Origin of the sequence: Psychrobacillus sp. FSL H8-0510 (assembly GCF_038008345.1) — a bacterium.
GTDB lineage: Bacteria > Bacillota > Bacilli > Bacillales_A > Planococcaceae > Psychrobacillus > Psychrobacillus psychrotolerans.
Genome location: NZ_JBBOYZ010000001.1, coordinates 2941244 through 3402616 on the forward strand (window position 1 = coordinate 2941244; position 461373 = coordinate 3402616).

General features: G+C 37.4%; 430 protein-coding genes, 25 tRNA genes, 15 rRNA genes, 1 pseudogene, 8 riboswitches and 1 other annotated feature (1 of these 480 running past the window's edge). Of the genes and pseudogenes, 119 read left to right on the forward strand and 352 right to left on the reverse strand.

Features of this window, described 5'->3' with window-relative positions; all coding sequences use genetic code 11:
- Nucleotides 1–129 precede the first annotated feature (129 nt).
- Together MHI40_RS14955 and MHI40_RS14960 are read left to right on the forward strand one after the other, a co-directional pair.
- Nucleotides 130–978, forward strand: coding sequence for an MBL fold metallo-hydrolase (locus MHI40_RS14955; protein ID WP_093538554.1), 849 nt, complete (start codon nt 130–132; stop codon nt 976–978).
- 547 nt (nt 979–1525) lie between these two features.
- Nucleotides 1526–2056 (forward strand): hypothetical protein, encoded by a 531-nt coding sequence (locus MHI40_RS14960; protein ID WP_340763310.1) that lies wholly within the window; start codon nt 1526–1528, stop codon nt 2054–2056.
- 576 nt (nt 2057–2632) lie between these two features.
- Here the strand turns inward: MHI40_RS14960 and MHI40_RS14965 are convergent.
- The 23 genes from MHI40_RS14965 to MHI40_RS15075 all read right to left on the reverse strand — a co-directional run bounded on the left by MHI40_RS14965 (nt 2633) and on the right by MHI40_RS15075 (nt 11270).
- Nucleotides 2633–3145, reverse strand: coding sequence for a tyrosine-type recombinase/integrase (locus MHI40_RS14965; RefSeq protein WP_340763311.1), 513 nt, complete (start codon nt 3143–3145; stop codon nt 2633–2635).
- Nucleotides 3146–3279: 134 nt separating this feature from the next.
- Nucleotides 3280–3362, reverse strand: a tRNA-Leu gene (locus tag MHI40_RS14970).
- Nucleotides 3363–3403: 41 nt separating this feature from the next.
- Nucleotides 3404–3477, reverse strand: a tRNA-Cys gene (locus tag MHI40_RS14975).
- Nucleotides 3478–3487: 10 nt separating this feature from the next.
- Nucleotides 3488–3562 (reverse strand) — tRNA-Gly (locus MHI40_RS14980).
- A gap of 3 nt (nt 3563–3565) precedes the next feature.
- A tRNA-Gln gene (locus MHI40_RS14985) sits at nt 3566–3637 on the reverse strand.
- A 1-nt stretch (nt 3638) separates the two neighbouring features.
- Nucleotides 3639–3714, reverse strand: a tRNA-His gene (locus MHI40_RS14990).
- A gap of 34 nt (nt 3715–3748) precedes the next feature.
- Nucleotides 3749–3824, reverse strand: a tRNA-His gene (locus MHI40_RS14995).
- Nucleotides 3825–3851: 27 nt separating this feature from the next.
- A tRNA-Trp gene (locus tag MHI40_RS15000) sits at nt 3852–3925 on the reverse strand.
- A 6-nt stretch (nt 3926–3931) separates the two neighbouring features.
- Nucleotides 3932–4015 (reverse strand) — tRNA-Tyr (locus MHI40_RS15005).
- Nucleotides 4016–4021: 6 nt separating this feature from the next.
- Nucleotides 4022–4097: transfer RNA gene (locus MHI40_RS15010), tRNA-Thr, on the reverse strand.
- A 9-nt stretch (nt 4098–4106) separates the two neighbouring features.
- Nucleotides 4107–4182, reverse strand: a tRNA-Phe gene (locus MHI40_RS15015).
- A gap of 132 nt (nt 4183–4314) precedes the next feature.
- A tRNA-Asp gene (locus tag MHI40_RS15020) sits at nt 4315–4390 on the reverse strand.
- A 3-nt stretch (nt 4391–4393) separates the two neighbouring features.
- A tRNA-Met gene (locus MHI40_RS15025) sits at nt 4394–4468 on the reverse strand.
- A gap of 34 nt (nt 4469–4502) precedes the next feature.
- Nucleotides 4503–4578 (reverse strand) — tRNA-Val (locus MHI40_RS15030).
- A gap of 61 nt (nt 4579–4639) precedes the next feature.
- Nucleotides 4640–4714 (reverse strand) — tRNA-Glu (locus tag MHI40_RS15035).
- A 24-nt stretch (nt 4715–4738) separates the two neighbouring features.
- A tRNA-Ser gene (locus MHI40_RS15040) sits at nt 4739–4830 on the reverse strand.
- A gap of 5 nt (nt 4831–4835) precedes the next feature.
- Nucleotides 4836–4910, reverse strand: a tRNA-Asn gene (locus MHI40_RS15045).
- Between the two features lie 8 nt (nt 4911–4918).
- Nucleotides 4919–5034: ribosomal RNA gene (rrf, locus tag MHI40_RS15050) — 5S ribosomal RNA — on the reverse strand.
- Nucleotides 5035–5154: 120 nt separating this feature from the next.
- A 23S ribosomal RNA gene (locus tag MHI40_RS15055) occupies nt 5155–8083 on the reverse strand.
- Between the two features lie 115 nt (nt 8084–8198).
- A tRNA-Ala gene (locus MHI40_RS15060) sits at nt 8199–8274 on the reverse strand.
- Nucleotides 8275–8291: 17 nt separating this feature from the next.
- Nucleotides 8292–8368, reverse strand: a tRNA-Ile gene (locus MHI40_RS15065).
- Nucleotides 8369–8463: 95 nt separating this feature from the next.
- Nucleotides 8464–10017, reverse strand: a 16S ribosomal RNA gene (locus tag MHI40_RS15070).
- Together the 16S, 23S and 5S rRNA genes with 18 tRNA genes alongside form the textbook arrangement of a ribosomal RNA operon.
- Before the next feature lie 386 nt (nt 10018–10403).
- Nucleotides 10404–11270 (reverse strand): nucleotidyltransferase-like protein, encoded by an 867-nt coding sequence (locus MHI40_RS15075; RefSeq protein WP_093538187.1) that lies wholly within the window; start codon nt 11268–11270, stop codon nt 10404–10406.
- A gap of 132 nt (nt 11271–11402) precedes the next feature.
- On the opposite strand from MHI40_RS15075, the gene MHI40_RS15080 reads away from it, so the two are divergent.
- Nucleotides 11403–11747 carry a YgzB family protein gene (locus MHI40_RS15080; protein ID WP_093538186.1) on the forward strand — a complete coding sequence of 115 codons (345 nt, stop codon included), beginning with the start codon at nt 11403–11405 and terminating at the stop codon, nt 11745–11747.
- Nucleotides 11748–11865: 118 nt separating this feature from the next.
- Here the strand turns inward: MHI40_RS15080 and perR are convergent, their stop codons facing one another.
- The 3 genes from perR to bcp form a co-directional block, all read right to left on the reverse strand.
- Nucleotides 11866–12309: a peroxide-responsive transcriptional repressor PerR gene (perR, locus tag MHI40_RS15085; protein ID WP_139185114.1), complete on the reverse strand. Its 444-nt coding sequence runs from the start codon at nt 12307–12309 to the stop codon at nt 11866–11868.
- A 113-nt stretch (nt 12310–12422) separates the two neighbouring features.
- Nucleotides 12423–13364, reverse strand: a complete 942-nt coding sequence (locus tag MHI40_RS15090; protein WP_340763314.1) for a D-2-hydroxyacid dehydrogenase — start codon at nt 13362–13364, stop codon at nt 12423–12425.
- A 1-nt stretch (nt 13365) separates the two neighbouring features.
- Nucleotides 13366–13848 carry a thioredoxin-dependent thiol peroxidase gene (bcp, locus tag MHI40_RS15095; protein ID WP_340764539.1) on the reverse strand — a complete coding sequence of 161 codons (483 nt, stop codon included), beginning with the start codon at nt 13846–13848 and terminating at the stop codon, nt 13366–13368.
- Nucleotides 13849–14029: 181 nt separating this feature from the next.
- Here bcp and MHI40_RS15100 point away from each other — a divergent pair, with 181 nt between their 5' ends.
- Nucleotides 14030–15319 carry a glutamate-1-semialdehyde 2,1-aminomutase gene (locus MHI40_RS15100; protein WP_093538183.1) on the forward strand — a complete coding sequence of 430 codons (1290 nt, stop codon included), beginning with the start codon at nt 14030–14032 and terminating at the stop codon, nt 15317–15319.
- Nucleotides 15320–15355: 36 nt separating this feature from the next.
- Nucleotides 15356–16438 carry an FUSC family protein gene (locus tag MHI40_RS15105; protein ID WP_093538182.1) on the forward strand — a complete coding sequence of 361 codons (1083 nt, stop codon included), beginning with the start codon at nt 15356–15358 and terminating at the stop codon, nt 16436–16438.
- 172 nt (nt 16439–16610) lie between these two features.
- Here MHI40_RS15105 and nikC read toward each other — a convergent pair whose 3' ends face one another.
- The 10 genes from nikC to mutY form a co-directional block, all read right to left on the reverse strand.
- Nucleotides 16611–17501 (reverse strand): nickel transporter permease, encoded by an 891-nt coding sequence (gene nikC, locus MHI40_RS15110; RefSeq protein ID WP_245762752.1) that lies wholly within the window; start codon nt 17499–17501, stop codon nt 16611–16613.
- A gap of 23 nt (nt 17502–17524) precedes the next feature.
- On the reverse strand, nt 17525–18529 hold the full coding sequence (locus MHI40_RS15115) for an ABC transporter permease (RefSeq protein WP_093538180.1): 1005 nt from the start codon (nt 18527–18529) through the stop codon (nt 17525–17527).
- Between the two features lie 231 nt (nt 18530–18760).
- On the reverse strand, nt 18761–20389 hold the full coding sequence (locus MHI40_RS15120) for an ABC transporter substrate-binding protein (RefSeq protein WP_340763319.1): 1629 nt from the start codon (nt 20387–20389) through the stop codon (nt 18761–18763).
- Between the two features lie 28 nt (nt 20390–20417).
- A complete protein-coding gene (locus tag MHI40_RS15125; protein ID WP_093538178.1) occupies nt 20418–21401 on the reverse strand; it encodes an ABC transporter ATP-binding protein in 984 nt (327 codons plus the stop codon).
- Nucleotides 21376–22395 (reverse strand): ABC transporter ATP-binding protein, encoded by a 1020-nt coding sequence (locus tag MHI40_RS15130; RefSeq protein WP_093538177.1) that lies wholly within the window; start codon nt 22393–22395, stop codon nt 21376–21378. The genes MHI40_RS15125 and MHI40_RS15130 overlap by 26 nt, the downstream gene beginning before the upstream one ends.
- A gap of 177 nt (nt 22396–22572) precedes the next feature.
- Nucleotides 22573–24324, reverse strand: a complete 1752-nt coding sequence (locus MHI40_RS15135; RefSeq protein WP_340763320.1) for an ABC transporter ATP-binding protein — start codon at nt 24322–24324, stop codon at nt 22573–22575.
- 59 nt (nt 24325–24383) lie between these two features.
- Nucleotides 24384–24923: a nucleoside tri-diphosphate phosphatase gene (ntdP, locus tag MHI40_RS15140; protein WP_093538175.1), complete on the reverse strand. Its 540-nt coding sequence runs from the start codon at nt 24921–24923 to the stop codon at nt 24384–24386.
- A 137-nt stretch (nt 24924–25060) separates the two neighbouring features.
- Nucleotides 25061–25213, reverse strand: coding sequence for a gamma-type small acid-soluble spore protein (locus MHI40_RS15145; RefSeq protein ID WP_245762747.1), 153 nt, complete (start codon nt 25211–25213; stop codon nt 25061–25063).
- A gap of 416 nt (nt 25214–25629) precedes the next feature.
- Nucleotides 25630–26376: an enoyl-[acyl-carrier-protein] reductase FabL gene (gene fabL, locus MHI40_RS15150; RefSeq protein ID WP_093538173.1), complete on the reverse strand. Its 747-nt coding sequence runs from the start codon at nt 26374–26376 to the stop codon at nt 25630–25632.
- 2 nt (nt 26377–26378) lie between these two features.
- Nucleotides 26379–27443, reverse strand: a complete 1065-nt coding sequence (gene mutY, locus MHI40_RS15155) for an A/G-specific adenine glycosylase (protein ID WP_340763322.1) — start codon at nt 27441–27443, stop codon at nt 26379–26381.
- Between the two features lie 120 nt (nt 27444–27563).
- Between mutY and MHI40_RS15160 the strand changes: the two genes are divergently transcribed.
- Nucleotides 27564–28547, forward strand: coding sequence for a metal-dependent hydrolase (locus MHI40_RS15160; protein ID WP_093538171.1), 984 nt, complete (start codon nt 27564–27566; stop codon nt 28545–28547).
- Between the two features lie 36 nt (nt 28548–28583).
- On the opposite strand, the gene MHI40_RS15165 is transcribed toward MHI40_RS15160, so the two are convergent.
- From MHI40_RS15165 to recX, 3 genes are read right to left on the reverse strand one after another with little or no spacing between them, the layout of a single operon-like run.
- Entirely contained in the window at nt 28584–28850 is a 267-nt protein-coding gene (locus MHI40_RS15165) for a YfhJ family protein (protein ID WP_340763324.1), read from the reverse strand.
- A 1-nt stretch (nt 28851) separates the two neighbouring features.
- Nucleotides 28852–29181 carry a YfhH family protein gene (locus tag MHI40_RS15170; RefSeq protein WP_093538169.1) on the reverse strand — a complete coding sequence of 110 codons (330 nt, stop codon included), beginning with the start codon at nt 29179–29181 and terminating at the stop codon, nt 28852–28854.
- Nucleotides 29174–29986, reverse strand: coding sequence for a recombination regulator RecX (gene recX, locus MHI40_RS15175; protein ID WP_340763326.1), 813 nt, complete (start codon nt 29984–29986; stop codon nt 29174–29176). The genes MHI40_RS15170 and recX overlap by 8 nt, the downstream gene beginning before the upstream one ends.
- A 102-nt stretch (nt 29987–30088) precedes the next feature.
- On the opposite strand from recX, the gene MHI40_RS15180 reads away from it, so the two are divergent.
- The 4 genes from MHI40_RS15180 (at nt 30089) to MHI40_RS15195 (ending at nt 34693) form a co-directional block, all read left to right on the forward strand.
- Nucleotides 30089–30985 (forward strand): TIGR01777 family oxidoreductase, encoded by an 897-nt coding sequence (locus MHI40_RS15180; protein ID WP_340763327.1) that lies wholly within the window; start codon nt 30089–30091, stop codon nt 30983–30985.
- A 52-nt stretch (nt 30986–31037) separates the two neighbouring features.
- Entirely contained in the window at nt 31038–31850 is an 813-nt protein-coding gene (locus MHI40_RS15185) for a polysaccharide deacetylase family protein (RefSeq protein ID WP_340763328.1), read from the forward strand.
- 165 nt (nt 31851–32015) lie between these two features.
- Nucleotides 32016–33389: a 23S rRNA (uracil(1939)-C(5))-methyltransferase RlmD gene (rlmD, locus tag MHI40_RS15190; RefSeq protein WP_340763329.1), complete on the forward strand. Its 1374-nt coding sequence runs from the start codon at nt 32016–32018 to the stop codon at nt 33387–33389.
- Between the two features lie 164 nt (nt 33390–33553).
- Nucleotides 33554–34693: a zinc-dependent alcohol dehydrogenase gene (locus tag MHI40_RS15195; RefSeq protein WP_340763330.1), complete on the forward strand. Its 1140-nt coding sequence runs from the start codon at nt 33554–33556 to the stop codon at nt 34691–34693.
- Between the two features lie 46 nt (nt 34694–34739).
- On the opposite strand, the gene MHI40_RS15200 is transcribed toward MHI40_RS15195, so the two are convergent.
- The 3 genes from MHI40_RS15200 to MHI40_RS15210 all read right to left on the reverse strand — a co-directional run bounded on the left by MHI40_RS15200 (nt 34740) and on the right by MHI40_RS15210 (nt 37507).
- Nucleotides 34740–35570: a DUF2785 domain-containing protein gene (locus MHI40_RS15200; RefSeq protein WP_340763331.1), complete on the reverse strand. Its 831-nt coding sequence runs from the start codon at nt 35568–35570 to the stop codon at nt 34740–34742.
- Nucleotides 35571–35643: 73 nt separating this feature from the next.
- Nucleotides 35644–36081, reverse strand: coding sequence for a hypothetical protein (locus MHI40_RS15205; RefSeq protein ID WP_340763333.1), 438 nt, complete (start codon nt 36079–36081; stop codon nt 35644–35646).
- Nucleotides 36082–36310: 229 nt separating this feature from the next.
- Entirely contained in the window at nt 36311–37507 is a 1197-nt protein-coding gene (locus MHI40_RS15210) for an MFS transporter (RefSeq protein ID WP_340763335.1), read from the reverse strand.
- 235 nt (nt 37508–37742) lie between these two features.
- Between MHI40_RS15210 and MHI40_RS15215 the strand changes: the two genes are divergently transcribed.
- Nucleotides 37743–37970, forward strand: a complete 228-nt coding sequence (locus MHI40_RS15215) for a hypothetical protein (RefSeq protein WP_340763337.1) — start codon at nt 37743–37745, stop codon at nt 37968–37970.
- 57 nt (nt 37971–38027) lie between these two features.
- Here the strand turns inward: MHI40_RS15215 and MHI40_RS15220 are convergent, their stop codons facing one another.
- Nucleotides 38028–39779, reverse strand: a complete 1752-nt coding sequence (locus MHI40_RS15220; protein WP_340763339.1) for a methyl-accepting chemotaxis protein — start codon at nt 39777–39779, stop codon at nt 38028–38030.
- Nucleotides 39776–40954, reverse strand: coding sequence for an MFS transporter (locus MHI40_RS15225; RefSeq protein WP_340763341.1), 1179 nt, complete (start codon nt 40952–40954; stop codon nt 39776–39778). The genes MHI40_RS15220 and MHI40_RS15225 overlap by 4 nt, the downstream gene beginning before the upstream one ends.
- Nucleotides 40955–41345: 391 nt before the next feature.
- Here MHI40_RS15225 and MHI40_RS15230 point away from each other — a divergent pair, with 391 nt between their 5' ends.
- From MHI40_RS15230 to MHI40_RS15240, 3 genes are all read left to right on the forward strand, one after another.
- Entirely contained in the window at nt 41346–41531 is a 186-nt protein-coding gene (locus tag MHI40_RS15230) for an SE1561 family protein (RefSeq protein ID WP_093538158.1), read from the forward strand.
- A 550-nt stretch (nt 41532–42081) separates the two neighbouring features.
- A complete protein-coding gene (locus tag MHI40_RS15235; protein ID WP_340763344.1) occupies nt 42082–43611 on the forward strand; it encodes a fumarate hydratase in 1530 nt (509 codons plus the stop codon).
- Between the two features lie 144 nt (nt 43612–43755).
- Nucleotides 43756–45666 carry a heavy metal translocating P-type ATPase gene (locus tag MHI40_RS15240; RefSeq protein ID WP_340763345.1) on the forward strand — a complete coding sequence of 637 codons (1911 nt, stop codon included), beginning with the start codon at nt 43756–43758 and terminating at the stop codon, nt 45664–45666.
- A 30-nt stretch (nt 45667–45696) separates the two neighbouring features.
- On the opposite strand, the gene MHI40_RS15245 is transcribed toward MHI40_RS15240, so the two are convergent.
- A complete protein-coding gene (locus MHI40_RS15245) occupies nt 45697–46665 on the reverse strand; it encodes a YihY/virulence factor BrkB family protein (RefSeq protein ID WP_340763346.1) in 969 nt (322 codons plus the stop codon).
- Between the two features lie 26 nt (nt 46666–46691).
- Nucleotides 46692–47075, reverse strand: coding sequence for a hypothetical protein (locus MHI40_RS15250; RefSeq protein WP_093538154.1), 384 nt, complete (start codon nt 47073–47075; stop codon nt 46692–46694).
- Between the two features lie 190 nt (nt 47076–47265).
- Between MHI40_RS15250 and MHI40_RS15255 the strand changes: the two genes are divergently transcribed.
- Nucleotides 47266–48624, forward strand: a complete 1359-nt coding sequence (locus MHI40_RS15255; RefSeq protein ID WP_340763347.1) for an alanine/glycine:cation symporter family protein — start codon at nt 47266–47268, stop codon at nt 48622–48624.
- A gap of 64 nt (nt 48625–48688) precedes the next feature.
- Nucleotides 48689–48910, forward strand: a complete 222-nt coding sequence (locus tag MHI40_RS15260) for a DUF1128 domain-containing protein (protein WP_093538152.1) — start codon at nt 48689–48691, stop codon at nt 48908–48910.
- Between the two features lie 423 nt (nt 48911–49333).
- Here MHI40_RS15260 and MHI40_RS15265 read toward each other — a convergent pair whose 3' ends face one another.
- The 4 genes from MHI40_RS15265 to motA all read right to left on the reverse strand — a co-directional run bounded on the left by MHI40_RS15265 (nt 49334) and on the right by motA (nt 53012).
- On the reverse strand, nt 49334–50245 hold the full coding sequence (locus MHI40_RS15265; protein WP_093538151.1) for a pseudouridine-5'-phosphate glycosidase: 912 nt from the start codon (nt 50243–50245) through the stop codon (nt 49334–49336).
- The gene (locus MHI40_RS15270; RefSeq protein ID WP_340763352.1) at nt 50242–51342 is read right to left on the reverse strand and encodes a carbohydrate kinase; all 1101 of its coding nucleotides are present in this window, start codon (nt 51340–51342) and stop codon (nt 50242–50244) included. The genes MHI40_RS15265 and MHI40_RS15270 overlap by 4 nt, the downstream gene beginning before the upstream one ends.
- Nucleotides 51343–51451: 109 nt before the next feature.
- Nucleotides 51452–52225 (reverse strand): flagellar motor protein MotB, encoded by a 774-nt coding sequence (motB, locus tag MHI40_RS15275; protein ID WP_340763354.1) that lies wholly within the window; start codon nt 52223–52225, stop codon nt 51452–51454.
- A complete protein-coding gene (motA, locus tag MHI40_RS15280) occupies nt 52209–53012 on the reverse strand; it encodes a flagellar motor stator protein MotA (RefSeq protein WP_340763356.1) in 804 nt (267 codons plus the stop codon). Before motA ends, motB begins: the two co-directional genes overlap by 17 nt.
- 190 nt (nt 53013–53202) lie before the next feature.
- Here motA and MHI40_RS15285 point away from each other — a divergent pair, with 190 nt between their 5' ends.
- From MHI40_RS15285 to MHI40_RS15300, 4 genes are all read left to right on the forward strand, one after another.
- Nucleotides 53203–54435, forward strand: coding sequence for an aminopeptidase (locus tag MHI40_RS15285; protein ID WP_340763357.1), 1233 nt, complete (start codon nt 53203–53205; stop codon nt 54433–54435).
- A gap of 89 nt (nt 54436–54524) precedes the next feature.
- Nucleotides 54525–54659, forward strand: coding sequence for a hypothetical protein (locus tag MHI40_RS15290; RefSeq protein ID WP_281249761.1), 135 nt, complete (start codon nt 54525–54527; stop codon nt 54657–54659).
- Between the two features lie 255 nt (nt 54660–54914).
- Nucleotides 54915–55922, forward strand: a complete 1008-nt coding sequence (mreBH, locus tag MHI40_RS15295) for a rod-share determining protein MreBH (protein ID WP_093538147.1) — start codon at nt 54915–54917, stop codon at nt 55920–55922.
- Between the two features lie 196 nt (nt 55923–56118).
- A complete protein-coding gene (locus MHI40_RS15300; protein WP_093538146.1) occupies nt 56119–56688 on the forward strand; it encodes a beta-class carbonic anhydrase in 570 nt (189 codons plus the stop codon).
- A gap of 98 nt (nt 56689–56786) precedes the next feature.
- On the opposite strand, the gene MHI40_RS15305 is transcribed toward MHI40_RS15300, so the two are convergent.
- Both MHI40_RS15305 and MHI40_RS15310 read right to left on the reverse strand, forming a co-directional pair.
- Nucleotides 56787–57335, reverse strand: a complete 549-nt coding sequence (locus MHI40_RS15305) for a GNAT family N-acetyltransferase (RefSeq protein ID WP_340763362.1) — start codon at nt 57333–57335, stop codon at nt 56787–56789.
- A gap of 6 nt (nt 57336–57341) precedes the next feature.
- Nucleotides 57342–59144 carry a M3 family oligoendopeptidase gene (locus MHI40_RS15310; protein ID WP_340763363.1) on the reverse strand — a complete coding sequence of 601 codons (1803 nt, stop codon included), beginning with the start codon at nt 59142–59144 and terminating at the stop codon, nt 57342–57344.
- 157 nt (nt 59145–59301) lie between these two features.
- On the opposite strand from MHI40_RS15310, the gene MHI40_RS15315 reads away from it, so the two are divergent.
- Nucleotides 59302–60030 (forward strand): tryptophan-rich sensory protein, encoded by a 729-nt coding sequence (locus tag MHI40_RS15315; RefSeq protein WP_340763364.1) that lies wholly within the window; start codon nt 59302–59304, stop codon nt 60028–60030.
- Between the two features lie 301 nt (nt 60031–60331).
- Here the strand turns inward: MHI40_RS15315 and map are convergent, their stop codons facing one another.
- Entirely contained in the window at nt 60332–61081 is a 750-nt protein-coding gene (map, locus tag MHI40_RS15320) for a type I methionyl aminopeptidase (RefSeq protein ID WP_093538142.1), read from the reverse strand.
- A gap of 47 nt (nt 61082–61128) precedes the next feature.
- Nucleotides 61129–61710, reverse strand: a complete 582-nt coding sequence (thiT, locus tag MHI40_RS15325) for an energy-coupled thiamine transporter ThiT (RefSeq protein ID WP_093538141.1) — start codon at nt 61708–61710, stop codon at nt 61129–61131.
- A 64-nt stretch (nt 61711–61774) separates the two neighbouring features.
- Nucleotides 61775–61866, reverse strand: a riboswitch (TPP riboswitch).
- 104 nt (nt 61867–61970) lie between these two features.
- On the opposite strand from thiT, the gene MHI40_RS15330 reads away from it, so the two are divergent.
- Complete coding sequence (locus tag MHI40_RS15330; protein ID WP_340763366.1) at nt 61971–63056, forward strand: M20 family metallopeptidase; 1086 nt, start codon at nt 61971–61973, stop codon at nt 63054–63056.
- Nucleotides 63057–63087: 31 nt separating this feature from the next.
- Nucleotides 63088–63420, forward strand: coding sequence for a DUF4870 domain-containing protein (locus MHI40_RS15335; RefSeq protein ID WP_093538139.1), 333 nt, complete (start codon nt 63088–63090; stop codon nt 63418–63420).
- 313 nt (nt 63421–63733) lie between these two features.
- Here MHI40_RS15335 and MHI40_RS15340 read toward each other — a convergent pair whose 3' ends face one another.
- The 6 genes from MHI40_RS15340 to MHI40_RS15365 form a co-directional block, all read right to left on the reverse strand.
- Nucleotides 63734–64594: an SGNH/GDSL hydrolase family protein gene (locus tag MHI40_RS15340; protein WP_340764543.1), complete on the reverse strand. Its 861-nt coding sequence runs from the start codon at nt 64592–64594 to the stop codon at nt 63734–63736.
- Nucleotides 64595–64615: 21 nt separating this feature from the next.
- A complete protein-coding gene (locus MHI40_RS15345) occupies nt 64616–65845 on the reverse strand; it encodes an aminopeptidase (RefSeq protein ID WP_340763367.1) in 1230 nt (409 codons plus the stop codon).
- 2 nt (nt 65846–65847) lie between these two features.
- Nucleotides 65848–66999: a DEAD/DEAH box helicase gene (locus MHI40_RS15350; protein ID WP_093538137.1), complete on the reverse strand. Its 1152-nt coding sequence runs from the start codon at nt 66997–66999 to the stop codon at nt 65848–65850.
- 112 nt (nt 67000–67111) lie between these two features.
- Complete coding sequence (locus tag MHI40_RS15355; protein ID WP_139219931.1) at nt 67112–67270, reverse strand: Fur-regulated basic protein FbpA; 159 nt, start codon at nt 67268–67270, stop codon at nt 67112–67114.
- 52 nt (nt 67271–67322) lie between these two features.
- Complete coding sequence (locus MHI40_RS15360; protein WP_340763369.1) at nt 67323–67904, reverse strand: VanZ family protein; 582 nt, start codon at nt 67902–67904, stop codon at nt 67323–67325.
- Nucleotides 67905–68639: an AAA family ATPase gene (locus tag MHI40_RS15365; protein ID WP_340763370.1), complete on the reverse strand. Its 735-nt coding sequence runs from the start codon at nt 68637–68639 to the stop codon at nt 67905–67907.
- A 117-nt stretch (nt 68640–68756) separates the two neighbouring features.
- On the opposite strand from MHI40_RS15365, the gene MHI40_RS15370 reads away from it, so the two are divergent.
- Together MHI40_RS15370 and MHI40_RS15375 are read left to right on the forward strand one after the other, a co-directional pair.
- A complete protein-coding gene (locus MHI40_RS15370) occupies nt 68757–69305 on the forward strand; it encodes a DUF3298 and DUF4163 domain-containing protein (RefSeq protein WP_245762744.1) in 549 nt (182 codons plus the stop codon).
- Nucleotides 69306–69365: 60 nt separating this feature from the next.
- Nucleotides 69366–70145 carry an HAD family hydrolase gene (locus tag MHI40_RS15375; RefSeq protein ID WP_340763373.1) on the forward strand — a complete coding sequence of 260 codons (780 nt, stop codon included), beginning with the start codon at nt 69366–69368 and terminating at the stop codon, nt 70143–70145.
- A 272-nt stretch (nt 70146–70417) separates the two neighbouring features.
- On the opposite strand, the gene serA is transcribed toward MHI40_RS15375, so the two are convergent.
- A complete protein-coding gene (gene serA / locus MHI40_RS15380) occupies nt 70418–72004 on the reverse strand; it encodes a phosphoglycerate dehydrogenase (protein ID WP_093538132.1) in 1587 nt (528 codons plus the stop codon).
- A 115-nt stretch (nt 72005–72119) separates the two neighbouring features.
- Nucleotides 72120–72352, reverse strand: a binding site (T-box leader).
- Between the two features lie 375 nt (nt 72353–72727).
- Between serA and MHI40_RS15385 the strand changes: the two genes are divergently transcribed.
- Nucleotides 72728–74092 carry an aspartate kinase gene (locus MHI40_RS15385; protein ID WP_340763374.1) on the forward strand — a complete coding sequence of 455 codons (1365 nt, stop codon included), beginning with the start codon at nt 72728–72730 and terminating at the stop codon, nt 74090–74092.
- A 177-nt stretch (nt 74093–74269) separates the two neighbouring features.
- On the opposite strand, the gene MHI40_RS15390 is transcribed toward MHI40_RS15385, so the two are convergent.
- From MHI40_RS15390 to MHI40_RS15435, 11 genes and pseudogenes are all read right to left on the reverse strand, one after another.
- On the reverse strand, nt 74270–75247 hold the full coding sequence (locus tag MHI40_RS15390) for a GNAT family N-acetyltransferase (RefSeq protein WP_340763376.1): 978 nt from the start codon (nt 75245–75247) through the stop codon (nt 74270–74272).
- A 400-nt stretch (nt 75248–75647) separates the two neighbouring features.
- Nucleotides 75648–76922, reverse strand: coding sequence for an MDR family MFS transporter (locus MHI40_RS15395; protein ID WP_093538130.1), 1275 nt, complete (start codon nt 76920–76922; stop codon nt 75648–75650).
- Between the two features lie 260 nt (nt 76923–77182).
- Complete coding sequence (locus MHI40_RS15400; protein WP_340763379.1) at nt 77183–77623, reverse strand: cell wall hydrolase; 441 nt, start codon at nt 77621–77623, stop codon at nt 77183–77185.
- Nucleotides 77624–77686: 63 nt separating this feature from the next.
- Nucleotides 77687–78655: a UV DNA damage repair endonuclease UvsE gene (gene uvsE / locus MHI40_RS15405; RefSeq protein ID WP_340763382.1), complete on the reverse strand. Its 969-nt coding sequence runs from the start codon at nt 78653–78655 to the stop codon at nt 77687–77689.
- 104 nt (nt 78656–78759) lie between these two features.
- Nucleotides 78760–80034: a nucleobase:cation symporter-2 family protein gene (locus MHI40_RS15410; RefSeq protein WP_340763384.1), complete on the reverse strand. Its 1275-nt coding sequence runs from the start codon at nt 80032–80034 to the stop codon at nt 78760–78762.
- Complete coding sequence (locus MHI40_RS15415; protein ID WP_093538126.1) at nt 80031–80618, reverse strand: xanthine phosphoribosyltransferase; 588 nt, start codon at nt 80616–80618, stop codon at nt 80031–80033. The genes MHI40_RS15410 and MHI40_RS15415 overlap by 4 nt, the downstream gene beginning before the upstream one ends.
- A gap of 148 nt (nt 80619–80766) precedes the next feature.
- Nucleotides 80767–80868: riboswitch (purine riboswitch) on the reverse strand.
- A 114-nt stretch (nt 80869–80982) separates the two neighbouring features.
- A complete protein-coding gene (locus MHI40_RS15420; protein ID WP_093538125.1) occupies nt 80983–81273 on the reverse strand; it encodes a hypothetical protein in 291 nt (96 codons plus the stop codon).
- 65 nt (nt 81274–81338) lie between these two features.
- On the reverse strand, nt 81339–81830 hold the full coding sequence (locus MHI40_RS23430) for a methyl-accepting chemotaxis protein (protein WP_411747672.1): 492 nt from the start codon (nt 81828–81830) through the stop codon (nt 81339–81341).
- 45 nt (nt 81831–81875) lie between these two features.
- A pseudogene (locus MHI40_RS23435) lies at nt 81876–82214 on the reverse strand (PAS domain S-box protein); the annotation flags it as partial.
- 57 nt (nt 82215–82271) lie between these two features.
- Complete coding sequence (locus MHI40_RS15430) at nt 82272–83360, reverse strand: NAD(P)/FAD-dependent oxidoreductase (RefSeq protein ID WP_340763388.1); 1089 nt, start codon at nt 83358–83360, stop codon at nt 82272–82274.
- Nucleotides 83361–83363: 3 nt separating this feature from the next.
- The gene (locus tag MHI40_RS15435; protein WP_340763389.1) at nt 83364–84395 is read right to left on the reverse strand and encodes a S66 family peptidase; all 1032 of its coding nucleotides are present in this window, start codon (nt 84393–84395) and stop codon (nt 83364–83366) included.
- A gap of 121 nt (nt 84396–84516) precedes the next feature.
- Between MHI40_RS15435 and ypfJ the strand changes: the two genes are divergently transcribed.
- From ypfJ to MHI40_RS15450, 3 genes are all read left to right on the forward strand, one after another.
- Complete coding sequence (ypfJ, locus tag MHI40_RS15440; protein WP_340763390.1) at nt 84517–85365, forward strand: KPN_02809 family neutral zinc metallopeptidase; 849 nt, start codon at nt 84517–84519, stop codon at nt 85363–85365.
- A 72-nt stretch (nt 85366–85437) separates the two neighbouring features.
- Nucleotides 85438–86280 carry a diaminopimelate epimerase gene (gene dapF / locus MHI40_RS15445; RefSeq protein ID WP_340763391.1) on the forward strand — a complete coding sequence of 281 codons (843 nt, stop codon included), beginning with the start codon at nt 85438–85440 and terminating at the stop codon, nt 86278–86280.
- Nucleotides 86281–86609: 329 nt separating this feature from the next.
- A complete protein-coding gene (locus MHI40_RS15450) occupies nt 86610–87176 on the forward strand; it encodes a 3D domain-containing protein (RefSeq protein WP_340763393.1) in 567 nt (188 codons plus the stop codon).
- 16 nt (nt 87177–87192) lie between these two features.
- Here MHI40_RS15450 and MHI40_RS15455 read toward each other — a convergent pair whose 3' ends face one another.
- The 5 genes from MHI40_RS15455 to MHI40_RS15475 all read right to left on the reverse strand — a co-directional run bounded on the left by MHI40_RS15455 (nt 87193) and on the right by MHI40_RS15475 (nt 90625).
- Nucleotides 87193–87834, reverse strand: coding sequence for an NUDIX hydrolase (locus tag MHI40_RS15455; RefSeq protein WP_340763395.1), 642 nt, complete (start codon nt 87832–87834; stop codon nt 87193–87195).
- A gap of 88 nt (nt 87835–87922) precedes the next feature.
- Nucleotides 87923–88402, reverse strand: coding sequence for a hypothetical protein (locus tag MHI40_RS15460; RefSeq protein ID WP_340763396.1), 480 nt, complete (start codon nt 88400–88402; stop codon nt 87923–87925).
- Nucleotides 88403–88591: 189 nt separating this feature from the next.
- Nucleotides 88592–89245: an HAD family hydrolase gene (locus MHI40_RS15465; protein WP_340763398.1), complete on the reverse strand. Its 654-nt coding sequence runs from the start codon at nt 89243–89245 to the stop codon at nt 88592–88594.
- Nucleotides 89246–89383: 138 nt separating this feature from the next.
- Complete coding sequence (locus MHI40_RS15470) at nt 89384–89893, reverse strand: hypothetical protein (RefSeq protein ID WP_340763399.1); 510 nt, start codon at nt 89891–89893, stop codon at nt 89384–89386.
- A gap of 33 nt (nt 89894–89926) precedes the next feature.
- Entirely contained in the window at nt 89927–90625 is a 699-nt protein-coding gene (locus MHI40_RS15475) for a Type 1 glutamine amidotransferase-like domain-containing protein (RefSeq protein WP_340763401.1), read from the reverse strand.
- A gap of 272 nt (nt 90626–90897) precedes the next feature.
- On the opposite strand from MHI40_RS15475, the gene MHI40_RS15480 reads away from it, so the two are divergent.
- The 3 genes from MHI40_RS15480 (at nt 90898) to MHI40_RS15490 (ending at nt 91981) form a co-directional block, all read left to right on the forward strand.
- Nucleotides 90898–91203 carry a hypothetical protein gene (locus MHI40_RS15480; protein ID WP_340763403.1) on the forward strand — a complete coding sequence of 102 codons (306 nt, stop codon included), beginning with the start codon at nt 90898–90900 and terminating at the stop codon, nt 91201–91203.
- 185 nt (nt 91204–91388) lie between these two features.
- Complete coding sequence (locus tag MHI40_RS15485) at nt 91389–91622, forward strand: hypothetical protein (protein ID WP_340763405.1); 234 nt, start codon at nt 91389–91391, stop codon at nt 91620–91622.
- A gap of 113 nt (nt 91623–91735) precedes the next feature.
- Nucleotides 91736–91981, forward strand: coding sequence for a hypothetical protein (locus tag MHI40_RS15490; protein WP_340763407.1), 246 nt, complete (start codon nt 91736–91738; stop codon nt 91979–91981).
- Between the two features lie 715 nt (nt 91982–92696).
- On the opposite strand, the gene MHI40_RS15495 is transcribed toward MHI40_RS15490, so the two are convergent.
- On the reverse strand, nt 92697–94412 hold the full coding sequence (locus MHI40_RS15495) for a hypothetical protein (protein WP_340763408.1): 1716 nt from the start codon (nt 94410–94412) through the stop codon (nt 92697–92699).
- 152 nt (nt 94413–94564) lie between these two features.
- A complete protein-coding gene (locus tag MHI40_RS15500; RefSeq protein WP_340763410.1) occupies nt 94565–96271 on the reverse strand; it encodes a hypothetical protein in 1707 nt (568 codons plus the stop codon).
- A gap of 436 nt (nt 96272–96707) precedes the next feature.
- Between MHI40_RS15500 and MHI40_RS15505 the strand changes: the two genes are divergently transcribed.
- The 3 genes from MHI40_RS15505 (at nt 96708) to MHI40_RS15515 (ending at nt 97782) form a co-directional block, all read left to right on the forward strand.
- Nucleotides 96708–97166: a hypothetical protein gene (locus tag MHI40_RS15505; RefSeq protein ID WP_340763412.1), complete on the forward strand. Its 459-nt coding sequence runs from the start codon at nt 96708–96710 to the stop codon at nt 97164–97166.
- Between the two features lie 150 nt (nt 97167–97316).
- Nucleotides 97317–97496 carry a hypothetical protein gene (locus tag MHI40_RS15510; RefSeq protein ID WP_340763414.1) on the forward strand — a complete coding sequence of 60 codons (180 nt, stop codon included), beginning with the start codon at nt 97317–97319 and terminating at the stop codon, nt 97494–97496.
- A gap of 76 nt (nt 97497–97572) precedes the next feature.
- Nucleotides 97573–97782: a hypothetical protein gene (locus MHI40_RS15515; RefSeq protein ID WP_340763415.1), complete on the forward strand. Its 210-nt coding sequence runs from the start codon at nt 97573–97575 to the stop codon at nt 97780–97782.
- 227 nt (nt 97783–98009) lie between these two features.
- Here the strand turns inward: MHI40_RS15515 and MHI40_RS15520 are convergent, their stop codons facing one another.
- Nucleotides 98010–98255, reverse strand: a complete 246-nt coding sequence (locus MHI40_RS15520) for a DUF3006 domain-containing protein (protein ID WP_093538112.1) — start codon at nt 98253–98255, stop codon at nt 98010–98012.
- On the reverse strand, nt 98242–99444 hold the full coding sequence (locus MHI40_RS15525) for an MBL fold metallo-hydrolase (protein WP_340763417.1): 1203 nt from the start codon (nt 99442–99444) through the stop codon (nt 98242–98244). The genes MHI40_RS15520 and MHI40_RS15525 overlap by 14 nt, the downstream gene beginning before the upstream one ends.
- A 114-nt stretch (nt 99445–99558) precedes the next feature.
- Nucleotides 99559–99603, forward strand: a riboswitch (PreQ1 riboswitch).
- Nucleotides 99604–99610: 7 nt separating this feature from the next.
- On the opposite strand from MHI40_RS15525, the gene MHI40_RS15530 reads away from it, so the two are divergent.
- Nucleotides 99611–100093 carry a QueT transporter family protein gene (locus MHI40_RS15530; RefSeq protein ID WP_340763418.1) on the forward strand — a complete coding sequence of 161 codons (483 nt, stop codon included), beginning with the start codon at nt 99611–99613 and terminating at the stop codon, nt 100091–100093.
- A 41-nt stretch (nt 100094–100134) separates the two neighbouring features.
- Here the strand turns inward: MHI40_RS15530 and MHI40_RS15535 are convergent, their stop codons facing one another.
- From MHI40_RS15535 to MHI40_RS15560, 6 genes are all read right to left on the reverse strand, one after another.
- Nucleotides 100135–101028: a glycine betaine ABC transporter substrate-binding protein gene (locus MHI40_RS15535; RefSeq protein ID WP_340763420.1), complete on the reverse strand. Its 894-nt coding sequence runs from the start codon at nt 101026–101028 to the stop codon at nt 100135–100137.
- Between the two features lie 4 nt (nt 101029–101032).
- Nucleotides 101033–101620, reverse strand: coding sequence for an ABC transporter permease (locus tag MHI40_RS15540; protein ID WP_411747102.1), 588 nt, complete (start codon nt 101618–101620; stop codon nt 101033–101035).
- Nucleotides 101621–101677: 57 nt separating this feature from the next.
- Nucleotides 101678–102640 carry an ABC transporter ATP-binding protein gene (locus MHI40_RS15545; protein WP_340763423.1) on the reverse strand — a complete coding sequence of 321 codons (963 nt, stop codon included), beginning with the start codon at nt 102638–102640 and terminating at the stop codon, nt 101678–101680.
- A gap of 297 nt (nt 102641–102937) precedes the next feature.
- Entirely contained in the window at nt 102938–103915 is a 978-nt protein-coding gene (locus MHI40_RS15550) for a ring-cleaving dioxygenase (RefSeq protein WP_340763424.1), read from the reverse strand.
- Between the two features lie 185 nt (nt 103916–104100).
- Nucleotides 104101–105084 (reverse strand): ornithine cyclodeaminase family protein, encoded by a 984-nt coding sequence (locus tag MHI40_RS15555; protein WP_340763426.1) that lies wholly within the window; start codon nt 105082–105084, stop codon nt 104101–104103.
- A 63-nt stretch (nt 105085–105147) separates the two neighbouring features.
- On the reverse strand, nt 105148–106488 hold the full coding sequence (locus tag MHI40_RS15560) for an MFS transporter (protein ID WP_093538105.1): 1341 nt from the start codon (nt 106486–106488) through the stop codon (nt 105148–105150).
- 167 nt (nt 106489–106655) lie between these two features.
- On the opposite strand from MHI40_RS15560, the gene MHI40_RS15565 reads away from it, so the two are divergent.
- Entirely contained in the window at nt 106656–107168 is a 513-nt protein-coding gene (locus tag MHI40_RS15565; protein WP_340763428.1) for a helix-turn-helix domain-containing protein, read from the forward strand.
- A gap of 182 nt (nt 107169–107350) precedes the next feature.
- Entirely contained in the window at nt 107351–108805 is a 1455-nt protein-coding gene (locus tag MHI40_RS15570) for a phospholipase D family protein (protein WP_093538103.1), read from the forward strand.
- Nucleotides 108806–108914: 109 nt separating this feature from the next.
- Here MHI40_RS15570 and MHI40_RS15575 read toward each other — a convergent pair whose 3' ends face one another.
- The 11 genes from MHI40_RS15575 to MHI40_RS15625 form a co-directional block, all read right to left on the reverse strand.
- On the reverse strand, nt 108915–109385 hold the full coding sequence (locus MHI40_RS15575) for an NUDIX hydrolase (RefSeq protein ID WP_340763429.1): 471 nt from the start codon (nt 109383–109385) through the stop codon (nt 108915–108917).
- Nucleotides 109386–109451: 66 nt separating this feature from the next.
- Complete coding sequence (locus MHI40_RS15580) at nt 109452–109718, reverse strand: hypothetical protein (protein WP_340763431.1); 267 nt, start codon at nt 109716–109718, stop codon at nt 109452–109454.
- A 28-nt stretch (nt 109719–109746) separates the two neighbouring features.
- Nucleotides 109747–110502, reverse strand: coding sequence for a class I SAM-dependent methyltransferase (locus MHI40_RS15585; protein ID WP_340763433.1), 756 nt, complete (start codon nt 110500–110502; stop codon nt 109747–109749).
- 416 nt (nt 110503–110918) lie between these two features.
- Entirely contained in the window at nt 110919–111368 is a 450-nt protein-coding gene (locus tag MHI40_RS15590; RefSeq protein ID WP_340763434.1) for a GNAT family N-acetyltransferase, read from the reverse strand.
- A 291-nt stretch (nt 111369–111659) separates the two neighbouring features.
- On the reverse strand, nt 111660–112160 hold the full coding sequence (locus MHI40_RS15595; RefSeq protein WP_340763435.1) for a hypothetical protein: 501 nt from the start codon (nt 112158–112160) through the stop codon (nt 111660–111662).
- A 60-nt stretch (nt 112161–112220) separates the two neighbouring features.
- Nucleotides 112221–112997, reverse strand: coding sequence for a methyltransferase domain-containing protein (locus MHI40_RS15600; RefSeq protein WP_340763436.1), 777 nt, complete (start codon nt 112995–112997; stop codon nt 112221–112223).
- Nucleotides 112987–113697, reverse strand: coding sequence for a YwaF family protein (locus MHI40_RS15605; protein ID WP_340763437.1), 711 nt, complete (start codon nt 113695–113697; stop codon nt 112987–112989). The genes MHI40_RS15600 and MHI40_RS15605 overlap by 11 nt, the downstream gene beginning before the upstream one ends.
- Nucleotides 113698–113791: 94 nt before the next feature.
- Entirely contained in the window at nt 113792–114319 is a 528-nt protein-coding gene (locus MHI40_RS15610; protein ID WP_340763438.1) for a GGDEF domain-containing protein, read from the reverse strand.
- 139 nt (nt 114320–114458) lie between these two features.
- Nucleotides 114459–114851 (reverse strand): DUF4870 domain-containing protein, encoded by a 393-nt coding sequence (locus MHI40_RS15615; protein WP_340763439.1) that lies wholly within the window; start codon nt 114849–114851, stop codon nt 114459–114461.
- Between the two features lie 198 nt (nt 114852–115049).
- The gene (locus tag MHI40_RS15620; protein ID WP_340763440.1) at nt 115050–115553 is read right to left on the reverse strand and encodes a GNAT family N-acetyltransferase; all 504 of its coding nucleotides are present in this window, start codon (nt 115551–115553) and stop codon (nt 115050–115052) included.
- A gap of 13 nt (nt 115554–115566) precedes the next feature.
- The gene (locus MHI40_RS15625) at nt 115567–116565 is read right to left on the reverse strand and encodes a glutathione S-transferase family protein (RefSeq protein ID WP_340763441.1); all 999 of its coding nucleotides are present in this window, start codon (nt 116563–116565) and stop codon (nt 115567–115569) included.
- 359 nt (nt 116566–116924) lie between these two features.
- Between MHI40_RS15625 and MHI40_RS15630 the strand changes: the two genes are divergently transcribed.
- From MHI40_RS15630 to MHI40_RS15640, 3 genes are all read left to right on the forward strand, one after another.
- Entirely contained in the window at nt 116925–117179 is a 255-nt protein-coding gene (locus MHI40_RS15630; RefSeq protein ID WP_340764545.1) for a phospholipase, read from the forward strand.
- A 124-nt stretch (nt 117180–117303) separates the two neighbouring features.
- On the forward strand, nt 117304–118047 hold the full coding sequence (locus MHI40_RS15635) for a GTP pyrophosphokinase (protein ID WP_340763442.1): 744 nt from the start codon (nt 117304–117306) through the stop codon (nt 118045–118047).
- 186 nt (nt 118048–118233) lie between these two features.
- Nucleotides 118234–120042: a sulfatase-like hydrolase/transferase gene (locus MHI40_RS15640; RefSeq protein WP_340763443.1), complete on the forward strand. Its 1809-nt coding sequence runs from the start codon at nt 118234–118236 to the stop codon at nt 120040–120042.
- Between the two features lie 112 nt (nt 120043–120154).
- Here the strand turns inward: MHI40_RS15640 and MHI40_RS15645 are convergent, their stop codons facing one another.
- Nucleotides 120155–120850: a hypothetical protein gene (locus MHI40_RS15645; protein ID WP_340763445.1), complete on the reverse strand. Its 696-nt coding sequence runs from the start codon at nt 120848–120850 to the stop codon at nt 120155–120157.
- Nucleotides 120851–121023: 173 nt separating this feature from the next.
- On the opposite strand from MHI40_RS15645, the gene MHI40_RS15650 reads away from it, so the two are divergent.
- Nucleotides 121024–121518 carry a L,D-transpeptidase family protein gene (locus MHI40_RS15650; protein WP_340764548.1) on the forward strand — a complete coding sequence of 165 codons (495 nt, stop codon included), beginning with the start codon at nt 121024–121026 and terminating at the stop codon, nt 121516–121518.
- 323 nt (nt 121519–121841) lie between these two features.
- On the opposite strand, the gene MHI40_RS15655 is transcribed toward MHI40_RS15650, so the two are convergent.
- The 3 genes from MHI40_RS15655 to MHI40_RS15665 form a co-directional block, all read right to left on the reverse strand.
- Entirely contained in the window at nt 121842–124214 is a 2373-nt protein-coding gene (locus tag MHI40_RS15655) for a polyprenyl synthetase family protein (protein WP_340763447.1), read from the reverse strand.
- A gap of 217 nt (nt 124215–124431) precedes the next feature.
- On the reverse strand, nt 124432–125496 hold the full coding sequence (locus MHI40_RS15660) for an LLM class flavin-dependent oxidoreductase (RefSeq protein ID WP_340763449.1): 1065 nt from the start codon (nt 125494–125496) through the stop codon (nt 124432–124434).
- A gap of 232 nt (nt 125497–125728) precedes the next feature.
- A complete protein-coding gene (locus MHI40_RS15665; RefSeq protein ID WP_340763450.1) occupies nt 125729–126916 on the reverse strand; it encodes a DHH family phosphoesterase in 1188 nt (395 codons plus the stop codon).
- 310 nt (nt 126917–127226) lie between these two features.
- Nucleotides 127227–127406, forward strand: a riboswitch (Lysine riboswitch).
- Nucleotides 127407–127639: 233 nt separating this feature from the next.
- On the opposite strand from MHI40_RS15665, the gene dapA reads away from it, so the two are divergent.
- On the forward strand, nt 127640–128527 hold the full coding sequence (dapA, locus tag MHI40_RS15670; RefSeq protein ID WP_340763451.1) for a 4-hydroxy-tetrahydrodipicolinate synthase: 888 nt from the start codon (nt 127640–127642) through the stop codon (nt 128525–128527).
- Nucleotides 128528–128969: 442 nt separating this feature from the next.
- Here the strand turns inward: dapA and MHI40_RS15675 are convergent, their stop codons facing one another.
- The 12 genes from MHI40_RS15675 to MHI40_RS15730 form a co-directional block, all read right to left on the reverse strand.
- Nucleotides 128970–129482: a YehS family protein gene (locus MHI40_RS15675; RefSeq protein WP_093538087.1), complete on the reverse strand. Its 513-nt coding sequence runs from the start codon at nt 129480–129482 to the stop codon at nt 128970–128972.
- A gap of 134 nt (nt 129483–129616) precedes the next feature.
- Complete coding sequence (phoU, locus tag MHI40_RS15680) at nt 129617–130276, reverse strand: phosphate signaling complex protein PhoU (protein ID WP_340763452.1); 660 nt, start codon at nt 130274–130276, stop codon at nt 129617–129619.
- 13 nt (nt 130277–130289) lie between these two features.
- Nucleotides 130290–131057, reverse strand: coding sequence for a phosphate ABC transporter ATP-binding protein PstB (pstB, locus tag MHI40_RS15685; RefSeq protein WP_340763454.1), 768 nt, complete (start codon nt 131055–131057; stop codon nt 130290–130292).
- A gap of 77 nt (nt 131058–131134) precedes the next feature.
- On the reverse strand, nt 131135–131962 hold the full coding sequence (gene pstA, locus MHI40_RS15690; RefSeq protein WP_093538084.1) for a phosphate ABC transporter permease PstA: 828 nt from the start codon (nt 131960–131962) through the stop codon (nt 131135–131137).
- Between the two features lies 1 nt (nt 131963).
- Nucleotides 131964–132878, reverse strand: coding sequence for a phosphate ABC transporter permease subunit PstC (pstC, locus tag MHI40_RS15695; protein WP_245762741.1), 915 nt, complete (start codon nt 132876–132878; stop codon nt 131964–131966).
- A 60-nt stretch (nt 132879–132938) separates the two neighbouring features.
- On the reverse strand, nt 132939–133778 hold the full coding sequence (locus MHI40_RS15700; RefSeq protein ID WP_340763457.1) for a phosphate ABC transporter substrate-binding protein: 840 nt from the start codon (nt 133776–133778) through the stop codon (nt 132939–132941).
- 276 nt (nt 133779–134054) lie between these two features.
- Nucleotides 134055–134930: an aminoglycoside 6-adenylyltransferase gene (locus MHI40_RS15705; protein ID WP_340763458.1), complete on the reverse strand. Its 876-nt coding sequence runs from the start codon at nt 134928–134930 to the stop codon at nt 134055–134057.
- A gap of 71 nt (nt 134931–135001) precedes the next feature.
- A complete protein-coding gene (locus MHI40_RS15710) occupies nt 135002–135424 on the reverse strand; it encodes an SRPBCC family protein (protein WP_093538195.1) in 423 nt (140 codons plus the stop codon).
- 187 nt (nt 135425–135611) lie between these two features.
- The gene (locus MHI40_RS15715) at nt 135612–136040 is read right to left on the reverse strand and encodes a GNAT family N-acetyltransferase (RefSeq protein ID WP_340763459.1); all 429 of its coding nucleotides are present in this window, start codon (nt 136038–136040) and stop codon (nt 135612–135614) included.
- Nucleotides 136041–136355: 315 nt separating this feature from the next.
- A complete protein-coding gene (locus tag MHI40_RS15720) occupies nt 136356–136508 on the reverse strand; it encodes a hypothetical protein (protein WP_340763460.1) in 153 nt (50 codons plus the stop codon).
- 248 nt (nt 136509–136756) lie between these two features.
- Entirely contained in the window at nt 136757–137410 is a 654-nt protein-coding gene (locus tag MHI40_RS15725) for a M48 family metallopeptidase (RefSeq protein WP_340763461.1), read from the reverse strand.
- Between the two features lie 118 nt (nt 137411–137528).
- Nucleotides 137529–138095, reverse strand: coding sequence for a DUF4256 domain-containing protein (locus MHI40_RS15730; RefSeq protein WP_340763462.1), 567 nt, complete (start codon nt 138093–138095; stop codon nt 137529–137531).
- A 186-nt stretch (nt 138096–138281) separates the two neighbouring features.
- Between MHI40_RS15730 and MHI40_RS15735 the strand changes: the two genes are divergently transcribed.
- Nucleotides 138282–138722, forward strand: coding sequence for a YtoQ family protein (locus tag MHI40_RS15735; protein WP_093538078.1), 441 nt, complete (start codon nt 138282–138284; stop codon nt 138720–138722).
- A gap of 52 nt (nt 138723–138774) precedes the next feature.
- On the opposite strand, the gene MHI40_RS15740 is transcribed toward MHI40_RS15735, so the two are convergent.
- The 5 genes from MHI40_RS15740 to MHI40_RS15760 all read right to left on the reverse strand — a co-directional run bounded on the left by MHI40_RS15740 (nt 138775) and on the right by MHI40_RS15760 (nt 143019).
- Entirely contained in the window at nt 138775–139761 is a 987-nt protein-coding gene (locus MHI40_RS15740; RefSeq protein WP_340763464.1) for a tRNA dihydrouridine synthase, read from the reverse strand.
- A 200-nt stretch (nt 139762–139961) separates the two neighbouring features.
- Nucleotides 139962–140471: a YfiT family bacillithiol transferase gene (locus tag MHI40_RS15745; RefSeq protein ID WP_093538076.1), complete on the reverse strand. Its 510-nt coding sequence runs from the start codon at nt 140469–140471 to the stop codon at nt 139962–139964.
- Nucleotides 140472–140651: 180 nt separating this feature from the next.
- A complete protein-coding gene (locus MHI40_RS15750) occupies nt 140652–141503 on the reverse strand; it encodes a DegV family protein (RefSeq protein ID WP_340763465.1) in 852 nt (283 codons plus the stop codon).
- 362 nt (nt 141504–141865) lie between these two features.
- Nucleotides 141866–142072 carry a hypothetical protein gene (locus MHI40_RS15755; protein ID WP_340763466.1) on the reverse strand — a complete coding sequence of 69 codons (207 nt, stop codon included), beginning with the start codon at nt 142070–142072 and terminating at the stop codon, nt 141866–141868.
- 110 nt (nt 142073–142182) lie between these two features.
- Nucleotides 142183–143019 (reverse strand): hypothetical protein, encoded by an 837-nt coding sequence (locus MHI40_RS15760; RefSeq protein ID WP_340763467.1) that lies wholly within the window; start codon nt 143017–143019, stop codon nt 142183–142185.
- 353 nt (nt 143020–143372) lie between these two features.
- Here MHI40_RS15760 and MHI40_RS15765 point away from each other — a divergent pair, with 353 nt between their 5' ends.
- The 4 genes from MHI40_RS15765 to MHI40_RS15780 all read left to right on the forward strand — a co-directional run bounded on the left by MHI40_RS15765 (nt 143373) and on the right by MHI40_RS15780 (nt 147379).
- A complete protein-coding gene (locus tag MHI40_RS15765; protein WP_340763468.1) occupies nt 143373–143624 on the forward strand; it encodes a hypothetical protein in 252 nt (83 codons plus the stop codon).
- Nucleotides 143625–144061: 437 nt separating this feature from the next.
- Nucleotides 144062–144691 (forward strand): nitroreductase family protein, encoded by a 630-nt coding sequence (locus MHI40_RS15770; protein ID WP_340763470.1) that lies wholly within the window; start codon nt 144062–144064, stop codon nt 144689–144691.
- A 227-nt stretch (nt 144692–144918) separates the two neighbouring features.
- The gene (locus tag MHI40_RS15775) at nt 144919–145347 is read left to right on the forward strand and encodes a MarR family winged helix-turn-helix transcriptional regulator (RefSeq protein ID WP_093538070.1); all 429 of its coding nucleotides are present in this window, start codon (nt 144919–144921) and stop codon (nt 145345–145347) included.
- A 334-nt stretch (nt 145348–145681) separates the two neighbouring features.
- The gene (locus MHI40_RS15780) at nt 145682–147379 is read left to right on the forward strand and encodes a M3 family oligoendopeptidase (RefSeq protein ID WP_340763471.1); all 1698 of its coding nucleotides are present in this window, start codon (nt 145682–145684) and stop codon (nt 147377–147379) included.
- Between the two features lie 358 nt (nt 147380–147737).
- On the opposite strand, the gene MHI40_RS15785 is transcribed toward MHI40_RS15780, so the two are convergent.
- Nucleotides 147738–148073, reverse strand: coding sequence for a MerR family transcriptional regulator (locus tag MHI40_RS15785; protein ID WP_340763472.1), 336 nt, complete (start codon nt 148071–148073; stop codon nt 147738–147740).
- 74 nt (nt 148074–148147) lie between these two features.
- On the opposite strand from MHI40_RS15785, the gene MHI40_RS15790 reads away from it, so the two are divergent.
- Nucleotides 148148–148834 carry a type 1 glutamine amidotransferase domain-containing protein gene (locus MHI40_RS15790; RefSeq protein WP_340763473.1) on the forward strand — a complete coding sequence of 229 codons (687 nt, stop codon included), beginning with the start codon at nt 148148–148150 and terminating at the stop codon, nt 148832–148834.
- 268 nt (nt 148835–149102) lie between these two features.
- Here the strand turns inward: MHI40_RS15790 and rlmD (MHI40_RS15795) are convergent, their stop codons facing one another.
- Entirely contained in the window at nt 149103–150464 is a 1362-nt protein-coding gene (rlmD, locus tag MHI40_RS15795; protein WP_340763474.1) for a 23S rRNA (uracil(1939)-C(5))-methyltransferase RlmD, read from the reverse strand.
- Nucleotides 150465–150747: 283 nt separating this feature from the next.
- Between rlmD (MHI40_RS15795) and MHI40_RS15800 the strand changes: the two genes are divergently transcribed.
- Entirely contained in the window at nt 150748–151047 is a 300-nt protein-coding gene (locus tag MHI40_RS15800; RefSeq protein WP_340764550.1) for a hypothetical protein, read from the forward strand.
- A 38-nt stretch (nt 151048–151085) separates the two neighbouring features.
- On the opposite strand, the gene MHI40_RS15805 is transcribed toward MHI40_RS15800, so the two are convergent.
- From MHI40_RS15805 to MHI40_RS15955, 32 genes are all read right to left on the reverse strand, one after another.
- Nucleotides 151086–151409, reverse strand: a complete 324-nt coding sequence (locus tag MHI40_RS15805; RefSeq protein WP_340763475.1) for a YckD family protein — start codon at nt 151407–151409, stop codon at nt 151086–151088.
- 129 nt (nt 151410–151538) lie between these two features.
- The gene (locus MHI40_RS15810; RefSeq protein WP_340763476.1) at nt 151539–152243 is read right to left on the reverse strand and encodes a YjjG family noncanonical pyrimidine nucleotidase; all 705 of its coding nucleotides are present in this window, start codon (nt 152241–152243) and stop codon (nt 151539–151541) included.
- 264 nt (nt 152244–152507) lie between these two features.
- Nucleotides 152508–152612: a cytochrome bd oxidase small subunit CydS gene (cydS, locus tag MHI40_RS23440; protein WP_407691719.1), complete on the reverse strand. Its 105-nt coding sequence runs from the start codon at nt 152610–152612 to the stop codon at nt 152508–152510.
- A gap of 14 nt (nt 152613–152626) precedes the next feature.
- Nucleotides 152627–153655 (reverse strand): cytochrome d ubiquinol oxidase subunit II, encoded by a 1029-nt coding sequence (locus tag MHI40_RS15815; protein WP_340763477.1) that lies wholly within the window; start codon nt 153653–153655, stop codon nt 152627–152629.
- Nucleotides 153652–154998 (reverse strand): cytochrome ubiquinol oxidase subunit I, encoded by a 1347-nt coding sequence (locus tag MHI40_RS15820; RefSeq protein ID WP_093538056.1) that lies wholly within the window; start codon nt 154996–154998, stop codon nt 153652–153654. The genes MHI40_RS15815 and MHI40_RS15820 overlap by 4 nt, the downstream gene beginning before the upstream one ends.
- Nucleotides 154999–155223: 225 nt before the next feature.
- On the reverse strand, nt 155224–156135 hold the full coding sequence (locus MHI40_RS15825; RefSeq protein ID WP_093538055.1) for a diacylglycerol kinase: 912 nt from the start codon (nt 156133–156135) through the stop codon (nt 155224–155226).
- A gap of 124 nt (nt 156136–156259) precedes the next feature.
- Nucleotides 156260–156823: a thioredoxin family protein gene (locus MHI40_RS15830; RefSeq protein ID WP_340763479.1), complete on the reverse strand. Its 564-nt coding sequence runs from the start codon at nt 156821–156823 to the stop codon at nt 156260–156262.
- A 424-nt stretch (nt 156824–157247) separates the two neighbouring features.
- Nucleotides 157248–157877 (reverse strand): Type 1 glutamine amidotransferase-like domain-containing protein, encoded by a 630-nt coding sequence (locus MHI40_RS15835; RefSeq protein WP_340763480.1) that lies wholly within the window; start codon nt 157875–157877, stop codon nt 157248–157250.
- A 311-nt stretch (nt 157878–158188) separates the two neighbouring features.
- Nucleotides 158189–159616, reverse strand: coding sequence for an Asp-tRNA(Asn)/Glu-tRNA(Gln) amidotransferase subunit GatB (gene gatB, locus MHI40_RS15840; RefSeq protein ID WP_340763481.1), 1428 nt, complete (start codon nt 159614–159616; stop codon nt 158189–158191).
- 1 nt (nt 159617) lies between these two features.
- A complete protein-coding gene (gene gatA / locus MHI40_RS15845; protein ID WP_093538051.1) occupies nt 159618–161081 on the reverse strand; it encodes an Asp-tRNA(Asn)/Glu-tRNA(Gln) amidotransferase subunit GatA in 1464 nt (487 codons plus the stop codon).
- Between the two features lie 21 nt (nt 161082–161102).
- A complete protein-coding gene (gene gatC / locus MHI40_RS15850; protein ID WP_093538050.1) occupies nt 161103–161393 on the reverse strand; it encodes an Asp-tRNA(Asn)/Glu-tRNA(Gln) amidotransferase subunit GatC in 291 nt (96 codons plus the stop codon).
- 73 nt (nt 161394–161466) lie between these two features.
- Nucleotides 161467–162603 (reverse strand): CamS family sex pheromone protein, encoded by a 1137-nt coding sequence (locus tag MHI40_RS15855; RefSeq protein WP_245762738.1) that lies wholly within the window; start codon nt 162601–162603, stop codon nt 161467–161469.
- Between the two features lie 14 nt (nt 162604–162617).
- Nucleotides 162618–164621: an NAD-dependent DNA ligase LigA gene (gene ligA / locus MHI40_RS15860; RefSeq protein ID WP_340763482.1), complete on the reverse strand. Its 2004-nt coding sequence runs from the start codon at nt 164619–164621 to the stop codon at nt 162618–162620.
- A 21-nt stretch (nt 164622–164642) separates the two neighbouring features.
- Nucleotides 164643–166871 carry a DNA helicase PcrA gene (gene pcrA / locus MHI40_RS15865; protein ID WP_340763483.1) on the reverse strand — a complete coding sequence of 743 codons (2229 nt, stop codon included), beginning with the start codon at nt 166869–166871 and terminating at the stop codon, nt 164643–164645.
- 47 nt (nt 166872–166918) lie between these two features.
- Complete coding sequence (locus MHI40_RS15870) at nt 166919–167614, reverse strand: heptaprenylglyceryl phosphate synthase (RefSeq protein WP_093538047.1); 696 nt, start codon at nt 167612–167614, stop codon at nt 166919–166921.
- A 114-nt stretch (nt 167615–167728) separates the two neighbouring features.
- The gene (locus MHI40_RS15875; RefSeq protein WP_093538046.1) at nt 167729–168049 is read right to left on the reverse strand and encodes a YerC/YecD family TrpR-related protein; all 321 of its coding nucleotides are present in this window, start codon (nt 168047–168049) and stop codon (nt 167729–167731) included.
- A 44-nt stretch (nt 168050–168093) separates the two neighbouring features.
- Nucleotides 168094–169152: a DUF3048 domain-containing protein gene (locus MHI40_RS15880; protein WP_340763485.1), complete on the reverse strand. Its 1059-nt coding sequence runs from the start codon at nt 169150–169152 to the stop codon at nt 168094–168096.
- A gap of 13 nt (nt 169153–169165) precedes the next feature.
- Complete coding sequence (locus MHI40_RS15885; protein ID WP_340763486.1) at nt 169166–170896, reverse strand: adenine deaminase C-terminal domain-containing protein; 1731 nt, start codon at nt 170894–170896, stop codon at nt 169166–169168.
- Nucleotides 170897–171080: 184 nt separating this feature from the next.
- The gene (gene purD / locus MHI40_RS15890) at nt 171081–172340 is read right to left on the reverse strand and encodes a phosphoribosylamine--glycine ligase (RefSeq protein WP_340763487.1); all 1260 of its coding nucleotides are present in this window, start codon (nt 172338–172340) and stop codon (nt 171081–171083) included.
- 14 nt (nt 172341–172354) lie between these two features.
- Nucleotides 172355–173890 (reverse strand): bifunctional phosphoribosylaminoimidazolecarboxamide formyltransferase/IMP cyclohydrolase, encoded by a 1536-nt coding sequence (gene purH / locus MHI40_RS15895; protein WP_340764554.1) that lies wholly within the window; start codon nt 173888–173890, stop codon nt 172355–172357.
- A gap of 246 nt (nt 173891–174136) precedes the next feature.
- Nucleotides 174137–174709, reverse strand: a complete 573-nt coding sequence (gene purN / locus MHI40_RS15900) for a phosphoribosylglycinamide formyltransferase (protein WP_340763488.1) — start codon at nt 174707–174709, stop codon at nt 174137–174139.
- Complete coding sequence (gene purM, locus MHI40_RS15905; protein ID WP_340763489.1) at nt 174709–175764, reverse strand: phosphoribosylformylglycinamidine cyclo-ligase; 1056 nt, start codon at nt 175762–175764, stop codon at nt 174709–174711. Before purM ends, purN begins: the two co-directional genes overlap by 1 nt.
- A 12-nt stretch (nt 175765–175776) precedes the next feature.
- On the reverse strand, nt 175777–177198 hold the full coding sequence (gene purF / locus MHI40_RS15910) for an amidophosphoribosyltransferase (protein ID WP_340763490.1): 1422 nt from the start codon (nt 177196–177198) through the stop codon (nt 175777–175779).
- Entirely contained in the window at nt 177174–179405 is a 2232-nt protein-coding gene (purL, locus tag MHI40_RS15915) for a phosphoribosylformylglycinamidine synthase subunit PurL (RefSeq protein ID WP_340763491.1), read from the reverse strand. The genes purF and purL overlap by 25 nt, the downstream gene beginning before the upstream one ends.
- Entirely contained in the window at nt 179389–180075 is a 687-nt protein-coding gene (gene purQ / locus MHI40_RS15920; protein ID WP_093538039.1) for a phosphoribosylformylglycinamidine synthase subunit PurQ, read from the reverse strand. The genes purL and purQ overlap by 17 nt, the downstream gene beginning before the upstream one ends.
- Complete coding sequence (gene purS / locus MHI40_RS15925; RefSeq protein ID WP_340763492.1) at nt 180072–180326, reverse strand: phosphoribosylformylglycinamidine synthase subunit PurS; 255 nt, start codon at nt 180324–180326, stop codon at nt 180072–180074. Before purS ends, purQ begins: the two co-directional genes overlap by 4 nt.
- Nucleotides 180323–181039, reverse strand: a complete 717-nt coding sequence (purC, locus tag MHI40_RS15930; protein ID WP_340763493.1) for a phosphoribosylaminoimidazolesuccinocarboxamide synthase — start codon at nt 181037–181039, stop codon at nt 180323–180325. Before purC ends, purS begins: the two co-directional genes overlap by 4 nt.
- A 28-nt stretch (nt 181040–181067) precedes the next feature.
- A complete protein-coding gene (gene purB / locus MHI40_RS15935; RefSeq protein ID WP_340763494.1) occupies nt 181068–182363 on the reverse strand; it encodes an adenylosuccinate lyase in 1296 nt (431 codons plus the stop codon).
- A 16-nt stretch (nt 182364–182379) separates the two neighbouring features.
- Complete coding sequence (purK, locus tag MHI40_RS15940) at nt 182380–183501, reverse strand: 5-(carboxyamino)imidazole ribonucleotide synthase (RefSeq protein ID WP_340763495.1); 1122 nt, start codon at nt 183499–183501, stop codon at nt 182380–182382.
- Nucleotides 183498–183986, reverse strand: coding sequence for a 5-(carboxyamino)imidazole ribonucleotide mutase (gene purE, locus MHI40_RS15945; protein ID WP_340763496.1), 489 nt, complete (start codon nt 183984–183986; stop codon nt 183498–183500). The genes purK and purE overlap by 4 nt, the downstream gene beginning before the upstream one ends.
- A gap of 218 nt (nt 183987–184204) precedes the next feature.
- Nucleotides 184205–184304: riboswitch (purine riboswitch) on the reverse strand.
- 101 nt (nt 184305–184405) lie between these two features.
- The gene (locus MHI40_RS15950; RefSeq protein WP_093538033.1) at nt 184406–184594 is read right to left on the reverse strand and encodes an NETI motif-containing protein; all 189 of its coding nucleotides are present in this window, start codon (nt 184592–184594) and stop codon (nt 184406–184408) included.
- Nucleotides 184591–185133 carry a DUF2179 domain-containing protein gene (locus MHI40_RS15955; protein WP_093538032.1) on the reverse strand — a complete coding sequence of 181 codons (543 nt, stop codon included), beginning with the start codon at nt 185131–185133 and terminating at the stop codon, nt 184591–184593. Before MHI40_RS15955 ends, MHI40_RS15950 begins: the two co-directional genes overlap by 4 nt.
- A 240-nt stretch (nt 185134–185373) precedes the next feature.
- Between MHI40_RS15955 and MHI40_RS15960 the strand changes: the two genes are divergently transcribed.
- The gene (locus MHI40_RS15960; RefSeq protein ID WP_340763497.1) at nt 185374–185700 is read left to right on the forward strand and encodes a transposase; all 327 of its coding nucleotides are present in this window, start codon (nt 185374–185376) and stop codon (nt 185698–185700) included.
- A 626-nt stretch (nt 185701–186326) separates the two neighbouring features.
- Here the strand turns inward: MHI40_RS15960 and rrf (MHI40_RS15965) are convergent.
- The 14 genes from rrf (MHI40_RS15965) to MHI40_RS16030 form a co-directional block, all read right to left on the reverse strand.
- A 5S ribosomal RNA gene (gene rrf, locus MHI40_RS15965) occupies nt 186327–186442 on the reverse strand.
- 188 nt (nt 186443–186630) lie between these two features.
- Nucleotides 186631–189559 (reverse strand): 23S ribosomal RNA (locus MHI40_RS15970).
- 195 nt (nt 189560–189754) lie between these two features.
- Nucleotides 189755–191308 (reverse strand): 16S ribosomal RNA (locus MHI40_RS15975).
- 560 nt (nt 191309–191868) lie between these two features.
- Nucleotides 191869–193200, reverse strand: a complete 1332-nt coding sequence (locus MHI40_RS15980; protein WP_340763498.1) for an NCS2 family permease — start codon at nt 193198–193200, stop codon at nt 191869–191871.
- Nucleotides 193201–193291: 91 nt separating this feature from the next.
- Nucleotides 193292–193393, reverse strand: a riboswitch (purine riboswitch).
- 296 nt (nt 193394–193689) lie between these two features.
- Nucleotides 193690–193839: a hypothetical protein gene (locus tag MHI40_RS15985; RefSeq protein WP_093538347.1), complete on the reverse strand. Its 150-nt coding sequence runs from the start codon at nt 193837–193839 to the stop codon at nt 193690–193692.
- Nucleotides 193840–194177: 338 nt separating this feature from the next.
- Complete coding sequence (gene guaA / locus MHI40_RS15990; protein ID WP_093538346.1) at nt 194178–195731, reverse strand: glutamine-hydrolyzing GMP synthase; 1554 nt, start codon at nt 195729–195731, stop codon at nt 194178–194180.
- Nucleotides 195732–195873: 142 nt separating this feature from the next.
- Nucleotides 195874–195975, reverse strand: a riboswitch (purine riboswitch).
- A gap of 34 nt (nt 195976–196009) precedes the next feature.
- Nucleotides 196010–198214 carry a transglutaminase domain-containing protein gene (locus MHI40_RS15995; protein WP_340763499.1) on the reverse strand — a complete coding sequence of 735 codons (2205 nt, stop codon included), beginning with the start codon at nt 198212–198214 and terminating at the stop codon, nt 196010–196012.
- A complete protein-coding gene (locus MHI40_RS16000) occupies nt 198211–199416 on the reverse strand; it encodes a DUF58 domain-containing protein (RefSeq protein WP_340763500.1) in 1206 nt (401 codons plus the stop codon). The genes MHI40_RS15995 and MHI40_RS16000 overlap by 4 nt, the downstream gene beginning before the upstream one ends.
- A complete protein-coding gene (locus MHI40_RS16005; protein WP_093538343.1) occupies nt 199413–200363 on the reverse strand; it encodes an AAA family ATPase in 951 nt (316 codons plus the stop codon). Before MHI40_RS16005 ends, MHI40_RS16000 begins: the two co-directional genes overlap by 4 nt.
- 163 nt (nt 200364–200526) lie before the next feature.
- Nucleotides 200527–201354, reverse strand: coding sequence for an ammonia-dependent NAD(+) synthetase (nadE, locus tag MHI40_RS16010; RefSeq protein ID WP_340763501.1), 828 nt, complete (start codon nt 201352–201354; stop codon nt 200527–200529).
- On the reverse strand, nt 201354–202838 hold the full coding sequence (locus tag MHI40_RS16015) for a nicotinate phosphoribosyltransferase (protein WP_340763502.1): 1485 nt from the start codon (nt 202836–202838) through the stop codon (nt 201354–201356). The genes nadE and MHI40_RS16015 overlap by 1 nt, the downstream gene beginning before the upstream one ends.
- A gap of 239 nt (nt 202839–203077) precedes the next feature.
- Nucleotides 203078–205264: an outer membrane protein assembly factor BamB family protein gene (locus MHI40_RS16020; protein WP_340763503.1), complete on the reverse strand. Its 2187-nt coding sequence runs from the start codon at nt 205262–205264 to the stop codon at nt 203078–203080.
- 145 nt (nt 205265–205409) lie between these two features.
- The gene (locus tag MHI40_RS16025) at nt 205410–206690 is read right to left on the reverse strand and encodes an aminotransferase class I/II-fold pyridoxal phosphate-dependent enzyme (protein ID WP_093538339.1); all 1281 of its coding nucleotides are present in this window, start codon (nt 206688–206690) and stop codon (nt 205410–205412) included.
- Nucleotides 206691–206784: 94 nt separating this feature from the next.
- A complete protein-coding gene (locus tag MHI40_RS16030; protein WP_340763504.1) occupies nt 206785–207540 on the reverse strand; it encodes an exodeoxyribonuclease III in 756 nt (251 codons plus the stop codon).
- A gap of 263 nt (nt 207541–207803) precedes the next feature.
- On the opposite strand from MHI40_RS16030, the gene MHI40_RS16035 reads away from it, so the two are divergent.
- Nucleotides 207804–208670 carry a DUF1206 domain-containing protein gene (locus tag MHI40_RS16035; protein WP_340763505.1) on the forward strand — a complete coding sequence of 289 codons (867 nt, stop codon included), beginning with the start codon at nt 207804–207806 and terminating at the stop codon, nt 208668–208670.
- A 243-nt stretch (nt 208671–208913) separates the two neighbouring features.
- Here the strand turns inward: MHI40_RS16035 and MHI40_RS16040 are convergent, their stop codons facing one another.
- The 3 genes from MHI40_RS16040 to MHI40_RS16050 form a co-directional block, all read right to left on the reverse strand.
- Entirely contained in the window at nt 208914–209855 is a 942-nt protein-coding gene (locus MHI40_RS16040) for an ATP-grasp domain-containing protein (protein WP_340763506.1), read from the reverse strand.
- 420 nt (nt 209856–210275) lie between these two features.
- Entirely contained in the window at nt 210276–211871 is a 1596-nt protein-coding gene (locus MHI40_RS16045; RefSeq protein ID WP_340763507.1) for a catalase, read from the reverse strand.
- 77 nt (nt 211872–211948) lie between these two features.
- On the reverse strand, nt 211949–212545 hold the full coding sequence (locus MHI40_RS16050) for a hypothetical protein (protein WP_340763508.1): 597 nt from the start codon (nt 212543–212545) through the stop codon (nt 211949–211951).
- 384 nt (nt 212546–212929) lie between these two features.
- Between MHI40_RS16050 and MHI40_RS16055 the strand changes: the two genes are divergently transcribed.
- The 4 genes from MHI40_RS16055 (at nt 212930) to tatA (ending at nt 216008) form a co-directional block, all read left to right on the forward strand.
- A complete protein-coding gene (locus MHI40_RS16055; RefSeq protein WP_340763509.1) occupies nt 212930–213187 on the forward strand; it encodes a hypothetical protein in 258 nt (85 codons plus the stop codon).
- 29 nt (nt 213188–213216) lie between these two features.
- Entirely contained in the window at nt 213217–213969 is a 753-nt protein-coding gene (locus MHI40_RS16060; RefSeq protein WP_340763510.1) for a gluconate 2-dehydrogenase subunit 3 family protein, read from the forward strand.
- A gap of 26 nt (nt 213970–213995) precedes the next feature.
- Nucleotides 213996–215720 (forward strand): GMC family oxidoreductase, encoded by a 1725-nt coding sequence (locus MHI40_RS16065; RefSeq protein ID WP_340763511.1) that lies wholly within the window; start codon nt 213996–213998, stop codon nt 215718–215720.
- An 81-nt stretch (nt 215721–215801) separates the two neighbouring features.
- Nucleotides 215802–216008 carry a twin-arginine translocase TatA/TatE family subunit gene (tatA, locus tag MHI40_RS16070; protein WP_093538330.1) on the forward strand — a complete coding sequence of 69 codons (207 nt, stop codon included), beginning with the start codon at nt 215802–215804 and terminating at the stop codon, nt 216006–216008.
- A 47-nt stretch (nt 216009–216055) separates the two neighbouring features.
- Here tatA and MHI40_RS16075 read toward each other — a convergent pair whose 3' ends face one another.
- A complete protein-coding gene (locus MHI40_RS16075) occupies nt 216056–216661 on the reverse strand; it encodes a TetR/AcrR family transcriptional regulator (protein WP_093538329.1) in 606 nt (201 codons plus the stop codon).
- Nucleotides 216662–216778: 117 nt separating this feature from the next.
- Between MHI40_RS16075 and MHI40_RS16080 the strand changes: the two genes are divergently transcribed.
- The gene (locus MHI40_RS16080) at nt 216779–217534 is read left to right on the forward strand and encodes a DUF817 domain-containing protein (protein ID WP_340763512.1); all 756 of its coding nucleotides are present in this window, start codon (nt 216779–216781) and stop codon (nt 217532–217534) included.
- A gap of 189 nt (nt 217535–217723) precedes the next feature.
- On the opposite strand, the gene metH is transcribed toward MHI40_RS16080, so the two are convergent.
- From metH to MHI40_RS16170, 18 genes are all read right to left on the reverse strand, one after another.
- Nucleotides 217724–221161: a methionine synthase gene (gene metH, locus MHI40_RS16085; protein ID WP_340763513.1), complete on the reverse strand. Its 3438-nt coding sequence runs from the start codon at nt 221159–221161 to the stop codon at nt 217724–217726.
- The gene (locus tag MHI40_RS16090; protein WP_340763514.1) at nt 221142–223001 is read right to left on the reverse strand and encodes a bifunctional homocysteine S-methyltransferase/methylenetetrahydrofolate reductase; all 1860 of its coding nucleotides are present in this window, start codon (nt 222999–223001) and stop codon (nt 221142–221144) included. Before MHI40_RS16090 ends, metH begins: the two co-directional genes overlap by 20 nt.
- Before the next feature lie 71 nt (nt 223002–223072).
- Nucleotides 223073–223182: riboswitch (SAM riboswitch) on the reverse strand.
- Between the two features lie 240 nt (nt 223183–223422).
- Entirely contained in the window at nt 223423–224373 is a 951-nt protein-coding gene (locus MHI40_RS16095; RefSeq protein ID WP_340763515.1) for a nuclease-related domain-containing protein, read from the reverse strand.
- A gap of 117 nt (nt 224374–224490) precedes the next feature.
- Nucleotides 224491–225882, reverse strand: coding sequence for a protoporphyrinogen oxidase (locus MHI40_RS16100; RefSeq protein WP_340764556.1), 1392 nt, complete (start codon nt 225880–225882; stop codon nt 224491–224493).
- Between the two features lie 185 nt (nt 225883–226067).
- Nucleotides 226068–226505 carry a hypothetical protein gene (locus tag MHI40_RS16105; protein ID WP_093538323.1) on the reverse strand — a complete coding sequence of 146 codons (438 nt, stop codon included), beginning with the start codon at nt 226503–226505 and terminating at the stop codon, nt 226068–226070.
- Between the two features lie 76 nt (nt 226506–226581).
- Nucleotides 226582–227208, reverse strand: coding sequence for an arylformamidase (kynB, locus tag MHI40_RS16110; RefSeq protein ID WP_093538322.1), 627 nt, complete (start codon nt 227206–227208; stop codon nt 226582–226584).
- A gap of 12 nt (nt 227209–227220) precedes the next feature.
- On the reverse strand, nt 227221–228051 hold the full coding sequence (gene kynA, locus MHI40_RS16115; RefSeq protein WP_340763516.1) for a tryptophan 2,3-dioxygenase: 831 nt from the start codon (nt 228049–228051) through the stop codon (nt 227221–227223).
- A 14-nt stretch (nt 228052–228065) separates the two neighbouring features.
- Nucleotides 228066–229343: a kynureninase gene (kynU, locus tag MHI40_RS16120; RefSeq protein ID WP_340763517.1), complete on the reverse strand. Its 1278-nt coding sequence runs from the start codon at nt 229341–229343 to the stop codon at nt 228066–228068.
- Nucleotides 229344–229512: 169 nt separating this feature from the next.
- Nucleotides 229513–230217 (reverse strand): glucosamine-6-phosphate deaminase, encoded by a 705-nt coding sequence (locus MHI40_RS16125; protein ID WP_340763518.1) that lies wholly within the window; start codon nt 230215–230217, stop codon nt 229513–229515.
- 128 nt (nt 230218–230345) lie between these two features.
- Nucleotides 230346–231095 (reverse strand): SIS domain-containing protein, encoded by a 750-nt coding sequence (locus tag MHI40_RS16130; protein ID WP_340763519.1) that lies wholly within the window; start codon nt 231093–231095, stop codon nt 230346–230348.
- Nucleotides 231085–232239, reverse strand: a complete 1155-nt coding sequence (gene nagA / locus MHI40_RS16135) for an N-acetylglucosamine-6-phosphate deacetylase (protein WP_340763520.1) — start codon at nt 232237–232239, stop codon at nt 231085–231087. Before nagA ends, MHI40_RS16130 begins: the two co-directional genes overlap by 11 nt.
- A 132-nt stretch (nt 232240–232371) precedes the next feature.
- Complete coding sequence (gene nagE / locus MHI40_RS16140; RefSeq protein ID WP_093538317.1) at nt 232372–233814, reverse strand: N-acetylglucosamine-specific PTS transporter subunit IIBC; 1443 nt, start codon at nt 233812–233814, stop codon at nt 232372–232374.
- Nucleotides 233815–233877: 63 nt separating this feature from the next.
- On the reverse strand, nt 233878–234702 hold the full coding sequence (locus MHI40_RS16145; protein WP_340764558.1) for a PRD domain-containing protein: 825 nt from the start codon (nt 234700–234702) through the stop codon (nt 233878–233880).
- A gap of 37 nt (nt 234703–234739) precedes the next feature.
- The gene (locus tag MHI40_RS16150; protein ID WP_093538315.1) at nt 234740–235222 is read right to left on the reverse strand and encodes a PTS sugar transporter subunit IIA; all 483 of its coding nucleotides are present in this window, start codon (nt 235220–235222) and stop codon (nt 234740–234742) included.
- Between the two features lie 258 nt (nt 235223–235480).
- Nucleotides 235481–237709, reverse strand: coding sequence for a YcdB/YcdC domain-containing protein (locus tag MHI40_RS16155; RefSeq protein ID WP_340763521.1), 2229 nt, complete (start codon nt 237707–237709; stop codon nt 235481–235483).
- Nucleotides 237710–237789: 80 nt separating this feature from the next.
- Nucleotides 237790–238539 (reverse strand): EcsC family protein, encoded by a 750-nt coding sequence (locus MHI40_RS16160; RefSeq protein WP_340763522.1) that lies wholly within the window; start codon nt 238537–238539, stop codon nt 237790–237792.
- A gap of 157 nt (nt 238540–238696) precedes the next feature.
- On the reverse strand, nt 238697–238996 hold the full coding sequence (locus MHI40_RS16165) for a DUF1292 domain-containing protein (protein WP_093538312.1): 300 nt from the start codon (nt 238994–238996) through the stop codon (nt 238697–238699).
- Nucleotides 238997–239072: 76 nt separating this feature from the next.
- The gene (locus MHI40_RS16170) at nt 239073–239351 is read right to left on the reverse strand and encodes a DUF1292 domain-containing protein (protein ID WP_093538360.1); all 279 of its coding nucleotides are present in this window, start codon (nt 239349–239351) and stop codon (nt 239073–239075) included.
- A 396-nt stretch (nt 239352–239747) separates the two neighbouring features.
- Between MHI40_RS16170 and MHI40_RS16175 the strand changes: the two genes are divergently transcribed.
- The 3 genes from MHI40_RS16175 to MHI40_RS16185 are packed head-to-tail and all read left to right on the forward strand — an operon-like array spanning nt 239748 to nt 243519.
- Nucleotides 239748–241244 carry a spore germination protein gene (locus MHI40_RS16175; RefSeq protein WP_340763523.1) on the forward strand — a complete coding sequence of 499 codons (1497 nt, stop codon included), beginning with the start codon at nt 239748–239750 and terminating at the stop codon, nt 241242–241244.
- A complete protein-coding gene (locus tag MHI40_RS16180) occupies nt 241245–242405 on the forward strand; it encodes a Ger(x)C family spore germination protein (RefSeq protein WP_340763524.1) in 1161 nt (386 codons plus the stop codon). It begins immediately after the preceding gene.
- 16 nt (nt 242406–242421) lie between these two features.
- Nucleotides 242422–243519 carry a GerAB/ArcD/ProY family transporter gene (locus tag MHI40_RS16185; RefSeq protein ID WP_340763525.1) on the forward strand — a complete coding sequence of 366 codons (1098 nt, stop codon included), beginning with the start codon at nt 242422–242424 and terminating at the stop codon, nt 243517–243519.
- 79 nt (nt 243520–243598) lie between these two features.
- Here the strand turns inward: MHI40_RS16185 and MHI40_RS16190 are convergent, their stop codons facing one another.
- The 17 genes from MHI40_RS16190 to MHI40_RS16270 form a co-directional block, all read right to left on the reverse strand.
- Entirely contained in the window at nt 243599–244129 is a 531-nt protein-coding gene (locus MHI40_RS16190; protein ID WP_093538311.1) for a D-glycero-alpha-D-manno-heptose-1,7-bisphosphate 7-phosphatase, read from the reverse strand.
- A gap of 72 nt (nt 244130–244201) precedes the next feature.
- On the reverse strand, nt 244202–244696 hold the full coding sequence (locus MHI40_RS16195) for a GNAT family N-acetyltransferase (protein WP_340763526.1): 495 nt from the start codon (nt 244694–244696) through the stop codon (nt 244202–244204).
- Between the two features lie 123 nt (nt 244697–244819).
- The gene (locus MHI40_RS16200; RefSeq protein WP_340763527.1) at nt 244820–245446 is read right to left on the reverse strand and encodes a lysozyme inhibitor LprI family protein; all 627 of its coding nucleotides are present in this window, start codon (nt 245444–245446) and stop codon (nt 244820–244822) included.
- Between the two features lie 130 nt (nt 245447–245576).
- Nucleotides 245577–245894, reverse strand: coding sequence for a hypothetical protein (locus MHI40_RS16205; protein ID WP_340763528.1), 318 nt, complete (start codon nt 245892–245894; stop codon nt 245577–245579).
- A gap of 17 nt (nt 245895–245911) precedes the next feature.
- Nucleotides 245912–246619 carry a nucleotidyltransferase domain-containing protein gene (locus tag MHI40_RS16210; RefSeq protein WP_340763529.1) on the reverse strand — a complete coding sequence of 236 codons (708 nt, stop codon included), beginning with the start codon at nt 246617–246619 and terminating at the stop codon, nt 245912–245914.
- 378 nt (nt 246620–246997) lie between these two features.
- The gene (locus tag MHI40_RS16215) at nt 246998–247174 is read right to left on the reverse strand and encodes a hypothetical protein (protein ID WP_175496323.1); all 177 of its coding nucleotides are present in this window, start codon (nt 247172–247174) and stop codon (nt 246998–247000) included.
- 89 nt (nt 247175–247263) lie between these two features.
- Nucleotides 247264–249168, reverse strand: a complete 1905-nt coding sequence (locus MHI40_RS16220) for an endonuclease MutS2 (protein ID WP_340763530.1) — start codon at nt 249166–249168, stop codon at nt 247264–247266.
- A 462-nt stretch (nt 249169–249630) separates the two neighbouring features.
- Entirely contained in the window at nt 249631–250686 is a 1056-nt protein-coding gene (gene xylF, locus MHI40_RS16225; protein ID WP_340763531.1) for a D-xylose ABC transporter substrate-binding protein, read from the reverse strand.
- A 12-nt stretch (nt 250687–250698) separates the two neighbouring features.
- Nucleotides 250699–252246 (reverse strand): response regulator, encoded by a 1548-nt coding sequence (locus MHI40_RS16230; protein WP_340763532.1) that lies wholly within the window; start codon nt 252244–252246, stop codon nt 250699–250701.
- Nucleotides 252221–253684, reverse strand: coding sequence for a sensor histidine kinase (locus MHI40_RS16235; RefSeq protein ID WP_340763533.1), 1464 nt, complete (start codon nt 253682–253684; stop codon nt 252221–252223). Before MHI40_RS16235 ends, MHI40_RS16230 begins: the two co-directional genes overlap by 26 nt.
- Nucleotides 253681–254661, reverse strand: coding sequence for a sugar ABC transporter substrate-binding protein (locus MHI40_RS16240; protein ID WP_340763534.1), 981 nt, complete (start codon nt 254659–254661; stop codon nt 253681–253683). The genes MHI40_RS16235 and MHI40_RS16240 overlap by 4 nt, the downstream gene beginning before the upstream one ends.
- Nucleotides 254662–254899: 238 nt before the next feature.
- Complete coding sequence (locus tag MHI40_RS16245) at nt 254900–256075, reverse strand: sugar ABC transporter permease (RefSeq protein ID WP_093538302.1); 1176 nt, start codon at nt 256073–256075, stop codon at nt 254900–254902.
- A gap of 13 nt (nt 256076–256088) precedes the next feature.
- Nucleotides 256089–257609, reverse strand: coding sequence for a sugar ABC transporter ATP-binding protein (locus MHI40_RS16250; RefSeq protein ID WP_093538301.1), 1521 nt, complete (start codon nt 257607–257609; stop codon nt 256089–256091).
- A 235-nt stretch (nt 257610–257844) separates the two neighbouring features.
- The gene (locus MHI40_RS16255; RefSeq protein ID WP_340763535.1) at nt 257845–258948 is read right to left on the reverse strand and encodes a sugar ABC transporter substrate-binding protein; all 1104 of its coding nucleotides are present in this window, start codon (nt 258946–258948) and stop codon (nt 257845–257847) included.
- 281 nt (nt 258949–259229) lie between these two features.
- On the reverse strand, nt 259230–259589 hold the full coding sequence (locus MHI40_RS16260; protein ID WP_340763536.1) for a helix-turn-helix domain-containing protein: 360 nt from the start codon (nt 259587–259589) through the stop codon (nt 259230–259232).
- 176 nt (nt 259590–259765) lie between these two features.
- Nucleotides 259766–260578 (reverse strand): class I SAM-dependent methyltransferase, encoded by an 813-nt coding sequence (locus MHI40_RS16265; protein ID WP_340763537.1) that lies wholly within the window; start codon nt 260576–260578, stop codon nt 259766–259768.
- 170 nt (nt 260579–260748) lie between these two features.
- Entirely contained in the window at nt 260749–261177 is a 429-nt protein-coding gene (locus MHI40_RS16270; protein ID WP_340763538.1) for a MarR family winged helix-turn-helix transcriptional regulator, read from the reverse strand.
- A gap of 140 nt (nt 261178–261317) precedes the next feature.
- Between MHI40_RS16270 and MHI40_RS16275 the strand changes: the two genes are divergently transcribed.
- Nucleotides 261318–261836 (forward strand): CarD family transcriptional regulator, encoded by a 519-nt coding sequence (locus MHI40_RS16275; protein ID WP_340763539.1) that lies wholly within the window; start codon nt 261318–261320, stop codon nt 261834–261836.
- A 94-nt stretch (nt 261837–261930) separates the two neighbouring features.
- Here MHI40_RS16275 and MHI40_RS23445 read toward each other — a convergent pair whose 3' ends face one another.
- The 3 genes from MHI40_RS23445 to MHI40_RS16285 form a co-directional block, all read right to left on the reverse strand.
- Nucleotides 261931–262071: a hypothetical protein gene (locus MHI40_RS23445; RefSeq protein WP_445678327.1), complete on the reverse strand. Its 141-nt coding sequence runs from the start codon at nt 262069–262071 to the stop codon at nt 261931–261933.
- Nucleotides 262072–262131: 60 nt separating this feature from the next.
- Nucleotides 262132–262371: a DNA glycosylase gene (locus MHI40_RS23450; RefSeq protein WP_445678328.1), complete on the reverse strand. Its 240-nt coding sequence runs from the start codon at nt 262369–262371 to the stop codon at nt 262132–262134.
- A gap of 313 nt (nt 262372–262684) precedes the next feature.
- Complete coding sequence (locus MHI40_RS16285; protein WP_340763540.1) at nt 262685–263230, reverse strand: helix-turn-helix domain-containing protein; 546 nt, start codon at nt 263228–263230, stop codon at nt 262685–262687.
- A 124-nt stretch (nt 263231–263354) separates the two neighbouring features.
- Between MHI40_RS16285 and MHI40_RS16290 the strand changes: the two genes are divergently transcribed.
- The 4 genes from MHI40_RS16290 to MHI40_RS16305 all read left to right on the forward strand — a co-directional run bounded on the left by MHI40_RS16290 (nt 263355) and on the right by MHI40_RS16305 (nt 266615).
- Nucleotides 263355–263606, forward strand: coding sequence for a PLD nuclease N-terminal domain-containing protein (locus tag MHI40_RS16290; protein ID WP_340763541.1), 252 nt, complete (start codon nt 263355–263357; stop codon nt 263604–263606).
- A complete protein-coding gene (locus MHI40_RS16295; RefSeq protein WP_340764562.1) occupies nt 263590–264495 on the forward strand; it encodes an ABC transporter ATP-binding protein in 906 nt (301 codons plus the stop codon). The genes MHI40_RS16290 and MHI40_RS16295 overlap by 17 nt, the downstream gene beginning before the upstream one ends.
- A complete protein-coding gene (locus MHI40_RS16300) occupies nt 264492–265280 on the forward strand; it encodes an ABC transporter permease (protein ID WP_340763542.1) in 789 nt (262 codons plus the stop codon). The genes MHI40_RS16295 and MHI40_RS16300 overlap by 4 nt, the downstream gene beginning before the upstream one ends.
- A gap of 195 nt (nt 265281–265475) precedes the next feature.
- Nucleotides 265476–266615 carry a fused response regulator/phosphatase gene (locus tag MHI40_RS16305; RefSeq protein ID WP_340763543.1) on the forward strand — a complete coding sequence of 380 codons (1140 nt, stop codon included), beginning with the start codon at nt 265476–265478 and terminating at the stop codon, nt 266613–266615.
- A gap of 168 nt (nt 266616–266783) precedes the next feature.
- Here the strand turns inward: MHI40_RS16305 and MHI40_RS16310 are convergent, their stop codons facing one another.
- The 7 genes from MHI40_RS16310 to groES all read right to left on the reverse strand — a co-directional run bounded on the left by MHI40_RS16310 (nt 266784) and on the right by groES (nt 276614).
- Nucleotides 266784–267638 (reverse strand): CheR family methyltransferase, encoded by an 855-nt coding sequence (locus MHI40_RS16310; protein WP_093538288.1) that lies wholly within the window; start codon nt 267636–267638, stop codon nt 266784–266786.
- Nucleotides 267639–267652: 14 nt separating this feature from the next.
- Nucleotides 267653–270439: a CHASE3 domain-containing protein gene (locus MHI40_RS16315; protein WP_340763544.1), complete on the reverse strand. Its 2787-nt coding sequence runs from the start codon at nt 270437–270439 to the stop codon at nt 267653–267655.
- A gap of 209 nt (nt 270440–270648) precedes the next feature.
- On the reverse strand, nt 270649–271218 hold the full coding sequence (locus MHI40_RS16320; RefSeq protein WP_340763545.1) for an SF0329 family protein: 570 nt from the start codon (nt 271216–271218) through the stop codon (nt 270649–270651).
- A gap of 310 nt (nt 271219–271528) precedes the next feature.
- Nucleotides 271529–272971, reverse strand: coding sequence for a vWA domain-containing protein (locus MHI40_RS16325; protein WP_340763546.1), 1443 nt, complete (start codon nt 272969–272971; stop codon nt 271529–271531).
- Nucleotides 272972–272986: 15 nt separating this feature from the next.
- On the reverse strand, nt 272987–274162 hold the full coding sequence (locus tag MHI40_RS16330) for an AAA family ATPase (RefSeq protein WP_340763547.1): 1176 nt from the start codon (nt 274160–274162) through the stop codon (nt 272987–272989).
- A 493-nt stretch (nt 274163–274655) separates the two neighbouring features.
- Nucleotides 274656–276287, reverse strand: coding sequence for a chaperonin GroEL (gene groL / locus MHI40_RS16335; RefSeq protein WP_093538283.1), 1632 nt, complete (start codon nt 276285–276287; stop codon nt 274656–274658).
- A gap of 42 nt (nt 276288–276329) precedes the next feature.
- The gene (gene groES / locus MHI40_RS16340) at nt 276330–276614 is read right to left on the reverse strand and encodes a co-chaperone GroES (RefSeq protein WP_093538282.1); all 285 of its coding nucleotides are present in this window, start codon (nt 276612–276614) and stop codon (nt 276330–276332) included.
- Nucleotides 276615–276801: 187 nt separating this feature from the next.
- On the opposite strand from groES, the gene MHI40_RS16345 reads away from it, so the two are divergent.
- A complete protein-coding gene (locus MHI40_RS16345) occupies nt 276802–277530 on the forward strand; it encodes a CPBP family intramembrane glutamic endopeptidase (RefSeq protein WP_340763548.1) in 729 nt (242 codons plus the stop codon).
- Between the two features lie 73 nt (nt 277531–277603).
- Here MHI40_RS16345 and MHI40_RS16350 read toward each other — a convergent pair whose 3' ends face one another.
- Nucleotides 277604–278245: a redox-sensing transcriptional repressor Rex gene (locus tag MHI40_RS16350; protein WP_093538280.1), complete on the reverse strand. Its 642-nt coding sequence runs from the start codon at nt 278243–278245 to the stop codon at nt 277604–277606.
- 129 nt (nt 278246–278374) lie between these two features.
- On the opposite strand from MHI40_RS16350, the gene MHI40_RS16355 reads away from it, so the two are divergent.
- Nucleotides 278375–280306 carry an ABC-F family ATP-binding cassette domain-containing protein gene (locus tag MHI40_RS16355; protein WP_340763549.1) on the forward strand — a complete coding sequence of 644 codons (1932 nt, stop codon included), beginning with the start codon at nt 278375–278377 and terminating at the stop codon, nt 280304–280306.
- A 561-nt stretch (nt 280307–280867) separates the two neighbouring features.
- Here MHI40_RS16355 and tsaD read toward each other — a convergent pair.
- The 6 genes from tsaD to MHI40_RS16385 all read right to left on the reverse strand — a co-directional run bounded on the left by tsaD (nt 280868) and on the right by MHI40_RS16385 (nt 284897).
- Nucleotides 280868–281887: a tRNA (adenosine(37)-N6)-threonylcarbamoyltransferase complex transferase subunit TsaD gene (gene tsaD, locus MHI40_RS16360; protein ID WP_340763550.1), complete on the reverse strand. Its 1020-nt coding sequence runs from the start codon at nt 281885–281887 to the stop codon at nt 280868–280870.
- Nucleotides 281884–282339 (reverse strand): ribosomal protein S18-alanine N-acetyltransferase, encoded by a 456-nt coding sequence (gene rimI, locus MHI40_RS16365; protein ID WP_093538277.1) that lies wholly within the window; start codon nt 282337–282339, stop codon nt 281884–281886. Before rimI ends, tsaD begins: the two co-directional genes overlap by 4 nt.
- Complete coding sequence (gene tsaB, locus MHI40_RS16370; protein WP_340763551.1) at nt 282329–283015, reverse strand: tRNA (adenosine(37)-N6)-threonylcarbamoyltransferase complex dimerization subunit type 1 TsaB; 687 nt, start codon at nt 283013–283015, stop codon at nt 282329–282331. The genes rimI and tsaB overlap by 11 nt, the downstream gene beginning before the upstream one ends.
- On the reverse strand, nt 283012–283464 hold the full coding sequence (gene tsaE / locus MHI40_RS16375; RefSeq protein WP_093538275.1) for a tRNA (adenosine(37)-N6)-threonylcarbamoyltransferase complex ATPase subunit type 1 TsaE: 453 nt from the start codon (nt 283462–283464) through the stop codon (nt 283012–283014). The genes tsaB and tsaE overlap by 4 nt, the downstream gene beginning before the upstream one ends.
- Before the next feature lie 349 nt (nt 283465–283813).
- Complete coding sequence (locus tag MHI40_RS16380; protein WP_340763552.1) at nt 283814–284224, reverse strand: YugN family protein; 411 nt, start codon at nt 284222–284224, stop codon at nt 283814–283816.
- A gap of 61 nt (nt 284225–284285) precedes the next feature.
- Nucleotides 284286–284897, reverse strand: a complete 612-nt coding sequence (locus MHI40_RS16385) for a GDSL-type esterase/lipase family protein (protein ID WP_340763553.1) — start codon at nt 284895–284897, stop codon at nt 284286–284288.
- A 110-nt stretch (nt 284898–285007) separates the two neighbouring features.
- On the opposite strand from MHI40_RS16385, the gene MHI40_RS16390 reads away from it, so the two are divergent.
- Nucleotides 285008–286054: an acyltransferase family protein gene (locus tag MHI40_RS16390; protein WP_340763554.1), complete on the forward strand. Its 1047-nt coding sequence runs from the start codon at nt 285008–285010 to the stop codon at nt 286052–286054.
- Nucleotides 286055–286552: 498 nt separating this feature from the next.
- Here the strand turns inward: MHI40_RS16390 and purU are convergent, their stop codons facing one another.
- Nucleotides 286553–287461, reverse strand: a complete 909-nt coding sequence (gene purU, locus MHI40_RS16395; RefSeq protein ID WP_340763555.1) for a formyltetrahydrofolate deformylase — start codon at nt 287459–287461, stop codon at nt 286553–286555.
- Nucleotides 287462–287603: 142 nt separating this feature from the next.
- Here purU and MHI40_RS16400 point away from each other — a divergent pair, with 142 nt between their 5' ends.
- Complete coding sequence (locus MHI40_RS16400; protein WP_340763556.1) at nt 287604–288122, forward strand: hypothetical protein; 519 nt, start codon at nt 287604–287606, stop codon at nt 288120–288122.
- Nucleotides 288123–288145: 23 nt separating this feature from the next.
- Here MHI40_RS16400 and MHI40_RS16405 read toward each other — a convergent pair whose 3' ends face one another.
- Nucleotides 288146–289138 carry an ABC transporter substrate-binding protein gene (locus MHI40_RS16405; protein WP_340763557.1) on the reverse strand — a complete coding sequence of 331 codons (993 nt, stop codon included), beginning with the start codon at nt 289136–289138 and terminating at the stop codon, nt 288146–288148.
- Nucleotides 289139–289251: 113 nt separating this feature from the next.
- On the opposite strand from MHI40_RS16405, the gene MHI40_RS16410 reads away from it, so the two are divergent.
- Nucleotides 289252–290286: a FecCD family ABC transporter permease gene (locus tag MHI40_RS16410; RefSeq protein ID WP_407691723.1), complete on the forward strand. Its 1035-nt coding sequence runs from the start codon at nt 289252–289254 to the stop codon at nt 290284–290286.
- Nucleotides 290283–291311 (forward strand): FecCD family ABC transporter permease, encoded by a 1029-nt coding sequence (locus MHI40_RS16415; protein ID WP_407691721.1) that lies wholly within the window; start codon nt 290283–290285, stop codon nt 291309–291311. The genes MHI40_RS16410 and MHI40_RS16415 overlap by 4 nt, the downstream gene beginning before the upstream one ends.
- Nucleotides 291312–291366: 55 nt before the next feature.
- On the opposite strand, the gene MHI40_RS16420 is transcribed toward MHI40_RS16415, so the two are convergent.
- From MHI40_RS16420 to MHI40_RS16460, 9 genes are all read right to left on the reverse strand, one after another.
- Complete coding sequence (locus MHI40_RS16420) at nt 291367–292125, reverse strand: 3D domain-containing protein (protein ID WP_281249763.1); 759 nt, start codon at nt 292123–292125, stop codon at nt 291367–291369.
- A gap of 169 nt (nt 292126–292294) precedes the next feature.
- A complete protein-coding gene (locus MHI40_RS16425; protein WP_093538267.1) occupies nt 292295–292921 on the reverse strand; it encodes a 3D domain-containing protein in 627 nt (208 codons plus the stop codon).
- 332 nt (nt 292922–293253) lie between these two features.
- Nucleotides 293254–294204: a sensor domain-containing diguanylate cyclase gene (locus tag MHI40_RS16430; RefSeq protein ID WP_340763558.1), complete on the reverse strand. Its 951-nt coding sequence runs from the start codon at nt 294202–294204 to the stop codon at nt 293254–293256.
- Nucleotides 294205–294472: 268 nt separating this feature from the next.
- Complete coding sequence (locus tag MHI40_RS16435; RefSeq protein ID WP_340763559.1) at nt 294473–295360, reverse strand: ROK family protein; 888 nt, start codon at nt 295358–295360, stop codon at nt 294473–294475.
- The gene (locus MHI40_RS16440) at nt 295357–296061 is read right to left on the reverse strand and encodes an N-acetylmannosamine-6-phosphate 2-epimerase (RefSeq protein ID WP_340763560.1); all 705 of its coding nucleotides are present in this window, start codon (nt 296059–296061) and stop codon (nt 295357–295359) included. The genes MHI40_RS16435 and MHI40_RS16440 overlap by 4 nt, the downstream gene beginning before the upstream one ends.
- A gap of 18 nt (nt 296062–296079) precedes the next feature.
- Nucleotides 296080–296994, reverse strand: coding sequence for a dihydrodipicolinate synthase family protein (locus MHI40_RS16445; protein ID WP_419958839.1), 915 nt, complete (start codon nt 296992–296994; stop codon nt 296080–296082).
- A 13-nt stretch (nt 296995–297007) separates the two neighbouring features.
- Entirely contained in the window at nt 297008–297889 is an 882-nt protein-coding gene (locus MHI40_RS16450) for a carbohydrate ABC transporter permease (protein WP_245762756.1), read from the reverse strand.
- 14 nt (nt 297890–297903) lie between these two features.
- Nucleotides 297904–298800: a carbohydrate ABC transporter permease gene (locus MHI40_RS16455; RefSeq protein WP_445678329.1), complete on the reverse strand. Its 897-nt coding sequence runs from the start codon at nt 298798–298800 to the stop codon at nt 297904–297906.
- Between the two features lie 277 nt (nt 298801–299077).
- A complete protein-coding gene (locus MHI40_RS16460) occupies nt 299078–300448 on the reverse strand; it encodes an ABC transporter substrate-binding protein (RefSeq protein ID WP_340763561.1) in 1371 nt (456 codons plus the stop codon).
- A gap of 275 nt (nt 300449–300723) precedes the next feature.
- On the opposite strand from MHI40_RS16460, the gene MHI40_RS16465 reads away from it, so the two are divergent.
- The 10 genes from MHI40_RS16465 (at nt 300724) to MHI40_RS16505 (ending at nt 309748) form a co-directional block, all read left to right on the forward strand.
- Complete coding sequence (locus MHI40_RS16465; RefSeq protein WP_340763562.1) at nt 300724–301521, forward strand: response regulator transcription factor; 798 nt, start codon at nt 300724–300726, stop codon at nt 301519–301521.
- Between the two features lies 1 nt (nt 301522).
- Complete coding sequence (locus MHI40_RS16470) at nt 301523–303334, forward strand: cache domain-containing sensor histidine kinase (protein ID WP_340763563.1); 1812 nt, start codon at nt 301523–301525, stop codon at nt 303332–303334.
- A gap of 210 nt (nt 303335–303544) precedes the next feature.
- Nucleotides 303545–303982: a GNAT family N-acetyltransferase gene (locus MHI40_RS16475; protein WP_340763564.1), complete on the forward strand. Its 438-nt coding sequence runs from the start codon at nt 303545–303547 to the stop codon at nt 303980–303982.
- 378 nt (nt 303983–304360) lie between these two features.
- Nucleotides 304361–304903, forward strand: a complete 543-nt coding sequence (locus tag MHI40_RS16480) for an NADPH-dependent FMN reductase (protein WP_340763565.1) — start codon at nt 304361–304363, stop codon at nt 304901–304903.
- A 265-nt stretch (nt 304904–305168) separates the two neighbouring features.
- The gene (locus tag MHI40_RS23455) at nt 305169–305333 is read left to right on the forward strand and encodes a hypothetical protein (RefSeq protein WP_445678343.1); all 165 of its coding nucleotides are present in this window, start codon (nt 305169–305171) and stop codon (nt 305331–305333) included.
- A gap of 123 nt (nt 305334–305456) precedes the next feature.
- Nucleotides 305457–306290 carry an alpha/beta fold hydrolase gene (locus MHI40_RS16485; RefSeq protein WP_340763566.1) on the forward strand — a complete coding sequence of 278 codons (834 nt, stop codon included), beginning with the start codon at nt 305457–305459 and terminating at the stop codon, nt 306288–306290.
- A gap of 198 nt (nt 306291–306488) precedes the next feature.
- On the forward strand, nt 306489–307205 hold the full coding sequence (locus tag MHI40_RS16490; protein ID WP_340763567.1) for a carboxymuconolactone decarboxylase family protein: 717 nt from the start codon (nt 306489–306491) through the stop codon (nt 307203–307205).
- A gap of 13 nt (nt 307206–307218) precedes the next feature.
- Nucleotides 307219–307905 (forward strand): CoA transferase subunit A, encoded by a 687-nt coding sequence (locus tag MHI40_RS16495; protein WP_340763568.1) that lies wholly within the window; start codon nt 307219–307221, stop codon nt 307903–307905.
- Complete coding sequence (locus tag MHI40_RS16500; RefSeq protein ID WP_340763569.1) at nt 307898–308533, forward strand: 3-oxoacid CoA-transferase subunit B; 636 nt, start codon at nt 307898–307900, stop codon at nt 308531–308533. Before MHI40_RS16495 ends, MHI40_RS16500 begins: the two co-directional genes overlap by 8 nt.
- Nucleotides 308534–308545: 12 nt before the next feature.
- Nucleotides 308546–309748: a thiolase family protein gene (locus MHI40_RS16505; RefSeq protein WP_340763570.1), complete on the forward strand. Its 1203-nt coding sequence runs from the start codon at nt 308546–308548 to the stop codon at nt 309746–309748.
- A 64-nt stretch (nt 309749–309812) separates the two neighbouring features.
- Here MHI40_RS16505 and MHI40_RS16510 read toward each other — a convergent pair whose 3' ends face one another.
- Entirely contained in the window at nt 309813–310133 is a 321-nt protein-coding gene (locus tag MHI40_RS16510; RefSeq protein ID WP_340763571.1) for a DUF3870 domain-containing protein, read from the reverse strand.
- 155 nt (nt 310134–310288) lie between these two features.
- Between MHI40_RS16510 and MHI40_RS16515 the strand changes: the two genes are divergently transcribed.
- The 5 genes from MHI40_RS16515 (at nt 310289) to MHI40_RS16535 (ending at nt 314923) form a co-directional block, all read left to right on the forward strand.
- The gene (locus MHI40_RS16515) at nt 310289–311623 is read left to right on the forward strand and encodes a short-chain fatty acid transporter (protein WP_340763572.1); all 1335 of its coding nucleotides are present in this window, start codon (nt 310289–310291) and stop codon (nt 311621–311623) included.
- A 61-nt stretch (nt 311624–311684) separates the two neighbouring features.
- The gene (locus MHI40_RS16520) at nt 311685–312287 is read left to right on the forward strand and encodes a hypothetical protein (protein WP_340763574.1); all 603 of its coding nucleotides are present in this window, start codon (nt 311685–311687) and stop codon (nt 312285–312287) included.
- A gap of 11 nt (nt 312288–312298) precedes the next feature.
- Complete coding sequence (locus tag MHI40_RS16525; protein ID WP_340763575.1) at nt 312299–313186, forward strand: 3-hydroxyacyl-CoA dehydrogenase NAD-binding domain-containing protein; 888 nt, start codon at nt 312299–312301, stop codon at nt 313184–313186.
- Nucleotides 313187–314230, forward strand: coding sequence for a zinc-dependent alcohol dehydrogenase (locus MHI40_RS16530; RefSeq protein WP_340763576.1), 1044 nt, complete (start codon nt 313187–313189; stop codon nt 314228–314230).
- A 12-nt stretch (nt 314231–314242) separates the two neighbouring features.
- Nucleotides 314243–314923: a cyclase family protein gene (locus MHI40_RS16535; RefSeq protein WP_340763577.1), complete on the forward strand. Its 681-nt coding sequence runs from the start codon at nt 314243–314245 to the stop codon at nt 314921–314923.
- Nucleotides 314924–315062: 139 nt separating this feature from the next.
- Here MHI40_RS16535 and gltS read toward each other — a convergent pair whose 3' ends face one another.
- Both gltS and hutG read right to left on the reverse strand, forming a co-directional pair.
- Nucleotides 315063–316247 (reverse strand): sodium/glutamate symporter, encoded by a 1185-nt coding sequence (gltS, locus tag MHI40_RS16540; protein ID WP_093538258.1) that lies wholly within the window; start codon nt 316245–316247, stop codon nt 315063–315065.
- 10 nt (nt 316248–316257) lie between these two features.
- Complete coding sequence (hutG, locus tag MHI40_RS16545) at nt 316258–317187, reverse strand: formimidoylglutamase (RefSeq protein WP_340763578.1); 930 nt, start codon at nt 317185–317187, stop codon at nt 316258–316260.
- Nucleotides 317188–317305: 118 nt separating this feature from the next.
- Here hutG and MHI40_RS16550 point away from each other — a divergent pair, with 118 nt between their 5' ends.
- The gene (locus MHI40_RS16550) at nt 317306–318184 is read left to right on the forward strand and encodes a LysR family transcriptional regulator (protein WP_340763579.1); all 879 of its coding nucleotides are present in this window, start codon (nt 317306–317308) and stop codon (nt 318182–318184) included.
- Between the two features lie 78 nt (nt 318185–318262).
- On the opposite strand, the gene MHI40_RS16555 is transcribed toward MHI40_RS16550, so the two are convergent.
- On the reverse strand, nt 318263–318967 hold the full coding sequence (locus MHI40_RS16555; RefSeq protein WP_340763580.1) for a DUF421 domain-containing protein: 705 nt from the start codon (nt 318965–318967) through the stop codon (nt 318263–318265).
- A gap of 154 nt (nt 318968–319121) precedes the next feature.
- Here MHI40_RS16555 and MHI40_RS16560 point away from each other — a divergent pair, with 154 nt between their 5' ends.
- On the forward strand, nt 319122–319706 hold the full coding sequence (locus MHI40_RS16560; protein WP_340763581.1) for a Crp/Fnr family transcriptional regulator: 585 nt from the start codon (nt 319122–319124) through the stop codon (nt 319704–319706).
- A gap of 7 nt (nt 319707–319713) precedes the next feature.
- Here the strand turns inward: MHI40_RS16560 and MHI40_RS16565 are convergent, their stop codons facing one another.
- A complete protein-coding gene (locus tag MHI40_RS16565) occupies nt 319714–320358 on the reverse strand; it encodes a DUF4386 domain-containing protein (protein WP_340764566.1) in 645 nt (214 codons plus the stop codon).
- A gap of 189 nt (nt 320359–320547) precedes the next feature.
- Between MHI40_RS16565 and MHI40_RS16570 the strand changes: the two genes are divergently transcribed.
- Nucleotides 320548–320943, forward strand: coding sequence for a pyrimidine dimer DNA glycosylase/endonuclease V (locus MHI40_RS16570; protein WP_340763582.1), 396 nt, complete (start codon nt 320548–320550; stop codon nt 320941–320943).
- A gap of 254 nt (nt 320944–321197) precedes the next feature.
- On the opposite strand, the gene splB is transcribed toward MHI40_RS16570, so the two are convergent.
- On the reverse strand, nt 321198–322226 hold the full coding sequence (gene splB / locus MHI40_RS16575) for a spore photoproduct lyase (RefSeq protein WP_340763583.1): 1029 nt from the start codon (nt 322224–322226) through the stop codon (nt 321198–321200).
- 305 nt (nt 322227–322531) lie between these two features.
- On the opposite strand from splB, the gene MHI40_RS16580 reads away from it, so the two are divergent.
- Entirely contained in the window at nt 322532–322639 is a 108-nt protein-coding gene (locus tag MHI40_RS16580; RefSeq protein WP_245762754.1) for a putative holin-like toxin, read from the forward strand.
- An 861-nt stretch (nt 322640–323500) separates the two neighbouring features.
- On the opposite strand, the gene MHI40_RS16585 is transcribed toward MHI40_RS16580, so the two are convergent.
- From MHI40_RS16585 to MHI40_RS16595, 3 genes are all read right to left on the reverse strand, one after another.
- Nucleotides 323501–324232 (reverse strand): MBL fold metallo-hydrolase, encoded by a 732-nt coding sequence (locus MHI40_RS16585; protein WP_340763584.1) that lies wholly within the window; start codon nt 324230–324232, stop codon nt 323501–323503.
- A gap of 105 nt (nt 324233–324337) precedes the next feature.
- The gene (locus MHI40_RS16590) at nt 324338–324931 is read right to left on the reverse strand and encodes an ankyrin repeat domain-containing protein (RefSeq protein WP_340764568.1); all 594 of its coding nucleotides are present in this window, start codon (nt 324929–324931) and stop codon (nt 324338–324340) included.
- 146 nt (nt 324932–325077) lie between these two features.
- The gene (locus MHI40_RS16595) at nt 325078–326235 is read right to left on the reverse strand and encodes a TerD family protein (RefSeq protein ID WP_340763585.1); all 1158 of its coding nucleotides are present in this window, start codon (nt 326233–326235) and stop codon (nt 325078–325080) included.
- 182 nt (nt 326236–326417) lie between these two features.
- Here MHI40_RS16595 and MHI40_RS16600 point away from each other — a divergent pair, with 182 nt between their 5' ends.
- Nucleotides 326418–326744, forward strand: coding sequence for a nucleoside triphosphate pyrophosphohydrolase (locus tag MHI40_RS16600; RefSeq protein ID WP_340763586.1), 327 nt, complete (start codon nt 326418–326420; stop codon nt 326742–326744).
- A 468-nt stretch (nt 326745–327212) separates the two neighbouring features.
- Here MHI40_RS16600 and MHI40_RS16605 read toward each other — a convergent pair whose 3' ends face one another.
- Nucleotides 327213–327587, reverse strand: a complete 375-nt coding sequence (locus tag MHI40_RS16605; RefSeq protein WP_340763587.1) for a hypothetical protein — start codon at nt 327585–327587, stop codon at nt 327213–327215.
- Nucleotides 327588–327747: 160 nt separating this feature from the next.
- Between MHI40_RS16605 and MHI40_RS16610 the strand changes: the two genes are divergently transcribed.
- The 3 genes from MHI40_RS16610 to MHI40_RS16620 all read left to right on the forward strand — a co-directional run bounded on the left by MHI40_RS16610 (nt 327748) and on the right by MHI40_RS16620 (nt 331300).
- Nucleotides 327748–328935: a DNA cytosine methyltransferase gene (locus MHI40_RS16610; RefSeq protein WP_340763588.1), complete on the forward strand. Its 1188-nt coding sequence runs from the start codon at nt 327748–327750 to the stop codon at nt 328933–328935.
- A 20-nt stretch (nt 328936–328955) separates the two neighbouring features.
- Nucleotides 328956–329897, forward strand: a complete 942-nt coding sequence (locus MHI40_RS16615; RefSeq protein WP_340763589.1) for an HNH endonuclease — start codon at nt 328956–328958, stop codon at nt 329895–329897.
- Between the two features lie 62 nt (nt 329898–329959).
- Nucleotides 329960–331300: a restriction endonuclease PLD domain-containing protein gene (locus MHI40_RS16620; RefSeq protein WP_340763590.1), complete on the forward strand. Its 1341-nt coding sequence runs from the start codon at nt 329960–329962 to the stop codon at nt 331298–331300.
- A gap of 119 nt (nt 331301–331419) precedes the next feature.
- Here the strand turns inward: MHI40_RS16620 and MHI40_RS16625 are convergent, their stop codons facing one another.
- The 7 genes from MHI40_RS16625 to MHI40_RS16655 all read right to left on the reverse strand — a co-directional run bounded on the left by MHI40_RS16625 (nt 331420) and on the right by MHI40_RS16655 (nt 341989).
- Nucleotides 331420–333249: an AIPR family protein gene (locus MHI40_RS16625; RefSeq protein ID WP_340763591.1), complete on the reverse strand. Its 1830-nt coding sequence runs from the start codon at nt 333247–333249 to the stop codon at nt 331420–331422.
- Between the two features lie 4 nt (nt 333250–333253).
- Nucleotides 333254–334276 carry a PD-(D/E)XK motif protein gene (locus tag MHI40_RS16630; RefSeq protein ID WP_340763592.1) on the reverse strand — a complete coding sequence of 341 codons (1023 nt, stop codon included), beginning with the start codon at nt 334274–334276 and terminating at the stop codon, nt 333254–333256.
- Nucleotides 334273–336939, reverse strand: coding sequence for a Z1 domain-containing protein (locus tag MHI40_RS16635; RefSeq protein WP_340763593.1), 2667 nt, complete (start codon nt 336937–336939; stop codon nt 334273–334275). The genes MHI40_RS16630 and MHI40_RS16635 overlap by 4 nt, the downstream gene beginning before the upstream one ends.
- Nucleotides 336939–338405: an ATP-binding protein gene (locus MHI40_RS16640; protein WP_340763594.1), complete on the reverse strand. Its 1467-nt coding sequence runs from the start codon at nt 338403–338405 to the stop codon at nt 336939–336941. Before MHI40_RS16640 ends, MHI40_RS16635 begins: the two co-directional genes overlap by 1 nt.
- Nucleotides 338406–338973: 568 nt before the next feature.
- Entirely contained in the window at nt 338974–339396 is a 423-nt protein-coding gene (locus tag MHI40_RS16645) for a hypothetical protein (protein WP_340763595.1), read from the reverse strand.
- A gap of 90 nt (nt 339397–339486) precedes the next feature.
- Complete coding sequence (locus MHI40_RS16650) at nt 339487–340863, reverse strand: M20/M25/M40 family metallo-hydrolase (RefSeq protein WP_340763596.1); 1377 nt, start codon at nt 340861–340863, stop codon at nt 339487–339489.
- 115 nt (nt 340864–340978) lie between these two features.
- On the reverse strand, nt 340979–341989 hold the full coding sequence (locus tag MHI40_RS16655; RefSeq protein ID WP_340763597.1) for a hypothetical protein: 1011 nt from the start codon (nt 341987–341989) through the stop codon (nt 340979–340981).
- Nucleotides 341990–342250: 261 nt separating this feature from the next.
- Between MHI40_RS16655 and MHI40_RS16660 the strand changes: the two genes are divergently transcribed.
- A complete protein-coding gene (locus MHI40_RS16660; protein ID WP_340763598.1) occupies nt 342251–342706 on the forward strand; it encodes a staygreen family protein in 456 nt (151 codons plus the stop codon).
- 320 nt (nt 342707–343026) lie between these two features.
- On the opposite strand, the gene MHI40_RS16665 is transcribed toward MHI40_RS16660, so the two are convergent.
- Nucleotides 343027–344085, reverse strand: a complete 1059-nt coding sequence (locus MHI40_RS16665; protein WP_340763599.1) for an NERD domain-containing protein — start codon at nt 344083–344085, stop codon at nt 343027–343029.
- A 244-nt stretch (nt 344086–344329) separates the two neighbouring features.
- Nucleotides 344330–344590 (reverse strand): hypothetical protein, encoded by a 261-nt coding sequence (locus tag MHI40_RS16670; protein ID WP_340763600.1) that lies wholly within the window; start codon nt 344588–344590, stop codon nt 344330–344332.
- A gap of 298 nt (nt 344591–344888) precedes the next feature.
- On the opposite strand from MHI40_RS16670, the gene MHI40_RS16675 reads away from it, so the two are divergent.
- Entirely contained in the window at nt 344889–345422 is a 534-nt protein-coding gene (locus MHI40_RS16675) for a dihydrofolate reductase family protein (protein WP_340763601.1), read from the forward strand.
- Nucleotides 345423–345518: 96 nt separating this feature from the next.
- On the opposite strand, the gene MHI40_RS16680 is transcribed toward MHI40_RS16675, so the two are convergent.
- Entirely contained in the window at nt 345519–345761 is a 243-nt protein-coding gene (locus MHI40_RS16680) for a hypothetical protein (protein WP_093538349.1), read from the reverse strand.
- A gap of 147 nt (nt 345762–345908) precedes the next feature.
- Here MHI40_RS16680 and MHI40_RS16685 point away from each other — a divergent pair, with 147 nt between their 5' ends.
- Entirely contained in the window at nt 345909–346037 is a 129-nt protein-coding gene (locus MHI40_RS16685) for a hypothetical protein (RefSeq protein ID WP_340763602.1), read from the forward strand.
- A 133-nt stretch (nt 346038–346170) separates the two neighbouring features.
- On the opposite strand, the gene MHI40_RS16690 is transcribed toward MHI40_RS16685, so the two are convergent.
- A complete protein-coding gene (locus tag MHI40_RS16690) occupies nt 346171–346758 on the reverse strand; it encodes an NAD(P)H-dependent oxidoreductase (protein WP_340763603.1) in 588 nt (195 codons plus the stop codon).
- A 117-nt stretch (nt 346759–346875) separates the two neighbouring features.
- Between MHI40_RS16690 and MHI40_RS16695 the strand changes: the two genes are divergently transcribed.
- The gene (locus tag MHI40_RS16695) at nt 346876–347319 is read left to right on the forward strand and encodes a MarR family winged helix-turn-helix transcriptional regulator (RefSeq protein ID WP_340763604.1); all 444 of its coding nucleotides are present in this window, start codon (nt 346876–346878) and stop codon (nt 347317–347319) included.
- Nucleotides 347320–347558: 239 nt separating this feature from the next.
- Here the strand turns inward: MHI40_RS16695 and rpsN are convergent, their stop codons facing one another.
- The 8 genes from rpsN to MHI40_RS16735 all read right to left on the reverse strand — a co-directional run bounded on the left by rpsN (nt 347559) and on the right by MHI40_RS16735 (nt 355081).
- The gene (rpsN, locus tag MHI40_RS16700; protein ID WP_340763605.1) at nt 347559–347828 is read right to left on the reverse strand and encodes a 30S ribosomal protein S14; all 270 of its coding nucleotides are present in this window, start codon (nt 347826–347828) and stop codon (nt 347559–347561) included.
- Nucleotides 347829–347882: 54 nt separating this feature from the next.
- Nucleotides 347883–348032 carry a 50S ribosomal protein L33 gene (gene rpmG, locus MHI40_RS16705; RefSeq protein ID WP_340763606.1) on the reverse strand — a complete coding sequence of 50 codons (150 nt, stop codon included), beginning with the start codon at nt 348030–348032 and terminating at the stop codon, nt 347883–347885.
- A complete protein-coding gene (locus MHI40_RS16710; RefSeq protein WP_340763607.1) occupies nt 348029–349165 on the reverse strand; it encodes a GTP-binding protein in 1137 nt (378 codons plus the stop codon). The genes rpmG and MHI40_RS16710 overlap by 4 nt, the downstream gene beginning before the upstream one ends.
- 236 nt (nt 349166–349401) lie before the next feature.
- Entirely contained in the window at nt 349402–350436 is a 1035-nt protein-coding gene (locus MHI40_RS16715) for a Gfo/Idh/MocA family protein (protein WP_340763608.1), read from the reverse strand.
- 10 nt (nt 350437–350446) lie between these two features.
- Nucleotides 350447–351421, reverse strand: coding sequence for an ABC transporter permease (locus MHI40_RS16720; RefSeq protein ID WP_093538241.1), 975 nt, complete (start codon nt 351419–351421; stop codon nt 350447–350449).
- Nucleotides 351414–352928 (reverse strand): sugar ABC transporter ATP-binding protein, encoded by a 1515-nt coding sequence (locus MHI40_RS16725; RefSeq protein WP_340763609.1) that lies wholly within the window; start codon nt 352926–352928, stop codon nt 351414–351416. The genes MHI40_RS16720 and MHI40_RS16725 overlap by 8 nt, the downstream gene beginning before the upstream one ends.
- Nucleotides 352929–353006: 78 nt before the next feature.
- The gene (locus MHI40_RS16730; protein WP_340763610.1) at nt 353007–353972 is read right to left on the reverse strand and encodes a substrate-binding domain-containing protein; all 966 of its coding nucleotides are present in this window, start codon (nt 353970–353972) and stop codon (nt 353007–353009) included.
- Between the two features lie 125 nt (nt 353973–354097).
- A complete protein-coding gene (locus MHI40_RS16735; RefSeq protein WP_340763611.1) occupies nt 354098–355081 on the reverse strand; it encodes a LacI family DNA-binding transcriptional regulator in 984 nt (327 codons plus the stop codon).
- Between the two features lie 201 nt (nt 355082–355282).
- On the opposite strand from MHI40_RS16735, the gene MHI40_RS16740 reads away from it, so the two are divergent.
- On the forward strand, nt 355283–356251 hold the full coding sequence (locus tag MHI40_RS16740) for a sugar phosphate isomerase/epimerase family protein (protein WP_340763612.1): 969 nt from the start codon (nt 355283–355285) through the stop codon (nt 356249–356251).
- A gap of 116 nt (nt 356252–356367) precedes the next feature.
- Here the strand turns inward: MHI40_RS16740 and MHI40_RS16745 are convergent, their stop codons facing one another.
- Nucleotides 356368–356574, reverse strand: a complete 207-nt coding sequence (locus tag MHI40_RS16745; protein ID WP_340763613.1) for a hypothetical protein — start codon at nt 356572–356574, stop codon at nt 356368–356370.
- A 511-nt stretch (nt 356575–357085) separates the two neighbouring features.
- Between MHI40_RS16745 and MHI40_RS16750 the strand changes: the two genes are divergently transcribed.
- Genes MHI40_RS16750 through MHI40_RS16760 form a run of 3 tightly spaced genes read left to right on the forward strand, consistent with a single transcriptional unit; the run spans nt 357086 to nt 359771 of the window.
- Nucleotides 357086–358222 (forward strand): betaine/proline/choline family ABC transporter ATP-binding protein, encoded by a 1137-nt coding sequence (locus tag MHI40_RS16750; RefSeq protein ID WP_340763614.1) that lies wholly within the window; start codon nt 357086–357088, stop codon nt 358220–358222.
- Complete coding sequence (locus tag MHI40_RS16755; RefSeq protein WP_340763615.1) at nt 358215–358868, forward strand: ABC transporter permease; 654 nt, start codon at nt 358215–358217, stop codon at nt 358866–358868. The genes MHI40_RS16750 and MHI40_RS16755 overlap by 8 nt, the downstream gene beginning before the upstream one ends.
- Before the next feature lie 9 nt (nt 358869–358877).
- Nucleotides 358878–359771, forward strand: a complete 894-nt coding sequence (locus MHI40_RS16760) for a glycine betaine ABC transporter substrate-binding protein (RefSeq protein WP_340763616.1) — start codon at nt 358878–358880, stop codon at nt 359769–359771.
- 95 nt (nt 359772–359866) lie between these two features.
- On the opposite strand, the gene MHI40_RS16765 is transcribed toward MHI40_RS16760, so the two are convergent.
- The 11 genes from MHI40_RS16765 to MHI40_RS16815 form a co-directional block, all read right to left on the reverse strand.
- A complete protein-coding gene (locus tag MHI40_RS16765; RefSeq protein ID WP_093538232.1) occupies nt 359867–360481 on the reverse strand; it encodes an NUDIX hydrolase in 615 nt (204 codons plus the stop codon).
- 208 nt (nt 360482–360689) lie between these two features.
- Entirely contained in the window at nt 360690–361757 is a 1068-nt protein-coding gene (gene rlmN / locus MHI40_RS16770; protein ID WP_340763617.1) for a 23S rRNA (adenine(2503)-C(2))-methyltransferase RlmN, read from the reverse strand.
- 109 nt (nt 361758–361866) lie between these two features.
- On the reverse strand, nt 361867–362643 hold the full coding sequence (locus tag MHI40_RS16775) for a DUF1295 domain-containing protein (RefSeq protein WP_340763618.1): 777 nt from the start codon (nt 362641–362643) through the stop codon (nt 361867–361869).
- A gap of 16 nt (nt 362644–362659) precedes the next feature.
- Nucleotides 362660–364447, reverse strand: coding sequence for a DAK2 domain-containing protein (locus MHI40_RS16780; protein WP_340763619.1), 1788 nt, complete (start codon nt 364445–364447; stop codon nt 362660–362662).
- The gene (locus MHI40_RS16785; RefSeq protein WP_340763620.1) at nt 364444–364851 is read right to left on the reverse strand and encodes a DUF2177 family protein; all 408 of its coding nucleotides are present in this window, start codon (nt 364849–364851) and stop codon (nt 364444–364446) included. The genes MHI40_RS16780 and MHI40_RS16785 overlap by 4 nt, the downstream gene beginning before the upstream one ends.
- A gap of 294 nt (nt 364852–365145) precedes the next feature.
- Nucleotides 365146–365784, reverse strand: a complete 639-nt coding sequence (trhA, locus tag MHI40_RS16790; protein WP_340763621.1) for a PAQR family membrane homeostasis protein TrhA — start codon at nt 365782–365784, stop codon at nt 365146–365148.
- A gap of 269 nt (nt 365785–366053) precedes the next feature.
- The gene (locus MHI40_RS16795; RefSeq protein WP_090568691.1) at nt 366054–366254 is read right to left on the reverse strand and encodes a cold-shock protein; all 201 of its coding nucleotides are present in this window, start codon (nt 366252–366254) and stop codon (nt 366054–366056) included.
- Nucleotides 366255–366422: 168 nt separating this feature from the next.
- On the reverse strand, nt 366423–366938 hold the full coding sequence (locus MHI40_RS16800; protein WP_340763622.1) for a hypothetical protein: 516 nt from the start codon (nt 366936–366938) through the stop codon (nt 366423–366425).
- 228 nt (nt 366939–367166) lie between these two features.
- Complete coding sequence (locus MHI40_RS16805; RefSeq protein ID WP_340763623.1) at nt 367167–368117, reverse strand: hypothetical protein; 951 nt, start codon at nt 368115–368117, stop codon at nt 367167–367169.
- 95 nt (nt 368118–368212) lie between these two features.
- Complete coding sequence (gene pcp, locus MHI40_RS16810) at nt 368213–368812, reverse strand: pyroglutamyl-peptidase I (RefSeq protein WP_340763624.1); 600 nt, start codon at nt 368810–368812, stop codon at nt 368213–368215.
- A gap of 206 nt (nt 368813–369018) precedes the next feature.
- On the reverse strand, nt 369019–369219 hold the full coding sequence (locus MHI40_RS16815) for a cold-shock protein (protein ID WP_090568691.1): 201 nt from the start codon (nt 369217–369219) through the stop codon (nt 369019–369021).
- A 327-nt stretch (nt 369220–369546) separates the two neighbouring features.
- On the opposite strand from MHI40_RS16815, the gene MHI40_RS16820 reads away from it, so the two are divergent.
- Nucleotides 369547–369990: a small multi-drug export protein gene (locus tag MHI40_RS16820; protein WP_340764570.1), complete on the forward strand. Its 444-nt coding sequence runs from the start codon at nt 369547–369549 to the stop codon at nt 369988–369990.
- A 48-nt stretch (nt 369991–370038) separates the two neighbouring features.
- On the opposite strand, the gene MHI40_RS16825 is transcribed toward MHI40_RS16820, so the two are convergent.
- The 3 genes from MHI40_RS16825 to MHI40_RS16835 form a co-directional block, all read right to left on the reverse strand.
- Nucleotides 370039–371565: a sensor domain-containing diguanylate cyclase gene (locus tag MHI40_RS16825; protein WP_340763625.1), complete on the reverse strand. Its 1527-nt coding sequence runs from the start codon at nt 371563–371565 to the stop codon at nt 370039–370041.
- A gap of 283 nt (nt 371566–371848) precedes the next feature.
- The gene (locus MHI40_RS16830) at nt 371849–373012 is read right to left on the reverse strand and encodes a PstS family phosphate ABC transporter substrate-binding protein (protein ID WP_340763626.1); all 1164 of its coding nucleotides are present in this window, start codon (nt 373010–373012) and stop codon (nt 371849–371851) included.
- 16 nt (nt 373013–373028) lie between these two features.
- The gene (locus tag MHI40_RS16835; RefSeq protein WP_093538219.1) at nt 373029–373484 is read right to left on the reverse strand and encodes a helix-turn-helix transcriptional regulator; all 456 of its coding nucleotides are present in this window, start codon (nt 373482–373484) and stop codon (nt 373029–373031) included.
- 193 nt (nt 373485–373677) lie between these two features.
- Here MHI40_RS16835 and MHI40_RS16840 point away from each other — a divergent pair, with 193 nt between their 5' ends.
- On the forward strand, nt 373678–375831 hold the full coding sequence (locus MHI40_RS16840) for a M28 family peptidase (RefSeq protein WP_340763627.1): 2154 nt from the start codon (nt 373678–373680) through the stop codon (nt 375829–375831).
- 62 nt (nt 375832–375893) lie between these two features.
- On the opposite strand, the gene MHI40_RS16845 is transcribed toward MHI40_RS16840, so the two are convergent.
- Nucleotides 375894–376856, reverse strand: coding sequence for a D-2-hydroxyacid dehydrogenase family protein (locus tag MHI40_RS16845; RefSeq protein ID WP_340763628.1), 963 nt, complete (start codon nt 376854–376856; stop codon nt 375894–375896).
- A 12-nt stretch (nt 376857–376868) separates the two neighbouring features.
- The gene (locus MHI40_RS16850) at nt 376869–377603 is read right to left on the reverse strand and encodes a sulfite exporter TauE/SafE family protein (protein ID WP_093538216.1); all 735 of its coding nucleotides are present in this window, start codon (nt 377601–377603) and stop codon (nt 376869–376871) included.
- Nucleotides 377604–377766: 163 nt separating this feature from the next.
- Between MHI40_RS16850 and MHI40_RS16855 the strand changes: the two genes are divergently transcribed.
- The gene (locus MHI40_RS16855; protein ID WP_445678344.1) at nt 377767–378768 is read left to right on the forward strand and encodes a PQQ-dependent sugar dehydrogenase; all 1002 of its coding nucleotides are present in this window, start codon (nt 377767–377769) and stop codon (nt 378766–378768) included.
- 104 nt (nt 378769–378872) lie between these two features.
- Here the strand turns inward: MHI40_RS16855 and MHI40_RS16860 are convergent, their stop codons facing one another.
- Nucleotides 378873–379367 (reverse strand): GNAT family N-acetyltransferase, encoded by a 495-nt coding sequence (locus tag MHI40_RS16860; protein ID WP_340763630.1) that lies wholly within the window; start codon nt 379365–379367, stop codon nt 378873–378875.
- A 51-nt stretch (nt 379368–379418) separates the two neighbouring features.
- Here MHI40_RS16860 and MHI40_RS16865 point away from each other — a divergent pair, with 51 nt between their 5' ends.
- Nucleotides 379419–380561 carry an FAD-dependent monooxygenase gene (locus MHI40_RS16865; RefSeq protein ID WP_340763631.1) on the forward strand — a complete coding sequence of 381 codons (1143 nt, stop codon included), beginning with the start codon at nt 379419–379421 and terminating at the stop codon, nt 380559–380561.
- 31 nt (nt 380562–380592) lie between these two features.
- Here MHI40_RS16865 and MHI40_RS16870 read toward each other — a convergent pair whose 3' ends face one another.
- The 4 genes from MHI40_RS16870 to MHI40_RS16885 are packed head-to-tail and all read right to left on the reverse strand — an operon-like array spanning nt 380593 to nt 383252.
- Nucleotides 380593–381282: a hypothetical protein gene (locus MHI40_RS16870; RefSeq protein WP_340763632.1), complete on the reverse strand. Its 690-nt coding sequence runs from the start codon at nt 381280–381282 to the stop codon at nt 380593–380595.
- Nucleotides 381279–382010 (reverse strand): hypothetical protein, encoded by a 732-nt coding sequence (locus MHI40_RS16875; protein WP_340763633.1) that lies wholly within the window; start codon nt 382008–382010, stop codon nt 381279–381281. Before MHI40_RS16875 ends, MHI40_RS16870 begins: the two co-directional genes overlap by 4 nt.
- The gene (locus tag MHI40_RS16880; protein ID WP_340763634.1) at nt 381994–382881 is read right to left on the reverse strand and encodes an ABC transporter ATP-binding protein; all 888 of its coding nucleotides are present in this window, start codon (nt 382879–382881) and stop codon (nt 381994–381996) included. Before MHI40_RS16880 ends, MHI40_RS16875 begins: the two co-directional genes overlap by 17 nt.
- Complete coding sequence (locus MHI40_RS16885; protein WP_093538209.1) at nt 382878–383252, reverse strand: GntR family transcriptional regulator; 375 nt, start codon at nt 383250–383252, stop codon at nt 382878–382880. Before MHI40_RS16885 ends, MHI40_RS16880 begins: the two co-directional genes overlap by 4 nt.
- A gap of 172 nt (nt 383253–383424) precedes the next feature.
- On the opposite strand from MHI40_RS16885, the gene MHI40_RS16890 reads away from it, so the two are divergent.
- Nucleotides 383425–383778, forward strand: coding sequence for a VOC family protein (locus MHI40_RS16890; RefSeq protein WP_340763635.1), 354 nt, complete (start codon nt 383425–383427; stop codon nt 383776–383778).
- A gap of 60 nt (nt 383779–383838) precedes the next feature.
- On the opposite strand, the gene rrf (MHI40_RS16895) is transcribed toward MHI40_RS16890, so the two are convergent.
- The 32 genes from rrf (MHI40_RS16895) to acpS all read right to left on the reverse strand — a co-directional run bounded on the left by rrf (MHI40_RS16895) (nt 383839) and on the right by acpS (nt 414240).
- Nucleotides 383839–383954 (reverse strand): 5S ribosomal RNA (rrf, locus tag MHI40_RS16895).
- 189 nt (nt 383955–384143) lie between these two features.
- Nucleotides 384144–387072, reverse strand: a 23S ribosomal RNA gene (locus MHI40_RS16900).
- Nucleotides 387073–387267: 195 nt separating this feature from the next.
- Nucleotides 387268–388821: ribosomal RNA gene (locus tag MHI40_RS16905) — 16S ribosomal RNA — on the reverse strand.
- 478 nt (nt 388822–389299) lie between these two features.
- Nucleotides 389300–390760, reverse strand: coding sequence for a spore germination protein (locus MHI40_RS16910; protein WP_340763636.1), 1461 nt, complete (start codon nt 390758–390760; stop codon nt 389300–389302).
- A 583-nt stretch (nt 390761–391343) separates the two neighbouring features.
- Nucleotides 391344–391459, reverse strand: a 5S ribosomal RNA gene (rrf, locus tag MHI40_RS16915).
- Between the two features lie 109 nt (nt 391460–391568).
- A 23S ribosomal RNA gene (locus MHI40_RS16920) occupies nt 391569–394497 on the reverse strand.
- 195 nt (nt 394498–394692) lie between these two features.
- Nucleotides 394693–396246 (reverse strand): 16S ribosomal RNA (locus MHI40_RS16925).
- Between the two features lie 919 nt (nt 396247–397165).
- Nucleotides 397166–397281, reverse strand: a 5S ribosomal RNA gene (gene rrf / locus MHI40_RS16930).
- 109 nt (nt 397282–397390) lie between these two features.
- Nucleotides 397391–400319: ribosomal RNA gene (locus tag MHI40_RS16935) — 23S ribosomal RNA — on the reverse strand.
- Between the two features lie 195 nt (nt 400320–400514).
- A 16S ribosomal RNA gene (locus MHI40_RS16940) occupies nt 400515–402068 on the reverse strand.
- Nucleotides 402069–402225: 157 nt separating this feature from the next.
- Nucleotides 402226–402299 (reverse strand) — tRNA-Gly (locus MHI40_RS16945).
- 28 nt (nt 402300–402327) lie between these two features.
- Nucleotides 402328–402414: transfer RNA gene (locus MHI40_RS16950), tRNA-Leu, on the reverse strand.
- Nucleotides 402415–402478: 64 nt separating this feature from the next.
- A tRNA-Lys gene (locus MHI40_RS16955) sits at nt 402479–402551 on the reverse strand.
- Nucleotides 402552–402556: 5 nt separating this feature from the next.
- Nucleotides 402557–402631 (reverse strand) — tRNA-Gln (locus MHI40_RS16960).
- 3 nt (nt 402632–402634) lie between these two features.
- Nucleotides 402635–402710 (reverse strand) — tRNA-Asp (locus MHI40_RS16965).
- Nucleotides 402711–402744: 34 nt separating this feature from the next.
- Nucleotides 402745–402816: transfer RNA gene (locus MHI40_RS16970), tRNA-Glu, on the reverse strand.
- 4 nt (nt 402817–402820) lie between these two features.
- Nucleotides 402821–402895 (reverse strand) — tRNA-Asn (locus tag MHI40_RS16975).
- An 80-nt stretch (nt 402896–402975) separates the two neighbouring features.
- Nucleotides 402976–403446 (reverse strand): SprT family protein, encoded by a 471-nt coding sequence (locus MHI40_RS16980; RefSeq protein WP_093537586.1) that lies wholly within the window; start codon nt 403444–403446, stop codon nt 402976–402978.
- A 65-nt stretch (nt 403447–403511) separates the two neighbouring features.
- The gene (locus MHI40_RS16985; RefSeq protein ID WP_340763637.1) at nt 403512–405677 is read right to left on the reverse strand and encodes a Tex family protein; all 2166 of its coding nucleotides are present in this window, start codon (nt 405675–405677) and stop codon (nt 403512–403514) included.
- Nucleotides 405678–405762: 85 nt separating this feature from the next.
- On the reverse strand, nt 405763–406359 hold the full coding sequence (locus tag MHI40_RS16990) for a PP2C family serine/threonine-protein phosphatase (protein ID WP_093537584.1): 597 nt from the start codon (nt 406357–406359) through the stop codon (nt 405763–405765).
- Nucleotides 406356–407141, reverse strand: coding sequence for an RNA polymerase sigma factor SigB (gene sigB, locus MHI40_RS16995; RefSeq protein WP_093537583.1), 786 nt, complete (start codon nt 407139–407141; stop codon nt 406356–406358). The genes MHI40_RS16990 and sigB overlap by 4 nt, the downstream gene beginning before the upstream one ends.
- Nucleotides 407119–407589 (reverse strand): anti-sigma B factor RsbW, encoded by a 471-nt coding sequence (gene rsbW, locus MHI40_RS17000; RefSeq protein ID WP_093537582.1) that lies wholly within the window; start codon nt 407587–407589, stop codon nt 407119–407121. Before rsbW ends, sigB begins: the two co-directional genes overlap by 23 nt.
- Entirely contained in the window at nt 407576–407923 is a 348-nt protein-coding gene (locus MHI40_RS17005; RefSeq protein WP_093537581.1) for an anti-sigma factor antagonist, read from the reverse strand. Before MHI40_RS17005 ends, rsbW begins: the two co-directional genes overlap by 14 nt.
- Before the next feature lie 87 nt (nt 407924–408010).
- Complete coding sequence (locus MHI40_RS17010; protein WP_093537580.1) at nt 408011–409009, reverse strand: PP2C family protein-serine/threonine phosphatase; 999 nt, start codon at nt 409007–409009, stop codon at nt 408011–408013.
- Nucleotides 409010–409024: 15 nt separating this feature from the next.
- Complete coding sequence (locus tag MHI40_RS17015; protein ID WP_093537579.1) at nt 409025–409426, reverse strand: anti-sigma regulatory factor; 402 nt, start codon at nt 409424–409426, stop codon at nt 409025–409027.
- 3 nt (nt 409427–409429) lie between these two features.
- On the reverse strand, nt 409430–409792 hold the full coding sequence (locus tag MHI40_RS17020; RefSeq protein WP_093537578.1) for an STAS domain-containing protein: 363 nt from the start codon (nt 409790–409792) through the stop codon (nt 409430–409432).
- Nucleotides 409792–410619, reverse strand: a complete 828-nt coding sequence (locus tag MHI40_RS17025) for an STAS domain-containing protein (RefSeq protein ID WP_340764572.1) — start codon at nt 410617–410619, stop codon at nt 409792–409794. The genes MHI40_RS17020 and MHI40_RS17025 overlap by 1 nt, the downstream gene beginning before the upstream one ends.
- Before the next feature lie 240 nt (nt 410620–410859).
- Nucleotides 410860–411210 (reverse strand): type II toxin-antitoxin system PemK/MazF family toxin, encoded by a 351-nt coding sequence (locus MHI40_RS17030; protein WP_093537576.1) that lies wholly within the window; start codon nt 411208–411210, stop codon nt 410860–410862.
- A gap of 4 nt (nt 411211–411214) precedes the next feature.
- The gene (locus tag MHI40_RS17035) at nt 411215–411496 is read right to left on the reverse strand and encodes a transcriptional regulator (protein WP_245762718.1); all 282 of its coding nucleotides are present in this window, start codon (nt 411494–411496) and stop codon (nt 411215–411217) included.
- Between the two features lie 133 nt (nt 411497–411629).
- Entirely contained in the window at nt 411630–412736 is a 1107-nt protein-coding gene (gene alr, locus MHI40_RS17040) for an alanine racemase (protein WP_340763638.1), read from the reverse strand.
- A 66-nt stretch (nt 412737–412802) separates the two neighbouring features.
- Nucleotides 412803–413828: a LolA family protein gene (locus tag MHI40_RS17045; protein WP_340763639.1), complete on the reverse strand. Its 1026-nt coding sequence runs from the start codon at nt 413826–413828 to the stop codon at nt 412803–412805.
- Between the two features lie 58 nt (nt 413829–413886).
- Nucleotides 413887–414240 carry a holo-ACP synthase gene (acpS, locus tag MHI40_RS17050; RefSeq protein ID WP_340763640.1) on the reverse strand — a complete coding sequence of 118 codons (354 nt, stop codon included), beginning with the start codon at nt 414238–414240 and terminating at the stop codon, nt 413887–413889.
- A 68-nt stretch (nt 414241–414308) separates the two neighbouring features.
- Here acpS and MHI40_RS17055 point away from each other — a divergent pair, with 68 nt between their 5' ends.
- The gene (locus MHI40_RS17055) at nt 414309–414935 is read left to right on the forward strand and encodes a rhomboid family intramembrane serine protease (RefSeq protein ID WP_340763641.1); all 627 of its coding nucleotides are present in this window, start codon (nt 414309–414311) and stop codon (nt 414933–414935) included.
- 167 nt (nt 414936–415102) lie between these two features.
- Here the strand turns inward: MHI40_RS17055 and MHI40_RS17060 are convergent, their stop codons facing one another.
- The 9 genes from MHI40_RS17060 to MHI40_RS17100 all read right to left on the reverse strand — a co-directional run bounded on the left by MHI40_RS17060 (nt 415103) and on the right by MHI40_RS17100 (nt 423836).
- A complete protein-coding gene (locus MHI40_RS17060) occupies nt 415103–416605 on the reverse strand; it encodes a PH domain-containing protein (protein WP_340763642.1) in 1503 nt (500 codons plus the stop codon).
- A complete protein-coding gene (locus tag MHI40_RS17065; RefSeq protein WP_340763643.1) occupies nt 416595–417074 on the reverse strand; it encodes a PH domain-containing protein in 480 nt (159 codons plus the stop codon). The genes MHI40_RS17060 and MHI40_RS17065 overlap by 11 nt, the downstream gene beginning before the upstream one ends.
- 148 nt (nt 417075–417222) lie before the next feature.
- A complete protein-coding gene (locus MHI40_RS17070) occupies nt 417223–418779 on the reverse strand; it encodes a DEAD/DEAH box helicase (RefSeq protein ID WP_093537569.1) in 1557 nt (518 codons plus the stop codon).
- 338 nt (nt 418780–419117) lie between these two features.
- Nucleotides 419118–419837, reverse strand: a complete 720-nt coding sequence (locus MHI40_RS17075; protein ID WP_340763644.1) for an alpha/beta hydrolase — start codon at nt 419835–419837, stop codon at nt 419118–419120.
- Between the two features lie 19 nt (nt 419838–419856).
- Nucleotides 419857–421227, reverse strand: a complete 1371-nt coding sequence (locus tag MHI40_RS17080) for a UDP-N-acetylmuramoyl-tripeptide--D-alanyl-D-alanine ligase (RefSeq protein ID WP_340763645.1) — start codon at nt 421225–421227, stop codon at nt 419857–419859.
- A 4-nt stretch (nt 421228–421231) separates the two neighbouring features.
- The gene (locus tag MHI40_RS17085; protein ID WP_340763646.1) at nt 421232–422314 is read right to left on the reverse strand and encodes a D-alanine--D-alanine ligase; all 1083 of its coding nucleotides are present in this window, start codon (nt 422312–422314) and stop codon (nt 421232–421234) included.
- Nucleotides 422315–422380: 66 nt separating this feature from the next.
- Complete coding sequence (locus MHI40_RS17090; protein WP_093537565.1) at nt 422381–422695, reverse strand: DMT family transporter; 315 nt, start codon at nt 422693–422695, stop codon at nt 422381–422383.
- Entirely contained in the window at nt 422695–423033 is a 339-nt protein-coding gene (gene sugE / locus MHI40_RS17095; protein ID WP_340763647.1) for a quaternary ammonium compound efflux SMR transporter SugE, read from the reverse strand. Before sugE ends, MHI40_RS17090 begins: the two co-directional genes overlap by 1 nt.
- 59 nt (nt 423034–423092) lie before the next feature.
- Entirely contained in the window at nt 423093–423836 is a 744-nt protein-coding gene (locus MHI40_RS17100; RefSeq protein WP_245762717.1) for a hypothetical protein, read from the reverse strand.
- A 155-nt stretch (nt 423837–423991) separates the two neighbouring features.
- Here MHI40_RS17100 and MHI40_RS17105 point away from each other — a divergent pair, with 155 nt between their 5' ends.
- Nucleotides 423992–425173 carry an FtsW/RodA/SpoVE family cell cycle protein gene (locus MHI40_RS17105; protein ID WP_093537563.1) on the forward strand — a complete coding sequence of 394 codons (1182 nt, stop codon included), beginning with the start codon at nt 423992–423994 and terminating at the stop codon, nt 425171–425173.
- A gap of 194 nt (nt 425174–425367) precedes the next feature.
- On the opposite strand, the gene MHI40_RS17110 is transcribed toward MHI40_RS17105, so the two are convergent.
- A complete protein-coding gene (locus MHI40_RS17110) occupies nt 425368–425505 on the reverse strand; it encodes an Lmo0850 family protein (RefSeq protein WP_175496281.1) in 138 nt (45 codons plus the stop codon).
- 188 nt (nt 425506–425693) lie between these two features.
- On the opposite strand from MHI40_RS17110, the gene MHI40_RS17115 reads away from it, so the two are divergent.
- A complete protein-coding gene (locus MHI40_RS17115) occupies nt 425694–426089 on the forward strand; it encodes a CBS domain-containing protein (protein ID WP_245762716.1) in 396 nt (131 codons plus the stop codon).
- Nucleotides 426090–426265: 176 nt separating this feature from the next.
- Complete coding sequence (locus tag MHI40_RS17120) at nt 426266–427429, forward strand: MFS transporter (RefSeq protein ID WP_340763648.1); 1164 nt, start codon at nt 426266–426268, stop codon at nt 427427–427429.
- Between the two features lie 205 nt (nt 427430–427634).
- Here MHI40_RS17120 and MHI40_RS17125 read toward each other — a convergent pair whose 3' ends face one another.
- Nucleotides 427635–428930: an MFS transporter gene (locus MHI40_RS17125; RefSeq protein ID WP_340763649.1), complete on the reverse strand. Its 1296-nt coding sequence runs from the start codon at nt 428928–428930 to the stop codon at nt 427635–427637.
- Nucleotides 428931–429057: 127 nt separating this feature from the next.
- Here MHI40_RS17125 and MHI40_RS17130 point away from each other — a divergent pair, with 127 nt between their 5' ends.
- A complete protein-coding gene (locus MHI40_RS17130; RefSeq protein ID WP_340763650.1) occupies nt 429058–430287 on the forward strand; it encodes a helix-turn-helix domain-containing protein in 1230 nt (409 codons plus the stop codon).
- A 228-nt stretch (nt 430288–430515) separates the two neighbouring features.
- Here the strand turns inward: MHI40_RS17130 and MHI40_RS17135 are convergent, their stop codons facing one another.
- The 5 genes from MHI40_RS17135 to MHI40_RS17155 all read right to left on the reverse strand — a co-directional run bounded on the left by MHI40_RS17135 (nt 430516) and on the right by MHI40_RS17155 (nt 437105).
- The gene (locus tag MHI40_RS17135; RefSeq protein ID WP_340763651.1) at nt 430516–432075 is read right to left on the reverse strand and encodes a GNAT family N-acetyltransferase; all 1560 of its coding nucleotides are present in this window, start codon (nt 432073–432075) and stop codon (nt 430516–430518) included.
- 15 nt (nt 432076–432090) lie between these two features.
- Nucleotides 432091–433200: an ABC transporter permease gene (locus MHI40_RS17140; RefSeq protein WP_340763653.1), complete on the reverse strand. Its 1110-nt coding sequence runs from the start codon at nt 433198–433200 to the stop codon at nt 432091–432093.
- On the reverse strand, nt 433197–434471 hold the full coding sequence (locus tag MHI40_RS17145; protein ID WP_340763655.1) for an ABC transporter permease: 1275 nt from the start codon (nt 434469–434471) through the stop codon (nt 433197–433199). The genes MHI40_RS17140 and MHI40_RS17145 overlap by 4 nt, the downstream gene beginning before the upstream one ends.
- A 16-nt stretch (nt 434472–434487) precedes the next feature.
- Entirely contained in the window at nt 434488–435417 is a 930-nt protein-coding gene (locus MHI40_RS17150) for an ABC transporter ATP-binding protein (RefSeq protein ID WP_340763657.1), read from the reverse strand.
- 293 nt (nt 435418–435710) lie between these two features.
- Nucleotides 435711–437105: an L-cystine transporter gene (locus tag MHI40_RS17155; RefSeq protein ID WP_093537554.1), complete on the reverse strand. Its 1395-nt coding sequence runs from the start codon at nt 437103–437105 to the stop codon at nt 435711–435713.
- 171 nt (nt 437106–437276) lie between these two features.
- Between MHI40_RS17155 and cls the strand changes: the two genes are divergently transcribed.
- A complete protein-coding gene (gene cls, locus MHI40_RS17160) occupies nt 437277–438731 on the forward strand; it encodes a cardiolipin synthase (RefSeq protein WP_093537553.1) in 1455 nt (484 codons plus the stop codon).
- A 204-nt stretch (nt 438732–438935) separates the two neighbouring features.
- On the opposite strand, the gene MHI40_RS17165 is transcribed toward cls, so the two are convergent.
- The 5 genes from MHI40_RS17165 to MHI40_RS17185 form a co-directional block, all read right to left on the reverse strand.
- Nucleotides 438936–439781, reverse strand: coding sequence for a M15 family metallopeptidase (locus tag MHI40_RS17165; protein WP_340763662.1), 846 nt, complete (start codon nt 439779–439781; stop codon nt 438936–438938).
- 178 nt (nt 439782–439959) lie between these two features.
- Nucleotides 439960–440205 (reverse strand): hypothetical protein, encoded by a 246-nt coding sequence (locus tag MHI40_RS17170; protein ID WP_093537551.1) that lies wholly within the window; start codon nt 440203–440205, stop codon nt 439960–439962.
- Nucleotides 440206–440258: 53 nt separating this feature from the next.
- Nucleotides 440259–441026, reverse strand: coding sequence for a membrane protein insertase YidC (yidC, locus tag MHI40_RS17175; RefSeq protein ID WP_093537550.1), 768 nt, complete (start codon nt 441024–441026; stop codon nt 440259–440261).
- A 78-nt stretch (nt 441027–441104) separates the two neighbouring features.
- Nucleotides 441105–441896: an AraC family transcriptional regulator gene (locus tag MHI40_RS17180; protein ID WP_093537549.1), complete on the reverse strand. Its 792-nt coding sequence runs from the start codon at nt 441894–441896 to the stop codon at nt 441105–441107.
- A gap of 111 nt (nt 441897–442007) precedes the next feature.
- Nucleotides 442008–442895, reverse strand: coding sequence for a diacylglycerol/lipid kinase family protein (locus tag MHI40_RS17185; RefSeq protein ID WP_245762715.1), 888 nt, complete (start codon nt 442893–442895; stop codon nt 442008–442010).
- A gap of 104 nt (nt 442896–442999) precedes the next feature.
- On the opposite strand from MHI40_RS17185, the gene MHI40_RS17190 reads away from it, so the two are divergent.
- Entirely contained in the window at nt 443000–444124 is a 1125-nt protein-coding gene (locus MHI40_RS17190; RefSeq protein WP_340763667.1) for an MFS transporter, read from the forward strand.
- 45 nt (nt 444125–444169) lie between these two features.
- Here MHI40_RS17190 and MHI40_RS17195 read toward each other — a convergent pair whose 3' ends face one another.
- Nucleotides 444170–444508 carry a hypothetical protein gene (locus MHI40_RS17195; protein ID WP_340763669.1) on the reverse strand — a complete coding sequence of 113 codons (339 nt, stop codon included), beginning with the start codon at nt 444506–444508 and terminating at the stop codon, nt 444170–444172.
- 218 nt (nt 444509–444726) lie between these two features.
- Between MHI40_RS17195 and MHI40_RS17200 the strand changes: the two genes are divergently transcribed.
- Nucleotides 444727–445218 (forward strand): GNAT family N-acetyltransferase, encoded by a 492-nt coding sequence (locus tag MHI40_RS17200; RefSeq protein WP_093537545.1) that lies wholly within the window; start codon nt 444727–444729, stop codon nt 445216–445218.
- Between the two features lie 17 nt (nt 445219–445235).
- On the opposite strand, the gene MHI40_RS17205 is transcribed toward MHI40_RS17200, so the two are convergent.
- The 7 genes from MHI40_RS17205 to MHI40_RS17235 form a co-directional block, all read right to left on the reverse strand.
- Nucleotides 445236–445703 carry a DUF4064 domain-containing protein gene (locus tag MHI40_RS17205; protein ID WP_340763671.1) on the reverse strand — a complete coding sequence of 156 codons (468 nt, stop codon included), beginning with the start codon at nt 445701–445703 and terminating at the stop codon, nt 445236–445238.
- Nucleotides 445704–446045: 342 nt separating this feature from the next.
- Nucleotides 446046–446327 carry a GNAT family N-acetyltransferase gene (locus MHI40_RS17210; protein WP_340763673.1) on the reverse strand — a complete coding sequence of 94 codons (282 nt, stop codon included), beginning with the start codon at nt 446325–446327 and terminating at the stop codon, nt 446046–446048.
- Between the two features lie 33 nt (nt 446328–446360).
- Complete coding sequence (locus tag MHI40_RS17215; RefSeq protein ID WP_340763675.1) at nt 446361–447329, reverse strand: ring-cleaving dioxygenase; 969 nt, start codon at nt 447327–447329, stop codon at nt 446361–446363.
- Nucleotides 447330–447616: 287 nt separating this feature from the next.
- The gene (locus MHI40_RS17220; protein ID WP_093537541.1) at nt 447617–448534 is read right to left on the reverse strand and encodes a DUF1002 domain-containing protein; all 918 of its coding nucleotides are present in this window, start codon (nt 448532–448534) and stop codon (nt 447617–447619) included.
- Nucleotides 448535–448630: 96 nt separating this feature from the next.
- Nucleotides 448631–449491: a CvfB family protein gene (locus tag MHI40_RS17225; RefSeq protein ID WP_093537540.1), complete on the reverse strand. Its 861-nt coding sequence runs from the start codon at nt 449489–449491 to the stop codon at nt 448631–448633.
- A 242-nt stretch (nt 449492–449733) separates the two neighbouring features.
- Entirely contained in the window at nt 449734–450162 is a 429-nt protein-coding gene (mntR, locus tag MHI40_RS17230) for a transcriptional regulator MntR (protein ID WP_340763680.1), read from the reverse strand.
- Between the two features lie 335 nt (nt 450163–450497).
- On the reverse strand, nt 450498–450776 hold the full coding sequence (locus MHI40_RS17235; RefSeq protein ID WP_322788088.1) for a late competence development ComFB family protein: 279 nt from the start codon (nt 450774–450776) through the stop codon (nt 450498–450500).
- 108 nt (nt 450777–450884) lie between these two features.
- Between MHI40_RS17235 and MHI40_RS17240 the strand changes: the two genes are divergently transcribed.
- Complete coding sequence (locus tag MHI40_RS17240; protein ID WP_139219921.1) at nt 450885–451040, forward strand: lmo0937 family membrane protein; 156 nt, start codon at nt 450885–450887, stop codon at nt 451038–451040.
- 62 nt (nt 451041–451102) lie between these two features.
- On the opposite strand, the gene MHI40_RS17245 is transcribed toward MHI40_RS17240, so the two are convergent.
- The 6 genes from MHI40_RS17245 to MHI40_RS17270 form a co-directional block, all read right to left on the reverse strand.
- A complete protein-coding gene (locus MHI40_RS17245) occupies nt 451103–452227 on the reverse strand; it encodes a GNAT family N-acetyltransferase (RefSeq protein WP_340763683.1) in 1125 nt (374 codons plus the stop codon).
- 19 nt (nt 452228–452246) lie between these two features.
- Nucleotides 452247–454343: a heavy metal translocating P-type ATPase gene (locus tag MHI40_RS17250; RefSeq protein ID WP_340763684.1), complete on the reverse strand. Its 2097-nt coding sequence runs from the start codon at nt 454341–454343 to the stop codon at nt 452247–452249.
- Entirely contained in the window at nt 454327–454701 is a 375-nt protein-coding gene (locus tag MHI40_RS17255; protein ID WP_093537536.1) for an ArsR/SmtB family transcription factor, read from the reverse strand. The genes MHI40_RS17250 and MHI40_RS17255 overlap by 17 nt, the downstream gene beginning before the upstream one ends.
- 198 nt (nt 454702–454899) lie before the next feature.
- On the reverse strand, nt 454900–457257 hold the full coding sequence (locus MHI40_RS17260; protein ID WP_340763687.1) for a penicillin acylase family protein: 2358 nt from the start codon (nt 457255–457257) through the stop codon (nt 454900–454902).
- 235 nt (nt 457258–457492) lie between these two features.
- A complete protein-coding gene (gene murB, locus MHI40_RS17265; RefSeq protein ID WP_340763689.1) occupies nt 457493–458410 on the reverse strand; it encodes a UDP-N-acetylmuramate dehydrogenase in 918 nt (305 codons plus the stop codon).
- Nucleotides 458411–458489: 79 nt separating this feature from the next.
- Entirely contained in the window at nt 458490–458795 is a 306-nt protein-coding gene (locus MHI40_RS17270) for a winged helix-turn-helix transcriptional regulator (protein WP_093537533.1), read from the reverse strand.
- Nucleotides 458796–459045: 250 nt separating this feature from the next.
- Here MHI40_RS17270 and MHI40_RS17275 point away from each other — a divergent pair, with 250 nt between their 5' ends.
- From MHI40_RS17275 to MHI40_RS17285, 3 genes are all read left to right on the forward strand, one after another.
- Nucleotides 459046–459573, forward strand: a complete 528-nt coding sequence (locus MHI40_RS17275; protein WP_093537532.1) for a YceI family protein — start codon at nt 459046–459048, stop codon at nt 459571–459573.
- Nucleotides 459574–459756: 183 nt separating this feature from the next.
- The gene (locus MHI40_RS17280; protein ID WP_093537531.1) at nt 459757–460944 is read left to right on the forward strand and encodes a hypothetical protein; all 1188 of its coding nucleotides are present in this window, start codon (nt 459757–459759) and stop codon (nt 460942–460944) included.
- Nucleotides 460945–461059: 115 nt separating this feature from the next.
- Nucleotides 461060–461373: the beginning of a M20 metallopeptidase family protein gene (locus MHI40_RS17285; protein ID WP_340763692.1), read on the forward strand. It continues 862 nt past the right edge of the window; only the first 314 of its 1176 coding nucleotides appear in the window; its start codon is at nt 461060–461062; the stop codon falls past the right edge of the window.

Sequence of the window (461373 nt, forward strand, 5' to 3'; positions counted from 1 at the left end):
AACTAGATTTAACAACTTTGTATCCCCTCCCGAAATGCAAAGTTCAATTACACTTCTAGTTTTATTTCTCATCACCTGTAACAGTAGTATATAATGAACGTTACAAACATAACTAAGGAGTACGAGTTCATGCAAACATTGAAAAAACTTTCCGATCGACTCTTTTACCTGCCTCCATATCAAAAGACAGATCGACCGATATTAGCTGCTATTGTAGGGGACAAACAGACTCTACTGATTGATGCTGGTAATTCTTCTAATCATGCTAAATACTTTAAAGAGCAATTAGCTTCCTATCATCTCACAGGGGATATTCTGGCTCTCACACATTGGCATTGGGATCATGTATTTGGCTTACGTGAAATGGATGTTCCTTCAGTTGCCAATTCCATGACCTATAACAAAGTAAAAGAACTTCAAAAGCTATCATGGGAAGATAAGGAGTTGGATGGACGTGTCGAAGCAGGGATTGAAATTCCTTTTTGTGCAGATGCGATAAAGCTAGAGCTAGGAAGTATGCGAGAAGTTATCATACCAGATCCCACTATCATTTTTGACAAGCAAATCAAACTTAATATAGGTGGGGTTACCTGTATCATTGAACATGTTGGTGGAGATCATTCACCTGATTCGAATCTCATTTATATAGCAGAGGAAAAGACATTATTTCTTGGGGACTGTCTCTATGCAAATATGTACGCAGAAAAGTGGCATTATACCATTGAAAAGATGTATAAGCTTTTGGAGAAAATTGAAGGCTATGACGCAGAAATCTTCTTCCTATCTCATCATCCAGCACCTTTAACAAAGGATGAATTTACTTCTTTTGTATCATTATTAAAGACAAGTGCAGAATTAACAAATAAACATAAAGGAAAAATAGAGGCAATTGTAGAAGAGATGTCCTCTCTTTTTGACCGTGACGTGACGGAAGACGATTTAGAAATAATCGAGTACTTTGTAAATGGTTTTGCGTAACATGTATCGTTGCTAAAGAGAATTGCACTAAATTCCAAAGGAGTACGGAGTTTGCCGTGTTCATTCCTAACTATTGTAGGAACACACTAAATGATCAAAAGCTTTGTGTTAGTTCATAAACATATAAAGCCCAAGAGGTGATTTCTCTTGGGCTTATTCTTATTACTATTGAAACCGTGAGTAATTTCTTTTTCTATTTATAGTACAACTATGTTATCTACATTTTCCCAAAAAAAGAACCCTTGAAATATCAAGGGTTCTTTGCTTTTATACCGGTGGCCGGGGTCGAACCGGCACATCCAGAGGATACGGGATTTTGAGTCCCAATAAAAATTGATATTCTTATAAAGTCATATATATCAACATAAATTACTACTTAGCTAAAATCAACGCACGTGATTACTAATTAGATGGCCACACAGTTAAGGTTGATACAAGATCAGCCCATTGGAATACCAACAAGCCAACAAGTATGATTATGTTATTATAACAATGTACCCATATTTTTAATTAACCTAAATATTGAAGACGAGAGGAAGAAATCCTAATGTCACTAACTCCAATTGAAAAAGCTAAAAAGGTATTACCAGGTATTGAAGTTGGCAACTTTTGTTTTGATTTCAACGGCCAATGGCAGGGTGATTATTATGACGAATACTTTAAATATTTTAATCATCCTGATCCTGAATTACGTAAGTATTCTCTTTTAATCTTTATGTCTGGTCTTGGAGATACGTGGTTGGGATCGACCTCCGTCTTCACGCCACTTAAAGAAAGAGAAAAATATGAATATCCTGAACCAAATAAAGCTTATATTTTCGAGGATTACATTAAATCATTCTTAGAAAATAGAGAAAGTATTAAAAAAGATTATCCGTTACTATATGAGAACCTGATAAGGTATTTAATAAAGTTGGATATTAAAAAACGATTTGAGGATTCATTTCTTGAAGTTGATAAGGAACTTTTTGTGGAACTTAGAAAAGTCCTAGATGAATATGATGATTCACATTTGAGTACAGATGATCACAATGGAATATTAAGAGAGTGTGGATTTCCACCATACCAACCTTTCTAAATTCATATGAAAGTTATAACCAAGGATCTCACTTCGGTGGGATCTTTTTATTTACATTTATTTACTTTATTACCAATTAAATTTCAACTCAAAAAATCGTTTTGGGACGTTTGCAGTAAGCGGACATTCACATGTTAATATCGTTGAAGTTGTGTTTTTTTCTGTAGGGGTAGGCGGTATCATTTCAAAATAGAATTCATCTATCTAGATCAATGCAAAAAAAATGAACTCACAAACATTCAATACCATATCAGTATCGTTAGCTAGTGAGCTCTTATATTAGTAAAACTTTCGAATAAATCCATAGGAAACTTTATCAACATCTAGACCATGCAGTTTGAGATTAACTTGATTCAAAATCGACATTCGATTTCTCTTAATCCCTCGCACTTTCAACCTATCAGTATAATATTTTGTGATGATTGTTGCTGCATTTTATTCTGAATGCCTGTTCACCTATCTCTATTCTAACTTCTTTAAGATGCTCCATCTTCTCCTGCATATTATATATATTCACCTTCCATTGCGTAATTAAATGAATAAAGCTTTATTTTCGGTCTAGAAATTATTGGACGATTAGTCAGACAATCGTATACCTGTATCTAACATCACTAAAAATATTACATAATCTCTAACCCCTACAAAGCTCTTCTGAATTTTTATATGAGATGCAAGGAGTTCTAGCTCCTTATCATCTAAAGTTTCAATAACCCTTGATCGATCACGTAACTTTTTAATATTTTTCATAGGATTTGGCATCAATAATTTATTCTTATATAAGAAGTTATAAAATGATTTTAAAGCTCTTATCCTAGTGTTAATACTTACAATCTTAATTTTACTTTTCAGATGAAGAATTATCTCTTCTATATCTTTCTGTGTAAGTTCTACAAGTTGCTTAACAATTTTCATTTCTTTTAAAGTGTTCTTAGTAGCTGCAAACTTGTCTATGTAGTATCTCAATGTCTCAGCTCTTAAATTTCTTATCAAACAATCTCTCTCAAACTTCTGAAAAGCTTCTTCATCTGTTATTTTTAATTTAATCAAGCTTAGCTCTTTTTTTGATAAACTGTTACTTCTTCTAGACATACTGATTTCCTCCTATGCATGGGATTCGAAGCACGGGATTTTAGCTTATTTCAGTCCTTTTATTTAAACAACAAAAAAGACCTCTAACAAGTAGTTAGAAGTCTTGATATGTATGACTTTAAGTCACGATTTTATACCGGTGGCCGGGGTCGAACCGGCACATCCAGAGGATACGGGATTTTGAGTCCCGCGCGTCTGCCAATTCCGCCACACCGGCAAAATAAATACTAGGCAGTTATTAAATCATTTTTAAAAAATTGGAGGCGGCAACCGGATTTGAACCGGTGATAAAGGTGTTGCAGACCTGTGCCTTACCACTTGGCTATGCCGCCGTAAAGTAATTGGAGCGGAAGACGAGGTTCGAACTCGCGACCCCCACCTTGGCAAGGTGGTGTTCTACCACTGAACTACTTCCGCAAACTGGGGTACCTGGATTCGAACCAGGGCATGATGGAATCAAAATCCATTGCCTTACCGCTTGGCTATACCCCAATGGGGCGACTGAGGGGAATTGAACCCCCGAATGCCGGAATCACAATCCGGTGCGTTAACCACTTCGCCACAACCGCCACAAATAAAAAAAGAGCTAACTACTAAGGAATATGGGGCGACTGAGGGGAATTGAACCCCCGAATGTCGGAATCACAATCCGATGCGTTAACCACTTCGCCACAACCGCCATTATTCAAAGCTAACTAAAAAAAATTGGCAGGGGCAGTAGGAATCGAACCCACATCAAAGGTTTTGGAGACCTCTATTCTACCGTTAAACTATGCCCCTAAAAACTGGTGGTGGGGGACGGATTCGAACCGCCGAACCCGAAGGAGCGGATTTACAGTCCGCCGCGTTTAGCCACTTCGCTACCCCACCAGTGTATGGTGCCGGAAAAAGGACTTGAACCCTCAACCTACTGATTACAAGTCAGTTGCTCTACCAGTTGAGCTATTCCGGCGTATAAATATGGTGGCTCAGGACGGAATCGAACCGCCGACACAAGGATTTTCAGTCCTTTGCTCTACCGACTGAGCTACTGAGCCAAATTCGATTGTGCTAAGCTGCGAATCTCTTTGTCAGCTTCATTCGTTCAGTTAGTCACGTACTTTAGTACGTTCCTTCCATCACTCAATCGCTTCCTAGACCTTCTTGCTTATCACCAATCTTTTAAAAAATGGCGGTCCCGACCGGGATCGAACCGGCGATCTCCTGCGTGACAGGCAGGCATGTTAACCGCTACACCACGGGACCATTTGGTTGCGGGGACAGGATTTGAACCTGCGACCTTCGGGTTATGAGCCCGACGAGCTACCACTGCTCCACCCCGCGACAATACTATAATTGCTAATTTGTTCAAAAGAAATGGTGGAGGATGACGGGCTCGAACCGCCGACCCTCTGCTTGTAAGGCAGATGCTCTCCCAGCTGAGCTAATCCTCCTGGGTAAAATTACGATAAGCTTCGCATCTCTGCGTCAACTTCATTCGTTCAATTTAATAAATGGTGACCCCTACGGGATTCGAACCCGTGTTACCGCCGTGAAAGGGCGGTGTCTTAACCGCTTGACCAAGGGGCCATACTTTTATGTAGAAAACTAATCTGGCGGAGAGCAAGGGATTTGAACCCTTGAGACAGTTTAACCCGCCTACACGATTTCCAATCGTGCTCCTTCGGCCACTCGGACAGCTCTCCTAAAATGGCTCCGAAGGTAGGACTCGAACCTACGACCAATCGATTAACAGTCGATTGCTCTACCACTGAGCTACTTCGGAATAATACAGCCTAGCAACGTCCTACTCTCACAGGGGGAGACCCCCAACTACCATCGGCGCTGAAGAGCTTAACTTCCGTGTTCGGTATGGGAACGGGTGTGACCTCTTCGCCATCATCACTAGACCTTATTAATTTGAAAGACAATACTTAGTATAACAAAACTAGAAAATAATTCAAGCTTTTTTTATATTTTTTTTTGTACTTTCAAAACTGGATAAACGACATTGTTACGTTAAACAAAATTTGGTTAAGTCCTCGATCGATTAGTATTCGTCAGCTGCACGTGTCGCCACGCTTCCACCCCGAACCTATCTACCTCATCGTCTTTGAGGGATCTTACTTACTTGCGTAATGGGAAATCTCATCTTGAGGGGGGCTTCGTGCTTAGATGCTTTCAGCACTTATCCCGTCCACACATAGCTACCCAGCGATGCTCTTGGCAGAACAACTGGTACACCAGCGGTGTGTCCATCCCGGTCCTCTCGTACTAAGGACAGCTCCTCTCAAATTTCCTACGCCCACGACGGATAGGGACCGAACTGTCTCACGACGTTCTGAACCCAGCTCGCGTACCGCTTTAATGGGCGAACAGCCCAACCCTTGGGACCGACTACAGCCCCAGGATGCGATGAGCCGACATCGAGGTGCCAAACCTCCCCGTCGATGTGGACTCTTGGGGGAGATAAGCCTGTTATCCCCGGGGTAGCTTTTATCCGTTGAGCGATGGCCCTTCCATGCGGAACCACCGGATCACTAAGCCCGTCTTTCGACCCTGCTCGACTTGTAGGTCTCGCAGTCAAGCTCCCTTCTGCCTTTACACTCTTCGAATGATTTCCAACCATTCTGAGGGAACCTTTGGGCGCCTCCGTTACACTTTAGGAGGCGACCGCCCCAGTCAAACTACCCGCCTGACACTGTCTCCTACCCGGGTTACGGGTATGGGTTAGAATTTCAATACAACCAGGGCAGTATCCCACCGACGCCTCCTCCGAAGCTGGCGCTCCGGGCTCTAAGGCTCCTGCCTATCCTGTACAAGTTGCACCAAAATTCAATATCAAGCTATAGTAAAGCTCCACGGGGTCTTTCCGTCCTGTCGCGGGTAACCTGCATCTTCACAGGTACTATAATTTCACCGAGTCTCTCGTTGAGACAGTGCCCAGATCGTTACGCCTTTCGTGCGGGTCGGAACTTACCCGACAAGGAATTTCGCTACCTTAGGACCGTTATAGTTACGGCCGCCGTTTACTGGGGCTTCAATTCGCACCTTCGCTTGCGCTAAGCACTCCTCTTAACCTTCCAGCACCGGGCAGGCGTCAGCCCATATACTTCACCTTACGGTTTTGCATAGACCTGTGTTTTTGCTAAACAGTCGCCTGGGCCTATTCACTGCGGCTCTTCTAGGCTATGAACCCAAAAGAGCACCCCTTCTCCCGAAGTTACGGGGTCATTTTGCCGAGTTCCTTAACGAGAGTTCTCTCGCTCACCTTAGGATTCTCTCCTCGACTACCTGTGTCGGTTTGCGGTACGGGCACCTTTCACCTCGCTAGAGGCTTTTCTTGGCAGTGTGAAATCAGGAACTCTAGACATACGTCCTCGCCATCACAGCTCAATGTTAAAGAATGCGGATTTGCCTACATTCACACCTTACTGCTTGGACATGCATAACCAACAGCATGCTTACCCTATCCTTCTGCGTCCCCCCATTACTCAAACGGTGGTTTGGTGGTACAGGAATATCAACCTGTTATCCATCGCCTACGCCTATCGGCCTCGGCTTAGGTCCCGACTAACCCTGAGCGGACGAGCCTTCCTCAGGAAACCTTAGTCATACGGTGGACGGGATTCTCACCCGTCTTTCGCTACTCATACCGGCATTCTCACTTCTAAGCGCTCCACCAGTCCTTCCGGTCTGACTTCAACGCCCTTAGAACGCTCTCCTACCACTGATACCAAAGGTATCAATCCACAGCTTCGGTGATTTGTTTAGCCCCGATACATTTTCGGCGCAGCGTCACTCGACCAGTGAGCTATTACGCACTCTTTAAATGATGGCTGCTTCTAAGCCAACATCCTGGTTGTCTAAGCAACGCCACATCCTTTTCCACTTAACAAATACTTTGGGACCTTAGCTGGTGGTCTGGGCTGTTTCCCTCTTGACTACGGATCTTATCACTCGCAGTCTGACTCCCAAACATAAATCATTGGCATTCGGAGTTTGTCTGAATTCGGTAACCCGGGATGGGCCCCTAGTCCAAACAGTGCTCTACCTCCAAGATTCTAACGTTTGAGGCTAGCCCTAAAGCTATTTCGGAGAGAACCAGCTATCTCCAGGTTCGATTGGAATTTCTCCGCTACCCACACCTCATCCCCGCACTTTTCAACGTGCGTGGGTTCGGACCTCCAGTAAGTGTTACCTTACCTTCATCCTGGACATGGGTAGATCACCTGGTTTCGGGTCTACGACCACATACTCATTCGCCCTATTCAGACTCGCTTTCGCTGCGGCTCCGTCTTCTCGACTTAACCTTGCATGGGATCGTAACTCGCCGGTTCATTCTACAAAAGGCACGCTATCACCCATTAACGGGCTCTAACTACTTGTAGGCACACGGTTTCAGGATCTATTTCACTCCCCTTCCGGGGTGCTTTTCACCTTTCCCTCACGGTACTGGTTCACTATCGGTCACTAGGTAGTATTTAGCCTTGGGAGATGGTCCTCCCAGATTCCGACGGAATTTCACGTGTTCCGCCGTACTCAGGATACACTCAAGAGAGAATGAATTTTAGACTACGGGGCTTTTACCCTATCCTGCGGACCTTTCCAGATCGCTTCGTCTAACTCATTCCTTTGTAACTCTATGTAGAGTGTCCTACAACCCCAAAAGGCAAGCCTTTTGGTTTGGGCTATTCCCGTTTCGCTCGCCGCTACTCAGGGAATCGAATTTTCTTTCTCTTCCTCCAGGTACTTAGATGTTTCAGTTCCCTGGGTGTGTCTCAGATGCGCTATGTATTCACGCAAATGTACTGCTCCATTACGAACAGTGGGTTTCCCCATTCGGAAATCTCCGGATCAAAGCTCACTTACAGCTCCCCGAAGCATATCGGTGTTAGTGCCGTCCTTCGTCGACTCCTAGTGCCAAGGCATTCACCGTGCGCCCTTATTAACTTAACCTAAAAGTTAAAAAGTCTTACACGTTGTGATTACGTAAATAATCACAACAGAATTTCTTGTTGTTTATTGTTTCAATGTCGTTTTATCCAGTTTTCAAAGAACAAATAATAATCTTTGGTGGAGCCTAGCGGGATCGAACCGCTGACCTCCTGCGTGCAAGGCAGGCGCTCTCCCAGCTGAGCTAAGGCCCCGGGGTTTAAAAAGGGTATGGTGGGCCTAAATGGACTCGAACCATCGACCTCACGCTTATCAGGCGTGCGCTCTAACCAGCTGAGCTATAGGCCCTCTTTGAATTTCCATATAATAAATATGAACATTCAAAACTGAACTGCAAAACGTTAAGATACGAATAAAGATTCGTATTCCGATATTATCCTTAGAAAGGAGGTGATCCAGCCGCACCTTCCGATACGGCTACCTTGTTACGACTTCACCCCAATCATCTGTCCCACCTTCGGCGGCTGGCTCCCGTAAGGGTTACCCCACCGACTTCGGGTGTTACAAACTCTCGTGGTGTGACGGGCGGTGTGTACAAGGCCCGGGAACGTATTCACCGTGGCATGCTGATCCACGATTACTAGCGATTCCGGCTTCATGTAGGCGAGTTGCAGCCTACAATCCGAACTGAGAACGGTTTTATGGGATTTGCTCACCCTCGCGGGGTTGCGACCCTCTGTACCGTCCATTGTAGCACGTGTGTAGCCCAGGTCATAAGGGGCATGATGATTTGACGTCATCCCCACCTTCCTCCGGTTTATCACCGGCAGTCACCTTAGAGTGCCCAACTAAATGCTGGCAACTAAGATCAAGGGTTGCGCTCGTTGCGGGACTTAACCCAACATCTCACGACACGAGCTGACGACAACCATGCACCACCTGTCACCGCTGTCCCCGAAGGGAAAAGCCTATCTCTAGGCCGGTCAGCGGGATGTCAAGACCTGGTAAGGTTCTTCGCGTTGCTTCGAATTAAACCACATGCTCCACCGCTTGTGCGGGCCCCCGTCAATTCCTTTGAGTTTCAGTCTTGCGACCGTACTCCCCAGGCGGAGTGCTTAATGCGTTAGCTGCAGCACTAAGGGGCGGAAACCCCCTAACACTTAGCACTCATCGTTTACGGCGTGGACTACCAGGGTATCTAATCCTGTTTGCTCCCCACGCTTTCGCGCCTCAGCGTCAGTTACAGACCAGAAAGCCGCCTTCGCCACTGGTGTTCCTCCAAATCTCTACGCATTTCACCGCTACACTTGGAATTCCGCTTTCCTCTTCTGTACTCAAGTCCCCCAGTTTCCAATGACCTTCCACGGTTGAGCCGTGGGATTTCACATCAGACTTAAAGGACCGCCTGCGCGCGCTTTACGCCCAATAATTCCGGACAACGCTTGCCACCTACGTATTACCGCGGCTGCTGGCACGTAGTTAGCCGTGGCTTTCTAATGAGGTACCGTCAAGGTACGAGCAGTTACTCTCGTACTTGTTCTTCCCTCACAACAGAGTTTTACGATCCGAAAACCTTCTTCACTCACGCGGCATTGCTCCATCAGACTTTCGTCCATTGTGGAAGATTCCCTACTGCTGCCTCCCGTAGGAGTCTGGGCCGTGTCTCAGTCCCAGTGTGGCCGATCACCCTCTCAGGTCGGCTACGCATCGTCGCCTTGGTGAGCCGTTACCTCACCAACTAGCTAATGCGCCGCGGGCCCATCCTGTAGTGACAGCCGAAACCGTCTTTTAACATCTCCCCATGTGAGGAAATGGATTATTCGGTATTAGCCCCGGTTTCCCGGAGTTATCCCAATCTACAGGGCAGGTTGCCCACGTGTTACTCACCCGTCCGCCGCTAAATCAGAAGAAGCAAGCTTCTTCGTCATTCGCTCGACTTGCATGTATTAGGCATGCCGCCAGCGTTCGTCCTGAGCCAGGATCAAACTCTCCATAATAGTTCACTTTCAGTATGCAGAGCACATTGAGAGCGAACAAATTAGAACTAGTTTAAAAGCTCATTTTGTTTTGCTGGCATCACCATTAAATGATGTCCAAAATTGTTTTGCTATCATCCTAACTAAGTTAGTTGAAAGCTATGTTTCTTAACGTTTTGCATGTTCAGTTTTCAATGTTCATTTTGTTGTGTCGTTTTTTGCGACTTCTCTAATTTACCATCGTACTCGGTAAGTGTCAAGAAGTTTTTCTAAAAAACTTTTTCACTATTATTTGTTTGAAATAGTTTGTGTTGTTTTTGACGACGCTTATTATAATACCATGCATTTATTTATTATGTCAACAATAAAAACGAACAAATTTCATTGTTCGTTTTTAAATGTTGTTTCTACATCATCACTTTGTAGTATCTATGCATGATCGCGTTGCTTTTGGTTTGCTGTTCTTCAATTGAAATATACCCTTTATCTATTAGAAACTCGATAAAAACCTCTAAATCTACAGAGTAGTTTTTAAGCTCTTCTTGCTCATGAATTTCTTGAATCGTCCAAAACTCTTTTGACCCAAGTACTTCTATAATGTGTTGTGCTCCATCTTTTGATCGGGAATGAATCAAAAAGTCACTCGCTAAAAACAAAAGCTCTAATCTTTTTTCTAATGATTCATCACTAGAGATTAACTCATCGTACAATTTATATATAGAAGGATCTAATGCTTTTACTTGATTCCATACCATCACTTCTGGGTGCATACCATTTTCAAAAACAGCTAATCGTGCTAGATGATGTAAAGAATCTACCATATGATTATAAGCATCTAAGAAATTACGTTGTTCAAAAAATAGCTTCCCTTCTAAATACCGTCTCGTTAGTTTGGCAAACTCTATACCCATTCGAGCTTTTCTTCCGTTTATCGGAAATACGTATAGCTCTTGTTTTAAACTTTCTACATATTCATTGCGATCAAATACCACACGACCGTTGATTAACCAATCCACCAGTTTCGGGTTAGTTCCCAACAAGAGCCATTTTCTTAACTGCTTTTCTGTAATTATATGAAGCGCAGTTTTTTTATCCTCATACGTATAATGCTTTGTAAAAACAGGTACCTCAGATTCTTTCGTTAATATTAATAAAATAGAGTCAAACATATCTGTAATAGGACTAAAATCTGCCCGTTTCTCTACTAAAATAACACCAAGTGTATTAGGTTCACTTGCTCTTTCTTGATAAATCGGTCTCAATAATGCTTCCAAAATGAAGCCTCCTTTATTTACTTCTACTATAAATTTTCGACAACTTTTCTATATTTCCTTCTATAATTCATTCCTAACTTAACTTTATACTAAAATATGATATAGTGTATGTAGAAATTAGGAGGCTGAAAAATGAAACCCTATAAAAACAAAATAAATCGTATACGTTCGTTTGCACTTGGACTTATATTCTTTGGTTTTATCATTATGTACGGTGCAATCTTTTTTAAAGATAACGGTATATTAGTTACCATTTTCGTAACGCTGGGGCTACTATCTATTTTAGCTAGTACAGCAGTCTATGGCTGGATTGGATTATTATCAACAAAAGCAGTGCCTGTTGTATGTCCTAACTGTGGTAAGCATACTAAAGTATTAGGTAGAGTAGATATGTGTATGTATTGTAAAGAACCTTTAACGCTAGATCCTAATCTTGAAGGTCAAGAATTTGATGAAGCATTGAATAAAAAAAGATAATGGACACTTTGCTTTTTTAGCAAAGTGTTTTTTCTATTCTAAGTAGGTAGAAGGTGGAAGTGAAAATGCTATGTTTTCAAATAAAAAACCGAGCGTGTCTTACTACGCTCGGTTTTGCTTATTGAACTTTAGTTGCATGCTCTTTGCATGTTGGACAAACACCGTAAATTTCCATTCGATGATAACTTACATCAAACCCAGTTAAATGAGAAGCTAAATGTTCTACTTCATCTAATCCAGGATAATGAAAATCAACAATTTTACCGCAAGCATCGCAAATCATATGATAATGATCATTCGTAACAAAATCAAAACGACTAGAAGAATCGCCGTAGGTTAACTCTTTAACGAGTCCTGCTTCTCTAAAAACACGTAAATTATTATAAACCGTTGCAACACTCATGCTAGGAAATTTACTTTCTAGTGCTTTATATATATCGTCCGCTGTGGGATGTGACATAGATTGGATAATAAATTCCAGTATCGCATGGCGTTGAGGTGTAATTCGTACACCAGTCGATTTTAATGTATCTAAAGCATCTCTTAAATGTACTTCCGTCATCGCAATGCACCTCTTTTCATATTCATTCTTTAATTATAATTGTTACAATAAGTATAAATAGAAAGGGCATGAACTGTCAAATTTATTACTCGTTAAGGAAAGATATACATAGATTAGTAACCCTTTTCCAAATCAATCTCATTTTCCAGTGGCTTTTGCTTCATCCAAGCATTTAAATTACTTGAGAAAATTTGTAGCGCTCTTATTACATATTGAGAAGAGTGACTGGAGATATGTGGAGAAACGATTACATTATTCATACTCCAAAATGGGTGTTCTGCGGCAAGTGGTTCCTTCTCAAATACATCCAGTACAGCATATGCGATTCTCTCTTCTTCTAATGAACGTAGTAAGTGTTGTTCTTTCACTAAATCACCACGTCCAAAATTCATAAAGATTACACTCTGCTTCATAGACTGTAAATGCTCGTATGTGATTAATCCCTTTGTTTGCTCCGTACTTGGTAGAATGGAAATAACAATATCCGCTTTCGGTAAAACTTCATTTAGTTTATCGAAGGTAACTATTTCGTCCATAAATGGAGGCAGTTTTCCACTGCTATTACATCCAATTGTGTGCACGCCAAAAGCCTGTAGTATTCTTCCTACTTCCCCGCCTATTGCACCGGGACCTAATATGATCGCAGTTGAACCTAGTAATTCGGTTGGAGACACACGTTTAGACCATTCCCCTTTTCGTTGATTTTCATTGATCAACGGGAGTGACTTCTTAATAGAAAGTATATGGGCTAAGATCGTTTCTGCCATTGGAGTTTTGTGAATTCCACGTACATTGGTAACGACAATGCCTCGCTTTGCAATTTCCAGTAACGGCATTTTTTCTAAGCCAGCAGAAGCCACCATAATCCATTTTAGCTGTTCGGCAGTTTTGAGATGAGGTGCATCTATGTCTTCGCCGTATGTAACTAGAATTGACGCTGACTTTAGCAGTTCTTCATTTAAACCTTTTTGAAATATAAATTCTGCATCTGGGTACTTTTTTACTAATTCATCCTGTTGCTCCGGCTTTGGTAAAAAAGAAAACAATATATTCATATTATTGCCCTTCAGTCACTAATGATTTTAATGTTAGAAGTGCTTCTTCTACGTGTCCGTCGACTTTAACTTTATTCCATTCTTTTACGACCGTTCCAGTAGGATCGATTAAAAAAGTAGAACGTTCGATACCCATATACTCTTTTCCAAAATTCTTTTTCAACTTCCATACTCCATATGCCTCCGATACTTCATGCGTATCATCTACTAATAGCGAAAATGGAAGACCATGCTTGTCTATAAATTTTGTATGAGCCTTTTCATCATCTGCGCTAACTCCAAGAATAACTGCATTTAAATCAGTGAAACTTGTATGAGCGGCTTTAAAATCACATGCTTCCGTTGTACAGCCCGGTGTAGCATCCTTTGGGTAAAAATACAAAACGACATATTTCTTCCCTGCAAAGTCTTTTAATGAAATAATTTCTCCTTTTTCATTTTTCAATGAAAAGTTAGGTGCTACCATGCCTTCTAGTTTTTCCATCATAATCCCTCCTATTATATATATATCGTAACGAAGTTAGTCACTTTGTTCAATTTTCTTAGCAATTTTCAATATTATTGTCTACAATTAAGAGGAACTTAAAGAATTAGTATACTAGACAATAATTGAATAGAAACGTTATACTTTCTATCTGTAAACAAACTGAGCGGAGGCTAGGACATTGAAACAAACACAATCAGAAAAAATTCAAATTGAGGCACTAGAACATATAGTAGGTGGTGTAAACAGTCCATCACGATCATATAAAGCAGTAGGTGGAGGAGCACCTATCGTTATGGAAAGAGCAGAAGGTGCTTATTTTTATGACGTGGATGGCAATAAATATATCGACTATTTAGCGGCATACGGACCTATTATTACAGGTCATGCACATCCTCATATTACCGAGGCCATCACAAAAGCGGCACAAACTGGTCTGTTATATGGGACTCCAACAAAACATGAAGTAACCTTTGCAAAAATGTTAAAGGATGCTATTCCCTCAATGGACAAAGTTCGTTTTGTTAACTCAGGAACAGAAGCAGTAATGACAACAATTCGAGTTGCTCGTGCTTATACTGGAAGAACAAAAGTGATGAAATTCGCGGGATGCTATCATGGCCACTTTGATTTAGTACTAGTTGCAGCTGGTTCAGGTCCTGCTACATTAGGTACTCCTGACTCTGCGGGTGTTTCTAAAGAAACAGCGAAAGAAGTAATTACTATTCCATTTAATGATCCAAAAGCTTTTGAGGAAGCTATGGAGAAATGGGGAGACGAATTAGCTTGTATTTTAGTGGAGCCGATCGTAGGAAACTTTGGCATGGTAGAGCCAAATGAAGATTTCCTTCCACTAGTTCATAAATTGGCAAAAGATAAAGGTGCACTAGTTATTTACGACGAAGTAATTACCGCATTCCGTTTCCATTACGGCGCAGCATCTACTATGTTAGAGCAAACACCTGACTTAACAGCATTAGGTAAAATCATCGGTGGAGGTCTTCCAATAGGTGCTTACGGCGGCAGAAAAGAAATTATGGAGCAAGTTGCCCCATTAGGACCAGCATACCAAGCGGGAACTATGGCAGGTAATCCAGCGTCTATGCAAGCGGGTATTGCTTGCTTAGAAGTTTTACAAACTCCTGGGTTATATGATGAACTCGATAGACTAGGTGGACTGCTTGAGGTCGGTATTTTAGAAGCAGCCAAGAAAAATAATGTCACCATCACTATTAATCGTATTAAAGGCGCACTTTCTGTTTACTTCACAGATGTGAAAGTAGAGAATTATGAACAAGCAGAAGCAAGTGATGGGGAAATGTTTGCGAAGTTCTTTAAGTTAATGTTAAACCAAGGTATTAACTTGGCACCTTCAAAATACGAAGCTTGGTTTATCACAACTGCGCATACAGAAAGTGATATTCAAGAAACACTTTCTGCAGTTAATAATGCATTTGCTAAACTTCAATAAACAAGTGCGCTGTTTCTTACGAAAGGATTGGATTTAATGAAATTAGGAGCTCGTATATTTAAAACTGGAGTAGCTATTGTATTTTCTTTATTCATAGCTGAATTACTTCAGCTTCCCAATCCTGTATTTGCAGGAATAGCAGCTATTTTCGCCATTCAACCTTCTATATATAGGTCGTATAAAACAGCCACTGAACAAATTCAAGGGAACTTAATCGGAGCCATTGTTGCGGTTATCTTCTCTTTAGTTTTCGGAAAAGATTATGTAATCGTAGGATTTGCTGCAATCATCACCATTACAATTATGCTTAAACTAAAATTAGAGAAAGCCTTAACACTTGCTCTTGTTACGGTAATTGCGATTATGGAAATACAAGGAGATGACTTTCTACTATTTGCAGTATTACGATTTGCTACCATTCTAGTTGGAGTAATATCTGCTTTTATTGTGAATTTAGTATTTTTACCTCCTAAGTTTGAAAAGAAGCTATTCAATGCAATTCACTATACACAGGACGAAATAATTCGTTGGTTACGAATAGCAGTTCGACAAGCATCCGATCATCAATCGACTAAACAAACCATTAGTCAATTAAATGAAAGACTTGTTCGTGTTGATCAAATATACTCATTCTTTAAAGAAGAACGTGGATACACTAAGAAAGCAAACCACACAAAGGGAAGAAAATTAGTCGTCTACCGCGAATTAATTTCGGCTTCCTATAAAAGCTTAGATGTACTAAAAAAGTTGCATCACCATGAGCATGAATTTACTCTTCTTCCCGAACATTTTCTAATGATGATAAAGGAAAGATTGGATACTCTATTAACCTATCATGAACAGCTCCATTTGAAATTCATCGGTAAGTTAAGACCCGAGCATATTGAAGAGAACGATTCCGAGGCATTTTTACAAAGGCAAGAAGTAATGGATATTTTCGTCAAACAAATTACTATTACACAAATGGAAGAGGAGTTTTCTTCATACCATCTGCTACATTTACTATCTGCTATTTTAAGCTATGAGGAACAATTGGAACATGTGGATAAACTCATCACCTCATATCAAAACTTTCATAGCGAAGAGCTGACTGTTGAAATTGAAGAAACACCTTATTAAAAAAACTGGTTGATCGTGAGTTTTCTCGCGACCAACCAGTTTTTTTTAGATATTAGTAGTTGGATCGTCCGATTATTGTATTACCAAATACAACAATTAAAATAGTAACGCCTCGTAAAAGTTCTTCTAAAAAAAATGCCACTTAGCGTTAGAATGCTAAGTGGCACGGTTATTAATTTTTCATCTTCGGATCTAGTGCATCTCGGAGTCCATCACCCATCAAGTTAAATCCTACAACTGTTAACATTATTGCTACTCCTGGGAAAATCATCGTCCACGGTGCATTTCTTAAATACATACGGGCATCCGCTAGCATTTTCCCCCATTCAGGAGCAGGCGCTTGAGCTCCCAATCCTAAGAACCCTAGAGCAGCTGCTTCAATAATAGCTGAAGCGATTGCCAGTGTTCCTGCAACAATAACCGGTGCCATAGAATTAGGTAGAATATGAGAAAACAAAATTCGAATGTCCCTCATCCCAATTGCTTTAGCAGATGTTATGTACTCTTCTTCTTTAATACTTAGAACTTTCGAGCGTATTAGGCGACCAAAGTTAGGAATATTAATAATCGCAATAGCAATCAATGCATTTTGTAAAGACGGTCCTAAGACAGAAACTACAGCAATGGCCAATAATATACTTGGAAAAGCTAACATGATATCGAAAATTCTTGAAATAATCATGTCTATCCATTTCCCATAGTAACCTGCAATAATACCTAAAATACTACCAGCTACTACAGAACCAATAACAGAGAAAAACCCTACCATTAAGGAGATTCTAGCTCCATAAATAATTCTAGAGAATATATCACGACCAAAATCATCCGTACCAAACCAATACTTACTAGACGGTGGTTTCAATCGATCTGTTAAAAGCTGATCATTAATACCTTGTGGTGCAAGCCAAGGACCAAAAAATGCTAAAAATAAGAAGAATAAGACAATCCCTGCTCCTACAAGCGCTCCTTTGTTTTTTCGAAAGCTACGCCATGCATCTCGCCAAGGACCGGTCGACGTTTCTTTAGTTACTATTAGTTGATCATTTGTCGCATTCGGAACCATTTCGGACATATCTATTCCTCCTTTTAATCATATTTAATCCTCGGATCTACTAACCCATATAAAATATCTACAAATAAGTTAATCATCACGAATATAAAAGCGACAACCAATATACCCGACTGAATTACTGGATAATCACGGAACGAAATAGCTTCGTAAATATACCTGCCGATTCCTGGCCATCCGAAGATAGTCTCCGTTAAAATAGCGCCTCCAAGTAAAAGCCCAGTTTGAAGTCCAATTACAGTTAATACGGGTATAATTGCATTTTTTAAAGCATGTTTGTAAACTACAAAAAACATTTTCTGCCCTTTAGCTCTAGCAGTACGAACATAATCCGCTCTCATTACTTCAAGCATACTTGATCTAGTCATACGAGCAATTATCGCCATCGGAATTGTTGCTAACGCAATACCAGGTAATATTAAATGTTTCAGTACAGTACCTAGTTGATCGAATCTTCCCTGTATAATTGTATCTATTACATACAAGCTCGTGATGGAGTTAATGGGATCTCGAACCTCTTCTCGACCAGTCGTTGGAAGCCATTGTAATTCAATACCAAAAATCCACTGTTCCATCAAACCTAACCAAAAAATTGGCATGGATACTCCGATTAAAGCTAAGACCATTGCCATATAATCGAACCAAGAGTTTTGGAACCAAGCCGATATAATACCTGCATTAACTCCAATTATTACTGCAATAATAATGGCAAAGAAAGCTAGCTCCATTGTTGCAGCCAAGTATGGCCAAATCTCTTTAGCAACTGGTTGAACCGTTCGCATAGATTCGCCCAAATCACCTTTTAGGAGACCAGCTAAATAGTCAAAGTATTGTGTATACCAAGGCTGGTTCAAGCCTAGTTTAATCTCCAATGCTTCTATCGCTTCTTTAGATGCTAATTGTCCTAATATTACTTGTGCGGGATTACCAGGAATTGCTCGTATGATCATGAAAACAACAAATGTCATACCAAGTAATACAGGTATCAATTGTAATAATCGTTTACCGATATAGTGAAGCATTTTCTTCACCTCTCTAATTTAAATTAAGAAAAGCACAAACGCCTATGTAATTGGAAGTCAGTATATGATTATGATCGTCGTGTCACAACTACTGACCCTCATCATACGCCCCTGATATCTTGAAGCAACTCGAGGGACTAGACGTAGGAGCTAAACAAATGCTGAATAAATACAATTTCTAATTTAATGAATAAAGGGGAGAAATCACGAAGACCTCCCCCCTTAAGCTTATTACTTAAAGTCGACCTTGTTTAATCTATCAGAACCAGTTGGATGTGGGAAGAAATTAGTAATTTCAGCATCTCCAGCTAGTAATGGTGTTGAGTGAGCAAGTGGAACCCACGGAGCATCCTCAAAGATTAATTCTTGTGCTTGTTTATAAAGTTCATTACGTTTGTCTTCGTCTACTTCTGTTTGTGCTTCGATTAAGATTTTATGTGTCTCATCGTTTTTGTAGTAGCTATAGTTGTTACTTCCGATATTATCTTCGTCAAGTAAAACATAGATAAAGTTGTCCGCATCTCCATTATCACCAGTCCAACCTAATAAGAATGCATCTGCTTCACCATTTTTAGCTTTTTCTAAATAAGTAGCCCATTCATAAGATACGATATTAGCAGTAATACCAACATCAGCTAAGTTCTTTTGAATAGCTTCAGCAACTTTTGCACCATCTGGCATATAAGGACGTGGTACAGGCATTGCCCATAGTTCCATTTCAAAACCGTCAGCCATACCAGCATCTGCTAATAATTGCTTCGCTTTTTCTGGATCGTACTCATAACCCGGAATATCTTCATTGTATCCACTAATAGAAGATGGCATAGGGTTTTTCGCTACCTCTGCACGACCTTCAAAGAAAGCGTCCACAATAGCTTGTTTATCAATTGCATAGTTTACAGCTTGACGAACTTTTGGGTTATCGAATGGAGGACGAGTATTTGTTAACCCAAGGTACCCAACATTCATAGATGGACGTTCGAATAGTTGTAGAGCTGCCTCTGACTCAACTGTAGCTCCGTCCGAAGGATTTACACCATCAGCTAAATCAATTTCTCCAGTTAAAAGAGAGTTTAAACGAGCAGAGTTATCAGGAATTGCACGGAAAACAACACGATCTAATTTCGGCTCTTCTGAATTCCAATACTCTTCATACTTTTCAATAGTGATAGAATCATTACGTTTCCACTCTACAAATTTGAATGGTCCAGTACCGACTGGGCTATCTCCATATTTATCTCCTGCTGCTTCAAATGCAGTTGGACTTGCAATAGCGAATGGACTCATTGCAATATTTTTCAAGAAAGGTGCTTGTGCACGCGTAAGTTTGAATATTACCGTGTAATCTCCCTCAGCAGTAACTGATTCAATTACATGACCTTCATCACCAGCATATCCACCGAACATAGACCCATAATATGGGAATAGATCTTCAGAACCGCTAGCCCAACGTTCAAAGTTTTTAACAACTGCTTCTGCATTAAAATCAGTTCCATCATGGAATTTTACACCTTCACGAAGTGTGAATGTATACGAAAGTCCGTCTTCTGATGGCTCCCACTTTGTAGCTAATCCTTCATTAATTGTTGTATCTTGCTCACCAAAGTTTAATAAAGTTTCTTGCACGTTTTGTGTAACTTTGAATGATTCACCATCCGTTACAGCAGCTGGATCTAGTGAAACAGAATCTCCTCCACGACCAAAGATTAATACTTTATCTTCCGCAGTTTCTGTAGTTCCCTTGTCATTATCTTTTTTTGTATCGCTGTCTGATGAATCGTCAGATGAACACGCAGCAAGTACCATAGTAAGTGCAACGAACATCAGCAGCAAAAATGACCATATCTTCGTTTTTCCCATTTGGACCCCTCCAATTATTTATTTATTATCAATGCTGCAATTGCTCATTATATAAATGGCATGCAACAAAATGACCTGTTTTAGCTTCTTGTAATTGTGGAACATCCTTCACACAAATATCCATCTTAAAAGGACATCTTGTATGGAAGGTACACCCAGAAGGTGGATTTGAGGGACTTGGAATGTCTCCTTCTAAAATAATTTGTTCCCGTTTAAACTCCGGATCTGGAACTGGAACTGCAGAAAGTAAAGCTTTTGTATAAGGATGTAAAGGTTCAGCATACATGGATTCACTTGTAGCGAGTTCTACCATTCTTCCTAAATACATTACCCCTACACGATCACTGATATGGCGAACAACTCCCAAATCATGAGCAATAAAGATATAAGTTAACTTGAGCTCCTTCTGTAAATCTTGCATGAGATTCAAGACTTGTGCCTGTATCGAAACGTCGAGTGCCGACACTGGCTCATCCGCTATTATCAACTTCGGATTAGTCATCAATGCTCTTGCTATTCCTATACGTTGCCTTTGTCCTCCACTAAATTGATGTGGATAACGTTTGGCATGATAGCTACTTAAACCGACAATTTCTAGAAAGTCATGTACTTTCTTTTTTCTACTCTTTGGGTCTCCAATATTATGGACAATTAAAGGCTCCATTAGAATCTTTTCAATTGTATGACGTGGATTTAAAGAAGCATAAGGATCTTGGAATACCATTTGTATTTCACGTCTAGCTTTTCTCATCTCATCATTTGAAATACTCGTTAGTTCTTTTCCGTTAAACGTCACTTTTCCTTCAGTAGGCTCTAGTAATCTCATAAGCATCCTGCCTGTAGTAGATTTACCACAACCAGATTCACCCACTATTCCTAGAGTTTCTCCTTCATTTACAAAGAAAGAAATATCATCTACAGCTTTCACATTACCTGTATGTTTTCCTAACATCCCAGTACGTATTGGAAAATACTTTTTCAATCCTTCAACTTTTAACAGCGGCTCTGTCATCTTGCAAAACCTCCTTTTCATCGTATAAGAAGCATCTTGTTTTATGACCTTCCGCTGTTTCATATAGAGGAGGATTTTCTTCCGTACATCTTCCTACTACAAATTCACAGCGAGCTGCAAATCTGCAACCTTGTTTGATGGATCCAGGCTTTGGAACACTCCCAGGAATAGAGTAGAGGCGCTGTTTTTTATATCGCATATCTGGCACAGAAGCAATCAAACCTTTTGTATATGGATGCTGTGGGTTATTAAAGATTGTATCCACGGTGCCCTCTTCTACTACTTTTCCTGCATACATCACTACAACTCGTTCACAAGTTTCAGCTACTACGCCTAGATCATGCGTTATTAATATTACCGCCGTATTCAGCCGTTCGTTTAACTCGCGCATTAACTTTAATATTTGGGCTTGAATAGTTACATCTAAAGCTGTTGTCGGTTCATCAGCTATCAAGAGCTTGGGATCACAAACTAATGCCATAGCTATCATTACACGTTGTCTCATTCCACCGGAGAGCTGATGTGGATAGTCATTCATAAGTTCTTCTGCTCTCGGAAGTCCAACTAGTTTTAGCATTTCTATCGCTCTTGCTTTCGCTTTCTTTTTGTTCCAATCTTTCTTATGTAAGGTTATTGCCTCTAGTAATTGATTTCCAATTGTAAATAAAGGATTTAATGATGTCATTGGTTCTTGGAAAATCATTGCCACATCGTTGCCGCGGACTTTGCGCATTTCTTTCTCAGAAAACTTTGTTAAGTCTTTGCCCTCAAACAATATTTGACCACTCGTAATTTTCCCTGGTGGACTTGGAACTAGTCCCATGATGGAAAGAGAAGTAACACTTTTTCCACATCCTGATTCTCCAACAATACCTAGAATCTCGCCTTCTCTTACATGAAAATCAATATGATCTACGGATGGAATAACACCATCATCTGTGAAAAAGGACGTTTGAAGATCTTTCACTTCCAAAATTGTTTGTCGTTCACTCATGATGTTCCCTCTTTTCACAAATATTCGAATCTTCTAACTAAAGTACTATAAATGATATTTTACACAAAAAATTCTGTTATGCAACACTTTTCTGAAAAGTCATACGACTATCCTCCCTTCCTAAATATAAAAAAACATCTTATAAGCGGAAGAAACACTTATAAGATGTTTGAGTAATTATTCTGTATCAAGTTGTTGAATTTGAAATAGATTGTAATAAGTATTTTTTTGTTTCATCAATTGCGCATGTGAACCGTTCTCAATCACTTTACCATTTTCAATAACGATTATATTATCGGCATGCGTAATAGTAGATAAACGGTGTGCTACGATTATGGTCGTACGATTGGAAGCTAGCTTCTCTAAAGAATCCTGTATTAAAGATTCACTCTCTAAGTCTAATGCTGAAGTTGCTTCATCTAGAACTAAAATAGATGGATTTTTCAAAAATACTCTGGCGATCGCAACACGCTGCTTTTGACCTCCTGAAAGTTTCACTCCACGCTCTCCGACTTTTGTTTCATATCCTTCAGGAAGCTCCATGATAAAGTCATGTGCGTTTGCTGCTATAGCCGCTTCCATTACTTCTTCATCTGTAGCACCAGGTTTCCCCATTAATATATTGGACTTGACCGAATCACTAAAAAGAATATTATCTTGTAGCACTATACCAATTTGCTTTCTTAAGGATTCAATGGTGACATCACGAACATCCTTACCGTCAATTAGTATTTGTCCCTTAGTAACATCATAAAATCTAGGAATTAAGCTAATAATAGTCGATTTACCACCGCCACTCATACCTACAAAAGCTACTGTTTCCCCTGCATTAACACGGAAATCGATATCCTCTAAAATCATATGTCCATCTTTTTCATACTGGAATGATACGTTAGAAAATGTCACTTCTCCGTTAGAGGTTCCTAAAGTAGAAGCACCTTTTTTATCGACAATATCATACTCTTCATCCATTAGCTCAAATACACGATCCATCGAAGCGAATGATTGCGTTAATGTTGTGGATGAATTGACTAAACGTCTTAACGGGCTGTATAAGCGCTCCACATAAGCAATAAATGCAGCCATTGTCCCTACAGAAAGTCTTCCATGAATAGCTTCATAACCCGCATAAGCAATAACAAGTAAAGGAGCAATATCTGTAATCGTATTAACTACTGCAAATGCTTTTGCATTCCATACTGTTTGTTTTACTGCTGCATCTAAAAATTCTCCATTTGTCTCATTAAATAATTTTTGTTCATGTTTTTCTAGCGTAAAGGTTTTAATAATACTCATTCCTTGTACACGCTCATGTAAGTAACTTTGAACACCAGCTAATGCTTGAGAACGCTCTTTTGTTAAATCCCGTAATCTTCCGAAGAAGTATTTAACGCTGAATGCATAGAATGGAAATGCTAATAATGTAACTAAAGTAAGCTTTACATTCATCGTTAACATGATGCCGATAGCGATTAAAATAGTCGCTAGGTCCAACCAGACGTTCATCAATCCAATCATGACAAAGTTTTTCGTCTGCTCCACATCATTGATAACTCGAGAAATAACCTCGCCAGCACGTGTGTTGGAGTAGTACTTTAAGCTAAGCTTTTGTAAATGGATATACATTTTCTTACGTATATCAAACAAGATTTTATTACTCACTAATTGCGCTAAGTATTGTCTATAATACTCTATTGGTGGTCGAACGATTAAGAATACTAATGCAGTCCCGCCAAGCCAATATATTAATTGAGTCATTTTTTCATCATTGGTTAATGCTTCTGCTCCGATAATATCATCAATTACAATCTTGATAAGAATCGGAATAAATAATGGGATAGCAAATTTTATAACCCCTATGACGATTGTCAAGAAAATTTGAAAGTTATACGGTTTTACAAATTCCATATATCTTTTCATCGAATTCATATAAAAACTCCCTTCTACCATGAGAAAAACCTGTTGCATATTTCAACAGGTTTCTCTAACTACTCATTCAACTGTTTTTGGAAATGATAACGACTTGTCCAAGCCTCAATAAAATCTGGTGCAAACGGACCTTTTCTTTGTTTGATCCAGGAAATGAGCTTCTCGACATTTCGATTTAAAATACCATCAATTTCTTCTGGATACTTCATTTCTTTTTTATGTTGCTCATATTCGTCTTCATCCAGAATTGTGTAGGTCATATCAGGAAATACCTTCACATCTAAATCATAATCAATGTACTTTAGCATTCCATTGTTATAGACAAACGGAGAACTCATGTTGATGTAATAGTATACACCATCTTCTCGTAGCATACAAATAATGTTAAACCAATATTCTGCATGAAAGTAACAAATAGAAGGTTCTCTAGTAATCCAAGTTCTACCATCGGATTCAATTACAAGTGTTCGTTCATTTGCTCCAATTACAATATTTTTGGTTCCTTTTAAAACCATCGTTTCTTGCCAGACCCGGTGGATTCGACCATTATGCTTGTAGCTGTGAATTTGAATAGTTTCTCCTTCATTTGGAATCGCCATGATTTAGCCACCTTTTCATCAAGCGTAAATTTAGAATTTTTATACTTATTTTCTTATTATAGCAATTCAATGTAAAAAACTATAGTAAAAAAATCAGCGAGGGTTATTTACCCTCGCTGATTTTTGGTGAATCCATGTTATTTAGTTCGGTTAGAAGAACGATTTGCTTGTGGACCGCTAGCTTGTTGTTTTTTCAACTCTGCTTGACGATTTTGTTCTTTAACTTTTTGAATATCAGTTTCAGAAGCAAACTCTTGGTTTTGGTTCTGCTGTTTTCTGTTATTCTTCATGGATTGTTCACCTCCGTACATTCCTATCATGTGCAGATGGCATAATTTTATTCATTCTTTGAGTCAATTTCATATAGTGTGCTAGCAATAAAAGAAGTTTCACCCGGATGTGCGCTGCCGCACGCTACGCATGAGCCTTTAAGGATGAGTCACTCCGTTCCTTCACCCTTTTAAAGTCTCATTCTTCGCGCTCATGCGGCTTGGAAGGCGCACATCCAACCGACCACTGTGTATGAAGTATATAGCTACTATAAATAGATAGTCATTTATGAATCTAGCTTACATTTGCATCTTCGCCTTCAAGTTTAGATAGACAGTCTTCATTATACCAATATAAGAAGTTTTACTCAGATGTGGCCGTCGCACGCTACGCATTTATGTCTTCCTAGCTGAAAAATTAGTGGGAGTGTAAGACACTACATTTTTAACGATCTTCCGCCATCGACAATAATTGTTTGGCCTCTAATCATGGAAGCATCATCAGATAGCAAGAACATAGCTGTTTTGACCATGTCATCTATTTCTACCATCCGTCCTGCTGGTGTATTTACTCTGGCATCGTCTAGTAATTCATCTCGATTTGGAAAATGCTTGAGTGCGTCAGTGTCGAGCGCACCACCAGATACAGTATTTACTACAATTCCTTTAGGTGCAAGCTCCACTGCTAAATACCTTGTGAGTGATTCTATTGCGGCTTTTGAAACTCCGACTGTTGTGTAGTTTTCTAAATAACGGATAGACCCTAAAGAACTGATCCCCAAAATTTTCCCACCGTCTGGCATTAACTTAGCCGCTTCTTGGGCACCAAATAACATTCCTTTGGCGTTAATATTCATTGTCCAGTCCCAATGTGATTCCTCTAATTCCATAATAGGTCTTAAAACACCGGAAGCAGCATTGCTAACAAAAATATCTAAACGACCAAACTCTTCTTTAATAGTGTGGAACATATCACGAAGCTTTTCCACATCTCCTACATTCGCCTTTACTAAAAGTGCTTTTCTTCCTAGGTTTTCAATTTCCTTCACTGTCTCAAGAGCAGCGGTTTTACTTCGAGCATAGTTTACGACGATATCATATCCGTTTTTGGCAAGTTCGATAGCAATAGCTTTCCCTAAACCTCTGCTACTACCTGTAACTAAAGCTACTTTATTTGTTGTCATTTTCAAATCTCCCTCTCTTTCCATGCATTCCAAATTTTCAACATCGGGACGGGCATCGGTTGTAGATTTATTTCTTCTATAGTAAGCCACTTACAACGATTAGGAAGCTCTTTTTCTTGCTTCAAGATTGCTTCAAAACTTTCCATTTCCCATACTAGGTGCGAAAACACATGTTTAAACTCATTTATTAACGGACCTTTTTCAATCTCTATTCCGTAATCATGTTCGACAATCTCTTCTACTGTATGGTTAGGCGTTGGTAACTCTACCATTGGGAATTGCCACATATTCGCTAGTAAGCCTTTAGAAGCTCGTTTTTCAAGTAATACATGTCCATCCTTATTCTGTATAACTACTGTTTTCACTTTATGGGTCTTTGATTTCTTTTGAATTGTTTTTATAGGCAACTCATCTTGCACACCTTCAAAAAATGCAGAGCAATTTTCTCTTAATGGACACAAAAGACATTTTGGTTTAGTTGGGGTACAAATTACTGCACCTAGTTCCATAAGACCTTGGTTAAAGGCAGAGGGATTTTCACGATCTATCAAATCCATTACTGCCTCTTCAAATATTTTCTTTGTTTTTGGCTTCGCAATGTCTTCTTTTATCAATAAGACTCTAGAAAGTACACGCATAACATTGCCATCTACAGCATGTTCTGGCACTCCGTATGCAATACTTAAAATAGCACCAGCAGTATATGGACCAATACCTTTCAACTTGGAAATTTCTTTTCGATTGGAAGGTACAACGCTATTATAATGTTCAACTACTTCTTTTACACCACTCTGTAAGTTTCTGGCACGGGAATAATAACCTAATCCTTCCCATTCTTTTAATAGTTCTCCTTCTTCTGCATTAGCTAATGATTGTGGTGAAGGATATTTTGCGATAAATCTTTCATAATAAGGAATAACCGTATCCACTTTTGTTTGTTGTAGCATTACTTCGGAAACCCAAATTTTATATGGGTCTGTTGTTTTCCTCCACGGCAAGTCACGTTTTTCTTCTAAAAACCATGAAACTAGTGATTCACTAACATTTTTTTTGTATAATTCGTTCACTGTAAAATCCTTCCTTGCGATTATTGACATTAAATTTGGGTATATGAATAGTAGCGGCTTTGTTTTTTAACTAATCTATTTTAAGATGTAGTAAGCTGTAATCCTAAAGGAGCTGGTTGTATGGACACAGGTACACATGTTGTTATGGGTGTTGCACTAGGCGGTCTCTCTCTTATTGACCCCGTTGTTGCAGGGAGCACACTTACAACGACTGCAGTTATAGCAGGTACAATTATAGGCTCTCAAGCCCCTGATATAGATACTGTTCTAAAATTACGCAATAATGCAGTTTATATTCGACATCATCGTGGAATTACTCACTCAATTCCAGCCGTTATTTTATGGCCTATTTTAATAGCAGGTGTGTTATGGCTTATTTTCCCTGAAGCCAATTTACTGCATTTATGGTTATGGACTTTTCTTGCTGTATTTGTACATGTTTTTGTAGATATCTTCAATTCTTATGGAACTCAAGCTTTAAGGCCATTTTCAAAGAAATGGGTTGCCCTGGGAGTTATTAATACATTTGATCCAATTATTTTTGGTATTCATGTGGTTGGTATACTTTTATGGATGTTAAGCTTAAATCCTGTACCAACTTTTCTTACTATGTACGCTATTATTTTCCTGTACTATATTTTACGATTCGCCGTACAGCATGCAGTGAAAAATTCTGTCAAGCATACTATTCCCGATGCAGATGAAATTATTGTTGCACCTACGATGAAATTTTTTCAATGGAGAGTAGCTGCAAATTCTAAAACGCATCATTATGTAGGAAGAGCATACGGCAGATCTATCACTATTTATGATAAGTTCGAACGTAATCCGCTGCCCGAATCTGATTTAGTAAAAGCTGCTTTGAAAGACCAAAATATGAGTGCATTTACTTCGTTTTCTCCTATTTACCGCTGGGAGATTACGGAATTTGAGCATATATATGAAGTAAGACTAATTGACTTACGATATCGCAGTAATGACTTTTATCCATTCGTAGCCGTGGCACATTTAAATGAAGATTTAGAAATAGTCAATTCCTACACAGGTTGGATATTCAGTGAAGATAAGCTACGTAAAAAGCTAGATTTCATCCCACATAACTAATAAAGAAAAAACGCTAGGATACATTTCCTAGCGTTTTTAATTGCTAAAATCGTCGGTCTCCAATAAATGTTTATACTTCTCGTTCGTATTTGCAAATTCATGTAGCTGTGCACCGTAGCCATCTATCCATTTTCTAATGACCATTTCTGTGACAGCAGCCCCTTTATAATCATATCCAGCTTTGGCATACGAGGATTCAAAGTCTGACCATAGTAACTCTATCCAAGCTCTTGCCTTTGCAGAAGATAGCTTATCATTTTTTTCTAGAAGTGCGAAAGTTAATTCATCTATTTTTGTTTGCATATTATTTTCTTTCCTCCAGTGATTCTAGCATTGAGATTGGCAAGGCTTCTTCATATTTTTCTCCACCTAATCTGTAACCCCATGCAAATCTTCCTTTTAAGTATTCTACCTGAAAAAACACACCAGGATCTCCAATAATTCGGTACATCTCACCTGGTTTAATAGTAGCAGGATCTATTAGAAAAGCTTGGGCCATCAATGCTTTTCTTTCGTAAACGGCATATTCATTTACTATTCCTAGTTGCTCGGCTTTTCGTGATTTCTCTTTTAAATTTGCAATTTCCGTTCTAAGCTCTGGTACAGTCATATCACCATATTTTTTTTCACTCATCTTGCTCTTCCAACTCCTTCTTTTCTATATATAGATCAATTTGTTCTGCAGGAAAACCTTTTTGATATAACGCTGTCTTTATACGTCTTCGTAAATCGTTTCCTTTATACTTAGTCGAATGTTTTCGCCAAATTTTGTCTCCCTGCGTAGCAATTATATCGATCCATTCTTCTTCATTTTTTTCTAATTCGAATGTTGAAAGTGCTTGGGTAATTATACTAAAATTATACCCTTTTCTTTGAAGTGTATCTTGGACTTTTTGTTTTATCTGCCTTGGTGTTTTATCCTGATTTTGATTGATAATCTTTTCTGCCAAAGTTCTCGCTATATCTACTTGCTCTTCTTCTGAATAATTGCCCAATACTTTCTCTTGAAGATCTTTATCAATTCCTTTTTTCTTCAGTTCCTGACGTATTGCAGTAGGTCCTTTTTTGCTATTTTTCTTTTGTGTTTCTACTAAGGCTTTCGTAAAGCTTTCATCATTAAGAAAGCCATACTCATATAATTTTCGAATTGCTTCTAATATAACTGCTTCACCATACTCATTTTGCAATAGTTTTTGTTTTACTTCGTACTCACTTCTCATACGGTAACTTAAAAAGTTAATGGCTTTGTTAAACGCCTTTCTTACTTCATCGTCAAAAACAATTTCATCTAGTGTAAATTCTTCGATGACTTTGCCCTTAGATAATTGGTACTTGATCAGAACTGCTTCATCCAAACTAAATGCATACTTTTCATCCAAATATAAATTATACCGTTCATTATTATTCTTTTGTCGTCCAATTCTCGTAATAACCGGCATTTTCACTCTCTCCATTCGCCTTTCTTCAATTATAGCGTATAAGTTGGTTGGTGATAAATGATTGAACTGTTATGATAAAACTAAGAAGGAGGTTGAAGATAAATGAAAATTGCAATTACTGGAGGAACTGGATTTGTAGGAAGCGAACTGACAGAGTTACTGTTGCAAAAAGGCCATGATGTATATATACTATCTCGTTCTAAACAGGGAACGGAACATGGCATAACATATGTACAGTGGCTATCTGAAAATGCCCACCCTGAAAAACAGTTAGAAGGCATCGATGCTTTTGTAAATCTGGCTGGTGAGTCCATTAATAATGGGCGATGGACAGAAGTACAAAAACAAAAAATCTATGACAGTCGGATGCAAACAACGGATGAACTGCTCCGGATATTAAAAGCGCTTGCTGTAAAACCGAAAGTACTAGTAAATGCAAGTGCGATTGGCATTTATCCAGCCTCGACTAGTACAAGATATACAGAAAAATCGAAAGAAGTTGGTACTGACTTTCTAGCTCGAACAGTTCGAGATTGGGAGCTGAAAGCTAAAAGTGCAGAAGAGCTTCAGATACGTGTTGCTTATGGTAGATTCGGAATTATTTTAGGTAAATCTGAAGGTGCACTTCCATTGATGGCATTACCATACAAGCTTTTTGTTGGTGGACCTATTGGAACAGGTGATAATTGGATGTCATGGGTACATGTTAAAGATGTTGCAAGTGCCTTATTATTTGCAATAGAACAACCCATTAATGGTCCATTTAATATTACTGCGCCCCATGCAAAAAAGATGAACGATTTTGGAAAAACCTTAGCAACTGTATTGAAAAGGCCACATTATTTTCCCGTTCCATCTTTTGCTTTAAAGTTTGCTTTAGGTGAAAAAAGTCAGCTTGTCATAGAAGGCCAACATGTTATACCACAGGTTCTACTGGATGAAGGTTATACATTCCATTTTCCTAATTTAGAAAGTGCTTTACGCGCTATTTATAAATGAATAACTAACTCTTATTGGCGCAACCTACTTAAAAAAGAAAGGTTGCGTTTTTATGTGGAAATCTCACCTAGTAGGAATTATTATTGCAACAATCATTTTAAGTATTGGATTTATGAATAAACCTTTTTCTGCCCAAGCTGATAAGGAAATACATTGGGGCTTAAAAAAAGCTACAAATGAACAACAAGCAGAAGCAGGTGGAGAAATGGATGCCTTGCTCAAAAAACATGGTTCCATATATAAGGGATCTGCAGATGAAAAAATTCTATATTTTACATTCGATAACGGCTATGAAAACGGCTATACCGAAAGTATTTTAGACACTTTAAAAGCTGAAAATATTCAAGCTACATTCTTTTTAACTGGGCATTATTTAGAAAGTGCAACTCCTTTAGTAAAAAGAATGATTGCAGAGGGACACCAGATTGGCAACCATTCATATGGACACCCGAACTTAGCAAGACTCTCTAAGGAAGGTGTCAAAAAAGAACTGCAAAAATTTGATAAACGTTTAAGTGAACTAACTTCATTAACCCGAACAACCGTCACTCGCCCACCGGAAGGCATTTTTAACGAACAAGTGCTAGAGGCTGCCAATGAAATAGGACATCAGCATATCTTTTGGTCTGTAGCTTTTATTGACTGGCATAAGGATCAGAAAAAAGGCGGTAAATATGCTTATGATGAGCTAATGTCTCAAATCCACCCTGGTGCAATCATCTTAATGCACACAGTATCTCCTGATAATGCAGAAGGCTTACCAATGTTCATCAAGGATGCTAGAAAAATGGGATATACATTTGGAACACTAGATGATCTAGTCATGAATAATCTGGATATTCCGCTTACTTTGCTTCCTGAATAAACTCCTTTATAATAGAAGGAAGATTATAAAGGGAAACTTCATTCAGTGATGATTTTCCACTGAATGTTAGTTGAGCCAATCGGACTTTTACTTGGAGTTAATCCCCACTGGCTATTCCAGTGGGGATTTTACTGCAAGTTAAAGCGGGATAAAGGACGTGAAGGTATGAGTGAAAAATCAGTTATAGAAGTAGGACAAGAATTCCCCCTGACGATTAAACGACTTGGTATCAATGGAGAAGGCGTTGGATTCTTTAAACGTAATGTTGTTTTTGTTAAAGGTGCACTTCCAGGAGAAGTAATTACTGCGAAAGTGACAGTAGCAAATCCTAAGTATGCCGAAGCAGAAGTTAAAACATTAAGAGAACCGTCTCCGCATCGTGTTACTCCACCTTGCCCAGTATATGAATCCTGTGGGGGATGTCAGTTACAGCACATGACTTATGAAAGTCAGCTGCTTGTAAAAAGAGATTTAGTTATACAGGCTTTAGAACGATATGTGAAAGACTTAGCCCCATCAATTGATGTAAGACCAACGATTGGCATGGAAAACCCATGGCACTATCGCAACAAAAGCCAATTCCAAGTGAGAGAATTAGGCGATAAAGTTATTGCTGGATTATACGCGGAAGAATCCAATATGTTAATCGATATTAACGAATGTTCCGTTCAACACCCGGCTACTACCCATATTACAAATGAAATAAAAAGATTCTTGGAAGAAATGAAAATTTCTATCTATGATGGAAGAAATTCTAAGGGAGTCGTCCGCACAATTGTCGTTCGTACGGGTATGAAAACTGGACAAATTCAAGTTACCCTTGTGACAACTCAAAAGAAAATGCATCAAAAAGAAGAACTAGTTCAAAAAATAAGAGCAATTGATCCTAATATAGTGTCCATTAGTCAGAATATCAATGCAGAAGATACTTCGCTAATATTTGGTGATACGACGATTAACTTACATGGGAAAGAAACGATTCATGAAAAGCTTGGAGAATTAGCTTTCGATTTATCTGCTCGAGCATTCTTCCAGTTAAATCCGGAACAAACAGTGCATTTGTACAATGAGATCGAAAAAGCTGCGGCTCTTACAGGAGAAGAAACAATCGTAGATGCTTATTGTGGTGTCGGCACCATCGGACTATGGCTTGCAAAAAATGCCAAAGAGGTTCGTGGTATGGATATTATTCAAGAATCTGTTCAAGATGCTAAAAAGAATGCCAAGCGAAATGGCTTCAAAAATACACAATATGTACATGGTACAGCACAACATTGGTTACAAAAGTGGAAAAATGAAGGATTCGTTCCAGATGTATTAACAGTAGATCCACCACGCGCAGGTTTAGATGATGAATTGTTAAAAACGATCTTGGATATTAAACCAAAACGTTTTGTTTACACATCATGTAACCCATCGACACTTGCGAAGGATTTAGCTGCTCTTAAAGAAATTTACAATATAGAATACATCCAGCCTGTTGATATGTTTGCTCAAACTGCACATGTTGAAGCAGTAACATTATTAATACTAAAATAATAAAAAATCCCGAGAATTATTTCTCGGGATTTTTTATTTTTTCTATCAGATTTTAATGATTATTACTTTTCTCACTCCCCACCCTCATCATATCTTAGTGAGTTTCAATTTGGAGATCATAGGGAAAGATTAAATTGAACATACTTTTAAAGGAGGAGATTTTTTTGAAAGCTGTCACATATCAAGGTGCCAAAGATGTCCAAGTAAAAGAAGTTCCAGATGCCAAATTAGAAAAACAGGATGATATCCTCGTACGTATTACCACTACAGCTATTTGTGGATCAGATCTTCATATTTATAGAGGTGCCATGCCTACTCGAAAGGACTATGTCATCGGGCATGAACCAATGGGAATAGTGGAAGAGGTTGGACCAGCAGTAACGAAAGTTAAAAAAGGAGATAGAGTAGTTATTCCATTTAACGTATCATGTGGCGAATGTTTTTATTGTCAAAATGAGATGGAAAGCCAATGCGATAACTCTAATGATAATCCAGCCTTGGACGCAGGGGGTTACTTTGGTTTTACCGAACGTTATGGTAATTTCCCTGGGGGTCAGGCAGAATACTTACGTGTACCATATGGAAACTATCTGCCGTTTTTAATACCGGAATCTTGTGAACTAGAAGATGAATCTTTGTTATTTCTTTCAGATGTTCTTCCAACTGCCTATTGGAGTGTTGAAAACTCTGGCATGAAAGAAGGAGACACCGTTGCCGTTTTAGGAGCAGGTCCTATCGGTCTGATGGTACAGAAGTTTGCTTGGATGAAAGGTGCAAAGAGAGTAATTGCAGTGGATCATTTAGATTATCGTTTAAAACATTCTATAAAGATGAATAATGTTGAAGTGTATAATTTTGAACAATACGATGATATGGGTTCACATATTAAAGAAATTACTAACGGTGGAGTAGACGTAGTGATTGACTGTGTAGGTATGGACGGTAAAATGTCGATGGTTGAAAAAGTGGAACAAAAGCTAAAACTCCAGGGTGGAACATTAAGTGCTCTAGATATCGGAATAAACGCAGTAAGAAAGTTTGGGACAATTCAATTAACAGGCGTTTACGGGTCATTGTATAATATGTTCCCACTAGGTAATATTTTCGAACGAAATGTAACCCTAAAGATGGGACAAGCCCCAGTTGTACATTATATGCCTACCTTATTTGATAAAATTACGAACGGTGAATTCGATCCAAAAGAAATTATTACACATAGTATGCCATTAGACAAAGCAAGCGATGCTTATAAAACTTTCCATGATCATGAAGAAGAAAGTATTAAATTCGTGTTAAAACCTTAATTATATATAATACATTGGACAGACATTCAACTTGTCTGTCCTTTTCTCATGACATAAGATTCCATTCCGATTCAAGGCAATCTTCAATACTTTTTTGCAAAGGATATAATTTTGGTCTTTTTTGAACTTCAATCAAAAAGCTTTTTAAGAATGACTTGCAGTTTGCATATAAATACCAATACTCTTCTTCCTTCACTAACATTTTCTGTTTATGTAATTCATCTGGTATTTGCTGTAACAATGATTGTATTTCTTTTATTTCTAGGCCTCGTTCGAGCATCTCCAGTATTGGAACTAATATTCTTTCCTCCTCTTCGTGAATGTAAACAGTAGTGGAAACAAGGACTTTATCCCACAGTGCATTTAAGATTTCTCCAAAGTATTTTTCGTCCACTTTTTTACTTTTTATCAATTCATCCAAAGTATCTGCGACATGCGCTACACTGTGAGCCCATCCTTTATATGGAATATATCCTCTTAAGTCTTTTTCAAGATTAATATAATCTACTATTTTATTTTTCACTTGCAAAATTACATCTTGGCTAAGAAAGTCATCTTCGTTGTCTCTAGATAGGATAAGTGCTATTAAAAGAGTAGTAAAAGACCTTGTGAATACAGTATCTGTGTCTTTATCTCCAATACCTTTCAATAACAAATCCTTTAGTGCCACTTCTAATAGTTCCTTCAACAGATCCTGATCTAGCAAATTCTTGTTTATTATTAAATGATAAAACCAGCTATATATTAATTGATCTCTCAACTCGCCATCTGAAGAACCAATATGTTCAATCATCGATTTGATAATAATGACTGTTTCCTCGGCTTCCCAAATTCTTTCCCCACTTTTAAGCTCCGATAATATCTCTTTAAGTTCCATTGCTTCCATTTGAAAATATCATTTCCTTCCATTCTTCATTAAACAATATCTATTTGTTCATTTTAGTTGATCTTCAAACTATTAATTTCTTAATTACTTCATTTACAAAAAGGAATCTATCTATATAGACAAAAAGAGCCCCTATAAAAATAACGATATAAATAGCTGATATTATAAGGGCTGGCTTAATACTCCCTTGTTCCAGTAAGTTAACAAGATTAATAAAAAACATGGAGAATACTATAATACCCACAAGCCATAGTACCTTCAGAAAATTTACCTCATAATCTATCAGCGCAACTTTTAAGGTGGATTCCTCTGTTTTGATAACCTTATGTTGCTCCGAGTAAAGCATACCTTTCTTAGTTATAGTAAAAGATTGCTCATCACTATAATCTATTTGATGTGCTGCTGGATATAAATCCAAGGTGTATGTGACAAGCACAAAAGCTATGAGAAGCAAGTATAGAAGTAAATTTATATACTTTTTTTCTGCATTCAGCGTTATCATCGATTCCACTCCTTTTTTTGAAGTAGTGTATTTATTGATTATACGTAAAGTAAGCAGAAAAGTTACACAATTACGGTTATGGTAAAGATACATACATCATTGTTGTGAACGTTATCACTCAAACTAAAGGGGCTACAACAACTGGCATCATATTGATGGAGTAGCTTCTTATCACATATCACTCCAATCAAATAGTACCTGATGCTCATTCGCATCAAGTACTAAAAAATTATGAATGAACCGTTTTCCGCTTCATTCGCCATAAGAAATAAAGAACGGGTAAAATTAGGAATGCAGATGCCGAAATGCCTCCTGCAATTGTTGTGTATAATGCTAACAATCCTACTAATGGGCCCCCAACAATTTGTCCAAAAGCATCAAGTTGCCCAAACATGGAAAGTGTTGTTGCTCTACCTTTCGATTCAATTTGTTCATTTGTAATGATGCTCATTAATGGATAGTTTACGTTTCTCAGTGCACTTGTCACCCAGTACATCACCACAGCTACCCAGAAATGACCTGTCCATGCGAAAATTAGCATCGTTCCTGTCAACACAGCATTTATAAGCAATAGCACAGCCGCGTAGCGACCTTTCACGTTTTTCTCAACAAAACGTAGTACGACAATATTAAGTAAAAATGCAATCGCATAAAAAGCACCGAACCAGTAGATGGACTCCTCTTCCGACAAATTATAGTCAGTAATGAAATGGGCACCATATAAACGGTCGAATCCTTCACTCGCAAGTCCCCATAATAATGTAACTACCGCTATGCTAACTAGCATAGTATTCCCACGAATCTGTGATAGTCCAGCTTTGATAGTGGTAACCATATGAGTTACACCCGAGACACCTTTTTCACGTGTTACTTTGACAAACTTGGTTTCGGGTAGCTTGATGAATGCCCAGAATGAAAGGGCAATCAGCATGACACCTGCAAATATAATCGCCGTTTGTACCGACCAAACAGCCGCAATTGCCACACTGGCCAAAATTGCTGCGAAACGTGCAAAAGAAGAAAATTGGGAACCACGAAGGAACGTGGTGTCTAAGTCTTCGCCGTCTAACTCATCCGCAATCCATGCTTGTTCAGCTCCACTTATAAAAGTCCAGCCTATTCCCCACATCGCAGAAGCGAAAGCAATCGCCCAAAATTCTGGCGTACTCCCTTCAAGGACATGTGCCAAACCAATAATAACTGTGCCCAGTGCTAGTGAACGCTTTCGTCCGTAGTGATCTGCATACAAGCCAGTTGGCATTTCAAACAAGAGAACGGAAACTTCCATAATTGTGCCGATTAAAACCAGTTGCAATGCATTTAAGTCTGCTTGCGTTACATAATAAATAGCATTTAATGTAAATACGATTTGGATAAAAAACGATCTAGAACTTGTGATTGTATAATAAAAATTTTGTATGCTCACTATAATTCCTCCGATTTAGTTGATTCTGGATTGAATCAAATCGGAGATCATATTATTAAACCAACATGCCCTCCAATTTGAATGAAGAAGTCAGTGTTATTCTTTGCATATGAATCTCTCCCTTTACTATAATTAACTCAGACTAACCTATTATTCAGAATATTGTCAAGAGTTGTTTATATAATGTTATTTTCAGGGATGGGACGTAGGAAATGAACTTAAGAGGGAGATTTTCATGGAAATAAAAGAAGTAGATAACAAAGTGATAATAGATGACTTTGAATTTTATGGTCAAATTGAACAAGAAAAGTATTGTTCTACATGCAAGTTTAATTTAGTTTATTATGATAATTTTGATACGTATTTTTGTCCTAAATGTAATAGTTGGATAGAATCTAAATGTAGTGACCCTAGTTGCAAATATTGCCCTAATAGACCAGAAAAGCCTTTATCTTTAAAATAGCCAAAAGAAAAAGCACTAAGGTTGTTCTTAAAAAAGAACAACCTTAGTGCTTCGCTATTACAGATTAAATTGGTTAATTGCTTTTTGAAGCTGATCGGCTGATTGTTGTAGAGTTTGAATCGTTTTGTCTAAGTTTTCAACTGTAGCCACTTGATAATCTGCTGAAACAGCAACAGTTTTCGTTTGTTCTACTGACTCATTTACAATAGCGGTAACTTGCTCCATGGATGCAAGTACTTCTTCGGAGCTTGCAGACATTTGTTCTGTTACAGCTGAAACATCTTGCACTTCTTCATTTACACGGACAACAGATTCCAGTACCTTATTCAAGTCGTTTCCGATCTCTTCGACGGCTAATGATCCACTTTGTACATCTTTTGCGCTTCTAGCCATTTCTTCTAGTGCTAGAACAGTTACTGTTTGGAATCCTTGAATATGGTCACGTATTTCTTCCGCAGAGTTTCTCGACATTTCTGCTAGTTTTCTAACCTCATCTGCAACAACAGCAAAGCCCTTCCCTGCTTCACCTGCCCGAGCCGCTTCAATAGCTGCATTTAATGCTAGTAGATTCGTCTGATCAGCAATACCTGTAATCACTGTAACCATCTCTTCAATGGATTGATATTTTTCTCCTAGATCTTTCACATGTTTTTCAGTTGCCAGTACAGAAGCCTCGACGTTTTTAATCTGGTGAACTACTGTCATAGAATTTGCTGCACTTGAGGTAACAAGTTCTGTCATATCACTAGATGATGTGGCCACTGAGGTAGAAGAATCTGCAATTCTCTGGATGCCAATAGTCATCTCTTCCATAGCAGTTAGAGCTTCATCATTATTTGTTTTCTGTATTTCAGATCCAGAAGCTATTTTATAAATACTCTCTGATATTTCATCATTTGAGGATCTAACTGACTTCATTACTTCCTCTAATTCATCAGATACTTTTAATAGCGAACCCGCTGTTCCATTCATATTTGTTAAAATAGAGGATAATTGAACAATGGATTTTCGGAATGATTTAGCAAAATCGGATATTTCATTATTTTGTTTTAATGACACCGTTTTTAATACTTCCTCAGCCCCTCGAAGGTCTCCATTTGCAAACTTAATAGAAGCATCTTGCATATTTGTTAGTGGCTTCAAGGCAGTTCGAACATAACGATAGAGTACTAAAGTGATGACTGTACCTAACAGAATAACCATTATCAAAGAAAAAGGAACAGATTCTTTTAAGCTTTTTTGTTGAATTACTTGGACATTCGCTGCAGAAATATCAACTCCTACAATCCCAATTATTTCTCCTGCTTCATTTTTCAAAGGAGCATACGATGATAGGTATTCCCCGTATTCTTCATCCTCAATTAAGTCTGTGTAGCTTCCACTTTCAGTTAATGCACCTTCTACAGCTTCATAATTTGTTCCTTCACTTATATCCCCTGGTAAATAAGCGCTATCATCATCTTTTCCTGCAGCATCGACAATGATAGTGGCTGTTTCTCCTTCTTTAGGAATATCCGTAATATACGCATATAATATGCCATTTTGTATTAGTAAATTATTTAACTCTTCTCTTAACTCCCAGTACTTCTCATTTTGTTCAGGGTTCTTTTTAAATTCTTCATAGGCTGGAACATCTACTAGCGTTGCGATATTTTGCGCAATATGTATGCCATTTTCTCCTAATGAATCTTTTACAGTTTTGTTCGTGTTGTAAACAAGGACAGTGGTAAATAATGCTACGAGTAATAGTATCCCTACGACAATATAGAGTGTAATTTTACTTCCTAACTTAGATGATTTTTGCTTCATAACAATCGACCTTTCTTCTGTGGATTGGAGATGAGTATAAGAAATGATAATGAACCTAACAATAGAGCTATAAGTATTAAGAAACTTAGGCCATCAAATAGTTGTATGAAAAGCCCACCTAAAAACGGTCCAGACAAGCTTCCTAAACTAAAGAAAATTCCACAGAGTAAATTGCCAGTTGGTAGTAATTCTTTTGGTGTTAAATCGGTCATATACGAAATACCAAGGGAAAACGTTGAACCTACAAATGTACCTGCTATAAAAAACATACTTCCTATGACTAGAACGGAAGTTTCGAACATACTAGCTATACCAAATGTTAAAGAGCCCATGGCCAATGCTACGATCAACACTTTTCTTCGACCAATGCGATCACTTAATACCCCTAATGGTAGCTGAGATACAACACCCCCGATAGAAAATGCTGCTAATATATAAGAAAGATCTGTAACGTCTAGAGCATTACGTAGTGCATACACAGGATAGATTGCGTTCAGTGAGGACTCCAAAAAACCATAGCTAAACGGTGGTATAAATGCTATCCATGCAACTGCAAATGCTGCTCCAAAGCGTTTCCAGGTCCCAGCTATTAAGGCACTATCGGAAAAAACTTCAGGCTTCTCATTCTTAATGAAGAATACAAGAACCCACGCACTTAAACAAAGGATACTCGATACAATGAACGGTAAACCTTCAAAGATCTCCACTAATTGGACAAATAAAGGTCCCACCGCAAAACCTACGCCAAATGATAATCCGTAAATTGCAATATTTCTACCTAATCGATGCTGTGGTGAAAAGCTAGTAATCCAAGTTTGTGTCGAAAAATGAAGAGCATGATCACCAATTCCGATCAATAGCCGCAACACAAACCAAAAGGCTACACTTTTCCACAAAGGAAAAAGCATTAAGGACACAATAACAAGAAGTCCACCTACAATTATTATCGGTTTGTATCCGAATTTTCGTAGAGGTGGTTCCATAAAAGGAGAGATTAACAACGTACCTATGTATAATCCAGTTGCACTTAATCCATTTAAAGTAGCACTAACACCATCTTGTTCAAAAATTACAGAAATTAAAGGAAGCAACATCCCTTGCGAAAAACCAGATATCGAAACAATAGCAACTAATATTCTAAAACGTCTTTTTTCTTCTAATGTAAATTCATGCATATTAATACCTCTTTTTATCCAAACTAATTTCATATTAGCTTTAGTTTAGCAGAGAATAAGAATGGGTAATATATAAATTTACATAACAAAAGGCTCAGCCGATATCTCTGTAAGATAATGGACTGAGCCTTTACATATAACTATTATTTACTTGTATATTCATAACTGCATTTTCGGCCTGTCTGCCGGTGAAATGTCTATACACCCTCTTTCAACTGATTAGAATGGTCGACTGTTCACTACGGCCTCCCTTCTATGTATCTTATTGATACTTTATCATATAAACAGAATATTGTAAACATTGTAAATATACAAATCATTAAATTAACTCTTTAGACCTATCTTTTCTTTACAATTTCCTATATCCTATACTAAAGTGAGGTGTTATTCTGTGGGTAAACAAATTTCAAATCCAGAACAACAAGTATCTTATTTAAAAGATCGACTTCAAATGTTTCTAGAAGTTTTGGACACAATCGAACCTGAAACAACTGAACTTGAAGATATAGACCGCCTGATTCAAATGATGGACGACCTTGAGTTAAAAGTTGAACAGTTTAAAAACACAAAAGAATAATTAAGAAGTTCGGAATGAAATCATTCCGAACTTTTTTTTCGCAGATGGATGGTTGTAGTTCTCGGGCGCATACCTACTTCGCTCGGGCGGATAAGCCGTTCTCTTGGGCGATCAGGCGTTTCGTGGGCGGATAGCCGTGGGTCTCGGGCGCATACCTGCTTCGCTTGGACGGATAAGCCTTTCTCTTGGGCGCTCGGGCGTTTCGTGGGCGGATAGCCGTGGTTCTCGAGCGCATACCTACTTCGCTCGGACGGATTAGCCGTTTCCTTGGACGCTCGGACGTTTCGCGGGTGGTTAGCCGTGGTTCTCGGGCACCTAACTTCTTCTCTCAGGCTGATGACCACTCTACTTGGACACTCGGGTGATTCCCGACGGATACACCTCTCTCCTAAGCCTCTACTAGTATGAGAGCATTTTCCCCTGAAGCCGCTGTCCCCGCACTTACGCATTCCATGTATTTATTCCCTCAGCTACTCTTTTTTTCATCTCCATAAAATAGTATACTTGTAATGTTTGTTACCTATTTACATATAAAAGGAGCGTTCACCTCATGCAATTGGAGCAATTAGAAAAAAGTATTTATGATTTAATTACCGAAACTTCTACAAATTTACCTAAGGATGTTCGACGTGCGATAAAAAAGGCAAAAGCTGCTGAAAATGCTGGTACTCGAGCTGCGATGAGTTTAGATACGATCACAAATAATATTCAAATGGCAGATGATAATGTTTCTCCTATTTGCCAAGATACGGGTTTACCAACTTTCAAGATTAAAACACCTATTGGCGTGAACCAATTAGAAATTAAAGCAGCGATTAAGCGTGCAATAGCATCAGCTACTAAAGATGCAAAGCTTCGTCCGAATGCTGTTGACTCTTTAACCGGTGCTAACAGTGGGGATAACTTAGGGGATGGTCTTCCTGTCGTTAAGTTTGAGCAATGGGAAAACGACTACATTGAGATGAAGTTTATTTTAAAAGGTGGCGGCTGTGAAAACAAAAATATTCAATATAGCCTGCCTACTGAGTTAGAAGGATTAGGTCGTGCTGGTCGTGACTTAGACGGAATTCGCAAATGTATTTTACATTCTGTCTATCAAGCACAAGGACAAGGCTGTTCAGCTGGCTTTATCGGAGTAGGAATCGGTGGGGATCGTTCTTCTGGATATGATTTAGCCAAAGAACAATTATTCCGTCATGTAGAAGATTCAAACCCAAATCCTGACCTAGCAAAATTAGAGCAATATATAGTTGAAAAAGCTAACACACTAGGCATTGGTACAATGGGCTTCGGTGGAGAAGCTACATTACTTGGCTGTAAAATTGGAGTAATGCACCGTATTCCTGCAAGTTTCTATGTGTCTGTTGCTTATAATTGTTGGGCTTACCGTCGTATGGCGATTAATATTAACTCCACTACAGGTGAAATTATCGAATGGCACTACCAAGATGGAGAGAAAATTGAGTTCAAAGACCAATCGTCCGAAGAAGCTCCTCAAAAAGTAGTAGAATTACAAGCTCCTATTACAGAGGAACAAATTCGTGCACTACAGGTCGGAGATGTTGTCTCAATCAGTGGTCGTATGTATACTGGCCGTGACGCAATACATCACCACTTGATGAGCCATGATGCACCAGTTGACTTAAATGGGCAAATTATTTATCACTGTGGTCCTGTCATGCAAAAAGATGACGCAGGTGACTGGCATGTACGTGCTGCAGGTCCAACTACATCTATCCGTGAAGAACCTTACCAAGGCGATATTATGAAGAAATTTGGCATTCGTGCAGTAATCGGTAAAGGTGGAATGGGTCTCAAAACACTTGCTGCTCTTTCTGAACATGGTGGAGTTTACTTAAATGCAATCGGTGGAGCTGCTCAGTATTATGCAGATTGTATTAAAGGCGTAGAAGGTGTGGACTTGATGGAATTCGGTATTCCTGAAGCTATGTGGCATCTTCGTGTCGAAAAATTCACAGCTGTAGTAACAATGGATTCCCATGGTAATAGCTTACATGCTGATGTAGAAAAATCTTCACTTGAAAAACTATCAGCTTATAAAGAAAAAGTATTCAGTTAATGTAAACAGTTGACTTATAAAAACCTCTAGATTATAATAATTATAAATTAGTAATAAATACAAAGTGGATTTCCTATTGGAAGTCCATTTTCTTCATTTATAAGGACTATTAATATTGAAAATCATTATCAAGGAGGTTTTTATATGACAACAATAACTGAGAGTAAATCTACCCCATTATTTCTTGAAACTTTAAAGTCTCATATTGAATTGATCGCAGCTCTTTTCTCTGGGATACTAATCCTCATAGCTTGGCTGTTAGGAAATACCGAGCAAGAAACTGCATCAATTATTTTCTACTTACTTGCATTTATAATAGGTGGATATGCAAAAGCCAAAGAAGGTTTAATAGAAACATTTAAAGAAAAAGAACTAAATGTAGAATTACTGATGATACTTGCAGCAATAGGCTCATCCATCATTGGTTATTGGACGGAAGGTGCCATTCTAATATTTATATTCGCTGTAAGTGGTGCCCTTGAAACGTACACGATGAATAAAAGCAAAAAGGAAATTTCCTCTCTTATGGAGCTTCAACCTGATGAGGCGTTGCGTTTAAATAATGATGGCACTTGCTCTCGCGTTGCAGTAAGTGAGCTTTTAGTAGGTAATCACTTAATTGTAAAGCCAGGTGAACGAATTCCTGCAGATGGTAAAATACTAAGCGGAACTACTGTGATTGACGAGTCTGCTATAAGTGGCGAGTCAATCCCTGTAACTAAACAATTAAATGATGAACTTTTCGCAGGAACTGTTAATATGAGCGGTGCTATTACGATGGAAATGACGAAGGATAACAAGGACTCGCTATTCCAAAAAATTATTAATCTTGTGCAAACAGCTCAAGATGAAAAATCTCCTGCTCAACAGTTTATCGAACGCTTTGAAAGTACGTATGTGAAAGTGGTTCTAATTTCAGTAGCATTTATGCTGTTCCTTCCCCACTACCTACTTGAATGGGACTGGAACACCACATTCTATCGCGCAATGGTTTTATTGGTAGTGGCATCTCCTTGTGCTCTGGTCGCTTCAATCATGCCAGCCACTTTAGCAGCAATTTCGAACGGTGCTAAAATGGGGATATTATTTAAAGGTGGAGTACATTTAGAAAACATCAGTGAGATGAAAGCAATCGCATTAGACAAAACTGGTACATTAACAACCGGGAAACCCGTTGTAACAGATTATTTAGTTAGACCAGATTTAGATAGAATAGCTACTTTAACAAAACTTGCAACTATTGAAGGTCAATCCAATCATCCACTAGCCCAGGCACTTACAGCCTTTGCAAAATCTGAAGGTGTAGGAAATTTACCCCTTATTCCTATTGAAGACAAACCTGGATTTGGAATACAAGCTACTATCGATGGAGAGACAATACTAGTTGGAAAACCGGACTTTGTTAATAGGAAAGATGCCTTTGCCTTTCAAAATGGTATCGCTATTACACTTGCTGAAGAAGGAAAAACAGTTATCTTTATGCGAGATGAAAAAGGAATAGCTGCAGTCGCTGCATTAAAAGATACGGTCCGTGAAGAAGCAAAGGCTGCGATTAAACAACTTCAATCCCTTGGTATTAAAACGGTAATGCTTACAGGGGACAATGAAAAGACTGCAAGTGTCATCGCAAAAGAGGCTGGTATTGACCAATATATTGCAGAGTGTTTACCAGAAACTAAAGTGAAGCATATGAAAGAATTACTACAGCAACATAAGTTTGTTGGAATGGTTGGAGATGGTATAAATGATGCTCCAGCACTTGCAACAGCAACTACTGGATTTGCCATGGGAGAAGGTACAGATGTGGCACTAGAAACCGCTGACATTATACTAATGAAAAATGATTTATCTAAAATTGCGTACGCAGTGAAGATGTCACGTAAAATGCGACGTATCGTTAAGCAAAATATCGTATTTTCCGTAACGGTAATCGCCCTACTCATTGTCTCTAATTTCCTTCAAGTAGTAGATCTTCCATTAGGAGTTATTGGTCATGAAGGCAGTACCATATTAGTTATATTAAATGGATTACGTATGTTGAATCGAAATATATAGGAGAACTTAAAAAGAAACAGAAGACCACGTTTAAACGTGTCCTTCTGTTTCTTTTTTTTCTAATGCTATTTTACGTTCCTGCATAACTGCATTTATTTGACCGCCAACCAACAAAATATTCCCTGATATATATAACCATAACATTAATACGATGATTCCCCCGATACTTCCATAGGTGGACGAATAGTTAGAGAAATTACTAACATAGAAAGAGAATCCTAATGATACTAGAAGCCAACCAATCGCTGCAAAAGCAGCTCCTGGTAATACACTTCTTAAGAATAGTTTTGTATTCGGGACAATCCAATATAACGCGATTAAAACGATAAACATGATTAATGGACTAATCGTCCACCTTAAATTATTCCAAAGGGTTACAAAACTTTCTTCAAACCCAAAGTATGAGAAGAGAATTGTTCCGATTTGCTGACCAAAGACTGGTAATACTAGTGCTACTACAAACAACATAATCATTAATAACGTAAACACGATAGATAATAGTCGAACAATTATAAAGGGTCTTGTTTCTTCCAATCTATATGAAAGATTTAACGACTTAACTATTGCATTCACTCCATTAGAAGCAGACCATATCGTACCAATGATCCCGATGGATAATAGCCCACCATTTCTATTTGTAAGAACTTCAGATAACGTATCACTAATAAGAATATATACTTCCTGTGGCGCGATGTTCTCTAATAGACGGAAGACTTGCGCCTCGTCTATATTTAAGTACGGCAACAAAGTAACTATGAAAATTAGTAAGGGAAATAAAGATAATAGAAAGAAGTAGGCTAACTGAGCTGCTAATCCTGCAATATCTGTTTTTTGAATATGTTGTATTAAATGCTTTATGTATCCCGACCATGTTGTAAGATCATGGTGCACGTCTTCCTTTTCCTTCTTCTTTATATTAAGAAATTTTAACTTCTCGTACCAACTACTATTTGAGGATGAAGGGTTCGCATGTTCTTCAGTCTTATGAAATTCTTTCACTTCATCCTCTCCTTTCGTTATGGCCATTACTTTTTTGGTTCAAAAATACTTTTTTCTTCTTGTTCAGGAACTACAATTGATTTGTATTCTTCTTTTGATTGGGAAAATGCATCTTTTGTATCTGTAAATAAAGTTTTAACCTGAGGCGTTATTTCTTTAGCCTCGTTCACTTTTTCTGTTAAATACATAGCATCCGATGAAAATTGATCATAGACAGACTTCCACTTTGTTATTTGCTGTTCAATATTGTTTTTTAACTCTTCTCTATTTTTGCTGTAATATTTAATTTCATTTCGTACGTATCTTGTTTTGTTCATAACTGAATCTCTAGTTTTTCTATCTAGTAGGGTGATTGCTCCCCCCACAACTGCTCCATATAAAATGCCTTTTACAAATTTATTTTCACTCATCCGAATTACCTCCAAGTTTAACTATATAGATGATTTAATTATACCCTCAGTAAAAAAGAATCAAACAATAATTTTATATATTTAAAAAATATCCTTGACTAGAACTCATAATTTTACGAATATTGTAACAAGGATAAATAATTTGAAAGGATGATAGAGTTCATTTTAAAAAATATGGAGGTTCTTGTCGATGGAAAAATTAAATGAGTTTTTAGGTTCCGTTTCAACTTTTTTATGGGGTATCCCACTTCTTGTATTAATAGTAGGTACAGGTATTTATTTGACAGTGCGTTTAGGAATTTTACAATTACGCTTGTTACCTGCTGCTTTAAAGCAAGTTTTCTCCAAAAACCATGATAAGTCGGCAGAAGGAGATATTTCACAGTTTCAAGCTCTTACGACTGCACTGGCTGCAACAGTGGGAACTGGTAATATTGTTGGGGTTGCCACTGCTATAGTTCTAGGTGGACCAGGTGCAGTATTTTGGATGTGGGTTTCCGCATTCTTCGGGATGGCAACAAAATATGGAGAGGCCGTACTAGCAGTTAAGTATCGAGTAAAAGATGCGAATGGCGAAATGGCCGGCGGACCTATGTACTATTTAGAGCATGGCTTAAAACAAAAGTGGCTAGCTGTTTTATTCGCAATTTTTGGAGCAATTGCGGCATTCGGTATTGGGAACGGTACTCAATCGAATTCCGTTGCTGGAGTAGTTAATGCTACGTTTGGTATTGATAATTGGATAACAGGAATTGTACTAACTGTATTTGCTGCTTTAGTTATTTTAGGTGGTATTAAATCTATCGGTAAGGTTACGGCAATTTTTGTTCCTGTAATGGCTATATTCTATGTAGCTGCTGGATTAATAGTCATGGTTATGAATGTTACTGCAATACCTGAAGCTTTTGCTACGATTTTCAAAATGGCGTTCTCTGGTGAAGCCGCTGCTGGTGGAGCAATCGGTGCCGCTATTCGTTACGGGATTGCTCGTGGAGTTTTCTCCAATGAGGCTGGTTTAGGATCTGCTCCTATTGCGGCTGCTGCTGCAAAAACAGATCTTGCAGGTAGACAAGGACTTATCTCCATGACACAGGTGTTCTTTGATACATTTGTCATTTGTTCCATTACTGGTATTACAATTGTTATGTCTGGTATATATACGGATAAAAGCTTAGCTGCAAATGAAATTACAACCGGAGCATTCGGCCACTTCTTAGGTGACCTCGGACCAATAGTAGTGGCAATTGGATTGATATTCTTTGCTTCTTCTACCATTATCGGATGGGCGTATTATGGCGAGAAATGTTTCCAATATTTATTTAAAAATCCTTCTCTTCTAATTGTATATCGTATTGCTTTTGTTTTGATGGTATTTGTTGGGTCAGTTATTTCTCTAGATTTAATCTGGACGTTCTCTGATATTACCAATGCATTAATGGCAATTCCTAACTTAATAGGTCTTCTAGGACTGTCTGGAGTAATTATTTATGAAACGAAGAAAATCCAGGAGAAATTAAAAGAAGAAAAAGAGGCATCAAAATCTATTTAGTGTTTGACATTGTAGGCGTAGCGTGAAATGATAATTCTAATGTATGAAAGGCAGGTTACTAAGAATGGATCTATCACAACCCTCAGCGGAAAATGTAACGTATATGATTGAAACAATTAAAGAGAAGCTTCGTATGGTCAATGTAGACGCAATGAGAGCAGAAGACTTTAATGCAACACAATATGAAGATCTTGTTTACTTATATGAAATGGTAAAAAAACGAGATACTTTTAGTCCAAGTGAAATGCAAGCAATCGCATCTGAACTAGGAAACTTACGTAAATAATCATATGATAATGGTTGACCATGAATTCGTTCATGGTCAACTTTTTTATTTTATTCCATTTAAGAGATCAAGGAAGAATTAAGGCATATTACCACTAGATAGCCATTTACTTGCTCTTGATGGAGATTTACTTTCGGAAAGAATAATTTATCCATTTATATTTCAAATGTTTTCCATAAGAAAAACCGAGCAAAACACGCCCGGTCCTTTTAAAACAAATACGGAGTTATGCCATTGATTTCTACTCCGAGCGGACGCTTTCTGCGGCCTCGCCTTTGTTCTCCATATGTAACGGAAATCAGTAGTGTTATCATTCTTAAATACTCTGCAAATCAAGTGTTCATGCTGTATTTTTATATACTTTCTTATCTTGTAAAAAAGGGCTATCTATTGTCTTCTTCCGAGAATAGATAGCCCTTATGATTATAGATTATTTAACTCAACTGCAATTTTAGATCCAACTCGAGCATTATTATAAACTAGTTCGATGTTAGCCTCTAAAGATTTACCTTCTGTTAACTCTTTTACTTTACCTAGCATGAATGGAGTTACGTCTTTTCCTTTGATGCCATTTGCTTCAGCTTCCTGTAAAGCAGTTTGGATAATCGAGTTAATATAAGAGTCTTCTAAAGAATGTTCTGTTGGGATAGGGTTTGCAATTACTGCTCCTCCATCTAACTTAAGATCCCATTTAGCTTTTAACATTTCTGCTACTTCTTTTTCGCTGTTTAAACGGAAATCCGCATTGAATTCACTTGTCGTTGTATAAAATGCTGGGAATGAGTCAGTTTTGTAACCTACAACTGGAACACCTTTTGTTTCTAAGTACTCTAGAGTTAAACCGATATCTAGAATAGATTTTGCCCCTGCACAAACTACTGCAACGTTTGTATTTGCTAGTTCTTCTAAATCAGCTGAGATATCCATCGTTGTTTCTGCGCCTCTATGCACCCCGCCAATTCCACCTGTAACAAATAGCTTAATGCCGGCCATTTCTGCACAAATCATTGTCGTTGCTACTGTAGTTGCACCAATTTCTTTTGAAGATACAACGTATGCAAGATCTCGTCTAGAAGTTTTTCTTGCATTTTTGCTAGTTCCTAGTGTTTCTAATTCTTCATCAGATAAACCGATTTTAATCTTCCCGTCCATGATAGCAATAGTCGCTGGAACAGCACCATTGTCACGTACAATTTGCTCTACTTTTCTAGCTGTTTCTACATTCTGAGGGTATGGCATACCGTGTGAGATAATCGTCGACTCTAGGGCTACTATAGCCTTTCCTTCTTGCATACCTTTTGCTACTTCTTCTGAATAAGTGATATATTGTTTCATTTTATAAATTCCTCCATCTCATTAGTTAAATTATTTCTGGAAAGTTCTGTTCTTACCGTTTCGCTTGAACGAATTGTATTACTGGCATTTAACATACCTGTTTGTATTGCAGTTGAAATAACATCACCATTTAACCAAGCATATAAAGTTGCGGATACAAATGCATCTCCTGCTCCTGTTACATCAACTACATTCTCCACTAGTATTGCTGGAAAATGCGACGTTTCCATATCACTACCTGCATACATGATGCCCTGGCTCCCCCAAGTTATAGCTACATAAGAAATACCTTTTTGCACAAATAGTCTTGTGGCTTTTTCCCAAGATTCCTTATCGTTAATGCTCTCACCTAAATACGTTTCAGCCTCATCTTTATTGGTGATTAACCACTCAATCCCCTCTAAGGATTCAGGCATTCTATCCATTTTCGGGGAAGATACAGGTATTAAAGCTAGCGGTATATTATGTCCAATAGAGACAGTTCGGATATATTCTATTACTTCTTTCGAGCAGTTCATGTCTATAATGATTAGCTGTGCATTGGTCAAATGAGCTTCGTGTTTCTTTAAATATTCCACAGTTAACTGTTCATAAATATCCATATTAGCTAAAGCAAGGAGCATTTCTCCAGTCGAATCTAACACTGCGGAATATGTTCCAGTTGTGTAATTTGGTAACTTTTCGACTGAAAATAAATTCATCCAATGACTAGAGGCTTTTTCAATCGCTTCGTATTCCATATCGGTTCCTACAACAGACAACAAGCGTACAGATTGCCCTAGTCTACCTAAGTTTTCTGCAATATTCCTTGCAACCCCTCCTACACTTTGTATGCTGGATGTAGGATTGGATGTACCCATTTGGAGTTTATTATTCAATGTATATTTTCTATCTACATTCGCTCCGCCAATGCAAATAATTTCTTTATTCTCAGGTAATATATACGCTCTTCCTGTAATATTCCCATTTTTGATTAATTGGGAGATTATATTCGCAACGGCTGGTCGAGACATTTTTAATTCATTCGCTATTTCCATTTGAGAAGCATACGGGTTTTCTCGCAAGTACTTTAAAATACTTGTTTCTTTTGAATTCATTTACCTTCCACCTCCTCACCTTTTTAAACTTATGTTTTAATTATAAACTTTTGTTTTAAGAAGTCAAATAAAAACTGACAACCATTAATATAGTTGTCAGTTTTTCTAGTTACTCAGGTTTATCATTTAATGTACCATCTTCTAAAACACGTGGTTGAATGAGTACTTCAACTCTTCTATTTTTTGCTCTATTTGCTGGAGTATCATTTGCAGCTACAGGTTTAAATTCACCGTAACCCTTCGCACTAAAATATAGAGGATCTATCGTATTGTTGCCTGCTAATATTTTTAGGAAGTTTACTGAACGCATTACACTCAGCTCCCAGTTAGAAGAATACTCACTACTAGAGATCGGAATATTGTCTGTATGACCAGTAATAACTACATTTCTTGGTGGATTAAACACTAATAAATCAGAAATATCTTCTGCAATTTGACGATATTCCCCTTTTACTTCGGCTTCCCCAGTATCGAATAAGATACTATCTCTTATAGTTACAAGTAATCCTTCATCCGTAAGTTTCGTAATAAATTGTTTTTCAAGTGCGTTTACTGCTATATATTCATCGACACTATCTTGAATTTCGGACAGTGCTTGCTGATCTTCCAAATAAGCCGTACTCTCTCCGTCTTCTCCCTTGCCTGAATCGTTAGGAGTATCAGGCATTTCCACCGGAGACGGTTGTTCAAAAATACCAGTCCCACCATTAAGAACTTGATTAAACGCTTGAGACATTTGTTCCAGTTTTTGCTGATCTACTGAACTAGTAGCAAATAACACGATAAATAATGCTAATAATAAGGTTAAAACATCCGAGTATGGAAGAAGCCATGCTTCACTTACTTCCTCTTCATGCTTATGTTTTTTATGCTTCTTTGCCAAGGCCAGCCTCCCCGCTTTCATCTAAAACTTTTTTACGCTCAGACATAGATAAGTAGGAAGCTAGTTTTTGTTCAATAACTCGCGGAGCATCTCCTTCTAATACAGAAAGTATCCCTTCTAGCATCATTGTCTTTTGTCTAACTTCTTGTTTCGATTTACGTTTTAATTTATTTGCAAATGGATGCCATAAAACATATCCAGTGAAAATACCTAAAAGAGTTGCGACAAAGGCTGCAGAAATAGCATGAGCTAGTTTATCAATATCACTCATATCACTTAAAGCAGCTATTAAACCTACTACTGCTCCAAGTACACCAAGCGTTGGAGCATATGTACCAGCTTGAGTAAAAATTTGAGCACCACCAGAATGTCTTTCCTCTAGTGCGTCAATTTCCTCTGTTAACACATCTCGAATATAGTCTGCATTTTGTCCATCTATTGCTAATGTAAGGCCATTTTTTAAAAATGGATCTTCTACATCTGCTGTTTTACTTTCAAGGGCTAATAATCCTTCTCGTCTTGCTAAATCTGCCCAACTGGAAAACATTTTAATAACTTCAACATCTGGTACTAGTTTTGTTTCTTTAAATATAACGCCAAAAATCTTCGGTATTCTTTTTAATTCGTTCATTGGGAATCCAATAACTATTGTTGCAATCGTACCGAAAATGATGATTAAGATTGCTGCAGGATTTAATAATGCACCTACGGTAACACCTTTCATAATCATCCCAACAAATAACGATACAAATCCTATTATTAAACCAAAAACTGTAGACTTATCCATTCAACTTCCCCCACATTCTATTTCTCTACTTTATTTCGGCTATTATCATATATTATTAATAAAATTTACCCGAATGTTTAATTAAATTTCTTAATTATGAACAAATTTTTACTAATAGACAAATTTGAATATTGATAATACATGTTCAATACTGATACTATGGAGATAATAATAGAAAGGAAGTATCTAAATGACATCTTTCAACACAAAACTAGAAAATTATGCTTCTCTTGTTGTAGAAGTAGGAGTTAATATTCAGCCTGGTCAAAATTTATTTATCGCCGCTTCAACGGATAGTGTGCAACTTGTTCGATTAATTACTAAAAAAGCATACATAGCCGGAGCTAAACAAGTATTCGTAGATTTAACAGACGATGAGATTACTCGTCTTCGATATGAACTGGCACCCGAGGATTCGTTTGATTTCTTCCCATCTTGGAAAGCACAAGAAAAAGAACTATTAGCTGATGGTGGTGCAGCATTTATAAGTGTTGTCAGCCAAAGTCCCGACCTATTAAAAGGCATGGATTCTTCTAAAATTTCAGCATTCCAAAAAGCTGCTGGTCAAGCTTTGAGCAAGTATCGTCAATATGTGCAATCCGATAAAATAAGTTGGTCAGTAATTGCATCTCCATCTACAGCTTGGGCTAAAAAGGTATTCCCTGAGCTATCAGAAGAGGAACAAGTACCCGTATTATGGGAAGCAATCTTCCAAGCGGTTCGTGCGGATGTTGCTAACCCAACGCAAGCATGGATTGACCACGATAACCTTTTACACACGAAAGTAGATTATCTAAACGAAAAAAATTATCAAAAGCTTCATTATACAGCTCCAGGTACGGACTTAACTATTGAATTACCAAAGGGTCATTTATGGTGTGGAGCTGGCAGCACAAACGAAAAAGGATTTTCTTTCATGGCTAACATGCCTACGGAAGAAGTATTCTCTGTCCCAATGAAAACAGGCGTTAATGGTTATGTAGCAAGTACGAAGCCATTAAGCTATGGTGGAAATATTATTGATAATTTCACTATTACTTTTGAAAATGGTCGTATTGTTAAAGTGGTGGCAGAACAAGGTCAAGAAGTTCTGGAGAACTTAGTGGCAACGGACGAAGGGTCTCATTATTTAGGCGAAGTTGCACTTGTACCACATGACTCACCGATATCTAATTCAAATCTATTATTTTACAACACTCTTTTTGATGAAAATGCATCTAACCATCTAGCAATCGGAAGTGCATATGCTTTCTGTTTAGAAGGCGGCAAAAAAATGAGTCGTGAAGAACTAGCAGAAAATGGATTAAACGAAAGTATTACACATGTTGATTTCATGATTGGTTCAGATAAAATGGATATTGACGGTATAAAAGAAGATGGGACTACAGAGCCAATATTCCGTAATGGGAACTGGGCATTTTAATTGTTAACTATAATTCAATATTTTACTAGTTACTATTCTTTCGAATTTGGGTTATAATCAAATAAACAAGACTAGTGAGGTGTTTAATAATGGCTTTATTCATATCTACAGTACTTGGATTTTCTGTAGTAATGGGAATCGTTGGTTATGCGATTTTACATTTCTTCGGAAAAGGCATGAATTCAAAAGATTCTACTACGATAGATCCAAAACCTTTTCAATAATACCAAAAACAACCGTCGAGTAAGCTGACGGTTGTTTTTTTATATGTTATGTTATCTCTTTTTGTTCTCAAATTAACTACAAAACTATTACAAAGAGATGACAAACCAATACTATTCGGTTATTTTTATGTCCTCCTCTATTTCTATTGACCTAAAATCTGATGAAATATATGTAAAATACCATAATGTGACAAATGGCAAACCTCTGTTTATCTATTATACTTATTTAGTATGATTGGAATAGGAGGAAGACAAATGTTTTCAAACTCACATATTGGAATAGATTTAGGTACAGCAAATACATTAGTTTATACAAAAAGCAAAGGCTTGTTAATAGATGAACCTACCATAGTAGCAGTAAATACTAAAACTCGTGAAATTGTAGCTTTTGGTGAAGAGGCAAAAAAAATGGTTGGCAAGACTCCCACTTCTATTGAGGTAATACGTCCTCTAAAAGATGGCGTAATTGCCGATTTTGATATTACAACACAATTATTAAAACTTATTATGCAAAAAGCAGGAAAAAAACTTGGCACTTCTTTGAGAAAACCAACTGTTGTTGTATGTACCCCATCTGGTGCAACCTCTGTTGAACGAAGAGCTATACAAGATGCTGTAAGACAAAGTGGAGCAAAAGAAGTTCAGTTAATGGAAGAACCTGTTGCAGCTGCAATCGGTGCTGGTCTGCCTGTAGATGAACCAGTGGCAAGTATGATTGTGGATATTGGTGGAGGTACTACGGAAGTGGGTATTATTTCTTTCGGTGGTGTTGTCGCATCTAATACAGTAAAGGCTGCTGGTGATCGTATGGATGAAGCGATTATTCACTTTGTCCGAAAAGAATATAATGTCATAATTGGCGAGCCTACCGCTGAGCTTATTAAGATGACTATTGGACATGCTTTAGTTCCCCATGCAGTAGAACAAATGCAAGTTACCGGGAGAGATGTAGTGAGTGGATTACCAAAGACCATTTATCTATCGTCTACTCAAGTTCAAGGAGTTTTAACAGAATCACTGGAAACAATTTTAGAAGCAATTCGCGCTACGTTGGAAACTTGCCCGCCTGAACTTGCTGGAGATATCGTCGATCACGGGGTAATACTAACTGGTGGTGGAGCACTACTAAAAGGTATTTCCGAATGGTTAACTCAGGTCATTGAAGTTCCAGTTCACCTCGCACCGGAACCATTACAATCTGTTGCTATTGGGACAGGGAAATCCTATATTGTCTCAGACCGAAAACAAAAACTAGCGAAATAAAATAAAGTTCACTTAATGGTTTCTAGACCTTAAAATATAAAAATACCTAATGAAAAAGCAAAATACTGTTCATTCAGATGAACAACATTTTGCTTTTTTGTATACTATTAAATTGAATAGGAAGTACTAAGTATTAAATAAAGCAATTATCTTTCATTTCCTATAAAATATAATTATAACCTAAAGGAGGAATACGATGCCAAGCTTACAAGAAATTCTAACTTACAATGATCATTTTGTAGAAAGTAAACTTTACGAACCTTTTTTAACTACAAAGTTTCCAAACAAACGAATTGTTATTTTAACTTGTATGGATACAAGACTCACAGAAATGCTTCCAAAATCCATGAATTTTAAAAATGGCGATGTCAAAATCGTTAAAAGTGCTGGCGCAATTATCAACCATCCATTTGGTGGAATCATGCGTAGTCTTATGGTAGCTGTTTATGAGCTTCAGGCCGATGAGATATATGTAATTGGTCATCATGATTGTGGAATGAGTGCTATACAAACCGATAAAATGATTGATAAAATGATTACACGTGGGGTAGATCCTCGTGTATTAGATACGCTTAAAAATTCTGGCGTGGACTTAGAAAAATGGTTGGAAGGTTTTTCTAACGTAGAAAGTAGTGTCTTACATAGTGTTGAAATGATTCGTAATCACCCGCTTATGCTTCCGGAAATCCCTGTTCATGGTCTAATTATAGATCCGGAAACCGGGCGTCTAGATTTAGTGACTGATGGGAATATCGACAAGAAATAAACTATTTCCCGGGAAATCGACAGGGAGACTTACAAAATAATGAATTCTAAAGAAAACCCACCTATTCATGAAAAATGAATAAGTGGGTTTTAAGTTTGTTAAATATCTTCTTCTGTTAAGGATGCATAGATAAAATGATCCTGCCATTTACCATTGATATAAAGTAGTTTTCGTAGTAATCCCTCTTGGTTGAAGCCATTTTTCTCTAATACTTTAATAGAACCAGGGTTATTTGGAGATACAAATGCTTCAATACGATTTAGTTGGACATGCTCAAATCCGAATATTTTCACAAGGTGAACCGCTTCAGAAGCAATCCCTTTTCCAATATTGGATTCGTCCATAGAATATCCGATAAGCCCACTAGAAAAAGGCATTCTTTTAATACTGTATAAGGATACACTACCAATCATTTTGTCTGACTGATGTTCAAAAATCCCGAAGCTATACTCTCTTTTTTCCTTTGAGAGCATAAGAGATTCCCGAATTTTCTCCCGTTGGACAGAAGTAGTATAATAATCATCCCGATGCAGCGGTTCATAAACAGACCAATACATCTTATTGCGATAAGTCAGATCCGCTAGAGCTGGTGCATCTTTCGTATTTAATGTTCGTAAATAACATGTATCTCCTTCTAGATAAATCAAACACCTTCACCCTTTTGCGTTAGTCAATTGAATAAACTCTTTAACATCTTGGATACATAGATCAATTCCTTTTATCCAAAATGCTTCTTGAGTAATGTCTTCATTTAAATGTTTCATCGCTAAGTCTTCTACCGACATTACTGCCGTATCTTGCAATAATGCAATGTACTTCTCTTCAAAGTTCGCACCTTCACTTATAGCTTTAGCATAGATACTTAAAGAGAATAAGTAACCAAATGTATATGGGAAGTTATAGAATGGTACTCCCGTTATATAGAAATGCAGTTTAGATGCCCAGAAATGAGGATGTGTTGTATCTAATGCATCCCCGTATGCTTCCTGTTGAGCTGCAACCATTAAATCATTCAAACGAGCAGCAGATACTATTCCATTTTTACGTTCCTCATAGAATCTAGTTTCAAATAAGAACCTAGCATGGATATTCATAAAAAATGCTACACTACGTTGAATTTTGTCTTCTAGTAAAGCAATTTTTTCGTCATCAGTTGTTGCTTCCTTTACAGCAGCATCGGCAACTATCATTTCAGCAAATGTGGATGCAGTTTCCGCAACACCCATAGCATATTGACGGTTCATCCAATGTACTGGTCTTAAAGCATATGAATGGAAGGCATGACCCAATTCATGAGCTAACGTAGAAACATTGGACATAGACCCACTATACGTCATGAAAATGCGTGATTCCTCTGATACAGGCATTCCTGTACAAAATCCTCCTGGACGCTTGTTTGGACGATCCTCTGCTTCAATCCAACCTTTTTCAAACGCATTTCTTGAAAATGACTCTAACTTTGGTCCAAATTCTTTAAAATGTTTTAATATAAACTCAGCACCTTGTTGATAATCCATTTTCTCTGTAGAAGTACTCACGGGTGCTTCTAAGTCGTACCAATGCATTTGTTTTTCGCCTAGCATTGCCGATTTTTTGTTTAAGTATTCTACGAATGGAGCTTTATTTTTAGAGATAGCTCCCCACATTGCATCTAGTGTTTGTTCACTCATACGATTAATATGAAGAGGTTCTTCTAAAACAGAATTCCATCCTCTTTTTTCATAAACTGCAAGGCGGAAGCCAGCAATATGATTCAATGTTTTTGCAAAGAACTCCTCTTTATCTGTCCAAGCAGCCTCAAGTGCTTCAAATGATTCTTTTCGAATCGTTGCATCTTCATGGGAGCTCAGATTGTTAACCTGTCCAACTGACATTTCTTTTACTTCTCCATCTATTGTAAGTTTAATACGAATATCACCTACAAGTAAATCATAAAGTTGTCCCCATGAATGATAGCCATCTACCTCAAGTTTAGTAATTATGTCTTCCTCTTTTTCAGAAAGCATTCTTTTTGCTTCTTCTCTCCATTCATTCAACACAAATGCAAATGAAGAAAGCTCAGGTGTTTGAAGTAGGCCTTCCCATACAGATTCCTCTGTTTTACTTAACACTTGTTGAATTGTGAGCATTTGAGAAGAGAATCTAGCATAAAGTGACCCTATCTCCCCTTCTAATAATGCTGCCTGCTTATCAGTTGTATCCTGTGCCATAAAGCAACCTATTACTGCTCCAGCTTCAGATAAATTTGTTGCGATATCTTTTAATTGTTCTATTGTTTGCTCAATAACGGAGACATCTGCTATAGATGTCGGTGAGTTAAAGTCTTGGAGTTTTGCGTCAAAACTGCTTAGCTTTCCTTTTACTTCATCCAAATGGCTTCTTAAAGATGGAGAGCTACTACCCCCTTCAAAAAAGCGATCAAGATCCCATACAACCGGATAAGTTTGTTCAATCATCTAAATATTCCTCCTATATTGACAATTATATTAGATTTCTAGTATATCATGTTTTCCTCATACAGATTGTCCCAATTTCGTCACATAACATTCATAATTCTAATTTGTTGTTGGTATATATCAAAGGTATACTTATTAAATAGAAGGAGGCAGCTGAATGTTTAAAATAATCCTTTTAATATTATTTTTTATATCTACTGTAATCGTTAAATTACTATCTATTCTACTTCCCATAAATGGTCAAACTAGTGGCGAGATTTTCAATAGACTTCCCGTCTTTTTTACTCCAGCAAATTATGTGTTTTACATATGGATTGTTATTTTCATCTCATTAGCTTGGTGGATTTGGAATATGATGAAAGATTACAAGTCTTCTCATCCTATCCCTACTAGACGAGTTCTATTATACGGGGCATCATCTGTGTTATATATTTTGTATATATTCAGTTGGCATTACGAACTGTTTGGTTATGCTTTTGGTATTCTCACTGTCTTACTAAGCAGCTTATTTAAATTATATTTAACCTATCCTTTAGATGATATAAATCGAAAAAATCGATTACCAATTTCCTTCCTATTAGGATGGACATTTATCAGTTTCTTCATAAATCTATCTTATCTCCTCACGTTTTATGAATTCGGTGGATTTGGTATGACAAAATCACTTTGGGGTGTTATCTTCTTAACCATTGCGACAGCAATAGCTCTTCACTTCCGCTATCATTATTTTGATCGTCTTATGTCAGTTGTGTTTATCTGGACTTTCGTCGGGGTTGCAATCCAACACAACTTTAGTCAACTGCTCCTGACCTCAGCGTCTCTTTTCCTAAGCTGCGTCTTGGTCGTTGGGATAATTTTCCTTAAGAAAGGTTCCAGAACCCCTTAAGGTTTGAACAGACATTTTACAATATTATTGCCGAGTAGAGGCTGTTTGTGGTAGTTGTCACAAACAGCCTCTCTTTTTTCGTTAAACATATTTATCTGTCTCCTACAACTTTAAGAAATAGTTAATGTATTTTTAAATAACTAGATATAAATGTTTTCTAAGCGAGGAGGCTGAGGCAACGCCCATGGAAACCGTCCATCAGCCGAAAGTTACTATCAAGCACTTACTTCGTAGTAGGATAATTCATATTCTTAATTTAAAAAACGCCTTCAAAAGAGTAAACTCTTGAAGGCGTTTTGTTTTAATCTAATTTAGTTAATAAAATTGGTGCACCTTTTGTGACAACAATTGTATGCTCAATCTGTGCTACTAAGGATTTATCAGGAGTGATAAATGTCCAACCATCACCTGATTCCACAATATGCTCTGCCTTCGCAGAAATAAATGGCTCAACTGCTAAAACCATTCCTTCTTTTAATATTGTTGGATCCCATGCATCATAATAATTCAATACATGTTGAGGAGCTTCATGAAGTGATTTCCCAATACCATGTCCAGTTAGGTTCATAATAACATGCAAGCCATTATCTTTGGCTTCTCTAGCTACTGCTTTACCAATTTGGTTCAATCTTGAACCTGCTTTAACTTTTAGCATTGCACGCTCAAATGCACTCTCAGCTACAGCACACAACTTCTCTTTCTCTTCATATCCTTCGCCTACGACAAAAGAAATTCCTGTGTCTGCAAAATAACCATCAAGCGATCCTGAAACGTCTATATTCACGATATCACCATCTTTTATAACACGAGCGCCTGGCATACCATGAGCTACTTCCTCATTAACACTAATACAAGTATATCCCGGAAAATCGTATTCTCCCATTGGTCCAGAAATCGCGCCATGCTCTTTAAATAGCTTTCCGCCGATTTCATCTAACTCTTTCGTAGTCACACCAGGTTTAGTAGCAGCCTTCATTACATCTCGAATTTCTGCAACAATACGCCCTATTTTTTTTAATGCTACTAACTCTTCGTCAGTTTGTACAATCATCTTAACAAGATCCCTTCTTCACTAAATGTATTCTAATCATACCATATTTAGTGAAGATTCGGCAGTGTGAGGCGCGGAGCTTTAACAAATAATATCGAACAAATGAAAGCTGCTACTAAAAATACAGGAATCATATAAGTAGAATTATAGATCAACGAATACAAAATAACATTTTGCTCACCAGCAAATTCACCAAAGAATAGAATACCTGAAGTTACATGTGCTAAATAACGAAGAAAAGCTGCGATGAACGTTCCCAAGACAACTGCTCTAACCATTTTCATTTTATCCTTTTGTTCAAATGCATGTAAAAACGCAGGTCTCAGAAAACCAGCAAAACCAGCTACCATAAATGCGATGAAATAATCTATTGCTACTTGTGCTATCACTATTTCAAATGATAAGGGAGCTGCGTAAAAACGGCCTGTAACGACTTGTAATACACCTATTAAAAATCCAGTAGTTAAACCTGCTACAATACCACGACGAAAAGCCATTAAAATAACAGGTACTAAAACGAATGTAACTGATCCACCTTGCGGCATTCCAAAGCCGATCATATCTAAAACATATCCTAAAGCTGCAAAAATAGCGATTTCCATTAATATTAATACTCGATTATTCTTCATGACAATCCCCTTTTTTGACCACAAAAAAAACGACCCCCGGGATAGACCCAGACATCGCGCGATTGTCAGTTTCCATCCACATCCCTACGCAAGTATTAACTTACAGGTTCGAAGGGTACTATCTCAGCCGTATCAACGGCGCCCCTTGTGGTTTGAATTATTTAGTTCGAGTTCATTGTAGCTGAATAGATAAAGTATTGCAACCTTCTTTTGTTCTTTTGTTATACTTGTAAAAACTATATGCGTAAGGGGATGTTTACATGATTACATTATTAAAAGATTTAATACGTATCAAAAGTGACACATTGGAAGGCGCAAATAATGCTTTGTTATTTTGTGAGAATTGGCTAGAGGAACGAGGTATTACTACTACGATCTTAAAGCATGAGGAAAAACTGATGCTTGTGGCAGTAATAGGAGACGGTGATAAATGTATGATTTGGAATGGTCACGTAGATGTTGTTCCAGGAGAAACTTCACAATTTCAGCCTTATATTGAGGGAGATTATTTATATGGTCGTGGAACAGCTGATATGAAAGCGGGAGTTGCTGCGATGATGCAAGCCTTTTATGAGCTATCTAAACAACCTGAAAATCTTGCTCAAAAAATTCAACTACATATCGTAACCGATGAGGAAACAGACGGAGAGACATCCAAATTTTTGGTCGATCAAGGATATATCGGTGACTTTGTTATATGCGGAGAACCTACCCATCTACAAATTGGCTTACAGGCAAAAGGAATTATCCAGTTTGATGTAATACTTAAGGGCAAATCTAGTCATGGCAGTCGTCCTTGGGAAGGAATAAATGCAATTGAACAAGCGTTTCTTTTTGACCAACAGCTTCGCACACTTTCTTTTTTAACAGCAAGCAATGAGTTCTATGATTATCCTTCCTTAAACTTGGCAAAAATACAAGCAGGAGAACGATATAACGTAGTTCCTGATGAGTGCATAGTAAGTTATGATCTTCGTTACGTACCCGGACAAGATATGCATAGTATTCTTTTAGACCTCCAAACGTTGACAGAAGAATTTCCCAATAGTGAAATACAAGTGCACACTACCGCTCCTGCAGTAACAACTGAAGCTATTAACCCATATATCGAACGTATTGCTCAGGTCACTTCACAGTTTATAGGAAAACCTGCTGTGTTATTTGGGCAGCATGGAGCAGCTGATGCTCGCTTTTATGCAGAAACTGGAGCAGGCGCTATTGAGTTTGGACCAAGTGGTGGGGATTGGCATGGTGAAAAAGAATATGTATCTATTTCCTCTACGGAAACTTATAAAAACATCTTAGTCTCCTTAGGTAAAAATGAGAAAAATATCATAATTTCGTAGGATATATTAGAAAGAATAGAGGTGATATAAACTGGATAATCCAAGAATTTTATCAGCACTTTCCTATTTTAGTGTTTTGTTTGCTCCCTTTTTATTGCCCATCATCGTTTATTTTGTCTCACAGGATTCTGAAGTTAAATATCATGCAAAAAAATCCTTAATCTCTCATATCATACCTGTTGTTTTATTAGTAATTTTGTTCATTAGTATCTTTTCAAGTTTTATGCCTTTTACAACTGGATATAATGAACAGCCTACCCTTTGGATGGCAGTGGGACCTTTAATACTAATCGGTATATATATGCTTGTGTATGTTATAGTAATGGTTTGGAATATTGTTCAAGGCATTAAAGTATTAAGATAACGTTTATTTATAGGCTCTTAAGGGTACATAATTATTAATAACGAAAGCCAAGGAGCGATTATGATGAAAGTAAAAAACTTAGTCAAAACAGCAATTAAATTTGCACCAATTGTTTATCCCATTATCCGCAAAGTGTTAAAATCTAAAAAAACTACTCGCTAAAAAACTGTCCTCCTAAATAAGGGGACAGTTTTTTTAGTATATGAGGTGCTTTTGCGCAGCATTCATCAGTAAACTTGCAACTTCTACCCCTATTTAAGCAACTTCCCCCAAGCGTCAATACAGCTAAGCATTTGGAAAGGTAAGAAACATGCTATATTAGTGGCTTCAATTCTGTTAATGAGTAGTAGTTGTCCATTCCCTCTGCCTTAGCTACAGGAGATTTTCCTTCTTCTTTACTAGCATTCAGAATTTGTTCAAACGATAGTGGATTCGGTGCAGGCAACTCACTTTGGGTCACAAATATTCCCTTGTTGTACTGTGAAAAAAATGCATTTGCCATAATACGATAACCTTCCATCGTTGGATGGACATCTGCAGGATTTGGTAATAATGTCGTTGCATTAACTCCAAATGTCTCTTCTACTGACACATAAGTTGCTCCATTTGCCTCTGATTGTTTTTTTAATATAAGCTGCAAACGGTCTAACTCTTTTTTAATACCACTCTTTTGCGACTCTCTGACATGAGGATAAGCAAAATAATAACCCATGACATAAATTTTTGCTTTTGGTGTTAGTACTTGCACTTCTTTAATAATCTGCGCTATATTTTTTCGCGCATTATTTAAAGCAAAATCAGCTGGAATTTGTTGATATGCTACAGAACCACTCGTTGAATTCACTTGTACCATTTGTAGCAAATCATTTGCTCCTGCGGATATCGTAACTAACGTAGCCTTCTTCAGCAACTCTTTCGCTTCATCTGTCTGAATACTCTCAAGAACATCTGCTGTTGTATATCCTGGAAATGCTAATGCTTTTGAATAGAAAGCCAGCTGTCCTGTTGTAGTTAGTTTCTGTGCGATTAAGTCTGTATAACCAGTATCGATGGCACGATTTGGTGTTTGACCGGCTGCCAAAGAATCCCCAAGTGCTATATAGACTTCAGTTCCCTTTGCATCTACTGTGATAGAGCCAAATGAGATAAACAGAATGATTAAAGTACCAAGCATTTTTTTCAAACTACTCACTCCTTAAAAAGCCCATGCTCCTTTTTTGAATATAGGCTCCATTGATCCATCTGCTAATTCTCCCATAATATCCATGTCGCCACTACCAATCATAAAGTCTTCATGCACAATGGAGGTGTTAATACCCATAGCTTCTAATTCACTATGAGTTAAGCCACGAGCACCTTCCACACAGGTAGGGTATGCTTCTCCAATTGCAAAATGGTTGGAGGCATTTTCATCAAATAAGGTGTTAAAGAATAATACATTCGAAGCGGAAATAGGTGATTCATGTGGCACTAAAGCAATCTCGCCTAAATACTTTGCTCCCTCATCTGTTCCAATTAACTCTTGCAATAGTTTCTCACCAGTTGCAGCTTTAATAGAAGTAATCTTCCCATTTTCAAAAGTCAAAGTAAAATCATCTATTACATTTCCTTGATAAACAAATGGCTTTGTATTTTTCACATAGCCATTTACACCTGTTTTAAGTGGTGCAGTATATACTTCTTCTGTTGGCATATTTGCTATAAATGGTGTGTTTTGACCATTTTTACTAGCTCCGGACATCCAAATATGTTCTTTTGGAAGTTCCACTTGAATATCTGTTCCTTCTGCTTTATAGTGCAGCTTTTTGAAATGCTTATTATTTAGTAGTGCCGCTCTACTTTCCAGGTTATCAATATGTTCTTTCCATTGTTGAACTGCTGTGCCTTCGCCGATGCGCACAACTTGGAATATTAACTCCCAAAGAGCTTGCATTTGTTCTTCAGGCTTCAGATCAGGGAAAACTTTGGCAGCCCATTTCTCCGAAGGCATTGCAACGATGGACCATGTAATTACATCATTCATCACAGCTTTTCGATAATTTTCTAACGCTTTCCCACTTGCCTTTTGAAAGCTTGAAATACGGTCAATCGAAACACCTTCTAGTAGATCTGGGTTATCCGCGTCAATCCATAATAATGCGCCTTTATTTTCGATTAACTCGTCGCGCTGCATAGCAGCCCACTTAGGAAATTCATGGAACGCTTCATCTGGAGCAAAATCATAAAATGCGCGTGCATTTACTTCATCTGTATAGTTGACATCTACTCTTTTTGCGCCAGCTTCATAAGCTTTTTTCACTATTAATCGTGTAAATTCAATTGTATCTGTCGTCGTATTTATAAGAAGTGGTTGGTTTGGCTGTATATTCAGGCCAACCTTCACTACTAATTCTGCATACTCTTCAAGCTTTTGTTGAAAATCCATCTTTATTTCCCCTTTTGACTAATAGTTTTAGATGTCCCCTCGATTAACTCTCCGCGATACCATACTTTTTGAATTGGCTTTTTAGGAAGCTCTTTTGTCCACTTTTTAAAAGTCTTTTCATCGGAATAAGTTAATAATGTCATTACCTCTCCATCAGCACCCGCACGACCTGTGCGTCCTGAACGATGTAAGTATTGTTCCACTGAATGTGGTACATCTACATGGATTACATGAGTAAGTCCAGATATATCTAATCCTCTTGCTGCCACATCTGTAGCAATTAGTAAACTTACTTTACCGCTTTTAAAATCATCTAATGCTTTCTTCCGTTCATCCTTTTTCATTTCAGAATGTAGGGATACAATCGGCGCATCTCTATAAGAAAGTTTTGCATCCTTCATTAATAGCTGATCTAAACTATTTACAAATGCAAGGCCTCGCATACCTTTCAAGTAAGATATTCTACGCAGTAATTCAGTTTTATCACGAGGTTCTGTCTTCACGAAACTATGGATAACTTCTCCTTGCGAAGGAATATCTTCTGCTGCTACTTGAATACGCACAGGATTCTTCATCATACGTTCCGCAACTAGTTCTATTTCTTCTGTGATTGTTGCAGAAGTTACTATTAGTTGGCTTTCGACAGTTGCATCAACTAAACTTTTTACAGTTGTGCGATGTTCTCTGCTCAGAAGTTGGTCTCCTTCATCTAGGACAACGATGTTTATTTCATGCATTTTTAGTTTTTTCGTTTTTACTAGTTCTTGCAATCTACCAGGAGTTCCAACGACAATTGTCGGTTTCTTTTTAAGTACATCAATTTGTCTGTGAATATTTGCTCCACCAATTAATTGTGCAACTGAAATGTCTGTACCTTTCACCCATTCACGAAAAACCTCTACAATTTGCATTCCAAGTTCTTGAGAAGGAATGATTACCATTGCCTGAATATGTTTTTTGGTAGGGTCAACCATCTGCAAGATTGGAAGTACATAAGCAAGCGTTTTTCCCGTTCCTGTTGGAGATTCTGCAACAATATCAGAGCCATCCAGCATATGTGGGATTAATTGAGATTGTATAGGCATTGGTGATGCAAAATTTGCATCCTGCCATTTGTTTTGTAATGTTTCATTTAAGTTAGTTATAAAAGTCAAATTTGTTTCCACCTTATCCGTATTTAAGTCAAGTGTACCATATTTTTTATATCGACTATTATTTATAGATTATAGAGATTTAGATAAAAAAAAGTGCCTGTTAAAAAGGCACTTATTTACTTTCCTCTTCAGTTGTATATTCCTTCATTAATTCATAAAAATTCAACTCATATAATTGTCTTCCATCAATTTTATATACACCTTTATTTACAAATTCTTCAATAATTCCATCACGTTTTTGTTCTGTTTGTGATTCTTTTATCATCATCATGTTAATGTCTCCTTGCAAATTTTATTCCATTGTATTTTACCCATTCTAAGGTTTAATAAACTTGTCTTTTCATTCTTTTGAAAGCACCCGTAAATGATGGGAAAGCTTTACGAACAAAGTAATAGCATACATAGCCTAGAAATGTCCCAAGTGTATTCAGCCACAAATCATCCACGTCACTACTCCTACTTTGTGGAATCTGCATAATTTCAATAAATAAGGAGATACATAATCCCACAAATACAGGTAATATAAAAAGTTCCATCCTTTTAAATAGTAAAGGTAGAAGAAATCCAATTGGCATAAATAGAATGATATTACCAAGGAAGTTTATATAAAATGGTTGCCAAAAACCTAGGTATACAACTGACTTGTAGGTTTCTTCCACAACACGAAATAACTCCAAATTTACACCAGTAGTATAGGCAGGAACGTCCCCGGCTTTAGGTATTATTGTTTGAGAAAAAAGACCAACAAGTACTGAGAAAAACACTAATATTCCAATCTCATGTAAAGTCTCTTTAAGCTTAAATCCTCTCTTCTTCCAACGAAATAGTCGCCAAATGACGATCAATGGAAAGGCAATCCCTATAAAAAATAACATATCATCTAAATAATTTATGATTACATACATCTACTCACCTTCAAATAACTCTTCTAAAAATTTTTCCCTATGATCTAAAAAATACTTTGTAATTTGATAATGCGCTGTCAGTTCATAATCGATTTCCTCAATTTGTCCTTCATCAAAACTTAGGATCGTCGCTTCAGGATATCCTAATAATATTGGAGAGTGTGTCGCAATGATAAACTGGCAATTCTGTTCTTTGATCAAATCATGCATGATACGTAAAAATGCCAATTGTCTCTGCGGTGATAATGCTGCCTCTGGTTCGTCTAACAGATAAATAGCCCTACCATTAAATCGATTTTTAAATAACGACAAAAATGACTCACCATGGGATTGCTCATGAAGGGATTTTCCACCATAACTGTCTAACACACCAAGGCCAGGATTTTCTCTTTCCAGTTCATCCAGATGTGAAGCAAACTGATAATAGGATTCTGCACGTAAAAAGAAACCACTAGTTACTTTGGGCATCCAAGAAAGTCTTAGATATTTCCCCAATGCACTTTCTGCACCATCTACATCATAAAGGTTATTTCGACTTCCTCCAGCAGTATTAAACTCACATTTATCTGCAATTCCTTCTAATAATGTCGATTTCCCAGTCCCGTTCTCTCCCACAAAGAAAGTGACAGGAGAAGTTAACTCTAATTCATTAAAGTTACTAATTGCAGGAATGGTGAATGGATACTGCCTTTCCATTTGCGGCTCTTTGAAAAGGGTCACTCTATTTAAAAACATATGATTCCCCTCCCACTCATATCATAAATTATTACTTCTGAAGAAAGGTTGTTTGCCTTGGATCTACCTATTCGTATAGAAACGAAATATATTAAGAAAAGTTCGCCAAAAATTAACGTGTATTATCCTATAGTAACTAATCTACCCAATCCTGCCGTTGAAAAAAAGATTAATGCAGATATTATACATGAACTAAACAAGCTTTTAATTGAACAAGGATTTTACAGTGAACATTTAGTTGAAATGGTCGGTACCTATGAGATTAAAACGAATGAACGAGGCGTTCTCAGCTTAAGTTTAACTGTCTATTCGTTTACAGGTGGAGCCCATGGTCTTACAATTACGAAATCACTCACCTTTGATGTCAAGACTGGGAAGCAGTATGGACTAAGTGAATTGTTTAAGCCAGACAGCAATTATGTAAAAGTCCTCTCTGACATGATTGAAAAGAAAATTGTCGAGTGGGATGTACCTCTATTAGAAGATTTTACACAAATACGAAGTGATCAAGATTTTTATATAGCGGACCATTCACTTGTCATTTATTTTCAAGTGTATGAATGGACTCCGTATGTATACGGCTTCCCCTATTTTCCAATTACCATTAAAGATATAGAAAATCTTATTCGTGAAGGTGGTATTCTTGAAAAAATGATTCCATTCTAGTGACACACTCTCTTTAGTACGGTAAAGTATTATATAAATACGTACTGGGGGTTTATGGGAATGAAAAAAGCAATTTTCTTTGACTTAGATGATACTTTACTATGGGACAATAAAAGTGTGTCCACTGCGTTTCACAAAACATGCGTATATGCAGCCACTCAGGTTAATGTGGATCCATTTGCTCTAGAACAAGCCGTACGTTCAGAGGCAAGCACATTGTACGATACATATGAAACACGTGCTTACACTAAAATGATCGGCATTAATCCTTTTGAAGGGCTATGGGGAACTTTTGACGATCCTTCTGAAGATTTTCAAAAGATGAAAGCTATCATACCCGAATATCAGCGTTTAGCTTGGACGAAGGGATTAGAACAGTTAGGGATTTATAATGAAGAATTAGGCAGAGAGCTGGCGGAGTATTTCCCACGAATGCGAAAAGAAAGCCCCTTTGTATATGAAGAAACCTATGAAGTATTAGACCAACTAAAAGAAAAGTATTCATTATTATTAATGACAAACGGTTCACCAAGTCTTCAAAATACTAAATTAGAAATCACACCGGAGATTGCTCCATATTTTGATCATATCCTTATCTCTGGATCCTTCGGTAAAGGAAAGCCTGACCCATCCATTTTTGAACATGCCTTAGAGATTGTAGGATTATCGGCAGAAGAAGTATTGATGGTCGGAGATAACTTAATGACCGACATATTGGGCTCTTCTAAGGTTGGCATTCAATCTGTATGGATTAACCGCGAGGAAAAACCGGTAATTGAAGAAATAAGGCCTACATATACAATTGAAAACTTGAGAGAGCTTTTAACATTGCTCTCGTAAGAAAAACCGGGCAAAAAAACGCTCGGTCCTTTAAGATTAAGACCTGTTTCTATCGCTTTCGAAGCGTTTTGGACAGACTTGTTGCTATATTAAAACCGGCTAATTTTTGAAGGGGTTCTCCACCTGAAACGGAAATCAGTAGTATTATTGTATAGATCTTATTCTTCATAATACCTAGATAGATGAACTCACTGCACTAAATTTTATACTCTTCTTCTATTAAGAAAAGGTGGATCCTCGACATATAATTGTCGTGAATCCACCTTTTTATTTTATAGATCAATCGGTGTTGCATCAAAGATATCTTCTAATGCCTTAAGCTGCTCAACACCTGACTCTTCCACATGCTTATCAATTGAAATCATCATAATCGCATCTCCACCTACTTCAGAACGACCCACTTGCATCGCTGCGATATTGATACCTTCCGAAGCAAGCAGTGTTCCTACGCGACCAATAGCACCCGGTTGGTCTTTATGACGGATGAATAATAAGTAACCAGATGGAACTACATCTACGATAAAGTCATCTACACGTACGATACGGCCACCTAGACCATTTAATAATGTGCCTGCTACTTTTCTTGTTCCAGTCGCTGTTTTCATTTCAACCGTTATTAAACTTGTAAAACCTTTGGACTTGGAAGTTTTTAATTCGTTTACTGTAATGCCCAAACGGTCTGCAAGGAATTTCGCATTTACATCATTTACTGATTCACCTAATTTACTTTTCAGTAGACCTTTTATAGCATTACGTGATAATGGACGAGTGTCTAGATTTGCCAATTCCCCAGAATAAGTAATATTGACCTCCTCAGGTACTCCATCCGCAAGATCGCTTAGGAATGAACCTAATTGCTCCGCTAGATTAAAGAATGGCTCAATTTTAGCTAGGACATCCTTTGGTACAGAAGAAAGGTTAACAGGATTCTTCACTGTCCCATTTTGTAAGAAGCTCACAACGTCATAAGACACATCAATTGCTACAATCTCTTGTGCTTCTATCGTACTAGCACCTAAATGGGGTGTTGCAATAACCTGTGGAAGTGTTAATAATTTATGCTCCACAAAAGGTTCTTCCTCAAATACATCCAGTGCCGCCCCCGCAACTTTACCTGACATGATAGCATCATATAATGCATCTTCGTCGATAATTCCACCTCGAGCACAGTTAATAATTTGAACCCCGTCTTTCATTTTTTCAAAAGCTTCTTTATTTATTAAATGACGAGTTTCTTTCAATAGAGGCGTATGTACTGTTATAAAGTCTGCCGCTTTGATCACCTCTTCTACTGTACCAAACTGAACTCCTAGTTTCTCCGCTTTTTCAGCTGTTAAAAATGGGTCATAGGCAATGACATTCATACGTTGCCCTTTTGCACGGAAAGCAACCTCCTGCCCAATTCTTCCGAAGCCTAGAACACCTAATGTTTTGTTCTTCACTTCTACGCCGATAAAAGTTTTGCGATCCCATTTTTTATTTTTCAAGGAATGGAAGGCTTGTGGGATATTGCGCGCAAGCGACATAAGCATAGCAATAGAATGTTCTGCAGCTGAGTTCGTATTTCCATCAGGAGCATTAACAACGATGATCCCACGTTCTGTTGCAGCAGTTAAGTCGATGTTATCCACCCCAACTCCTGCACGGCCAATAATTTTCAAATTAGTTCCTTTTTCAATAATTTCTCGAGTAACCTGTGTTTGGCTACGAACTAACAATGCATCAAACCCACCAATTTTTTCGCCAAGTTGTTCTGGAGTTAATGAAGTATCAACAACGATATTAAATCCTTCTGCATTTCTTAATGGGAAAATACCATCTTCGCTTAGTGGATCACTGATTAGAATATTAAATGTCATATGAATCTTCTCCTTTTATTACGATATTTTTGTACGATTATTTAGCATCAAATGAAATTCCAGTACTCTTCCTTATTTTAAAAACATAAAAAAGCCCTCCACTCCCTACAAACATGTAAGGGGCGAAGAGCTTATACACTCACGCGGTACCACCCAAATTTTACTGCAATTATCTCGCAGATTCTCAATTAGTATGCTTAACGCGCATTTCACGGATGAACCTAAATCCTCTGTTTTCAGTCCACCAATTCTAGAGTGCTACTCTACAAACAAAATCACTGATTTACACCAACCATCAGCTCTCTGAAGATCTCAAATTGTAAAATCTATCTCCGTCAAAATTGTTTACGCTTTATTGAATTAAATTCATCATACTCACCAGTAGACTAATTGTCAATATAGTCAAAATACTTGAAAACGCTATCATTTTTATTTGTGTCAAAAAAACATTGATATGAAGCAGTTTAACAATCCAAAAAAACTTTATAAATATTTTTAATTCGTGTTCTAATGATATAAGCATTAAAAATATAATTAATATATGGAATTTAAATGTAAAGACGAACCTTATTTGTTTTAAATCAATTAAAGTTCGTATATATAAAATTATATTTTAAAAAAGCTATAAAGTTATTGACCTTAAAGAGTTTAATTTGTACACTGTATAAAACCATTTGTTTTTCCCGTGAGTACAATAACATTAAATTATAAGGATTTGATTATATGAAAGTAAGTAAATTTGGTGGAACATCTGTTGCAAGTGCAATCCAAATTAAAAAAGTAGCTGCAATAGTTAAAGCAGATCCATCTCGAAAATTCATTGTTGTATCTGCACCAGGTAAACGCTACGATACCGATAAAAAAGTAACGGACTTACTAATTGAATTGGCAATCGCTGCTATACATAAAGAAGAAGTAGAAGAAAAACTATTCAAAGTCTTGGATCGCTATAAAGAAATCGCACAAGGCCTAGAACTAGATGATACAATTTGTAACGTTATTGAAGAGGACCTACGTTCACGTATTAACAAAGACCAAAGTATTCTTGAATTATTTGTAGACAATATTAAAGCAAGTGGAGAAGATAATAATGCAAAACTAATTTCCGCTTATTTCACTAGCATTGGTCTCGATTCTCAATATATTAACCCGAGGACTGCAGGGTTGCTTGTAAATGATCTTCCTGAACGAGCACAAGCGTTACCACAGGCATATGACAATCTATATGCACTAAACCACCTTTCTGGCGTTGTTGTATTCCCCGGTTTTTTTGGGTTTACACCTAATGGCACTCTGCGCACATTCGATCGTGGTGGATCTGATATCACCGGATCTATCCTTGCAGCAGCAGTGAAAGCCGATTTATACGAAAACTTTACGGATGTCGATTCTGTGTTTTGCGCTAATCCTAAAGTAGTGAACCATCCTGCTGAAATTGAAGAAATCACATACCGTGAAATGCGGGAGCTTTCCTACGCTGGCTTCTCTGTTTTTCATGATGAAGCATTAATGCCTGTATTTAAAAGTGGCATTCCAGTATGTATTAAAAATACAAATAACCCATCAGCTCCTGGAACGAAAATAGTAGCTAAACGTAAAAACAACAAGCGCCCAGTAACTGGAATTTCCGCTGATAACGGTTTTTCTATTTTATATGTAAGTAAGTATTTGATGAACCGAGAAATTGGATTTGGTCGTAAGCTGCTTCAAATTTTAGAAGAAGAGCATATTTCTTATGAACACACTCCATCTGGATTAGACGATATTTCTGTTATTGTACGTAGTCATCAACTGGACCCAGAGAAAGAAGCACGTATTATGAGTCGAGTATTGAACGAACTTAAAGCAGATGATGTCCACTTCCGCCATCATTTTTCCATGATTGTAATTGTAGGAGAAGGTATGAACAATAGTACAGGACTGGCAGCACGTGCTGCATCCGCTATTGCAAATACTGGAGCAAATATTGAAATGATTAACCAAGGATCTTCTGAGGTCAGTCTGTCATTTGGTGTTCAAGAAAGTAGTGAGAACAAAATTCTGCGTGCATTATACAATGAATTTTTCTCAGCAGTAACAGTTGGTTAATGAAAAACGGATAAAAATGACGTGGGTCCTTTTAGATTAAAACCTCTTCGAAGGACTTTGAATAGACGTTTTGCTATATAGTTACCGAGTAAATTTTTAGGGATGCTAGTTAATTGTGATTTCCACCACAATTAACTAGCATCCCTTTTTACCGGTTTATATAACTTAATTCACTTATTAAAATGATATTAACTGGTTTAAAAAATTCGTTTTCATATAGTGAATGAGGGTCATCTGCTCATTTACTTTCCATTCATCACCAGTCTTCACATAGCCCATTTTCTCATATAAGTAACAATTTCTTTGTTCTTGCTTAATTGTATCTAGCTCCCACTTTATCGCATGTGGATACATGCCCTCAATACGGCTCATGACTTCTTGGGCTATACCTTTCCCTTGAAATTCCTCGAGAATATTAATCATGTGTAATCTCATCACCCCTGGCGACTTCGGATATACATGAACACTCCCTACCAACAATTCATCTTTTAAGATTTTAAAATAGTCCCCTGTCTGTAACCGTTCATTAAACCTTTCAAACGTCTGGAAAACAGGACTAGTATCATGGTCTTGGTATTTTTCATAGATAGGTTGAAACACTTTTTTTTGTAATGTAAATAGTTCAGAAGCGTCTGATAAACTAGCTTTCCTTAGAGAAATAGAAGACTTACTTATTTCAAAAAGCACTTCTAAAAGATGATAGGGGATAAAATCTCCACTTTTAACCAGTCCATATATTTCATCGATTGATGCCCATTTAGCATCCGCTACCTCTTCGTATTGTAAATTTAATAGATCCGTATCTATTTCTTGTTTGACTAGCCAATGGTCATCAAAACCACGAGAAAACTTTACAGTGAATATCTGCTCTGCGTGTTCCATTTGCAACTCAATGCCTAATTCTTCTTTCGTTTCACGAATAGCACCCATTTCACTAGTTTCTCCTACAAGAACAGCCCCTGCTGCTGCACAATCCCACATACTTGGCCACCCTTTTTTCCACGGCTGCCGCTGTTGAATAAGAAATTGACCTTTTTCATTCATGATCCATACATGAACTACTTGATGAAAGTCACCCTCCATCATCTCATTTCCTCTTATCCATATCTTTCCTGTACTCTCTCTGAACTCATTCATAATATCCCAACGTTCCATTTCTACACCCTCTTTACACCTTATTCGTTACAAATAGTATATCATTCAAGCATCTTAGTTTTAATCATGTTTGACAATTATTTTCATGTGTGAGATAATACCTTAGTTAACATTTGGTACGACATAGTTTTTCGATATTGGCATTCTGCTATATGTGTTTTTGATAATACTTATTCACACTGGAGCGGCTATAGGGTCGCAAGGACGTAAAAGAAGGTAGGGTTTACGTTGCTTAGGTTAGAAGGCAACCAGTGGAACAATTTACCGCGGCATTGAAAGGTTTCTTTCATGGAAATTATTCCCCGAGCTTTTCGGGATGAAAATTTTAAAATTCAAAAGTTATGTTATACCTATACAAAATCAAGGGGTGTTCTCATTATGAGAGCGCCCCTTGTCCAATTTATCCAGCTATTTCTTTTTTTCGTTTGTTGTATTCTTTGAACATCAGCAAATAGATGAATCCACTCAGTAAAGCTAAAGCTGCAAGTATCGCGAATGTCCACGTAAACCCAATCCAAGCTACTAGCGGAAATACTAAGGGTGCAATTGTTCTACCAATAGTATAGCGGAGACTTGCCGCCGCAAAATATTGTCCCCTCATATCGTCAGGAGCTAATTTGGACACAAAGCTTTCCTGTAATCCAACTGTTGCTAATTCTCCTAAAGTAAAGATTGCCATCGCTATTAAGAAAACCCAGAAGTTCGCTGTCATCGGGAATATAATCATTGCCACTGCGTATAAAAACGAAGATAGAAAAAACACCCACTTCTCCGGATATTTTGTCATCCACCTTGTAACAATTACCGTAAACAGTACTACTAATAATCCGTTTTCGGAAAGAAGAATACCAAACGAGCCTTCTCCTGTTACAGACCATTCCCTATTAAAAAGAGTACCAAGCACTTGCTTGTCGATAACCTCTTTCATATAAACTGGTATCAGCATATCCAATTGCATATAGGTTTGTCCTAGTAAAATACCTGCTATAACGAATAAGAAGAAAACCTTATCCTTTACGATTAATCCGTAAGTTTTAACCTGAGTGACAATCACCTGAGTCCAATTATTCGACCCGCTCGCCATCTTAGCCTTCATATCGTCGGGCAAAGTTTCTTCCGTTAAAAATCTAATTGCCAAACCAACGATACAGAAAATAATTCCCGAAACTAATAAAAGTATAAAACGGTGATTAAAGAATAATACCGCCCCAACTATTGGACCAATTACTACCGAAATATTTATAGACGTATAGAACACCGAAAATACAGTGCTTCGGTCTTTTTCCGGCACAACATCCGCGACAATTGCTTGACTTGCAGGATGATATAACGACCCTGCCATCCCCGCAATCGTAAAGGCTACAAAGCTTAGCATCGGTGAATCTAACCAGGGGGAGTTCGCAAACGCAAATAATATGAATGCCACCCCTTCTGCTATTGCTGAGAAAAACAGCATTGTCCGGCGACCAAATCTATCCGCACAATAGCCCCCTACCAAATTAGCCCCTACTGAAAAAACTTGAGATGCAACTAGTAAAACCCCTGCCATACTCGTGCCAAATTCATCAGCAAAATAAATAGCTAAAAAGGGAAATACCATCCAAAAGCTTAAATTACTAAAAAACTCCCCAAACAAACGGACCTGTAAACTACGATCCCAATCTCTTATTCTCATTCTATATCCCCACAACTCATAGTTTAGATTAGACTATACTACCACATTACTTCGATTTTCGAAATAGTTATTTTAAAAGAGCTAAACCACGAGTAACTATTTCTGAAAAAGCCCATTGAACAGCTAATATAGTCCTTAAATTTCCTCATATAGCCCATATGTTTCAGTAATGGCTCAAAGACCAATATAGCCCTTAATGTTTCGCAAATAGCCCATAAAAAAGCCTTACCACATCCCACAATGTAGTAAGGTTCTTGTTTCTATCCCCTATAAACACTTTCACATGTCCCAGCTGCTGGTTCATAAAAACAATGTTGTTTAAATTGACCTGTAAAAGGTTGATCGTACCATGTTGGCGGACATGGACCATAGGGATTAAAATACCAAAGAGCAAATTTTGCTGGATGGTCTCTCCAATAATCCAAAGTCTGTTTTGCTAATTTTTTTTCAACAGATCTTGCTCTTTCATAAAACAAATTACCCTTTTGAACAGCTTCAAAAGAATAATTTCCTCCTTGTATCTGAAAAATGACGTCTTCGATTGTTCTTACATCTCTAAAGTCTAAACAATCTGCGATAGCACGATTAACAATTACATTTCCAACATATAACATTCCTTGCTGTCCTTCTGCTTCGGCTTCTGCTCTCATCATCCTAGCCATTAAATCCACGTCTTTACTTCGGTAAGCTATTCTTGGCATTTTTTTCACCCCACAGTATAGTATGAAAAAAACCCATTATTGGTGTCTTTCTATGCTTGGCTATTACTTTAAATAAAAAGAAGATCCATCAATAATCTCGACATCTTCTCTCTTACCAATCACATCCATTAAGTAAAATAAGGCTTCATCCTTCTTTTTCGCCTCAATCATACAATCAATTTGAGGAACTGTTCCTTTGATGACATTTAAAAAACGGAAAAACATATCCACATCCACATAATCGGAATGATGACGGAATGCCGTCTCACTTTTAGGACTTGAGATATGCATTTTGATGGGGAGGGGCGAGTCATCCCATGTTGCAACTACGCGATTCCAATTATCTTCCCAATTATTATTACGATAATGCACAAGATGGTGGTGAAAATCAAATACAAGTGGAACTCCTAACTTTTCGCACAAATAAAGAGTGTCGTCGAATGTAAAAGAAGTATCATCATTCTCCAGAATAATCATCTTCTGAATGGGGTTCGGAACGTCATTCCAAGTTTCCACAAAACGCTCCAGTGATTTTTCTGTATCCTTATAATTACCACCAATATGAAGCACACAGCGATGAGTAGGATCTATTTGCATTTCCTTTAATATCGAATAATGCATTTCTAAAGTCTTTAATGAATTATTAAACACTTCTGGTTTAGAGGAATTCAAGATTACAAAATGGTCTGCATGAAAATCAATTCTCATATTGTGTTTTTTTGTAAACTCGCCTATCACTTGTAGCTTATCTTTTACCGAAGGTATCATATAATTCCAATCAGGAAGTTCTTCATGGTTGGCTAAAGGAATGAGTCGAGAAGATAAGCGATAAAAATGAATTTCACTAAAACGATTATGCTTAAGAATTCTATGTGTATTTTCTAAATTAGCTAGGGCAATTTGTTCTAGTTTGTAGATTGCCGCTTCCCGATCCCTATACTTTTGAAATTGGGTAAACGTCATTGTTTTAGATGGGGAAGCATTTTTTAGTTCCATGCTCATCGCAACATACCCGAGACGTACAATTGTCACTTTTATCACCTCCTCCCTTAGTATGGAGAAAATAACTAGGAAGTAGACTATTTCCAAGAAAATAAAAACTACGAAGGATCATCTCCCTCGCAGTCTCTCAAAAGTTATGAAATTTTCTTTCTTGGAATCATGTTAAACACAATATTTAAAACAATTGCAGTTATACTCCCTGCCACAATCCCATTGCTCGTCAAGATTTTCATGCTCGTTGGTAATTCCGCAAATAATTCAGGAACGACTGTTACTCCAAGCCCTATACCAATAGAACATGCAATAATCATTGAATTATCTTCTGTATCAGATACGACTTTACTTAACATTTTAATCCCTTGTGCCACAATCATCCCGAACATAGCAATCATCGCTCCACCTAACACAGACGCGGGAATGATTGTTGTTAGAGCAGCAATCTTTGGGATGAAACCAAGTACAATTAGCATTACCCCAGTTATATAAATAACCGTTTTCGTTTTCACCCCAGAGATTTGCATTAGCCCAACGTTTTGAGAAAACGTAGTATAAGGGAATGAGTTGAAAATACCACCTAATACTACAGCGATCCCTTCCGCACGATAACCTTTAGTTAAATCCTCTTTTTCTATCTTTTTACCAAGCATATCCCCTAAAGCAAAGTACACACCTGTCGATTCAACTAACGATACGATGGCTACTAACGTCATTGTAATAATAGGAGAGATTTCAAAAGTAGGTGTACCAAAGTAAAAAGGTTGAATCATATGGAAAAAATCTGAATCTCGCACTGGAGAAAAGTCTACTTTTCCCATAAATGCCGCTGCAATCGTTCCGCCTACAATACCTATTAATATAGAGATAGCTTTTATAAAGCCTGAAGAGAATCGGTATAACAATACGATAAATAGTAGAGTTCCAAAGGCTAATAGAATATTCGGCAAGGAACCAAAATCAGCTGCTCCTTGACCACCGCCCATATTATTAATCGCAACGGGTATTAACGTAATCCCAATAATCGTTACTACAGAGCCTGTTACAACTGGTGGGAAAAACTTCACAAGCTTCCCAAAAAAGCCACTTATTAATATAACGACTACCCCAGAAACAATAATTGCTCCATAAATAGCGGAAACCCCATAATCCCCACCTATAGCAATCATTGGTCCAACTGCTGTAAACGTACATCCTAAGACTACAGGAAGTCCGATTCCAAAAAAGCGATTACTCATAACCTGTAAGATGGTTGCCACACCACACATTAATATATCAATGGCTACTAAATATGTAAGCTGTTCTGTTGTAAGACCTATTGCTCCTCCAACTATTAAGGGTACAATTACCGCTCCTGCGTACATTGCAAGGACATGCTGAATTCCGAGCGCAGTATTTTTTAAGGCGCTATTCATCTTACAGTTTCCTCCTCAAAAAACTCAACTTTACCATTTGCCAATGATTTAATATTAGCTAGTGAATCTACTCGGATACCTTTGTCACGAATTAACTTTCCTCCTGGCTGAAATCCTTTTTCTATTACTATTCCAACACCTGCAGTATTTGCTTCTGCTTGATCTAAAATTTCTAAAAGCCCTAATGCCGCTTGTCCATTCGCTAAGAAGTCATCAATGATCAATACCGTGTCTTCCTTGCTTATAAAATCTTTTGAAACAGAAATATCATTTGTTTCCCCTTTTGTAAATGAGTGCACCTTAGAAGTAAATAAGTTGTCTGATAGAGTAAGTGATTTACGTTTTCTCGCGAATACTACAGGCACACCTAGTGTAAGTCCAGCAAACATAGAAGGAGCAATACCAGAAGATTCAATCGTTAGTATTTTAGTAATTCCAGCATCTTTATAACGTGCAGCAAATTCATTTCCTATTGCTTGCATTAGCACAGGATCTATTTGATGATTTAAAAAAGTATCCACCTTTAATACATTTTCTGATAATACTTTACCATTTTTAATAATTTCCTCTTGTAACAATTTCATAATCAAACATTCCCTCTCTATTTTCAATTTGGACAAACAAAAAGCCCGAATGATATTGCAACCACTCAATTATGGAGTGGAGCAATGTCATTCGAGCTAAAAAAGTCGAATAGAAATAAAATAGACTATGACAAAAATGCCATAAACTAAGTACTTCATCGCCACCCATAGTCAGCTTGTTTACGGTAAGCTGGTAGAAACTTGCAGGCCATATCCCTGCTATTATACGAGTTCTTATTATTTGAATATTTCTCATTATAGCATGCTTATCCCCATTTTCAATTACCCTTCAAAATGTTCAATGATTCATAAAATTCAGTCGGGACATCAAAAAAACACCCACGTTTTATGAAATCGTAGATGTTCAGGAGTGTTCAGTTTTCAATGACTTAAAACCTTGTATAAATGTTGATGGATTTTCTTGAATTTGGAAAGGAAAAACGCCTTGGTTTGTATGAAGGTATAATAGGCCGCCTCCAAACGAGAATGGTTTATGAGATACATCGTATACATGTTGTAACATAAACTGATGACGATCAGATATGAACCCATCTACTGTTAACTGAAGTTCGAACTTCTTTTCAATCTGCTTCATTTGATAATAAAAATCTATTTGTCGTTCAATCTCAATATAGCTTATAAGATATTTACTCATCTGTTGCACCTCCTATACCTCACCTATTTTAGCATGATTGAGGTAAGAATATACATTTTACAACTTTAAATCAGCTTCACAAATTCTGCTGCTTGGCTTTCTAATTTGATCGCTGCTGATGAAATATCCTTGAACTCTTCCAAAGCAGAACGTATTTCTTTCTGACTTTTTTCGATACTTGTCTGCGAATTACTATTACTAGTCGTTACTTTTTCCACTTGCTTCGCAATTCCTTCAATATTTTCACGTACTTCGACGATAGAATTCTCCACTCTGCCAGCTAATTTACGCACTTCCTGGGCCACTACATTAAACCCACGTCCGTGCTCTCCTGCCCTCGCTGCTTCTATTGCAGCGTTTAATGCAAGTAAATTCGTTTGAGCAGCTATCTCTCGAATGGTTTGTACAATTCCTCGAATCGAATCTGCTTGTCCTTGGAGGCTCTGCAAAGAAGCAGTATTTTCTTTGGAGCCAGTTGCAATTTCATCTATTCGCTGCAGCAGTTCCTCACTTCTATTAGTGCCAACTTCTGCACGCGTACTCAATTCCATGGACATTTCTTTCAGTTCTTCTGTCACGCTTAACAATATTTCATGGCGTTTTGTTACATTCGTTGCAACTTTAGTTACCCCTAACACCTTTCCAGTAGATCCGATTATTGGCATATAAGTAGCTTCTAGCATTACACTATTACCCAGTTTACTTTTACGCTCTATTTTATCCTGAAGCATATTTCCATCCATCAAATCTTTCCAAAGTTTTTCGTATTCTGGACTTTTTGTAAATGTGGGAAAACATAGCTCTTTATGCTGCTTTCCCATTAGTTCGCTAACGGAGTAGCCAATCTCTTTTGCAAAATTTTCATTTACATACGCAACACGACGGTCTAAATCAAATCGGATAATAGCTAAATTCTTTTCTAAAGCTTCTACCACGGTCATATCATTTACTTCTTCTGTTTGTGAATAATTCACAATCCCCAACCCCCATATTAATCTTTACATTGGTGCATAATCAGTTAGATCTAAATCAGTCTTTTCTCCTAAGATTAATCTAGCTAACTCAGAGCCAATAAACGGCCCTGCGGTTAAACCAGATGCCCCTAACCCATTGGAGAAGTAAATGGACTCATAACCAGGTAATTTTCCAATTACCGGAAGAAATTCTGGCGTGTATGGTCTAAATCCTACTCGAACTTCTGAAATCTCCGCACTTCTTAATGAACTAGCGATACTAACAGCATTTTCTATAAGCTCTTTCTTACCAGCCTCCGTCACGCTAGTATCATAACCGGTATTTTCTTCATACGTAGATCCAGCCACAACCTTACCATTATCAAATGTTAATAAATACTGATTCGTTGGGGGTAATACCACCGGCCATTCTCCAGTTTCCAACTCATTCACTTGGAAATGCATGATTTGGGCTTTTTGAAAACTAACTTTCATATCAACACCAAGCTCCTGTGGTAACTCATTACCCCATGCACCTGCAGTTAACACGATTGCATCTGCCTCCATTGAGTGACCATTCACTAGCAAAACACCATCCGAAAATGTAGCATCACCGTTAATCACTACTGCTCCAAGCTTTTTAGCTGCATTTATTAATGCATCACGCATTGCACTACCATCCACTCGTGCAGCTCCTTCCACGTACAAGGAAGTGAAGTCTTCTGAAATTAGAGGAAATCGTACTTTCGTTTCTTCTGGTGATAATATTTTCAATTCACCTATTTCTGGCGCATCTATTCTTTTTTCTAGAGCACGTTCTAACATTTTCTGTAGTTTTTTCGGATCGTTTTGAAGTGCAATAGCACCTACCCGCTTATAACCTGTGGATGATTCACCGAGAGATTCTAATTCTTCTACAAGTTGTTTATAGTAGCTTGCTCCATTTTTTACTAATGCGTACCACTTTTTATTTCTTCGTTGAGAAATCCAAGGGCAAATTATCCCAGCAGCGGCTGCCGATGCCTGCCCTTTATCGTGACGATCGATAAGGGTGACTTTCACATCTCGCTTAGCAAGATGATAAGCGGTCGATGCTCCTAGAATTCCTCCTCCTACAATAATATAAGATGACATCAATTACTCCACTCCACTATCTAAAATGGTAAACGTCCTATTTTCACAATTAATCTCTGCCATTGCGCCATATGGTAGTACAAATTTAGGTTCTGTGTGACCGAAGTTTAAATTATATAAAACTGGTAAATTTTCTAAAGAAAGTTCTTTCATGATTACTCGAATGGACTCCTTATATTCTTCATAGTACTTCTCATTTTGAGGCTTACCAAAAATTATCCCCTTTGCTTGTTGAAGGATTCCCTGAGTGCCATAATTACGTAACCAATATTCTACATTACCAGGTGTTGGTAACTCCTCAGACGTTTCAAAAAATAATATACTGTCTTTCCAATATTCTTTTGCTGGCCAAAGTGATGTACCTTTAGCAAATTCTAATACTTCGATACATCCTCCGATTAATCTACCTTGTGCTATTCCAGAACCTTGTAATAATTCATAGCCTTTATTTGTATTCATTTTCCGTTTTTTATCTTTGTTTTCGATAATCCATTCCAATCTTTCACTTGTCCACTCAGTTGTAGGTTTTACCTCACCTATTGCACTTGCTGTAAACAATGCCTTCTTCAATGCTTCTACCGTATATTCATGCATCTCTACATTTTCCGCGAAATCCGTCAATATAGCTGGTCCGTAAAAGGAGGATATCCCTGCTTTGTGACAAAATAGATGCGTGACAGTAGAGTCCGAATAGCCGATAAAAACTTTAGGATTATCTCGAATTACATCAAAGTCAATATAAGGTAATAGTCGAATGCTTTCGCTGCCCCCAATATTAGAAAAGATACCTTTAATAGTAGGATCCTTGAATGCATTCATTAAATCTTCTGCACGTGCTTGTGGGTTTTCATATAAATAGTCTCCACCCTTTAAACTATTTGGCATCGCCACCACTTCCAAGCCAAACACATTACGTAATCTATCTATTCCTTGTTCATACCTCCATCGAAGATCAGGTTCACCAGCGCCACCCCACGACAAACTAATAGTCGCCACCTTGTCTCCCGCTTTTAGCATTTTTGGTTTTTTCAGCATGATTAATCCCCCTTTTTAATTCATTATAAAGGAATCTATCCTTCATGAATGACTAATATGAAAATTTTTGGGTATAAAAACAATATACATATAATCTGCAACAGAGAAGGATGTGGGCAACATGAAATGGAAAGGTAGAGCCGGTAGTTCCAACGTAGAAGACCGCAGAGGAAAAGGTGGCGGTAAGGCCATTGCCGGAGTAGGTGGAGGAATCGGACTAATCATTGTAATTATCATTACGTTACTTGGTGGAAACCCAGATGATCTGATTGGTAATCTTGGAACAGCAGACCAGTCGAGCAGTGTACCCTATGAGGAATCAGAACAAGAAAAAGAGCTATCTGAATTCGTTTCCGTTGTTCTAGCTGATACGGAAAAGGTATGGGCAGAAATATTTAAAGAAAACGGTATGGAATACGTGGAGCCGACTTTAGTGTTATATACGGATAGTGTCAATTCTGCATGTGGTGCAGCTGGAGCATCCGTCGGACCTTTTTACTGTCCTGGTGACCAGAAATTATATATCGACTTAAGCTTCTATCAGGAACTACAAACGAAGTTCAATGCCCCAGGAGATTTTGCCATGGCTTATGTAATTGCCCATGAAGTTGGCCACCATGTGCAAACTTTACTCGGGACAACCGAACAAGTAATGCCTCTACAGCAGAAGCTAAGTGAAGAAGAATTCAATAAATACCTTGTCCGCTTTGAGCTTCAAGCTGATTATTTCTCTGGAGTATGGGCGAAGCATGCACAAGGTATGGGCTACTTAGAAGAAGGGGATTTAGATGAGGCACTGACCGCTGCAAGTGCAGTTGGTGATGACACACTCCAAAAACAAGCTATGGGCTATGTCGTTCCCGAAAGTTTCACACATGGTACATCTGAACAACGTAAGAGTTGGTTTTACAAAGGGTATGAAAACGGCACAATCCAGGGTGGAGACACCTTTAATAGCAAAACTCCATAACATATTCCCTTGCTTATCCCTATGCTATAATGGGATAAATAAGAAGATTGTGACAAAGGAGTTACATTGAAAATGAAGATACCTTTTACAAAAATGCATGGCTGCGGAAATGATTATATTTATATTAATTGTTTTGAGCATACTATAGATGATCCTAGTACACTAAGCCAGCAAATATCAGATCGCCATTTTGGTATTGGTGGAGATGGGATTGTATTAATATGCCCTTCCGATGAAGCTGATGCTAAGATGCGCATGTTCAATATAGATGGCAGTGAAGGTAAAATGTGCGGAAATGCTATTCGTTGTGTTGCCAAATACGTGTATGACAATAATATCGTTGCAAAAGAAGTGTTAAAGATTGAGACACTTAGTGGGATTAAAACGATAGAACTTTTTATGGAAAATGGCAAAATGACTACTGCTAAAGTGGATATGGGCAAAGCTATTTTAGAACCAGCTCTTATACCAGTTCAATCGAAAGAAGAAAATCCATTAATAAACTTCCCCTTGCAAGTGGAGGACATATCCTACCACATAACAACCGTATCTATGGGGAACCCTCATTGTGTTGTATTCGTGGAAGACCCGATGTTAGTAGACTTACCACTTATTGGACCAAAATTTGAGCATCATTCATTTTTTCCGGAGAGTGTAAATACAGAATTTATCGTAGTTAAGGACCGTAACACCCTCCATATGCGCGTATGGGAACGTGGCAGTGGAGAAACACTTGCGTGTGGAACCGGAGCTTGCGCGGCAGTTGTAGCAGCAGTCTTAAATGGATACTGTGATAGAGATTCCAATATTACTGTAAAACTTTTAGGTGGGGATTTAGTTATCCGTTACACCGATGAAGGAGTATTCATGACAGGACCTGCTGTGAGTGTGTTTGATGGAGAGATTCTAGTGTAACTATAATGGATGGAATAAAGGCTTCGCTAGTGAAAAACTAGTGAGGCCTTTTCGTTGTGAAGTGAGTTTATGGCCTATGTTTGTGAGTTTATAGACTGTTTTTTGTTTTTATGGGCTCTTGATACCGTTTTAAGGGCTATATTGCAAAGTTTATGGGCTATCTTCTACCTTATTGGTATAAATCACCAGTCTATTTAATAGACTATAATCTAGTGATATATATCTGTAATATTATTTATATTTGTCATGATAATGCCAAATTGTCGTAATATTCTCGTAATAATGTATTGGTAAGATATGCTTAGACTAAATAGCAAGGGGTAGAGTATTTGAGAAGAATTCTTGGGACACTCGTCATCACAATTGCACTATTGGTTAGCGGGTCAAGCATAAGCCTAGCCGCATCTTCAACTTATACGGTTCAAAAAGGAGATACTTTGTTTAAAATTGCTAAAACACACAAAGTGTCTGTATCCACTTTAAAATCTTGGAACAATTTAAAATCCGATACGATTAAGCTCAATCAAAAATTAAAAACTTCAGCAAAAACGGCAACTGCAGCAAAGAAAAAGAAAAACCCGTCTAGATCTACAGATGATAATGTAGTGAAGGAAATTGTAGTTTCTGCAAGTGCATTCACAGCAAACTGTAACGGTTGCTCTGGTGTTACTAGCACAGGTATTAACCTCAAACGTAATCCCGATGTAAAAGTTATCGCAGTTGATCCAAAAGTAATTCCATTAGGAACTAAGGTTTATGTGGAAGGTTATGGATATGCAGTAGCTGGTGATATAGGAAGTGCGATCAAAGGAAATAAAATTGACGTGTTTTTTTCCTCCAAAAGCGAAGCCTATAAATGGGGACGTAAAAATGTAAATGTTAAAATCTTAGAATAAAATATACAACCAACTTTCAACTAGAAAGTTGGTTTTTTGATGTAACAAATATTATTCCTCTGCATATTTCTTCATAGTACGATTGCGCATGTGGTACAAAATTTGTCTTTCCAACTATTTCATGAATCGGGCTTGTTGTTCCATCGTCTTCTACTCTGAAACCAATGATTTCTAGTTCCTCTAATTCACCCTTCCATAAGCTTACAAATTGAGAAATCTCGGCTCGCACAATCCCAGATACTTCCTCTGCCTGTAACGTAAATTGGTCCCATTCCAGTGAACAATCATATATAAATACATGTGCTAGCTCATTATCTATTAAATCAGCCGTTGTAACTGAATACTTCAGCACACCCAGTGAATACAGTTCCTCAAAAATGACATCGATTCCAAGTTCCTCTTTTACCTCGCGTATTCCATCAAAGACAGTTTCACTTTCCAACAAATGACCTGCGGCAGTAATATCCAATAATCCTGGATAATCCTTCTTTAAGTTACTGCGTAATTGTAAGTAAACATATTGTTTTCCTTCATGGTTACCAATGAACCAACATTGAAATGTTTCATGCCATAAACCGAGTCGATGGATTTCCTCTCGGGTCTTCACACCTATTGGGTTATGTTTATCATCAAATACCTTTAGTAACTCCTGCTCCATTTGAATCCCTCATCATTTATTTATTTTCAATCAGCTTTATGAATTAGTCAATTTATCCAACAAAATTGAACAAGGTTTTTATATGCAACTATTGAATCCATTCCATTACAAATAGTTTTTGTTCTTTCACATTTGAAATTACAAGGATATAGCTATTATCTTCCTCTAGTTTATAAAAGTATTTATCATTATTATCGTAAGTCACGGGATTCTCTTGAAATAACACATTCAGGTTCTGCGTATCCTTATTGATACTAACCACATCTTTTTGAAATGTTTTAAGGTGTCTTGAAACAGTATCAAAGGATTCTTCGTTAATAGGAATCCAACCATCTTTCTCCTTTAACTTTTTTTCAATAGACCTATACTTAAGGACATGAAAGGTTTCCCCCTCATTTGGAAACCCATTCCTTGTATGAAATACTGTTTCTATCTTATTTGTTATAGGTGCCGTAAATCCCCAATTCAATTTCCATTCAATAGATTTGGAAATATAGTTCCAGTTAACTATTACAGACCCTACCAATAAAAGTGGAATGGCAATCCATATTATTATTTTCTTTTGCATAAAAAAATTCCTTTAGACCTGAGTGAAAATAGCATTTATACAATCTCTCCCCAAATTCATTATTCAAGAAAAATGTTCTTTAACAAATCCGTATTAAAATCTTCTATATCCCCCACATAGGTTACGTCATTATGATCCTGTCTTTGATGTGAAGTGTTTTTTAATTTTCACGGGAGTTGAATTAGTTTTTTACATTTTAGGTATTATTGTTATTAGTTCAATTAAGTCATCTATTACCAGATCAGCCTGTGCGAGCTCATCTTCTTGTGCAAAATCGAAATTACATCCAATTGCAATTAAACCATTATCCTTAGCCGCATTTATATCAGAAAGACGGTCTCCGATTACTGTTGCTTTTTTTATATCATATTTCTTTAAAATAGTTTTAACTAAATCACCTTTATCTAGCGACTGTATTTGTTGAATACTAAAAGTTTCAGTAACCCAATTATCTAAATTATAATAACTTACTATTGCTTTTAAGTACTCTGTTAACCCATTACTCGCTATGTAGATGGAACAATTATTCTCTTTTAAATAACTGAAAACTTCTTTTACATTAGGATATAAAGCCCCTTTTCCACTTCTTATGTTTTTCACCAACATTTCCAGAAAGTAGGCATCAGTCTGTTCTCTGTCTACCATGGAGTGATTGGGTAACAAAGCTTCCCATACTTTTGGTAAAGGTACGCCCATAATTTCACGATATTTATCAATAGGGGTTACTGTATCCCATTTATTTAATGACCGTAAATGATTAAATGTATCATCTAGAGATATTTCTAAAATTTTATCTGTTTGAAATAGAGTTCCATCCATATCAAAAATCAGTGATTGTACCATTATTTCCTTCCTTCTTTCCATAATAGAATAGCTACCAAATTGCTACAGAATGACTATTAAATTCCTGTTGAACTAAACTTCGCCGGTAGTTCAACAAGAAAAGGCTTTACTCCTTCTTGAAGTAAAGCAACCAATAGCTCAATTAGTTAGTGTCAAGTAATAGTACTTTGTATTTTGTAATAAACTAATTAAATCAAATGATGCTTGGAAGGCAATATATATTGCAATACCAGCAAATATAGATATAATAATTCCGCTATCTTTAAGTATTTTTCTATCTTTCTTAAAGAGGATAACCGTTGTGATAATAACGATTAAAAAGTATGATAACGATGTAATTAGTTTTACTAATACTAATTTACTATCATTTACAGCATCCATAAAATTTATTAAATCCTTTTTATTGGCATCACTCTCTTTTATAATAGATATATCTCCTTTGTATCCAATCTTCCAAGAAAATTTATTGTTTTGTTCTTTTGTTACGGTGTACTCATAACCAAAAGCTTTTCCTTCACCAATAACCCCTAAATATTCCTGTGTGTCCTCTTCAGCTTGAGAACAAGCAGATAAGATTAAGGTGAAGCTAAATAAAATTAGCAGTATACATTTTTTCAATTGAATTCCTCCGTCTGTTAGCCAATTCATTACAGCCTTGTTCTGTTAAAGCACGGCGGTATTTCAATAAGAGCCTAAAAATTCTGTTTGAAGTTCTGTCTCTATAACCTTAGTTTCGAAGGAAACACTATACGCCTTAGCGTTAGGCCGAGAGCTTACTATTTTACTAATTCCTTGTTCCTTGTAATGAATAGCAACCCCATCATCTGTCGCAATGCCTGATTTTATTTTTTGGGATTCCATAAGTTTGTGATATGCAGCTCTTCTTTCTATTTCTCCATCGTAATGCGGACAATTACTCCCGTTTAAAAAACCCAAACATTTTATTGGTTCAAGTCCATCCCCATACGAGTCAGTAATCCCTTCTTCAAACCAACAAATGGAACCTGCACTTAACCCTGCCAAAATAACGCCTTGATTCCACGCTTTTCTTAAAATGTCGTCTAAACTCCATTCTTTCCACAAAGCTAAAAGGTTTTTAGTATTTCCTCCACCAACATAAAGTATGTCTTTCTCTAAAATAAAACTCTCCAGATCCCTTGTCGGAGGTGCAAATAATGATAAATGGGATGGCTTACAATCTTGTTTGTTAAAAAAGTTATAATACCTTGATATATAACTTTCAGAATCACCACTTGCAGTAGGGATAAAGCAAATTTGCGGATTAACTTTCTTTGCTTGTTCCAATATATACAAATCTAACAAGGGATTATCTGGTTCCATCGAAAAGCCACCACCACCAAGAGCAATTATCTGTCTCATCCACATGCTCCTTTCAGAAAAAAGTAATAGTAATTAGTTCTACAAATAATAGATAATCCCTTCTTCAATACCGGCACCTAAAGTACAAAAAGGCTATATTAAGGGCTCGGATTGATTTTAATGAATAAGGAATGGGTTTCTCGTTCTGATACCTATGTTAATATAAATGTTAGATTGTGAAGGTTTTCACTTAAACTAACGCAGCAGTTTAGTTGAATAAGAAATCAATATGGTAAAGTTGAGTAATAGCTGTTTTAAGGAGAGTATTGCATTTGGGATTTGATGTTGTTTTATATAATCAAGAAGGTAGTGAGATTGGATTTTACGAATTGAGTGAAAGTCTACATAATGAAATCTTTAATTCTAAGAAACTGTGGCGTAGTTATTTGGAACTCAGAAGATTAAGCGATTTTTATCTTACTAATGAGACTTTTTCAGGCGAGAGACTTTCCAACCTAATAACTGACCTTAATAATTACAAAGTATTTATTTCGATAAATAAAATCAACGAATATGAAGGATTTATAAAACAATTGTCCAGGTCGAGAATAGGCAAGGTACATATTGCTGGGGACTAAACTATATCTATTCTTGTTCAACTAACGGGTGCTTTACTTCAAGAAGGAGTAAAGCCTTTTTTCTTATTAAACTAAAGCAGCAATTTAGTTGAATAAGAGTTAGGATGACTACATATAAACAAAATTTTCGCAATAAACAAAGCGGAGGTAAATATATGTTAGTTTGGTGTGTGGAGGTTAGACAAATGATAATAATTTTTTTCTTAAAAAATATACTTTTTATCGTCTTTATTGTCTTTATTGTCTTTTTAATACTTGCATTAATTGAACTAATAAAAGTGTGTATTTGGCTTAATAAAAAGAAAGAAAAAATGATAAGAGCGGATGAGTACTACCTTAATTCATTTAGACTTTATCGTTATTTTGCTATAATGTCGCTCTCAGGTTTTTTATTAGAAATTTTAAAGAGTATTTTGTGAAATGTTCTTTTTGAACTAATGAGGTGCTTTACTTTTAGAAGGAGTAAAGCCTTTTTCTTATCAAACTAACGCGGCAGGGTAGTTGAATAACAATTGGAAGAGGAGGCGTTCGTATGCAAATTTTCTTATGCTTTTTATCCTTGTTTGTTTTAAATGGTCTAGTATTGGGTTCTATGGAAAGTGATTTATTAATTGATATTTTTGGTAACGCAGGTAAAGATATTTCAATTGCTTTTGGAATACTCTTAATCTATTTGATACGGAATCATTATAAAGCGATAAACGGAATAGTTTTTGGTTTGTTATTTTTTTCAAGTGTTTTTACTTATATAGGACTTATTATCTTTTTTGTTGATTAAAGATGATAAAAGTTAATTTATCTTTACTTGTTATATTGTGAAAAATTACACTTAAACTCCCATGAAAATTAGTTCTTTAAGAAATGAAAAATGACAATACTAAGAAGACCCCTACTTAATCGTTAAAAAAAGAGGAGAGCGTAAATAAGTCTATGGATTACGGTTGACTGGATTAAGGTTAGTATCAGTATATAACACTTCCTAACCATTTTCATTCTCTGTGGTGTAGCGCTGATTTTGCGCTACATGGATGGCTAACGGGTGCTTTACTTCAAGAAGAAGTAAAGCCTTTTTTCTTATTGAACTAACGCAGCAGGGTAGTTGAATAAGGATTTCAGAATGTGATTGTATCTGCAAGGAGGAAATGTTCAGTATGTTCTGTGAAGCCAGTTGAAATAAATTTGAGCCTAAAAAGCCTGTTGCACCTAGAATTATTATTCTCATATAACCATCATCCTTATTAGTTTGTTTATCAAATATTCGCCATTAGTTTATTGTTTTCCTTGTTTAATGTTGTTCAAGAATCGGGTAGGAGGGAAGAATTAGCTTACAGCCTCTCACACCACTGTATGTGCGGATTTATTCTTTAAGCAACAGGATCTCTGAAAGCAAAAAGAGCACGAAACCCTTTACTAAAATGGGTTCATGCTCTTTTGCTAGTGTAAATATTGAAATTGTATTAAATTATCGGAATTGTTTCTGACACAGGGACGCATCACTGGATAATAACTTCACTTCCATCCACTTTATAGGTTTTGATCGCATGTTTTGGGAATTTTGAAGAATATAATGATTCGGTCGTAACCACTACTATTCGTCCATTTTGATAAAATAGATCATCGATGTAACCACTCAGTGGATAGCTCTTCACTCTTTCCATTGTTTTATAATTGTAGACCTCTAGATTTTTTCTATTGGCTGTATAGAATAATCCACCCTCCAGATTAAAGGTAATCTCATCAAAAGGCGTATATAGTTTTGTAAAATACGTCATATTCATTGCCTTCGAATCGGAAGCAATCATAACGACTCCAGAGCCGTTAAAAATATATTTTCCATCAGGTGAAATACTTATATTTGTACGAAGATCATAATCACCGTGGTAAGGTGAATCGTATCCTTTTTTTATCTTACCATCTTCAATAAAATGGGTTTCCACATCTCTAGGACTAACAGTCGTATCAACAGAATAAATTCTATTCAAGCTTGGATGCATTTCTATATAACTCTCATCATCTGTATAACTGATTTTAGAGGTTTCCAATAACGTTTCTCTTGAATACCCTTGGATATTCCCCACTTGACTTGCCCCACTTGCTACATAAATGGTCTGATCATCTGCCAGAATGTCATATGGATTTGATTGAATATTAAATTGCTCCGTTAACATAAAATTAGCAGTATTAATTATTGCAACAGCCCCTTCCTGGTCTTGCAATTCCCCATAAGGACTACGTGGTCCTTTTAATAAAGCAACATATAGCTCATTATTATGTAGATATAATGTTTGGGGAACTAGATTCATGGGAAGTCGTCGAATATTACCTGTCATATAGTTAATCTCTAGAACATCTTTATTTTCGTTTAGCGTATAAATAATTGGCTCTGTTGGGTGTATTACCGTTTCCCGAATTAAATCTGTTAAATAGAAGAACTCATTAAAATCTAAGAGACTAACACCTGGAATAGTCTTTTTAATCTGATTAAGTTTAGTGATTAGTAGATTTTTAGCGTTTTCATCTTGTAGATTATTAACAGTCGCTTCAATTTGTTTAACCGTTAGAAGTAGTTCTTCTTTTGTTTTGTTCTTAGCAATAGAGGACTGAAGCTGATCCAATTCCATTTTTGCGCTTATTGCATGCATAGTGGTTTGTCTAGCTTTTTCTCCTGGTGTTTTGTATTTGTCTAATATTGCCTCTCTAGTTGACTTTCCATAAACACGATAGAGTAATATCGCTTGTTTACGAATCTCACTAGACAAATCATGGTAAGCCTTTTCCGTTTGCTCACTTAATGGATTGAAACCATATGCAAAATCCAAGTCACCTTTTTTTACAAGGATTTTATTACCAGACTTTAGTGCGTCGATATAAGCCATAGATCTATTTAAATGGATATCTACATTGCTTTCCATTCTTTTGGTTAATATCGTTTTTTCCTGTGTAGGCAATGTGTTAATCGCATTGTACGCTAATTGTCTAGCACGCTTGGTGTCGTTATAAAAGTTCATATTAGGTAATGTCACGGGATCTGAATACTTGATCTTTCGATTTTCTAAAGAAACTTCCCACTTTAAAACGGTGGCAGCGTTCTCTGCTTTTTTAACAAGCTTTTCTGCATCTGATACGGTAGCTGCGTTACTATTAGTAGGGACAATCAGAATAACAGCTGCTAAAAGGAGGATTCTCCATATAAACTTCCACTTCTTCACTTACTTTCGCTCCTTATCTAATTGTAAATTTTCAAAATCTTACCTATTTAGTCTAAGAGATTAATAAAGATAAGTATATTGGTAAAATATTCTACAGTCAGCAAAAAAGAACGCCCAACACTGAATTAGGTGGACGTTGCTTTTAGGACGACTCAAAGCTCGGTGACTTTACTACCTTCGACCTTATACATTTTTATAGCATATGTGGGAAGCTTGGTAGAGTATAATTCTTCGATAGTAACAACTATCAATTTCCCGTCTTGATAGAAAATATGTTGAATATTTCCGCTCAATGCATGACTCGTTACTTTTTCCATTGTTGCGTAATTATAGACTTCTAGATTGTTTTTATTACTTGTATAAAAGAATCCTTCATTTAGGTTGTAAGTGATTTGCTCAAAGGAGGTAGGTAATTTTGTTAGATACTTCATGTTTATCTGTGAATGATCAGAAGATGCCATAATTACACCAGAACCGTTAAAGATGTATTTTCCATCGGGAGAAATACTCATATTTTTCTGGAGTCTATAATTTCCCTGGTATGCAGTGTCGTAGCCAGGAGTTAATTTACCATCTACCACTAAATGCGTCTTGACTATTCTTGGACTTAGCGTCGTATCAATAGAATAAATTCTTTCAAAGCTTGGATGCATCTCTATATAACTTTCTGAATACACATGGCCCTCAGATGTTTCCAGTAACGTTTCTCTAGAATACCCTTGGATAGTTGTCCATTGACCAGAGCCACTTGATACGTAAATAGACTTGTCATCTGCCACAATATCAAACGGGTCGATATTCGTATCAAACTGTTCTGCTAATGTAAAACTGTTGGTATCAATAATAGCAATAGCACCTTCTTGATCATAACGAAAAGGACTATGTATCCCTTTTAAAAGACCAACATATAACTCATTGTTCTGATAGTAGATCGTTTGAGTTTCTAAGTTCATCGAAAGTCGCTTCGTTTCACCCGTTTCAAAGTTGATAGCTAGAACATCCTTCTTTTCATTCAGAGCATAAATAATTGGTTGGGACGGATGAATAACGACCTCTCTAACTAGATCAGATAAAAAGAAGAACTCAACTTTAACAGGCATATCCTTTTCTAAAATGCTCTTTTTAGCTTCATCTAATTGAGTTTGTAAGAGGGCTCTAGCTTTTTCATCCTCCACTTTACGGATATTCACTTCTATTTGCTGAACGGAAAAAAGCAACTCTTCTTTAGCTATACCATTCGCAATAGCTTGCTGAAGCTTTTCCATTTCAAGTTTTGAGCTTATTACATGGATGGCAGATTGTCTGGCTTTTTCACCTGGACTTTTGTATTTGTCTAAAATCGCATCTCTAGTTGACTTGCCGTATACACGATATAGTAAAATCGCTTGCTTTCTAATCTCACTAGATAAATCGTGATACGCTTTTTCAGTTGCAGCACTAAAAGGATCTAATTTATATGAACTATTTAGCGCATCTGTTTTTACTAGAATTTTCTTACCAGACTGTATAGCATCTATATAAGCCATAGACCTAGTCAGATGAATATCAACATTGCTAGCCAATCGAGCGCTTAGTATGTTTTTTTCTTGAGTAGACAGATTTTTAGTGGCTTCGTCCGCTAACTGCTTTGCACGTTTTGTATCATTGTATAATTTCATATTCGGCGATGTGATGGGATCAGCGTATTTAAGTTTCCGATACTCTAAAGAAATTTCCCATTTTAACATGGATGCAGCATTCTCTGCTTTTTGAACTAGCTTTTCCGCCTCAGAAAAGGAACTAGCCTTGCCTGTACTAGGCATTATCATAAATCCAAGGATTAATATACTAACTGACACAAATAAATACCATTTATTCACTTACTTATTCTCCTTATTCCGATGGAAATTTTGAAAAACTTTCTCACCTATTCTATAAGAAATACTATAGGGTGTATATTGGCAAAAAGTTCTAGTTCTCTTAGGATCATTAACAACACCTCCGTACAAGAAATGATTCGGTTACTATCCAGAGACTATATCAAACATGTGAAATACGGAATCTAGGCAATCAGTTAGGAAATGGCTAAGTGAACAGGATTTAGGTAGACTTTCAAACAAGGACTGAATTGTAGTGAATTATCAGAGTAGTTTCTAACACAGGGGCGCAACAAAAGAAACAACATAAACGGTTATTCAACTAACGGGTGCTTTACTTCAAGAAGGAGTAAAGCCTTTTTTCTAATTGAACTAAAGCGGCAGTTTAGTTGAATAAGGCGTGTGTTAAAATAAAGAAAAACACTAGGGAATGATTTGAGTGACACGGTTAAAAATTGGTGATGTTTTTGAGATAGTTACATCAAATGGAATAGGGTTATTTCAATATGTTCATAAAGACGAAACCATTGGAGAGTTAATTCGTATATTACCCTGCTTATTTAAGGAGGGTTATGTTATAGAAGATGAAATAGTGAAAGAGAAGGAATTATATCTTATTCATTTCCCTTTAGGAGCTGCATTAAATCAAAAGTTAGTAACTAAAAAAGGTAGTTATCCCATTCCACAAAATTTTAAATTACCTAAAAAATTTAGAAGTGAACATACGGTAAATGGTGAATTTATTTGTTGGCATCTCATTGATTATGATACTTGGAACAGAGAAAAAGTCGAAAGAATGACTGAGGAACAAAAGCAACTATCACCTTGGGGAACTTGGAATGACACCTTACTTAAACAGAGATTAGCTGAAGGATGGACATTAGATAGATGGTTTTAGTTTATTCAACTAACGGGTGCTTTACTTCAAGATGGAGTAAAGCTTTTTTCTTATTGAATTAACGAAGCGGGTTAGTTGAAGAAGAAAATCCTTTAAAAAGATTGTAGGTTTCAAGAGTTCGAATATACTGTAAATAAAGGAGAGATAAATATGATTTGGTTAATAGTTCTTATTATTCTTTTTGTTATTATCACCTTTGCTTTATTAGTTGACAGAAGAAATAATAAAATTAGTAACAATAATCAGAATCCGATTAATTCAAATGCAAAACCAGGAGAAAGTTCCAACATCTATTTGATGGGAGATAATAGACATAAAAGTGGAGAATAACTCGCAAAATTTACCGTGTTTGTGAAGTAATGTACCTTAACTTTAGTTAAACAAGGCCATCTTAAGGGGGGAAATAGTGACTAAAAGGCAATTTAAATCGTGGTTCTCATTTATGTTTGTAATAATAATCGTGCTAATTGCAAAAAGTTTATGGAAGAACGAAGAGGTTTATTGGGGCGAAATTGTTACTGTAATTATAGCTGGTCTTGTAGGAGGAATAATAGGGATAGCTGGGATATTAATAATAAAGATTTTTAAGAAGTTATTGGAAAAACAGGGACTTTAGCAGAACAGAAATATTAGGAGCTAGTCGTAAGTGTTATACAACTAACAGGTGCTTTAGTAAAAAAGGACAGCAATATAAAATGTACTTGAGATACATATCCCAACTCATTTTTAAGTACATTTTAAATCACCCTTTATCTTTTAACATAACCTACAAAAAAAGAGTTGCCGAAGCAACTCTTTGATCTTAAACTACAGCAAGGCAATTATTATATTGTCAAACTCCAGTCAGCTTCTTTCTTTTAGCTGTTCCAGTAATCGACGAACCTTTTCCTTCTGATTAGTTGTTTCTTCCACAAGAGGTTCGATTTCATACTTATCTTCTATTGATGAAATGTTCACTATGTCCCCTTGTTTTAGTTTAACTTTTATATCAGAACAGAGAATTTGAAGGATTTCTGTTTCATTTGGAGTTTTTAAAAAGACTGCATAATCTCCTTCAAAACGATCGAGCGTATATTTATTCGAATTCACTCACAATCTCTCCTTTGTTATTTAATAATATAGCTGCATCCCCATCATTTCTCCACATTTGCGTAGTAGTCCATTTCAAATAGCCAGCTCCCTCTTTTGCTTTGGGTCCACTTGTGACGTATATTGTTTTCCCTGCTTGCAAGCTAATGTTCGGAAACTTAAATGTTTGATTACCAGCTACGGAAACTAAATGCCATTCTTCTAAATTAACAGCTGACTCACCGGAGTTGGTAATTCCTACTATTTCGCCTCTAAGGTCTTTACTAGAAATATTAATACCTATGGCTTCCGTATTAGCAATTTCAGTTGGCCCAACATTACCATTTGTTATTACGTTATAATCTACTCCATCTGTTTCCACTACTATATTACCAACTATTGCTGTGGCATATAATTGTGAACTTATCCGCTCCAGTCTTGACTTCACCTCTGCATTTGGATGACCATAGGAATTATCTTTTCCATAACTTAAAATGGTAACCTCTGGATTTACTGCTTCTATAAAATCTTGCGAGCTACTAGTGTCCGAACCATGATGTCCTGCTTTCAAAACGGTTGCTTTAACATTCGTCTCTTCTAGTATGTCTTTCTCTACCCTGATATCTGCATCTCCCATCAATAAAAAGGAAGTTTCTCCGTAAGATAATTTTAATACTATAGATGCTTCATTATTATCAGCTGATTTGTCTCCCATATGTATGACAGAGATATCTAACTCCTCATCTAGAGGAATCGTATCGCCAGTTTTTGGCACGATGAATGGTATATTTTTGTCTAATATAAGCTGTAACATTTCCTTATACGTTTGAGAAGTATGTGTTTTTCCAGAGTCCACGAAATTTTTTATAGATATAGAATTCAACACGGAATGTAAGCCTCCGATATGATCGGCATCTGGATGGGTTGCCACAACATAATCGAGCTTCTCAACCCCGTGTTTTCGTAGATAATTTACTACATCTTTTCCAGCATCTTTTGTCCCCCCATCTACTAACAAATTTTTTCCGTCTGGCGATTGTACTAATATTGAATCCCCTTGCCCTACATTTATAAAATGAACCTTCATTTTGTCTCCAGGTTCCACTGGCACTTGTGAAGCTTGTATTGTTTTATCTGGTTGCTGATTGAATGTACAGCCACTAAGTAAAACGGCTATACATAGACTTACTAAAAATGTGATCTTTCTCATATAAAACCTTCCTTTTCGTACTTTGCATGATTCTACCATAGGACACTAAGATTCATATATTAAAGATTCCCTTGACAGTTGATAGCTATTCGCATAGAATAACTGTTTGTGAAAACTAACGTGGTTCGAGAACCTCCCACGGAAAAAAACTAAGGAGAAATGAATAATGAAAACAAAGACTATAGCAGTAACTGGTGTTATTGCCGCTCTTTATGTCGCGGTATCTCTACTAGTGGCTCCTTTTGCATTTGGTGCAGTACAGTTTCGTATTGCGGAGATGTTCAATCACTTAATCGTATTTAATAAAAAATACTTTTTTGGTATTGTATTAGGAGTATTTATAACAAATATGTTCTCTCCAATGGCCGCTTATGACCTAACATTTGGAGTAGCACATTCCATCATTACGTTATCGCTAACGATTTTGGCGACTAAATATGTAAAAGGAAACATAGCACGCATGATTATTAATACAGTGCTATTTACATTTACCATGTGTATTATCGCATTTGAACTAATGCTTGCGCTAGATTTCCCATTCTTCTATACATGGTTAACCGTTGCAGCTGGTGAGTTCACCGTATTAGCTGTCGGTATTCCGATTATTATCGCTTTAGATAAACGATTGAATTTTAAGACGCTAATCTAAATAACTTCACCCGATTCTAGAAAACTAGAACCGGGTGTTTTTTATTTTTCTATTAATCCTTTTTCCACTAAAAAGTCGTGGGCTACATCTTCGGGTTTATCTCCATCAATGTCAACTCTCGCATTCATCTTCAACATATCCTCTTCGGATATTTTACCCGCTAACTCGTTTAGCACGTCCTCAAGCTCTGGAAACTTTTCTAAAGCATCCATACGTACGACTGGAGCTGCATCATATTTAGGGAAAAATCCTAAATCATCCGTTGTCGTTTGCAAGTCAAATCGTTCGATACGTCCATCAGTCGTAAAGGCAGGTATAACATCGACGTCTCCGTTTTTCAATGCTTCATACATAACATTAGGATCTAGACTTTGCGTTTCAGAAAATACAAATGGATATGTATTTATTAAATCATCAAAGCCGTCTCCTTTTCTTTCATAAAATGCATGAGGGGCCCCAAATACCATACCACCAGTTTTAGAAGCTTCTACCAATTCTGAGTAAGTTTCTGCATTGTACTCATTATCTTTTGTATAAGCTAGTGTATACGTATTTTCAAATCCAAGTGGACTTAACCAAGTAGCCTCAAACTTTTCCTCATAGCCTTTCCTTACTTTTTCTAATACACTATCTGAGCTTTCTCCTACTTCAGATTCTTCTTTTAAAACATCCTTTAAGCCTGTGCCAGTGTACTCAACATAAAGATCAATATCACCTTTTTCCAAAGCGGGAGTCATAATTGCTACTTCTCCTAGACCTTCCTTATATTCCACATCAATATCTGTTTTTTCCTCAATATATTGGCCTAAAATTTGTGGGAGTATAAATTGTTCCGTCCACGGCTTCCCACTAATTACTAATGCTTCATCTGAATTCGAACAAGCACTTAAAAGCATCACTCCTGCAATTCCTACTAATCCTATTATCTTTTTCATCTCTTCATCCTCCAGTTTTCATTCCTTTTGGTGTAGCTTTTTTCTCAATCCATTTCAATAGCAGATCAAACAGAATTGCTAGTAACGCAACTGGTAATGCCCCTGCTAATACGAGCGAATTATTGTATGATTGCAATCCACGGTAAATTACGTCTCCCAACCCACCTGCTCCAACAAATGTTGCCAAGGTAGCAATACCTACAGTTAGAACTGTAGCCGTTCGAATACCTGCCATTATAAATGGCAAAGCAAGCGGAAATTCAATTTGCCAGAGCAACTGACCTTTCGTCATACCCATTCCTCTTCCAGCTTCAATCATAGATTCGTCGATATTGGAAATCCCGGTATATGTATTACGTAAAATAGGTAAAAGTGCATAAATTATTAAGGCTATTAAAGCTGTTTTAGCACCAATTCCTATTAATGGAACGAGGAAGCCAAAAAGCGCTAAGCTAGGTATTGTCTGAAAGATCGCGGTGATTCCTATAACTGGCTCTGCTATTCTACGATACCTTGCAACTAATATACCTAAAGGTAAGGCAATAGCAATACCAACGGCTAAAGCTACAAATGATAAGTAAATATGCTGCATAAACGCCTCTTGTATTAAATCTGAACGACTTTGAACCGTCTCTATAAAGGTACTCACTTATACCACCTCTTCCTTCGCTAATATTGCACGAAGTAGGATAGATTGATTTACAAAGCCCAGCACCTTGTTGTTACCCTTCACTAGAAGGCCATGTGTAGTTCCGTTTTCTAGTAAAGCAATAGCCTCTTCTATTAACATAGCTGCATCGACTTCTATATAAGGAGCTTCCCATTCGCCGTCAAAAAAGGAGGAAAAGTCCTTTAGCTCCTTTTTTCCAACAGATTTTTTCCGATTAATTCTTTCGATTCCGATATAGTTTTTCACAAAATCATTGATAGGGTTTTCTATTAACTCTGTAGGTGTCCCAATCTGCTCAATCATGCCATCTTTCATGACTATAACCATATCTGCAATTTTCAATGCTTCATCAATATCATGTGTAACAAAGACAATTGTTTTCTTTATCTTTTCTTGTAAATACTTTATCTCATTTTGCAATTGTTCCCGGCTAATCGGATCCAGTGCACTAAATGGTTCATCCATTAATATAATATCTGGATTCGCAGCTAGTGCACGCACAACACCAATTCGTTGTTGCTGACCACCACTTAACTCAAGTGGGTATTTTCGTAAAAACTGTTCGGGTTTAAGTCCTACCATATTCATTAATTCGTAAATACGGGTTGCCGTTTTTTCCTTTGGCCAGCCCTTCAAGTTTGGGACTAGTGCAGCATTTTTTTCAATAGTCATATGAGGAAATAAGCCAATGCGCTGAATTACATATCCAATTGTTTTCCTTAGTTCAACAGGATCGATAGCAGAAATTGCCTTGTCGCCTACGTAAATTTCTCCAGACGTCGGAGTTTCTAAACGATTAATAAGTTTTAGAAGGGTTGTTTTACCACAACCACTCGGTCCTATGATGACCACTAATTGCTCCTTTGGAATTGTTAAAGAGACCCCTTGCAAAGCTTTCGTTCCGTCTGGAAACACCTTCGTAATATTCTCGAAACGAATCAAATTGTATGCCCCCTTATCTATACTATATTTACTAACCTCTATGTATACCCTGAAAAGTTTAAGATAAAGCATTCGATTGCTCTATTTATGACTTTTATTTGAAATCTGTTTTAATGAATCTACTACATAGTTCAGATAGCTTTATAAGAAAGTTTTTACTCACTGTTAAACTGAATTTACTTGGCTCATCGCTCGTTTACTCACTAAGCGGATACTATTCCTAGTTTTTTACTCTCAACTATTAATGCAGCCATATAAAAAAACCGCCTCCCTTTTAGGAAACGGTTTACTCTATTTTTATTCTTTTACAAATTCGATTGTGCTTCGAACTGTATCGATTGGACGAACTAGTCCTTCAATTTGTTCGCGCTGTGGTTCTAGGAATGGAGGTAATGACAATTTTTCCCCAAGTGTTTCATAAGATTCGTCCCCCATAAATCCTGGACCATCTGTGGCAAACTCAAACAGAATGCCGTTTGCAACTCTTGAATACAAGGATTGGAAAAAGAAGCGATCGACAAATCCAGATGTTTTGAAGCCAAAGCTTTCCATCCGTTGTGTCCATTCATCTAATACTGCTCGATCTTCCACTCGGAAGGCTGCATGATGAACAGTTCCGAAACCTTGACGACCTGGAGGAAGTATGACGTTTTTTTCTATTATAACCTGTGCACCATTACCACCCTCACCTACTTCAAATAAGTGGAATGACCCGTTTTGTCCAATCTCTTTAAATAATAATACCTTTTCAAGCACTTCTTTCATGTAGTCAAATTCAGCAATGCGTATAGTAATCGGTCCTAGACCAGTTATAGCAAATTCTAGTGGGATGGGACCTTTTTGCCATGGTGTGCCTGCTGCTACACCATTATTGTTTTCATCTGATACTAGTTGATATTGTTGGTCGTCAAAATCTACAAATGATAACACCTGAGTTCCGAATTGCTCTTGTATGCCAGTATGTTTTACATTTAGGCGGTCAAAACGTTTTACCCAGTAATCTAACGCAGCATCAGTAGGTACGCGGAAGCCAGTACGATATATTTCGTTCGTACCGTGTGTCCCTTTTGGTATGTTTGGAAAATCGAAGAACGTCATATCCGTTCCTGCCCCACCAACATCGTCAGCAAAAAACAAATGATATGTTTGAATATCATCTTGGTTGACTGTTTTCTTAACGAGTCTCATGCCTAATACATAAGTGAAAAATCTATAGTTTTCTTCTGCACTACTTGTAATAGCAGTAACATGGTGTATTCCTTTTAAGTGATTCATCTATATTCCTCCAATAATTTATCTTTAATTTAAGTATCTCTAATTCAAAGTAATTTTATCATGGATATTAAAACCTGTCAATAATGCTATCCTTCCACAGATTTATAAAATAAAACCTCTAATAGAGTTAATTTTTCTTCCAATAAAAAAACTGTCCCATAGTGGAGACAGTTTTAGCTTGTTCATCAAACTTCTATATGTGTTCCAATGCTTTTTTCTTTGGCTTTTATATAGGCGCCCTTAGCTACAGCCAAATCAAAATAGGCCGCTCCTACAGATTTGAATATAGTAATTTCATCATCCTCTTCTCGACCATTTACTTGTCGTGCAACAAGCTGCCCTATTTCTCCGTGAACATCATTAAATGACCACTCCCCAATACTCTCAGCATGTATCAGTTCACCAGCTTCATCCTTCACTCCTGCTAAATCATCCACAACTACTTTAGAAGCACGTTTTATAGTTGTTACATCTAGCTCCAACATATGTGGTAAATAAGAACCTACACCATTAATATGTGTGCCTGGTTGTAAGTCATTCCCATTAAATACAGGTTCGACTGAACGAGTTGCACAGCAAATGATATGCGCCTGACGAACTGCTACAGATACGTCTTCTGCTATTTCAAAAGGAACTTCTATACCAAAATCTTTTAACTGCTCTCCAAATTGCTGTGCTTTTTTTGCAGTACGATTAAATAATATAATTCGATCGATATCTCGAACTGCAAGTACGCCTAAAGTTTGTTCAAAAGCCATGGCCCCAGTACCAATAACCGTCAATACCTTTGCATTTTTTCTAGCTAAATAATTGGTAGCAATAGCACTTAGGGCTCCCGTTCGTAATCGAGTTAAGTAAGAAGCGTTCAACATTGCCACATGCTCCCCATTTTTGGCGTCCGATAATAGAACAACCCCTTGTGTCGTTGGTTTTCCATTAGTTGGATTGTTTGGATAGATAGTTACTACTTTAACAGCAGTTACTTCCTCTACTAAATCCGCACTCGGCATGTAAAGGGCTGATGCCTCATGTTGTGGAAATTCGATTACAGTCCGATGCGGGTTTGAAATTTTCTCAGCTACTTTCGCCTTCAACACTTCTTCTACATCTTTTATTGCTTCATTCATATTATATGTACGCATAATTTGTTGTTCATTCACTATTAACATTATGTGACCCTCCAATGATGAAAAACTCGTCTTTTCACTCACGTGCAAAGACGAGTTTTGTTATTAGACTTTGCTTAATTCTTTTTCAACTTTAATACTTTTGCTACCTGGTTTTATTAACGGACTTTCCTCATCTAAGTTTTCCTGACTGCGGTCTTTTACTGCCCAAATAGCGATTAAAGAGATTACTGCTGTGAACATGATATATACTGCAACTGGCACATAAGAACCGTTAAACTGTAACATCAGGCTCGCCGCTACCAATGGGGCAGTTCCTCCAGCTAAAGCCGCTCCAATTTGGTACCCTAATGTAACTCCAGTATAACGAACCTTCGCATTAAATATTTCAGAGAACATAGTACCAAGTACCGCTGTAATTGGAGCCCAAATAATACCTAGACCGATTACAGTTGCCACAACTAGTAAAACAACTGATTGTTGTTGTAGCATCCAGAAATATGGGAATGCAAATAATAGCATCCCAATTGTACCAGCTACATACACTTTTTTACGACCGATTCTATCGGATAAGCTACCCATAATAGGAATCAATATAGTTGTAATAATCGTCGCTACCATTACGGTGTTCAAAGTCGTCGTTCTAGAAAAACCTAGTTCCGTAGTTGCATAGGAAACAACAAATGTTCCAAATATATAAAATGGTGCCGTTTCTACTACCTTCGCACCAATTGCTATTAATACTTCACGCCAGTGATACCTTAATGTATCTACAATTGGTAATTTAGGAATATCTCCAGTTTCTTGTACTTTTTTAAATGAAGGCGTTTCGTCAATTCCCTTACGAATCCACAATCCGAAAATTACTAGTAAAGCACTTAATAAGAATGGTATACGCCAACCCCAAGTCATGAAGGACTCTTCCGGTAGTAGAGTCATTATAGATAAGGCAACTGTACCCATTACCATCCCAATCGTTACACCCATTTGGGGGATGGATCCGTAAAGACCTCTTTTTTCTTTTGGAGCGTATTCAACCGCTAATAATAGGGCTCCTCCCCATTCTCCACCAATACCTAGCCCTTGGACTAAACGTAAAGTGATTAACAAAATTGGTGCCCAAATTCCAATCGCCTGATAGGTTGGAAGTAACCCCATTCCAAAAGTAGCGACGCCCATCAGTGATAGTGTAACTACTAGAGTTTTTTTACGCCCAATTCTATCTCCAATATGACTGAAGATAATCCCCCCGAATGGGCGAATGAAGAATGATAGAGCAAATGATGCATAAGCAAGTATTAGTCCAACTGATGGATCTTCTGTAACAAAAAATATTTGATTAAATACAAGTGCTGCAACTGTACCATACAAGAAATAATCGAACCATTCAATCGAGCTTCCTACTAAACTTGCAATCCAGACTTTCCTCATTTTCTTTGGATCCATCGCACATTTCCCCTTTAATAATTGAAGTGACACTTTAATTCTCCCGTTTTTAACATTCTAAATAGTTTTAAATTTTCTGTCAACATTATTTTTAATATAATAATTGGAAGAATAACAAAAAGGTAAGGTATGATGTATATATACATCATAGTTAAGGAGAATAATAGATGTCTTCTCATTCAATTGGTAAGATTTTAAAGGAATTACGAAAAGAACGAAAACTAACCTTAAAGGATTTAGCAGAACAAACCAATGTCTCCATCAGTTTCCTATCTCAGGTGGAGCGAGGAAAATCGAGCGTTACACTCGAATCCCTAAAAAAAATAGCAGACGCATTAACAGTGAATCCAACCGTATTTTTCCCAGATAGCACACAAGCAGAAGAACTAGAAGAAATAAGACAGCAATTCTATTACAAGGATTTATCCTGTGATATGAAAGAAGCATCCTATGCCCCTATACTAGTAACTCTCCAGCCAGGTGAAAATGAAGGAAATGCCTTTTCTCACGGAGGTCATGAATTTTTATTTGTTCTAGAAGGCACATTAACTGTTGTCGTAAATGAGTCAAAAAGGGAATTACAGGAACAACAATCCATAATGTTCGATGCGAATATGCCTCATTACTGGTATAACTATTCAGACAAGACTATCCGATTTTTGGTAGTTTCTTCTAAATAATAGACAACAGAAAAGAGCCCATATCATAATATGATTGGTCTCTTTTTTCATTGATATTTAATGGAATATCTAGGTGTTTCCACTTTCCTAAGAAACCATGCTACATGACTTATTTAAGGTGGTTTGTACTCTAAGTTATAAGGGAAAAGAACTAGAAAAGAGAGTTAGTAGGGGGAAGAAAGATGGTTAGAAAGAAGAAGAAGCCATGGAGTAAACGAAAAAGAATAGTGGTCGGTTCTCTATGTGCGTTTGCGGTAGTTTATATAGCAGTCATGCTGTGGCATACATATAAACCCTTACCAGAGGGAGTTTCTTTTAAAGGGGACATACATAATACAGATTCAGTTGAGATGATTACTGATCTAACCTATGCACAGGACCAAGAAGGAACTGGCATGGTACACGAAAATCATATATTTGAAGAAGTTTATAACATGATTGAGGAAGCAGAAGATTTTGTCGTAGTGGATTTTTTCTTGGTTGATGGCTATTACGATGAAAAGGAAGACTTCCCTAAGATTGCAGATACATTGTCTTCAACATTAGCCCAAAAAAAGATAGACCATCCAGATATGCCTATCGTTTTTATCACCGATCCTCTAAACAAGGGCTACGGGTCCTTTGAAAGTAAGTGGTTTAAGAAAATGCGAGAAGCTGGTGTAGAAATAGTTTATACCGATTTAGATCCTTTGCGCGATTCTACCCCCGTCTATTCGGGTATTTATCGTACCTTTTTCCAATGGTTTGACTTTGGAGGCGAGGGCTGGATTGCGAATGCGATGGCAAGTGAAGCCCCTAAGATGACAGTTGCTTCCTATTTGACTTTGCTTAATGTGAAAGCAAACCATCGGAAGGCAGTAGTTACGGAAAAAGAAGCAATGGTAACGTCTTCTAACCCGCATGATGCGAGTGGGTTTCATGGTAATATTGCCCTGAAAGTTACCGGTCCCATCTTAAATGATATTTTAAAATCAGAAGAAGCCGTTTCCTTGTTTTCCGGTGGTCCTAAACTGCCTCGTGTAGATACAAAAGAATCCAACGGACAATATCAGGTGCAGTATTTAACAGAGAAAAAGATTCTAGATGCTTTACTCGAAGACTTAGCAGCAACCAAAAAAGGCGATAAAATTTGGCTCGGGATGTTTTTTGTTGCTAAGCGAGATATCGTAAATGCACTAATAGATGCCGCAAATCGAGGTGTAGAAGTTAATATGATTCTCGATCCAAACGAAAATTCATTTGGTCAGGAAAAATCTGGACTTCCAAATCGTCCGGTAGTACAGGAAATGGTTGAAGATACAAAAGGTAAACTGAATATACGATGGTATAATACGGTGATTGGTCAATACCATACAAAAGCAATTTGGATTCAATCGGACGAGCATACGATTATTTCTAGTGGTTCTTCTAATTACACGGAAAGAACGCTAGATGATTATAATCTTGAAAATAATTTAAAAGTAGTAGCACCAAATGATAGTGAATTAGTAATCCAAATGGAAACTTATTTTGAACGACTTTGGAATAACGAAGACGCTATGTACACAGTAGAATTGGAAGAGTTCCAAGATGGATTTACTTGGTGGCAAAGATGGATTTATACATTGCAAAAGTTTACGAAAGTAACTACCTATTAACAAGATGATTCCTACAAAATATCAATATAATAAAAACGCTGAGTTAATTCAGCGTTTTTTATTATTCCATTATTCACTTCGCTTAACTATAGTATCACCACGACTTATTTTAAGTCACTACAATATGTGTTATATGCAAAGGCAGCTCAACTATCTTCTCTCTCAAAAACTGTGGATACAGATTAATAAGTTTAAGTTCATTCAGCGTTTTCCAATAATATGTATGTGTTTTTCCTTCTTCATCTACTACAAATTCATTATTATTTAGGAGTTTTTCATCTTCTAACTCCAGCAAATAAAAGAAGCAAATTTCATGAAATTGTTCATTAAGTGTTTCCTCTTTGAAAAAATTTTCATTTACCCAAAGCATTCGCTTTACTGTGACTTCCACGCCTAGCTCTTCTTTTATTTCACGCTTGACTGCATCTTCGCTTTTTTCGTTCATTTTAATACGTCCACCTGGGACATAATAGTATGGCTGACCTTGGTCTTGCATGATTAGCAGCTTGTTATCATGCACTATCAATCCCCCCACACGATAATTAAATCTACCTTCTGCCGTTTTAAAAGATATATCCATAATATCCCCTCTATTCTGGTTGAACGTTTTGTCCAAACTAATATTTCTACACTACTCGGTATTAGATTAATAAAATAAAACCTTTGAAATTAACAGCAACATAATAATTGATGAAATCGATTTGATCCAAATAATCTTTTTACTAATGCCTGCTCTACTTTCCAAGTAATTTATATAAGAAAATGTAAGAATAAATCCAAAGAAAGGTAATAGGTAACTAGAACTAAATTCAACACTTTCATAATATTTTATGATAGTTACTATTAAAAGAACCAGACCTAATGCTCCTGCATAAGCATAGAAATATAAAGTGAACTTATTGTTCTCCTCCAAATTATCACCTCCCATAAATAACCTCTGATTATTTTTTTATAACTTTGATAATCATAGTAGCAGGGAATCTTTTTGCTTTATACAATGAATAATATCTATCAGATACTTCTTCTTCAGTCGACTCATAATTAACAGATACATCACTTTCTATTACAGAGTCAATCGTAAATCCTACTTTAATCAATTCGTTAATATATGTACTTAGCTTTCTATTAGGAATTACCATTGGAGCATCTTCACCTTTAAAGTTCAGATATGTTGTAAAACCTTCCTCCTGGTATGAACCATTTAAACTAAATTGTCCATTCTCACTTGTAATATGAGCGTATAACGGATGATCCCAACTGAATACAAAGCTTCCTCCTTGCTTCAAATAGGAATAAATTAATCTAAACGTAGTGGTTAAATCAGTAGTCCACCCAATAGCATAGATGGAATAAACACAGTCAAAATACAATTTTGGTAATCCAATTTCAACTTCCATCGGGGAACAGAATAAATGTGTGTCTAAACCATCGAGTGTTTCCTCAGCAGCCTTAATTTGTTTCTCAGATAGGTCGACTCCCCATAGTTCTCTAGCACCCCTGTCCGCCATATATAATAATGAGTGTCCACTTCCGCAACCAATATCTAGCACTTTCTTATTTTCCATTTCTTCCAGTAATCCTAACTCTTCTTCAGTTTGAGCAAATGGGCCATAACTAGGTAAAGCATCTATACCATGAAAATGGTGAGCTACCATATCCCAACTTATCTTGTTCTGTTTTATGATTTCAGTAGTCATTTTTTAGCTCCATTTCTAAATTAATACACAGCTTATTTTTTTATATAGATAAATTAACGAATTTATGAGGAATGCACTGCAATCCCGTAACCATCTTCACCATGCCAGACTATCCGCTTATCCTTAAAACCTGCTCTCAAAACTGAAAGTAGTAATCTATTTCGCATTCCATATGAGTATTCTTTTACCCACTCTATTGCGTTGATATACTTTTTATTCATTGAATAAAAGATTACCATTTTCCACTCTAAGATTGAAACATAAATATTGTTTGCACTTTCGATAGCTAATATTATCTGAAAATATAAGTCACTAGTTCTTCAAACTCTTCTTGTGATAATTTTTCATCAATTGAATATTGAACCGATATTCCACTATATACTCCGAATGAAAGTTCATAGATAAATAGCACTCCTTTAGCGAACACATGGATAAGTCATTTTAAGGAACTCATAACAACCTCCATTTGTTGTCTGCATAAATGTCTGCACTTCCTTAAATCCAACTTTTTTATATACTTTTATAGCTCGTTGATTAAAGGCGGCTACTGATAATGTAATATGAGCAGGATTATACGTAACTTTAGCAAAATCTAGTCCTACTCTTAGGAACTCCACTCCTCTTCCATTTCCAGTTAGATTTGGTTTCAGTCCTAACCCTATATCAATCGTTCTTTTATCTACTCTCTTAAAACAAAAGTAACCAATAATATCTTGACCATTCATGACAGCAAATGTAGACTCCTTACGTTGATTTGGGTCTAAGAATTCAACAAGGTCCTCTTCATCTGCATCCATATCATAAAAAGAGTATTCATCATTATAATGCCAATTACTAGCTATATCTTCAGCTTGCGTCTGTGTCATTTTCTTTAATATATACAAAATTTCAATCCCTTCTATAATGCTTTCTACTCTTAAATTCTCCCGTATAGCAATTAATTCCTCTTTTATAAATAATATTTCTCAAGCGAAGGAGTGCACACATAGCCCACCCTTAAATTCCAGTTATCATTCCATAAACACGTTGTAACCCATAAAATCACCACTTTAGACCTTAAAGCTCTTACCATAGCTCATAATCGATAAAAACTATCCTAGAACAAAAAAATCACCTGGATTACTGTTTATTTACAGTAATCCAAGTGTTTTCGTTCATTAAGGCATATACTTTTCTTCGACTCTCACTACTTCATCATCTTTAACCGTTACATTATAAGGACCTTTAACACCTATTAAATAAGTGATAAATTCTTTTTCATCAACCGCTCTTGGCTCCAATCGATTTTCTTGATTTACTAAAAACAGTTCTGCATCATCAGCTAGTTTTATGCTTACTTCATCCATGTTTTCGTTATAAATTGCAAATCCATTAACAGCAAATGACGTAGGTAGATCTTTCTCTACATCTAATCCCAATTCCTTAATCCTATCCGTATCCGATTCATCAATCCATTCAACCTCATCCAAAGTGAGAAGCTTTGTAGAAAGCTCATAATTCATAATATTAACGAGTTTTTCACCTGCAGACATTGATTCTTTTGGTGTTGCTTCTTTTGGTGTTGCTTCTTTTGGTGTTTCCTTTTCTGCGCATGCGCTCAATACAATCACGGTTAACATGACTAGAATAGCCATGCTCGTCTTTTTTAATAACTTCATGCTGTAAATTCTCCCCTTTATATATAGGACACTTTTACCACAAAAAAAGTTTCAGTCCATTTAAACAATTAAGCGAACGATGTAGAAGGAATTGGTAACTGCTAGACCATTCGTTGTACTATTTTCATTAAATATTTTAGTAACTTCCTCTAAATCTTCTTCCTTTAGCTTGTCATAAACTGAAGCCTGCTGACCAAAGCTGCGTAATTTTAATACATCTAAAGGTGAATGAAGATATTCTGTACTTACTATATAGTCAATTTTAGAAGTGGTGTACTTATTATTCGCTAATTGTAATTTTATTTTATCTAAGAAAGGTGTACCCAAGGATTGTTCAAATAACTTTGGGAATATTTGAGGCAGTTCTTTGCCGAAGTCGTCTCCAGGATGAAGTCCCAGAATGATTCCTCCCTTTTGAACTATTTCAGCAAGGGGGGAATATGCCGAGGTAGGTCCCTTTCGTATGTAAGCACATTCAAACTCCTCTTTTTCGAAAGGCATCCCATGTTTTGTATTTCCAGCTAGGAAAGATAGATTCGACTTCTCATTTACATTCGCGATTTCCAAGAAGTTTTCGGTAACATCAAAACCTACAATCTGCCTTGCAAATGAACTACAATACTTAGTAAACTCGCCATGCCCACAACCAACATCCAAAACCTTTTTGTTTTTGATCAACCTCATCACTTCTTCATCAAAAACAGACTCTCCATTTGGTATGGTTATTGTAGAATTCCAATTGTACTTATAAACACGTTGCAATGCTGACAGTTGTTCATACCACTCTATGGAATGTGGTGTTACCCAGTCTGATAAGGTGGTCGGATTATTTAACATATACACTCTCTCCTTGCTTACTCCGGTTCCTAAACAAAAGCCATAGACAGCAAAATACACCAAACGCTACAAATTCCAGTGATAATACATACCACGGATAAGGGCCTAGAAAATCCAATAAACTCCCACCCTTTGGCTTTTCCTGTAAAAACATATAATTGCCATCTACTATAAAATTTATAGCGAATAAGAAAGGTAGCAATATATTCAAAATAACCATCGTCTGGATAAGCCCTTTAAAAGTTGGTCGGTAACCTCTCACCCATGTGAAATAAAGGGCAGTTAAAATAATTCCAAAATGTGTATAGAAGAAATGAAAGAACCTGAAGTGAGGAAAATTTATATCTAATACCGGGGTGACAACTGCCTGAATAGCTCCTCCAATTCCAGCAAAAAATACAAACGGATAGAACTTCTTGTTACCAGTCCAAAGTAAAACCATTGTAACGATTAAACTTATGCTGCATAGCTCAAGGGGCAATGAGTTTCCCCAATCCCACCTTCCTGTTTGAACAAGCCACATATAATAACAACCATCCATAATAAATAAAGTCAGAGCGAAAAAACGTTCCCTTAATTGGATTTTCTGTTGTTGATGAGACCACTTGTTTCTAGTAAAAAATAACAGCAAGATTAATATAAATAATGTAATAGCGGAAGTTAAATGTACTCCAGAAAACATTTTAAAGGCATATTCCAATCATTTCCCTCCCTATCTACTCTATTAATATTCGGCTTAGTCTTTTGAATTTCCTCTATAAAAACTACTCGTGTAATTCCCCGAGCAGCCTTCATCATTTGAATTTTATTTTGACGTTATTATATCCAGTCGATTTTGCTTGATAGAGCTCCTCTTCTGCTATTACAAGCATTTCTGCCATTTCTTTAAATTGGCTCACTACACCATGTACGCCACCCACACTACTAGTAATGTGAAAAGAATGCTGCTCACAACAAAACTTTAAGTTTAGGTTTTCAATAGCCTCACTCATATTATTCATCAAAGGACCTAATGTATCTCGACTAATATCCATAAAAAAACAAACAAATTTTTCTTCACTAAGACGTCCTATTTCTTCTTGTCGTCCATTCAAAAATACTTTTATACACTCTGAAATTTGTTGTAAACAATGTTCTCCTTCTTTACGACCATGAAAATCAATATAACGTTTGAAATGATCAATTTCCAAAATACAAAAGGCAACTTGGTAATCTTCTATTCCTTCTCTAGTTAAATCATTTATGGACTTTAACAATTGTTGACGATTAGACAGCTGTCCCACTTCATCGTCTGATATAGAAATGAATTTACTAGCTTTCAATACCTTATATCACTCCTTTGACTTTCTTTTTCTTTCACTCATTTTAAACAAAAACACCTAGCTCTTAAAACAGACTATGCTGTAAAGAACCAGGTACCCCATTTTAGTTTCATCTAATTACCGAAACTTTATATCTAACTTACTTTAACTGTTTTTCAGTAATATCACCAATAATTGGAAGCTTGTAGTATTTCCCATTGTAAGCCTGGTACATTAAGAAAACTACCAGTGCAAGGACAAGTAAAGGCAACCAGATACTCAGCATCCAACCGATTATTGGGATAAAAGGCAAGACCATACTTATTATAATAAGAGCTACCCCTAAAAATACGGACTGCAATGCATGAAAACGAATGAAGCTATTTTCCTTCTCTACAAATAGAAAGATAAGTCCGACGATGAAAAAATAACAAAGCATTCCAGCAATATTTTCATCTAAACCAATTGCATTATTTTTATTTACTCCTGTTTCTGTTTCCTTTTGTTTAGGAGAAGCAGCTTCTTCTTTACTGTTATTTTCCTGTTCGTTCATACATATCACCTCCTTGTTTTGATCAAGAGTTAAAACGATGAAGTCTATAATATGGTTGGTGATTTAGAAATACCACATTTATGAAAGAACTGGCTCCATCCTTTCATCATATGAAAATGTTCATTATTCAGCTACATAATCGGAACAATGTAAAAAAAAGATCCTCTTATTTAACATAAAGAGAATCTTTTTCCTTAGCTATACTTTAATTCGAAATGCTTTTACAATAATCCCGTCATTTGCTGGTTCAAAATCATATTGTGGTAAGCGTTCAAAGCCTAGGTGCGTATATAATGTTATGGCATTTTCCATAAAATCTGCAGTATGCAGTCCCATCTCTGTAAAACCTTTTTCTTTTGTGCGCTTCATACATTCATGGATAAGTGCTGTTGCTACACCCTTACCTCTAGCTTGTCGAGAGATAGCTAGCATACGTAACTCCGGATAATTGAGCTCTTCGTCCAGTAAACCTTCATAAATTTGTTTATCAGGTGCAAACAAAGCAACACTTCCTGCAATTTCTCCATCAATTTCTGCCACGATTCGTTCAATACCAGGTTTTGAATCTGCATCCGATAGAATAGATTGTTGAAGTGCATTCCAGTGGGCCTCCGGTATTTTAGGTGCATGCTCTTCATATGCATGTAATCTCATTTCACGTATATGAACTAACTCTTCTTCTTTCGCATTACGAATAATCATTTTTTTCATCTCCTTATTGAATAAGAAATTTCTCTTCCTTACCACTTAAAGCCTCACGGTCATGCTTTGAGTTGAAGATAGACGTATCCGGACCTTTTGGTAATATATTATTTGGTCCTTTTTGATCGTCACTAGCAATATGGTTTGATAAATGATAATGTATTTTAATCGCTTCAAAATCTGTTGTATCACCAAATCCAGGTGTTTGGTATAAATCACGTAAGTAACCCCATAAATTCGGAAAATCAACAATGCGGTTTCGATTTGTTTTGAAAGCCGCATAGTACGCAACATCGAAGCGTACAAGTGTCGCATATAGGCGAACATCTGAGTCTGTAATATAATCCCCAAACAAGAAACGTTGCGTAGAAAGACGATTTTCTAGTTCGTCCAAACGGGCAAATAACACGTCGTATGCCTCTTCATATGCTTCCTGGGAACGTGCAAAGCCACATTTATACACTCCATTATTCACTTCATGGAAAATGATATCGCTTAATGCATCAATCTCTTCTCGTAAATGCTCTGGATATAACTCAGGTGCATTTTCTTTGTGGAACGGCTTCCAAGCTGTCTCTAAATGATTGGTTAATCGGAAATAGTCATTATTCACAGCTTTTTTTTCTGCTATATCCACAATGACCGGAACAGTGGGTCTGCCTTCATATGTCGCATCTGCTTGTAAATATACTTCACTTATATATTTAATACCTAAAACGGGGTCAACGCCATTCTTATCTAAGGAAAACTCCCAATCTACCCGATCAATATTCGGACGCATTGGACTTGCAGTTCCTAAGCTAATAACATCTTCTAACCCAAGTACACTTCTCACAATGACAGAGCGATGTGCCCATGGACAAACAGCTGCCCAAAGTAGACGATACTTTCCTGCTTCTACTGGAAGTTCCCCAGCTTCACTTCCAAAAGTTGTTGAGAAACGATTTTTTTGACGAATAAATTTACCCTTTTCATCCACTTCAGTTGGACCTTGCTTCTTAGTCTCTTCCATGTCTCATCATCCTTTTCTATTAAACATAGTATTTCACTTGGTTTAGTTAAGTGTATGGATTTATTATCTTGAAGTCAAGGTAATAAATTTTAAAATAGATACCATTGTATCCAAACGGATTATTTAATTCTCAAAGTCTCATCTGTGTTATGAACATCCTAGCATCATAGCATTCTAGCTATGATGGCTGTTTTGGAAAAACAGCTTTTTTTGCTTTTATCGACTACTAGTGGACAATCCATGAATGGGTCGGATAGTTTATACAATACCAAATTTTAGGAATAGACTATAAGAAAGAAAACAATGATAAGGAGGTCATATATTTGGCATATAGAAGAAATGGAAATCCCCGTTTTTGTGTGTTCCCTGGTTATAATTGGTGTGGACCCGGTTGTAGTGGACCTGGTGCTCCTATAAATGATGTGGATGCGGCTTGTAAAGCACACGATGAATGCTATAGAAGAGGAAATAATCGATGTGAATGTGATCGTGAGTTTCTCCGTCGGCTACAGCCTAAAGTAAATAATCACACACCAAAGGGAAGACATGCCCGAACGCTCTATAATTATATGAAATTGCAAACAGCTTTTACTTGTAGAAACTCTAGATACTAAAAAACTAAATCCAAATACTTGTAAAATATATTTCATCCTAAAATCGTTACTTAGCAATACGTTTGTTTAGAAAGGATAAGTTTGTTATCATTTCTACAGGTAGTTATTGAAGGAGCGCTTATAGATGAATAAAGAACAAGTAGAACAGTTTCAACAGATGAAAAAGAAAATGACTCGAATGATGCTGTTGTATAAGTTTGCATTGAGTGAGCTTGAAACAAAAATTGAAATTCTTCGAGAAGAATTTTTAATGATCCATGATTATAATCCAATTGAACATACGAATTCCAGATTGAAATCTCCAGAAGGTATATTAAAAAAACTTAATCGCAAGGGTAAAAATATTTCAGTAGAAAGTATCCGTGAAAATGTGAAAGACATTGCAGGAATGCGTATTACTTGCTCTTTCATCTCTGATATATATCGAGTTTTTGGTATGTTGGAAAAACAAAGTGATATAAAGGTATTAGAAGTAAAAGATTATATTAAAAACCCAAAAAGTAATGGCTATAAAAGTTTACATGTTTTATTGGAAACACCTGTTTTTATGTCCGATGGTAAAGAAATTGTAACCGTTGAAGTGCAGATACGAACTATTGCGATGGATTTTTGGGCAAGCCTTGAACATAAAATCTTTTATAAATATGATCAGTCTGTACCGGAACAGTTATTAATCGAGTTAAAAGAAGCAGCCGATTCAGCATTTGCATTAGATCAGAAAATGGAACGACTGCATAATGAAGTAAAAGTAATCAAAAAAGAAAACAAAGTAACCGAAGTAGATGAATTGACTAAGTTAATAAGTAATTCAAACCAACAAATAACAATCCCCCCAGCTTTCTTAGAAATGTTGGAGAAAAGTAAGTAATCCGATAGTTGATAGCCATTACTAAGAAATAGGAGTGAAAATAATTCAATAAGAGTTGCAATGACTATTTGTCGTTGCAGCTTTTTGCGTTAATTGGACATCTCTCTAGACTAACTATCCATATCCCCTGCTCCTTTTTTCATAAACTAAACAGATATATAAAATAAAGAAGGAGGAGTTATTAAATTGAGCAAATCAAATGAGAACTTTTCAAATTCTCATCATCACAATAAAAGACCTAACATTCTTTTTATCATTGTAGATGAAGAGAGATTTCCGACTGTTTATGAAACTGAAGCAATAAAAGAGTGGCGAGTGAAAAATTTAAAAACGCAAGAGCTGTTACGCAAAAATGGAATGACATTTTCAAATCATTATATTGGGAGTACCGCTTGTTCACCAAGTAGAGCAACGCTTTTTACTGGCCAGTATCCGTCACTTCATGGAGTGACACAAACGACTGGTGTTGCAAAAGGTGCATTTGATCCCGATGTATTTTGGTTAGATCATAGCACAGTGCCTACTTTAGGGGAATACTTTCGCACAGCGGAATATCAAACGTACTGGAAAGGAAAATGGCATCTATCGGATGAGGATATTCTAATACCTGGTACGCATGACGCATTACCGAGCTACAATACAAAAACTGGTGTACCTAACAGTGCGCAAGAGCAAATTTATGAAAAAGCCAATAGATTAAGTGATTATGGCTTTGATGGTTGGATAGGTCCTGAACCTCATGGATCAAATCCGCGAAATTCTGCATCTTCGGCAGGTGTCGGAGTAAGTGGAAGAGATGAAGTTTACGCTAAAGAGGTAGTAGATTTAATACATTCACTCGAAAAAAATGCAAAATCACCTAACGATCAACCTTGGTTAATCGTATCCTCATTCGTGAACCCACATGATATTACCCTGCTTGGTCTATTCACACGATTCAATCCCTCCTATAATTTTGAGATTGATCCGACTCTTCCTTTCGTTCCACCAGCACCTACAGCAAATGAAAACCTACTTACCAAACCTTCTGTTCAGTTAAGTTATCGTGATATTTACCAACAAGCCCTTCAGCCCACATTCGATTCGCTACTTTATAGACAACTCTACTTTTCTCTACAAAAGAAGGTAGATGATGAAATGTACAAAGTATTTCAAGCCCTTCAATCATCCATCTTTTATGAAGACACAATAATAATTTTCACAGCAGATCATGGAAGCTTAGTAGGAGCACATGGTGGACTATTTCAAAAGTGGCATAATGCTTATGAAGAATCCGTACATGTTCCTTTAATAATTCATAGCCCAAAATTTTCAGTCCCTAGAGAAACGGACATAATCACAAGCCATCTAGACATTATCCCTACACTTTTAGGTCTTGCCAATATTAATGCAGTCGATGCTCAAAAAGAACTTAAGAAAAGCCATAGCGAGGTGCACCCATTGGTTGGACGAGATTTCTCCCCGTTAATAAATGGAAAAACCAATTTCCCTCGGGCAAACGAGCCTATATATTTTATGACGGACGATGAAGTGACAAAAGGATTAAATCAGTTTACTGTAACGGGAAAACCATATGAATCAGTTATTCAGCCAAACCATCTAGAAACCATTATTTTGAAATTGCCTACTGGTAAAGAAAAAACCGATGAGGTCTGGAAGCTTACCCGTTATTTTGACAATCCACAGTTTTGGAGCGATCCCGGTATAGAAGATAAAGTGACAAGTCAGGAGGATTCCACTCCAGTTACAGATACGAAGGAAGTAGCTATTTGTATAACTACCACGAAACAAACTCCAGTCGACGATGAATATGAATTATATAATGTCACTAGAGATCCAACGGAAGAATGTAATCTTGCATTTCATTTGAATGAAACTCCCGAATCCAAACTAATTCAAAAAGTATTAATAAGTATTCTCCAAGAACAATCCAAGCAAAAAAGATTATCTCCGACAAGTGGCACGGTTCCAGGTATGCCAACTTGTGAGAGCTAGGGAGATCTCATTAAATCACTTATACTTAGTATAAAAAGGTGCCGCCTAAGTCATTTTTCTGTTAATTGGTTCGACACCTTTTATATTATTATTTCTTCCGACAGTTGTTCTCTTATTGCCAAAGTCTCACAGCTACATTGGTATGTTCATAGCGTTTAATAATAATACATACTTTTTGATACCATTCATTACAAAGTGCATTTACTTCTGTGTATTCTTCCGAATCGATTTCAAAGGATTGGTCATCTGCAATAAATGGATATTCTAAAATAGGATTGATCAAATCATCCACCACTATTCTCAAACATAATGCTTCTATAGATTCAACGTCATCCTCATCATCATCTTCTTCATCTTCCTCGTCAACATCTTCTTCCATTTCGGCTTGATCATGCAATAGTGTACTGCCTAACAAACCTTTCCGCGGATATAAGTTTATAACCTCTCCCTCTTCTACTAAGCCAACCTCTAATACTTTAGAAAAGGAAATAGGATCTATACTAAAATCTTCTTCTATGGAATCTCTTTGAAGTATATAAAGAAAGTTTCCTACATCATCTATTAACATGACATTTAACAAATTGTTCGAGATCAGAGACTGTGTATGGGGAATTTCTGCAAGTTGTTCCTCTAATCTCCTTCTACTTTCAGCGTTTCTTCTATTTATAAAAAGTTTCCATTCTATAACTCCCCAAAAGAATAATCCCAATGAAATGACCAGATACAATCCAATTGCATTTGTACTTTCTAGTGAAAGTGATAATGCGAAATAAATAAAGAATAATAGAAATATAACTAGTATTTTCAATCTCATTCCACCTTTAGAATTCTGTTATAAGAGATTCTATTCGTGAAACTATGTCCTTATACTTAAGTCTTTGAAATTGTCTACTTCCAATCACCGAAATAGACGAAAATAAATTACCAACTTCAATCATTTAGCATATAATATATTATTTCATTAAAGCGGAGGTGTTTATGCTGATTCATACTGTTCAACAAGGGGAAACACTGAGTCAAATAGCTCGAGACTATCGTACACCCCTATCCAACATCATTAGCGCTAACCCATCTATAAACCCCAATATACTTTATATAGGTCAATCCATTGTGATACCAGGTTTTCCAGATCCTAACTCACTGCCATATCAAATCGAGGTTTCCATAAACAATCGGCGACTACGGTTGTTTAAAGATGGGCTTTTACAAAAAGAGTATCCTATTGCGGTAGGAAGAATGTTATTCAATACACCTGTTGGAGATTTTATCATTATAAACAAAGCACCTAATCCGGGAGGACCTTTCGGCACCATGTGGATGAGTTTATCGAAAGAACATTATGGGATTCACGGTACTAACGATCCTAGTTCGATTGGCAGAGCAGTATCACGTGGTTGTATTCGTATGAACAATAAAGATGTCGAGGAATTAGCAAGTATCATTCCGATCGGTACACCGGTTTCAATAAGGCCATAAGACAAACTGTTTAAAGAGACGCCAGGTCTTCTAAAAAAGAAAACGTAGGTAGGTATGCAGTTGATTTCTGCTCCGAGCGGACGCTTTCCATGGGCACGGCTGACGGTTTTATCCCTCTTTTAACTTTGACTAATCTTATCTCTAAGTTAGAGGCTTTGCTTAATCCCAGCAAGCGTTCATCTGAAGCAAGATCAGCTGTGTTATTCTTCAAGTCCCGCAACCTCAGTGTTCACCAGACATTTTTAAGTACTTTATTCAAAATAAAAAGAGATTACCATTAAGTCTTGAAAATAAAAACTTAATGGTAGTCTCTAAAACTATGTCTACTTGTCTCGATTAATAATATAATCCAAAAAATGCTTCAAAAAAGTTGTATCTCGTGGCACGTCATGTAATGATTCCATCGCAACACAGTAATTTTCCCACATCTCTTTTTTGGCATCTTCAACCCCTAATATAGAAACGAAAGTAGAGCTGTTATTTTCGGAATCCTTCCCAACGGTTTTCCCTAACAAAGCTGTTTCTCCTTCTACATCAAGGAGGTCATCTTTAATCTGAAATGCAATACCTGCATGGCGTGCAAACTTTTTCAATGCTTCAATTTCTAATTCACTAGTATTGGCAAGGATTGCAGGCATTAGAATAGATGCTTCAAATCCAAGTCCAGTTTTGTAGAAGCACATGTTATTTAATTGGTCCAAAGATAATTGTTCGCCTTTTGAATTTAAGTCCATTGCCTGACCTCTACACATATCGGCCGTCACTTGGGCAGAATACTGGATGAGTTTCAACACAGCTTTCGAATCGAACTGATCCAATGTCGTTTGCTCCCAAATAGCTTTCTGAGTCAAGAAAAGTCCTGTTAACTCTGCGATGGAAACATTATAAACCTCATGGAGGGTAGGCCGACCTCTGCGGAGTGAAGCATTATCTTGAGATGGAAGATCGTCAAAAATGAGAGAAGCTGTATGCATATACTCTAATGATTTTAAAAGTGGTTCTAGCTCTGAGCTCTTTAACCCATATGCATTGACTCCCATAAACCAAGTGACTATTGGTCTTAAACGTTTTCCATCACCTTGTAGACTGTAATTCGCAGCATCTATAATGGAATCAGGCGACTTATCAGGTTTTGGGAGATCTAGAACTTCGTTAATCTGACTTCGTATAGTTTTGGCGTTTTCTATAAATTCTTCCTGTCCCTGTCTATTATTTTTCAAGCTTGTAATCATATGGTCACGCAGTAGCTTATCGAAGAAATCTACATCATCTGCTTTTCGAACCATCTCTTGGATTAGTTTATTGAAAGTAGGGTTTCCAGAAGCAAAAAGGTTCATTACCTCCTTATATTTTCCGGAACCTACCCGCTCCTTAAATCTTTTAAGACCGTTGATAGCTCGGTCTAAAATAACTTCACGCGTCATTTGATCCGAATCATAAACATGATGAATCAAATTAGAGATTACTGTCCAGTACATTTCAAATGGATTTATGAGATCTGGCCGTTTATCGTGATACTTCAAGTAATATGTGTAGGGAGTTACCGCCCCTTCCTCCATATCATCAAACATATCTGCAAAATCATCCGCAAGTTGATTGTAGATTCCGTAAAAAAATGTTCGACTGTCAAAACCTTCATCCTCAGAAGCACCAATTACAGAACGAACAATCAATCGAGAAGATGCAGATTTTAGAATGACTGGTATATAAAGCTCCTCATTCGTATATTCTGGATAAGCCAAATCATTTTTGCGATCCACTTCTTGAGAGTTGAAAAACACATAAGATTGCTCGAAAAAGTTATTTCTTGTCTCTGGTCGCTGATGTTCCTTAATATATTCAAATGCTTCACTAAGTTCTGAGTGAATATAACCAATCAGTTCCGCATTTTCCCCTTTCCAATCACCTAGTTCGGGAACTATTCCCGTAGTAAGGGTAGTGCGTATCAGATTAGCATATTGTTTTTCTTCCTCTACTGTTAGAATTTTGGCATCTAGAAGATCGTCAATAAATGGATACGTAAGTCCATAGGAAAACCCTAGCCTTATCGCTTTATCAAGCCTATACTTTCGCTCTTCTGGAGAAACATCCCCATTCATTTCTTCTATTTCTTGCATGATTACCCCTGCAATGATTTTAATAAGTTTTCGTTGGGCATGCTCAGCCTCCATCCCTGTAGGAATATTAGCGGATACATTTTTTAACTTATTGATCAGCCAGATGAAAGTCGATTCCACGCCTTCTTTCTGAGCCAGGCGATACAAGGCAGTCATATTGAACATTTCACTATCATTCTCTCGATCTGTTGCTGAAGAGATAAGATGAGTTTTCAAACTTCCCACTACATTTCGGATTCGACTTTCCGTTTCTGGGGAATTCAACGCTTTTCCTAAATCTCTCATAAATATATATGAAATGCTTCGATTCAAATAATTATCTAATTTCCCTGTATAATTTAGCCACTTTATATAACTGTGATATCCACTAGCATTAGCTTTTCCTTTCCCCCTGGAAAACAGAGAAAGTATTGAATGGTGTCGTATATGATTATGTTTCCACAAATGTATATCTTCTGTAAGAACTTTCACATATGTCTTCTGTTGAACCTGCGTATAAAGTGATTGAAAATAATGATTGGCCTTCTCTTCTGCCTGCTTGTAACAAGCATCGGTATTAATGATTAATTCTTTGTTCATATCATTACTCACCTTCACTTCTTATTTATAAATTCCACTCCAATTACTATTATAATTATAACATTCAACGTATTGATGATTTACTTTAAGCTACAGAATTATTCCTCTTTCTATTTCTATGAGTCAAACCGCTGCTTCATAATAGCAAAAACAAAAAAAAGAGAACGAAAATCGTCCCCTTTTTTATCTTCTTTATAAACTGATACGCAGAAATAAATTAATTACTTTCAACTTCACCAGCTGATTCCCATCTATCTATTTCTGCACGAACAATTGGTGCCACTTCTTTGCCAAGTAGTTCAATTGCTTTCATCACGTCTTCATGAGGCATTGATCCAACTGGTACATGCAGCATAAAGCGAGTAATACCCACATTTTTACGTAGGAATATAATCTTTTCGGCTACTGTCTTCACATCTCCAACGTATAAAGCACCTTCCAAGCTACGTGCATCATCGAATGTCGAACGAGTATACTGGCCCCATCCGCGCTCTCTTCCTATAACGTTCATTGCTTGCTGTGTTGGTGGGAAAAATTTTTCTACTGCAATATCCGTAGATTCTGCCACAAACCCGTGCGAGTGCGATGCAACCGTTAACTTTGATACATCATGTCCTGCTTGAGTCGCGGCTTTCTTATACAGTTTTACGAGTGGCTCAAACTGGAGTGGGCTACCTCCGATAATTGCCAACACTAGTGGCAATCCAAGGAATCCAGCTCGAGCAACAGATTGCGGTGTTCCACCGCTCGCAATCCAAACGGGAAGTGGGTCTTGTACGGGACGTGGATAAACCCCACGATTCTGAATCGCAGCTCGATGCTTACCACTCCATGAAACCATTTCAGACTCACGTATTTTTAAGAGTAAATCTAACTTTTCTTCATACAATTCATCATAATCCTTTAAATCATATCCAAAGAGTGGGAAAGATTCGATAAAGGAACCACGCCCTGCCATGATCTCTGCTCGACCATTGGAAATAGCGTCTAATGTAGAAAATTCCTCAAATACTCGCACTGGATCATCCGATGAAAGTACTGTTACAGCACTAGTAAGTCTTATACTCTTCGTCCTTGACGCAGCTGCAGCCAGAAGTACTGCTGGGGCGGAAGCCGCATAATCCTTGCGATGATGTTCTCCTACACCGAATACATCTAGCCCAACTTCATCTGCTAATACTATTTCTTCCACTACCTCACGAATACGCTCCGCATGGCTAATTACTTTTCCAGTTTTTACATCTGGAGTGGTTTCCACAAACGTTGTTATACCAATTTCCACTTAATTTTTCCCCCAATCATTATTGCGTTCAATTGTTTATATAAGGATGCTTTCGGCCTTAATGATACCTTATTATCCTATTTATATTCAATTTATCAGTTTCATTGGAGAAAGAGGATTTTGGAATGATATTCTGTTTCACGGGTAAAAATAACTCGAGAGCGAGTATGTAAGGAACCATCCGCTAGTATTCAATAGAGTGAACGCCAGTAAAACTCAGTAACCCTTGTCCTCAAGCTTCCTCTCTCTTCTTCACTTCACTCATTAAATAATCGACAAACAGATCATCCCTTACTAAAGCTGCCTCATAGTTTCTCTTTAAGAAACGTTCGCCATCTTCAAAGCTTGTAAAGGTTTCTTCTAATTCGATTTTATTTTTTTCGAGAATCCAATCTTGATCATTTTTAGAATATAAGATGAACGTGTCATTATTCCTATTTTTATAAAACGAACCGAAAGCCGATTGTTTCAAATTATACTGATTTCTTTTTGCATCTTCTGGTATTGAGGACAGATGGAAAGTGTCCAAAACAAATAACTTATATGCTTCCTCCGTTAAAGTACATCCTGATGCTTTTTGATGTCCTCCGCCGCCGAACTGTCCAGCAACTTCCGAAACATCGACATGATCATAAATTGTACGAAGAGAAATTCTTTTTCCTCCCATGATTACAATTGCGATGTAATCGAGATGTGGAAACTCTTTGCCAAGTTCATTACCTAACTCCGAATGATACGTTTCTGCATAGACCACCCCAGCAATATGGTCTCCCACTTTTGCCTGTACAATCTCTCTTTTCTTGCGACGAATATAGCGATCAATCTTCTCAGATTCCATTTTCAATATTTTCTTTTCAAATTCATCAAAATCAAAATGGTCACTCGTACGAAGTCGTTCCATTATTTTTTCTTCAAATTCTTCCATCGATATTAAATAGAACAATGAGTTTAGGGAATGTGCCTGATGATTCCCGTTCTTTTCCCATTCCCATGTATCATACTGTCTAACTAATTCTACAAATTCTGTTACTGCAGCAGTTGGTTCCAATAATTTGTTGGATACAAGGTACTCATATAATAAGGATGTAGCAGAAGTTAATTTGCCTTCCTGATCTTCCACTAAAATATATCCCCATTCATAATCATTAAAGTGCAACGCTGATTTATGATGATCGATTAGTTGTACCTTCCCATTTGCATTGTAAAAATCATTTAATCGTTTTTCATTATCCCCGTTTGGCGTCAAATCCGTTACGAATAAAAATGTATCAGGTTCATCATTTTCTAAAAAATATTCAATCTCCCGATTAAGAGATGAAATCGAATTATAGCGCACCTTTACATTCTCACCAAATGCTAGCTTTGCTAAAATACCACATCCGACACCATCTAAATCATTATGGGACAATAATTTATACATTCTCTTCACCTCTTATATAGTATGGTTTTTACATACGAAACTTATTAATAAACTAATTTAAAAGTTATTTGGGTCAATTTCAAATTACTTTTATCAATATAAAATTGGACTCCGTTGATTGTAGCGCAAGGTGGCGACTCCAGTGACGAGGAGTGAAGCCATATCCGCGGAAAGCATGCACCTGGAGTGAAGATCAACTTTGACGGATTTTACTACTTAATATTTATTTTACAGGTAAACTGTTGCAATAGTATTAAAAGTCATGTATTATTTTAATAATTAAATATTCTCTTATTTCAATTATATTTGAAGTAAGGATAGAGGCGCAAAAACCATTAGTACACAATTAGAGGATAATGAGATCCTAGGACATTTGTGGAAAGGGGAATTTGCCGAAGTCGATAGAATCTCATTTTTCTTGAAGCTGGTTCAGCTGTTGAACAAACACTGAATTGTCATATAGGAGACTATATGGAGGGCTATCTTACGCACAGAAATATTACTCTATTTCTACTGCAACAACGAGCCCTCGTTGTTGCTTTTTCGCGTTTACTTAACTTGACTACAAAACAAATCTCAAGTTAAGCCTCCGGTGGATGTCACAGACTTTGGAGTTAATTGCGCTAGCGCAATTCAAAATCTGGACGCAATTACACCGAAGTGTAATTGATGAAGCCCTTCTCCCTGAATTTTTAATAATAAATTATAGGATGTGGAGAAGTTATGAATTTCGGACAAATATTAACTGCTATGGTTACTCCTTTTGATCATAATGAGGATATAGATTTTCCAGCTACAAGAAACTTAATAAATTACTTAATCGCCAATGGAACACAAGGTTTGGTTGTGTCTGGAACAACCGGAGAGTCTCCGACGTTAACTGATGAAGAAAAAGTACAGCTGTTTAAATTTACAGTTGAAGTTGTGAATGGTAGAGTGCCAGTTATTGCTGGAACCGGCTCATATAGCACAAAAGCTTCTATCAATTTAACAAAACAGGCTACTGATGCTGGTGTCGATGGTATTATGCTTGTTGTTCCTTATTATAACAAACCATCTCAAGAGGGCTTGTACCAACACTTCCAAACAATTGCTGCAACAACATCATTGCCTATTATGCTATACAATATTCCAGGTCGAAGCGTGGTCAACATGTCATTAGATACCATCATCCGACTTTCTGAGATTCCAAATATCGTTGCAATCAAAGAAGCTGGCGGCAATTTGGACACTATGTCTGAGATTATTAGTAATACTTGTGAGGACTTTTCACTGTATAGTGGCGATGACGGTTTAACAATTCCGGTACTATCAATTGGTGGAACGGGAGTTATTTCCGTAGCTTCGCATATTATTGGAAATGAAATGCAAGCAATGATCGCAAAGTTCAATAATGGAAATGTAAGAGAAGCTGCAAAGGATCATCGCAGACTATTACCCGTCATGAAAGCATTATTTGCAGCTCCAAATCCTACACCTGTTAAAACAGCATTAAATTTAAAAGGCGTTCCAGTGGGTGGAGTTCGCCTACCTATGGTTCCTTTAAATGCTGAGGAACTAACTACTTTAAAGGAAGTATTAACTACACTACCAGAAGGCGTAAAGTCTTAAAAAGAGCGAATTCCAACTGCTGGAATTCGCTCTTTTTTCTTTAATTCGTGGACATGAAAGATCATATACTCGCGGTCGGCCAATGCTTACCCGCGGAGAAGAATGGAATACTCGCGCTCCCTCTCTGGTTACTCGCGGACTGCCATGATTTACTGGCGCAACTGGATATATTTCCATTTAAGAAGTAACTCGAATCGTCCTTTCTCGCGGTCGATTGGTGAATACTCGTTATCGACCAATGCTTACTCGCGGAGAAGAATGGAATACTCGCGCTCCCTCTCTGATTACTCGCGGACTGCCATGATTTACTGCCGCAACAGGATATATTTCCACTTCTAATCATCCTTTCAGGATGTTGAGGAATGAAATGAATTGCACCATTTCTTATGACTATACTAAATGAGCGAATTCCCAGTACTACTGGAATTCGCTCTTTTTTAATTTAACTTCTATATTTAACCGCTAAGCCTTTAAGGAATTTGCGCGCAAAATTGTCTCCGCATTCTTTATAATTACGATGACCTGGTTTTCGTAAAATAGCTCCAAGCTCACCTTTTGAAACTACAATACCACCATCATGCAACACATCTAGCATATCTTCTGTTGTTAATTGTAGAGCTACTTTAAGCTTTTTCAACAGCATATTATTCACGTGATCCTTCTGCTGTACAACTGGCTCCGTATCTGCTGGCTGTTCCGGTTTTGGATCCTGCTTGCCTCTTTTATGTGTGATTAGTCCATTCAAAAACGATTCTAACATTTTATTATTACACTTGATGTGGTTTTCATCCTCTACTACTTCTTCCTCTTCACTTTCCTCTTTTGCTTTGGTAAGAATTTTGAGAACTTCCTCTTTAGTTACTTCCACACCACCAAGTTTAAATACCTCTACCATATCCTTATTCTTTATATCAAGGGCATATCTCAATCTGATTAATATATCATTATTCTCCATTTATAAACCTCCCAATGTCCGCATAAGTAGATATCATACGGAACTAATCATTACTAGAATAGCACAATGTGAGCTAGTATAAAAAAACTGGAAGAGAAATTTTTCATTTTCTCCACCAGTTCGATTTCATTTGCCTATGAATTGAAATCATATATTTGACCTTTTATCAAATAAGCTGTGCTTTCAGCGATATTCGTAATATGGTCTGCCGTTCTCTCTAAAAAGCGATTAACAAATAATAATTGTACAAGCTGACTTGTTTCTTCTGGATGTTCACTTAGATAAGCAGTAAGTTTTTTATATGTCTCTCTACTATATTGATCTACATTGTCCTCTAAATCTCCCACTTCTTTAGCAAGCAGGATATTTTCCTCTAAGAATGATTGTAATGCTTTTCGAAGCATTTCAATCGATATATCTTTCATCTTTTCTAGATGGGTAATATCTAGTAAAGATTCAGTATTGCCGATTTTAATCGTTGCTTTTGCAATATTTACAGCAAAATCTGCGACCCGTTCAATTTCAGATGAAATTTTAAGGACACCAATTATTTCACGTAAATCTCTGGAAACAGGTGATTCTTTTGCTATCATCCATATGGAGAACTGATTTACTTCTATTTCAAGATTATCAATCGCTGTATCTCCTTCAATTACTTTTAGAGCGATCTCCACATCCTGTGTTTTTAAAGCCTTAAAAGATTTTTCTAGAGCGACAACTGAGAGTTCACCCATTTCGATAATCTTACTCTTTAGTTCTTCTAAATTATTTTCAAAGTTTACACGAATACCCATTGGTAACCTCCTATTATCCAAATCGACCTGTAACATAGTCTTCTGTTCTCTGATCCTGCGGGGTGGAGAAAATATTATCTGTATCATCGTATTCTACTACTTCTCCATTTAAGAAAAATGCGGTTTTATCGGAGATTCGAGCAGCCTGTTGCATGTTATGTGTCACAATAACAATTGTATAATCTTCTTTCATATTGGTGATTAGTTCTTCTATTTTTAGAGTAGAAATCGGGTCTAATGCGGAAGTAGGCTCGTCCATTAAAATAATATCAGGTTTCATCGCTATTGCACGAGCAATACATACACGTTGTTGCTGACCGCCTGACAATCCTAGAGCCGATGTTTTAAGACGATCTTTTACTTCATCCCAAATTGCTGCACTACGTAAACTTTCTTCTACAATTATATTTAATTCTTTTTTGTTTTTAATACCTTGCATTTTTGGTCCGTAAGCCACGTTGTCATAAATACTCATAGGAAATAGATTTGGTTTTTGAAATACCATTCCTACCTTCGTTCTGAGTTTGATAACATCATTAGATTTATAAATATCTTCATGATCAATGACAATTTCTCCTGTAATTTTCACACCACCGATTAAATCATTCATACGATTTAGTGTGCGTAAAAAAGTAGATTTCCCACAGCCAGATGGACCGATTAAAGCTGTAACCTCTTTTTCCTGAATAGCAAGATCGACTCCGAATAATGCTTGTTTCTCGCCATAAAATAAATTTAAATCTCTTACATTGATTATAGTTGCTTCTTTACTTTGCTCCATATGCTAAAATACCTTCCCTACGTAATTTATTTGGTCATTAGCTCTGCATGTTCAATTACTGTGGACTTAACATACTCTTATTTATTTGTAGCTCTGTTAAATTTTTTCGAAATATATGTTGCCGAAAGGTTAATTGCTAATATAATTACGATTAAAACTATACCTACAGCTGCAGCAAGTTCAATATCTCCAGATTCTTGTGTAACTAGATACGAATGAACAGTTAAGGTTCTAGCAGATGATAGAATGCTGTCTGGCATAGCTGCCACGGTTCCAGCAGTTAAGAAGATAGCAGCTGACTCACCAACAATTCTTCCGACTGAAAGGATAATACCAGATAGTATACCCGGCATTGAGCTTGGTAAAATTACTTTATACAGCGTTTGTAATTTTGTTGTCCCAAGCGCTAGTGAACCTTCTCGGTACGAACCTGGAACTGTTTTTAAAGCTTCTTCAGTTGTCCGTATAATTACAGGTAATACAATAATCGTTAGAGTTAATGAAGCTGCTAATATCGACATACCTAATTTTAATGTTGTAACAAAGAACACCGCTCCAAACAAACCGTAAATAATAGATGGTATTCCTGTTAAACTTTCCGTTGCAAATCGTATTAGTCTTACTAATCGGCCTTGTTTTGCATATTCCTGTAGATAAACGGCTGCCAATATTCCAATAGGTGTTGCGATGACTAACGAGATAAGGACTGTGTATATAGTCGTTACGATCATTGGCCAAATACCACCATCTCCATCTGGAGAATAATCACCAAAGATAAAGTCGAAGCTGATCAAACCAATTCCCTTATAAAAGATAAAACCTACAATCATAACAAGAACGGCAACTGATAAGAAAGCTGATAACCACAAAAGTCCTCGGAGTAAGTTATCTTTAAATTGTCTCATCTTAGTTGCCTCCTTTGGAACTTATTTTTGCTAAAACAAAATTTAGTATTAAGATAAACGAGAATAAAACAATTCCCGTAGCAAATAACATTTCTTGATGAGTTCCGAATGCATAACCCATTTCTAAAGCAATATTTGTCGTTAATGGACGCACACTATCTGTTAAGCTAGTTGGCACGATTAAGCTGTTCCCAGCTACTAAGATAACTGCCATTGTTTCTCCAATTGCACGACCAAGACCTAATACAATGGCAGTCATAATACCAGATTTTGCTGCTGGTACAATAACTTTAAAAATTGTCCCAATTTGCGATACCCCGAGAGCTAGTGATCCTTCACGATATGTTTGCGGCACTGCACGAATGGCAGTTTCAGCAACCGTTACAATGGTTGGTAACATCATGATTGCTAGCACTAGAATAACTGCGATTAGGCTTTGCCCTTTCACTAAACCGAAAGTATTTTGTAAAAATGGAACAATGATAGCAAGTCCAAACACACCATATAACACTGATGGAATACCTGCTAGTAATTGTACTGCTGGTGAAATAATCTTTGCTAATCGTTCTGAAGCAATTTCAGCTAAGAAAATAGCTGTGAATAGACCAATAGGAACTCCAATGATTAACGCTCCAATTGTCGCAAAAATAGATGCAACAATCATTGGGAATATACCGAATTTATCTTCACTCGGTACCCAATCACTACCAAATATAAAATCTATAAAGCTATAGCCCTCCGCTACAAATGGATGGGCACCTTTATAAAATACAAATCCAATGATTAACAATAAAGTGATTACGGAGAGAAGTGCACAAATTAAGAATAGTCTTTGCGACACCTTCTCTAACATATACTTTCTCTTGTTTGCTTTGCCGATTTCGACGGTCTGCTTGTTAGTTGTTGGGATAGACACTCTTATTCCTCCAAAAGTAAGTCAAAAGTTTATGTTGTTGTCTTCCTAATTCATCTATATCTACTTTATAGGGATAGCTCCTGCTTCTGCTGCAATGAGTTGTCCTTCTTCACTTAGTATAAAATCTATAAATTGCTGTCCTGCCTCAGTTAATTGTCCTTCTTTATAGACAAACAAGAATGGTCTAGACAAGCTGTATTTTTTTTGTAAAACATTTTCTGCTGTAGCTTCTACACCATTAATGTCAATTGTTGAAATGTTCTCATCAATATACTCAAAAGAGATAAAACCAACTGCATGTTTATTGTTCGCAACTGTTGTTTTAATATTTCCATTACCGCTTGCAATGATCGAGTTTCTGATTAACTCTCCAGAGCTATATTCTACTATTTCTTGAAAGGCATCCCGTGAACCTGATCCGTCCTCGCGAGAAACTACTACAATTTCTAAGTCATCTCCACCAAGTTCACTCCAGTTTGTTATTTCCCCAGTAAAAATCTGTTTAACCTGCTCCATCGTTAAATCTTTTACTTTATTACTTGGATGAGTTACTACTACAATTCCATCATAAGCAATAATTACTTCATTCAACCCACTTGCAACTTCTTCTTCTTTTAAATCACGCGAAGACATTCCTATCTCCGACACCCCACTAATAGCGTTTGTAATTCCCGCTGAGGAACCAATTTGATTTATCTCGATATTCGTGTTGTCTTTCTCTGTATATTTTGCTGCTAATTTTTCAGCTAGTGGTCCTACGGAAGTAGATCCGGAAATAGATACTGTTGCATTATTACCACTTGACTCTGTAGTATCCTTGTTATTGTTTGAACATGCTGTTAATACAGTAAGTATAGACAGCAGTAACAATCCTATTTTCACTTTATTCAAGCTAATCATTTCTTACCTCCAAGAAAATAAGTTATGTCTGTTCTATGACGTATTTTGTCTAATTATAGAATAAAGGCAGAGTGTAAATTTTTAATACTACAATTGTAAAGCTTTTGTAAATTTAGTTAAAAACAAGTCAGTCTATTTTAAATATTTATAAAACTTACTTTAGAATTACTTAGGATGAGTCTAAATCAGTACTATATTACTTTCCATTTATTTCAAATTTATTCTACAGAGTACAACAATAAAATTGGAAATTACACTTTCAAATACTTCATACTTTCATCCATAGATTTTCGTTGCGGTGGGTGATAAATGGCTTATATGCTCTAGATATGCAGTAACTTTGGCATCCTCTTCTCTGGAATATTCATAACCTAGTCCTTCAGCTACAAATATAGCTGTGGTACGAAATAGAACTAACATTGCAAATAATGCTCTCCACATATCTTTATAACTTCCATCAGCATAAGTGGAGAGTAGTTCTTGCCAATTCTCTTCGGATAGGTACTTCTCCAAGTACTTACCAAATTTACCTATACTGACGGAGTAAGAGTGTTCAATACCAACCTTCCATTCAAGCATCTTTAACAGCATCGGTCTCATAATATTATTTAAATGCTCCGCTGCGTAAAGAATTTCACTTCTCCACAAGCCCTTCGCCACATATGTAGATACCCACCAAAACTCGTTACAGCAATCGGAGAAGAATTCTTCAGAAGGACGTTTTACCCAATAATCCTCGTCTGTTGGGGGCAGGAGTTCGGCAGAGTCGTTATCCTTGTCCATTAAAATAACCGTTAACTTATCCTCTTTGTAATATGTATCTTTTTCATCATTCGAAACTAGCGTAAGATCAATACGGTTTCCATCAGTAAACAACATTAGGTAGGAGAACCTACCACCTAAACCTGGTGGAAACATAGACATATTCTCGGGAGTTTGCATAATGATTAGTTCACCGAATACCTCTATCCAATGTGGATCTTCAATGAATGAATTCACATCAGTTACCACATAAACAATATCAAAATCCTGAAACAAGTCTTTTGGAGCATTGGGGTTCGTCCTTGAACCATTTAGCCCTACTGCTCGAATCCTTTCATCATTTGCTGCGTAACCTAAAACTAATTCAAATATTTCATCTGAAGTTCTCATGTTTTTTCTCCTTTAGTAAAAGGTGCCTGTTTCCAAATACAAAATTGTATTAGAAACAGGCACCTTTTTATTTATTGTTGCTCCGCATATTTTTTGAAATTGTTTAAAATTGCCTGCCAACCTTCTTGTTGCATTTCAATTGGATTAGTTGTTTCAGGCTCAAAAACTTCTACCACTTTCGTTTCGTTTTGTTGAGGAATGAATGTAATTTCAACTTTTCTCCCATCCCCTAATGTATAGGAGATGAACTCATGAGAACGCACTTCATCATATAGGCCACCAAAATCAAAGCCAAAGCTTCCATCTTTTGCTTCCATTCTAGAAACAAATTTTCCCCCAGCTCTTAAATCATTTTCAGCGTATGGCGTATGCCATTCTTCCGAGGCATTATTCCAATTTGTTATATGAGCAGGTACTGTCCAATATTCCCATACTTGTTCCACAGGTGCATGTATAATTGCTTCTACTGTTATTAATGAGCGATTAGTATCCATTCTTCCAGCTCCCTTTTTTAATACATTCTTTCTAAATTCGCTGAATCTATCCATTATTCCTTCTAAGTTTCCCCGAACTTAATTGGTTTAAAACAACTTAGGCTACCATTAGAGGAATTACCTTATATAACACCATTCGCTCTTTTTAAAGTTTTATTGTTAAGTGATAATGATTTACACTACACTTTTAGATTTTTTGCTCATAATTTTTTATATTGCCAGATTGAATTTTATAGTTTCTTAAAACCATACCATTTGTTTTAGTCATTCCAAACGTATCATAATAAGGAACCAAGTCATCGTCGCAACACAAATCAATCATATAAATGTCATTAAGTTCTTTTAGCATGTGATTTACTAATTCCTTGCCTATACCTCTCTTTTTGTATTCTGGTAAAACCTCCAGAAATGGAATATAGGCAGATAAAACTCCATCACTAATCGCAGTAATAAATCCAACTACTTGATTAGTACTTTCATCAATCGCCACAATTACTTTACTGCTTTTATTTAGCATTATTAAGTGAGTCTTGGGACTGGGGGGATTTGGCCAATCTACGAAAAAACCTTCTAACATATCGGTGGAAATATCACTGGTTGTATTTTTGTATTTCATAAATATCATCTCCTTAATGTTATTAACATATTAGAATAGATGATACTTATCAAAAGTAGAGTAACAATAATATGACCTCCCCGTCTATGTAATACTATTTGTTATAATTATACATATACACAAACAAATATTATAGACTCAACCTCATCAGAAAAACCGATCTACCACGCGGAAAGCGTCGACCTGCAACGGAAATATTCCAGGTGATTTTTATATACTTATCCTAAAACAAAAAAGACGTAGCTCCAGCTTTCCGGGTGAAGCAACGTCTTTTATCTCAATTAGTTACCACCGTTTCATAAGCGATTTCTACGATTAATCCTCTACTTCATATACTTCTGTATCCTGGGCTTTCTGATCCTTCTGCAATTGTTCGTTTATGCGTGGGTCTTGTAATCGCATTTTACTCCATTCCGCCTGTCCTACTTTTTTACTTACTTTCTGTATTTCATCTTCAAAAAACAGCATGTCCATTCCTCCCCCTATAAATTAATCAAAGAGGACAATATATAACTTCCCCCTCTCTATAAAATATGCAACTACTTAAGGGACACGGAGGTTATGAGCACAGTTAAATATAATTTAGTTAGATTTTCTTTGTAGCCGAACAGTTTTAATAATTCGAGATTAAATTTATAACGTATCCTTTGTCACGAATGTTATTAACATAAAGTTTTAATAAAAAACAACTACACTTTTGAGCAGTGTAGTTGTTTTTAAAGTGACATTGACTGACTGTGCCTTGCTAGATACTCTTCCTTCTCTTTATAATCTGGCATAATACTCCCCACACGTCGCCAAAATGATCGATCATGATTCATATGTGTAATATGACATAACTCATGAATTATTACATAATCGATTACTTCAATGGGAGCCATAGCAAGACGAAAATTAAAGGTAATCTTTTTACCTGAACTACAGCTACCCCATTTAACTTTAGATTCTACTATTTCAATGATTTTAGGTTTTACTTTCAGCTGTTTTTGATATATTTTTATACGTTCCTCGGTAATAGCCTTGCATCTAGTCATATAGAATTTCTTCAGATTTCTTTTAAGAAATTCTTCATTTAAATCACTACAATCTATTAATTCATGAAGAAATCTTTCTTCTCCCATGTATAAGAACTTGCCATTAGCATGATACTCTCTTGCCTGAGGTAATTCTCGAGCTTTTCTAATCTCCTCGAGTTTCTCTAGTATCCATGTGCCTTTACTTTCTATTGCTCCATTAATTACTTCTTTACTTGTGTCTTTTGGAGCTTTAACAGTAATGAAACCTGATGAATCTATATGAATAGATAGCTTCTTTCCATTTCCATACTGAACATTAAATTCAATTATCGTATTTTCAACTTTAACTTTCATAACTACCATTAACTTTGTACATTAATTTCCAACCTTTTTTTAATAAAATTATTTATTTTAATCAATTTTGTATTAGAATTTGGCAACTTATTTTCGTCTTCCAATTCAAAGTATAATTCTAAACCCTTAGAGAGCCTCGGAATCCCCTTGCGGCATAATAGGAATCTGCTCCATTATGGTACGTAAAGACAGTATCGTAGCGACTATCACAAAAGATAGCTCCTCCAAGTTTTCTTATATTGTCAGGAGTTTGCACCCAACTTGACGTTTTTAAATCGAAGTTTCCAAGATTCTGCAACTCTCGATACTGTTCCTCTGTTAAAAGTTCAATGCCCATCTCTGTTGCCATATCTATAGCGCTATTCTCTGGTTTATTTTTTTTCCTAGAATCCAATGCCTTACGGTCATAACAAATACTTCTGCGACCTTTAGGGCTTTCTGCTGAACAGTCCATGAAAATATATTCGTTATTCTCGTTATCATAGCCCACTACATCAGGTTCCCCTTCAGTTCTCTCCATTTCATAGAGTGTCCAGAGTTTATCATCATTCGCTTCTAGCTTTGATTGGACACTATTCCATTCCATCCCGTCATGACGGTTCATATTTTTCTCACAACGGTTCTTCAATATGTCGAGTAATTCCTCACGTTGCTCGTGTGACAACTGCCTATTTTGTTTTGTCATATATATCTCCTCCTAATTTAACTCAAGTCTTATTTAATTTATCTTCACACAGTTTAAACTTCATTTCAAGCTCACGCTAAATGAAGGACACCTCATTTGAAGCAAGGAGATTTAGGTGTTCCCTTTGAAAACTTCATTAAATTCGATACTATATGAGTAGAGTCAAATAGTATTGGAGGAATTAGCATGAAACTTATTGTTTATTTAGCAGGTCAAATTCATGATGATTGGAGAGAAGAAGTTGCACAAAAAGCAAACGCCAAAAATCTTCCTCTCGAATTTGTAGGGCCTCAAACAAACCATGATCGTTCAGACAATATCGGTGAAGAAATTCAAGGAAAACAGCCATCTAACCTTTATAAAGATGATGCTGCATCAGATATTAATAATTTCCGAACACAAGTCTTAATGCAAAAAGCGGATATCGTCATAGCTTTATTCGGGGAGAAATATAAACAATGGAATACTGCAATGGATGCTAGCACGGCTATTGCTATGAACAAGCCGACGATTATTATTAGACCTGAATCATTGACTCACCCACTAAAAGAGCTTTCAAACAAGGCGAATGTAACCGTAGAAACTGTTGATCAAGCGATAGATGTCATCCATTATATTTTTGATTGATATAAATACACATAAAAAACAGTGAGTACGAAATTCTACTCACTGTTTCTAATCATTCTACTGTTTTCTCCGTCTCTTCACTTTGTTCCTCGAATTTATCAAGCAAAGCACGCACTTCATCCGTTGACTTTGTATTCATCAATTGGTTTCTTAACTCCCCAGCTCCAGGGAATCCTTTGACATATATTTTGAAGAAGCGATGCAGTCCTGTGATTGATCGTGGTAATTCTTCTGCATATTGATCTTGTAAATCCAGTTGTAATCTTAGCAGATTCAGGTATTCAGTAGTGGAATGGTCCTTTGGTTCTTTTTCAAAAGCGAATGGATTTTTAAAAATACCTCGTCCAATCATCACTCCATCAATACCGTATTTTTCAGCAAGCTCCAAACCTTTTTTACGGTCAGGAATGTCCCCGTTAATTGTTAGTAGCGTATTTGGTGCTATAGAATCGCGTAATTTTTTTATTTCCGGAATGAGCTCCCAATGGGCATCTGCTTGGCTCATTTCCTTCCTTGTCCGTAGATGAATGGAAAGATTCGCAATGTCTTGTTTCAAAATATGTGTCAGCCAGTCATGCATCTCCTCTAGTTCCGTAAAACCAAGTCTTGTCTTCACACTGACTGGCAGTCCTCCTGCTTTTGCTGCTTGTATAAGTTCCGCTGCAACATCTGGACGAAGGATAAGTCCGCTTCCTTTTCCTCTAGTAGCCACATTCGGTACAGGGCATCCCATATTAATATCAATACCTTTAAATCCTAACTCTGCCATACCAATACTCATTTGACGAAAATACTCAGGATTATCTCCCCATATATGTGCCACCATTGGCTGTTCATCTTCAGTGAAAATTAAGCGACCACGGACACTTTTCATCCCTTCTGGATGACAATAGCTATCTGAGTTTGTAAACTCCGTAAAAAACACGTCTGGTCTACCAGCTTGACTTACAACTTGACGAAAAACAACATCCGTCACATCTTCCATTGGCGCAAGTACAAAAAATGGTCGTGGTAAATCTCGCCAAAAATTATCTATCATACTAAAATTCAAATCCTCTCACTATGGTGTTATCTGTTGGTTAAAATAATAAAGTCATTATTATAGTATAACCTAGCTTATATAATTTTTCTTCTACCATGTTTGATACTAAAAAATCTAAAACCAAACAGACGGTTGAGAAGTGCATTATCGCAATTCTCAACCGTCTGTTATATTTCATCAAAAATTTAATTATTATATTAATTGGATAATGCGATCTTTATATGAGCTAAGTGATGCTCTTCGTGCCAAGCCAGTTTTGCAACTTTTTTCGCCACTGTTATTTCGCCGTTTGTTTGATGAGTAAATACTCGTTTTAATTGGTCTTCAGTTAAATCCTGCCCTAAAGAAACAATACGCTCATTTATACCTTCTAGCATTTTTATAGAACTTTCTACAGGAAGTATTGTATCTGGTTGTATTGCCCACTTCTCCTCACTAAATCCTGGTACTACTGGATTCTCATCAGTTAAAGCTAGCTTCAAACGTTGGTACATATTCAACTGTGAATCTGCAATATGGTGAACAAGCTGACGAACTGTCCATGCACCTTCACGATACGTTTTGTTTAATTCTTCATCACTTAATGTGTCAACCGTTTCTCTAAGTCGCACCGTATACGTTCTAATTTCCTTTAACCATTCTTGAATATTTTCTAATGTTACTTTTTCAGGAACTTGTAATTCTCCAATTGGGTATCTAACATCCACTTTTCAAACCCCTTTTCCCTAATCTTTATTTTTGATATATTAACACTTAATATATCAATCGGCTCAGATGTTGTAAAGACTAGTTAACTAAGGACTATCCACAATCTCAGCCAAAGTGAGTGAATCCCCCTGCTTAGATTTCACTCTCTTTTATTTATATACTAAATCCCTCTAAAATTTCTAACATTCCACTCCTGCAATCCCAAAACCACCTGGTCCAGCATGGGTAGAAATCATTGCACCTGCTTGCATCCATGTGATTTTCTCGAAACCTGCTTCCTTCGCAATTTCATCCATTCGTCTCTTAACACTCTCATCAAGTCCAATAGAGTAGATTAAATACAGCTGTTTTCTATCAATATCGTATTGGTTTAAGTAGTCTCGCATGAGCTTTTCCGCAACTATGCTCATACTTCCACGATATTTTCTAGTTGAAACAAGCTTTCCTTCAACTAATTCGATGCAGGGCTTTATTTTTAATAGTACTCCTCCAATATAAGCAACGTTACTTACCCTTCCACCAGACCTTAGAAAATCTAAACTGCCGGGAAGGAAAGCCAGTCTTGTTTTAGGAACTACAGATTCTATTTTTTCCATTAAGTGAACATAGCTAATGGAAGGTTCTTCCTCAAGCAAAGTTACAGCATACATCACGATTGCAGCTAATCCACCTGTTACATTTAGCGCATCAATTAGAAAAAGATCTTCAAAATCTTCCGCTGCGATTAATGCACTTTGAAAGGAAGCAGATGCTTTGGACGTATATCCAATATGAATAATGATGCTATCAGGAAAATCTTTTCTAATTTTCGTAAACAATTCATGGTACTCATGTATATTCGTTGCTGTTGTAGATGGTATTTTTTTCGTGCGACTATGATAATCAAAAACATCCTCTACCGGTAACTCACCATCTAAGTAATCCTTCCCATCCATGATGACATGCATCGGCACTACTTGGATTTGATGTTTCTCAACCAGGTCTTTCGGTAAATCAGCGCCACTCTCTGTCGAAAAAATAATCCTACTCATTGAACATTCCTTTCAACCAACGCAACCATTCCTGCGTAATTAGTTATTTTATTTATCCTTAATATACACTAGACCGGGATATTATTCAGTTTAATAATCAGAAAATTTACATAAGAAGTGGAATATCAATACTACCTTGGAGAAAAATCTAATTGATTTACTTGAATGTTACGAAGGTAGACATATAAAGTTATGAATTCTTCCTCCAATTAATTCTAATACTTACTCACCAACATTCATGACGAATTAAAGATAGGTGGAATGAAAAAGCAGACGGATTTGAAATGCATTCCTGCCCTTCTAAACCATCCACTTATTTAAAGAAACTTGCATGTTAATTTGCCTCTTACGTTCAATAAATTTTAACCAAAAACACCTATAATCCTTATTGGAACAACGTAAAAAAGAACGGACTCTACTATTAGAATCCACCCAACAGTTCCAACCATTTCATAGGCTTCCTCCAATTTAGTGAGATCAGGACTTTTTACAACAATGAACGGATTAAACAAAAATTGGCGAGCATGAGCCGGTAAAAAACCGAACTCATACCAGCCAATTAGCTGCATTATTAAATGCTACCTTTTTAGGTATTACTCTTACCGCTTTGTTCCTTTTATACTAACTCCAACCACGAGACGACTTCACATTGTCATGATGCTGAGCATGGAGTAAAAGTTCAGTTTTCGTCAAGCAGGTTAATCCAAATGTTGCCGCCGCTTACAGTAATATAGTAGTTTTGCTCACTACCGCCAGCATTTTCAAAGCGGATGAACGTATTGCCATCATGCTTTGCCGTAAGCACGACATGGTTCCCATCTTTAATCTCGACAACGACAACAGACTCATCCTCCATCGAGTATGCCCAATTTCCATCGTCAAGGAATATATCCTTGGACTTGTCTACTCCAGTGATGCTAACAAACGTAATAAGAACTGCAGCTATGACAGTAAGCGCTGCGATGCGGTGCTTTTTCTTATCTAGCAAAATAAAAACGAAGAAAATGGCCAGAGCAAGGCAGAAAATAGAGCTGAGTAAATGATTCGGAAAATTTGCCATTGCAGTTCTGAAATAACGGACGCTAGCGGCGGAAAGATAACCTGTTGCCACGGATAGAACTAGGACACTGAGCCAGTTTTTCTTTTTGAGTTGGAATGCTATCACAGCACCAGGCAGGGTCAGAAGTGTGATTTTAAACCAGTATTCATAATAACGGAATATCTCCCAACCGTATTCGTAAAACGGAACCTCAATCAAAAAAATAAGAGGCTGGCTGACAAGGAAGAACACGAAACATTTAAGCGAAGCTTCCCACCACTTTTGGCAATTAACAATAATGAAAATGGCAAAAAGAAACCAACAGTCAACATAAATAGCTATGTCCTGAAATGAGGTACCTTTCAAAAAAGACACCTGATTGATTAGGGCAGTATATACGGCTGTAATAATAGCCAAAAGAATAACTCTTGGCCAGGTCATATTAAATTCACCGAAGTATTTTTTAATTTTTTCCATGCTTTCTCCTCTAAGTAAAACCTTATTTGACAGTAATCCCAACAAGCTTGTGTTTTTCCATGATTTATTTAACTAGATAAGTTCTAATTTGTCTAGTTTTTTTCTTTCATTAGGACAACTCGTTAAACGTGGTATTCCACAGCTCTTTCGGGAATTCTTGGTTATCTTATTGCATACGCAACAATCTTTTTCGATTTTAGTCTAGCAATTGGTAGTGCTTATATGCAATATATAGTTATAGATAAGTTAGGAAAATTTTAAATTTCGATTCTATCTCTTTTATATTTCATTGGATTGTTGGCTTATTTATTTGAATATAATAAGAAACCCAAAATAATTAGGGAGCTGGTATAGTGAGCGAAATAGATAAACGAAACAGATTAGGTGAGGAGCCATTTACTTATCAAATAACGAAAAATGGAACGGTAACAATCAATTACAAAGGTAAACAGATTAAAGTTGTAAAGGATAAGGAGGCTGAGCGACTTATAGCAAGAATTAAAGCAGTTGAAAATAATATGTTAGAAGTACAATTATTGTTAGCGAAAATTACAGGTAACTTTAAACGTGGAAACGAGAAAATGGGTAAGAATAAGAGAAAATAAATTAGTCTTAATTTTAGGTAGGTCGGACTAAATACTAAAATATAAAACGTTAAAACACTCAATTTAATGTGTTAGATCAGCGTTGCACCCGGTGTAAAAACAATCGAGGTAATTAACTGCAGTTCAAAAACCGCAAACAAACTGCTTTGCCAAAACCCATTCAATCGTGGATTTTGATACAGCAATATTTTTATTGATTAAACTAGCTCAAATTTATAAGTCCTTAATTCAACAATCGATTTTATCCCCCTGTTATTATTAAATTAAATCAAGAGATTATCATCTATAATAACAAGCAGATGGTTTAGATGTGCGATACTAGCACTTCTATACCTTCTGCTTTTAATTTCACTATTAGAACACATGACTTGTCAACTATTGATTAATCAACTATAATGACCATAGATTTATATTTCAATAAAAAAAGGGTGGAAAATATGATACAACAAAAAACTGCTTTAGAACAATTAATGGAGGAGCGTAAATCTGTGCGTAAGTATGAGTCGGGCGTTACGATTCCTCGCGAAACAATCGAGCATATTTTACAGCAAGCTACATCAGCTCCATCATCAAGTAACTTACAGCCTTGGCGCTTCCTAGTTATTGATGATCAAGAACAAAAGAAAGAATTACGCATTGCTGGTTTTAATCAGGCGCAAATCGAAACATCATCAGCGATTATTGCTGTATTAGGTGATAATGAAATGCATAAAAACGCTAAACAAATTAATGATTTAAATGTTGAGCTAGGCTATATGCCACGCGATATTGCTGATATGATGATCGCCAACTCGGAATCCACGTATAGCGATTTATCGAATGAACAACGGACAAACATTGCACATTTAGATGCTGGTTTAATTACTATGCAAATCGTACTTTTATCGAAGGATATGGGTTACGACACTGTAATTATGGGTGGCTTCGATAAAGCAGCATTCGCTCAAAAATATGAGCTACCTGCAAATGAGATACCAATGGTGTTAATCGCTATCGGTAAAGCGGCTATGCCAGCACGTAACTCATCACGTTTACCGTTTGAACAAATTATTCGCTTTTCTAGCTAAATAAGGCATTTCAGCTCTTAATTCATTTAAATTTGATTTTGTTATCCTTTCTAACAAACGAAAATGCTATTATATAGGTTTAGACATAGTGTCCCTCTGTTCAATGTCACATAGAGCATCTGGCGTACATTATGAAACACCTAAAAATCTTCTATAATAAATGCCGAATATGAACTCAATTTTTAATGCGTGCAAAACGAAAAGCAATCAATGTGAGGAGGAATAGTATGGAAGTTTGTTTGGATGATAAAAAACAAATGATTATGATGTTGAAAAGATTAGACCGGCATGTAACCCAAGTTTTTGAAAAAAGAACAGAAGTTAGTTTGACTAGATATGAAATTTTAGCTTCTCTAATTAAAAAGGGTAGTGTTTCACAAAAAGTACTTCAACAATCCTTAGCTATCGATCAATCGGCAATTACGCGACACTTAAAGTTGCTTGAAGAACAGCAATATGTCGAACGCAAACGTAATGAAAAAAACAATCGAGAAGTACTTGTAACGATTTCTGATAAAGGACGAGAATTATTAGAGGGTTGTACAATGTTTAAAGATCAATTTATGAATGATCTCTACGATGATTTTTCAGATAGTGATTTACAGCAACTCAAGCAATTTCTCACGCGCTTAAATCACAATGTAGAGAAGCTTTAAGTTTTGCTCATTAATGCGAAAATCTATTGTTTTAAAACAAATTAAGCATAGTAGTAGAAACCATGGCTATGGTCTTTACTACTACGCTTTTTTTATCTTTTATCCCATTCGTATTTGTCCGTTGGTGCTGATGAGATTAATTATATAAGTTCGGTTCCTATTCTTGGCGAATCGAGCCTATTTTTATTTTTTATCTTCAACTAAACTCATCTTCCCTTAAGGCATCCTTTGTTAATTATTTTTTCTAAAAGGGTTAATAACTAGCAATCTATAATATAATAGTTTTAATAATTAAAATTATTGAAATAATTATATGATAGAAGGAGAGTCATTCATGTCACAAAATATAAGTCCTAATTATTATAAAGAATTAATTGATTTACAAGATGTCGAAGGGGTGGAAGCTCAGTTTAAAAGTTTACTTGCTGTTCCGATTGAATCCATTTCTGATTTAGAAAAGTGGTTAGAAGACGAAAAGGATTTACTGTTTATAATCGATGAAGCGATGACAGGTCACCAAGTCGACTTCTACCGAAACACAGAAGATGCGGACATCAAGTCAACTTATCTTCACGATCAGCAAGCCATTCAACCACTTTTAATGAAATACGTAGCAAAGTTAAATGATAAATGCTGTGATTCTACTTATTTTACTCAATTAGATGATAACCGTTACGGCTTGATGCGACGTGTTCGTGAGTCGAAGGTTAAACTTTTCAGAGAAGAGAATATTCCACTACTTGTAAAGGAACAAGAGCTTTGTACTAAGTACGATGAAATTATGGGTAGCCTAACAGTTGAATGGGAGGGAGAGGAAAAGCCTTTTCCATTTATCGAATCCCTTCTAGATCATCTAGACAGAGCCGTGCGAAAAAAAGCTTATCACACAATGATGTCAGCCCATCGTCAAATTAAACCCGATATGGATGCCATCATGGACGAGCTTATTCAACTGCGCCATCAAATAGCTTTAAATGCAGGATTTGAAAATTACCGTGATTATATGTTTATAGAGAAAAATCGTGAATATAGCATCCAGGATTGTTATGACTTTCATGAAAATGTAGCAAAATATATTATTCCCGCTTGGAATCGACTCTCAAATGTTTTTAAAACAAAGCTTGGTGTCGATAAGTATCGCCCATGGGATAACACGGCTAAATTCATGAAAAACCCACCATACTCTGAGGTGTCTACTCTGATGGATGGCGTTTCTGAAATGTTAGGCAAAACTGACCCATTTTTTGCAGACCGTTTCGATTACATGAGAGCGAATGGGTTACTAGACCTCGATGACCGAAAAGGTAAAGTCCCAGGTGGTTTCTGTACTTCTTTACCTGTATCAGGGGATACTTTTGTTTTTGCGAACTTTAGTCCTTCCTTTTTCTCTCTTATCGCATTAATTCATGAAATGGGCCATGCAGTGAATGGATATTTTCAGTTATCCGAACACGGCCCCATTGAAGACTACAAAGGACGAAGTGAAGTTGCTGAGCTTTATTCTCATGGGATGGAATTACTCTTATTGGATAAGCTTGACCGTTTTTATCCAGAAGAGGAGGATTTTAAGAACGCACAGCGTGAAGAGCTGAGACGAGCATTTTCGATGTTAATCGGACCATTAGCAGGAGATCTCTTCCAGCATTGGATGTATACAAATCCTAAACACACTTCCAAAGAGCGAGATGAAAAGTACTTTGAAATCTCAAAACTTTATGGCTTTAACCCTGTTGATACTTCTGGCCTGGAGGAAGAAATTGGGATGAGCTGGGCTGGTACCCTTCATTATTTCCAAGTTCCTTTCTATCTTATTGAATACTCCATCTCGATGCTTGGTGCACTACAAATACTGCAGAATTATCAGAACAACCCAGAGAAAGCAGTTGAATCCTTTAAAAAAGGTGCAAGTGCAGACTACAATCAATCCATCGCAACTATTTATAAAGAAACTGGGGTAAATTTTGACTTTTCAGAGCCAGTTGTTAAACAAATGGGTGAATTCCTAGAAAAAGTAGTTCAAGACATTCATTAATAAAGTGTGAGTATGGGGACAGATCATTGTAGAGGACAATTGGGATTTTTCCATACAAAAGTTACAAATAGTGATGTCTATCCCCTTTGATTAATAGTCAAGGTTGTATTCATGGACTTACCTTCTAAAAATTATTTAATCTTTTTTAAAAAAACAAGAGAAAAGAACGAATTCCATACAACGGAAATTCGTTCTTCTTTTCATTATACTAACTCCAACCAAGCGACTGCTTCACAATGTTTGGAGTGCTGGTGGGTTTAATTATTTTGGCTCAATTCCTAGTTTAATAAAGTCGAGCCAAGGCTCGGTTCCTAAGCAAACTCTTCTCTGTTTGCACGCTCTACAGGTAATCCGCTATTTAAGTAACTATTTTCCCATCGATTTCATGAATATAAGAGTTTAAAACCTCAATTTGCTCTTCTAATTTTTCCTTGTGCTGAACTAATATAGCTTGCGTATTAATCTCTTCCTGTTCTAAACTCAGAGTTGAAATATTTTCTCGTATATCCTCAATCGACATGCCCAGATTTCGAAAACATTTGATTAATTTTAGGAATTCAATATCTTGATCATCAAATATTCGATGATTTTGTGTATTTCTTTTTATTGATGGAATTAAATCTATTTTTTCATAGTATCGAATTGAGCTTGCTGGAATTTCAACTAAGAGACTAGCTTGTTGAATTGTATACACGAGGCATCCTCCTTGACTTAAAGTATGGTTTAACCTTTAAGGTTGATAGTATCAAATCAAAAGGAGAATGTATAATGAAAAAGATTTTAGTAGTAGTAACAAATATTTCTAAATATCCAAATTTAGAACGCGCAACAGGATTATGGTTAAGGGAAGCTGTTCACTTTGCAGCTGAAATGGAAAAGGAAGGCTACCAAATTGATTATGTAAGCCCTAAAGGTGGTCACACACCACTTGACCCACACAGCCTACAAGCTGAACAAATGACGGAATTGGATTGGCAATATTATACAAATGATGATTTCTTAAACAAGCTAAGTACTACTTTATCGGCTGACGCTATTAACCCAAATGATTATGATGCTATCTATTATGCAGGTGGTCACGGTGTTATGTGGGATTTCCCAGAAGATGAAAACCTACAAAGCATTGCGAGTACCATTTACGATAAAGGTGGCGTTGTTTCTGCTGTTTGTCACGGAGTTGTTGGATTATTAAATATTAAAAATGGTGACGGTGAATATTTAATTAAAAATACTAAAGTGACTGGTTTTACTAACACAGAAGAAATTGCTGTTGGACTAGATAAAGTCGTTCCATTTTTAACTGAAGATGAACTTGTTCGTAAAGGGGCAAATTACGTAAAAGATGCTGATTGGTCGATATTCACTGTAACTGATAAACGTATCGTTACAGGACAAAATCCCGCATCCGGTGGCGCAGTTGCCAAAGAAGTAATTAAATTATTAAAATCACTTTAATCATACTTAAGTAAAATTACGTTATAATAACTTCTTACAGAGCTAATACAAGTTCGCTGAATCTTTAAATTAATGGAGCAAAAGCAGATGTTTTAAAGGTGAGATACGTTCACTTCTAATTTAGTTTCTTTAGTTAGAAAAGAAAAGCAATATGTAGAACATAAGCGTAATGAAAAAATCTTGATCAGATACAAAGATAACCTCAAAAAAGCTGTGCTAAAATCCCCTACAGCGTGGATTTTTGACACAGCTTTTTTGATTATATTTTCTATACTAACTCTAACCAAGCGACCGCTTCACAATGCGTCGATTGCGGGAACATATCCACTGGTTGAACCTCTTTTGTTTTATAACCGCCGTCTTCTAATATTCTCAAATCACGAGCAAGCGTTGCGGGGTTACAAGATACATAAACAACACGCTTTGGACGCTGCTCTATAATTGTCGTTAATAGTGCTTCATCACAACCTTTTCTCGGTGGATCCACTACTAAGACATCTGCATGCTTGCCTTCTTTGTACCAATTAGGAATAACTTCCTCTGCAGGTCCAGCCTCAAAGTATGTGTTAGTAAAACCATTCAGCTCTGCATTTCGTTTTGCGTCTTCAATTGCCTGTGGGACGATCTCTACTCCAAGTACTTGTTTGGCTTTTTGCGCTAAAAATAATGAAATTGTACCAATTCCGCAATATGCGTCAATTACTGTTTCTTCCCCTGTTAGCTGTGCATAATCCAGTGCTTGCTTGTATAGGACCTCCGTTTGTACAGGATTTACTTGGTAAAATGAGCGCGCTGAAATTTCAAAGCGAACATCCCCGATCAAGTCTTCAATAACGGCTTTGCCCCAAATAACGTTTGTTTCATTTCCAAAAATCACATTTGTGTTCTGGTTATTCACATTATGAACAATTGATTTCACATTTGGTTCTACTTCACGGATGAATTGAATAATTTCCTCTTGCTTCGCTAATTTTGCATGCTTCGTTACAAGTACAACCATCACTTCTCCAGTTGCCCGTCCTTTACGGACGACTAAGTGGCGTAGCTGACCTTTTTTCGTTTCTTCATTGTATGGAACTAAATCCAGTTTCAATGCATTTTCTTTTACTGCTCTTAGTAATCTATCTGCCTCATCTGATTGTATTAAACAAGTATTCGTATCTGCTATTCGATGAGATTTCGCTTGATAGAAGCCTGCAATAACTTGACCATTTTCTAAATCAAATGGTATTTGAGATTTGTTGCGATATTCCCAAGGCTTGTCCATACCTTTTACAGGAAGAACTGGTGCTTCTATTTTCCCAATGCGTTTCATGACATTGCGAACCATACTTTCCTTCCATGCAAGCTGTCCTTCATATGTCATATGCTGAAGCTGACAGCCTCCACATTGATAAAATACTGGACACGGTGCTTCTACACGAAATGGAGATGGCTCTACGATATTTTTTAACTTGGCAAAGCCATAGTTTTTTAATGTTTTAAGCACGTGGACTTCTACAGTTTCATTTGGCAAGCCTCCTGCTATAAATAGAGGATATCCGTCGACCTTTGCCACACCCGCTCCGTCATGTGTTAAATCTTCAATATAGACTGTTAACTGATCATTTTTTTGTACTGGTGTATTCAATGTTAATCTCCGTTCTAGTTATGATTGATTCATTATACCAAAAAGAATGCGTACAAGTCTGCTGACTCATACGCATTATCAATTATTTTTCAATTCTTCTACACAAAATCACAGTTATGTGAACCTTCTATATATAACAGAATTTTTAGAAATGTTATACTAGTTATAGCTTTATTTATTTAAAAAGCCCATCTTCCACAAACACTGGCCTGAATGTTGGAAAAAATAAGTTAAAAATAAATCAAATTAGATAATGAATGGAGGTAATAAGATGGAGCTAATTATGGAAATTATAGGTAAAGTACTACCCATTGTAATAGTTGGAGGCATTGCGATCTTTATTATTAAAAAGCTTGAGCATAAACAAAAGCAAGGTAAGACTGGCAGAAAAAATTCAAACGACCAACAAGATTTACTGGATAGTTTGATACCTGTAGGAATGCTATTTGGATGTGTAGTTGGGGTTATATTTAATATACTTTTCTCATTTTCATTATTATCCACTTTATCTTTTGGCTCTGGGGCAGGCCTACTACTTGGTTATTTTGCATATGAAATTTATAGCAGGACAGAGGTAAATTAATCAGAAAAACCTAACTAGAACTTTAGCTTAGTATAAGATTAGGATTCATTACTTCGATGTTTTCTATAGTCGTCATGAATGACTGGAACAAATCCGTTTTGTTCCAGTTTTAAATAGCGCTCCTCTAGATGGGTTATTATCTTTTGTCCCTTTTCTTTAGAAAACACACCATACTCAACATATTTGTTAATAATTTCTTTCTTTTGGTTAAGCGCATCTTGTTGTAAAGACTTCATCTCTTCTTGTTGTTTCGCCGTTAACTTTATATCTGCTGGCATTTCTGCTTTTGTTTCTAATGAAAACCCCATTATTCCCAAACACATTAAAATTGCTGTTATAACACTAACCCAATGTTTTTTCATAGACAAATCTCCTTCCTTCAATTTGTTTTATCATGTGCCACTAGGCAGCAATTATCCTTTTTTGAAAAACTGTATAAAATGCTATAAGTAGAATAAAAATAAAAAAGAACCTCATTTTGAGGTCCAATATTACTTTGTTTCTACTGCCAATATTTTAACGAGACCAGCTAATTGCTCCCATGAATGAATTTCATAGGTTGGTTCTATATTAGTTTGATTCTGTTTTCTATTTGGATTGAACCAACATGTATCAATTCCAAAATTATTTCCTCCTTGAATGTCGGAAGAAAGTGAATCACCAACCATTAATACGCGAGATGGATCTGAAATTTGTAGCTTCTCTAATGCATATGCAAAAATTTCTTTTTGAGGTTTTTGGAATCCTGTTTCTTCCGAGGTTATGATGGCTTCAAAAATATTCTTTAAAGAAGATCCATTTACTCGTGCATGCTGTGCATCTTTAAATCCATTAGTAAGAAGAGCGATTCGGAAATCTTTCATGCTTGCTAACATTTCTTCTACTCCCTCAATCAGATGAACTTCCTTCCCTAAATTTTCTATGTACTTCTGCCCGCATATAATCGGATCTATGTCTAAGGAATGTTCAGTAAATAATCGTTTAAAACGTTCTACTTTTAGCTCTGTTAAGGTGATACGACCATATTCTAGGTCTTCCCATAAGCTTTTACTTATAGCCTTGTAGGTATCTAGATAATCATTTAAACCATTTGGTAATCCATACTCTTCAAACAAAAAACGAAATGCATTATGTTCAGTCATTCCAAAGTCAAGTAAAGTATCATCTAAATCAAATAGTAGTACATCATATTTCATCAAAAATACCCCTTTCCTGTCCCTCCAATTGTAGCAGAATAGATATTAGACTAAAATATCATTTAGTGTTTTCTAATAAGAAGATATTCTTTCCAGGTCCAATAAATATTTTAATGGGCTATCTTATTAACTTTTAGGGCCTTCTTGCATGTAAGAGTGCTATTTATGGACTATATTTCATCTATTCTGGCCATATAAAGTTTTTAGGTCCATCTGACTGAAAACATAATAATGTCCCCGATCAAGTCGACCGAGGACATTCGTTTATTCGTCTTTCACTGCCCCGTCTTTAGAAGCTGCCCAAAAGGCTATGATAATGGAGCCGATTAATACGATGAATGGTGCATAAAATATCATAAACTCTGTCATAGTTTGCTCCTTCCTTATGCGTGATTATCTTCTTTTTTTCCACGTACATAATCTTTATTGAACAAAAACAATCTCAGTAGTAAATATAGCGATGGTATTAGTAAAGCAAGCCCAGCTATAAAAGCGACTATTAAAGCAAGAGCCATTGCTTCATTAGTAAAGCTGTCATAGATTGTTAAATGTGGATACAGCAAATATGGGAGATGCGCAAATCCGTATGCGAAGAATGCTATGAGAAACTGGCCTCCTAATAACACAAAAGCCAATCCGTAACTTCTTTTCGACCATAATAACCACACTGTACCGATGAAAAGTAATAGTGATAATGCAAATGCCCACCAAATATTAAGCATGTTTTCGTAATGCTCCGGATTATGTGAACGAAGCTCCACCATAATTCCACTCGCTGTTATTATCGTCGGCAGTGCCCAAATAAGTGCATACTTTCGCATCAGCCTTGTCGCATCTATGTCTCCTGCTTTATTGGCATACCAGGTCAAAAACACGGATGAAATATACAATACAGAAGAAAGACTTAATACAACAATCGACCATGTGAGTGGGCTTGTAAATAATCCCTCGTAGTCGAGAGTAGGCGAATCATTAATCATATGAACAAAGCCGCCTTCTGATATTGTTAATACAATAGACAAAGCTGCCGGGATAAAAAGACCAGCAAGACCATACATAAATGAGTATCCCTTGTGCCCTCTAGAACCATATGTTTCAAAAGCATAATAAGAGCCGCGAATCGCAAGTAATATTAGAGCTATACTTGCAGGAACTAGTAAGGTCGTACCATAATAAAATGCAGTTTTCGGGAAAAACCCGATAATCCCTACAAAGAAAAATACTAAAAATACATTCGTTACCTCCCAAACTGGCGACAAATAACGCTGTATAATATTCGTTAATATCCTCTGCCTTCCTGTGAGTAAACTATACGCGTTAAAAAAACCTGCGCCAAAGTCAATAGATGCAACGACTAAATATCCGAAAAGAAACGTCCACAACACAAAAATTCCGATGATCTCTAATGTCATAACATATCACCGCCCTTTTCAGCATGTCGGTCTTCTATTTCTTGCTCGACTGGATTCTTTCTGAACATACGACTTAAAACTACGATACTTCCGACTCCAAGTACTAGGTAAAGACCAGCAAATAAAATCAGCATGATATCGACATGTGGACTGGTGGTTGCAGCATCTTCCACCCGCATAATACCTCTTAGTATCCATGGCTGTCTTCCTACTTCCGCAAGCCACCAACCAGCTTCAATAGCGAGTATAGACGCTGGTCCTCCCAAAACTATGAGCCAACGGTACCATCTAGAATTGACAAAGGACCATTTCAGGATTTTACCAAGCCAGTATAGTCCCGAAAGTGCTACCATCGACATACCAATCGTCACCATAATATCAAACAAGTAGTGAATATATAACGGCGGTGTTTCATCCTCTGGGAACTGATCTAAACCAATCACTTCTGCAGTCGGATTGAAATGGGCGAGAATACTCAAAGCAAAGGGTATTTCTATTGCATACTTCACTTCTCCATCATCTAATATTCCATAGAGAATTAGTGGCGCACTTTCTTCCGTTTCAAAATGCCATTCAGCTGCAGCTAGTTTTTCAGGCTGATACTCCGCTAAATACTTTCCTGAGAAATCTCCAATAATAGCAGTAGCAATTGAAAATACTAACCCTACTTTCATCGTTAAGAATAATGCTTTTTTATGGTATATATGATTAGAGCCTTTCAATAAACGAAAAGCTGCAATCGCCGCTAACACAAATGCAGAGGTCATATATGCTGTTACCACTACATGAGCAACCTTTGTTGGCATAGCAGGGTTGAACATGGCTAGCAGCGGGCTAATATTCACTAATTCCCCGTTAACTATATCGAATCCTTGAGGGGCATTCATAAATGCATTTACCATGGTTATAAAAACTGCGGAAAATGAAGCTCCAATGGCAACTGGAATAAGTAACAGGAGATGCTTCTTTTGGTTCTCAAATCGATCCCAAGTATATAAGTAAATACCAAGGAAAATAGCTTCAAAAAAGAAAGCAAAAGTCTCCATGAATAGAGGAAGAGCTATAATATTCCCCGCAAGTTCCATAAAGTTCGGCCACAGTAATGACAACTGCATACCAATTGCGGTCCCTGTAACAACTCCTACCGCTACAGTAATGACGAATCCTCTCGCCCACCTACGTGCTAACAATATGTAATGCTCATCATTCTTTTTAATACCTACCCACTGGGCAATCATAATCATTAAAGGTACACCAACACCAATAGTTGCGTAAATAATATGAAACGATAAGGTCAATTCGGTTAAAACGCGACTAAAAAATACCGATTCTTCATTCATCAGCCTTCCCCCATTCTAGTTCCCAAATATTCTCCCCGCTATTGATAGCATCATGATTCCTGCCACAACAAAAGCAAGCCACATTAAATACTTCTCTTGTTTCTTATACATGTGCTCCACCCCTTTATCATCATATTACCCAAAAACAAAAATATTGAACTTTATCTATCGGTGTTTTCTAAAAGAATATAAAAAAGCTCAGCATTTAATAAAATGCTGAGCTTTTACTTAAGGTCTATCCTCTTCACGTATTTCATCAATCGGTACGAAAACCTCTATATGTCTGTGTAAATTTTGGAATGTGGCAGGTATAACTCCGCCGTATTCTCCGTCTAAATTTAAAAGAACCATATCGTCAGAAGTTACTTTAATATGTTTTGCTTTTTTAAAAATAACATGGGGATCCGTTAAATGTTCCCCCCGTAAGGCTAAAGATGCCACACGGATAAACTCTGCTATGTTCAACTTTTTCAATATTAACAAAGAAAACAATCCATCATTAATACTTGAACTTGGGGCAAGCTTTTCAAATCCACCGACCGAGTTCGTTAAACCAACTAGGAACATCATGGCCTCGTCTTCAAATACTTCCCCATCATATTCAATTCTAACTCTTGTTGATTTAATCGACGGAAGCATTTCAATCCCTTTTAAATAATAAGCAAGCTGCCCAAGCATTGTTTTCAGTTTACTTGGTACATCATACGTAAGCTCGGTAATTCGACCACCACCAGCAATATTGATAAAATAGCGATCATTAACTAATCCCACGTCAACTGGAATAGAATCACCTTTAACAATAATCTCCACAGCTTTTTTTATGTCTCTTGGAATATGAACTGCTCTTGCAAAGTCATTCGTCGTCCCCATTGGAATCAGCCCAATTTTAGGTCGCTTTTCGAATTCACTTACCCCTGCAACAACCTCATTTAGCGTACCATCTCCGCCAGATGCAATGATAATATCAAAGCCATTTTCCACTGCTTTCCTCGCTGCCTCTGTAGCATCACCTTCACGCGTAGTGGCGTGACACGATGTCTCATACCCAGCAATCTCTAACGTTTCCAATACTTCTGCTAAGTTCTTTTTAAATAGTTCTCTTCCAGAAGTTGGATTATAGATAATTCGTGCACGTTTCATACTTATTTCCTTTCTGTTTCACAATCTTTGTTATTATAAAGACTATGTTTCATCAAAAAAAGTTTCATTCCACTATTAAAAGAGTCGACTGTTGCCGACTCCTTTAAGAATTTGATCAGCCTAATTATTTTTGTAGTGCTGGTAACCAAGCATTACGAATTGCTTCATATACTGCTAGGTGAAATTCTTGATTGTTTACAAATTCATTAGACATTTGTGCGTAAAATTCTTTTTGAGTTTCCTCAAATGATGGGTCTTCTTTGGCTGGGAATTTAGCTCTGCCGTCCATTACGAATTGCTGAACACTCTCTGCACGGGGACCCCATTTAGAAATCACTTCACCATCTTTGCTTATCAACAAATAAACGGGAATTGAACGACCACCATTTGTTAAATACTGGTCAATTAAATCCAAGTTTTCATCGCGATAAACAGCACGTACTTCTACATTTGCTGCTTCTGCAATTTTACGCAATATCGCATTGTTCATCATTGCATCGCCACACCAGTCTTCTGTAATAACTAATATATGTGGCGCTCTATCCTTTATTACTTGGATGAATTCATCATCCGCTGGCACATCAAATTTTTCATAGATGCTAAAAGATTCTTCTTTTTTCGTAGTCATATCATCCATATATTGAGCTAGTGGTTTTGCATTTTCAAAATACTGTTGTTCTGTAGTCAAGTGAGTAGCCCCCTTTTTTCTAAGTATACTTCGTTTTTAAATGTTATTCAAACAAGCTAGACTCATGAATATATAAACTATATTATTGTTCGAAGTTTACACCCTGTAAATACAGCTTTCTCTGTTCCCCTTCACCGTTAACCACAAGCGTGGTCGCACAAGTCTTTCACTCATGTTGCTCATTGTCTTCTATTTTTACCATAATGGTTTCCTTTACGTTTATCGAATTATAGTCTTCAGATACAGCGTCTCTGAAAATGGAGGTGCTTTAATTTCATGTAATTTTCCGCTCTCTAAATCAATATAACCCAAGTGTACATTTTCATCCTCATTACTTAGTTGAGCAAATATCTTTATATGTTAGTGTCACAAACTGTGCCATTCATTTTCAAAAAAAAGACTGTCATCTTAAGACAGCCAATTTCTATACCATTAATTTTTTCTTCGATTCAAATAAAATGACATCATTCACTTTTTTATGTAGTTTACCTTCTTTGTAGAAAATGGCACTTCCATCAGGGAGAGCATAAATCCTACGATCGGAGGAAAGAGTAGACAATTCGTCATCAGATGCTTCGTTATAATGCACCTCCACACTAAAGTCCACTAAACCTAACCCTTTTATGACTATGGACTCCGGATAGTCATCGTCTTTAGTTAAAAGACAATCCTTACAAAATGCTAAAGCCCCTGCACTATAACCGATTAATAACCCAGGAAAATTTTCAATACTCCTAGCAAGTTCTTTTTCTTCAATCAGCTGAAGTAATTTTTCTGGTCTCCCGCCTATTAAATACAGAACATCGCTATCATTTATCAAATCTTCCATTTCACTTTTGGAGAGATCCTCATGCAATAATCTAAGTGTTGCATTTGTAAAGATAGAAAAAGCCTGTTTTAGATTTACCATCCAGCTGTCATAATTAGAAACTTCTGTCGCAAAAGGAACTACTAGAACTTTTGCATTTCCTTTAATCTTTTTCGTCAATTCTTCAAATATATCATCTAGCTCACCCTTTAAAACATGTCCCCCACCAATAAAACATAGCTCCACCTTGATTCACCTCTTTATATGTTACATAAATATTCATTTATCATAGCATCAGTTTTCTTGGAAATAAATATAATTTTATTCACAAATTTCTGTACTAATGAGTGTGATCAACTGCTATCCGAGAGAACTTTGCATTCATACAAGAGCAATAACCTACTTCCGAGAGCGTTTCGAATCCTTACGAGAGACACCTCGAAATATCCACTATACGAGAGCGATTGACTTTTATCCGAGAGAACGTTGCATCCATAGAGACGAGTTAAATATTCCCACAAAAAAGGATACCCACTTAAAGTGGGTATCCTTGAGTATTAGCGTTTAGTAATTTCTTCGTTCAAGATTTTGTTAACAAGAGGCGGGTTTGCTTGGCCTTTTGTTGCTTTCATGATTTGTCCAACTAAGAAGCCGATTGCGCGGTCTTTTCCGTTTTTAAAATCTTCAATAGATTGTGGGTTAGCATCCAGTGTTGCTGTAACGATTTCACGAAGTGCGCCTTCGTCCGAAATTTGTACTAAGCCTTTAGCTTTTACTACTTCCGCAGCGTCTCCGCCATTATCAGCAAGCTCTTTGAATACTTTTTTCGCAATTTTTGAAGAAATGGTGCCATCAGAGATTAGTTTGATCATTCCAGAAAGATTAGCAGGAGTAAGCTCTATATCCTTCAACTCTTTTTGGTCTGCATTTAGGTAAGCAGAAACCTCACCCATCATCCAGTTAGCAGCCAGTTTTACGTCTGCACCATCAGCAATGGTTGCTTCAAAGAAGTTCGCCATATCTTTAGACAATGTTAATACATGTGCATCATATGGAGATAATCCAAGCTCTTGGATATAACGTTGTTTACGCGCATCAGGTAATTCAGGGATTTCTGAGCGTACACGTTCTAACCATGCATCATCAATTACAAGATCCACTAAATCTGGCTCTGGGAAATAACGATAGTCATCCGTACCTTCTTTAACACGCATAAGAATCGTTTTACCAGTTTTCTCATCATAGCGACGAGTTTCTTGTTCAATAATTCCACCAGTAGATAATACTTCTGCTTGACGAATCTCTTCGTGCTCTAATCCTCTACGTACAAAGTTGAAAGAGTTTAAGTTCTTCAACTCTGTTTTAGTCCCAAATTCTTCTTGACCATAAGGACGAATAGAAATATTGGCATCACAGCGTAAAGATCCTTCTTCCATTTTACAGTCAGAAACGTCTGTATATTGGATAATTGATTTAACTTTTTCTAAGTAAGCATATGCTTCCTCAGGAGTACGAATATCTGGCTCTGAAACGATTTCTACTAGTGGAGTTCCTTGACGGTTAAAGTCTACTAGTGAATATCCATCTGCATGTGAAAGCTTCCCAGCATCTTCTTCCATATGTAGACGAGTAATCCCGATACGTTTTTTCTCACCATTGACTTCAATTTCAACCCAACCATTTTTACCAATTGGTTTATCAAATTGTGAAATTTGATATGCTTTCGGATTATCTGGATAGAAATAGTTTTTGCGATCAAACTTTGTATTTTGTTCAATTTCCATATTTAATGCGAGTGCTGCACGCATCGCAAAATCGACTACATTTTTATTCAATACTGGTAAAACACCAGGGTATCCTAGGTCTACTACTGTTGTATTAGTGTTTGGTTCAGCACCAAAATGATTAGGTGCGGATGAGAAGATTTTCGACTCTGTTTTTAACTCAACGTGTACTTCTAAACCAATAACTGTTTCAAAGTTCATGTTATTTTCCCTCCCATATTTGAGGAGTTTGTTTATGGAAATCAGTAGACTGCTCGTAAACATGTGCTACACGATAAATCGTGGACTCATCAAAATAATTTCCGATAATTTGCAATCCTAGCGGCATTCCATCTTCAAATCCACAAGGGATAGAAATTGCTGGCAAACCTGCAAGGTTAATTGGGATTGTTAATATATCATTGGCATACATCGTCAATGGATCTTCTACGTTTTCTCCAATTTTGAATGCTGGAGTTGGTGCAGTTGGTCCTACGATTACATCATAGTCCGCTAAAACTTTATCGAAATCTTGTTTGATAAGCGTACGAACTTGCTGCGCTTTTTTATAGTAAGCATCATATGTTCCAGCACTTAACGAGTAAGTCCCAAGCATAATACGACGTTTAACTTCGTCCCCAAATCCTTGCGCACGAGTTTCTTTATAAAGGTCCAATAAGTTTTCTACGTTTTCAGCACGGAAGCCATAACGAATTCCATCAAAACGAGAAAGGTTAGAAGAAGCCTCTGAAGAAGAAAGAATATAATATGTCGCTAAAGCATATTTAGAATGTGGCAATGAAACCTCTTCCCAAGTAGCTCCTTTTGCTTCTAATACTTTCAATGCATCCATAATAGACCCACGAACCGCTTCACTTACACCTTCTCCTAAATACTCTTTAGGCACGGCAATACGAAGACCTTTAATATCTCCAGTAAGAGCAGCTGCAAAGTTTGGAACCTCAACATCTGCCGAAGTAGAGTCATGTGCATCAACTCCAGAAATTGCTTCTAAAAGTAGTGCATTGTCTTCTACATTACGAGTGATTGGACCAATTTGATCTAAAGAAGATGCAAACGCTACTAATCCAAAACGGGACACACGTCCGTATGTAGGTTTCATCCCAACAACACCACAATAGGATGCCGGTTGACGAATAGATCCACCTGTATCTGAGCCTAAGGAGAATGGTACTTCACCAGCTGCTACAGCTGCTGCAGATGCACCTGAAGATCCACCAGGAACACGATCTAATGACCATGGATTTTTTGTTGTTTTATATGCTGAGTTTTCATTGGAAGATCCCATTGCAAACTCATCCATATTCAGTTTACCAATTGTAATCATTCCAGCCTCGCGCAACTTTTTCACAACAGTTGCATCATAGATAGGATTGAATCCTTGTAAAATTTTACTTGCACAAGTCGTTTCTAATCCTTCAGTTACGATATTATCCTTCACTCCGATCGGTAACCCAAATAATGGTCCACGTTCTTCAAAAGGAACTTTTTCTAATTCTGTAGCTGTTTCTAATGCTTTTTCTTTGTTCAAAGCTAAGAAGGCTTCTACCTCGCCATCTAGTTTTTCCACACGTCCAAAAGCTTCGTTAGTCAAATCTACTAAAGAAACTTCTTTACTATGTACAAGTGCTTGTAGTTCTTTAGCTGAGTGGTTAAATAACGTCATGATTTTCCCTCCTTACATCTATTAGTCCATTATTGATGGTACTTTTACTTGTCCTGCTTCTTGTTCTTTAACATTTAACATCATCGTATCACGATCTAATCCTTTTGTAGCTACATCTTCGCGTAACACGTTTACTAAAGGTAGGACATGTGTAGTAGGTTCTACATTTGTTGTATCTAATTCTTTTAATTGCTCAGCAAATTCCGTGATTGCTCCTAGTTGTAGCGCAAACTTTTCTGCCTCTTCTTCTGTAATTGCAAGTCTTGCAAGATGCGCAACATGCTTAACTTCTTCTTTTGTTAATTCCGCCATTTATAACACCTCCGAATTCAATAACCATACGAAATATCATATCATTTTTCACTCTACTTGAACAGAGTGTAGCCTATTGCGTGTAAATATGGACATAAGCTTCTTCATCGCCAGTTTTTTTAACAAGTAATGCTTCTGCACCATCCAAGGAATTAACCTGTAATTCTACATTCATCGATGGATTAAAATGATCCTTTACAAGTCCAGCCAAATACTGTGTAAAGCCAATTATCTCTGCCGTTCCATAAAACTGAATAGGAATGGTGATCGTCCATTTTTGTAGCTGTTTGTCTTTGAAATAACCAGTCCCAATAATGCTTGTATAGTTAGGGAAATATGTCTCTACATCCATTTTGAAGTTCCGGAAAATTGTATCTAAATCTCGGTACTTTTCTTCTGATTCAGCAGTTGGGAATAATATATATTCCTCATCATTTCCCTTCCAATCCGACACATTTTTGCCCGCTGGCGCAGTGCTATAGGAGAAGTATGTTCCTGGAACAACTGCATTTCGGCTATTTTGCTTAAACAAACCTACTACAATTGGAATATCTGCAAGACCATCTATCTTACGTAAACGGGTAACTACTTCTTCCGCAATTCTTCTTCCATTCTCTTCAATCTGAGCCTGGCTCAGCTTTTCTTCATAAGTAGCACCGTATTTTTCCTTCGTGTAATAATACGTGGAATTTAACGCCAATCCAATAGATATCCCAGATAGACTAACTTTATTATCTACTTTTTCCAAATAGTTTTGTTCCACAATATGCGTGATATAGACTGGAGCTTTTTGGGCTTTTTCTTCTCCAGTTAAACCTTTATCATCCGGGTTTAATCCACCTTCTGCTTGGTTGCTTCTTGCAAGCCATTTCTTCAGTGTTGTCGTATCTAGGTACTGTCCCTCCTGGAACAAATACTTATCAGGCGAGAATTCATTTTGTGAAATACGTAGAAGTCCAGTTTCCACTTCCTTCATATCGTACTTAGTAGACAAATTAGATAATACTAATCCTTTACTTGCACTTTCCTCATAAGGTAATAATGTTCTGTAGTATGTTTCATCTAGCTGCAAACTCGGAATTATTACTGTCTTGGTCTCTTCTTCTTCTGTATTTTGTATAACTTTTGTTTCGTCATCTAAAGAAGGAGCACACCCAGAAACCGTTAGTAATAAAGCCAGCGTCAACATGCCTATATGTTTTTTGGTCATGTTCGCCACTCCCTTTACTCCGCTATGGAGTCCAATAATTTTTGTTCATCCCAAACCTCAATACCTAGGCTTGTTGCTTTTTCCAATTTTGATCCTGCTTCTTCTCCGGCAATGACCAAATCTGTTTTCTTGCTGACACTTCCAGCAACCTTACCACCTAATGACTCTATTTTTTCTTTAGCTTCAGTACGTGATAGTTGCATCAGTTTCCCTGTTAAAACAACTGTTTTACCAGCAAATGGACTATTCTCCATTACATCTGCATCAATAATTCTACCAGTATACTGTAGGGTCAATCCAGCTTCTTTTAAGCGTTCAATCAATAACTGGACCTCTTCCTGCTCAAAATAAGTCACTAATGAATCAGCCATTTTGTCACCAATTTCAAAAATAGCTATAAGCTCTTCCCTTGTTGCTTTCATCAGTGCCTCAAAACTATGAAAATTAGCCGAAAGTATTTTGGCAGCTTTTTCTCCAATATGACGAATACCAAGTCCAAATAGCACTCGTTCCATTGAGTTTGCTTTAGATACTTCTAATGCTTCCACTAAATTGGTTGCTGACTTGAGCCCCATGCGCTCCAGCTTCACTAAGTCATCTACTGTCAATTTATATAAATCTGAAATATCCTTGATCAGTTGTTCTCTAAAAAGCTGTTCTACCACTTTTTCACCAAGTCCATCAATATTCATCGCATTGCGTGAAGCAAAGTGGTAAATACCTTCTTGGATCTGAGCTGGGCATTGCGGATTTACACAACGAAGTGCTACTTCTTCTTCGATTCTCACTAATTCACTTTCACATACCGGGCAATGAGTTGGCATTTTATATGGTTCCTCTGTGCCTTTTCTCTCTTCCGTTATAACAGACACTACTTCTGGAATAATGTCTCCCGCTTTACGGATAATGACATGATCCCCAATTCGAATATCTTTTTCACGGATTAAATCTTCATTATGAAGTGTAGCACGTTGTACAGTAGAACCTGCTACTTGTGCTGGTACTAAAATTGCAGTTGGCGTGACAACACCTGTGCGACCAACAGTTAAATCGATATCAATAATTTGCGTGACTACTTCCTCGGCAGGAAATTTATAAGCAATTGCAAATCGTGGACTCTTTGCTGTAAATCCTAGCTCTTCTTGTTGGGCATAGTCATTAACTTTTATAACAATTCCATCAATTTCATATGGAATGTCATGCCTTTTTTCTGTCCACTCTTCTATAAAGCTGAGCACTTCTTCGATAGAAGTGCACTTCTTCGTTTCCTTATTAGTCGGTAATCCCTGTGTATTCATAAAACCTAGTGCATCCAAATGATTGTCTATATTCTGGTCCTCACCATCTCCGCCCATTCCATAGACGAACATCGATAAATTACGGCTAGCAGTTATTTTCGGGTCAAGCTGACGTAAAGAACCTGCTGCCGCATTCCGTGGGTTGGCAAATAAGACTTCTGCTTGTGCTGTGCGATCTTCGTTCAACTTTGCAAAGGAAGACTTTGGCATATACGCTTCGCCTCTTGCCTCCAAGGTTACTGAATCTTTTAGGCGCATTGGAATCGAACGAATGGTTTTAATATTACTTGTAATATCTTCACCAATCGTCCCATCTCCTCGAGTAGCCCCTCTTTTCAAAAGACCGTCCTCATATAATAGGGAAATTGCCAGTCCATCGATTTTCAGTTCACATATATACGTTGGTGTTTCATCGATAATACCTTGAATACGTTTATCAAAATCACGCAAATCCCCTTCATTGAATGCATTAGATAGACTAAGCATTGGATTTGCATGAGTTACCTTTTTAAAGCCTTCACTTACGATGGAACCAACTCGCTGAGTAGGAGAATCTGGTAATATCAAATCTGGATTTTGTTCCTCCAAAGCTATTAGTTCATGCAAGTATTGATCGTATACGGCATCCGGAACAATAGGATCATCTAATACATAATAGGCATGTCCATAATCATTTAACAGCTTGTGTAACTCTTGTACTCGTTGTTCTAACTGATCCATCCAGGGTTCCTCCTGTTGTAGTTATACTTTTTCGATAGGGGCAAACTTAGCAAGCAGACGCTTAATGCCCGTAGGACTTGGAAATGCAATATCTAGCTCGGTATTCTCACCTTCGCCACGAACACTGACAACCATACCTTCGCCCCATTTTTTATGGGTCGCTTTATCTCCAACTTGCCAGCCCATTTTATCCCCACCAGACTCGTTATATGCTGGACGAGTAACTACTGCTTTACGAGTGTTAGCCATAGCTTTTGCATTTCGTTCTGGATTTTTGCCGATGTCTTTAGTCCATCCAACGACCTCAATAATATCATCTGAAATCTCTTTGATAAAACGAGATGGGCTATTAAAACTGCCACGACCAAAAATAGTTCGAGACTGGGCACAGGTTATCACAAGTCTTTCTTCTGCACGAGTGATTCCTACATAAGCCAAGCGTCGTTCCTCTTCCATTTCATCATCATCACCAAGAGAACGTGAATGTGGGAATATATTTTCTTCCATCCCTATGATAAATACTACTGGAAATTCCAAGCCTTTTGCGGCATGCATCGTCATTAATATAATATTCCCTTTTGATATATCTTCCTCTTCATCCAACTTATCTATATCTGAGATAAGTGCCAGGTCGGTTAAAAAGGCAACTAATGACTTATCTTCACTCTGTTTCTCAAATGCTTTCGTTACTGATAAAAACTCTTCAATATTTTCTAATCGACTTTCCGATTCAATTGTCTTTTCATTTTTAAGCATCGTACGATACCCTGTTTTATCAAGCACTTGCTCCACTATTTCTGTGACAGACAAAAACTCCTGCATTTGGGTTAAGTTATTGATCAGCCCTTGGAATTGAATAACAGAGTTTACAGCCCGAGCAGGTATCCCCATAAAGTCGACTTCGTTTAATGCATCTAAAATCGAACGATCTTGGTCTATTGCATAGAGAGCCATACGTTCAAAAGAAGTCGCTCCAATATTTCGTTTCGGCTCATTAATAATTCGAGCAAGTGATAAGTCATCATCGTTATTTGCTATTAGACGCAGGTAGGCAAGTAAGTCTTTAATCTCTTTACGATCATAGAACTTTGTACCGCCAACAATTGTATAGGCCATATTCGATTTTACAAGTACTTCCTCCATCACACGTGACTGGGCATTCGTCCGATATAAAACGGCAAAATCATTTAATGTACGATTCTCTAATTCCATTAAATCTTGAATTTTTTGAACGACATATTGTGCTTCCTGCTGTTCATTCATCGCACGGAATAACTCGATTTTTTCCCCATCGAGATTCTCTGTTCGTAAAACCTTCGGGTATCTACTCGTGTTATTACCAATGACGTCATTTGCTGCCTGTAAGATTCGTTGAGAAGAACGATAATTTTGTTCTAGCATGATGGCTTTTGCATTAGGATAATCTTTTTCAAACGATAGGATATTCTGAATATCTGCTCCACGCCAACGATAAATCGATTGATCCGAGTCACCAACAACACAAATGTTTTTGAACTTTTTAGCAAGCATTTGTACTAACTCATACTGTGCTTTGTTTGTATCTTGATATTCATCTACATGGATATACTGGAATTTGTTTTGATAAAACTCCAGGACATCAGGAACTCGTTTAAACAGCGTTGATGTTAGCATGATTAAATCATCAAAATCGAGTGATTGGTTCTTTCTCAATTTTTTTTGATAGCTTTGATACACATTTGCTACTGTCTTTTCAAAAGGATTCATCTCATTCATCTGTGCACGATACATATCCGAATCAATGCATATATTTTTGGCCCCACTAATCGCATTTAACATCGAACGAGGATCATATTGTTTTGAATCAATATTTTGTTCTTTTAAAACATTTTTAATAACCGTCAGTTGATCACTTGTATCTAAAATAGAAAAGTTTTTTGTATATCCTATACGGTCAATATCTCTTCTTAAAATACGTACACACATGGAGTGAAATGTAGATACCCACATTCTTTCTCCAGTCCCCGGTCCTAATAAGCCATCTATACGCTCTCGCATCTCTCTTGCTGCTTTATTGGTAAAGGTGATGGCTAGTATTTTCGATGGGTATACTTCCTTTTCTACGATTAAATATGCAATTCGGTGGGTTAGTACACGTGTTTTCCCTGAACCTGCACCTGCCATAATAAGAAGTGGACCTTCTGTTGTCTTCACGGCTTCTTCTTGTTCTTTATTCATACCATTCAATAAGTTTTTCGCGATGATTTCCATAGTGTACTTCCTTTCAAGAACATTTGTTCTCTAATCATATCGTAAATCTATTGTTTACTCAATGTCTTTACTGCTTCTACTGTTTTTAAAGCCTCTGCCAGATTGTCATATATATAATTACCAACAATTATTGTATCTGCATAGGTAGCCATTTGTCTTGCTTGCTCCTCGGTTTGAATGCCTCCACCATAAAACAGTTGAGTGTTTTTTAAACGTTTACTCACTTTTTTCACAGTTTGTACATCACCATACATTCCGCTATACTCCATATAGAAAACCGGAAATCTAAACAAATGCTCGACCATTTCCGCATATGCTATAATGTCCTCTTCACTTAACGGATGCAAGGCATTCGTCAATTTTGCAGCTTTACAATCAGGGTTTAAAATACAATACCCTTCTGGAATAATTTCATCCCAATTCATAACCTCTCCAAATTCCTTCGTAGCTGCATGATGTAAATCCTTCACCCACTTCGTTTCGGAGCTATTTAATACACTAGGTATAAAATAATAATCAAATCCAGGAGTTATAGCTTCAATCGTAGATACTTCTAACGCCACAGGAACGGCATACCTTCTAACCCGCATTAGCAAATCAATCACATTATCGAGTGTCACATTGTCAGAGCCCCCGATAATAATTGCATCTGTGCCAGATTCACATATTAGTTCAAGAGCATCTGCTGCTATATTTTTTGCTGGATCTAACTTGAATATATGTCGCCAATCTTTATATTCCAATTTTTTCACCTACATCTAATTAGTTAACATTCATCCCATTATAACAAAAAAACTGAACAGACATCGCTGTTCAGTACATGTTCTTACATATTTTGAAAACTTATATTTTTTAATCTACTCTTTAATGGTTGGCGTCGAATTTTCATCTGGATATAAGCGCCCTAACATTTCATCATAAGTACCGTTGCCGTAGTCGTAGGCACGTCTTACACGTGAAATGGTAGCAGTACTTGCCCCAGTTTCTTTTTTAATAGATTCATATGTTTTCTTCAAACGTAATAGATGTGCAACCTCGAAACGTTGTGCTAAGGATTGAATTTCGCTTATTGTACAAAGATCGTCAAAAAACTTATAACATTCTTCCATGTTCTTTAACTCTAATACTGCCTTAAATAGTTGTTCTGTTTGATTGCCTTTAATTTTTTCAATTTGCATTGCAGTCATCCTCCTTCTTGTTTATATTGGGTCTTCTAGATTGGTTAAGGTAAATAAGTGACCATTTCTTCTAAACCAGGGTTTGTCGGTATAAAACTGATCCATGTTTGACCAGGTACTAGTTTAGCAGGAACTCCATTTTCCATCGGCATCAGAATTCCATCGATATTCTCCCATTCGATTTCTTTCATAATACCTGCTTGAAAAATATACGCTCTTCCTCCATCATTTAAAGATAACTGACGGCGACCTGAACTATCAATAATTTTGTGCGGAATTTCCATGCATATTATATTGGCAATTTTAACAGCTTTGTCTGTCTCTTTATCTATTGTCAGAGCTCCAGCGGTCTCACGCTCATATAAACCTTCGTCTGAAATATACGTATATTCGTTTTCAAAAGTGGAGCCTGCACCGTAATGTATAGAAAAATTAGATACTGGATTCCCAATCTTTATCCCTTCAAAAGAGTCGAAGAAAGAGAACCTTGGTATTTTAGTAATCTCCATCGATGCCTTTACTTTTTCTGCACCTGCTAATACTTTATCTTTTGATATATACGAATTATGCGGTGCTTTTCGCTCCCTTGATCGTTCGAATAATATACCGTCGTATTGCATTCCGTTTATGTTATCAACTACTCTAGAACTTAGCATACTTTGAGCATCAGGACTATATCCATGTGCAACATAAAATGCATCTAGCCCTCTAGCAATGTCAACAAAGTAGTCTCTAGCACTTCTAACTGGACCCATTTTCTCTGGAATCTCACTTTGATAAACTGCTAAAAATCTTGTTACATTACCTTCTGCTAACATTTCGTAAATAATATCTGCTTTTGCAATTCCTGACTGTGGACGTGCAAGCGGATGATTGTTTATAGTGACTAGAATAGGTCTTTGTGTCAATTCTTTCTCTGATCCAACACCTGTGAAAGGTGCTGTGAACGGCAATACTACTTCCTCTTCTGTCTCTACAACTTCTTCCCCGACTTCCTCTATTGTATCGTCTACTGGTTTTACCTCTTCTGTTCCTTTCTCTTTATCGGAACAAGCTACAAGAAGTACACTAGCTAACATTAAAATTCCCCACTGTTTGAACACAACTTACGTCCCCCTACCTCATTAATGCTGGAAACAATACTTGTTTTTTCATCACATCAAAAATTCCTTTTTGCGTTATCCTTACATACGGTAAGTGTGTTGCTTGAAGAAATAACAATGTGTAAATAGCATCCCCATGCTTAAATCCTCTAGCTGCTAGTTCTCTTTTTAAAACTATTTCCTCTTCTATTAAATCTTCTACTGGCTTATTAGATAATACTCCACCTATCGGGAGTTGGACAGAACAAATGATTTTTTCTTCCTCCACAATAACAATTCCACCATTCATTTTTTTTACTTCCCGGAAAGCTTGTTGCATACTTTCTTTGTTCTTCCCGATCAATAAAATATCACCCGTATTAGAGTATGAAGAGGCGAAGCCCATTAGTGAAGTTGCAAAGCCTTTAATAAGTGTTGAAACTTTCCACTTTCCTTTGCGATCTATTAACAAAAGAAAACTTTCATCATGATTTTTGGATAATTCCATTTCAGTTGTATCATGGCTAATGGAATAGGGTTTGGTAATTACATCATTTACCATTTCTATCCCAAATGGCATAGAGAACTGAAAATCAGCTTCCGAAACGTCAAATGACAAGTTCAGATCTGGTATAGATGACCAATTGATTGGATCAAGTGCCCTCGTTTTTTGTTGTTCTTTTTTTAGCCAAATTCCTTTGGAAAGTACACTTAAAGGTACTGGACTGTGTTCATCCTTTAAGAAATTGAGATCTGCATAGCGCCCTGTTGCAATCACCCCATGTAGATTAGACATATTATAATACTTTGCCACATTAAAGGATGCCATCAAATAGGCGTCAATCGGTTTTACACCTGCATCTAGTGCAACTTGAATACATTTATCCATAACTCCATCTATATGAAAAGAAGGTGTTGCTCCATCTGTAGTCATCATTAAGTGATCAAAAATTTGAAGATCCTTTTCCAAAATATCCTTTAATAGTTGTGGAAGATCAGGACGTATGGACGAATGACGGAGAGTTACTGCATATCCCTGTAGAATTCGTCGTTCCACTTCTTCAATGGTCATTGCTTCATGATCTCCGTCTGCTCCTAGCAAACGCATTCTTGCAAGCGTGCGCTCGGAAGCTCCAGGAAAATGGCCTTCAATTTTCATACCGTTTGTCTTAGCCTGTTGCATCCAATAGAGCATTTGATCATCTCCAGAAAGCAAACGAGGCCATCCAGTCAGTTCACCACCCATAATGACATCCGAACGCTCAATCCATTCTCCAATCGTCTTAGAGGTAAATAATTCTTCTTCATTCTTTAACTCGGTTTGCGAATCAAAACGCGCCCACCAATAGAAGGAAAATGGCAGTTCTTTCAGTTCGTCCATTAATGAAAACGCTTTCTTATTTTCAAGCATCAAGAACAATGTTAAGTTATCCGCTATAAACGTAGTCGTTCCCAATTGCGCTGCATAATCTGCAAATGTTTGTGGATTATAAAGTTGGAATGGATGTACGTGAGGCTCAATATAGCCAGGTACTATTTTTTGACCAGCTGCATCATATACCTCAGTTTGGTCGGAAACTAGTGGCATTTCAGGACCCGTATAAACAATTCGATCTTTCACTATCCATATGTTTCCTGTGATCCACTTTTTTAAATGACTATGCAAAAAAGTTGCATTAGTAATTACTATATCAGGAGACTTTGTTCCATTGACCACATCAATCTGATGCCTTATTTCTTCAATTTTCCAAATGGGATATTGCATTGCATCCATTCTCCTTTCTTTTTGTTTACTCATAAAAATAATATTAGCATAGTACTTTAGTAAAGCAAAGTACTGAATTCTATTTTTGGTAATTCTTACAGGAAAGTTAGGAAATAGGAACCTAAAACGAATATAGAAAAACAGGCAAAGAAAAACATCAGGTTTTTCTTTGCCTGTTCAGCAATTATTGAAATGTACGCCAACCAATATCTTTTCGATAGAAGAGACCATCCCATTCTAACTTAGTGAGACTTGAATAAACTTTTTGTTGCGCTTTCTTTATAGAAGCCTCCCTTGCTGCTACAAGTATGACACGTCCGCCATTAGCGATAAAATCTTTATCATCTGCTTTTGTACCAGCATGAAAAACGAATAATCCAGTGTCTGTTAATGTCCCTAGATTTGGCAGTTTGGCTCCTTTTTTCACGTCAGTAGGGTAACCCTCTGATGCAATTACAACTCCAAGCATCCCCTCGTCCGACCATGATAGTTCAAACGGATTTTCATTCATCAAAGCTATCATAAACTCTCCAAAATCACTTGTCATTCGGGGTAATACCACTTGTGTCTCTGGGTCTCCAAAACGGGCATTGAACTCGATCACTTTTGGTCCTTCGCTTGTTAAAATAAGACCAGCATATAGAATACCTGAAAATGGAATTCCTTCCGCTGTCATCGCTTTAACGGTAGGAACTACTACAGTTTCATAAGCTATATCAACTATGTCCGAGGAGATTTGCGGAACTGGGGAATAAGCACCCATTCCTCCCGTGTTAGGCCCTTTATCTCCATCATAAGCTCGCTTGTGATCCTGTGCGATAACCATTGGATGAATTTGGCCTTTATGTACAAATGACATAAAGGAGAATTCTTCCCCGTCCAAATACTCCTCAATGACCACACGTGATGAGGATTCTCCGTATAATTGGTTGCCGATCATGTCTTCCACCGCTTTGTTCGCTTCATCCACAGTCATAGCAACAACTACACCTTTTCCTGCAGCAAGCCCATCTGCTTTCACAACGATGGGAGCACCTAACTTCTCAATATATTCCTTTGCTTTATCTACTTCTGTAAAAGTTTCATATGCAGCAGTTGGAATATTATATTTATCCATAATTTCTTTTGCAAATGCCTTACTACCCTCAATTTGGGCCGCAGCTTTTGTTGGGCCAAATATACGTAAACCTTCTGCTTCAAAATAATCTACAATACCCGCTGCCAGTGGTTGCTCCGGTCCAACGAATGTTAAGTCGACTTTGTTCTCCTTTGCGAAGGTTGCTAGCTCTTCAAAGGCCAACGCATCAATAGACACAATCTGAATACCACCTGACATACCGTCATTACCTGGAGCTACAAATACATTTTCAACTGAAGGTGAATCTATGAATTGTTGGGCGATTGCATGCTCACGCCCCCCACTACCAATTACAAGAATATTCATCTAGTAATTCCTCCTTAGTGTTTGAAATGACGTACGCCAGTGAATACCATCGCAATCCCATACTCATTTGCTTTGTCGATTGAATCTTGGTCTTTCACTGATCCACCTGTTTGAATAATAGCTGTAATTCCTGCTTTAGCTGCCACTTCCACCGTATCATTCATTGGGAAGAATGCATCTGAGGCAAGACCTGCTCCTTTTGCTCGTTCTCCAGCTTGCTCTAAAGCAATTTTAGCTGAGCCTACGCGGTTCATCTGTCCTGCGCCGACACCAATAGTCATATCTTCTGTAGCTACTACAATTGCATTAGATTTTACATGTTTCACTACGCTCCAACCAAGCTCTAATGCTTTCCATTCTTCCGCGGTCGGCTCTCGGTCTGTAACGACCTTCACATCTGCCTCTTTTAATCCGAACGTGTCAGGAGACTGCACTAATAATCCACCTTCTACAGATACAGTATTCCATGCATCTTTTTTCGTTTGTTCGTAAGAAATTGTGAGCAAGCGAATGTTCTTCTTCGCCGTTAACATTGCAATTGCATCATCGGAGAATGAAGGAGCAATAACAATTTCTAAGAAAATGCCAGCCAATACTTTAGCGGTTGCTGCGTCTACTTCACGGTTTAAGGCAACGATACCTCCGAAAATAGATGTTGAATCCGCTTCATAGGCTTTATTGAATGCATCCGAGATTGTTTCGCCGGTACCAACTCCACATGGGTTCATATGTTTTACCGCTACTGCAGCTGGAAGCTTAAATTCTTTTACTATTTGAATCGCAGCATTGGCATCTTGGATATTATTATAGGATAGTTCTTTCCCATGTAATTGAGTAGCAGAAGCTACAGAAAAATCAGAACCAAGTGGTCGTTTGTAAAACGCTGCTTGTTGATGCGGATTTTCACCGTAGCGTAATGATTGCTTACGTTCATATGTAAGTGTTAATAGTTCTGGGAATTCTTCTCCAATTAAGTCAGTCATATAGCCAGCAATCAACGCATCATAAGCAGCGGTGTGGCGAAATACTTTTGCAGCCAGTTTACGACGCGTTTCTAGTGTCGTCTCACCAGTTTCTTTTAACTGAGCAAGTACTTCCTCATAGTCAGATGCATCCGTTACAACTGTTACATACTGATGATTTTTCGCTGCAGAGCGAAGCATTGATGGACCACCGATATCAATATTTTCGATAGCATCTTCAAACGTCACATCTTGCTTAGAAATTGTTTCACGGAAAGGATATAAATTAACACAGACTACTTGAATAGGAGTTATTTGATGCTCTTCTAATTGTGCTTGATGAGAAGCGTCGTCATGCTTTGCCAATAAAGCCCCATGTATCATTGGGTTCAATGTTTTTACTCGACCATCCAAAATTTCTGGAAAGTTTGTCACTTGGTCTACTGATGTAATTGCCACACCATTTTGTTCTAAAAATGCTTTGGTTCCACCAGTTGATAAAATTTCATAGCCAAGTAGTTCCAACTCTTTTGCAAACTCGAGAATTCCTGATTTATCTGAAAGACTAATTAACGCACGTTTTGACACCATAATTCCTCCTTAAATTGGTAGTTCTAGTTGTGTTCCTATTATTATCAATTTTGATACTTCGAATTTGAGCTTCATCGCATCCGCAGCTACACTAAATTATTTGGATATATTTCCCGTTCCACGAGTAAACCTCGTTACATCGCGGGTAAACAACTCTGGAGCGCGGGTATTTGTTAAAGTTTCGCGAGTAAAACTATAGTGAGCGCGAGTAACATTCTTTTAAGCGTGGGTAAACTCACAAAACTACCGACTAAACAGTTGCTGCAATGCCTTCGGATACAAAGCATGTTCTACTGCATGAATACGCTCTTCGGTTTGTGCTCTATTGCCTTCTACTACTTTTACTGCTTGCTGAGCTATGATTGTTCCAGTATCCATTCCTGCGTCCACATAGTGAACCGTTACGCCAGTCACCTTCACGCCGTGATCCATTGCCTGTCCGATAGCGTCTTTCCCAGGAAAGGCAGGTAATAGCGAAGGATGGATGTTGATAATTCGATTGGGAAATGCTGCTAACAATACATCTCCGATCAGTCGCATATATCCAGCGAGCACAATCCACTCTACATCTAACTCTCGTAGTTTTTCTAAAATCAGTTGCTCATACACTGCTTTGGAAGGAAAACCGGCAGGCTTAATAGCAAGTACTTCAATACCCGCTTTCTCGGCACGCTCCACTATTAAAGCTCCTGGCTTATCTGTCACTACTAGAACAGCTTCACCAGGAAGTTTTCCTTCCTGCACTGCATCGTTGATAGCTTGAAAGTTCGTACCTCTCCCTGATGCAAATACAGCAAATTTTGTCATTCCGGTCATTACACTAAACTCCCGTCATGTGCTCCGTTGAAAATAACACCTTCACCTTTCACTACACGGCCAATCGTATATGCTTTTTCTCCGTGGGCTTCCGCAATTGCAATTGCTTTTTGCGCCTCTTCAGTTGATAGTGCAAGTACAAAGCCTATCCCCATATTAAACACATTGTATAAATCACGGTCTTCTAACTTACCTTTTTCTTTTAACAAATCAAATACAGAAAGCACTTCCCATGAACCAAGTTCAACTTCCACAGCTAACCCTTCAGGCATCATACGCGGTAGATTTTCATAAAAACCTCCACCCGTCACATGTGCCATCCCGTGGATAGAAAGCTCGTTATGCATTTCCATTACTGGCTTAGCATAGATTTTCGTTGGTGTTAAAAGGGCTTTACCAATTTCGCCTAACGCTTCATATCCTTCTACAACATCCTTTGGAGAATAGCCTTGCTCTTCAAAAACAATTTTACGTACTAGTGAATATCCGTTTGAGTGAACACCGCTAGAAGCGATACCTACTAGTACATCACCTTCTGTAATATTCTCCCCTGTAACGATTTTTGATTTTTCGCATGCTCCAACCGCAAAACCAGCAAGATCATATTCATCTTCCTCATAAAGACCAGGCATTTCGGCTGTCTCTCCCCCGATTAATGCTGCTCCAGACTGTACACAGCCGTCAGCCACACCTTTAACGATTTGTTCAATTCGTTCAGGAACTGCTTTACCTACTGCTACGTAATCTAAGAAAAATAGAGGCTCCGCACCTTGTGCAACGATATCATTCACACACATTGCTACACAGTCTACGCCGATTGTATCGTGTGAATCTGTCATAAACGCAAGCTTTAGCTTTGTTCCAACACCATCTGTTCCAGATATCAAAACAGGTTCCTTATAATTCAATGAAGACAAATCAAACATTCCACCGAAACCACCGAAAGTACCCATGATACCTTTTCTAGCTGTGCGCTCGACATGTGATTTCATTCTTTGCACGGCTTCATACCCAGCTTCAATGTTCACGCCTGCTTTTTCATATGCTTTTGACATGTAAAATCCTCCCTATCGAACAAGCTCTTTTTCATGTGGTAATTTCGTATCCGCATAGATACTAGTTGGATATTCTCCAGTGAAACATGCTAAACAATGCCCACAATTTTTTTCCACATCTGATCTGCCAATTGCCTCTACCATTCCTTCAACCGATAAGAATGTTAACGAGTCTGCTCCAATCAGTTCACGCATTTCATCAATTGTATTATTAGCAGCAATAAGCTCTGAATCTGAGCTTATATCAATCCCATAAAAACATGGATTTTTTAATGGTGGAGAACTTATAACGACATGAACCTCTGTAGCTCCAGCATCCTTCAGCATTTTCACAATACGACGTGAAGTTGTCCCACGAACAATTGAATCATCTACCATGACTACTCGTTTTCCTTTTACAACCTGACGTACTGGTGAAAGTTTCATCTTCACCCCACGCTCCCGTAAGTCCTGTGAAGGTTGGATAAACGTTCTACCCACATAACGATTCTTTATAAGACCTAACTCATAAGGAATACCTGTTGCTTCTGAAAAACCAATAGCAGCAGAAATACTGGAGTCAGGTACGCCTGTTACAACATCTGCATCAATTGTCAATTCTTTCGCAAGTTGCTTACCAAGACGTTTTCTAGCCATATGAATATTAATACCATCAATATCTGAATCTGGACGAGAGAAGTAGACATATTCCATCGTACAAATAGCACGGTCTTTTTTCTCTACATAACGCTCTGAACGGCAACCTTCATCATTTATTATTAATAACTCCCCTGGGTCAATCGAGCGAACTAGCTCCGCACCTATCAAATCGAAGGCACTTGTCTCAGAAGCTACTACATAGGCACCATCTAACATTCCTAAAGAAAGAGGACGCATGCCCTGTGGGTCCTGCGCTACATACATCGCGTGTTCCGTCATAATGACAACGGCGAAAGCTCCGTCCAATAAACGTAAAGCTTGTTTGGCACGATCCTCGAAAGAAGCAAGATTACTCTTCTTCAACAAATGGGCAAGTACCTCCGTATCCGAAGTCGTTTGGAAAATACTACCTTGCTGTTCTAAATTACGTTTTAAACGTGTAGCATTTACAATATTCCCATTATGAGCAATCGCAAGGCCACCAGTAGTTGAGTTGAACAACAAAGGTTGGACATTTTCAATTCCTGAGCCGCCGGAAGTAGCATAACGCACATGCCCTACTGCAGCATGACCTTCCAATTTCTCTAACTTGCCATTATTAAATACATCGTTTACTAAACCTTCGCCTTTTACTGCGCGTAGCCTAGTACCATCTGTCACAATAATTCCAGCACCTTCTTGCCCTCTATGCTGAAGTGCATGTAATCCGTAATAACTCATGGCTGCCGGATTTGGATGACCCCAAATACCGAAAACACCACATTCTTCGTTTAAGCCTCTGAGTTCAGTAAGCATGGTATTGCTCCTTTCCAAGCGGAACGGAATTCATCAACAGAACCGCTAATCCAAGTAGTTCCATCTTCATGTGAGATTACTAAATTATTTGACTCAGTTACTCTACCAATCTGTGTTGCATCTGCTACGATTTCTTCAAATTTACTAGCATGTTCAGCTTTTACCGTGACGATAAAGCGTGATTGAGATTCACTAAATAATGCACTTGTAGCTGATCCAGTAATAGTTACTTCAACTCCAAGACCATTAGCACCGAAAGCTTTTTCAGCTAAAGCTACTGCAAAACCACCTTCAGAGATATCATGCGCGGATTGTACAACACCAGATTTAATCGCTGTTAAAAGAGCTTTTTGACGAGTCACTTCTACTTCAAGGTCGATAGATGGAGCTAGCCCAAAAATACGTTTTTCCACTAACTTTTGTAGTTCTGATCCACCAAACTCTGTTTTAGTTTCCCCGATTACATATACAACATCTCCAGCTTGTTTCACTGATTGGGTTGTTACATGTGCAAGATCATCTACAAGTCCGACCATCCCAATTGTTGGTGTAGGGTAAACAGCAGTTCCACTACGTTCGTTATATAACGAAACGTTCCCACCAATAACAGGTGATTCTAATGCAATACAAGCCTCTGAAATACCGTCTGCAGATTTCTCAATTTGCCAGAATATTTCTGGGTTTTCTGGGTTACCAAAGTTCAAACAGTCTGTAATAGCAAGTGGCGTTGCACCTGAACAAACGACATTACGAGCTGCTTCAGCTACTGCAATCTTCCCACCAGTTACTGGGTCAAGATAGATATAACGAGAATTACAATCCGTTGTCATAGCAAGTCCTTTATTCGTCCCACGAACTCGAACTACTGCAGCATCTGAACCAGGGGTTACTACTGTACTTGTGCGTACTTGATAGTCGTACTGATCATAAACCCATTCTTTAGAAGCAATTGTTGGTTGTTGAAGTAGATTTAGTAAAGTCTCTTTGTAGTCCGAAATTACAGGCTCTACATTTTCCATTGCTTGAAATTCTGTATAGTATGCAGGTACCGTAGATGGTTTATAGTAAACTGGTGCTTCTTCTGCAAGTGCATCTGCAGGTACATCCGCTACTACATCTCCGTTGTGAATTAAACGAAGCATTTTATCGCCTGTCACTTTACCAACCGCTACACAATCTAAGTCGTACTTTTCAAAGATTTTAACAATCTCCTCTTCACGACCTTTTTTTACAACGATTAACATGCGTTCTTGTGATTCTGAAAGCATCATTTCGTATGCTGTCATCCCCGTTTCACGCTGGGGTACAAAGTCTAAATTCATCTCTATACCGAAGCCAGCTTTTGAAGCCATCTCCGCAGATGATGAAGTTAACCCTGCTGCTCCCATATCTTGAATACCAATTAACGCATCTGACTTAATCACTTCTAAACAAGCTTCTAATAGAAGTTTCTCCATAAAAGGATCTCCAACTTGAACTGCAGGGCGCTTTTCTTCAGAAGCTTCAGTTAATTCTTCCGATGCGAATGTTGCTCCGTGAATGCCGTCACGTCCAGTTTTAGCTCCAGCATACATGACTGTGTTACCTTCACCTGCTGCAATTCCTTTTTGAATATCCTCATGATTGATCAGTCCTACACACATTGCGTTAACCAGTGGATTTCCTTCGTAACAGTCGTCAAATTGAATCTCTCCGCCAACTGTTGGAATTCCGATACAGTTACCATAACCTGCAATACCAGCTACTACTTCTTCAAATAAATATTTCACACGTGGAGTCTTCAGTTCTCCAAATCGAAGTGAGTTCAGCAATGCAATTGGACGAGCTCCCATCGAGAAAACATCACGGATAATACCGCCTACGCCTGTTGCAGCTCCTTGATAGGGTTCAATTGCAGATGGATGGTTGTGGGACTCCATTTTAAATACAACTGCTTGACCATCGCCAATATCAACAATCCCAGCACCTTCACCTGGTCCTTGTAAAACATGCTTCCCTTTTGTAGGAAACTTACTTAATACCGGTTTAGAGTTTTTATACGAACAATGTTCTGACCACATAACTGAAAATAATCCGGTTTCTGTATAATTCGGTAAACGACCAAGAATTTTCTCCACCATTTCAAATTCTGAATCAGACATTCCCATTTGAGCATATATCTTTTGTTCTTTAATTTGCATTGGATTTGGTTCAAGCATGACTGACATGAGTTTCCCTCCACTGTTTCACTATTGATTTGAATAACGCTAGTCCATCTGAGCCACCTATAAGATCATGTACTGCACGCTCTGGATGTGGCATCATACCAAGGACATTCCCTTTTTCATTTACAATACCTGCTATGTCCTCAATGCTTCCATTAGGTCCTTCAGAAGCGTATTTAAAAACAATTTGGTTATTCTCTTTTAATCTAGTAAGTGTTTCATCGTCACAATAATAATTTCCTTCGCCATGGGCAATTGGAATTTGGATTATTTCGTCTTTTTCATAGCCAGTTGTAAACTGTGTAGCGTTATTTACTACTTTTAACTCTACGGTACGGCACATGAATTTTAAGTTTTTGTTACGCAGAAGTGCTCCAGGTAACAACCCAGCTTCCGTTAATACTTGGAACCCGTTACAAATACCTAGAATTGGTTTACCTGCCTCAGCTGCCTTCACCACTTCAGACATTACATTCGATTGGTTGGCCATAGCGCCACAGCGTAAGTAATCCCCATAGGAGAACCCTCCTGGCAATAAAATACCATCAAATTCGCTCAAATCCTTTGCATCATGCCAAACGTACTCTACTTCTTCTCCAAGTTCATCTTTGATCGCATGATACATATCTAAATCACAGTTCGATCCAGGAAATACGATTACTGCAAACTTCATTTGCTTACAGCCTCCTCAACTTCAAAACGATAGTCTTCAATCACTGTATTTGCTAGAAGCTTTTCACACATTTCCTTTACTACTGTATCTATATCACGAGTTCCCTCTTCAATCTGAAGTTCTAAAAACTTCCCAATACGAACATCCTTTACTTCGCTGTATTCCATTGAATGAAGAGCTCCCATCACTGCAGAACCTTGTGGATCTAAAACACTTTCACGTAACGTTACATACACTTTAACTTTTTTCATTTTGATAATCCTCCTAGGCGGGAAAGTATTATTTCATAAACTTCTGTTAAGCTTCCTAAATTACGTCTAAACACATCTTTGTCTAGTTTGTTATTTGTTTTGTCATCCCACAATCTACAAGTGTCGGGAGAAATTTCATCAGCAAGTAAGATTTCTCCATTTGCCGTTTTTCCAAACTCCAATTTAAAATCGATTAGGGTAACACCTATTTCTTTGAAAATGGGCTGAAGCACTTGATTGATTTCCAGTGCTTTAGTTTGAAGGGTATCTATTTCCTCCGGTGTAGCAAGTGCAAGTAATTCTATATGAGCATTTGTGAGTAGTGGATCTCCTAGTTCATCGTCTTTGTAGTAAAATTCCACGATGGTATGCTTTAAAGGTGTCCCCTCTTTAATTCCTAATCTCTTTGATAGACTTCCAGCTGCGATATTACGGACTACTACTTCAAGTGGAATGATATCCACTTTGCGAACAAGCTGCTCATTGTCTGAGATTTGCTCTACAAAGTGGGATTCAATTCCTTTACTTTTTAACTGTTCAAAAAGGATCGTTGTGATTTTATTGTTTAAAATGCCTTTTCCATCAATATCTTCTTTTTTCTCACCGTTAAATGCTGTAGCACTGTCCTTATATGACACAAACAATATATTTTCATCATCTGTTTCAAATAATTGTTTTGCTTTACCTTCGTATAGTAGGCGACCCTTTTCCACTTTCAATTCCCCCTAATCAATTTAAAGCTTAGTTAAGTCCTAAACGTTCAAAAATCATATCTACATGTTGAATGTGATAGTTATAGTCAAAGCAATCATCTAGCTCTTCTTTTGATAATAGAGAAGTAACTTGTTCATCTGCATCTACAAAAGTGCGGAATGCAGTTTGAGACTCCCATGCTTGCATTGCAAGTGGTTGAACAGTATCATATGCTGTTTCACGAGCTAACCCTTTATCTATTAATGCTAGTAATACACGTTGGGAGTAGATTAATCCTAAAGTGGAATCCATATTACGTTTCATGTTCTCTGGGAATACTGTTAAGTTTTTCACGATATTACCAAAGCGGTTTAGCATATAGTTCAAGGCAATTGTTGCATCTGGTAAAATTACACGTTCTGCAGATGAATGAGAGATATCTCTTTCATGCCATAATGCAACATTTTCATATGCTGTCATCATATATCCTCGGATAAGTCTTGATAGCCCAACCATGTTCTCAGAACCGATAGGATTCCGTTTATGTGGCATTGCAGAAGATCCTTTTTGACCTTTAGAGAAGAACTCCTCTACTTCGCGAGTTTCTGATTTTTGTAGACCGCGAATTTCTGTAGCAAATTTTTCGATAGAAGTAGCAACTAATGCGATAACACTTAAGTATTGTGCATGACGGTCACGTTGTAGTGTTTGTGTAGAAATTGGTGATGCAGCTAAACCTAACTTTTCACATACATATTGTTCAACAAATGGATCAATATTCGCATACGTTCCAACAGCACCTGACATTTTACCGGTTTCAATTACTTTTGCAGCAGCCTCAAAGCGCTCTAGGTTACGTTTCATTTCTTCTGTCCAAAGTGCTAACTTTAAACCAAAAGTAGTTGGCTCTGCATGAACACCATGTGTACGCCCCATCATTACTGTGTATTTATGTTCTCTTGCTTTGTTTTCTAAGATTTCGATGAAGTTTTCAATATCTTTTCGCAAAACAACATTTGCTTGCTTAATGATATAAGAAAGAGCTGTATCTACTACATCTGTTGAAGTTAGACCGTAATGAACCCATTTACGCTCTTCTCCTAAAGTTTCTGATACGGCGCGAGTGAACGCCACTACGTCATGTCTTGTTTCTTTTTCGATTTCTAATATACGTTCTACATCGAAAGAGGCATTTTTACGAAGGAGAACTGTATCTTCTTTTGGAATATCTCCAATCTCTGCCCAAGCCTCACAAGCTAGGATTTCTACCTCTAACCATGCATTGTATTTATTTTGTTCTGTCCATATTGCTCCCATTTCTGGGCGTGTGTAGCGTTCTATCATTTAACTTCCTCCTAATTTATAACCAAATTTTAGATTGTACTATTTCGTTTAAAGTTTCTTCAATATTAGTCGATAGGATGGTGACATGTCCCATCTTTCTATTCTCTTTCGCTTCGCTTTTGCCGTATAAATGAACCGACCAGTTAGGATACTTAGAAAGATTGTTTGTAACAGGTATTACATGCTGACCTAATATATTCACCATAACTGTTGATGTCCAAAGTTTTGGCTTTCTAAGTGACCATCCGCAGATAGCTCTTACATGTTGATGAAACTGAGAAATATTACATGTTTCAATTGAGTAGTGGCCAGAATTATGTGGTCTTGGTGCCAATTCATTTATTATGATTTCATTGTTCTCTAAAACAAACATTTCAACCGCAAGCGTACCAATTAAGTTTAAATGGTTGGCAATTTTCTCAGCGGCCTCTATTGCTTTTATAGTAAGTGTTTCATCGATTCTTGCTGGCACAATCGTTTCATGCAATATATGATTTACATGAATATTTTCACCAATCGGCAAACAATACGTTTCTCCACTTCCATTACGCTGTACAATGACGGATATCTCTTTTGTAAAGGGAACAAAGGATTCAGCGATACAGGCGGAGTGAGCAAACAAAGATTTGGCAAAGGATAATTGCTCTTTTGTTTGAATTATTTGCTGCCCTTTGCCATCATATCCTCCGCGAGAGGTCTTAACTACACAAGGGAAGCCCACTCTATCAATTCTTTGCTCTAACTCTTCATACGTGCTAGCTTCGACAAATTTCGCAATAGCTACACCAGCCGACTGAATTTCTATTTTTTCTAGAATACGATCCTGCGTAATTCTCACCAGTTCCGCTCCTTGGGGAACATACGCAATTTCTGATAGTCTCTTCAACCCTGTATAATCAATATTTTCAAACTCATAAGTTATAACATCACTTACTTCTGCTAACTCCTCTAACGCCGTTTCATCATCATACGGGGCAACAATTTGTATATCGGAAACCTGCCCGCAAGGAGAATCCATCGTAGGGTCTAAAACCGCTACCTTAAATCCCGCTTCTCTAGCAGCTAGTGCCATCATACGACCAAGTTGGCCTCCACCAATAATTCCTATCGTCTGTCCTGGATAGATTACTTTTGTCATTGAAGTTCACCATTACTTTCAAGAACTTTGTTTCTCGTATCTTCTCTTCGCTTTTCAAGACGTTCTGCTAACTCACCATCTGAGATAGAAAGGATTTGAGCGGCAAGCAATCCAGCATTTGTAGCTCCTGCTTTACCTATTGCAACAGTTGCCACCGGTACTCCACCAGGCATTTGAACAATCGATAATAATGAATCTAATCCGTTTAGTGCTTTAGATTGAACGGGCACCCCGATTACCGGAAGTGTTGTCTTAGCCGCAACCATACCTGGTAAATGCGCTGCACCTCCAGCTCCTGCAATAATCACCTGTATTCCACGTGATCTCGCTTCCTCTGCATATTCAAACATTAAATCTGGAGTACGATGTGCCGATACTACGCGTTTTTCAAACGGTATTTGCAGTTCCTCAAGAATTTCGCAGCTATATTTCATCGTCTCCCAATCGCTTGAGCTACCCATAATCACACCAATTTTTGTATTCATTGTTATCGTCCCTTCTGTCAGATTCACCTCGGCATCGAAACTAAAACTCTGAAGATTATATCGAGCATAATAGATTAACCTAAGGCTTATATGTTGTAAGCATAAAAAATTCCCCAAATAAACTACTCTCTCTATGAAAGAAAAGCAGTTTACTTAGGGAACATAATTGCCCAGTTTGTGTCAGGGAAAACATAAACAAACACACCCTTTTGCATTATCCATAAGTCGCTTTCCCTCATAGTCCAGTCATTACGGTGACTTGGTAGAGACGCTAAAGCCAATCCTTTAGCATATATGGGGATATAATCGTCTATTTCTATTCATATTTTAACAACTTATACGAAGAACGTCAACGCTTAAATACGAACGATTAATTTTCAGATAACTTTATTGTTCGGTTTTAGGAGTAATTACAACAATTATGTTTCTTTAATTCCTTTTAACATAATTAATTGTCTTACTGGAACAGGGGGACCACCTTCAACCTCTGCAAAAATTGGCTCTTCTCTCCGTCCAGCAATTTGATAACCATCTTCAGTCATTCTGTCTATACACTCTGAAATAGTTTCATTCTCTTCCACTTCAAACCATTTTGTTTCTTTCTTCATTTAAATAGTTTTCCCTTCTTTATAGATTTCACCCAAAATCCGCCGTGAATTGACTTGGGTTCATAGGCGATTATGAAAATACCCGGATCAAGATCTTTCAGTCTAGTATACAGTTTTAACTCATATTTCCTTGGTGTTAGTATTTGAAGAGCTTGTCTCTCACCTTGTCTACCATTCGCATGCCAATCTGTAACTCCATATCCTTCATCTCTCAATATTAAAGGTAAGTTTAGTTTAGTATCTGTAGAGATTGCATTTACCATAATATACCCAAGTGCCATTTTTTCTTCAATTTTCGTTCCAATAACAACTCCAGTACCATACCCAACTGCATAAGCAACCAAGTTTTGGATTTCATTTAAGTTATCTAATACTAGACCTAGTCCCACTATATAAATTACCGTTTCTACCATACTTATAAGTGCGGCGATATAACGGTATCCTTTTAATGTAAGAATCATTCGCAAAGTAAAGAAAGTAACATAAACAATATTAATAGAAAAAATAATGATTATCATTAAAATTGGAGATACATCCATTTCATCAACTCCTAACATATGTTGTTCTTCATTATCGCATATAGTGTCGCAATTTCAAGGAATTCAAGCTTTTAGATGAAATTGTATTCCTTTTATTATAAACTTCAAATTTATAATATTCTGATGACAAATTATACAAAAGATAGTACAATACACTAATTGGGTGAAGTCTGGATTTGAAATTGTTTTAGTTCATAAATACTGTTAGAGAATATCACCAATTTCTAGGGGGATCAGTCAATGCATGGACAATTTAGAAAAAGATATACACAAACAACACAAGAACAAAAAATGTATGCAGTACAAGAAGTTCTAAAAAACGGAAGAGGACGTAAAGATGTAGCAGATGAATTGCACGTAAGTGTCAATTCAGTTACAACGTGGATTAGAAAATATAAAGAAGATGGGAAAAATGCGCTCTCCCCATACTCTCAAGAAGAAATAAGTCGTCTCAAGGAAATTGAAAAAAAGTATAATGAGCAACAAAAAATGGAGTTACTTAAAAAGCTTCCCATTTATATTCACTTAAAAAAACTTTCATATCCCAGAAAGCTGAAGAATCTTTGAAGTTTTCATATGCTTCATTTATGAAAGTAGGGAGTGAATTTCATAAAGTATAAAATTAATTTTCTTACTTCTATTGAATTAAACTTAGTGCTGACTTTTTATATGGCGTCTAGTGATGTCATACTCCCACAAAGACCTGTGCAAGAGTTTAACCGGCCGTGGCTAAAACTTATGATGGCATAACATGTCTAGATTTCTATCGTTAGGGCTCTCTTTTGATTCTCCGGTATAATATACCTCTGAGCATCTCTCCTTACATTCTCGAGCTCTTTGGCCCTCTTTTTTACGCTTACTTTACCGTGAAAAATGCAGTAATAGTATAAAAATGAGAGAAATCACAGTGGGGTTTCTCTTTTTTGCTAAAGGGGCATAGTTGGAAGTTTGAGCTGTTTAGTTGGAATAGTAAAAAATCACCACAAAAAAGAGCACCAAAAATAGCCTCGCCAGGTATTGTAGGTAACGAGTACCTAAGCCTTTCTTAATTGTGGCTGTTAAAGAAAAGGATATCAAACTTCCTTGTTCCTAGTTGCAAATAGTGAACTTTACCCTTTGGATAAGCGGGTGAAAAATATCTATATCCACAAAAAAGTCGTTACCGATATAACTCGGTAACGACTTTTTTTGGTGCCCAGCGACGTCCTACTCTCACAGGGGGAGACCCCCAACTACCATCGGCGCTGAAGAGCTTAACTTCCGTGTTCGGTATGGGAACGGGTGTGACCTCTTCGCCATCATCACTAGACTCTTTCGGCTTCCAATATACGGCGCATTGCGTTGTCAACTTCATTCGATCTGTCAGTCACGTACGTTAGTACGTTCCTTCCTTCTCTCACTTGTTTCCTAGCACTGCTTGTATCTTGAAACCCTCATGTAAACTAGAGTGCTTGTTCACTCAAAACTGGATAAACGACATTGTTACGTTAAACAAATTTGGTTAAGTCCTCGATCGATTAGTATTCGTCAGCTGCACGTGTCGCCACGCTTCCACCCCGAACCTATCTACCTCATCGTCTTTGAGGGATCTTACTTACTTGCGTAATGGGAAATCTCATCTTGAGGGGGGCTTCGTGCTTAGATGCTTTCAGCACTTATCCCGTCCACACATAGCTACCCAGCGATGCTCTTGGCAGAACAACTGGTACACCAGCGGTGTGTCCATCCCGGTCCTCTCGTACTAAGGACAGCTCCTCTCAAATTTCCTACGCCCACGACGGATAGGGACCGAACTGTCTCACGACGTTCTGAACCCAGCTCGCGTACCGCTTTAATGGGCGAACAGCCCAACCCTTGGGACCGACTACAGCCCCAGGATGCGATGAGCCGACATCGAGGTGCCAAACCTCCCCGTCGATGTGGACTCTTGGGGGAGATAAGCCTGTTATCCCCGGGGTAGCTTTTATCCGTTGAGCGATGGCCCTTCCATGCGGAACCACCGGATCACTAAGCCCGTCTTTCGACCCTGCTCGACTTGTAGGTCTCGCAGTCAAGCTCCCTTCTGCCTTTACACTCTTCGAATGATTTCCAACCATTCTGAGGGAACCTTTGGGCGCCTCCGTTACACTTTAGGAGGCGACCGCCCCAGTCAAACTACCCGCCTGACACTGTCTCCTACCCGGGTTACGGGTATGGGTTAGAATTTCAATACAACCAGGGCAGTATCCCACCGACGCCTCCTCCGAAGCTGGCGCTCCGGGCTCTAAGGCTCCTGCCTATCCTGTACAAGTTGCACCAAAATTCAATATCAAGCTATAGTAAAGCTCCACGGGGTCTTTCCGTCCTGTCGCGGGTAACCTGCATCTTCACAGGTACTATAATTTCACCGAGTCTCTCGTTGAGACAGTGCCCAGATCGTTACGCCTTTCGTGCGGGTCGGAACTTACCCGACAAGGAATTTCGCTACCTTAGGACCGTTATAGTTACGGCCGCCGTTTACTGGGGCTTCAATTCGCACCTTCGCTTGCGCTAAGCACTCCTCTTAACCTTCCAGCACCGGGCAGGCGTCAGCCCATATACTTCACCTTACGGTTTTGCATAGACCTGTGTTTTTGCTAAACAGTCGCCTGGGCCTATTCACTGCGGCTCTTCTAGGCTATGAACCCAAAAGAGCACCCCTTCTCCCGAAGTTACGGGGTCATTTTGCCGAGTTCCTTAACGAGAGTTCTCTCGCTCACCTTAGGATTCTCTCCTCGACTACCTGTGTCGGTTTGCGGTACGGGCACCTTTCACCTCGCTAGAGGCTTTTCTTGGCAGTGTGAAATCAGGAACTCTAGACATACGTCCTCGCCATCACAGCTCAATGTTAAAGAATGCGGATTTGCCTACATTCACACCTTACTGCTTGGACATGCATAACCAACAGCATGCTTACCCTATCCTTCTGCGTCCCCCCATTACTCAAACGGTGGTTTGGTGGTACAGGAATATCAACCTGTTATCCATCGCCTACGCCTATCGGCCTCGGCTTAGGTCCCGACTAACCCTGAGCGGACGAGCCTTCCTCAGGAAACCTTAGTCATACGGTGGACGGGATTCTCACCCGTCTTTCGCTACTCATACCGGCATTCTCACTTCTAAGCGCTCCACCAGTCCTTCCGGTCTGACTTCAACGCCCTTAGAACGCTCTCCTACCACTGATACCAAAGGTATCAATCCACAGCTTCGGTGATTTGTTTAGCCCCGATACATTTTCGGCGCAGCGTCACTCGACCAGTGAGCTATTACGCACTCTTTAAATGATGGCTGCTTCTAAGCCAACATCCTGGTTGTCTAAGCAACGCCACATCCTTTTCCACTTAACAAATACTTTGGGACCTTAGCTGGTGGTCTGGGCTGTTTCCCTCTTGACTACGGATCTTATCACTCGCAGTCTGACTCCCAAACATAAATCATTGGCATTCGGAGTTTGTCTGAATTCGGTAACCCGGGATGGGCCCCTAGTCCAAACAGTGCTCTACCTCCAAGATTCTAACGTTTGAGGCTAGCCCTAAAGCTATTTCGGAGAGAACCAGCTATCTCCAGGTTCGATTGGAATTTCTCCGCTACCCACACCTCATCCCCGCACTTTTCAACGTGCGTGGGTTCGGACCTCCAGTAAGTGTTACCTTACCTTCATCCTGGACATGGGTAGATCACCTGGTTTCGGGTCTACGACCACATACTCATTCGCCCTATTCAGACTCGCTTTCGCTGCGGCTCCGTCTTCTCGACTTAACCTTGCATGGGATCGTAACTCGCCGGTTCATTCTACAAAAGGCACGCTATCACCCATTAACGGGCTCTAACTACTTGTAGGCACACGGTTTCAGGATCTATTTCACTCCCCTTCCGGGGTGCTTTTCACCTTTCCCTCACGGTACTGGTTCACTATCGGTCACTAGGTAGTATTTAGCCTTGGGAGATGGTCCTCCCAGATTCCGACGGAATTTCACGTGTTCCGCCGTACTCAGGATACACTCAAGAGAGAATGAATTTTAGACTACGGGGCTTTTACCCTATCCTGCGGACCTTTCCAGATCGCTTCGTCTAACTCATTCCTTTGTAACTCTATGTAGAGTGTCCTACAACCCCAAAAGGCAAGCCTTTTGGTTTGGGCTATTCCCGTTTCGCTCGCCGCTACTCAGGGAATCGAATTTTCTTTCTCTTCCTCCAGGTACTTAGATGTTTCAGTTCCCTGGGTGTGTCTCAGATGCGCTATGTATTCACGCAAATGTACTGCTCCATTACGAACAGTGGGTTTCCCCATTCGGAAATCTCCGGATCAAAGCTCACTTACAGCTCCCCGAAGCATATCGGTGTTAGTGCCGTCCTTCGTCGACTCCTAGTGCCAAGGCATTCACCGTGCGCCCTTATTAACTTAACCTAAAAGTTAAAAAGTCTTACACGTCGTGATTACGTAAATAATCACAACAGAATTTCTTGTTGTTTATTGTTTCAATGTCGTTTTATCCAGTTTTCAAAGAACAAGAGTTGAATCTTCATATAAAATGAACATTCAAAACTGAACTGCAAAACGTTAAGATACGAATAAAAATTCGTATTCCGATATTATCCTTAGAAAGGAGGTGATCCAGCCGCACCTTCCGATACGGCTACCTTGTTACGACTTCACCCCAATCATCTGTCCCACCTTCGGCGGCTGGCTCCCGTAAGGGTTACCCCACCGACTTCGGGTGTTACAAACTCTCGTGGTGTGACGGGCGGTGTGTACAAGGCCCGGGAACGTATTCACCGTGGCATGCTGATCCACGATTACTAGCGATTCCGGCTTCATGTAGGCGAGTTGCAGCCTACAATCCGAACTGAGAACGGTTTTATGGGATTTGCTCACCCTCGCGGGGTTGCGACCCTCTGTACCGTCCATTGTAGCACGTGTGTAGCCCAGGTCATAAGGGGCATGATGATTTGACGTCATCCCCACCTTCCTCCGGTTTATCACCGGCAGTCACCTTAGAGTGCCCAACTAAATGCTGGCAACTAAGATCAAGGGTTGCGCTCGTTGCGGGACTTAACCCAACATCTCACGACACGAGCTGACGACAACCATGCACCACCTGTCACCGCTGTCCCCGAAGGGAAAAGCCTATCTCTAGGCCGGTCAGCGGGATGTCAAGACCTGGTAAGGTTCTTCGCGTTGCTTCGAATTAAACCACATGCTCCACCGCTTGTGCGGGCCCCCGTCAATTCCTTTGAGTTTCAGTCTTGCGACCGTACTCCCCAGGCGGAGTGCTTAATGCGTTAGCTGCAGCACTAAGGGGCGGAAACCCCCTAACACTTAGCACTCATCGTTTACGGCGTGGACTACCAGGGTATCTAATCCTGTTTGCTCCCCACGCTTTCGCGCCTCAGCGTCAGTTACAGACCAGAAAGCCGCCTTCGCCACTGGTGTTCCTCCAAATCTCTACGCATTTCACCGCTACACTTGGAATTCCGCTTTCCTCTTCTGTACTCAAGTCCCCCAGTTTCCAATGACCTTCCACGGTTGAGCCGTGGGATTTCACATCAGACTTAAAGGACCGCCTGCGCGCGCTTTACGCCCAATAATTCCGGACAACGCTTGCCACCTACGTATTACCGCGGCTGCTGGCACGTAGTTAGCCGTGGCTTTCTAATGAGGTACCGTCAAGGTACGAGCAGTTACTCTCATACTTGTTCTTCCCTCACAACAGAGTTTTACGATCCGAAAACCTTCTTCACTCACGCGGCATTGCTCCATCAGACTTTCGTCCATTGTGGAAGATTCCCTACTGCTGCCTCCCGTAGGAGTCTGGGCCGTGTCTCAGTCCCAGTGTGGCCGATCACCCTCTCAGGTCGGCTACGCATCGTCGCCTTGGTGAGCCGTTACCTCACCAACTAGCTAATGCGCCGCGGGCCCATCCTGTAGTGACAGCCGAAACCGTCTTTTAACATCTCCCCATGTGAGGAAATGGATTATTCGGTATTAGCCCCGGTTTCCCGGAGTTATCCCAATCTACAGGGCAGGTTGCCCACGTGTTACTCACCCGTCCGCCGCTAAATCAGAAGAAGCAAGCTTCTTCGTCATTCGCTCGACTTGCATGTATTAGGCATGCCGCCAGCGTTCGTCCTGAGCCAGGATCAAACTCTCCATAATAGTTCACTTCCAGTATGCAGAGCACATTGAAAGCGAACAAATTAGAACTAGTTTAAAAGCTCATTTTGTTTTGCTGGCATCATCATTAAATGATGTCCAAAATTGTTTTGCTATCATCCTAACAAGTTAGTTGAAAGCTATGTTTCTTAACGTTTTGCATGTTCAGTTTTCAATGTTCATGTTGTTTAAGTTGTCGTCTTGTTTCAGCGACCTTTGTATCTTAACACCCTTTTGCTACCTTCGTCAACAGCTTTTTGTGAAGTTGTTGTGTAAAATATAATAACATTTTTTTCTGATAAATGCAACAATTAAATAGAGTTAATAGGAACCCTTCTAAACGCTAGGTTTCTATGAAAATAACGACACTTCCTTTAAACTCAAATCTATCTAGATTCCTAATTATAATATTTAAGATTCTAATTAAAATAAGATAGAACAAAGAGATAATACCCTCTTTAGTTTTCAAAGTTTAGTAAAGTTAGATGAATTTATCAAAAGGTACATCTATATAGAAGAAACAAAAAAGAGAAGCACAATGCTTCTCTTTTGTTTTACTATTTTTATAAGAAGATAAAGTAACAAAGGAATATAACCCATAAACCATACATAATCGGATGGATTTCTTTAATACGCCCTGCTACGATCATTGTAATTGGGTAGAATAAAAATCCAATGGCGATACCAGTTGCAATAGAATAAGTTAATGGCATTGCAATGATTACGAAAAACGCAGGCACTGCAACTTCGAATTTTTTCCACTCTATATTTCCTAAAGCAGAAACCATCAATACCCCAACTATTATTAACGCCGGCGCCGTTACATAAGAAGTAACTACACTTAATATTGGATAGAAGAATAATGCTAATAACATCAGCACTCCCGTTACTACTGCCGCGAAACCTGAACGCGCCCCAGCTGCAACACCAGCTGTTGATTCTACATAACTAGTAGTAGTGGAAGTACCCGCTACTGCTCCAGCTGTAGTAGCTATTGCATCTGCTAGTAACGCTTTACCAGCACGTGGTAATTTATTGCCTTTCATTAATCCCGCTTGGTTAGCAACAGATATCAATGTTCCAGCAGTATCAAAGAAGTTTACAAATAAGAAAGTAAGCACTACAACTAAGAATTGTGTAGTTAATAAAGAAGTTGGATCATTAAAAATTGGATCAAGTGCAGCTCCAAATGTTGGGCTTACATCTGGAATACTACTTACGATTCCGGATGGTAGTGGCACTAGACTGAAAATCATACCAACGATTGCCGTAATCAGCATTCCGTAGAATATTCCACCTTTAACGCCTTTCACCATCATAATCACTGTAATAACAAGCCCAAAAATCGTTAATAAAATGTTAGGGTCTGCTAAATCTCCTAGACCAACAATTACAGAAGGATCACTTACGATAATCTTAGAGTTTTGCAAACCTACAAAAGTGATAAACAAACCAATTCCAGCACCCACTGCATACTTTAGTTCGGTTGGAATTGCGTTTATAATTGTTTCACGAATGCCAGTTAACGATAGAAGTATAAAGATTACTCCTGCTACAAAAACGCCAGTTAAAGCAATTTGCCATGAGATTCCAAAATCTAGTACTACTGTAAAAGCAAAAAATGCATTTAATCCCATACCTGGTGCTAGTGCAATTGGGTATTTCGCCAGTACTCCCATTAATATAGAACCAAGACCTGCTGCAAGAGCAGTAGCTGTAAATACAGCACCTTTATCCATATGCATGGAATCTGGTAATCCCTCTATCCCATCAAGAGAAAGGATCATCGGGTTTACTATAAGAATATACGCCATAGCTAGGAAAGTTGTTAACCCTCCAATAATTTCACTGCGGTAATTAGTCCCTAATTCTTCAAACTGAAAATACTTTTTCATGATTTCCTCCAGTTATTGTCTGTATAACAGAAAAAAGCATACGACTAGTAAATCAGTCGTATGCTTTAGTATCTCAAGTAAGGGAAGAATTATCCTTCTTCCTCTTAATCGTAGTCGAATCATTTACGGTGATTCGGTAGAGACTTTTGGGCCTTATTCCCAACGTTATACGACGACATATTAAATTATATATGTAATATAACATCATTATTTTAGAAAATCAATACTAAATCCGAACGTTTTTATATAAAAACTTAATATAGTTCGTCATTATGACATTTCTAGTATTTCTTACTAATTCAAATACTCCTCATACTTACTACTGTAATCAAGAGCAAATTAGTAATTTCCATTTTAAATAGAAGGAGTATGTATTATATTAAAAACTGAACTACTATTATCCATTTAAAAATTCAAATAACTCTTTCTCCAATAACTGGAATAAGAAAAACACAGGAAAGGGTTTACCCTCCTGTGTTTTCATTTATATTATTTTTCCGTTTGGTTTTGTTTCTTTTTCAAATACTCTGCCCGTATTTTTTCTAGCTGCTGCTTTTTATCAAATTTGGCAGGCTTGTTTTTTTCATGATAACTCGCCACAGCTGCCTGACCTTTATTATCCAAAAGATATTTTCCCACTTTGTTCACCCACTTTTCTTGTCTTTAAAGAGAATCTATTCAACAAATATAATATACCTTATTTTACGGAATTAAACCCTATTAGCTTAACGCTAATCTAAAGATTAGATTTACGGTACTGAATGCACTTCTTAATATGAATCAACTCCAATGCTTCAATACACATCTCTATATAATACAGTTTCCTGATTCATTTTGAAACCTTCCTTCAATTCAATGATTATGAACAAAAATAAGACCTCCCTTTAATCATGAATTACATGAATAAAGGGAGGTCTTATTTTGAAACAATCACTCATAACCTTTAAATCCTTGATATAAGGTTTTAGTGTTTGGTCCTATTCCCACTCAATCGTAGCTGGTGGTTTACTCGTAATGTCATACAGTACGCGGTTGATGTGAGACACTTCATTGACTAAACGAACAGATACTTTCTCTAGAACGTCCCATGGGATACGTGCCCAGTCAGAAGTCATTCCATCAATAGAGGTTACTGCACGGATACCGATTGCGTAATCATATGTACGTGCATCACCCATTACACCAACGCTGCGGATGTCTGGAAGAACTGTGAAGTACTGCCAAATATCACGATCAAGTCCGGCTTTGGCGATTTCTTCGCGAAGGATGAAATCAGATTCACGAACGATTTCTAATTTTTCTTCAGTAATTTCACCTAATACACGAATTCCTAAACCAGGTCCTGGGAAAGGTTGACGCCAAACGATTTTTTCATCAATACCAAGTTCTAATCCTAATGCACGCACTTCGTCTTTAAACAATGTTTTAAGTGGCTCAATTAGTTTGAACTGCATATCTTCTGGCAATCCACCAACATTATGATGAGATTTAATCGTTTGAGCTGTTGCAGTTCCAGACTCAATAATATCTGTATATAGCGTACCTTGTGCTAGGAAATCCATACCGTCTAACTTAGAAGCTTCCTCGTCAAATACGTATATAAATTCATTCCCGATAATTTTGCGTTTTTTCTCTGGATCTGAAACCCCAGCTAATTTGTTCATGAAACGTTCGCGAGCATCAATTTTAATAACATTCATATTAAAACCTTCTGTGAAAGTCTTCATTACTTGCTCTACTTCACCTTTACGGTTTAAGTTATGGTCCACAAACATACATGTTAGTTGGTCTCCAATTGCTTTATGGATTAGTACCGCAACTACTGAAGAATCGACTCCACCACTTAGTGCACAAAGAACTTTTTTATCCCCAACTTCTTGGCGAATGTTTTGGATTTGCATCTCTACAAAGCTTTCCATAGACCAGTCACCTTTAGCATGACAAATATCAAATACGAATTGACGTATTAACTCAATCCCATAAATAGAATGTCTAACTTCAGGATGGAATTGTACAGCATAGAAATTTTTTGCTTCGTTTGCCATTGCAGCTACTTCACAAGATGGACTTGTTGCAATAACTTCAAAGCCCTCAGGAGCAACTGTTACATGGTCTCCGTGACTCATCCAAACGACTTGGTTTTCTGGAAGTTGTCCAAATAAAGGAGTTGCGTTTTTCACATTGATCTCTGCTTTCCCGTACTCGCGATGAGAAGCTTTTTCTACTTTCCCACCAAAATGCTGAGACATTAGCTGCATACCGTAGCAAATACCTAAAATTGGAACACCTAAGTCATAGATTGCAGAATCGATATGGAATGCATTTTCATCGTAAACTGAATTAGGTCCGCCTGAGAAGATGATCCCTGTTGCATTTACTTTTTTCAATTCTTCTGCTGTAACTGTATGTGGCAATAGTTCACTGTAAACACCAAATTCACGAATACGACGTGTAATTAGTTGGTTATATTGACTACCGAAATCCAAAACAACTATCTTTTCTTGTTCCTTTAATAATGGTGTTAAAGTCATTAGTTCCACCTCTTCTGATAATAATCCAAACGTACCCTCAATCTAATAGAATGATAAAAAAACGCGTAAGAAAGCATACCTCCTCTTTCTACGCGTTTATGTTCTCTACATCAAAAAGGTGAATGCATATGCCTAAAAAAGACATGACTGCATTCACCTTCATAGTCAAGTTGTTAATGGCAACTTGGTAGAAACATCCGAACCATATTATCGGACATATACGAGGGCAACATTGGTCATTTAATTTGACTTTAGTTTACAGGTAGTTGCCCTCAAAATCAACCGCTAAGCTGATTGATTAAATATTCCCAACTTTCTCTCATCGACTCATAATTTATGCCCTCTCGATTATTACCATATAAGCCTTTTTCATATGCATCTGTTAATTTACGCATATGCGTTTCTCCAAAGCCAGAATCTACATATTTTGCATAAGCAGATAGCGTCTGTCCTTGCTCTCTCTTCATTCCATATGCATCTAATTGTTTCAATAGCTGATGATACATTTTTTCAAATGTATCCCAGTCGTTTTTCCGCATTCGGCTCACCGGTATTAACACTTTGGATAACCACTTTCTTCGATAACGATAGGCTAGCATAGAAAGCAATACTAAACCGAGTAGTGTCCATAATATAGGTGCTTTGTTATTAGAAATCCATTTAGCAAAGTTACTCATGATTTCTGTAAAACCTTTGGAAACTTCCTTCTTATCTTTTTCAGCTTGAGGCTTTTCTGGAGTCTCCTTAGGTGTATTTTCCGGTGTTTCCAACTCATCTTTTTCATTGTCTATATCATAATTTAAATTGACAGCATTCGTAAATCCAATTGTAGGCTCGAATGTCATCCATCCAGTACCTGGAAAATAAGCTTCTACCCATGAATGTGCATTATTGTTTGTCACTTCATAAACTGGAACTCCATTATCACGTTCAACTACGTCTCCCGGTGCAAACCCCTTCACCCAACGTGCAGGAATTCCTTCCGAACGCAACAATACAACCATCGAAGTGGAGAAGTTATCACAATAGCCGACCTTCGTATCAAATAAAAACTGATCGACATAATCGGTATCACCTTCTGGAACTGCCGCCAAATCCTGATTGTAGCTAAAACCATTTAATCGGAAATAGCGTTCAATTGCTTTTGCCTTATCATATAAATTATCGGTATCTGCAGTAATAGAAGTTGCCAAATCCTTTACCCTTGAAGGTAATGTTTCGGGAAGCTGCAAATAGCGATCGAATTCACTAGATAATCCTTCTAAGTTTGCAGGCGCCGTATCCCTAAGTGCTTTTAAGCTATAGATTGGCTCGTTATAGGTTACTTCATAGGTTCCAACAGGTACTTCATTGTCTCCATTAAATGTATATAGTTTTTGATTTCTTTCATTCATTTTTAAAGAAATAGGCTCCATTGAGTCAACCCGCTCGATTCCATAAGGCTGCATGATAAAAGGATACGGTTGAGACATATAGATTCTAGCTATTAACGACTCATCTTCTGTCCCAGGTGCAATATCAGATTGAATCGGTTCTCCCAACCCGTAGTTCGAAAGGCTTGGAGGCTCTGTTGCTGAATTTACCCAGCCTTTAGAAGTATACATGTCCTTCGTTTCAATCTTCCAATATTGCTTCGTTGGACTAGTCGCATAAAATACGGGAGTATCATCGCTCGCAAAGGCTCCTCCCAAGCGCTCATCATTTTCTCCATAGCCGACTTTTTGTATTCCTCCACCAACACCTTTTCCATCTTCCCTATTATCTGCATTTGGACTGGTCGATAATAGAAAAGGCACTGGATCTGGCCAACTAGGACCTGCTTTTGGCAAAACGTAAGCGAGGGCACTACTAATAACTATAATACTTAACAAACTTCCAATACTTGCTACTATAAATGCACCATGTATTTTCTCATCTTGCCCCGATAACATTTTTTGAGCATATAATAAGCCCAAAATGAGGAAGCCAGATATTAACACGGTAACAATACTCTTCTCTCCACTATATGGACTAAATGTATCTAAGATTGTTATAAATAAAACCGTAAACAAAAAGAATAACATTAAGTTTTTACGTACTCGTATCCAATAGTTTAATAGATACGTAGTCATCCATAATAAAATGAAGAATAAAAATGTTCGGAAGGGGTCTGTCACCTGTACCCAATCTTGACTTATAAGAGAAGCGATATTTCCTACGAATATCCCCCAAATAAATCTCAATGCCTCTGTTGATAAGAAAGATAGATCTGTATAGATATGTATAATTACCCAACAAATAAATACTAACTTAACAGGAAATGCATATACCCATTTCAATTTTATAAGATAAAACAAAAAGGAGATTACTAAATACCAACCAAATAAGCTTAAAAAACCTGTACTCGTTAACTCGATAACTGGTTTTAACCATTCCATCATTAGGATAAAAACAAAAGAATAAATAAGTATAGATATTATTGTTTGCTGCGCTTTGTTACTCATGAACGTTTCACCTCCAAAAAGGCTTGGGCAAAGCGATCTTTCGTAATCGACTGTACTTGAAAACCTCTACTTGCTGCATACTTGTACATAGCATTCTCTTCACTTGTATTTTTTTCATTTTTGGATTTTATGACAAAACAAGTACACGCTCGTAAGTTTGTTGCATTTTTTTGTACATTATCCATCCATTCATAAGTTAGATTACTAGTCACATATAAAAGAGTTGTCGCATTGGATAATGATCGGTCATGCAAAATTACTTGCTCTAGCGGCTTCGTTAAATCGTCTTTTACCTTTGTTAAATGATATAGCACTCGTTGAAGATGCTGGTCAGTTTGAACTTCAGGCAAGAACAATCGTTCCTCTCCAACCGAGAGAAATGCAGAGGATGCCTGATGCTTTACAATCGCTTGCATCATTGAGGCTGTTAAGTCGACCACTTCCTCAAACAGAGGAGAAGGCGTTCGGTCCATCACCACGAACATATCCTGGGATTGACGATCTTCGAATTCTTTTGTTTTTAGTGTTTGTGTTCTGGCGAAAGACTTCCAATGAATCCATGATACACGATCACCCGATTGGTATGATCTAACGCCAGTTGCCATTGATGTATCTTTCATAGCTTGAATTCTAGAAGCAGCTGCTCCTTGGTCATATCTCGTTTCAATTGGAATGTAGACCATCTCAGTCAAGTTTGGAAATACGAGAATTGTTTTAGAATTTGTTACAAATACTTCTTTTTTCACCCAACCAAATAAATCGCTTACTACAATGCTTGTCCCTTCTAAAACATGCTCACCACGTGGAATATGCTCTATTTCATAAGTCCATCTAAATTCTTTTTTCATGCCCCAAAAGGTAAGCTGTTTCCATGAAGCTTCTGTAGCAAGAGAAGAGCTTACTTTTTCCTCCATTTGAACGTACATTAGTGGAAAACGACTTTTTCTCGTCACCTGAATAGTTGCTGAAAACCTTCCACCACTTTGAACTTTACCAGTTTCAATTATTCGTTCCACAACGATATCGTTCAGTGAATTCATATATAATAACAACGAATATAAAGAAATAGGGACGACCAAATAAAACAAAAACCAGCTAACAAACCCTCCCTGAAACATTGCATACACAAAAGCTACTACTAGGAGGAATAGAACGCCTACTACCCCTCGAATCTTTTTCCATCGATTGAGCAAATGCTTCATTGACTTATTTTCCTCTTAATAGGAACCGGAGTCCTCTTCACAATTCGTGCAAGTACTTCTTCAGACGAAATTCCATCATAACGTGCCTCAGGGCGTAAGATGACACGATGTCCAAAAACATAAGGCATCAAATATTGAATATCATCTGGGTTTACATAATCTCTACCATGAAGCAACGCAAGACCCTGCGACGCGCGCATTAATGCAATAGATGCACGTGGACTTACTCCTAGATAAATATATGTATCCTGTCTTGTACGATTAGATAGTTCAACGATATAGCTCTTTATTGTTTCATCTACTGTTACTTGCTTCACCTTTTTCTGAAGTTCGATTAACTCTTCTAGAGAAATGACAGGCACCAATGTATCAATCGGTGATGCATGTTCTAATCTATTTAATACTTCAATTTCTTCGCTTGGATGCGGATAACCCATCTTTAACTTAAGTAAAAAACGATCTAATTGGGCCTCTGGTAACGGGTAGGTCCCTTCATGTTCAATCGGATTTTGCGTCGCCATTACAAAAAATGGTCTTGGAATCGGCATAGTCACTCCATCAATGGTAACGGAAGCTTCTTCCATCCCTTCTAGTAGCGCAGATTGCGTTTTTGGGGATGTACGATTGATTTCATCCGCAAGCACTATATTCCCCATAATAGGTCCAGGTCTAAACTCGAACTCCATTTCCTTTGGATTGTAAATAGAAACCCCTAATACGTCCGAAGGCAATAAATCCGGTGTGAATTGAATTCTTTTAAAATCTGCTCCAATAGATTTGGCAAGCGCCCGTACCATCATCGTTTTACCTACACCTGGTACGTCTTCTAATAACACATGTCCTTGCGCTAATAATGCAACTACTGCAAGTTCCGCAATATCTTTTTTACCAATCATTACTTTTTCTATATTTCGAATAATCGTTTCTATCTGTGCTCGTTCTCTCATCATACTCCCCCTAAAATCACGTATAAATTGACTTGCGTGAAAATTTTTACAATACGCTATAAGCATACCCAAAATTTGCCTTAAGTACAAATAGAAAAAAAAAGTCGAGCTGCCTTTTTACTCGACAGTTCGACTTTTTATTTTTATATATCAGACTTTTTTATTATTTCCAAAAATCATCAAAAATGGTGACTGGCATATTACGTTTATGCATGGATCGAATATAGAAACCTTCAATTTTTTCTTCCGATTCCTTCGATACCGTTTTACCTTCTAAATAATCATCAATTTCATCATATGTTACGCCAAGCGCTACTTCATCCGGTAGAGCCGGTCTGTCTTCTTCCAAATCTGCAGTTGGAATTTTCGTATAGAGATGTTCAGGACAACCTAATTCTTTCAAAATCAGCTTACCTTGACGCTTGTTTAAGCGGAAGATTGGCGTAATATCTACTCCACCATCTCCGTATTTTGTATAAAATCCTGTTACGGCTTCTGCTGCATGATCCGTACCAAGGACCACGCCATTGTGCATAGCTGCTATAGAATATTGAGCTTTCATTCGCTCTCGAGCCTTTTCATTCCCTTTAGCAAAATCAGATAGGCTCACTCCAGCCTCCACTAAAGCCTTATCACTAGCATCCACAGCTTCTTTTATATTGATCGTTATACGTTTACTTGGCTTGATAAAATCCAATGCATCTTGACGATCCGTCTCATCAAATTGAATACCATACGGTAAACTTACTGCTATAAATGAATATTTATCCTCACCAAGCTCTTGATTTAATTCATCGACTGTAAGCTGAGCAAGTTTCCCTACTAATGTAGAATCTTGACCTCCAGAAATACCTAAAACCATACTTGTTAAAAAGGGGTGTTTTTTTAAATAGTCCTTCATGAAATCAATACTAATACGTATTTCTTGTTGTACATCAATGGTTGGTTTCACTTTTAACGCTGCTATAATTTCTTGTTGTTTAGCTGACATTAATACCTACCTCCATTTTGGTCAATAATATTATGTTCCATGTCCTTAATCTCTTGAATATTACGCATTTTATTGTCCCAACATTTTTGGCTCAAGTCCACTGGATACTCTTCAGGATTTAGAGAGCGTTTATACTCTTCCCACAATAGATCCAGGTTGTCATGCGCATATTTCCGAACTTCCGATAACTCAGGGATTCGATAAATAACTTCCCCATTTTCAATCACTTTTTCATGTAGATCCCTTGCTTCAAAATTGGTTACAAATTTAGAGACAAATGTATGCACTGGATGGAACATCTTTAAGCGTTCCTCATGTGTTGGATCTTCATCGTGCATTGTAATATAGTCACCTTCTGCTTTACCATTCTCTTTATCAATAATTCGATATAGTTTTTTCTGGCCAGGCGTTGTCACCTTTTCAGTAGTGGAAGAAATCTTAATCGTGTCTTCCATCACCCCTGCCTCGTTTGCAATAGAGACAATTTTATAAACTGCTCCAAGTGCTGGTTGATCGTATGCAGTGATTAACTTCGTTCCGATTCCCCAACTATCGACCTTGGCACCTTGTGCTTTTAAGTTCAAAATAGTATATTCATCTAAATCATTGGAAACAACGATTTTAGCATTAGGGAAGCCAGCTTCATCTAACATTTTTCTAGCTTCCTTCGATAAAAATGAAATATCACCTGAATCTAAACGAATACCGATAAAGTTAATCTTATCTCCCAGTTCTTTCGCTACTCTTATAGCTGTAGGAACCCCCGTTTTTAATGTATTATATGTATCCACCAAAAATACGCAATCTTTATGGCGCTGCGCATACGAATGAAATGCTTCATATTCATTTTTATATGCTTGCACTAGTGAATGAGCATGCGTTCCAGTCACAGGAATTCCAAACTTTTTCCCAGCACGAACATTACTAGTTCCATCTATTCCACCTATGTAGGCAGCTCGAGTACCCCAGATGGCTGCATCCATTTCTTGCGCACGTCTTGAACCAAACTCCATAGCGATTTCATCTTTAAGCACTTGTTTAATACGAGAACCTTTTGTCGCTATTAACGTTTGATAATTGACGATATTAAGCAGGGCCGTTTCTACTAGCTGTGCTTCCGCAAGCGTAGATTCAATACGAATAATCGGTTCATTCGGAAATACTAGCTCCCCTTCAACCATTGAATATACATTTCCGGTAAAACGAATAGTACGTAAATAGGCTATAAAGTCTTCTCTGTATCCAAGCTCTTCTTGCAAATACTCTAAATCACTGTCGGTGAAGTGAAAATCACGCAAATAATCTAGACATCTTTCTAGTCCTGCAAAAATGCCATATCCATTACCAAATGGGAGTTTGCGGAAAAACAATTCAAACACTGCTTTCCGTTCATGCATATTATCTGCCCAATAGGTTTCCACCATATTTATTTGGTATAAATCAGTATGTAAGGCTAAACCGTCATCTGGATAATTTTTCTTCATAAAAATCCCCTTTTTCATAACTATTGAAATAAGTATACACTATTTACCCTTTTTCTTTGCAAATAATCCTATCCCAATGACGCTTACAATTTCAGAGAAAACCTGACGTTTAAGTGTGACGTATTATCCTAGAGAGAATGATATCTACTCTAATTAATATTAGTAGTTTTAAAAACAGAAAAAGCTACTCAATAAGTTTGAATAACAACTTAATGAGTAGCTAGTATTTTTTTGTTTTATTATTCTCCCATTGGTGAAATTACATCTACAACATAGGCTGCAACTGCTTCGATTTCTTCAGCGGTCAGCGTATCTTTAAACGAAGGCATGGAAGTACCACCCTCTTCAATACGTGCTATAACATCATCTCTGCTTACAGCAACTTCACTATTTTGTAAATTAGGTCCATTATGGCCGTTTGCGCCTTGGTTACCATGGCAAGCTAAACAGTTTGCATCATATACAGTAATCCCTTTATCAGGATTTGCACTCACTGTGTCCCCTTCAGTCGGCTTTTCTGCCGGTTTTGTACCTTTCGCTGGGAACTTAATTACTTGCCCTTCTGGTAAATCTCCACCTAATTTAAATGTGTATATCTTATCTCCATGCTTACTACCTGCAAGTGCATTACCCGCAGCATATATACTGATGTATTGCTCACCTTCAATTTCATACGTAACGGAAGGTGCATTTGCTCCTGCATCCATCATGTATTCCCAAACTTGATCGCCCGTTTTTGCATCGTATGCAATCAAACGACCGTCATTATGTCCAACAAAAACAAGATTTCCTTTAGTAGTTAACACTCCACTATACGCTTGAGTATCCCACTTTTGCTGCCAAGCAATTTTGTTAGTTTTTACGTCGATCGCAGTGACAGTCCCCCGAACTGGAGCATCTAAAATTGGTCCAAAAATACTTCCAAAGTATTGATCTCCCTCTTTAAATTCTTCCAACTCACTTCTTTCAAAGGACATATATGTGTCATTACCTAATACATAAAAGTACTCGGTATCCGGATTATAAGCTGAAGGTGGCCAGTTTGCTCCACCAGTCGGTCCTGGCTTAAGTGTAATTGGAACATCCCAAAATGGTGTAAAGATACCTCCAATTTCACCTGTGAAATCAGATGATAGATCATTCTTCACATCTTCCTCTGTCACAACCTGAGGAACAAAGGCATCTCCAACAGGAAACGGTTGCGTTGCTGCCGTTTTTTGACGTTCATCCTGCGGTACAGGTTTTTCTTCTATACCAACAAGCGGCGTTCCATCGGCACGGTCTAATAGATAAACCCAACCAGTTTTACCTGCCTGCCCAAGCCCTTTTCTCATTTTCCCATCCATTTCTACATCATAAAGAACGACTGGGTTTGCTGGATCCATATCCCAAATATCATGATGCACTTCTTGGAAATGCCATACATATTGTCCGTTTTCAGCATTCACCGCGACGACCGAATTGGCATATAAATTATCCCCTTCACGGTTACTTCCATCTAAGTCTGGAGCGGTATTTCCAGTTGCAAAGTAAATGTACCCCAGTTCAGGATCAACGGATGGAGTATTCCATACCGGTCCTCCCCCTGTTAACCAAGCGTCACTATCTGCTGGCCATGTATCTCCGTTTATATCACCCGGACCAGGTATTGTGTAGAAACGCCAAACTTCAAAACCTAAATCTGCATCATAGGCCATTACACGTCCACGAATACCATATTCTCCTCCTGCTACCCCCGTATAGACTTTCCCATTATAGAATAGAGGTGCACTAGTGATCGTGTAACCTTCTTCCCACTCAGCTACAGTAGTTTCCCATAATACTTCTCCTGTCTTTTGGTCGAGTGCGATTAAACGTGCGTCCAGTAATCCTACAAATACTTTTCCGTCGCCGACCGCAACTCCACGAGTCGTCCAACCACAGCATACTGTATCCATTTCTTGCGGTATATCCGGATTGTATACCCATAATTGTTCTCCAGTTTTAGCATCTATAGCGAAAACATCATTTGCTCCAGTAGCGATATACATAATACCATCAACTACAATAGGAGTTGCTTCTCCAGAATATTTACCTTCTGCTCCTGACCCTCCTAAGCTACTAACCCAAGTTGGTTTTAAATCCCCAATATTTTCAGTAGTGATTTGGTTTAGCATCGAATAACGTCTGTTGTAGTAATCTCCACCATTTGTTGTCCATTCAGTTGAAGAATATTTTACTACTTCATCATGTATTAATGGACTTTCTTCCACTTCTGTCTCTTCCTCTGGTTCCTCTTTTACTGTTATGCTGGCATATGGAACTTCTCCGTTCTCTTCATTCAAGTTTTCAAAGTTTATTACTAGATATATCATAAAAAAAGCTACTAAAGTGATTACTAAGCCTATAAAGAATAGTGCAGATACTGATAATCCTCTACTTTTCATCTGACTCTCCCTTCAAAAATAGTGAAATGTCCGTTTAAATATTTTATGTTTCGAAATTGATAGAAATGCGGTTTCTTCGATAGTCGAATCAAATAAAAAAACTGTTCAAGAGTTTAGACTCCTGAACAGTTTTTTTAATACCTTCTTATTTAGTTAAGTCTTTACAACCTTCATAGATTAGATCAAACAACTCTTGAATGTCATTCTCTTCTACACAGGAGAATGCAACGCGGATGTCTGTTTTGTTGCTTGCGATTACTCCTACACCGTAATGATCAAGTAAATGTAGTCTTAAAGTTTCTGCATCCACTGCGTTTAACTTCAAGCACATGAAGTAACCCGAGTTGAATGGATAATAGGTCCAATATGGAGCGAATTTTTCATCCGCTAGGACTTGCTTTGTTTTTACTGCTCTACCCTGCATAATTTGGAACTTTTCTTCTTTTTCTTGTAAAAACTCTTCAGATTGAAGAGATTCCAACAGAATTGTCTGAGAAATATGAGATCCACTTGAAACCGTACCGCGAATTATTCCCTTCGTCTTCTGTTCTAGAGCATCTAATGTATCAGGACTCGCCGCATATGTGATAAATCCAACACGGAATCCCCAAACGTAATTTTCTTTTGTCGCACCATCAATTTTGACTGGCAAAATGTTTTCATGACTGTCCGCTAATAAACCGAACAACGATTCTTTAATAGAATCCTCATAAAATAACCCGAAGTATGCATCATCTAGTAAAACTACTAATTTCAAACCACCTTCAGCAGCATCCTTCAATACTTGAACGATTGCTTCTGCCTCTTTAACAGAAGGCGTAAAGCCCGTAGGATTGTTAGGGAAGTTTAACAAGACGATTGCTTTTTCCGTTTGTTTAGCAAGTGTGTCACGGAACGCTTCCACATGGAAACTACCAGCCTCATTGAAAAGAGGGAAAGTCTCTACCCGTCCACCTCTTCTTACTTGGAACACTGTGTTATAGTTCCCCCAATATTGTTGCGGTGTTACTAATACGTCTCCAGCATCCATGAACAAGTCTGCTGCAATACTTAAGCCATGTGTTAGTGCACTAGTTACTATCGGTGTACCAATTGATTTACCATTCATCGATGGGTTGTCTACTAACAGCTTTTCCTTCCATACTAAACGTAAAGCTTCCTTCCCCTGAGGAGGAGCATATGGATAGATATCATTTGGTTTATAATCTAATTTCTTTTGTATATGGTTGAAATGCATCGGTTCCCCATTTTCCGTTGCGATTCCAATAGTAGCATTAAACCGATGTGCTTTTTTCCCTGCTTCTGCACTTTGACTTAAAATACCTTTTGGATAGTACAAGTTTTTACCTAAATCGGACAACATATTATAGACTGCTGGGTTTTCTTTTTGCATTTTTTCATTTAATTGCGTTGCTAAAGCATTCATCTATTGGTACCTCCATAATATCTGATTTACAAATATTGTACTCTATTTAACTAAAGTATTATACCCTTACGTGAAATATATCATTCTAACCTTGTCACTGCACTAATTCTAAAATAACAGGACAATGATCACTTCCGAGTACCTGTGAATCTATAGAAGCATCCTTCAAAAAAGGGACTAGTTTTTCAGAAGCTATAAAATAATCTATTCTCCATCCAATATTTCGCTCTCGCACCTGACTCATATAGGACCACCAACTATAGGCATCTTCTTTTTCTGGATAAAAGTAACGAAATGTATCTACAAATCCTGCTGCAAGTAAATCGGTCATTTTGCCACGCTCTTGTTCCGTAAACCCTGAGTTACCTCTATTAGATTTAGCGTTTTTCAAATCTATTTCGCTATGAGCCACGTTTAAGTCCCCACACATAATTACAGGCTTTATAGCATTAAGTGTTATTAAGTAAGTCCGCATTTCATCTTCCCATTCCAGTCGATATGGAAGTCTCGTTAGATCTCGTTTAGCATTCGGAGTGTATACATTCACCAAGTAAAATTGATCATACTCCAGTGTAATAATTCTACCTTCATCCTCTGAAACATTATCACCAACACCATATTTAACAGAAATCGGTTTTACCTTCGTAAAAATTGCTGTACCAGAATAGCCCTTTTTCAAGGCATAGTTCCAATACTGTTCATAGCCGTGTAAGGGTAGCTCAATTTGACCAGCTTGCAGCTTTGTTTCTTGCAAACAAAAAATATCAGCGTTTACTTCATTAAAATATTCGAGAAATCCTTTTTTCGCGCAGGCTCTTATGCCATTCACATTCCATGAAACCAACTTCATTTTATATCCTCCAAGATAGAAACTTATGTAACTAGTTTTATGTTAATCATAACAAAGTATTGTCTCTTTTAAAAACAATGAGTAGGCAAGACAAGTAATGGGAATTTTTATAATTCCAGAGTTATGCTGATTAATATAGATCAATCCTCTTTTGGTTAAGAATTCTGTCATTCTAGCATATATTGGTCGTTAGATTGGGTTTCTATTTAGTGAGAAAAAGGGTACTTTATAAATAAGAGAATAGTAGAGGAAGTGTCGAATACATGGATGTATCATTAAAATCATCCGGGGCAAAACATAAAATGAGCGAAGCGAAACCTTGGGTTCGTCGCTTTGGTCGTTTTGGTTATATGACTATAGGTATTGTGTATGGAATGATCGGCATTCTAGCAGCTTTAGCAGCATTCGGACCCCGAGGAGAGATGACCGGAACGTCTGGTGTATTGCAATCAATCTCTGAAATACCATTTGGGGAAATTGCCTTATGGATTATTGGAATAGGTTTATTCGGTTATATCCTATGGGTTTTTATATTAGCAATTAAAGATCCTAATAATGTAGGAACTGATGTACAAGGTCTAATAAAAAGAGCGGGTTATTTCATTAGTGGAGTCATTTATGCAAATTTATCATATGGAGCTATAAAACTAGCAAGCCATACGGGAAATTCTGGTAATAGTGAATCTGAGAAAAACGTTTCCATTAAGTTACTGGAACAACCATTTGGTATATGGTTAGTTGGAATAGTTGGTGCAATAATTATTGGATGTGGCGTTTTCGAACTTTATAGTGGTATTAAAGAGAAATTCATGTCTGAATTCAAAACCTATGAAATGAATGGTATGGAACGAAATGTTGCTAGAATAACAGGGAAAATTGGTCTTATTTCAAGAGGGACTGTTATAAGTATGATCGGATTTTTCTTTATTCGCACAGCATATACAAATAACTCCGAAGAATCTAAAGGGTTTGGGGGTGCTTTGACAGAATTAGCAAACCAGCCCTTCGGAAAGTTTTTGCTAGCTATGGTAGCAATTGGACTAATCTTATATGGCCTCCACCAAATCATACTCGGACGCTATCAGCGCATGAACTTTGGTTATGAGAAATCTAACTTTAAAAAACGTTAAACATTTTCGAAGTATGCTATCTCTCATCCCTTATAAATGACTATCAGATTGATATATAATCTGATAGTCATTTTAGATTACATCGTTCTCTTTCAATAAAGACTGACTTACTCTTTACTTTTTAGTCATCTTCAGTAACACAAATATGGCGATAGCTAATGCAAATAGCCCAAACAAAATAACTAATGAGATAGCCCCAAACAATACTAAGCTCATAAAAACCCTCCTTTGGTACTAACTCTATTAAGCATGGACTTTAGACTTTTCTAGGGCAGTCCCTAAAAACTTAGCAAGCTCCAGCATCCCATATTTCTCTGCCTTAGCCTCTGCATCCGCATTGTAGTTCGTATTTGTGTTTACGTCATACGTGTACACTTCCCCGTTTGCATCACGAATAAATTCAATACCGGCTACATCAATTTTGTTTGCTTGCAAGAATGCTTCATATCGCTCGACCCAAGATACATCTATATCTTCTTTAACTTCAAACTTCATAGCTGGTTCTTCTCCCACTGGACAGAATGCATCTCCAATTTGACATGAATCTGCCGGACAAAGCTCGAATCCTTCTGAAGTATCTACTCTTACTGCATATAAATACTTACCACCGATGAACTCCGCTCTTGTAATATAAGCATCTGGTGATTGGATGTATTGTTGGATGAGCGTAATACCATCTACAGGATCTTCAAATGCTGGGCCGTTCACGTAAGCTTCCAATGCCTCTATTGTTTGAAATAATTGTACGCCTAATCCTTTACCAGCACGATTATGCTTTGTGATAAATGGCGTCTTCCCTAGCTTTTTAGCAGCTAAAATTATTTTCTCACTACCAACAGCAGCAATCGTATTTGGCGTATTGATACCGCTTGCTTGTAAAGCAGTATACTGATTGATCTTACTTAGTTCTAAACTTAACGCTTTCGTTCCATTAAATACTGTTCTTCCATGAAGCTCAAGCCAAGACAGTACTCCACCAGCTAATTCAGGTGCATATCTATGTCCTCTTGTATGGGAAGAAGCACTCATTCGGTTATAAAACACACCTTCTGGAGGCGCTGTTGTTAAATCTACAATTCCCTGGTTTAGATGCCATAATTCATACGGTAAATTTAATTCTTCTAATCGTTTTGTTAAATGAACCGTCCACTCATCATTTTCATGAATTATATATATTTTAGACAAAATCATCCACTCCTCTACTTCTATTCCTATCAAACTACTATGCATTAGTATATACCAATAAAGTTGGAGACAACAGCATAAAACCCTGCTCTTGGAGAGCAGGGTTCAGACTGTAGACAAACTTAATTTTAGGTGGAGTTGAATATTAAACTCGGCAATGCCCACCACTTCGCTTTCCGTGGGCTTGGCTTCAGCCTCCTCGTCACTACGTTCCTGCGGGGTCTTCAGCTCAAGCTAATCCCACAGGAGTCTTCGTGGTGGTACCTTGCCTTATAAACAGTTCTAATAGAGTATGTAATATCTTACTTTTAATAGGATAAATAAAACCCTTATGAATATTTATTACTATTCATAATCATTTATAAAATACCTTTGTCGTCAAACTGGAAAACCCTGCTCTTGGAGAGCAGGGTTTTCTAGTTAATATGGATCCGCTTCATGACTTTTATCAATTGCTTGTTCTGGTGCTTTATCTCCGTCTTTATTTCCCAACGGTTTTTGAGAGGAACCATTACTTTTAGCTTGAGCAAGTCCTTCTCTTAAATGACGCCCATAGTCTTCATCTGCTTCCTCCGCTAAAGCAATCATCTTTTCTTGAATTCGTGGGTCACAGGCAGACAGGTCATTTACTAAATTCGAGATGAGCTCCGTTTTTTCCCATTGCTCAAATTGTCGATAGGTTTCTCCTGCTTGCTTTGTGTTATTTTGACGGTCAATGGACTCGCGCACTAAGTTTCCTTTAATCATTGGAGTGTACTCTTTACCAGTTTGTGTTGCTTCCTTTAAGCCATCTAGTATAGAAGGTTCATAGTTGATATGAGGATTTTGGAACGGACCTCTATCTAACTTGTACGCCATTTGGCCACCGCTTTGATTGGTTGCAACACGTTTTTTGGGTGCATTAATCGGAAGCTGTAAATAGTTTGCTCCAACACGGTGACGTTGTGTATCTGAATATGAAAATGTACGGCCTTGTAGCATTTTATCGTCCGAAAAGTCCAATCCATCTACGAGTACACCGGTACCAAACGCTGCCTGTTCCACCTCTGTAAAATAATCCACTGGGTTTCGATCTAACACCATTTTTCCAACAGCCTTCCAGGGGAATAAGTCTTCAGGCCACAGCTTTGTATCATCTAATGGATCAAAGTCTAACTCGGGATGATCATCATCACTCATCGTTTGGACTAGTAACTCCCATTCAGGGAAATCACCTTTTTCAATTGCATCATATAAATCCTGCGTTGCATGATTAAAGTTTTTTGCCTGTATTTCCTCTGCTTCCTTTTGAGTTAAGTTACGAATGCCTTGCTTTGGCTCCCAGTGATATTTTACAAGGACTGCTTTACCTTCGTTGTTTACCCATTTATACGTATTTACACCTGACCCTTGCATCATTCGGTAATTTGCCGGAATGCCCCATGGAGAATAGATGAAAGTCACCATATGAAATGACTCAGGGGAACTCGCACAAAAATCAAAAAAACGTTCGGAATCTTGAATATTGGTTACCGGATCTGGCTTAAAAGCATGAATCATGTCCGGGAACTTTATCGCATCACGGATAAAGAATATTTTCAAGTTATTCCCTACTAAATCCCAGTTTCCATCCTCTGTATAAAACTTCACTGCAAACCCACGTGGATCACGTAGCGTTTCAGGAGAATGCCCTCCATGAATAACGGATGAAAATCGAACAAAAACAGGAGTTTTCTTTCCTTTTCCCTGAAATACTTTAGCACGAGTATATTTAGAAACTGCCTCGTCTCCCACAGCACCATAAGCTTCGAAATAACCATGCGCTCCGGCACCTCTTGCATGAACTACCCGCTCTGGTATACGTTCCCTGTCAAAGTGACTTATTTTCTCTATGAAATCATAGTTTTCTAACGTTGCTGGTCCTCTGTTTCCAACGGTCCTCATATTCTGATTATTCGTTACCGGATGCCCCTGCCTATTCGTAAGAGTATCTTCATTTTCCACATTTGTAGTGTTATTAGTTTGTTCTTCCTTCACTGTTCATCCTCCTAAACACAAGATAGAATTTACATTCCTCTCTATACTGTCCAGAACAATGAGTAAATATTCCAGTATTACATAAAGCTTGCTATAGAAAGTGCATACTTTCTCCAAACCGATACGTGAATCGGTTTCTCTACTTTCCTTTTTCCACTTACATATGTTTGTAAATCTCCTTTAAATGTTAAGGATAATGCTGAAAGTTGTTCGAAATGATATGGCTGCGTTAAAGGAGGTGCAACCCGGAACTGCGAGGACGGACATTCTTTCATAATTGTAGCGACAAACTGAGAACAAAAGAATGCATTCTCACGTTCTTTTTCAATATTTATCGCAACGTACACTAAGCCGATTAAATTATATTTGTAAAATTGCTGTTGCTGTTCCATTTGAGTGATTATACTTTTCATCCGTAAATATTCAGAATCCGTCACCCCACACTCATAAATGGCACAAGTAGCTCTTTGAAGCATTCCCTCAATCGGGTTTTCTTTTATAAACCCTCCATTAAAAGGGTTATGATGACTTTTTCTACCAAAGCTATACATCTCATTTAGTTCCTCATCAAAAGCAATAGAGGCATGGTTCAACTCTTTTTTTGTATACATGCCAATCGCTTTTGAAAAAAGTGTCCCAGTATTACTAAGAATGATATAAACCTTTTTCCCCATTTTTTCCACCTCGTTCAGAAGAGGTATTTTTCCTCTAATCTATTATCCTAATCATCCTCTATTTTTTAATAATTCCAAACGTACTTAAGGTGGAAAGTGACTAAGCCCTAAGCCGTAGATGGTTGATATAATTTAGTTTTACAGCCCGAATATAAAGAATAAAAAGCAATATTGAATGCATACATTTTTTCTACAATTATTATACGTCGAATATTCACAATACACTTTTCTATTAAACACTCTATATACATATGTCTAGTTGTTAGTCATATAGCCATGTATTAGTGATTGTGCCCATATTACAAACTTGTTACAATTTTCATTGCTTGTTATAACTATAAAAAAATATTATTCCAAAAAGATAGAATTTAAAGGAGAGATAATGTGACTCAATATAATTTAGAAGAGTTGAAACTATTAAATCAGTTTTTGTTTGCCCTATTTGTCGTTGCTGATTTTGCACTTTTTCTTCATTTCACTAATAATATTTTTCCCTGGTTCTCATTAATTGGCGCAGCTATTGGATTGTCCATTATTGTTGCTTGTTGGACCGGAAAAAAATACACACTTTTCATCGCCGCATTATTAGTAAGCACTGCCTTATTTTCAATCGTTTATAATTGGCAAACTATTGTACATTAATACATTTTTCATAAATGGAGGGTTTGAATATGTCAGAACAAGAAAAAAAGAGTCCTATTTTAGATAAGCGTTCATCTAGACGTACATTCATCAAAAATTCTGGTTTAACAGTTGGTGGACTTGTTTTGGGTGGAGCAATCGGTAGCTTAGTTGGAGGAAAAACTGAAACAACTACTCATACAACTACTGGCGGAAGTACTCATACGGCTATCGATTACAGTGATACTCGTCAGTTTTTCGTAAGACAAAAAGATTTTGATGCACTTAGTACAGCAGCGGAACTAATTTATCCAGAAGATGAGCATGGTCCAGGCGCTATTACACTCGGCGCTCCTTACTTTATAGACAAACAATTAGCTAGCCCTTGGGGTATTAATACGGATGATTATAGAAAAGGTCCTTTCCAACCAGGCGAAGTCCCTCTAGATAAAGCAGAAATTATGCTGCAAGGTGTTCGTAAAATAAATGAAGTTGCAGAGAAAGAGCATGATGGAAAGGTCTTCAAAGATTTATCGGAAGAGCAACAAATTACTATCCTTAGTACTTTTGAAGCTGGAGAAGTAAAGATGGATTTAGTAAATTCTGCAGCATTTTTTGGTTTACTAAGAACACTTACATTACAAGGTTGTTTCTCAGACCCACTTTATGGTGGCAATAAAAACATGGCTGGCTGGAAAATGAAAGAATTCCCTGGAGCTCAAATGTCGTATGCTTCCTATTTAGATGAAGAGGAATTTGTATTAATAGATCCTATTAGTTTAGGCGGACACAAACATTCATAAGGTAAAACAACAAGAGGAGGATTATTATGGTTACAAAATTACCAAAAGTTGATGTTGTAACAACTGGTATGGGCTGGACAGGCGGTATTGTTGCTGCTGAACTGACAAAAGCTGGCTATCATGTGGTTGGATTAGAACGTGGAGTAGAAAGATCCATCGAAGATTATTTACATGGTCATGATGAATTAAAATATAATATTCATAAAGAATTAATGCAAAAGTTAACAAAAGATACTATTACATTCCGTAATACATTAAACGATACTGCCAAACCAGTACGTGATGAAGGTGCATTAGTAGTAGGAACTGGTACTGGCGGCGGCGGTGCTCACTGGGGTGGCCAAACGTATCGCTATTTCCCATATGATTTTGAAATTCGTAGTAAAACGATTGAAAAATATGGTGAAGGTAAAATTCCGGCTGATGTTACTATTCAAGACTGGGGTATTACGTACGATGAAATCGAACCATATTACTCCAAGTTTGAACAAATGGCTGGTATATCAGGGGAACCCGATCCTTTAGCAGGACATCGTTCGATCGATTACCCAACACCACCACTAAAAAAATTACCACAAATGAAAATGTTTCATGAAGCAGCAGAGAAACTTGGATATCATCCATTCGTAGTTCCAACTGCAAATGTGTCAGAAACATATACGAATCCAGATGGAGAAACATTAAATGCATGTCAGTACTGTGCATTTTGTGGGAACTATGGCTGTGAGTACGGAGCAAAAGCAGACCCAATCGTAACAGTAATACCAACTGCTAAGAAAACAGGTAATTTTGAACTTCGAACAAATTCTATCGTAACGCGTGTATTATATGATGGAACAAAAGCAACTGGTGTTTTATATAAAGATACAAGAACTGGTGAGGAGTTCGAACAACCTGCCGATCTTGTTGTTTTAACAAGCTATATCTTTAATAATGTTCGTTTACTATTGTTATCTGGTATTGGAAAACCATATAATCCTAAAACTGGTGAAGGAATTATCGGTAAAAACTACACAGATCACCATACGATTACTGGAGCTATTGGTTATTTTGAAGAGAAAAAATTCAATAGTTACATCGGAACAGGTTCTTTAGGATCGGCTTTCAATGACTTTAATGCGGATAACTTTGACCATGCAAATCTGGATTTCATCCATGGTGGGCAGATTGAATTGCATTTATTTGGTAATGAACCTATTTCTAATAATCCTGCACCATTTGGTACGCCGACTTGGGGTAAAGAATTTAAGAAAAACTCTTTACACTATTTCTACCGTAACCTAAGTGTAGTTTCACAAAGAGCTATATTGCCTCATAAAGATCATTATCTAGACTTAGATCCAACGTATACAGATGATTACGGTGATCCGTTAATTCGTGTAACATTCGATTATACTGAGATGGACCATAAACGTAATGAATTTTTAGTTGAAAAAATTAATGAAGTAGTAAAAGAAATGGGAGCAGACATTATCGATACAATTCCAATGGCTGAGCATTTTGGTGGAAGATTCACTTTCCAACATGATGGTGGCGGTGTAATCATGGGTGATAGCCCTGAAAACTCTGCAGTAAATAATTACATGCAAATGTGGGATGTAGATAATTTATTCGTTTGTGGAGCTTCGGCATTCCCTCACTTTGGTCCAACGAATCCAACTCCAACTGTAGGTGCATTGGCTTACCGAGCAACTGAAGGTATGATTAAGTACTTAAAAAACGGCGGCGGACCATTAGTTCCTAAAAAATAATACAGTAGCAAGTGTAGAACCATCATTTTCTTTCAAAATGTGTTATATTAATAACGATTCTTTATAGAAGGAGGAGATTCTATGCCAAACATAGGGATACCCGGTTTAATACTTGTACTAATTATTGCTTTGATCATCTTTGGTCCATCTAAATTACCTCAACTAGGCAAAGCTGTTGGACAAACGTTAAAAGAATTCAAAACCTCGACTCGAGATATTATAAATGATGAAGAAAAAGATGATAAGAAAGTCGAAGCATCTGAAGTAAATTTAGATAAAAAATTATAATTTTGGTTGGTCCTGACATCTGTCAAGACCAGCTTTTTTTATTAGAATTAGCTTTTCTTTTTGAAATGAAATGAGCTATTATTGGTTTTAAATATTTCTAATAAATTATCTGCAATTTGCTCTGGTGTTTGTTTACACCCACCATGTATCCATTCAAGAATTACCCCATAAGAACCATACATTTTATATGTATTATAATGCTCTAGCTCAATACTTTCATTCGCTGCATCTAAATATACGATTCCCTCAAATACCTCCTTAAATTTCAAAAAGAATTTATCATTCATCCTAGGAATGGAATCTTCTAATGTTAATAAACTATAAAAATCTCTATTATCATAAAAGTGTTTAAAAAAAGCATTGGATGAAGGTAATATATGATTATAATCAACAACCTTTGTTTCAAGAAATGGCTTATGAAATGCTAATTTTAATTCTCCTAATACTTCTGCTAGCAATTCTTCTGCTAAGTCCTCTTTATCTTTAAAGTGTAAATAAAAGGTGCTTCTATTATAGTCTGCCTTTTCCACTATATCTGTGACCGTAACGTTTTTGTATCCTTTGCTCTTCACTAGCTGGATAAAATGCATCTTCAAGAGATTTTTTGTTCTCCGAATTCTTCTATCCCCCATCGAATAACTTTCCGAATTCATGAGCAATTCCCCCTTGTCTTTTTAAATATAGACAAAATTATACATGAATATTCAACCTTGAACCAATCTGTTTTAAGTTCGTCCATATTCCTATAGCCATTTAAAAGGAGTATGTGAATGCGAAATCTTCTACTATTTACTTATTTACAGGCACTTTCTTGTATATTTCCTGTAATCATCTTTTCAGCCTTAGCTCTTTCTAAATTTGTCAGTATCCCACTTATCCCTAGATATGATCTGATCCTACTCCTTTGTATAGCGGGGCAAGTATTTATGCTCATTTCCAAATTAGAGACTTGGGATGAATTTAAGGTAATTTGTTTGTTTCATATTATTGGTCTCGGTTTAGAATTATATAAAGTACATATGGGTTCTTGGTCGTACCCCGAGGACGCATTTAGTAAGGTAGGTGGCGTACCTTTGTATAGCGGATTTATGTATGCGAGTGTTGCGAGCTATATTTGTCAAAGTTGGCGAAGGATGAATCTCCATTTGTACAATTGGCCGAAACCCTTTTGGGCGGTAGGAATTAGTGTTCTTATCTACTTCAATTTCTTTACCCACCATTTCAGCTATGATATTCGTTGGATTCTTAAATGCTTATTGTTAATCATCTTTTTCCGCACAGTAGTGACTTTTGAGTTAAGAGAAAAAGTGTTTAAAATGCCTATGATTCTTGCATTTTTACTAATTGGCTTTTTTATTTGGATCGCTGAGAATATCGTTACCTTCTTAGGTGCGTGGCAGTATCCTAACCAAGCGGAGACCTGGTCGCTCGTGCATATCGGCAAAATTAGCTCGTGGTTTTTACTTGTGATTATAAGCGTTATTATCGTTGCACAATTGAAACGGGTGAAGAGCCGTTCCTTATAAATGTGTGAGGATTGATCGATTATTGTTTGTGATCAATCGATTATCGGTCGCTATCGATCGATATTCTTACTCGGTGGATCGATTATGGAGCATCATCGATTGATTCGACAGATATTAAGTGTTTTTTGACCGATTATCCATTTTCTATATATAAAAAACACTGCCAAGTTAGTTGGCAGTGTTTAATCTTTAGTCAACGACAAAATATCTTGCATCCGGATGAGCAAATACGATGGCAGAAACAGATGCTTCCGGTTCCATCATAAACTCTTCTGTAAGCTCTACTCCAATTACTTCAGGTTTTATCAATCCAAATAGCTTTGCTTGATCATCCAGATTTGGGCAGGCTGGATAGCCAAAGGAGAAGCGTTGTCCTTGGTACTTGGCAGCAAAACGGTCGCGCATGGTGAATTCCGTTGCATCTGGGAATCCCCATTGGTCTCGGATTTCTTGGTGAATGCGTTCGGCAAATCCTTCTGCAAGTTCTAAGGCTGTTGCTTGTAATGCATGGCTTTCTAAAAATTTGCCTTGGTTTTTCAGTTTAGCGGCTTCCCCACGAACTCCATGCCCTGCCGTTACTAACATTAGTGCTACATAATCCATTTCTCCACTGTCTACAGATTTTAAATAATCTGCTAAACACAGGAATGGCACGACGGATTGACGTGGGAATGTAAAGCGCTCGATTTCTGTTTTACCATCGGTCGGGTCATAAATAATGACATCATTGCCATCCGCCTGAGCAGGGAAAAATTGATATACCCCTTGTGGCTTCAATATATCAGATTGCAAATATCCTGTGACTAATTCATGTAATTCCGTTGCACGCCCGTCATTCTCTGCTAACAGTTTTTCACTATACCCTTTTAATCCTAAATGATGACCTATTAATGTGCGCATATTCACATATGGGTGCAAATGTGCGACAGAATAATCCTTTAATACATGTTTACGAACATCCTTTGGAATGTATACCTGAACATCCTCACGTACGGTTTTAACTGGTTTTTCTAATACAGCTACCGCTTGTTTGGCCGAGCGATTAGCTTCCGCAATTTTTCGTTTTTCTTGTTGAACACTAAGTTCGACTAATAGAGTCTCTTTATCTTCTTTATTTTGTAATCGATTGGCCAGGTCCAGACCCTGCATGGCATCTTTCGCATATAGAACAGGACCATCGTATTGAGCGGAAATTTTTGTCTCAGTAAAACGACGAGAAAGTGCTGCTCCGCCTACTAATATTGGCACATCAATACCTGCTTCTTTAAAGTCTTGAGCAGTGATGACCATTTGCTGTGCAGATTTTACAAGGAGCCCTGAAAGTCCGATCATATCAGGCTTTTCTTTCCGGATTACCTCTATTAAAGTGGCTGGAGTTACTTTAATCCCCACATCGATTACTTTATATCCGTTATTACTCAATATAATATCAACTAAGTTTTTACCTATATCATGCACATCGCCTTTTACAGTCGCAAGGACGATTTTCCCTTTACCAGAGTCATCCTCTTTTTTCTCCATGAACTGCTCCAGATATGCAACAGAAGCCTTCATCACTCCCGCACTTTGAAGAACCTCTGCAACTATTAACTGATTGTCATTAAACAGTCGCCCTACCTCAGCCATCCCCTTCATTAATGGACCATTAATAACATCTAGTGGTGCATCATACATTTGAAGTGCCGCTTCTAAATCCGGGATAAGTCCTTCCTTCGTACCTTCAATAACATAATAGGCAAGCCGTTCTGGTACAGTTTTGGGTATATCATCTTCAGTCTTTTCTTTCTTTTTATCTCGGTAAAAATCTGTGAAATCAGCAAGTGTTTTGTCAGTAGTCGTAAACAAAAGCTCATTGGCCATATCGATTTCTTGTTTAGGAATAGACGCATATCTCTCCAGTTTCTCGGTATTTACAATCGCGTAATCCAAACCAGCCTGCGTGCAATGATATAAATAGACTGCATTCAATACTTCTCGACCAACGGGTGGAAGACCAAAGGAGACATTACTTACTCCTAAAATAGTTAGTGCTCTTGGCAGTTTTTCTTTAATGAGGCGAATCCCTTCAATCGTTTCTACTGCTGACCCAATATATTGTTGGTCACCTGTTCCTACTGGGAATACGAGTGGATCAAAGATAATATCCTCTGGCGCAAGCCCCCATTTATTAACTAATAAATCATATGAACGTTCTGCGATTTCTAACTTTCGCTGTCTTGTAACCGCCATTCCTATCTCATCAATTGTGCCAACTACAACTGCCGCACCGTATTTCTTCACTAAAGGCATTACAGCTTCAAACCGCTCTTCTCCATCTTCTAAATTAATAGAGTTGATAATTGTTTTTCCTTGGGAATATTTCAGTGCAACTTCAATTACCTTTTCATCAGTCGAATCAATAACAAGTGGCACTTTAACTTTTTTCACTACCTCTTTCATAAAGTTAGTCATGTCCTCTAGTTCATCGCGGTCCGGATTTGCTAGGCAAATATCGATAACATGAGCTCCACCTTTTACCTGTGCCCGAGCAATTTCAGAGGCTTCCTCAAATTTTTCATCTACAATTAAACGTTTAAATTTTCGAGAGCCAATTACATTTGTTCGTTCCCCTATAAAGAGTGGCCGCATCGTTTCGTCGTATTGAAGAGGCTCAATCCCTGATACTACATGCCCATGACCTGCTTCTACGGGTTTACGTGGTGAAAGATCCTTTACCGCTTCTCGTACTGCTCGAATATGAGCTGGAGTAGTTCCACAGCATCCACCAACAACATTCAACCACCCTTTTTCCGCAAAGCCTCTCAGCTTTTTAGAAAGTGATTCAGGAGATTCGTGATAATGCCCTTCCTCATCTGGTAAGCCAGCATTAGGATAGCAGCTAACATATCCATCTGATAGCTCAGATAACGAACGGATATGATCGGTCATAAATTCTGGTCCGGTAGCACAATTCAATCCAACAGAAAGTGGCTTTATATGTTCGATGGAAATATAGAATGCTTCAATACTCTGCCCTGCAAGTGTCGTTCCCATCGGTTCAATCGTTCCAGAAATCATAATAGGTAGTTCTATCTTTAGCTCAGTAAAAGCCTGTTGGATACCAATTGTCGCAGCCTTCACATTCAGCATATCCTGGCTCGTTTCTAGTAAAATAACGTCTACTCCACCTTCTACTAGTGCTTTTGCCTGTACATAAAAGTCGTTTGTAAGTTCGTCAAACGTAATACCACCAGTAACCGATAGTGTTTTAGTCGTTGGCCCTATTGCCCCAGCTACAAATCGTGGCCAGTCAGATGTAGAAAATTCATCTGCACATGTTTTAGCAAGCTGGGCTGCTCGAAAGTTTATATCATGTGCCTGAGCACCAAGATCATATTCATTTAACACGACTGGGGTTCCACCAAATGTATTCGTGCAAATAATATCAGCCCCAGCAGCTAAATATTCACGATGAACATGTTCAATAACATCTGGTTTGACGATATTTAAATACTCATTACAACCGTCGTATTCTTCCCCTCCGAAGTCTTCAGGACTAAGATCTGCATTTTGTATCATCGTTCCCATTGCACCATCAATAATTAGTATTCTTTGTTGGAGCTGCTGCTCAATTAGATGTTTGGACATAGCTGAATCCTCTCTCTTTCTCCCGGTCAGTCTCTTGAATATAATGAATTAATTCTAGAGACATATCGTAACGGAAAAATGGTGTAATAATATAAATTCCGTTAAATAATTCCGCTGCGGTATCGATTAATTCCTTCGATATTTGAATACCTTCTGCAGTAGCTCGCACTCTATCTTCTCCACATAAACGCATACGCTCTAGCACCTCTTCAGACAATTTTATGCCTGGGACTTCATTGTGAAGGAATTCAGAATTTCGACTATTGGTTAGTGGCATAATTCCGATGAAAATAGGGGTTGATAAATGCTTGGTCGCTTCGTAAATCTCATGGATTTTTTCTTTCGAATAGACAGGCTGTGTGATGAAATAATCCGCCCCACACTCAATTTTCTTCTCTAGTCGCTTCACTGCACGGTCCAGCACACGAACATTCGGATTAAAAGCAGCTGCTACAGAGAAGTTAGCCTTTTTCCGTAGCGACTTTCCTGAGAAAGAAATACCTTCGTTTAATTGTTTGATTAGTTGAATCAGTTCTAAGCTTGATACATCATAAACACTTGTCGCCCCAGGGAAATCCCCAATTTTAGTTGGGTCTCCAGTAACTGCAAGAATGTCATGGATTCCGAGCGCATCTAGTCCCATCAAATGAGATTGAAGACCAATTAAATTACGATCACGGCACGTAATATGAGCAAGTGGTCTAATATTTTTTTGGTGTTTTAACATCGAACCCATCGCCATATTACTAACTCGTGGAGAAGCCAATGAATTATCCGCCATTGTCACCGCGTCAATTCCAGTTGCATATAGCTTTTCTGCACCTTCCATGAATGTAGTCGTATCGAGATGACGGGGAGTGTCTAATTCAACAATTATGGTCCGTTCTGTTTTCGCTTTTTCATGTAGAGCTTGGGTATTAGTTGGCTTAGCATCTTGAATAATAATAGGCTTTCTTGTCTCTACTACTTTATTGGTAATAGGGGTTAAATGCCCAATATGTCTTTTCACTGCTTCAATATGCTTTGGTGTCGTTCCACAGCAACCACCTATTAAGCGCACTCCTGCATCTCTCAAATATAATGCAGCTTTACCAAAGTACTCAGCATCGGATTCGTAAACTATACGTCCTTCATCTATATCCAGTAAGCTCGCATTTGGATAAGCAGATAAGAATGCCTTTTCTGGCAGCTTTACTCCTTCAAATGCTTGAATTGTATGATGTGGACCTAGTCGACAGTTGACTCCCACAATGTTGGCTCCAATTGTTTCAAGCTCATGCAGCGCATCATTTAGAGGTAAGCCATTTTGCAAAATACCCGGATCATGCATAGATACTTGAGCTATTATCGGAATATCGGTTAGTGTACGAAGATAAGTCATAGTAGTCTTTAGCTCTTCGAAATCATAATAGGTTTCAAGTAATAGACCATCTGGATCTCCTGCTAACAATTGGATTGCTTGTTGGTCGAGTGAATGAATAATTTCTTGGAGTGTAGCATCACTTTTTCGGATTCCTCGAATCCCCCCAATAGTCCCGAGGACGAATTGGTTTCCAGACGCGGCAGCTCTTTTCGCAATTTGAATAGCAGCTTCATTTATTTCTTTCACTTGATTTTCTAGTCCATAGCGAGCAAGCTTAATAGCATTTGCTCCGTATGTATTCGTTTGAATAATATCTGCTCCGGCCGCAATATAATCCTGATGGATTTTCTCTATAATTTCCGGTTTTTGAATATTTAACTCTTCATTACAATAGTCAATTCCATAAGAGTACAGAAGTGTCCCCATTGCCCCGTCTGCTGTCAGCATAGATGTCTGTAACTTCTCCAATAAACTCATAGTGCCTTCATCCTCCCATATAAAAAAGCCTTCTATGAAAAGAAGGCTTTACTAGTATGCAAGATACCACCTTCTCATCTTTCAAACTTTTGCAAAGTCTGCTGGATTTAGCACCTGACCAAATGAATGGCTGGTTGCTGAAGCGTCGTAGGGCCAGTCCCTCGGCTTCTCTTGATAAGAATTTCACTATTCAGTTTTCTAATTAGACATATCGTACCTTTATTCAACTAAAGCGTCAAGGTATATTTTGAACTTTCTATATACTCCGCTTTTGAGGTTGGATCGTCCTCATCGATCGATTTATCGTGATGATTGATCGATTATGGACGACGATGGAGCGATTTTTTGTGGTGGTCGATCGATTTTCGATGTGTATCGATCGATTATTCCTCTCGATCGATCGATTCTCCAATAATACGCTTCACCACTTCCATTTATACTCTATTTTACTCTGGGATGTTCCAGTTCGAATTAAATCCATAGATTGGAGAAGTCTAGATGCTACATGATGAGAGTTTATATGAAGGAATTTTCGACACTGCCGATTATTAATCGTATTCCCGATCAAAACAAACCACTCTCGAATGGCTTTCTCATGAACAAGCCTATCTACATGACCACAACGTATACAGTTCCAACCATTCTTCCTTTTTACCATCCCAAACATTTCACATTTTTCACAGCACACTCCAGTTTGTAAATCATTTGGGTTAATACCCCAGCGATTACACATCGGGTATGGGAAGTACGTTTTGTGACTCTTTAAAATTTCTGTACTCAATTTATGCAGCTCTTTTCTAGATATATACCTTCTTTCTCGAGGAATATTTCTTAGATAGATAGGAATTGTTTGATGGAGAATAGCGTTGTATTTTGTGGGGGGCTCAATAACTCGAACTTTGGAATTTGTTAATACAATTACTCCAAAAACAGGAATCGTCACACCATATTGTTTTAACCATTCGTCGAGTAAAAAAATATTCCTTTCAATCTGAACCTCTGGACTTTCAAATACATCCACTTTACCTTCTTCATTTTCTCTTTCTAATTGAGAGGGGTTTTGCTTAAAGCTCAACTTCCCACTTATATTCTTACTCTCCAAAACCACCGCAAAATACTGCGTGAAAAAGACTGTATCAATCTGGAACTTTCCATATGATTCTAAACTCACATCGTGCAATACCACATATTCAAAAGGAAATGAATATTTACTAAACACTCCGTCTACTCTAACTTCTCCATGAATACCAGCCAATGCCATATGCATTTTGGAATGAATCAATTCCTTCATTTCATGTGACTCATGTAATCGTCGATTCAATAACTGAAGACCTATATAGCTATATTCCTCCGTACGTGTTTTTACTATCAACCAACCACCTCCACCCGCATCGTAGCACAATAAAAGAAATTGTAAATTCCACTAAAAATGCAACTATTCCTTTTTCCCCATAAAAAAAAGACCAAAAGTGAATTTTGGTCCCGTAATTTACTGTACTATTGAATTTATGATTTTTTCTGCAGTTTCTCTGCCATTCTTAATACAAGCCGCAATCCCAACTCCGTAATAAGAACAGCCAGCTAACAAGACGTTTGGCATGTCATTTGCCATTTTAGCTGTTAATGATTGAATCGCATCTCCATGTGCTAAATGATAGTTCGGCATTTGCTCGTTCCATTTTGTTACTTCTATGACTTCAGGCTTGCCCGTTAATTTCAAGCTCATTTCAATATCTTGAAGCGCCACTTCCACTAGCTCGTCTTCACTCATGTTCTTCATGCTCTCAAAAGCCGGGTTCGAACTCTTATAAAACATACGAACTAATAACTGATTATTTTTTGATGTGTGCGTCCATTTCCGACTTGTCCACGTACATGCATTACATCTCACATCACTATTTTCCGAAACGATAAAACCAGTTCCCTCCGCTGGGAGCTGCTCGTCTGGAATATCAAAACCAAGATACACACTAATAAGGGAGGAATTTTTCAGTTTGTTAAAGTCCGTATCCAACTCTTCATCCTGAAGAATTACTTGCGCCACGTTATGAGGAGTTGCTAGTATTACACTGTCCGCTTCAATCGTTTCTCCGTTAGTCAGTAAAACCGAATAATAATCATCTTTCTTCTCTACTTTCTTCGTTGCCACACCTTTAATAATTGTTGAGTGGCTTAGCACTTCCTCTAAGCGATCGATAAGTGTAGAAAGTCCGTTTTGAAAGGAAATAAACTTCTTATTTGCTGAGGCCTGGAATTGCGCTTTGTTTTCTTCTAACCCTTTCATTATACTGCCGTATTTGTTTTTATAATCGATTAAGTATGGCAATGTTGAAGCGATAGAAAGCTTATTTAGATCCCCCGAGTATACGCCAGATAACACAGGAACAATTTGTTTTTCCACTAATTCCTTCCCTAAGAAATATTCTAAAAATGATCCGACAGAACTTTCTTTTGTGAAAATTTCATTTGGTATTTCTAAATCCTTTAACGCTTCTTTTTTCCCTAATTCGGATACTAGCGTACTGCTATTTAACGACTCGATACTTGCAGGGATACCGAAAACACTATCTGCAGGAATCGCATGGAGCTCATTATTTGTGTAAATATATGAAATGCCTGTTGAGTTGTACACTTTTTCATCTTCTAGTTGAAGCTCTTCAATTAGCTGAATGATGGATTCATTTCTTGCAACGATTGAATCTGCCCCAACCTCCATGATAAAGTCATTCTCCAGTACGGTATGGATTTTGCCACCTAAATACTCATTTGCTTCAACTAACACTAACTCTATATCTAATGACATTTCTTTTTTGAGTTTCTGCAAATAATGCATCGTTGAAAGGCCTGTAATGCCTCCGCCTATAACTACTATTCTTTTCAACATAACCACTCCTTATTTCACTTCATATAACTAGTATAAGCGTTTTTAAAATTATCGGATATGATTTACCTCACTACGAGAAGGTAAATTATGAACAAATAGAGAAAAACTAATTCTAAAGAAACAATCTCCATTAGTAAAAGCCTTGTATAATAACAAGGCTTTTTTATCGACTGAATTCACTATTATGCTAATTTACCCTTATCATTTGATGAATCATTGCTTTTCAGACTGTCTAACAAAACATAGCCAAATATAACTCCTGCTATATACGTGAATGTAAAATCACCTAATAGCGTTACTTCATTGAAAAATAACAAATTCTTTCCATAAACAATAGCCAGAAGCCGAATCATAGCGATATAAATAGATGGGATTCCAATTACAAGGACCTTTACCCAATCAATCGACCATCTCTTTTTATCTTTAATTTCTATGATCAATTTAGGTAATCGTAACAACATTCCCATAAAAATAGAGAAAATACTTGTAAATATTATAAAAGGTTTAATATCAAATACTATCGCTGACCTTTCTCTTAATCGCATTTGATAATCCATGCCCATATAAAAAACACCTCCAACTATTACCGTTGAAAGGAAAATAAATAAAAATCTTTTCATTCAAGCTCCTCCTTAATAGAACCAAAAGAAAAAATGGATAGACTAGCATTTCTAAGTGCTATATCTACCCTTGGTATTATACTTTTCTTAACACAGCTCGTATGGGACTTCCATCTGCCCCTTCAATTTTCAAGGGCAGAGCGATTAAATCATAATCACCTGGTTCTACCTTTTCGAGCAAAAGATTTTCAATTATAAATACATCGTTGTTAAACAGCGAATGGTGAGCTAATAGTTCCTTACTTTCGATACCGTCCACGGAAGGTTGGTCGGTGCCAATGAGATAGATACCCTTTTCCTTTAAAAAAGGGCCAATATTTTCCTTCAACGTATTAATCCTGTCTGGAAATTTTTCAGGAGATGCAGTATTCGTCGTTTTTAAAAGCAAACGTTCTACACCTGTTAGATCAAACCCTTCTAACTCCTCCCTACCAATTTCCGTAGCCCCAACGACACTCACCACTTTGGCACGACCAATATACATATTAACGTCTAGCATATCTAACGTTTTCCCTTCACTTACATAGTGAAATGGGGCATCTGCATGTGTTCCAGTATGCAAACTTGCTGTAATCGTCCCAACATTTGCAGCACCACCATCATCCTTTGTAGCGGTTAGTTCATATTCAAAGAGTGTATCTCCTGGCCATGTAGCTATTCTAGTAGAGATAGTTTGTGTAATATCGATCCATTCCTTATTCATATCCGTGACCCCCTATAAATTAGTGCGTAAATCCCAAAGTTCCGGGAAAAAACGATGATCTAATACATGTCGTAAATAATTCACACCGGAAGATCCCCCAGTGCCTTTCTTAAATCCTATTATTCTTTCAACCGTTTTCATATGACGAAAGCGCCACTGTTGAAGCCAGTCTTCCACGTCTACTAGCTTTTCTGCTAGTTGATATAAATTCCAGTGTTGATCGACGTTTTGATAAACTTCCTTCCATGCATTGGCTACTGATTCATCTCCCACATACGAAATGGAATAATCTCGATTCAATAATGAAGGAGCTATCGGAAACCCCGCTCTAGCTAATGCTTGAATCGAAACATCATAAATACTCGGTGCAAGAAAAGCACTTTCTAATTCTCTATGCAATTCTTCATCTTGCTCGTAAATCTTTAATATATGTTTGGACTTATGGCCAAGAGCAAATTCGATTTGTCGGTATTGAAAAGATTGAAATCCAGAAGCCTTGCCTAACTTATCTCGAAATTCTAGATACTCTGCCGGTGTTAATGTAGAAAGAACATCCCAAGCTTGAATAATTTGTGTTTGAATTTTCGTCACTCTTGCTAGCATTTTAAAGGCAGATTGCATCTTATCAGCCTGAATAGCATGAATGGCACTAGTCAATTCATGTAGGATAAGCTTCATCCAAAGTTCACTAACTTGATGGATAATGATGAAAAGCATTTCATCATGATGTCCAGATAATCTGTTCTGACTAGCCAATAAATTATCCAGTTGCAAATATTCCCCATACGTCATATCATTGCTAAAATCTGTATGAATGCCACTTTCCTTCTTTTCATCTTGCATATCATCCCTCCTTATTAAGCAACGACATCACGTTTGTTTTCATATTTTCTATACAGCTCTTCCTCCATAATCCTTTTTAAAATCTGCACAGTATTCCAAACGTCTTCAAACGAGTTATACAATGCAACTGGTGCCAGGCGAATACCATTAGGTGAACGAAAATCGGGAATGACTTGATGCTCTTTTAACGCTTTACATATACGAGCCGCCTCTTCATGCACTAAAAAGATATGACCCCCACGCTTTTCTGATTCACGCGGATTAGAAATGACAAAATTATACTCACCCAACTCCAAATCAATTAACATCATCAGATAATCGGTAAGTCTTAATGATTTTTCACGAATTGCTTCCATTCCAGCCTCTTGGAACATCTCTAGCGAACCTAATAATGGTGCACTGCTTAGTATATGAGGAGTCCCGATCTGATACGCACCAGCATCAGCTGCTGGTACCATTTGGGTAGACATATCAAATTGCTTCTCTTTATCTGACCCAAACCACCCTGCTAATCCAGGCTTTCTTCCGAAATGCTTACGGTTCACATATAAGCCACCTGTTGCACCAGGTCCACCATTCAGATGCTTGTAGTTACACCAAAAAGCAAAATCTACATCCCATTTATCTAACTCATGTGGTACAGATCCTATTGAATGACACAAATCAAAACCAATAATAATATTGCGCTTATGCGCCGCTTCCGTGAGCAATTGGATGTCTAATACTTGACCACTTCGATATAGCACACTAGGTAGTACTATTAGAGCCACATCATCGGTCAACGCATTAATAATATCTTCTTCCTCTAACGTATAGCCATCTCGACTTTTCACCATTATCATATGGTCTTTAACATCCAATCCATGCAAGGACAGCTGACTACTAATAGCATATATATCAGATGGGAAATTTAGTTCATCCACAACTATTTTCGTACGCTTTCCCTCGGGTCGATAAAAACTAGCAACCAACTGATGCAAGTTTGCCGTTGTAGAGCCCGTTATAATTACTTCGTCCTTTGAGGCTCCTACTAGTGGAGCACACATCTCACTTAATAACTCAGGGAAATAAAACCAAGGATACTGCCCTTTTGTCCAGCCATCTATTCCATATTCTTTCCAAGAATCTAGTAGGGTTAATACTGAATTTTCTGCTCGCTTAGAGAGTAACCCAAGGGAATTTCCATCCATATAAATGGTATTTGGTTGGACATAGAATTCGTGTCGATACATCCTTAAAGTATCTTGCTCATCTAATTTTTGGGCATAGTCTAGTGAAGTATTTCGTTCCATAGTAATTCCCTCCTTATAAACAAACTCATCTATACCTACTTCTGCAATTATCCGAAAATTCCTTCTTTCTATTTCTCATTATGTATTTACAATAAACACTGCTTCTTCATACATACAAAAAAGCGTTCGAAAATGGACTCTTCGAACGCTCCTTGTAACTATGCTATTTTTAGTCGTTATTAATTTGCAAATCAGTTAACACAATAACATTGGGATGATTACAAAGCCGTGTAACCGGAATATCCTCCGTTACATCTCCTTTTAATAACGCTTCAATCGCAGTTCTTTTCTCTTCTCCTACTGCAATTAAAAGAATGCATTTCGCTCTCATTATAGAAGCAATGCCCATCGTAATGGCTTGCTTTGGAACTTCATCAAGCGAGTCAAAAAATCTAGCATTTGCAGATCTAGTGGAAGCTGTTAGCTCAACCACATCTGTTTCACTTTGAAAGGATGTACCTGGTTCATTGAAACCTATATGCCCATTCACTCCGACACCTAATAATTGCATATCGACAGTTAGTGATTTTAACACGTTTTCATATTTTAATGCTTCTGCATGTACATCTTCAGCTACTCCATTTGGAATATATGTAGCTTTAAATGGTTTTGCCTCAAAGAGATGTTGTTGCATAAACGTATGGTAGCTTGCTGGATGTCCTTGAGGAACTCCCACATACTCGTCTAGATTTACACTATTACAGTGAGAGAAATCCAACGCACTACTTCGCAGCTTTTCATAAAGTGGAATCATCGTCCCACCCGTTGCTAATCCAAATGTAATTGCACCATTCTTTATCTGTGTTGAAAATATTTCTTGTGCCCGACTATATAGAGCATCATTGTCTTCCCATACTTCTAAATCTAATGCCATACTGAAAACCACCTTTTTCTGAATTGCGCATACTCACTAATTGCTAAATTTTTACGTTAGTAAAATTATCATTATATTCAATTTGGTCATTTGATGCAAATCGAGAGCAAACAAGCACTAATAATACTTTAGTTAAAATCTATTCGATTTTTATACTTTTCCATCATCTCTACATTATGCAATTGGCTATCTGAGAGATTTGCACTTTTAAACACTGGTAGTTGATCAGATTCCTTACTTATCTCCTCGATAATTTGCGAAATAAGTGCATTAAGAAGAGCAGCCCCAACAACCGTAGAAGATGGACCATATTGCAATCCCTTGTTACTCAGAAGTCCATCGCCAACAGGTATATGTGTATTTAAAACGATATCCACTACATCTTCTAGGCGCTTCCCGCTCGCGTGTCGACCTTCTTGATCTTTATAATTTAAAGACTGAAGAGAGATAACTAAAATATCCGCCTTTTTCCCTAAGAAAGCCATATCTATTGGAGCTGGATTGCGACCAGAAGTAGAAATAACAATTAGAATATCATTCGGTTGAAAGCTTATGTTGTCATTATTACGCTCGATGAACGTAGGATCTTTCTCGTTCTGTGAAGAAGTCAACGCACCTTTGTGTAACATTAAAGGCTCTATGGTAATCGGAGCAACAGGTACTAACCCTCCTGCACGGTAATATGCTTCCTGAGCTAAAAGATGGGAATGTCCACAACCAAATAATTGCACTATTCCCCCCTTTTTAATACGGTCACCAATTAGCTTAGAAGTATTATCTATATTTTCTTTTTCCAGTTCTGCAACCTGCTCCAGTAAACTATTTATTTCCTTCCAATAGGACTGCATTTGATCACCTCTATTTCCATTAACTTTCAAATACTATATTTCCTCGACAGATTGTTTTTTGTACATTCAATTCCAAATCCAATATAACCAAATCTGCGTCAAAGCCTTCCTCAATATATCCTTTATGGGATAATTTCAATTGTTTCGCTGCATTAGTAGAGGACATCGATACCAGTTCTTGCAAGGAACAACCCGTCGTTTGCTTCATATTACGAACAGCCTGGTCCATTGTCAGTATACTTCCCGCTAATGCGCCACTAGACAGATGTGCACCTTTTTCTGTGACATAAACAGTCTGTCCACCAAGATCGTATTCCCCATACTCTAATCCTTTAGCACGCATAGCATCTGTTATTAAAATAATTCCTTCAGCACCCTTCAAACGGTATGCTAAATTCACTGCCTTCATATGACTATGTATATAATCAACAATGATTTCCACTTTCATATGATCGTCTAGCAGAACTGATCCGACTACACCTGTATCACGATGATGGAATGGACGCATTTGGTTATATAAATGGGTAGCTTGCTTAGCTCCTAATTGTACTGCCTTTTCCACTTCATCTGAACTAGCATCTGAATGTCCGATTGAAGAGATAATGCCTTCCTCACTCATGGCTTGTACAAATTCAAAACCACCCACTATTTCGGGAGCAACGGTCACTTGTTTAATGCGATTTCCACTAAGTTGTTGCCACTTTAGAAACTGTTCAATAGAGGGCTCGCTAATATGTTCAATTGGCTGTGCTCCAGCCCATTTTGTTGAAATATATGGTCCCTCTACATGAATCCCTAAAACCTCTGCTTCATCTGCATTATTTACAAAGCCATTTACATTTTCAAGCGCTGCTTCAATCGCATCCACCCGTTGAGTGATAGTAGTTGGCAAATAGCTAGTCGTACCTTCTTTTACTAATGAACGAGACATTCCTCTAAGCGCTTCTTCTGTAGCATCCATCATGTCAAAACCAGCTGACCCATGAATATGCATATCGATAAAACCTGGCATAACTATCCAGTTCTTTTCAGTTCCATCTAAAAAGATATCTGCCTCCACTTGTAAAGCTTGTCCAATTTTCTCTACCTTACCATCTCGGATAAATAGATCCCCTGTAATTTCACGATCATAATTTACAATAGTCACGTTCGATATTAGAATTGTTTTACTCATTACTACACCTCCGCAGTTTGCTTAATAACAGTATAGATTAATAATCCCAAAATGATAAATAGAATCTGCATCACCATAAAGAAAAAGCCGTTTAATATGGACACCCAAATTAAACAGCTTTTCAATTATCTACTATTTACGTATTTTCTCAATTTCGTCTGCAACAAATTGTACGCTTGTTCCAACAATAACTTGAATATTTTTCGGACCTACTATATTAATACCTGGAACACCAGTATCTTTAATTTTCTTTTGATCGACTTTATCCATATCTAATACTTCTACACGTAAACGAGTTGTACAGTGTTCTACAGATGCAACATTGGCATCTCCACCTAGCCCATCATAGATTCTAGCTGCCATATTTGAAAACTTATCATCAGATGAAACTACAACAGTTTCTTCACTTTCATCTGTATCGTCTTCTCTACCTGGAGTTTTTAAGTTAAACTTCAAGATTAAGAAACGGAATAAGAAATAGTAAATAACTGCAAATACTAGCCCTTGTAGCAATAGCATAAGCGGGAAATTAGCGATTGGAATTCGAAGACTTAAAAGATAATCGACTAACCCTGCACTAAATCCAAAGCCTGCTGTCCAGTTAAAGGATGCTGCGATGAATAAAGATAAACCTGTTAAAGCTGCATGAACTACATAAAGTGCTGGAGCTAAGAACATGAATGAAAATTCAAGTGGCTCAGTTACACCTGTGAAGAATGACGCAAAACCAGCTGCAAGCATAAGAGAAGCTGCTTGTTTTTTTCTTTTTGTTTTAGCCGTGTGATACATTGCAAGAGCTGCTGCTGGTAATCCGAACATCATAATCGGGAAGAATCCGGCTTGGTACATACCAGTTACACCCTTAACGCCTTCACTGCTCCAAAACTTATTGATATCATTTATACCAACAGTGTCAAACCAAAACACTGCATTTAATGCGTGATGCAATCCTGTTGGTATTAATAGTCTGTTAAAGAAGCCATAAAGCCCAGCGCCTACTGCTCCTAGACTACTAATTGCTTCACCAAAGTTAACTAGTCCACCAAAAACGATTGGCCAAATATAAAATAGTGCTGCAGAAGCAACTAACATTGCAACTGCGGACATAATAGGTACTAAACGTTTTCCACTAAAGAATGCTAAGAAATCAGGTAATTTCACGTGACTGAAGCGATTATACATTGTTGCAGCAACAATACCAGAAAGAATACCTATAAATGCATTATTAATCTTTCCAAATGCAGGATCAACACTCTCTACATCGATTCCTTGTAATAAACCAACAGTCCCACTTGAAAGCATCGTAGTTACAACTAAGAAAGCTACTAATCCACTTAAAGCGGCTGCCCCATCTTTTGCCTTGGACATCCCTATCGCTACTCCTACAGCAAACAGAATAGGAATATTATCAATAATCGAGCTACCAGCTTTTATCATGAAGGCTGCAAATACATTTCCTGATCCCCAACCATCCGAGTCAATCCAGTATCCAATCCCCATTAATATTGCAGCTGCGGGTAAAACAGCTACTGGAAGCATTAACGAACGCCCCAAATTTTGTAAAAACTTCATCATAATTTATTCATCTCCTTTTAACTGATTTTTAATAAAAATATAATAGTATAAAATAATGCCGAATTATGAAACTTGCTTTCTTAACCGTTCAATATGCAGTGCAATATAACCTAACTCTTCTTCGGGAAACTCAATTCCATGGTCCGCCATAAGCTCTTTTGCTATTTGGCTTGCGCAACTATAACCAACCGGGAATTTCTTTTGAATCATCACTAACATTTCTTCATCCATCATATGAAGCTCAGATTGATTTAACCGTGTTAATGCAAAGCGTAAATGAGTGATTAACCGATGATAGGAAATATCGTCTTCCTCAATTTCAATATTCAAGTACTTTTTAATCGATAAAACCATGCCCTTTATTAAATTGGTTTGTCTTATTGTCTGATGTAAATCCCCCCCTTGAATTTTCATTGTGTGAATATGAAGCGCTATGTAAGCCGCTTCATCTACAGGCATTTCTACCTGACACGTTTTATTTATATGCTGAATTGCCCAAAGACCTATTTCAAACTCTGCTCTATATAGAACTCGAATCTCATGAAGCAGTCTATTGTTTAAATTAATGCCATCCTTTGCTCTTTCAATAGCAAATGAGATATGGTCTGTCAAAGCTATATGAATATGCTCATTTAATCTTGTATTTAAATACGCTTCGGCGTAAGTAATTATTTCTTCTGAAATAGTAAAATGTTCTTCTGGAATTCGACTTAATAGCTGCACTAGCTTATCATTTTCTTGCATAACAAAAATCTTTTCAATTTTGGACCCAATGATAATGTCATTCCGTTTCTTTTGAAAAGCTATACCCGAGCCAATAGCTATTTTCTCGCGTCCATCATGTAGAACAATCACAGCGTTATTATTAAGTATCTTTGTGATTTTAATGGAAAGTCAGCCTCCTTCACATACTATCCAACCTGAATTACTTCGAAGAAACAGACATTACCAATGTGTCACCCGCTACACTTGCTGACGCATCAGTATATTCTACAGTTCTTTCTGCACTATTCGTAATTACTACTGGTGTAATAATGCTTGGCACTTTATCTTTGATAAAATCCCAATCCACTGTCATTAGTTTTTGTCCTGTAGAAACTACATCACCTTCATTTACAAATACAGTAAATCCTTCACCCTTTAGTGTGACTGTTTCCAAACCAACGTGAATTAGCACTTCGGTATCGTCCTTTGTCCGAATACCTATCGCATGCTTTGTTTTAGAGATTAATACAACTGTCCCATCAATCGGCGCTACTACATCTCCTCCTGTTGGCATAATTGCTACTCCCTCACCCATCATTTTTTGACTGAAAACTGGATCTGGAACTTGTTCTAGGGGAATCACTTGACCAGATAGTGGTGAGAATACTTGTACTTTATTTTTTTTCATGAATTTAGCAAACATTAGTAGAACTCCTTTGTATAAAGATATTATGGAAATTGTCTTATTAAAATATATTGCTCCATGAGACCTAAAAGAACATAAAAAGGCATGGGGTAATGGAAAAGAATAATAGTATTATTCCCTCACAGTTTACCACCATGCCTGAAAATTTCAGTAACATGTGACCAATATGCGTATTTATAATCCGATAATATCATCCAGAGATCCAAAAAGCAACGTAAATTTAAATAATTGAAAGCTGTTTAAATTACTTAAATATCAATAAAGAAAAGTTCTTCCTTTTTCTGAAATCTTGTGAGCAAGGTGAATTGTTGAAACTACTAGTTCTGCATAGGTTACTTCTTTTTTAGGATTCAATACTCCTTTTTCCGCCTCCAATAATTCTAATGAATTAGCGAGTGCGACATAACCTAATAATTCCTTTTGTACTTTATCAGCATCTGTAAAAGGAAGTTTATAAATAGTCGAATTTTTGGCAGCCTGTTCGAGACCTAATGCACGAATATACCAAACTGCTAGCTGTTCTTTACTTACCGGCTCATCTATTGCAAAACTCTTTGTATCGGCTTTTAGGATTCCCATATCCACAGCACGCTCGACCGACTGGTATAGTGGATGCTTAGGATCGATATTGTCAAATGATTGTTTCTGATTGTCCTGCTCAGGATAATAATAGCCATCATACATATAAGTAAGTGATTTCATCATTACTTTTAGCGCTTCTCCCTTGGAAATAGCAGCATCTCCGTCAAACTGTTTTGGATCTTTGACATCAAGGATTTTTGCATTTATAAAATAATTTAGTTCCTCTTGCGCCCAAGGATGGGAAATAACAGTTGTATTGTTCTCTCCATTAAGCACTTGCCACTCACCTGTTAAAGCATCTAAAGTACTAAAAGATTTCTCATTGAATAATTGAGAGTAAACTAGGTCATAGTGGTTATTTCCCTCTTTTTGATTGGATTTCATATAGTTAAGTCTTAAACTCAATGCCTTAGTTATTATTTCCTTCGCTTCTTTTTCTGATATTGCTTTTTCTGGTGATGGCCAACTCTTCACCTCTTGATAATTAACATAAAGATTATTTAGTGAACCATCCTTCGCCACTCCGACATTAATAGAATCACCCGAAACCACAACTCCATTTACAACTCTCGGGAAATTAAACATAAAGCTACCCTGCATTTCATCCAGATATGCTACTTCTGTAGGTTTTGCATAGTTATGAAGGTAAGATGGAATCCACTTTTTCATATGTTCCACTGCTTTTTCAAGCGCTTGTTTTTCGGAAAGAGGCTTCGCTTCACTTGGCTTCTCACCCATCTGCGCTAAAATCTCGCTCTTCATATTATAGTACTGGATTACTTCACCTGTTTGTTTGTCTATCTCTATACTTGCTCCAGTACCGCCATTTGGAAAATTATACATATATTGAACACTAATAACTTCCTGTCCGTTATAATTAGTCATTTCTCTGATAGAGTCGATGTTCAACTTAACATTTTTCAAATCTATTTTCAGTAATTTCTCGGACATTTTCTTTGCTTCTTCTATAGTGATCCCATTCTTATAGTTGGCTGGGAGCTGCTTGGAAGAAAGCAGCGAAATCGTAGATTTTTTAGGGAAATCTACTGAGTATCCTTTGGAAGTTAAGTATTTTCCAGAAGAAGCATGAACACCAAGTAAATTTGGTGACGGTTGATATACGAGTCGTACATGTCGTTCACCAGTTTGGTAATCTGTTTCTACTTGATATTGCTTTTCCACATATATATTTTCTTTTACCTTTTTTAATACGCCATCTTTCACTTTTACTTTTTTCACGTCATCAAAAGTGGACGCTTTGTTAGTTTCTGGATTTCTATAAAAGCCAACAATTTCACCGTTTCCTAGAACGGAAACTTCAATTCGTTGGTCAGTAACAGAAACTTTGTTTTTCAAACGAGTGTAGGAAAATGAATATCGTATTGGTTCCGTTAATATCTGATTTGGATAATAACCATAAGAATCCGTCTCTAATTGATATTCACCGCCATCTAGATATTTTTTCATAAAATCTCCGGCTATCTTTTGCGCTTCCACTTTAGAAACTTTAGCTGGAAAAAGCGCTTCTGTTACAGTGGCAGGTTGATAAGAGAAGTTTTCTATTTGTAAGTCTTTACCTACAAACGAAACATTACCATATAACTGTTTTCCATCGATTGTTTTTGTGAAGTATAGATCATAACGCATTGTCTCGTCACCAGGAAAATAATAACCACCGTTCATCTGGAAATCGGAACTCTTCAAGAAATCGAATTGCTTTGGAAATAGACCTCGAAACTTTTTGATCAAATCCTCTTTTGTAAAAACATTGTCTGTTGATGCTGCTTGAATTTGTACAGGGGGTTGTTCTTTCAGTGTAGTAGTTGCATGGACGTTCGCTGAAAAAAGTCCGATTGATAGTGCAGAAGCGCCTAGTATGATACCAACATATTTAAAACTCATAAAAAAATCTCTCCTTCTTTTGCAGTCTTTGAAGTCTATGATTGCAAGATAGAGAAAATACCAATAATTTGGTATGGAATCTAATTATTAAAGTCAATGCCCTTTGTTATTTCAAGACCATTTTTTGACAATAAACGAAGTCGGTATGAATTCATCGCTGTTTCACCAAGTTGATCGAGCAAATTATAGTTAGCAACAGCTCCTACCATCGCTCCTATTCCAGGGAGTAATTGGAGCATTTTCACTAGATCAATATAATCCCGATATTCCTGTTGGAAATCTCGCCAATCCATCTCGCCAATTAAGCTCTTTTGTTGCTCCCAGTGCTCCATAATTTCTAGCGTTTCTTTTCTTTTTTCCTCACTAGAAAAAGCTAAAAGGAATATATGCAGTATATATAACCTTTCCTCGTATTCATCCGTGTCGAATCCATAAACCGTCGCTGCTTCAAAGAGAAACTTCATCTTAATTGATAATAGTAGCGGGAAGTCAGCGAGTCCAAGGAGTATACCTCCTGCTCCTGTCCCTGCTCCTTCTACTACAGCAGTTTTTCGGAACGTAGTAAGTTTTTCCTGTAAAAGTTCATCTCGCTCCTGAAGGTTAAGTTCCAGTGGCAGCCTTTTTTTCATTTTTATATTTGACCCAACAAGCGTCATCTTTACCATATTCTTAATACTTTCCGTTATCACTTGATGGACCTTTTCAGGAATAAGTCCGTTAACCTTTGTTTGTACATTCTTAGACGTACGACCTATTAATCCCGTTCGTTTCGTCATCTTCCTTTTCCAAAGAAATAGTTCCTCTTCAACTTTCCATCTATACGTATCCACTAGTTCTACCCCCTGATCTTTTACTATTATTATTCATTTTATCTTATTATAGCTATATTAAAATTAGCCCCTAGGTACGGTTGTATCTCCGCCTGAAGATGTAATAAAAAACATGATACCTATTGTGTTAGGTATCATGCTTTAAAGTTACAAGTATTTATCTTTTTTTCTTTTTAGCAAAGTTATTTTTCTCTAGCTTGATATATGCTGCCGATACATTTTCGAACTCTTCGTCGCTTTCCATCATGACAAAGTTTTTGTCTTCATCTAACCGGAAAAAGAAAATACCTATATCTTCTTCAGAATCTTCTTGTATATCCTCAAGGAAAATGACTGCAACATATTCCATCTGTTCTACAGTCAAATACCCTACAACTTTCATTTCTTGTTCTTGGTTATTTTCATCTAATACTTTAAATGTACTGCCAATATCTAGTTTACCTTCATTTTGTAACATTCCATTTACCTCCTACCAAAGCTATCCTACTAGTAATTGAAAAAAAGAGGAGATTATCCTCTCTTTTCTAGTTTTTCTATTCTTCGTCTTCTACTGCTTCTTCAGCTTCAAGAAATGCTGCAGATACTTTTTCAAATTCTTCATCTGTTTCGATTTCCGCTAAGTCCTCACCTTCAACTACTTGGAAAAAGAATACATCCATGTCTTCGTCGGTTTCTTCTTGCGTATCCTCCGCAAATGCAACTGCTGCATATTCTTTTTCTTCAATTGTTAAAAGCCCGATTACTTCGATCTCTTGTTCGCGATCTTCTTCATCTAATACCGTTAGGATTTCTCCTACTTCAATACTACCCATTTTTTCTTCCATTTCAAATTCCTCCTATTAATATCACGTATTCTTTCTAGTATTCACTACCCAATACAACTTGCATTTACACAAAACTTATATGATTTGTTTATCCATATAGTATTTCACATACATATGGTTTTATTCGTGGATCCATGCATATTCAAATCATCTCATATTCACGAGTCTTTAGCAAAATCCTACTCCTTTTCAAATTATACGCTTGATGATTCATTTCATTCCTTGTCCTTATTTAATTCTATATGTCATCCATTTCAGGGAACTCAGGTTACAAAATCAAATATCTCATTATGAACTTTTTCTTTAGCTCTAATGTCTTCAAACTTGAATGATAACGAGTTAAGTTGGAAATAATTAAATAAACATTAAGGAAGAGGAGTTTTGATGAAAACAGCAGATCTTCATTTAAAAGAATTTGTTAAATCTTATGAAATTCTCCCGTCCTCACTTGAAGAGAAAACAAAAATATTGAAAGAAATTTATAAAAACTGCGATGATATAGTTTTTCATCCTTTTTCTTCTGAACAATCTGCCTATCTTCTCATTTTTGTAAGTGGTCTAAGTGACCAAGAAAAGATCCACGAACATATTATTAAGCCCATACAAAATACAAGAATAGTTTCACCAGATTTAGCGTCGACTATATCTCATGTAACAAATATAACAAATGCAAAGCTTCTTTCTAATACACTACAAATCATTGACGAGATTGCAGATGGAAATACCATTCTCTTTAATGCTATAGAAAACCAGGCTGTTTCCTATCGTATTTCTAGTTATGAAAAAAGATCGATTGAAGAGCCTCAAGCAGAGTCTGTTGTGATTGGATCAAGAGAAGGATTTATAGAGTCTGTCAATACTAACTTATCTCTTGTTAGAAGAAAAATAAAAACTCCTTCTCTAAAAATGAGTTCTGTTGTAATCGGATCATATTCACATACTTCTATTTATATATCTTATATTGTAGGTATCGCCAATCTACAGATTGTAGAGGATGTAAAAGAAAGGTTATCGATGATTGATGTTGATGCCATTCTTTCTACTGCTTCTATTGAAGAAGCATTAGAAAGCAATTGGTCCTCTCTGTTTCCACAAGTTCAATACAGTGAGCGACCGGAAGTAGTAGCTGCAGCTCTTTTAGAGGGAAGAGTGGCTATTTTTATCGATGGTGTTCCATTTGTATTAATGGTTCCAGTTACTCTCTTTACTCTTTTGCAATCTCCTGAGGATTACACAGAAAGGTTTATCAACGGAACTCTTAGTAGGTGGCTCAGATATCTTTTTCTAATGGTTGCAGTACTCGCCCCATCTGCCTATATAGCGATTTTGACTTTTCATCAAGAAATGATCCCTACTACTCTTTTACTGAGAATAGCACAAAGTAGAGAGGAAATTCCTTTTCCTGCATTCTTAGAAGCTTTGCTCATGCAAGTAATATTTGAAGTACTTCGAGAGGCTGGGATTCGTTTGCCAAAACAAATGGGTTCCACGGTCAGTATAGTAGGAACCTTGGTCATTGGACAAGCGGCGATTCAAGCAGGACTAGTTTCCGCACCTATGGTTATGATTGTAGCTATTACTGGTATTTCCTCATTTTTGTTACCTCAGTATCCAATAAGTATAGTACTTAGATGGATTCCCTTCCCGATAATGTTCCTTTCTGGAATGTTGGGGCTAGTTGGTCTAATGTTAGGGGTTTTAATAATTGCTAGTCATCTTTGTTCACTAAAATCATTCGGTATATCTTATTTAGCACCTTTGACTCCAAATGATTCTTCTTTGTTTAGAGATGTTTTAATAAGAGTACCACTTAAATATATGAAAAAAAGACCGACTATTTATTCATCTATTAATCCTAATCGACGAAATGAAGGGAAATAAATGATTAAAAAACATCTTAGTTCCTTAAAAATATATTTTACACTAATATTAACTTCAATTTTTCTTTCCGGTTGTTGGGACGTAATGGAAGTCAACGATCTAGCCATAGTAATTGCTACAGGTATTGATCAAATAGAAGATGAGCAAATAGAAGTAACCTTTTTGTTATATGTACCTAATCCATCAGGGGGTGCAAGTGGGGAAGAAAGTGGATCTAGTAAGAATTCCTATTCAGTTTCAATTACTGGAGACACATTTTCAGATGCGGTAATGAAGCTGGAATCAGAAGTTCCTAGAGAAATCTTTTGGGGACACTCAAATATTTTTATCTTTGGGAGTGAACTTGCAAAAAATGAACTAGGTAAGCAACTTGATTTTCTTGTTAGAACTGGTGAACCAAGAGAACAAGCTCAAATTTATATTAGCCAAGAAAAAGCTAAAGTCGAATTAAATAAATTTGTCAATATAAATACCGCCGAATTATTTAGTAAGATTCCAAAGTCTCGTTATTTAAAGTCTATTACATTAAAAGATACAGAGGAAATGCTTGTAAATAATTCTCAAGCCGGTCTCATTCCTATTAGCAGCACTAACAGCATTAAGACTTCAGGAGATACAATCGACTCTTTCGCGGTCAAAGGGTCTGCTATTATATATCAAGGAAAAATGATTTCAATTATCACTGGGGATAAAGATATTGGCAGTCAGTGGCTGTTGTTTCCGAAGACTATTATTCCTATTACCATTAATCCTGATGGTGAAAATGGTAAAGTGACTGTAGAAACAAGTAAAAAGTCTAGCAAAGTTACACCTCTAATAGAAAAGGAAAAATGGATCATTAAACTTAAAGTAAAGTCCGATTTAGTAATTCTACAAAACTCCACAAACCTCGACATATATAATGCAACTGTTAAGAATGAATTAGAGAAAGAGTTCTCTAAGAAAATAAAAGAAGATATAGAAAATTTCTTAAATCATATACAAAAAGACTTAAAAGCTGATGTCCTACAATTCTATGAAGTATTTCATCGTAGTTACCCTAAGGAAACTGACGAAATAAAAGGAAACTGGGAAGAACAGTATGAAAATATAGAAATATCCATTCAAGTGGAAGTGAATATAAAAAATCCAGGAGTTACAAATCTTAATATCAAGAAGTAGAGCAGGTGTTATGAATTTGAATGATAATGTATTGACACATAAACAATTATTTTGGCTATTTTTAAGTATGCAGGTAATTATGAATATGCTACTTACACCCTCAGCATCAATTAAAATAGCCAAACAAGATGCTTGGTTGTCCTCTTTAATAGCAATATTAATTTCCCTACTTACTTTGTGGTTTTCTATAAAAGTCTGCACTAGATATCCAACTATGGAGTTTCATGAAATTATAGAAACAATTGCAGGGAAATGGTTTGGTAGGCTATTATCTATATTTTCATTAATTTCTTTTACAGTTGTATTAGCAGTAATACTTAGACAATACGGAGAGTTTGTCTCGAGCACTGTTTTGCCAAAGACACCTATTAGTGTGATAATATTTTGTATTTTAGCCGCAGCCATTTATCCAACTTTTCATGGCTTGGGAGTTATAGGTCGTCTAGCTGAGATTTTTGGACCCATTCTTTTGTTGGGAATTGTATCTCCTATTCTACTCGGTATAGTAAATATGGATTTTAAACACCTACTACCCTTTTGGTATGACAGTGGCATTTTAGATGTTTTAACCGGTTCCTTAGGACCTGCTGCTTTTTTGACGGATTGTGTATTAATATTATGGATTTTTAATCTTAGTAAATTTCATCCAAAAAAAGATAAATTTTTGATGTGGAGTATTCTTACAAGTGGTCTACTATATTTACTGACCGTTACGTCGATTATTACTACATTCGGAGTTAAAATTGCCTCTACACATTTATATCCTTTTTTAATTTTAGAAAGGTACATATCAATTTTTGGAGTCATTGAAAATTTAGATGCAATTGTAATAACGGTTTGGATATTAAGTATTTTCTTGAAAATTTGTTTATATTTATTTGTAACTAGTTACGGTTTTTCAAGGTACACCATTAAAAAGAACAGACAAAAGATGGTGTTTTATATCGCAGGTATAACCTACTTTCTCTCTCTGCTACCTCGCAATGTTGTTGAAATATCTATCGAGTTTCCTCGAGTAGTTGGCATACCATTTATTTTACCTTTTTGGGTAGGTCTACCTTTATTACTAAGCATTATTATTTTTATAAAAGATAAGAAAAAAAAGGCACAATAAGTACTTCGTTGTCTTAAACAATTATTATAAAAAGATTATGTGTATGAATTATATCTGTCAGTGCCTTCGGCGAATTCCTTTAACTTGTTTTTGCATCCTGTAAAATCCATTCTACAGCGCTTATAAGATCCGGAAATACAGCATCCGCGATAGGGTCACTTTTCCCTAGAAAAACTCCTTTTGTTCCGGCTTTTTTCCCAGCAATAATATCTGTGTCCGTATCCCCTACCATATAGGATTTGGACAAATCCACATTATACTTTTTACCCAGATCTACTATTAACTTACTGTTTGGCTTTCGACATGCACAACCAGACTTTGGCTTATGCGGACAGTACACTACCTCATGAATAGTAGCACCTTCCTTTTTTAAAACTGCAATCATATGGTCATGGATTCTTTGCAGCTGGGATTCCTTCATAAACCCCAATCCTACTCCTCCTTGATTGGTAACGACAAATATATGATCGAAGGAAGCGTTCAATTTCTTAATAGCTTCAGGGACCCCTTGTAAAAAGTATAGCTGCTCTGGTTTGTTCACAAATTTAACTCGCTCCGTGAGCACCTCATTGATTACACCATCCCGATCCAAGAAAACTGCAGTCTTCATGTGAAACACACCCTTGTTTAAGATTTAAATAGTCACTTTAGTTGTTCCCCAAACTGACTTTATTATTTAATATTAAACTTTGCTCTCTTCTCGGTAAATCATCGTAATTGATGTCCCTGATATGCCATAGTCTACAAAACCTAGCTGCCGATAAATATGAACTGCGCTTCTGTTATCAGGGTCAACACTTAAGGAGAGCGTTTTAAATCCATCCACTGCAGCCTGTTCGATTATCTTTTTCATAAGTAAAGTGCCTACTCCTAATCCTCTTGCTTCTTTCATAACTGCGATTCCTAATTCCGGAGTTTGATTGTCTACATAGCCATATCCCATATTAGATTCATCAAAAATTCTATACCAAACTGCTCCTACTGCTCTATTATTGGCATCAGTTGCTATTAATGCTATATCTCCTTTTCTTCCCCAATCTTCATAATACTTTTTTATTGAAGGGGAGTTTAATAGCTTTGCTTTATCTTTTACATCCTCCGGCATATAAATCGATTCATATAGCATATCCTTCAAGAATTCCAGTTCCTTATTCTCCATATTTTTAATGATCCACATGGTTTTTCACCTCATATTTAAGCCTATTGTTTAATTCAACAAATGAGTAATTATTCCTTCAGGTATATTGAGTAAGTACAAAAATAGTTGAAAATCAACATTCGCTGACTTTCAACTCTATTTTCATTTCATATATTTTTGTACTAATTCATAACAGCGTTCTTTCGTCAGCTGTGCCTGTGTAGATACGTATATAGTAGCTTCCATTGTTCCACCTGTAAAAACAGAGGACTCATCTTTAGCCTTTTGATCTCTTTGTTTAATCCAATTTCGCTGTTCCACTTTTAGACTACTCATTTCATCTGCAGACAGCTGTTTTTTCAATACACCATAGATCTCGTTTAAAGCTGCATCCCATTTATTTAAAATTTTTGACTTTGCTTCGTTCATCTCGGTTTGTGTACCATTATTGTATTGATTGTTTAAATCACCTAGACTATTTTCAATGTCATTTAGCTGCTTTAAATATTTATCTTTTGTTCCGGAGAGATTTACAGTTTCTGTTTTTTCTTTAGTTACAGGTTTTTCCTGGACTACTGGCTTATTCTTATTTTCCTCCACTACATTATTATCTTTATCTTCTTCAACAATAGTAGTCTCTTCTACATCACTTTCTTCAACCTCTTCTTTTGGCTCGTCTATTACCGTCTCGCTTCCTAGCTTATCGGTTTCTGTAGCCGGTTCTGTCTCCTCATTATTGCATCCTACCAATAGCATCATTGGCATTAAAAAAACCAATAAATTCTTCACACTATTCCTCCTGTTATATGCCTATTAAACCGGACTTTTTATAGTTAGTATTTATTAGACGTCGAACAAGAGTAAAAAGTTTGCAAAATTCTTTTATTAGTCGGCATCGACTTCATTCCAGCTCATTATCCTATAGTTCTAAATAATCTACTAATGAAAATAACAAACCAAGGATAATTATGGTCATTCCAAAACTGCTACCTGCTTCACCTGGTTTCAATACGAACGCAACTCCAAATAATATCATCGCAATACCTATTCCTATAACTCTTGTGTAAATTTTTCCATTTGTTATTTTTCGATTGCTAAGTACATTAGCACCGAGTACACATAACGTTATCCCGTAAAAGGTCAGCATAATATTTCCTGTTTTCTCGAATTGATTAATTGTGATATTTATAAACAATGCTCCAAATAATATGGATAATATTCCAATTATAGTTCTCATAAGACCTCCTTATTCCATCATTTTCCTGATGAAAAACCTTCTAACAACCTTCCCCCATGAGGTTCCATCGCTGCCTCTACTAAACAAATTACTCTGCTTTTATCGCCGGTTGTGTAATATGTATCAAACGCTTCAATAAATTGATTGGCGAAGTCTTCATCAAATGCTTTTAAAGAGCGAACAATCCATTTAGAAGTTCCTATCCAACGTTGGTTAGTTCTAAGAACAAATTCGCTTGTACGTTCTGCTAATGTGTTTGCGATGAATATTCCTTCTGCTCTATTAGAGCTTCCTATAAAATCATCTAATGTATCTGTAAGAAAATACCGTTTGATTTGTATAGTTTTCTCGGTCCATTTTTCTGGTCCTTCCTTTAAAAGTTCCTCCGCTTCTTTTTTTATAGCTTCTATAATCCCATCGTCTCTTAAAATAATTCCCTCTGACACCATTCGAGGCAGGGAAGGTTGTGCACGCTCTCGATCACTGTCAAAAAACGACTTATAGGAGCTTCCATTATGTACAAACACTTCAATTGGCCACTCGAATTCTATAAATGTCTCTCGATAGGAAGAAGGAAAGGTTTCATCAAAAATTACAATGTCTAAATCAGACGTTTCGGTCGCCTCTCCCCGAATGACACTCCCTGCTAACAAGGCCCCATTACAATTTGGAAAATACTTATGTACAAATTTTTGAGCTCCTTCTACAGGATTATTTTTATTCATTTCCTTCACCCTTTCCTTTCTAATTTAAATTCGATAGAAAGAAATATATCCCTGCATAGAATTTCCTTATATCGGAGAATGTTCAGGCTATTAATAGCTACTCTAAATCTCAGGCGATATAGAAATCCAATTAGTTTACTCATTAGTATATTTATGGACTATAAGCAAAAAATAAAAGAAGTGGTAATAATGCATTAGTTGCTTTAGAAAAGTTTGAAACAATAGTAGAGAAAATCCACATAGAATTTGGTAGTATGACACCATCATGTATAATTTAAGATAAAGTTTATATAACTAATAGCGGGAAACACAATATGCTTGCTAGGGTAAATAAATACAAGAAAAAGGTGAGCTCCAATTAATCTCACCTTTTATATATTAATTATTTTTTCTTTTGTTAGAGGGGTTTTTATTAATTTCATTCGTTATCTTATTTTTGGATATCTCTACAAACTCTTCTGAAAACTCCTCATCAGGATTATTCGTTGGGTTTTTATACAGCTCGTAACTATTATGAGTTCTGACATTGATTGTTTTTTTGTTGTTTTTACTCATGACTATTCACCTCCTAGAGTCTAATTTGCTCTAGCTGGAGAGTTTTATTCTTATTGAATAAATAGAGAGTAAGCTTACTTAGCCATTTCCTACTTATTGGATTTGTTTTTTATTTCCTTAGCTATTTTTCTTAAAGCTTTTTTGGAACCTCTTTCTATGTCATGGTTGAATTTCCTTTCCGTATAGCTTACAAATAATGTAGATAAATCATATCCTTCTGGGTATAAGTCCGCCGCTTTTCCCTCCAACACTATTCTTTTTATATTCTGCTTAATTACTTCATTGTTGTAGAAAACAGACACATTATTCTGGTGATCCTTTTTCTCATACACGATACCAAAATCGTCATTTTCAAGTAATTTTACCCTGTCTCCTCTTTCGAAGCAGTACGTTTCTACTTGTGTAGCCATGAGAGTAGTTGGTTTTTTAATCTTATTTTCTCTTACACGGCCTAAATCATATGTTTTACTTTCAATATAATTTTGAGCTTTTTGTAAAACTTTCTCCCGAATATTCATTTTTTTAGAAATCCATAGCGCATTACTTTCTCCCGACTTACCAATGAGAAGCTTATACATCGGCTCTAATACTTCACTATCAAACTGCATCGCTGCATTCATAAAATCACTATGGATTTCAGAATAGCGCTTTATCTCACCATAGTGGGTTGTTGCCACTGTTATACAACCCATTTGATAAAATTCCTCCAAGATTGCAATAGCTAGTGCTGCTCCTTCATTTGGTTCAGTTCCACTACCTATTTCATCGAAGAGAAGTAATGTATTATTTGTTGATACGCTCATAATTTCCGAAATATTTTTCATATGAGAAGAAAAAGTGCTAAGAGCATTTTCAATACTCTGATTGTCTCCGATATCAACAAATAAGTTATCGACCACCGCTATTTCCGTCCCCACATCAGCGGCTATATGAAATCCGGACATGACAGCAAGAGTTAAAATACCAATCGTCTTCAGCACTACCGTTTTTCCACCCGCATTTGGTCCAGTAATTATCAAACTACGATAGTTCTTCCCAATTTCAAAATCTAGAGGTACGATATTACCTGATAAAAGTGGATGCTTGCAATTTTTTAAATGGATATAACCATAATTGTTTAACTTAGGTTCAATACCATCGATGCTTTTACTGAATTTCGCTTTTGCAAAAATCATGTCATACTGAGCAATCAAATTAATATTAATAAGAATTTGTCTATTTTCCTCTTGAATCATTCCAGAAATAGTAGCTAAAATTTGATACTCTTCTATTGATTCTTCCGATTTAAGAATTGCAAGATCTCCGTTAAATTTAGTGATTGTTGCTGGTTCAATAAATACCGTAGATCCTTTAGAGGACGAGTCAATAATCGTACCCTGTACTTGGTTTTTATAGGACGCTTTAATCGGGATAGTAAATCTATCATCTTTTTTACTGATAAAAAATTCCTGTATATATTCTTTGTTGGCACTACTTTTGAGAAATTTATTAAGCCGCTCCTCAATCTTTTCTTCGGTTTTTACTATTTGATTTCGTATACGTTTTAACTCTCTGCTCGCTTCAGAATCTACGATATTCCCTCTAATAGAAGCATTAATCATTTCTTCAATCATCGTAAACTCCATCATGGAATAAGCATAAGAATGAAGAATAGGCGCAAAAAATTCCTTCCCTAACATGAATTTCTTAATCATCCTACATCCTCTTAAGAAGTCCGATATTGCTACCAACTCAGAGGGACCCAAAATAATCCCTTTTTCTAGTTTCTCCATTAGGTGATTAATATTGGAGATACCCTTTAATGGAAGATGATTTTCTGCATCTAACAGTCTTCTCGCTTCAGTTGTCTCGTTTAGTCTATTTTCTACTACTTTACTGTTTGGACTCGGAAAAAGATTATCCATTAATTCCTTCCCCAAGCTGCTAACACAGTAAGATTTCACCAGCTCTTTTAGTTCGTTATATTGTAATTTTTCATATGCCATCGTATTCATTTACTTACCTCCATTAAGAATAATAAAAAAATGCCCGCAAAAAAGTTTCCTACCACTCCATTTTTAAAAATGGATAGAAAGCTTCTGCGGGCATCTGCCAAGTATATTAGACAAGGCATATAAATCGTTCACAAAAAGTGAAGAACAAAAAGAGCACAGCAGGACAAATCCCACCACACTCTTCGTCCTAACATACATCATGTTAAACGAACTATGGAAAGGAAGCAGTCTTAAGGTAGGTATCCACATTGAAAAACAATGTAGAACAAGGCGTACTAAACAAGCTGGTTTATCACCAGATTTTTACACACCTTATTAAACTAATGAAAATTAGCTCATACCTACTTCAGACATACTTCACCACACCTTTTATTAGAATATTTACACTATAGCATCATTCAAAAAGAGAGTCAATCGGGAATTATGCTTGGAATTAGAAGCTCACATCCTAATATCTTACTCTCATTCTCTTGCATATACTTCTTCTGCGGCATGAAAACCGTCCTCAATTACAGTACTTTCAATATTATCTATATTCACTGCAATTGGGGGTAGTAATATGGATGGCACTTCCTTCTTCCCATTATTGACTTGTTGGTTGGCAGTTACTTTTTCTCCCTTTGCCATGGCTACCGCTATTTCCGCTACTTTTTGAGTAAGTATCTTAATAGGCTTATAAACAGTCATTGTTTGTGTTCCAACTACAATTCTTTGAACACCAGCGAGATCTGCATCTTGTCCCGCTACTGGTATTTGACTAATTAGTCCATGATTCTGGAGTGCTTGAATGGCACCGCCAGCTGTAGCATCGTTTGCAGCAATCACTGCATCAATTTGACCATTCGAATTACGAATAGCTTGTTCCATATTGGCCTGGGCATTTGCAGGAGTCCAATCTTTCGTCCATTGGTCATAGACAACGTGAATATCTCCACTTTCTATAAATGGTTGCAACACCTTAAATACACCTTTTTTTAAAAGATGTGCATTATTATCCGTGATGGCTCCTCCTATAAAGACGTAATTCCCCTTTGGAACAAGTGCCGTCATAGCCTCCGCTTGCATTTTACCAACTTGTTCATTATCAAACGAAATGTACATATCGACCTCTGCATTTTTAACTAGACGATCATAAGCAATTACTTGGATTCCCGCAAGATGTGCTTTATGGACGATTGCTGCTGTAGCTGCCGCATTATGAGGTACGATTACCAATAGATCGATACCACTTTGAATAAGTGTCTCTGCTTGTGAAATCTGTAACGCATCGTCACCATTTGCAGCAACAATCTCTACTTCTGCTCCTAGATTTTCTACAGCCTCTTTAAACAATTCACGGTCTTTTAGCCAACGCTCCTCTAGCAATGTATCCATGGAAAAACCAATTCTAACAGGCCCTTCCTCATTAACAACTGGACTATGTTCCGGCTCTTGAGTTTTAGGTACAGAGTTATCCGTGCAGGAAAAAAGAAACATGGTCATTCCGAAAAGACAAACGGTCATAAACTTACTTTTCATCTGTCTCCTCCTCTAGACTTCCGCTTTTTTAGTCCATAATGTTTTTCTATATTCTTTCGGAGACACGCCACACATTTTCTTGAATACTTTACTAAAGTAATTGGGTTCATGATAACCAATTTCAAAGGTTATCTCTTTTAAACTTTTCTCTGGGTCATTCAATAATTTTTTTGCTTTTTCAATGCGGCACTCTGTTAAATAGTCTATATAGTTGACGCCTAGCTTTTCCTTAAACATTTTACTAATATAAATTGGGCTCAAATTCACTCGATATGCTAGTGCATCCAAAGAAATATCTTCATGTGAATGTTCACGAATATACTGTTGAATTTGATGTATCTTATCAGCTTCTATTTGATCGTAATGGGCGTTATAAACAGCATTCATCTGTTCCAACAGTAATAGTGTTTCTGTTCGTAACTGTCTATAATCATTTGCCTGGAACGAGAAAAACAATGCATTCGTTTCCATTCCCATTTCATCCATTACACGGTTTGCCACCCAAAGTAATTCGAGTATGCGTTGCTGAGTATAGATCAATGAATTGCCCACATTTTCATATTGCTGAATTACTTCCAACAAACGGGTACGAATAGCAGCCCAATCCCCAAGCCGGATATGATCAAAAAATTCTTTTTGTTGCTGCTTAATAATATGATTATCGGTTTCTAAAGTAAGGGCTGGAACGTCCATATAAAATCTATACTTAACTGCTAAGGTTGTATCCATTGTCGCAATAAGCGCCTCCTGGTAAGACAGGCGAATTTCATCTAGATTTTCACATACCTGACCTATCCCTATGAACCACTCTGTCCCTTGCCGCTCAGTGCCCAAGGATAGAATGGATTTAGCTAAAGCTATCGCCTGCGATCGAAAGCTACTCTTAGAATCTCGAAAAATAATTAGAGGTAACTGCCTCCCGTTTAGAGCACCTATCCAAGCATCTCCAGTTGCTCTTACCTTTTCTTTAATCGATAAATAATAATGATGTGCACCTTCTGGCAATACAAGTACAACTACAAATTTTTCTAGTGTGGAACGAGTTTCAAGCATTTCTACAAGCATATCAATATGGACCTCATGAACATGGTCAAATAATAACTGGGTGACAATATCCGTTTCCGCCAAAGTCAGTGCCTGTTCCCACTTCTCGATTTGCATTTTACTATTATTCTCTGCCTCTAGCTCTTTCTGACACTCATCTAATACTCTTCCTACTGTTATAACAATTTCACTAGCTTTACTAGGCTTCAATAAATAATCTTTTACTCCAAGTTTGATAGCCTGTCTTGCATAATCGAACATATCAAAAGCAGTTACCATGACAAATTTGATAGTCGGATGAGAAACCTTCATTGCTTCAATGGCCTCTAATCCATTAATACCCGGCATCATTATGTCCATTAAGACTAAGTCAGGCTGAAAAGTATCTGCTAATTCGATTGCCATTTTACCGTTTTTCGCCTGTTCAATTAAAAGGTCAGGAAATGCCTTTTGGATAATGGCCTTCATTCCCTCTCGCTCAATTGGTTCATCATCCACGATTAATAGTCTCATCATTTACCTCCTCCCTAGTTTCTGGGATTTGTATGATTACTTTCGTTCCAATACCCTCTTCACTTTCAATCGATACTAAATTTTCTACACCGTAAAATAGTTGGAGCCTTTTCACTACATTCTGAAACCCAATTCCAGTGGAATGTCCTACATTTGTATCCAGATGCTCACTTAGTAGCAATTCTATATTTTCCTGAGAAATACCTTTCCCACTATCCTCTATCTCCATAATAATCCAGGACCCATCTCTTGAAATTCTAACCGAGATAGTACCTCCATCCTCTTCTGGTTCGATTGCATGTATAACAGCATTTTCGATAATAGGCTGAAGGGTAAGGCCAGGAATATTAACATGTAAGCAGGATTCATCGATATTTGCTTCAAAATGCAGACGGTCAGCAAAGCGTGCTCTCTGTATTTCCATGTATTGATAGAGCACAAGAACTTCCTCATACAATGTAACTGAGCGATCGATCCGCTTCAGATTATACCGCAGTAACCCAGCTACACTTACTAACAGATCACTTGTTTCCTCTGCACCGTCTAAGTAAGCTTTCTTGGACAAAGTATTTAATGTGTTGAACAAAAAATGGGGATTAATTTGGCTTTGTAAACTCTTTAATTGGCTCTCCTTTAACAGTAGCTTACTTTGCTGAAGTTCATGTTCAAGCTGTGCCTTTTGCTGAATCTCCAATATCAAGTCATTAATATTTATGCGCATTGTATCAAATGTCTGTGCTAGGAATGCAATTTCATCATTAGATTCTACTTTTATTTTTTGATTGAAACGACCATGTGCTAACTCGTTTGCAGCCTTCGTAAGCTGATGTACAGGTTTTGTAATACTGAGCGAGAACCAATAAGTAGCTAGAAGCAACACTGCTGTTACTAGAAGGAGTATCCAGATTCCTAGTTTTTTTAACTCCTCTGACTGATCGATGATTTCTCGGTAAAATAGATTATAGGTTTTTAACTCCCGCTCTAAAATAGTTAATGTCATTTCTGATATGTACATTGATATACGATTTGCCTCATTGAATTCATTAGTGGAGCCCTCTAATTCCTGCTCTTCTGAAAATAATATAGAACGATTGGCCGTCTCTACTAAACTATCGATTAAATGAATATAATTCGTAACAGAAAACGCATTTTCTTCATTGCGAAGCTTTACTACATCCTGTTGAACTTCCTCAATGGTTTTAATACTCTTTTCTATCTGTACTTTATGTATTTCTGTAGGATCCAACAAATAATTATTTAAGTCGGTTATCATTTTTTGACTAGCAATTGTTACTTCATTAAGGCGTAAATAACGTTGTAGAATAGAATTTGTTTGTTCTTGTGTTTGCTGATTGTAATAAGTGAGCGTCATCCAAATAATTCCCATGATGAGCAACATAACAGAAACGAGTAGCCAAATCTTTCGTTGAATAGTAGTCATGGCTTGTCACCATCTGATACAAGCATCTTGGTTTCCGTCAAATAACCACCAGAATTTAGAGGAACTGTCTCTCCAGAAATCCACTCCATGAGCCATTTCACACTTTCCTGGCCCATTTGTTCTGGTTTTTGTTCTAAAATGCCATCTAGTTTTCCCTGCTCCAAAAGAGTAGTCGATTCAACTCCGTCATCAAACGTATAAATATGATACGGCTCTACTTGCGTTCGTCTTCCTATTTCCTGAATCATAGGTCCCGCATAATTTGCATTAATCGCGATAAACGCAGTAGCTCTCGGCACATCATTCATAAGCTGTTGGGTTGTCGAAATCACTTGTTCGTTTGAGTCTTCTGTTCCTCTAATAATTATGTCAATCTCCGGATAATTTTCGAGGACATCTTGTATTCCAGCCAAGCGCTCTTTTTGGTAATATGCTTGAACTTCATCTCTAAGAACTATTACTTCTCCAGACGTACCCATTTCTTTAATCAGTTCATAAGCAACCATTTTACCCGCCCCAAATTGGTCGGATCCTACATATGTTTTGCGCAAGCTTTCTTCTACCGGAACATCGTTAGCTACTGTAATAACAGGTATTCCATAAAAAGCAGCTTTAATTTTGGTTAGTTCTTTAAATTCATCCGTGTCCAGGCCTTGAACAATGATTCCATCTACTTTGGAGTGAATGGCGATCTCCATCTTTTTCAAAAAATCGTCTTCGTTATTTCCATAGCTTCCCCATACTTCGAGCTCCACATTTTCTAGCTTTGCTTGCTGTTTTGCTCCTTGTCCAACCTTATTCCAAAAAGGGGTGTCCAGTTCTTGTGTTATCAATACAAGGCGAATGGAATCTTCCATCTCGGAAAGGGAAGCAGGTAATTCACTAGAGGACCGAAAAGCCTTTGTTGCAGATACAATTGTTAAATAACTAAAAATAATAATTAGTGCTCCTAATAATAGAACAATTGTTTTTCTCATTCACCTTCCCCTTTCCATAGGCTAGTTTCTTCCATATTAACACCTTCAATTAAATTGACAATCCTATATTCAGATGATTCCCAATCTTTTTATCCCTTTTACAAATACTTCACCGACTGGAGCAAGTATTGTTTCCCTTTCCATGAGTAACTATGAGTTGATCGCAAGTAACTCCATAATCTCCTAGATAAAATACAAGGCACCCCTTGAAAGAAAGGGTGCCACATTAACCTATACATTAAGCTCTTTGCTTACGTGTCATCACATCGAAAATTACCGCTCCTGCCAAAACTCCTCCACGGATCATGTATTGATAAGATATACCGACACCTAGCAAGTTCATCCCGCTTGATAAGCAAGCCATTACAATGGCACCAATAACAGCACCTGTTACTTTACCAACACCACCAGCAGAAGATACCCCTCCAACATAAGCAGCAGCGATTGCATCCAGTTCAAATAATGTACCTGCTGTAGTCGTAGCTGATTGTAGTCTCGAAGTAAATAGAATCCCAGATAATGCTGCGAGCATACCCATCGATCCAAATACGATATATGTAATCTTTTGTACATTGATACCACTTAAATGAGCAGCTTCTGGATTACTTCCGACTGCGTAAATATGGCGACCAAGTACGGTTTTCGTCGTTAAGAAATGATAGATAACTACTACTATAATCATAATGATTACTGTCCATGATAAACCATTGTATCCTGCTAAAATCCATGTAATATATCCAATAATTGCGGATATTAACACCAGTTTCGCACTGAATAACCCACTAGACATAACTTCAAAACCATAAGTCATTTTGTTGCGACGAGTAGAAATTTCATTGTAGACAAATAAAAGAATCCCAACTAAACCAACTAATAATGTTAATAGATGCAAACCATTTATTTGCATAATCGAAGGGATAAATCCATTCCCAATCGCATTAAATTGATCATCTTTAATAATAATAGTTCCAGTTTTTTCTGTTACTTGAAGTAATGCACCTCGGAAAATTAACATTCCCGCAAGCGTTGCTACAAAGGCTGGTATACCTATTTTAGCGATTAAGACACCATTAACCAATCCAATTAGTGCTCCAAGGATTAAAATTGCTGGAATAGTAATCCAAACCGACACGCCCATTTGCGTTAAAAATATTGCTGCAATTGCTCCTAAAAATCCTGCTAAAAATCCAACCGATAAATCTATATGGCGAATGACAATTACGAGCGTCATCCCTACTGCCAATACAGCGATATATCCTGCTGAATCCAATAGATTACTAATGTTTCTTGAGGACATAAATAGTCCGTTCGTCATAATCGTAAACGTTAACATAATGAATATTAACGCAATATACATTCCATAATCCCGAATGTTGGCTTTGACGAGTGCTTTTGCTTCTCCAAAAAAGTTCATCATTATCCCCCTTTTATTGCGTCGCAAGTTCCATTATCGTTTCTTGTGTCGCTTCCTCCATAGTTAGCTCTCCTTTAACGGAGCCCTCTGCCATGACATAAACTCGATCACTCATCCCTAGTACTTCGCCCAGTTCAGAGGAAATCATTATAATACTCATTCCTTCATTGATCAGTTCATTCATAATTGTGTAAATTTCAAACTTCGCCCCGACATCGATTCCCCTTGTCGGTTCATCTAATATCAAAATCTTAGGTCCTGTAAACAACCACTTACCAAGTGATACTTTTTGTTGGTTTCCTCCACTGAGCTTCCCGACAATCTGTTCTAGTGAGCTAGCTTTTATATAGAGAGAATCCTTATACGTTGTTCCAACTTTCACTTCTTCGTTTAAATTTAGTATTCCCTTTGTAGAAATTCCTTTGAGATGCGCTGCAGAAACATTACTCTTGATATCCTGTAATAGAAATAAGCCGTCTCCTTTACGATCTTCCGTTACATAGGCAATACCTGCTTTAATCGCCTCACTTGTATGCTTTAATACCTTTTTTTCTCCAAACATTTTCATATTACCCTGTATTTTATAGTTTTTAGGGTTACCAAAAATGCTGAGGGCAAGCTCTGTTCGACCAGATCCCATGAGACCTGCAATCCCGATTATTTCGCCTTTTTTTACCTCAAGCTTTACGTTTTTCACTACATTCCGACCGAGCTGTGAATCATAAGCAGTCCAATCAGATAATTCAAGAATTGTTTCACCAATTTTCTTATCGGGACGTTTCGGATAAATATCTTCAATATCACGGCCAACCATATTTTTTATAATGACGTTTTCAGATACTTCTCCCTCACTCGCATCAAGCGTGCAAATTGTCTGTCCATCACGCAATACTGTTACTTTATCTGCAATATTTATAACTTCCTTAAGCTTATGAGAAATCATAATGCAACTAATCCCTTGTTCTTTCAGCTCTTTTAGAAGTACCAACAAATTTTCACTATCATCTTCATTAAGTGCCGCAGTTGGTTCATCTAATATAAGCAAGTTAACGTCCTTACTTAGAGCTTTGGCGATTTCCACCAGCTGCTGCTTGCCGACACCTAATTCCTTGATAAGTGTTTCTGGAGTTACTCTTAACTTCACTTTTTGCAATAATTCGGTTGCTTGAACGATTGTTTTATTCCAGTCTACAAAAGGACCTTTTTTTTGTTCGTTTCCAGCAAATATATTTTCATAGACAGTCAAATCGGGAAATAGAGCTAGTTCTTGGTAAATAATACCGATGCCTACTTTGACACTATCCGAAATTTCATTGAACTGTTGAACTTTTCCCTCATATACGATGTCCCCAGTGTAATTACCATATGGGTAAACTCCACTTAACACTTTCATCAGAGTTGATTTACCTGCTCCATTTTCTCCAACCAAACAATGAATCTCGCCTTTTTTCACTTTGAAATTCACGTTTGAAAGTGCCTTAACTCCTGGGAATTCTTTAGAAATATTATTCATCTCTAAAATATACTCACTCATATTATTGCCTCCCTTACTTAAACAAAAAAAGTGAAACCTCAAACAGTAGGGAACTCATTAACATCTACTATCTGTTAATTGAACCATTCGGACATTTACGGCCATTTGCACTTTCACTTACGCCTTAGTCCTTTACCTTCTTGTAGAAGATAGAGGCCTACCGCCCGTCGATGCGGGGTAAAAATGGAGAAATAGTGATAGACGAATCTATCACTATTCCTCCTCTTCAACTGTTTTACTCTAGACCTGTAAATTCACTTGACTCATAATACTCAGAATCGATAAGTTCAGCTTTAACATTGTCTTTGTCCACTACGATTACATCCGTTTGTTTCGCTTTTACTTCCACAGATCCATTATCGTAAGAACCTGTTGTTTTTGGTGTGTTGCCATCTAGAACTTCTACTGCCATACCCATTGCATCTTTTACTAATGTACGAACATCTTTGAAAACAGTCATCGATTGTTGTTCGTCAATGATGTATTGAATGGAAGCTTTTTCTGCATCTTGGCCAGTTACAAAGTAATCAGTAATAGCACTATCAGATGCAAATACATCTGCGATAGAACGAGCAGTTCCATCATTCGGTGCAAGTATGGAAACATTTCCTTTTAGATTATCTGCTGCTGCTGTTAAATGAGTTTGTGCTTTGTTTTTTGCATCGTTTGGATCCCAGTTTGTAGTGATTTGACCAATAATTTTACCTAGCTGATCACGTGAAAGATCTGCTGAGTCTTTTAATGCCTCTGCTTCACTTGAATTGGCAATTTTAAAAGTTCCATCAGCAATTTTCGGCTGAAGCACTTTCCATGCTCCTTCAAAGAACAAGAATGCATTGTTATCAGACGCTGCCCCTGCATACAAGTAAAGTGGAACATCTGAGCCATCAGCATTGTCTACTAGATACTGCGCTTGTGCTGCACCAACTGCTAAGCTATCAAAAGTCACATAGTAATCTACTGCATCCGTATCCGTGATTAAACGGTCATATGCAATCACTGTTACACCCTCTTTTTTCGCTGCCTCTACTGCTGAAGCCGCTGCTGCACCATCATGAGGAGTGATGATTAATACTTTAATTCCTTTATTTAATAATGCTTCTACATTTTCTTTTTCCTTCGCTGAAGAACCTTGGCTGAATAGAATTTCTGTAGAATAATCCGAATCTGCTAAAGCGTCTTTGAAGCGTTGCTCATCTTGAACCCAACGTGGCTCATCCTTTGTTGGTAATACAATACCAACATCTACCGAATTACCTCCGCCATTATTACACCCTGCGGCCACTAATGCTAAAACCATTAATATAACTAAAAAAGTTAACCCCTTGAACTTCTTCATTCTTTATCCCTCTCCCTTTTTCTAAAAGTTGATTACTTCTTTATTATAAATTCAGAATATTTATATGAAAGCGCTATCAACTGTATTCTTTTATCATTACCTATACTTTTTTAGCTTTTAGAATAACTTGTAGGATATTGGGGTAGAATTCAGAGTCGATTGGCGATTATTACATTTTTCCATAAAAAAAGAAACCTTAAGCATCAAAATGCTACCGGCTTCTTTCATACCTATTTTGCGGATGAACCAGGTTGTGGTATATTCGCTTGCATCCTGTCTTCTTAACCATTTCTCCATTCATCTTCCCAGAATTCCTGCTTGTTATTTCCTACACTCTTTTCTTTATCCTGTACATATTGTTCAAATGATTCCATCAAACGTTCAAGCAAAATATTTTCTTCCTCGTACGTATCTATAGATTTCACTTCCACTGATGCAACATTTGGTGGAACTCCAGTTAACTTATGAACACTTACATCTAAGGCTTCCGCAATTGGTCTAATATATCGGCCGTCTGGCACATCCTGACGTTCCCAATTAGAAACAGTGCTGATTGTTACCTTTAACTCTAGGGCAAGTTCCTCCTGTGACATGTTCTGTTCTTTTCGAACTTTGCGCAGAACCTCTCCTTTTACTTGCATTGTATATTCCCCTTTCTAAACGTTATTTAAAAAGTAATCTACTAGTATTTACCCCACTTCATAAATATTATGTAAATTATCTGATAATGACTAGAAAGTACCTATACTGGAAAAATAGTTATTTAGACTGACTAAATAGATTTTGATATCTTATTGTTAATCTATATTTCTATGTTCTAAATCTTTTTCCCGATATAAAGTAAATGCGAGGAGATTCCTAAAACATGGGGATCATTAGCTTTCTCGGTTAGTAATCTAATAACTTTCTCAAACTCACTTGAACCTTTATCTCTCCAGTAGCTCCAATTATCACCGCTCAAGAGAGTACCTATATTAGAACCTATTAAATCTAGACTTTCAAATCCGTTTGCCTCCATGAATGGTTTTATTTCCTCTATATTAAAGTAATAAGCTCCTGTAAATCGTCCTTCCTCCTTATGGTTAAAACGTCCACTTTGAGAAAACTGGTCTATATTATCCATTTGGTTATTCGGCTTCCAATTTTCTGGATACATGAGAGACGTTAAAATATGTCTAACTCTCGGCATAAACGCCACAAAAACAATTCCACCCTTTTTCGTAACTCTATATAACTCATTTACCGCTTGAACACGCTCTGCTTCTTCTTGTAAATGATACAAAGGGCCAAGCATTAATGAGGCATCAAATTGGTTATCTTTCAGTATAGTAAGATCTGTTGCATCCGCTACATGGAATCCATTAAAATTTTGTTCTAACTTAAGCTCGTTTGCTTTATCTTTAGCCATTTCCACAAGCTGTGGAGTTAAATCGGTGAGTGTAACTCTGTATCCCTCATTTGCTAATCGCATAGAATATTTTCCCGGTCCCGCTCCATTATCTAGAATCTCTCCATTTAAAGGAAGATACTTTTTTAAATAATGCCAATTCACTTGGAACTCGATAGGCTCCCTATCCAATCGTCCCCATTCATCAAACCTATTATAATACTCCATAATAATGTTTTTCATATTGCCTCCTACTTTCTTTTCATTTTATAAGTAGTTCTTCACAATGGCACAAAGTTCCTTCAAAGATCTCAGTTTACACATATAAAAAAAGACCACTCACCCATTTAATTATGGAGAGTGGTCTTCAATTTTAAAAACTAGACCCTTGTATGATCTTAATGGGTTCTAGATTATATTCCCCAGTCCAGTTTCAATATTTCTTTGAATACATCTAACTTTTCTCTATCTATTTGATCTGCAATTTTTTTCTCTAATCCAGCCTTAAGGGATTCATTTTTTTCATAGCATGCTTCTCCTAAGGTAGTTAACCGAATGCATTTTTCTTTTTTATTGTGTGTTACTTGATTAACTTCCACTAATCCCTTTGATTCTAAGCTTCTTATGAACTTATGCGTTGCCTGGCGTGTAATATTTACTTGTTTATTAATAGAGGATATGGTCGGATTCTTTTTGTATATTCTTGCGATGATGAACCACTCTGAATTAGATATATAGATATCATTGCTACTATTCCATAATTCTTCTGTTACCTTTCGAATCATAAGATTCCTCTCACTTATTAGATCAAATAAATCTAAATCATTTATCTCGAAATTCAAGCACTTTCCCCCGTTCAATAATGTCCTTTACAAATATACAAGCCCTCTATCAAATCGTCAACTAAGTTGACTATTTTTATATTTGGGTTATAATTAGCTTAGTTAACTTAGTTGACAATATTCTTTAGAGGAGCATGTAAATGTTTAAAGTTGGCGAACTAATTGTTTATTCTACTCATGGCATATGTCAGATAGATGATATTTGTGAAAAAACATATTTCGATATTACAAAGAAATATTATGTTTTACACCCATTAGACAATCTGAAGTTATCGATAAGCACTCCGGTCAATAGTAAAGCGGTAGCTATGCTTGAACTCCTTGATCAAGCTGAGGCTAAAACAATATTAAATTCCTTTGGCTCATCGGGTATTGAGTGGATTGAAGATAGTAAACAACGTACAAAAACTTACTCTGAGATTATTAAAAGTGGTAATCGAAAAGGACTCGCAAAAGTAGTAAATACACTTTTACGAAAAAAGTATGATGCCCAGTTGGAAAATAAAAAATTAGTTGACCAGGACTTGAAACTATTGATTTCCGTTCAAAACATTCTGTATAGAGAACTGGCATATTCTTTAAATACTTCCTTTGAATCCATATTGGAAGAGATTTCAAACAGCATTCACTCAAAAATGAAAGTTTCCAGTACTGTGTGATATATTCTATACAAAAAGCCCCGACCAATTCAGTGAATTGATTGGAGGCTTATTTAGTTCTTTTCATATCAACGAACTTAAGAACATCTTCGATTCAATATAAGAATCTCCATAAATAAAAGGTTGCATATGACTCCCAGCCCCTCCATGGGACTGCTAGTTTTGATATTTCTTCTTTTGTTGGTTTATCTACTGTACCGGTTAAATTAGCAATATCCCCGAATATTTCTACCATTCTTCTTTTTTAATGTATATGTATACGCCAGATTGATCTGCTGTCCAAGAATCCCCCAAACTATTGCTTCAAATAATCTGGAATCCCAATATTACGAAGCCCATAAAACTCATCCACTGCATTATGTAGTAAGTAATCTTTTTTAGCCATTTCATAAAAAGGTCTTAAATCATTATCTAGATCCAACCATTCTCTTACATATTGGTGTACCTCGTCCGTTACCTTTTCACTGACAACGTAGTTATCCTCTAAAAAGTGAATAACAAGTTTCCCTTCAGTATTTTCACTAATTCTAACCAATTGAACTTCATCTATTACGGGGATTGCTTTTACGACTATATTATCTAGGAATGAGAAGCCTCTTAACTCTTAGATCCTATATGAAATTACCATTTCACTTTAACCCTTATGCATGTTAGAAGTACACTTTCTGCATCGAGGTTGAAAATTCCTTCTATTGATAACTACTAACTCTTTTACTTTTTACCTTTTCATAGACTTCACATATTCCATGTCTACGTAAAAAGAGACCTCCCATCAATCCAATAGAATGATGAGAAATCTCTAGAATAAATCTAACTAGCTATTCCCTTTAGGCTTTTTTGAAACCACTTTATGTATCGGGAATAATTGTAACTCCAATTGTTCGTACGGGGATATCTATTTCCTCTTGGTTACTTGGAAAAAGATAGTATTTAGTTAAAATTTCTTTTAGCTCATTTTGAAAATTTAAGAAATCTTCGTCATTCATTTTTAATTCGATTAAAGAAAATGCTGCTCCATCATGAGAATCGTTCGTTTCTTCTATTTTCTTTAAATAGTTTTGATATTGAGTCATTAATGTTAATTGATAGAAAGATACAAAATCAAGTTTTTCTTGTTGAGATGCTTGATTCCACTCCCCTTGATCAAGTTTCAGCTTCTCTTCATTTAACACATAATATTTCTCAGATACCGATTTCACCTTCTTTTCATTTATTACACGAATTATCTCGGAGTCTAATAACACTTGTATATGTCTGTAGAGAGTTGCTTGTGGCACATCCTTAATAATTTTGACCATTTCTAATGGTGTTAATCCATTTTCTTTATTTCTTAATAATGCTTGAGAAATTTTCATTCGTACTGGATGCATAAGCACTTCAACTTTATTTAACATTATATCCCCTCACTTGGTTATTCTTATTCTCATTATAAAGAATAAGAATAAGTAGTGCAAAATATAAAACATCATGTTATCATTATTGATAATGAGAATTACTTTTTAAAAAGGAGTTGGGATTATGCAATTGCATTATGGAATAAATGATTTAAAAGACTTTGATTTAATGCCTTTCTTACCTATCGTGCTCCCAGTTATTTTAGTAGGATTTATACTTGCTATGGTTGCATTAATAGATTTGTACAGAAATAAAAACAGGAGAAATAATGTACTTATATGGACACTAATAATAATTTTTGGCAATACACTTGGACCAGTTCTGTATTTTGTTATAGGTAGAAAGGATAGTGAGCAAGTTGACATTGGAAATTAGAAATGTAAAGAAAACTTTTAAAAACAAAACTGCCGTTGACAGCTTCTCGGTGGTACTACAATCAGGAGATTGTGTAGGATTAATCGGACCTAATGGGGCTGGGAAATCGACACTCATTAAAATGATCGCAGATATTATTAATCCAGACACTGGTGAAATCCTATTAAACGGAAAAAAAATTTCTTTGATGAAAAAAGAAATTGGATACTTACCACAATATCCAAATTTCTTCCCCTGGATGACAGCCAAAGAGACACTAATGTTTATGGGAAAACTTTCTGGATTAAATAGAGCTGTACTAACAAGCACTATTCCGAGTATTTTAAAAAAAGTCGGTTTAAGCGAAGAGGAAGACTCGAAAGTAGGTACATTTTCAGGTGGTATGAAACAGCTACTTGGAATTGCTCAAACCTTACTACATAAGCCCTCCCTCATTATTATGGATGAACCCGTTTCTGCTCTGGACCCCATTGGCCGAAGAGAAGTATTAAACCTTATCCAAGAAATAAAACAGGAAACAACCATCCTACTATCAACGCATATTTTAGGTGACGCACAAGAAATCTGTGAGCGATTTATAGTTATTAAAAATGGATTGAAAATCGAGGACACAACGAGTACTGAACTACTTCAAAGAAATAGCGAAGATAGATTGAATATTGAAATTACAGAAACAGATCATAAATGGGTTGGTATTATAGGAGAATTACCTTATGTGAAAGGAATAGAAGTAATTGGGAATAAACTAATGGTGAAAATGGAAAACCTAGAGGCTAACAAAAACTTATTACTAGGCAATGCACTGAAACATAATGTAAATATCTTAAAGTTTGAAGTAGGTAATGATACGTTAGAAGAAATTTTCTTAAAATTGGTGGTGGAGAAATGAATACTTTTATAGTCCTAGTTAACAAAGAATTTACCCAGATGGCACGAGATTTTAAGATTATTTGGCTTCCGCTAGTATTTATCTTGCTAGGGATTACGCAACCTGTAATGACATATTACTTGCCTGCTATATTAGATACTTTGGGAAGCGGTCAAGGCATTACGATTGACCCAAGTATGACAAATCAACAAGGTGGTGAGATTTTAGCTGGCACGATAGGTGCACAATTTGATCAGCTAGGAATTATGATTATTGCAATCTCTTTGATGGGAATCATCCAAACCGATAAAGCTAGCGGAATGTTAGCCTTTATTTTAACTAGACCTGTAGCTGTTTTCTCATACGTGGGAGGTAAAATTGCTTCTAACTATATTTTTATTGCATTTAGTGTTGCTGCTGGATACCTCGCATCCTATCTATACGTAAATTTTCTATTCACAGATGTTGCTGTTTCCGATATGCTCATCGCTCTATTATTTTATCTAATATGGGTTATTTTTATAGTCTCGTTTACAGCAATGATTAGCACACTTATAAATAGTCCAGGCCTTATCGCATTAATCTCCATTGCATTTTTAATAGGTTGTAGAGTTATTGTTGGCTTAAATTCAATAATCGATTTAGTAAATCCGGCCAGTATGAGTAAACATGCAATGGAAGTGCTCATAACTGGATCTGTAAATTCAAACGCATTTGTCAATTTAGCGGTAACGTTGGTTTGTGTTGCCGGAGCAATATTTGTAACAAACTATTGGATTTCCAATAAAAAATACAGTAATGAATGACCAGATACTCAAATAAAAAATTTAAATTAGGATTCCAGTATACAAGAATTGAACTAGTTTTAAATTGAAGCATTAATCTTTTAAATACCGTATCTGTATAATCTTTTGTATAATAAAGAGATAAAAAGTATTAGTTCATATTATTAAGTGATAAAATACAAAACTATCTTTATAAACTACAGGGGGAAATAACCAATGACGATTTTACTGGTAGATGACAATACCGTCAATCTATTTGTAATAGAAAAAATATTAGATAGCGCTGGTTATAAAGATACAGTTTCACTAACATCGGCTCAAATGTTATTTGACTATTTACAACTTGATCATCCTAATCCAACCTTTAATTCGGTTGATTTAATCTTACTAGACATCATGATGCCCGAAATTGATGGCATTGAGGCTTGTAAACGTATTAAACAAAATGAGAGATTTAAAGATATCCAAATAATCTTCGTAACAGCACTCGAAGATAAAAACAAACTAGCTGAAGCACTTGATATTGGTGGGAGCGATTATATAACTAAGCCAATAAACAAAGTGGAGCTATTAGCACGTATTCGCGTAGCCCTTCGATTAAAGGCAGAACTTGACTGGCATACCCAACATGAAAACAAAATTCAATACGAGCTAGACTTGGCCACACATGTCCAAAGAAGTTTATTGACCGCTCCTTTTAAAGAAGAAAAGATACAAATCGAAGTATCATACCTTCCTTCTTTTAATCTTGCCGGAGATATGTACTATTGGCATAAAATAAGTGACAATCGATATGCGATTGTTTTATTGGACATGATGGGACATGGTATTTCGGCTTCCTTAGTATGTATGTTTATATCCTCCGTACTAAGAGAGTCTATTAAGCAATTAGTAGAGCCGGAACTAGTTATTAAGGAATTAAATCGTTATATGCTTCTTTTACATAATGAAAAAATTGGAATCCCTTATTATTTTACAGCTATCTATATGGTCGTAGACACAGAAAAGAAAACGATTGAATACGTGAATGCTGGTCATCCTCCGGGATTCGCACTTGTAGACGATACTAAAATGGTTCCATTAGATAAAGGGAGCTGCGCAGTTGGTTTCTTCGATGAGATTGAGGTTAAAAAAGAGGTTATTACGTACGAGAAAGATATACAAATTATATTGTATACAGACGGAGTTCTAGAAGCTATGGATCCTTGTGAAATAGAATCTGAAAAAAAACTTGAACAGTTAGCTTCTAAAAGATGGAAACAATCACAGTCATTGATTGATAACCTATTAACAAAAGAACAACAAACTGCTCAACCTGACGATATGTGTGTGTTAATGATTAAATGCAACGAATAATTTAAAAAGTACATTCTTATATAAAAAAAAGCACAAATGTTATTTTACAACATTTGTGCTTTTTTAAATTTATTGGTTAACTTAGGAGAGATATGATAGTCAGCTATGATTAGAAGCTTAAAAAGTAAATGTAAATACTCCTCCTAAAACATCCTAAAGTAATCATTATCAAACCCTTTGATAAATACGTTCATTCCCTGCTATTTCTTGATACTTCTCCGTGACTTGAGAGAAACGGAGTGTTTCTTTGTCTCCCAATCCTAGGAACCCTTGAGGGCTTAAACTCTCATAGAATAGATGCTGTACCTGTTCTTGGAGATCTGCAGTAAAGTAAATAAGGACATTTCGGCATATAATCACATGAAACTCATTGAATGATTGATCTGTCACTAGATTATGCTGAGCAAAGATAATATTCTCTAGTATAGATGGATGAAAATAAGCATATTGATCATCTGCTTTATAGTACTCAGAAAAGGCGTAATTTCCTCCTGCAAGCATATAGTTTTTCGTATATGCTTGCATTTTTTGGATAGGAAAGGCGCCTTTTCTTGCCTTTTCCAATACTTGTTCATTCATATCCGTCGCATATATAACTGCTTTGTCCTTGAGTCCTTCTTCTTCTAACAAAATTGCCATGGAGTATACCTCTTCACCCGTTGCACATCCTGCATGCCAAATTCGAATCTCTGGATACTTGCGAAGAATAGGAACTACTTCTTTTCTAAAAGTCTTAAAGAAGCTAGGATTACGAAACATTTCTGTTACGTTGATGGAAAAATCATTTAGCAAGCTTTCTAAAAAGTGCTCTTCATGTATCACTTTTTCTAGTAACCCGGTAACTGTCTCAATGCCATTTATATTCATGCGATTGTGAATACGACGAGATATGGAAGATCGGTTGTACTGTCGAAAATCGAATCCTGATAAGCGATAGATGGCTTCCAGCAAGAAATCGATCTCCAAGTCTTCATGTTGTTTATATACTTCCTCAAGTTTCATATTTTCACCTTGCTTGTCCATCTTTTAAAACTCCCTTAAGATACTAACCATACTCGAAGAACAGAGAATAGTTGATCTAGATTTAGCGGTTTACTGATATAGTCAGAAGCACCAGCTTCCAAACACTTATCTCGATCATTCTTCATTGCCTTCGCTGTTAAAGCTATTACAGGTAATTCTTTCAATTGTAAATCGTTTCTAATTCTATACATTGCTTCATATCCATCCATATTCGGCATCATGATATCCATTAGTACTATATCAATTTCAGTATTGTCCTGTAATATATCCAAGCATTCAATGCCATCTTTGGCTACCAGGATATTCACTCCTCTTTTTTCAAGGGCCGTTTTAAGAGCGTATATATTACGGTAATCATCATCAACGATTAAAATATTTTTGTTTTGGAAAACATTCGTGTGATCATGCAATGAAACTAACACTTCATCTTTTTCAATTACAGTTTGCTTCTGGACCTCAAGCTTAGCCAAATCTGATACAAAAGCTGTGGACGGTTCGAATGATGCCTGAGTTACAGCTACCTCTGAATAATCTATATTTAGATGTTTGTCTAGAATAAGGCCGTTCGGAAGACTTGGAACAACTAGTTTAAATACGCTACCAACTCCTTCTTCACTTTGCAGTGTAATCCAACCACCAAGTAACCTTGCGAACTCTTTACAAATAGATAAACCAAGACCTGTTCCACCAAACTTACGAACGGTTGCACCATCCGCTTGCTGGAATGTCTCAAAAATTAGCTCATGCTTGTCTACTGGGATACCAATACCTGTGTCGGCTATCGATACTTCCAACCAATCTTTGCTTATTGCTCTCATTTCCTCTGTTTGCAGTTGTTTCTCAATTTGTTTAATCGTTAATGCAACGGAACCTTCTTCCGTAAATTTAAAGGCATTGGATAGAAGATTTTTTAAAATCTGCTGAAACCTTTTTTCGTCTGTAAAGAAAAGGTCTATTACATCGTCCTCTTTGAAAATATGAAACTCTAAATTTTTCTTCTGTGCAATAGGCGAGAATACATGCTCCATATGTTGAGGTAACTCACTTAAATTGACTTCTTCAAATAGAACTTCGAGTTTACCTGCCTCTACCTTAGAAAGATCTAAGATGTCGTTTATTAGCGAGAGTAAATCTTCTCCTGAAGAATGGATAACATTTGCAAACTCTGCATCCTCATCAGTTAAACGTCCTTGATCGTTTTCTGCTAGCATTTCCGATAATATCAGAATACTATTCAAAGGTGTTCGGAGTTCATGAGACATATTCGCCAGAAACTCCGATTTATAGTTTGAATGTAGGGTAAGTTGCTCTGCTTTTTCTACTAATTCTTTCCTAATTTTCTCTAGCTCTTTGTTTTTTGTTTCCGCATCCTTTGTTTTTTCTTCTAACTGCTCATTAATTTGTGTTAATTCTTCCGTTTGCATTTGAAGCTCTTCGGATTGAGTTTGTAATTCCTCAGACTGTACTTGTAATTCTTCTGTCATCGCTCTAGATTCGTTTAGTAGTCGAATAATTTCCATGCGTCCTATGACACTATTAATCGATAATCCAAAGGTCTCCACAATTTGTTTTACTAAGTCCTGCTGTAGCTTACTATATTCAGTCATAGTAGCAAGTTCCATCACTGCTATGACGTCCCCTTCAAATAATATAGGAACAATAAATATACTACGAGGAGGTACTTCCCCTAAACCAGTAGATATATAGCGATAATCTTCGGGTATTTCATTAAAGATGAAGGTTTGTTTCTCTTGCACACACTGCCCAATTAGCCCCTGTCCAATTCGAAAACTTTCTCTTCCAATATCCTTCTCGAAATTATTATCTGCAAAGGAGGCATTCTTTATGAAATGATTTCGGTTATCCTCTATTTCTCTTACATAAAATGCACCAGAAGAAGAGTTAGTCATCTTAGCTATTTCAGACATAAATACTTTTGCAAGTGCTTCTATAGAAGCAACACCTTGATATTTTGTCACAATTTCAGCAAGATTTGTTTGCAACCATTCTCGGCCATCCAAATTATCCAATAGATCATTGGTTGCATTTGCAAGTTCATTTATTTCATCATTCGTATTTACATGTATTCTTTCTTTCAAATCACCATTGTTAGAGGCAATTTTTTTAATGGTTTGTGTCACATCATTAATAGTTCTAACAATTGATTTCGAAACCTGGCTTGATATAACTATTGCAATGATAGAAACAGTTAAAAGCAGACCGAATAATCCTACTGTCAAATTATTATTTTGCTTATCTAACTCCTCTGCCCTAACTTGGGCAATCTCTCTTTCGGATTCACGGAAGTCGTTAAACTGATTTCTAATAGATTGCATGTATTCACGACCACGGTCATTGGCATAGAACTGTTGAATAGCAGCATCATCATTGTCCCTTTTCAGTCTAATCGCGTTCTCCCCAGCCTCCTCTATCCACAGGTCAGTTGTTTCTCTTACCACCTGTAGTTTTTGTTGCTGATCTGGTTTATCCGCCATTAACTGATACAGTTCCTTGAATTCAATCTGCCACTCACCAGCTGCTTTGTAGTAAGGCTCTAAATAGATTTCATTTCCTGTAATGACAAACCCACGCTGACCTGCCTGCATATCCATCACAAATTTCTCTACATTATTTGTCAGTGTTTCTACTTTATTATTATATTGAAGAAGAAAATTTCTTTCTTGCTGAAGTGAACGAATTTGATTGTTTAATATAATCACGGAAGCAAATAAACAAACAATAATAATGATGTATCCGATGGTAATCTTAGGACGTATACCAAACTTCCATTTATTCTCCATTTATATCCTACCTTTATTTTAGATTTTCTTATTTAATACTATAGCAATTAGCCGTAAAATAACAGTGTTCCTTAGACTATTTAAAACAAACTATTATTTAAAATATTTAAATATAAAAAAGAAGAAAGACCTCTCTCCAAAGCCATGTTTGGATGAAAGGTCGCTAAACTGTTGAATGTCATTATAAATTTTCACTGCGTTATTTATTATCATAATTTACTAAGTCGTAGTGCATAAAAATACTGTACAATTGGATGCTTTAGCTTAATCTTCTCAGCCATATTTAAAATTCGTTTTTTTCCAAGCCGTCTGTCTACCAAAGCTAGAATATTCATTAGAATATCATTGCTCTCTAGGCTTTCCTCTAGAGGAGTGGATAAAAACTTATTAGCTACAACGATAAAGTTTGATTTGCTTAATGATGACTGTGCTGACAAAAGCTCCTTTGCCAATTCTGATAACTTTCTGCTCCTTGCTATTACTAATAGGCGATCCTCTGGAACTAATCCCTTGGTTACTTTTCTCAATACTTCAATTTCCTCATTACTGATAGGAGTTTGTATACCAGAGTCATTCTTAATTTCTTGCTCTGTCTGATACCATTTGATTAATGTAGTTTTATCGCTCATATTGAATACATTCTTTTTATCGACCGCGATATAACAACTCCCTGCTTTATCGGGTAAATAACGGTAGCTAGTTGCACGGTATTCAACTCTTCCTTGTAATGCAGGACAGAGAAAACTCTCCAAATTTTGTTTCAATTTGCTCCAGGACATATCATTCTCCTTAATTTTCATACTGTATAAATAAATTGAGTTAGTTAAGCTGTTCTAATATTATCATACAATAATCAACACATCGAACATACTAAATGCTAGGTGATTTTAAAAGATATCAGGCTTTACCAAAATTTTTGATTTGGTGATTACTCATTTTTACTATATAGGAAACTTACTATTCATCCTTGTTAAATTGAATAGTATTTTAAAAGCATAAAAAATAACCACCTCTCTACTTACGTGAAGTGGTTATAGCTTTATTATATTAAAGCAAATGAAAAGAAGAGCCAAAATGGAAAGCTTTCTTTTATATTTCAAACGCAGTAAAACTACCCTCTTCATCAAAATCTTTAACTTTAATAACCTTATCGGCAAACTGTTCAACAGTATCTATTCTGCAACCTATTACAAGGGATAGCACTTTAAAATTCTTCTCCTTTTTCTTTCTATTAAATGCTTCAAGAAATGAAGCCGAAACCTTATCTTCTCCGTCTGTTACAAACACAATATCCGCTTGCTTAAACTTGCTTTCATTTATTACATTCAATGCTCCATCAAGCGGAAGCGCAAAGTTCGTACCTCCACCTAAGAAAGTTTGAGCTAAATTGATCATATCTGAACATTTTATTTTTCCTTTTTCGAATGTTAAAATCTGCGTGGAGGTAGAGAACAAAATTAAACAAAAATCCCTTCTTTGCTTTCTTGCAATTGACATAAGAGCTAATGTAAAGCCTTTGGATTGGGTGTCTAGCCTTTGCATACTTCCTGATTGATCTAGACAAAGTATGATTGGTCCTTTCCCCAATACTTCTTTCCCTATTTGCTCATATTGCATCGTCTGCCCTTCTACAAAGCGACGAAGGAAGTCGTTCTTAGTTATTGGGTGTATATATAAACCCAATTCTATCGGCAGTAATCTTTCCACATCGTTGCCTAACGTAATCCCACTTCTTTCTATTGAATCACTTTTATTGGGCTTTTGCTTATTACGAGCTATCTGTTTGAATCTTCCAGCCCAATCCGCAATTTCTTTCATCTTTTTATTAGATGCAATTTTTTCAGCTAATGAGATTTGGTCACGCAAAGGAATCTTTTTCAGTTCTGCATCACCATTCCCTGCACTGTAGCCACCAAGCAACGACTTCAGACTATCTTTCACTTGTTTTGTTTCTTGCATAGCGTGAACCAATGCATGGGAAAAGCTGTCACTGTTGATTTGAAGCATCCATTGCAATTTCTCATTAAACTTAGTCATCGCTTCTGTAAGATTCTCTTCTGACACCAAAGGTTCTTTTCCTATATACTCTTGCCGCTTTTGCTTTAGAAACTTCCTTTGAATCATGTGAAGTTCCTGCATCTGTTTCTGAATTTTTTCATCTTCCTGTATTTGGTCAACCAGCCATTGGTTCGTCCTCTCTCCGATTTTCACAGTGGCAATAGCTGACGACAAATCATCCAATCGGGTGAAGTTCCGGTATTCTACAAAATATTCATCCTTCATAATTCTTTCCATGAGTGTTTTATTGACCATAAGCATGTTATCTACATCACTTTCCGTAATTTCAGGTTTCATCTTATATAATGATGCCCATATGTCAGCTAGTAATGGTTCGAACATCGGTAATACACCTTCACCTCTAACCTTTTGAAGACCGGGTGACATCTCAAATACTTCTTTGAAGCGTCTTTTATCGAATGAGTCCGTGTTCAATACGGAAAGATTATCGATGTAACTTTTAGGAAATTTCACAGAGGTCATCCCTTTTCACATCTTAAAAAAGATACTCGTGGAACATCTTTTTTCTTTTAGGTTATCCAAATAACAGGGTTCTAAAATCCTATCCAACATTTCATGTTGCATCGAGGTTACTTTATTTAGTAAGACATCGATATCAGCCTTTCGACTTTCACTTTGATTTTTAAGCTTATTTAAATCAGCCACTAAGGCCATCATTTTTTGAGTCGCTTCCATCCCAGTCTCTGGTGACTGATCCTGGAGTATGGAGTAGAACACTTCATTTGCTTCATTTTGTAAGGAATAGAGAGTTTGCGTAATAACGTCATGTGCATGGTTCCGAATAATGTAAGACACGGCATCTTTTTGCTCCACCTTTTCCCAAAGAACATTTTCAAGAATCGCGATATCATCCATCTGGACAACTTGCCTTTGGTTAATCATTGCTTTCGCTTGTAGAACACTCAATGACTGCTTGAACCTTCTATCTGATGGGCGAATTCCTTCATCCCTTAACTCCACACGAATTTTCGATAGGGCTTTATATACCTCGTCAGGAATGACTACCCTATCGGTCAAAAACTGGAGATGCAGCAATTCTTCCATTGTCATGAATGGCATTTGTATAGTTTGACCAGCAGCTTTCAACATCGAGACAAAATTTGTTTCATCTGCGATAAAGTCAATCTCAAATCGCAAAAGGAAACGATCAAATAGCGCATCAAGCCCTTCGTCTTCCTCAGGGTATTCATTGGAAGCACCTATTACAGACATCAAGGGAACTTGAACTGGTGACCCATTATTATAGAATAGTCTTTCATTAATAAGCGTAAGTAAGCTATTCAAAATAGCAGAGTTCGCTTTAAAGATTTCATCTAAGAAAACTATATTCGCTTCCGGCATTTTAGATGTAATAATCCGTTCGTATACGCCCTGTTCCAAACCTTTTAACGACAATGGGCCAAATACTTCCTCGGGTGTACTGAACTTTGTCAGCAACCATTGAAAATATGCAGATCCCTCTATAATTTTAGATAATTCACTCGACAATGCCGATTTTGCAGTTCCTGCAGGACCAATCATGAGCATATGTTGCCTAGAGAGTAAAGCAACTAGAATTCCTTCAACCTCATTCTCTCGTTCAAAAAACTTTGAATTGAGGGCCTGTCTGATTTCCTCTAACTTATTGCAATTAGTAAATATCATTTTATATAACTCCTTACTTTGTAATATAAATAGAAGAAACCCTTGCTTGTAGTCTCACTTTCCCATTTCTCGAAAGAAAATATATGCGAGAACTGGTTTTAATACAGTTTGATTCAAACTCATTCACTTTACTCTTCCCATAACTATATTTTACTGAAAGATGGTTCTTCTCCTTCCAAAACAGAACTAAAAATACCTCTCCATAATTCAGCGAATTAATGAGAGGCATCAATATTTAATATAAATTAAAGTGCATAAACACCAAACTATCGTTTTTTTCCTAGTAACAGCACTACAGATGAGGTGAATAGAAAGTGAGTAGAAACTATGGCCATACGGATAAAAGAGTAAGAAAAAAGGTCTTTCAACAATTCAGCGAATTGATGAAAGACCTTCCTATTTAAAGTATTTAGAGGCGCAGATGGCCAATAAAATGACTACAATCTAATAAAACATGCTCTAACCTCTGATTTAATGAGGTTATTGAATTTTATTACATCATGCCGCCCATTCCACCCATGTCCGGCATACCCATGCCGCCGCCTGCTGGTTCTGGAATATCTGCTACTACTGCTTCTGTAGTTAAGAATAATGCTGCTACAGATGCAGCATTTTGAAGTGCTGAACGAGTAACTTTAGTTGGATCTACGATACCAGCTTCGATCATGTTCACCCATTCGCCTGTTGCTGCGTTAAAGCCGATACCAACTTCTTCACGTTTCAAACGATCTACAACGATAGATCCCTCAAGACCTGCGTTGTTAGCGATTTGACGAACTGGTTCTTCTAATGCACGAAGTACAATTTTCAGTCCAGTTGCTACGTCGCCTTCTTTAGTTTCTGCTAATTCTGCAACTTTGTTATATACGTTTACTAGTGCAGTACCACCACCAGCTACGATACCTTCTTCTACAGCTGCGCGAGTTGCGTTTAAAGCATCCTCAATACGAAGCTTACGTTCTTTTAGTTCTGTTTCTGTAGCTGCTCCAACTTTCACTACTGCTACACCACCAGCTAATTTAGCAAGGCGTTCTTGTAGTTTTTCTTTGTCGAATTCAGATGTTGTGTCTTCTAATTGAGAACGGATTTGTGTTACACGACCAGCGATGCGATCAGAATCTCCGTTACCTTCTACGATTGTCGTATTGTCTTTAGATACAACAACTTTAGAAGCGCGACCTAACTGTGTAATATTAGCAGATTTTAAGTCTAAACCTAAATCTTCTGTAATTACTTCAGCCCCAGTTAATACGGCAATATCTTCTAGCATTGCTTTACGACGGTCACCAAATCCTGGAGCTTTAACAGCTACAGCATTGAATGTTCCACGTAATTTGTTTAACACTAGAGTAGCAAGTGCTTCTCCTTCTACGTCCTCAGAGATTAGTAAAAGTGGCTTGCCTTGTTGAACTACTTGCTCAAGCACAGGAAGAATTTCTTGAATGCTTGTGATTTTTTTATCAGTAATTAAAATATATGGATTATCTAAAATAGCTTCCATTTTATCTGAATCTGTCACCATATAAGGAGATGCATATCCACGATCGAATTGCATACCTTCTACTACATCAAGTTCAGTTGTAAACCCTTTAGATTCTTCAATAGTAATAACACCGTCGTTACCAACGCGTTCCATTGCTTCAGCGATTAGTTCACCAACTTCAGAATCACCTGAAGATATAGCTGCAACTTGAGCAATAGACTCTTTGCCTTCGATTTGTTTAGAGATTGCTTTTAGTTCTGTAACTGCTGCAGCAACTGCAAGGTCAATACCTTTACGGATCCCTACTGGGTTAGCACCAGCTGTTACGTTTTTCAATCCTTCGCGAATCATGGATTGTGCAAGTACTGTAGCAGTTGTTGTACCGTCACCAGCGATATCGTTTGTTTTAGAAGCAACTTCTGCCACTAATTTAGCACCCATGTTTTCGAATGCATCTTCCAATTCGATATCTTTTGCAATTGTTACACCATCATTAGTAATAAGTGGTGAACCAAATTTTTTCTCTAGAACAACGTTACGTCCTTTTGGTCCAAGTGTTACTTTAACAGCATCTGCAAGTTTATCCACTCCACGTAGCATTGCACTACGAGCGTCTTCACTGAATTTAATTTCTTTAGCCATGTGTATAGTTACCTCCTGAATATATTTTGTAAAGTTTTATTATTAGCCAATTACAGCTAGTACATCGCTTTCGCGTAATATTAAAAAGTCATTGTTGTCATATTTCACTTCTGTACCTGAATATTTAGAGAAGATGATACGGTCTCCCTCTTTAACGTCAAGTTCAACGCGAGTGCCGTTTTCAAGTACTCGTCCAGTACCTATAGCAACAATTTTTCCTTCTTGCGGTTTTTCTTTAGCAGAGTCTGGAAGTACGATGCCAGATGCTGTTTTTTCCTCAGCTTCGATTAATTCGATTATGATACGATCACCTAATGGTCTTAACAAGTGAAACTACCTCCCTAAAATAGTAAAATGTAATATTATTAGCACTCTTACTCTTTGAGTGCTAACACACTTATAATAATAATTAATCACAGAACATTTTGCAAGTGAGAAGGTATCTTTTTCTTTTATTTCCTATTTCCTATACAATAAAAGGAGAAGGTACATACAGAGAGGAATCAAACTGTTCATGAAACAACAAAAAACCGGTATCTACATTTTAATTGTTTATTGTATTATGCAGTTATCAGGAGCTGTGTTTGCACCGCTTCTTTATAAGTTATTAGAAACTATGGAAATAGAAAATGCAGCCCTCATTGCTTCTGGATGGTGGGTATTTCTTAGTATGGGGATCGCCACATTAATCACCTTGTTCATTATTAAGAAAGACAATAATTACTTAAAACCTTTAAAAGGCAAGTCTAGTTCACTCCTTCAAACAGTTGGTTGGGGAGTTATCGGCTTTTTCCTAGTCCTTTTAGGTCAAGCTTATGCAGCTAACATTGAACAAAAGTTTGGTGTGGATCCTGGATCAGAGAATACAACCCAGTTTATCGAAATCGCCCAAGCTGTACCATTAGCTATTTTTTCCATCGTTATTTTCGCTCCTATTTTAGAGGAGCTCATATTCAGGCGCATAATCTTCGGAACATTATTACCAAAAACTAATTTCTTTGTAGCTGCTTCTGTTAGTGCGATTGTATTTGGAATTATTCACTTTGACTTTACGCACATACTACTATATGCAGTATCAGGATTTATATTCTCCTTTATCTATTACAAGACGAAAAGGATTATTGCGTCTATGATTTCCCATATGCTATTAAATGGATTCGTTGTACTCGTTCAATTTTACGGAGATGAAATCCAGCAATTTTTGAAGCAATATTCCAATATGCAGTTAATATTCTTTCAATAGTACACTCCTATAACTTCTAGTCATCACTAAAAAGCCTTTGACCCATTAGCATTGTGGTCAAAGGCTTCTTTAGTTATTCAGTATGTTCGTTTCTTATGAGATAAATCAAGGTTTGCAATTCGACAGATAAATCGATTGTGTGTACTCGGATCGCATCCGTTGTTTGAATACGAATTGGTGTAAAGTTTAGTATCCCTTTAATAGACGAAGTCCCTAGTTGGTCTGCTACTTGCTGTGCTGATCTACTCGGTAAAGTGAAAATAACTAACTCAATTCCATATTCCTCTAGTTTTTCTAGCATAACACTAGAGTGATATACAGGTATATCACTAATAGTCGTTCCCTCAACAGGTGCCTTTGTATCAAAAGCTACGACAATCTTAGTGTTATGATTTTTTTGGAAGTTATACTTCAAGAAAGCAGTTCCCAAACTACCAACACCAATAAGCGCGACATTCGCTGCCTCATCCTGATCTAGTGTTTTGCGGAAAAACTCCAGTAACGTTGGTACTTCGTAGCCGTAACCCTTTTTCCCGAGAGCACCAAAATGAGAGAAATCTCTTCTAATTGTTGCGGAATCAATCTTCATCGCTTCACTCAATTCCTGTGAAGAAACTCTTTTATGTCCAGCATTATCAAAGCTTTGTAAAAATCTATAATATAATGGAAGTCTTTTTGTAGTTGCTTGAGGAATTCTTGGTATATCTGGTTTCATAAAAATCCTCCTAGTTTAGTCAAACAAATCGTTTTTATCTTACTAGACATTTCTACCATTGTAAAGCTATGGCGTTGCAACAACAAGCCCTATCTATTACACTTAAGTTAGAATTGAGGTGCGAATACTGTGATCGTTTTACAAGTCAATCAAATAACAAAATCCTTTAACGGTGAAGATATATTAACAAACGTAAAGCTAGAGGTTCAGGACAGAGACCGGGTCGCCCTTGTTGGCAGAAACGGTGCTGGAAAATCTACTTTACTTAAAATAATTGCTGGTGAGATGTCATACGATTCAGGCGAAATCATTATGCCCAAAAACATTCGTCTTGGCTATCTAGAGCAACATGCAGGTCTAGAATCTAAGCTGACTATTTGGGACGAAATGAAGACTATTTTTAGTCATCTCATTAACTCAGAAAAAGAGCTTCGTTCCTTAGAATCACAGATGGCTGATCCTTCTGTATATGAAGATACCGAGGCTTATGCAAGAGTGGCAGCAACGTACGATGAATTGCAATTAGCTTTCAATGAAGCTGGTGGTTATCGCTTCGAATCTGATATTCGATCTATCCTACATGGCATGCAGTTCTTCCCAGAAGATTATGAGAAGCCAGTACAAGCATTATCTGGTGGTCAAAAAACGAGACTAGCATTAGCTAAAATGCTTTTAAGTAAGCCAGACTTACTCATCCTCGATGAGCCTACCAATCATTTGGACATTCAAACATTAAGCTTTTTAGAAAATTATTTAAAGAATTATAATGGTGCTGTTCTTATCGTATCGCATGATCGTTACTTTTTAGATCAGGTAGTTACCTTTGTGTATGAGGTATCTCGTCATAATGTAGCAAGATTTGTTGGGAACTATAGCTCTTACTTAACGCAAAAAGCAAAAAACTATGAATTAGATAGTAAGAAATATGAAAAACAGCAAGAGGAAAAAGCAAAGCTAGAGGAGTTTGTTAGTAAAAACCTAGCTCGTGCCTCTACGACTAAAATGGCCCAATCTAGACGGAAGGTTATTGAAAAAACAGACTGGATGGATTCCCCAGATGGCGATGAAAAATCTGCTTCATTCGGATTTACTATCGACCGACCTAGTGGGAATGACGTTCTCCGCCTAGAGGAAATTGCAGTCGGTTATCCAAACAATACAGTTTCATCTAACATATCCTTTTCTGTGTACAAACAGGATCGAATTGCACTTGTTGGACCAAATGGAGTTGGAAAATCGACTTTACTAAAAACCATTATGAAACAACTGGAAGCTGCTGGAGGCAAAATTCAATACGGAACAAATGTCCAATTTGGTTATTATGACCAAGAACAAGCGGCACTGACTGGCAATAAGACAGCTTTGTTAGAACTGTGGGATGAATGGCCATTGATGAATGAGCGAGATATCCGTAACGTATTAGGTCGATTCTTATTTACGGGAGATGATGTACAAAAAACTGTATCTACACTGTCTGGTGGTGAAAAAGCTAGACTTGCACTTGCCAAGCTCATGCTTTTAAAAGCGAACACCCTTGTACTCGATGAGCCTACTAACCATCTAGACTTAGACAGTAAAGAGGTTCTCGAAAATGCATTACTTGATTTCCCAGGGACGATTATATTCGTATCCCATGACCGTTATTTCATTAACCGAATAGCAACAAAAGTGATTGAGTTAGCAAGTGATGATGCAACCCTGTTCCTTGGAGACTACGACTACTACTTAGAGAAAAAAGAAGAAATGGAAGAGCTTGCTTTAGAAAATGCTGTCGTGGAAAATACGGTAGTTACCAAAGTGAACACATCCACCATAGATAAAGAAGCTAAGAAAAAAGAACGCCAGCTTCGACGTCAGCTAGAGGAATTAGAAAGTCAGATGCCGACGGTGGACGCGGAAATTACGATAATCGAAGAAAAGCTATGTGAACCGGAGATTTTCCAAGACCATGAAGCTGTTCAACAATTACAAATGGAACTCGATCAATTGAAGGAAAAACAAGATAACTTATCCAATGAGTGGTTGGAATTACAGGAACAACTGGAAGAAATAGCGACTTAAAGAAAAAAGGTAGTGTAACCAATTTTGTTTTGGCTTCACTACCTTTTCTTTTTGCTTTCTGATCTTGGTATTTTCTCCCTGACTACTAAAATTCTACAATTTTAGTATTAATCCTTCCTTTATATTAATTTTTCATTGAATGTCTGTCGTATGGTGTACATATATGTTGGTCAAGTGCTATTTTGCAATAATTTTTCTCCACATATTTATTCACAAAGAAAAACGAGTTATATCAATCTATCAACAGGTTTATCCACATTGTCCACAATTCAAAAACTTAGTTGTCCACAGCGCTGTGCATAACAATCATACTATATATAGTTTTATCTTAAGTTACACACATGTTATCCACAAATTGTGCATAAGTACGGATGTTCTCTATTGACAACTACTAAATTCCGTGTTAAAAAACCCTCTTTTCTTGTCGAAGAAAAGAGGGCATCAATTATTTGTCTAGGCTCTAGCCCCTTGAGTTGTTTCAGAATGTCGGATAAAGGCAAAAGATGCCTTACCGTCAATTCTCCGACGCTTTTCAGGGCTATTATAGTATTTCTGTTTTTTTCAGTTCCAACTATCTAATTCTAGTCCAGGCCTACCATTCATCGACATATTACCTCTATGACCCGCTGAAAATTTCGAATTTCCTGCAGCTGCAATCATCGCAGCATTATCGGTACACAGTTTGATGGGGGGAACATAAAAAGGTATATTTTCTTTAGTAAAAGCTTCTTCTAGTGATGTACGAAGTCCTTTATTGGCAGCAACTCCACCTGCCGCTATGACTTGTTTAACTTTAAATTCTCGTGCAGCACGAATTGTTTTTGTTGTTAATACTTCCACTACACTTTGCTGGAAGCCCGCCGCCAGATGGTTCGGATTTACTTTTTCCCCTCGTTGCTCGGCGTTATGCTGATAATTGATAACTGCTGATTTTAATCCACTAAAGCTAAAATCATAGGACCCTTCTTCTAGCCAAGCTCTTGGAAATTGCAGTGCTTCGTCACTTTCATTAGCTAGTTTATCGATATGTGGGCCTCCTGGGTAAGGGAGATTCAGTACACGTGCTACTTTATCGTACGCTTCACCTGCAGCGTCATCTCTAGTCTCACCGATTAGTTCGAACAGACCATCGTCCTTCATCAATACAAGCTCTGTATGCCCTCCAGAAACAACTAATGCAAGAAGTGGAAATTCCATCTTCTGTACTAGCGCATTTGCATAAATATGTCCAGCGATATGATGAACTCCGACAAGTGGAAGCCCATTCGCAAAAGCAAATGCTTTCGCTGCATTTATACCTATTAGAAGAGCCCCTACTAACCCAGGTCCTTCTGTTACTGCAACTGCATCTAAATCCTGAGGTGTCATGCCTGCTTGTTTTAATGCTTCTTCAATGACAATCGTAATTTGCTCCACATGATGTCTGGATGCAATTTCGGGCACTACCCCACCGAATCGTTTATGACTTTCAATTTGTGAAGCGACTACATTGGAAATAATCTCTTGCCCATTTTTTACTATCGATGCCGCTGTCTCATCACAGCTCGTTTCTATCCCTAAGATATATTGGTCTTTCATCATTTAAATTCCACCCACATCACAAGTGCATCCTCTCCGGTATCTGAATAATAATTTTTCCGTATGCCTCCGTCTTGAAAATTGAGTTTATGATATAAGTTCTTCGCTACATCATTTGAAACTCTAACTTCTAACGTCATGAGAACTACATTTTGCTCTGTTACAACACGGATAGCTTCACGCATTAAGCCTTCGCCAATTTTGTTTCCACGCATTCTTTCCGATACCGCCACATTGGTAATATGACTTTCATCCATCACTACCCACATGCCACAGTATCCAACTAACTCTTTCGTTTCAGTTTCAGCTACAAGATAGTGTGAATATTCATTTGTCGTCATTTCGTGCTCAAAGGCTTCTCTTGTCCACGGTGTATCGAAAGCTTCCTCTTCGATTAACAGAACTTGGTCTATATCATCTATTGTCATTTTGCGATACGTAATATTAGTTTCCATTTTTCTTCTGCTCTTTCATCCAGTTTGCCTCTGCTTCTGTAATACGTAAATACTCCGGCACTACTGTATGCACTTCGTCAGGCTCCATTTTTTTTGCCATTTCTATTAAAACTGCAGCATTTGGTAAATCGAAAGCAGCATTAACACGTTGCACCTTATCTCCAAGTACTTCCTTTATATGCTCCCAGTGAATTGTAACGTCCATCCCAACAAACAAAACTGGCTGTTCTAAATTATCTAACGTGGTCAGTAGATCTACTAAAGACATATGCGCTTCTTTTACTACTTCACCGTTTGTATAGATTCCAGCAAAGACATTACCGCGACGTGCATCCATAATAGAACACACTACTCCTTGGAAATAGGGTGCATTCTCGGCAAGTACATGTAAGCTCGATACTGAATATATCGGCACCTTTAGTGTCCATGCGAGCGTTTTTCCAATCGTAACTCCAATACGGACTCCTGTATAAGAACCGGGTCCTTTCGCTACAGCAATTGCCTCTATTTCATTTGGCTTGATATTTGCTTTTTCCATTAATTCTTCAATCGCTGGCATTGTTCCAATCGAGTGAGTAATTTTCATAGAGGACTGAATCGAAGCAAGTACTTGTTCGTCCTTTACAATAGCTACCGCTAGCGGTGTATGTGATGTATCTATCCCTAACCAAATCATTCAAAAAGCTCCTCACATAATTGTTCATATCGTTCGCCCAGGGGCATAAACGTAAATTTTCTGGCATTCTCATCTAGCCGTAGTATCTGAATCGCTAATCGTTCTGCTGGTAGGTCTTCTTCTATCAAATGGGCCCACTCAATAATACTGACCGCATCCCCGTAAAACAGCTCGTCCCACCCTAGATCCTCGTCACTATTTGCAAGTCGGTAAACATCTAAATGGTTTAACGGGAGCCTACCCTCATACTGTTTTAAAATAGTAAAAGTGGGACTGTTCACGTTACGCTTAATACCCAAACCTTTTGCCACACTTTTAGTGAATGTCGTTTTACCTGCTCCTAAATCACCTTCTAGAGTCAGGACATCCCCGGCATGTAAGCGAGCTGCCATTTGCTCAGCAAGAGCCTGTGTTTCTTGCTCCGAATTAATCATTCGTTCATATTTCATCGGTTGCTTTCCTTTCCAGTTATATCTCTAATGCTTCTATTATAATGAAATACGTCGAATATTGTAAGTGTGGGGTCTTTCAGTTAGCTTCTAGCAAGAACAAAAGCGCAAGCGCCTAGGTAAGACCCGACAAGCGCTGGAAGAATAGCAATAAAGGCGCTCTTTGCCTTTATTGCTATTCTGAAGCGACTCGAGGGGCTAGACGCTGAAGTCTGGACGAATAATTACTTGTAGAAGGTTATCCGAAAATCAGTAAAAGGTTCAGTAAATCCAGATTTCACGCTACATACACTTTCTCATCAGTTAAAAAAAAAGACCATTTCGCAACTTGTGCAAAATGATCTTTCACTTATTGAACTAACCGTACGATTTTCTCAACTGCTTGTTCTCCAGCTGCTGTCCATTTATTTTGGTTTTCAATTTGACCATCCTTATCAACTGGAGGTTGGAATTGATTGAACCCTGTAGATGTGAGCAGTGAATTCTCCTCATCATCTAACCCTATATTAACAACATGCTTGATCACATAAGGAGTTTGAAACTTAATCTGTGCGTCGTAATTATCTAACTCCCCTTCCACCACTTCAAATGGAAGTCGCAAGTAAATAGTTTCCCCTTCTTCTCGCCATAATACATTGTCAAAACTGCCTTTATGGTAGTCCCAATTTCCACCTATCGTATACCCGAGGCTATCTATTCTACTTCTTAAATCACCAAAACCGATTTCTTTTCCTTCTAACTCTGTTTGTAATTGCAGCATGAAAAATTCACTCCTCATTCGAATCTTTCTATTATCATTACCAACAATCGCTAGAAAAATACTAGCCTCTCATTAATCGGTCTACTAACTTTTTAAAGAAACCATCCTCAATTTCCATGTCCTCTATCTTTTCCACTATTACATCAGAAAGCAATTCATAGCAAGCTTCCCCAAAATGAAGTCCATCATTCTTCTCTCCAACTAATAACTCCTTATAGTTTGGCTTTGAGTATACAATTTGAAAAAAGTCGATAAAATAACTGTTTGTCTCTTCTGCCACCTCTTGAACGACCTGAGCATATTGTTTTAAACGTTCATTCGTTCGGTTGCTCTGAAGGGATTCATCAACGGGAGCTGGGCTTATTAATATAGTCTTTTCTGGACCAATCTGCTTTGTAAACAATGAAATATTACGCTTAAACGTATCTATATCTACCAACTTATCAGTTGCCGAATCATTTGCTCCAAATAATACAGTCACTACATCTGGACGTTTTGATAACACATCTTTGTTAAAACGAAACATCGCTTGCTCCGTTGTATTTCCGGATACTCCTGCATTGATAAATTTATAATTAGGCATTTTTGAAGACATTTTATGAGTTAATATGGGCGATGGATACCCTTCTTTTCTGGCAGTGATACTATCACCAAAACAAATTACTTCCAACATATAACAAAACTCCTTTTAAAAATATGTAATATACTTGAAACACATTATACGTTTATAATTACCCAAAAACGGATAAACAAACATAGATATTATGTTTTGGAGGAAGTTTTATGGCTAACAAGCGATTAACATGGGTCGATGTGACAAAAGGATTCTTAATGATATTAGTTGTAATCGGACATTATCCAGGTGAATTGGATTTTCCGTTTATCACATATATATATTGGTTTCATATGCCGGCCTTTTTCTTATTAAGTGGATTATTTTTCAAAGAATTAAAAGAGGAACAAGATACAAAAGTCTCTATCAAAAAAAGATTTCTACAGCTGATGGTACCTTATTTCTTTTTCCTATTAGCCATTACAACTGTTCGATATGGAATGGAGCTTGCAGGAGGTAACTTCGACTTATCCTGGTACATACAAGATTTATGGAAATTAGTTATTGCGGGTCGTTTTGCACGTGGTGCTTATGGAGTTTTCTGGTTCGTCACCACATTGTTCTTTACATATTTATTGTTCACATTGATGACAAAGTATTTAAATCGATTCAAACAAATAGTATTACTTATCGTATTTTACATCGTCGCACATTTAGAAAGTATTTTTGCAATGCAATATATTAGTGGAGCTCCAGATAAAGCTTCACAAACAATTCCAATGCTTTGGAACTTGGATGTCGTCTTAATGGCAATCGTCTATTTTTCTCTTGGCTATTATGCTAAATCTATTTGGATGAACATTACTAAAACGTGGTTTATCGGAGCTCTAATTGTGGCAATAACTGCCATAGTTACTGATAAACTTGGGGTTATTGATTATCACTTAAGTATGAAATTCCTTCGCTATGAACATTTACTACTAGACTTAGTTATACCCATTGCGTTCATAATCGTTATTCTTGGTCTGTTCCAAAGAATTACTACTATTCTTTCGTTAGACTGGTTGGCAAAAATTGAAAAACATTCAATTACTATTATGTATTTGCATATTTTCACTGATATTATCCTGAACGACTATTTCCAATACGGCATTATTGGTTTTACGACACTCGGATTAATCATACCGATCATAGCATCTATCATTATTCAAAAAATGATTCCATACGGAAGGTTCTTATTAGGAGATATTCGAGCAAAGAAACCCATTCAAATTTAATAGAAGCCCTACCAGAGAAATAATTGCTCTGGTAGGGCTTTTATTGTCGGAGAATTTATGTGAAAAATCATGCATCTTTGACATCATTAGATAGAGATTCGAATAACGACACACAATAAAATAGAACATTAGTTCTTTTTTGTGTTATAATAAGTTGGCAATTACATAGTAGGGTAGGCGGCTGGTCACTTTTCCGTTAGGAGGTGTTGCCATGACAACATACCAGATGATGAGTTTGTTGATCCAGCTTAGTGCTGTACTGATAGCAACCTTTTCCATAGTAGTGACCATTATCATTTTCTTTGTAAAAAAGAAATAACCGTCCCCTGAGCTAAAGGTTTGACGGTTATTTTCGACCTTGGACCAACCGCTCTTTCCGCGGTCTGTAATTGCTGACTGGATATTCGCGTATCCAGTCTTTATAGTCTCTGTTTCTATATCCATTATATACAGAAGGAGTAGCGCATTCAACCTATATGAGCATTACCAACTTTTGACTTAGTGGAAAACGATCGTCTTATTGCCTTCTACGATAACACGATTTTCTAAATGCCATTTCACAGCTTTTGTTAATACTCGTCGCTCGATATTACGTCCAATTTTCTTTAACTGAACTACGTCATCCCGATGATCTACTCGCTCCACATCTTGTTCGATAATTGGACCTTCATCTAAATTATTTGTTACATAATGAGAAGTAGCCCCAATCAGCTTTACTCCGCGTTCGTATGCCCGCTCATATGGACCAGCACCGATAAACGCTGGTAGAAATGAATGATGTATATTAATAATCCGATTTTCAAAATGCTCTACAAACTCTGGTGTTAATATTTGCATATAACGAGCCAGGATGAGTAAATCTACTTTGTACTGCTCCATTAAACGAACCTGTTCAGCTTCCACTTGTTTTCGAATTTCTTTGTTTGCTGGTATATAATAATATGGAATGCCTAGAGCCTCGACAAATGGTCTGGCGTCTTCATGATTACTAATGACTACAACTATATCTGTATCCAAATCTCCGTTTTGCCATTCCCATAAAAGCTCCATTAAACAGTGTGGTTCCTTAGAAACAAAAATTGCAGAACGTGTACGCTCACGTAAATAATTAAAACTATATTCCATATTATGCACTGCAGCAATTTGTTCGAAATCCTTTTCCATTTGTGCACACTTTCCAACTAAACCTTCACAATGATATGCAATTCGTATAAAAAATGTACCGTTCACTGGATCACTGGAATATTGGCTAGACTCAATAATATTTGAATTATGTGTGTGTAAAAATGTTGATAGCACTGACACGATTCCTGGTTTATCAGGGCATTTTACTAGCAATCGTCCACGATTTTCAAAATGACTGTTTTGATGTTGTGAGTTACTTTTTGCTTTCATGTTAATAGACATAGAAACAGCTCCCATTATATAAATATTAATTTTCTTATTATGCTACATTCTATCTGTCTTCTCAACCCTTTAGTAAATTAAATGATTAAAGGGGGGTACAATCGATGTTAAACATAGAATTTTACGCAAAGAGGGTGTGTACATGCATCAGAAACTGACGAAAAAACTATTTAAATTGTTTACAGGTGAATTGACCGCAACAATCATGTTTGGAGGTGTATGGCTACTATTTTTACATATGTATGAATGGGCAAATCCATACTTAACTTCTTTTCCCCCTTTATATGCATTTCTATTCCTAGAATTTCTATTATTACAAGGAAGTTATTATTGGTATTTAAAATGGAGACAAGCTAAGCATAGGGATTTCACTATATTGCCCGATTATCATCTGAAATTTTTTCGGATTCTAAAGCGAGTGAATCTTTTTCTTATAGGAGCTGGCTTTGTTCTATTGATATATGAATCGATAAATCATTCTAAAGCCTACTATTGGACCCTCTTTTTATATTTGTTTGCGCTAGCAGAGTATATAAATTATTACTATATTCGCTTGTCTTATCAATCTGTGGATGAGATGAAGGACTTTCTGCGACATAGAAAGTTACGTAGATCTAAATTGGCAGAAGAACTAAAACAATTAAAGGCTATCTCCCAATAACAGGGAGATAGCCTCTTGGCAAACTATTTTACAATGCTTTTTAAAATATTGTCGATAATTTGTTCATTAGCAATTGTTCCAGTGTATAACCAACTTTCGTCTGGGGAAAATTCATATACATTTCCAGCTTTTACAGCAGGAACACTGTTCCATAATGCTTCACTTAAAGCAGTAGAACCACTTGTTGTATCACTATTGATCAAGAATAAATGCTCTGCATCTAACTCAACCAGTTTTTCTAAAGATATTTCACTCCAGTTACCAGTTGCACTTGCTGAAATTTCTTTTACTACTGCAGGTGTCTTCAATCCTAAGTCACCATACATTACCGCACCACTAGATAAGTTTTCTCCTACTACGAAGAATTTCCCACCTACTAGCCATACAGCAGCTACTGAAGGATTTCCTACCTCAGCTTCTATCGTTGCTTTTGCTTCTGCCGCTTTTGCATCATAATCTTCCAGTGCTTTTTGAGCTTCTGCTTCTTTACCGAATACTTCCCCTACACGCTTTAGTTCGTCGCGCCAATCGTTGTTGACTTCTGTTCCAATTACGTATGTTGGAGCAATTTTACTGTATTGCTCGTATTTACCGCCTTCTACCATGCTTGCTGAATCCATGATGATCAAGTCAGGTGCGTATTCTTGAACTGCTTCGAATGGTAGGTCATAAGGAATCATTGGAACGTCTTTTAAATCGTCCTGTAAATATCCCTGTATGCTTGCTCCATCATTTACACTCCATTGTGCAACAGGAGTTATTCCTAATGCGACTAAATTATCTTCTAAGTATGAAGCTAGTACACGTTCTGGGTTAACAGGCACTACTACTTCATTGCCCATCGCATCTGTCAATGTACGTGTATCGCTTTCCTGTACGTCCGTTGCTTGTTCTTCTGCTTTATCTGTTGTGGACTGCTCTTTAGAATCTTCATCACCACAAGCCGCTAATGCTAAAGCTAAAGCACCTGCTCCTACTAATTGTATCCATTTATTTTTACCTAGTATATTTTTCATGTTAATCTCCCTTTTGGTATGATATAATAGAATCATTGATAATGATTCTCGATTTCAATTAGAATACAAATTCTTTCATTTGTCAATATTTATTTTTTCTTAAAATGGGGATAATGATACATATGAATACTAAAACAACATTAGATTATAAAAATCCTTTCACTAGCTCTGCTGTCATTATCATTGGCATCATACTACTTGCCCTTAGTGTGGTGGTATCTATAAATTTTGGGGCATCCTCCACCTTAAGCTATCAGGACGTATGGAGTGCTATTTTTCACTTTGATCCAACTAATTCTTCCCATGTTATCATTCGTGAACTTCGACTTCCCCGAGCTATAGCCGCTATTTCTGTTGGAGCTGCTTTAGCAGTATCTGGTGCAATCATGCAAGGGATGACAAGAAATCCATTGGCTTCCCCATCCATAATGGGGGTTACTTCAGGGTCATCTTTTTTAATAGCCATTGCGCTAGCTGCGTTACCAGGTATAAGTTACTTGGGCTTAATGATGTTCTCATTCGTTGGAGCGGGGCTCGGTGCAGCTTTAGTATTTGGAATCTCTGCTATGGCGAAGGGTGGAGTTACTCCGGTAAAATTAGCGCTAGTCGGCTCAGCCATTACTTCCTTACTTAGTTCCCTATCCACAGCTATTGGTATTAAATTCAATGTATCAAAGGATATCAGCTACTGGTATGCTGGCGGCGTATCGAGTATTCAGCCGCAACATATTTTATTTGCTATTCCATTTATCATCGTCGGACTTATATTAGCGTTAATCTTGTCGCGCTCTATCTCTGTGCTAAGTTTAGGAGAAGATGTCGCAAAAGGACTCGGTCAACGAACCGGTTATGTACAATTGTTAGGAACAATTGCTGTACTTCTATTAACGGGAGCTGCAGTATCCATTGCTGGGATGATTGGTTTTGTAGGTCTGGTAATTCCTCATATCACTAGATTTCTAGTTGGAGTAGATTATCGGTGGATTATTCCATGTTCCGCTATTTTAGGCGGTATATTATTGATCACTGCAGATATCGTTGGACGCAGTGTAAATCCTCCCTTTGAGACACCTGTTAGTGCAATTACTGCCTTGATCGGTGTGCCGTTCTTTCTCTACCTAGCACGTAAAGAGGGGAGAGGATTATGATGCCAAACACTTTAGCTAAAAATGAAGCCAAATATAAGTTTCTTATGATCACTACATTTATTTTAATCATTATGGCTATTCTTATAAGTATTAATGCAGGATATATGAAAATACCGATTGCCGATGTTATTGCTACATTGTTTGGTAATGGTACTCCTCAAAATGAACTTACTATATTTGAATTCCGCTTACCTCGAATATTCATGGCCTTACTGGTAGGTTTAGGAATTTCTATATCTGGTGCAATTTTGCAAGGAATTTCTGGAAATCCACTAGCTGATCCCGGTATTCTAGGCATCAATGCTGGTGCAGGTTTTACCATCGTGCTTTATATGTTCTTTTTTCAAGGAACTGTCTTTATAACTGGTTGGCTTTCTATTTTCATCATGCCATTTGCAGCACTAATCGGAGGATTTATAGCAGCATTTCTCATCTATATAATTTCCTGGAAAAATGGTCGTGTAACTCCTATACGGCTAATACTTGTAGGAATCGGGATTAATGCTGCATTTGGAGCAGGTCTAACTATTTTCCAAATGAAAATGGAGCCGATTGACTTTATGAAAGCGATCGTTTGGCTTTCTGGTAGTATTTGGGGAACAAATTGGACATTTGTTTGGATGATTGCACTTTGGTTAGTTGTCCTGATCCCAATTGTTCTTTATAAATCTCGAGTCTTAGATGTATTAAAGTTAGGAGACTCTATTGCAATAGGTGTCGGGGCCAATATTGAAAAAGAAAGACGCTTCCTTCTGTTCATTTCCGTAGCGATTGCGGCGGTTTGTGTATCAGTTGGAGGAGGAATTACTTTTCTCGGTCTAATCGCTCCACATATGGCACGCCGTTTAGTAGGTGCTTCTCATGCCAAGTCACTACCCCTAGCAGCTTTGCTAGGAGCACTGTTACTATTACTAGCAGACACCCTTGGCCGAGTCATATTAGCACCAATGGAACTCCCAGTCGGATTGGTTATCTCCGTTCTTGGTGCTCCTTACTTTATCTACTTACTTATAAAAACGAACTAAATATGTATTACTAAAAAAACAGATCAGCATAAGTCGCTGATCTGTTTTTTGGGATTTAATTGATAACTCTAAGTTTTACTTCTTTGACTCCCCAAGCGATAGCATTATCATGAGAAGGGATAAAAACATCAATTTTATTGCCTTTAATAGCTCCCCCTGTGTCACCAGCTATTGCTTCTCCATAACCCTCTACCCACACTCTTGTACCTAATGGGATTACCCGAGGATCTACTGCTATTACTTTTTGATTGGGGTTAGCTCGCAAATCGATTCCATATGCGGTCGTCCCTGAGCACCCTGCGCAATACGCTGTGTAAGCCGTGGCGGTAACCGTCATCTCTGCTCCATAACTTTCCGGCTCTTCTTTGGAAGAAGATACGGTTACTTTTGGTTCTTCCACCGTATTAGTTGGTGGGGAACTTCTAGCTACAGTTGTTGAAGCAGCCGCTACCTTCTTAATAGTTTCAGGGATACCAGTGTTGCTTACAGTTAATACATCGCCAGGTAAGATTAGTTCGCCTTCGATATTATTCCATTCCATCAGAGATTCCAATGAAATACTATGCTCTAGAGCAATCCTAAATAGATTATCCCCTTTTTCTACCGTATAAGTCTTAGGTTCCAGTAGAAAATCATAAGCTAGTTCGATATTTAGTGCATCATCAAAAAAAGAAAAATCCGCGACGCTATCTGAATTGTATATATCAAATTCTTCTCCATCACTAGTGGCGACTAGAAATGGATCAGCAGCGTACGTTACTGAGCTCATCGAAAAAGTAGCTACTAAAATCATTAACAACGTTTTTGCTTTCAATACTTTATCCTCCTTACAAGCAATCTTTCAATCACTTTTAAATTTGATTAAGTATTGCCCAAAAACTTTCAAAAACAAACATTCTAACAAAATAAAAAGAAACCATCCTCCCAAACATATAAAATCTGTTTGGAAAAATGGTGTTATATACACATAGTTTTCATCTAAATTACTCCAGGATTTTCAATATTATTTCCTGTCTTCCCCACTCAATTGCTCCATCATAAGTAGGAATGAACACATCAATTCGATTACCCTTTATAGCACCACCAGTATCCCCAGCAATTGCTTCTCCGTATCCTTCTACCCACACTTTAGTGCCAAGCGGAATAACTGTAGGGTCCACTGCAATCACTTTCTCTTCTGGATTAGATCTTAGATCGATGCCGTAAGCAGTTATGCCGATGCAGCCATAGCAATAGGCTGTATAGGCTGTGGCCTCCACTATCATCTCTTGCCCTGGTCCGTCTGGCGGAATAGTACTTGGGTGCTTCACTAGCTCCGCATCCTTACTTAGTATTAACTGGTCTTTTGGATAAATCACATGATCAGACAATCCATTCCACTCCATTAGTAAGTCAATGGGAACATTATAAGCTTCCGCAATATCATACAGATTATCTCCTTCTACAACTGTATGAATAGTTGGATCTGGAAGACTTTCTTCTACGATAGGTGTATCCTCTACCTTTGTATTTGGTAAGTCTAGTTGGTTTATCAATGGTTCTGAAGCACTTGCTGTAGATAAAGTTATACTTATAAATATTAGTGTAAATATTATAATTCTATTTTTCAATGTTATACCTCCGATGTACTTTTCAATAATCCCTTTTATGCATTGCCCTAAAAAAGAGAGATACAAACATTTCTGTCTATAAGTGCAATAGGTAGCTTTCCAAAGCGCACATTATATAGGTCTCTTAAAATCTGAAGTTGTCGACTGTTTTAATATGCATCAAAACAATTATTTTATGTAAGGTTTTATATGGAAATAAGTATTTTACATACATCGAATCATTATTTGTAACGCAAAAAAGAAGCTACCAAAGAGGATTGGCAGCTTCTTACTTTCTATTTAATTGAATATTGAACTATCATGATTTCAAGGCTTTAGATCACTTTCTTTTTTTATAACTCTACAAGTTTTCTTTTGCCTATTTTTTCTTCATACATCTTTTTGTCCGCTTCCACGAATAGAGCATCCATTTTCCCTAAAGAAGATGGACTATATGCATAACCAACCGATATTTTAACACGGTAAGGTCTACTTACACTATTAAAAAGATCAATTTCTTTTCGAAGATCCGTTAAATACTTTTCAATATGTAATAATTCAGTATTGATGAATATAACAGCAAATTCATCCCCACCTATTCTTGCTACTATCCCATTTTCAATTACTGTACTATTTAATAATTTGGCTGTTTCACGGATTAAAGAATCCCCTACTCTGTGTCCAAAATGATCATTTACTAGTTTTAGTTCATCTACATCACATATGAGAACTGCAACAGGGACATCTCTTTTCCAGTTGAAGTAATCTAACTGTGATTCAAAAAAACCTCGATTATATACATTCGTCAAAGCGTCATGGGTGACTTTGTATTCTAGTTTCTGTTGCAGTTCCACTTTTTCACTTATGTCTCTTAACACTCCTTGAATAGCAATTAGCCCTTCCTGGTCATATACAGGTGTAGCATATTCCTCAAACCAAATGTATTTACCATCCGCATTTTTCAGTCTAGTTACGATGGGCTTACTATAATCCAGTTCGCCATTATTTTTCTTCACTAAAATATGCCGATCATCCGGATGCACAAGATCACGAAAGATTATACTAGGATTTTTTATATGTTCCTGCATAGCACCCTCTCCAAAAAACTGGTCTACTACAGGACTTAAATAACGATATTTTAAGTTTGGCTTTACCTCGCAATAGTACATAATATCTTTTAAGTTTTCTACGACTTCTAGCATTGGGATTACAGAGTCTACCTCTTGTTGTAACTTTGACCGTTTAAAGTTTAATAGAACAATTACAATAATAAGTACTACTAATAGTACACTCAATATCCACATCCAAAAATTCCCTTCACATCTATCATAGTTATAATTGCATATAAAGTAGTTAAATTAACTCATGTCTTTTTTCCTGTTACTTTGACAATTTTACTATTTATAAGCCCTTAAAACAATGGGTGAAAGGTTATTTTTATATCAATTTGAAACCTAATATATTTACTCATATATGCCTAATTACCCTCAAAAAGAAATATCCGCTACCTCTAATTGGATAGAACGATTATTTCTCAGTTGAAAAGAATTTAAGACTTACACTAAGATTCACTCATAAATGCAAGGAAACTGCACCTAATAACCCCGCTTTGTTACCGAGTGTTGCCTTTACAATTTCTATGTCGGAATAGCTTTCCATTACTAGTTCCTTAACTTTACTGTTTACCAATGATACTAATTTATCCTGTTCCATAACTCCACCGCCTAATATAATTACAGGCGGATTAAAAATGTGGGTCAATGAAACTAAACCATATGCTACATCCATTATCCATGCATTCAGAATCTTCTCCAGTTCTGCATTACCTCTTTCAAGCCCTTCAAATATCGCTCGACCGTTCGCATACTTATGATCGACTTGAAGTGCTTTTTCAACTAAGGCTGTGGTGGAACCATACACTTCATAACAGCCTAAAAACCCACAAGTACATTTCCTTCCACCTGGATATAGAATGATATGTCCAAACTCAGCTGCTGAGCCATTAAATCCTCTATAGATACTAGAATTATATACAATAGCACCACCTATACCAGTTCCATAGGTTAAACATAAAAAGTCAGTATACCTTCTACCAGCACCAAACTTTTTTTCCCCTAACGCTGCAGCATTCACATCATTTTCTACAGCAACTGGGACATTAAAAGTCAACTCAAAAATATCCTTTAACCTCATACCAGTAAAATTAGGAATGTTATCATTTGCATAGGTGATAGAGCCTTCTTTACTATTAACCTGCCCTGCAGTACTAATGCCAATAGCTTGGAAGTCTACATAATTCATTTTGACTAACTGAATTATTCTTTCTATTAAATGGTTCCCTCCCATTTTAGCTTGAGAATCGAACTCTTGAAAATTTACTATATTACCTTTTTCATCAGAGATGCCAAGTTTAATAGATGTTCCACCAATATCGATAGCTAATATATTCATCGGCTTCATCCTTCTAGATCGAACTTTACGGCTTTTACAAATCTTTTCGTAATATCCATCGGTCTCGTAATGGCAGTTCCAACTACCGCTGAATATGCACCTAATTCGAATACTCTTTTTAGTTCCTCAGGTGTCCAAATTCCACCCTCTGCAATGATTGGAATTGGAAAATCTCTAACTAGGTTTGCAATCAGCTCCCCATCTGGTAATTTAATACCTTGAGTATATGTTGTATAACCACTAAGTGTAGTACCTAAGCAATCAAAACCTAATTCATATGCTTGTTTTGCCTCATCATAAGTGGAACAATCAGCCATAAACAATTGGTTACTATATTGTTCACGAATAGCTGGAAAAACTTCGCTAATTACTTTACCATCAGGTCTAATCCTACTAGTTGCATCAATCGCAATAATTTCGACGCCTTCCTGGTAGAGTAAATCTATTTCTTTACGTGTAGGTGTGATGAAAACATTCGATTCATCATAGACCTGTTTAATAATGCCAATGATCGGCAGGTTAACTGCTTTTTTAATCTCTCTAATATCATCAATGCTATTCGCTCTAATCCCCTTTGCACCACCCAACATCGCAGCATAAGCCATTCTTGCCATAATGTAAGGGCTATGCAATGGTTCTTCAGGCAAAGCCTGGCAAGAAACGATGAGTTCACGCTCGATGGATTTTAATATTTCCTCTTTACGTTTCATCTATATTCATCTCCATACTTAAGCCATTTGATATTTTTCGATTGCCTCATCGATCATCCTTTTAATACCTTCTGCTTTTCCTAAATCTTCTCCATGTAGTGCCTCTAATGGACCCCGGACACTTCCAATATTTATGCCTCTTATTTTTAAAATCTCTTTTATAACGGAATACATCGAACCATTCAATGAACAAAGTGCAATAATAATATCGTTAATATCATGTTGGATTTCTCTAGCATTTGAGAAGTTACCTGTTGCAATAAATTCCTCTGCCTTTAAGAATAACTCTGGCATTACTCCATACGTTCCGCCAATTCCTCCATCTGCCCCTATTAATCTACCAGACACATATTGTTCATCTGGTCCATTAAAAACGATAAATTCCTCATGGGCTGCTGCTTTAAATCGCTCAATATCCATCACTGGCATTGAAGAATTCTTTACGCCGATTAGCTTGTCATTTTTCAATAGCCTTTTCAGTAACGAAACAGAAAGATTATAGCCCGTCGTTTGAGGAATGTTGTAAATGATAAATGGCAATTCTGTTGAATTCATAATTTCCAACCAGTATTTTTCAATCGCACTTTCAGGTAGTTGAAAATAGATCGGGGGAATAGCAGATAACGCGTCATATCCTAATTCCTCCGCATACTTGGCTAATTCCACACTTTCCTTAGTAGATGGTGCTCCGACATGTGCGATGAGCGTCAATTTCCCTTGCAGGCTTTCCGCAACATACTTGAGTGTTGCCTTTCTTTCGGCAAGAGATTGATATATACACTCGCCCGAACTTCCCCCCACATAGAGACCCTTGATCCCTTTTTCATATAAATACTGACTTAGTTTTATTATTCTCTCTTGTGATATTTCCCCTGCATCATCATAGCAAGCATAAAAAGCAGGTATGATTCCCTTAAATTTTTTTAGCAATATAATCCCCACCCTTTTACTTGATAGAACCCATTGTAATTCCTTGTGTGAATGATTTTTGGAAAAGCATGAAGATGATGATCATAGGAACAGAAGCTAATGCAGCACCGGCCATCATTACACCGTAATCTGTTTTGTATTCACCCTGCATGGTTGCAATACCTAATGGCAGAGTCATCATATCCGTGGAACGTGTAATAACAAGTTGGCTAAAATAATCATTCCAACTTAACATGAAGGTGAAAATGGCCAAAGCACCGATTGCTGGTTTAAGCATTGGCAACACGATATGGAAAAATGAACGAATCTCACCACAGCCATCTATTTTTGCAGCTTCTAGGAGTTCATTTGGTATTGTTTGTGAGAACTGCTTCATCAAGAAAACTCCAAATGGCCAGCCAATTGCGGGAATGATCAGTCCCTTATATGTATCTACCCAGCCCAAATCTGCCAGCATCGTAAACAGCGGAACTAAAATAACCTGTTTAGGTAGTGCCATTGCAGCGATAAGTGCGATAAAGATAAGCTTACGACCAGGAAATACCTTTTTTGCTAGTACAAAACCTGCTGTTGCACTTACAAAACATACGGCAATCATCTCTGCACTTGCTATGAAGAAACTATTAAATGTCCAACGCCAAACTGGATTGTTAAATAATATTACCCAGTTATCCAGTATAGGATTTAACGGAAACCATTCTGGTGGAATTGTGATTGCTACAACTTGAGATTTAAACGCGCCAGTAACAATCCAGTAAAGTGGGAACAAAAAGAATAATCCAGAGAGGACTAATATAATTGTGGATATTATTTTAAATGCGCTTAAGTCGCGAAACCATTTTGGACGTCCACGCCCATCATTTTCTTTCTTCATTTTTACCGGAGATATTGCTTTCAAGATGTTTCCTCCTTTTAATACTCCACGTCATTCCCTAAGTATTTAAATTGAATGATTGAAATTATGCCAATGATAATGGCTAGAATTACCCCCATAGCTGAGGCTATACCAAAGTTACCTAAAAGAAATGCTTGTTGGTAAACACCATACATGACCGTCGAGGTACTATGAATTGGTCCGCCGGAAGTAAGTAACTGTATAAGTGCAAAACACTGAAACGAATTTATCGTAGTAATGACAATTACATACAAGCTTGTTGGCATTAGTAATGGCCAAATAATTTTGCGGAAAATTTGTCCTGGGCTTGCACGGTCAATTTGAGCAGCTTCTATATAACTGGCAGGAATATTACCTAAAGAAGCAACATATAAAATGATCGGTTGACCGACAGATGTTGTGATTAATATGACTGTTATGGCCATTAATGCTGTTTTTGGATCTCCAAGCCAGGATATTGGCTCCATTCCGAAAAAATTAGTTATATAGTTTAGCAGTCCAAAGTTTGGATGATAGATCCATCCCCATACGACGGTCACACTTACAACAGAAGTAACCGCTGGCAGATAAAAGATGCCTCTACAAAAGGACCGGATAAACTCACTTTTCTTGTAAATCGCCATTGCAACGAAAATAGAGAAGCCAATAACTATAGGGACTGCAACAGCTACTAATACAATTGTATTTATGAGTGACTTATGGAAAGTTTCATCATGATACAAGGTTACATAGTTTTCCCATCCAATGAATTCAAAGCTTGTAATGCTATAGTCGAAGAAACTCATATATATCCCTCTTAACATAGGATATACAACAAAAATGAGGAAAAATGTTAACGCTGGTAACAAGAACAAATAACTCATCAACCAATCTTGCAATTTGTGTTTGTTTGGCTTACGAATAGTTGCTAACAATTTACTACCACCTCAATCTAATTCTTTTTTTAGATAAGTATATAAATATGGAGGATGAACACTGAGTTCATTGAATTTTTAAAAATGAATAATACTACTGATTTCAAAGGCTAAGAGCGCCACCTCGTGTGGCAACGCCTTTGTGACCACACCCTGTTAGCCTCCGCGGGCGATGGCAAGCATCCTTTTGACTAATTTTTCTTTTTAGAAAGGAGCAAGACATCAATGATGCTGCTCCTTTTCCATCTATTCATACTGCTGTGTAATATCGGTAATACTATTTTGCAGATTTTGCTTTTTCAATCGTTGCATTCGCTTTTTCCGCAAACTCATCTAATGCTTCTTTCGGTGTTTTCGTTTCAAGAATTGCTTCTTGCAGCGCAGGGAACCAGAAAGTACGGATTTCAGCATAACCATCTGCAGTAGTTGGAGGATCTGTTATAAATTTACGTGCTAACTCTGAGTAGTCATATTCAGACCCTTCGTATATCCCCGTTACGGAGTTACGAGCTGACAATCCTCCAGTTTGTATAAGGTTCTTTTCGCCCCATTCTGGATCATTCACGATAAAGTCGATTAATTTCTTAGAAGCCTCTACCTTTTTGTCATCTTCATTGTTGAATACAGCTAAACCTCCAAGAAACGGCTCAAGCTTTGGATCTGAACCATCTGGAGTTGGATAAGGTAATAATACATCTTCAAAGTCTTCTGTTTTATTTGGAGCAAATAGTGATTTTAGTACAGCAGAATAGTTAATAGCAAATGCCATTTTCCCTTGCAGGAACAAATCATTATGATCTCCTGCTTCAAGTGAAGCTGCACCCGGTGCTACTAATCCATCTCTAGAAGCTTGCACAACCCACTCAAGTCCTTTTACACCAGCAGCTGAATTAATCGCTACTTCGCTATAATCCTCATTTAAAAATCTACTTCCACCTAGGTTCGTAATGTAACCTCGTGTTCCTTGATCACCTGCAACACTCTTTGCATAAAACCCAGAAGGAATAATATCTGGCGCTTTTTCTTTCACTGCATTTAGAGCTTTTTCATATTCTTCGACAGTCCACGTACGATCTGGTCGATCTAAAGGCAATAAATCAAGTTCTCCAATTTCCTCAAACAATGTTTTATTTACTGCCATCATGAATGGCCCTGTATTGAATGGGTACATGAAGACTTCCTCCCCAACCATCGATAGCTTTAACAAAGCTGGAGAAATATCACTCATTACCTCTTCTGGCATCATGTCATTTAACGGTGCAAGTAAATCTTTTTTACCCCAGTCAATAATTCTTCCAGGAGCATCGTAAATTACATCTGGCGCTGTATTTGTAGCAATAGCCACGTTAAGCTTTTCCGGACCACCTTCAAAAGTTAGCATTTCTAAATTCACTTTAATATCAGGATTTTTCTCCTGGAAAGCTTCTATAATTCCTTCTTCATACTTCCCTACTTCTCCATCTAGAGCCTGGAAGTTGGGAAAATTCCACCATGTTATTTCTACTGATTTTGCGTCACTAGAAGCTGGAACTTTTGTAGAATCATCTTTTTCTTTTTCACCAGCATCCTCACTACAAGCTGCCAAGAACATTGATACAACAAATGCAATTGCGATAAACAAAATGAACCTTCTCTTTGAACCTTGCATAGTATCCCCCCTATTACGAATCTGGAAATATCGGTAAGCGCTTTCATTACCTGTTTTTATCATAGAGTTATAGAGCTCTATCTACAATCCCTCTTATTTTACATTCATACTCCCATTCTGACCTATACACTCTAAACATATAAAATTATCTGAATGCTCATATAATTACCTATTGGGAAATTCTAATTTATCATGTACACTAGGAAAAAATGGCATAGAAAAATGTCTAAACGTCTTCTATAACAACAACTACTATTAAATCATTTTGGGGGAATATGATGTACAAATTAATGTTAGTTGAAGATGAACCTGTCATACGTTCTGGCTTAAAGCAATATTTTGATTGGAAGGAATTAGGGGTTGAAACCATTGTGGAAGCAGAGAATGGCAAAGATGGACTAGATACAGCTTTAATCGAATTACCTCACCTAATCATTACAGATATTCGAATGCCCGTAATGGATGGACTTGAAATGATAGGTCATCTACGCCCAAAGTTACCTGACGCTATCTTCATTATTTTAACTGGGCATAGCGAATTTGAATATGCACAAAAAGCTATTCACTACGGCGGGGTGCACGATTATTTACTCAAACCATTACAGTATGACAAGAGTTTTTCAGTAATTGTGGAATGCATAGAAAAAATCCGTAAGAAGCATTTAGGATCCCAAGAAACTATAGAGAGCACGCAAAATATACTGGATGCCTCTCTCATTTTGAATAGAATGGAAACGCTTTCTCAAGAGGATCTTCAACTGTTCAAAAAAATTGAATCCTATATAAAAAAGCATATTAACCAAGAGTTAACACTCAATATGGTTGCGGATCATTTCTTTTATAATCCATCGTATTTAAGTCGGTTATTTAAAACAAAACTAAATATGAACTACATGACCTTTGTAAGCGAAATCAGAATTCGCTATGCGCTAGAATGTCTAAAAGAATCCAAATACTCCATCAATGACGTGTCACTTATGTGTGGCTATAAAAGCTATAAACACTTCGTAAAATTATTTAAAAGTATTTCGCAAATGACACCTACGGAATACCGAAAACAATTAAGGATATAACATGATGAAACAACTAAAACGACTCTTTCAAATATGTCAGTTTAAACATGTTAACTATCAAATTTTCAGTCTAATGATTATAACAATTACCATACCGTTGCTAATTTTATCCGTTATTATATATATCTTCTCTATACAATCAGCAAAAAGTGAATATCAAAATAGTTCGAACCTGATTCTCAATAATTTATCATTTAATTTCGATCAATATTTGCGGAGTGTGGAAATTGGAGCTTTAACAGCTCATATGGATAGTAATCTTCAAAATGCATTAGAAAACTGGGGGAAAACGGACTCCGACAAGGACTATGTTCAAAGTCTAGAATACGAAAATGCCATTGAACACTTCATCAGTAGCATTGAAATGACTATTGATAATGTAGACAGTGTACAAATCTTTTTAGATAATCGTGTATTTTACTCGAGCTTTAAAAGAGCTGTTTATGATGTTAGTAACCTTTCAAGTGAGGAATGGTATAAACAAACGGTCGCACAAAAAGGAAAAAGAGTATTGTTTGGAACCCACCAACCCTTTCATCGCCCTAACTCTAGTGAATCTGTTATTTCTATCGCAAGGGTCATTAACAAAAGTGGTACTAGGAATCCTTTAGGTGTTCTACTAATCGATATCCGTTTAGATTCACTCCGCAATATCTTAAACCTATCAGAGAATAGCAATCGAAACTTCGTTATTATGGATGACGTTGGCAAGATTATTTATGCTTCTGATTTAAATCAGGTTAACTCTAACAAAAGATTTAAAACACCTATTCAGCAAGCAATATCAGATACTCAAACAGATAACGGAAGCTTCTATGCCGAAGTAAATGAAGTTAACTCTTTCTTTAACTATGTTACTTCTCCATACTCCGGATGGACAGTTGTACAGTATATCGAAGAACAAGAAATGACAAAGCATGCAGATATCCTTCGTCAGGTTATTTTATGGTTAGCACTCTTCTCCATAGCGATGGCTATGTTGTTTATGGTGATCTTATATTCACGTGTGACTAAACCTATTATCTTTTTAAGTAAGCAAGTAAAAAAAATTGGAAGTGGACAATTCAATGTTAACTTAACTAGTGAACGTCAAGATGAATTCGGAGTTTTATATCAAGGGATTAGTAAAATGACTACTAACTTAAAGAATTATATTGAACGAGCTTCTTATCTCAAGGCCCAACAACAACTAGCACATTATCGTGCTCTAAAAAGTCAGGTCAATCCACACTTTTTAGCAAACGCCCTCGAATCAATTCAAATGAAGGCGGTCATCAACAAACAACGAGATATTGCAGAAATGATTGGACTCCTGGGACAGTTATTCCGCATCACTATACAAAGTGGAAAAGAAACTATCACATTGGAAGAAGAACTCACACATATTCGCTTATATATACAAGTGCAGCAAATGCGATTTGGGGACAAAATACAGTATATCGAAAACTTAGCACCACATAGTAACTCCATACACATCGTACATTTTTCCCTACAGCCCCTAGTGGAGAATGCAATTATTCATGGTTTAGAACCGATGCTTGGACAAGGCACGCTAGAACTTTCTTCTACCTTTTCAGGCAAAGACCTCCTTATTAAGATTCAAGATAATGGAGTGGGTATTAATCCAGAACAAGTTCAGCAATTACGAGATTATCTAGAAGAATCATCTAATACTTTAACCGAGGAACATATCGGCCTTAAAAATGTACATGAACAAATCCGATATTATTTCGGTAACAAATATGGAGTCACTATTGATAGTGTTTTAGGAGAAGGCACCACTTTAACAGTTCGAATTCCAGCCCTTTCATAACATTTTGAAAGAGCTTGGACAAATGTTTTCTATATTCTTAACGAGTAAATTAATAGTGGTATTGGTTGGACATAATACACAGCCAGTATCACTTTTTTTCGTGTGGTTTAAATTGAACTAAAGCGACAGGTTAGTAGAATTAGTAGAAATAGATATCTGGAATATTATGTTAGAATATATCAAAGAACTTTGAAAGGAATGACTCTTTTAATGGATATAAGAAGACCTAGTGATTGCGAACTTAAAGAGGTTCTTTTACTTTCTCCACAAGCCGTATTTGACGGCACATTGGGTGAAGTAAAACCTACAATTGAAAAAGTAAAAAGTCTTATGGAACCACTATTAGAAAAAGGGAGCTATTATTTAATAGCAACAGAGAACGGTAAAATAATTGGGTGGATTCTTTTAGGGGCAAGTAAAGACCAATTTACTGATAAGATGAATGGATTTATTTATGAGTTATTTGTTAAAGAAGAATTTAGAGGGAATGGAGTTTCCAAACTGTTAATGAGAACAGCGATTGACCAGCTAAGATTAAATGGATACTCTGAAGTTCGTCTTAGTGCATTTGCAGGAAATCAAGCTATTAAACTTTATGAAAGAATGGGATTTAAGATAAGAACAGTTTCTATGAGCTTGCCATTATAAGCTTGGAAATTTTCAAACGAAGCTTTAGTAAAATAGGACATCACAATAAGTGAGCATGGTGAATATATCCTAGCTATTTTAAATAAACTTCTATCTTTAACACATAGCCTATTAACTTTACTATTTCTCTTTATTACCACTAACTTTAAGGATCAACAGCTATATTTGTCGCGAAGACGTATTGTATATAGCAGCGAGCCAAATCCTTTGACTTACTTTTAGTAACCTCCTATACTAACAAAGGACTAAAGTTGAAAAAATGACACAATATAAAGAGTCTGCTACTTATATTGTGTAACTTTTAACAACTAGCAGTCACACACACTTATAATGGAAATCACAAATTTCCACTAACTAGAACTTTGGAGGGAACACATCATGAAATTAGTAGCAATTGTAGGAAGTATCCGAGAAGATTCATTGAATTTGAAACTAGCAAAACATATACAAACACGCTATGCGGAGAAGTTTGAGCTAGAGATCTTAGATTTAAAACCGATTCCAATGTATAACCAAGATATCGAGCTAGATGCACCACAGGAAGTATTAGACTTTAAAGCAAAAGTAAAAGCAGCCGACGCTGTTCTTTGGATAACACCCGAATATAACTCTACGATTCCAGGTGTTTTAGGAAACGCTATTGACTGGATGAGTCGTGTAGATAAAGTGATGACTGGAAAACCATCTATGATTATGGGTGCTTCTATGGGTGCTATGGGTACGGTAAAAGCACAAATGCATTTACGTGATATTCTATTCGCAAGTGGTTTAAATTCACCTTTACTACCGATGAACGAAGTATACGTTGGATCAGCACATACTAAATTCAATGACAATGGTGAATTAACAGACCAAGCAACAGTTGAGTTTATTGATACAGTAATTGCCAACTTCCAAGAATGGATGAAAAATTACTTATAATACTGAAAAACACCTCTTCATCGAAGAGGTGTTTTCTATTTCCTTGCCTTAACTAGATGCTTCACAAAACCTTCGTACGCTTCTAATACACGTGTGTTCACTTCTTTTGTTTCAACTGGCATATTCATTTCCCCCTCAAATTTTGTAATTATGAAATCCCAGAAAGCCAATTGTAAAAGCATATATTTTAGTTTAATAAATATAATTTTGTCGCTATATTACTTGCTAAAAGAATTTAATTTATGTATGATACGGCTTTCGTTCTATCGCAAATCCAATTCGAGATGGAAATGGCAAATTAATAGCAGCCATTAACTGCTCCTTCCATGCAGGCAGGATTTCTAAAGAAGTAATGTTAAAAGAGTCCCTGCCACTTCTCCAAGAAAATGCTACGAGAATTAGGGAAGTTATGAAAATTACTAATAACTAAGAAAAGCTATATAAACACTAACTTCGTACAAGGAAAATAGTTCACTCACAAAATAATTTTTTTGACATTTCTCAAAAGAAGGTGTACAAATTACACTATACTTTGTACATAAGGGGGATATATATGGAATATCGTTCAATTGAAGTTAACGGTGGTACGCTAGCTTATGCTGAATATGAAGGATCAAAGGGTGTTATCATAGGCGTTCACGGCTTAACAGGAAATAATAAACAGCTACATTACTACGCAGAGCAACTGAAGGGCGAATACAGATTTATTTCTGTCGATTTAAGAGGCCGCGGCAATAGTTCCGAAGCTACAGACAATACAGGTATCGAACAGCACACACAAGATATTATCAGTTTAATCGATGCATTAAATATACAAAACCCGATATTAATGGGCTACTCAATGGGTGGATTCATCATGGGGAATGTAGCAAGTAAACGGGATGATGTGAAAGGTGTTATTTTACTAGATGGCGCTGCAACTTGTACAGATCATCAACGAAAAATAGTGGAACCCTCCCTTGGACGTATAAGCAAATACTATGAAACTCCAGAAGCATACTTGGAGGAAATCCAAAAAATTTATAGCAATCTTGGAGTAGTGTGGAATGAGCATATGGAAAGCGTTGGTCGTTATGAGATTGCTAGGGTAGATGATCATTGGGAAAATAAATCGGATGAAAATAAAATTCGCCAAGATTTCCAGAGCTTCTATGATTACAAACCAGCCGAAGTGTTTGCTGAAGTGCAATGCCCCGTGTTATTAGTACATTCTACAGGTGGAATCGGTACGATGCCTGCATTATTTTTAGCTGAATCATATATAGAAACACAGAAACATGCAAAAGATATCCATAAAATTACATCAGATAGCAATCACTACACCCTTGTTTTTGAAGAGCGTAGTGATATAAACCCGGTAATTAAGGATTTTGTAAAAAAATTATAAAAAACAGTTGATATTTGCAAGGTTTTATGTGAATAATTAGTTAATCATAAATATAAAGCCTATCTGGTGGCTACAGAGAAATGACCTTTCTTTGTTTTCCCCACTTGACTGTTGGCCTCATTACGCTCAAATGACACTACTATTGTGTTCAAGAGCGTAGTGTGGCCTTTTTATTTAATTAAAAAGGAGCGAAATGATATGTCTACTGGGTTAGATTACTTTAAAAAAGTTTACGATGTCGTACCTGGCTGGGTTCAGAAAATGCATGATTATAACCCATCAATGCTGGATCATTATACTGCATTACGTGGAGCAGCAATGGCTGAGGGAGTACTTTCAGTAAAAGAAAAAGATATTCTACTAGTTGGTATTAACTCTGCACGACATTATGCACGAAGCATGGTTTATCACACAAAAGGTGCAATTGATGGTGGCGCAACACTGGAAGAATTAGTGGAGTATTTACTTGTAGCCTATATTTACGGCGGTGAAGAAGCATTACAAATTGGTCTTCAATCCTTTGAATACGCTTTAGAGCTAACTGGCACTCAAGCCGAGAAGATTTCACACGATTCTACAGCTACTGATATTGTTCGTTATTACGCACAATTTGCTACAACGGATGTTAGTAAAGATTACTACAAACAGCTGCTAACTCTTTTTGTATCAGAAGATGTAAACGCTTTAACTGATAAATTGTTAGCATTAAACGTGGTGGATGAACAAATGAAACACATTTTGATGACCGGCATTTACACAACTGTTTTAAAAAATACAGAAACAGATTACTGGGCTAAAAAAGCACGTGAAAAAGGCGTAGACGAGCCTCGATTAGCAGAGCTTGGATACATTTGTCTTTTGACAGCAGGTATCCCCTCTTGGTTTGAGATTAGTGACGCACTTATCCAAAAATAACGGAGTGAAAAAAATGAAATTTTATAATACAGCTGAAGAGGCATTAGATTGTGTCCAAACTGGTCATACAATTATGGTTGGTGGATTTGGTCTCGTAGGTGGTCCACTTACACTAATAGATACGTTAGTAGAACTAGATGTTAATGACTTAACGATTATTAGTAATAACCTTGGCGAGCAAGGACAAGGCTTAGGTAAATTACTTGAACAAAAGAAAGTCAAAAAAGCTATTGGCTCCTACTTTACTGGAAATAGAGATGTAGGTGATGCCTTCCAACGTGGCGAAATTGAAATTGAATTATTGCCCCAAGGTACATTAGCTGAATCTATTCGTGCTGGTGGTGCTGGGATTGCTGGGTATTATACAAAAACTTCTTTTGGTACTAATTTAGCTAAAGGCAAAGAAACCAAAATGTTTAAAGGCGAGGAATACGTTCTGGAGGAAGCATTACAAGCCGATATTGCTATTATTCGAGCTTACAAGGCTGATACGCTAGGTAATCTTGTATATTACAAAACAGCACGAAACTTCAACCCACTCATGGCAACTGCTGCTAAAACAGTTATTGTCGAAGTTGAGGAAATAGTAGAAGCTGGCGAACTTAAAAGTGATGAGATCGCTACCCCACACCTATTCGTTGATCGCGTTATCCTAGCTAAAAAGATTTTGACAAAGGAAGGTGTCATCGAACATGGCTAATCCAGTTCAAAAAGCTATAGCTAAACGAGCTGCCCAAGAATTAGAACAAGGACAAATTGTTAACCTAGGCATTGGAATTCCAACACTTGTAGCCAACTATGTAAAACAAAACCATGTTTTCTTGCATACCGAAAATGGGATGCTTGGTGTCGAAGATGTTACCGAAGAGGATATTGACCCAAATATCGTCAATGCAGGAAAGTTTGCAGTCGGAGAAGCTATTGGTGCCTCTTACTTTGATAGTGCGACATCATTTGCAATGATTCGTGGTGGCCATGTGGACGTCGCAATTTTAGGTGTTCTTCAGGTAGATGAGCATGCTCGCATCGCCAACTGGGCTGTACCAGGTAAAAACATTATCGGTGTCGGCGGCGCCATGGATTTACTAGTTGGTGCTCGCAAAGTCATTGTAACGACTACACATACATCTAAGGATGGAAAAAGTAAAATTTTGAAAGAATGTAATTACCCTATCACCTCCACACGAAGTGTAGACACTATTATTACGGATTTAGCAGTCTTTAAATACATCGGTAGTCAATTACATTTAGTTGAATTAATGCCAGGTACCGATTTAGAAACAGTGGCAGCTAATACAGAAGCTACATTTATCAATAGCCTGAAATAAGGAGGAATCATTATGAAAGAAGTCGTAATTGTAGAAAGCGTTCGTACTGCAATTGGAAAGCTTGGCGGCTCATTAATGACTCAGACAGCTGATTACTTAGGTGCCGCCGTTATAAAAGAACTACTGACTCGCGCACAATTGGATCCTAATGAAGTCGATGAAGTAATTCTAGGTCAAGCAAAGCAAAGTGCTGATCAATCTAATGTTGCTCGCCTTGCTTCGCTAAGAGCAGATATCCCACTTGAAGTGCCCGGTTATACAGTGCATCGTCAATGTGGATCTGGTCTGCAGTCCATAAATAATGCTGCTCAACAAATTGCGCTTGGTTTAAGTGATGTAATTATAGCGGGTGGTACAGAATCTATGAGTACTGCACCCTACTATATTCGCAATGCTAGATACGGACTAAATGTAGGAAATAGCCAAATATTAGATCCAAATACTGAAAGTCAGCCCGGCTCTCAACCTGAATCATACGGTCTAAAAACAATGGGAGAAACAGCTGAAAATTTAGCTGAAAAATATTCTATCTCTCGTGAAGCTCAAGATGCCTTTGCTTATCAAAGTCAATTGCGCACAGAAAATGCTATGAAAAATGGCTACTTTGATAAGCAAATTGTTCCATATGAGATTAAAACACGCAAAACAACGGAAGTATTTAAAGTGGATGAACATCCACGACTGACGCCAGTAGAGAAGCTAGCTACTCTAAAACCTGTGTTCCGTGAAGGTGGAACTGTAACTGCTGCTAATGCTAGTGGGCGTAATGACGGGGCTGCTGCCCTTCTCATAATGTCAAAAGAAAAAGCGGAACAACTATGTCTGCAGCCAAAGGTTAAAATTATTGCCCAAGCTGCTGCTGGTGTAGACCCTTCTATCATGGGTATCGGACCTGTTCCAGCAACTAGAAAAGCATTAAAACAAGTTGGCCTATCTATTGAAGATATTGATGTGATTGAACTAAATGAAGCCTTCGCGTCCCAATCACTAGCAGTTATTGAAGAGCTCGGCTTAGACCAACGCAAAGTAAACCCGAACGGTGGGGCTATAGCAATGGGACATCCTATTGGAGCAACTGGTGCTATTTTAATGACGAAGCTTATTCATGAATTAGAGCGTACAGGTAAACGTTATGGGTTAGTTACACTATGTATCGCAGGTGGACTTGGCATTACAACGATTGTGGAAAATTGCCAAAGTCTATTGAAAAAATAAAAGAAAATTCTCCTAAGAGAATTTTCTTTTATCAACTAATAATGTAACCGCTTCAATATAGAAATTACTTTGCTATTTTTTCTAAGTATCTTTTCTGCGCAGACTTTAAAGCGACTATAACTGCCCCACTCGATGGTGCCAAATAATGCTCTTCAATACGTTCAATCAATATATTTATATCAGTCGTAAAGTCAAAATTTATTAACATACGTTTAAAGAAATTTTGTGCTAACTCCGTTATAAAAGTGAACTCTGCATCAACTATTTTATGTGTTTGTTTATCAATTTCAAGGACAATTCCAGCGTGTTTGTAGGTTTCATACATCGCTGTACCTTGTGGAGCTTTGGCATACGCAGTCACGAGTAAAGTATTCAATTGTTGCATAAATAGAACCTCCGTTAAATTAAGCTAGATATAGTTTATCATAGTTAATCTGAAAATTAGCTATTTTCATACACGAATAGATTTATGGTTCAAACTTCACCAAAACTTATATGGGAGTAATGGTTAGATATTAAACAATTTTAGGGGGATTTTTAATGGAAAGATTAACGAATTTCTTCACGTCTATCATGAAGAAGTATTTGCCAGACCCATTCGTATTTGCGATTGGATTAACCATTTTGACTTTTATTTTAGCACTAATAATTGAGGATATCTCTTTCCTTAATTTAACATCTTCATGGGGTGATGGCTTCTGGAACTTATTAGCCTTCACTACACAAATGGCTGTTATTTTAGCAATGGGTTATGTACTAGCAACTGCACCTGTCACTGACCGCTTTTTGAACAAGATTGCTTCGATGGTACATACGCCAAAAGCGGCAATTATCGTCGCTACTTTAGTCGGTGGATTTGGTAGTTACTTAAATTGGGGATTTGGATTAGTTGTCGGTGGAATAATCGCTAAAAAATTAGCAGTAAAAGTGAAAGGTGTCCATTATCCATTAATCATCGCTGCTGCATATTCTGGCTTCACCTTTTACGGATTAGGACTTTCTGCTTCTATTCCAATATTAATCTCTACACCTGGGCATTTTTTAGAAGAGAACATGGGTCTGATTGCTTTATCTGAAACTATTTTTAGTTTACCAATGATAATTACAACTATTTTCTTATTCATCACATTGCCACTTTTCAATGCGATGCTTCATCCGAAGGATCCAAACAATGTGAAGGAAATTGACCCTGCTTTACACTCCGATACGAAAAAATTAAAAATAAATGTATTGGAAGAAGATAACACATTCGCTAACAAATTAAATAATAGCCGTCTTCTATCTTATTTAATCGGTGCTTTAGGTCTTATTTACGTAGTAGTATACTTTGCTAATGGAAAATCATTAGACCTAAATATTATTAACTTTATCATCCTATTCTTAGGGATTATTTTACTTGGTACTCCCGCAAAATATACAGAGCATTTATCAGATGGTATCAAAACTATTTCTGGTATTATTCTACAATTTCCTTTCTACGCTGGGATTATGGCGATCATGGCTGCTTCTGGATTAGTTGATACCATTTCAAAAGTATTCGTTGATATTTCCACTCAGCAATCCTTGCCGTTCTGGGGCCTTATTAGCTCTTTCTTTATTAACTTCTTTGCACCATCTGCTGGTGGGCACTGGGCAGTACAAGGTCCTTTCATGATTGAGGCTGCAAAAGAATTGGGAACTTCACTCGGAGAAACTGCGATGTCGGTTATGCTTGGGAACGCTTGGAATGACTTAGTACAACCGTTCTGGATTTTACCAGCACTAGCACTATCACGTTTAAAGCTAAAAGATATCATGGGCTTCCTAGTAATGATTATGTTCTATGTTGGAATTGTTTATATCGTTGCTACACTCGCTTGGTCTTACTTTTTATAAAAACAAAAAAGGGTCATTGTTTTCATAACAATGGCTCTTTCAATTATCTGGAGGTTTCATTATGCACTCTTTGCTAAACGATTCTCATCTATCTAAAAAAGATAAGTCTTTATTATTAGTTGGTTTATTCGCTGCTCGTCGCGAAGAACAGGCTATGCTCTACTTCACCGAAGTAGCTGTTGAGGCTGACAATACAGTTAATGAAATTGCTCAACTAATCTCCGCTGCCATTATTTCTCGTGGAATCCCAACTTGGTTATCAGGTATTGAAGCTATTTCAAAAGCAATTGAACTAACAGGAAACGCTCAGTCTACAAAAGAACCACAAAATATAGCTGCATTTTCCACTCAAGAAGAGTGTGTCGGTTACTATCAATCAGAATTTGACCAGCTACCACAATGGATTTCCTATTTAGTAGATTACGCACCTGATACGTTATTAAAGTATAGCAATTTACGTACTACTTCCCTTCGTGATGGAGTCGTGTCCCGTTACTTAAAGGAATTGCTTTTGTATGCGATTAATATTTGTGATCAATATCCAAAAGGTATAAGTATTCACGAAACAAATGCTATCCAACTGGGAGCAACAGATGATGTACTACTAGACGTTCGGACTATTTGCATGTATGCGGTAGGAGTTCAAGCTATTTTAAAAGATTAAGGAGGGAATGTATGCAACATGTATGTATCATCGGAGGTGGCTTTATGGGCGCCTCACTGGCTAAGTATTTTCTAGACGCTAATATCAAGGTGTCACTATATGAAGGTTTTACAGCTCGTCGTGAGGAATTAATGTCAGATAAAGCTTTTCATGAAGTACACTTTTTAAAAACAATAGAACAATGTGAGAAAGTAGATTTTATAATTGAGGCAATTCCGGAAAATCTTCAATTGAAGCAACAGTTATTCGAAAGCATAGAAGATTACTTCCCTACTTCTACTACCTTTTGTACAAACACTTCAAGCTATTTAATCAGTTCCATAGTAGAAAATGTTAAACATAAGGAACGAGTAATCGGCACACATTTCTTTTCACCAGCACATATCACTCCATTAGTTGAAGTTACTCCAAGTACTTTTACAAATGAGCATCATATTCAAAAAACGATGGCCTTTCTTCAATCCATTAATAAAAAGCCAGTATTATTAAAGAAAGAAATTCAAGGATTTGTAGCAAATCGTCTTCAAAGTGCACTTTCCCGTGAAGCGATGTCCCTTGTTCAACATGGCATTGTCTCAGCCGAAGAGCTTGATTTTATAGCCAAATGGAGTTTAGGTATTCGACTAGCCAATACAGGTCCTCTTGAACAACGAGATATAAATGGGCTCGATACGCATATGGCTATTGTGAAATATGTTTATCCTACACTTGAAAATAGTACGGAACCCTTACCTATTCATGAAAATCTGATAGCAAGTAAAGAATTGGGCATGAAGACAAACAAAGGATTTTATGATTGGTCCAAAACCGATAAAAAACAGTATCTTTCATCTAAAGATGATTTTCTGTTGAATATTATTAGAGCTGTGACCGTTCAAGATAATGAGGTGGATAAATAAATGCATTACAAAGCACTCGTAAAAAATACAGCTTCTCCAAAGGATATAAAATTTGAAAACTACGAAATACCGGAATTAAAACACCATCAGAGCCTACTGAAAGTAAATGCTGTTGGAATATGTGGCAGTGATTTACATATGTATGATGGACATGGGGGCTATGATTGGGTAACTTACCCGCTTATTTTAGGACATGAAGTAACTGGTCAAGTCGTGGCAGTAGCTGAGGGAGAAATTCCTTCACAGCGGATGGTCATTAACCCATATAAAAGCTGTGGCATATGTGAATTCTGCCTTGCAGGTGATAGCAACCGCTGTGATTTCGATAATTACAAGTATATAAAAACACCAACGGCAGCATTGCGTTATGGCTTTCGCGATCCTGGCGGAATGGCAGAATACATGGTTGTCGACAATAAGAATCTAATCCCCATCCTGGACGAAGTAACAGATGAGGTTGCTGCAATATCGGAGGCACTAGCAGTCAGCTACACTGCTGTAGTAAAAATAGAACACTTTGCAGAAAAGTCAATCCTCGTAGTTGGTCCAGGACCGATTGGTTTAGGTGCAGCAGCTATCTTAGTCGGATTTGGGAATGCACAAGTAGCGATGTTAGGTACTACAGCTGATAAAGATCGTCTTCTGCTGGCGAAAGATATTGGAGTATCCGCGGTTTATGAAAATGCAGAGAATATTCCTCATGATCAGTTTAAAGGTTTTGATGCTATTATTGACTGTTCGGGTCATCCTACTATCCCAAGTACAGCGCTACGTCTTTTAAAACGAGGTGGTGAACTTGTCCTAGTTGGTATTAATCCTGCTAATTTTTCGGTTCCTATGGACCAAATTGTTCGTGGTGAAATCAGTATAAAAGGAAGCTACGGTATAACTCAATCGAATTATGAAGCCGTTTTATCGCTTGCAGCTGATACTCGCTTCTCCTTCCAAAAACTAATTGCGCAAACAGTGGCATTTGAAAATTGTCTGGAAGGATTTGAAATTGCATTAAACAAAGCGTCAGGTAAAGTCGTTATTAAAATGTAAGGAGGAAATTTTATGAAACTTATAGATTTATCTTTAGAAATTTATGATGGGCTTCGCTCTTACACATCACATCCGCCTATCGCTATTGCAGAGGAATCTACTTTTGAAAACTCCGGGCATCGTTATGTGGCTCCTTGTGAAGGCTTTGAATCTCGCATGCTAAAAATGTCCGATCATAGTGGTACACATATTGATGCTCCATTACATTTTATGCGTGATGGTGAATCTACTGCTGAAATGGACCTCTCTAAAACACACGGAGAAGCTGTGCTACTAGATGTATCCGATTTTAAAGACCCTTTTCAAGCGGTAACAAGAGAAATGTTGGAGGACGCTCAAAAACGTCAAGGTATTACTGTGCAAACGAATGATATTGTCCTCATTCGTACTCGCAAGCTTGCATGGGGAGAAGGCTCATTTTATGAAGAACATGCATTTGCACCTAGTGCTGGTGATTGGCTCGTAGAAAAACAAGTAAAATGTGTTGGATTAGATTTGGCTAATATCGACATCCACGACAATATGATGCGTGAAGTACATCTAAAGCTTTTAAGTGTTCCTATTTATATAGTAGAAAATTTAGTGAATCTAGATCAACTTCCTTTAAATGAACACTTCACTTTCATGGCACTACCACTTAATCTTAAGAATGCGACAGCTTCACCAGTAAGAGCTGTTGCATTTGTAAAGTGATTGGTTCCCTGTGTAGCAAACAAACATGAAAGTTCAAACATTCACGTTTGTTCAAACTAACGCGAATGTTTCTTACACAGGGACGAAAAAACGCAAACACTTGGAATTCAAGGGTTTGCGCTTTTCTATGCCCAGTATTCTATTTAAAGAGATTAATAGTTGTTATAATAATTGGCATACCGAAAACATCTATTAAGAATGCTCCTACAATCGGTACGATTAGGAATGCTTTCCGTGATGGACCAAATTTCGAAACTACTGCAGACATATTAGCCATTGCGTTAGGCGTTGCACCTAGACCATGTCCAAGGAAACCCGATACCATAATTGCTGCATCGTAGTTTTTTCCAAGCAACCGGAAAAGGACAAACACGGCGAATAGTACGATGAAGATTACTTGTACTAAAACGATGATAAATAACGGTAACGCTAAGTCTGCAATTTCCCATAGCTTTATGCTCATCAATGCCATTGATAGGAAAATACCAAGGGAAATATCACCGATTAAATTTATTTCTCTCATATTGATTAGTTCAGGCTTGATGCGATCCACCACATTGCGAACGATTACTGCTATGAACATAGCACCTACATAACCAGGTAAAACAAATCCTGTTATAGTAGAGAACCATTCGCCTACATATGTACCAACAGCCATACAGAAAGTGATTAAGAAAACTTGCATCATGAATGATTTGTCTGTAATCGGATGTTGTGATTTTTCAACGTATGCTTCTGTTTCTTCAGAAGATGGCTTTAAGTCAAATTTGCGGATTAAGTAGCCTATAACAGGACCACCAACCAGTCCACCAGCTACTAGTCCACATGTAGCTGCAGCCATCCCTATTGATACTGCGGATGGTACTCCTAATCCTTCAATTGTTTCCCCAAAAGCTGCAGCCGCACCATGTCCCCCTTCCATAGATACAGCCCCAGCCATAACGCCGATCAATGGATGAAGATCCATTAATTTAGCTAAAGAAACACCAATCACATTTTGCATTAAGGCTAAGAATCCACAAGCTAACCAATAGATTACTAATAATTTCCCACCTAATTTAACAAGTTTGAAACTCGCACCAAGTCCGATAGTTGTAAAGAAGGTAATCATGAAAATAGATTGTAGTGATGTATCTAACGTAATCTCGATTAGGTCTAAACCCTTCAAGATAGTTGCTAGAATTGCGAATAGTAAGCCTCCTACAACGGGTGCTGGAATACAAAAACGATTTAAAAAGCCTACCCTTTTAACTAAAAAAGTGCCTACTAAAAATAATGTTACTGCGAGACATAATGTTGTAATTTGATTTATAGCCATATACATTCCCCTTTGTTTATTCGAAGCTATTCATAATTACTTCATTTATAAAGTAAGCCCCCAATTTTGCTGTTTGATTGTTTATATCAAGAGAAGGATTCACTTCACAAATACTAAAACTTACCGTGTTTTTATGTGAAACCATCTGACGTAAAATGTCTCGAACTTTTATAGCGGATAAACCAAATGGAGATGGTGCACTGACACCTGGAGCTTCAGCGGCATTTAAAACATCCATACAAAGAGTAACGAGTAATACATCATGGGCGTCCATAAAATCTGTTAAATCTTTGTTAAACTGAGGTGATTCCAATTGTTCATCTAAAAAGTAATGCACATTATAATGAGCTGCTGTATTGAATAATGCCGTAGTGTTCCCATATTGTTGGATGCCACATACGAAATAATGTGCATTTGGATCCTCGTCTAAAATTTGCTTAAACATTGTGCCAGACGAGGTTTGTTCATCATAAGCACGCATATCAAAGTGTGCATCAATATTAAGCAAGCCTATGGACGCTTCTGTCCCTACTGCTTTACGCACCCCCAAATATTGTCCATATAACGTTTCGTGCCCACCTCCAAGTACAATTGCCTTCCCATTTGTTAGGATGTCAGAAACTTTATCTCCCAATTCCAGTTGTGCCTGTTCTAGTTCATGCCCCTCACAAACGATATCCCCAAAATCCATTAAAGAATTTGGCTGAACATGATTGCGCCATGGTAACGATGCCAACTGTTTACGCAAAGCAAGAGGAGCATCTTTTGCACCAACACGTCCATTATTACGCCGGACACCTTCATCACAAGAAAAACCTACTAAGCCAATTTTTCCATGCTCAGTTGTTGGTTCGACTTGAACAATTTGGTGATAACGAAAGTAGGCCGAATCCACCTCATGATCGATGCGACCTTGCCAAATACTCACATCCGTTTTTCTATACAATAGGCTCGTCTCCTTATAAACTGAAAAATTCATATTTTCATTATATTTATATGTATTTATAATAACAAATACTATTTTTTTATATTATAATAGTTTAAAACTATAAATGAGGTGCGAAATGGATTTACGGAGGATGTATTACTTCAATGCCACTGTAAAATATCAAAGCTTTTCAAGAGCCGCAAAATCTCTACATATATCCCAGCCTTCATTAAGCAATGCAATAAAAACCTTAGAATTAGAAATAAATGCACCACTTATAGAGCGCACAACCAAACAATTTCAACTAACGGAATTAGGCCAGCAATTCTATGAACGTTCAAAAAGTTTACTTGCTCAATTTGAAGTAATGGATACTGAGTTAAAGGAGTTAGCAAAAGGCGAGCAATTAGAAATTAGATTAGGCATGATTGAGTCAGCGAATCACTGGTTTTCACAAGTAATCATTGCCTATCAAAAACAATATCCACAAAACCAAATTACGTTAATCGATACATTGTACAATCAAACGGTTCGTCAAGCGTTATTAGGTTTAAATGTACATGGTGTTATTACAAACCAGCATATTGTCGATCAGGAAATAAAAAGCGAATTATTGTATACCGAACCGTACGTCGTGCTAACTAAAAAAGATCATCCTTTTGCTACAAAAGAGAAAATAAAGCTAGTAGATTTTGCGGAAGAATCCCTCATAATTGGAATGCCTGAATTTCAAACGAGTGCACAAATATTAAAAGCATTTGAACAAGAAAATATCACACCACATATTCAATATAAAATAGAAAGATTTGAGATGATTAAAGTTTTGGTAGAAGAAGGGCTCGGAATCGCTCTACTGCCCCAACAATATGTTAACCACCATTTATCCGAGAGCTTAATATCACGCCAAGTACACAGTGATTTTCTAAGTCGAAATGTATACTTAAGTACTATGAAAGACCGTACATTTCCAGAGAGTATACGAAAGCTATTTGAGCTTATAAAGACAATGCATTAAATAGATTGCAGCATAAACAAACGCCCCAGAGAAGTCTTTGGGCGTTGTTTTATAAAATGAAACTAAGAATCCCTTCAATTACTTATAAAGAAAAACCTTCAAATTTTCTTTCTTATCAATTGTAGCGAGCAGAACATTTTTTATTTCGGTCTGGTATTGTGTTTTTAAGTTTGAAGCTACCCATTGTTCGTCCCTATTGATTTGCATTAACTCCTTTAATTCCAATTTTCCATCCTTAATGATTAACTTTGGTAGATCAAAGGGCTCTGTTACTAACTGATAATTTGCAGGTGTAAGTGGATTATATTTTGGATCTAAGAATACGGAAATTTTCCCATCCGCCTCCCAAATAGCTAATGCCACTTTCTTTACATCTTCTACTTTTTCTTCTCTTAGCTCCTCCAATAACACATCAATAGAAATTCTTGCTTTTTTTAATCCCTGATAAATGATTTCTCCATCTTTTATAAGGTTAATGGGTGGAGGTGTCACTAGTCTTCTAAACCACGGCCATTTAAGGATCAGATAAATACCACAAAGATATAGGGAAACCAATACAATTGTTGTAATAACAGAACCTTTAAGTCCAAGGTTCTCATCAGATAATGGATGTGCAATAATATTTCCGATGACCAAAGCCATAACAAAATCTAAAAGTCTTAATTGGGAGATGGCGCGTTGACCCATCACTTTAGCTACAATAACTAAAAAGATAAATGCAACAATGGCTCGCAATACCCACTCAATCGAAGTAAGTGTTTCCTGACTCTGAAAAAAATCCATAGGACACATCCTTTCTTACAAGAGCTACTAATACTTAGTTTGCACGGATGTTATTCTATTAGTCATGATGACAGGATAAATTTATAGGAACATAATCCTTCAAAATGATTTGTAGTATTATAGGATAAAAGCGTTTGGATAAAAGGAGAGCAAAATGAAAAGTATATTGTTTAAGTACATGTCTAAATTCACTTCTCTTACTGAAGAACAGCAACAGACCATCGCTAATGAAATAAAGATCGACGAACTTAAAAAAGGAACAATCCTTTTTAGACAAGGTGATGTTCCTACTAAATGTTATTTTGTATTAAGTGGGTGTATAAGGCAGTATTCTGTAGATGAAAATGGAAAAGAAGTTACGTCCAACTTCTACACAGAAGAACAGGCGATTGCAGTTTTCAATAATCATAAACTAGACAAATCATCCGATTACACTTTCCTATGTTTAGAGGATTCAATCCTCGTCGTTGGGGATTTAGCTATCGAACAAAACATGTATACCAAATATACACAGTTGGAAGTAATGACACGAAAGATGATTGAGGAAAACTTTGCAAATGTACAAGATGAATTTGCTACATTTATTGCCTCTACTCCTGAAGAACGTTTTAAAACATTACTAATAAAAAGACCTCAACTAATTGATCGTGTCCCGCAACATCAACTGGCAAGCTATCTCGGAATAACTCCAGAGTCATTAAGTAGAATAAAAAAACGCTTGGAAATAGATAGTAAGTAAGAGGAAATCAAAACTTTTTTATAACTTTTCCACCTTTAAATAGTAGCCACAATCCAAAACCTAATTCCCCTGCTATCATAGGCATATTAAAAATAAATTCTATTGTAGTAATGATATTTTGATCGATAAGTAAAGTTTTGCATACATGAATACCAAGGTATCCTACTGCTGCTATTACCAGTAAAATAGAAATAATTTTAGGGATACTATTTGTCTGGAAAGTAATCCACCCCACTATGAATAGATGCAAACCAAAAACAATTAATCCAACAGCCCAAATCATTTCAAATGCTTTCAAATAGAAAGTAATATTTTCTTGAAGTTGATCGGTTACGGGTACATTATTGGAGAGCAGTAATACAAAGAGCAGGTTTAATATTCCTATTCCTAATATAACTGCATACGTGAGACGTAACCAGGAAGCCAGTAATGCTAACTCCTGATTAATCGGCTTGAGGAAGATATAAAATGACCAAGTGACTATTACGTCTAAGATTAAGATAATAATCCACCCCACTATTTCCACTTTAAATAGCGTTATGGATGAAGCGATATTATGATAGGTTGTGCTCACATCGCCAGGCACGACAAGACTATCGTGGACATAACCGTAAGAAAAGCCTGCCACAATGGCCATAATGATAAGTGCCATGCCCGAAATAATAGCAGCTGTTCTCAAATTTACGTTCCTTTGTGTACTAATAATAAAGACCCCCTATTACTATTTTGACTTAATTGTAATAGGAAAGTTAAAGTGATTCATTGACTTAAATCAAGATTGTCTGTTATTAAGAACAAAAAGGTGAAATTATTATAACTGATTGAACTGGAGATGATTTATTTGCGTTTATGGCACCAGAGTTTACTAAGCGTTTTGCCGAAGTCCCAGCTGCTGGCACAGTGGCGCGAGTTAAATAGTATTTATGCAAAGGAAGATCGGCATATTTTGATAAATTATATTTATGACTATCCGAAAGATGATTTATTTTCTTATACTGAACTAGTCCTACAGGAAATGCGTGCCCGAGAAATTAACATTCGCACTGTTGATAAAATGGAACGATACTTCGCAGATGGCCCTTTTGAAAAAGTGACGAATCCATTCGTTCTTCATCATAACAAGGAGTATTTAGAAATATGTTATTTCAATCTTAAAGAAAAATTTATTCGTGGACAGAAGGATTTTGATGAGGAGCGGTATGAAGCTTTGAGGGAGATGTATGAATCGATGGTGTGAAGTATTTAATCGCAAGATCGACTCCGAGAATCGCAATACATTTCCCGGAAATCGCAAGCTCAGGACCACAAATCACAAGTCTCATCGTGTTTTTGGGTGAATCGCAAATGAAATCCTTCAAATCGCATGTTCGACTCTGAGAATCACAAGATACTTCCTGGGTATCGCAAGTTCATCTACACTAATCGCAAGACCACCCAAGTAAAAAGCGTAAAGCCCCTTCACTCCAGGAGCTTTACGCTTTTTCTAATGGCTCATGTAAAATACTCTAACTTTGCATTCGGAAAGTATTTATCCATATAGCCGTAAAGATGGGATTTTATATCCTCCTCTTCGTCCTTTTGATAAATGTATTTCCCAATTCCATACTTGCCCCATTTATAGCGTCTTTTTTCTTCATCCAACTCTAATTTTGACTTTGGATAGTTTTTCTCAATGACTTTTTTCGCGGGCTTTGTGAACCGATGTTGGATGAATTCAAAGGTAATATCATCTCTTGCATCTTTTGGCAATTCCTCGTCTAGTCGTTCGAACATGTGACGGTAGCCTTCCTCCCAGCCATCATGAAGGTAGATGGGAGCAACGATAAAACCAAGCGGGTATCCTGCTCTTGCTACTTTCCCTGCAGCCTCGATTCTTTTATCCAAAGGAGAAGTGCCGGGCTCGAAATTTTTAATGACATAGTCGGCATTTATACTAAATCGGAATCGCGTATTTCCATTGTGTTTAGCATCCAATAAATGATCGACAAAATGGAATTTCGTTACAAAACGAAGCCTACCTAGTTCTGTTTGACCAATATGTTCAATGGCCCTTTTTAATGAATGTGTCAAATGGTCAATCCCCACAATATCGGAAGTACATGCTGCTTCGAATCGAGTAATCTCAGGTGCACGTTCCTCAATATAACGATCTGTTGCTTCGAAAATCTCCTCCACGTTCACGTAAGTTCGAATATATGGTTTACTGCCCATCGTCGTTTGTAAATAACAATAATGACAATGTCCCATACATCCTGTCGCAAGTGGGATTGCATATTCAGCAGAAGGCTTAGATGTATCAAATTTTAACGTTTTGCGAATACCTACGACTAAGGTAGATTTTGCGATGCGATATTTTTGAGCATCTGTTTCACCTGGTAAATCTCGAATTTGATTGTGTGAAGTAGTAAAGCGGATTTCGATACCCATTTTCTCGAACTTTTCCTTTAGTTCTTTTCCAAGCGGATAATCCAGTGCGTTAGGCTCAAAATAAACAAGCTGTGGTACGAAGGGTTTATTCATGCCGCGAACTACCTAATCCATTATTTTTGTCCATTCCATCACCTTTCTCTTTTTCATAGCTTGTCTTAAAAGTGAGGAATTATGAAAGTGGACTTAATTTTCGGTGAGTGTTCAAGACTAAGCATGAGATTCTAAACAAAGAAAATCCAGAAAAGAAACAGTACAAAACCGTTTCTTTTCTGGAATAGTTAAAACCTATCTTCTCTTTTAAAATAGAATATTCATTCTGTTTCAATGGTATAATAAAGGCACAATTGCATAGCAGAGTGGGCGGTTGGTCACTTCCTTTCAAGGAGGTGATGCCAGTGACCACATACGAAGCAATCAGTTTGTTAATACAGCTAAGTGCTGTAATTTTAGCAGCTTTTTCTATCGTTGTGACATTGATTATTTTCTTTGCTAAAAAGAAATAACCGTCCCTCAGCAAAGGTTTGACGGTTATTTTCTGACCCAGGACCAACCGCTCTTTCTGCGGTTAGCAGTTGTAGGACTGGATATTAGCGTATCCAGTCTTTCTTATTTTATGATTCTAAGTTCATTATATACAGAAACTTTTTTGTATTCAACAAATACGCAAGTTATTGCCTGTCCCTCCTTTGTCACTACACAGAGACAGCAACAGGGATCAGATTGCCTTAACTATCACTAGGATAATGAGACAGATGACAAAATCTGATAGACTAATAGAAACTGCGATATGATAATTAATAAGAAAGTTGGTGAAACTATGAATGTGTTCCTAATACTCATGCTACTCATCTCGTTGACTATAATTATAGCGATAACCATCTACGGATTAAGAGCAAAGACTAGCGAGAACATGATGCTATCCCAATCCCTACTCGCATTCTTTTTATTCAACTTTATATTAATAGTTATACCGCTCTTCTCCAAACTTTTTCCAGAACCAGAAATAGAGAATACTAGTGTTCTATTCACGCTTTTGTTTCCAGGGGGATTTTTCCATTATGCGGGCTTACTTTTCATCTTACTTTTTCCCACGGTTTTGGGTATCTGCCTTTCTATGACGATTCTAGGCATTAAAGGAATAACACGGTGGAAGACCAATAAGGACAAACTCTTGCTCGCAGTGTCCCTTCTATCCGCCACAAGCATCTTAACCTTTTCAATTACGATCATCTTATATCCTCTACTAACTATTTATATCGTGTGCCTTAAAATGGTGAGGACACAAAATAAAAAAAGCAATCCTATTTAGGCTCAAAAAAACTGGTAGAACGAATACTTTTCAACAAGCATTCATTCTACCAATTTTATATTTCTATTAACATTCCTGACTCTGCTAACTCAATATGTTTATTTCCTTGGTTTATCGCACTAACTACTAAATCGTTCAAATCACCGTAGTGTGGAAGATGTGTTAATAACACTCTTTTTGCTTTTGATTGGTATGCAAGTATTCCGGCATCCTTGGAAGTCATATGTCCCGAACCTTCCCCGTCCATTCCTTCATACAAACTACATTCCGTAATAAGAAGATCGCTATTAGAAGCAAAATCTATTAAATCTGGCGTAAAGCTAGTATCAGATGTGAACACAATACTTTTGTTGTCACATACAATTTTTACGCTATACGTTTCTACTGGATGTATATTCCGCATAAATGTACAGCTGAATGGCCCGATGTCAAACTGACTCTGTTCATTAAATGAAGTGAAACGAGAATAAGCAACAGCCTCCACTTGCTTTTGTATCCCATCGTCTGCCGGTCCATAAACACATAATTCTTCCGAGGCTCTACCTAACTGTGTATTTACCAGCCTAGAAAACAAATACGATCCAATATCACTGAAATGATCATAATGATAGTGAGTTAAAACTACATGATTTATATCATTTAAATCTATATAATTTTGTAACTCTGATAAGACACCACTTCCACAGTCTAGTAGTAATGAAATTCCTTCGTGCTGGATTAAATATCCTGAGCAAGGGCCATTCTTTTTAGGGAACCCTCCCCACATACCAACTACTCTGCATTCCATAGGTTTTAGCCTCTTTCTATGAATCTTTCTGATTCCATGATATTATCATGCGCTATTAGAGAGTCCCAAATTATATATAATACTCTTTAAAATATTCCTAGCTTATTAGTTTGCCCCTGCTTCCAACAAAATCTCTTCAATCTCTTTATATCCCTTTTCCCTAGCATGTTCCAACGGAGTTACCCCATCTTTATCTGCAAGATTTACATCTGCTCCGTGCTCGATTAATAAACGAATCGTTTGCTGCTGTTTTTCAGATCCATCATTTAAAATGATAGCCTCGAGCAAAGCAGTCCACCCTAGATTATTAACATGATTCACGTCAGTCTTTGTATTTGTCATAAGCTCGTTCACTACCTCTACATACCCATGTTCTGAGGCAGGGATGAGTGCAACTCCACCATATCGATTAGTGATCGTTGGATCTGCTCCAGCTGCAATCATTAGCTTTAAGATTTCCATATATCCTTCTGCTCCTGCATAAAGAAAAGGGTTATTAAGCATATTATCCTGAATATCTACATCTGCACCTTCAGCGATTAATACCTTGACCATTTCCACGTCATTTGCGTAAGTAGCAATCATGATCGCTGTTCTCCCCTGTGTATCCTGTGCATTGATATCTACTCCTTTATCAAGTAAATCTCTAACTCTATCAACCTCTTTGCCTTCTACTACTTTGAATAATTGCTCGTTCATCGTCTCATCCTCTCCTATATTCATCGCCATACAGCCTTGGAGGAATAAAGTTATCCCCATTAATATGAACAGTCTCTGCATATCCTACCCACAACTTTCCACCATCATCCTAACTTCCGCACACAAATGGATACAGCATATAAAAATTATTTAAACTCAACTACTCCACAATCCATTTCAAACAAGCCATCCGCGTATAGCTCTGGAGAATGTTCAGAACCAGATTTTGAATACCTCTCTACGTGACTGACATTAATATTATCGGCATCTGTAAAGTCAATATGGGCAATCGCTACCCAGTAAGCTAAACGATTTTTCTCATATAACGGGCTAGTTATCCGTTGACCCAATTGGTTATCAACGACAGCTTGCGCCTTCATACTTTTGAAACTACCTATGCCATTGCTAACTGCGCTATATGCCGCAAACAATACATACTTCAATTTAGAGGGATCGTGTATGACAATAGTTTCTTTTCCTGCTCCCCTACTATCACCATCTAGCGTAATAAAAGGCTTTTGGTTCGCATTCCCCATTGAACGGTAATACACTTTTCCTGTATCACCATTTTTCAATACATAAAAACAATATAAATCTAAATCCTTTTTACGATTCGCCCACTCCAAAGTGGCTACAATTTTATTGGACTTAGCTATCGATATGGATTCCTTTTTCTTCAGATTAATATTCATTTTCTCCAGGTTTGGCTTTTCTTTTTTAGGTGCTTCTATAGGAGGTGGAGTAGGATCACTCTGTATACTACTCTCGCTATTTTCAATCTCTAAACCATAATTTAAGCATAATGCCTCCAGCCCTCCATTAAATCCACTACCAATCACACTAAATTTCCAATACCCCTTATATCTATATAACTCACCTACCACTATGGCCGTCTCCTGCTGCAAGTCGTCACCAAACGAATAAGTATATAAAGTATTGCCTGTAGCAGCATCTCTTATAAGAAGCTCTAGCTTTTCTACTTCTTGAAAACGTAAATTTTGCGCGTCTCCTTCATGAATAGTCAAGGCAATAGCTATTTTTTCAATTGTTTCAGGAACAGTATTCAACTGAATAGTAATCGAGCCATCTAATATTGTTCCTTTCGCATAGCTAACTGATTTATCGGGACTGTGTGGTTGACCGTAAAAGATAAAATGTTCATCCTTTTCGCAGCGATCACCAGCTTGCAATAAAAAGGAAGAAATATCTAGCTCCATATCTTTTTTCGGTGTGGACCATCGTACAAAACATTCCAATTGTGTTGTATTTTCTAATGTAACCTTCTGCCCACGTTGTATTTGCATGAAAACACCCCTTTAGATTATTACTTACCATTATACAAAATACGCTATATTTTTTCTTTGTTTTCAGATTTTTACACACGTATTTTTTAAAAAATGAGAAAGCAGAGAAGGATACCCCACTAGTTCTAACCTTTCAAATAATCCCAGTTTTCTCTATAATAAAAGAAAAAGGGGGATTTTCAATGCCAGTCTACAACAAACTAGTACGCGATTTAATACCACAAGTCATCGAAAAATCAGGCAATAAATTCACTACTCGTACACTAGATCCTTCCGAACATTTAACGGAAATAAAGAAAAAACTATATGAAGAAGTACAGGAATTCCAAGAAACGATGAATCATCAAGATGCATTAGAGGAACTAGCAGACATTTTAGAATTAATTCATGCGGCACTTCCTATTCATGAAGCAACTTATGGGGATTTGGAGAAAATCCGAATTGATAAGAAACAAAAATGCGGTGGATTTGAAGAAGGGATTTATTTGATAGAGGTGGAGGATGAATAAGTTACGGCTTATTACGACGAATCTTATTCAAGACTTAACAAAGCTTTCCTCGGAAGCATCTAGTATTTACTGGGTAACTGCATATTCGCTATATTCGCTATGAAAGTTTCAATTTAGTACTTTAATTATTAGTCATAGCTATCTTTCTAAATCCATTGTTAGGTATTACCATTCAAGTAATAAAATCCAGTTAAGAAACATCTCCAAAATGCTTCTTAAATGGATTTATAAAGAAGAAATATCTTATTATATAGCGGGTCTACAAGTTTTTAAATTTTTTAATCCAATGAATTATGCATCAATATTATAAGATTTGTATTATATGTTTTCCTTCATCTGCAGTATGTGCAAATTTTGCAGATACTGATTTTTGGGGTTTGTTATCTTCTCGTTGGCCATCTAAAATCGGCTGTTATCTGATATTTACACAATGGGCGGCCATTTACTAGGAGAGGTTACTATTGCTTTTTACTTTGTCATCCCGACTAGCTTTATATTCAAATTAATACGTAAATTGAAAATATCCTCATGTTTAATACTCCCAATATCCACACTATGATTATTTTCTATATTGCGGACAAACAATAATCTTCCAGCTAAACGACTGCTACCCCCGTACTCACTTACAATTTCAAACACGGGATTCATCGCTCTATCAAAACCTCTATCATCTATTAAAATAGCAATTTCATCGCTATAATCGTAAAAATCATAGCCTTCTGCTTGTAGCGTCTTTTGTAAATTATTATCTAATATCTCTTCCGTTTTGTTATCTAATTGTAGAACATCAGCTTGAAATTTCATTATTTTAGTATCAAAATATAATAAATAAACCTGTAACATTGTACACCTCTTCAACATAATTTTAGTAGAATTTAATTAAAATAAAGCAATTTAGCAGCTTTCCACTAAAAAAAGTAGTAATATATATATTATAGCATATATATATGCAAGAACTTTTGTTCGTTTTATGGACTAGGTCTTAAAGTAGGAGATGAGAAAATTGATTTTTCAAAAAGGCGAATTATTTAACGGCCCAGGTGGTCTTAGTCTTGCTGCTAAGAAAACAGTCGTTATACACCCAGAAACAAATGAAGAATATCGAATAGAACATGCATGGTCAAATGATTTTGATCAAAATGCCTGTAAAACATTTGGATTAAACATTTGTGGAAATGAAAATGATCCAAGTGTAATTTGGGGACCAGTTGAAAAGTTGCCAATTGGCGATCGATCAGTGTTAAAAGATATCGATTGTTTTGCATTTGGCTTTCCATGTAATGATTATAGCCAAGTAGGTGAAAAAAAGGGATTAGGTGGATCATTTGGTCCTCTATATAGCTACGGCGTAAAAGTATTAAATGAATATAAACCAAAATTCTTTGTTGCAGAAAATGTTGGGGGCTTACAAAGTGCAAATGAAGGACGTGCCTTCATAAAAATCTTAAGTGAATTAGAGGCTCCTGGTGAAGTAGAATACGTGGTAACACCCCACTTATATAAATTTGAAGAATATGGTGTACCACAAGCTCGTCACCGCATCATTATCGTAGGAATTCGAAAAGACTTAGCCGATGCGGGCGTTGAATTTAAAGTTCCTGCACCAATAACACCAAATTCAGCAGATTATAAAACAAGTAAAGAAGCAATAGAAAATCCACCGATTCCAGCAGATGCACTAAATAATGAAATGCCACGTCATACGGAAAGAGTACAAAAAATGCTGAGTTATATCCCACCTGGTGAAAATGCTTGGTATATCGGCATCCCTGAAGAACTGCAACTAAATGTAAAAGGTGCACGTTTGAGTTCCATTTATAAACGTTTAGATCCAACACGACCGGCGTATACAGTAACTGGTAGTGGTGGTGGTGGTACACACATTTATCACTGGGAAGAAACACGTGCTTTAACAAATCGTGAGCGTGCACGTTTACAAACATTCCCGGATAATTTTGAATTCATAGGAAGTAAAGAAGCTATACGTAAACAAATTGGAATGGCTGTCCCACCTGCTGGTGCACAAATTGTCTTTGAAGCAATTTTAAAATCATTTGCGAAGATTCCTTATGAATTTGTTGAACCAACAAAGAAACTTCAACTAGAATTCCTTCAAAAAGAGAAAGCTAAAAAAGTTGCAAAGAATGATATTAATGCTGAAGAACAACAGTTAACTTTCAATAATATCTAATTCATAAAGGAGACATGAGAATGTTGAATGAACGTGTTCATCAAGGCATTTTACGTAAGTTTGAAGCTTTAAAAGGCCAAACGTTAGTTGGAAAACTCCCTATCAAGGGCGTTAATAAAGAACAACGTGTACCAGCTGATCAATTCGTAGAAGAAGATCACATTCTACATGATTTGATCCGGGGTTTCTATAAACCAGCTGGTATGCCTTTCTTAATCTCTTATCAGGCAACAGAATCAGACGAAAATTATGGCCAACAGATAATTTGGAAAGATAAATCACTCTATGAATTTGAAACGATTGAAATGAGACCACCTAGTGGCCCTAAAGATAACCGTAAAAAAAGTGATATTGCGGCTGCGCGCTACAACTTAGAAAATCAGACTCCGATTGGCATAATGCACAAAGTTGATAAGGGCATTAACGTAATTCTCGGCTTAGGTATGATAGTAGAAGAAGATAGCAACGGTATTTTCATCGTAAAACCATATTCTTTAACTAACAATACTTCTACTCTGTATAATACAATACCCAATGATCTGAAAATTTTTTTTGAAAATGATGGACTAGATAATGATTTAATTACCGAAATTGTTAAAGAAACCAAACAACGTAAGGGTCAGGAAAAATTCCGTAAATTACTTCTTAATAAATATAATTACTGTGCATTATGTGGTGTGGAGTCTATTCACACACGAGCAAGTCATATTAAACCTTGGGTAGTCAGTAATAACCAAGAGCGATTAGATATACATAATGGACTTTTGTTATGTCCAAATCATGATTATTTATTCGATAAGGGTTTCATCAGTTTTACAGGTAAAGGCAACCTGTTAGCCTCTCCAAAGCTTTCCGAAATTCAAATACAGTTTTTCAATGTTCATTCACAAATGAAATTAAATTTAACAGAACAAATGAAAGATTATATAGACTACCATAGAAATAATGTCTTTATAAAATAAATACTTTTCTGTATATTATGTATTGTATTTAATTGTAAAATGAATGTAGAGGTGGAATTCTGATGTTTATTACCCATGATTTGGAACAACATATTATTAAAGACATATACAATTCCGGATATAGAGTTCTTAATATTTTATCTGGAAGTGTAAGTCCTATACTAGTTACAAAAATATTAGATGAATTAACTGAGTTAAATTTAAAAATTTGTGTTGGAATGGTTTCCCAAGATGGCATTTCAGAGTTTACACATCTAGCATTCCAACATTTAGTAGGAAGATATGAGGATCGGTTAGAAATACATTATCATATCGCTAAACCCGGGCAACATAGTAACGTATTTTATTGGGAAGATCCATTGCTTTTAGGGTTAGAAAAAAAAATATTTGTTGGTTCTGCTACTTTTACATTGAATGGTTTCTACCACCGAAGTGAAATCCTGGTAGAACACGACGGAAATGTAGAGCAGATCTTTAATCATTTAAATCTGATCAATTGTAAAAGTGAAAACGTTTCCGATGAAGTTAAAATTCACCACGACAGAGAAATTGAATTATTGGTTTCATATGAAGGTGAACAATTAGATATTTTTAGTCTCACTGAGGGTGGAGAACTAGAGGGATATTATGAATCCATTAATATTCCTTTAACAATCAGGGGTGGTGAAACTCCACCAAAATCTGGAATAAACTGGGGCCATAATGGTCAAAATGGCTTAAGACAACCTACACGTACTGGGAACGAAGCCTATCTATCTATTTCTAAACAAGTACATCGTGAAAATCCACATTTTCTACCTGAAAGACGTGAAAAATTGATTGTTTTAACTGATGATGGTGAAATGTTTATATGTAAAGTTGCACAAGAAGAAAGAAAAGCTATTGAAACTTACGATAATAATAGTATTTTAGGAGCCTATATTAGACAAAGAATAGGTGTAGCATCAGGGGCCTTCGTTGAAACTAGAGATTTGATGAGATATGGTAGAGATTCTGTAAAATTGACTAAAATTCATGAAGGACTATATTTTTTAAATTTCGCCACAGTCTTAACTTTAGCTAATTGTGAAGACCATCTATGGAATATTGATGAAAGAGATACTAAGATACTACAAGAAGACAACAACATGCAAATCTTAATTGAAGCTGTATTTGTAAGAGTTCCCGAACTGAATATTGATGTTTATGGTGGATTATTATGTTTTTGGGATGAAGATTCAAATGAATACCATGCAGATTCAGACTTAATTATAATTAAAACATTGGGCACGGATGATGTGATTTATGATGAAAGTGGTAGTTCACTCATTGTTGCAGTCGCTAACTATTGTCATGCGGTAGGTAGTGAATTACAAATGGATTACCTAGAATCTTTAGACTGTGAAATAGTCATTGAAAATTAATAATACTTTCTGTTAAAGACAATAATAAATCATTAAGGCAGTTACATCTAACTTAGATTCAATAGATATAACCGCCTTATGTTTTTATTAAGATTTTATAATAAGTGGTAAATTTGCCTTTAAACTAAATCACTCAACACATTGGCGCATTCTTTTTTAAATCCTTCCCAACATTCTTCGGATTTTGCCCATTGCGTGACATTACGATCTCCAGCTGATTCTCTTAAATACTTAATAGAACGATTAGCAATGATATTAATAGGTTCTTCCCACTCTCCTAGACCTTGCTGCTTTATCCAGACATCTTTCAAATTGAGTTGTTTCCCATATAGAAAATTAAACATTGCGACTGAATAATAAACAACATTTGCGCGATATCCTTTTAAGCCTAATTTCCCAACAATCTCAGCAACATAATTATTTACAATACAACGCGCAATTAATAATTTATAGTAGTCTTGATCAATACTTTTAATAAGAGACATACCATCACTATCAAGATCGTATTTCCAATAAGTACTATTTAAAGCCATAAAGCGTTTAAAAGCTTCTTCTCCCCCCTTACTTGAAATATGTGGATAACCTTCCCAAGACATAAAATATTTTGCCAATTCAACTTTAGTTAAAACTTTCTCTTGAGGGTACATTTTCTTAAAGTCATTTTGTTCTTTCCCTTTTTTACGACGTCCAATATCGACCATATATTGTCCACGAGCTCGTTCGAAATACCATTTCTCTTCTGATTTACGATTATCTTGAGCTGGTACCCAAGTACTACGAGAAAATTTTTCAATATCTGCCATAAAGCGAGTATTCGCCAATAAATCTGACTTGTTAATTTTATTTTGTGTATTAGCATATTCAGAGATTTTAGAGACTAAATCATCCTCTAATGCATATTTATCCTGTTCTTCTTCAGCATCAACTTTGATAATCGTCAATTTGGCTTGTACATATACTTCCGATAAGTCTTCACCATTTTTATAAGCTTGATGAATAGATGCCGTTGTTTGACCACCATTAACAATTTGCCAACTTGTTAGATTCTTAATTTCATATAGATTAGAGTCACCAATTTTTTCAATAATGCCATCTTTCGCAACACTAGAAATCCCATTGTTGTAGGCAACAAAAATACCTCGTTGTGTAGGATTTTTCAATGTATCACGAATACCCTTATTAGTTCCTCCACGAGCTTGTAAAAATGAACGTACATTACGTTCAACCAACTTCGGTCCCCACTCATCATAAAGTTGCGCTAATAATTGAGCAGGAATATAACCTAAATAACATTCCAATACATAGTTCTCATTTAATTCCTCACCTGACGGTACTTTGAGCATTTGAATAGTGCCATCATATACCTCTGTAAAGTTAATATCAAAATCACGAATGCCTTGTTCAGCCTCTGATAATCGATAAATACGATCCATATCCCATACATGGACGTTTACAGTTTCAACCCCTGGAATCTTCATCTCAATAGGTTTGTTAGATAAGTAAAATGTATTAGTAATCACAAATATATTTACTTCGTCTATTTCTTTTTTCTTTTCCAAAATAGTCTTTGCCAGATCGTAATACTCTAAGGATCTATCTGAGTTTTCTAAAATAAATTGAGCGTTTGTAAAAAATCGCTTTGCTTGCTTAGATAATTCTTCTACACTAGTCTTATTAATTTCCGGTAATACATGGTAATCATGATCAATGTCATATTCTGCTAAGTATAAATTTAACTCTGTATAATCGTCGCTGAATGCATAAGCATTAACCTTAATTCTCTGTTCACTTTTACGACATTGTACTATATTGGGTTCATCCGCTAATTCCATAAAATGAAATATTTCCTGCATAAACGGTACTTCACGGCCACCCATTTCTAAATCTTTGCTCTCTATTTTATCAATAAATTCGTTATAAAATCCTAATTTTTGTTTACGCTCCTGCATCTAATCAACCCTCTTTATTTACACTATATAATTCAGTACTACTAACTTTAAAGGGTTTGCATAAACTTAAATTCAATGTATAAGAAACATTCGTCACACCCGCCGGTAACATATTTGACGTTATACATGGAAAATTTTCTTTGACCGAATAGACTGCCTCATCAGTTTTGACAAAGTACTTATCATCATAGATAGTTTCTACAATACCCAATTCTATTAACTTATTATTAAAATTCGCTAAACTAGCGCTATCTAGTTCACATAATACTTGTCTAATTTCTTCAATTATATCATTTAGTGTTGATCCATTTACATCATTTTCTTCTATTTCAATAACATATAAATAGATAGTCTTAATTAATTCATTCAACTCTAATTGCTTTTCATTAGAAATATGCACTTCTTGACTTCGTAATTTCAAAGATATTGTTTTAACCTCAATACCATAAGAACCCAACGAGAAATCTACACGATTTCCCATCGGACCTTTCCAAGAATCAACAATTCCGCTAGCTGCTAATGGATATCTATTAATCGCTTCATGAATATACGATAACTCCCCGAATAAGCCAATTTGTTGTTCACGGTTTAATTTAGCTTTCCTATCTTTCGTGAAAAATTGGTTCCAACGATCTAAAACCCTATAAATTAGGTTAAATAAACTTGTGCCTTCATTAGTTTCCATATTTTCCACGAGATTTTGAAGTACAGCTTCGAAAATTTCTTCACTACTTTCTACTTTTTGAGAAATAACTAGGAATCTTTTTTTTGAGAAAAAGCCTAATTGTTCAAAGTATTTCACTTCGATGCTCAGACCTTTCCATTTAGGAAAAGCGTCTACATCTTTGTCTCGCCATGTTTCTTGTGTTACATCAATGAACAACTGTTTTTCAGAAGTCTGTACATTAATTCCAATTAGAATATATGGATCATTGTGACTAATAATCTGACTCTGATGTAGTTGATGATTATCGCCACTCTCCATACTCTCAAGTAAATTATTGAAAGCCTCATTAATGTTAATCATAATTTAGCACCTACCGTTTTATTTTGAACATATCTTTTTATATGCCCTTGATTTGTCCGGTCTTCTGTTAATTGAGGAAAAGCTAATGCAATACCAATAGGCACTAAATGTTCATTGAATGCCACATCTAAATCTTTAAATACTGGTACATCTGGATGTAATGGGTAAATAATTAATAATGGATTTGACTGATTTCGTAGGATCTTATGATCAATCCCTTCTACTTTATCTAAATCAATGACAGATTGGTTTGCTGATACAATTGCTCCAATATCAACCACATCTGAAACTTTAGCACCTACACCTGTACCACGAATAGCAGCACCTTCAATCTGAATAGGGCCTAAATCTACTGGATATTTTCCAATCCCTTTTTCGATATTTTTTTTATTATTGATTGTGCTTTTTGTAAAGTCTATTACTACAACATTAAACTTCTCAAAATCACCTTTTTTATTTATCGTTTTAATATGACTAGCTAGCTTCTTACTATCAACAACACGTGCATTAAATGCTGTTCGATAGGTACTTAAGTAATCTACTACATGCTTACTTGCAACATTATAAACAACATGATGAACAGTTGAACCTTCCTTACGTTCAAATTGACCGCCTATTGTTGCTAGAAAGTTCTTAGTTGCTTGCATATTATCTTGGTAAAATGCTTCATTTAATTCGAATGAACGCGTTTGCTGAATTGAACCATTATAATAAGCAGCACTTTCTAAAGTACGTCTCTTACTTGGGCTTGTAATGGTCATAATAGGATGTGATAACATACTAACAGCATACTGTTCTGGAGTTACTTTCATCTTAGCTAACTTAGAAAATTCTTCTCGAAGCTCGATCATAACCTCAGCTAAATGATCAAAATACGATGCGATTGTATCTGTTGTATAAATACGGCATAAATCCATGTATCCACCTCTATATCCGAACCATCGTCCCATTTGCATCAAAGTATCATACATAGAAGTTGAGCGATAATAGTATGAAACTGTTAATCCCTCTAATGTTAAACCACGAGATAATTTATCCCCTCCAATAGCAATAACATTTAATCCACTCTTCTTGTATTTGTTATATTCTAAAGCATGTTCACTCTTCCCATTAATTTCCATAATTTGCACTTTACCAGTTACGCTCTTCAATTCATTTAATACTACGTCCCATGCAAATAATTCAATTTTTTCCTCTTTAATTCCAGCATAAGTTTCCTGGGTCTTTAGGTAATCTTCTAAATACAATTTCTTCAATTGTTCTATATACTTGCTTTCTTTATTTATCGTAATATCTTCTTCCATCTCGGTGTAGAAGGACTGAACTACTTTTTGCATATTCGATTGAATACCTGTATAACGAGAAACATGAATTAACATTGAATTATGTTGTCCTTCATGTTTTCTTAGATTACGAATAGATGTCGAAAGCAAGAACGCTAAAATCGCTTCCCTCATAGTATCAGGGACTTTTACAAATAAATCTGTCTTATCTGATTTGTTAATTTCATCAAATAAACTAGCCTCATCATCACGAATTTTACGTACTAATGGTGCCTTATTATCTTCCTCAAATCCTGTCGTATTAAAATATTCTTCAGGACCGCAGTAAGTAGGTGGTTTAGGTAAAGCTACAATAAAATCTTTTGGATATAAGTCCGTTCCAAATTCTTCATGGTTTGCAGATGAATCGATTAATAGGTTCGCAAATGGCGTTGCTGTATAAGCAACATAAGACTTTCTATTAAAGACATTTAATAAATCACGAATTAAACGGTTGATTGTTTTTGGTTTTTTACTTTTTTTAGGATTTGCTGTATCAACACTCGCTTGGTCAGCTTCATCATCAATAACAAGAACAGGTACATCAGTTTGTCCAAGTTCAACACTTGCCTTTAACTGTTCAACTAATGCCTCTAAAACATCACCATTTTTCTTAGTTACAATTAAAATCGGCTTATCGAGATTTCTCACACCAATAGCATTTTTTAATGAAATATCATTTGTAGCTGTCGTCCAAGTCTCAACTTGAATTCCACCCGACTGAACATTTGCAACGCCTACTTTTTGTTTTGTATCTGGATCCAAAATCCCCACAACTTCTTCTTCTAAACGTACCTGTGTTTGTGCACGTAAATCGTTATTCATTCCAGCTAATACAATCACTACTTTATAGCCGACATCATAAGCCTTATTAATTAAACCAGTAAAATTGGCTGTTTTTCCTGATTGAACATAACCTAATACAAGTCCCCGCACATCAAAGGGTTGGACTTTATTAGGATCACCAATAAGACTTAAAATTTCATCAGTAGATGTATCAATTGATGTGACTGTATCGTATTCCCATTTTTTATGATTTAGTAAATATTGTTTATAGCGATTCCAGTAATAAGTATACATAGGAGGGTTCTCAACGTTGAACCATGGTTCTAATCCAGCTTTTTTAATAACCTCATTTTCCGAAACTGGTATTGCAATTTTATAACGCTGATGAACGATAGCACTAAACCTTTCCAATTCTTCAATAGATAACTTTTCTTCAGGTTTAGTATTATCAATTGCTTTTTCAAATGCATCTTCTATACTATCAGTAAGCGTTTTAAATAATCCCATAAAACCATCAAAAGTTCCTAGTAATTTATCGATTTTCTCTTGATCCATTAATAACTCACGCCCTTTAAAAGAATATTCTTAATAGATTTTACACTAGCAGCCTCAAAACCTGTAGTCATTGAAATAACTTCTGCTAATCGGTCTATGACCGGCGGATTCGGAGATTCCTTTGCCATTTCGCCATAAGAAATGATAAGCTTTTTGAGTGTATCATCAATATCTTTACCATCATTTTTAACCATCTGAGATGTATCTAGAAGATTATTTGGAGATCCTATTTCTACAAATTTCAAGTAACTATTTAATAGTTTACGTGTTGATGTATCTAGATCATTTAGTAACTTTTCTAACATTGGATGTGTACGATTTAATATATAACTACTTCCACGCTCTGTATCTCGAATTTCCCATGTATTTAAAGAGCCCTTAATTTTCGCTTCCTGTTTACCGATACTACCTCTTTGAATCATCATATTTTGTGAAATTTGTCTATAATGTTTTGCAATTTCACGGAGCTTATCCTTGATTTCATCTGGAACAGCTACAAAAGACTTTTTAATATCAATTTTCCAATCAATATCTGAGTCATTTCCAAATTCCACTTTAATTCGTACCAATTGTGACGCTACATCTTTAGGAAACAGGTTAAACCACTCGCCAAAGTTTACTAAGCGTTGTTCACGATAAATGTAGAAACCCTGTTGATCTCGCCAGCCCTTTGTGCCGGCAGCTTCTTCATAATCTTGTTTGTTAAAAGTAGATGGATGTGGCAGAACAAAAGGCGTCACACGAATGCGCTTACCGTTATATCTAATTATTTGAGATTCTCCCTCGTAACGTCTTTCATTACCTTCTAAAAAAGGATTCCATGGAATCAGTTTTCGGTCATTAATTGTAATTACAAGTCCATTTTCAAGTAAAACATGGTAAACCATCTCTAAATATCGTTGTATTTTACGCACCTTACTATTAAAACTTGTTAGTTTAATAACCTTTTCTTCTCCAAATCTACAAAACCGGTCTAACTCATTGATTATAACAATTGTCCCCGATTCCCCTTTTAATTGCTGTTGAAAGCCCTTCAGCTCCTCTGGAACTTGCAGATGTAATTCCCATGCATTTACTTCACTAACATGATCCAAATTCCAAGATCGTTGCGAGATTTCTCCATTCTTCATTGTTAAAACACTTAGCATTTTCCCTAAAGAGAAAGAAGCTGTTTTTAACCCCATTCCATAACGCCCTAGCTCGTTTTCTTTACGAGCTAGACGAGGGTCCTTTGAACCAATGGTCATAGCATTTTGTAAAGACGCTTCATCCATTCCACATCCATTATCGCAAATAGAAATAATTCCATTACCCTCATTATATTCAAAATTTAAATAAACCTCCGTTGCCCCTGCATCTAAGCTATTATCTATAAGGTCTGCAATAGCAGTTTGTGGTCTATAACCTATGTTTCGCAATGACTGAATTAAGGAAGTTGCCAGAGGTTGGGTCTCTATTGTCCGCATTAGTATTCTCTCCCTTTTTGATAATAGTTTAAGAATAACAAAATACTTTATATTACGATAGCGGTCGCCATTGTTCAGGAAAATATTACATAAACTTATCACCCCTAAAATAACTATATCCATAATAAAATGTAATTTTGATGTATTAAGGAAGAAAAACTTGGTTGCCACTATTAAAATCTATAACAAATAAACGATCTTTTGTCAGAATTAACTTTTCTCTAATAGATGTATTCCCTTCTATTTAGATAATGACAAGCTTTATCATTAACAGAATTGGTGGAAAGAAGAGATGACTATTTACCATACGGCTTATTGCTTATCAATCTTTTAAAACGGTTCAAGAAATGGATATGCATGCTGAAAAGCATTTTGATGGTGCATTATAGAGATGAATGAGACGGATCGTGGTTTAGTCTCACTATTAGCTCAATATGCATGTAAATTTCCTGGTGCTATTTATTTGAAAATGGAGACAATTTGTAATGCTACGAATAAATCAGAGGCTTACAATAAGCTCCTTCTATCGGAAAATCCCTTCAATTCTATCCATTGATTTATCAATGAATTATTTAAAATAGACTTCGTCAAAAAGCTTAAAATATAAATCCTCATCATTTGGATACTTGAAATTGGGTACTTGTGTTTCATCATCATGCGGTAGGGACTCCCAATAAGCCCACGAATTATCAATACATGGTTCTATATGCGGAAGATATTGGCCTATTTCTTTTTCACTTAAAACCTGCTGCCCTGCTTCTCCATTCACAGCTACAACAAATCCAGCATATATGCCCCAATCAAACTCAACACGGAACCAAATATCTAAACCTGTTTTTATACCTTCTTTGTGTAAATAACTAATACCAGGATATGTAGAACTTTTAAAATGATAATACTTACTGAGTTTGTTGTGATAATGCCCGCTCCCTGTGTCTAGAATATACTCAAAATTGTTTCTAAAAGAGTGAAGCCCTCTTGAGTTAGTCAAAGTTTGAGGTTCATTTGACTCTAATAAAGGGTAGCTGAGGCTGTTTCATCTTGCTTGTTTTTGTGTTTTACAAAGGGACTCTTCGCTGATTTATTTAGCCATATTACTATCTATATTTTTGCTCACTCTCATCATTCTCGTTGCTGATTCTTTTAGTCTTTGAGCGTTTTCTAGTAATTCCAGTACTAATTCGTATGTTTCATAATTCGCTTTAACATCTAGTTGCTCCTTGTCTGTGTGTTCAAAATTATATCCTGCAGATAGGTTTACGCTTTGTATACCATGACTTGCCCAGATAGCCGTGTCACTTGAACCTCCTGCAGTCGTTTTCCAATGAGACATGCCCGATTGTTTTGCAATTCGTTCCACCCTTTGTCCAAATCGTTCTGTACAAAATGGGGAAATTCCACCTCTGGATGTGACAATGTCTCCGTTGCCACGACGGTCAATGACGAAAGCCATGTCTACATCCCAAAGGAATGTTTCATTTACTTCATATGCACCTACTAATCCAATCTCTTCTTCCACAGTGAAAATATATTTGATAGTTCCCTTAAAATTCTTTTCTGTTACAGATTTAGCGGTAGCTAAGATAACGTTTATACCTGCACGATCGTCTGCTCCCAAAATACCTTCACTAGATCTCCAAATGTTCTCTTCTTTAAGTATTTTTCTATCATGACTTATTTCTTCTACTGTATCTAAATGAGCATTTAATAAAACGGTTGGTCCATTACCAAATCTTTTAGTAGCTAATATGTTGCCATAATGATCAATTGCTATTTTATCCACATACGGTTTAATTTCTTCGATGACATGCTTTCTAATTTGTCCTTCATTGCCACTCGCCCCCGGAATAGATAGAAGTGTTTCCAGTTGTGCTTCGAATTCAATTACACTAATAAATGCATTAGATTCTTCATATCTTTGTGCAGCCTGATCTAATGAAATTTCCGATAATTTTTCTGCAAATGTCGGTAAGTCTTTTCTATTAACACGAAGTCGAGTTTGCCTAATATGATGTTGGTAAGGTAAGTCAATAAAGTCGAAAAGAACATGAGCTTTTTTCCTTCCTTCAGCAGTTTGAAAACCAATACTGGCAGAGTGTTTATCGTGTCCATCGCAAGATATAGCCGTCATACATCCTAGTCGGTTAAGCTGAGTTACCATTCCAGCAATGTACGTATCTAATGTGGCAAATGGTAAGTCGCTCACCTGATAAAGCATTTCTGTTCTACCATCTGTCATTTCTTCTAATTTGTTCACAAAAATCTCTTCTGTAACAAGGATCGAATCAATAAAAAGATCATTTTGAATCATGTAGAATTCTACACCTAACTGTTGCAAGAATAACTTTAAGAATTGACTATTTTCTTCGTTAAGTGCTGTTAGGTCAAATCCTTTCTCTGTTGAAGTTATTTGAAATCCGTAACGTGTGAATAGTGATTGCCATTGTGTGTTTTGCATTTTGCATCTCTCCTTTAGGTTTGTACTCGTAGTATATAAAAAGGACTGTGACACGCTTGTCACAGAACATAAAAACAGCCATTCTATCGAATTAATCCGATAGAATGGCTGTTTTTTAAATATGATGTTCTTCTCCAAGTGCAATAATAAAATCGATTTGCTTTATTTTATATCTTTCTTTACCACGAATAGCATAAATAAGATTTTCGTCATAACCAATCTTAGCAAAGGCTTCGTTCAACAAACGAGCACGTTTTCGATAGTTGACCCAATTTATTTCAGCATCGCCATCTTCACCTTCCACATATTCATTTAATTCATGTAGAGTTAGCGGTAAATCTTCTATACTATTTAAGAGTAACCTTTTTAATGTATTACTAAGTTTTCCACCAAGTTCAAGTTGTTCTCTATTTCCTTTTTTTATAAAAGGGGTATCTGCTAAAAAGCTAAGCAATAATTGATTCTCCGTTAAACTATCTAATATTTCTTCATATTCTTCCTGTGAAAGTCCGTTTTGAGCATCTTTTGTGACAACTATTATATTTGTTTTATTTATTTCATCTTTTAAATTGTCTAACAGATCCTCGATACTAATCCCCTCAACTTCCATATTTAATACACCAGGTTTAAATTCAGCTGCTTCTTTTATTGTTTCTCTTGCCAACTGGGCAGCACAATAACCAATAAAGAGTTTCGCTTTAATAAATTGATCTTCTGTTAGAGGAAAATTAGATTCTCCCCTTTTATGTATTTCTCGAGCATGTTGAAAGTCATTAATAGCTTTTAACCATTCCTTCTTTTTATACTGTAAAAATGCATATCTATAGTGCGCCTCTGGATTTCCTTTATCCATTTTAATAATGTTAAAGTATTGATTTTCCGCAACATTTCTATCTTGAACAATATCTGATTTTGCAAGAAATGCGTTTTCCATTAACTCCCCGATATATTTAAATTTCTCTTCCTCATTAAATATATTTACTTCATATTTTAGTTTATCTATTCTCTTCTCTGTATTTTCTACACGTATATTATTATTTCCCTTTCTGTCTTCTTCTAGCTGTAGTTCTAGTCTTTCTAATAATTCTAAATCTCTCTTTGACGGCTTTCTAGTTATCTTTTCCATTCATTAATTACCTCCCAAGGAATCTATTTATCTCTGACTTGTTGTGTAAGACAAGCACTTTTACTAGGTAATTACTATTCAATTACTGGCTACCGTTCTGCAACTTTTAGTGGTCGTTGAAAAAATATATTGTGGAAATGATTTAGAACTGACCTACTTCTCTGTACTCTTACATTTATTTTTTAAATTCCACGGTTTTTTTTACCAGCCCCACACAAAAGGGCAGCATATACATATAAATAAACGATTGGGGTTAATGGCATGAGTAAGTTCAATTCAGAAAAACTTTCTGTTGAATACAGGGATTGTGTCACCGCTACGGAGCCGATTATTTCTAGAAAATACACACTAACTCATTCTGATGTCACTGGAGAACTATTCTTAACAATTGGAACCCAGTTTGCGTGGGATAAAGTCAATCCTAAAATGAGAGATGAAGTATTAGGTGAATGGGTAACACATGAAAATTGTTTATATTTCAATGTATTTCTATATATCGATCAAGGAGAGTACGACTTAACTACAGCAACAAAACGAGATGAAGTTTTCCGACGCGAACTACCATTTGCTTTAACAGCTATTCGATATGGTGACAGGTTTTTATTCCACCTATACCCAGATCTAAATAATCCCTTAATCATTGTGAACTTTATATCCACTTATCCTCCACTTGCTAAACAAGAGGTTTGGCAGACTTTCAACAGTTTCACAACTTAATTTTCATATAAAATTGGAAAAGGTTGAAATATACGAAGCTGTTTTCTTCTTCATCCCTTACTTCCGTACGAAGAAAACAGTTCCTCTGACCTTTAGTAATTATTTTTCAATAAGTATTGCTCTTTAATTTGTCTACCTCGCTATTTTTCCTTTTCTACTGGACTGCACAAACTTACCTTTATACCATTTCTAAATTAGTAGCGAGGGTAAGACTCATATATCTATCTCGGTGTAGGTCCCTCGGTTATACATAATAAGCCAGAGTGTTGCATTAATCCTCCAATAGTTGTAAAGCTTCAATTGTTAAATCTAATTGACTTTCAATCTTTCGAACCATGTCTCTGAATAACTTCAATTATTTCACTCCCAAATTCCTCTATCTTTTTATCACCAATACCTCTTATTGTTGATAGTTCTATCAAAGTAGTAGGTTGTTTTGAAACAATTTCGTCTAGAGTCTGATTTGAAAATATATGAAATGCTTTCATACCTAAAGCTGTTGCTTTGTTTTTTCTAAATTTTCTTAACGCCTCTTCTAGCCCTGATACAGTCGGAGAATTTTCTACTAGTGTAGTTTCCATAGCTTCTACTGTTTCACCTAATAGTTTCATTTCTACTGTATCCTCGGTCTTTTCTATTTCATTTTCGATGTGAGACTCCATTAGAAAATTACTTATATCAGACATACGATTATCTAAAATTTGAACAGGTGAAGGTTTCTTTAATTCCTTTGATATGTATCCGACTAATCCATCTACACGTACAATTCTATCTTGTATATTCTCTTTTGCTTTTTTCAAGTCTAGTATTGTTTTGTTATTAGTAAACACAACTACTTGTTTAATAGGCGTCTTGTCCCCTATTACCCCATGCTCCTTCAATAAGGTTCGTAATACTTCTGTTTGTCTTTCTATTTGGCGTATTGGGCTGTAAAATCCTTCTTGAAAAACTACCTTTTCCCCCTTCATGACATTCCGTATAAAATCTCCCTGTTCTGTTACATGAATGTTCCCGTAGTAATTTTTCACTTCGACAACGAGTATAAATTTTCGTGTTATAACAATAAAGTCAATTTGGGCTTTCCATTCACCATGTTCCAAGTAAAGATCATGCAAAACATGAATAGGAATAAATGCGTTCATTAGCTCAAATTGAACACTTTTTTCACCGGATAATCCTAATTCAAAGATTTTAATTTTATTTACTAAGTCTTTTTGAGCTTCAGATGACTTCTCTTTTTCCAAATCAATTTGCATTTTATCGATTGTTTTTTGAGCAGTTCTACCTTCTTTTATAAGAACCGGTACTTTTAGTTCTTCCTTATCCTTTAAAGCTAATTTCACTCTTTCTAAAAATGACTTCTTAGCAAATCCCGTCACTTTAATCTCTCCTCAAAATACCTATTTTTCGAATATAGTTTCCTCTTAGCTAATTCTAATTACCTTCATAATATCACAATATTTAACTATTTTAACTGACTTTATTTTTAACACAGGAAGCCATTAACTCATGACTGTGAAAATTGCTTTGATTAAATTTCTTCTAATTTTATCCCAATAGAAAAAAACACTCTTCGTATTAGGTATTGTCTGTACCTAACGAAAAGTGTTTTATTTCATCCTATTAATTTCCGCCACGTTCATCCACATGATGATCATTTTGGCCATCTTTCACTTGAAGTTCTTCTTTCTGTTGGTCACTTAACTCATTAGGCTTTCCTTGCTCCACAGTTAGATCTTCTTGATTGGAGTTATCCTTTTCATGATTAGACTCTTTTTTCATCACATTCACCTTCCAATTTTTCTTCTTAATATTTCTTTTCCCTAAAAAATTCACTTCTAACATTTTTCTTTTAAAACTTAAGGATTCAACTATTTCTCCCATAAAAAAATCACCTTTTTACGTAAGCTTATATCTGTCCAGTTAATCTTTACCTATCATGTAGGATGAAAATTTAAAGAGACAAGTTTAAAAGGATAATTTCCAGAAAGTATTGTATGATGGGACTAAAATATGCTCCCTGTGTAACACACAACTTCAACACTACTTGGAATTGTTTCTGAGTTGTATCTTACACAGGGTACCTTTATATTTCTTTTATAAAAGAGCCATGACCAGAATTCTCTTATCTTCGACCTGTTTGATCCAGGTCTTTCTAGAAATCTAACTAAAGGAGTTTATTATGATTAATAAAAGAAAAATTGTATTGTTCATTGCCACAAGCTTAGACGGGTATATTGCCACAGAGGATGACTCTTTAGAGTGGTTATTTAAGGTGGAAGGTGAAGGTGATAATGGATATTCTGAATTCTATGACACAGTAGATACTGTAATAATGGGTAGACGCACATACGACTGGCTTCTCGAACAAGAATCAGAAAGCTTCCCTTATGAAGGTAAGGAATGCTATGTTTTCTCTAGAACCGTTAGTAAGGATAATGAGAACGTTAAATTCTTTAGTGAAAATGTAGTCGACTTTACGAATCAATTAAAAAATAAAGAAGGAAAAAATATTTGGGTAATGGGCGGAGGAGATTTAATCCACTCATTCATTAACGATAAATTAGTGGATGAAATGATTATTACAGTGTCCCCAGTTCTAATCGGAAAAGGAATTCCCTTGTTTAAAGAAGTGGATTTTGAGACGGAGCTTACTCTAAAGAGTATTAATCGTTTTAACCAATTTGCTGAGCTTCATTATGAAGTGAAAAGATAAGATACGCTCATGCGTCTTGTCCTTTTAAGGTTTCCTACTGTTTGTTCTAAACCACCATATTACTAAGCTCCTGAACCAATTCCCAATAAAAAAGCATCAGATTTTATCAATCCCTGATGCTTTTTTCGTTTTATCTATTCGGTGATATTCTGCTATTTGAGTCACTCGAACTCTCCTCGTATTTAGTTCATGATATATCTCTCTGCTATCTGTAAATGAAATATATCCATCCCGCTCATTTTGAATTAGTTCTTCCACTTTTTCTTGGGACTCGGCATAGATGAACCTTCTAATATAATGATCTTCATCAAAAAAGTACGTAACTTTGAATTCTTTCACGTCTACTATCTCCTGTTCTAAAAAATCCATGATTATTTTTTCAAAATTAATAGCTTCGATACTTACTATAATTTTCTATAGTATAACTAAGTTTTTTCACACTTAAACTTCTCTTATTTCTTTGAAAAACTGGAGGTGAAATTTTGAATGGATAAATTTAAAAAGGATTATCAAGTTAAAGAGTTAACCGGGGGTATTGCAGCATGGCAAGCAATGAACTTTCCAGTTTCAGCACTAGCCCAAGATGGCAGATTAACTGACAATTGCGGATGTTAAGTGAAGTTTTGATTGGAGTCGCTTCTCAAGATTATGTGATGAATATGGTTTATGGTAGATGTTAAAGGAGATTAGAGTGTTCTAATCTCCTTTAACTTCTTTAGACTTTCTCGGTTAAAAAGGTTTTGGATTCTTAGTGCTCTATCTTTTTAAAATAATTATAGACTTTTTCTAACTTTTTCTTTTGATTTCCCTTTGGACTTTCCATATTTCCAAACTCAAAGAACTTAACTTTCTTGATACCTACAAAATTAAATAAGGCTCTTTTCATTAGAATTTTGTGGGCATTGTTTAACCAAAGAAATGGATAGTTAGCTGGCCCCTTCATGGTAGACACACATACCACGGACTTCCCTTTCAATAGTCCTTCCGGGAAAAGTCCCTTCTTATCTTTATAGGCAAAATTAGAAGAAAATAATTGATCTACATACCCTAATAGCATTGCGGGTGGTCTTCCCCACCAAATCGGATAGATAAAAACAATCTTGTCAGCCCACATAAATTGTTCCCTATATTTTTCAAGACTAGGATCAGTATGCATATCACGTCTTCGCTTTTGTTCATTGAACACTAGAAGTGGATTAAATTTTTCTTCATATAAATCTAAAACTTGTAAGTCCTTTACCTTGGGGTTTTCGTTACTTCCCATAATTACATTTTGTAAAAAAGTATAGTTTAAGCTATTGTGGTTTGGATATGTGTAAATTAGTAGCAACTTCATAACGCACCTCTTTATTATCATTTGATAACTAAATAATAACATGTGATATTTTAATTATCAAATGATAATTGTTTTTTGACAATATCTTTGTTACCTTGTCTATAAGAGGTGAGGAAAATGGACAAAAATGCTCTTTTTTATAAATTAGTATCATTTACATCTTCTGTTCATCGAGTAACACAGGAATTGACAAAAAACGCAAAGTCAGATTCAATCTCGCAGGTTCAATATAACATTCTCGAATATATTTCAGTTAGTCAACCTGTGACTCCAAGTGAAATTAACGATTGCCAAAACATGTCAATGCCGAACACAAGTCGTGAGCTAAGCAAGTTAAGTAAGAAAAATTTAATCGAGAAATTAAATGATACCGAAGATCGACGAAAACAATATATTCGTCTTTCGAGTGATGGAGAAGCCATGATGAACGAAGCTTTTGCAACTATAGAATCTCGTTTTCTAAAGCGAATAGAAAATGCTTCAATAGAAGATTTAGATGATATTGAACGTGCACTAGAAATTCTTCAGGCGAAACTATTTTATTCATCGGACAAGAGTTAACAAGGGATTAAATAAATTTTTAGTGAAAATGAGATCAATATTGATCTCATTTTTTGTTGATCTTCTCCATTTAGCAGAATTAATTCATTCTACTTTTTTACATTACATTGTTTACTGATTTAGTTGTTAACCTCTCCAATCGATTCCATCTATTAGGTAACTCCGTTTCTTTTCTTCCCAGATTTAATTCTTCAATTCTCAACGAAAAATTTATTATTCGTTAATTCACTTTAACTTGATTACCAACTTGCTTTTTTAACACCAGGGATCTGCCCTTTGTGTGCTAGCTCTCGGAAAGCAATACGTGACATATTAAATTTGCGCATATATCCTCTCGGTCTGCCGGTCAATTCACAGCGGTTTTTCAACCGTGATGGAGAAGAATCCCTGGGTAACTTGCTTAACGCCCTGTAATCCCCTTTATCTTTTAATTCTTTACGTAGTTCCGCATAAAGAGCAACCATTTTCTGCTGCTTTTTATCTTTTGCTACTTTCGATTTTTTCGCCATTTAAATCCCTCTATATATCGTAATCATTACGCTTTAAAATCACGCAAAAAATTTTCACTTCGTTTCTCTGTGAATCGTTACCTTCTGAAGTCTTGGGCAGTATTTCTTCAATTCAATACGCTCTGGATTGTTCCGTTTGTTTTTGGTCGTTATGTAATTACGATCGCCTGTCTCTGTGCAGGCCAATGTGATATTCACTCTCATCTTATTTCCTCCTCTTTCATCTGTATTTCAAATGCAGGTAGTGGATCTGAAAAACTACTCCAATCCTGTACATACTCATGTTCTTTTAGCAGGCATTGGTTTAAGTCAGCTGTGATTTGTTGCTGGTCCATATCAATCCCGATAAAAACCAGTTCTGTCATCTTGATGCCATAGTCCATATCCCACTTTCCAGCTCCCTCTATACCAAGTGATGGACCTGCCTGAGAAAGTAATACTGCCGTATCATCCCGAGTTGCTAACCATAGAAATCCTTTAGCTCGTATTACTTCAACCGGCCATTCCATAATCCAACTCATTAGTCGCTCTGGATGAAAAGGTCTTTGACTTCGATAAACAAAAGATGCAATACCATACTCCTCGGTTTCAGGCACATGTTCTTCGTTTAACTCTTTAATCCACCCGGCACCTTGACTAGACTTTTCAAAATCGAATAGACCTGTATTCAACACTTCGTTTAAAGCAAGATTCGCGTCTACTGTCACTTTGATTTTCGCATCTGGATTCAAACTTTTAAGAACAGCCTTCAACTCACCAATTGTCTCTTCATCAACTAAATCAGCCTTATTTAAAACTAGCACGTTGGCAAATTCAATCTGATCAATAAGTAAATCGGCTATTTCCCGTACATCGTCATCAGACACTGCTTCTTTACGGTCCAGCAACGTTTCTCCAGATGAAAAATTCTGCCAAAATCCATTTGCATCTATAACTGTTACCATAGTATCAAGTCTACAAAACTTTGATAAATCGATGCCCAGACTATCATCAATATAAGTGAATGTCTGAGCTACCGGAACGGGCTCACTAATCCCAGAAGACTCAATTACAATATAGTCAATTTCTCCAAGTTGAGCCAACTTCTCCACTTCTACGATTAAATCTTCCCTAAGCGTGCAACAAATACACCCATTCTGGAGTTCAACGAGCTTTTCTTCCGTTCGCAAAAAACCACCTTGCTTTACCAAAGAAGCATCAACGTTCACTTCGCTCATATCATTTACAATGACCGCCACTTTAAGCCCTTTACGATTTTGTAAAATATGATTAAGTAAAGTTGTTTTTCCTGAACCCAAGTATCCACTTAATATTGTTACAGGTATTCTATTCTCCATTTTTCCCCCTGACCATTCAACGCTACTGATTGAATTCATAAATAGTAACGATTACGATTTAAATGATATATTGTTTCCAAATAAACTGCAAGTATTATTATCAAACTTAAAAAGCTGACTAAGAGTTTCTTCGTGATTTCAGCAAGGAGTTACCGAAAAGCAATAGATAAAAGCCATTTTCTATTCAATCAGAAAACGGCTTTGTCTATTGTAAATTTTTCAATTTGAACCTTATTTCATATAGTTACAACCGTATTCGTTTCAGCTGCTTCTATAATACCTAAAATAACTTTTAGAGCAAGAAGTGCATCTTCTCCAGTAACAAGCGGAGTCTGATCCATACGGATGCTTTCGATAAAGGCATCGATTACCCCACTGTTTGTTTGGTTGTTATTCGTTTGGATATTCTCTAGTTGGTATTGTACCTTCTCTCCATCTTTCGTAATCACTTCTAATTGGTGCTGATCACTATGATAGATTTTCACAATACCTTTTTCACAGTAGATAATAGTGCTATTATCTTCTTCTCCATAATACGTCCAAGAGAATGCAGCAGTACCTATACGTCCTTTTTTCGTTTTTAAACTACATACGATATTATCGCATACTTCTATCGGTTCGTTGTTTTCATCCACTTTGTCTAGTGCCCCCTGGAAGGCACTTACCTGTTCCATTTCATCATCTAATAAATAATGTAATAAATCTATCTTATGGATTCCTAAATCTCCAGCAACACCTAGGCCCGAACGCTCCTTTTGAAAAAACCAGGTGGAGTTAGATTTATTAATACCCCATTGTTCTGGTCCTGAGTGTCCAAATGTCGTTCTGAAAGTCAGCACTTTACCAAGCTCTTTACTTTGTATGATTTCTTTTGCCTTTTGATGCGCACGAGTAAAACGTTGATTGTGATCTACCATAAACTTTTTCCCGGATTTCTTTTGGGCATCCAGTATTTCTTTTGCATGTTCAATCGTAAGAGAGATTGGTTTTTCACACAGAACGTGCTTCCCGTTCAATAGTGCTTTTGTTGAAAATATATGATGAGATTCATTCGAAGAACAATCACTAATTACTTGAATCATGGGATCTGTTAATAATTTATCCGCATCCTGTTCGACTGTTCCACCAAACATGTCCGCTAATGCCTCTGCTCGCTCAGGATTTCGATCATAAAAAACGATTTCGTCCACGAATGGATTTGCTTTATATTCTGGTGCATGGCGCAATTTAGTAATCGACCCACATCCAATAATACCTACCTTTATCCCCATATGATTACTCCTACTCTCTTTTTTGGAATACTACAGCAATAATTATGATTAGTCCTTTTACAAACCCTTGTAGGTACGGAGATACGTTCATTAAATTCATCATATTATTCAGAATACCTAAAATCAGTACTCCGAAAAGTGTACCAATAATCTTACCACGACCACCTGTCATTCTAGTACCACCTATTATAACGGCAGCAATCGCATCTAGCTCATATTGAACTCCTGAACTTGAAGATGAAATAGAATTTAAGCGTGACGTTTCAATGATAGCTGCTACACTTACTAATAATCCCGCCAAACTATAAACAGCAATTTTTATACGGTCAACCCGAATTGCGGAAAGCATAGCAGCTTTTTCATTACTTCCAAGTGCATACACATATCTTCCAAATCTCGTTTTGTGCATCAAAATATAAACCAATGCAGTCATAGCGAAGAAAATAATGACGGGATAATCAAATATCCATAAATCATTATTCGCGATGGCAGTAAACCCCTTCACTTCTCCTGAAACGCTTCCACCCTCTGCAATATACAACGCAATGGAGCGCGCTGCTGCCATCATACCTAATGTAGCGATAAAGGAGGCAATCCTTCCTTTTGCAACCATTAATCCATTCAAGAATCCTGCAAAGGAACCAACTACTAATGCAGTAAAAATTCCAATCAATATACTCCCTGAAGCATTTAACGCTAAAACAGTCATGACACCAACTAACGCTAACACTGATCCAACCGACAAGTCGATACCACCTGACAGCATAACGACTGTCATACCTAACGCTACAATTCCAATAATAGAAACCTGCATTAGTATATTGAGCTGGTTATTAATATCAAGGAATCTTGGGTTCATAATAGAAGATGCGATAAAAATAATAATGAATGCAATTATGACACTGTATTCGGACCACAGCCATGTAAGACGACTTTTTGCATTTGAAACTTGCGGGTTATACTCTTTTACGTTTGTATTAGCCAATTTTAGCGGCCTCCCTTTTTGAGCCGGTTGCATAAATCATAATTTCTTCTTCCGTCGCTTCTTCACCTTTAAATCGTGCGGTTATTTCTCCTTGGTACATCACATTAATTGTATGACAAATTCTCATTACTTCTGGTGCCTCTGAGGACAATATAATCACCGATTTGCCTTGCTCAGCTAATGCTACGATTTGTTGATAAATCTCCTGCTTCGCTCCAACGTCAATGCCCTGGGTAGGGTTATCAAAGATTAGAATATCTGCTCCGACTTCAAGCCATTTGGCGATGATGACTTTTTGCTGATTACCACCACTTAACTTATCAATTGTGATACTTGGATTGTGTACTTTGATGTTCAACAGCTCTTTATAATACTGAAATTTTTCCCTTTCGATATTATCTTGAATAAATCCTGATTTCTCAAAATTTCCAATGGATGATAAACTCATATTATGAATCACACTTAAGTCTTTAATAATCGCATTTTCTTTGCGATCCTTTGGAACCAGACCTATACCGGCTTCGACCGCTTTTCGAGGATGATCTATTTTTATCAGCTGGTCATTGATTTTTATTTCACCAGTGTATTTTTTACGATATCCAAATAAACTTTCAAAAAGCTCTGTCCTTCCGTCTCCCGCCAAACCAGTAAACCCTACTATTTCTCCTTTTTTCACTTTAAAATGAATGTTCTTAAATAATCCTAGACTTGTTAAATTATTCACTTCTAACATTACTTGGCCAAATGAATGTTCATGTACAAAACGATTTTGAGAAATCGACTTACCAACCATTAGCTTAGTAATTGTATCTAGGTCTTCTTGTTCGACATTACCACTTTTAATCATTTCCCCGTCACGTAATACGGTATAACGATCACATACTTCCTTGATTTCCTTCAGTTTGTGGGAAATATAAATAATCGAAATTCCTGATTTCTTTAAGTTCTTCATTAACTCAAATAATCGATTCACTTCATGTTCAGCTAATGAGGTTGTAGGTTCATCCATAATAATAACGGTAGATTTATGAAGCAGTGCCTTAGAAATTTCTATCAACTGTTTATAGGAGGTTGCTAAATTTCTTACGTATTCCTTCGGGTCTATGTCCACTCCAAGCCTAGCTAATATTTCATGTGTTTGCCTACACATCTCTTCTACTTTTAAAAATCCTACTTTGTTTCGAAGTTCGGAACCTAAAAACATATTTTCATAAACTTTGAGATCAGATACCATGTTTAGTTCTTGATGGATAAAGCTAATCCCTTGCTCCTGAGATATCCTTGGATTGGTCATCTTGACTTCTTTTTCGTTTATGTAAATAGAGCCACTATCCGGCTGATGAACTCCCCCTAGAATATTCATTAAAGTAGATTTCCCGGCACCATTTTCACCTAACAATGCATGAATCTCTCCTTTTTCAATTTGAAGATTCACGTTTTTTAAAACAGGTACACCATTAAATGACTTCTTCACGTTCTCCATAGTTATATAAAGATTTTGAGTCATGGTATTTTTCCCTCCTACTATAGGAAAATAGGAAATACAACAACTGTTTTCACAACCATTGTATTTCCTAATATTCATTTAGAATTTAGATTCCGAATCATAGAACTCATCGACGTTTTCTTTTGTTACTTGAGTAGCTTCTTTTATGACCATAGATTCTTTTGGTTCATTCCCTTTTGCAATATCGGCCGCGATTTTCACGGCATCCTCTACCATCGTTGGTGAGTAAAGGAATGTAGCACTCATAAAACCATCTGCTTTGATATCTTCAAATACCGCTTTACCGCCACCAGCACCTGTTACAAATTGAATATCTGTACGATTAGCTTCTTTAATAGCTTGTATGACACCAAGTGCCATTCCATCATCCTGTGTAAAGACCGCATCTATTTGCGGATGTGCTTGTAAAATATTTTCCATCACTTCTAGCGATTTTTCAGTAGAAAAGTCACCACTCTGTGAAGCAATTATTTCCATACCTTCTGCACTTTCCATCGCCTCTTTAAATCCTGAGCCACGTTGTTCTGTAACTGAGCTCGGTGGTCCGGAAATTTCCACAACTTTTCCTTTTCCATTTAACTTTTCTACAAAATATTTACCGGCATTAACGCCGATACCTTCATTATCCCCTTTTACAACAACTGTAGCTGCATCATTTTCAAGCTCACGGTCTACTATTATTAAAGGAATTCCTGCATCTTTAATCTTTTGTCCTACAGGTGAAAGTGCTGCAGACTCAATTGGAAGCATGACAATAACATCCACACCCTGTGCGATTAAATCGTCTACATCATTTGCTTGTTTATTTGGATCAGCGGCATTTGTCATCACATATTCAATGCCATCACTTTCTTTTAGTGCCTTTGCTTGCTTCTCAGCACTATCAATTAGTGCTCCCATCCATCCATGTGTTGCAGAAGGTAAAGAAATACCGATTTTTAGAGTATCGCCTTCTTTTCCATCTGCAGAATTCGTATCATCACTACAAGCCGCCAAACTAAAAACTGTTACTAAAGATAAACATAGAATTAGAAACTTCTTCAACACCATTCCCCCTTTGTTTTTTAAAAGTCCCCCTTTTGTAAACGATTACATGTGAAACTAAGGGCAACGCTCTATTATTAATTAATTTCTTTTAATAACAGAGCGCTAATCTTAGTTGTAAACTCTCATGTAGACTCTCGAAGAACTAGTTCATAATTCAATATGACGTTATCCACATCATTCCCTCTGATCTTATCAATTAACATTTCCGCCGCCACTGTCCCCATCTTATACATAGGCTGAGCAATCGTTGTGAGTGTAGGATTTGTCATATTAGAAAAATCGATTTTGTCAAAGCCTATTACCGCTATATCCTTAGGTACATGCAATCCAGATGCATTTATTTCTTTCAGTGCTCCGATTGCCAAAAGGTCCGAAACTGCAAATATTGCCGTCGGGCGATCCTGTATTGCTAATATCTTTTTCACAGCTTGCTGTCCATGCTCAAATCCTAGATGCTTTGTATAAATAATATAATCATCGTTCATGGGGATCTCGTGCTCTTCTAATGCTCGTTGGTAACCCATTTCCCTCTGTCTCGCATATAAAAATTTCTCGTCGGAATTCATTAGGGCAATTTTTTTATGCCCGATTTGTATTAAATGTTTAACCGCCCGATAGGATGCTTCTTCATTATCTATTGTTACGTAGGGAATCCCACTATCGAGGTTATACTCACTACATTGAATGATGGAATACTTTTCTGCTAACTCTTTTAGTGTTTCGATATTAACTGCGGGATCCATTGAAATAATTCCATCAGCCATCTTTTTTCTAACAAGGTCAAAATAAATATTTTCTTTTTCCGGATTCGAATCTGTTTCACATAACAGGATATTGTAATTCTGACTCAGTGCAATTTGTTCTATTCCCTTAATAATTTCTAAATAGAATGGATTAGAAATACTCGGAATTAATATTAATAGAATTCTACTTTCTGAATTTCTTAGGTTTCTGCCTAACATACTAGGTTCATAATTTAAATTTTTTATAGCCTCTTCTACTTTAATTCGTGTTTTAGACGAAACTGTATTTTGTCCGTTTAGTACCCTGGATACTGTAGCTACAGATACCCCTGCTTGTTTTGCTACTTGTTGGATGTTTGTCATCTACTTAGTCTCACTTTCTCTGATTTCATCATAGAATAAAATGAAATCGTTTACATTTACATACTATTATATTCTGAATTATGCGTCAATATTTATTTTTTCATTAGAAAAAACTATTGATTTCCTTGAACATTTTATATATGTTAATAATGTAACGGTTTACATTACAGTATATTCTGATAAATATAGGAGGTTGTTTCATTGAAATTAGGTGTTTTTACGGTACTCTTCTCCGATAAAAGTTTTGAAGATATGTTAAGCTATGTTTCTTCTAAAGGAATAGAAGCAATTGAATTAGGTACTGGGGGATATCCTGGTGATGCTCACTGTAAAGTGGATGAGTTGTTAAATGATGATACGAAATTACAGAGCTTTAAACAAAAAATCAGTGATCATGGATTAATCATCAGCGCACTAAGCTGCCATTCAAACCCACTACATCCACAGAAACAAATTGCAGAGCCTGCTGATGAATTATTTTTGAAAACTATGCATCTCGCATCCAAACTAGGTGTGCCAGTAGTTAATACATTTTCAGGATGTCCGGGAGATCATGAAAATGCCCTTTATCCTAACTGGCCAGTAGCTGCTTGGCCAAACGATTTCCAAGAAGTATTAAAATGGCAATGGGAAGAAAAACTGATACCATACTGGAAAGAAAAAAATGATTTAGCACAATCACTTAACGTAAAGATCGGCTTAGAACTACATGGCGGTTTCTCTGTACATACTCCTGCTACACTATTACGATTAAGAGAAGCTTGCGGGCATATGATTGGTGCTAACCTTGACCCTAGCCATATGTGGTGGCAAGGTATTGACCCAGTGGAGGCCATTAAAATACTTGGACGTGAGAATGCCATCCATCACTTCCATGCAAAGGATACAATTATCGATCAGCAAAATGTGAACCGAAACGGACTTACAGATATGACCGAATATGCCAATATGCGTGACCGAGCATGGTATTTTAGATCTGTTGGTTTTGGGCACGATCAAAAAACATGGGCAGATATTATTAGTACTCTACGATTATATGGGTATGATTATGTAGTAAGTATCGAACATGAGGATGGGTTAATGTCGATCGAAGAGGGATTTACGAAAGCAGTCGAAAATTTAAAACCCATTATTGTAAAAGATTCAATCAGTCAGATGTGGTGGACGTAATTCTCCAAAATGGGAAACAGGTTCTTACACAACACTAAAAGTAATAAGAATCTGGCACCCTCAATAAAACTTTTTTTGCTGTTTCACAAGCATAAGGAATAAAAAAAAACGATTTCCTACTCGGAATCGTTTTTTGATGCTTTATCTGCTTTAATGCCTCTTGCCAAATATATGATTAACATTACTGTTCCTGAAATTGCAACGACCATGCTAACTAAGAAGCCTGTAATCCACAGACCAAAATCCATTGTTAAATCTGCAAACATAAAAATACCAAGCATCACTGCTCCTATAAACATCAGCACTGTACCAGTTCTTTTCAATGTTGAACCTCCTCTAGCTGTAACATAGAAATTATACTTATTTTCATCTTACCGAACTTACGCTTAGAATCGCAAGCAATACACGACTTTAACATGAACTACCTACTACAGTATCTAACTTTCTATAAAACTAATTGCTTTCGTAATTGGAAACTAATTGGAAGCACCTTTGCAAAACTAGGAAAATAGTGTTACCCTTAATAAAGGAAATATTTATATAAATGATTTTATTCTAAAAAACCAGACGATTTTCTCCCATCACTTTTCTATTCACACTCTACGTGAAACCATTCTATGCTGATCACAAGTTCAGCACCAATTGCTATTTACTTCTCTCGTCAAAGGTAGTTATCATTTTGATAAAACCACATTTTGAATCATTAGCTGTATGTCTTAGCAATGGCATAGAGACACCTCACTTTCCCAAAGGAATTGTAGGTAGTCCTTTTTTTGTGCGCCAAATTAATGTAAATATTTTCTATTTAAATAATTATTAACCAAGGAGGTACTTATGATAAAATTCGAACATGTTAGCAAAGTATATACGGATGGCTTTAAAGCTGTGGATTCAGTGAGTTTTGAAGTCCCAGAAGGTGAGTTTTTAGTTCTTATCGGACCTAGTGGTTCTGGAAAATCAACCACAATGAAGATGATTAATCGAATGATTCCGCACACAAACGGGACTATATCTATTGATGGAAAGGACATTACGAAGTTAAACCCTTCAGAATTACGGCGTAATATCGGATATGTTATCCAGCAAATTGGTCTTTTTCCACACTATACAATCGAAAAAAATATTGCAATTGTTCCAGAGTTAAAAGGCTGGGACAAAGAGAAGATTAAAGCTCGAGTGAAAGAGTTACTCATAATGGTTGACCTTGACCCTGAAGTGTACGGTAGTCGTTATCCCAAAGAACTTTCGGGAGGACAACAACAGCGTGTGGGTGTGGCAAGAGCACTGGCATCTGACCCTCGTGTCCTTCTCATGGATGAGCCGTTTGGTGCATTAGATCCTATAACTCGAGATCAGCTACAAGACCAATTAATAACTTTGCAAAGAAAACTAAAGAAAACAATTGTATTCGTGACACATGATATGGATGAGGCGTTAAAGCTTGGGGATCGTATTGCGATTATGAAAGACGGAAATTTACTCCAAATAGATACTCCAGAGAAAATATTACAAGAACCTGCTTCCAACTTTGTCGAGGAATTTATCGGTAAGGATAGAATTATACAAAACCCAGAACTGATGCCTGTGGTCAGTGTAATGACAACAAGAGTTGTTACCTCTTTACTTAATCTCTCTCCTGAAAAAGCATTATTAATGATGCGTCAACAAAAAATTACTTCTTTAATTATTGAAAATGATCTGGATGATTCATTCATTGGGCTCATCTCTGCCTATGAATTAATAAAAAAAATGAATTCGATTCAGTCAATCGAAGAAATCCTAATAGTACCTGAACATACCTTGACCATAACAGCGACAGCAAAAGATGCAATTATGATGATGCCAAGTGTTAAATACGGGGTTATACCTGTCTTAAATGAAGCAAAAAAAGTAGTTGGAATAGTGACTCGTGGGACATTACTCACTGCTTTGTCCAGTCAGTGGACAGAATTGGAGGGTATAAATGAATAATTTAAATATATGGGAACAGTTTATGCAACAAGCAGAAATGCGCTGGACAGAGGTACTAGAAGCAACTTCTGTTCATATACAATTAGTTTTCTTCTCTATGCTAATCGCAATTGTCCTAGGAATTGGTTTAGGAATTTTAATAACACGTGTTCCAAAGCTATCAACAGTAGTACTTGGTGGTGCGGGAATTATGCAAACCATTCCGAGTTTAGCACTATTAGGTTTTATGATTCCTATTTTCGGTATTGGTGTAAATACAGCAATTGCTGCTCTATTTCTGTATTCTCTTCTTCCAATTATAAGAAACACATATACCGGTATTAAAGATGTCAATAAAGCAACAGTAGAAGCTGCGAAGGGTATGGGTATGACAAGTCTTCAAGTGTTGATAAAAGTAGAACTTCCTCTTGCGATTCCAATGATTATGGCCGGTGTACGTACTGCTGCTGTTATTAATGTAGGAACTGCTACACTTGCAGCGTTTATCGGTGCTGGTGGTCTTGGAGATTTCATCTTCCTTGGGATTACTCGTGGTATAGACGGATTAATCTTACTAGGTGCTATTCCAGCGGCGTTATTAGCGATAATTTTAGAAATTTTCTTTACTTATCTAGAACGTTGGACGACGCCAGAAGGGTTAAAATAAGGTGATCATATGACGAAAAAAACTTTTATTAAATGTTTAGCACTACTTCTTTTAGTTACTACACTATCAGGCTGTATATTCAAAGAAGAGGATGCCTTAATAATAGGGTCTAGAAACAATACGGAAAGTATCATTCTCTCTAATCTTATGGGCCAATTAATCGAAGAAAAAACAGGTATTAATGTAACTTATAAAGAAAACCTTGGTGGATCTAATGTCGTTTGGACTGCTATGTTAAATGGAAAAATAGATGTTATTCCAGACTATACTGGTACGATCGTTATTAACTATTATCAAGAAACTACCGGTAATGCCGATGAAACGTTGGCAAAGACAAAAGAGTTAGTTTTAGCTGATGATATTACTGCTCTTGAATCTTTTGGTTTTAACAATACGTATACATTAGCCCTTGATGAAGCAGAGGCTGAATCATTGGGAGTAACAACATTTAGTGACTTCGCAAAAGTTTCCGATGATTTTATACTCGGCGCGGTTTTTGAATTTATCGATCGTCCTGATGGTTTACCAGGGTTTCAAAAAGAATACGATCTTCAGTTCAAGGATGTAAAGGGAATGGATCACGGGATTATGTATCGCTCCATCAATGCTAAAGAGGTAGACGTTATTAACTCTTATACAACGGATGGTCAGCTACAAATGTATAATTTACGTGTGTTAGAAGATGACAAAGGTTATTTCCCACCATATCATGCTCTTCCTCTCGTTCGAACAGAGGTATTGGAACAGTACCCTGAAATTGGCGAAGTCCTCCTTGAATTAGCAGGTAAAATTGATGAAACAGCAATGCAAGAGATGAATGCTAAAGTAGACAATGAAGGACAGATGGTTGAACTTGTAGCTAAAGAATTCCTTCAAGAAGCTGGATTTATCAGCAAAGAATAGATGTGTCGAAAACACCGATTCCTTTTCGGAATCGGTGTTTTATATGTTCCCTGTGTAGGACACTATTCAGAATAGTGTCCTACACAGGGAACCATTTATTTTATCGTCTCCACAAAATGCTTCAATACCCTAGCTGTCAGACCCCAAATTGTATACTCTCCATACTCGTAAAACCATTCCTCAATTGCACGAGGTCTCCATTGATATTTGTCTCCGTTGAAAATCTTGTCGTATGGGAAATCCATCGGAGGCATTGGCTGTACAGAAACTGTATGCATATAGGGCTCATGATTTAAAAGCCAGTTAACGGGGATCGTGAATACCGCTTCGACCTCGTCTTTGTTAAAGGATTCGATTTCGTGATGGTCGATCGTTGCCACAAATGGGTAGACAACAAATGATGGAGAGGCAATATATGCACTCATCTGCCCCAACACCTTGATACATGTTGGATCGACACCTAACTCTTCGTGGGTTTCTCGAATTGCCGCTTCCATTGGAGATGCGTCTGTTGGATCGATTCGACCACCTGGAAAACTGATGTCCCCTGGTTGCTTTCTCATCGTTAATGAGCGCACCTCGAATAGCACATGCCATTCGCCATCCACTTGTACTAGGGGTATTAAAACGGCATAACGTAGTGCCGTTTCCTCTCCTATAAAAAGCGGTTGCTTATCATTTAGCTCCTTCTTCAGCTTATCCAAAAACACAGAATCTCTCCCCCAACATTAGTATTATTCTATTATCGTAACATTAAAATTGCTGTCCATAAAATAAATGCCATCTTTCGCCAAATAAAGATGTAGTTTTCCTTTTTCCAATTAAATAACATAGAAAAAACACTCAGCTTGATGAAAATCCAACTGAGTGCTTATTAAGTGATATCCTAGCTAATACTATCAAAAGTTAATACGCTAATTACCGTACTTTTTCCTTTTTCATTTGCTTACTTCTCAACTGACCACACGCAGCATCGATGTCTGTTCCATGTTCTTGACGAATTTTGCAATTGACGCCTCTCTTTTTCAGCGTATCATAGAACGACAATACAGATGCTTGTTCACTTCTTTGATACTGGCTATGTTCATCGACAGGGTTATACGGTATCAAGTTGACATATAACTGATCTTTTATGTCATGAAGTAAATCGGCTAACTCCTCAGCTACTTCCTTCGTATCATTTACGTCCTTCAGTAGGATGTATTCAATCGTAATTCTTCGATTGTTTTTTGATAAGTAGTATTTTAGAGATTCCATTAGCTTTTCAATTGGCATGGCACGGTTGATCTTCATAATTCTAGTACGTAGCTCATTGTTTGGTGCATGTAAGGATATAGCTAGATTTACCGGAATTTTCGTATCCGTGAATTCATAAATTTTATTGACAATACCACTCGTAGAAACAGTTATCTTTCTAGCAGCTATTGCCAATCCTTTATGATCAATCACGACGTTTAGGAAGTCTAACAGATTTGTAAAGTTATCAAACGGCTCACCAATTCCCATCACGACAATGTGACTAACCTCATCTTTTTGCTCCAGTTGGTCTAGATGCAGTTGAATATTCATAATTTGTTCGACGATTTCTCCGCTTGATAAATCGCGGCTCTTTGCAAGTAAGCCACTCGCACAGAAGCTACAGCCGATGTTACAGCCTACTTGCGTCGTCACACAAACGGAAATACCATATTTATGTCTCATCATAACCGTTTCGATCAAGTTGCCATCTTGCAGCCTAAACAAAAACTTCATCGTTCCATCGGCTGCTTCTTGCTTTACATGTTCCGTAAGGGTTTGTATCGTATAATGTTCTTGCAATAATTGAATACATTCTTCATGTATATCTGTCATATCTGCAAAATTCGTAACACGCTTTCTATATAACCAATTCCAAACCTGTAACGCTCGAGACTTTTTGTGGCCACGTTCATGAAGCCACTCTATTAATTGATCTAATGTTAATCCATATATAGATGTTTTATTCATAACTATCCTCTTCTCTAAATTCTGCTTCTAAACATTTAAATTTCATTATAACATTTGAAGTATAAAACAGAGAACAGAAAGGTACATCCAGAATAGTCCGTCAATAACTTTAAACTTGTTTGGAATACATTGGGATAAATTTACTAGTTGTTCTTTCATACTCCGCCCATTCCGGATGTTTTTTGTATTTTTTCTCAAGTAATGGAACTCCCGATACAAAGAGCAATAGTAATGTAATAATTAGCGGACTATAAAAACCGATCCAACCATTTGGAACGGATAGCGAGATAATGAAAATCCCCCACCACATCGTTGCTTCTCCAAAGTAATTTGGGTGGCGTGTGTATTTCCACAATCCGTATTTCATCAGTCTGCCTTTATTCTCCGGTTTGCTTATGAACGCTTTAAGCTGACTGTCACCTACTACTTCAAAAATGTATCCAATAATCCATATTGCTATCCCAATATAATCTAACCAGCCTAATCCCATTTCCGAGGATTTATTGACCGTTATGATGGGCTGTGCAATGATAAACAGTAGGATAAGCTGAAGGAGATATACATTCAAGAACATCTTCACGTACTTCGATTTAGTCGTACCCCAACGTTTGCGCATATTCACGTATCTATAATCTTCATCTTTACTCCAATTTCTACGGAATAAATAGTACGCTAGACGAAGTCCCCATAAGGCCACTAAAATTGTAACGACTGCTGCACGTTCTGATTGAAATTCACTTACAAAAAAGCTATAAACCCCAACAATAACAAAGCCCAGTCCCCATGCAATATCTACTAAACCATTATTCTTTTTAACTTGCCCAATTAAAAATACGACAAAGAAAAATGCCAATAATACTAGTAATATTTCGATATAAATGTTCATATTCCTCATCCCCCCCTTACTCTGTTGTTAAAGCAATTGCTACGCAGCCAACCCCTGCATTCATCGCAACAATAGATGAAATATTAGTGATATATGTTGGCTCTTTTCCAATTAATAAACTGAATTCCTTCGCATATTGCCTTGCTTGTTGTTCAGCATCGGCATGTACGATAGAGTAACCTGTTATATTTTTACTTTGTGCTATATTGCTTACAAGTGCCTGCATTTTCTTTTTGCTAGAACTATCACTTAGAGCTTTACCAAGGATGATGCCCTCTCCATTTTCATCAATCGAAACAACTGGTTTCAGATTTAATAATTTGCCTGCCATCCCTGTTATCTTATTGATGCGACCAGATCTTGCCATATATTTTAGCGTTTTAACATGCACAAAAATTTTCGTGTTTTGTACAGCTTTTTCCGTTTGATACACTACCTCTTCAAAAGACTTACCTGCTTCAATGGATTCCGCTGCCTTTAAAACGATTAGTCCTTGCGCTGCCGAATTCGACTTGGAATCGATTACTGCAATTTTTTTCCCGGCGTCCTGTAGCTTTTGTGCTGCTTTAGTAATCGTTTCAAATGTCCCACTCATTCGATTCGATACTGTTACAACGACAATAGAATCATAGTTTGTAGAAACAAAGTTCAAGAAATCCTCCGCCGCTTTACGGGTTGGCTGCGAAGATGTTGGATAATTTTCTCCCTTATCCATTAACTCATATAAATAGGAAGGGCTTATCGTTAGTTTATCTAAGTAATTGCTATCATCCACAATCAGATTCAATGGAATCATATGTATTTGATGTTTGTCCATAATGTCTTTTGGTAGATCTGCTATGGAATCTGTTACAAGTGCAATTTTAGGCTTTCTTGCATGACCTGCTTCATATTGTCTTTGCATATCATCTGCTTTTTGTTGAATAATCTGTCCAAAGTTTTTTAATCGATGAAACAAATCTGCTGGTGTATTTGTATGAATATGAATGCGTATTTTATGTTCATTTCCTGCAACTATTAAAGAATCCCCGAGATCACTTAGAGTCTGTCTAATCTGATCTAAATCCAAGTTCTCTCCTTTTACAAGTGCTTCCGTGCAATACCTGTGACTTAAATCTGGGCTATCATGTGTATGAGTATGTTCAAGTGGGATAATATTTTCTTCTTTCCCAACGGATGTTTCATTGCTTTTCCCCGTTTGAATGAAGTGCCCAAACCCTTCTAAGAAATGGATAAAACCCTTTGCTCCTGAATCGACGACGGAAGCGTCTTTTAAAATCTTTAGTTTATTTGGAGTATCCTTCAATGATTGCATTGCGATAATCATTGATTTTGTAAATACCTCTGTAAAATCTGTTGCTTTATCCTTTAATGTATCTAAGGAATTTGCCCAATCACGCATAACGGTAATCATCGTTCCTTCTACCGGATTGGAAATTGCTTTGTGTGCGTATGATACTGCACTAGTTACGGAGTGAGAAAATCCTTTAATGGAGATTTCCTCTTTATCTTCTAACCCCATATATAAACCATTGATGAATTGTGCAAAAATAATACCAGAATTACCTCTAGCACCAACTAAAGCAGCATCCGCAATGGTTTCCATCGTTCTTTTAGCAGAGCTTTGTACTTTTGCTTCCTCAATGATGGCATTCATTGTAAATGCAAGATTAGTTCCAGTATCTCCATCAGCTACTGGAAATACATTGATTTTGTTGAGGTCGTGCTTTTGTTTAATAACCTCACGGGCACCCGCTAAAAAGCCAAAGTATAGCTTTTCACTATTCATATATTGTATGGTCATCCTTCTGCACCTCCGAAATAACTTATGACGAAGAATGTAATCATCGATGTGACACCACATAATACAGTTCCCCAAATAATGTCTAAAATGGTTACTTGAATTGGCCAATCCTTTAAGGTTGCAAGATTTGTCATATCATATGTAGCATAAGCAATCATCCCAAAGAATCCACCAGCTAAAAGCGCGTACTTCCAGCTATCCTTTGCAAGCGCGGGATTGATCACGAAGAATATTAAACCGGCTATGAATAATAGATAGAACAGACCCGCTGCTACCCAATTCACATCCGCTTTCATCAAATGTCCAAGCTTTTCTTGATATAAATTTTTAGAAATAAAACCGAGCCATATGATATCTATTAAGAAAAACACAATAATTGTTACTACATAAGTTTTTAAATACATTCTCTTAACCTCCTTAAAGATTTCAGTTTACGAACTTCTGTTGAATTAAAAATAACATTCTATTTTTCTTGTGTCAATACTTTGTATAACCTTAAATGTGATAGTTAGTACGACAATGACTGATTTACACGGTCAAAGGTTATACAAGTTGTACACACTTACAAGTGAAATGATAAGAGGAGGATAAGCTAGAATCACTTTACATTCCAACTAGAAAAAATGATCAAACCAAAAAAGAGCTGCCGGAATTAAACTCCGACAACTCTACCTTATATTTTAATTTCCCCTAATATTTTACGGCAACAACGTCATAACTGCGAAGAAATGGAGAATAGACGCTGCAAGTACAAATACATGCCAAACTGCATGATGATAAGTAAAAGCCCGCCACACATAGAAAACTGCTCCTACTGTATATAAGATACCACCTATAGCTAGCAGTATAAGTCCTTGTGATGATACATTCTCCAGAAGGGGTCTCCATCCAAATACCATTAACCAACCCATTACGACGTATAATAAGGTCGAAGTATGTAAAAAACGTTTCACAAAAAATGCTTTGAACACGGTGCCCCCAATTGCAAGCCCCCATACGATACCGAACAATGTCCAACCCAACGCACCTTTAATAGCAAGAAATAAAAAAGGGGTATACGTTCCAGCTATAAAAAAGTAGATAGCGGAGTGATCCATAATCTCAAAGAAATCTTTTACACGTCCTGCCGGAAAACTATGGACAAGTGTGGAGGACAAATATAATAGGACCATCGATGAACCAAACAACGTAAAACTTACGACATGCCAAGCTGTTCCCTGCATGGCAGAAGATACGATTAGTATGACAAGCGCGGCGATACTAAAAATAGCCCCTATCCCATGAATGATTGCATTAGCTATCTCTTCACGTTTTGAAAATATATGTGTATTGCTCATATTTTGCACACCCTATTTCTAAGTTCTTTCTTTATATACTATCACTTTGCTTTAAAAAAATCTGATAACATGCGTTCTAGATGTTAATAATGAGCCAAACTTAAGGTAAAAACAAAACAATTCTAGCCATATTAATAAGATCTCAGTTCACTACGCTCGTTTAGTTGGAATAGCTATTTTCTTCCATTAACAATAAAAAAATGCACAAAAAAAGACACCCTTAGAAAGGATGTCTTTTTTGCTAACTATGTTTAATTAATTCCGAAGAATTAAAGTTTTACAATGTTAACTGCTTGTGGTCCACGTTGACCATCTTCAACGTCAAATTCAACTTTTTGACCTTCGTCTAAAGATTTGAATCCGTCGCCTTGGATTGCTGAGAAATGAGCGAATACGTCGTTTCCACCTTCAACCTCGATAAATCCAAAACCTTTTTCTGCGTTAAACCATTTTACTGTACCTTGTGTCATGTAAAAAACCTCCATTTATGGTGAATAAAAAAATTCACATATTACGAAAAGCTACCGAAGACTCACGATTACCTTTAGTAATATGTGAATTCATTGTTTCTATCTAAGCAATTTAATTATTATCCTAACTATACAACACATCCCAGCAAAAAGCTAGTGAAATGATTATTATATTTTAAATAATATTTCTAACGTCTCTAAAACATGGTCCAGAAACACAGAAATATCACTTATTTGATCTTCATTAATCTTCTGATCAAACTTCACTTCTATAGTGTTTTTATAACTTGATAATTCCGTTCCAAATACAAAGCTGAGCGTTTGGGTCAACGATATATCGTCCTCCCAAATGTTATTAATCGCTTGTTCAATTTCTTCACATTGTAGATCGGGATTTTGTATATTTTTGATAAACTTCAACTCTAATGTACACCCTATATTTTTATTGCCTATTTCTAGGATTTCTCCTGCCAAATCTTCTAAAGATGCATCTAAGATTATTTCTGCTGTTATATCCTGCTGGTCAGCTAAAGTAAACTCAATCTTAAAAGCTCTCGCGATGACGGAAAGGTCCATGAGGTCGACTCGGTTTTTAATATCTATCTTACGTTCTATATTATCTAAATCGTATACATGATTTTCAAATGCTACTTTTAGATTTTCAAAAATAGTTGGATCATACATTGGTTTTCCTCCTGAGAACAATTTACGTGCGCTTTATCTATACTTGCCCCTGTTAAATGAAATTATACTGTTGCCAATGCCAACATAATAATTTGTCTAAAAGACAAGTTAATTGTCAAATTATTTCCCGAGAAATAAGTATAGATAACGCTCAATTTCGTCATATTAAACAGATCTTAACGCCAATACGAACAGGCATTGGCACATGTACTTTTCGGTTCACCTATATTATTGTTCAATTATCTTCGCAATTTCTATTCCTATATTATATAACATTTCTTGATCTTCTTTAAGCTGCTCCTCTAGTTGAACAGTTGTATGTTCCAAACTGCTTATTGTCTCATTAATGTGATCTATCGAGTTATTAATTTTGGAATGAGTGGACCATGCAGAAAAGATATCATCGAATATATAATCTGCGAATGTAACAAAACTATCTCTTTCAACAGATAAGTTCTCGACCTTTATTTGTTGGATATCTAACAGTTCTGTTTGAAACTTTTGTAAGGAACGCTGCGCAGCATGAATAGCATTTTCCGATTCATCCAGTTTACTATGCTTTAAAGAGGTTGCAATTAGTCCCCCACCTAAAAAAGTGTCCCAAGTAGAGTAATCCTTTGCGCCTTCTAGTGACTTTAGGGCTCTTCTCAAGGCAATCTTAGCCTCATGCCCCGCAGATATTGCTTCTGTTATTTCACGGCTACTTGATGTAAGAAATGTCTTTTGATCATATAACTCGTCGAGACGAGCTGCCTCCACCTGCTTGTTCCCGTATATCCATCCCTCTTTTTCTTTCATTAACGTTTCCCATTCCATATCAATAGATTTCCAGCGCGCTTGATCTAGCTCTCTTTCAATATCTACTATATCCTGTTCTAAATCTGTCACTGTTTTTTCTATTTCTCTGTACTTCGCTTCTATAGTAGCTAGCTCACTTAATTCCTTTTCTCGGATCTCGTCCTGCTTGCCAGTCCATGTTCGAACTACCTTCAAGATTGAAAACCCGTCAAGATTCTCCACATCTTTCTGTTCCTTTTTTAAACGCGACCAATACGTTTGCTTTTTATGTAATGCGACCTCTAAATGTTCCGTTAGTGTTTGGTGCTTTCTTTTTACCTTATCCCTATTTATAATTTCCGTTTTTAAAACTGCCTGACGTTCTTGTAATTTACCCCACATGTGTATCCCCTCCTACCTCTTATACGAGTTAGTAGGATATACGTTTCAATTGTCTAAAATATTTTTCAGTAATATAATAGCTGGCGGTATCACTTTTATAGCACTCCGATACAAATTTCTACCCCTCGTTTTAAATCTACATGAGACCAACTCGGAATTTTCCCATGCTGAATTGCTAATTCATGAGATGCTGGTATATGGATGAACCCGCACGGCATGCTTAGATTGTTCAATTTAGCATAATGTAAAGCCTCGTACATGACGTTATTACACAAGTATGTACCAGCTGTGTTCGAAATAGCAGCAGGAAGTCCTTGCTTCGTTAATTCGTCTACCATTAATCGAATAGGTAATGTCGAAAAGTAACCCGGATCTCCGTCTAGCTGTATTGACTCGTCTACTGGTATATGACCATTGTTGTCTGCAGCACCGTCTTTCACATTGATCGCAATGCGTTCTGGTGTAATCTTATAACGCCCACCAGCTAAACCTAAGGATATAACGGCATCTGGTTTTATCTCTTCTATATAACGTAGTAACTGAGCTCCCGCCTTCGTAAAGTCGACTGAGAGAACTCTGCTTGTTACTTCATACTCTCCTAATATCGACTTGTCTAATTCCTCTACAATTTTCATGGTCGGATTTACTGTAAATGCTAAAAATGGTTCAAATCCAGTCAAAAGTAGTTTTTTCATCCTTCACCTCTCCATTTCTTATCGTGACACTTTTTAAAATATCGTTTCAATTCATTCTTTCAACTTAGAGTTATTAATAGTTTACCAAAGATAATGCTATTTGAATTTTCAATTTTCCCTTTAATTAAAAAAGTACACAAAAAAGAGATACTCTCGAAAGAGTATCTCTTTTTAACAGTAGTACCTTTACTTAAAATTCCTAAGAATTAAAGTTTTACGATGTTTACTGCTTGTGGTCCACGTTGACCATCTTCAACGTCAAATTCAACTTTTTGACCTTCGTCTAAAGATTTGAATCCGTCGCCTTGGATTGCTGAGAAATGAGCGAATACGTCATTTCCACCTTCAACCTCGATAAATCCAAAACCTTTTTCTGCGTTAAACCATTTTACTGTACCTTGTGTCATGTAAAAAACCTCCATTATGGTGAATAAAAAAATTCACATATTACAAAAAGCTACCGAAGACTCACGATTACTTTTTGTAATATGTGAATTCATTGTTTCTATCTAAGCAATTTAATTATTGTCTTAACTATATAACATAATTAAGCATTTGTCCACTGAAATGATTAATAGTTAGATAATTTTTTTTTTTGAAGATAGAATCCCTCTAAATATGGATTATTTAGTAGTCTGATCAAAGGCTATTAATAATATGAATTAATAGGTTGTAATAAAAGTGAAACTTTTCTTATACAGCATCGTAACTAAGGGACGGAAGGAAGTGTATATATCGTGAATTATTTCTTAGTATTTTTGGGAGCAGCCATACCTTGGCTTGAATTAGGACTAGTCATTCCTCTGGGGATTATCTCCGGGTTAAATCCTTTAGCAGTTATTATCGTCGGTTTTATAGGAAATATGGTAACAGTACTTGCCCTTATTATTGGCTACGATAAATTTAAACTATGGCTAGCCAAACGAAATGAAGGAAAAGAACAAAAAGTATCCAAAAGAAGTGAACGCGCAAAAGCACTTTGGGATAAATACGGTTTACCTGGAATGCTCATGCTTGGACCTATTTTAATCGGTACACATGTTGCCGCGTTTATAGGCATGACACTTGGAGCATCTAAATTTAAAACTACGATATGGTCGACCATTAGTATTGGGGTTTGGGCAATAATATTTGGTGTTGCGACGTCCTTTGGTTTTGACTTTTTTGTACGTGAATAGATAAATAACGAAAACGGCACAATTAAATTATTGTGCCGTTTTCGTTATTTAATCATTATTATTTATTTCATGAAAACATACATATTGATTTTTCCCTTTATTTTTTGCCTCGTACATTGCTGTATCCGCACTTTTTAAAACTTGTTCTATAGTAGTACCGTCTCTTGGATATATACTAATACCAATGCTTGCAGTGACAAGTGTACTAATAGCATTAAACTGGTATTCCCTTCCTATTTCCTCTAATAGTCGCTGAACTATTCTTTCTAGTTCCTGATCATTCATTTGATCGAATAATACTAAAAATTCATCCCCACCATACCGAGCAACCAATCCATTCTTTTCTGCTGCAATAATTTGTACTCTTTGCGAAAGTTCTCTCAATAGTTGATCACCTATTTCATGACCGTATGTATCATTCACCTGTTTAAATCCATCCAGGTCAACAAATAAAATGATTAACTCATTCGTTGAGGCATCCATTCGTCTACTTACCTCTTTCTTAAATGCATAACGGTTAGGTAACCCAGTTAAATGATCATACAACGCTAACTGAATTACTTCATCATGCTTCTCTTCAAGTGAAGAGAGAACCTGATTAATAGAATTTTCAAGCTTGGAAATTTCGTCGTGCTGATTCTTTTTAACATGAATCCTCAAGTTTAAAGTTCCTTCTGCTTGAATATTATGAAGCTGCTTGGAGAGGTTACTGATCCGACTGATTATAAAACGATCTAACAGAAAAATTGTAAGAAGAACAAATATAATTCCTATAATTACTAAAGAAACTGCAATGTTATTAACTGTATTCTTTTTCTCCATATAGAAGCTTCTATCCATATTAAAGCTTATCCCCAATAATGACTGTTCTTTGTAGTCTTTTAGTAAAATCGAACCTTGCATTTGATCGGCGCCTGTGATTTCAATACCAATCCGTCCCTGCGTTTTTTCATTGTCCTGCACTTCATGAAACGTCAGATCAAACGACAACTCTTTTCCGATTCGGTTAATAGTACGTTCATCTAGATATTTCCCAATGATTAAAGTACCTACAGAAGGTCCATCTCCATTGCTTTGATAGATGGATTCAAATGATGCCAGTGAGAATCCATTCTTGCTCATTACAAGCAATTCTTCACTAGTATTTTCTACACTTTTAATAGCAGGTAGAAATTCTTCATAGAAATCATTCTGCAGAGGTACTATTTTTTTGTTATCTAAGTCATAGCCTACTTGCAATTTAGGTTTTTTTTCACTATCTATATAGATTATGTAGTTAATGTTCAGGTTAGCGAATGTCTCAGGTTCTAAGTTTCGTTCGATATATAGAGGATTTTGATCCACCATAAAATCATACGTATCATCCCAAATGGACCAATCTCTATTTATTTCCCCTAAATTATGTAATGTTGATTGAATTTTATTCTCTATCCTCTTTACTTCACCTATGGCAGTATCCCTATCTAAATCATTAGATTCTTTTAAAAGTACTGGTCTTAAAAATGACAAAAAGAGTGTCACTAATAGAATCATTGTAATACTGACTACAACAACAGCTTTTTGTTTTAGTTTCATGTTTTTCCCCCGCATTATCTCTCTATTAAGGAAGCTTTATATACACTCATACATACCCCAATAAACCTACGTCAAACATATTTTAAAGGGACTTATATATCACGTACACTTTAAATTTATAACCCTTTAGTCTCTATGGATGAGATTTCCCCTTAAATTAAATAGGTGTATAGAATCCCCTTAATGAAAGAGTCTTTCAAGCGTGGTTTAGGTGAAATAACATTGTACGTTTTGAATATACATATAAAAATAGCCGCAGTGTATAAACTGCGACTTAATATTTCTATTCTTTTAATGGAACATATCCTACTTTTTCCACAAGTGCTTGCCCCTGCTCCGATAACACCCACTCGATTAGCGGCTTTACATTTGGATTTTCCGTTCCTGCTGTAACAATATAGAACTCTGATGTAATGGGATAAGTATTTGCTCGTATATTTTCTTTCGTCGGTGCCACTCCATTTACTTCTAGTAGTTTAATCTCATCATTGTCGACCATTTCGGTGGAATAAAATCGAAATGTAAAGCCAATTGCATTCTTATAGTTTCTATATTGGGACACCTCATTTATGATACCACCCATTCCTGTAACTATATCCTTTGAAGGTGGCTGCATAAGCGGCATTCCCTTCATAAGTGACTGAAGCGCAGATTGAGAGCCACTGTCTTCCGGTCGTTGAAAAGCCCGGATTTCATCATTGTTGCCCCCTAGTTGTTTCCAGTTGGTGACCTTTCCCATATATATATCTGTAATTTGTTCTACCGTAAGGTTATTTACAGGATTTTTTTGATTGACAAAAAAGACAAATGCTTCTCGACCAATAGGAATCATCTGTAGCTCAAGTCCTTTTTTCACTGCAGTTTCCTTTTGAGCTGTAGATGGTGCTGCAGCAAAAATCATATCTACCGTACCATCAAATAGGTTCTCATAGGCATACTGTGTAGTGCTCACCATTACTTCACTATCGTATGAAGGATACACCTTTTCTGGATATGTCGCTTCTGCAATGGCCGCATATAACGGATAAAGTGCAGTTGCCCCGTCTAATATTGGTAAATCATCAGTTAGCTGAAGTGTCACTTTCTCCTCTAACTTAGTAACCTTACCAAATTGTGAAAAGGGTTCGTACTTACTTATATCCACCTCTGCATCTACTGTAGGTATCAAGTGAGTATACGCATCTTTTATAGGCGTAATGGCGCTGACTAATATGGCTGCTCCTGCGATAGAACCAAAAATAACTTTCCGCTTTTTTGTTTGAAAAAGATGAAGTAAATTAAACACAAACAGTAGATATAGCACCAATCCAACAGTTATAAGCAATGCAATATAATCGATTTTCCCCATAAGCAGTAGAAACAACGCACCGAAGCCTTCAAAGAACACCAATACGATTAATGCAAAAATGGAAACCAATACTGTCGCAAATTTAGACTCTACTTTCATCCCATTTCCCCCATTATTATTCTTTTTTAGTTAGTTCATTTAAGCGAATTTTTGCTTCCTCTTCATCAAACGAACTAAACCATCGATAATTTTTATCATCTAAAATACGATAATGCTGACTAATAACGTTTTGTTGCAATCGGAAATCTCCCTTTGAAATAATCTCTTTCCACCATACACGTCCACCCATTGATTTATCCTTCGGACGATTTATGCCGTCATGCGCTATTGTTTCAATCACTTCTAATGGATCATCCCCTAAAACCGACCGCAATATCTCACTATCATGAAACAATGCACATACTGCAATTACACTAGTCCATCCTGCTAGTACTCTCTCTTTCTCTATTTGGACAAGCGTTTTCTTAGAGATACCTATAATGCTCGCCATTTTTTCTTGTGAATAACCTTTTTCTAGTCGAACCATTCGAATCCGCAAGGAAATAAGCTGTGTTACATATTCTTTATCCATATATGGCTCCTCTAAAATGAATTTTCACTCTATTTAGTGTAATTTTACACTAAATGTATCTTAATAGCCAATAGTTATTAGGTTTTTTCTTTTTAATATAGGGAATGTGATAATTGAAAATTACTCTTGTAATTACGCTAGTTTTATCGTTTAATAAGCTAGTTGTTAAAAATTTTGTAAAGGAATGTGATAAATGAACAAGTTTACGGGAGGAATAGCATTATCTTTGGTAATCGCTATGTCATTGGGGGCCTGTGCGCCTAAAGAAGAGTCGACAGAAGTAAAAAAAGAGGTTACACCTGAAAAGGATTTAATCAGTGTAAATGAAGATTATCTATCAGCTGTCGACGTCGACTATGCCTTTGGATTCACAAAGAGCTTAGAAGAATTTAAAACAAATGAAAAACTTGGTTATCGGACTGCTGGATCAGAAGCAGAGCTGAAAACTGGAGAAAAAATTGCGGACGAAATGAAGAAAATTGGACTTACTGAAGTGACAAAGGATGAATTCACCTTAGACACATGGGAATTTGAAAAAGCGGACCTAACATTCGTAGATGAAAATGGCAAAGAGCATTTGGCTGTTTTAGGAGCATACCAAGTGAATTTTGATACGAATGGTGTAAAGGATCTTGAAATTGTCTACGGTGGTAAAGGGACTGCTGATGATTTAGCAAATCTAGATGTCGAAGGTAAGCTAGTTTTAGTTGACATAAACCAACGCGAGGAATGGTGGATAAACTATCCTGCCTACCAAGCACATTTAAAAGGAGCTGCGGCAGTAATTGCAGTTCAGGAAGCAGGTTATGCGGAAGCTGATGAAGATGCACTTAACGCTCAGGATGTCTGTGGACCGGATGATGCTCCTGCATTTTCTATGTCTCAAACGGATGCAAATCAGCTGAAGAAGGCTTTAGAATCTAGTGAGAATGGTACGATGACTGTAAAATTCGATGCTAAATCTACGGTCAAAATGGATGGAAAGTCTTATAATTATTACGGGAAAATTATCGGAAAAGACCCGGAATCATATATTATTTTATCTGCTCACTATGATTCTTACTTTACAGGATTCCAAGATGACCATGCAGCAATCGGGTTAATGATGGGTGTCGCTAAAGGGTTAGTAGACAGTGGCTATCAACCAGAAAAAACAATTATTTTCAACGCACTCGCTGCAGAAGAATGGGGAGTTTCTAACTCTCGCTATGACTGGTCAACCGGGGCTTATAACCAAATATTCAATATTCATCCGGAGTGGGTAGGAAAAGCTTTTGCCAATATGAACTTTGAGCTTCCAGCCTATGAGCACACAACACAAGATGAAATTCGTTCTGTCTATGAATTGAATAGTTATTTAACGGATTTTGCGAAGAATGTACCAACTGTAGATGGTGTCTATAAGGATGGAATTTCTGTCGTTTCACCACTGCGTACATGGTCAGATGATTTTTCATTTGGAATTGCTGGGGTTCCAGCCCTTCGTAATGATTTCCAAGACAGTGATTTCATGCGTACCCATTATCATTCACAATTTGATAATGAGGACACATATAACGCAGATGCATTCAAATTCCATTTAAATCTATACGGTTTACTTTCCATGCATTACGATCAAACAGCAGTCGTTCCACTAGACTTCACAACCCGTTTGACGGCAATGAAAAAAGTAATTGACACAGATACTTTTGGACAAGCTGAAGTTTCTTCCGACCAATTAGTTGCGGAGATTGACAAAGCTATTGCACTTGCAGAAGAAGTAAATGCAAAGGTCGCTAAAGTAAATAATGATTATTTTACTGCTTTAACTGAGGAAGATACCGAGGCAACACAAAAGCTATATGAGGAAAGCCGTGATTTGAATAGCGGTCTACTCGCTGCATTCAAACACGCTGAAGATCAATTCGTTCGTTTAACATGGGAAGATGCACAAATATTCCCACACGAACATGCACAAAATAATATTACTAATCTTATACTCGCTATCGAAGCTTTAGAGAAAGGCGATATAACTACTGCAGTGGATGAATACCTATGGGCTATCGACAATAATTGGTATGCCTACGACTTTGATAAAGAGGTATTCAATTACTTTACAAACTATGTGTTAGAAGCGCCTAAAGAAAAACTGATGTGGGGTGAAGGCAGAATAGTCGGTCACGAAAACCTATTCGATCCGATTAACTCATTGATCGAAAAAAGTGAGCAACAAGATGCCGACATATCCGCTGAACTAGCAACATTGAATGAAGTACTAGAAAGACAAAAATTATTATTGAAAACAACTACAGAGGAAGAAACAAAAGCTGTACAAGAACTAGGCAAACAGCTTGAAGCATTAAAATAATTATAAAAAAGGCTATCGGAGAGTTCGTGTGAACTCTTTAGATAGCCTTTCCTTTTTTCTATTTATAATAGTAAAGAACGAATCACTCTCCCATCCAAGTACGCCTGTATATCTTCCACCGCTTCTTCGTAGTATGTAGTGTAGTTTTTCTCTGTCACATATCCTAAATGTGGAGTAGCTAATACATTTGGCATTGTTCGGAAAGGATGGTCTTGAGGTAATGGCTCGAGGTCGAATACATCTAATCCTGCTCCGGCAATCCAATTTTTATGGAGCGCTTGTATAAGTGCTTGCTCGTCAATTATAGCTGCTCGAGATGTATTGATTAAATAAGCAGAGCTTTTCATAAGCTTTAAGTCCTTCTTACTAATAAGTCCTCTAGTTCTGTCGCTTAATACGAGATGAATAGAAATGTAATCACTTGTCTCTAACAACTCTTCTTTTGAATTTGCCAATTGAACACCTAGCTTATCTGTTTGCTCCTTCGTTAAGTTTTGACTCCAGGCGATGACATCCATTCCAAAGGCTTTTGCTATAGTTGCCATTCGCCCTCCTATTTTACCGAGCCCAAGGAGACCTATACGCTTCCCATATAAATCTGTCCCAACTGTACTCTGCCATAATCCATTGCTACGAAGTTCAGCGTTTTCTTTTACAATATGACGTGCCAAGTTTAGTATTAAAGCCCATGTTAACTCAGTTGGTGGCTCAGAAGAGCTCGCAGTTCCACACACAGCGACTCCATGCGCAGAAGCAGCCTCAAGGTCAATCGATGCATTTCTCATTCCAGTAGTAATCAGTAATTTAAGCTTCGGTAACTTTTTGAAGAGTGTTGCTCCAAAAGGTGTACGCTCACGCATAATAATTACTATCTCCGCATCACGAATGGAATCTACTAATTCATCTTCATCATTAAAGTGCTGAGAAAATGATACAACGTCGACCTTCTCTGTAATACTTGACCAATCTGCACTTTTTAACGCAACTTGCTGATAATCATCTAGAATAGCACAGCTTATCCTCATACTAATTTCCCCCTATCTCAAATAGTCCACAACAATTTGCACTAAAAGCAATATAGTTACCACACGTAATAATGGCTTCACATGCTTTGCCTTTAATTTTCGTGCAAGTCGAAGTCCAAGCTGCGCTCCAAGTATCGCCCCTAGCATTAGGGCAAATGTAACCGGCCACATTATTTTACCAGTAGAAATATACGTAATGGATGCTCCAAAGCAACTAGAAAACACACCAATTCGAGCAAGTCCTACTGCACGTATATAGGCAATTTTTTCACTCGCATATAAATATAGCGCTAATGTGCTGCTCCCTGGACCGAACATGCCGTCGTACATACCAATTCCCAACAAAGCTGGAGCTGTTTTTTTGTTTAGTTGAAAGATTTCCGTGCCGCCAAAATTTCCTTTTCCCATAAAGGAAGTAATAAAGGCAAAGCTCAATAAAATAATAGCAATTATCGTCAGTACCTCACCACTTAGAAAAGATGCTATCAGCCCTCCTATTATTCCTCCTCCTAAACAAAATACTAATACGGAAAGTGCTTCCTTACCCGTTACCTCTTTTTTAGTGAAGATTACTAGAAAACTTGAAAGCGAACTAACTGTATTAGAGACTTTATTTGCCCCAATGGCTGAATGCACTGGCAGACCCATTAATAACATCATTGGTAAACTTATAAGCCCCCCGCCTCCAACTAATGTGCCCACTACATTTCCTACAATTCCTATGATGAAAAAGATTAAAAACTCCATTTAACTGCCTTCTTTCAAAATCCGCTTCTGTGTATTTAGCATACATTGACTAATGTCATAAGTAAATTCGATAGTTATTATCGTTTTACATAGGAAAAACTTATCATTCTTGGAAGGATTAATTGTTCTCTTAAGGGAACTAGTAATACATGGAGGGATTATGATGAAAAAGTGGATGCTAGTTATTTCCCTAGTTTTATATGGTTGCGCAGAGGAAACTAAAAAATCACCTACCGAGGGTCCCATTGCAGAAAAGATCGCAACTTATTTGAATATCCCCTGGTCTATCAATTTACAGGACGATACATTTTATATATCAGAAAGGGTCGGAACGATTGCACGTATACAAGATGACCATGTTGTACATGAGCCCGTTCAACTTTCGGATAGTCTTTCCTCTGTATCTGAAGCAGGACTACTCGGCTTTGCGCTGAAACCTGACTTCCCTGAAACTGGTGAAGCTTATGCTTACTATACGTATGACATGAATGGAAAACCCTTTAACAAAATCGTGACTATTCAACGCCAAGATGGGCAGTGGCAGGAAATTGCCATTCATTTGGACGGCATTGAGACCGGCAATATACATCACGGTGGGCGTTTAGAAATTGGTCCAGACGGGTCTTTATATGTAACTGTCGGAGACGCTGGAAACCCAATTAATGCGCAGGATCCAGCTTCACTAAATGGGAAAATTCTTCGTATGAAAGATAATGGTGCTTTTGAAATATTCTCTATGGGGCACCGCAATCCACAAGGTCTCGCTTGGAATGCGGCGGGAACACTATATGAAGCGGAACATGGTCAGTCAGCAAATGATGAAATCAATTTGGTTGAACAAGGCAAAAACTACGGCTATCCAATCATTGAAGGAGAGGAAACGGAAGAAGGACTTGAATCACCTATTATCACTACTGGTAGCAAGGAAACCTGGGCACCTTCAGGCATTACCTTTCACCAAGGAAAATTATATGTAGCGACTCTCCGCGGTGAATCTATTAAAATACTGAATGTGGAAACTGGCGAGGTGGAGCAATCGATTACTGGGTTCGGACGAGTACGAGACGTATTCTCTGATGGGGAATCACTCTATTTCATCACCAATAACACGGATGGCCGAGGAACACCTAGTGAAGATGATGATGTACTATATAAACTAAAATAACAGGTATGATCGATCGATTATTGCGCGTGATCGATCGATGTTTGGAAGGCATCGATCGATTCCCCCGTGGGATTGATCGATTTTCCTTCCACATCGAACAATTATCACACGTTATTGATCGATTCTAAACAAATCCTTTTTGACATAGCAATTTGAATACCAGATCTTCCATTAAAACGTCTGCCCTCATCTATAAAACCTGATTTAATATACACTGCCTGGGCAGCAATGTTTGCTTCATTCACTCCTAGAACGATTCTGTTTACATGTGGAAAATGCTTCGCCACAAAAGATTGAAGCAGTATCATTGATGCTTGCGCAATTCCCTTCCCCTGATAATCTGGATGAATGGAATATCCCCTTAGTAAAATACTCTCTTCAATATCTGTGTAATGAAATTTATCCTCACCGGTATCTAGTACGAAAAAGCCAGCAACTTGATCATCTTCCGTTATAATAATGGGAGTATACGATGCATTTATATTAGCTCGCTCTAGCAATTCTAATGGATGTCCCGTAAATGAAAGTTGCTCCACAGATAGCGGATAATTTTCTAATGGTTTTCTATAACTGTCATTATACATAGTTAGATTTATCATGATTATCACCCCTTTAGATTAGAATATCACAGGAGGAGGAGGTTTTACCAAATGAAAATAGCAATAATAGGCGGGGGTATTGGAGGGCTCTGTGCTGCCGTAACCTTACAAAAACAAGGTTTTTCTGTTCAGGTATATGAAGCTAGTCCAACTTTTCAACCTGTCGGCGCTGGTATTGGAATAGGCTCTAATGCTTTGCAAGCACTGATGGAAATTGGTGTTGGGGAAGAGATATTTGCGAATGGTCATGCTCTTCATCAACAGGTATTTCTAGATACCTATGGGAATACACTCAATACGATAGATCTTACCGTACTAAAAGAGCTTTATGGACAAGAGAATATTACCATTCACCGAGCTGATTTACATAAGATTTTTCTGATAGCACTTAAACCAGATACACTTCATTTCAATAAAAATTACATATCTGTCGAGCAAAATGATAATCAAGTAACTGTCTATTTCGAAGACGGTATAACTGTGACCGCCGATATGCTCATAGCTGCCGATGGTATTCATTCATCTATACGGCAACAACTACTACCTGGCTCTGTTACTCGATACGCCGGCTACACATGTTGGAGAGGAATAACAGAGAACAATGGAAGAATTGATGAATACACATCTTCGGAATATTGGGCGACACAAGGAAGATTTGGGATGGCCCCGATGAAAAATGGCTTGATATATTGGTTCGCCTGTATTAATACAACGGCTAAAAATCCACAATTTCAAAAGCTCACTGCTCCGGAAATCGGTGATATATTTGACCATCTTCCAAAAGTTGTACACAACATAATTACAACTACATCTCTCGAGAGAATTCTTCACCATGACTTGTCTGATATTAAACCACTGCGGCAATTTGTTTTTGGAAGAGTAGTTCTTCTTGGAGATGCTGCTCATGCCACTACACCCAATATGGGGCAAGGAGCAGGACAGGCTATTGAGGATGCCATCGTTTTAGGTAACGGCTTTAAACAATTTGAACATGTGGATAAGGTGTTAGCATTTTATGAAGAAAAGCGAGTTGCACGAACTGCCAAAGTAATTAGGCTTTCTCGTCAAATTGGAGAAATCGCTCAAATCCAATCTCGCCCAATTGTCAGTGTTCGAGACTTTTTATTCCCTTTTATCCCTTCTAAACTTTTAATGAGACAATTGAAATTCTTATTTGATGTAAAACTAAAATAAAGTGCTCGAGTAGCAAGCACTTTATCTATAGTTAATACATTTGAAGCCCCAATGGATCCACGATCTCTATATGCTTCGGGACTTTTAAGTGAATATACGTGAAACCTCTTACCATCCTAATCTCCATGGTATCCGTTTGCTGAAATACGTTTAACTCATTAGAAAACTGTTCGAATGTAAACTCTTGCTCCACAGGCTCATGTATAACTAACTCATTCCCCGTCCATTCTGCTTCATGAAGGGGAATCTTATCTTCTATTTTTAATCCATATAAATTTATATGAGACCGGTATACCTTTCCTTCAATCTCTTGAGCAGTAGAGTCTATCCATTCCACTACCACTTTTGTAGAATATGAGTCATTTCCTATATATCCAAGAGTTAATGTGTTCCCACTTAGTTCATGAGTCCATTCTTCTTTAAGAAACTTCTGACTCAATTTGTTCTCTTCTTGTTTTAGTAACTTTTCTTCAAATACTTCGTTTTCTGTTTGTAATTGCTGTAATTGTTCTTCGGATAATTGTTCTACTATCGGTTCCTTTGGTAGTATTTCATATACAACTCCAACACCGATTAATAAACTGAAGTAGATCATTATCACAATTTTATTTAGACATAGACTCCCTTTATATTTTACTTTCTTCGTTATATAAAGAACTATAAGTATTCCAATGACTACAGGTATTAACCCAATAAAGAATATCATCCAAGTATTACTCATACTCTAACCCCCAAACGGTTAGAAATTGCAGTGGATGTCGCAAAGATCAATATCGCTATACCAAAAGTTTTTGCAACCAATATTAGCAATGAACTGTTCTCTACAAAAATGATTTCTGATATCCTTATCCAAGTCCCTGTCAGCAACACCATAATAATAATTACTAATGCCCCAAAGAACAGTAGCTTATGCATTTGAAACAAAGTGCCAGCTATATATCCTAACGAGCTGAACATCCATAAGAAAATAATCATCGCTAGAATAGTTAATAAAGAATTCATAGGATCATCTAGAATAGTAGGACCTTCTACAAACTCATTAGTACTATTAAACGTTAAAAAGATACGCATTAGATAAACTGTAAAGTAAGTAGTCACCCCTGCATAACAACTAAAAATCAATAAAACGATACAATTAGCTATATTGCCACTTAGACGAGTAGCTACAAACGAAAAGTCATCATAGCGGTATGCTCTTGTTGTAATTAGATTACCAACTGAAATAGCTAATAATGAGACAAAAATGAATCCTGAATCGATTGATGATATATTCAAATTAATAGATATATTATTAATGGAAGTTCCACTACTTGACCACCCAGTAGCAAAAAGTATCCCTAACACCTGTAAAATAATTAGTGAGTAGATCAATCCGCTATAAGCACTTAGCTTAAACTTTACCTGAGATAATACTACACTCGTTAGGCTAATGTTACTTAAAAACATCATCGATTCCCCCTTTGCTCTCACTCGTCATGTACATGCATACCTCACTGGCAGTTAACATCTGAATGTTGGCACCTTCTAAGCGAGCTCTTTTCAGCTTCGAATTTTTTTTAACCACTGCATATTGCTTTTGCTCATCAACTCTTTTTGAATGAAGAACTTCTTCCCCTGCTGTCCATTTTTCCACATCTGCAACTGGACCCTGAATAGCTACCGCATATTCCTTCACTTCATCTAAGTCTGCATGAAGAACAACTTTCCCTTTATGAATCAATAATATATCCTCTAGTAAATGCTCTATTTCTGATAAATGGTGACTAGATATTAAAATAGAGCGAGGATGTGCAATATAATCCTTTAGTAAAGCTCTATAAAAGTCTGTCCGAACCGCTTCATCCATTCCGTTTGTTGGCTCATCAAACATCGTTAACTCACAATGTGTAGACAATCCGAAAATCATATTAAACGTAGCTCTTGAACCTTTGGATAACTTAGAATGCTGTTGCTTGGAATCCAGTTTAAAGTATTGAAATAACCGATTGGCAAGTTGTGTATCCCACTTTTTATAAAAAGCTGGCGCACTTCGCAATATCTCTTCTAAGGTAAGTGAGTCTGGAAAAGTCATTTGATCATCCACTAAAATACTGTTTGCAGAAACCAGTAAATTATTATAAGGGTTTTTTCCAAATACATTTACTTCACCAGATTTATGCTTAGTTAAGCCTGCCAATATTTTGAGCAAAGTTGTCTTCCCCGCACCATTACGACCAATAAGTCCTGTAATTTTTTGATCTGTCAGTTGAAAAGTAATATCTTCTAAAGCATTAGTTCTTCGATAACCCTTGCTTACCTTTTGACAATCTATCACATTCACTGGATCTCCTCCTCACATTTATGGATGAGTTGTATTAATTCCGCTTTTGTTACTGATAACCTTTTCGCTTCTAAAACAATGTCTGTTACCATTTTCGTAAGTGTTTCATTTCTCCGTTTTTCCAGAATCATCATTTTGGCCTCTGGTGCTACGAACATCCCAAGTCCCCTCTTCTTATATAATGTCATTTCCTCTACAAGTATCGTTAGTCCCTTAGCAGCTGTAGCTGGATTTATATTGAAAAGCTCTGCCAACTGATACTGAGAGTATACTTTTTCGTTAGCCGTAAAACGCTCTGCAATAATTTCATTCTCCAACCATTCTGCAATTTGCACATATATTGGCTTACTGCTGTCGTTACTTAATATCACCTGAGGTTAATCTCCTCTCTCCTAAAAATCAGTACATTAGTGTTGTAATGTAGTATATAATATTAACTGTCATTTGTCTAGTTATATTTGGGCCTATGCATAGGCAAGTATTTTAAAGGAATTTGCAATGAAATAGAGAATAGATATATATAAGAAATGAGGGAAATTATTTATGAAATTAGGACAAGTAGCGATAAATGTGGAAAATGTGGAAAGAGCGGTTACATTTTATAAGGATGTTATTAATTTATCTCTGTTATTTGAAATGGATGGTCTAGCTTTTTTTCAATGTGGAGATACACGACTTCTCTTAAGTCGAGCTGAAAAAGAAGAATTCAATCACCCCAGCTCAGTGTTATATTTCCAAGTGGAGGATTTAAATAGCGAGGTTTTGAGAATGAAGGAGGCAGGAGCTACTTTCATTGATGAACCACATATGGTAGCAAAGGTAGAGGATACAGAAACCTGGATGACATTCTTTAAAGATACAGAAGGAAATACACTTGCATTAATGAACGAACGTTAATTTTTCAAAAACAAAAAAGAAGTCGTCACCGATATAACTCGGTAACGACTTCTTTTTGGTGCCCAGCGACGTCCTACTCTCACAGGGGGAAACCCCCAACTACCATCGGCGCTGAAGAGCTTAACTTCCGTGTTCGGTATGGGAACGGGTGTGACCTCTTCGCCATCATCACTAGACTCTTTCGGCTTCCAATATACGGCGCATTGCGTTGTCAACTTCATTCGATCTGTCAGTCACGTACGTTAGTACGTTCCTTCCTTCTCTCACTTGTTTCCTAGCACTGCTTGTATCTTGAAACCCTCATGTAAAATAGAGTGCTTGTTCACTCAAAACTGGATAAACGACATTGTTACGTTAAACAAAATTTGGTTAAGTCCTCGATCGATTAGTATTCGTCAGCTGCACGTGTCGCCACGCTTCCACCCCGAACCTATCTACCTCATCGTCTTTGAGGGATCTTACTTACTTGCGTAATGGGAAATCTCATCTTGAGGGGGGCTTCGTGCTTAGATGCTTTCAGCACTTATCCCGTCCACACATAGCTACCCAGCGATGCTCTTGGCAGAACAACTGGTACACCAGCGGTGTGTCCATCCCGGTCCTCTCGTACTAAGGACAGCTCCTCTCAAATTTCCTACGCCCACGACGGATAGGGACCGAACTGTCTCACGACGTTCTGAACCCAGCTCGCGTACCGCTTTAATGGGCGAACAGCCCAACCCTTGGGACCGACTACAGCCCCAGGATGCGATGAGCCGACATCGAGGTGCCAAACCTCCCCGTCGATGTGGACTCTTGGGGGAGATAAGCCTGTTATCCCCGGGGTAGCTTTTATCCGTTGAGCGATGGCCCTTCCATGCGGAACCACCGGATCACTAAGCCCGTCTTTCGACCCTGCTCGACTTGTAGGTCTCGCAGTCAAGCTCCCTTCTGCCTTTACACTCTTCGAATGATTTCCAACCATTCTGAGGGAACCTTTGGGCGCCTCCGTTACACTTTAGGAGGCGACCGCCCCAGTCAAACTACCCGCCTGACACTGTCTCCTACCCGGGTTACGGGTATGGGTTAGAATTTCAATACAACCAGGGCAGTATCCCACCGACGCCTCCTCCGAAGCTGGCGCTCCGGGCTCTAAGGCTCCTGCCTATCCTGTACAAGTTGCACCAAAATTCAATATCAAGCTATAGTAAAGCTCCACGGGGTCTTTCCGTCCTGTCGCGGGTAACCTGCATCTTCACAGGTACTATAATTTCACCGAGTCTCTCGTTGAGACAGTGCCCAGATCGTTACGCCTTTCGTGCGGGTCGGAACTTACCCGACAAGGAATTTCGCTACCTTAGGACCGTTATAGTTACGGCCGCCGTTTACTGGGGCTTCAATTCGCACCTTCGCTTGCGCTAAGCACTCCTCTTAACCTTCCAGCACCGGGCAGGCGTCAGCCCATATACTTCACCTTACGGTTTTGCATAGACCTGTGTTTTTGCTAAACAGTCGCCTGGGCCTATTCACTGCGGCTCTTCTAGGCTATGAACCCAAAAGAGCACCCCTTCTCCCGAAGTTACGGGGTCATTTTGCCGAGTTCCTTAACGAGAGTTCTCTCGCTCACCTTAGGATTCTCTCCTCGACTACCTGTGTCGGTTTGCGGTACGGGCACCTTTCACCTCGCTAGAGGCTTTTCTTGGCAGTGTGAAATCAGGAACTCTAGACATACGTCCTCGCCATCACAGCTCAATGTTAAAGAATGCGGATTTGCCTACATTCACACCTTACTGCTTGGACATGCATAACCAACAGCATGCTTACCCTATCCTTCTGCGTCCCCCCATTACTCAAACGGTGGTTTGGTGGTACAGGAATATCAACCTGTTATCCATCGCCTACGCCTATCGGCCTCGGCTTAGGTCCCGACTAACCCTGAGCGGACGAGCCTTCCTCAGGAAACCTTAGTCATACGGTGGACGGGATTCTCACCCGTCTTTCGCTACTCATACCGGCATTCTCACTTCTAAGCGCTCCACCAGTCCTTCCGGTCTGACTTCAACGCCCTTAGAACGCTCTCCTACCACTGATACCAAAGGTATCAATCCACAGCTTCGGTGATTTGTTTAGCCCCGATACATTTTCGGCGCAGCGTCACTCGACCAGTGAGCTATTACGCACTCTTTAAATGATGGCTGCTTCTAAGCCAACATCCTGGTTGTCTAAGCAACGCCACATCCTTTTCCACTTAACAAATACTTTGGGACCTTAGCTGGTGGTCTGGGCTGTTTCCCTCTTGACTACGGATCTTATCACTCGCAGTCTGACTCCCAAACATAAATCATTGGCATTCGGAGTTTGTCTGAATTCGGTAACCCGGGATGGGCCCCTAGTCCAAACAGTGCTCTACCTCCAAGATTCTAACGTTTGAGGCTAGCCCTAAAGCTATTTCGGAGAGAACCAGCTATCTCCAGGTTCGATTGGAATTTCTCCGCTACCCACACCTCATCCCCGCACTTTTCAACGTGCGTGGGTTCGGACCTCCAGTAAGTGTTACCTTACCTTCATCCTGGACATGGGTAGATCACCTGGTTTCGGGTCTACGACCACATACTCATTCGCCCTATTCAGACTCGCTTTCGCTGCGGCTCCGTCTTCTCGACTTAACCTTGCATGGGATCGTAACTCGCCGGTTCATTCTACAAAAGGCACGCTATCACCCATTAACGGGCTCTAACTACTTGTAGGCACACGGTTTCAGGATCTATTTCACTCCCCTTCCGGGGTGCTTTTCACCTTTCCCTCACGGTACTGGTTCACTATCGGTCACTAGGTAGTATTTAGCCTTGGGAGATGGTCCTCCCAGATTCCGACGGAATTTCACGTGTTCCGCCGTACTCAGGATACACTCAAGAGAGAATGAATTTTAGACTACGGGGCTTTTACCCTATCCTGCGGACCTTTCCAGATCGCTTCGTCTAACTCATTCCTTTGTAACTCTATGTAGAGTGTCCTACAACCCCAAAAGGCAAGCCTTTTGGTTTGGGCTATTCCCGTTTCGCTCGCCGCTACTCAGGGAATCGAATTTTCTTTCTCTTCCTCCAGGTACTTAGATGTTTCAGTTCCCTGGGTGTGTCTCAGATGCGCTATGTATTCACGCAAATGTACTGCTCCATTACGAACAGTGGGTTTCCCCATTCGGAAATCTCCGGATCAAAGCTCACTTACAGCTCCCCGAAGCATATCGGTGTTAGTGCCGTCCTTCGTCGACTCCTAGTGCCAAGGCATTCACCGTGCGCCCTTATTAACTTAACCTAAAAGTTAAAAAGTCTTACACGTTGTGATTACGTAAATAATCACAACAGAATTTCTTGTTGTTTATTGTTTCAATGTCGTTTTATCCAGTTTTCAAAGAACAAGAGTTGAATCTTCATATAAAATGAACATTCAAAACTGAACTGCAAAACGTTAAGATACGAATAAAAATTCGTATTCCGATATTATCCTTAGAAAGGAGGTGATCCAGCCGCACCTTCCGATACGGCTACCTTGTTACGACTTCACCCCAATCATCTGTCCCACCTTCGGCGGCTGGCTCCCGTAAGGGTTACCCCACCGACTTCGGGTGTTACAAACTCTCGTGGTGTGACGGGCGGTGTGTACAAGGCCCGGGAACGTATTCACCGTGGCATGCTGATCCACGATTACTAGCGATTCCGGCTTCATGTAGGCGAGTTGCAGCCTACAATCCGAACTGAGAACGGTTTTATGGGATTTGCTCACCCTCGCGGGGTTGCGACCCTCTGTACCGTCCATTGTAGCACGTGTGTAGCCCAGGTCATAAGGGGCATGATGATTTGACGTCATCCCCACCTTCCTCCGGTTTATCACCGGCAGTCACCTTAGAGTGCCCAACTAAATGCTGGCAACTAAGATCAAGGGTTGCGCTCGTTGCGGGACTTAACCCAACATCTCACGACACGAGCTGACGACAACCATGCACCACCTGTCACCGCTGTCCCCGAAGGGAAAAGCCTATCTCTAGGCCGGTCAGCGGGATGTCAAGACCTGGTAAGGTTCTTCGCGTTGCTTCGAATTAAACCACATGCTCCACCGCTTGTGCGGGCCCCCGTCAATTCCTTTGAGTTTCAGTCTTGCGACCGTACTCCCCAGGCGGAGTGCTTAATGCGTTAGCTGCAGCACTAAGGGGCGGAAACCCCCTAACACTTAGCACTCATCGTTTACGGCGTGGACTACCAGGGTATCTAATCCTGTTTGCTCCCCACGCTTTCGCGCCTCAGCGTCAGTTACAGACCAGAAAGCCGCCTTCGCCACTGGTGTTCCTCCAAATCTCTACGCATTTCACCGCTACACTTGGAATTCCGCTTTCCTCTTCTGTACTCAAGTCCCCCAGTTTCCAATGACCTTCCACGGTTGAGCCGTGGGATTTCACATCAGACTTAAAGGACCGCCTGCGCGCGCTTTACGCCCAATAATTCCGGACAACGCTTGCCACCTACGTATTACCGCGGCTGCTGGCACGTAGTTAGCCGTGGCTTTCTAATGAGGTACCGTCAAGGTACGAGCAGTTACTCTCGTACTTGTTCTTCCCTCACAACAGAGTTTTACGATCCGAAAACCTTCTTCACTCACGCGGCATTGCTCCATCAGACTTTCGTCCATTGTGGAAGATTCCCTACTGCTGCCTCCCGTAGGAGTCTGGGCCGTGTCTCAGTCCCAGTGTGGCCGATCACCCTCTCAGGTCGGCTACGCATCGTCGCCTTGGTGAGCCGTTACCTCACCAACTAGCTAATGCGCCGCGGGCCCATCCTGTAGTGACAGCCGAAACCGTCTTTTAACATCTCCCCATGTGAGGAAATGGATTATTCGGTATTAGCCCCGGTTTCCCGGAGTTATCCCAATCTACAGGGCAGGTTGCCCACGTGTTACTCACCCGTCCGCCGCTAAATCAGAAGAAGCAAGCTTCTTCGTCATTCGCTCGACTTGCATGTATTAGGCATGCCGCCAGCGTTCGTCCTGAGCCAGGATCAAACTCTCCATAATAGTTCACTTCCAGTATGCAGAGCACATTGAAAGCGAACAAATTAGAACTAGTTTAAAAGCTCATTTTGTTTTGCTGGCATCATCATTAAATGATGTCCAAAATTGTTTTGCTATCATACTAACAAGTTAGCTGAAAGCTATGTTTCTTAACGTTTTGCATGTTCAGTTTTCAATGTTCATGTTGTTGTGATGTCGTTTCGACAACTTATATATCATATCAATTCCTGATGTGATTGTCAACAACTTTTTTTAAATTGTTTTTTTGTTTAACGTCACTTGTTTAAGTGACAACTTGATAACTATACCACTTATAATGGTCATTGGCAAGGTCTTTTCCAATTTTCTTTTAGAATTCTATATTTAATGTAAGAACAGCTACTTTCCCTCCTGTTCCTACTATATGAAGAGATATGTATAGCGTTCTCTAAATAGTAAAAGCCAGTTATCATTAATAGCCAGCTGGCTTAAGTAAATACGGTTAATTATCATCTGGAAAGCTATGTTTACTGTTTGCTAATTTTTTCAAATCACCTCTATACAAAGTGTCTTTAAGTTCCATATATCTAAAAGGAATGAAGGGTGAAAGATATGGGACGCCTATTGATTTCAAACTAATCATATAAAAAATTAATACAGTTGCCCCTATAAATATTCCATCGGAACCTAATAAGTAACCAATCAAAATGAAACCAATTCTTAATATCCTTATTGATCCTAAAAGTCCCTTATTCGCAAGTACCAACGCAGATACACACGACATTCCTACTACAATAAGAGATACCGGATGTATTAACGTAGCCGAAACTGCTACGTCTCCGAGTAAAATAGCTCCTATAATTGATATTAAAAAAATGGCACTTTTGGGAACTCTGAAAGTTGCATCTATAAATAATGCTAATATTATGTTGAGTATTAATACTTCCCAAATCGTTGGTAAGAGCTCGTCCTTTGTAAATAATGCTTCATAGATTTTTGGGGGTACATAATCTTTACCATGTTTATCTAAGGCAATATAGATACCAGTAGAAAAAATAGCTATAAGAAATGAGAAAAAACGCATCAATCGAATTGTAAAACGTCCAAAACTAACATTATATTCATCTGGAGATTGAAATAATTCAGCGAATAAAGATGGGGCAATAATCACTTGCGGAGTACCGTCTACTAATACAATTACACGACCTTCAAAAAGAGCTGAAGCTGCTGAATCAGGACGTTCTGAAGATACTGTTAAAGGAAAAAATGACTTTGACTTACCTTCTATTATTTCAGCAACAACCTTTGCTTCTAAAATATATTTAACATCCAATTTCTCAATTCTATTACGTACTTCTTTTAATATTCCTTTATCTACAATACCATTGATGAAGAGTAGAAAAACATCTGTTTTAGCTATGGTTCCAAAAGTCATTTTTTGCACGCTAAATTGTTCCGTTTTAATAATTCCTCTCAAGATGTTAATGTTAGTTTTCGCTTTTTCAGAAAACCCTAAAGCAATTCCTTTAGGTGAACGTTCGCCTAGCGATTCCTCAACTGATCTTTCTACCCAATTAGCAACCTCAACAATGATAACTTCATGAAATCCGTCTATAAGTAAAACTGCGTTACCTTGGATAATAGCACTCAATAATTCTTGGTATGAATCGGTTACTTTTACTCCTGGAGTAGTAAGGATTGTATTAGATACATAACTTATTAATTCTTTACTTTGCGATTTATCTATATTTAAATTCTCTGCCAATGGCAGAATAACGGACTCCTGTAATAAAGTAGTATCAATAATACTATCTAAGTAGACTAGTTTTAATTTCTTCTCTTGTGATATTTCTTTATTTAGACCAACTGTCATTTCTCTAATCATTAAATCTGATGTATTATTGAAGCTCATTTTAATACGCTCTATATTAGTCTGAAGTTTATCTTGTAATAAATCCTCCATTGCATAATAACCACCTAATTGTTTATGTATATATTATGGGCTAAACCATTATTAGTTAAACAATAAGAGAGGGTCCAAAAGAACAATGCACTCCCTCATTTCGGTTGTTTTTTATTATACAACTAAACTGTATTCGTTAATTCAATAAGAAAAAGGCTTTACACCTTCTAGTAGAAGAAGGATTTTGTAGCAGACATTTAAATCAGTAATATTATCCTTTTATTAGGAGAGCATTGAGTCAGAATTAACTTCAGGCTTTTAACTTAAATAATAAACCAAAATGGTATTTAAGTTATTCAACTAACCTGCTGCGTTATTTGAAGAGTAACACTTCACAAACTATGAAAAACCAACCTGCATGTTTAACATAGCTTAAGGAAACTACATTCTCCTTTTTAATTCGTTAACACTCCAGAGCACGAAAGCGAATAGCCGACAGATTTTTTCGGCAGCTACACTCGAACTCTTCGTTTCTCAACTTGCTCGTACACTTTCTTATATAGTAACTGCCTTCGGCTTATTTTTTCAGTAAACAAAAAAAGAAGTCGTTACCGATATAACTCGGTAACGACTTCTTTTTGGTGCCCAGCGACGTCCTACTCTCACAGGGGGAAACCCCCAACTACCATCGGCGCTGAAGAGCTTAACTTCCGTGTTCGGTATGGGAACGGGTGTGACCTCTTCGCCATCATCACTAGACTCTTCGGCTTCCAATTTACAGCGCACTGCGTTGTATCTTGAAATCCTTATAAATAGAGTGCTTGTTCACTCAAAACTGGATAAACGACATTGTTACGTTAAACAAAATTTGGTTAAGTCCTCGATCGATTAGTATTCGTCAGCTGCACGTGTCGCCACGCTTCCACCCCGAACCTATCTACCTCATCGTCTTTGAGGGATCTTACTTACTTGCGTAATGGGAAATCTCATCTTGAGGGGGGCTTCGTGCTTAGATGCTTTCAGCACTTATCCCGTCCACACATAGCTACCCAGCGATGCTCTTGGCAGAACAACTGGTACACCAGCGGTGTGTCCATCCCGGTCCTCTCGTACTAAGGACAGCTCCTCTCAAATTTCCTACGCCCACGACGGATAGGGACCGAACTGTCTCACGACGTTCTGAACCCAGCTCGCGTACCGCTTTAATGGGCGAACAGCCCAACCCTTGGGACCGACTACAGCCCCAGGATGCGATGAGCCGACATCGAGGTGCCAAACCTCCCCGTCGATGTGGACTCTTGGGGGAGATAAGCCTGTTATCCCCGGGGTAGCTTTTATCCGTTGAGCGATGGCCCTTCCATGCGGAACCACCGGATCACTAAGCCCGTCTTTCGACCCTGCTCGACTTGTAGGTCTCGCAGTCAAGCTCCCTTCTGCCTTTACACTCTTCGAATGATTTCCAACCATTCTGAGGGAACCTTTGGGCGCCTCCGTTACACTTTAGGAGGCGACCGCCCCAGTCAAACTACCCGCCTGACACTGTCTCCTACCCGGGTTACGGGTATGGGTTAGAATTTCAATACAACCAGGGCAGTATCCCACCGACGCCTCCTCCGAAGCTGGCGCTCCGGGCTCTAAGGCTCCTGCCTATCCTGTACAAGTTGCACCAAAATTCAATATCAAGCTATAGTAAAGCTCCACGGGGTCTTTCCGTCCTGTCGCGGGTAACCTGCATCTTCACAGGTACTATAATTTCACCGAGTCTCTCGTTGAGACAGTGCCCAGATCGTTACGCCTTTCGTGCGGGTCGGAACTTACCCGACAAGGAATTTCGCTACCTTAGGACCGTTATAGTTACGGCCGCCGTTTACTGGGGCTTCAATTCGCACCTTCGCTTGCGCTAAGCACTCCTCTTAACCTTCCAGCACCGGGCAGGCGTCAGCCCATATACTTCACCTTACGGTTTTGCATAGACCTGTGTTTTTGCTAAACAGTCGCCTGGGCCTATTCACTGCGGCTCTTCTAGGCTATGAACCCAAAAGAGCACCCCTTCTCCCGAAGTTACGGGGTCATTTTGCCGAGTTCCTTAACGAGAGTTCTCTCGCTCACCTTAGGATTCTCTCCTCGACTACCTGTGTCGGTTTGCGGTACGGGCACCTTTCACCTCGCTAGAGGCTTTTCTTGGCAGTGTGAAATCAGGAACTCTAGACATACGTCCTCGCCATCACAGCTCAATGTTAAAGAATGCGGATTTGCCTACATTCACACCTTACTGCTTGGACATGCATAACCAACAGCATGCTTACCCTATCCTTCTGCGTCCCCCCATTACTCAAACGGTGGTTTGGTGGTACAGGAATATCAACCTGTTATCCATCGCCTACGCCTATCGGCCTCGGCTTAGGTCCCGACTAACCCTGAGCGGACGAGCCTTCCTCAGGAAACCTTAGTCATACGGTGGACGGGATTCTCACCCGTCTTTCGCTACTCATACCGGCATTCTCACTTCTAAGCGCTCCACCAGTCCTTCCGGTCTGACTTCAACGCCCTTAGAACGCTCTCCTACCACTGATACCAAAGGTATCAATCCACAGCTTCGGTGATTTGTTTAGCCCCGATACATTTTCGGCGCAGCGTCACTCGACCAGTGAGCTATTACGCACTCTTTAAATGATGGCTGCTTCTAAGCCAACATCCTGGTTGTCTAAGCAACGCCACATCCTTTTCCACTTAACAAATACTTTGGGACCTTAGCTGGTGGTCTGGGCTGTTTCCCTCTTGACTACGGATCTTATCACTCGCAGTCTGACTCCCAAACATAAATCATTGGCATTCGGAGTTTGTCTGAATTCGGTAACCCGGGATGGGCCCCTAGTCCAAACAGTGCTCTACCTCCAAGATTCTAACGTTTGAGGCTAGCCCTAAAGCTATTTCGGAGAGAACCAGCTATCTCCAGGTTCGATTGGAATTTCTCCGCTACCCACACCTCATCCCCGCACTTTTCAACGTGCGTGGGTTCGGACCTCCAGTAAGTGTTACCTTACCTTCATCCTGGACATGGGTAGATCACCTGGTTTCGGGTCTACGACCACATACTCATTCGCCCTATTCAGACTCGCTTTCGCTGCGGCTCCGTCTTCTCGACTTAACCTTGCATGGGATCGTAACTCGCCGGTTCATTCTACAAAAGGCACGCTATCACCCATTAACGGGCTCTAACTACTTGTAGGCACACGGTTTCAGGATCTATTTCACTCCCCTTCCGGGGTGCTTTTCACCTTTCCCTCACGGTACTGGTTCACTATCGGTCACTAGGTAGTATTTAGCCTTGGGAGATGGTCCTCCCAGATTCCGACGGAATTTCACGTGTTCCGCCGTACTCAGGATACACTCAAGAGAGAATGAATTTTAGACTACGGGGCTTTTACCCTATCCTGCGGACCTTTCCAGATCGCTTCGTCTAACTCATTCCTTTGTAACTCTATGTAGAGTGTCCTACAACCCCAAAAGGCAAGCCTTTTGGTTTGGGCTATTCCCGTTTCGCTCGCCGCTACTCAGGGAATCGAATTTTCTTTCTCTTCCTCCAGGTACTTAGATGTTTCAGTTCCCTGGGTGTGTCTCAGATGCGCTATGTATTCACGCAAATGTACTGCTCCATTACGAACAGTGGGTTTCCCCATTCGGAAATCTCCGGATCAAAGCTCACTTACAGCTCCCCGAAGCATATCGGTGTTAGTGCCGTCCTTCGTCGACTCCTAGTGCCAAGGCATTCACCGTGCGCCCTTATTAACTTAACCTAAAAGTTAAAAAGTCTTACACGTCGTGATTACGTAAATAATCACAACAGAATTTCTTGTTGTTTATTGTTTCAATGTCGTTTTATCCAGTTTTCAAAGAACAAGCGTTGAATCTTCATATAAAATGAACATTCAAAACTGAACTGCAAAACGTTAAGATACGAATAAAGATTCGTATTCCGATATTATCCTTAGAAAGGAGGTGATCCAGCCGCACCTTCCGATACGGCTACCTTGTTACGACTTCACCCCAATCATCTGTCCCACCTTCGGCGGCTGGCTCCCGTAAGGGTTACCCCACCGACTTCGGGTGTTACAAACTCTCGTGGTGTGACGGGCGGTGTGTACAAGGCCCGGGAACGTATTCACCGTGGCATGCTGATCCACGATTACTAGCGATTCCGGCTTCATGTAGGCGAGTTGCAGCCTACAATCCGAACTGAGAACGGTTTTATGGGATTTGCTCACCCTCGCGGGGTTGCGACCCTCTGTACCGTCCATTGTAGCACGTGTGTAGCCCAGGTCATAAGGGGCATGATGATTTGACGTCATCCCCACCTTCCTCCGGTTTATCACCGGCAGTCACCTTAGAGTGCCCAACTAAATGCTGGCAACTAAGATCAAGGGTTGCGCTCGTTGCGGGACTTAACCCAACATCTCACGACACGAGCTGACGACAACCATGCACCACCTGTCACCGCTGTCCCCGAAGGGAAAAGCCTATCTCTAGGCCGGTCAGCGGGATGTCAAGACCTGGTAAGGTTCTTCGCGTTGCTTCGAATTAAACCACATGCTCCACCGCTTGTGCGGGCCCCCGTCAATTCCTTTGAGTTTCAGTCTTGCGACCGTACTCCCCAGGCGGAGTGCTTAATGCGTTAGCTGCAGCACTAAGGGGCGGAAACCCCCTAACACTTAGCACTCATCGTTTACGGCGTGGACTACCAGGGTATCTAATCCTGTTTGCTCCCCACGCTTTCGCGCCTCAGCGTCAGTTACAGACCAGAAAGCCGCCTTCGCCACTGGTGTTCCTCCAAATCTCTACGCATTTCACCGCTACACTTGGAATTCCGCTTTCCTCTTCTGTACTCAAGTCCCCCAGTTTCCAATGACCTTCCACGGTTGAGCCGTGGGATTTCACATCAGACTTAAAGGACCGCCTGCGCGCGCTTTACGCCCAATAATTCCGGACAACGCTTGCCACCTACGTATTACCGCGGCTGCTGGCACGTAGTTAGCCGTGGCTTTCTAATGAGGTACCGTCAAGGTACGAGCAGTTACTCTCATACTTGTTCTTCCCTCACAACAGAGTTTTACGATCCGAAAACCTTCTTCACTCACGCGGCATTGCTCCATCAGACTTTCGTCCATTGTGGAAGATTCCCTACTGCTGCCTCCCGTAGGAGTCTGGGCCGTGTCTCAGTCCCAGTGTGGCCGATCACCCTCTCAGGTCGGCTACGCATCGTCGCCTTGGTGAGCCGTTACCTCACCAACTAGCTAATGCGCCGCGGGCCCATCCTGTAGTGACAGCCGAAACCGTCTTTTAACATCTCCCCATGTGAGGAAATGGATTATTCGGTATTAGCCCCGGTTTCCCGGAGTTATCCCAATCTACAGGGCAGGTTGCCCACGTGTTACTCACCCGTCCGCCGCTAAATCAGAAGAAGCAAGCTTCTTCGTCATTCGCTCGACTTGCATGTATTAGGCATGCCGCCAGCGTTCGTCCTGAGCCAGGATCAAACTCTCCATAATAGTTTACTTCCAGTATGCAGAGCACATTGAAAGCGAACAAATTAGAACTAGTTTAAAAGCTCATTTTGTTTTGCTGGCATCATCATTAAATGATGTCCAAAATTGTTTTGCTATCATCCTAACAAGTTAGTTGAAAGCTATGTTTCTTAACGTTTTGCATGTTCAGTTTTCAATGTTCATGTTGTTGTAATGTCGTTTTGACAACTTATATATCATATCAATTCCTGATGTGGTTGTCAACAACTTTTTTAAAATTGTTTTTTGTTTAACGTCACTTGTTAAAGTGACAACTTGATAACTATACCACTTATAATGGTAGTTGGCAAGGTCTTTTCGTATTTTCTTTTAGAATTCTATATTTTATACAAGAACAGCTATGTCTCACTCCTGTTCCTACTATATATAAAAGGGGTTTATTTAAGGGAACTACCCTCCTCTTCAATTCCAACTGTTATATCATCTCCAATTAACAAAAGGTATATTCTCCGTCCGTAGCTTTTTCTATTTCCTTTTTGTAGATCATCTTACATACCTTCTTATAGAGTTAAACAGTCTTCTACTTTCGTTATTGAATAAAATTAATCCCCAATAGTTAAATACCAATAGATCCTTTAAGGTTTAATCTCTTACTTTTTCATTTAATAACTCTAGAGTCTTAACCCAAATTAATCATATTTATTCCCAATTCTTATACAAAAAAATCCCTTAATGTCTGACTCCGCAACGAATCTTTTAGACCCCCGAAACCTCCAACTACCTTTGGCGCTAGTTCTTAACTTCTGTTCCTGACAGATTTCTCCGGCAACGGTACTCGAACTCTTCGTCTCTCAACTTGCTCCTACAGTAACTGCCTTCGGCTTATTTAAAAACAAAAAAAGAAGTCGTTACCGATATAACTCGGTAACGACTTCTTTTTGGTGCCCAGCGACGTCCTACTCTCACAGGGGGAAACCCCCAACTACCATCGGCGCTGAAGAGCTTAACTTCCGTGTTCGGTATGGGAACGGGTGTGACCTCTTCGCCATCATCACTAGACTCTTCGGCTTCCAATTTACAGCGCACTGCGTTGTATCTTGAAATCCTTATAAATAGAGTGCTTGTTCACTCAAAACTGGATAAACGACATTGTTACGTTAAACAAAATTTGGTTAAGTCCTCGATCGATTAGTATTCGTCAGCTGCACGTGTCGCCACGCTTCCACCCCGAACCTATCTACCTCATCGTCTTTGAGGGATCTTACTTACTTGCGTAATGGGAAATCTCATCTTGAGGGGGGCTTCGTGCTTAGATGCTTTCAGCACTTATCCCGTCCACACATAGCTACCCAGCGATGCTCTTGGCAGAACAACTGGTACACCAGCGGTGTGTCCATCCCGGTCCTCTCGTACTAAGGACAGCTCCTCTCAAATTTCCTACGCCCACGACGGATAGGGACCGAACTGTCTCACGACGTTCTGAACCCAGCTCGCGTACCGCTTTAATGGGCGAACAGCCCAACCCTTGGGACCGACTACAGCCCCAGGATGCGATGAGCCGACATCGAGGTGCCAAACCTCCCCGTCGATGTGGACTCTTGGGGGAGATAAGCCTGTTATCCCCGGGGTAGCTTTTATCCGTTGAGCGATGGCCCTTCCATGCGGAACCACCGGATCACTAAGCCCGTCTTTCGACCCTGCTCGACTTGTAGGTCTCGCAGTCAAGCTCCCTTCTGCCTTTACACTCTTCGAATGATTTCCAACCATTCTGAGGGAACCTTTGGGCGCCTCCGTTACACTTTAGGAGGCGACCGCCCCAGTCAAACTACCCGCCTGACACTGTCTCCTACCCGGGTTACGGGTATGGGTTAGAATTTCAATACAACCAGGGCAGTATCCCACCGACGCCTCCTCCGAAGCTGGCGCTCCGGGCTCTAAGGCTCCTGCCTATCCTGTACAAGTTGCACCAAAATTCAATATCAAGCTATAGTAAAGCTCCACGGGGTCTTTCCGTCCTGTCGCGGGTAACCTGCATCTTCACAGGTACTATAATTTCACCGAGTCTCTCGTTGAGACAGTGCCCAGATCGTTACGCCTTTCGTGCGGGTCGGAACTTACCCGACAAGGAATTTCGCTACCTTAGGACCGTTATAGTTACGGCCGCCGTTTACTGGGGCTTCAATTCGCACCTTCGCTTGCGCTAAGCACTCCTCTTAACCTTCCAGCACCGGGCAGGCGTCAGCCCATATACTTCACCTTACGGTTTTGCATAGACCTGTGTTTTTGCTAAACAGTCGCCTGGGCCTATTCACTGCGGCTCTTCTAGGCTATGAACCCAAAAGAGCACCCCTTCTCCCGAAGTTACGGGGTCATTTTGCCGAGTTCCTTAACGAGAGTTCTCTCGCTCACCTTAGGATTCTCTCCTCGACTACCTGTGTCGGTTTGCGGTACGGGCACCTTTCACCTCGCTAGAGGCTTTTCTTGGCAGTGTGAAATCAGGAACTCTAGACATACGTCCTCGCCATCACAGCTCAATGTTAAAGAATGCGGATTTGCCTACATTCACACCTTACTGCTTGGACATGCATAACCAACAGCATGCTTACCCTATCCTTCTGCGTCCCCCCATTACTCAAACGGTGGTTTGGTGGTACAGGAATATCAACCTGTTATCCATCGCCTACGCCTATCGGCCTCGGCTTAGGTCCCGACTAACCCTGAGCGGACGAGCCTTCCTCAGGAAACCTTAGTCATACGGTGGACGGGATTCTCACCCGTCTTTCGCTACTCATACCGGCATTCTCACTTCTAAGCGCTCCACCAGTCCTTCCGGTCTGACTTCAACGCCCTTAGAACGCTCTCCTACCACTGATACCAAAGGTATCAATCCACAGCTTCGGTGATTTGTTTAGCCCCGATACATTTTCGGCGCAGCGTCACTCGACCAGTGAGCTATTACGCACTCTTTAAATGATGGCTGCTTCTAAGCCAACATCCTGGTTGTCTAAGCAACGCCACATCCTTTTCCACTTAACAAATACTTTGGGACCTTAGCTGGTGGTCTGGGCTGTTTCCCTCTTGACTACGGATCTTATCACTCGCAGTCTGACTCCCAAACATAAATCATTGGCATTCGGAGTTTGTCTGAATTCGGTAACCCGGGATGGGCCCCTAGTCCAAACAGTGCTCTACCTCCAAGATTCTAACGTTTGAGGCTAGCCCTAAAGCTATTTCGGAGAGAACCAGCTATCTCCAGGTTCGATTGGAATTTCTCCGCTACCCACACCTCATCCCCGCACTTTTCAACGTGCGTGGGTTCGGACCTCCAGTAAGTGTTACCTTACCTTCATCCTGGACATGGGTAGATCACCTGGTTTCGGGTCTACGACCACATACTCATTCGCCCTATTCAGACTCGCTTTCGCTGCGGCTCCGTCTTCTCGACTTAACCTTGCATGGGATCGTAACTCGCCGGTTCATTCTACAAAAGGCACGCTATCACCCATTAACGGGCTCTAACTACTTGTAGGCACACGGTTTCAGGATCTATTTCACTCCCCTTCCGGGGTGCTTTTCACCTTTCCCTCACGGTACTGGTTCACTATCGGTCACTAGGTAGTATTTAGCCTTGGGAGATGGTCCTCCCAGATTCCGACGGAATTTCACGTGTTCCGCCGTACTCAGGATACACTCAAGAGAGAATGAATTTTAGACTACGGGGCTTTTACCCTATCCTGCGGACCTTTCCAGATCGCTTCGTCTAACTCATTCCTTTGTAACTCTATGTAGAGTGTCCTACAACCCCAAAAGGCAAGCCTTTTGGTTTGGGCTATTCCCGTTTCGCTCGCCGCTACTCAGGGAATCGAATTTTCTTTCTCTTCCTCCAGGTACTTAGATGTTTCAGTTCCCTGGGTGTGTCTCAGATGCGCTATGTATTCACGCAAATGTACTGCTCCATTACGAACAGTGGGTTTCCCCATTCGGAAATCTCCGGATCAAAGCTCACTTACAGCTCCCCGAAGCATATCGGTGTTAGTGCCGTCCTTCGTCGACTCCTAGTGCCAAGGCATTCACCGTGCGCCCTTATTAACTTAACCTAAAAGTTAAAAAGTCTTACACGTCGTGATTACGTAAATAATCACAACAGAATTTCTTGTTGTTTATTGTTTCAATGTCGTTTTATCCAGTTTTCAAAGAACAAGCGTTGAATCTTCATATAAAATGAACATTCAAAACTGAACTGCAAAACGTTAAGATACGAATAAAGATTCGTATTCCGATATTATCCTTAGAAAGGAGGTGATCCAGCCGCACCTTCCGATACGGCTACCTTGTTACGACTTCACCCCAATCATCTGTCCCACCTTCGGCGGCTGGCTCCCGTAAGGGTTACCCCACCGACTTCGGGTGTTACAAACTCTCGTGGTGTGACGGGCGGTGTGTACAAGGCCCGGGAACGTATTCACCGTGGCATGCTGATCCACGATTACTAGCGATTCCGGCTTCATGTAGGCGAGTTGCAGCCTACAATCCGAACTGAGAACGGTTTTATGGGATTTGCTCACCCTCGCGGGGTTGCGACCCTCTGTACCGTCCATTGTAGCACGTGTGTAGCCCAGGTCATAAGGGGCATGATGATTTGACGTCATCCCCACCTTCCTCCGGTTTATCACCGGCAGTCACCTTAGAGTGCCCAACTAAATGCTGGCAACTAAGATCAAGGGTTGCGCTCGTTGCGGGACTTAACCCAACATCTCACGACACGAGCTGACGACAACCATGCACCACCTGTCACCGCTGTCCCCGAAGGGAAAAGCCTATCTCTAGGCCGGTCAGCGGGATGTCAAGACCTGGTAAGGTTCTTCGCGTTGCTTCGAATTAAACCACATGCTCCACCGCTTGTGCGGGCCCCCGTCAATTCCTTTGAGTTTCAGTCTTGCGACCGTACTCCCCAGGCGGAGTGCTTAATGCGTTAGCTGCAGCACTAAGGGGCGGAAACCCCCTAACACTTAGCACTCATCGTTTACGGCGTGGACTACCAGGGTATCTAATCCTGTTTGCTCCCCACGCTTTCGCGCCTCAGCGTCAGTTACAGACCAGAAAGCCGCCTTCGCCACTGGTGTTCCTCCAAATCTCTACGCATTTCACCGCTACACTTGGAATTCCGCTTTCCTCTTCTGTACTCAAGTCCCCCAGTTTCCAATGACCTTCCACGGTTGAGCCGTGGGATTTCACATCAGACTTAAAGGACCGCCTGCGCGCGCTTTACGCCCAATAATTCCGGACAACGCTTGCCACCTACGTATTACCGCGGCTGCTGGCACGTAGTTAGCCGTGGCTTTCTAATGAGGTACCGTCAAGGTACGAGCAGTTACTCTCATACTTGTTCTTCCCTCACAACAGAGTTTTACGATCCGAAAACCTTCTTCACTCACGCGGCATTGCTCCATCAGACTTTCGTCCATTGTGGAAGATTCCCTACTGCTGCCTCCCGTAGGAGTCTGGGCCGTGTCTCAGTCCCAGTGTGGCCGATCACCCTCTCAGGTCGGCTACGCATCGTCGCCTTGGTGAGCCGTTACCTCACCAACTAGCTAATGCGCCGCGGGCCCATCCTGTAGTGACAGCCGAAACCGTCTTTTAACATCTCCCCATGTGAGGAAATGGATTATTCGGTATTAGCCCCGGTTTCCCGGAGTTATCCCAATCTACAGGGCAGGTTGCCCACGTGTTACTCACCCGTCCGCCGCTAAATCAGAAGAAGCAAGCTTCTTCGTCATTCGCTCGACTTGCATGTATTAGGCATGCCGCCAGCGTTCGTCCTGAGCCAGGATCAAACTCTCCATAATAGAGAACTTAAAAAGCTCAATTTGTTTTGCTGGCATCATCATTAAATGATGTCAAAAATTGTTTTGCTATCATACTAACTAAGTTAGTTGAAAGCTATGTTTCTTAACGTTTTGCATGTTCAGTTTTCAATGTTCAATATTCAATGATATTAAATAATGGAGCGGGTGAAGAGAATCGAACTCTCATCATCAGCTTGGAAGGCTGAGGTTTTACCACTAAACTACACCCGCATTAAATTTTGTTAAATTGTTATGTGACTGGTGCGGCCGAGAGGACTTGAACCTCCACGGGGTTATCCCCCACTAGGCCCTCAACCTAGCGCGTCTGCCGTTCCGCCACGACCGCTTAGTACTTAACAGAACAAGGTTGATTATACTCTCGAACACCTTAAATGTCAACAACAATTTGATGAGCCATGTAGGATTCGAACCTACGACCCTCTGATTAAAAGTCAGATGCTCTACCAACTGAGCTAATGGCTCAAAAATGGCTGGGGTACCTGGATTCGAACCAGGGCATGATGGAATCAAAATCCATTGCCTTACCGCTTGGCTATACCCCAACATGGCGGTCCCGACCGGGATCGAACCGGCGATCTCCTGCGTGACAGGCAGGCATGTTAACCGCTACACCACGGGACCGTTGAAAATACAAAGTAATAAATATAAATGGTAATGACCCCTACGGGATTCGAACCCGTGTTACCGCCGTGAAAGGGCGGTGTCTTAACCGCTTGACCAAGGGGCCATAATGGCTCCGAAGGTAGGACTCGAACCTACGACCGATCGATTAACAGTCGATTGCTCTACCACTGAGCTACTTCGGAATAACTTTTGTCGTTTTGTTTTACTCGACTTTTTCTATTATAGAGAGGGTTTTGCAAAACGTCAACTACTTTTTGATAATTTATTTAAGATTTTCAAAAGAAACTAACATTAGGTCTCCAAAACACTTGCCACAACGGTATTTCCTAGTATTTAAACGAATTTTCCGATTATATGAAAGAGAGCATTTTACACATTTATACGTATATCTCTTTTTACTTTTCCGGACTTTTCTCTCCACTAATGTAGAACAAAATCTAGGTGAGTTAGTTATTTTAAGTAACTCCCTAAAGTCAGTATCTCTATGCTGATAGCCTTTTCCTTCTATATGTAAGTGATAATGACAAAGCTCGTGTTTGATCACGCCTAGCAACTCATCCATTCCGTACTTTTCGAAAACTAGCGGATTCACTTCTATATTGTGCGATCTCAACATATACCTTCCACCAGTTGTTCTAAGTCTTTTGTTGAAATATGCTTTATGTTGAAATTGTTTCCCAAAGACTTCGTTTGATACATGACTTACTAGTTCGTGTAATTTTTCATCAGACATATTATCTCCCCCCTATTTAAAAAGAGGTTGTCCAGTGGCATATCTCCATTGGACAACTCTATTCGTTACACTTGTTGTTCAGGAGGAAGCATCGTTAATGCAATCCTTCCTTTGTTGGCATCAAACTGTTCTACCCAGACAGTAACTATATCTCCAAGGGAGACAACATCTAAAGGATGTTTGACAAAGCCTTTTTTTAGTTTAGAAATATGAACTAGGCCATCTTGTTTTACACCAATATCTACAAATGCACCGAAGTCTACTACATTTCTTACTGTTCCTTGTAACTCCATTCCTGTTTTTAAATCCTCTAATTTGAGTACATCTTTTTTCAGGATTGGCTGCGGGAATGCTTCACGAGGGTCACGCGCCGGTTTGATCAATGTATCTACAATATCCTTTAATGTGATCTCCCCTATTTCTAACTCTCTACTTACTTCTTCAATAGAAATTTTCTTTAATGCCTCTTCTGCTTCTTTTGTGCCTATTTGCGCCTTCTTAAGTCCTGCAGTTTCCAGTACCTGCTCCGCTCCCTTATAACTTTCAGGGTGTATTCCTGTTGCATCAAACGGATTTTTTGCATCTGGTACGCGTAAAAACCCAATTGCTTGTTCATAAGTTTTGGCTCCAAGGCGTGGAATTTTCTTAAGTTGTGCTCGCGAAGTAAACCTCCCTTGCTCGTTTCTCATATTCACCACGTTTTCTGCAACTGTTTTTGACAGCCCTGAGACGTATTGTAAAAGGGAAGCAGATGCAGTATTTACATTTACTCCTACTTGGTTAACCGCAGTTTCTACTATAAAGGATAAGGAATCGGATAATTTCTTTTGCGAAACGTCATGTTGGTATTGTCCTACTCCTACCGCTTTTGGATCTATCTTCACTAATTCCGCCAAAGGATCCTGCAATCTTCTTGCAATAGATACCGCACTTCTTTGCTCTACTTGTAAGTCAGGAAACTCATTACGTGCTGTTTCAGATGCTGAATACACACTGGCACCCGCTTCATTTACTATTACATACGCTACCTCGCCCTCTACCTCTTTCAAACAGTCCACAATGAATTGTTCTGTTTCGCGAGAAGCGGTACCATTTCCGATAGCTATTAAAGAAATAGGATAGTTTTTTAAGTAAGCAAGTACTTTTTTCTTGGAACCCTCCACATCCATTTTAGGCGCATGTGGATAAATAGCCGATACTTCTAGCAGTTTTCCTGTATCATCTACAACCGCTAATTTACACCCAGTACGATAAGCTGGATCGACACCTAGAATTACTTTTCCCTTTAATGGTTGTTGCAATAGTAGGTTCCTTAGGTTTTCGGAGAATATGTGAATAGCCTGAGCTTCTGCTTTTTCTGTAAGCTCTGCTCGAATCTCTCGTTCAACAGAAGGCTGAATTAGTCGTTTGTATGAGTCTTCTACCGCCAATTCAATTTGTTCCACTGCATCACTAGAGGATGGTTTAATCCAATGTGTTTTCATCACATTAGCTGCTTTCTCCATAGGAACTTGAAGAGCAACTTTTAAGATATCTTCTTTTTCCCCTCGGTTTACCGCTAATATACGATGAGGAACTATCTTTTTAACAGGTTCTTCGTACTCATAATACATTTCAAACACATTCTTTTCATCTAGCTCTGCCTTTTTGACCGATGTAATAATTTTACCGTCCGCACGGGTAATATTACGGATTTGCTCTCTTATTTTCGCATCGTCAGCAAATTGCTCAGCTAGGATATCTCTAGCACCAAGTAACGCATCCTCTACTGAAAGAACTTCTAGCTCTTCATTTAAATAGCCTTCTGCTAACTTAGAAATGGATTCTTTAGGGAAAGTCATGATGAGAGCCGCCAAAGGTTCTAATCCTTTTTCCTTTGCAATAGTAGCCTTTGTTCTACGTTTTTGCTTATATGGTCGATATAAATCTTCTAATCGTTGCAATACCGTCGCATTATTAATAGAAGCAGTTAACTCTTCGGTTAGTTTACCTTGCTCTTCAATTAAGCGAAGGATCTCTTCTTTTCTTTGTTCCAACTGCTGTATGTAATTATACCGATCTTCAACGGCTTTAATTTGGACTTCATCTAAAGAGCCTGTTTGTTCTTTTCTATATCGTGCTATAAAAGGAACGGTATTTCCCTCTTCTAGTAATTTTATAACTTGTTCAGCTTGTGATGATTTAACACCTGTATCTTTTGAAACAAGTTGGAGCATTTTCTTTATTTCCAATATGAACACGTCCTTTCTTTATAGTACTCAGTTTATCATATTTGTTACCTTCTAGAAAAAGCCAAACAAAAAAGCTTACCCTATATTAGAGTAAGCTTCCTACTATAAACGTTGAGTCGTCGCCATGTTCAATTTCTTTAAAAATCGTTTCATAGAGACATTCCGCATTCGAGGCATTTTTTATAGTGGATTTCGGACTTTTCATCACAACCCCGTCTGAGTGAAGCATGAACAAATCATTTTTTTCACAGGCATATGTTTGGGTATTAATCTTTTGCTTTCTGCCTGATAAGTAGCCCATCACGGGTAGAGGATAAATCATTTTATCGGTAGAGCGTTTATACATATAAAACTTCACATTACCAACACAGCTATAGGATATAGTTTGATGTTTATAATCTATTTTAACTATCGCTACTGCTGCACCTCTCTTACTAACCATTAACTCGTTGCAACGTAGTAGTAATTCATCTAATGTTTCTTCTTTATATTCCTCTAGAATCTTCGGGATAATATCTGCAGACTCTTTAGCCACAGGTCCATTTCCCAACCCATCTGCTATAGCACAAAGCATAAACTCATCTGTCTTTGTAATATAATAAGTATCTCCAGATTCTAGATTTCCACTTTTGGCTTCTTGGTATACAAACAAATCTACTTTGTCATCTGAAAAATTCATCATTTAACTACTTCACCTGACAATAAAATGGCCTCCTGTAATTTCTTTATAGCCTTTCGTTGAATCCTAGATACATGCATTTGGGATATACCTAGACGATCTCCTGTTTCTTTTTGACTAAGCTGCTCCATGTATGTAAGTTGAATGATTTCTTTCTCTCGATCTGATAATACATTTAGTGCATTAGCAACAAGTAAGCGTTGATCTGTTTTCTCGTATTCGCCATCTGCTTTACCAATAACATCAAATAACGTAATGGTACTACCGTCTGAGTCAGATTCAAGTGAATGATCCATAGATAATGCCTGATAACTTTTACCCATTTCCATGGCTTCAAGTACGTCTTCTACTTCTACACCTAGAAAATCAGCGATTTCCGGAATAATAGGAGAACGTTGGAATTCCACTGTTAGTGTTTCCACTGCTACTCGGATTCGTGGTCCAAGTTCTTTTATCCTTCTTGGAACATGTACAGCCCAGGTTTTATCTCTTAAAAAGCGTTTAATCTCTCCGATAATGGTAGGGATAGCAAAAGCTTCAAAGTTTTTTCCGAATGATGGATCATATCTTCGGATAGCTCCAAGAAGACCAAGCATGCCGACTTGGGCGATATCCTCATGATGCGATTTACCATTAGAATATTTTCGAGCAATGGATTCTACCAACCTAGTGTAATTCAGTACTAAGTTAGTTTGTGCCTCTTCACTTTCTGTCTCTTGATATTCTTTGATCCATCCCAATATTTTCTCTTTCGATTCTTTATTAGGAAGGGACGTGTTCGACATTTTCATCCACCTGCTCTACTCTGACATGTTTCGTCATAAATACAGTAACGCCTTCTTGGTGATGTACTTTAACCTCATCCATTAATGTCTCGATCAAATATAAACCAAGACCTCCTTCTCTCAAGAAAGATCCTTCCTCTAAATCATGATAAGGGCCGACTTTTGCTTTCGTTTCTTCAAAGTCAAAACTTTTACCATGATCCGCTACCATGATTTCTATTTTTTCATCGTATAATGCACAGCCAATAACCACTTCGCCTTCCTCATTATCCGCATATGCATGTTGGACTGCATTTGTAATCGCTTCGCTTGCAGCTATTTTTAAGTCTTCGATATCATCATACGTAAATCCGATACGATTGGCCAAACCAGAAATTGTGAGGCGAGCAACGCTAACATATTGAGGCTTTGCAGGCACCCGAATTTCAACATAATCAAACGGTTTCATCTATTTTCACCTCTTCATCTCTAGCCTGTATATCCATAATTTCCACTAAACCAGTAATATCAAATAAGCGCTTCAATCTAGATGAAAGTCCCGTTAACTCCATATGACCATTTGCAGCTATGACGCTCTTATAAAAGCCCACAAAAACACCTAGTCCCGTACTATCCATATAGGAAACATCTTGTAAATTCAATTCAACATGTATATTATCCTGTAAGGTTACCTCTGCAAGTTTCTCTCTTAAAATCGGCGCTGTAAAAGCATCGATTTCACCACCAATTAATCCTTTAATATGCAATTCAGCTATCGTTTGTAATTCAACTGAAATATTCATTTTTATTCCCCCGTTTTCGCTATATATAGTCTATTATCTATTGTCTATAGTCTCTATACCACAAAGCAGTTATTAATAAACCTCAAATTACTTCTTTTTGAAAATAACGAGTGTGAAATCATCTCGTTGTTCAAACTCCTGTAATTCCTCAAGCTTGTGAAACACATATTCCACCATATCTTGAGCAGATTGATCTCTTACGCTTTCAATAATATCCATCACGGTTTTTTGGTCAATGAATCCCTCTTTTGAACGGCATTCAGTTACACCATCAGTCATCATAACGACAAAATCGTCTTTTCCTAAAGAAATAGAGTGTTGTTCGTATTTAACATTGGGAATTACCCCTAACAATAATCCCTTTGCTTGTAGTTCTGAAAAACTATTAGACTTAGCACAATAAAATAAAGGTGGCTCATGTCCTGCAGAGGCATATGTAAATACACTTGTAGAAGTATCATAAGTTCCATAAAACATGGAGATGAACATCGAATCACTTACACTTTTCTCAACAATTCGATTGATGACATCTAGTACAACAATGGGTTCAGTTTCTGCTCCATTTAAACTATCCATCCCATACTTAATCATGGACATGCATAGGGCAGCTGGAATCCCTTTACCGATTACATCTGCAACGGCAATACCTACTGTAGTATCATCATTTAGAAAATGCGTGTAATCCCCATTCATTTCTTTTGCAGGAACAGAGATCATCCCTATATCTAAACTGTTCATTTCTGGCACTTTAGTTTTCAACAACGTTTGTTGAACATTAGAAGCCAGCTCCATTTCCATTCTAAAGTTTTCCTGTTTTTTAATTAGGGTCTGGTGTTCTTTTAGTGCAAGTCCATATCTAATCATCACTTCTATTAATAAATCAAAAGAATGCCAAACATTATTTGGCAATTCAGGCATAAGCTCTTCTAAAGAAGCCTTATGTATACTTATAACTTCCTCTGGAGAAATATTCTTTTGGATAAGTTGTCTACTGAAGTTTTGACCTTCATACAAATTATGTTCTGTTTGTCTTTGTGTATATTGCTCTAAAATCTCTCTGTATTGTCTCTTAAATTCTTGAGGCATACTTTGAATTACCTCCTATCTTAATAACTTAGATGCACTAATAGTGGTACCTTCTCCTAGGACAGTTTCAATTTTGAAATCGTCCATTAGTCGCTTTACTCCTGGAAGGCCGGCACCTAAACCACCTGATGTAGTATATCCATCTTCCATGACTTTACGAACATCTGCAATTCCTGGTCCTTTATCAGATGCAATGACAAGCAGACCTTTTAGGTTGCCATCAGTAATTTGTCTAATTTCTATTTTACCTTTACCAGCATATAAGTATATATTCCGAGCGAGTTCACTAATCGCTGTTGTGATTCTTGCTTGGTCAACTGTACCGAAGCCTACATCCTTCGCTTCATTTCTACCAAGTTGCCTTGCAGCAACGATATCCCACTCAGTTATTATATCAACAGAAGACCTTAAGTTCATGGACTAGTCCTCCAATTCTCGTTCTAATTTTTCCAATCCATTTTCTAAGTCTAGGGCCGTAACTACATTTTCGAGTCTAATGCCTAATTCTATGAGAGTAATAGCTACCGCAGGTTGAATACCTGTAATTACTACCTTCGCACCCATTAGACCCGACATACTGATTACATCTCCCAATACTTTTGCGATGAATGAGTCTATAAAATCTATTGGTGTAAGATCAAGCACTACTCCTCTTGCAGATGTTGTATGAAGCTTATCAAGTAAATCTTCTTGAAAAGAAAGAGCAGTTTGATCATCTAACTCCCACTGAATGGAAACGATTAAACAATCTCTCAATTTTAAAATAGGTATTCTTGTCATCATTATGCTTCCACCTCTACTATTGCTCGATTTGTTAAAGCCAGGGCTTGTTCAACGCCTTTTTGTAAAGTACTTGTTGTTGTAAAATCATTTAAGTTTATACCTAGTGTAACAATAGTTTGCGCAATTTCCGGACGGATTCCGACTAGCATACATTTAGCTCCGACTAATCGGACGGCATCTGCTGCTTGAATAATATGATGTGCAACCATCGTATCTACTACTGGGACGCCCGTAATGTCTAGCAACACAACTTCTGCACGATGCTTTACAACTCCCTGTAGAAGATTTTCCATTATTAGCTTTGCTCGTTCCGTATCAATTGTACCTACTAAAGGCATTACGGAAATTTTTTCGAAGACAGGTATTAAGGAAGCAGACAGTTCTTGTAGAGCAATCTTTTGTAGACTCACCGTTTTTTCCCACACTACCGAATAGGCATCTACAATGCTGTGATTCAAAGGAATAATCCAATTATTTAATATTTCTCTATATGATTGGAAATTACCTTCATCTAAGTTCTCTACATCGTCCATTTTTTCATAGATAATTTCTGTGAAATTGGTTAAGGCTTTTAAAACAAATGAGATTGACCATCCATAATGTACAATTTGAACGGAAAAATCATTTAACTTGGCCGTATATGTATCGCGGTCTTCCGTTAGACTTGAAATCATTAACTCTCCGAATTCACGAACTGTATTATCCACTATTCTATTAGACATAATCTGGAAGAAACGATCATCCTTCTCTTCCTCCATTTTTATTCTCCACTTTTCTAAAATTTCATCAATATTATCGTGAATATACGAAGCAATTCTGCTATTCATTGTTTTACATACATCTCCTCGTTGAATATTAGTAATTATATTGTACAGAATTTCATCTAACATTACATCTTTTACACTTGTCCATGTTTTACCTGATTAGTGACACTACCCTGTAATATAATATTTTGCAAACCAAGTAAAGTGAATTAGTTTTACCTTCAACTCTAACTTTGTTAAAAAAATTCCTATTAAAAAACACAATGTGTTTTTGTCGGTTCCACATTGTGTTTTTACTATGTATTAAAATTTAACAATCCCTAAGCTAATCCCTAATGCATGATCTACGTCTTCCATCACGTCTTCATCTAGGTGGGTGATTTTATCCGTAAGTCTGGATTTATCAATTGTTCTTAACTGCTCCAACAAAATAACGGAATCTCGTTCAAAATCATATTCTTTTGCATTTATTTCTACATGTGTTGGTAACTTTGCCTTTTGAATTTGAGCTGTGATAGCTGCCACGATGACAGTTGGACTGAATCTATTACCGATATCATTTTGTATCACCAAAACGGGTCTGGTTCCACCTTGCTCAGACCCGATTACTGGTGATAAATCCGCAAAAAAAACGTCTCCACGTTTTACGATCAAATTTTCATCCTCCACTTACGAGTCGCTCTGTCGTATGTTGAGCTTCATACTCTGCATGTAAACACTCCGTGCAAATGGATAGATTTATATGAGACATCTCAACATAGCCTTTCTTCATCGCTTCTCTTATAAGATTTGCCTGACCATTTTTTACATATTCATTTGCTTGGACACGAACGAAACTTTCTACGCCAGTTAATGATTGTTTTACGGTTTTTACTCCTTCATTAACCAATTGATTTGGAAGCTGAATGATCGCTTCCTTTTTCTTTTTATCACTTACCACAGCAAACACCTCCGACAAAACATTTCCCTATATGACAATATACTTCATCTTACCATTTCTATAGCTTAAATAAAAGACATTAAGAGAAATGGTTAGACAATTTATGCATATAACTTTAAGTTTTGTCGAAAATCTACTTGCTATATATTCTAGGGATTCTGTTAGAGAAAGTGCAACAAACTTCATAAGGGATAGTTTCCAATGCTTCCGCCCATTCTTCTATTAGAATCTCTTCATTTTCCTGTAAACCTAGTAATGTAACTTTTTCGCCAACCTCTATTTTTTCATCGAGACGAATCATGCATTGATCCATACAAATTTTCCCGACGATTGGCATCTTTTTACCTTTTATCAAAACAGACTGGTTATGAAGTTTCCTTAATAGCCCATCTGCATAACCAATCGGAATTGTTGCAATCCACTCATTTGTTGGAGCTACATATGTAGCTCCGTAACCAATGGTAGAACCCTTCGTTACCTTTTTAACATGTGCAACCTCAGTGTGTAACGAAAGAGCTTTTTCTAAGGGAAACGGAAGTTCTCCATTAACCCAAGAAGACGGCGCTATTCCATACATAGATATACCAAAACGCACCGCATTCCAGTGTTGGTCAGGGTATAGTAAAGCCGCTGCACTATTAGAAGTATGAACCATTGCGGGTCTTTGCTCAAATACATTTAATAATTGTTCGAATCTGGAAACTTGTTTTCGGAATAGTGTTTGCTCCTCTTCATCAGCAGTTGCAAAATGAGTAAAAACGCCCGTAATTTGCAACCAATCTCTTTTGCTGATAAAGGCAAGTGCCTGCTGTAGCTCTGTCACTTCTGTAAAACCAATTCTACCCATTCCACTATCGATTTTTATATGAAGCTTTAAAGGAATTTGAAGATCCTTAGTAGCAAGTAACCACTCATATGAATATGCTGTAAGTGTAATGTTTTGTTTAGAAGCTTCCTCTAAAAAAGAGAGCGGAGATGTACCTATTAGAAGTATTTCCGCTTCAATACCTGCTTCCCTTAAATGTAATGCTTCTTCTGGCGTGGCAACCGCCAAAAGATTGGCTCCTGCTTTTAATGCTGCCTGCGCAACTTCAATATCTCCATGACCGTAGCCATTCGCTTTAACTACAGCAATCACGGCAGTGTGTTCTGGAAGTATTTCCATGAGCCGTTTAATATTATTTTGTATAGCTTGTAAGTTTACTTTGATGAATGTAGGTCGGTATAGCTGTTGAGACATATAGTTCCCTCTTTTAATCAGTTTAAACCGATTATCCTACTAGTGTACTGAAGTAGTCAACCCTAATTACTTTAAACCACTAGTTGTCATAGATGCGGCAACTTCAATCATTTCTTCTTTCGTCAATGTAGAGGATGCAATAAAGAATGACATACCATCTTGCTCCCAAGAAAGAGACTGGTCAGTAATTGCACCAATTGCTACTCCTAGATCAACCGGATCTCCAGGTGAGAATACAGGAATAATAGAGGAGTCCCCCGGTTCGCTTCGATGTTGAATTATCGTAAACTCTTTGTCTCCACTATATGTTAAAATAACTCTTTTTTCTCCGTCGACTTCCACAACTTTTTCATCAATATTGTGCACTTGATCCCATTTTAACATTGGATAATAAGTTTCCATTTCAGCATTATCAATCTCTGCCGATGTCTCTACGGTTTCTTCCGTGCCTTCTGCTTTACCTGTAGGTGTTTGCTCTATTTTATATTCTGCTGCTGCATGTGTTTTTCCTAGCGACACTTTTTTAAATGTAATATGAATTTGCTCTTCTTTGTTTTCATTCATGATAGAAACATCTGTTGGTAGTAATGTCTTTTTATTGATGTAAATCTTTTGAGTTGGCAGCATAGTTTTATGGTTGTTACTAGTTTTTGTTTCAAAGACATATTTGTCACCTTCTTCTTTGAAGGTTGCCGTTTTATCTTTTTTTATGTCGTTGGCTAGTGAACCGATTAAATATGCTTGGCTATTTTCAGTTGGCCATTTACTTTGGAACTTATACGTTTTGTTCAGCGCTGGTGTTACGACAAATACACCTTCTGTGTTACGGATGATCATTTGGGTATTCTCTGCATTTGTATCCGATACCTGTACTCGGTAAAAATCCGGTTTAGTGTGCCAAACTTCCACACCATATACTCTTGGTTCTTCCCCAGTCATGATGCTCATCTCTGCTTCGAGCTCATACCCCTTTGCATCCACCCACTTGTTACTAAGTTTTTTCACAACATCTTCTTTCGAATCGGCTCCACATGCGGAAAGTACTAAGATTGTTACAATTAAAAAAAATAGTTTAGCCACGCGGCTCTTCAATCAGTCCATCCTTTCTATTATCACTGCGTTCATTCATTGTATGTAGATGGACGACCGGTTATGATTGTAGAATTACTTGAGCAGCCACATAAACTTTTGTATGGGTTATAGATACAAATCCATTAACTTCTATTCCTTTAAAATATAAAACAGGCTTACCTGAAGGTTCTTTTATAATTTCAATATCTTGAAAACTACAATCTTTCCCTATTCCAGATCCTCGAGCTTTTGAAAATGCTTCTTTGGCTGCAAATCTCCCTGCTAAGTATTCGATTCGTCTTGTCCCGGATAACTCATTTAATTGAACTCTTTCTTTTTCGGAAAGTACCCGCTCTTCAAACTTACGTGTTTTAGCAGAAATGGATTGGATTCTTTCTATTTCAGTTATATCTAATCCTATTCCAGTAATCATGAATGTTTCTCCTTTCCAAATATCCTCCTTACAGGATATACTAATAGTAGATAAATTGAGGTGAAATAATGTTTAGTAGAACAGAAAATTTTAAACAATACATAAAACTATATCCAGTTGTTTCTTCTTTGCTTGCATTGAATATTGTTATTCATTTGTTAACTTTAGTCCCTATATTTGGATCACAATTATTTAATTACGGTGTTCACTTTAACTTATTAATTAGTGAGGGTGAATATTGGCGTTTGATAACTCCGATATTCTTGCATGCAAACTTTGCTCATTTATTATTCAATATGTTCTCGTTGTACATATTTGGGCCAGAGTTGGAGCAACTAGCTGGTAAGGCTCGTTTCCTAACTATTTATATGCTAGCAGGATTAGTTGGTAATGTCGCTACCTACCTAATACACGATTGGAATTATACAAGTGTTGGAGCAAGTGGGGCTATTTACGGGATATTCGGTGCTTTTGGGGCTTTGGTTTATTATACGAGAAATTTCATGCCACAGCTAAAACAAATTATTATTCCGATTATTGTAATTGGAGTAATTATGACATTCCTGCAACCGAAGATTAATGTTACTGCTCACATAGCTGGGCTGATAACTGGTTTTGTACTAGGAATGGTTTACTTCCATCCGAAGCGAATAGCTGCTTGGAAGAAAAGACAGCGTAAGCTTAAATCTGTTTAAGGATCAAGACCAGATTCTATCGTTTCCTAAGTGCTTCGGACAGATTTACAGCTATTTTATTAACCGTTAATTTTTTGAGAGACTGATTGTGACTGTCGTCGCAATTAGTCTCTCTTTTTTCATTAATTTTATTCCTGGGCTCACACTTCATAAAAAAAGAACAGCCCTTACAAAGGCTGTTCCTTCTCTCTATCAATAGGCTCTATCCTAGTAGGTTCATACCATTTCAATAAGCTCTCTGCATCAGCTTTTTCAATATGAGGAATAGTAGTTGATGATCCAGACACGCCTGACTTAATAGTAGTCATAATAGAAGATACATTGGCTTTTTTTTGAAAATACGTAGTGCGAGCTGTCATTGCTTGAATACGTTTCTTTTCCATCCAAATAGATACTCTACTAAATAGACGATATTGCACAACAAGTTGTTTTTCATCCATCCAATATCCAGCCGTCTTATGCTGCCATGCTCCCCATAGGAAACTCAGTGGAAATAGTAAGAAGGAGAATAGTCCAAATGGAAAGAAGAAATAACTTACACATGCTGCAACTGGAATCATCCATAAAAAATCTAAACGATAGAAAAACTTTCTCGACCGCTTCGGAACTCTTGTAAAGTTAGCTTCAAATTCATAGTTAGGGAAAATTTGAACGAGAATCGGGTTTATTTTATCCTTTTTAATGAGAGGGATTAACCTAATTTTCTCATCCTTCTCTGCTAGTGATCCCCCCGCACTATCCACGATGACGGTCGCATGTCCCGTAAGCTGCCTTAAAGGATTTTCCACTATACGTACCGCCTGAATGCGAGATAAAGGAATAGTTATTTTTTTCTTTTCTAATAATCCCCTAGTAATAATAATCTCCTGATCTTCAACCCAAATAGTAAACTCATAGTAATTTATAAAAGTAATAGCTACTGATACAATCCATGCTACTAGCAGCGTAAAGAATACCAATAATGCAATTAGTAGAGCTCCAAAACGGATAAACATAATAATCTCATTATAAATTGTTTCGTATGGGATCAATTCCGAGAATTGCGAAACGAACACTGCTAAACCTGAGAAAAATACACCTACCCCGCCTGATGTACTAGCAAGAATGAATAAATCTTTTCGAGACATACGAAACAAGGGCTTCCTTTGCTCTTTCGCTACCTCTTCTTGTTGAAGATCTCCATCAGATATAGTTGATTCTTTATGTTTAGCTAGATTCATCTCTTTTTTAATTTGCTCCGCTGCTTCTTTGGTAATTGCGGTCAATTCAGCATCCGCTTCTTTTGTCGCACCCCCGCCAGCTGTTTCTACTTTCACCTTTATTAAACCAAATGGTCGATGAAATATGCCCTCTGTATAATTTAAACTTTGGATTCGTTCAAATGGGATATACCTTTTTTTCTTTACGAAGAGACCATATTCGATGCGAAGCTCTTCTTCTTCAAACCAATAACGAAACCTTTTCCATTCAATGATGCCACTAACTAACATTGCGATTAATAGTACGGCATAAATAATATAGATAATATAGGAGGTCCAACTACCAGAGCCTCCCCCAAATCCATTAACGGCAATAACTACGACTAATGGAATAATCATTTCTTTTAATACTTTTACAAAGTTAATAACCGCTGAAATAGGATGTAGAGTAAACTTTTCTTTAGACATCATCTTCCGCCACCCTTGCAAGTACAGAAATCCTGCCTCGAAGTTCATCCGCTTCCCCAGTTACGAGTGCAGGAATAGTATGACTCGTCGCAGCAGTTGAAATAGTAATAGAAGATAGATCATACTTTCTCAAAATAGGTCCCTGTTCCGTATCAACATGCTGTACTCTCACCATTGGCACTAAAGTTCTTTTCACGATAAACAAACCATGCTGTAATTCAATTTCTTGTTCACGCACTTCATATCTCCAACGAGTCCATCTAATTTTGGGGAACAAATAAATTAATAAATATCCTATGAGTAATATCACTACTACATCTACTATGTATAACCATATAAATTGTCCTGTAAAATAATTGATAACTCCTACTCCAATACCTACTAAAAGGACAATTAACGTTTGAAATAACCCGTAAATTCTCCAGACACGTAATCCACTTTCTGATAATTGATTGATTGGTTCTTGTCTCATATGAAACCCCCTCTTCCATCATTGTATACGAAACAAAGGATAAAATGTTTCAATAAATGGCAACTTCCATTTAAAAATTCTTCCAAAAGAAAAAAGGATGAACTTACATCAAAATGTAAGTTCACCCTTTATAAGTTCTTGTCTTAAATTATTTTTCGCTACGTGGTGAGCGAGTTCTTGTGCTACGTTGTGTAGAGCCGTCACGGGGACCACTGCTACGACGTGCGCCTGAACTTGGACGTGAACCGCCAGCTGATGATGAACGAGGTCCGCGATCGCTGCTTCCACTACGACCACCTGATGAACTACGTCCGCCACCGCCGCTACGGTTACCTTTGTAACCACCGCCGCCACTGCGTCCGCCGCCACCACGTTCTCCACGAGAAGGTAATGGACGTTCTTCAGAAAGAGAAATCGGAGTATCATCCGGTTCTTTCGTCATTGATTTTAAAGCTGCAGCAATTACATCTACTGCTTCAAATTTTTCAAGCATTTCTTGTGCTAATGGACGATAATCGCCTAAATCATTTTTGTTTACAATTTCAGCTAAAGATTCTACTGCAACACGTTTAAGTCCAACTAGTGCTTCATCAGAGCTTGGAGGGATTAAAGCTTCCATACGTTTTTTCGTTGTATTCTCAACGATACGTAAGTAACCCATTTCTCTCGGTGTTACGAATGTAGTTGCGATACCACTTTTACCTGCACGCCCTGTACGACCGATACGGTGAACATAGCTTTCAGGATCTTGTGGGATATCAAAGTTATACACATGTGTTACGCCAGAGATATCTAATCCACGTGCCGCTACATCTGTTGCAACAAGAATATCGATTTTACCTGCCTTGAATTGTTTTAATACAGACATACGTTTCGCTTGGCTTAAATCACCATGAATACCTTCTGCAAGATATCCACGAATGCTTAGAGCATGTGCTAATTCGTCTACTCTACGTTTTGTACGACCAAAGATAATCGCAAGTTCTGGTTGTTGTACATTTAAAATTCTTGAAAGAACATCAAATTTCTCACGTTCAGTAGCTTTTACGTAGAACTGTTCAATATTTTCAACAGTCATTTCTTTAGACTTGATTTTTACTTCCACTGGATCTTTCATGAAGCGTTCTGCAATTTTACGAATTGGTCCTGGCATTGTAGCTGAGAACAATAATGTTTGACGCTCAGGAGGTACACTTTCTAAAATTGTGTTAATATCTTCAATGAATCCCATGTTAAGCATTTCATCTGCTTCGTCTAAGATAAGTGTTTGAACTTGGTCAAGTTTTAACGTACGACGGTTAATATGGTCAAGAATACGACCAGGTGTACCTACGATAACTTGTGGTTTGTTTTTAAGTGCACGGATTTGACGGCTAATTTCTTGCCCCCCGTATACTGATAATAGACGAACCTTTTTGTCATATCCTAATTTATAAAGCTCTTCCGAAACTTGAATTGCAAGTTCACGTGTTGGAGCGATGATTAACGCTTGGATATTTGGGTTTTTAATATCAATTTTTTCAATCATTGGGATACCAAATGCAGCAGTTTTACCTGTACCAGTCTGTGCTTGACCGATAACGTCGCGTCCACTCATAGCATGTGTAATAGTACCTTCTTGGATTGGTGTTGCTTCTTCAAACCCCATACGTTGTACGGATTTTAATGTAGAAGCGCTAATATTTAATTCTGAAAAGTTTGTCAAAATTTTAATCTCCTTTTTGTCCTTTTTCGACAAATGGTTACATTTTCAGATGAAATTGCGGCAAATTCGAGCCTATACGAGGAACGTTTCCGTTACTTAAAATTCTCTGTGGTTTTAGATCAGAGGGGTCTTATATAAAGGGAAAGCCCGGTCTTTTGCCGAGCGGTCTGTTAATGAGTGATCGTGCCATACTACTTCAACAAACCGTTATGTTCAAAAAAAAGTACTCTTCAATAAACGCTGAAGAGTCTCCACACAAAATGTATCCATTGCTCTAAACGTAGTATATCATGCAACAAACTCAGTTGCAATGAATAAGCAACTGTTATAATTATTAATTAATTACTTGCAATATTCCCCTCCTCTTCTTCCTCCTTCAAAAAATTGAGTGCGGTATTAAACCAATCTTGACAGTCTTCACTATGGCAAATATGGTGTTTCCCTAATTCCGAATAGACTATTTCTTTTTTCAAAGAACCAATTTCATCGTAGATAAACTGGGCAGTGGCATAAGGTACAATACCATCTTTTTTACCTTGGACTATATAGACTGGTACTGTAATTTGACCATAATAAGGTTGAACTATACGTACTAAACGGATAAATTCTAATGTTGCCGGTATAGGAGTTCCTTTCACTTTATAACTGTATTGTTTATATAAAGTATTTTCTGCAAGCTTACCAACAACTGCCTCTTTAGCTATATCCTTTATATCTTGTAGAAGTTGGGATGGATATATATACTTTGCAGCAGCACTCAACAATACAAGTTTGTGAATTGGATAACGATTCGCCAAGTACATCCCAATAATACCACCCATGGAAAATCCCACTATAATTACACGGTCTACTTCTTTTTGTAACTGGCGAAGCGACTGTTCCGCCGCCATCATCCATGATTCTGCTGTTACATTTTTTAGCTCCAACGTTTCACCATGACCAGGTAAAGTAGGGACAACGATGTTCCAGTTTGTATGCGCTTGTAAATAGTCTACAAATGGCTGTATCTCATATGGTCCACCTGTAAAACCGTGAATACCTAATACTCCTGTTTTCATCGTCCCCACACCTATCACATTATTTTTGAAATGGCTCAATTACTCTTTCTAACTGCATTCCCCTTGAGCCCTTTACTAAAACAATAGATTGATCATTTATTTTATTTGCTAAGAAAGCCACAAGTTTTTCTATGTCATCATTAACCCAAATAATTTGTTTGTCAGCAAATTGTTCTACCAACTTGTTATACAGCCATTCCATTCGTGGACCGTATAAACAAACTCCGTTAAAGACTTCACTCGAAATCGATTTGCTCATCTCTTCATGGTATTGCTGCTCTTTGTTACCAAGCTCGAGCATATCTCCTAAAACTAACCATTTTTCTGGCTTTATAGAGGATTTTTCAATGAACGAAATTGCTGCACGCATGGAAGTCGGAGCCGCATTATAAGCATCATTGATGAAAACTGTCCCATTATTCCCTTCGATTACTTGCATTCGCATATCAGTTAAGACTATTTGTTTTAACGCTTTACGCATTTGTTCGGAAGTTAATCCAACTTCTTTTCCGATTAATAGTGCAGCAAGCGTATTTTTCACTTGATGCTCTCCTAATACAGGAATAGACATTTCTTCGTTTAACTCTCCTTCTACACGGAAGGTGCTTCCTTGTTCCGTAAAGTTCACTTCAGCAATACGTAAATTATTGTGTTCCTGAACCCCAAATGATTTAGTCATTATATGAGGATTTCCTTCAACAAACGGACGTAGCAAAGGTTCATCTCCATCATAGAATAATTGGCCAGTTGCCTCTAGCCCTGCAATAATTTCAAATTTCGCTTTTGCAATACCTTCACGAGAGCCGAGATCCTGCATGTGCGCTTCGCCAATATTCGTAATAACTACATATTTCGGCTTTGCCAAATTGGATAAAAATTCAATTTCACCAAAAGAGCTCATACCCATTTCAAGCACTGCAAACTCCGTCTCTTCTTCAAGAGAAAGGATTGTTAAAGGTAAGCCTAGCTCATTATTAAAATTACCCTCTGTCTTTTTCACGCGGAAATACGGCGAAAGCATACCTGCCACCAAATCTTTAGTCGATGTTTTACCATTAGATCCAGTAATTCCGATGAACACTGAATGCAATTCAGCCCGATAAGCCTTCGCCATTTGCTGAAGTGCTCCTTCTCCGCTTTCTACAAACAAAAGGGGAACGTTTTGGGGTGGATTCGGTTCGTCTTTCAACCAAAGGGATGCTGCTGCTCCTTTGGCAAAAGCATCCTGAACAAATCGATGACCATTTACTTGCTCTCCGCGAAAGGGGATAAACAAATCACCTGGTTGAATCGTTCTTGTATTGATCGAAACTCCTGTAATAACAGGATTCTCATCAATTTTCTCTTCAATGTGTAACCACTCTGCTATATGTGCTAATGTCTTTTTCACTTGGTCACTCCCCGTCTTTCGAGTGTTCCAACTGTTGCTTTTCTTCATGACGTTCAAGCGCTAATTGGATAAGTTCTTCTATTAAATCGGAATACGATAGACCTGATTCCATCCAAAGTTTAGGATACATGCTTATAGGTGTAAATCCTGGCATTGTATTTACTTCATTGATAATGACTTCTTCTTCATCTGTTACAAAAAAGTCTGCCCGTACAAGACCCGAACAATCCAAAATTTTGAAAGCACGAATAGCAGCATCCTCTAATTTCCCTTGAAGCTCTGCAGAAACTTGGGCAGGAATTGCATAATTCGTTGTGCCATCCTCATATTTTGCCTCATAGTCATAAAAGTCCTTCGTCGGTAGTACTTCCCCTGCAACGGAACATCTAGGCTCATCATTACCAAGTACACTCATTTCAATTTCACGCGCCATAATTCCTTGCTCTACAATAATTTTACGGTCATATTTAAAGGCATACTCTATTGCTTTGATAAGTTCTTGGCGGTTTGTAACTCGACTAATCCCTACACTAGAACCTAGATTGGCTGGTTTTACAAATAGAGGCCATTGTAGGCTTTCTTCCATTTTTTGAAGTAAATCATTCTGGTTTTTTTTCCATTCTCTATTTATAAAATAGATATATGGAACCTGCGATAAACCAGCTTGTGCAAATAACTGCTTCATCACTACTTTATCCATACCTGCCGCAGATGCTAATACACCATTACCAACATAGGGTAAGTTTAATACTTCTAACAATCCTTGTACCGTTCCATCTTCTCCGTTCGGACCATGCAAAAGAGGAAAAATAACATCTAGTTGAGTTGTATCGTCCCCTTGTTGCGGTAGAAAACTAGTAATCGTATTTGGATTTGTTATTTCACTGCCAAATTGCAGAGATTCAATTGACTCAACTGCTGCAGTGAGCTGACCTTCTTTTCTCCATTCACCTGTTTTTGTGATGAAAATTGGATACACTTCATATTTATCAAAGTTAATCGCTTGAGAAACCGCTCTTGCAGTAAGTAAAGATACTTCATGCTCTGCAGATTTCCCACCGTATAATAAGCCCACTTTTATTTTCATAAGTTATATTCCTCCACGTTTTGGATATTCATTATTTTATCACGGACAGCCTCAATAGTTGAGTATTTAACCAAACAATTTAAGACCCACTACACCCATAATTATACAGCTTAAAAAGAACAACTTCTTTCTACTTCTTTTCTCTTTAAATAAATACATCCCTAATAGAACACTTCCTGCTGCACCGATTCCTGTCCATACAGCGTAACCAGTACCAACCGCAATTTCTTTTAATGCTAAAGACAATAAGAAAAAACTTAAAGCAGCAGAGATCACAGTTAGAATCGTAAATTTTATGTTTTTAAATCCATCCGATAACTTCATGCTAATAACGAAGGCAACTTCAAATACACCAGCAATTACTATTAAAAACCACGCCATTAGATTGCCTCCTCTTCATCTTCATCATTTACTAGTTTAAGACCGATGATTCCAAAAAGTAGGACAAACAAAAAGAGTAGTTTCCCTGCACTTACTTCTTCACCAAACCAAATAATGCCAACAATAGCCGTGCCTGCTGCTCCAATACCCGTGAATATAGCATATGCTGTACCGATCGGAATCGTCTTCATCGCTTTAGCGAACAGGAAAAAACTTACGATTAAAAATATAATCGTTACAATAGAAGGAACAAGCTCCGTAAAGCCATGTGCCTCCTTTAAACCAATCGCCCAGACGATTTCTGTTAACCCTGCTATTATCAATAAGATCCACGCCACTTAGTTCACCTCATTACAATAAACGCTCTCGCCACTTTCCCGTAGCAAAAGCGTTCTATTTATACTTCTATTAAGACGTCTGATGGCTTAGCCATATGTAAGTTTAGATCTTCCAAAACTTCATCTGGGAAAATATTTTCTGGGAGAATGCGAATCTCAATACCATAATTTAGTTTATCTGTTTTGAACAAGGACATTAACACTCCATCTTCAAACAATTCGTTATGCTCTGTTACTTTCTCCGCAGACAATCTAGGTAGAACGATATTATTCTTTTTACGCCAAAAAGCACTCGACTTAGACTTTTCACCAATCAACCCGGTAAAAACGTTTGCAACTAAATGATTTAAATCCTCCATATCACGGAAGTAAATTTTAGTAATTTTCTGCCCTTCGTCTGAAAGGTAGACAAATCTATTTTGTAGATGATGATAAAACGGTGATCGAATAGCTTCTTTTTTATGTGCTATGTATAGTAGCTCTGCTTGTTCTTGAGGAGAGAGCATATTCAATTTCCGCTCATCTTCAAAATCCATAAAGCATAATTCAAATGGGCCTTCAGCAAATTCCTTGATAAAATGGTTGTATTGTTCAGGAACTATAAATTCAAGCTGTGTATGCATATTAAATGAAGCATCATCATAACCATGTTTTAGTAATAAAAGAGCTGACAAATCAGTGAAATTCCTTATAAATTGCTGAATCGTAATCCCACTAAACAGAGCAAAGTGCTCTACCTCATTAACGTGAACATACAAATGAGTTAAGTACTCATCCATATCTCTCACTTCTTTTTTTGCCACTGAAAATCACTCCTTTATCTGTTCTTAATAATAGCACGATTAATACAAGGAAACATCTTTATTACCTCTCACGTCTCTATTAAACCATCAAGCAAAAAATATCAATATACGCTATAATAAATGAATGAAATTCGAAAGAAATATAGGTGACTTACATGGAAAACAAAAAAGGCTTTGCTGATCGTTTCGATTGGACACTTGCTTTTATTATATTACTATTTCTAATCATTAGTTTGTTTGCTATTTCATCAGCACAAACGACTGGACAATATGGCATAAACTTTATACCTAAACAGCTTGTTTGGTATATTATTGGTTCTATTATTATTGGAATTGTCATGTTTTTTGAACCAGAACAATATAAAAAATTGTCTTGGTATATTTATGGTATTGGAGTATTTTTACTATTTATCCTTTTCGTACTCCCTGACAGTTTAGCTTTAGTAAAACCGATGAATGGCGCAAAAAGTTGGTTTCACTTACCTATAGGTGATATTCAACCTGCCGAATTTATGAAAACTTTTTATATACTAGGACTGGCCCGATTAATCACTATGCATCATGAGCAAAATCTTATTAAAACGGTTAAAACTGATTTAATTTTGCTAGTTAAAATGGGTGTAACTTTAATTATTCCTTTAGCATTTATCATGCAACAACCAGATTTAGGGACATCGTTAGTGTTCCTTGCAATTACTGTAGCCTTAATCATAGTCGCAGGAATTACATGGAAAATAATTCTCCCCATCTTTTTAGGTGGGTTGGGAATGGGCGGTTTACTACTTTGGATGGCGGTTTATATGCAGGATTTCTTATCGGACAATTTTGGATTTAACCCGTACCAATTTGCACGTATATACTCATGGTTGGATCCCTATTCATACGCATCTGATGAAGGAATGCATTTAATCACTTCATTAAATGCAATTGGCTCTGGAGAAATTTTCGGTAAAGGCTACGGAGAACGTATTGTGTATGTCCCAGAAAATCATACCGACTTTATATTTGCTGTCATTGGCGAAGAATATGGTTTTGTAGGAGCAAGTATTGTGGTTAGCCTTTACTTCTTACTTATCTTTCATTTGACGAAAATTACCCTTCAGTTAAAGGATGCTTATAGTACGTATGTATGCGCAGGTATCATTGCAATGATTACATTCCATGTATTTGAAAATGTCGGCATGACGATTCAGTTATTACCGATTACTGGTATACCCCTTCCTTTTATAAGTTATGGTGGTAGTTCACTCATGGGGAATATGTTAGCCATTGGTTTAGTGTTTAGTATGAAATTTCATCATCGAACTTATATGTTTTCAAAAAATGAAGACGATTGAGACCTGTATAGGGAGACAAGTTATGACAGACGTCAAAACTTGTCTCCCTTTTCTATCCTCCGCCCTCCTACAATTCTCAGTAACAGATAAGTGTATTTGGGGATAGCTGATCAAGGGGCAAGATACTTTCTTAATCAGCAAAAAAGAAGGTGACTCTAATCGTTTGTTAACGAAATTGTAGAGTCACCTTCTTTTTAGTTTTGCGCATGAGGACTTTGTGCTGGTGGTGCTAAAGCTTTAAGTAGGTCAAGTCTAGATTTAGTCATTGTAACAGTAACACCAAGCTTAGAAAGATTACTTACAATTTTCTTCAAATCAACTTCCTTTACCATTGAATCCACCTCGTCCTTCTATAATAATTACGATTTTCTTTCGTAAAAGTTTCTTGTTTGTCTAATTAATATATTTTATTATACCACTTTTTACCTAAGTTTAATCTTTCATTTTTATTACATATATTATGGTCTTGTAAACCATGCTATTTCTTAAAGGAGTGAATGGTTTGAACATAAGAAATGTAATGAGTAAACAAGTAGTAACGTGCAACCCACAGGACTATGTGAGCGAAGTTGCAGAACAGATGCGCACTTTGGATATCGGCTGTTTACCCGTAGTCAGCAATAAAAAATTAGTTGGAATGATTACTGATCGAGATATTGTGACAAGGGCGGTTGCCAAAGACATGAAAAGCAAAGTAGAAGATGTTATGACTAAATCTGTTATCTCTGTCACCCCAGAAGATTCTACATCCGATGCATCCATTGTTATGGCACGCCATCAAGTTCGAAGACTTCCCGTAGTAGAGGATGGTGTCCTTGTAGGATTTGTCTCTTTAGCTGATTTAGCTTTTCCTTTTCCACATGTCCAAGAAATTTCTAATGCTATGGAAAGTATATCCGAGCCAAGGGATTTCTAAACATAAAAGCTGTCCTAATTAGGACGGTTTTTTTATTACATTCCACTTGGTTATACCTTACTTTGTAGCATTTAACTCTTTTTTTATTATCTACTAGGATATCGATTACAACGTGGCAAACTGATTAAAAACGTGTAATATAGAGATTAGAAGATTGCAGAAAGCGGGTTTGATGCGTGAAAAAGATTCTACTCATATTGATGTCTATCCAATTTTTAGTTTATCTCGGCTTTGGAATTATTATTCCCGTGCTGCCAGAGGTTATTTTAGAGCAAAATTATAATGAAATTCACGTTGGCGGTTTATTGACGATTTACTCGTTAGCTTCCTTCTTCACTGCTCCACTTTGGGGAATGCTATCCGATCGTATTGGCCGTAAAACACTTATTTTAGTCGGATTGGTAGGATTCAGTTTAAGTTTTTGGTTGTTTTCCTTGTTTTTTGATTCGCTCTTTATGCTTTACTTATCTCGTGTAGTTGGAGGATTATTTTCTGGGGCATTGTATGCAGCAGTTACAGGTTTTGCAGCTGACTTATCAACGGAAGAAAACCGTAATAAGTATATGGGATTCCTCGGTATGTCGATAGGTTTAGGCTTTATATTCGGTCCAGCAATTGGCGGAGTTCTCGGACATATAGATTTAGCTCTTCCATTTACAGCTTCTGCTATCTTGTTACTGGTGATTTTCGTGTATGCTTTGATCATTTTAAAAGAACCAGAGCGTACAGGTGAAGCAAATAAACGTGCACTCCTTCCTAAGGGAGCTATGAGTTTGTGGAGCTACCGCATTAAATATCTATTCCTATTTTCATTCATGGTCACGTTTTTACTAGCGGGTCTTGAGGCCACGTTCCAATTGTTCCAAATCGAAAGAATTGAGATTACCCCGCTACAAATAGGCTATTTGTTCATGTTCAGTGGATTTGTCGATGCGGCAATCCAGGGTGGTGTCGTTAGACGTATTAAAAATGGTACTGAAACAAAGTGGCTTTTGTACGCACAAATTGTTACAGCAATTGGATTGTTTATGACTGTCTTCACTCAAAGTATTTTCTGGGCAGGACTATCTTTATGTGTGTTTACTGCAGGAAATGCGTTAGCACGAACAACGATTGTTTCTCTCACAACGAAAGAATCGGGTGGACGCTATGGGACAGCAGCAGGGATGTCTTATTCGATGGATAACCTAGGTCGTATTATCGGTCCATTATTATTCGCTTGGCTATTTACAAAACAACCAGATAATATTTATATGCTATCTGGGGTACTTGCGGTGCTCTCTATTGTTTTAATCTTTGCGTATCGCAAATCAACGAAATCATTAAAGAATGCGGCATAGCATTTAACTATTAATACAGGTGAAGGAAAACAATTCCTTCACCTGTATTTTTATGTGGTTGAGCTTCCTTGTATCAAGATGGTGGTCTCTCATATACGAGTTAGTTCCTCTCGGATAGCTGGACCCGTATAAGTAAGGAGCTTTCTCGTATAGGCTCTATTCTCTCTCGTATGGTATAATTTCGCTCTCGTATAACCAAACCAGACTAACTTTCCGTCTTTAAATACGCCACTTTTTTCTGCCCCAACTCCGGATGCGCAGCTCTAACTACAGAAGGTCTTGCCAAGAATAGAGTTACTAATATCAACAACATACTAGAGACAATTAAAATACCTTCTGCTGGGAATATATCGTATAAGAATCCGAACAATACCATTCCAAGTGGCATAAGTGCCATTGCGCAGGTTTCTATGATAGAAAATACACGCCCCTTATAATCATCCTCTATCATTTTCTGCATCATTACCTGTATCGGAGTGTTAGTTACCATCATTGTTGCTCCAAAGAAGAACATTAGTACAATATAAAATACTACTAACATTGTGGAGGACATAGTTATTAACATTGGCAAAGCCACGGTCCCCATAAGAACTCCTAATACAACGATTCCCCATTTAGATACGAGAAACGGAAATTTCAATTCTTTTCGTGTAGAGAAGTAAATAGACAATAGAAGCATTCCAATCGCAAATGCGCCCTCTGTAAAACCAAAATGTTGTGCATTAATCTTTAATTTTTCAATGAGGATAAATGAGTATCCTACCTGATAGGCACCAAACAAAAAGTTGATAAATAAAGAGATGACAACCATTGTTTTTAAAATAGGTTGCTTCATCAAGTAACGTAAACCAGCTTTCATACTTTCTAGCATTGGTTCCTTCGGTTCCCCTTCAACTACCTCTTTTCGCTTCGCAAACAATTTAAAGTCCATCGTAGATTCCAAAAGAACCGCAATAACGGAAGCAACCATATACATAATTAGGAATACCGGCATAGACACTGCTCCGTAAAGAAGTCCGCCTACAGCTGGGCTTCCAATGGCTGCAAAAGAAATGGACATTTGGTTGAGCGACATTGCTTTTTGAATTCGTCCCTCATCGACTAATCCTGTAATAGATGAACTAAAAGTAACTCCGGAGAATAAAGAAGTTAACGATAAGATCACGGTCGTACTATAAATCGCGAATAAAGATAATCCCATCGTCAAGCTCACAACGAGCAGCCCACCAATTGCGATTGTTGTTGCAATCTGTGCCACAATAACAATCATTTTACGAGAATATTTATCTGCAGCATATCCCGCAAAAGGTGCAACTATCGTTCTCGGTAAAATACTACAAATCAAATTTAGTGCAAAGCTGGATGCAGATCCTGTTAACTGTAAAATATAAAAACTAATTGCAAATGCATAGACCTGTGCTCCAAAAGTGGAAACTAATTTGCTTACTGTGAACGTCCACAAATGATATGTCGCCTTCTTAAGTTTTAGTGCTTCTTCCATTTCTCTAACCCCTTCGTTTTGTGAATTATCAAAAAGTTTAATATGATTAAACAAATAATATCATGAATATACTTTCATTTCAAGAAAAAGTTTAATATAATTAAACTATTGTAAAGAGGTGAAAAAGTTGTCCACATTAGGCGAACGCATTCGAACATTACGTAAACAACAGAAAATGACACTTGAAGCTTTAGCAGGTACAGAATTAACAAAAGGCATGCTCAGTTTAATAGAAAACAACAAAGCAAATCCTTCTATGGAAAGCTTGAATCACATCGCGTCACAGCTAGGTGTTGAAGTAAGTGAGTTACTGGAGGAAATAAGCGGACAAGAGGTACGAGAGGTATTAGATCAAGCAGAATTACTGCTCAACACAAAGGATTATGACTTTCTAAATGAACTTGAGCAGGTGAAAAATCTAATAGAACCGTATATACCAAGACTAACTCAAGGCTATGAGGCAACGCGGTTACTAGATATATACGGTCGATGCTTAGCTTACTCTGCTCCCGAAGAATCTGTCACGCTGCTGAAAAAGGTTGCAAAAATGTACGAAGACTTACACTTGATAACTAAAGCAGCTGACATAGGGAGAAATCTTGCGATCATTCCATTTATGAATCACCAGTATCAAATCGCACTAGATGTATTGTTAGAAGAACGAAAAAAACTGGAAGCAAACCCTCTATGGATTGATCCATTATCGCGGATGGATTTCGACTATTTGGAAGCTGTACTTTACTTTGCAGTAGGAAGAAATACAGATGCCATTCAAATGATGAACGAAGCTATTCAATATTCCAGTGAACATAAAATTTTTAAACAAATAGATAATTTATTTAGGCTAGCAGCAGTTCATGCGATGATGGAAGAAGACGCGGGGAAAATGGCGCATTATTTAAAAAAACTAGAAGCCTATAGTGAATTTGCTGATGATGAGGATTCCAAAGCTTTTATCCACTATGCTAATTTGCATTACTTAAATACCTATCAAAAGATGTATATGGAGGCGGATTCTCTATACCATAAATTCTCTCTTGATAAGATTAATACGAAATTATTTACCCCCTACTTCCAACTGGAAAGAGCTAAGACTTTATACGGATTAGGTAGAGTTTTTGAAGCATTGAAGATATTTGATGAGGTGAAAATCCCTGACATCGTTCACCATCCAATCGATCTATCTATTTTCTATGAAAAGGATGCATACATTGCATTATGCTATTTAGAACTTAACCAAGTTAAGAAGGCTGTTGATGCTGTAAATGTCGCAATAAACAACGTCGAAAAAATGCCCGACACGCCGTATAAAGTTTTTATCTACACTACGTATGAGCAAGTAATGATACGTTCTTAGGGGGAACCAATGTTTCTTCTTTTTTATCGAAATTTCATTTCTTGTTTACTTACGTAACTTACAAAAACGAAGGATTTTGGATAGACGTCCCATTTATAGTGATTACCAAGTGAGTAAAATTTCAGGGATGCTAGTTGGTTGTGATATCCGTCACAACTTAACCAGCATCCCATTTTTCAATAATCTTATAATATTAGTCGGAACCTAGAGAAAAGCAGTATGCGTTTATTAGTCATGATACCTCCGATAGTTCCCTAACCAATTCATAAACTTCACCCATGCGTCTTCAAAATCTGGCTGAATACAAGATACTTGCAGCAAGTTTTTTACGATTAAATAATCACTTTTATAGTGAAGGTCAAAACCAGACATTCTTGCATCTTCTGCTAAGTAAGGAAACTTAACCTCTTTCCATGTGAAAATCATTGGATAGTGATTATCTGAGAGCAATTCGATCCCATGCTTGGACACATCGTCTTCGATAAATCGCATGCGACGATGTAACAGATTGTACCTCTCTCCATTTTCATAGGCTTTTAAAGCTACCTCTAGGCTATGTACAAACTGAGAAGGAATCGTAAAAGGTATTGCATTATTCACGCTCAATCCCAGATCTAAATATGAAGGGATATTATTACTCGATGTTACTTCTGTGTTAGCGAATACAAAAGCTAATCCACTCATAGTCCCGATAGCTTTACCACTTACACCAGTTGCAAGATATACTCCTTCTAAGCTAAATGGAAGTGCTCCAAATGAACTCACACAATCCATACAAAGCAGCACACTATAACGGTTACATAATAACTTTATTTCTTCCAGGTTATTTAACATTCCAGTGGACGTTTCACCGTGGACCATTAAGAGCCAACTATAAGCTCCGGTGGCAAGTTTTTCTTCGATTAGCGATAGATTATAAGGGCTTCCCCATTCAAAAGATGCAACATCAAAAGATAACTGCCAACGTTCCGCTTGTTTTTCCAAGCGGTCTCCAAAGGCTCCATTTTTAACGATTAAGCCTTTCTCTCCTAATACGTGTAACTGCGCTATCATCGCTTCATTTGCAAGCGTCCCACTCCCTAAAAGCAAGTGGGCATATGCTGCACCACTCATCGATAATAGATTGTTCTTCACTCGCTCTAGCATGACCTCGAACTCATGCGTTCGATGAGACAATGGACTGGCAGAAAACGCTCGTTGTATGGCGTCCGATTGTTGTACAGGCCCTGGATAAAATGAATATCTTTTTTGTTTAAACCGAGAGGCCACTGACTGGTCAAAACGATCCCTAGTTAGTACCATCGGGATAAATTTAGCTTCTTCTGTACCCACTGGATCAGCAAAAGGTTCAAAACCAAGCTGATTATACAACTTTTGTTCCCGTACCGTTCCCGATATTAGCGCTGCTCCATATCCATTTTCATACGCGTAATCGGAAAGAGCACGTGCTAAGTAATAAAACACTCGTCCATTCCGGTGAGCCTTATCTACAGCCATTAATCGAACCTCACATAACAGTCCACCTAATGCATCCTTCGGCAGATACTCCTCCACTTGCCCAAGCTTTAAATCTAGAGAAAAAGGACGGGCAGCTCGAAATGCTACCATTCCTGCTAACTCCTGATCCTTTAAAACAATGACATACACATTCTCATGGTGAAACGCATCGACCCGCATCCCACTAGGATCCGGCTCGTGCTGTGGAATCTCCTCCACAAATGTTTCATAATTTAATCGCGCTATCGCTTCAAACTCTTTTTCTGTTCGTGCAATTTTACACCAATACATCCCTATCTCCCCTATCTATTCACTGGAATGATAGCGTTCCGTTCTTTTTTCCAATAAACTAATCCCTACTATCAATAGAACTATTGCAATAACCACCATCATACTTACATACGTCCAAATACTACCAAAAGTTCCCTCATATACCGTCACTTGTTTCATAGACTCCATTGCATAATATATTGGAGAAATCCATTTCATCGTCAGTAATGCTTGCGACTGAACTATTTCTAATGGCCAGTAAGCCCCGCCAATCATTGCAAATGCTACCGCTACAAGAGAAATGATAATACTGCTTTGACTTACTGTTTTTACTAATGAAATAACAAAAACAGAAAATGCCATTACAAGCAAAACATAGATAGCAGCAATAATCCCTACTTTCCAAAATCCACCGTACATATTAGTACCTAACACATACCTGAAGACAAATAAAACAAGCATCACTTGGAGAAGCCCGATAATGTAACTAAAAGATAGATGCCCGACATAAAGTTGAAATTTACTTACTGATGCTAACTTTAATCGATTCCATACTCCCGTGCGCTTGTCTTCTAATATAAATTGAACATTAATTGAGACCGTATAAAAAACAAAGAATAGCGTAAATCCAAACAAACTTTGAAGTGCATTATCGTAACGAAATACCTCTGACTCATCCATTGCTTCTGTTTGAATATGGAATGCTTGGTCTTCTTGCAAACTTATTTCAATGTCTTTCCAAGCTTCCACGCCACCTACCTGTATAACTTGCTTTTTAAAACTAATATCACTATAAGCCGATTCAATTCTCAAAGATAGGTTTCTCACACTATCAGAATCTGAGGCAGAATAAATAGTATAGGAATTTTCCTTCAACCCAATACCGACCATTCGAATATCTTTTTTCGCTTTTTGCTGCAACTCTTCGGCTGTAATTTCTATAAGGGAATATCCGCCCTCTTCCTTCAACTTCTCTAGTACTGCTTGAGTCGTTTCAGTACCGTCGACAGCCACCGACACACTCATCTTTCCATTACTAGAGCTGCCTACTACGTATGCCATTACTAAGGTCATTACTGTCATCATGATTAAAACGACAGGCTTTCGTTTTAAATTTAAAAATCTAGCAATCCATATCCCCTTCATCCTGCTACACCTCTTCTCGGAAAGAAAACAATGGCAAATAGCACGCACACAACTACTAGAACATATATAGCCAACATAAAAGGCCAAATAACTGATAAATCCTGCCCTTTTTGTATAGAGAGTATGGCAGACATTGTTGCACCATTGGGAGTAAAGTCACCAATCTTTCCGAGTGTTTCCGAAATATCACGAATATTAAAGAAGGATCCACCTAAGAAAGAAAATACCGTTATAAACAATCCATTAAACACATTCGCAATACCTTCTGTTTTTGTTCGAAATTGGAGAGTAGTTATCAAAGCAGACAATGCACCAACAAATACACTATAACTAATAATTATAAGGCCCATTCCCTCTAGAGTGATCCATTCTATACCTAATACAAGCATTCCAAATGAAAGCATAATGGCTTGCTGGATAAAGGCTACAAATGTTCCTGTAAAGAAAATAGAAAGTGTATATAAAACAGGAGACACCCCTGCAAGTAATATCCGGTCATATACTTTCCATTGTACTTCTTGCAGTGCAAAGCCTGCTAGGAAAGCAGGGATATATAATGCGAACATCACCATCATTCCAACTGTGTAGTAAATAGTGGCAGGTATTTTCCGCTCACTTGCCTCTAAAACCTGTTCTGCCTTCTCTACACTACTGACGTTACTCATAATTTCCTGAGGTGATAAGTTTGCCGCTAAAAGTGCCGCGGATTGGGAATAGCCACTTTGCCAGTCTGTTAGAACAGCATCAATTATGGATGCACGAATTTCATTATCTTGATTTAGATATAAGGATACACTATGAAAATCGGGATTATTAAAATAGGCAGATTTTATATAATTCAATCGGAAGTTAGAAGGGATAGTTAGGATGCCATCTATATTTTCATCCTGTCGAGCGGTCTTTAAATCTACTTCCTTTTTATATTCCACAGCAATATACTTCTTCATTTCGTCAGCAGCTAGAACGGTGCTGTTTAGTAATTCTACTGGATCACCACTTTTAAACTGAGTGAGCAAAGCATCCAAGGCTACGCCTGTTACCCCTTCTCCTTCTAAAAATAGCTTAATTTCTTTTTCCTCTTGAACCCATGATGAATTATCTAGGATGAGCAAATTTGCTTGAATCGCCGCTTCTTCTCCACCGTCCATTATGCTTCCTAACGCATTTGAAAGTATGGTTATTAAAACGAGTGGCATGACCAATAAAATAATTAACGGTTGCTTATTTCGAATCAGCATTTTCATTTGCTTCGCAATTAAACTAAACAGCATCACTTCATCTCCCCTCTTAATCCCTTAGTGCTTTTCCAGTCAAATGCAAGAACACATCTTCTAGGGATGGCACTTTGACAATCGCAGAGGTAATCACTACATTACTTGCCGCAGCAATCGCAAAAATATTAGCTAGTGGCTCTTCACTTTTGGACATTGAAATCGTTAGTATCTCTTCATCTATACGAAAAGTTGCTTGTGGGAACTGCTCTTTCAAGTGCTTTTCAAAGTTCTCCGTAAGTAAATTAGTTTTCAATTCAATTGTTTGGTTGTCGGAGACCAGTTCTTTAAGCTCTTCTTTTGTACCGTGTGCAATTATTTTTCCTTGATCCATAATATATATTTTGTCACACAGCATTTCTACTTCTTCCATATAGTGACTCGTATATAAAAGAGTCATTCCATCTGCCACAAACTGCTTAACAGTTTCTAAAATATACGCTCTCGATTGTGGATCAATTCCGACGGTCGGCTCATCCATTATTAAAATCGAAGGTTTATGTAAAAGTGCAGCACCAATATTCAGACGTCGTTTCATCCCACCTGAAAATGTTTTAACTATATCCTTTTGTCTATCCAACAGCCCAATCTTTGTTAAGACTTCTGTGATCCTCGTTGCCAAAAGTTCCCCTTTTAATCCATTAACTCTACCGAAAAAAGCGAGATTTTCTCTAGCAGAAAGCTCTGGATATAAGGCAATTTCTTGTGGAACTACTCCTAATGCTTTACGCAATGGGTCTGGATTTTTTGCAATGGATTTTTCATTCCATAAGACGTCTCCGCTTGACGGTTGGACTAAGGAAGATAACATAGAAATAGTCGTTGATTTGCCCGCCCCATTGGGACCTAGTAATCCGACAGACTCTCCCGCGAACAGTTCCACATTGACTTCTTTTACAACTACTTTGGTTTTAAATTTCTTAGAAAGATTTATGGCTTGAAGCATTTCTCCATCTCCTTACAACCTAGTTATTTCGATTATAGCAAACTACTAGATTAGTTTATGTATAAATTTTTTTAATATTTAGTATTTAGATAAGTTATCTGAAAGTATATTTCTAAACATGAGAAAAACCGAGCAAAAAATGCCCGGTCCCTTAAAAATAAAATGTGCATATGCCGTTGATATCCGCTCCGAGCCACATAACAGAAAGCAGTAGTATTATTCATTCTTTAAATTTCTGTAGAACCATAAAAAAACTGCCCTTTGATGAAAGGACAGTTTTTTTGCGAGCCATATTAAACTTCGTCTGTTGCAATTTGGTTTAATGGTGTGTTGTATAAATCTTTATCTAATTCACCTGTTAGTTTCGCAGTAGCAACACCAGCGGTCATTGAACCACTTACGTTTACTGCTGTACGTCCCATATCGATTAACGGTTCAACCGATACTAGGAGACCCGCTAAAGCAACTGGTAAATTTAATGCAGATAGAACTAGAATTGCAGCAAATGTTGCACCGCCACCAACTCCTGCTACACCAAACGAACTAATTGCTACTACTCCGACAACAGTTAAGATGAACATCGGGTCTAATGGATTGATGCCTGCTGATGGAGCAATCATGAACGCTAGCATCGCTGGGTAAATACCTGCACAACCATTTTGACCAATAGATAGTCCGAACGATCCAGAGAAGTTAGCAACTCCTTCTGATACACCCATTTTAGTTGTTTGTGCATTAATGTTAATAGGTAGAGTTCCTGCACTTGAACGTGAAGTGAACGCAAAGATTAATGGTTCTGCTGCCTTTTTAACATAAGTTATTGGATTTAATCCAGATAGAGTAATGATTAATAAATGTATCGCAAATACTACTGCCAATGCTACATAAGAAGCGAGAACAAACTTACCTAAATTGTATATGGCACTAAAATCTGATGTTGCAACGGTTCTTGCAATAATTGCTAAAATTCCGTATGGAGTTAAACGAAGTACTAGCTTAACTACTCGCATGATTAATGCGTAAATCGCATCAATGCCTGTTTTAATGGTTGCTGCAGTTTCTTTCTCTTTACGTGCTATTCCTAAATAAGCGAATCCTAAAAACGCTGCGAAGATAACTACCCCAATAGTAGAGGTTGGTCTAGCTCCTGTAAAATCTAAAAATGGATTTGCAGGTAATAATTCTAGTATTTGATCTGGAAGTGCTTTGTCTGCAACTTCTGCAGAGCGACCTTCATAGTATTCTGCACGTTCAGTTTCAGCATCTCCTTGAATGATTTGTTCTGCATTCAAATCGAATATTGCCGCAGAGCCAATACCAATAACAGCAGCAATGGCAGTAGTTCCGATTAAGAAACTCAAAATAATTGCTGCCATTTTACCAAAGTTTTTACCGATTGTAATTTTTGTAAACGCCCCTAATATTGAGATGAATACTAATGGCATTACAATCATTTGTAGTAATTTTACATAACCAGTACCGATAAGGTTATACCAAGGTACAGTTTCTGCCAATACTTCCGAATCTACCCCATAGGCTAAATTCAATACTAAACCTAGTAAAATACCTAGTCCTAGAGCCGTGAATACACGCTTCGAGAATGAAACATGTTTCTTTTGCATTATGATTAGTACTCCAACTAAAAGGAGTAAGGCAACTATGTTTAGAATAATAAATAATAAATTCATATAAAAACCTCCATTTTTTGTGCTCATCATATATTAATACTTTTATCCCTATTGGTCAAGTAGGAATTACTTTCTATTTAATATATGTCTTCCCTACTTTCTTTGAGACAAATCAGCTATACTAGAATTTAATAGCAAATGATTATATAGACATGCACCGGGGGTGAAAATTTGATAGCAAGCTTTTATGGTATTATTGTTTCTGGCATCCTCATTTTAAATATTTCTTTGGCAATAGCCCTAATATTTTTAGAACGTCGAGATGCTTCCGCTACTTGGGCGTGGATTCTAGTCCTATTCTTTATACCTATTTTAGGATTTGGTATTTATTTATTGTTTGGACGAAAGCTACGTAAAAAAACGTTATTCCGTTGGGAAGGAAAAAACAAGATAGGTATCGATAATCTCATTGAATTTCAAATGGAAGCTATCGAAGATGACTCATTTGATTTTCGTTTAGATGATGCAATGCATTATAAAGAGTTAATCGTTATGCACTTACATAATAACCAAGCAGTCTTAACTCAAGACAATAAAGTCGAAATTTTCACTGATGGACGAGAAAAGTTTGATGCTCTCCTTCACGATATCGGAAATGCAAAGGATCACATCCATATTCAATACTATATATTCCGATTAGATTCCTTAGGGCAGGAGATTTACCAGGCAGTGTTAGCCAAAGCAAAACAAGGGGTTAAAGTAAGGGTTTTATACGATGATACTGGATCACGTTCCTTAAGAAAAAGACATTTTAACGAACTGATTGAGTTAGGTGGTCGTGTAGAGGCATTTTTCCCTTCTATCTTTCCACTTATCAATCCCCGGATGAATTACCGGAACCACAGAAAAATCGTTGTAATAGACGGACGAATCGGTTATATCGGAGGATTTAATGTTGGAGATGAATATCTTGGACTAAAAAAGAAATTTGGATACTGGCGCGACACGCATTTACGTATCGAAGGTAGTTCTGTTCATCCTCTTCAAACCCGATTCATTCTCGATTGGAACCAAGCCTCCGCAGAGCATGATATCGAGTATTCTGATAGATTTTTCCCAGCCATTCCGATGAAAGGTTCTGTTGGCTTGCAAATTGTTTCTAGTGGACCCGATTCCGAATGGGAGCAAATAAAAAATGGCTACCTTAAGTTAATTATGATGGCTAAAAAGTATATTTATATTCAATCTCCATACTTCATCCCAGATGCTAGTTTCATGGATACGTTACGTATTGCATGCCTTTCAGGTATTGATGTACGAATTATGATTCCAAATAAACCCGATCATATTTTTGTCTACTGGGCGACTTACTCCTATGTTGGCGAGTTAATAAGAGCTGGAGCTAAAGTATATATTTACCAAAATGGATTCTTGCATACAAAAATGATTGTAATTGATGACGAAGCTTCTACAGTGGGAACGGCAAATATTGATGTGCGTAGTTTTAAATTGAATTTTGAAGTAAATGCCTTTATATATGATCGCGAAACTTCTCATCAGTTAGCAGAGTTATTTGAAGAGGATATGAAGTTATCTACCGAGATGACGGCAGAAATATATGAAGAAAGATCAACCATGATTAAATTTAAAGAGTCATTAGCTCGTCTAATTTCACCGATACTTTAATAATGTTTTCGAAGGGCTTTGGATAGATTTATCGCTATAAGATTACCGTTTGATTTTTTAAGAGGCTAGTCGTGACTGACGTCACAACTAGCCTCTTTTTTCTCGGTATTCTTATGGCTTTTTACTGTCCGTAGCGCTCTGACAACTTTTAGAAATTGGTTAGTTCATTTTTGGAAACCTCTTTTTGTATTCTAATCCTGTCTACTAAAGATTTAGGAATTCTTCTAAAGTCACGTTTGCTTCGTATACTTGAGGCGCAAGTTCTTTTCCGATGTACCTAAAATGCCACGGCTCATACATATAACCTGTAATTTTTTCTGAGCCATTCGGATAACGCATAATAAATCCATACTTATGGGCATTGGCTGCAACCCATTTGCCTGCTTCTGTTTCTCCGAAGCTTTCTCTAGCGAAATGTTGTTCAAAATGCTGCTCTCCGATGTCAAAAGCTAGCCCTGTTTGATGTTCGGAATAGCCCGGGCGTGCACTATAACGATCCGCAGCCTCTTGACCGTCATTTGTTACATAACGTTCATATAACTGAGTTTGATAGTCAAAAGATCGATACGTACTGAAAGCTACAAGGTCATACCCAGATAAAATTGCCTCAGCAGCCATTTCTTGAAATGCTGTTCTAGCCTCTTTGCTTTCACCAGGTGCATAAGTAGATGGCAGGGGATACTTTTTACTAGCAATTAATACACCTTTTACTATTGTAGGCTCCTGGGGTAAAACTTCGTTACCAATATAGCCTTTTGCGCCAGACATATCTACCTCTTCCACTACCGGCTCCTCCACAATAGGAATTTCCTGTTTTGGTTCTTCTATAACTGGTTTATCCACATTAGCTTCTTCTGTTTTATCAACATCGACTATTTGCTTAACACCTGTCAAATCACGGAGTTCCTCTATACTTTTATCTATATTCCATTCATTCATTCCTACCCACACTACCGCTGTGGCTACAAGTATTCCTACAATGATTCCAGAAATAATATATGGCCATTTTTTCTTCTTTTTTTCTTGTAAAAAGCTATATCTTGACTGCATATCTTCGGACTTCCTTCTTTCTTATTACGTTATTTCTAGTTTACCATTTTTCTAATAACTATTCTCTTATTGAAATTCAACTTCGCCAAAATAATTATAACCATCCTGAACGATAAATGAATCCTCCTAAATAAGTAAAAGCGTATCTACCCATGATAGGTAAATACGCTCTCTCTTATTAAAAAATTAGCAAAAATAACACGACAAAAAATAATACTGCAAACAAAATGGACATACCTTTCATCCACTTCGCCTCTTTGACGAATCCTTTTTCTTTAAAACTTATTGCTCGGAAACCATTACTTAGAGCAAAGATTGCTGTCATAAACAAAACAGCCATATTAATATTTCCTTTAATGATAAATACCAACGCAGAAATACTAACTGCTGCAATCAGTAGTCCAAATATCCAATTTCTATTCATAAACACCTTACCTCTCAAGAAAAAAACGAAGCAACAATCGCTTCGTTTTTGTGTTATACAGATTCCTCTGCTTTTTCTGGATGATTCGAGTAAAATTTACGCCCCAAATATGTTTGGAATATTAGCAATAGTCCACCGACAGCCCAATAAACTGGAAGTGCCGCCATAGAACTGAAGGAAATAAACATAATCATAATTGGCGAAATATAAATCATCATTTTCATTTGTTTCTGTTGTTGCTCAGGTACTGTCCATAATGAAACTTTTGCTTGAATGAAATAAACCGCTCCAGCAATAAGTGTCATTGCAATATCAGGAGATCCTAAGTTAAACCATAAAAATGGATGCGCTTTAATATCCGCAGAATAGAGAATCGCAAAATACAATCCCATTACAATAGGCATCTGAATAATCATCGGTAGACAACCCATGTTCAGCGGATTTACTCCATGCTTACGGTATAATCCCATCATTTCTTGTTGTAGAGCCATTTGCTGTTCTTTATCTTTTGTTTCCTTTAATCTCTTTTGGATATCGTCCATTTCTGGTTTCAATTTATCCATTTTCTGTTTCATGCCTTGTTGATTTTTATAATTTTTAAGCATCAAAGGCATCAGAATAAGACGGATAAGTACGGTAATAGCGATAATCGCCAGTCCATAACTACCATTGAACATTTCTCCAAAGAAATGTATAAGAAATTCAAAAGGTCGAACAAAAATATTATAAAAAGTACCTTCTTTGTTTTCTACTCCAGAACATCCACTAAGCACTAGGGCTGCAAATACAAGAATAGAAAATAAACTAATCTTCTTTTTCACTCTATTCACCTTCACTCATCAAACTATAAAGAAGTATACCTTACTATGAAGCTATTTATCAAATTTAATCCAAAATATTTAAACTGATTGTTGTTCATTAGGAAAATTATATTTAAAACTAGGATATTCCTGGTTATCGCGGTATTGCTTCGGTGTTATTCCGGTATACTTTTTGAATATGCGAGTGAAATAGCTTTGATTGCAAAAGTGAAAACTACTAGAAATATCGGAAATAGCTTTATTTGTTGTTCTTAAAAAGTATTGGCATTCCTCTACTTTTCGAACATTTAAGTATTCTACAAGCGTCACTCCTGTATGCTCTCTAAAAATACGAGAAAGATGACTTGTACTTATAGCAAATCTTTTAGCAATATCCTCTACCGTTAAATTTGTCTCTATTTCATCATTAATATAGAGGATTACTTTGTTAACCGTTTGATGGCCAAATGACGGCTTTTTCCTTTCGGTTATGACCATCACAAAAAACTCAACCAACTCATCTGCACATAATAAAAATTGTGCATCACTCATCTTCGTCTCAATAGTTTCTACACATGCAATGTTAAACGCGCTAACTTTATCAGTAGGAACTTGACTCTCATTTAGTTTTCTTCCCATAATAGCCGCTAGCTGAATGTAGTAATACTTTACATTTTGGATCATATTCTTACGTGTTCTAGCAATTATTAAATCTATCATGCTTCTTAGAATTTCTTTTGCTTCCGTTACTTCAAAAGAAAACATTTTTTGAAATAGCTGTTCTTCTAATTCTAGGAAAGAATCTAAACCTTCTACTCTTGTTGTTGTACCTATTTCTCTAGTGTATATTTTAGAGAAATTATCTAAAAATTGCTTCTCGACAGTCTTCATATTTCCCTCTTTTTCCCTAAGTAGGTCTTAATGTTTATATAACCTTTTGGGTATGTTGTATTAGTCTATATCATTATCCTGGAAATTATATATTTTTTCAACCTTTTAGACTCAGTTTTTTTGAGGGACTAGCATTTTTAAATGTTTAGGTAATATTTGAATGTTCAGTGGTGTGCAATCTCCTTCATCCCCGTCTACATTACAATATAGAGGATTTCCAGATTCGATTAATACATTACTAGATTCGATTACTTCCACTCCAGTATCTTCCTCTAGTGTACCCAACAGGACTTTTGCTCCCATTCTTGCTATAGAAGCCAATCCTGCTTGTTTTATAATATAAATATGTAACTTTCCATCATTTACTTCCGCTGCATTTACCAATTTTTCAAATCCACCTACAGAATTCGTTAAAGCCACAAGTATAAGCATAGGTGTCCCTTTCCAAATTCCTTGATCATGCGTTATTGTCATTTCTATTTCTTCGTTCGAAATAACGGCTTTTGCTCCTTCTAGCAAATAAGCAAGTGAACCCATTTTTGTTTTTTGTTCAACAGTAGTATCCGCAACACGACTAGCTATCTCACCAACAGCTACTATATTCATAAAATATTTATCCCCAATTTGCCCAATATCCACTAATCGTGTGTTCGTCATTTTTAAAGCTTCAATAGCAAGCTCAGGCTCCAATGGAATGCCAAGTGCACGAGCAAAATCGTTCACAGTACCGAGTGGAATAAATGAAAATAGAGGCCGGTTAGGTTGTTCAGCGAGACCATTGACAACCTCATTTATCGTCCCATCTCCACCCATTGCTAACAAAAAGTCTACTTTCTCAGCACACGCCTGTGTGGCAAATATGGTGGCATCATTTTGTTTACTCGTTTCCTTAATAATCACTTCATACCCCAAGCCTTCTAACACATTAACTGTTGTTTCTTTATATTGCTCGGCATCCGCTTTTCCTGAAGATGGGTTATAGATGAACATTGCTTTCATAAGACTTCCCCCTTGCATGATTTGTTTTGTTCCAAATTCCCTTTATCGATACATTTAAAACCTTTATACTAGAATAAAAGCTACTATAGAAAAGAGGAGCAGTATTGCACTTTTTTATATATATTATTATCTTTATCTCATTCTTTGACTTATTTTCTCAACTACCAATTATGAGCCCCTTTGCAGAATCTCTTGGTGCCACTCCTTTTATAACTGGTTTAGTTGTAGGGATGTATTCTCTTTCGAATACATTTGGTAATATTATTTCTGGATTTCTAACTGATCGAAAAGGACCCTATTACATACTCATCACTGGTTTATTTGCAACGAGTTTCTCCTTATTCCTTTACCAATTTGCTAGCGAGCCGTTTGGATTATTACTAATACGTTTTATACATGGTTTAGTAGCTGGACTAATTGTACCTGCAGCTTTTACCTACTCAGCTAATAGGACTTCGCATGAAAAACGAGGTAAAGGAGTTGCACTATCAGGTGCATTTGTTGGACTTGCTGCAATTGTTGGTCCCGCTACAAGTGGTATTCTCGCAAGCAAAAAAAATGAGGTATTTGTGTTAGGAATGACAGGTTCTATTATGCTTGCTTTAAGTATACTGTCTTTAGTTTTGTTAAGAAAAGTAGCTATCGAAAGAAAAGAGCAGGATGTCTCTCACCATTCCGTTCACTCTATTTTCCAAAGAAGTGGAGTGATTAAGTCATTTGCAGGTGCTTTTTTCTTAATGTTCTCGCAAGGGGTATTAGCGTATATGCTCCCTTTAAAAGTAGTGCATTTAGGATTTGACACTAAAACAAGCGGATTTCTTCTAAGTACTTTCGGCTTTGTCGCAATTTTAGTGTTTATCCTTCCGATAAATCGAATATTTGACCGAGTAAAACCCATCTATACACTTACTTTTGGTATGAGCATCATGGGAGTAAGTATGCTATTGCTCGGCCATACAGATTCCCTGAACTTACTATATATTTGGATGGGGTTATATGGAATAGGATTTGCATTTCTTTTCCCATCTATTAACACATTATTAATAGATTCAACAGAGCAATCCTATAGAGGAAAAGCATATGGCTATTTCTATGCTTTCTTTTCTATAGGAGTAGTTGTGGGATCGAGTATCACTGGCTTCCTAGAATTGGATGCTACGAGCGGGTTTACTATGACAGGTATCATATTGTTAATAGTGTCTATCTTGGCCATTACGTGGAGAAAATAAATAGGACAGGAATGTGGTTTTTGACACATTCCTGTCCTATTAAGATTATAAAGTTATTTGGTCATTAGGATTAGACTTCTTTTCTCCGTCTTGCTTATTTGTATCGTCTTTCTTTTGGTTGTCCTGAACTTCATCATTATAGTACTGGACGCTTGTAAGAGCTCCTTCATCGACCATATTATTATCTGGTGTATCGTAAGGATCTGGATGTCCTGCTGCGGTTAAATCGGATCTTTGATGTTTTTGTGAGTCTATGTAAGCATTCACTTTAGATTTTGTATTATTAAAAGCCACTACTGCTTTCTCACGATTTTCTTTCTTACTGAAATATGCATACGCTCCTGCCGCTAATCCTGCCAATAATAGTGATTTGTTTTTTGCCATCCTAATTACCTCCAAGGTTTTCTATATATAATGTACATACCCACTATTAAATAAGTTAACACCTTAACAAACTAATTCTTTAGAGGTATATGATTTTTATGCTTGATTACCCATCTTATATTACAGTTTGATATCTAAATGATTTTAATTGTATATATATGTAGAAGATTATAGTTATTTTTGTTATGATTACAAAAAGAATCTAGAGGTGATTTCAAATGATTAGAGCGACTACGTTAGATGACATTCAAGTAATTCAACAGATCGCAAAGGTCAGTTGGAACGATACATACAAGAATATTATACCTGATGACATACAAACTCTTTTTCTAGAAAAGGCTTATTCCCCTATGATGATTGTGAAGAGAATAGAGAAAACTATCTTCTTAATCGCTGAATATGAAGGCAATCCCATCGGTTTCGCTAACTTTACTTATACGGACGAAGATGGAGATGCAGAACTAACTGCTATTTATGTGTTACCTGAATATAAACAAAGTGGATATGGAAAAAAACTATTATTAGCTGGGCTAAACCAAATGCCAGCTGGACGACAATTATTTGTTTACGTGGAAAGCTTAAATGATAATGCCCGTCAATTCTATGAAAACTTCGGCTTCGAATGTTTAGAAGAATTCGATGAATATTTTGAGGGTCACCCTTTATCTACTGCTAAATACGTATATCTATTGAAAACACCGGCCTTATAGGTCGGTGTTTTTGTTTGTTAAAGTGACTTTTCAGTTGTATAGTATTCCTCTTGTATTTGAACTGGTGGTTTGCGAACGAAACACATGATAGCCGCAATATACAATAGAATTGATGTTAGCGATATTACACCAGCAAAAAGACCTGCAAGGATGAACATAATTCCTGCTAACTTCGGGTTTTTATTTTTGGAAATAGACATGATTCCGATAATATTTAGGATTAGACTAATGACAAGAATAATTATAAATACCCAACCAAATATGCTAAATGCATCGATTGCTAAACTCATATTATCATTTATCAATTGTTGGTCAGTTTCCGTAAATGTAGGCTCATTCGAAATCGTATTCTCAAATTCTTTTTTAAAATCTTCATCTTTCAATATGCTGCTTCCACTTACCACTAAAACTGTTACTAAAATAATACTAAGTAATGTCATAATTGCACTAATAACACTTAATACCATTTCTCCTGTACGTGACATAGAATTCAGTCCCTTCATTTTTACACTTCTTATCATTCTACGATTAATAGTTGAAAAGGTTTCGTATAATTTTAAAATCCCCTTCATAAAATAATTTAAACCTGTTTAAACATTTATAAACCAGGGTAATATTTAACTATCAACATAAAAAGAGAGGGTGGAATTTATGGAAAAAGAGATAATTTTTAACCAAGCAGATTTCCTTTATACGTTAGCAGGTGCATCGGTATTAACAGGAATTTTAGTGTTTTTCACACAAATTTAATAATGCTATTATAAAAAGGCAATCCTTTTCTAAATAGAAGCGGATTGCCTTTTTGTTATGAAGTATACAAATTTCTTTTATGCTTTTACATCATCATATTCGTTAGACTTTGAGAAGGCTGCCACTACGTATGAGCAAACCGGCTCCATCTTTAGCTCCTGCTCTCTTGCATAAGAAGCAGCGCTATCTAATAACTTTTTGGCAACCCCTTGTCCTCTCAGCTTATCCGATACATATGTGTGATCCATCACCATGACATCTCCAAGTAACGTCCAAGTAATTTCGCCTAATCTTTCCCCGCCTTGTATATATTGAAACGCATATACATCGTTTCCTAATTCTTTAAATTCAAATTCCATCAGTAACCACTCCTTTTCTGAATTTTAGCACATTTATTTATTGATTGACAACGGACGCAACTTCGCTTCAATTTCCACTCTTCTCATTTCTAGAAAAGGTGGTAGTGCTAATCGTTCTCCCAAGCTATCCATTTGTTCATCTGTATCGAATCCTGGCTCATCGGTAGATAATTCAAATAGAATGCCATTTGGTTCTCTGAAATAGATTGCCTTGAAATAGTATCGGTCTACTAAACCAGAAGTGGTAAAGCCATTTTCACGTAAGCGCTCCTCCCATTTTGGGTAATCTTCCATTGAAGGAATTCGGAATGCTACATGATGTACACTACCCCTTCCAGGTCGCTCCATTGGTAAATCTGTGCGTGTCTCGATATGAACTTCTCCACCTGGACCACCTTTTCCCGTCGTATAAACTTGAATATCTGGCATGTCCAGTACCTCCGATGGGTAGGAACCAGCTAACTCAAATCCAAGTATTTCTGTTAAGACCTTTTCAGTCGGTGCTAATTTTCGAACTGTAAGCTTTACGGGACCTAAACCAACAATTGCATTGTCCGCTGAAATCTCCTCTCTAACCCATGCTTCGCCATAAGGTATTCCAGCCCCGTTGTCGACCACTAACATAAGTCTTGCCCCTTCAAAATCTTCAAAGTAAAGTGTTTTACGACCAAACCTTTCTATAATAGAATCATGTGGTACATTAAATTTTTCAAATCTACTTTTCCAAAAATATAGAGCTTGCTCATTTTTGACCCGGAAACTTGTATTGCTAATACTAGATACACCAGGATATGTTCTTCCTGCATTGGGTATGTCAAAGTAAGTCATGTCTGTTCCTGGCGTACCTACAGCATCTGCATAAAACAAATGATAAGAAGAAGGATTATCCTGATTTACACTTTTCTTCACTAATCGCATTCCTAATATTCTTGTATAAAAGTCATGATTTTTATCAGCGTCTCCAGTAATTGCTGAGACATGGTGGATACCTGCTAATTTCATTTCTTTACCTCCTCATTATTTTATCTTGAAGTCGAGATATATTAATTCCATGATAACAAATCCTTGTATTTTGTGCAAATAAAGAGAACAAGGCTTTAAGAAACTCCTTCCAGGGTCTTCAGCTCGCGCTGTTCCCACTGCAGTCACCGCTCTTCGCTCCAATCAACTAGATCCACTTTATATAATCGGTAATTGTATAAAACCACATAAGTATAGGTGCATTTTCTTAAAATAAATTTTGAACAAAACAACGCCCTCCTATCTATTTAAGAAGGAGGGCTCATACATTAGTTAAAAATAGAACGAATCGAGTCTATTAGATTCGTAAAGAAGTTTTTGACACCTTCCCAAAATCCTTCATTATCGACTATTTTTCCAATCTTGTCTTCAATTGTTTTACTTAAATCATTCAGTTGATCTGACCATTGACTGAAATCGATATCTAATTGACGAATACGGTCCATTAAATCGATCAACAGCTGACGATCCTTTTCCGAAAGCTCAATTTTTAGATTAGCTAATTGCTCCGAAACAATTTTTTCCACCTCTTCACGAGAAACTGGATTTTGTTCTGCAATTTGCTTTTTAATCTCTGTTAGTAACTCACTCACTTTTGCCTCATCAATACCTGCATCTTTTGCTAGATTAGTAGCAATAGATAGTTCGTCATTGGCCACATCTGTACGTTCGGGATCAAGTTCTTCCCCCGAAACCTCATAGGCTTTATATATCCCTACTAGTGCTGAATGACCCGTTACAGGCTTAGGTGCAGCAATTTCTACTACTGCGTCCTTAATGCCCGCAGTTAGCATTGCATTTGCATACATCTCGGATGTTACTTCTGTAATATTATCCGGTGTAACTATGCTTATCACTAGACCTTTACCAGCGTCTTTTCGAGTGATCTTAGCAGAAGAGAACATTCTTGCAGATGCATCTCCGTCTTGTAAATATGTTGCTAAATCTTTGCCAGTTACCTCTATTTCTTGAACATCTGATTTATCCGTTATTTTTAAACTCTTTTTTACACTGTCTTTTTGCTCAGCAGTTAAATTTCCACCATATACGATGATAGGTGCACCAAATTTTTCATTTACAACTTCTTCTTCAGTGGAGCCATCTGAGTCTGCTAATGAATAAGTAGGCGCAATAACCATACCTATTAATAACATTGCTGTAATGAATGGCAATAATAATTTCTTCATACTATTTAACCCCTTTCCTTTCTCTTCCATTCCCTCAATAATACGAAAATAGGAGTAAAAAGTTCCGACTAATCGATTCTTTTTACTCCGTATGAACTACATCTTCAATTGTGTCCAACCATCTTCTTGAACAATTTTTTTATCTTTCATAAGTTTACCTAGGGCGCGTTTGAAAGCAGCTTTACTCATACTGAACATTTCTTGAATTTCATCTGGTGAAGACTTATCTGTGAATGGCATTTTACCACCAACATCGTTCAGGTAACGGAATATAGATTCTGCATCGTCTCCTAGACGTTCATGTCTACGTGGCAAAAGGGAACCATTCAAAGATCCATCCTCTTTCACGTCAATAACGCGTACTGTTAAATCTTCACCTAACCGCGGTTCATTAAAGCGTTCTGACTCATGTACAAAAATTCGGTAGTTTTCAGGAAAACTTAACAAAAACGTACCTACAGGAAGCAAGCGGTATGCACGTGCTTGTAGATTTTGATTGAATAATGTCGTTGGTGCATCTATATATAGCTCTTCTACTCGGTCCTCAGTTGCTAATCGACCGAATAACTCACCATCTTTATCGGTACGGAGTGTCATATATAAATGATCTCCAACAGCAGGCCATAATTCTTTTATTTTTGGAAGATCATCTTCTTTAACCTGAACTTCCTTAGAAGTACCGATATCAACAAAAACGCCATCTCTATCGACTACTTTAATGACACGAGCCCATCCGTATGTGCCTTTTTGAATAGATGGAAGCTGTGTTGTGGCAGATAGATTTCCACGTCTGTCCACAAATAAGAATGCTTCTATTGTGCCACCTACCTCTACACCCTCTGGTGCTTCAGATGCATTTAACGGAATATCCATTCCATCATATGTTAAAATCCATTTTGATCCGTCCTGTTCTTTCACTTGTAACTTTACTATTTCTCCTGATGCTGTTCCTATCAAAATTACCGCTCTCCTTCTCACCAAATATGGTATCGATCTTTCCTTGCTTCTTCTGAATTATATATAAAGTGATTAGACTGCAAAAAAGGTTATGCTACTTCCCTATAGCCGATTCATATAAATCATAAACTCTATTGTAAACTCACACACACAAAAGATTATATTCTACTTTTTGTGTTAAAACTCAACCTCTATCATTCCCAGAGATTGTATGTATCATGTGGTATTCCTTTAAACAACATTTACAAGGTTTGCTCACTTTCTGGTTCTTGTAATTCCATTAACTTGGATTGTAATGCTGGATTTTCCTCTAAAAATAATACCAAATCTGCAATACGGTCGATGGAGTTCCAACTTAAATGGTGTTCAATTCCCTCTACGTCATTGTAAATATTCTCTTCCTTTACGCCAATAATTCTCAAGAAATCTTCTAAAAGTTCATGTCTTTTTACTAATTTTTTTCCGAGCTTCATTCCTTTTGCCGTAAGAGTTAACCCTCGATACTTTTCATATATTAAGAAGCCATCTTTATCAAGTTTTTGAACCATTTTGGTTACGGAAGATGGTAATACAGACAATGCTTCTGCAATATCAGACACACGAGCATATCCTTTTTGCTCTATCAACAAATAAATTTGTTCAATATGGTCTTCCATGCTTGGTGTTGGCATATTTATCTTCCTCTCATCTTTGCTCTATATATTTTACTACAATAAAGACCCTATCACAATTCTAGATATTTATTCCTATATCTTGAAAGGTGCAAGCGCCTATGTTAGCCCCGAAATGCGTTGGAAGAATCGGAATAAGGCGCTCATTGCTCAGTCGAAGTCAGTCTAAGTTCGCGACATCGTGTCGCAACGACTGACTGACCCGCATCCTGCGGCCCCGCAAGTCTGAAACGACTCGAGGGGCTAGGCGCTGGAACTAGAAAGAGTCTGAGCAAAAAGCATTTATCTATTAATATTTAAACAGAGGAAAAACCTTATCGAAAAAAGACAAGGTTTTAGTGACGATGCGGGTACTTACCCACAACATAGATGGAGTGGATAATTCTTTTGTTGATCCATTCTAAATTTTCTGCTGTATTTAAGCGCTCAAAAACGGCTATTCTTCCTTTTTCTGTTGTAACGTAATGAGCAGGTAATGTATTTAAACTCAAGGCAATAATATCACGTTCGCATTGTTCGCATTTGCAAAAGGTTTGATACTCGGACCCTCTCATCATCACTCTGACAAGGCTATGAACTATTTCTTGCATCACATTAGTAAGCAATGATAACACTCCTTTCATGCATATAAAAAGTGAAGCATGTTTAATACTATACCCAAACGGGTAAAATTTAAATATCAACATGACTTGATAAATTAAATAAAGAGAGGAAGATATGAAATGGGTAGAATTTTATGGGGAATTATCGTAGTATTAATCGTACTTTGGCTACTTGGTTTAGTATTAAAGATTGGCGGCGGATTTATTCATGCACTACTAATCATTGCGGGTATCATTTTTGTAGTTCAACTAATCAGTGGAAAACGATCACTATGAAGAAAGGTGTTGCCTAAACGGCAACACCTTTTTATTTTTTCATTGATATTCAAATTGAAATTTTAAATAGAATCTTGAGATTCCCTGACTTTGGCATATATGCATGTGTCCCTCAATTTTTCCCCATCGGCAGATAAAGAATCATTTTGAAGTATGCCCTCCAACTTAAACCCAGCTCTTTCGGCTACAGAGCGACTTCGAACATTTTCACTATCACAACGAATTTCTACTCTATTGGCCAGTAGTTCCTCGAATGCAAATTGTGTTATGCGTTCACATGCTTCTGTCATTAAGCCTTTCCCCTCAAACTTACTATCAATCCAATAGCCAATTTCAAATTTCCGAACGTCCCAGTCAATTCGATGCAATCCAGAAGCACCTACAAATTCTCCTGTTTCCTTTAAATACAATTGCAGGCGTAAATCCTTTCTAGTTATAAAGTCGGCAACTGCTTGACGTATATTCGTTGTAATTTGCTCCAATGACTGCTTTTTTTGGGCCCATGGCATCCATTCTTTCAGTGCAGCATCCGAATTGACTACCGCCTTCCAAATTTCATCCGCGTCTTCTACCTTTGGAGCTCGTATCAACAATCGTTCTGTGTAAAACTCCTCCGCAAAGGTTAGCTCTTCTTTAGCAGGATAAGTCTTAGGGAAATCTTCATCCCACTTCACGGGAGTTGCAGTTCCTTTTAAGAAATCTTCTCTCGTTAGACCATACGTTACAGCATCGTAATAGGAACTCTCTTTAGGAGAAAACCATGCTTGTCGAAGTTGTGCTTCTTTTACAAATCCAGCTCGTTCAAAAGTTTTGCGCATTGCAAAGTTATCCTGTCTTGTATGTCCTTCTAAACGAATTTTCGCTTCTGGTAGTTGGAATACATACTCTGCTACAAGCTTTAATGCCTCCGGTCCATAACCACTACCTCTCGCATGATCTGCAATTCGCAAGTCAAAAAGAGGAATCTCATCTCGTAGGTCATAAATTTTTACGAAACCAACCTTTTCATTTGTTTCATTTTCAATCCAAAAGGTTTTAACTTCATCCGATTGATATCCGCCTTCTTCAATCGTTTTTTCGATTAGTTCTCTTGCTGGGTGTGAGTTTCCATGATACGGCCAACTATTCGTCGTCATGAAGTGGATCAGTTGTTCTTGTTCTTCCATCGTCCATTCCGTAAGCTTCATTTTCCCGCCTCCGTACACGCTATTTATTTATCCTTAAAAGTCTTAATGAATTAAGCACTACCAATAGAGTAGCCCCCATATCTGCAAAGATAGCAATCCATAAAGTTAACCATCCTGGAATAATGAGTAGCAATGCAATTATTTTTAATCCTAATGCAAACATAATATTTTCTTTAATAATATGCAATGCTTTTCGACTTAATCGGATTGTATAAGGTAACTTATCTAGGTCATCAGCCATTAAAGCCACATCCGCTGTTTCAAGTGCAGCATCTGTTCCCGCTCCACCCATCGCTATACCAACTGATGCCGCTGCTAGTGCAGGAGAATCATTAACACCATCTCCAACCATTGCAACCGTGCCGTACTCTTCTTTTAATGCTTTTATGGCAAAAAGTTTTTGTTCTGGCATTAACTCTGCTTCTACGTCCGTCAGACCTAGTTTTGTTGCGATAGCGTTTGCCGTACGTTTGTCATCTCCTGTTAGCATGACAGTACGCTTTATCCCTGCTTTTTTCAGTTGCTCTAACACATTTACACTAGTTTCACGGATTGGATCTGCTACAGCTATAAACCCTTGATATACACCATCTGCCGAAGCTAGCATGACTGTATTACCCTCCGTTTGTAACTGTTCAATTTTAGTAATGACTTCAAAGGAAACAGTGCTGATAGTAGAAATCCAACTAACACTTCCAACTGACCATTTTGTTCCGTCCACTATACCCTCTGCCCCTTTGCCAGTGACAGATTGAAAATGCTCGATTTCTACACTTTGAATATGCTCTTTTGCACCATATTTTACAATAGCCTTTGCCAATGGATGCTGAGAGTAGATTTCAATGGACATTACTTTTTGGATAAAGTCTTTTGGTGCATCTGCTTCTACATGCGTTACCTCTGGATACCCTTTGGTCAGCGTGCCAGTTTTGTCAAATGCAATTGCTTGAAGTCGACCAATCTCTTCTAAGTGAATACCACCTTTGATTAATACACCTTGTTTTGCTGCATTTCCGATTGCCGTAACAATGGCAACGGGAGTTGATACTACTAACGCACATGGACAACCCACAACTAATACCGCAAGCCCTTGGTAAATCCATGTTTGCCAATCTGCTCCGAACAACGGAGGAATTATAGCCACTAATATAGCAATCATGATAATTGCAGGTGTATAATATTTTGCAAATTTATCTACAAATTTTTGAGAGGGTGCTTTTTCCGCTTGCGCCTCTTCAACAAGGTGTATGATTTTTGCAATTGTTGTATCTTCTACTCTCTTCGTCACTCGTACTTCAAGTGATCCTTCTTCGTTTAACGTACCAGCAAATACCTCATCGTCTACCGATTTCATAACTGGTAATGATTCACCGGTGATAGACGCCTGGTTAATTGTAGAAGTACCTTTCAGTACAATTCCATCCATTGCAATTTTTTGCCCTGGTTTTACAATTAGTACATCGTTTATTTGTATAAAATCTGTATCAACCTCTATTAACTTTCCATCTTTGCGGATCGTTGCAGTAGGTGGCGCAATATCCATTAAATGACTGATGGATTGACGTGCTTTATTCATCGAATAAGCCTCTAAAGCTTCACTCACCGCGAATAAGAATACTACTACCGCTCCCTCGCGCCACTCTCCAATAATTGCTGCACCAATAATAGCTATAGTCATTAACGACTTCATATCGAAGTAAAAACGAGATAAATTGGCTAACCCACCTCTAAATAAATCGAAGCCTCCTACTACTATAGAAATCATGAATAACCCTATAGAAAGTGGGTGTGCTTCCTCATAAGTGAACGATGCGATAATCCCTATAACTAGAAATACAAATGAAATAACCGTGAGTATATTTTCTTTCCGTTTGAAAAAAGGAATTTTTTCTAATTGACGTTGTTTGACTGTAGTCACTTTTATGCCATCAAACGCCCCAGCTTTTTCAATATCCCCTATTGTTGCTTTACCAATGACCGATACTTTAGAAGCACCAAAGTTAACTGTTGCATCCTCTACATCAGGAAGTTTTTTTATATTTTGTTCAAATTTCATGGCACAATTGGCACATGAAAGATTTTCTAATCGATATTCTTGTTTAGCTACTTTTACCATCCTTTTCACCTTCTTCTATTGCATGTTCATATGCGATTTTTACTAACGCGTTCACATGATGATCTGCTAAAGAATAATAAACTTGTTTTCCCTTACGTGTTGATTTAGCAAGGGATAAGTCTCTTAAAAATCGCAAATGATGAGATGCTGTAGCTGTAGATGAACCTATAATCTCACCCACATCACAAACGCATAGTTCTTCCTCTATTGTTAATGCAAATGCTATCTTCAACCTTGTTTCATCTGCTAGTGCTTTAAAGATTTGAGCTGCTGCTCCTAAATCTGGTATTTGGTTCTTTATGGAAAACACTATGTCTTCGTTTACCTTTGTTACTTCACACATATCCTTTGTCTGCATATTTCCACCTCATTCAAATGATTGTTTGATTGTTATATTCAGTATATGTTCAGAATATTTAATATGCAACTTATTCTAATGAGTATTTGAATGTTTTTACTACTTTAGTTTTTATCGCTTAAAAACAGGGTAACTTTTACTCTTCATTTCCTCTTAATATAAAAAACAGCCGAAGATAAACACCTTCGGCTGCCAATTTTAGTTTGCTTTTAATATTAGTTCATATCCTTCTTTGATGTCTCCGTCTATTACGGTAGTGTGATAGTTTCCTTCTGCCCAGTCATCTACTTGGCTATGATACCAATCGGATTTCATATGACCGCTTTGTCCCGGCCCTACGATGTGATAGGCCTCATTTAAATCAGCCAAATCTGCTACAAATCGCCAGGACGCTCCGTGGTCCACTTTTCCATCCTCTCCAAAACCGGCTGCTTGCACGGTAATATTGGATCCCCCTATAGGAACTGGATCTGGATTTAAGAGATAAGCCAAGATTGGAGAGGCCCCTCCCAGTGGATGATCAAATGTTAACTGGTGGTAATCCCCCCACTTCCATTTCTTTTCATTTGAACCAAACTCTTCGGATATTTCTTCGGTTGCCTTCACAAATGAGTCATATACCCACTTGTCTACACCACCATATGCTTCTAACCAAGCACTTTGTTCATTATTATAGCCTTTTCGTAATAATTGATCTGAAATGTTACCTTTTCCTGGCAACATCGAATATACATCCTCTGGCATTTCTTCCTCGAGTAATGTCTGAGGTAACTCCTTCATCCATTTATGAAAAACAAGCGGAGCAGCTTGTTCTTTATCATCTACCTGATCCCACTGCTTCACTAAGGAAAGGATTTCTTTATATTCACCCTTGGTATCTAAGTTTTCAACTGATCCAAGCATCTGTGTCAAGAATTCCTTAGCGTATAGATTCGTTTGATCCATCTGTAAATCCATCATATCTTCTTTTGTGAAATCCGATTTGCTCTCCAATACTTCAGCAATTCGCTCATACCGATATGATTGAGCCCAAAAATCAGTAATATGGTATGGATAGGAATCATCTACGACCTCATTATTTGCTGTCGCTATATAGCCTTCCTCTGGGTTCACAACAATTGGAAGCTCGTTATAAGGAACAAATCCTTGCCAATCGTATTCCGCCGAGTCTCCAGGAACAGGTAATTGGCCATCCCCGGTCTTTCTTAAAGGTATCTTCCCATTTGCTTTATAGGCAATGGTCCCATCTTTTGCAGCAAATACAAAATTTTGAGCTGGTGCATGGAAGTCTTCTAGCGCTACTTCAAATTCTTCCCAATCAGCAGATTTATTCATTTTTAAGATTGCTTGTAATTCAAGTGTTGGAGCTAACGCAGTCCATTGCATGGAAAATAACGCTGATGCTTCTTCCTCTTTGAATACGACATCTGAAATAATTGGGCCATGTCGAGTCACCACTACTTCAAAAGGTATATCCTCCTGTCCCTTTACTTTAATAGGTGAATTACGAACCTCTGCTTGCTCCCATTTCCCCTCATATAAGAATTGGGTCCGATCCTCTGGGTTTGGTGTTTCAATATAAAGATCCTGCACATCCGGCCCTACATTGGTTACACCCCAAGCAACATCTTCGTTATGACCAAGAATAATGCCGGGTATCCCAGCAAATATAACACCACTTACATTCTGTTCTGGTGATTCTAAATGCATTTGATACCATACAGATGGTGTGCTCAATCCCAAATGTGGATCATCTGCAAGTAGTGGAAGACCACTAGCTGTCTTGTCCCCACTCACAACCCAGTTATTACTACCGTTAAATTCATTCGGTAAAACCGACGAGTCAAAGTGACCACTTACATTTACTGGGTTACTTATATTCGCCTCTATAATCGATTTTGCATTCTCAGGATAAGTAATAAAAAGTTCCTTCGCCTTTTCTTCATCCAATTCATTTAAAGCCCAATGTCGTATTGCAAGTGTCGACCAATTTCCACCTAAGTCATATGCCATATACTTTCCAATTGCTAATGAGTCAGTTGGAGTCCACTCTTCTGGCTCATATCCAAGTAATTTAAACTCATAGCTTAATTTATTTTCTTCTTTCGCAAATTCGATAAAATCATTGACCCCTTCTGCATAGAACTCTAATACTTCCTTCGCTTCCTCACTATATCCATCATAAGATTTCTCAGCAGCATCACGTAAGCTAAAGGTTAAGAAAAACTTATCTGTATCTACCGCAGATTCTCCTACCACTTCTGCTAAACGCCCACTAGCCTGCCTTCTAGCTAAATCCATTTGAAAAAGTCTATCCTGTGCTTGCACAAATCCTTGCGCACGGTAAAGGTCAGCATCTGATTGTGCAGTAATATGTGGTACCCCATCTGCATCACGTACTACTTTTACATCTGCGTCTAGCACCTTCATTGCAAGTTCACCTTCAATAATGGCTTTTGTGCTAGATAAATACAGGTTCAAACCTACAACGACAATAACTGCTAACACAACGATAGTACCTATAAGCCAAGCAGTTATTTTCCATCCTTTTCTCATATACCTTGCCCCCTTTGTTCCTTTACAGTATTCGACATTTCCTACTTTTTTCCTTCTATATATCTCGCTAGAATACACATAGAGAAATAGGAAACCATCCCAAAAGACCTCTAGTCCCACCCTCAACCTTCACACAATTTTTTTTTGAGTGCTTCACGCTAAAAATGGTTACAATGATCGTTCAAACATATAAAAAAGGCCCATGAATAATTATATTCATGGACCTAGGCTTGTATTAATCTATATTTTCTCCAACAATTTTTACTTCTAACTCTAGCTCAACACCAAAGTTTTCTTTCACTTTTTCTTTCACCATTTCTATCGTGCTAATATAATCAGTTGCTGTAGCATTATTTTTATTGACGATAAAGCCTGCATGCTTCGTGGAAACCTCTGCACCACCAAAGCCTTTACCCTGTAAGCCACTGTCTTGAATGAGTTTCCCGGCAAAATAACCTGGTGGTCTTTTGAATACACTACCAGCAGAAGGATATTCTAATGGTTGTTTAGATTCTCTTTGAAAAGTAAGATCTGCAATTTTTGAGTCGATCTCTTCTTGACGCCCTTTTTCCAATAAAAATTCTGTCGACAATACATAATAGCCTTTTTTCGTAATAATACTCTTTCGATACCCTAGCTCCAATTGCTCTTTCGAAAGAACTAACTTTTCTCCAGATGGAGTTAGTACAGTACATTGCACAATTACGTCTTGAATTTCGCCACCATATGCTCCTGCATTCATCGCCATTGCTCCACCGATAGAACCGGGAATACCACAGGCAAATTCCAAACCAGTTAAGGATTCTTGCGCTGCCGCTTTTGACACATCAATAATATCCGCACCACTCTCGGCGATTACACGGTTACCATCTATTATAATATTATTTAAATTTTCCAGTCGAAGTACGATTCCTCTTACTCCACCATCCCGTACTACCATATTAGATCCATTTCCTAATAGTAGCATTGGTATATTATGTTCATAAGCATACTGCACAACAAAGGCAGCTTCATCCTGCGTGGACGGTGTGACAAACAAATCTGCCATCCCACCCATTTTTGTTACTGTATGCAAATTTAATGCTTCATCTATTTTAATATTCTCCGGGTTTAACTTTTCACTTAAGTTTTCAAACCATTTTTGTTTACTCAAAGAGAGACAATCCTTTCTTCATTAACCTTGTATCCTTACATAGTATGCATTTTCACACATAATATATCAAGAGAAAATGCTATAACCATTCTTTAGACCAAGTCTCAATTCCTCCAACTACTTCTTTTAGAGCAAGACCTTTCTCTGTCAAGTTATATTCTACCCGTATTGGCACCTCGGAAAAGACAGTTCTTTCAACAATCCCCTCTTTTTCGAGTTCTTTTAGACGCTCTGATAACAAACGACCACTTATAGGAAGGGACGACTCAATCTCATTAAATCGTTTTGCTCCATCCATTAGTTGATATACGATTAGGGCAGTCCATCTTTTACCTAACAACTCCATTGCTTTTGATAAACGTGGACATAATAACGTTTCTTTCATCTGATTCACCTCTATTACCTTCTATTATATTCTTTTTTTCTTCTAAAGTAAAATAAAAGTAATTTAATTACTTGACGTAACTAATATATTAATCTATATTTAGTTACATAAAGTAACCAGATATTTGCTATTTGTAAAAGAAGGTAAACGAAATGATGGCAATATATATTACTTCGAAATAAAAACTCTTGATTTCGAAGTAATATTGTTTTATAGTTAGAATAACAACAAACTTAGGAGGAAATAAAAAATGACAAAATTTAATCTTGACGCAGCGCATTCTACGATCGACTTTTCCGTAAAACATATGATGGTTTCAAAAGTAAAAGGAGCTTTCACTAATTTCACAGCAGACTTAGAAGGTAATACAGAAGACTTAACAGGTGCTACAATTAGTTTTGATATCGACGTAAAATCTATCAACTCAAATAACGTAGACCGTGATAACCACTTACGTTCTGGAGATTTCTTTGATACAGAAACATACCCAAGCATCAAATTTGTGGCTACAGATATTAAGAAAAAAGACGATGGTGAGTACGACGTAACTGGCGACCTAACGATTAAAGACGTTACAAAACCAGTAACATTCGACGTTGAATATGGTGGTAAAGGTACTAATCCATGGGGGCAAGAAGTAGTCGCTTTCTCTGCTGAGTCTAAAGTTAACCGTAAAGAGTTTGGTTTAACTTGGAACCAAGCATTAGAAACTGGTGGCGTTCTAGTTGGAGAAGACATTAAAATTACTGTTGAACTTGAGTTAAACCCAGCTCAATAATCATCTCATAAGTACAAAAAGCTATCCTTTTGGATAGCTTTTTTATTTTTATAATTAAATAACCTGAGTAAAAAATAAGCAATTAAAATTATCTGAATATTAAGTGATATATTATATACTTTATATTGAGTAAAGAATGTGTTATTGTATGAATTATCTTATTTTCAGAAAGGACGGAATATTATGCCACAAATGCTAGCTTTGGTTATTGTTGTCGCTATTTTATTTATTGGAGACTTTGTCTCTATACGAACTAAAGCTTGGATCCCGTCTGTTTTCATAGCTGCCATATTGTTCATTCTTGGTTATTGGACATTTTTCCCTAAGGAAATCATTTCAATAGCTGGTGTACCTCCAGTAGTTGCAACAATGATGATTTATCTTCTCATCACAAATATGGGTACACTCCTTTCTCTTAGACAATTAAAGGAACAATGGAAAAGTATATTAATTTCACTAGCTGGGATTTTAGGTATAATTGTCGCATTATTCACAATAGGTACTTTACTATTCGGAGTTAAAACTGTTATCGTGGCTATTCCTCCATTGGTTGGGGGTGTGGTGTCAGCGCTAATCATGTCAGAAGGTGCTGCAAATGCAGGTCTTACCACTTTGTCGGTGTTTGCAATAGTCATATACGTTATGCAAGGATTCGCCGGGTATCCACTTACTTCAATTGTACTTAAAAAAGAAGGAAAAGAACTTCTTCAAAAGTTCCGCATCGGCGAAATTACTATTGCAGGACAAACTAAAGATGAAGTAGGAAAACCAAAAGAAGAACTCAAAATGTTTCGTAAATTGCCAGAAAAATATAATACCGACTACTTTAAATTGTTTCGTCTAGCTTTCGTCGGATTCCTTGCTTATGGGGTATCTACTCTATTAAACCCTATTCTAGAAATTAGTCCTTTCGTACTTTGCTTATTATTTGGGATTATCGCGGGAAGTATTGGTTTCTTAGAAAGAAACGTCCTTCAAAAGGCAAACAGTTTCGGTATTTGTATCTTAGTATTAATGTTATTTGTTTTTGATGCCTTGAAAAACGCTACACCTTCTATGATTATGCAACTGTTTTATCCACTTGTAGGAACAATTGTCATAGGTGTCATAGGAATGTACATATTCTCCTTCATCATTGGAAAAATTCTAAAAGTCAGCAAAAATATGGCCTTTGCAGTTTCATTGACCGCACTTTATGGATTCCCTGCTGACTACATTATTACAAATGAAGTTATTAAATCTTTAACAGAGGATGAGAAAGAAAGAGAAGTTTTAACTAGTCACATGCTTCCTCCCATGCTTGTAGGAGGATTTATCAGTGTAACTATTGTTTCTGTTATTCTAGCAGGTATATTCGTAGGATTTTTATAAGACCGCTTAATGCTTACATAGAGAGCCAATCTAATAACCTTTTAAGTGCCGCATAATTTAAAGGAACCATAATAAATAATATATAAAATCATATAAAAGTTAACGGGGGATCAGCATGATAAACAATAAAATAAATGAATCCATTAAAAATAATAAGGAAGAATTAGTTCAACTTCGCAGAAAATTGCACAGCGAGCCTGAACTATCATTTGAGGAGTTCCAAACGACTCAGTTTATATGCGAGTATTTAGATAATCTTGGAATCTCTTATCGTAAAACGGAACCTACTGGAGTTATCGCGGAAATCAAAGGGGCAACAGGCGGAAAAACCGTTGCTCTTCGAGGCGATATGGATGCCCTTGCGATTCAACAACTTAATAAACACGTCCCATATGCCTCTAAAACTGAAGGAAAAATGCATGCATGTGG

Excerpts from the sequence above, each read along its gene's own strand:
- MHI40_RS14955 (WP_093538554.1), top strand. The coding sequence starts at position 130 with ATGCAAACATTGAAAAAACTTTCCGATCGACTCTTTTACCTGCCTCCA.
- MHI40_RS14960 (WP_340763310.1), top strand. The coding sequence starts at position 1,526 with ATGTCACTAACTCCAATTGAAAAAGCTAAAAAGGTATTACCAGGTATT.
- MHI40_RS14965 (WP_340763311.1), bottom strand. The coding sequence starts at position 3,145 with ATGTCTAGAAGAAGTAACAGTTTATCAAAAAAAGAGCTAAGCTTGATT.
- MHI40_RS15080 (WP_093538186.1), top strand. The coding sequence starts at position 11,403 with ATGAAACCCTATAAAAACAAAATAAATCGTATACGTTCGTTTGCACTT.
- perR (WP_139185114.1), bottom strand. The coding sequence starts at position 12,309 with ATGACGGAAGTACATTTAAGAGATGCTTTAGATACATTAAAATCGACT.
- MHI40_RS15090 (WP_340763314.1), bottom strand. The coding sequence starts at position 13,364 with ATGAATATATTGTTTTCTTTTTTACCAAAGCCGGAGCAACAGGATGAA.
- bcp (WP_340764539.1), bottom strand. The coding sequence starts at position 13,848 with ATGGAAAAACTAGAAGGCATGGTAGCACCTAACTTTTCATTGAAAAAT.
- MHI40_RS15105 (WP_093538182.1), top strand. The coding sequence starts at position 15,356 with ATGAAATTAGGAGCTCGTATATTTAAAACTGGAGTAGCTATTGTATTT.
- nikC (WP_245762752.1), bottom strand. The coding sequence starts at position 17,501 with ATGGTTCCGAATGCGACAAATGATCAACTAATAGTAACTAAAGAAACG.
- MHI40_RS15115 (WP_093538180.1), bottom strand. The coding sequence starts at position 18,529 with ATGCTTCACTATATCGGTAAACGATTATTACAATTGATACCTGTATTA.
- MHI40_RS15120 (WP_340763319.1), bottom strand. The coding sequence starts at position 20,389 with ATGGGAAAAACGAAGATATGGTCATTTTTGCTGCTGATGTTCGTTGCA.
- MHI40_RS15125 (WP_093538178.1), bottom strand. The coding sequence starts at position 21,401 with ATGACAGAGCCGCTGTTAAAAGTTGAAGGATTGAAAAAGTATTTTCCA.
- MHI40_RS15130 (WP_093538177.1), bottom strand. The coding sequence starts at position 22,395 with ATGAGTGAACGACAAACAATTTTGGAAGTGAAAGATCTTCAAACGTCC.
- MHI40_RS15135 (WP_340763320.1), bottom strand. The coding sequence starts at position 24,324 with ATGAATTCGATGAAAAGATATATGGAATTTGTAAAACCGTATAACTTT.
- ntdP (WP_093538175.1), bottom strand. The coding sequence starts at position 24,923 with ATGGCGATTCCAAATGAAGGAGAAACTATTCAAATTCACAGCTACAAG.
- MHI40_RS15145 (WP_245762747.1), bottom strand. The coding sequence starts at position 25,213 with ATGAAGAATAACAGAAAACAGCAGAACCAAAACCAAGAGTTTGCTTCT.
- fabL (WP_093538173.1), bottom strand. The coding sequence starts at position 26,376 with ATGACAACAAATAAAGTAGCTTTAGTTACAGGTAGTAGCAGAGGTTTA.
- MHI40_RS15160 (WP_093538171.1), top strand. The coding sequence starts at position 27,564 with ATGGACACAGGTACACATGTTGTTATGGGTGTTGCACTAGGCGGTCTC.
- MHI40_RS15165 (WP_340763324.1), bottom strand. The coding sequence starts at position 28,850 with ATGCAAACAAAAATAGATGAATTAACTTTCGCACTTCTAGAAAAAAAT.
- MHI40_RS15170 (WP_093538169.1), bottom strand. The coding sequence starts at position 29,181 with ATGAGTGAAAAAAAATATGGTGATATGACTGTACCAGAGCTTAGAACG.
- recX (WP_340763326.1), bottom strand. The coding sequence starts at position 29,986 with ATGCCGGTTATTACGAGAATTGGACGACAAAAGAATAATAATGAACGG.
- MHI40_RS15180 (WP_340763327.1), top strand. The coding sequence starts at position 30,089 with ATGAAAATTGCAATTACTGGAGGAACTGGATTTGTAGGAAGCGAACTG.
- MHI40_RS15185 (WP_340763328.1), top strand. The coding sequence starts at position 31,038 with ATGTGGAAATCTCACCTAGTAGGAATTATTATTGCAACAATCATTTTA.
- rlmD (WP_340763329.1), top strand. The coding sequence starts at position 32,016 with ATGAGTGAAAAATCAGTTATAGAAGTAGGACAAGAATTCCCCCTGACG.
- MHI40_RS15200 (WP_340763331.1), bottom strand. The coding sequence starts at position 35,570 with ATGGAACTTAAAGAGATATTATCGGAGCTTAAAAGTGGGGAAAGAATT.
- MHI40_RS15205 (WP_340763333.1), bottom strand. The coding sequence starts at position 36,081 with ATGATAACGCTGAATGCAGAAAAAAAGTATATAAATTTACTTCTATAC.
- MHI40_RS15215 (WP_340763337.1), top strand. The coding sequence starts at position 37,743 with ATGGAAATAAAAGAAGTAGATAACAAAGTGATAATAGATGACTTTGAA.
- MHI40_RS15220 (WP_340763339.1), bottom strand. The coding sequence starts at position 39,779 with ATGAAGCAAAAATCATCTAAGTTAGGAAGTAAAATTACACTCTATATT.
- MHI40_RS15225 (WP_340763341.1), bottom strand. The coding sequence starts at position 40,954 with ATGCATGAATTTACATTAGAAGAAAAAAGACGTTTTAGAATATTAGTT.
- MHI40_RS15235 (WP_340763344.1), top strand. The coding sequence starts at position 42,082 with ATGCAATTGGAGCAATTAGAAAAAAGTATTTATGATTTAATTACCGAA.
- MHI40_RS15240 (WP_340763345.1), top strand. The coding sequence starts at position 43,756 with ATGACAACAATAACTGAGAGTAAATCTACCCCATTATTTCTTGAAACT.
- MHI40_RS15250 (WP_093538154.1), bottom strand. The coding sequence starts at position 47,075 with ATGAGTGAAAATAAATTTGTAAAAGGCATTTTATATGGAGCAGTTGTG.
- MHI40_RS15255 (WP_340763347.1), top strand. The coding sequence starts at position 47,266 with ATGGAAAAATTAAATGAGTTTTTAGGTTCCGTTTCAACTTTTTTATGG.
- MHI40_RS15260 (WP_093538152.1), top strand. The coding sequence starts at position 48,689 with ATGGATCTATCACAACCCTCAGCGGAAAATGTAACGTATATGATTGAA.
- MHI40_RS15265 (WP_093538151.1), bottom strand. The coding sequence starts at position 50,245 with ATGAAACAATATATCACTTATTCAGAAGAAGTAGCAAAAGGTATGCAA.
- MHI40_RS15270 (WP_340763352.1), bottom strand. The coding sequence starts at position 51,342 with ATGAATTCAAAAGAAACAAGTATTTTAAAGTACTTGCGAGAAAACCCG.
- motA (WP_340763356.1), bottom strand. The coding sequence starts at position 53,012 with ATGGATAAGTCTACAGTTTTTGGTTTAATAATAGGATTTGTATCGTTA.
- MHI40_RS15285 (WP_340763357.1), top strand. The coding sequence starts at position 53,203 with ATGACATCTTTCAACACAAAACTAGAAAATTATGCTTCTCTTGTTGTA.
- MHI40_RS15290 (WP_281249761.1), top strand. The coding sequence starts at position 54,525 with ATGGCTTTATTCATATCTACAGTACTTGGATTTTCTGTAGTAATGGGA.
- mreBH (WP_093538147.1), top strand. The coding sequence starts at position 54,915 with ATGTTTTCAAACTCACATATTGGAATAGATTTAGGTACAGCAAATACA.
- MHI40_RS15300 (WP_093538146.1), top strand. The coding sequence starts at position 56,119 with ATGCCAAGCTTACAAGAAATTCTAACTTACAATGATCATTTTGTAGAA.
- MHI40_RS15310 (WP_340763363.1), bottom strand. The coding sequence starts at position 59,144 with ATGATTGAACAAACTTATCCGGTTGTATGGGATCTTGATCGCTTTTTT.
- MHI40_RS15315 (WP_340763364.1), top strand. The coding sequence starts at position 59,302 with ATGTTTAAAATAATCCTTTTAATATTATTTTTTATATCTACTGTAATC.
- map (WP_093538142.1), bottom strand. The coding sequence starts at position 61,081 with ATGATTGTACAAACTGACGAAGAGTTAGTAGCATTAAAAAAAATAGGG.
- thiT (WP_093538141.1), bottom strand. The coding sequence starts at position 61,710 with ATGAAGAATAATCGAGTATTAATATTAATGGAAATCGCTATTTTTGCA.
- MHI40_RS15330 (WP_340763366.1), top strand. The coding sequence starts at position 61,971 with ATGATTACATTATTAAAAGATTTAATACGTATCAAAAGTGACACATTG.
- MHI40_RS15340 (WP_340764543.1), bottom strand. The coding sequence starts at position 64,594 with ATGCTTGGTACTTTAATCATTCTGTTTATCTCATTTGGCTCTATCACA.
- MHI40_RS15345 (WP_340763367.1), bottom strand. The coding sequence starts at position 65,845 with ATGGATTTTCAACAAAAGCTTGAAGAGTATGCAGAATTAGTAGTGAAG.
- MHI40_RS15355 (WP_139219931.1), bottom strand. The coding sequence starts at position 67,270 with ATGATGATGATAAAAGAATCACAAACAGAACAAAAACGTGATGGAATT.
- MHI40_RS15360 (WP_340763369.1), bottom strand. The coding sequence starts at position 67,904 with ATGTATGTAATCATAAATTATTTAGATGATATGTTATTTTTTATAGGG.
- MHI40_RS15365 (WP_340763370.1), bottom strand. The coding sequence starts at position 68,639 with ATGTTTTTAAATAGAGTGACCCTTTTCAAAGAGCCGCAAATGGAAAGG.
- MHI40_RS15375 (WP_340763373.1), top strand. The coding sequence starts at position 69,366 with ATGAAAAAAGCAATTTTCTTTGACTTAGATGATACTTTACTATGGGAC.
- serA (WP_093538132.1), bottom strand. The coding sequence starts at position 72,004 with ATGACATTTAATATTCTAATCAGTGATCCACTAAGCGAAGATGGTATT.
- MHI40_RS15385 (WP_340763374.1), top strand. The coding sequence starts at position 72,728 with ATGAAAGTAAGTAAATTTGGTGGAACATCTGTTGCAAGTGCAATCCAA.
- MHI40_RS15390 (WP_340763376.1), bottom strand. The coding sequence starts at position 75,247 with ATGGAACGTTGGGATATTATGAATGAGTTCAGAGAGAGTACAGGAAAG.
- MHI40_RS15395 (WP_093538130.1), bottom strand. The coding sequence starts at position 76,922 with ATGAGAATAAGAGATTGGGATCGTAGTTTACAGGTCCGTTTGTTTGGG.
- MHI40_RS15400 (WP_340763379.1), bottom strand. The coding sequence starts at position 77,623 with ATGCCAAGAATAGCTTACCGAAGTAAAGACGTGGATTTAATGGCTAGG.
- MHI40_RS15410 (WP_340763384.1), bottom strand. The coding sequence starts at position 80,034 with ATGAATAGCGCCTTAAAAAATACTGCGCTCGGAATTCAGCATGTCCTT.
- MHI40_RS15415 (WP_093538126.1), bottom strand. The coding sequence starts at position 80,618 with ATGAAATTGTTACAAGAGGAAATTATTAAAAATGGTAAAGTATTATCA.
- MHI40_RS15420 (WP_093538125.1), bottom strand. The coding sequence starts at position 81,273 with ATGAGTAAATATCTTATAAGCTATATTGAGATTGAACGACAAATAGAT.
- MHI40_RS23430 (WP_411747672.1), bottom strand. The coding sequence starts at position 81,830 with ATGTCCATGGAATTGAGTACGCGTGCAGAAGTTGGCACTAATAGAAGT.
- MHI40_RS15430 (WP_340763388.1), bottom strand. The coding sequence starts at position 83,360 with ATGTCATCTTATATTATTGTAGGAGGAGGAATTCTAGGAGCATCGACC.
- MHI40_RS15435 (WP_340763389.1), bottom strand. The coding sequence starts at position 84,395 with ATGCTGAAAAAACCAAAAATGCTAAAAGCGGGAGACAAGGTGGCGACT.
- ypfJ (WP_340763390.1), top strand. The coding sequence starts at position 84,517 with ATGAAATGGAAAGGTAGAGCCGGTAGTTCCAACGTAGAAGACCGCAGA.
- dapF (WP_340763391.1), top strand. The coding sequence starts at position 85,438 with ATGAAGATACCTTTTACAAAAATGCATGGCTGCGGAAATGATTATATT.
- MHI40_RS15455 (WP_340763395.1), bottom strand. The coding sequence starts at position 87,834 with ATGGAGCAGGAGTTACTAAAGGTATTTGATGATAAACATAACCCAATA.
- MHI40_RS15460 (WP_340763396.1), bottom strand. The coding sequence starts at position 88,402 with ATGCAAAAGAAAATAATAATATGGATTGCCATTCCACTTTTATTGGTA.
- MHI40_RS15465 (WP_340763398.1), bottom strand. The coding sequence starts at position 89,245 with ATGGTACAATCACTGATTTTTGATATGGATGGAACTCTATTTCAAACA.
- MHI40_RS15470 (WP_340763399.1), bottom strand. The coding sequence starts at position 89,893 with ATGAATTGGCTAACAGACGGAGGAATTCAATTGAAAAAATGTATACTG.
- MHI40_RS15475 (WP_340763401.1), bottom strand. The coding sequence starts at position 90,625 with ATGAGACAGATAATTGCTCTTGGTGGTGGTGGCTTTTCGATGGAACCA.
- MHI40_RS15485 (WP_340763405.1), top strand. The coding sequence starts at position 91,389 with ATGATAATAATTTTTTTCTTAAAAAATATACTTTTTATCGTCTTTATT.
- MHI40_RS15490 (WP_340763407.1), top strand. The coding sequence starts at position 91,736 with ATGCAAATTTTCTTATGCTTTTTATCCTTGTTTGTTTTAAATGGTCTA.
- MHI40_RS15510 (WP_340763414.1), top strand. The coding sequence starts at position 97,317 with ATGATTTGGTTAATAGTTCTTATTATTCTTTTTGTTATTATCACCTTT.
- MHI40_RS15525 (WP_340763417.1), bottom strand. The coding sequence starts at position 99,444 with ATGAGAAAGATCACATTTTTAGTAAGTCTATGTATAGCCGTTTTACTT.
- MHI40_RS15530 (WP_340763418.1), top strand. The coding sequence starts at position 99,611 with ATGAAAACAAAGACTATAGCAGTAACTGGTGTTATTGCCGCTCTTTAT.
- MHI40_RS15535 (WP_340763420.1), bottom strand. The coding sequence starts at position 101,028 with ATGAAAAAGATAATAGGATTAGTAGGAATTGCAGGAGTGATGCTTTTA.
- MHI40_RS15540 (WP_411747102.1), bottom strand. The coding sequence starts at position 101,620 with ATGCAGCATATTTACTTATCATTTGTAGCTTTAGCCGTTGGTATTGCT.
- MHI40_RS15550 (WP_340763424.1), bottom strand. The coding sequence starts at position 103,915 with ATGAATCACTTAAAAGGAATACACCATGTTACTGCTATTACAAGTAGT.
- MHI40_RS15555 (WP_340763426.1), bottom strand. The coding sequence starts at position 105,084 with ATGTTAATAGTGAATGAACAACAAATTATGCGTACATATAATATGAAT.
- MHI40_RS15560 (WP_093538105.1), bottom strand. The coding sequence starts at position 106,488 with ATGGATCCAAAGAAAATGAGGAAAGTCTGGATTGCAAGTTTAGTAGGA.
- MHI40_RS15565 (WP_340763428.1), top strand. The coding sequence starts at position 106,656 with ATGTCTTCTCATTCAATTGGTAAGATTTTAAAGGAATTACGAAAAGAA.
- MHI40_RS15570 (WP_093538103.1), top strand. The coding sequence starts at position 107,351 with ATGGTTAGAAAGAAGAAGAAGCCATGGAGTAAACGAAAAAGAATAGTG.
- MHI40_RS15575 (WP_340763429.1), bottom strand. The coding sequence starts at position 109,385 with ATGGATATATCTTTTAAAACGGCAGAAGGTAGATTTAATTATCGTGTG.
- MHI40_RS15585 (WP_340763433.1), bottom strand. The coding sequence starts at position 110,502 with ATGACTACTGAAATCATAAAACAGAACAAGATAAGTTGGGATATGGTA.
- MHI40_RS15590 (WP_340763434.1), bottom strand. The coding sequence starts at position 111,368 with ATGACACAGACGCAAGCTGAAGATATAGCTAGTAATTGGCATTATAAT.
- MHI40_RS15595 (WP_340763435.1), bottom strand. The coding sequence starts at position 112,160 with ATGAAGTTATTAAAAAAGACGAGCATGGCTATTCTAGTCATGTTAACC.
- MHI40_RS15600 (WP_340763436.1), bottom strand. The coding sequence starts at position 112,997 with ATGTTAAATAATCCGACCACCTTATCAGACTGGGTAACACCACATTCC.
- MHI40_RS15615 (WP_340763439.1), bottom strand. The coding sequence starts at position 114,851 with ATGAACGAACAGGAAAATAACAGTAAAGAAGAAGCTGCTTCTCCTAAA.
- MHI40_RS15620 (WP_340763440.1), bottom strand. The coding sequence starts at position 115,553 with ATGATTATTCGTAATGCGAAAGAAGAAGAGTTAGTTCATATACGTGAA.
- MHI40_RS15625 (WP_340763441.1), bottom strand. The coding sequence starts at position 116,565 with ATGGAAGAGACTAAGAAGCAAGGTCCAACTGAAGTGGATGAAAAGGGT.
- MHI40_RS15635 (WP_340763442.1), top strand. The coding sequence starts at position 117,304 with ATGAATAAAGAACAAGTAGAACAGTTTCAACAGATGAAAAAGAAAATG.
- MHI40_RS15655 (WP_340763447.1), bottom strand. The coding sequence starts at position 124,214 with ATGAACAAAGAATTAATCATTAATACCGATGCTTGTTACAAGCAGGCA.
- MHI40_RS15665 (WP_340763450.1), bottom strand. The coding sequence starts at position 126,916 with ATGTATAAATTATTGTCCCATAATGATTTAGATGGTGTCGGATGTGGT.
- dapA (WP_340763451.1), top strand. The coding sequence starts at position 127,640 with ATGAATTTCGGACAAATATTAACTGCTATGGTTACTCCTTTTGATCAT.
- MHI40_RS15675 (WP_093538087.1), bottom strand. The coding sequence starts at position 129,482 with ATGGAGAATAATGATATATTAATCAGATTGAGATATGCCCTTGATATA.
- phoU (WP_340763452.1), bottom strand. The coding sequence starts at position 130,276 with ATGGGTATTCGTGTAAACTTTGAAAATAATTTAGAAGAACTAAAGAGT.
- pstB (WP_340763454.1), bottom strand. The coding sequence starts at position 131,057 with ATGGAGCAAAGTAAAGAAGCAACTATAATCAATGTAAGAGATTTAAAT.
- pstA (WP_093538084.1), bottom strand. The coding sequence starts at position 131,962 with ATGAGACAATTTAAAGATAACTTACTCCGAGGACTTTTGTGGTTATCA.
- MHI40_RS15700 (WP_340763457.1), bottom strand. The coding sequence starts at position 133,778 with ATGATTAGCTTGAATAAAGTGAAAATAGGATTGTTACTGCTGTCTATA.
- MHI40_RS15705 (WP_340763458.1), bottom strand. The coding sequence starts at position 134,930 with ATGAGAACTTCAGATGAAATATTTGAATTAGTTTTAGGTTACGCAGCA.
- MHI40_RS15710 (WP_093538195.1), bottom strand. The coding sequence starts at position 135,424 with ATGGATACTAATCGCTCATTAATAACAGTAGAAGCAATTATACATGCA.
- MHI40_RS15715 (WP_340763459.1), bottom strand. The coding sequence starts at position 136,040 with ATGAAATACAAAAATACAACCAGTGATATTTCCACCGATATGTTAGAA.
- MHI40_RS15720 (WP_340763460.1), bottom strand. The coding sequence starts at position 136,508 with ATGCTGTTTTTTGAAGATGAAATACAGAAAGTAAGTAAAAAAGTAGGA.
- MHI40_RS15725 (WP_340763461.1), bottom strand. The coding sequence starts at position 137,410 with ATGAAAGTTAAAGTTGAAAATACGATAATTGAATTTAATGTTCAGTAT.
- MHI40_RS15730 (WP_340763462.1), bottom strand. The coding sequence starts at position 138,095 with ATGACAAAACAAAATAGGCAGTTGTCACACGAGCAACGTGAGGAATTA.
- MHI40_RS15735 (WP_093538078.1), top strand. The coding sequence starts at position 138,282 with ATGAAACTTATTGTTTATTTAGCAGGTCAAATTCATGATGATTGGAGA.
- MHI40_RS15740 (WP_340763464.1), bottom strand. The coding sequence starts at position 139,761 with ATGATAGATAATTTTTGGCGAGATTTACCACGACCATTTTTTGTACTT.
- MHI40_RS15750 (WP_340763465.1), bottom strand. The coding sequence starts at position 141,503 with ATGAGTAGGATTATTTTTTCGACAGAGAGTGGCGCTGATTTACCGAAA.
- MHI40_RS15755 (WP_340763466.1), bottom strand. The coding sequence starts at position 142,072 with ATGCAGCTAATTGGCTGGTATGAGTTCGGTTTTTTACCGGCTCATGCT.
- MHI40_RS15760 (WP_340763467.1), bottom strand. The coding sequence starts at position 143,019 with ATGGAAAAAATTAAAAAATACTTCGGTGAATTTAATATGACCTGGCCA.
- MHI40_RS15770 (WP_340763470.1), top strand. The coding sequence starts at position 144,062 with ATGATACAACAAAAAACTGCTTTAGAACAATTAATGGAGGAGCGTAAA.
- MHI40_RS15775 (WP_093538070.1), top strand. The coding sequence starts at position 144,919 with ATGGAAGTTTGTTTGGATGATAAAAAACAAATGATTATGATGTTGAAA.
- MHI40_RS15780 (WP_340763471.1), top strand. The coding sequence starts at position 145,682 with ATGTCACAAAATATAAGTCCTAATTATTATAAAGAATTAATTGATTTA.
- MHI40_RS15790 (WP_340763473.1), top strand. The coding sequence starts at position 148,148 with ATGAAAAAGATTTTAGTAGTAGTAACAAATATTTCTAAATATCCAAAT.
- MHI40_RS15800 (WP_340764550.1), top strand. The coding sequence starts at position 150,748 with ATGGAAATTATAGGTAAAGTACTACCCATTGTAATAGTTGGAGGCATT.
- MHI40_RS15805 (WP_340763475.1), bottom strand. The coding sequence starts at position 151,409 with ATGAAAAAACATTGGGTTAGTGTTATAACAGCAATTTTAATGTGTTTG.
- MHI40_RS15810 (WP_340763476.1), bottom strand. The coding sequence starts at position 152,243 with ATGAAATATGATGTACTACTATTTGATTTAGATGATACTTTACTTGAC.
- cydS (WP_407691719.1), bottom strand. The coding sequence starts at position 152,612 with ATGACAGAGTTTATGATATTTTATGCACCATTCATCGTATTAATCGGC.
- MHI40_RS15815 (WP_340763477.1), bottom strand. The coding sequence starts at position 153,655 with ATGACATTAGAGATCATCGGAATTTTTGTGTTGTGGACGTTTCTTTTC.
- MHI40_RS15825 (WP_093538055.1), bottom strand. The coding sequence starts at position 156,135 with ATGAAACGTGCACGAATTATCTATAATCCAACTTCTGGAAGAGAACTA.
- gatB (WP_340763481.1), bottom strand. The coding sequence starts at position 159,616 with ATGAACTTTGAAACAGTTATTGGTTTAGAAGTACACGTTGAGTTAAAA.
- gatA (WP_093538051.1), bottom strand. The coding sequence starts at position 161,081 with ATGACGTTATTTAACCACTCAGCTAAAGAACTACAAGCACTTGTACAT.
- gatC (WP_093538050.1), bottom strand. The coding sequence starts at position 161,393 with ATGGCGGAATTAACAAAAGAAGAAGTTAAGCATGTTGCGCATCTTGCA.
- MHI40_RS15855 (WP_245762738.1), bottom strand. The coding sequence starts at position 162,603 with ATGACCAAAAAACATATAGGCATGTTGACGCTGGCTTTATTACTAACG.
- ligA (WP_340763482.1), bottom strand. The coding sequence starts at position 164,621 with ATGGATCAGTTAGAACAACGAGTACAAGAGTTACACAAGCTGTTAAAT.
- pcrA (WP_340763483.1), bottom strand. The coding sequence starts at position 166,871 with ATGGAAATCATCGCGAAAAACTTATTGAATGGTATGAATAAAGAACAA.
- MHI40_RS15875 (WP_093538046.1), bottom strand. The coding sequence starts at position 168,049 with ATGCAAATTGAAAAAATTAAAGGCAATCAAACAGAACAACTATTTAAG.
- MHI40_RS15885 (WP_340763486.1), bottom strand. The coding sequence starts at position 170,896 with ATGCAATATCCCATTTGGAAAATTGAAGAAATAAGGCATCAGATTGAT.
- purD (WP_340763487.1), bottom strand. The coding sequence starts at position 172,340 with ATGAATATTCTTGTAATTGGTAGTGGGGGGCGTGAGCATGCAATCGCC.
- purN (WP_340763488.1), bottom strand. The coding sequence starts at position 174,709 with ATGACCGGAATGACAAAATTTGCTGTATTTGCATCAGGGAGAGGTACG.
- purM (WP_340763489.1), bottom strand. The coding sequence starts at position 175,764 with ATGTCAAAAGCATATGAAAAAGCAGGCGTGAACATTGAAGCTGGGTAT.
- purF (WP_340763490.1), bottom strand. The coding sequence starts at position 177,198 with ATGCTTACTGAACTCAGAGGCTTAAACGAAGAATGTGGTGTTTTCGGT.
- purL (WP_340763491.1), bottom strand. The coding sequence starts at position 179,405 with ATGTCAGTCATGCTTGAACCAAATCCAATGCAAATTAAAGAACAAAAG.
- purQ (WP_093538039.1), bottom strand. The coding sequence starts at position 180,075 with ATGAAGTTTGCAGTAATCGTATTTCCTGGATCGAACTGTGATTTAGAT.
- purS (WP_340763492.1), bottom strand. The coding sequence starts at position 180,326 with ATGAAAAAAGTTAAAGTGTATGTAACGTTACGTGAAAGTGTTTTAGAT.
- purB (WP_340763494.1), bottom strand. The coding sequence starts at position 182,363 with ATGATAGAACGCTACACACGCCCAGAAATGGGAGCAATATGGACAGAA.
- purK (WP_340763495.1), bottom strand. The coding sequence starts at position 183,501 with ATGACAAAAGTAATCTATCCAGGACAGACGATAGGAATTATTGGTGGA.
- purE (WP_340763496.1), bottom strand. The coding sequence starts at position 183,986 with ATGAATACAAAAATTGGTGTGATTATGGGTAGCTCAAGCGATTGGGAG.
- MHI40_RS15950 (WP_093538033.1), bottom strand. The coding sequence starts at position 184,594 with ATGAAGAAAGAAACAAAATGGTTTGAAGTGGAAGAGAATGAAACTATT.
- MHI40_RS15955 (WP_093538032.1), bottom strand. The coding sequence starts at position 185,133 with ATGGATGTATCTCCAATTTTAATGATAATCATTATTTTTTCTATTAAT.
- MHI40_RS15960 (WP_340763497.1), top strand. The coding sequence starts at position 185,374 with ATGCATGGACAATTTAGAAAAAGATATACACAAACAACACAAGAACAA.
- MHI40_RS15980 (WP_340763498.1), bottom strand. The coding sequence starts at position 193,200 with ATGAAAAAGTATTTTCAGTTTGAAGAATTAGGGACTAATTACCGCAGT.
- guaA (WP_093538346.1), bottom strand. The coding sequence starts at position 195,731 with ATGACTTTAACACCATTATTAAAGGAACAAGAAAAGATAGTTGTTTTG.
- MHI40_RS15995 (WP_340763499.1), bottom strand. The coding sequence starts at position 198,214 with ATGAGTAACAAAGCGCAGCAAACAATAATATCTATACTTATTTATTCT.
- MHI40_RS16000 (WP_340763500.1), bottom strand. The coding sequence starts at position 199,416 with ATGAAGCATTTGCTCAATCGATGGAAAAAGATTCGAGGGGTAGTAGGC.
- MHI40_RS16005 (WP_093538343.1), bottom strand. The coding sequence starts at position 200,363 with ATGAGAGAACGAGCACAGATAGAAACGATTATTCGAAATATAGAAAAA.
- nadE (WP_340763501.1), bottom strand. The coding sequence starts at position 201,354 with ATGTCAGCTAAACAACAAGAAATTATAGCAGCGTTAAAAGTGAAACCA.
- MHI40_RS16015 (WP_340763502.1), bottom strand. The coding sequence starts at position 202,838 with ATGAAGAAAAATTATCCAGATGACGGTTTAGCCTTACATACTGATTTA.
- MHI40_RS16020 (WP_340763503.1), bottom strand. The coding sequence starts at position 205,264 with ATGAAAAGTAGAGGATTATCAGTATCTGCACTATTCTTTATAGGCTTA.
- MHI40_RS16025 (WP_093538339.1), bottom strand. The coding sequence starts at position 206,690 with ATGAATGCTTTAGCAACGCAATTAAATGAAAAAATGCAAAAAGAAAAC.
- MHI40_RS16030 (WP_340763504.1), bottom strand. The coding sequence starts at position 207,540 with ATGAAGTTGGTTTCATGGAATGTGAATGGCATAAGAGCCTGCGCGAAA.
- MHI40_RS16035 (WP_340763505.1), top strand. The coding sequence starts at position 207,804 with ATGGATGTATCATTAAAATCATCCGGGGCAAAACATAAAATGAGCGAA.
- MHI40_RS16050 (WP_340763508.1), bottom strand. The coding sequence starts at position 212,545 with ATGGGGAAAAAGGTTTATATCATTCTTAGTAATACTGGGACACTTTTT.
- MHI40_RS16060 (WP_340763510.1), top strand. The coding sequence starts at position 213,217 with ATGTCAGAACAAGAAAAAAAGAGTCCTATTTTAGATAAGCGTTCATCT.
- MHI40_RS16065 (WP_340763511.1), top strand. The coding sequence starts at position 213,996 with ATGGTTACAAAATTACCAAAAGTTGATGTTGTAACAACTGGTATGGGC.
- tatA (WP_093538330.1), top strand. The coding sequence starts at position 215,802 with ATGCCAAACATAGGGATACCCGGTTTAATACTTGTACTAATTATTGCT.
- MHI40_RS16075 (WP_093538329.1), bottom strand. The coding sequence starts at position 216,661 with ATGAATTCGGAAAGTTATTCGATGGGGGATAGAAGAATTCGGAGAACA.
- MHI40_RS16080 (WP_340763512.1), top strand. The coding sequence starts at position 216,779 with ATGCGAAATCTTCTACTATTTACTTATTTACAGGCACTTTCTTGTATA.
- metH (WP_340763513.1), bottom strand. The coding sequence starts at position 221,161 with ATGTCCAAACATCTAATTGAGCAGCAGCTCCAACAAAGAATACTAATT.
- MHI40_RS16090 (WP_340763514.1), bottom strand. The coding sequence starts at position 223,001 with ATGAGTTTATTGGAGAAGTTACAGACATCTATGCTGACAGCAGACGGG.
- MHI40_RS16105 (WP_093538323.1), bottom strand. The coding sequence starts at position 226,505 with ATGAAAAGATTTTTATTTATTTTCCTTTCAACGGTAATAGTTGGAGGT.
- kynB (WP_093538322.1), bottom strand. The coding sequence starts at position 227,208 with ATGAATAAGGAATGGATCGATATTACACAAACTATCTCTACTAGAATA.
- kynA (WP_340763516.1), bottom strand. The coding sequence starts at position 228,051 with ATGCAAGATGAAAAGAAGGAAAGTGGCATTCATACAGATTTTAGCAAT.
- kynU (WP_340763517.1), bottom strand. The coding sequence starts at position 229,343 with ATGGAACGAAATACTTCACTAGACTATGCCCAAAAATTAGATGAGCAA.
- MHI40_RS16125 (WP_340763518.1), bottom strand. The coding sequence starts at position 230,217 with ATGGCATTAGATTTAGAAGTATGGGAAGACAATGATGCTCTATATAGT.
- nagA (WP_340763520.1), bottom strand. The coding sequence starts at position 232,239 with ATGAGTAAAACAATTCTAATATCGAACGTGACTATTGTAAATTATGAT.
- nagE (WP_093538317.1), bottom strand. The coding sequence starts at position 233,814 with ATGATGAAGTTTTTACAAAATTTGGGGCGTTCGTTAATGCTTCCAGTA.
- MHI40_RS16150 (WP_093538315.1), bottom strand. The coding sequence starts at position 235,222 with ATGTTTGCTAAATTCATGAAAAAAAATAAAGTACAAGTATTCTCACCA.
- MHI40_RS16155 (WP_340763521.1), bottom strand. The coding sequence starts at position 237,709 with ATGAGTTTTAAATATGTTGGTATCATACTAGGCGCTTCTGCACTATCA.
- MHI40_RS16165 (WP_093538312.1), bottom strand. The coding sequence starts at position 238,996 with ATGTTACAAAATGAAGGTAAACTAGATATTGGCAGTACATTTAAAGTA.
- MHI40_RS16170 (WP_093538360.1), bottom strand. The coding sequence starts at position 239,351 with ATGGGTAGTATTGAAGTAGGAGAAATCCTAACGGTATTAGATGAAGAA.
- MHI40_RS16175 (WP_340763523.1), top strand. The coding sequence starts at position 239,748 with ATGAAAACAGCAGATCTTCATTTAAAAGAATTTGTTAAATCTTATGAA.
- MHI40_RS16180 (WP_340763524.1), top strand. The coding sequence starts at position 241,245 with ATGATTAAAAAACATCTTAGTTCCTTAAAAATATATTTTACACTAATA.
- MHI40_RS16190 (WP_093538311.1), bottom strand. The coding sequence starts at position 244,129 with ATGAAGACTGCAGTTTTCTTGGATCGGGATGGTGTAATCAATGAGGTG.
- MHI40_RS16195 (WP_340763526.1), bottom strand. The coding sequence starts at position 244,696 with ATGTGGATCATTAAAAATATGGAGAATAAGGAACTGGAATTCTTGAAG.
- MHI40_RS16205 (WP_340763528.1), bottom strand. The coding sequence starts at position 245,894 with ATGAGAACTATAATTGGAATATTATCCATATTATTTGGAGCATTGTTT.
- MHI40_RS16210 (WP_340763529.1), bottom strand. The coding sequence starts at position 246,619 with ATGAATAAAAATAATCCTGTAGAAGGAGCTCAAAAATTTGTACATAAG.
- MHI40_RS16215 (WP_175496323.1), bottom strand. The coding sequence starts at position 247,174 with ATGAGTAAAAACAACAAAAAAACAATCAATGTCAGAACTCATAATAGT.
- MHI40_RS16220 (WP_340763530.1), bottom strand. The coding sequence starts at position 249,168 with ATGAATACGATGGCATATGAAAAATTACAATATAACGAACTAAAAGAG.
- xylF (WP_340763531.1), bottom strand. The coding sequence starts at position 250,686 with ATGAAAAGTAAGTTTATGACCGTTTGTCTTTTCGGAATGACCATGTTT.
- MHI40_RS16230 (WP_340763532.1), bottom strand. The coding sequence starts at position 252,246 with ATGATGAGACTATTAATCGTGGATGATGAACCAATTGAGCGAGAGGGA.
- MHI40_RS16235 (WP_340763533.1), bottom strand. The coding sequence starts at position 253,684 with ATGACTACTATTCAACGAAAGATTTGGCTACTCGTTTCTGTTATGTTG.
- MHI40_RS16240 (WP_340763534.1), bottom strand. The coding sequence starts at position 254,661 with ATGAGAAAAACAATTGTTCTATTATTAGGAGCACTAATTATTATTTTT.
- MHI40_RS16245 (WP_093538302.1), bottom strand. The coding sequence starts at position 256,075 with ATGAACTTTTTTGGAGAAGCAAAAGCACTCGTCAAAGCCAACATTCGG.
- MHI40_RS16250 (WP_093538301.1), bottom strand. The coding sequence starts at position 257,609 with ATGAGTGAGTATATTTTAGAGATGAATAATATTTCTAAAGAATTCCCA.
- MHI40_RS16255 (WP_340763535.1), bottom strand. The coding sequence starts at position 258,948 with ATGAAGAAGTTCAAGGGGTTAACTTTTTTAGTTATATTAATGGTTTTA.
- MHI40_RS16260 (WP_340763536.1), bottom strand. The coding sequence starts at position 259,589 with ATGCAAGTAAAAGGAGAGGTTCTGCGCAAAGTTCGAAAAGAACAGAAC.
- MHI40_RS16265 (WP_340763537.1), bottom strand. The coding sequence starts at position 260,578 with ATGAAAAACATTATTATGGAGTATTATAATAGGTTTGATGAATGGGGA.
- MHI40_RS16275 (WP_340763539.1), top strand. The coding sequence starts at position 261,318 with ATGTTTAAAGTTGGCGAACTAATTGTTTATTCTACTCATGGCATATGT.
- MHI40_RS23445 (WP_445678327.1), bottom strand. The coding sequence starts at position 262,071 with ATGGTAGAAATATTCGGGGATATTGCTAATTTAACCGGTACAGTAGAT.
- MHI40_RS16285 (WP_340763540.1), bottom strand. The coding sequence starts at position 263,230 with ATGTTAAATAAAGTTGAAGTGCTTATGCATCCAGTACGAATGAAAATT.
- MHI40_RS16290 (WP_340763541.1), top strand. The coding sequence starts at position 263,355 with ATGCAATTGCATTATGGAATAAATGATTTAAAAGACTTTGATTTAATG.
- MHI40_RS16300 (WP_340763542.1), top strand. The coding sequence starts at position 264,492 with ATGAATACTTTTATAGTCCTAGTTAACAAAGAATTTACCCAGATGGCA.
- MHI40_RS16305 (WP_340763543.1), top strand. The coding sequence starts at position 265,476 with ATGACGATTTTACTGGTAGATGACAATACCGTCAATCTATTTGTAATA.
- MHI40_RS16310 (WP_093538288.1), bottom strand. The coding sequence starts at position 267,638 with ATGGACAAGCAAGGTGAAAATATGAAACTTGAGGAAGTATATAAACAA.
- MHI40_RS16315 (WP_340763544.1), bottom strand. The coding sequence starts at position 270,439 with ATGGAGAATAAATGGAAGTTTGGTATACGTCCTAAGATTACCATCGGA.
- MHI40_RS16320 (WP_340763545.1), bottom strand. The coding sequence starts at position 271,218 with ATGTCCTGGAGCAAATTGAAACAAAATTTGGAGAGTTTTCTCTGTCCT.
- MHI40_RS16330 (WP_340763547.1), bottom strand. The coding sequence starts at position 274,162 with ATGATATTTACTAATTGCAATAAGTTAGAGGAAATCAGACAGGCCCTC.
- groL (WP_093538283.1), bottom strand. The coding sequence starts at position 276,287 with ATGGCTAAAGAAATTAAATTCAGTGAAGACGCTCGTAGTGCAATGCTA.
- MHI40_RS16345 (WP_340763548.1), top strand. The coding sequence starts at position 276,802 with ATGAAACAACAAAAAACCGGTATCTACATTTTAATTGTTTATTGTATT.
- MHI40_RS16350 (WP_093538280.1), bottom strand. The coding sequence starts at position 278,245 with ATGAAACCAGATATACCAAGAATTCCTCAAGCAACTACAAAAAGACTT.
- tsaD (WP_340763550.1), bottom strand. The coding sequence starts at position 281,887 with ATGATGAAAGACCAATATATCTTAGGGATAGAAACGAGCTGTGATGAG.
- rimI (WP_093538277.1), bottom strand. The coding sequence starts at position 282,339 with ATGGAAACTAATATTACGTATCGCAAAATGACAATAGATGATATAGAC.
- tsaB (WP_340763551.1), bottom strand. The coding sequence starts at position 283,015 with ATGATTTGGTTAGGGATAGATACATCACATACACCGCTAGCGGTAGCT.
- tsaE (WP_093538275.1), bottom strand. The coding sequence starts at position 283,464 with ATGAAATATGAACGAATGATTAATTCGGAGCAAGAAACACAGGCTCTT.
- MHI40_RS16380 (WP_340763552.1), bottom strand. The coding sequence starts at position 284,224 with ATGCTGCAATTACAAACAGAGTTAGAAGGAAAAGAAATCGGTTTTGGT.
- MHI40_RS16385 (WP_340763553.1), bottom strand. The coding sequence starts at position 284,897 with ATGTTGGAAGTAATTTGTTTTGGTGATAGTATCACTGCCAGAAAAGAA.
- MHI40_RS16390 (WP_340763554.1), top strand. The coding sequence starts at position 285,008 with ATGGCTAACAAGCGATTAACATGGGTCGATGTGACAAAAGGATTCTTA.
- purU (WP_340763555.1), bottom strand. The coding sequence starts at position 287,461 with ATGTCTATTAACATGAAAGCAAAAAGTAACTCACAACATCAAAACAGT.
- MHI40_RS16400 (WP_340763556.1), top strand. The coding sequence starts at position 287,604 with ATGCATCAGAAACTGACGAAAAAACTATTTAAATTGTTTACAGGTGAA.
- MHI40_RS16405 (WP_340763557.1), bottom strand. The coding sequence starts at position 289,138 with ATGAAAAATATACTAGGTAAAAATAAATGGATACAATTAGTAGGAGCA.
- MHI40_RS16410 (WP_407691723.1), top strand. The coding sequence starts at position 289,252 with ATGATACATATGAATACTAAAACAACATTAGATTATAAAAATCCTTTC.
- MHI40_RS16415 (WP_407691721.1), top strand. The coding sequence starts at position 290,283 with ATGATGCCAAACACTTTAGCTAAAAATGAAGCCAAATATAAGTTTCTT.
- MHI40_RS16430 (WP_340763558.1), bottom strand. The coding sequence starts at position 294,204 with ATGTGGATATTGAGTGTACTATTAGTAGTACTTATTATTGTAATTGTT.
- MHI40_RS16435 (WP_340763559.1), bottom strand. The coding sequence starts at position 295,360 with ATGAAGCCGATGAATATATTAGCTATCGATATTGGTGGAACATCTATT.
- MHI40_RS16440 (WP_340763560.1), bottom strand. The coding sequence starts at position 296,061 with ATGAAACGTAAAGAGGAAATATTAAAATCCATCGAGCGTGAACTCATC.
- MHI40_RS16460 (WP_340763561.1), bottom strand. The coding sequence starts at position 300,448 with ATGCAAGGTTCAAAGAGAAGGTTCATTTTGTTTATCGCAATTGCATTT.
- MHI40_RS16465 (WP_340763562.1), top strand. The coding sequence starts at position 300,724 with ATGATGTACAAATTAATGTTAGTTGAAGATGAACCTGTCATACGTTCT.
- MHI40_RS16470 (WP_340763563.1), top strand. The coding sequence starts at position 301,523 with ATGATGAAACAACTAAAACGACTCTTTCAAATATGTCAGTTTAAACAT.
- MHI40_RS16475 (WP_340763564.1), top strand. The coding sequence starts at position 303,545 with ATGGATATAAGAAGACCTAGTGATTGCGAACTTAAAGAGGTTCTTTTA.
- MHI40_RS16480 (WP_340763565.1), top strand. The coding sequence starts at position 304,361 with ATGAAATTAGTAGCAATTGTAGGAAGTATCCGAGAAGATTCATTGAAT.
- MHI40_RS16485 (WP_340763566.1), top strand. The coding sequence starts at position 305,457 with ATGGAATATCGTTCAATTGAAGTTAACGGTGGTACGCTAGCTTATGCT.
- MHI40_RS16490 (WP_340763567.1), top strand. The coding sequence starts at position 306,489 with ATGTCTACTGGGTTAGATTACTTTAAAAAAGTTTACGATGTCGTACCT.
- MHI40_RS16495 (WP_340763568.1), top strand. The coding sequence starts at position 307,219 with ATGAAATTTTATAATACAGCTGAAGAGGCATTAGATTGTGTCCAAACT.
- MHI40_RS16500 (WP_340763569.1), top strand. The coding sequence starts at position 307,898 with ATGGCTAATCCAGTTCAAAAAGCTATAGCTAAACGAGCTGCCCAAGAA.
- MHI40_RS16505 (WP_340763570.1), top strand. The coding sequence starts at position 308,546 with ATGAAAGAAGTCGTAATTGTAGAAAGCGTTCGTACTGCAATTGGAAAG.
- MHI40_RS16510 (WP_340763571.1), bottom strand. The coding sequence starts at position 310,133 with ATGCAACAATTGAATACTTTACTCGTGACTGCGTATGCCAAAGCTCCA.
- MHI40_RS16515 (WP_340763572.1), top strand. The coding sequence starts at position 310,289 with ATGGAAAGATTAACGAATTTCTTCACGTCTATCATGAAGAAGTATTTG.
- MHI40_RS16520 (WP_340763574.1), top strand. The coding sequence starts at position 311,685 with ATGCACTCTTTGCTAAACGATTCTCATCTATCTAAAAAAGATAAGTCT.
- MHI40_RS16525 (WP_340763575.1), top strand. The coding sequence starts at position 312,299 with ATGCAACATGTATGTATCATCGGAGGTGGCTTTATGGGCGCCTCACTG.
- MHI40_RS16530 (WP_340763576.1), top strand. The coding sequence starts at position 313,187 with ATGCATTACAAAGCACTCGTAAAAAATACAGCTTCTCCAAAGGATATA.
- MHI40_RS16535 (WP_340763577.1), top strand. The coding sequence starts at position 314,243 with ATGAAACTTATAGATTTATCTTTAGAAATTTATGATGGGCTTCGCTCT.
- gltS (WP_093538258.1), bottom strand. The coding sequence starts at position 316,247 with ATGTATATGGCTATAAATCAAATTACAACATTATGTCTCGCAGTAACA.
- MHI40_RS16550 (WP_340763579.1), top strand. The coding sequence starts at position 317,306 with ATGGATTTACGGAGGATGTATTACTTCAATGCCACTGTAAAATATCAA.
- MHI40_RS16555 (WP_340763580.1), bottom strand. The coding sequence starts at position 318,967 with ATGGATTTTTTTCAGAGTCAGGAAACACTTACTTCGATTGAGTGGGTA.
- MHI40_RS16560 (WP_340763581.1), top strand. The coding sequence starts at position 319,122 with ATGAAAAGTATATTGTTTAAGTACATGTCTAAATTCACTTCTCTTACT.
- MHI40_RS16565 (WP_340764566.1), bottom strand. The coding sequence starts at position 320,358 with ATGGCACTTATCATTATGGCCATTGTGGCAGGCTTTTCTTACGGTTAT.
- splB (WP_340763583.1), bottom strand. The coding sequence starts at position 322,226 with ATGAATAAACCCTTCGTACCACAGCTTGTTTATTTTGAGCCTAACGCA.
- MHI40_RS16585 (WP_340763584.1), bottom strand. The coding sequence starts at position 324,232 with ATGGAATGCAGAGTAGTTGGTATGTGGGGAGGGTTCCCTAAAAAGAAT.
- MHI40_RS16590 (WP_340764568.1), bottom strand. The coding sequence starts at position 324,931 with ATGAACGAGCAATTATTCAAAGTAGTAGAAGGCAAAGAGGTTGATAGA.
- MHI40_RS16595 (WP_340763585.1), bottom strand. The coding sequence starts at position 326,235 with ATGCAAATACAACGTGGGCAGAAGGTTACATTAGAAAATACAACACAA.
- MHI40_RS16600 (WP_340763586.1), top strand. The coding sequence starts at position 326,418 with ATGCCAGTCTACAACAAACTAGTACGCGATTTAATACCACAAGTCATC.
- MHI40_RS16605 (WP_340763587.1), bottom strand. The coding sequence starts at position 327,587 with ATGTTACAGGTTTATTTATTATATTTTGATACTAAAATAATGAAATTT.
- MHI40_RS16615 (WP_340763589.1), top strand. The coding sequence starts at position 328,956 with ATGTTGAATGAACGTGTTCATCAAGGCATTTTACGTAAGTTTGAAGCT.
- MHI40_RS16620 (WP_340763590.1), top strand. The coding sequence starts at position 329,960 with ATGTTTATTACCCATGATTTGGAACAACATATTATTAAAGACATATAC.
- MHI40_RS16625 (WP_340763591.1), bottom strand. The coding sequence starts at position 333,249 with ATGCAGGAGCGTAAACAAAAATTAGGATTTTATAACGAATTTATTGAT.
- MHI40_RS16630 (WP_340763592.1), bottom strand. The coding sequence starts at position 334,276 with ATGATTAACATTAATGAGGCTTTCAATAATTTACTTGAGAGTATGGAG.
- MHI40_RS16635 (WP_340763593.1), bottom strand. The coding sequence starts at position 336,939 with ATGGATCAAGAGAAAATCGATAAATTACTAGGAACTTTTGATGGTTTT.
- MHI40_RS16640 (WP_340763594.1), bottom strand. The coding sequence starts at position 338,405 with ATGCGGACAATAGAGACCCAACCTCTGGCAACTTCCTTAATTCAGTCA.
- MHI40_RS16650 (WP_340763596.1), bottom strand. The coding sequence starts at position 340,863 with ATGCAAAACACACAATGGCAATCACTATTCACACGTTACGGATTTCAA.
- MHI40_RS16655 (WP_340763597.1), bottom strand. The coding sequence starts at position 341,989 with ATGGAAAAGATAACTAGAAAGCCGTCAAAGAGAGATTTAGAATTATTA.
- MHI40_RS16660 (WP_340763598.1), top strand. The coding sequence starts at position 342,251 with ATGAGTAAGTTCAATTCAGAAAAACTTTCTGTTGAATACAGGGATTGT.
- MHI40_RS16670 (WP_340763600.1), bottom strand. The coding sequence starts at position 344,590 with ATGGGAGAAATAGTTGAATCCTTAAGTTTTAAAAGAAAAATGTTAGAA.
- MHI40_RS16675 (WP_340763601.1), top strand. The coding sequence starts at position 344,889 with ATGATTAATAAAAGAAAAATTGTATTGTTCATTGCCACAAGCTTAGAC.
- MHI40_RS16685 (WP_340763602.1), top strand. The coding sequence starts at position 345,909 with ATGGATAAATTTAAAAAGGATTATCAAGTTAAAGAGTTAACCGGGGGT.
- MHI40_RS16690 (WP_340763603.1), bottom strand. The coding sequence starts at position 346,758 with ATGAAGTTGCTACTAATTTACACATATCCAAACCACAATAGCTTAAAC.
- MHI40_RS16695 (WP_340763604.1), top strand. The coding sequence starts at position 346,876 with ATGGACAAAAATGCTCTTTTTTATAAATTAGTATCATTTACATCTTCT.
- rpsN (WP_340763605.1), bottom strand. The coding sequence starts at position 347,828 with ATGGCGAAAAAATCGAAAGTAGCAAAAGATAAAAAGCAGCAGAAAATG.
- rpmG (WP_340763606.1), bottom strand. The coding sequence starts at position 348,032 with ATGAGAGTGAATATCACATTGGCCTGCACAGAGACAGGCGATCGTAAT.
- MHI40_RS16710 (WP_340763607.1), bottom strand. The coding sequence starts at position 349,165 with ATGGAGAATAGAATACCTGTAACAATATTAAGTGGATACTTGGGTTCA.
- MHI40_RS16715 (WP_340763608.1), bottom strand. The coding sequence starts at position 350,436 with ATGGGGATAAAGGTAGGTATTATTGGATGTGGGTCGATTACTAAATTG.
- MHI40_RS16725 (WP_340763609.1), bottom strand. The coding sequence starts at position 352,928 with ATGACTCAAAATCTTTATATAACTATGGAGAACGTGAAGAAGTCATTT.
- MHI40_RS16735 (WP_340763611.1), bottom strand. The coding sequence starts at position 355,081 with ATGACAAACATCCAACAAGTAGCAAAACAAGCAGGGGTATCTGTAGCT.
- MHI40_RS16750 (WP_340763614.1), top strand. The coding sequence starts at position 357,086 with ATGATAAAATTCGAACATGTTAGCAAAGTATATACGGATGGCTTTAAA.
- MHI40_RS16755 (WP_340763615.1), top strand. The coding sequence starts at position 358,215 with ATGAATAATTTAAATATATGGGAACAGTTTATGCAACAAGCAGAAATG.
- MHI40_RS16760 (WP_340763616.1), top strand. The coding sequence starts at position 358,878 with ATGACGAAAAAAACTTTTATTAAATGTTTAGCACTACTTCTTTTAGTT.
- rlmN (WP_340763617.1), bottom strand. The coding sequence starts at position 361,757 with ATGAATAAAACATCTATATATGGATTAACATTAGATCAATTAATAGAG.
- MHI40_RS16775 (WP_340763618.1), bottom strand. The coding sequence starts at position 362,643 with ATGAACATTTATATCGAAATATTACTAGTATTATTGGCATTTTTCTTT.
- MHI40_RS16780 (WP_340763619.1), bottom strand. The coding sequence starts at position 364,447 with ATGACCATACAATATATGAATAGTGAAAAGCTATACTTTGGCTTTTTA.
- MHI40_RS16785 (WP_340763620.1), bottom strand. The coding sequence starts at position 364,851 with ATGTATTTAAAAACTTATGTAGTAACAATTATTGTGTTTTTCTTAATA.
- trhA (WP_340763621.1), bottom strand. The coding sequence starts at position 365,784 with ATGAGCAATACACATATATTTTCAAAACGTGAAGAGATAGCTAATGCA.
- MHI40_RS16795 (WP_090568691.1), bottom strand. The coding sequence starts at position 366,254 with ATGACACAAGGTACAGTAAAATGGTTTAACGCAGAAAAAGGTTTTGGA.
- MHI40_RS16800 (WP_340763622.1), bottom strand. The coding sequence starts at position 366,938 with ATGTATGATCCAACTATTTTTGAAAATCTAAAAGTAGCATTTGAAAAT.
- MHI40_RS16805 (WP_340763623.1), bottom strand. The coding sequence starts at position 368,117 with ATGTGGGGTAAATTACAAGAACGTCAGGCAGTTTTAAAAACGGAAATT.
- pcp (WP_340763624.1), bottom strand. The coding sequence starts at position 368,812 with ATGAAAAAACTACTTTTGACTGGATTTGAACCATTTTTAGCATTTACA.
- MHI40_RS16815 (WP_090568691.1), bottom strand. The coding sequence starts at position 369,219 with ATGACACAAGGTACAGTAAAATGGTTTAACGCAGAAAAAGGTTTTGGA.
- MHI40_RS16825 (WP_340763625.1), bottom strand. The coding sequence starts at position 371,565 with ATGAAACTAAAACAAAAAGCTGTTGTTGTAGTCAGTATTACAATGATT.
- MHI40_RS16830 (WP_340763626.1), bottom strand. The coding sequence starts at position 373,012 with ATGAAAGTAGAGTCTAAATTTGCGACAGTATTGGTTTCCATTTTTGCA.
- MHI40_RS16835 (WP_093538219.1), bottom strand. The coding sequence starts at position 373,484 with ATGGATAAAGAATATGTAACACAGCTTATTTCCTTGCGGATTCGAATG.
- MHI40_RS16840 (WP_340763627.1), top strand. The coding sequence starts at position 373,678 with ATGAACAAGTTTACGGGAGGAATAGCATTATCTTTGGTAATCGCTATG.
- MHI40_RS16845 (WP_340763628.1), bottom strand. The coding sequence starts at position 376,856 with ATGAGGATAAGCTGTGCTATTCTAGATGATTATCAGCAAGTTGCGTTA.
- MHI40_RS16850 (WP_093538216.1), bottom strand. The coding sequence starts at position 377,603 with ATGGAGTTTTTAATCTTTTTCATCATAGGAATTGTAGGAAATGTAGTG.
- MHI40_RS16855 (WP_445678344.1), top strand. The coding sequence starts at position 377,767 with ATGAAAAAGTGGATGCTAGTTATTTCCCTAGTTTTATATGGTTGCGCA.
- MHI40_RS16860 (WP_340763630.1), bottom strand. The coding sequence starts at position 379,367 with ATGATAAATCTAACTATGTATAATGACAGTTATAGAAAACCATTAGAA.
- MHI40_RS16865 (WP_340763631.1), top strand. The coding sequence starts at position 379,419 with ATGAAAATAGCAATAATAGGCGGGGGTATTGGAGGGCTCTGTGCTGCC.
- MHI40_RS16870 (WP_340763632.1), bottom strand. The coding sequence starts at position 381,282 with ATGAGTAATACTTGGATGATATTCTTTATTGGGTTAATACCTGTAGTC.
- MHI40_RS16875 (WP_340763633.1), bottom strand. The coding sequence starts at position 382,010 with ATGATGTTTTTAAGTAACATTAGCCTAACGAGTGTAGTATTATCTCAG.
- MHI40_RS16890 (WP_340763635.1), top strand. The coding sequence starts at position 383,425 with ATGAAATTAGGACAAGTAGCGATAAATGTGGAAAATGTGGAAAGAGCG.
- MHI40_RS16910 (WP_340763636.1), bottom strand. The coding sequence starts at position 390,760 with ATGGAGGATTTATTACAAGATAAACTTCAGACTAATATAGAGCGTATT.
- MHI40_RS16980 (WP_093537586.1), bottom strand. The coding sequence starts at position 403,446 with ATGTCTGATGAAAAATTACACGAACTAGTAAGTCATGTATCAAACGAA.
- MHI40_RS16990 (WP_093537584.1), bottom strand. The coding sequence starts at position 406,359 with ATGATGAATTTTTCAGATGACAAAGTAGATTTGTTTGTATACCAAGAA.
- sigB (WP_093537583.1), bottom strand. The coding sequence starts at position 407,141 with ATGTCGAACACGTCCCTTCCTAATAAAGAATCGAAAGAGAAAATATTG.
- rsbW (WP_093537582.1), bottom strand. The coding sequence starts at position 407,589 with ATGAAACCGTTTGATTATGTTGAAATTCGGGTGCCTGCAAAGCCTCAA.
- MHI40_RS17005 (WP_093537581.1), bottom strand. The coding sequence starts at position 407,923 with ATGAATATTTCAGTTGAATTACAAACGATAGCTGAATTGCATATTAAA.
- MHI40_RS17010 (WP_093537580.1), bottom strand. The coding sequence starts at position 409,009 with ATGCCTCAAGAATTTAAGAGACAATACAGAGAGATTTTAGAGCAATAT.
- MHI40_RS17015 (WP_093537579.1), bottom strand. The coding sequence starts at position 409,426 with ATGAACTTAAGGTCTTCTGTTGATATAATAACTGAGTGGGATATCGTT.
- MHI40_RS17020 (WP_093537578.1), bottom strand. The coding sequence starts at position 409,792 with ATGATGACAAGAATACCTATTTTAAAATTGAGAGATTGTTTAATCGTT.
- MHI40_RS17025 (WP_340764572.1), bottom strand. The coding sequence starts at position 410,619 with ATGAATAGCAGAATTGCTTCGTATATTCACGATAATATTGATGAAATT.
- alr (WP_340763638.1), bottom strand. The coding sequence starts at position 412,736 with ATGTCTCAACAGCTATACCGACCTACATTCATCAAAGTAAACTTACAA.
- acpS (WP_340763640.1), bottom strand. The coding sequence starts at position 414,240 with ATGATTACTGGAATAGGATTAGATATAACTGAAATAGAAAGAATCCAA.
- MHI40_RS17055 (WP_340763641.1), top strand. The coding sequence starts at position 414,309 with ATGTTTAGTAGAACAGAAAATTTTAAACAATACATAAAACTATATCCA.
- MHI40_RS17060 (WP_340763642.1), bottom strand. The coding sequence starts at position 416,605 with ATGATGTCTAAAGAAAAGTTTACTCTACATCCTATTTCAGCGGTTATT.
- MHI40_RS17065 (WP_340763643.1), bottom strand. The coding sequence starts at position 417,074 with ATGAGACAAGAACCAATCAATCAATTATCAGAAAGTGGATTACGTGTC.
- MHI40_RS17075 (WP_340763644.1), bottom strand. The coding sequence starts at position 419,837 with ATGAAAACAGGAGTATTAGGTATTCACGGTTTTACAGGTGGACCATAT.
- MHI40_RS17085 (WP_340763646.1), bottom strand. The coding sequence starts at position 422,314 with ATGAAAATAAAAGTGGGCTTATTATACGGTGGGAAATCTGCAGAGCAT.
- MHI40_RS17090 (WP_093537565.1), bottom strand. The coding sequence starts at position 422,695 with ATGGCGTGGTTTTTAATAGTAATTGCTGGTGTATTTGAAGTTGCCTTC.
- MHI40_RS17105 (WP_093537563.1), top strand. The coding sequence starts at position 423,992 with ATGGAAAACAAAAAAGGCTTTGCTGATCGTTTCGATTGGACACTTGCT.
- MHI40_RS17110 (WP_175496281.1), bottom strand. The coding sequence starts at position 425,505 with ATGGTAAAGGAAGTTGATTTGAAGAAAATTGTAAGTAATCTTTCTAAG.
- MHI40_RS17115 (WP_245762716.1), top strand. The coding sequence starts at position 425,694 with ATGAGTAAACAAGTAGTAACGTGCAACCCACAGGACTATGTGAGCGAA.
- MHI40_RS17125 (WP_340763649.1), bottom strand. The coding sequence starts at position 428,930 with ATGGAAGAAGCACTAAAACTTAAGAAGGCGACATATCATTTGTGGACG.
- MHI40_RS17135 (WP_340763651.1), bottom strand. The coding sequence starts at position 432,075 with ATGTATTGGTGTAAAATTGCACGAACAGAAAAAGAGTTTGAAGCGATA.
- MHI40_RS17140 (WP_340763653.1), bottom strand. The coding sequence starts at position 433,200 with ATGAAGGGGATATGGATTGCTAGATTTTTAAATTTAAAACGAAAGCCT.
- MHI40_RS17145 (WP_340763655.1), bottom strand. The coding sequence starts at position 434,471 with ATGCTGTTTAGTTTAATTGCGAAGCAAATGAAAATGCTGATTCGAAAT.
- MHI40_RS17150 (WP_340763657.1), bottom strand. The coding sequence starts at position 435,417 with ATGCTTCAAGCCATAAATCTTTCTAAGAAATTTAAAACCAAAGTAGTT.
- MHI40_RS17155 (WP_093537554.1), bottom strand. The coding sequence starts at position 437,105 with ATGAATTTATTATTTATTATTCTAAACATAGTTGCCTTACTCCTTTTA.
- MHI40_RS17165 (WP_340763662.1), bottom strand. The coding sequence starts at position 439,781 with ATGCAGTCAAGATATAGCTTTTTACAAGAAAAAAAGAAGAAAAAATGG.
- MHI40_RS17170 (WP_093537551.1), bottom strand. The coding sequence starts at position 440,205 with ATGAATAGAAATTGGATATTTGGACTACTGATTGCAGCAGTTAGTATT.
- MHI40_RS17180 (WP_093537549.1), bottom strand. The coding sequence starts at position 441,896 with ATGAAGACTGTCGAGAAGCAATTTTTAGATAATTTCTCTAAAATATAC.
- MHI40_RS17185 (WP_245762715.1), bottom strand. The coding sequence starts at position 442,895 with ATGAAAGCAATGTTCATCTATAACCCATCTTCAGGAAAAGCGGATGCC.
- MHI40_RS17195 (WP_340763669.1), bottom strand. The coding sequence starts at position 444,508 with ATGGCAAAAAACAAATCACTATTATTGGCAGGATTAGCGGCAGGAGCG.
- MHI40_RS17200 (WP_093537545.1), top strand. The coding sequence starts at position 444,727 with ATGATTAGAGCGACTACGTTAGATGACATTCAAGTAATTCAACAGATC.
- MHI40_RS17205 (WP_340763671.1), bottom strand. The coding sequence starts at position 445,703 with ATGTCACGTACAGGAGAAATGGTATTAAGTGTTATTAGTGCAATTATG.
- MHI40_RS17210 (WP_340763673.1), bottom strand. The coding sequence starts at position 446,327 with ATGGAATTTGAATTTAAAGAATTAGGAAACGATGTATATGCGTTTCAA.
- MHI40_RS17215 (WP_340763675.1), bottom strand. The coding sequence starts at position 447,329 with ATGAAATTAGCAGGTATCCACCATGTCTCAGCAATTACTGGAGACGCT.
- MHI40_RS17220 (WP_093537541.1), bottom strand. The coding sequence starts at position 448,534 with ATGAAGAAATTATTATTGCCATTCATTACAGCAATGTTATTAATAGGT.
- mntR (WP_340763680.1), bottom strand. The coding sequence starts at position 450,162 with ATGCCAACACCAAGCATGGAAGACCATATTGAACAAATTTATTTGTTG.
- MHI40_RS17240 (WP_139219921.1), top strand. The coding sequence starts at position 450,885 with ATGGGTAGAATTTTATGGGGAATTATCGTAGTATTAATCGTACTTTGG.
- MHI40_RS17245 (WP_340763683.1), bottom strand. The coding sequence starts at position 452,227 with ATGAAGCTTACGGAATGGACGATGGAAGAACAAGAACAACTGATCCAC.
- MHI40_RS17250 (WP_340763684.1), bottom strand. The coding sequence starts at position 454,343 with ATGGTAAAAGTAGCTAAACAAGAATATCGATTAGAAAATCTTTCATGT.
- MHI40_RS17255 (WP_093537536.1), bottom strand. The coding sequence starts at position 454,701 with ATGCAGACAAAGGATATGTGTGAAGTAACAAAGGTAAACGAAGACATA.
- MHI40_RS17260 (WP_340763687.1), bottom strand. The coding sequence starts at position 457,257 with ATGAGAAAAGGATGGAAAATAACTGCTTGGCTTATAGGTACTATCGTT.
- MHI40_RS17270 (WP_093537533.1), bottom strand. The coding sequence starts at position 458,795 with ATGAAAGAAACGTTATTATGTCCACGTTTATCAAAAGCAATGGAGTTG.
- MHI40_RS17275 (WP_093537532.1), top strand. The coding sequence starts at position 459,046 with ATGACAAAATTTAATCTTGACGCAGCGCATTCTACGATCGACTTTTCC.
- MHI40_RS17280 (WP_093537531.1), top strand. The coding sequence starts at position 459,757 with ATGCCACAAATGCTAGCTTTGGTTATTGTTGTCGCTATTTTATTTATT.